The organism is Bradyrhizobium cosmicum (assembly GCF_007290395.2).
GTDB lineage: Bacteria > Pseudomonadota > Alphaproteobacteria > Rhizobiales > Xanthobacteraceae > Bradyrhizobium > Bradyrhizobium cosmicum.
In genome coordinates this window covers 2608381-3052799 of the sequence record NZ_CP041656.2, presented here as the reverse complement: position 1 = coordinate 3052799, position 444419 = coordinate 2608381, and the positions used below count along the sequence as shown (strand labels likewise).

General features: G+C 64.6%; 468 protein-coding genes, 5 tRNA genes, 2 pseudogenes and 3 riboswitches (2 of these 478 only partly in view). Of the genes and pseudogenes, 193 read left to right on the top strand and 282 right to left on the bottom strand.

Translation table 11 applies throughout. The features are described from left to right. A protein-coding gene (locus FNV92_RS14605; protein WP_143845915.1) for a zinc-binding alcohol dehydrogenase family protein crosses the window boundary here: on the top strand, positions 1-349 show its 3' end. Its footprint begins 665 nt before the window's first position; 349 of the gene's 1014 nt are visible here — the last part of the coding sequence; its start codon lies beyond the left edge, outside the window; its stop codon occupies positions 347-349. A gap of 4 nt (positions 350-353) precedes the next feature. Here FNV92_RS14605 and FNV92_RS14600 read toward each other — a convergent pair. From FNV92_RS14600 to rpsL, 35 genes and pseudogenes are all read right to left on the bottom strand, one after another. Continuing rightward, positions 354-1693, bottom strand: a pseudogene (locus tag FNV92_RS14600) (chloride channel protein). 44 nt (positions 1694-1737) lie between these two features. Further along, complete coding sequence (locus FNV92_RS14595) at positions 1738-2034, bottom strand: DUF1330 domain-containing protein (RefSeq protein WP_168213716.1); 297 nt, start codon at positions 2032-2034, stop codon at positions 1738-1740. Between the two features lie 10 nt (positions 2035-2044). Continuing rightward, positions 2045-2833 (bottom strand): SDR family NAD(P)-dependent oxidoreductase, encoded by a 789-nt coding sequence (locus FNV92_RS14590; protein ID WP_143845917.1) that lies wholly within the window; start codon positions 2831-2833, stop codon positions 2045-2047. Between the two features lie 178 nt (positions 2834-3011). Further along, on the bottom strand, positions 3012-3248 hold the full coding sequence (locus tag FNV92_RS14585; RefSeq protein WP_244623695.1) for a hypothetical protein: 237 nt from the start codon (positions 3246-3248) through the stop codon (positions 3012-3014). 74 nt (positions 3249-3322) lie between these two features. Further along, positions 3323-3739 carry a 50S ribosomal protein L17 gene (gene rplQ / locus FNV92_RS14580; protein ID WP_015685415.1) on the bottom strand — a complete coding sequence of 139 codons (417 nt, stop codon included), beginning with the start codon at positions 3737-3739 and terminating at the stop codon, positions 3323-3325. 121 nt (positions 3740-3860) lie between these two features. Then, positions 3861-4892 carry a DNA-directed RNA polymerase subunit alpha gene (locus FNV92_RS14575; protein WP_015685414.1) on the bottom strand — a complete coding sequence of 344 codons (1032 nt, stop codon included), beginning with the start codon at positions 4890-4892 and terminating at the stop codon, positions 3861-3863. A 113-nt stretch (positions 4893-5005) separates the two neighbouring features. Continuing rightward, positions 5006-5395, bottom strand: a complete 390-nt coding sequence (rpsK, locus tag FNV92_RS14570) for a 30S ribosomal protein S11 (protein WP_007603045.1) — start codon at positions 5393-5395, stop codon at positions 5006-5008. Positions 5396-5517: 122 nt separating this feature from the next. After that, complete coding sequence (rpsM, locus tag FNV92_RS14565; RefSeq protein ID WP_143845918.1) at positions 5518-5886, bottom strand: 30S ribosomal protein S13; 369 nt, start codon at positions 5884-5886, stop codon at positions 5518-5520. Positions 5887-6073: 187 nt separating this feature from the next. Further along, positions 6074-6955: an adenylate kinase gene (locus FNV92_RS14560; RefSeq protein WP_143845919.1), complete on the bottom strand. Its 882-nt coding sequence runs from the start codon at positions 6953-6955 to the stop codon at positions 6074-6076. A 277-nt stretch (positions 6956-7232) separates the two neighbouring features. Beyond that, on the bottom strand, positions 7233-8564 hold the full coding sequence (gene secY, locus FNV92_RS14555) for a preprotein translocase subunit SecY (protein WP_015685412.1): 1332 nt from the start codon (positions 8562-8564) through the stop codon (positions 7233-7235). Between the two features lie 148 nt (positions 8565-8712). Continuing rightward, entirely contained in the window at positions 8713-9198 is a 486-nt protein-coding gene (rplO, locus tag FNV92_RS14550; protein ID WP_015685411.1) for a 50S ribosomal protein L15, read from the bottom strand. Positions 9199-9273: 75 nt separating this feature from the next. Then, positions 9274-9468: a 50S ribosomal protein L30 gene (gene rpmD / locus FNV92_RS14545; RefSeq protein ID WP_143846316.1), complete on the bottom strand. Its 195-nt coding sequence runs from the start codon at positions 9466-9468 to the stop codon at positions 9274-9276. Between the two features lie 24 nt (positions 9469-9492). Further along, complete coding sequence (gene rpsE / locus FNV92_RS14540; RefSeq protein WP_015685409.1) at positions 9493-10083, bottom strand: 30S ribosomal protein S5; 591 nt, start codon at positions 10081-10083, stop codon at positions 9493-9495. 44 nt (positions 10084-10127) lie between these two features. Further along, positions 10128-10490 carry a 50S ribosomal protein L18 gene (gene rplR / locus FNV92_RS14535; protein WP_007603036.1) on the bottom strand — a complete coding sequence of 121 codons (363 nt, stop codon included), beginning with the start codon at positions 10488-10490 and terminating at the stop codon, positions 10128-10130. Between the two features lie 11 nt (positions 10491-10501). After that, positions 10502-11035, bottom strand: a complete 534-nt coding sequence (rplF, locus tag FNV92_RS14530; protein ID WP_015685408.1) for a 50S ribosomal protein L6 — start codon at positions 11033-11035, stop codon at positions 10502-10504. A 16-nt stretch (positions 11036-11051) separates the two neighbouring features. Next, positions 11052-11450, bottom strand: coding sequence for a 30S ribosomal protein S8 (rpsH, locus tag FNV92_RS14525; RefSeq protein WP_015685407.1), 399 nt, complete (start codon positions 11448-11450; stop codon positions 11052-11054). A gap of 14 nt (positions 11451-11464) precedes the next feature. Next, positions 11465-11770 (bottom strand): 30S ribosomal protein S14, encoded by a 306-nt coding sequence (gene rpsN / locus FNV92_RS14520; RefSeq protein ID WP_015685406.1) that lies wholly within the window; start codon positions 11768-11770, stop codon positions 11465-11467. 46 nt (positions 11771-11816) lie between these two features. Next, on the bottom strand, positions 11817-12374 hold the full coding sequence (rplE, locus tag FNV92_RS14515) for a 50S ribosomal protein L5 (protein WP_015685405.1): 558 nt from the start codon (positions 12372-12374) through the stop codon (positions 11817-11819). After that, complete coding sequence (rplX, locus tag FNV92_RS14510) at positions 12367-12681, bottom strand: 50S ribosomal protein L24 (RefSeq protein WP_008549245.1); 315 nt, start codon at positions 12679-12681, stop codon at positions 12367-12369. The genes rplE and rplX overlap by 8 nt, the downstream gene beginning before the upstream one ends. Beyond that, positions 12681-13049: a 50S ribosomal protein L14 gene (gene rplN / locus FNV92_RS14505; RefSeq protein ID WP_007603030.1), complete on the bottom strand. Its 369-nt coding sequence runs from the start codon at positions 13047-13049 to the stop codon at positions 12681-12683. Before rplN ends, rplX begins: the two co-directional genes overlap by 1 nt. An 84-nt stretch (positions 13050-13133) precedes the next feature. Then, positions 13134-13382: a 30S ribosomal protein S17 gene (rpsQ, locus tag FNV92_RS14500; protein WP_007603028.1), complete on the bottom strand. Its 249-nt coding sequence runs from the start codon at positions 13380-13382 to the stop codon at positions 13134-13136. A gap of 13 nt (positions 13383-13395) precedes the next feature. Next, entirely contained in the window at positions 13396-13602 is a 207-nt protein-coding gene (gene rpmC / locus FNV92_RS14495; protein WP_041748846.1) for a 50S ribosomal protein L29, read from the bottom strand. 5 nt (positions 13603-13607) lie between these two features. Continuing rightward, positions 13608-14021: a 50S ribosomal protein L16 gene (gene rplP / locus FNV92_RS14490; protein ID WP_008136349.1), complete on the bottom strand. Its 414-nt coding sequence runs from the start codon at positions 14019-14021 to the stop codon at positions 13608-13610. Between the two features lie 30 nt (positions 14022-14051). Then, positions 14052-14777 carry a 30S ribosomal protein S3 gene (gene rpsC / locus FNV92_RS14485; RefSeq protein ID WP_008136351.1) on the bottom strand — a complete coding sequence of 242 codons (726 nt, stop codon included), beginning with the start codon at positions 14775-14777 and terminating at the stop codon, positions 14052-14054. A gap of 18 nt (positions 14778-14795) precedes the next feature. Further along, positions 14796-15182: a 50S ribosomal protein L22 gene (rplV, locus tag FNV92_RS14480; RefSeq protein ID WP_008136353.1), complete on the bottom strand. Its 387-nt coding sequence runs from the start codon at positions 15180-15182 to the stop codon at positions 14796-14798. Positions 15183-15192: 10 nt separating this feature from the next. Continuing rightward, entirely contained in the window at positions 15193-15471 is a 279-nt protein-coding gene (rpsS, locus tag FNV92_RS14475) for a 30S ribosomal protein S19 (RefSeq protein WP_008136357.1), read from the bottom strand. Positions 15472-15483: 12 nt separating this feature from the next. Then, positions 15484-16317 (bottom strand): 50S ribosomal protein L2, encoded by an 834-nt coding sequence (gene rplB / locus FNV92_RS14470; protein ID WP_015685403.1) that lies wholly within the window; start codon positions 16315-16317, stop codon positions 15484-15486. Positions 16318-16329: 12 nt separating this feature from the next. Next, positions 16330-16632 (bottom strand): 50S ribosomal protein L23, encoded by a 303-nt coding sequence (locus FNV92_RS14465; protein ID WP_011088149.1) that lies wholly within the window; start codon positions 16630-16632, stop codon positions 16330-16332. Then, a complete protein-coding gene (gene rplD, locus FNV92_RS14460; protein ID WP_015685402.1) occupies positions 16629-17249 on the bottom strand; it encodes a 50S ribosomal protein L4 in 621 nt (206 codons plus the stop codon). The genes FNV92_RS14465 and rplD overlap by 4 nt, the downstream gene beginning before the upstream one ends. Before the next feature lies 1 nt (position 17250). Then, on the bottom strand, positions 17251-17964 hold the full coding sequence (rplC, locus tag FNV92_RS14455) for a 50S ribosomal protein L3 (RefSeq protein ID WP_015685401.1): 714 nt from the start codon (positions 17962-17964) through the stop codon (positions 17251-17253). 53 nt (positions 17965-18017) lie between these two features. Beyond that, positions 18018-18326, bottom strand: a complete 309-nt coding sequence (gene rpsJ / locus FNV92_RS14450) for a 30S ribosomal protein S10 (RefSeq protein ID WP_002712302.1) — start codon at positions 18324-18326, stop codon at positions 18018-18020. A gap of 84 nt (positions 18327-18410) precedes the next feature. After that, entirely contained in the window at positions 18411-19601 is a 1191-nt protein-coding gene (tuf, locus tag FNV92_RS14445) for an elongation factor Tu (protein ID WP_008136415.1), read from the bottom strand. 40 nt (positions 19602-19641) lie between these two features. Next, positions 19642-21714, bottom strand: a complete 2073-nt coding sequence (gene fusA, locus FNV92_RS14440) for an elongation factor G (protein ID WP_015685400.1) — start codon at positions 21712-21714, stop codon at positions 19642-19644. A 33-nt stretch (positions 21715-21747) separates the two neighbouring features. Next, complete coding sequence (rpsG, locus tag FNV92_RS14435; RefSeq protein WP_041748231.1) at positions 21748-22218, bottom strand: 30S ribosomal protein S7; 471 nt, start codon at positions 22216-22218, stop codon at positions 21748-21750. A 15-nt stretch (positions 22219-22233) separates the two neighbouring features. Continuing rightward, on the bottom strand, positions 22234-22605 hold the full coding sequence (gene rpsL / locus FNV92_RS14430) for a 30S ribosomal protein S12 (RefSeq protein ID WP_007603006.1): 372 nt from the start codon (positions 22603-22605) through the stop codon (positions 22234-22236). A gap of 656 nt (positions 22606-23261) precedes the next feature. On the opposite strand from rpsL, the gene FNV92_RS14425 reads away from it, so the two are divergent. Then, positions 23262-24503: an FAD-dependent oxidoreductase gene (locus tag FNV92_RS14425; RefSeq protein WP_143845920.1), complete on the top strand. Its 1242-nt coding sequence runs from the start codon at positions 23262-23264 to the stop codon at positions 24501-24503. Here FNV92_RS14425 and FNV92_RS14420 read toward each other — a convergent pair. From FNV92_RS14420 to FNV92_RS14365, 12 genes are all read right to left on the bottom strand, one after another. Further along, positions 24428-26455 carry an ABC transporter ATP-binding protein gene (locus FNV92_RS14420; RefSeq protein ID WP_143845921.1) on the bottom strand — a complete coding sequence of 676 codons (2028 nt, stop codon included), beginning with the start codon at positions 26453-26455 and terminating at the stop codon, positions 24428-24430. The two genes, FNV92_RS14425 and FNV92_RS14420, sit on opposite strands and share 76 nt — an antisense overlap. 132 nt (positions 26456-26587) lie before the next feature. Next, entirely contained in the window at positions 26588-28642 is a 2055-nt protein-coding gene (locus tag FNV92_RS14415; RefSeq protein ID WP_143845922.1) for an FAD-dependent oxidoreductase, read from the bottom strand. A 192-nt stretch (positions 28643-28834) separates the two neighbouring features. Next, positions 28835-33031 carry a DNA-directed RNA polymerase subunit beta' gene (gene rpoC / locus FNV92_RS14410; protein ID WP_015685395.1) on the bottom strand — a complete coding sequence of 1399 codons (4197 nt, stop codon included), beginning with the start codon at positions 33029-33031 and terminating at the stop codon, positions 28835-28837. Positions 33032-33160: 129 nt separating this feature from the next. Further along, the gene (gene rpoB / locus FNV92_RS14405; protein ID WP_015685394.1) at positions 33161-37285 is read right to left on the bottom strand and encodes a DNA-directed RNA polymerase subunit beta; all 4125 of its coding nucleotides are present in this window, start codon (positions 37283-37285) and stop codon (positions 33161-33163) included. Positions 37286-37764: 479 nt separating this feature from the next. Continuing rightward, a complete protein-coding gene (gene rplL, locus FNV92_RS14400; protein WP_015685393.1) occupies positions 37765-38136 on the bottom strand; it encodes a 50S ribosomal protein L7/L12 in 372 nt (123 codons plus the stop codon). Positions 38137-38190: 54 nt separating this feature from the next. Beyond that, entirely contained in the window at positions 38191-38709 is a 519-nt protein-coding gene (rplJ, locus tag FNV92_RS14395; protein ID WP_143845923.1) for a 50S ribosomal protein L10, read from the bottom strand. Positions 38710-39289: 580 nt separating this feature from the next. Further along, positions 39290-40243: a 2-hydroxyacid dehydrogenase gene (locus tag FNV92_RS14390; protein WP_143845924.1), complete on the bottom strand. Its 954-nt coding sequence runs from the start codon at positions 40241-40243 to the stop codon at positions 39290-39292. A gap of 90 nt (positions 40244-40333) precedes the next feature. Continuing rightward, a complete protein-coding gene (gene rplA / locus FNV92_RS14385) occupies positions 40334-41026 on the bottom strand; it encodes a 50S ribosomal protein L1 (RefSeq protein WP_015685390.1) in 693 nt (230 codons plus the stop codon). 6 nt (positions 41027-41032) lie between these two features. Next, positions 41033-41461, bottom strand: a complete 429-nt coding sequence (gene rplK / locus FNV92_RS14380) for a 50S ribosomal protein L11 (RefSeq protein WP_007602986.1) — start codon at positions 41459-41461, stop codon at positions 41033-41035. Positions 41462-41594: 133 nt separating this feature from the next. Further along, positions 41595-42152 (bottom strand): transcription termination/antitermination protein NusG, encoded by a 558-nt coding sequence (gene nusG, locus FNV92_RS14375; protein WP_015685389.1) that lies wholly within the window; start codon positions 42150-42152, stop codon positions 41595-41597. After that, a complete protein-coding gene (secE, locus tag FNV92_RS14370) occupies positions 42152-42343 on the bottom strand; it encodes a preprotein translocase subunit SecE (protein ID WP_007602984.1) in 192 nt (63 codons plus the stop codon). The genes nusG (FNV92_RS14375) and secE overlap by 1 nt, the downstream gene beginning before the upstream one ends. 336 nt (positions 42344-42679) lie before the next feature. Beyond that, positions 42680-42755: transfer RNA gene (locus FNV92_RS14365), tRNA-Trp, on the bottom strand. A gap of 165 nt (positions 42756-42920) precedes the next feature. Here FNV92_RS14365 and FNV92_RS14360 point away from each other — a divergent pair. Further along, positions 42921-44144: a serine hydrolase domain-containing protein gene (locus FNV92_RS14360; RefSeq protein WP_168213717.1), complete on the top strand. Its 1224-nt coding sequence runs from the start codon at positions 42921-42923 to the stop codon at positions 44142-44144. A gap of 5 nt (positions 44145-44149) precedes the next feature. Here FNV92_RS14360 and FNV92_RS14355 read toward each other — a convergent pair whose 3' ends face one another. From FNV92_RS14355 to FNV92_RS14345, 3 genes are all read right to left on the bottom strand, one after another. Then, positions 44150-46117, bottom strand: coding sequence for an AI-2E family transporter (locus FNV92_RS14355; protein WP_143845926.1), 1968 nt, complete (start codon positions 46115-46117; stop codon positions 44150-44152). A gap of 123 nt (positions 46118-46240) precedes the next feature. After that, on the bottom strand, positions 46241-47008 hold the full coding sequence (locus FNV92_RS14350; protein ID WP_015685386.1) for an SDR family NAD(P)-dependent oxidoreductase: 768 nt from the start codon (positions 47006-47008) through the stop codon (positions 46241-46243). Positions 47009-47077: 69 nt separating this feature from the next. Beyond that, positions 47078-47776 carry a histidine phosphatase family protein gene (locus tag FNV92_RS14345; RefSeq protein ID WP_168213718.1) on the bottom strand — a complete coding sequence of 233 codons (699 nt, stop codon included), beginning with the start codon at positions 47774-47776 and terminating at the stop codon, positions 47078-47080. Positions 47777-47909: 133 nt separating this feature from the next. Between FNV92_RS14345 and FNV92_RS14340 the strand changes: the two genes are divergently transcribed. The 3 genes from FNV92_RS14340 to argE all read left to right on the top strand — a co-directional run bounded on the left by FNV92_RS14340 (position 47910) and on the right by argE (position 51765). Beyond that, entirely contained in the window at positions 47910-48695 is a 786-nt protein-coding gene (locus tag FNV92_RS14340) for an SDR family NAD(P)-dependent oxidoreductase (protein WP_015685384.1), read from the top strand. A gap of 1164 nt (positions 48696-49859) precedes the next feature. Then, positions 49860-50462, top strand: coding sequence for a hypothetical protein (locus FNV92_RS14335; RefSeq protein WP_143845927.1), 603 nt, complete (start codon positions 49860-49862; stop codon positions 50460-50462). A gap of 130 nt (positions 50463-50592) precedes the next feature. Then, the gene (gene argE / locus FNV92_RS14330) at positions 50593-51765 is read left to right on the top strand and encodes an acetylornithine deacetylase (protein WP_143845928.1); all 1173 of its coding nucleotides are present in this window, start codon (positions 50593-50595) and stop codon (positions 51763-51765) included. 156 nt (positions 51766-51921) lie between these two features. Here the strand turns inward: argE and FNV92_RS14325 are convergent, their stop codons facing one another. Together FNV92_RS14325 and FNV92_RS14320 are read right to left on the bottom strand one after the other, a co-directional pair. Further along, positions 51922-52980 (bottom strand): phosphotransferase family protein, encoded by a 1059-nt coding sequence (locus FNV92_RS14325; protein ID WP_143845929.1) that lies wholly within the window; start codon positions 52978-52980, stop codon positions 51922-51924. A 147-nt stretch (positions 52981-53127) separates the two neighbouring features. Next, entirely contained in the window at positions 53128-54363 is a 1236-nt protein-coding gene (locus tag FNV92_RS14320; protein ID WP_041748842.1) for an acyl-CoA dehydrogenase family protein, read from the bottom strand. Between the two features lie 222 nt (positions 54364-54585). Between FNV92_RS14320 and FNV92_RS14315 the strand changes: the two genes are divergently transcribed. Next, on the top strand, positions 54586-55248 hold the full coding sequence (locus tag FNV92_RS14315; protein ID WP_015685379.1) for a TetR/AcrR family transcriptional regulator: 663 nt from the start codon (positions 54586-54588) through the stop codon (positions 55246-55248). Positions 55249-55251: 3 nt separating this feature from the next. Here the strand turns inward: FNV92_RS14315 and FNV92_RS14310 are convergent, their stop codons facing one another. The 10 genes from FNV92_RS14310 to gmd form a co-directional block, all read right to left on the bottom strand. Beyond that, the gene (locus tag FNV92_RS14310; protein ID WP_168213719.1) at positions 55252-55644 is read right to left on the bottom strand and encodes a RidA family protein; all 393 of its coding nucleotides are present in this window, start codon (positions 55642-55644) and stop codon (positions 55252-55254) included. Between the two features lie 97 nt (positions 55645-55741). After that, positions 55742-55957: a hypothetical protein gene (locus FNV92_RS14305; RefSeq protein WP_015685377.1), complete on the bottom strand. Its 216-nt coding sequence runs from the start codon at positions 55955-55957 to the stop codon at positions 55742-55744. Between the two features lie 156 nt (positions 55958-56113). Beyond that, positions 56114-56989, bottom strand: a complete 876-nt coding sequence (locus FNV92_RS14300; protein WP_143845931.1) for a beta-keto acid cleavage family enzyme — start codon at positions 56987-56989, stop codon at positions 56114-56116. Positions 56990-56993: 4 nt separating this feature from the next. Further along, positions 56994-58223: a CaiB/BaiF CoA transferase family protein gene (locus FNV92_RS14295; RefSeq protein ID WP_143845932.1), complete on the bottom strand. Its 1230-nt coding sequence runs from the start codon at positions 58221-58223 to the stop codon at positions 56994-56996. Between the two features lie 181 nt (positions 58224-58404). After that, positions 58405-59619 (bottom strand): MFS transporter, encoded by a 1215-nt coding sequence (locus FNV92_RS14290; protein ID WP_143845933.1) that lies wholly within the window; start codon positions 59617-59619, stop codon positions 58405-58407. Between the two features lie 158 nt (positions 59620-59777). Beyond that, entirely contained in the window at positions 59778-59981 is a 204-nt protein-coding gene (locus FNV92_RS14285; protein ID WP_143846318.1) for a hypothetical protein, read from the bottom strand. Between the two features lie 20 nt (positions 59982-60001). Continuing rightward, positions 60002-61336, bottom strand: coding sequence for a PQQ-dependent sugar dehydrogenase (locus FNV92_RS14280; protein ID WP_143845934.1), 1335 nt, complete (start codon positions 61334-61336; stop codon positions 60002-60004). Then, entirely contained in the window at positions 61333-61785 is a 453-nt protein-coding gene (locus tag FNV92_RS14275) for a DUF2231 domain-containing protein (RefSeq protein WP_143845935.1), read from the bottom strand. The genes FNV92_RS14280 and FNV92_RS14275 overlap by 4 nt, the downstream gene beginning before the upstream one ends. A gap of 190 nt (positions 61786-61975) precedes the next feature. Next, positions 61976-62929 carry a GDP-L-fucose synthase gene (gene fcl, locus FNV92_RS14270; RefSeq protein WP_143845936.1) on the bottom strand — a complete coding sequence of 318 codons (954 nt, stop codon included), beginning with the start codon at positions 62927-62929 and terminating at the stop codon, positions 61976-61978. Further along, a complete protein-coding gene (gmd, locus tag FNV92_RS14265; protein WP_143845937.1) occupies positions 62910-63980 on the bottom strand; it encodes a GDP-mannose 4,6-dehydratase in 1071 nt (356 codons plus the stop codon). Before gmd ends, fcl begins: the two co-directional genes overlap by 20 nt. Positions 63981-64240: 260 nt before the next feature. Here gmd and allE point away from each other — a divergent pair, with 260 nt between their 5' ends. Next, complete coding sequence (gene allE, locus FNV92_RS14260) at positions 64241-65038, top strand: (S)-ureidoglycine aminohydrolase (protein ID WP_143845938.1); 798 nt, start codon at positions 64241-64243, stop codon at positions 65036-65038. 55 nt (positions 65039-65093) lie between these two features. Here the strand turns inward: allE and FNV92_RS14255 are convergent, their stop codons facing one another. Beyond that, positions 65094-65846 (bottom strand): SDR family oxidoreductase, encoded by a 753-nt coding sequence (locus tag FNV92_RS14255; RefSeq protein WP_143845939.1) that lies wholly within the window; start codon positions 65844-65846, stop codon positions 65094-65096. A gap of 149 nt (positions 65847-65995) precedes the next feature. Here FNV92_RS14255 and FNV92_RS14250 point away from each other — a divergent pair, with 149 nt between their 5' ends. The 6 genes from FNV92_RS14250 to FNV92_RS14225 all read left to right on the top strand — a co-directional run bounded on the left by FNV92_RS14250 (position 65996) and on the right by FNV92_RS14225 (position 70810). Beyond that, the gene (locus FNV92_RS14250; protein WP_015685366.1) at positions 65996-66658 is read left to right on the top strand and encodes a GntR family transcriptional regulator; all 663 of its coding nucleotides are present in this window, start codon (positions 65996-65998) and stop codon (positions 66656-66658) included. Positions 66659-66671: 13 nt separating this feature from the next. Then, positions 66672-67211: a TRAP transporter small permease gene (locus FNV92_RS14245; protein ID WP_168213720.1), complete on the top strand. Its 540-nt coding sequence runs from the start codon at positions 66672-66674 to the stop codon at positions 67209-67211. Positions 67212-67222: 11 nt separating this feature from the next. Next, positions 67223-68497, top strand: coding sequence for a TRAP transporter large permease (locus FNV92_RS14240; RefSeq protein WP_244623696.1), 1275 nt, complete (start codon positions 67223-67225; stop codon positions 68495-68497). 85 nt (positions 68498-68582) lie between these two features. Further along, the gene (locus FNV92_RS14235) at positions 68583-69566 is read left to right on the top strand and encodes a TRAP transporter substrate-binding protein (protein WP_015685363.1); all 984 of its coding nucleotides are present in this window, start codon (positions 68583-68585) and stop codon (positions 69564-69566) included. 32 nt (positions 69567-69598) lie between these two features. Continuing rightward, on the top strand, positions 69599-69979 hold the full coding sequence (locus FNV92_RS14230; RefSeq protein ID WP_015685362.1) for a cupin domain-containing protein: 381 nt from the start codon (positions 69599-69601) through the stop codon (positions 69977-69979). A gap of 51 nt (positions 69980-70030) precedes the next feature. Further along, a complete protein-coding gene (locus FNV92_RS14225) occupies positions 70031-70810 on the top strand; it encodes an alpha/beta fold hydrolase (RefSeq protein ID WP_143845942.1) in 780 nt (259 codons plus the stop codon). Positions 70811-70959: 149 nt separating this feature from the next. Here FNV92_RS14225 and FNV92_RS14220 read toward each other — a convergent pair whose 3' ends face one another. From FNV92_RS14220 to FNV92_RS14200, 5 genes are all read right to left on the bottom strand, one after another. Continuing rightward, positions 70960-71727 (bottom strand): hypothetical protein, encoded by a 768-nt coding sequence (locus FNV92_RS14220; protein WP_143845943.1) that lies wholly within the window; start codon positions 71725-71727, stop codon positions 70960-70962. Next, positions 71727-72242, bottom strand: coding sequence for a hypothetical protein (locus FNV92_RS14215; protein ID WP_143845944.1), 516 nt, complete (start codon positions 72240-72242; stop codon positions 71727-71729). Before FNV92_RS14215 ends, FNV92_RS14220 begins: the two co-directional genes overlap by 1 nt. 231 nt (positions 72243-72473) lie before the next feature. After that, a tRNA-Gly gene (locus tag FNV92_RS14210) sits at positions 72474-72547 on the bottom strand. Between the two features lie 366 nt (positions 72548-72913). Then, positions 72914-73117 carry a hypothetical protein gene (locus tag FNV92_RS14205; protein ID WP_041748229.1) on the bottom strand — a complete coding sequence of 68 codons (204 nt, stop codon included), beginning with the start codon at positions 73115-73117 and terminating at the stop codon, positions 72914-72916. Positions 73118-73146: 29 nt separating this feature from the next. Then, positions 73147-73326, bottom strand: a complete 180-nt coding sequence (locus FNV92_RS14200) for a hypothetical protein (protein WP_168213721.1) — start codon at positions 73324-73326, stop codon at positions 73147-73149. 196 nt (positions 73327-73522) lie between these two features. Between FNV92_RS14200 and FNV92_RS14195 the strand changes: the two genes are divergently transcribed. Next, entirely contained in the window at positions 73523-73903 is a 381-nt protein-coding gene (locus FNV92_RS14195; protein WP_143845946.1) for a YciI family protein, read from the top strand. 9 nt (positions 73904-73912) lie between these two features. On the opposite strand, the gene FNV92_RS14190 is transcribed toward FNV92_RS14195, so the two are convergent. Beyond that, positions 73913-74527, bottom strand: a complete 615-nt coding sequence (locus FNV92_RS14190) for a TMEM175 family protein (RefSeq protein WP_143845947.1) — start codon at positions 74525-74527, stop codon at positions 73913-73915. 129 nt (positions 74528-74656) lie between these two features. Here FNV92_RS14190 and FNV92_RS14185 point away from each other — a divergent pair, with 129 nt between their 5' ends. The 3 genes from FNV92_RS14185 (at position 74657) to FNV92_RS14175 (ending at position 78878) form a co-directional block, all read left to right on the top strand. Further along, complete coding sequence (locus FNV92_RS14185; RefSeq protein WP_143845948.1) at positions 74657-76714, top strand: ATP-dependent helicase; 2058 nt, start codon at positions 74657-74659, stop codon at positions 76712-76714. Between the two features lie 56 nt (positions 76715-76770). Further along, on the top strand, positions 76771-77751 hold the full coding sequence (locus FNV92_RS14180) for an NADPH:quinone oxidoreductase family protein (protein ID WP_143845949.1): 981 nt from the start codon (positions 76771-76773) through the stop codon (positions 77749-77751). Between the two features lie 95 nt (positions 77752-77846). Beyond that, positions 77847-78878, top strand: coding sequence for an LLM class flavin-dependent oxidoreductase (locus FNV92_RS14175; RefSeq protein ID WP_143845950.1), 1032 nt, complete (start codon positions 77847-77849; stop codon positions 78876-78878). Positions 78879-78995: 117 nt separating this feature from the next. On the opposite strand, the gene FNV92_RS14170 is transcribed toward FNV92_RS14175, so the two are convergent. After that, positions 78996-79081 (bottom strand) — tRNA-Tyr (locus FNV92_RS14170). A 201-nt stretch (positions 79082-79282) separates the two neighbouring features. Here FNV92_RS14170 and rlmB point away from each other — a divergent pair. Next, positions 79283-80113 (top strand): 23S rRNA (guanosine(2251)-2'-O)-methyltransferase RlmB, encoded by an 831-nt coding sequence (rlmB, locus tag FNV92_RS14165; protein ID WP_168213722.1) that lies wholly within the window; start codon positions 79283-79285, stop codon positions 80111-80113. Between the two features lie 64 nt (positions 80114-80177). Here the strand turns inward: rlmB and FNV92_RS14160 are convergent, their stop codons facing one another. Continuing rightward, positions 80178-80687 carry a hypothetical protein gene (locus FNV92_RS14160; protein WP_015685350.1) on the bottom strand — a complete coding sequence of 170 codons (510 nt, stop codon included), beginning with the start codon at positions 80685-80687 and terminating at the stop codon, positions 80178-80180. A 67-nt stretch (positions 80688-80754) separates the two neighbouring features. Then, positions 80755-81207 (bottom strand): hypothetical protein, encoded by a 453-nt coding sequence (locus tag FNV92_RS14155; protein WP_015685349.1) that lies wholly within the window; start codon positions 81205-81207, stop codon positions 80755-80757. A gap of 270 nt (positions 81208-81477) precedes the next feature. Here FNV92_RS14155 and FNV92_RS14150 point away from each other — a divergent pair, with 270 nt between their 5' ends. From FNV92_RS14150 to FNV92_RS14140, 3 genes are all read left to right on the top strand, one after another. Then, positions 81478-81957: a hypothetical protein gene (locus FNV92_RS14150; RefSeq protein ID WP_143845952.1), complete on the top strand. Its 480-nt coding sequence runs from the start codon at positions 81478-81480 to the stop codon at positions 81955-81957. Between the two features lie 163 nt (positions 81958-82120). Continuing rightward, positions 82121-82195 (top strand) — tRNA-Thr (locus FNV92_RS14145). A gap of 181 nt (positions 82196-82376) precedes the next feature. Further along, complete coding sequence (locus FNV92_RS14140; RefSeq protein ID WP_041748218.1) at positions 82377-82643, top strand: hypothetical protein; 267 nt, start codon at positions 82377-82379, stop codon at positions 82641-82643. A gap of 72 nt (positions 82644-82715) precedes the next feature. Here the strand turns inward: FNV92_RS14140 and FNV92_RS14135 are convergent, their stop codons facing one another. The 3 genes from FNV92_RS14135 to FNV92_RS14125 all read right to left on the bottom strand — a co-directional run bounded on the left by FNV92_RS14135 (position 82716) and on the right by FNV92_RS14125 (position 86175). Then, positions 82716-83429 carry a class I SAM-dependent methyltransferase gene (locus tag FNV92_RS14135; RefSeq protein ID WP_143845953.1) on the bottom strand — a complete coding sequence of 238 codons (714 nt, stop codon included), beginning with the start codon at positions 83427-83429 and terminating at the stop codon, positions 82716-82718. Between the two features lie 75 nt (positions 83430-83504). Further along, entirely contained in the window at positions 83505-84224 is a 720-nt protein-coding gene (locus FNV92_RS14130; protein WP_143845954.1) for a class I SAM-dependent methyltransferase, read from the bottom strand. Between the two features lie 253 nt (positions 84225-84477). Further along, on the bottom strand, positions 84478-86175 hold the full coding sequence (locus FNV92_RS14125) for a methyl-accepting chemotaxis protein (RefSeq protein WP_143845955.1): 1698 nt from the start codon (positions 86173-86175) through the stop codon (positions 84478-84480). Between the two features lie 232 nt (positions 86176-86407). Between FNV92_RS14125 and FNV92_RS14120 the strand changes: the two genes are divergently transcribed. Continuing rightward, complete coding sequence (locus tag FNV92_RS14120; protein WP_143845956.1) at positions 86408-86629, top strand: hypothetical protein; 222 nt, start codon at positions 86408-86410, stop codon at positions 86627-86629. Between the two features lies 1 nt (position 86630). On the opposite strand, the gene FNV92_RS14115 is transcribed toward FNV92_RS14120, so the two are convergent. Next, entirely contained in the window at positions 86631-86795 is a 165-nt protein-coding gene (locus FNV92_RS14115) for a hypothetical protein (RefSeq protein WP_015685277.1), read from the bottom strand. Between the two features lie 100 nt (positions 86796-86895). Between FNV92_RS14115 and FNV92_RS14110 the strand changes: the two genes are divergently transcribed. Continuing rightward, a complete protein-coding gene (locus FNV92_RS14110) occupies positions 86896-87285 on the top strand; it encodes a hypothetical protein (RefSeq protein WP_143845957.1) in 390 nt (129 codons plus the stop codon). Positions 87286-87665: 380 nt separating this feature from the next. Further along, a complete protein-coding gene (locus FNV92_RS14105; protein ID WP_143845958.1) occupies positions 87666-87920 on the top strand; it encodes a hypothetical protein in 255 nt (84 codons plus the stop codon). A gap of 38 nt (positions 87921-87958) precedes the next feature. Here the strand turns inward: FNV92_RS14105 and FNV92_RS14100 are convergent, their stop codons facing one another. From FNV92_RS14100 to FNV92_RS14085, 4 genes are all read right to left on the bottom strand, one after another. Next, entirely contained in the window at positions 87959-88201 is a 243-nt protein-coding gene (locus tag FNV92_RS14100) for a DUF6719 family protein (protein WP_041748217.1), read from the bottom strand. Between the two features lie 264 nt (positions 88202-88465). Beyond that, complete coding sequence (locus FNV92_RS14095; RefSeq protein ID WP_168213723.1) at positions 88466-89176, bottom strand: outer membrane protein; 711 nt, start codon at positions 89174-89176, stop codon at positions 88466-88468. Positions 89177-89463: 287 nt separating this feature from the next. Next, complete coding sequence (locus FNV92_RS14090) at positions 89464-89862, bottom strand: hypothetical protein (RefSeq protein ID WP_015685272.1); 399 nt, start codon at positions 89860-89862, stop codon at positions 89464-89466. A gap of 365 nt (positions 89863-90227) precedes the next feature. Next, positions 90228-90623, bottom strand: coding sequence for a His-rich protein BRANT (locus FNV92_RS14085; protein WP_143845960.1), 396 nt, complete (start codon positions 90621-90623; stop codon positions 90228-90230). A 234-nt stretch (positions 90624-90857) separates the two neighbouring features. Between FNV92_RS14085 and FNV92_RS14080 the strand changes: the two genes are divergently transcribed. Beyond that, entirely contained in the window at positions 90858-91400 is a 543-nt protein-coding gene (locus tag FNV92_RS14080) for a tetratricopeptide repeat protein (protein WP_143845961.1), read from the top strand. Between the two features lie 107 nt (positions 91401-91507). After that, complete coding sequence (locus FNV92_RS14075; protein ID WP_143845962.1) at positions 91508-92893, top strand: serine hydrolase domain-containing protein; 1386 nt, start codon at positions 91508-91510, stop codon at positions 92891-92893. Here FNV92_RS14075 and FNV92_RS14070 read toward each other — a convergent pair. Beyond that, entirely contained in the window at positions 92883-94448 is a 1566-nt protein-coding gene (locus tag FNV92_RS14070; protein WP_143845963.1) for a S10 family peptidase, read from the bottom strand. The two genes, FNV92_RS14075 and FNV92_RS14070, sit on opposite strands and share 11 nt — an antisense overlap. Before the next feature lie 256 nt (positions 94449-94704). Between FNV92_RS14070 and FNV92_RS14065 the strand changes: the two genes are divergently transcribed. Next, positions 94705-95484 (top strand): NAD kinase, encoded by a 780-nt coding sequence (locus tag FNV92_RS14065; RefSeq protein ID WP_015685267.1) that lies wholly within the window; start codon positions 94705-94707, stop codon positions 95482-95484. An 18-nt stretch (positions 95485-95502) separates the two neighbouring features. Here FNV92_RS14065 and FNV92_RS14060 read toward each other — a convergent pair whose 3' ends face one another. The 3 genes from FNV92_RS14060 to FNV92_RS14050 form a co-directional block, all read right to left on the bottom strand. Then, positions 95503-95961 (bottom strand): hypothetical protein, encoded by a 459-nt coding sequence (locus tag FNV92_RS14060; protein ID WP_244623697.1) that lies wholly within the window; start codon positions 95959-95961, stop codon positions 95503-95505. A gap of 157 nt (positions 95962-96118) precedes the next feature. Next, positions 96119-96373: a helix-turn-helix domain-containing protein gene (locus tag FNV92_RS14055; RefSeq protein ID WP_015685265.1), complete on the bottom strand. Its 255-nt coding sequence runs from the start codon at positions 96371-96373 to the stop codon at positions 96119-96121. A gap of 2 nt (positions 96374-96375) precedes the next feature. After that, complete coding sequence (locus FNV92_RS14050) at positions 96376-96942, bottom strand: DUF2975 domain-containing protein (protein WP_143845965.1); 567 nt, start codon at positions 96940-96942, stop codon at positions 96376-96378. A 174-nt stretch (positions 96943-97116) separates the two neighbouring features. Between FNV92_RS14050 and FNV92_RS14045 the strand changes: the two genes are divergently transcribed. Next, the gene (locus FNV92_RS14045; protein ID WP_015685263.1) at positions 97117-97662 is read left to right on the top strand and encodes a response regulator; all 546 of its coding nucleotides are present in this window, start codon (positions 97117-97119) and stop codon (positions 97660-97662) included. Positions 97663-97692: 30 nt separating this feature from the next. Further along, on the top strand, positions 97693-98271 hold the full coding sequence (locus FNV92_RS14040; RefSeq protein WP_015685262.1) for an Hpt domain-containing protein: 579 nt from the start codon (positions 97693-97695) through the stop codon (positions 98269-98271). Between the two features lie 135 nt (positions 98272-98406). Here FNV92_RS14040 and FNV92_RS14035 read toward each other — a convergent pair whose 3' ends face one another. From FNV92_RS14035 to folE, 4 genes are all read right to left on the bottom strand, one after another. After that, complete coding sequence (locus FNV92_RS14035; RefSeq protein WP_143845966.1) at positions 98407-99582, bottom strand: DUF2336 domain-containing protein; 1176 nt, start codon at positions 99580-99582, stop codon at positions 98407-98409. Between the two features lie 155 nt (positions 99583-99737). After that, positions 99738-100799, bottom strand: coding sequence for a lytic transglycosylase domain-containing protein (locus FNV92_RS14030; RefSeq protein WP_143845967.1), 1062 nt, complete (start codon positions 100797-100799; stop codon positions 99738-99740). Positions 100800-100985: 186 nt separating this feature from the next. Further along, on the bottom strand, positions 100986-101408 hold the full coding sequence (hisI, locus tag FNV92_RS14025) for a phosphoribosyl-AMP cyclohydrolase (protein WP_143845968.1): 423 nt from the start codon (positions 101406-101408) through the stop codon (positions 100986-100988). 29 nt (positions 101409-101437) lie between these two features. After that, positions 101438-102127, bottom strand: a complete 690-nt coding sequence (gene folE / locus FNV92_RS14020) for a GTP cyclohydrolase I FolE (RefSeq protein ID WP_143845969.1) — start codon at positions 102125-102127, stop codon at positions 101438-101440. 240 nt (positions 102128-102367) lie between these two features. Here folE and FNV92_RS14015 point away from each other — a divergent pair, with 240 nt between their 5' ends. Continuing rightward, positions 102368-102823, top strand: a complete 456-nt coding sequence (locus tag FNV92_RS14015; RefSeq protein ID WP_015685257.1) for an iron-sulfur cluster assembly scaffold protein — start codon at positions 102368-102370, stop codon at positions 102821-102823. Between the two features lie 67 nt (positions 102824-102890). Here FNV92_RS14015 and FNV92_RS14010 read toward each other — a convergent pair whose 3' ends face one another. Further along, a complete protein-coding gene (locus tag FNV92_RS14010; RefSeq protein ID WP_168213724.1) occupies positions 102891-103787 on the bottom strand; it encodes a COG3904 family protein in 897 nt (298 codons plus the stop codon). Positions 103788-104029: 242 nt separating this feature from the next. Here FNV92_RS14010 and yidD point away from each other — a divergent pair, with 242 nt between their 5' ends. Continuing rightward, complete coding sequence (gene yidD, locus FNV92_RS14005; protein ID WP_143845970.1) at positions 104030-104368, top strand: membrane protein insertion efficiency factor YidD; 339 nt, start codon at positions 104030-104032, stop codon at positions 104366-104368. 91 nt (positions 104369-104459) lie between these two features. Then, entirely contained in the window at positions 104460-104672 is a 213-nt protein-coding gene (locus tag FNV92_RS14000; protein ID WP_143845971.1) for a hypothetical protein, read from the top strand. Here FNV92_RS14000 and FNV92_RS13995 read toward each other — a convergent pair whose 3' ends face one another. Both FNV92_RS13995 and FNV92_RS13990 read right to left on the bottom strand, forming a co-directional pair. Continuing rightward, positions 104673-105887, bottom strand: coding sequence for a hypothetical protein (locus FNV92_RS13995; RefSeq protein ID WP_143845972.1), 1215 nt, complete (start codon positions 105885-105887; stop codon positions 104673-104675). A gap of 2 nt (positions 105888-105889) precedes the next feature. Then, positions 105890-107257: an APC family permease gene (locus FNV92_RS13990; RefSeq protein WP_143845973.1), complete on the bottom strand. Its 1368-nt coding sequence runs from the start codon at positions 107255-107257 to the stop codon at positions 105890-105892. 364 nt (positions 107258-107621) lie between these two features. On the opposite strand from FNV92_RS13990, the gene FNV92_RS13985 reads away from it, so the two are divergent. Beyond that, positions 107622-108923, top strand: a complete 1302-nt coding sequence (locus tag FNV92_RS13985) for an alpha/beta hydrolase (RefSeq protein WP_244623699.1) — start codon at positions 107622-107624, stop codon at positions 108921-108923. Between the two features lie 169 nt (positions 108924-109092). Further along, on the top strand, positions 109093-109419 hold the full coding sequence (locus FNV92_RS13980; protein ID WP_143845975.1) for a GrlR family regulatory protein: 327 nt from the start codon (positions 109093-109095) through the stop codon (positions 109417-109419). A 17-nt stretch (positions 109420-109436) separates the two neighbouring features. Here the strand turns inward: FNV92_RS13980 and FNV92_RS13975 are convergent, their stop codons facing one another. Together FNV92_RS13975 and FNV92_RS13970 are read right to left on the bottom strand one after the other, a co-directional pair. Next, positions 109437-109823, bottom strand: coding sequence for a hypothetical protein (locus FNV92_RS13975; protein ID WP_143845976.1), 387 nt, complete (start codon positions 109821-109823; stop codon positions 109437-109439). A gap of 91 nt (positions 109824-109914) precedes the next feature. Then, on the bottom strand, positions 109915-111087 hold the full coding sequence (locus FNV92_RS13970; RefSeq protein ID WP_143845977.1) for an MFS transporter: 1173 nt from the start codon (positions 111085-111087) through the stop codon (positions 109915-109917). A 186-nt stretch (positions 111088-111273) separates the two neighbouring features. On the opposite strand from FNV92_RS13970, the gene thrS reads away from it, so the two are divergent. Next, complete coding sequence (gene thrS, locus FNV92_RS13965; protein WP_143845978.1) at positions 111274-113322, top strand: threonine--tRNA ligase; 2049 nt, start codon at positions 111274-111276, stop codon at positions 113320-113322. On the opposite strand, the gene FNV92_RS13960 is transcribed toward thrS, so the two are convergent. Next, positions 113319-114161, bottom strand: coding sequence for a hypothetical protein (locus FNV92_RS13960; protein WP_143846321.1), 843 nt, complete (start codon positions 114159-114161; stop codon positions 113319-113321). The two genes, thrS and FNV92_RS13960, sit on opposite strands and share 4 nt — an antisense overlap. A 381-nt stretch (positions 114162-114542) precedes the next feature. Here FNV92_RS13960 and FNV92_RS13955 point away from each other — a divergent pair, with 381 nt between their 5' ends. From FNV92_RS13955 to FNV92_RS13945, 3 genes are all read left to right on the top strand, one after another. Next, the gene (locus FNV92_RS13955) at positions 114543-118442 is read left to right on the top strand and encodes an autotransporter domain-containing protein (protein ID WP_143845979.1); all 3900 of its coding nucleotides are present in this window, start codon (positions 114543-114545) and stop codon (positions 118440-118442) included. 115 nt (positions 118443-118557) lie between these two features. Then, on the top strand, positions 118558-119121 hold the full coding sequence (locus FNV92_RS13950) for a nitroreductase family protein (protein ID WP_168213840.1): 564 nt from the start codon (positions 118558-118560) through the stop codon (positions 119119-119121). Between the two features lie 63 nt (positions 119122-119184). Then, positions 119185-120444 (top strand): serine hydrolase domain-containing protein, encoded by a 1260-nt coding sequence (locus FNV92_RS13945; RefSeq protein ID WP_143845981.1) that lies wholly within the window; start codon positions 119185-119187, stop codon positions 120442-120444. Here FNV92_RS13945 and FNV92_RS13940 read toward each other — a convergent pair. Then, positions 120430-122895: a putative bifunctional diguanylate cyclase/phosphodiesterase gene (locus FNV92_RS13940; protein ID WP_143845982.1), complete on the bottom strand. Its 2466-nt coding sequence runs from the start codon at positions 122893-122895 to the stop codon at positions 120430-120432. The two genes, FNV92_RS13945 and FNV92_RS13940, sit on opposite strands and share 15 nt — an antisense overlap. Positions 122896-124123: 1228 nt before the next feature. Here FNV92_RS13940 and FNV92_RS13935 point away from each other — a divergent pair. Continuing rightward, positions 124124-125464 carry an acyl-CoA dehydrogenase family protein gene (locus tag FNV92_RS13935; RefSeq protein ID WP_143845983.1) on the top strand — a complete coding sequence of 447 codons (1341 nt, stop codon included), beginning with the start codon at positions 124124-124126 and terminating at the stop codon, positions 125462-125464. Here FNV92_RS13935 and FNV92_RS13930 read toward each other — a convergent pair. Continuing rightward, positions 125428-126057, bottom strand: a complete 630-nt coding sequence (locus tag FNV92_RS13930; RefSeq protein ID WP_094895492.1) for a helix-turn-helix transcriptional regulator — start codon at positions 126055-126057, stop codon at positions 125428-125430. The genes FNV92_RS13935 and FNV92_RS13930 overlap by 37 nt on opposite strands. A 256-nt stretch (positions 126058-126313) precedes the next feature. On the opposite strand from FNV92_RS13930, the gene FNV92_RS13925 reads away from it, so the two are divergent. Continuing rightward, positions 126314-127660 carry an acyl-CoA dehydrogenase family protein gene (locus tag FNV92_RS13925; protein WP_143845984.1) on the top strand — a complete coding sequence of 449 codons (1347 nt, stop codon included), beginning with the start codon at positions 126314-126316 and terminating at the stop codon, positions 127658-127660. A 53-nt stretch (positions 127661-127713) separates the two neighbouring features. Here FNV92_RS13925 and FNV92_RS13920 read toward each other — a convergent pair whose 3' ends face one another. Next, entirely contained in the window at positions 127714-128565 is an 852-nt protein-coding gene (locus tag FNV92_RS13920) for a LysR family transcriptional regulator (RefSeq protein WP_143845985.1), read from the bottom strand. Between the two features lie 104 nt (positions 128566-128669). Here FNV92_RS13920 and FNV92_RS13915 point away from each other — a divergent pair, with 104 nt between their 5' ends. Beyond that, the gene (locus tag FNV92_RS13915) at positions 128670-129662 is read left to right on the top strand and encodes a zinc-dependent alcohol dehydrogenase family protein (protein WP_168213725.1); all 993 of its coding nucleotides are present in this window, start codon (positions 128670-128672) and stop codon (positions 129660-129662) included. Between the two features lie 33 nt (positions 129663-129695). Here FNV92_RS13915 and FNV92_RS13910 read toward each other — a convergent pair whose 3' ends face one another. Then, entirely contained in the window at positions 129696-129890 is a 195-nt protein-coding gene (locus tag FNV92_RS13910) for a hypothetical protein (RefSeq protein WP_041748818.1), read from the bottom strand. 463 nt (positions 129891-130353) lie between these two features. After that, positions 130354-131430 carry a hypothetical protein gene (locus tag FNV92_RS13900; RefSeq protein ID WP_143845986.1) on the bottom strand — a complete coding sequence of 359 codons (1077 nt, stop codon included), beginning with the start codon at positions 131428-131430 and terminating at the stop codon, positions 130354-130356. Positions 131431-131672: 242 nt separating this feature from the next. Here FNV92_RS13900 and FNV92_RS13895 point away from each other — a divergent pair, with 242 nt between their 5' ends. Further along, a complete protein-coding gene (locus FNV92_RS13895; RefSeq protein WP_143845987.1) occupies positions 131673-132713 on the top strand; it encodes a patatin-like phospholipase family protein in 1041 nt (346 codons plus the stop codon). A 7-nt stretch (positions 132714-132720) separates the two neighbouring features. Here FNV92_RS13895 and FNV92_RS13890 read toward each other — a convergent pair whose 3' ends face one another. Together FNV92_RS13890 and FNV92_RS13885 are read right to left on the bottom strand one after the other, a co-directional pair. Further along, the gene (locus FNV92_RS13890; RefSeq protein WP_143845988.1) at positions 132721-133149 is read right to left on the bottom strand and encodes a CBS domain-containing protein; all 429 of its coding nucleotides are present in this window, start codon (positions 133147-133149) and stop codon (positions 132721-132723) included. A 189-nt stretch (positions 133150-133338) separates the two neighbouring features. After that, positions 133339-134175 (bottom strand): rhomboid family intramembrane serine protease, encoded by an 837-nt coding sequence (locus tag FNV92_RS13885; protein ID WP_143845989.1) that lies wholly within the window; start codon positions 134173-134175, stop codon positions 133339-133341. 452 nt (positions 134176-134627) lie between these two features. Between FNV92_RS13885 and FNV92_RS13880 the strand changes: the two genes are divergently transcribed. After that, positions 134628-135182 (top strand): PAS domain-containing protein, encoded by a 555-nt coding sequence (locus tag FNV92_RS13880; protein ID WP_143845990.1) that lies wholly within the window; start codon positions 134628-134630, stop codon positions 135180-135182. A gap of 19 nt (positions 135183-135201) precedes the next feature. On the opposite strand, the gene FNV92_RS13875 is transcribed toward FNV92_RS13880, so the two are convergent. Beyond that, positions 135202-136011 carry a transglutaminase-like domain-containing protein gene (locus tag FNV92_RS13875; protein WP_143845991.1) on the bottom strand — a complete coding sequence of 270 codons (810 nt, stop codon included), beginning with the start codon at positions 136009-136011 and terminating at the stop codon, positions 135202-135204. 257 nt (positions 136012-136268) lie between these two features. Beyond that, a complete protein-coding gene (locus tag FNV92_RS13870; RefSeq protein WP_143845993.1) occupies positions 136269-136658 on the bottom strand; it encodes a COG4315 family predicted lipoprotein in 390 nt (129 codons plus the stop codon). A gap of 147 nt (positions 136659-136805) precedes the next feature. Between FNV92_RS13870 and FNV92_RS13865 the strand changes: the two genes are divergently transcribed. Together FNV92_RS13865 and FNV92_RS13860 are read left to right on the top strand one after the other, a co-directional pair. Continuing rightward, a complete protein-coding gene (locus FNV92_RS13865) occupies positions 136806-137312 on the top strand; it encodes a GNAT family N-acetyltransferase (protein ID WP_143845994.1) in 507 nt (168 codons plus the stop codon). A 128-nt stretch (positions 137313-137440) separates the two neighbouring features. Continuing rightward, positions 137441-137743, top strand: a complete 303-nt coding sequence (locus FNV92_RS13860) for a hypothetical protein (RefSeq protein WP_143845995.1) — start codon at positions 137441-137443, stop codon at positions 137741-137743. 79 nt (positions 137744-137822) lie between these two features. Here FNV92_RS13860 and FNV92_RS13855 read toward each other — a convergent pair whose 3' ends face one another. After that, a complete protein-coding gene (locus tag FNV92_RS13855; protein WP_168213841.1) occupies positions 137823-139796 on the bottom strand; it encodes a DEAD/DEAH box helicase in 1974 nt (657 codons plus the stop codon). Positions 139797-140165: 369 nt separating this feature from the next. On the opposite strand from FNV92_RS13855, the gene FNV92_RS13850 reads away from it, so the two are divergent. After that, the gene (locus FNV92_RS13850; protein ID WP_143845997.1) at positions 140166-140906 is read left to right on the top strand and encodes a metallophosphoesterase family protein; all 741 of its coding nucleotides are present in this window, start codon (positions 140166-140168) and stop codon (positions 140904-140906) included. Positions 140907-140912: 6 nt separating this feature from the next. Here the strand turns inward: FNV92_RS13850 and FNV92_RS13845 are convergent, their stop codons facing one another. The 3 genes from FNV92_RS13845 to FNV92_RS13835 all read right to left on the bottom strand — a co-directional run bounded on the left by FNV92_RS13845 (position 140913) and on the right by FNV92_RS13835 (position 143089). Beyond that, the gene (locus FNV92_RS13845; protein ID WP_143846323.1) at positions 140913-141332 is read right to left on the bottom strand and encodes a VOC family protein; all 420 of its coding nucleotides are present in this window, start codon (positions 141330-141332) and stop codon (positions 140913-140915) included. A gap of 120 nt (positions 141333-141452) precedes the next feature. Beyond that, positions 141453-141935: a DUF5680 domain-containing protein gene (locus FNV92_RS13840; protein WP_143845998.1), complete on the bottom strand. Its 483-nt coding sequence runs from the start codon at positions 141933-141935 to the stop codon at positions 141453-141455. A 2-nt stretch (positions 141936-141937) separates the two neighbouring features. Next, entirely contained in the window at positions 141938-143089 is a 1152-nt protein-coding gene (locus FNV92_RS13835; RefSeq protein ID WP_143845999.1) for a zinc-binding dehydrogenase, read from the bottom strand. Positions 143090-143518: 429 nt separating this feature from the next. On the opposite strand from FNV92_RS13835, the gene FNV92_RS13830 reads away from it, so the two are divergent. The 6 genes from FNV92_RS13830 (at position 143519) to FNV92_RS13805 (ending at position 147687) form a co-directional block, all read left to right on the top strand. Then, a complete protein-coding gene (locus FNV92_RS13830) occupies positions 143519-144709 on the top strand; it encodes an MFS transporter (protein WP_143846324.1) in 1191 nt (396 codons plus the stop codon). A gap of 141 nt (positions 144710-144850) precedes the next feature. Next, a complete protein-coding gene (locus FNV92_RS13825) occupies positions 144851-145462 on the top strand; it encodes a PilZ domain-containing protein (RefSeq protein ID WP_027536189.1) in 612 nt (203 codons plus the stop codon). 330 nt (positions 145463-145792) lie between these two features. After that, complete coding sequence (locus FNV92_RS13820) at positions 145793-146419, top strand: transglutaminase-like cysteine peptidase (RefSeq protein ID WP_168213726.1); 627 nt, start codon at positions 145793-145795, stop codon at positions 146417-146419. 285 nt (positions 146420-146704) lie between these two features. Then, on the top strand, positions 146705-147139 hold the full coding sequence (locus FNV92_RS13815) for a hypothetical protein (RefSeq protein ID WP_143840570.1): 435 nt from the start codon (positions 146705-146707) through the stop codon (positions 147137-147139). Further along, positions 147139-147417 (top strand): hypothetical protein, encoded by a 279-nt coding sequence (locus FNV92_RS13810; RefSeq protein WP_143840571.1) that lies wholly within the window; start codon positions 147139-147141, stop codon positions 147415-147417. The genes FNV92_RS13815 and FNV92_RS13810 overlap by 1 nt, the downstream gene beginning before the upstream one ends. A gap of 141 nt (positions 147418-147558) precedes the next feature. Beyond that, on the top strand, positions 147559-147687 hold the full coding sequence (locus tag FNV92_RS13805) for a hypothetical protein (RefSeq protein ID WP_283812516.1): 129 nt from the start codon (positions 147559-147561) through the stop codon (positions 147685-147687). A 125-nt stretch (positions 147688-147812) separates the two neighbouring features. Here the strand turns inward: FNV92_RS13805 and FNV92_RS13800 are convergent, their stop codons facing one another. The 49 genes from FNV92_RS13800 to FNV92_RS13565 all read right to left on the bottom strand — a co-directional run bounded on the left by FNV92_RS13800 (position 147813) and on the right by FNV92_RS13565 (position 185178). Then, positions 147813-148040, bottom strand: coding sequence for an Acb2/Tad1 domain-containing protein (locus FNV92_RS13800; RefSeq protein ID WP_143840572.1), 228 nt, complete (start codon positions 148038-148040; stop codon positions 147813-147815). Between the two features lie 60 nt (positions 148041-148100). Beyond that, entirely contained in the window at positions 148101-148337 is a 237-nt protein-coding gene (locus FNV92_RS13795; RefSeq protein WP_186355489.1) for a hypothetical protein, read from the bottom strand. Beyond that, positions 148334-148702, bottom strand: coding sequence for a hypothetical protein (locus FNV92_RS13790; RefSeq protein WP_143840573.1), 369 nt, complete (start codon positions 148700-148702; stop codon positions 148334-148336). Before FNV92_RS13790 ends, FNV92_RS13795 begins: the two co-directional genes overlap by 4 nt. Before the next feature lie 124 nt (positions 148703-148826). Next, on the bottom strand, positions 148827-149336 hold the full coding sequence (locus tag FNV92_RS13785; protein ID WP_143840574.1) for a protease IV: 510 nt from the start codon (positions 149334-149336) through the stop codon (positions 148827-148829). Next, a complete protein-coding gene (locus tag FNV92_RS13780) occupies positions 149333-150556 on the bottom strand; it encodes a peptidoglycan-binding protein (RefSeq protein ID WP_143840575.1) in 1224 nt (407 codons plus the stop codon). The genes FNV92_RS13785 and FNV92_RS13780 overlap by 4 nt, the downstream gene beginning before the upstream one ends. An 83-nt stretch (positions 150557-150639) precedes the next feature. Continuing rightward, positions 150640-152553: a hypothetical protein gene (locus tag FNV92_RS13775; RefSeq protein WP_244623701.1), complete on the bottom strand. Its 1914-nt coding sequence runs from the start codon at positions 152551-152553 to the stop codon at positions 150640-150642. Further along, the gene (locus FNV92_RS13770; protein ID WP_143840576.1) at positions 152550-153011 is read right to left on the bottom strand and encodes a phage tail assembly chaperone; all 462 of its coding nucleotides are present in this window, start codon (positions 153009-153011) and stop codon (positions 152550-152552) included. Before FNV92_RS13770 ends, FNV92_RS13775 begins: the two co-directional genes overlap by 4 nt. Further along, on the bottom strand, positions 153008-155971 hold the full coding sequence (locus FNV92_RS13765; RefSeq protein WP_143840577.1) for a phage tail protein: 2964 nt from the start codon (positions 155969-155971) through the stop codon (positions 153008-153010). Before FNV92_RS13765 ends, FNV92_RS13770 begins: the two co-directional genes overlap by 4 nt. A gap of 1 nt (position 155972) precedes the next feature. Next, positions 155973-156425, bottom strand: a complete 453-nt coding sequence (locus tag FNV92_RS13760; RefSeq protein ID WP_143840578.1) for a GCN5 family acetyltransferase — start codon at positions 156423-156425, stop codon at positions 155973-155975. Next, positions 156422-157111, bottom strand: a complete 690-nt coding sequence (locus tag FNV92_RS13755; protein WP_143840579.1) for a hypothetical protein — start codon at positions 157109-157111, stop codon at positions 156422-156424. The genes FNV92_RS13760 and FNV92_RS13755 overlap by 4 nt, the downstream gene beginning before the upstream one ends. Continuing rightward, positions 157108-157740 (bottom strand): hypothetical protein, encoded by a 633-nt coding sequence (locus tag FNV92_RS13750; RefSeq protein ID WP_143840580.1) that lies wholly within the window; start codon positions 157738-157740, stop codon positions 157108-157110. The genes FNV92_RS13755 and FNV92_RS13750 overlap by 4 nt, the downstream gene beginning before the upstream one ends. Continuing rightward, positions 157737-160265: a hypothetical protein gene (locus tag FNV92_RS13745; protein ID WP_143840581.1), complete on the bottom strand. Its 2529-nt coding sequence runs from the start codon at positions 160263-160265 to the stop codon at positions 157737-157739. Before FNV92_RS13745 ends, FNV92_RS13750 begins: the two co-directional genes overlap by 4 nt. Further along, positions 160252-160434 carry a phage tail assembly chaperone gene (locus tag FNV92_RS34690; protein ID WP_465038565.1) on the bottom strand — a complete coding sequence of 61 codons (183 nt, stop codon included), beginning with the start codon at positions 160432-160434 and terminating at the stop codon, positions 160252-160254. The genes FNV92_RS13745 and FNV92_RS34690 overlap by 14 nt, the downstream gene beginning before the upstream one ends. A 158-nt stretch (positions 160435-160592) precedes the next feature. Continuing rightward, positions 160593-161006 (bottom strand): hypothetical protein, encoded by a 414-nt coding sequence (locus tag FNV92_RS13740; RefSeq protein ID WP_143840582.1) that lies wholly within the window; start codon positions 161004-161006, stop codon positions 160593-160595. 90 nt (positions 161007-161096) lie between these two features. Beyond that, a complete protein-coding gene (locus FNV92_RS13735) occupies positions 161097-162584 on the bottom strand; it encodes a phage tail tube protein (protein WP_143840583.1) in 1488 nt (495 codons plus the stop codon). Between the two features lie 25 nt (positions 162585-162609). Further along, the gene (locus FNV92_RS13730; protein WP_143840584.1) at positions 162610-163023 is read right to left on the bottom strand and encodes a hypothetical protein; all 414 of its coding nucleotides are present in this window, start codon (positions 163021-163023) and stop codon (positions 162610-162612) included. A gap of 1 nt (position 163024) precedes the next feature. Further along, on the bottom strand, positions 163025-163654 hold the full coding sequence (locus FNV92_RS13725) for a hypothetical protein (RefSeq protein ID WP_143840585.1): 630 nt from the start codon (positions 163652-163654) through the stop codon (positions 163025-163027). Beyond that, positions 163654-164028, bottom strand: a complete 375-nt coding sequence (locus FNV92_RS13720) for a hypothetical protein (RefSeq protein ID WP_143840586.1) — start codon at positions 164026-164028, stop codon at positions 163654-163656. Before FNV92_RS13720 ends, FNV92_RS13725 begins: the two co-directional genes overlap by 1 nt. After that, a complete protein-coding gene (locus tag FNV92_RS13715; protein WP_143840587.1) occupies positions 164028-164435 on the bottom strand; it encodes a hypothetical protein in 408 nt (135 codons plus the stop codon). Before FNV92_RS13715 ends, FNV92_RS13720 begins: the two co-directional genes overlap by 1 nt. A 1-nt stretch (position 164436) precedes the next feature. After that, entirely contained in the window at positions 164437-164784 is a 348-nt protein-coding gene (locus FNV92_RS13710; RefSeq protein ID WP_143840588.1) for a phage fiber-tail adaptor protein, read from the bottom strand. A 12-nt stretch (positions 164785-164796) separates the two neighbouring features. Then, complete coding sequence (locus FNV92_RS13705; protein ID WP_143840589.1) at positions 164797-165759, bottom strand: hypothetical protein; 963 nt, start codon at positions 165757-165759, stop codon at positions 164797-164799. A gap of 6 nt (positions 165760-165765) precedes the next feature. Then, on the bottom strand, positions 165766-166704 hold the full coding sequence (locus tag FNV92_RS13700; protein WP_168213228.1) for an SGNH/GDSL hydrolase family protein: 939 nt from the start codon (positions 166702-166704) through the stop codon (positions 165766-165768). Further along, the gene (locus tag FNV92_RS13695; protein ID WP_143840591.1) at positions 166691-167356 is read right to left on the bottom strand and encodes a hypothetical protein; all 666 of its coding nucleotides are present in this window, start codon (positions 167354-167356) and stop codon (positions 166691-166693) included. Before FNV92_RS13695 ends, FNV92_RS13700 begins: the two co-directional genes overlap by 14 nt. Positions 167357-167360: 4 nt before the next feature. Then, complete coding sequence (locus FNV92_RS13690; RefSeq protein WP_143840592.1) at positions 167361-168239, bottom strand: hypothetical protein; 879 nt, start codon at positions 168237-168239, stop codon at positions 167361-167363. Between the two features lie 15 nt (positions 168240-168254). Continuing rightward, positions 168255-168662 carry a hypothetical protein gene (locus FNV92_RS13685; RefSeq protein WP_143840593.1) on the bottom strand — a complete coding sequence of 136 codons (408 nt, stop codon included), beginning with the start codon at positions 168660-168662 and terminating at the stop codon, positions 168255-168257. 39 nt (positions 168663-168701) lie between these two features. After that, positions 168702-169406, bottom strand: a complete 705-nt coding sequence (locus tag FNV92_RS13680; protein ID WP_143840594.1) for a head-tail connector protein — start codon at positions 169404-169406, stop codon at positions 168702-168704. 31 nt (positions 169407-169437) lie between these two features. Next, positions 169438-169782: a hypothetical protein gene (locus FNV92_RS13675; protein ID WP_244623704.1), complete on the bottom strand. Its 345-nt coding sequence runs from the start codon at positions 169780-169782 to the stop codon at positions 169438-169440. Positions 169783-169886: 104 nt separating this feature from the next. Beyond that, complete coding sequence (locus FNV92_RS13670) at positions 169887-171134, bottom strand: phage major capsid protein (protein ID WP_143840596.1); 1248 nt, start codon at positions 171132-171134, stop codon at positions 169887-169889. Between the two features lie 82 nt (positions 171135-171216). Next, entirely contained in the window at positions 171217-172023 is an 807-nt protein-coding gene (locus FNV92_RS13665; RefSeq protein ID WP_143840597.1) for a head maturation protease, ClpP-related, read from the bottom strand. Then, positions 172020-173354 (bottom strand): phage portal protein, encoded by a 1335-nt coding sequence (locus FNV92_RS13660; RefSeq protein ID WP_143840598.1) that lies wholly within the window; start codon positions 173352-173354, stop codon positions 172020-172022. The genes FNV92_RS13665 and FNV92_RS13660 overlap by 4 nt, the downstream gene beginning before the upstream one ends. After that, entirely contained in the window at positions 173351-175117 is a 1767-nt protein-coding gene (locus FNV92_RS13655) for a terminase TerL endonuclease subunit (RefSeq protein WP_143840599.1), read from the bottom strand. The genes FNV92_RS13660 and FNV92_RS13655 overlap by 4 nt, the downstream gene beginning before the upstream one ends. A 6-nt stretch (positions 175118-175123) precedes the next feature. Further along, positions 175124-175792: a phage terminase small subunit P27 family gene (locus FNV92_RS13650; RefSeq protein WP_143840600.1), complete on the bottom strand. Its 669-nt coding sequence runs from the start codon at positions 175790-175792 to the stop codon at positions 175124-175126. 42 nt (positions 175793-175834) lie between these two features. Next, the gene (locus tag FNV92_RS13645) at positions 175835-176107 is read right to left on the bottom strand and encodes a hypothetical protein (RefSeq protein WP_244623705.1); all 273 of its coding nucleotides are present in this window, start codon (positions 176105-176107) and stop codon (positions 175835-175837) included. 368 nt (positions 176108-176475) lie between these two features. Continuing rightward, positions 176476-177132, bottom strand: coding sequence for a transcription termination/antitermination protein NusG (nusG, locus tag FNV92_RS13640; protein ID WP_334266098.1), 657 nt, complete (start codon positions 177130-177132; stop codon positions 176476-176478). Positions 177133-177161: 29 nt separating this feature from the next. Further along, positions 177162-178346, bottom strand: a complete 1185-nt coding sequence (locus FNV92_RS13635) for a helix-turn-helix domain-containing protein (protein ID WP_143840551.1) — start codon at positions 178344-178346, stop codon at positions 177162-177164. Between the two features lie 57 nt (positions 178347-178403). Then, complete coding sequence (locus FNV92_RS13630) at positions 178404-178736, bottom strand: hypothetical protein (protein WP_143840552.1); 333 nt, start codon at positions 178734-178736, stop codon at positions 178404-178406. Continuing rightward, complete coding sequence (locus FNV92_RS13625; RefSeq protein ID WP_143840553.1) at positions 178726-179178, bottom strand: SANT/Myb-like DNA-binding domain-containing protein; 453 nt, start codon at positions 179176-179178, stop codon at positions 178726-178728. The genes FNV92_RS13630 and FNV92_RS13625 overlap by 11 nt, the downstream gene beginning before the upstream one ends. Beyond that, entirely contained in the window at positions 179175-180059 is an 885-nt protein-coding gene (locus FNV92_RS13620; protein ID WP_143840554.1) for a DNA adenine methylase, read from the bottom strand. Before FNV92_RS13620 ends, FNV92_RS13625 begins: the two co-directional genes overlap by 4 nt. Beyond that, positions 180056-180271, bottom strand: a complete 216-nt coding sequence (locus FNV92_RS13615; protein WP_143840555.1) for a cytochrome C — start codon at positions 180269-180271, stop codon at positions 180056-180058. The genes FNV92_RS13620 and FNV92_RS13615 overlap by 4 nt, the downstream gene beginning before the upstream one ends. Then, positions 180268-180507 (bottom strand): hypothetical protein, encoded by a 240-nt coding sequence (locus FNV92_RS13610; protein WP_143840556.1) that lies wholly within the window; start codon positions 180505-180507, stop codon positions 180268-180270. Before FNV92_RS13610 ends, FNV92_RS13615 begins: the two co-directional genes overlap by 4 nt. Further along, the gene (locus tag FNV92_RS13605) at positions 180504-180812 is read right to left on the bottom strand and encodes a hypothetical protein (RefSeq protein WP_143840557.1); all 309 of its coding nucleotides are present in this window, start codon (positions 180810-180812) and stop codon (positions 180504-180506) included. Before FNV92_RS13605 ends, FNV92_RS13610 begins: the two co-directional genes overlap by 4 nt. Next, positions 180809-181342 (bottom strand): HD domain-containing protein, encoded by a 534-nt coding sequence (locus tag FNV92_RS13600; protein WP_143840558.1) that lies wholly within the window; start codon positions 181340-181342, stop codon positions 180809-180811. Before FNV92_RS13600 ends, FNV92_RS13605 begins: the two co-directional genes overlap by 4 nt. After that, positions 181339-183375, bottom strand: coding sequence for an MT-A70 family methyltransferase (locus tag FNV92_RS13595; protein WP_210248039.1), 2037 nt, complete (start codon positions 183373-183375; stop codon positions 181339-181341). Before FNV92_RS13595 ends, FNV92_RS13600 begins: the two co-directional genes overlap by 4 nt. Then, positions 183372-183668: a hypothetical protein gene (locus tag FNV92_RS13590; protein ID WP_143840559.1), complete on the bottom strand. Its 297-nt coding sequence runs from the start codon at positions 183666-183668 to the stop codon at positions 183372-183374. Before FNV92_RS13590 ends, FNV92_RS13595 begins: the two co-directional genes overlap by 4 nt. Beyond that, positions 183665-184162, bottom strand: a complete 498-nt coding sequence (locus FNV92_RS13585; protein WP_143840560.1) for an HNH endonuclease — start codon at positions 184160-184162, stop codon at positions 183665-183667. The genes FNV92_RS13590 and FNV92_RS13585 overlap by 4 nt, the downstream gene beginning before the upstream one ends. After that, positions 184159-184635 (bottom strand): DUF2312 domain-containing protein, encoded by a 477-nt coding sequence (locus FNV92_RS34610; protein WP_143840561.1) that lies wholly within the window; start codon positions 184633-184635, stop codon positions 184159-184161. The genes FNV92_RS13585 and FNV92_RS34610 overlap by 4 nt, the downstream gene beginning before the upstream one ends. Then, entirely contained in the window at positions 184632-184793 is a 162-nt protein-coding gene (locus FNV92_RS13575; protein WP_168213227.1) for a hypothetical protein, read from the bottom strand. Before FNV92_RS13575 ends, FNV92_RS34610 begins: the two co-directional genes overlap by 4 nt. Next, positions 184790-185014, bottom strand: a complete 225-nt coding sequence (locus FNV92_RS13570; RefSeq protein WP_143840562.1) for a hypothetical protein — start codon at positions 185012-185014, stop codon at positions 184790-184792. The genes FNV92_RS13575 and FNV92_RS13570 overlap by 4 nt, the downstream gene beginning before the upstream one ends. Continuing rightward, positions 185011-185178 carry a hypothetical protein gene (locus FNV92_RS13565; protein WP_168213215.1) on the bottom strand — a complete coding sequence of 56 codons (168 nt, stop codon included), beginning with the start codon at positions 185176-185178 and terminating at the stop codon, positions 185011-185013. The genes FNV92_RS13570 and FNV92_RS13565 overlap by 4 nt, the downstream gene beginning before the upstream one ends. A gap of 472 nt (positions 185179-185650) precedes the next feature. Between FNV92_RS13565 and FNV92_RS13560 the strand changes: the two genes are divergently transcribed. From FNV92_RS13560 to FNV92_RS13530, 7 genes are all read left to right on the top strand, one after another. Beyond that, a complete protein-coding gene (locus FNV92_RS13560) occupies positions 185651-186382 on the top strand; it encodes an XRE family transcriptional regulator (RefSeq protein ID WP_143840563.1) in 732 nt (243 codons plus the stop codon). Beyond that, complete coding sequence (locus FNV92_RS13555; RefSeq protein ID WP_334266107.1) at positions 186319-186687, top strand: hypothetical protein; 369 nt, start codon at positions 186319-186321, stop codon at positions 186685-186687. Before FNV92_RS13560 ends, FNV92_RS13555 begins: the two co-directional genes overlap by 64 nt. A gap of 74 nt (positions 186688-186761) precedes the next feature. Further along, positions 186762-187235 carry a phospholipase gene (locus FNV92_RS13550; RefSeq protein WP_143840565.1) on the top strand — a complete coding sequence of 158 codons (474 nt, stop codon included), beginning with the start codon at positions 186762-186764 and terminating at the stop codon, positions 187233-187235. Next, positions 187235-187480 carry a hypothetical protein gene (locus FNV92_RS13545; protein ID WP_143840566.1) on the top strand — a complete coding sequence of 82 codons (246 nt, stop codon included), beginning with the start codon at positions 187235-187237 and terminating at the stop codon, positions 187478-187480. Before FNV92_RS13550 ends, FNV92_RS13545 begins: the two co-directional genes overlap by 1 nt. Beyond that, positions 187477-187773 carry a hypothetical protein gene (locus FNV92_RS13540; RefSeq protein ID WP_143840567.1) on the top strand — a complete coding sequence of 99 codons (297 nt, stop codon included), beginning with the start codon at positions 187477-187479 and terminating at the stop codon, positions 187771-187773. The genes FNV92_RS13545 and FNV92_RS13540 overlap by 4 nt, the downstream gene beginning before the upstream one ends. 82 nt (positions 187774-187855) lie before the next feature. Next, positions 187856-188017, top strand: coding sequence for a hypothetical protein (locus tag FNV92_RS13535; RefSeq protein ID WP_334266097.1), 162 nt, complete (start codon positions 187856-187858; stop codon positions 188015-188017). 190 nt (positions 188018-188207) lie between these two features. Further along, the gene (locus FNV92_RS13530) at positions 188208-189284 is read left to right on the top strand and encodes a tyrosine-type recombinase/integrase (protein ID WP_143840569.1); all 1077 of its coding nucleotides are present in this window, start codon (positions 188208-188210) and stop codon (positions 189282-189284) included. A 72-nt stretch (positions 189285-189356) separates the two neighbouring features. On the opposite strand, the gene FNV92_RS13525 is transcribed toward FNV92_RS13530, so the two are convergent. Further along, complete coding sequence (locus FNV92_RS13525; RefSeq protein ID WP_143846011.1) at positions 189357-191117, bottom strand: CYTH and CHAD domain-containing protein; 1761 nt, start codon at positions 191115-191117, stop codon at positions 189357-189359. A gap of 276 nt (positions 191118-191393) precedes the next feature. Further along, entirely contained in the window at positions 191394-192101 is a 708-nt protein-coding gene (locus FNV92_RS13520) for a GntR family transcriptional regulator (RefSeq protein ID WP_143840602.1), read from the bottom strand. Between the two features lie 265 nt (positions 192102-192366). Between FNV92_RS13520 and FNV92_RS13515 the strand changes: the two genes are divergently transcribed. The 6 genes from FNV92_RS13515 (at position 192367) to FNV92_RS13490 (ending at position 197968) form a co-directional block, all read left to right on the top strand. Beyond that, positions 192367-193353, top strand: coding sequence for an ABC transporter ATP-binding protein (locus FNV92_RS13515; RefSeq protein WP_143840603.1), 987 nt, complete (start codon positions 192367-192369; stop codon positions 193351-193353). 43 nt (positions 193354-193396) lie between these two features. Continuing rightward, a complete protein-coding gene (locus tag FNV92_RS13510) occupies positions 193397-194686 on the top strand; it encodes an ABC transporter substrate-binding protein (protein WP_143840604.1) in 1290 nt (429 codons plus the stop codon). After that, entirely contained in the window at positions 194686-195645 is a 960-nt protein-coding gene (locus FNV92_RS13505; protein ID WP_143846012.1) for an ABC transporter permease, read from the top strand. The genes FNV92_RS13510 and FNV92_RS13505 overlap by 1 nt, the downstream gene beginning before the upstream one ends. A gap of 3 nt (positions 195646-195648) precedes the next feature. After that, entirely contained in the window at positions 195649-196527 is an 879-nt protein-coding gene (locus FNV92_RS13500; RefSeq protein WP_015685213.1) for an ABC transporter permease, read from the top strand. A 38-nt stretch (positions 196528-196565) separates the two neighbouring features. Further along, a complete protein-coding gene (locus FNV92_RS13495) occupies positions 196566-197297 on the top strand; it encodes an aspartate/glutamate racemase family protein (protein ID WP_143840605.1) in 732 nt (243 codons plus the stop codon). Between the two features lie 176 nt (positions 197298-197473). After that, a complete protein-coding gene (locus FNV92_RS13490) occupies positions 197474-197968 on the top strand; it encodes a hypothetical protein (RefSeq protein WP_143840606.1) in 495 nt (164 codons plus the stop codon). Between the two features lie 191 nt (positions 197969-198159). Here the strand turns inward: FNV92_RS13490 and FNV92_RS13485 are convergent, their stop codons facing one another. Together FNV92_RS13485 and FNV92_RS13480 are read right to left on the bottom strand one after the other, a co-directional pair. Continuing rightward, complete coding sequence (locus tag FNV92_RS13485) at positions 198160-198516, bottom strand: hypothetical protein (protein WP_015685210.1); 357 nt, start codon at positions 198514-198516, stop codon at positions 198160-198162. Between the two features lie 103 nt (positions 198517-198619). Beyond that, entirely contained in the window at positions 198620-198925 is a 306-nt protein-coding gene (locus FNV92_RS13480) for a hypothetical protein (RefSeq protein ID WP_143840607.1), read from the bottom strand. Between the two features lie 96 nt (positions 198926-199021). Between FNV92_RS13480 and FNV92_RS13475 the strand changes: the two genes are divergently transcribed. Further along, positions 199022-199252 carry a hypothetical protein gene (locus FNV92_RS13475; RefSeq protein ID WP_015685208.1) on the top strand — a complete coding sequence of 77 codons (231 nt, stop codon included), beginning with the start codon at positions 199022-199024 and terminating at the stop codon, positions 199250-199252. Then, a complete protein-coding gene (locus FNV92_RS13470; RefSeq protein WP_168213230.1) occupies positions 199249-199413 on the top strand; it encodes a hypothetical protein in 165 nt (54 codons plus the stop codon). The genes FNV92_RS13475 and FNV92_RS13470 overlap by 4 nt, the downstream gene beginning before the upstream one ends. A 15-nt stretch (positions 199414-199428) precedes the next feature. Here the strand turns inward: FNV92_RS13470 and FNV92_RS13465 are convergent, their stop codons facing one another. The 3 genes from FNV92_RS13465 to FNV92_RS13455 form a co-directional block, all read right to left on the bottom strand. Next, the gene (locus tag FNV92_RS13465; RefSeq protein WP_143840608.1) at positions 199429-201126 is read right to left on the bottom strand and encodes a PAS-domain containing protein; all 1698 of its coding nucleotides are present in this window, start codon (positions 201124-201126) and stop codon (positions 199429-199431) included. 128 nt (positions 201127-201254) lie between these two features. Next, complete coding sequence (locus FNV92_RS13460; protein WP_027560089.1) at positions 201255-201785, bottom strand: gamma carbonic anhydrase family protein; 531 nt, start codon at positions 201783-201785, stop codon at positions 201255-201257. A 78-nt stretch (positions 201786-201863) separates the two neighbouring features. Next, positions 201864-202193, bottom strand: a complete 330-nt coding sequence (locus FNV92_RS13455) for a DUF6949 family protein (protein WP_015685204.1) — start codon at positions 202191-202193, stop codon at positions 201864-201866. Between the two features lie 220 nt (positions 202194-202413). Here FNV92_RS13455 and FNV92_RS13450 point away from each other — a divergent pair, with 220 nt between their 5' ends. Next, positions 202414-203121 carry a hypothetical protein gene (locus FNV92_RS13450; protein ID WP_041748811.1) on the top strand — a complete coding sequence of 236 codons (708 nt, stop codon included), beginning with the start codon at positions 202414-202416 and terminating at the stop codon, positions 203119-203121. Between the two features lie 487 nt (positions 203122-203608). On the opposite strand, the gene FNV92_RS13445 is transcribed toward FNV92_RS13450, so the two are convergent. Together FNV92_RS13445 and cysE are read right to left on the bottom strand one after the other, a co-directional pair. After that, positions 203609-203827 carry a DUF3126 family protein gene (locus FNV92_RS13445; RefSeq protein ID WP_007602550.1) on the bottom strand — a complete coding sequence of 73 codons (219 nt, stop codon included), beginning with the start codon at positions 203825-203827 and terminating at the stop codon, positions 203609-203611. A 137-nt stretch (positions 203828-203964) separates the two neighbouring features. Further along, positions 203965-204789, bottom strand: a complete 825-nt coding sequence (gene cysE / locus FNV92_RS13440; protein WP_015685202.1) for a serine O-acetyltransferase — start codon at positions 204787-204789, stop codon at positions 203965-203967. A 367-nt stretch (positions 204790-205156) separates the two neighbouring features. Here cysE and FNV92_RS13435 point away from each other — a divergent pair, with 367 nt between their 5' ends. Further along, positions 205157-206527: a hypothetical protein gene (locus tag FNV92_RS13435; protein ID WP_168213231.1), complete on the top strand. Its 1371-nt coding sequence runs from the start codon at positions 205157-205159 to the stop codon at positions 206525-206527. Here the strand turns inward: FNV92_RS13435 and FNV92_RS13430 are convergent. Both FNV92_RS13430 and FNV92_RS13425 read right to left on the bottom strand, forming a co-directional pair. Then, positions 206513-207268: an alpha/beta fold hydrolase gene (locus tag FNV92_RS13430; RefSeq protein ID WP_143840609.1), complete on the bottom strand. Its 756-nt coding sequence runs from the start codon at positions 207266-207268 to the stop codon at positions 206513-206515. The two genes, FNV92_RS13435 and FNV92_RS13430, sit on opposite strands and share 15 nt — an antisense overlap. Before the next feature lie 33 nt (positions 207269-207301). Continuing rightward, the gene (locus FNV92_RS13425) at positions 207302-208438 is read right to left on the bottom strand and encodes a hypothetical protein (protein ID WP_143840610.1); all 1137 of its coding nucleotides are present in this window, start codon (positions 208436-208438) and stop codon (positions 207302-207304) included. Between the two features lie 292 nt (positions 208439-208730). Between FNV92_RS13425 and FNV92_RS13420 the strand changes: the two genes are divergently transcribed. Next, on the top strand, positions 208731-208976 hold the full coding sequence (locus FNV92_RS13420) for a zinc-finger domain-containing protein (RefSeq protein WP_008562814.1): 246 nt from the start codon (positions 208731-208733) through the stop codon (positions 208974-208976). A 19-nt stretch (positions 208977-208995) separates the two neighbouring features. Next, entirely contained in the window at positions 208996-210198 is a 1203-nt protein-coding gene (locus tag FNV92_RS13415; RefSeq protein ID WP_143840611.1) for an FAD-dependent monooxygenase, read from the top strand. 13 nt (positions 210199-210211) lie between these two features. On the opposite strand, the gene FNV92_RS13410 is transcribed toward FNV92_RS13415, so the two are convergent. Beyond that, positions 210212-210637, bottom strand: a complete 426-nt coding sequence (locus FNV92_RS13410; protein WP_143840612.1) for a twin-arginine translocation pathway signal — start codon at positions 210635-210637, stop codon at positions 210212-210214. Positions 210638-210812: 175 nt separating this feature from the next. Between FNV92_RS13410 and FNV92_RS13405 the strand changes: the two genes are divergently transcribed. Further along, a tRNA-Leu gene (locus FNV92_RS13405) sits at positions 210813-210901 on the top strand. A 243-nt stretch (positions 210902-211144) separates the two neighbouring features. Further along, entirely contained in the window at positions 211145-212677 is a 1533-nt protein-coding gene (locus FNV92_RS13400) for a hypothetical protein (RefSeq protein WP_143840613.1), read from the top strand. Between the two features lie 50 nt (positions 212678-212727). On the opposite strand, the gene FNV92_RS13395 is transcribed toward FNV92_RS13400, so the two are convergent. Both FNV92_RS13395 and FNV92_RS13390 read right to left on the bottom strand, forming a co-directional pair. After that, positions 212728-214059, bottom strand: a complete 1332-nt coding sequence (locus FNV92_RS13395; protein ID WP_244623707.1) for a hypothetical protein — start codon at positions 214057-214059, stop codon at positions 212728-212730. Between the two features lie 202 nt (positions 214060-214261). Next, positions 214262-215041, bottom strand: coding sequence for a crotonase/enoyl-CoA hydratase family protein (locus FNV92_RS13390; protein ID WP_015685194.1), 780 nt, complete (start codon positions 215039-215041; stop codon positions 214262-214264). Positions 215042-215129: 88 nt separating this feature from the next. On the opposite strand from FNV92_RS13390, the gene FNV92_RS13385 reads away from it, so the two are divergent. Further along, entirely contained in the window at positions 215130-215717 is a 588-nt protein-coding gene (locus FNV92_RS13385) for a TetR/AcrR family transcriptional regulator (RefSeq protein ID WP_143840614.1), read from the top strand. A 150-nt stretch (positions 215718-215867) separates the two neighbouring features. Beyond that, positions 215868-217118, top strand: coding sequence for a multidrug effflux MFS transporter (locus tag FNV92_RS13380; protein WP_143840615.1), 1251 nt, complete (start codon positions 215868-215870; stop codon positions 217116-217118). 204 nt (positions 217119-217322) lie between these two features. Here FNV92_RS13380 and FNV92_RS13375 read toward each other — a convergent pair whose 3' ends face one another. From FNV92_RS13375 to FNV92_RS13365, 3 genes are all read right to left on the bottom strand, one after another. Beyond that, complete coding sequence (locus FNV92_RS13375) at positions 217323-218918, bottom strand: glycosyltransferase family 39 protein (protein ID WP_244623708.1); 1596 nt, start codon at positions 218916-218918, stop codon at positions 217323-217325. 238 nt (positions 218919-219156) lie between these two features. Further along, on the bottom strand, positions 219157-220764 hold the full coding sequence (locus FNV92_RS13370) for an ABC transporter substrate-binding protein (protein WP_168213232.1): 1608 nt from the start codon (positions 220762-220764) through the stop codon (positions 219157-219159). Positions 220765-220907: 143 nt separating this feature from the next. Then, a complete protein-coding gene (locus FNV92_RS13365) occupies positions 220908-222518 on the bottom strand; it encodes an ABC transporter substrate-binding protein (protein WP_143840617.1) in 1611 nt (536 codons plus the stop codon). Positions 222519-222786: 268 nt separating this feature from the next. Here FNV92_RS13365 and FNV92_RS13360 point away from each other — a divergent pair, with 268 nt between their 5' ends. From FNV92_RS13360 to FNV92_RS13320, 9 genes are all read left to right on the top strand, one after another. Continuing rightward, positions 222787-223917: a M20/M25/M40 family metallo-hydrolase gene (locus FNV92_RS13360; protein ID WP_143840618.1), complete on the top strand. Its 1131-nt coding sequence runs from the start codon at positions 222787-222789 to the stop codon at positions 223915-223917. 95 nt (positions 223918-224012) lie between these two features. After that, positions 224013-224117: riboswitch (glycine riboswitch) on the top strand. Positions 224118-224120: 3 nt separating this feature from the next. Continuing rightward, positions 224121-224233, top strand: a riboswitch (glycine riboswitch). 68 nt (positions 224234-224301) lie between these two features. Further along, positions 224302-225603 carry a D-amino acid dehydrogenase gene (locus FNV92_RS13355; protein ID WP_143840619.1) on the top strand — a complete coding sequence of 434 codons (1302 nt, stop codon included), beginning with the start codon at positions 224302-224304 and terminating at the stop codon, positions 225601-225603. A 182-nt stretch (positions 225604-225785) separates the two neighbouring features. After that, positions 225786-226727 (top strand): ABC transporter permease, encoded by a 942-nt coding sequence (locus FNV92_RS13350; RefSeq protein WP_015685186.1) that lies wholly within the window; start codon positions 225786-225788, stop codon positions 226725-226727. A 17-nt stretch (positions 226728-226744) separates the two neighbouring features. Then, the gene (locus FNV92_RS13345) at positions 226745-227632 is read left to right on the top strand and encodes an ABC transporter permease (RefSeq protein ID WP_143840620.1); all 888 of its coding nucleotides are present in this window, start codon (positions 226745-226747) and stop codon (positions 227630-227632) included. A 14-nt stretch (positions 227633-227646) separates the two neighbouring features. Beyond that, the gene (locus FNV92_RS13340; protein WP_041748809.1) at positions 227647-229296 is read left to right on the top strand and encodes an ABC transporter ATP-binding protein; all 1650 of its coding nucleotides are present in this window, start codon (positions 227647-227649) and stop codon (positions 229294-229296) included. A gap of 236 nt (positions 229297-229532) precedes the next feature. Continuing rightward, entirely contained in the window at positions 229533-231038 is a 1506-nt protein-coding gene (locus FNV92_RS13335) for a M81 family metallopeptidase (RefSeq protein WP_143840621.1), read from the top strand. Between the two features lie 14 nt (positions 231039-231052). Beyond that, positions 231053-232216: a M20 aminoacylase family protein gene (locus tag FNV92_RS13330; RefSeq protein ID WP_143840622.1), complete on the top strand. Its 1164-nt coding sequence runs from the start codon at positions 231053-231055 to the stop codon at positions 232214-232216. Positions 232217-232218: 2 nt separating this feature from the next. Beyond that, the gene (locus FNV92_RS13325) at positions 232219-233640 is read left to right on the top strand and encodes an amidase (protein WP_143840623.1); all 1422 of its coding nucleotides are present in this window, start codon (positions 232219-232221) and stop codon (positions 233638-233640) included. Positions 233641-233932: 292 nt separating this feature from the next. Beyond that, a complete protein-coding gene (locus FNV92_RS13320; RefSeq protein WP_015685180.1) occupies positions 233933-234823 on the top strand; it encodes a crotonase/enoyl-CoA hydratase family protein in 891 nt (296 codons plus the stop codon). A 136-nt stretch (positions 234824-234959) separates the two neighbouring features. Here FNV92_RS13320 and FNV92_RS13315 read toward each other — a convergent pair whose 3' ends face one another. The 3 genes from FNV92_RS13315 to FNV92_RS13305 form a co-directional block, all read right to left on the bottom strand. Beyond that, entirely contained in the window at positions 234960-235937 is a 978-nt protein-coding gene (locus FNV92_RS13315; RefSeq protein WP_143840624.1) for an NADPH:quinone oxidoreductase family protein, read from the bottom strand. Beyond that, a complete protein-coding gene (locus tag FNV92_RS13310) occupies positions 235937-236545 on the bottom strand; it encodes a 2-hydroxychromene-2-carboxylate isomerase (RefSeq protein WP_143840625.1) in 609 nt (202 codons plus the stop codon). The genes FNV92_RS13315 and FNV92_RS13310 overlap by 1 nt, the downstream gene beginning before the upstream one ends. A 139-nt stretch (positions 236546-236684) precedes the next feature. Beyond that, a complete protein-coding gene (locus tag FNV92_RS13305) occupies positions 236685-237386 on the bottom strand; it encodes a glutathione binding-like protein (protein ID WP_143840626.1) in 702 nt (233 codons plus the stop codon). Between the two features lie 121 nt (positions 237387-237507). Here FNV92_RS13305 and FNV92_RS13300 point away from each other — a divergent pair, with 121 nt between their 5' ends. Both FNV92_RS13300 and FNV92_RS13295 read left to right on the top strand, forming a co-directional pair. Beyond that, positions 237508-238530, top strand: coding sequence for a methionine synthase (locus FNV92_RS13300; protein ID WP_143840627.1), 1023 nt, complete (start codon positions 237508-237510; stop codon positions 238528-238530). Beyond that, positions 238527-238763 carry a hypothetical protein gene (locus FNV92_RS13295; RefSeq protein ID WP_143840628.1) on the top strand — a complete coding sequence of 79 codons (237 nt, stop codon included), beginning with the start codon at positions 238527-238529 and terminating at the stop codon, positions 238761-238763. The genes FNV92_RS13300 and FNV92_RS13295 overlap by 4 nt, the downstream gene beginning before the upstream one ends. On the opposite strand, the gene FNV92_RS13290 is transcribed toward FNV92_RS13295, so the two are convergent. The 3 genes from FNV92_RS13290 to FNV92_RS13280 form a co-directional block, all read right to left on the bottom strand. Then, entirely contained in the window at positions 238760-239377 is a 618-nt protein-coding gene (locus FNV92_RS13290) for a hypothetical protein (RefSeq protein WP_143840629.1), read from the bottom strand. The two genes, FNV92_RS13295 and FNV92_RS13290, sit on opposite strands and share 4 nt — an antisense overlap. A gap of 154 nt (positions 239378-239531) precedes the next feature. Next, a complete protein-coding gene (gpt, locus tag FNV92_RS13285) occupies positions 239532-240059 on the bottom strand; it encodes a xanthine phosphoribosyltransferase (RefSeq protein ID WP_015685173.1) in 528 nt (175 codons plus the stop codon). A 28-nt stretch (positions 240060-240087) separates the two neighbouring features. Further along, positions 240088-240825: a competence/damage-inducible protein A gene (locus tag FNV92_RS13280; RefSeq protein ID WP_143840630.1), complete on the bottom strand. Its 738-nt coding sequence runs from the start codon at positions 240823-240825 to the stop codon at positions 240088-240090. 222 nt (positions 240826-241047) lie between these two features. Between FNV92_RS13280 and FNV92_RS13275 the strand changes: the two genes are divergently transcribed. The 6 genes from FNV92_RS13275 to FNV92_RS13250 all read left to right on the top strand — a co-directional run bounded on the left by FNV92_RS13275 (position 241048) and on the right by FNV92_RS13250 (position 246502). Next, positions 241048-242466: a circularly permuted type 2 ATP-grasp protein gene (locus tag FNV92_RS13275; RefSeq protein WP_015685171.1), complete on the top strand. Its 1419-nt coding sequence runs from the start codon at positions 241048-241050 to the stop codon at positions 242464-242466. Between the two features lie 4 nt (positions 242467-242470). Continuing rightward, positions 242471-243415, top strand: a complete 945-nt coding sequence (locus FNV92_RS13270) for an alpha-E domain-containing protein (protein WP_015685170.1) — start codon at positions 242471-242473, stop codon at positions 243413-243415. 89 nt (positions 243416-243504) lie between these two features. Then, on the top strand, positions 243505-244353 hold the full coding sequence (locus tag FNV92_RS13265) for a transglutaminase family protein (protein ID WP_143840631.1): 849 nt from the start codon (positions 243505-243507) through the stop codon (positions 244351-244353). A gap of 90 nt (positions 244354-244443) precedes the next feature. Continuing rightward, positions 244444-244851 carry a carboxymuconolactone decarboxylase family protein gene (locus tag FNV92_RS13260; RefSeq protein WP_015685168.1) on the top strand — a complete coding sequence of 136 codons (408 nt, stop codon included), beginning with the start codon at positions 244444-244446 and terminating at the stop codon, positions 244849-244851. A 106-nt stretch (positions 244852-244957) separates the two neighbouring features. Next, complete coding sequence (locus FNV92_RS13255; protein WP_015685167.1) at positions 244958-245716, top strand: proteasome-type protease; 759 nt, start codon at positions 244958-244960, stop codon at positions 245714-245716. Positions 245717-245743: 27 nt separating this feature from the next. After that, complete coding sequence (locus tag FNV92_RS13250) at positions 245744-246502, top strand: SDR family oxidoreductase (protein ID WP_143840632.1); 759 nt, start codon at positions 245744-245746, stop codon at positions 246500-246502. A 317-nt stretch (positions 246503-246819) separates the two neighbouring features. On the opposite strand, the gene FNV92_RS13245 is transcribed toward FNV92_RS13250, so the two are convergent. Further along, positions 246820-248073, bottom strand: coding sequence for an MFS transporter (locus tag FNV92_RS13245; protein WP_143840633.1), 1254 nt, complete (start codon positions 248071-248073; stop codon positions 246820-246822). A gap of 144 nt (positions 248074-248217) precedes the next feature. On the opposite strand from FNV92_RS13245, the gene FNV92_RS13240 reads away from it, so the two are divergent. After that, positions 248218-249468, top strand: coding sequence for a NupC/NupG family nucleoside CNT transporter (locus tag FNV92_RS13240; RefSeq protein ID WP_143840634.1), 1251 nt, complete (start codon positions 248218-248220; stop codon positions 249466-249468). A 128-nt stretch (positions 249469-249596) separates the two neighbouring features. Here FNV92_RS13240 and FNV92_RS13235 read toward each other — a convergent pair whose 3' ends face one another. Then, complete coding sequence (locus FNV92_RS13235; RefSeq protein WP_143840635.1) at positions 249597-250133, bottom strand: cupin domain-containing protein; 537 nt, start codon at positions 250131-250133, stop codon at positions 249597-249599. A gap of 160 nt (positions 250134-250293) precedes the next feature. Then, positions 250294-250581 (bottom strand): usg protein, encoded by a 288-nt coding sequence (locus tag FNV92_RS13230; protein WP_015685162.1) that lies wholly within the window; start codon positions 250579-250581, stop codon positions 250294-250296. A gap of 379 nt (positions 250582-250960) precedes the next feature. On the opposite strand from FNV92_RS13230, the gene FNV92_RS13225 reads away from it, so the two are divergent. Together FNV92_RS13225 and groL are read left to right on the top strand one after the other, a co-directional pair. After that, positions 250961-251275 carry a co-chaperone GroES gene (locus FNV92_RS13225; protein ID WP_015685161.1) on the top strand — a complete coding sequence of 105 codons (315 nt, stop codon included), beginning with the start codon at positions 250961-250963 and terminating at the stop codon, positions 251273-251275. Between the two features lie 43 nt (positions 251276-251318). Next, the gene (gene groL, locus FNV92_RS13220) at positions 251319-252959 is read left to right on the top strand and encodes a chaperonin GroEL (protein ID WP_143840636.1); all 1641 of its coding nucleotides are present in this window, start codon (positions 251319-251321) and stop codon (positions 252957-252959) included. 195 nt (positions 252960-253154) lie between these two features. Here the strand turns inward: groL and lepB (FNV92_RS13215) are convergent, their stop codons facing one another. From lepB (FNV92_RS13215) to FNV92_RS13205, 3 genes are all read right to left on the bottom strand, one after another. Further along, positions 253155-254387, bottom strand: coding sequence for a signal peptidase I (gene lepB, locus FNV92_RS13215; RefSeq protein ID WP_143840637.1), 1233 nt, complete (start codon positions 254385-254387; stop codon positions 253155-253157). 112 nt (positions 254388-254499) lie between these two features. Further along, the gene (gene lepB, locus FNV92_RS13210) at positions 254500-255243 is read right to left on the bottom strand and encodes a signal peptidase I (RefSeq protein ID WP_143840638.1); all 744 of its coding nucleotides are present in this window, start codon (positions 255241-255243) and stop codon (positions 254500-254502) included. Between the two features lie 121 nt (positions 255244-255364). After that, positions 255365-256204, bottom strand: a complete 840-nt coding sequence (locus FNV92_RS13205) for a LysR family transcriptional regulator (RefSeq protein WP_143840639.1) — start codon at positions 256202-256204, stop codon at positions 255365-255367. A gap of 129 nt (positions 256205-256333) precedes the next feature. On the opposite strand from FNV92_RS13205, the gene FNV92_RS13200 reads away from it, so the two are divergent. The 4 genes from FNV92_RS13200 to FNV92_RS13185 all read left to right on the top strand — a co-directional run bounded on the left by FNV92_RS13200 (position 256334) and on the right by FNV92_RS13185 (position 259961). Beyond that, the gene (locus FNV92_RS13200; RefSeq protein ID WP_143840640.1) at positions 256334-256927 is read left to right on the top strand and encodes a cysteine hydrolase family protein; all 594 of its coding nucleotides are present in this window, start codon (positions 256334-256336) and stop codon (positions 256925-256927) included. A gap of 13 nt (positions 256928-256940) precedes the next feature. Further along, positions 256941-257579: a glutathione binding-like protein gene (locus FNV92_RS13195; RefSeq protein ID WP_143840641.1), complete on the top strand. Its 639-nt coding sequence runs from the start codon at positions 256941-256943 to the stop codon at positions 257577-257579. Between the two features lie 109 nt (positions 257580-257688). Beyond that, entirely contained in the window at positions 257689-259053 is a 1365-nt protein-coding gene (locus tag FNV92_RS13190) for a caspase family protein (protein WP_143840642.1), read from the top strand. A gap of 83 nt (positions 259054-259136) precedes the next feature. Continuing rightward, positions 259137-259961: an SDR family NAD(P)-dependent oxidoreductase gene (locus tag FNV92_RS13185; RefSeq protein ID WP_143840643.1), complete on the top strand. Its 825-nt coding sequence runs from the start codon at positions 259137-259139 to the stop codon at positions 259959-259961. Between the two features lie 61 nt (positions 259962-260022). Here the strand turns inward: FNV92_RS13185 and FNV92_RS13180 are convergent, their stop codons facing one another. Continuing rightward, positions 260023-261111, bottom strand: coding sequence for a DUF2778 domain-containing protein (locus tag FNV92_RS13180; protein ID WP_143840644.1), 1089 nt, complete (start codon positions 261109-261111; stop codon positions 260023-260025). A gap of 734 nt (positions 261112-261845) precedes the next feature. Here FNV92_RS13180 and FNV92_RS13175 point away from each other — a divergent pair. Both FNV92_RS13175 and FNV92_RS13170 read left to right on the top strand, forming a co-directional pair. Then, positions 261846-262370, top strand: coding sequence for a FecR domain-containing protein (locus FNV92_RS13175; protein WP_015685151.1), 525 nt, complete (start codon positions 261846-261848; stop codon positions 262368-262370). 63 nt (positions 262371-262433) lie between these two features. Next, entirely contained in the window at positions 262434-264320 is a 1887-nt protein-coding gene (locus FNV92_RS13170; protein WP_143840646.1) for a CHASE2 domain-containing protein, read from the top strand. 177 nt (positions 264321-264497) lie between these two features. Here the strand turns inward: FNV92_RS13170 and FNV92_RS13165 are convergent, their stop codons facing one another. The 4 genes from FNV92_RS13165 to FNV92_RS13150 form a co-directional block, all read right to left on the bottom strand. Further along, positions 264498-265997, bottom strand: a complete 1500-nt coding sequence (locus FNV92_RS13165) for a glycosyltransferase family 39 protein (RefSeq protein ID WP_143840647.1) — start codon at positions 265995-265997, stop codon at positions 264498-264500. Positions 265998-266003: 6 nt separating this feature from the next. Beyond that, positions 266004-267149, bottom strand: a complete 1146-nt coding sequence (locus FNV92_RS13160; protein ID WP_143840648.1) for a glycosyltransferase — start codon at positions 267147-267149, stop codon at positions 266004-266006. A gap of 277 nt (positions 267150-267426) precedes the next feature. Continuing rightward, positions 267427-267627, bottom strand: coding sequence for a hypothetical protein (locus FNV92_RS13155; RefSeq protein WP_143840649.1), 201 nt, complete (start codon positions 267625-267627; stop codon positions 267427-267429). A 134-nt stretch (positions 267628-267761) separates the two neighbouring features. Continuing rightward, on the bottom strand, positions 267762-268142 hold the full coding sequence (locus FNV92_RS13150) for a hypothetical protein (protein WP_143840650.1): 381 nt from the start codon (positions 268140-268142) through the stop codon (positions 267762-267764). 113 nt (positions 268143-268255) lie between these two features. On the opposite strand from FNV92_RS13150, the gene FNV92_RS13145 reads away from it, so the two are divergent. Together FNV92_RS13145 and FNV92_RS13140 are read left to right on the top strand one after the other, a co-directional pair. Beyond that, positions 268256-269077 (top strand): DUF72 domain-containing protein, encoded by an 822-nt coding sequence (locus FNV92_RS13145; RefSeq protein WP_168213233.1) that lies wholly within the window; start codon positions 268256-268258, stop codon positions 269075-269077. 167 nt (positions 269078-269244) lie between these two features. Beyond that, the gene (locus tag FNV92_RS13140) at positions 269245-269706 is read left to right on the top strand and encodes a DUF488 domain-containing protein (RefSeq protein ID WP_143840652.1); all 462 of its coding nucleotides are present in this window, start codon (positions 269245-269247) and stop codon (positions 269704-269706) included. Positions 269707-269836: 130 nt separating this feature from the next. Here FNV92_RS13140 and FNV92_RS13135 read toward each other — a convergent pair whose 3' ends face one another. From FNV92_RS13135 to FNV92_RS13110, 6 genes are all read right to left on the bottom strand, one after another. Then, a complete protein-coding gene (locus tag FNV92_RS13135; RefSeq protein WP_143840653.1) occupies positions 269837-270751 on the bottom strand; it encodes a PhzF family phenazine biosynthesis protein in 915 nt (304 codons plus the stop codon). Positions 270752-270904: 153 nt separating this feature from the next. Continuing rightward, entirely contained in the window at positions 270905-272212 is a 1308-nt protein-coding gene (locus FNV92_RS13130) for an adenylate/guanylate cyclase domain-containing protein (protein WP_143840654.1), read from the bottom strand. Positions 272213-272243: 31 nt separating this feature from the next. Beyond that, positions 272244-273407: an ABC transporter permease gene (locus tag FNV92_RS13125; RefSeq protein ID WP_143840655.1), complete on the bottom strand. Its 1164-nt coding sequence runs from the start codon at positions 273405-273407 to the stop codon at positions 272244-272246. Then, on the bottom strand, positions 273404-274336 hold the full coding sequence (locus FNV92_RS13120; RefSeq protein ID WP_143840656.1) for an ABC transporter ATP-binding protein: 933 nt from the start codon (positions 274334-274336) through the stop codon (positions 273404-273406). Before FNV92_RS13120 ends, FNV92_RS13125 begins: the two co-directional genes overlap by 4 nt. Continuing rightward, positions 274333-275121 carry an HlyD family secretion protein gene (locus FNV92_RS13115; protein WP_143840657.1) on the bottom strand — a complete coding sequence of 263 codons (789 nt, stop codon included), beginning with the start codon at positions 275119-275121 and terminating at the stop codon, positions 274333-274335. Before FNV92_RS13115 ends, FNV92_RS13120 begins: the two co-directional genes overlap by 4 nt. Further along, a complete protein-coding gene (locus FNV92_RS13110) occupies positions 275118-275807 on the bottom strand; it encodes a TetR/AcrR family transcriptional regulator (RefSeq protein WP_143840658.1) in 690 nt (229 codons plus the stop codon). The genes FNV92_RS13115 and FNV92_RS13110 overlap by 4 nt, the downstream gene beginning before the upstream one ends. Positions 275808-275916: 109 nt before the next feature. Here FNV92_RS13110 and FNV92_RS13105 point away from each other — a divergent pair, with 109 nt between their 5' ends. The 3 genes from FNV92_RS13105 to FNV92_RS13095 are packed head-to-tail and all read left to right on the top strand — an operon-like array spanning position 275917 to position 277139. Next, on the top strand, positions 275917-276252 hold the full coding sequence (locus FNV92_RS13105; protein ID WP_143840659.1) for an ArsR/SmtB family transcription factor: 336 nt from the start codon (positions 275917-275919) through the stop codon (positions 276250-276252). Continuing rightward, positions 276249-276713, top strand: a complete 465-nt coding sequence (locus FNV92_RS13100; RefSeq protein ID WP_143840660.1) for an SRPBCC family protein — start codon at positions 276249-276251, stop codon at positions 276711-276713. The genes FNV92_RS13105 and FNV92_RS13100 overlap by 4 nt, the downstream gene beginning before the upstream one ends. Before the next feature lie 12 nt (positions 276714-276725). Then, positions 276726-277139, top strand: coding sequence for a GFA family protein (locus FNV92_RS13095; protein ID WP_143840661.1), 414 nt, complete (start codon positions 276726-276728; stop codon positions 277137-277139). Positions 277140-277165: 26 nt separating this feature from the next. Here FNV92_RS13095 and FNV92_RS13090 read toward each other — a convergent pair whose 3' ends face one another. The 12 genes from FNV92_RS13090 to FNV92_RS13035 form a co-directional block, all read right to left on the bottom strand. Next, positions 277166-278446 (bottom strand): family 4 glycosyl hydrolase, encoded by a 1281-nt coding sequence (locus tag FNV92_RS13090; RefSeq protein WP_143840662.1) that lies wholly within the window; start codon positions 278444-278446, stop codon positions 277166-277168. Positions 278447-278466: 20 nt separating this feature from the next. Then, positions 278467-279492 carry an alcohol dehydrogenase AdhP gene (gene adhP, locus FNV92_RS13085; RefSeq protein ID WP_143840663.1) on the bottom strand — a complete coding sequence of 342 codons (1026 nt, stop codon included), beginning with the start codon at positions 279490-279492 and terminating at the stop codon, positions 278467-278469. A gap of 143 nt (positions 279493-279635) precedes the next feature. Then, positions 279636-280046: a DUF2000 family protein gene (locus tag FNV92_RS13080; RefSeq protein ID WP_143840664.1), complete on the bottom strand. Its 411-nt coding sequence runs from the start codon at positions 280044-280046 to the stop codon at positions 279636-279638. 78 nt (positions 280047-280124) lie between these two features. Beyond that, entirely contained in the window at positions 280125-280514 is a 390-nt protein-coding gene (locus FNV92_RS13075; RefSeq protein ID WP_143840665.1) for a DUF4189 domain-containing protein, read from the bottom strand. Positions 280515-280703: 189 nt separating this feature from the next. Further along, positions 280704-282305 (bottom strand): NTP transferase domain-containing protein, encoded by a 1602-nt coding sequence (locus FNV92_RS13070; protein WP_143840666.1) that lies wholly within the window; start codon positions 282303-282305, stop codon positions 280704-280706. Next, positions 282302-283003, bottom strand: a complete 702-nt coding sequence (locus tag FNV92_RS13065; RefSeq protein ID WP_015685129.1) for an XdhC family protein — start codon at positions 283001-283003, stop codon at positions 282302-282304. Before FNV92_RS13065 ends, FNV92_RS13070 begins: the two co-directional genes overlap by 4 nt. 2 nt (positions 283004-283005) lie before the next feature. Then, on the bottom strand, positions 283006-283329 hold the full coding sequence (locus FNV92_RS13060; RefSeq protein ID WP_015685128.1) for an XdhC family protein: 324 nt from the start codon (positions 283327-283329) through the stop codon (positions 283006-283008). 10 nt (positions 283330-283339) lie between these two features. Further along, positions 283340-284542, bottom strand: coding sequence for a vWA domain-containing protein (locus FNV92_RS13055; RefSeq protein ID WP_143840667.1), 1203 nt, complete (start codon positions 284540-284542; stop codon positions 283340-283342). 149 nt (positions 284543-284691) lie between these two features. Continuing rightward, complete coding sequence (locus FNV92_RS13050; protein ID WP_143840668.1) at positions 284692-285600, bottom strand: AAA family ATPase; 909 nt, start codon at positions 285598-285600, stop codon at positions 284692-284694. Positions 285601-285664: 64 nt separating this feature from the next. Continuing rightward, complete coding sequence (locus tag FNV92_RS13045; RefSeq protein ID WP_015685125.1) at positions 285665-286471, bottom strand: FAD binding domain-containing protein; 807 nt, start codon at positions 286469-286471, stop codon at positions 285665-285667. Positions 286472-286504: 33 nt separating this feature from the next. Beyond that, positions 286505-286990 (bottom strand): (2Fe-2S)-binding protein, encoded by a 486-nt coding sequence (locus tag FNV92_RS13040; RefSeq protein WP_008137528.1) that lies wholly within the window; start codon positions 286988-286990, stop codon positions 286505-286507. A 135-nt stretch (positions 286991-287125) separates the two neighbouring features. Further along, on the bottom strand, positions 287126-287572 hold the full coding sequence (locus FNV92_RS13035) for an SRPBCC family protein (protein ID WP_143840669.1): 447 nt from the start codon (positions 287570-287572) through the stop codon (positions 287126-287128). A gap of 185 nt (positions 287573-287757) precedes the next feature. On the opposite strand from FNV92_RS13035, the gene FNV92_RS13030 reads away from it, so the two are divergent. The 3 genes from FNV92_RS13030 (at position 287758) to FNV92_RS13020 (ending at position 290425) form a co-directional block, all read left to right on the top strand. Next, entirely contained in the window at positions 287758-289113 is a 1356-nt protein-coding gene (locus tag FNV92_RS13030; protein ID WP_143840670.1) for a 3-carboxy-cis,cis-muconate cycloisomerase, read from the top strand. A 28-nt stretch (positions 289114-289141) separates the two neighbouring features. Further along, entirely contained in the window at positions 289142-289924 is a 783-nt protein-coding gene (pcaD, locus tag FNV92_RS13025) for a 3-oxoadipate enol-lactonase (RefSeq protein WP_143840671.1), read from the top strand. Between the two features lie 108 nt (positions 289925-290032). Further along, entirely contained in the window at positions 290033-290425 is a 393-nt protein-coding gene (locus tag FNV92_RS13020; RefSeq protein ID WP_143840672.1) for a carboxymuconolactone decarboxylase family protein, read from the top strand. On the opposite strand, the gene FNV92_RS13015 is transcribed toward FNV92_RS13020, so the two are convergent. Together FNV92_RS13015 and FNV92_RS13010 are read right to left on the bottom strand one after the other, a co-directional pair. Continuing rightward, positions 290387-290911: a hypothetical protein gene (locus tag FNV92_RS13015; RefSeq protein ID WP_143840673.1), complete on the bottom strand. Its 525-nt coding sequence runs from the start codon at positions 290909-290911 to the stop codon at positions 290387-290389. The two genes, FNV92_RS13020 and FNV92_RS13015, sit on opposite strands and share 39 nt — an antisense overlap. Before the next feature lie 246 nt (positions 290912-291157). Further along, positions 291158-291319 (bottom strand): hypothetical protein, encoded by a 162-nt coding sequence (locus FNV92_RS13010; RefSeq protein ID WP_168213234.1) that lies wholly within the window; start codon positions 291317-291319, stop codon positions 291158-291160. Between the two features lie 277 nt (positions 291320-291596). On the opposite strand from FNV92_RS13010, the gene FNV92_RS13005 reads away from it, so the two are divergent. From FNV92_RS13005 to FNV92_RS12985, 5 genes are all read left to right on the top strand, one after another. Beyond that, positions 291597-292514, top strand: coding sequence for an ABC transporter permease subunit (locus FNV92_RS13005; protein WP_015685118.1), 918 nt, complete (start codon positions 291597-291599; stop codon positions 292512-292514). Between the two features lie 9 nt (positions 292515-292523). Further along, positions 292524-293849 carry a high-affinity branched-chain amino acid ABC transporter permease LivM gene (livM, locus tag FNV92_RS13000; RefSeq protein ID WP_143840674.1) on the top strand — a complete coding sequence of 442 codons (1326 nt, stop codon included), beginning with the start codon at positions 292524-292526 and terminating at the stop codon, positions 293847-293849. After that, positions 293846-294679, top strand: a complete 834-nt coding sequence (locus FNV92_RS12995; RefSeq protein ID WP_015685116.1) for an ABC transporter ATP-binding protein — start codon at positions 293846-293848, stop codon at positions 294677-294679. Before livM ends, FNV92_RS12995 begins: the two co-directional genes overlap by 4 nt. Beyond that, on the top strand, positions 294676-295416 hold the full coding sequence (locus FNV92_RS12990) for an ABC transporter ATP-binding protein (protein WP_143840675.1): 741 nt from the start codon (positions 294676-294678) through the stop codon (positions 295414-295416). The genes FNV92_RS12995 and FNV92_RS12990 overlap by 4 nt, the downstream gene beginning before the upstream one ends. A gap of 160 nt (positions 295417-295576) precedes the next feature. Then, entirely contained in the window at positions 295577-296695 is a 1119-nt protein-coding gene (locus tag FNV92_RS12985; protein ID WP_015685114.1) for a branched-chain amino acid ABC transporter substrate-binding protein, read from the top strand. A gap of 73 nt (positions 296696-296768) precedes the next feature. Here FNV92_RS12985 and FNV92_RS12980 read toward each other — a convergent pair whose 3' ends face one another. Further along, the gene (locus tag FNV92_RS12980; protein ID WP_143840676.1) at positions 296769-297155 is read right to left on the bottom strand and encodes a response regulator; all 387 of its coding nucleotides are present in this window, start codon (positions 297153-297155) and stop codon (positions 296769-296771) included. A 267-nt stretch (positions 297156-297422) separates the two neighbouring features. Here FNV92_RS12980 and FNV92_RS12975 point away from each other — a divergent pair, with 267 nt between their 5' ends. Both FNV92_RS12975 and FNV92_RS12970 read left to right on the top strand, forming a co-directional pair. Then, positions 297423-300203 (top strand): PAS domain S-box protein, encoded by a 2781-nt coding sequence (locus FNV92_RS12975; protein ID WP_186355490.1) that lies wholly within the window; start codon positions 297423-297425, stop codon positions 300201-300203. 54 nt (positions 300204-300257) lie between these two features. Then, entirely contained in the window at positions 300258-301256 is a 999-nt protein-coding gene (locus tag FNV92_RS12970; RefSeq protein ID WP_143840678.1) for a P1 family peptidase, read from the top strand. Positions 301257-301275: 19 nt separating this feature from the next. Here the strand turns inward: FNV92_RS12970 and FNV92_RS12965 are convergent, their stop codons facing one another. After that, positions 301276-302070 (bottom strand): EF-hand domain-containing protein, encoded by a 795-nt coding sequence (locus tag FNV92_RS12965; RefSeq protein WP_143840679.1) that lies wholly within the window; start codon positions 302068-302070, stop codon positions 301276-301278. 252 nt (positions 302071-302322) lie between these two features. Between FNV92_RS12965 and rpe the strand changes: the two genes are divergently transcribed. The 3 genes from rpe to FNV92_RS12950 all read left to right on the top strand — a co-directional run bounded on the left by rpe (position 302323) and on the right by FNV92_RS12950 (position 303719). Then, positions 302323-303024, top strand: a complete 702-nt coding sequence (gene rpe, locus FNV92_RS12960) for a ribulose-phosphate 3-epimerase (protein ID WP_143840680.1) — start codon at positions 302323-302325, stop codon at positions 303022-303024. A 300-nt stretch (positions 303025-303324) separates the two neighbouring features. Beyond that, positions 303325-303504 carry a hypothetical protein gene (locus FNV92_RS12955; protein WP_143840681.1) on the top strand — a complete coding sequence of 60 codons (180 nt, stop codon included), beginning with the start codon at positions 303325-303327 and terminating at the stop codon, positions 303502-303504. Between the two features lie 56 nt (positions 303505-303560). Beyond that, positions 303561-303719 carry a hypothetical protein gene (locus tag FNV92_RS12950; protein WP_240536168.1) on the top strand — a complete coding sequence of 53 codons (159 nt, stop codon included), beginning with the start codon at positions 303561-303563 and terminating at the stop codon, positions 303717-303719. Positions 303720-303746: 27 nt separating this feature from the next. On the opposite strand, the gene FNV92_RS12945 is transcribed toward FNV92_RS12950, so the two are convergent. From FNV92_RS12945 to FNV92_RS12925, 5 genes are all read right to left on the bottom strand, one after another. Further along, positions 303747-305168 carry a serine/threonine protein kinase gene (locus tag FNV92_RS12945; RefSeq protein ID WP_143840682.1) on the bottom strand — a complete coding sequence of 474 codons (1422 nt, stop codon included), beginning with the start codon at positions 305166-305168 and terminating at the stop codon, positions 303747-303749. 6 nt (positions 305169-305174) lie between these two features. Continuing rightward, entirely contained in the window at positions 305175-305915 is a 741-nt protein-coding gene (locus tag FNV92_RS12940; RefSeq protein ID WP_143840683.1) for a metallophosphoesterase family protein, read from the bottom strand. A 117-nt stretch (positions 305916-306032) separates the two neighbouring features. Further along, on the bottom strand, positions 306033-306638 hold the full coding sequence (locus FNV92_RS12935) for a hypothetical protein (protein ID WP_143840684.1): 606 nt from the start codon (positions 306636-306638) through the stop codon (positions 306033-306035). Next, positions 306631-307317, bottom strand: a complete 687-nt coding sequence (locus tag FNV92_RS12930) for a hypothetical protein (protein ID WP_143840685.1) — start codon at positions 307315-307317, stop codon at positions 306631-306633. Before FNV92_RS12930 ends, FNV92_RS12935 begins: the two co-directional genes overlap by 8 nt. Continuing rightward, the gene (locus tag FNV92_RS12925) at positions 307314-308114 is read right to left on the bottom strand and encodes a MotA/TolQ/ExbB proton channel family protein (RefSeq protein WP_143840686.1); all 801 of its coding nucleotides are present in this window, start codon (positions 308112-308114) and stop codon (positions 307314-307316) included. The genes FNV92_RS12930 and FNV92_RS12925 overlap by 4 nt, the downstream gene beginning before the upstream one ends. 214 nt (positions 308115-308328) lie before the next feature. On the opposite strand from FNV92_RS12925, the gene FNV92_RS12920 reads away from it, so the two are divergent. Both FNV92_RS12920 and FNV92_RS12915 read left to right on the top strand, forming a co-directional pair. Continuing rightward, positions 308329-309711 (top strand): sensor histidine kinase, encoded by a 1383-nt coding sequence (locus tag FNV92_RS12920; RefSeq protein ID WP_143840687.1) that lies wholly within the window; start codon positions 308329-308331, stop codon positions 309709-309711. A gap of 7 nt (positions 309712-309718) precedes the next feature. Continuing rightward, positions 309719-310372, top strand: a complete 654-nt coding sequence (locus FNV92_RS12915; RefSeq protein ID WP_015685100.1) for a response regulator — start codon at positions 309719-309721, stop codon at positions 310370-310372. A 16-nt stretch (positions 310373-310388) separates the two neighbouring features. Here the strand turns inward: FNV92_RS12915 and FNV92_RS12910 are convergent, their stop codons facing one another. Then, positions 310389-310973: a TetR/AcrR family transcriptional regulator gene (locus tag FNV92_RS12910; RefSeq protein ID WP_143840688.1), complete on the bottom strand. Its 585-nt coding sequence runs from the start codon at positions 310971-310973 to the stop codon at positions 310389-310391. 574 nt (positions 310974-311547) lie between these two features. Here FNV92_RS12910 and purB point away from each other — a divergent pair. Then, complete coding sequence (gene purB / locus FNV92_RS12905) at positions 311548-312855, top strand: adenylosuccinate lyase (protein WP_015685098.1); 1308 nt, start codon at positions 311548-311550, stop codon at positions 312853-312855. A gap of 124 nt (positions 312856-312979) precedes the next feature. Beyond that, entirely contained in the window at positions 312980-314152 is a 1173-nt protein-coding gene (locus tag FNV92_RS12900) for a M20 aminoacylase family protein (RefSeq protein ID WP_143840689.1), read from the top strand. A 50-nt stretch (positions 314153-314202) separates the two neighbouring features. Here FNV92_RS12900 and FNV92_RS12895 read toward each other — a convergent pair whose 3' ends face one another. Beyond that, complete coding sequence (locus FNV92_RS12895; protein ID WP_083850038.1) at positions 314203-315558, bottom strand: globin-coupled sensor protein; 1356 nt, start codon at positions 315556-315558, stop codon at positions 314203-314205. Positions 315559-315937: 379 nt separating this feature from the next. On the opposite strand from FNV92_RS12895, the gene FNV92_RS12890 reads away from it, so the two are divergent. Continuing rightward, positions 315938-316651, top strand: coding sequence for a Crp/Fnr family transcriptional regulator (locus FNV92_RS12890; RefSeq protein WP_240536167.1), 714 nt, complete (start codon positions 315938-315940; stop codon positions 316649-316651). Between the two features lie 7 nt (positions 316652-316658). Here the strand turns inward: FNV92_RS12890 and FNV92_RS12885 are convergent, their stop codons facing one another. The 4 genes from FNV92_RS12885 to FNV92_RS12870 all read right to left on the bottom strand — a co-directional run bounded on the left by FNV92_RS12885 (position 316659) and on the right by FNV92_RS12870 (position 324104). Continuing rightward, on the bottom strand, positions 316659-318839 hold the full coding sequence (locus tag FNV92_RS12885) for a putative bifunctional diguanylate cyclase/phosphodiesterase (RefSeq protein ID WP_168213235.1): 2181 nt from the start codon (positions 318837-318839) through the stop codon (positions 316659-316661). Between the two features lie 292 nt (positions 318840-319131). Next, positions 319132-320997: a caspase family protein gene (locus FNV92_RS12880; RefSeq protein WP_168213236.1), complete on the bottom strand. Its 1866-nt coding sequence runs from the start codon at positions 320995-320997 to the stop codon at positions 319132-319134. Between the two features lie 129 nt (positions 320998-321126). Beyond that, positions 321127-323034 (bottom strand): acyl-CoA synthetase, encoded by a 1908-nt coding sequence (locus tag FNV92_RS12875; protein WP_143840692.1) that lies wholly within the window; start codon positions 323032-323034, stop codon positions 321127-321129. Positions 323035-323201: 167 nt separating this feature from the next. After that, positions 323202-324104 (bottom strand): LysR family transcriptional regulator, encoded by a 903-nt coding sequence (locus FNV92_RS12870; protein ID WP_015685091.1) that lies wholly within the window; start codon positions 324102-324104, stop codon positions 323202-323204. Positions 324105-324319: 215 nt separating this feature from the next. On the opposite strand from FNV92_RS12870, the gene FNV92_RS12865 reads away from it, so the two are divergent. The 8 genes from FNV92_RS12865 (at position 324320) to FNV92_RS12830 (ending at position 331877) form a co-directional block, all read left to right on the top strand. Continuing rightward, a complete protein-coding gene (locus FNV92_RS12865) occupies positions 324320-325495 on the top strand; it encodes an amino acid ABC transporter substrate-binding protein (RefSeq protein ID WP_244623709.1) in 1176 nt (391 codons plus the stop codon). Between the two features lie 15 nt (positions 325496-325510). Beyond that, entirely contained in the window at positions 325511-326377 is an 867-nt protein-coding gene (locus FNV92_RS12860) for a branched-chain amino acid ABC transporter permease (protein WP_015685089.1), read from the top strand. Beyond that, positions 326374-327309, top strand: coding sequence for a branched-chain amino acid ABC transporter permease (locus tag FNV92_RS12855; RefSeq protein ID WP_015685088.1), 936 nt, complete (start codon positions 326374-326376; stop codon positions 327307-327309). The genes FNV92_RS12860 and FNV92_RS12855 overlap by 4 nt, the downstream gene beginning before the upstream one ends. Further along, complete coding sequence (locus FNV92_RS12850; RefSeq protein ID WP_015685087.1) at positions 327302-328051, top strand: ABC transporter ATP-binding protein; 750 nt, start codon at positions 327302-327304, stop codon at positions 328049-328051. Before FNV92_RS12855 ends, FNV92_RS12850 begins: the two co-directional genes overlap by 8 nt. Continuing rightward, the gene (locus tag FNV92_RS12845) at positions 328044-328775 is read left to right on the top strand and encodes an ABC transporter ATP-binding protein (RefSeq protein ID WP_015685086.1); all 732 of its coding nucleotides are present in this window, start codon (positions 328044-328046) and stop codon (positions 328773-328775) included. Before FNV92_RS12850 ends, FNV92_RS12845 begins: the two co-directional genes overlap by 8 nt. A gap of 64 nt (positions 328776-328839) precedes the next feature. Further along, positions 328840-329589, top strand: a complete 750-nt coding sequence (cnbZ, locus tag FNV92_RS12840; protein WP_143840694.1) for a 2-amino-5-chloromuconate deaminase CnbZ — start codon at positions 328840-328842, stop codon at positions 329587-329589. 154 nt (positions 329590-329743) lie between these two features. Then, positions 329744-330817, top strand: a complete 1074-nt coding sequence (locus FNV92_RS12835; RefSeq protein WP_416377752.1) for a SecDF P1 head subdomain-containing protein — start codon at positions 329744-329746, stop codon at positions 330815-330817. A 253-nt stretch (positions 330818-331070) separates the two neighbouring features. Next, on the top strand, positions 331071-331877 hold the full coding sequence (locus FNV92_RS12830) for a Crp/Fnr family transcriptional regulator (RefSeq protein WP_015685083.1): 807 nt from the start codon (positions 331071-331073) through the stop codon (positions 331875-331877). A gap of 13 nt (positions 331878-331890) precedes the next feature. Here the strand turns inward: FNV92_RS12830 and FNV92_RS12825 are convergent, their stop codons facing one another. After that, positions 331891-332532: a glutathione S-transferase family protein gene (locus FNV92_RS12825; protein WP_143840696.1), complete on the bottom strand. Its 642-nt coding sequence runs from the start codon at positions 332530-332532 to the stop codon at positions 331891-331893. Between the two features lie 256 nt (positions 332533-332788). Between FNV92_RS12825 and murI the strand changes: the two genes are divergently transcribed. The 6 genes from murI (at position 332789) to FNV92_RS12795 (ending at position 337729) form a co-directional block, all read left to right on the top strand. Next, positions 332789-333586 carry a glutamate racemase gene (gene murI / locus FNV92_RS12820; RefSeq protein WP_143840697.1) on the top strand — a complete coding sequence of 266 codons (798 nt, stop codon included), beginning with the start codon at positions 332789-332791 and terminating at the stop codon, positions 333584-333586. A gap of 73 nt (positions 333587-333659) precedes the next feature. Beyond that, a complete protein-coding gene (locus FNV92_RS12815) occupies positions 333660-334433 on the top strand; it encodes an HpcH/HpaI aldolase family protein (RefSeq protein WP_015685080.1) in 774 nt (257 codons plus the stop codon). A gap of 67 nt (positions 334434-334500) precedes the next feature. Then, complete coding sequence (locus tag FNV92_RS12810; RefSeq protein ID WP_143840698.1) at positions 334501-334884, top strand: cupin domain-containing protein; 384 nt, start codon at positions 334501-334503, stop codon at positions 334882-334884. Positions 334885-334990: 106 nt separating this feature from the next. Beyond that, a complete protein-coding gene (locus tag FNV92_RS12805) occupies positions 334991-335758 on the top strand; it encodes an acyltransferase (protein WP_143840699.1) in 768 nt (255 codons plus the stop codon). A gap of 197 nt (positions 335759-335955) precedes the next feature. Continuing rightward, the gene (gene rpsD / locus FNV92_RS12800) at positions 335956-336573 is read left to right on the top strand and encodes a 30S ribosomal protein S4 (protein ID WP_063195345.1); all 618 of its coding nucleotides are present in this window, start codon (positions 335956-335958) and stop codon (positions 336571-336573) included. An 88-nt stretch (positions 336574-336661) separates the two neighbouring features. Then, the gene (locus FNV92_RS12795; protein WP_143840700.1) at positions 336662-337729 is read left to right on the top strand and encodes a threonine aldolase family protein; all 1068 of its coding nucleotides are present in this window, start codon (positions 336662-336664) and stop codon (positions 337727-337729) included. Positions 337730-337825: 96 nt separating this feature from the next. On the opposite strand, the gene FNV92_RS12790 is transcribed toward FNV92_RS12795, so the two are convergent. Genes FNV92_RS12790 through grxD form a run of 4 tightly spaced genes read right to left on the bottom strand, consistent with a single transcriptional unit; the run spans position 337826 to position 341303 of the window. Further along, entirely contained in the window at positions 337826-339109 is a 1284-nt protein-coding gene (locus FNV92_RS12790) for a serine hydrolase domain-containing protein (protein WP_143840701.1), read from the bottom strand. Further along, positions 339090-340376, bottom strand: coding sequence for a serine hydrolase domain-containing protein (locus FNV92_RS12785; RefSeq protein ID WP_143840702.1), 1287 nt, complete (start codon positions 340374-340376; stop codon positions 339090-339092). Before FNV92_RS12785 ends, FNV92_RS12790 begins: the two co-directional genes overlap by 20 nt. A gap of 45 nt (positions 340377-340421) precedes the next feature. After that, on the bottom strand, positions 340422-340973 hold the full coding sequence (locus tag FNV92_RS12780; protein WP_143840703.1) for an O-acetyl-ADP-ribose deacetylase: 552 nt from the start codon (positions 340971-340973) through the stop codon (positions 340422-340424). A gap of 3 nt (positions 340974-340976) precedes the next feature. Continuing rightward, on the bottom strand, positions 340977-341303 hold the full coding sequence (gene grxD / locus FNV92_RS12775; RefSeq protein ID WP_041748800.1) for a Grx4 family monothiol glutaredoxin: 327 nt from the start codon (positions 341301-341303) through the stop codon (positions 340977-340979). Positions 341304-341543: 240 nt separating this feature from the next. Here grxD and egtB point away from each other — a divergent pair, with 240 nt between their 5' ends. Together egtB and egtD are read left to right on the top strand one after the other, a co-directional pair. Then, positions 341544-342842: an ergothioneine biosynthesis protein EgtB gene (gene egtB, locus FNV92_RS12770; RefSeq protein ID WP_168213237.1), complete on the top strand. Its 1299-nt coding sequence runs from the start codon at positions 341544-341546 to the stop codon at positions 342840-342842. A gap of 51 nt (positions 342843-342893) precedes the next feature. Further along, a complete protein-coding gene (egtD, locus tag FNV92_RS12765) occupies positions 342894-343865 on the top strand; it encodes an L-histidine N(alpha)-methyltransferase (RefSeq protein WP_168213238.1) in 972 nt (323 codons plus the stop codon). A 157-nt stretch (positions 343866-344022) separates the two neighbouring features. On the opposite strand, the gene FNV92_RS12760 is transcribed toward egtD, so the two are convergent. Both FNV92_RS12760 and FNV92_RS12755 read right to left on the bottom strand, forming a co-directional pair. Continuing rightward, positions 344023-345237, bottom strand: coding sequence for a low temperature requirement protein A (locus tag FNV92_RS12760; protein WP_168213733.1), 1215 nt, complete (start codon positions 345235-345237; stop codon positions 344023-344025). A 39-nt stretch (positions 345238-345276) separates the two neighbouring features. Further along, on the bottom strand, positions 345277-345513 hold the full coding sequence (locus FNV92_RS12755) for a BolA family protein (protein ID WP_015685068.1): 237 nt from the start codon (positions 345511-345513) through the stop codon (positions 345277-345279). 193 nt (positions 345514-345706) lie between these two features. On the opposite strand from FNV92_RS12755, the gene FNV92_RS12750 reads away from it, so the two are divergent. After that, positions 345707-346066: a DUF427 domain-containing protein gene (locus FNV92_RS12750; RefSeq protein ID WP_015685067.1), complete on the top strand. Its 360-nt coding sequence runs from the start codon at positions 345707-345709 to the stop codon at positions 346064-346066. A 67-nt stretch (positions 346067-346133) separates the two neighbouring features. Continuing rightward, a complete protein-coding gene (locus FNV92_RS12745) occupies positions 346134-347237 on the top strand; it encodes an alpha/beta fold hydrolase (protein WP_143840707.1) in 1104 nt (367 codons plus the stop codon). A 17-nt stretch (positions 347238-347254) separates the two neighbouring features. Here the strand turns inward: FNV92_RS12745 and FNV92_RS12740 are convergent, their stop codons facing one another. After that, positions 347255-347428 carry a DUF1328 domain-containing protein gene (locus FNV92_RS12740; RefSeq protein WP_007612121.1) on the bottom strand — a complete coding sequence of 58 codons (174 nt, stop codon included), beginning with the start codon at positions 347426-347428 and terminating at the stop codon, positions 347255-347257. A 179-nt stretch (positions 347429-347607) separates the two neighbouring features. Between FNV92_RS12740 and FNV92_RS12735 the strand changes: the two genes are divergently transcribed. Beyond that, positions 347608-348795: an acyltransferase family protein gene (locus FNV92_RS12735; RefSeq protein WP_143840708.1), complete on the top strand. Its 1188-nt coding sequence runs from the start codon at positions 347608-347610 to the stop codon at positions 348793-348795. Between the two features lie 118 nt (positions 348796-348913). On the opposite strand, the gene purL is transcribed toward FNV92_RS12735, so the two are convergent. Further along, positions 348914-351124, bottom strand: a complete 2211-nt coding sequence (gene purL / locus FNV92_RS12730) for a phosphoribosylformylglycinamidine synthase subunit PurL (RefSeq protein WP_143840709.1) — start codon at positions 351122-351124, stop codon at positions 348914-348916. 183 nt (positions 351125-351307) lie between these two features. Between purL and FNV92_RS12725 the strand changes: the two genes are divergently transcribed. Together FNV92_RS12725 and FNV92_RS12720 are read left to right on the top strand one after the other, a co-directional pair. Next, positions 351308-351787: a PaaI family thioesterase gene (locus FNV92_RS12725; protein ID WP_015685063.1), complete on the top strand. Its 480-nt coding sequence runs from the start codon at positions 351308-351310 to the stop codon at positions 351785-351787. Between the two features lie 75 nt (positions 351788-351862). Beyond that, positions 351863-352837 carry a DMT family transporter gene (locus FNV92_RS12720; protein ID WP_143840710.1) on the top strand — a complete coding sequence of 325 codons (975 nt, stop codon included), beginning with the start codon at positions 351863-351865 and terminating at the stop codon, positions 352835-352837. Positions 352838-352929: 92 nt separating this feature from the next. Here the strand turns inward: FNV92_RS12720 and FNV92_RS12715 are convergent, their stop codons facing one another. The 5 genes from FNV92_RS12715 to purC are packed head-to-tail and all read right to left on the bottom strand — an operon-like array spanning position 352930 to position 356012. Next, on the bottom strand, positions 352930-353295 hold the full coding sequence (locus tag FNV92_RS12715; RefSeq protein WP_143840711.1) for a hypothetical protein: 366 nt from the start codon (positions 353293-353295) through the stop codon (positions 352930-352932). 19 nt (positions 353296-353314) lie between these two features. Beyond that, positions 353315-354295 (bottom strand): tripartite tricarboxylate transporter substrate binding protein BugD, encoded by a 981-nt coding sequence (locus FNV92_RS12710; protein ID WP_143840712.1) that lies wholly within the window; start codon positions 354293-354295, stop codon positions 353315-353317. Next, on the bottom strand, positions 354292-354993 hold the full coding sequence (purQ, locus tag FNV92_RS12705) for a phosphoribosylformylglycinamidine synthase subunit PurQ (RefSeq protein ID WP_143840713.1): 702 nt from the start codon (positions 354991-354993) through the stop codon (positions 354292-354294). The genes FNV92_RS12710 and purQ overlap by 4 nt, the downstream gene beginning before the upstream one ends. Continuing rightward, the gene (gene purS / locus FNV92_RS12700) at positions 354993-355232 is read right to left on the bottom strand and encodes a phosphoribosylformylglycinamidine synthase subunit PurS (RefSeq protein WP_015685059.1); all 240 of its coding nucleotides are present in this window, start codon (positions 355230-355232) and stop codon (positions 354993-354995) included. The genes purQ and purS overlap by 1 nt, the downstream gene beginning before the upstream one ends. 12 nt (positions 355233-355244) lie before the next feature. Beyond that, positions 355245-356012 (bottom strand): phosphoribosylaminoimidazolesuccinocarboxamide synthase, encoded by a 768-nt coding sequence (purC, locus tag FNV92_RS12695; protein WP_008974302.1) that lies wholly within the window; start codon positions 356010-356012, stop codon positions 355245-355247. 307 nt (positions 356013-356319) lie between these two features. On the opposite strand from purC, the gene FNV92_RS12690 reads away from it, so the two are divergent. Next, on the top strand, positions 356320-356643 hold the full coding sequence (locus tag FNV92_RS12690; protein ID WP_041748198.1) for a DUF1476 domain-containing protein: 324 nt from the start codon (positions 356320-356322) through the stop codon (positions 356641-356643). A gap of 75 nt (positions 356644-356718) precedes the next feature. On the opposite strand, the gene cynS is transcribed toward FNV92_RS12690, so the two are convergent. The 4 genes from cynS to FNV92_RS12670 form a co-directional block, all read right to left on the bottom strand. Continuing rightward, positions 356719-357201, bottom strand: a complete 483-nt coding sequence (cynS, locus tag FNV92_RS12685) for a cyanase (protein WP_143840714.1) — start codon at positions 357199-357201, stop codon at positions 356719-356721. A gap of 15 nt (positions 357202-357216) precedes the next feature. After that, on the bottom strand, positions 357217-358140 hold the full coding sequence (locus FNV92_RS12680; protein WP_143840715.1) for an ABC transporter ATP-binding protein: 924 nt from the start codon (positions 358138-358140) through the stop codon (positions 357217-357219). 5 nt (positions 358141-358145) lie between these two features. Then, positions 358146-358988 carry a nitrate ABC transporter permease gene (gene ntrB, locus FNV92_RS12675; RefSeq protein ID WP_143840716.1) on the bottom strand — a complete coding sequence of 281 codons (843 nt, stop codon included), beginning with the start codon at positions 358986-358988 and terminating at the stop codon, positions 358146-358148. Positions 358989-359145: 157 nt separating this feature from the next. Next, positions 359146-360525: a CmpA/NrtA family ABC transporter substrate-binding protein gene (locus FNV92_RS12670; RefSeq protein ID WP_143840717.1), complete on the bottom strand. Its 1380-nt coding sequence runs from the start codon at positions 360523-360525 to the stop codon at positions 359146-359148. 159 nt (positions 360526-360684) lie between these two features. Here FNV92_RS12670 and FNV92_RS12665 point away from each other — a divergent pair, with 159 nt between their 5' ends. Further along, a complete protein-coding gene (locus FNV92_RS12665; RefSeq protein ID WP_143840718.1) occupies positions 360685-362613 on the top strand; it encodes a sigma 54-interacting transcriptional regulator in 1929 nt (642 codons plus the stop codon). 6 nt (positions 362614-362619) lie between these two features. Here FNV92_RS12665 and FNV92_RS12660 read toward each other — a convergent pair whose 3' ends face one another. From FNV92_RS12660 to FNV92_RS12650, 3 genes are read right to left on the bottom strand one after another with little or no spacing between them, the layout of a single operon-like run. Next, positions 362620-363498: a sulfurtransferase gene (locus tag FNV92_RS12660; protein WP_143840719.1), complete on the bottom strand. Its 879-nt coding sequence runs from the start codon at positions 363496-363498 to the stop codon at positions 362620-362622. Between the two features lie 51 nt (positions 363499-363549). Beyond that, on the bottom strand, positions 363550-364683 hold the full coding sequence (locus FNV92_RS12655) for an acyl-CoA dehydrogenase family protein (RefSeq protein ID WP_168213239.1): 1134 nt from the start codon (positions 364681-364683) through the stop codon (positions 363550-363552). 35 nt (positions 364684-364718) lie between these two features. Beyond that, positions 364719-365261 carry an OsmC family protein gene (locus FNV92_RS12650; RefSeq protein ID WP_015685051.1) on the bottom strand — a complete coding sequence of 181 codons (543 nt, stop codon included), beginning with the start codon at positions 365259-365261 and terminating at the stop codon, positions 364719-364721. Positions 365262-365507: 246 nt separating this feature from the next. Here FNV92_RS12650 and FNV92_RS12645 point away from each other — a divergent pair, with 246 nt between their 5' ends. After that, positions 365508-366176, top strand: coding sequence for a TetR/AcrR family transcriptional regulator (locus tag FNV92_RS12645; protein ID WP_168213240.1), 669 nt, complete (start codon positions 365508-365510; stop codon positions 366174-366176). A 101-nt stretch (positions 366177-366277) separates the two neighbouring features. Here FNV92_RS12645 and FNV92_RS12640 read toward each other — a convergent pair whose 3' ends face one another. Beyond that, entirely contained in the window at positions 366278-367819 is a 1542-nt protein-coding gene (locus FNV92_RS12640) for a bifunctional AfsR/SARP family transcriptional regulator/alpha/beta hydrolase (protein WP_143840721.1), read from the bottom strand. A gap of 148 nt (positions 367820-367967) precedes the next feature. On the opposite strand from FNV92_RS12640, the gene mddA reads away from it, so the two are divergent. The 5 genes from mddA (at position 367968) to FNV92_RS12615 (ending at position 372687) form a co-directional block, all read left to right on the top strand. Next, positions 367968-368759: a methanethiol S-methyltransferase gene (gene mddA, locus FNV92_RS12635; protein ID WP_143840722.1), complete on the top strand. Its 792-nt coding sequence runs from the start codon at positions 367968-367970 to the stop codon at positions 368757-368759. Beyond that, positions 368756-369433, top strand: coding sequence for a helix-turn-helix transcriptional regulator (locus FNV92_RS12630; RefSeq protein ID WP_143840723.1), 678 nt, complete (start codon positions 368756-368758; stop codon positions 369431-369433). Before mddA ends, FNV92_RS12630 begins: the two co-directional genes overlap by 4 nt. Next, on the top strand, positions 369433-370410 hold the full coding sequence (locus FNV92_RS12625; RefSeq protein ID WP_143846018.1) for an NADPH:quinone oxidoreductase family protein: 978 nt from the start codon (positions 369433-369435) through the stop codon (positions 370408-370410). The genes FNV92_RS12630 and FNV92_RS12625 overlap by 1 nt, the downstream gene beginning before the upstream one ends. Positions 370411-370446: 36 nt before the next feature. Then, the gene (locus FNV92_RS12620) at positions 370447-371196 is read left to right on the top strand and encodes a hotdog fold domain-containing protein (RefSeq protein WP_143840724.1); all 750 of its coding nucleotides are present in this window, start codon (positions 370447-370449) and stop codon (positions 371194-371196) included. A gap of 144 nt (positions 371197-371340) precedes the next feature. Continuing rightward, the gene (locus FNV92_RS12615) at positions 371341-372687 is read left to right on the top strand and encodes a GGDEF domain-containing protein (RefSeq protein WP_334266096.1); all 1347 of its coding nucleotides are present in this window, start codon (positions 371341-371343) and stop codon (positions 372685-372687) included. 91 nt (positions 372688-372778) lie between these two features. Here the strand turns inward: FNV92_RS12615 and FNV92_RS12610 are convergent, their stop codons facing one another. Next, positions 372779-373675 (bottom strand): LysR substrate-binding domain-containing protein, encoded by an 897-nt coding sequence (locus tag FNV92_RS12610; RefSeq protein ID WP_143840725.1) that lies wholly within the window; start codon positions 373673-373675, stop codon positions 372779-372781. Positions 373676-373790: 115 nt separating this feature from the next. Between FNV92_RS12610 and FNV92_RS12605 the strand changes: the two genes are divergently transcribed. Then, positions 373791-374543: an SDR family NAD(P)-dependent oxidoreductase gene (locus FNV92_RS12605; protein WP_143840726.1), complete on the top strand. Its 753-nt coding sequence runs from the start codon at positions 373791-373793 to the stop codon at positions 374541-374543. 131 nt (positions 374544-374674) lie between these two features. Then, positions 374675-375058 carry a nuclear transport factor 2 family protein gene (locus FNV92_RS12600; protein ID WP_143840727.1) on the top strand — a complete coding sequence of 128 codons (384 nt, stop codon included), beginning with the start codon at positions 374675-374677 and terminating at the stop codon, positions 375056-375058. Positions 375059-375173: 115 nt separating this feature from the next. Here the strand turns inward: FNV92_RS12600 and FNV92_RS12595 are convergent, their stop codons facing one another. Next, the gene (locus tag FNV92_RS12595; protein ID WP_143840728.1) at positions 375174-376373 is read right to left on the bottom strand and encodes a TrmJ/YjtD family RNA methyltransferase; all 1200 of its coding nucleotides are present in this window, start codon (positions 376371-376373) and stop codon (positions 375174-375176) included. Between the two features lie 347 nt (positions 376374-376720). Here FNV92_RS12595 and FNV92_RS12590 point away from each other — a divergent pair, with 347 nt between their 5' ends. The 3 genes from FNV92_RS12590 (at position 376721) to FNV92_RS12580 (ending at position 378824) form a co-directional block, all read left to right on the top strand. After that, positions 376721-377935, top strand: coding sequence for an NADP-dependent isocitrate dehydrogenase (locus FNV92_RS12590; RefSeq protein ID WP_015685038.1), 1215 nt, complete (start codon positions 376721-376723; stop codon positions 377933-377935). A gap of 98 nt (positions 377936-378033) precedes the next feature. After that, positions 378034-378534, top strand: a complete 501-nt coding sequence (locus tag FNV92_RS12585; protein ID WP_143840729.1) for a DUF3455 domain-containing protein — start codon at positions 378034-378036, stop codon at positions 378532-378534. A 5-nt stretch (positions 378535-378539) separates the two neighbouring features. Then, the gene (locus FNV92_RS12580; RefSeq protein ID WP_143840730.1) at positions 378540-378824 is read left to right on the top strand and encodes a DUF3303 domain-containing protein; all 285 of its coding nucleotides are present in this window, start codon (positions 378540-378542) and stop codon (positions 378822-378824) included. 3 nt (positions 378825-378827) lie between these two features. Here FNV92_RS12580 and FNV92_RS12575 read toward each other — a convergent pair whose 3' ends face one another. Together FNV92_RS12575 and alaS are read right to left on the bottom strand one after the other, a co-directional pair. Next, positions 378828-380060, bottom strand: coding sequence for a cyclic nucleotide-gated ion channel (locus FNV92_RS12575; RefSeq protein ID WP_143840731.1), 1233 nt, complete (start codon positions 380058-380060; stop codon positions 378828-378830). A 6-nt stretch (positions 380061-380066) separates the two neighbouring features. Then, the gene (alaS, locus tag FNV92_RS12570; protein WP_168213241.1) at positions 380067-382748 is read right to left on the bottom strand and encodes an alanine--tRNA ligase; all 2682 of its coding nucleotides are present in this window, start codon (positions 382746-382748) and stop codon (positions 380067-380069) included. A 234-nt stretch (positions 382749-382982) separates the two neighbouring features. After that, positions 382983-383071: riboswitch (glycine riboswitch) on the top strand. A 145-nt stretch (positions 383072-383216) separates the two neighbouring features. Between alaS and gcvT the strand changes: the two genes are divergently transcribed. The 3 genes from gcvT (at position 383217) to gcvP (ending at position 387815) form a co-directional block, all read left to right on the top strand. Then, on the top strand, positions 383217-384365 hold the full coding sequence (gcvT, locus tag FNV92_RS12565) for a glycine cleavage system aminomethyltransferase GcvT (protein WP_143840733.1): 1149 nt from the start codon (positions 383217-383219) through the stop codon (positions 384363-384365). A gap of 10 nt (positions 384366-384375) precedes the next feature. Continuing rightward, a complete protein-coding gene (gene gcvH, locus FNV92_RS12560) occupies positions 384376-384744 on the top strand; it encodes a glycine cleavage system protein GcvH (RefSeq protein ID WP_015685032.1) in 369 nt (122 codons plus the stop codon). Between the two features lie 203 nt (positions 384745-384947). Further along, positions 384948-387815: an aminomethyl-transferring glycine dehydrogenase gene (gene gcvP, locus FNV92_RS12555; protein WP_168213735.1), complete on the top strand. Its 2868-nt coding sequence runs from the start codon at positions 384948-384950 to the stop codon at positions 387813-387815. Positions 387816-388042: 227 nt separating this feature from the next. Here the strand turns inward: gcvP and FNV92_RS12550 are convergent, their stop codons facing one another. The 6 genes from FNV92_RS12550 to FNV92_RS12525 all read right to left on the bottom strand — a co-directional run bounded on the left by FNV92_RS12550 (position 388043) and on the right by FNV92_RS12525 (position 393764). Continuing rightward, complete coding sequence (locus FNV92_RS12550) at positions 388043-389017, bottom strand: hypothetical protein (protein WP_143840735.1); 975 nt, start codon at positions 389015-389017, stop codon at positions 388043-388045. 56 nt (positions 389018-389073) lie between these two features. Then, complete coding sequence (locus tag FNV92_RS12545; RefSeq protein ID WP_244623711.1) at positions 389074-390117, bottom strand: hypothetical protein; 1044 nt, start codon at positions 390115-390117, stop codon at positions 389074-389076. Then, positions 390084-391064 (bottom strand): hypothetical protein, encoded by a 981-nt coding sequence (locus FNV92_RS12540; protein WP_143840736.1) that lies wholly within the window; start codon positions 391062-391064, stop codon positions 390084-390086. The genes FNV92_RS12545 and FNV92_RS12540 overlap by 34 nt, the downstream gene beginning before the upstream one ends. A 106-nt stretch (positions 391065-391170) precedes the next feature. Continuing rightward, entirely contained in the window at positions 391171-392259 is a 1089-nt protein-coding gene (gene recA / locus FNV92_RS12535; RefSeq protein ID WP_143840737.1) for a recombinase RecA, read from the bottom strand. A 933-nt stretch (positions 392260-393192) separates the two neighbouring features. Beyond that, a complete protein-coding gene (locus tag FNV92_RS12530) occupies positions 393193-393450 on the bottom strand; it encodes a DUF2798 domain-containing protein (protein ID WP_143840738.1) in 258 nt (85 codons plus the stop codon). Between the two features lie 71 nt (positions 393451-393521). After that, positions 393522-393764: a hypothetical protein gene (locus FNV92_RS12525; RefSeq protein ID WP_244623712.1), complete on the bottom strand. Its 243-nt coding sequence runs from the start codon at positions 393762-393764 to the stop codon at positions 393522-393524. 397 nt (positions 393765-394161) lie between these two features. On the opposite strand from FNV92_RS12525, the gene FNV92_RS12520 reads away from it, so the two are divergent. After that, the gene (locus FNV92_RS12520; RefSeq protein WP_143840740.1) at positions 394162-394347 is read left to right on the top strand and encodes a hypothetical protein; all 186 of its coding nucleotides are present in this window, start codon (positions 394162-394164) and stop codon (positions 394345-394347) included. Positions 394348-394390: 43 nt separating this feature from the next. Here FNV92_RS12520 and FNV92_RS12515 read toward each other — a convergent pair whose 3' ends face one another. Next, a complete protein-coding gene (locus FNV92_RS12515) occupies positions 394391-394645 on the bottom strand; it encodes a hypothetical protein (RefSeq protein WP_143840741.1) in 255 nt (84 codons plus the stop codon). A 104-nt stretch (positions 394646-394749) separates the two neighbouring features. Beyond that, complete coding sequence (locus FNV92_RS12510; protein WP_143840742.1) at positions 394750-395046, bottom strand: hypothetical protein; 297 nt, start codon at positions 395044-395046, stop codon at positions 394750-394752. A gap of 204 nt (positions 395047-395250) precedes the next feature. Between FNV92_RS12510 and FNV92_RS12505 the strand changes: the two genes are divergently transcribed. Then, a complete protein-coding gene (locus FNV92_RS12505; RefSeq protein ID WP_143840743.1) occupies positions 395251-395715 on the top strand; it encodes a PaaI family thioesterase in 465 nt (154 codons plus the stop codon). Positions 395716-395835: 120 nt separating this feature from the next. Here the strand turns inward: FNV92_RS12505 and FNV92_RS12500 are convergent, their stop codons facing one another. Further along, positions 395836-396129 (bottom strand): HdeA family protein, encoded by a 294-nt coding sequence (locus FNV92_RS12500; RefSeq protein ID WP_015685018.1) that lies wholly within the window; start codon positions 396127-396129, stop codon positions 395836-395838. A 183-nt stretch (positions 396130-396312) separates the two neighbouring features. On the opposite strand from FNV92_RS12500, the gene FNV92_RS12495 reads away from it, so the two are divergent. After that, positions 396313-396555, top strand: a complete 243-nt coding sequence (locus FNV92_RS12495; protein WP_015685017.1) for a PilZ domain-containing protein — start codon at positions 396313-396315, stop codon at positions 396553-396555. A 76-nt stretch (positions 396556-396631) separates the two neighbouring features. Here FNV92_RS12495 and FNV92_RS12490 read toward each other — a convergent pair whose 3' ends face one another. After that, positions 396632-398572 carry a pyrroloquinoline quinone-dependent dehydrogenase gene (locus FNV92_RS12490; protein WP_334266095.1) on the bottom strand — a complete coding sequence of 647 codons (1941 nt, stop codon included), beginning with the start codon at positions 398570-398572 and terminating at the stop codon, positions 396632-396634. Positions 398573-398650: 78 nt separating this feature from the next. Continuing rightward, positions 398651-398881: a hypothetical protein gene (locus tag FNV92_RS12485; RefSeq protein ID WP_143840746.1), complete on the bottom strand. Its 231-nt coding sequence runs from the start codon at positions 398879-398881 to the stop codon at positions 398651-398653. A gap of 203 nt (positions 398882-399084) precedes the next feature. Here FNV92_RS12485 and FNV92_RS12480 point away from each other — a divergent pair, with 203 nt between their 5' ends. Beyond that, the gene (locus FNV92_RS12480; RefSeq protein ID WP_143840747.1) at positions 399085-399489 is read left to right on the top strand and encodes a hypothetical protein; all 405 of its coding nucleotides are present in this window, start codon (positions 399085-399087) and stop codon (positions 399487-399489) included. A gap of 90 nt (positions 399490-399579) precedes the next feature. Next, positions 399580-399909, top strand: coding sequence for a hypothetical protein (locus tag FNV92_RS12475; protein WP_143840748.1), 330 nt, complete (start codon positions 399580-399582; stop codon positions 399907-399909). 79 nt (positions 399910-399988) lie between these two features. Here the strand turns inward: FNV92_RS12475 and FNV92_RS12470 are convergent, their stop codons facing one another. The 4 genes from FNV92_RS12470 to FNV92_RS12455 form a co-directional block, all read right to left on the bottom strand. Next, positions 399989-400345 (bottom strand): carboxymuconolactone decarboxylase family protein, encoded by a 357-nt coding sequence (locus FNV92_RS12470; protein WP_143840749.1) that lies wholly within the window; start codon positions 400343-400345, stop codon positions 399989-399991. Positions 400346-400355: 10 nt separating this feature from the next. After that, positions 400356-403580 carry an efflux RND transporter permease subunit gene (locus FNV92_RS12465; protein ID WP_143840750.1) on the bottom strand — a complete coding sequence of 1075 codons (3225 nt, stop codon included), beginning with the start codon at positions 403578-403580 and terminating at the stop codon, positions 400356-400358. Beyond that, positions 403577-404566 (bottom strand): efflux RND transporter periplasmic adaptor subunit, encoded by a 990-nt coding sequence (locus FNV92_RS12460; protein ID WP_143840751.1) that lies wholly within the window; start codon positions 404564-404566, stop codon positions 403577-403579. The genes FNV92_RS12465 and FNV92_RS12460 overlap by 4 nt, the downstream gene beginning before the upstream one ends. A 125-nt stretch (positions 404567-404691) precedes the next feature. Beyond that, entirely contained in the window at positions 404692-404991 is a 300-nt protein-coding gene (locus FNV92_RS12455) for an ArsR/SmtB family transcription factor (RefSeq protein WP_416377751.1), read from the bottom strand. A 107-nt stretch (positions 404992-405098) separates the two neighbouring features. Here FNV92_RS12455 and FNV92_RS12450 point away from each other — a divergent pair, with 107 nt between their 5' ends. The 6 genes from FNV92_RS12450 to FNV92_RS12425 all read left to right on the top strand — a co-directional run bounded on the left by FNV92_RS12450 (position 405099) and on the right by FNV92_RS12425 (position 410287). Further along, positions 405099-406385 (top strand): NAD(P)/FAD-dependent oxidoreductase, encoded by a 1287-nt coding sequence (locus tag FNV92_RS12450; RefSeq protein ID WP_143840752.1) that lies wholly within the window; start codon positions 405099-405101, stop codon positions 406383-406385. Further along, entirely contained in the window at positions 406382-406825 is a 444-nt protein-coding gene (gene trxC / locus FNV92_RS12445) for a thioredoxin TrxC (RefSeq protein WP_143840753.1), read from the top strand. The genes FNV92_RS12450 and trxC overlap by 4 nt, the downstream gene beginning before the upstream one ends. A gap of 28 nt (positions 406826-406853) precedes the next feature. Continuing rightward, positions 406854-407057: a YgaP family membrane protein gene (locus FNV92_RS12440; RefSeq protein WP_143840754.1), complete on the top strand. Its 204-nt coding sequence runs from the start codon at positions 406854-406856 to the stop codon at positions 407055-407057. Positions 407058-407097: 40 nt separating this feature from the next. Further along, the gene (locus FNV92_RS12435) at positions 407098-407487 is read left to right on the top strand and encodes a DUF302 domain-containing protein (protein ID WP_143840755.1); all 390 of its coding nucleotides are present in this window, start codon (positions 407098-407100) and stop codon (positions 407485-407487) included. Positions 407488-407515: 28 nt separating this feature from the next. Next, positions 407516-408955 (top strand): cytochrome c oxidase accessory protein CcoG, encoded by a 1440-nt coding sequence (gene ccoG / locus FNV92_RS12430; RefSeq protein ID WP_143840756.1) that lies wholly within the window; start codon positions 407516-407518, stop codon positions 408953-408955. 162 nt (positions 408956-409117) lie between these two features. Continuing rightward, positions 409118-410287, top strand: a complete 1170-nt coding sequence (locus FNV92_RS12425) for a GNAT family N-acetyltransferase (protein ID WP_143840757.1) — start codon at positions 409118-409120, stop codon at positions 410285-410287. A gap of 1 nt (position 410288) precedes the next feature. Here FNV92_RS12425 and FNV92_RS12420 read toward each other — a convergent pair whose 3' ends face one another. Both FNV92_RS12420 and FNV92_RS12415 read right to left on the bottom strand, forming a co-directional pair. Continuing rightward, positions 410289-410954 carry a DsbA family oxidoreductase gene (locus tag FNV92_RS12420; protein WP_143840758.1) on the bottom strand — a complete coding sequence of 222 codons (666 nt, stop codon included), beginning with the start codon at positions 410952-410954 and terminating at the stop codon, positions 410289-410291. Positions 410955-411020: 66 nt separating this feature from the next. Next, the gene (locus FNV92_RS12415; protein ID WP_015685001.1) at positions 411021-411842 is read right to left on the bottom strand and encodes a helix-turn-helix domain-containing protein; all 822 of its coding nucleotides are present in this window, start codon (positions 411840-411842) and stop codon (positions 411021-411023) included. Between the two features lie 101 nt (positions 411843-411943). Between FNV92_RS12415 and FNV92_RS12410 the strand changes: the two genes are divergently transcribed. The 4 genes from FNV92_RS12410 to FNV92_RS12395 all read left to right on the top strand — a co-directional run bounded on the left by FNV92_RS12410 (position 411944) and on the right by FNV92_RS12395 (position 413935). Next, positions 411944-412174 (top strand): hypothetical protein, encoded by a 231-nt coding sequence (locus FNV92_RS12410; protein ID WP_143840759.1) that lies wholly within the window; start codon positions 411944-411946, stop codon positions 412172-412174. A gap of 36 nt (positions 412175-412210) precedes the next feature. Further along, complete coding sequence (locus FNV92_RS12405) at positions 412211-412609, top strand: hypothetical protein (RefSeq protein ID WP_143840760.1); 399 nt, start codon at positions 412211-412213, stop codon at positions 412607-412609. Between the two features lie 185 nt (positions 412610-412794). Continuing rightward, positions 412795-413286 carry a peptidase associated/transthyretin-like domain-containing protein gene (locus FNV92_RS12400; RefSeq protein ID WP_015684998.1) on the top strand — a complete coding sequence of 164 codons (492 nt, stop codon included), beginning with the start codon at positions 412795-412797 and terminating at the stop codon, positions 413284-413286. A 19-nt stretch (positions 413287-413305) separates the two neighbouring features. After that, on the top strand, positions 413306-413935 hold the full coding sequence (locus tag FNV92_RS12395; RefSeq protein ID WP_143840761.1) for a ferric reductase-like transmembrane domain-containing protein: 630 nt from the start codon (positions 413306-413308) through the stop codon (positions 413933-413935). A gap of 68 nt (positions 413936-414003) precedes the next feature. On the opposite strand, the gene FNV92_RS12390 is transcribed toward FNV92_RS12395, so the two are convergent. Then, a complete protein-coding gene (locus FNV92_RS12390) occupies positions 414004-414183 on the bottom strand; it encodes a hypothetical protein (protein WP_015684996.1) in 180 nt (59 codons plus the stop codon). A 277-nt stretch (positions 414184-414460) separates the two neighbouring features. Between FNV92_RS12390 and FNV92_RS12385 the strand changes: the two genes are divergently transcribed. From FNV92_RS12385 to FNV92_RS12365, 5 genes are read left to right on the top strand one after another with little or no spacing between them, the layout of a single operon-like run. Continuing rightward, complete coding sequence (locus tag FNV92_RS12385) at positions 414461-415366, top strand: STAS domain-containing protein (RefSeq protein WP_143840762.1); 906 nt, start codon at positions 414461-414463, stop codon at positions 415364-415366. Positions 415367-415368: 2 nt separating this feature from the next. Continuing rightward, entirely contained in the window at positions 415369-416142 is a 774-nt protein-coding gene (locus FNV92_RS12380) for an ATP-binding protein (RefSeq protein ID WP_334266094.1), read from the top strand. Between the two features lie 2 nt (positions 416143-416144). Continuing rightward, positions 416145-417134 carry an ATP-binding SpoIIE family protein phosphatase gene (locus FNV92_RS12375; protein ID WP_143840763.1) on the top strand — a complete coding sequence of 330 codons (990 nt, stop codon included), beginning with the start codon at positions 416145-416147 and terminating at the stop codon, positions 417132-417134. A 5-nt stretch (positions 417135-417139) separates the two neighbouring features. Next, the gene (locus FNV92_RS12370) at positions 417140-418909 is read left to right on the top strand and encodes an ATP-binding protein (RefSeq protein WP_244623714.1); all 1770 of its coding nucleotides are present in this window, start codon (positions 417140-417142) and stop codon (positions 418907-418909) included. After that, positions 418906-420516, top strand: coding sequence for a response regulator (locus tag FNV92_RS12365; RefSeq protein WP_143840765.1), 1611 nt, complete (start codon positions 418906-418908; stop codon positions 420514-420516). The genes FNV92_RS12370 and FNV92_RS12365 overlap by 4 nt, the downstream gene beginning before the upstream one ends. A 10-nt stretch (positions 420517-420526) precedes the next feature. Here FNV92_RS12365 and FNV92_RS12360 read toward each other — a convergent pair whose 3' ends face one another. Further along, entirely contained in the window at positions 420527-421093 is a 567-nt protein-coding gene (locus tag FNV92_RS12360) for an SET domain-containing protein (protein WP_143840766.1), read from the bottom strand. A gap of 163 nt (positions 421094-421256) precedes the next feature. On the opposite strand from FNV92_RS12360, the gene FNV92_RS12355 reads away from it, so the two are divergent. Further along, entirely contained in the window at positions 421257-421865 is a 609-nt protein-coding gene (locus FNV92_RS12355) for a hypothetical protein (RefSeq protein ID WP_168213736.1), read from the top strand. On the opposite strand, the gene FNV92_RS12350 is transcribed toward FNV92_RS12355, so the two are convergent. Both FNV92_RS12350 and FNV92_RS12345 read right to left on the bottom strand, forming a co-directional pair. Then, entirely contained in the window at positions 421862-422329 is a 468-nt protein-coding gene (locus tag FNV92_RS12350; protein ID WP_244623802.1) for a DUF6321 domain-containing protein, read from the bottom strand. The genes FNV92_RS12355 and FNV92_RS12350 overlap by 4 nt on opposite strands. 198 nt (positions 422330-422527) lie before the next feature. Continuing rightward, a complete protein-coding gene (locus FNV92_RS12345) occupies positions 422528-423241 on the bottom strand; it encodes a TetR/AcrR family transcriptional regulator (RefSeq protein WP_143840768.1) in 714 nt (237 codons plus the stop codon). 109 nt (positions 423242-423350) lie between these two features. Between FNV92_RS12345 and FNV92_RS12340 the strand changes: the two genes are divergently transcribed. The 6 genes from FNV92_RS12340 (at position 423351) to FNV92_RS12315 (ending at position 427701) form a co-directional block, all read left to right on the top strand. After that, positions 423351-424748 (top strand): carotenoid oxygenase family protein, encoded by a 1398-nt coding sequence (locus FNV92_RS12340; protein ID WP_143840769.1) that lies wholly within the window; start codon positions 423351-423353, stop codon positions 424746-424748. Positions 424749-424898: 150 nt separating this feature from the next. Next, a complete protein-coding gene (locus tag FNV92_RS12335) occupies positions 424899-425138 on the top strand; it encodes a hypothetical protein (RefSeq protein ID WP_143840770.1) in 240 nt (79 codons plus the stop codon). A 76-nt stretch (positions 425139-425214) separates the two neighbouring features. Next, positions 425215-425790 carry a hypothetical protein gene (locus FNV92_RS12330; protein ID WP_143840771.1) on the top strand — a complete coding sequence of 192 codons (576 nt, stop codon included), beginning with the start codon at positions 425215-425217 and terminating at the stop codon, positions 425788-425790. Positions 425791-425802: 12 nt separating this feature from the next. Further along, a complete protein-coding gene (locus tag FNV92_RS12325; protein WP_015684982.1) occupies positions 425803-426357 on the top strand; it encodes an inner membrane-spanning protein YciB in 555 nt (184 codons plus the stop codon). Between the two features lie 107 nt (positions 426358-426464). After that, on the top strand, positions 426465-426761 hold the full coding sequence (locus FNV92_RS12320) for a hypothetical protein (RefSeq protein WP_143840772.1): 297 nt from the start codon (positions 426465-426467) through the stop codon (positions 426759-426761). Positions 426762-426780: 19 nt separating this feature from the next. Further along, positions 426781-427701 (top strand): SH3 domain-containing protein, encoded by a 921-nt coding sequence (locus tag FNV92_RS12315; RefSeq protein WP_143840773.1) that lies wholly within the window; start codon positions 426781-426783, stop codon positions 427699-427701. A gap of 158 nt (positions 427702-427859) precedes the next feature. Here the strand turns inward: FNV92_RS12315 and FNV92_RS12310 are convergent, their stop codons facing one another. Next, complete coding sequence (locus FNV92_RS12310) at positions 427860-429515, bottom strand: fumarate hydratase (RefSeq protein ID WP_143840774.1); 1656 nt, start codon at positions 429513-429515, stop codon at positions 427860-427862. Positions 429516-429739: 224 nt separating this feature from the next. Between FNV92_RS12310 and FNV92_RS12305 the strand changes: the two genes are divergently transcribed. Continuing rightward, the gene (locus tag FNV92_RS12305) at positions 429740-430213 is read left to right on the top strand and encodes a hypothetical protein (protein ID WP_015684978.1); all 474 of its coding nucleotides are present in this window, start codon (positions 429740-429742) and stop codon (positions 430211-430213) included. A gap of 109 nt (positions 430214-430322) precedes the next feature. Beyond that, a complete protein-coding gene (locus FNV92_RS12300) occupies positions 430323-430496 on the top strand; it encodes a hypothetical protein (RefSeq protein ID WP_015684977.1) in 174 nt (57 codons plus the stop codon). Positions 430497-430958: 462 nt separating this feature from the next. Here FNV92_RS12300 and FNV92_RS12295 read toward each other — a convergent pair whose 3' ends face one another. The 9 genes from FNV92_RS12295 to flgB form a co-directional block, all read right to left on the bottom strand. Then, entirely contained in the window at positions 430959-431666 is a 708-nt protein-coding gene (locus FNV92_RS12295) for a glutathione S-transferase (RefSeq protein WP_143840775.1), read from the bottom strand. 159 nt (positions 431667-431825) lie between these two features. Next, the gene (locus FNV92_RS12290; RefSeq protein ID WP_143840776.1) at positions 431826-432857 is read right to left on the bottom strand and encodes a Tim44 domain-containing protein; all 1032 of its coding nucleotides are present in this window, start codon (positions 432855-432857) and stop codon (positions 431826-431828) included. A 229-nt stretch (positions 432858-433086) separates the two neighbouring features. Then, on the bottom strand, positions 433087-435669 hold the full coding sequence (cckA, locus tag FNV92_RS12285) for a cell cycle histidine kinase CckA (protein ID WP_143840777.1): 2583 nt from the start codon (positions 435667-435669) through the stop codon (positions 433087-433089). 154 nt (positions 435670-435823) lie between these two features. Further along, positions 435824-436903 (bottom strand): flagellar biosynthesis protein FlhB, encoded by a 1080-nt coding sequence (flhB, locus tag FNV92_RS12280; protein ID WP_143840778.1) that lies wholly within the window; start codon positions 436901-436903, stop codon positions 435824-435826. 3 nt (positions 436904-436906) lie between these two features. Beyond that, positions 436907-437680, bottom strand: a complete 774-nt coding sequence (gene fliR / locus FNV92_RS12275) for a flagellar biosynthetic protein FliR (protein ID WP_015684972.1) — start codon at positions 437678-437680, stop codon at positions 436907-436909. Between the two features lie 17 nt (positions 437681-437697). Next, positions 437698-437961 carry a flagellar biosynthesis protein FliQ gene (fliQ, locus tag FNV92_RS12270; protein WP_015684971.1) on the bottom strand — a complete coding sequence of 88 codons (264 nt, stop codon included), beginning with the start codon at positions 437959-437961 and terminating at the stop codon, positions 437698-437700. Positions 437962-438103: 142 nt separating this feature from the next. After that, positions 438104-438418, bottom strand: coding sequence for a flagellar hook-basal body complex protein FliE (fliE, locus tag FNV92_RS12265; protein ID WP_015684970.1), 315 nt, complete (start codon positions 438416-438418; stop codon positions 438104-438106). Positions 438419-438433: 15 nt separating this feature from the next. Further along, positions 438434-438859 carry a flagellar basal body rod protein FlgC gene (gene flgC, locus FNV92_RS12260; protein WP_015684969.1) on the bottom strand — a complete coding sequence of 142 codons (426 nt, stop codon included), beginning with the start codon at positions 438857-438859 and terminating at the stop codon, positions 438434-438436. 17 nt (positions 438860-438876) lie between these two features. Then, complete coding sequence (flgB, locus tag FNV92_RS12255) at positions 438877-439281, bottom strand: flagellar basal body rod protein FlgB (protein WP_143840779.1); 405 nt, start codon at positions 439279-439281, stop codon at positions 438877-438879. A 351-nt stretch (positions 439282-439632) separates the two neighbouring features. On the opposite strand from flgB, the gene FNV92_RS12250 reads away from it, so the two are divergent. Next, a complete protein-coding gene (locus FNV92_RS12250) occupies positions 439633-440616 on the top strand; it encodes a flagellar biosynthetic protein FliO (protein WP_143840780.1) in 984 nt (327 codons plus the stop codon). Next, positions 440613-441368: a flagellar type III secretion system pore protein FliP gene (gene fliP, locus FNV92_RS12245; RefSeq protein WP_015684966.1), complete on the top strand. Its 756-nt coding sequence runs from the start codon at positions 440613-440615 to the stop codon at positions 441366-441368. The genes FNV92_RS12250 and fliP overlap by 4 nt, the downstream gene beginning before the upstream one ends. A gap of 161 nt (positions 441369-441529) precedes the next feature. On the opposite strand, the gene FNV92_RS12240 is transcribed toward fliP, so the two are convergent. Both FNV92_RS12240 and FNV92_RS12235 read right to left on the bottom strand, forming a co-directional pair. Further along, complete coding sequence (locus FNV92_RS12240; RefSeq protein WP_015684965.1) at positions 441530-441766, bottom strand: hypothetical protein; 237 nt, start codon at positions 441764-441766, stop codon at positions 441530-441532. 81 nt (positions 441767-441847) lie between these two features. Beyond that, positions 441848-444419: pseudogene (locus FNV92_RS12235) on the bottom strand (tetratricopeptide repeat protein); it runs 1162 nt beyond the window's last position.

Here is a 444419-nt window from a genome sequence, read left to right as displayed (position 1 = left end):
GAGCCTGACCTTCACCGACCAGCACTACAAGTCGATCGCGGACTTCATGGCGCCGCAAGGCCGATTCGGCCTGATCGACGATCCGCCGGAGTTCACGATGAGCACCTTCAAGGGCAAGGCGATCTCGGTGCACTGGGAGTCGATGTTCACACGCTCCTCGTTCCAGACGCCGGACATGATCGCGCAGCATCATCTGCTCAACGACGTCGCCGACCTCATCGACAAGGGCGTGCTGCGCACCACGCTCGACCAGACATTCGGCACGATCAACGCCGCCAATCTCAAACGCGCGCATGCGCTCCTGGAGAGCGGCAAGTCTCGCGGCAAGATCGTGCTGGAGGGGTGGTAGCGGTTTAGCTCGAGACCGGCGGCGCCTTCGCTTCCGGCGGACGCGTCGCCCGCTCCACGAAACCCTTGGCAAGGGCGTGATAGATGCCCTCTTCGCAGATCAATCGCGAGACAAAGTGCGCGATCAGCGCCGCCGTCATCAGCGGCACCACCATGCCGTGTTGTCGGTCATCTCGGTCACGATCACGAAGGCCGTAATCGGCGCCTGCACGACACCGGCAAAATAGGACACCATGCCGAGCAACATGATCGCGCCGAGCGGCGCATCCTGGAAGAGCAGCGCGACGTTGCTGCCGAGGCCGGCGCCGATGGCCAGCGAAGGTGAGAAGATGCCGCCGGGTATGCCGCTGATCGCGGCGAAGGTGGTCGCGAGGAATTTGAGAACTCCAAAATCCTGCGGCAGAGGCGAGGCATGCTCCAGCGATGCCTTCACCTGCTCGTAGCCGGTGCCATAGATGGTATCGCCGGAAATCAGTCCGCAGATTGCAGCTGCAAGGCCGCAAGCAAACGCGAACCACAGCGGGTGCGCCTTGATTGCGTGCCCCACGGGGCTGGGAAGTCCGCGCGACATGGTGATGATGGTTCGACTGAACAGGCCGCCAACGACCCCGCCAACCACGCCGCAAAAGGGAACCGCCAGCCAATCGACGCCGCGCGCAAGCGACGTCGCACTGCTGCCGAAATAGGTGTAGTTGCCCATCAACGCCAATGAGGTCAGGCCTGCCGCGATGACCGCGGCAATGATGAGACTGCTGGTGCGCGTCTCGAAGGCGCGGCTCATCTCCTCGATCCCGAATACGATACCTGCCAGCGGGGTATTGAATGCCGCGGCAACGCCTGCCGCCGCTCCGGCCAGGATCAATCCGGGTTGACGTCGCGGCGACACCCGGCCGATCGCGAACATCACGGAGGCACCGACCTGCACGGTGGGTCCTTCCCGCCCGACAGAAGCCCCGCACAGCAATCCAAACAGGGTCAGGATCATCTTGCCAGCGGCAATCCGCATGGACACGAGCCGCTCCCGCGCCGCCTGATCGTTCAGGTGCCGAGCGGCGATGGCCTGGGGAATTCCACTGCCCTGGGCGCCGGGAAACAGCCGGATGGTGAGATAGGCTGACAGCGCGAAGCCGAGCGGCGTCACCAGCAGGGCGGCATAGCGCGACTGCCCAAGCAGCAGGCGGAAGGCCTGCTGGGCGAGATCGGCCAGTTGCGCCAGAGCCACCGCCGCAGCGCCAACGACAATTCCACCCAACAGGAAAATCGCCCGCCGTTGCCATCGGGCGGATGTGATCTTCAACCGCCGCTTGTTGCGAAAAGACCTGAGCGTGATCATGAAGCCGATCATTAGCGGGTCACGCCGCAAATAAAAGCCACAAGCGAGCAGACCAGTCAGGCCGAAACCACGCCCTCGACGAACATCAGCCGGCGCTCCAGTGCCGTTCGCCGCAGCTTCAGCGCTTCGGCATATTCGGCCGAAGCGTACCATTCCCGCGCCCGCGCCATCGACGGAAATTCGACGATGATGATGGTCTTGGGCGGAGGGCCGCCCTCCACCACTTCAGCCGCGCCGCCGCGCGCCAGATAGCGGCCGCCATATTCCGCGATGGTCGTTGCCGCGAGCGCGCGATAGGCCTCCATCGCTTCCCCGTCGCGCACCTCGACTTCGGAGATCACATAGGCCAGCACGCGTGCCTCCTCAGGCAATCGTATTGACGATGCCGCCTTCCGCCCGCAGCGCCGCGCCGTTGGTCGCGGATGCTTCCTTCGAGGCGACATAGACCACCATGTTGGCGATCTCCTCGACACTGGCGAAGCGCTGGATCAGCGAGCTCGGGCGATGCTGCTTGACGAAATTGGCCGCGGCTTCGTCGACAGATTGCCCATTCTGCTTGGCGAGATCCTTCACGAAGGTCTCGACGCCCTCCGACATGGTCGGTCCCGGCAGCACGGAATTGACGGTGACGCCGGTGCCGCGGGTAAGCTGCGCAAGGCCGCGCGCGACCGAGAGCTGGGCTGTCTTGCTCATGCCGTAGTGGATCATCTCGACGGGAATGTTGAGCCCGGACTCCGAGGAGATGAAGACGATGCGGCCCCAATTGCGCTTGAGCATGCCCTGCATGTACGCGCGCGACAGCCGCACGCCGCTCATCACGTTGACCTCGAAGAAGCGAGTCCAGTCCTCGTCCGGAATGTCGAAAAAGTCCTTCGGCTCGAAGATGCCGGCGTTGTTGATGAGGATGTCGACCTCCGGCAGCGCCGCGACCAGCGCCTTGCAGCCCGAAGCGGTCGAGACGTCGGCGGCGATGCCGCGGACCTTGGCGCCCGTCCCTTCCAGCTTGCGCACGGCCGCGTCGACCTTGTCCTGGCCGCGCCCGTTGATCACGACGCCTGCGCCCGAGGCGGCAAGGCCCTTGGCGATGGCGTGGCCGATGCCGGCGGTCGAGCCGGTCACGAGGGCGGTCTTTCCGGAAAGGTCGATGTTCATACGTCGTCTCCATTGATGTTGAAGCGGATATCGTGCGCCGTTCAACGGCTTCAATCACCCATCACCCAGGCGTGAGCCTGTGGAACGGGCCAAGCGCAGCGTGCTCACCACTCCAACGCGACGCGCGTACCGAACGATTGGCACGACGCGCGAAGAGCGCGTCCTTGCCCATCTTCCGTCAGCGCTCCGGCAGCGTCCGGAGAAAGACGACGATGGCATCGAGATCCTGCGCCGTCATGGTGGCGCAGGCAGCATAGGCCATCGGCGGCTTGAGCTTGTGCCCGTCGCGCGCGATGCCTTGCGGAATCGCACGTTTGATTTCCGCCTCGCCCCAGCCGCAGGGGCCGGCCACTGGATCGCCGGTGACGTCCAAACGATGAATGGAAGAGATGAGAGCGACCGCAATGCGTGGCATGAGATATCGCCGGGCCATACAAAAAAGCGGCGCCCAAAGGGCGCCGCTTTCTGAAATCTGAGAGACCGGCCGGCTTACGCCGCCTCGGCTTCCTTCTCCTGCACCGGACCCGAGTCCTGGCCCTTGGCATCGACGTCGCGATCGACGAACTCGATCACAGCCATCGCGGCGTTGTCGCCGTAGCGGAAGCCGGCCTTGATGATGCGGGTGTAGCCACCCTGACGGTCCTTGTAGCGGGGCGCCAGAGTATCGAACAGCTTCTTGACCTGGTCCTTGTCGCGCATCTCGGAGATGGCCTGGCGGCGCATGGCCAGCCCGCCCTTCTTGCCGAGGGTGACCAGCTTCTCCACGATCGGGCGCAGTTCCTTCGCCTTGGGGAGCGTGGTGACGATCTGCTCATGCTTGATCAGCGCGGCGCACATGTTGGCGAACATCGCGCGGCGATGCTCGGCGGTGCGGTTGAGCTTACGATGAACCTTGCCGTGACGCATTTTGGTATTCCCTAGATTGCTTTCGTCGCGACGGTTCGTCGGACTTGTTGCTCAGGTGGGCTGCCTGCGTTCGCCCGCGAAAGCGCGATGAAGTCGCGCTTTCGCTTGTTGTGAGTTCAGATCAGTAGTGATCCTCGAAGCGCTTGGCGAGCTCGTCGATGTTTTCCGGCGGCCAGCCCGGCACTTCCATGCCGAGATGCAGACCCATCTGGGCCAGCACTTCCTTGATTTCGTTCAGCGACTTGCGGCCGAAGTTCGGAGTGCGGAGCATTTCGGCTTCCGACTTCTGCACGAGGTCGCCGATGTAGACGATGTTGTCGTTCTTCAAGCAGTTGGCCGAACGCACCGACAGCTCGAGTTCGTCCACCTTCTTGAGGAAGGCCGGGTTGAAGGCGAGGTCCGGGATGATCTCCTGGGCGACTTCCTTGCGCGGCTCTTCGAAGTTGACGAACACGTTGAGCTGATCCTGCAGGATGCGGGCGGCGTAAGCCACCGAATCATCCGGCGTCAGCGCGCCGTTGGTCTCGATCGTCATGGTCAGCTTGTCGTAGTCGAGGATCTGGCCCTCACGGGTGTTCTCGACCTTGTACGAGACCTTGCGGACCGGCGAGTACAGGCTGTCGACCGGGATCAGGCCGATCGGCGCGTCCTCGGGACGGTTGCGCTCGGCGGGCACGTAGCCCTTGCCGGTGGCGACGGTGAACTCCATGCGGATCTCGGCGCCCTCGTCGAGCGTGCAGATCTGCAGGTCGGGGTTGAGCACCACCACGTCGCCGACGGTCTGGATGTCGCCGGCGGTGACGACGCCCGGGCCGGACTTCTTCACGACCATGCGCTTGGGGCCTTCGCCCTGCATCTTGATCGAGATGTCCTTGATGTTGAGCACGATGTCGGTGACGTCCTCACGGACGCCCGCGATCGAGGAGAACTCGTGCAGCACGCCGTCGATGTGCACCGACTGCACCGCCGCGCCCTGGAGCGAGGAGAGCAGGATGCGGCGCAGCGCGTTGCCGAGGGTCTGGCCGAAGCCGCGCTCGAGCGGCTCGGCGACGATCGTCGCGAAACGCTGAGGGTCGCTGCCAGGCTGAATCTGGAGCTTGTTCGGCCGAATCAGTTCTTGCCAATTTTTCTGGATCGTCACTGTTTCACCCATACAGGCCAGTCGAACTGCCGTTGCAGACACTGGCGTTGGAGAAAGTCCGCAGGTCGCACCTGCGGCTTCTTGCAAAAGTCATCGCGGGCGCCGATGCGCCCGCAAACAAGGTATCAAACGCGCCGACGCTTGCGGGGACGGCAACCGTTGTGCGGGATCGTGGTCACGTCGCGGATCGAGGTTACGGTGAAGCCCGCGGCCTGCAGCGCGCGGAGCGCCGACTCGCGGCCCGAACCGGGACCGGCGACTTCGACTTCCAGCGTACGCATGCCGTGCTCCTGCGCCTTCTTCGACACGTCCTCGGCGGCAACCTGCGCGGCGTACGGGGTCGACTTGCGCGAGCCCTTGAAGCCCATCGTGCCGGCGGAAGACCAGGCAATCGTATTGCCCTGCGCATCGGTGATGGTGATGGTCGTGTTGTTGAACGAGGAGTTCACGTGAGCAACGCCGGAGGCGATGTTCTTGCGTTCACGACGGCGAACGCGGGTGGCTTCCTTACCCATTGAGTACCTTTCCTGGAGATCTCGAACGCCGCCGTAATGCCAGCGGCTACACCTGTGGAACGAAAGGCGCGTGGCGAAGGGTCATCCCGATTCGCCACACGCCGCGATCTTGATTCGAAAACTTACTTCTTCTTGCCGGCGATGGCCTTGGCCGGCCCCTTGCGCGTGCGCGCATTGGTGTGGGTCCGCTGACCGCGCACCGGCAGGCCGCGACGATGGCGCAGGCCGCGATAGCAGCCGAGGTCCATCAGACGCTTGATGTTGATGCCGACCTCACGACGCAGATCGCCCTCGACGAGATAGTCGCGGTCGATCACTTCGCGGATCTGGAGCACTTCGGCGTCGCTGAGCTGATTGACGCGACGATCCTCGGGGATTTTCACCTTTTCGAGGATCTCACAGGCAATCTTCTGGCCGATGCCATGGATGTACTGGAGCGCGATGAGCACGCGCTTGTTGGTCGGAATGTTCACGCCGGCAATACGGGCCACGGCTCTCTCTCCTGTTGCCGATTCCTCGTCAGGAACCGGTCTTTAAGTGCTTGGTTTCTCGGGCAGGTGTTCACAAACGCGAACACGACGCCCACCCCTGGTCTTCCTGGGGCCCGGCATCGTTTGAAACTATCCGACTTGGATGCGGGGCTTATTAGGGGATTCAGGGGGCTTTCGTCAACCGCTGCTAGCGCTTAGCTCGCTTTTTCGTGACCTTTTTTGCGGCCTTTTTGGCACCCTTTTTGACGGACTTCTTCGGGGCCTTCTTGGCAGCCTTTTTCGCGGCCTTCTTGACGGTCGTCTTGGCCGCCTTCTTCGCGCCCTTCACGGCCTTCCTGGCGGCCTTCTTGGCAGATTTTGCGGGCTTTTTGGCCGTTCTCGCCGCTTTCTTGGCCGTTTTGGCCTTTGCGGCGCTCTGCTTCGTACCCTTCTTGGCGGGCGCTGCCCTGGCAGCGCTCTTGGCGCGGACCTTGGGCTCGGTCGCCCCAAGCGCCACGAGCTGGCGGTGGATAGCACCGGTGACCTCGTCGATCGCCATCATGCCGTCGATGGTCGAGAGCTTCCGCCGCTCCGAGTAGTAGTGAATCAGCGGTTCTGTCTGGCTACGGTAGCTGGCCAAACGCTTGGTCAGGACCTCCGGAGTGTCGTCGGCCCGGATCTCCTCCCCGCGCTCCCGCATCTGGGCCACGCGAGTCTCGACGCGGCTCAGCAGCGCACTCTCGTTGACGCGAAGCTCGATCACGGCGTCGAGCTTGAGATGCTTCTGCTTGAGCAGCTGATCCAGCGCTTCGGCCTGCGGTACGGTGCGCGGAAAGCCGTCGAGAATGAAACCGTTTCTGGCATCCGGCTGGTCGATGCGCTCGGAGATGATTCCGACTACGACGTCGTCGGGCACGAGGCCACCGCTGGCCATGATCTCCTTGGCCTTGAGGCCGACCGGCGTTCCCGCCGCGACGGCCGCGCGCAACATCTCGCCGGTCGAGAGCTGGACGATACCATAGCGCTGCACCATCAGCTGCGCCTGGGTCCCCTTGCCCGATCCCGGCGGTCCCAGAAGTATAATTCTCATCGGCGTACGCCCCCCGGATTGGTGAGCGATACGTCGCGCACCTGTGTTTGAAGTTCGACAACAGTGCAAATCACAATCGGCTCCGCACTGCCACCCATATCATAGGGGAGCAAATGCCCTGCCGCCAAGAACCCCTTTGAAATCAGTGATTGCGTCGCAGTCGGAGCAGTTCTGCCGATGCGACCGAACGGTAGGTCCACGCACCTCGCGGAAGCCGCGCAGCCATGTGCGCGGCGAATCGGCGCTTGTGAGTCGGAAGCCGGACAGGACGCCGCGCTTAGCGGCGGCGGCCGCGCAGCTTCGACTTCCGGATCAGGCCTTCGTACTGATGGGCCAGCAGATAGCCCTGCACCTGTGCCACCGTATCCATGGTGACGCTGACGACGATCAGCAGCGAAGTGCCGCCGAAGTAGAACGGCACCGAGGCGTAGGAGATCAGGATCTCGGGGATCAAGCAGACGATCGCGAGATAGATCGCGCCGAGCACGGTGATGCGCGACAGCACGTAGTCGATGTATTCCGCGGTGCGCTCACCCGGGCGGATGCCCGGAATGAAGCCGCCGTGCTTCTTCAGATTGTCCGCGGTCTCGGTCGGGTTGAACACGATCGCGGTGTAGAAGAACGCGAAGAACACGATCAGCGCGAGATACATGATCAGGAACAGCGGACGGCCGTGGCCGAGCTGCGTCGTGATCCACTGGAACCATTCCGGTCCGCTGCCCGCGTTGAAGTTGGCCACCGTGGTCGGCAGCAGCAACAGGGAGGACGCGAAGATCGGCGGGATCACGCCCGAGGTGTTGAGCTTGAGCGGCAGATGCGAGGACTGGCCCTCGAACATCTTGTTGCCGACCTGGCGCTTCGGATACTGGATCAGAAGCCGGCGCTGGGCGCGCTCCACGAACACGATGAAGGCGATCACGGCGACCGCCATGATGATGACGACCAGGATCAGGCCGGTCGACATCGCGCCCTGACGGCCGAGCTCGAGCATGTTGGCGAGCGCCGCGGGCAGCTCGGCGACGATGCCGGAGAGAATGATCAGCGAAATGCCGTTGCCGATGCCGCGCGAGGTGATCTGCTCGCCCAGCCACATCAGGAACATGGTGCCGCCGGTCAGCGTGATCGCGGTCGAAAGGCGGAAGAACATGCCGGGGTCGCTGACGACGTTACCGGCGCCCTCGAGACCCACTGCGATGCCGTAGGACTGGAACGCGGCCAGGATGACCGTGAGATAGCGGGTGTACTGGTTCAGCAGCTTACGGCCGGCCTCGCCTTCCTTCTTCAGCGCCTCGAGCTGCGGCGAGACGGTGGTCAGAAGCTGGATGATGATCGAGGCCGAGATGTACGGCATGATGTTCAGCGCAAAGATCGCCATGCGGTGGATGCCGCCGCCGGCGAACATGTTGAACATGCCGAGGATGCCGCCCGCCTGGGAGCGGAACACCTGCTCCCAGATGTTGGGATCGATGCCGGGCAGCGGAATGTAGGTCCCGAGCCGATAAACCAGCAGCGCACCCAGGGTGAACCAGATGCGCTTCTTCAGTTCGTCAGCCTTGGCAAACGCACCGAAATTGAGATTTGCTGCAAGTTGTTCCGCTGCAGAGGCCATCTTGGACTTTCTCCCGCCGCCTATTGCGCCGTCATGCCCGCGGCCGGGCTACTGGTGCGGACGCCGGACATTATCTGGGGCTCGGCTTCGATAAGTCCACGTCCCGCATGCGTAAAGGCCCGCGAGCCGCGGGCCAATGACGCAGTTGTTACGCCGCCTCGCCTTCTTCCTTGGCAGGGGCGAGGATCTTCACCGAGCCGCCAGCCTTCTCGACCGCTTCGATCGCGGCCTTGGTGGCACCGTGGACTTCGATGTTGAGCTTGGACTTGAGCTCGCCGCGGCCGAGCAGCCGCAGGCCGCCCTTGGCACGACGCAGCACGCCGCCCTTCACCAGGGCCTCGACGTTCACGACGCTGCCGGCGTCGATCTTCTTCGCATCGACCGCATCCTGGAGCCGGTCGAGGTTAATCTCGGCGAACTCGACGCGGAAGATGTTGGTGAAGCCGCGCTTGGGCAGACGGCGATGCAACGGCATCTGGCCGCCTTCGAAACCCTTGATGCGCACGCCCGAACGCGCGGTCTGGCCCTTGCCGCCGCGGCCGGACTGCTTGCCCTTGCCCGAACCGATGCCGCGGCCGACACGCATACGCTTCTTGCGCGAGCCGGCATTGTCGGCGATATCGCTGAGCTTCATCGCCCTGCTCCTTGTTTCTTGCGCATGATCTCTGCCGAGAACCGATCACCGGTCTTCGGGACCACGCGCTCTGTCTTACTTCTCGTTGACGATGCGAACGAGATGGTGAACCTTCTCGATCATGCCGCGGACGGCCGGGGTGTCCGGCAGTTCGCTGGTGCGACCGATCTTGTTGAGCTTGAGTCCGATCAGCGTCGAACGCTGCGAGTGATGGCGGCGGATCGCGCTGCCGGTCTGCTCGAGCTTGATCGTCTTTGCGGCCTTGGCCATCATGGTCTACTCCGAAAGCTTCCGTTAGTCGGCAGCCGCCTCGGCGTCACCGCCGATGCGACGGGACTGGAGGGTGGACACCTTGATGTTGCGGCGGGCTGCGACCGAACGCGGCGAATCCTGATGCTTCAGCGCGTCGAAGGTGGCGCGAACCATGTTGTACGGGTTCGACGAGCCGATCGACTTCGCCACCACGTCCTGGACGCCGAGCGTCTCGAACACGGCGCGCATCGGGCCGCCCGCGATGATGCCGGTACCGGCCGGAGCTGCACGCAGGTAGACACGACCCGCGCCATGACGGCCGGCGATGTCGTGATGGAGCGTACGGCCCTCGCGCAGCGAAACGCGCGTCAGGTTACGCTTGGCGGACTCGGTGGCCTTGCGGATCGCTTCAGGCACTTCGCGAGCCTTGCCGTGACCGAAGCCGGCGCGGCCCTTCTGATCGCCGATCACGACCAGCGCTGCGAAACCAAAGCGCTTGCCGCCCTTGACGACCTTGGCCACGCGGTTGATGTGGACCAGCTTGTCGACGAACTCGCTGTCACGCTCCTCGCGCTGCTGGCGGTCACGTCCGCCGCGTTGATCGCGTCCACCACGTTGTTCGCGTTCTGCCATTTTTCCAATCCTTCAGAGGCTTACGCCTCAATCCTCAAATTCTGTTAGAAGCTCAGCCCGCTCTCACGCGCCGCGTCGGCAAGAGCCTTGACGCGCCCGTGATAGAGGTAGCTGCCGCGATCGAACACGACTTCCTTGACGCCCTTCTCGGCGGCGCGCTCAGCCAGCAGCTTACCGACCGCCTTCGCAGCATCGATGTCGGCGCCGGTCTTGCCGCCGTCGCGCATCGACTTCTCGAGCGAAGAGGCAGAGGCCAGCGTCTCGCCCTTCAGGTCGTCGATGACCTGGGCGTAGATGTGCTTGGACGAGCGGAACACAGACAGACGCGGACGGCCGCCACCGGAGCGGCGCAGCTTCAGCCGCACACTCCGCTTGCGCCGGGCATTCGTAACCTTGGCTTTCGACATGACCGGCTCCGTTACTTCTTCTTGCCTTCCTTGCGGAAGATGAATTCGCCAACATACTTCACGCCCTTGCCCTTGTAGGGCTCCGGCGGACGATAGGAGCGAATCTCGGCGGCGACCTGGCCGACGCGCTGGATGTCGCTGCCGGTCACCGTGATCTCGGTCGGCTTCGGCACGGTGATCGTGATCCCTTCCGGGATCGCGTAGACCACGTCGTGGCTGTAACCGAGCGCGAGCTGCAGGTTTTTGCCCTGCAACGCGGCGCGATAGCCGACGCCGGTGATCTCGAGCTTCTTCTCGAAGCCCTTGGTGACACCTTCGACCAGATTCGCGACCTGGGCGCGAGCGGTACCATACAGCGCTTGCGCGCGATTGGTCTCGACCCGCGGGTTCACCTTGACCTGGCCGTTCTCGAGCTTCACCTCGACGTCGTCATGGACGACGAACTGAAGCTGGCCCTTCGGCCCCTTCATCTTGACGGTCTGCCCATCGACGGTCGCGGTCACACCCGACGGAACCGGAACGGGCCTTTTGCCAACTCGTGACATGGATCAAAAATCCTTCTCAGAACACCGTGAAGAGAACTTCACCGCCCACGTTCGCTTCACGCGCACTGTGGTCGGCCATGATTCCCTTCGGCGTCGACAACACCGAAATGCCGAGCCCGTTGTTGACCCGCGGCAGGTTCTTCACCGAGGCGTAGACGCGACGCCCGGGCTTGGAAACACGTTCGATCTCGCGGATGACGGGCTCGCCGTCGAAATACTTCAGCTCGATCTCGATCTCGCTGCGGCCCGAGGAATGCTCGAGCGTGGCGTAACCGCGGATATAGCCCTCGGACTTCAGCACTTCGAGGACGTTCTCGCGCATCTTAGAACCAGGCGTCGAGACCTTGCTCTTGGAGCGCATCTGCGCGTTGCGGATACGGGTGATCAGATCGCTGATTGGATCGTGCGTAGACATCTAAACGACCCTCCTTACCAGCTGGACTTCACGAGGCCCGGGACCATGCCCTTGGAGCCAAGGTCGCGCATCGCGATGCGGGACAGTTTGGTCTTGCGGTAGTTCGAGCGCGAACGGCCCGACAGCTCGCAGCGCAGACGGATGCGGGTCGCCGACGAGTTGCGCGGCATTTCCGCGAGCTTCAGGGTGGCGGCGAACCGCTCCTCCATCGGCAGCGTCTTGTCGGCGATGATCGCCTTCAACCGCGCGCGCTTCGGAGCGGCGTTCTTCGTCATCCGCTTGCGCCGGTTGTTCTTCTCGATTGAACTCTTCTTTGCCATGCTTGGCTCCTGGGTATCCGCGTTTGAGAGGCTTTAGGTCAGCGTCTCACTGCCGGAACGGGAAATTGAAAGCGGTCAACAAGGCCCTCGCCTCTTCGTCGGTCTTGGCCGTGGTGCAGACGGTGATGTCCATACCGCGGGCTTCCGTGACCTTGTCGAAGTCGATCTCGGGGAAAATGATGTGTTCCTTGATGCCGAGCGAGTAGTTGCCGCGGCCGTCGAAGCTCTTCGGGTTCAGGCCGCGGAAGTCGCGAACGCGCGGCAGCGCGACCGTCACCAGGCGATCGATGAACTCGTACATGCGGGCCTTGCGCAGCGTGACCTTGCAGCCGATCGGCTGGTTTTCACGCAGCTTGAAGGTCGCGATCGCGACACGCGAATAGGTCACGATCGCCTTCTGGCCGGCGATCTGGGTCAGCTCGGTGGCGGCGGTCTCGGCCTTCTTGCGGTCGTTGACGGAATCGCCAACGCCCATGTTCAGCACGACCTTGTCCAGGCGCGGAACCTGCATCACGTTCTCATAACCGAACTTCTCGGTCATCTCCGTGCGGATCTTCGCGTCGTATTCCGCGCGCAGGCGCGGCGTGTAAGCGGCCTCAGCCATCGATCTCAGCTCCCGAGCTCTTGGCGATGCGGACCTTCTTGCCGTCCGCCAGAATCTTGAATCCGACGCGGGTCGGCTTTCCATCCTTGCCGACATACGCGATGTTGGACAGTTGGATCGGCGCCTCTTTCGAGATGATGCCGCCCTCCTGGGCCTGCGTCTGCTTCTGGTGACGCTTGACCACGTTGATGCCACGCACCAGCGCCGTGCCGGCGTCGGGACGCACTTCGAACACTTCGCCGGTGCGCCCCTTGTCGCGACCGGTCAGCACGACGACCTTGTCGCCCTTGCGGATCTTCGCGGCCATCACAGCACCTCCGGCGCGAGCGAAATGATCTTCATGTGGTTCTTGGCGCGCAGCTCGCGCGGCACGGGCCCGAAGATACGGGTGCCGACCGGCTCGGACTGATTGTTGATCAGAACGGCGGCGTTGCGGTCGAAGCGGATCACCGAACCGTCGGCGCGGCGGATGTCCTTGCGGACGCGCACCACGACGGCCTTCATCACGTCGCCCTTCTTCACCTTGCCACGCGGAATCGCTTCCTTGATCGAGACGACGATGATGTCGCCGATCGTGGCGTAGCGGCGCTTGGAGCCTCCGAGCACCTTGATACACATGACACGGCGTGCGCCAGAATTGTCGGCCACGTCGAGGTTGGTCTGCATCTGAATCATTGATGCACCTCGTCCTCTTCTCTCTTGCGCCAGCCCAGCCGGCGCTCAACATTTCCCTGAAGTCAGTCGGCTAAAGCCAACAGATCAGGCGCTTTTCTTGTGTTCGCCCCGGATCACGACCCAGCGCTTCAACTTCGAAATCGGCTTCGATTCCTCGATCCACACCATGTCGCCCGGCTTGAACTCGTTGCTCTCGTCGTGCGCGTGATAGTTCTTCGAACGGCGGATCGTCTTCTTGTAGATCGGATGCGTGAAGCGGCGATCGACGCGCACCACGATGGTCTTGGCCTGCTTGTCGCTGACGACCACGCCTTGCAAAGTACGTTTCGGCATATTCGTGAGCCCCTTACTGCTCTTTCGCGCGCTTCTGCGCGGCGATGGTCTTGATGCGGGCGATGTCGCGGCGAGCCTCGCGCAGGCGCGAGGTGTTCTCGAGCTGCCCGGTGGCGCGCTGGAAGCGCAGGTTGAAGCGCTCCTTCTTCAGGTTCAGGATGGCGTCATCCTGCTGGTCAGGGCTCATCGCGCGGATGTCTTCGATCTTCATCTGGGCCATGGCCATTACTCCGCAATGCGCTCGACGAAGCGCGTCTTGATCGGCAGCTTGGCGGCCGCCAGGGTCAGAGCTTCACGCGCCGTCTGGGTGTTGACGCCGTCGATCTCGAACAGCACCCGGCCCGGCTTGACGCGCGCGACCCACAGTTCCGGCGAACCCTTGCCGGAGCCCATGCGGACTTCGGCCGGCTTCTTCGACACCGGAACGTCGGGGAACACGCGGATCCAGACGCGGCCGGCGCGCTTCATGTGGCGGGTCAGCGCGCGGCGAGCGGCTTCGATCTGGCGCGCGGTGACGCGCTCAGGCTCGGTCGCCTTCAGGCCGAACTGGCCGAACGCCAACGTCGCGCCCGAGGACGCAACGCCGTGGATACGGCCCTTATGCGCCTTCCGGAACTTCGTTTTCTTAGGTTGCATCATGGCTTCAAGCCCTCAAATTCTTGGTGCAGCTCAGGCCGCAGCGTTGTCGCGGCGCCCACGGCCACCACGATCACCACCACCGCTGCTCTCGCCTTCGGCCATTCTCTTGTCCTGGGCCATCGGATCGTGCTCGAGGATCTCGCCCTTGAAGATCCAGACCTTGACGCCGCAGGTGCCGAAGGTCGTGAACGCGGTCGCAACGCCGTAGTCGATGTCGGCGCGCAGCGTGTGCAGCGGCACGCGACCTTCGCGGTACCACTCCATGCGCGCGATTTCCGCACCGCCCAGACGACCCGAGCAGTTGATGCGGATGCCTTCCGCGCCGAGACGCATCGCCGACTGAACGGCGCGCTTCATGGCGCGGCGGAACGCCACGCGGCGTTCCAGCTGCTGCGCGATCGATTCCGCCACCAGCGTCGCATCGAGCTCCGGCTTGCGGATCTCGACGATGTTGATGACGACGTCGGACGAGGTGATGTCCGCGACCCTCTTGCGCAGCTTGTCGATGTCGGCGCCCTTCTTGCCGATCACCACGCCCGGACGAGCCGAGTGGATGGTGACGCGGCACTTCTTGTGCGGACGCTCGATCACGATGCGAGCGACGGCCGCCTGCTTGAGCTCCTTGTGCAGGATCTCGCGGATCTTGACGTCCTCATGCAGCAGCTTGCCGTATTCCTGCTTGCCGGCGAACCAGCGGGAATCCCAGGTCCGGTTGATGCCGAGACGCAGACCGATCGGATTGATCTTTTGACCCATCGTGTGCTCCTGCGTCCCTTAGGCCGCTGCTTCGGCTTCGACCTGACGAACGATGATCGTCAGCTGCGAAAATGGTTTGTAGACGCGACCCGAACGGCCACGGCCCCGGGCGGCAAAGCGCTTCATCACGAGACCATTGCCGACGAAGGCCTGCGCCACGACGAGATCGTCGACGTCGAGGTCGTGGTTGTTCTCGGCGTTGGCGATAGCCGATTCCAGGCACTTCTTCACGTCGACCGCGATCCGCTTGCGCGAAAACTGCAGATCGGCGAGCGCAGCAGCCGCCTTCCGGCCGCGAATGAGCTGGGCGACCAGATTGAGCTTCTGCGGGCTCACCCGCAGCATCCGGGCGACCGCCTTGGCCTCGTTCTCGGCGAGGCTCCGTTCGCGCTTAGGTTTGCTCATCGTTTAATCCTCAAGCCTTCTTGGCTTTCTTGTCCCCGGAGTGGCCATGGAAGGTCCGGGTCGGCGAAAACTCGCCGAACTTGTGACCAACCATTTCCTCGTTGACGGCCACCGGGACGTGCTTCTGACCATTGTAGACACCGAAGGTCAGACCAACGAACTGCGGCAGGATCGTCGAACGACGGCTCCAGATCTTGATGACGTCGTGACGGCCGGACGCGCGCGCGGCATCTGCCTTCTTGAGCAGAGAACCCTCGACGAACGGGCCTTTCCAGACTGAACGAACCATGTCCGTCGTTCCTTACTTCTTCCGCTTGTGGCGGCTTAGGAGAATGAATTTGTTGGTCGACTTGTTGCTGCGGGTCTTCTTGCCCTTGGTCGGCTTGCCCCACGGAGTAACCGGGTGGCGACCGCCCGAGGTGCGACCTTCACCACCGCCGTGCGGATGGTCGATCGGGTTCATCGAAACGCCGCGGTTATGCGGCTTGCGGCCCAGCCAACGGTTGCGGCCGGCCTTGCCGATCGAACTGTTCATGTGATCCGGGTTCGACACCGCGCCGATCGTACCGCGGCAACGGCCGTGCACCAGGCGCTGCTCGCCCGAGTTCAAACGGACGATGACGTAGTCGTGGTCGCGGCCGACGAGCTGGGCGTAGGTACCAGCCGAACGGGCGAGCTGACCGCCCTTCCCGATCTTGACCTCGATGTTGTGGATGATCGTGCCGACCGGCATGTTGCCGAGCGGCATGACGTTGCCCGGCTTCACGTCGACATAGTTGCCGGCAACCACGGAGTCGCCGACGGCCAGGCGCTGCGGCGCCAGGATATAGGCCTGAGTGCCGTCCTCGTACTTCACCAGCGCGATGAACGCGGTCCGGTTCGGATCGTACTCCAGCCGCTCGACCTTCGCGGGTGCATCGACCTTGTCGCGCTTGAAGTCGACGGTACGAAGCGTCCGCTTGTGACCGCCGCCGCGGAAGCGCACGGTGATGCGACCGGTGTTGTTGCGACCGCCCGAGGAGTGCTTGCCTTCGGTGAGCGCCTTGACCGGCTTGCCCTTGTACAGGGCCGAACGATCGACCATGACCAGCTGGCGCTGGCCCGGCGTCGTGGGATTGAATGTCTTCAGTGCCATCGTCGTACGACCTTACAGACCGGTGGTGACGTCGATCCTGTGGCCCTCTTCGAGGGTCACGATCGCGCGCTTGGTGTTCGACTGCGAACCGAGATTGCCGCGGAAGACCTTGGTCTTACCCTTGCGGACCAGCGTGTTGACGCTCTTGACCTTGACGTCGAACAGCTTCTCGATCGCTTCCTTGATCTGCGGCTTGGTCGCCTTCGCGGCCACCTTGAACAAGACCTTGTTGTGCTCGGACGCCAGCGTCGCCTTTTCGGTGACAACCGGAGCGACGATCACGTCGTAATGGCGAGGCTCGATGTTCTTCGTCATTTGAAGCGCGCCTCCAGCGCATCGATGGCGGCCTTGGTCAGAACAAGCTTCCGACGGCGCAGGATGTCATAGACGTTGATGCCCTGGATCGGCAGCACATCCATGTTCGGAATGTTGCGGGCCGCAGCGGCAAAGCCGTTGTTGAGCTCGGCACCATCGATGATCAGCGCGTTGGTCAAGCCGAGGCCCGAGAAGTGACCGAGCAGCGCCTTGGTCTTGGCAGCTTCCAGCGCAGCCTTGTCGATCACCAGCAGATCGCCGTCCTTGGCCTTGGCCGACAGCGCATGCTTGAGAGCAAGCGCGCGGACCTTCTTCGGCAGGTCGGTGGCGTGCGAACGCACCACCGGACCGAAGGCACGACCGCCGCCGCGGAACTGCGGCACGCGGGCCGAGCCGTGACGAGCACCGCCGGTGCCCTTCTGCTTGTACATCTTCTTGCCGGTACGCCAGATCTCGGCGCGGCCCTTGGCCTTGTGGGTGCCGGCCTGACGCTTGTTGAGCTGCCACTGCACGCAACGCGCAATGATGTCCTGGCGCGGCTCGAGGCCGAAAATGGCGTCGGAAAGCTGGACGGAGCCGGCTTCCTTACCTTCGAGGGTCGTGACCTTCAATTCCATCTCACGCCTCCTGCGCAGCCGGGGCGGCTTCCGCGTCGCCAGCAACCTTGAACTTGCCGGGCTTCGGAGCTTCCTTCGGCAGCGGCTTCTTGACGGCGTCGCGCACGCGGATCCAGCCGCCCTTGGAGCCGGGAACGGCGCCTTCGACGAGGATCAGGCCACGCTCGACATCGAGCTGAACGACTCGAAGGTTGAGCGTGGTGATGCGGTCGACACCCATGTGGCCGGGCATCTTCTTGTTCTTCCAGGTCTTGCCGGGGTCCTGACGACCACCGGTCGAACCGATCGAACGGTGCGAGACCGACACACCGTGCGTGGCGCGAAGACCGCCAAAGTTCCAGCGCTTCATGCCGCCGGCGAAGCCCTTACCGACCGAGGTGCCGGTGACGTCGACGAACTGGCCGACGACGAAGTGATCGGCGAGGATCTCGGCGCCAACGGGGATCATGGCATCCGCGGAGACGCGGAATTCCTCGACCTGCCGCTTCGGCTCGACCTTGGCGACCGCGAACTGGCCGCGCTCGGCCTTGGGCAAGTACACGGTCTTGCGGCTGCCAGAACCAAGCTGGAGCGCGACGTAACCGTTCTTCTCTTCAGTGCGGTGGCCTACGACCTGGCAATTGCCGAGCTTCAGCACGGTCACTGGAATATGTTCGCCGGCCTCCGTAAAGACCCGCGTCATTCCGACCTTTTGTGCGATCACTCCGGAGCGCATCGGCGTGCTTCCTGTTCTTTCTGTCCGCTAGTCGCGAACGTGATCCAAAAATCTTAGAGCTTGATCTCGACGTCGACACCGGCGGCTAGGTCGAGCTTCATCAAAGCATCGACAGTCTGCGGGGTCGGATCGACGATATCGAGCAGGCGCTTGTGGGTGCGCATCTCGAACTGCTCGCGGCTCTTCTTGTCGACGTGAGGCGAACGGTTGACGGTGAACTTCTCGATGCGGGTGGGCAGCGGAATGGGTCCGCGGACCTGCGCGCCGGTGCGCTTCGCCGTGTTCACGATCTCGCGGGTCGACGTATCGAGGATACGATGGTCGAACGCCTTGAGACGGATACGAATGTTTTGGCCGTTCATTGCCGTGTCTTTCTTAGTGAGTGGCGAGTAGCGAATAGCGAATGGATTTCATCCATTCGCCACTCGCCATTCCCTGTCGCGTGATTACTCGATGATCGAGGCGACGACGCCGGCGCCGACGGTGCGACCGCCTTCGCGGATCGCGAAGCGGAGCTTTTCTTCCATCGCGATCGGCACGATCAGGTGCACTTCCATCGCGATGTTGTCGCCCGGCATCACCATCTCGGTGCCTTCCGGCAGATGCACGACACCGGTCACGTCGGTGGTGCGGAAGTAGAACTGCGGACGGTAGTTGGTGAAGAACGGAGTGTGGCGACCGCCCTCTTCCTTGGTGAGGATGTAAGCCTCAGCCTTGAACTTGGTGTGGGGCTTGACCGAACCCGGCTTGCACAGCACCTGACCGCGCTCGACGTCCTCGCGCTTGGTACCGCGGAGCAGCGCACCGATGTTGTCGCCGGCCTGGCCCTGATCGAGCAGCTTGCGGAACATTTCGACGCCGGTGACGGTGGTCTTCTGGGTCGCGCGGAGACCGACGATCTCGATTTCCTCGCCGACCTTGACGATGCCGCGCTCGACACGGCCGGTCACGACGGTGCCGCGGCCCGAGATCGAGAACACGTCTTCAACCGGCATCAGGAACGGCTGGTCGATCGGACGCTCCGGCTGCGGGATGTATTCGTCGACGTTCTTCATCAGCTCGAGGATGGCGTCGTGGCCGAGCTTCTTGTCGGAATCTTCGAGAGCGGCGAGAGCCGAGCCCTTGATGATCGGGATCTTGTCGCCCGGGAAGTCATACTTCGAGAGCAGCTCGCGAACTTCGAGCTCGACGAGCTCGAGCAGTTCCGGATCGTCGACCATGTCGCACTTGTTGAGGAACACGACGAGCGCGGGCACGCCGACCTGGCGGGCGAGCAGGATGTGCTCGCGGGTCTGCGGCATCGGGCCGTCAGCGGCCGACACGACCAGGATCGCGCCGTCCATCTGGGCGGCACCGGTGATCATGTTCTTCACGTAGTCGGCGTGGCCGGGGCAGTCGACGTGCGCGTAGTGGCGGTTCGGCGTCTCGTACTCGACGTGCGCGGTCGAGATGGTGATGCCGCGCGCCTTCTCTTCCGGTGCCTTGTCGATCTGGTCGTACGCGGTGAACGTCGCGCCGCCGGCTTCGGCGAGGACCTTGGTGATCGCCGCGGTCAGCGATGTCTTGCCATGGTCGACGTGACCGATGGTGCCGATGTTGCAGTGCGGCTTGTTACGTTCAAACTTTGCTTTGGCCATTTGACTCTCCGTTCAATCGTCAGCTCTAGACCGACGACAATCAGGCAAACTTCTTCTGGACTTCTGCCGACACGTTGGCCGGCGCTTCTGCGTAGTGGTCGAATTGCATGGTGAAGGTTGCGCGACCCTGGCTCATCGAGCGCAGGTTATTCACGTAACCGAACATGTTCATGAGCGGCACCATCGCGTTGATGACGTTGGCGTTGCCGCGCATGTCTTGACCCTGGATCTGACCGCGCCGCGAATTCAGGTCGCCAATGACCGAGCCGGTATAGTCTTCCGGGGTCACCACTTCGACCTTCATGATCGGCTCGAGCAGGACGGACTTGCCCTTCTGCAGCGCTTCGCGGAACGCCGCGCGCGATGCGATTTCGAAGGCGAGCGCCGACGAGTCGACGTCGTGATACTTGCCGTCGACGAGCTGAACCTTGACGTCGACCACGGGGAAGCCCGCGACCACGCCAGAGCTCATCACGCTGTTGAGACCCTTTTCGACGCCGGGGATGTATTCCTTCGGAACAGCACCGCCGACGATCTTGGACTCGAACTCGTAGCCCTTGCCGGGCTCGTTCGGCTCGACCACGATCGACACTTCCGCGAACTGACCGGTACCACCGGTCTGCTTCTTGTGGGTGTACTTGACCTCGGCCTTCTTGGTGACGCGCTCACGGAACGCCACCTGCGGCGCGCCGATGTTTGCGTCGACCTTGTAGGTACGACGGAGGATGTCGACCTTGATGTCGAGGTGGAGCTCGCCCATGCCCTTGAGGATGGTCTGGCCGGACTCCTGGTCGGTCGACACGCGGAAGGACGGATCCTCCGCGGCGAGCTTGGCCAGCGCCACGCCCAGCTTCTCCTGGTCGGCCTTGGACTTCGGCTCGATCGCGATCTCGATGACCGGCTCGGGGAATTCCATCTTCTCGAGGATCACCTGCTTGTCGGGATCGCACAGCGTGTCACCGGTGCGCGCTTCCTTCAGGCCGGCCAGCGCGACGATGTCGCCGGCATAGGCTTCCTTGATGTCTTCGCGGTTGTTCGCATGCATCAAGAGCATGCGCCCAATGCGCTCCTTCTTCTCGCGCGTCGAATTCACGACGCCGGTACCGCTCTGCAGAACGCCGGAGTAGATGCGGCAGAAGGTGATCGTGCCGACGAACGGATCGTCCATGATCTTGAACGCGAGCAGCGCGAGCGGCTCCTTGTCGTCGGCCTTGCGCACGACCTCGTTGCCACTGTCGTCAGTGCCCTTGATCGCGGGCACGTCGATCGGCGACGGCAGATAGTCCACGACGGCGTCGAGCAGCGGCTGCACGCCCTTGTTCTTGAAGGCCGAGCCACACAGCACGGGATAGAACGCACCGGTCAGCACCGCCTTGCGGATCAGCCGCTTCAGCGTCGCTTCGTCCGGCTCGTTGCCGTCGAGGAAGGCAGCCAAAGCGTCGTCGTCGAGCTCGACGGCGGCTTCCACCATCTTCTCGCGGTATTCCTTGGCCTGGTCGACGAGGTCTTCCGGAATGTCGACATAGTCGAACTTCGCGCCGAGCGATTCGTCGTTCCAGACGATGCCCTTCATCTTCACGAGGTCGACGAGACCCTTGAAGTTGTTCTCGGCACCGATCGGAAGCTGGATCGCGATCGGCTTGGCGCCGAGACGGTCGACGATGTCGGCCAGACACTTGAAGAAGTCAGCGCCTGTCTTGTCCATCTTGTTGGCGAAGACGATCCGCGGAACCTTGTACTTGTCACCCTGGCGCCAGACGGTCTCGGTCTGGGGCTCGACGCCCTGGTTCGAGTCGAGCACACACACGGCGCCGTCGAGCACGCGCAGCGAACGCTCGACTTCGATGGTGAAGTCGACGTGGCCGGGAGTATCGATGATGTTCAGGCGCTTGCCGGCCCAGAACGCGGTGGTCGCAGCCGACGTGATCGTGATGCCACGCTCCTGCTCCTGCTCCATCCAGTCCATCGTCGCGGCACCTTCGTGCACTTCGCCGATCTTGTGGCTCTTGCCGGTGTAATACAGGATGCGCTCGGTGGTCGTGGTCTTGCCGGCGTCGATATGCGCCATAATACCGAAGTTACGGTAGTCTTCGATGGCATGTTGGCGGGGCATAGGTCGTTCCTTGCGAGTCCGAGTGTGTCGCCGTTACCAGCGATAGTGCGAGAAGGCACGATTGGCTTCCGCCATCCGGTGCACGTCTTCACGCTTCTTGACGGCGTTGCCACGGTTGTTCGACGCATCCAGGAGCTCAGCAGAGAGCCGCTCGGTCATCGTCTTCTCGTTGCGCTCGCGCGCAGCCGAGATCAGCCAGCGAATGCCCAGCGCCTGACGACGCACCGAGCGAACCTCGACCGGAACCTGGTAGGTCGCGCCGCCGACGCGGCGGGAGCGAACCTCGATCGTCGGCATGACGTTCTCGAGCGCCTGCTCGAACACGCCGAGCGGGCTCTGCTTGGTCTTGGCTTCGATGAGACCGAACGCACCGTAGACGATGCCTTCGGCGACCGACTTCTTGCCGGCGTACATCACCGAGTTCATGAACTTCGTGACGATGATGTTCCCGAATTTCGGATCCGGAAGAACTTCGCGCTTTTCCGCTGAGTGGCGACGAGACATGGAGCTGGTTCCCGCTTACTTCGGACGCTTGGCGCCGTACTTCGAACGACGCTGCTTACGGTTCTTGACGCCCTGGGTATCCAGAACGCCGCGGAGGATGTGGTAGCGCACGCCGGGCAAATCCTTGACGCGACCGCCGCGGATCATGACCACCGAATGCTCCTGGAGGTTATGGCCCTCGCCGGGGATGTAGCCGATCACCTCGAAGCCGTTGGTCAGGCGCACCTTGGCAACCTTACGAAGCGCCGAGTTCGGCTTCTTCGGGGTCGTGGTGTAGACGCGCGTGCAAACACCACGCTTCTGCGGCGACTGCTGCAGCGCCGGCACCTTCTTGCGCGACTTCTGCACTTCCCGCGGTTGAGCGATCAGCTGGTTGATCGTCGGCATTCTGGCCTTCACCCTTTTTCTGCCGCGGCCCCCTTCGGGTCCGCAAATTCTTTCGAGCTCCCTGCCCGACGAGGCCACCCCGTGCAGAACAAACCGCACAAAGCGAAATTGCGCCAACCACTCCATCACTGAGCGGAAAGCGTTACGACGCCACAGAGGACCGCAGTTTTCAGGCCAATCGGCATAAAGCCGCGGCCTGCGCACCGAGGTCATGCATCCGAATTCGATCTCAAGAGAACGAGCTCAAGAGAACTAAAATCGCACTGGCATTGCCTAGCTATGATCGACAGCGTTTGAGCGGCATTCGTCGAGGTTGGTGCCTGTCTTCAGCGATCCCTTGGGATCCGATCCCGAGGGATCAACAGGTGGCCCGTTCCGACGTTGGCGATGCTCACCGCCTGTCGTTAAGTGAGGCGCTTTCTATAAGTGGGAATCGATCAAGTCAAGGCGAAACGACAGTCACAAAGCGCTTCTCGCACCTATGGAATTTGCCCGTTCGCCGCACTGATCGCGCTTCCCGGATATGGGAACGGCATAACGGTTCCGCCACCCCCATCGGACATTTATGTCCGGGTACAATGTACTTTTATAACCCCCGCTAAGGCTTTCTTGTCTGTTGATGCGGCAATCTGCCGCCTTCGGCAGAGATTCACGCCATGCGCTACACCGACATTGCCATCATCGGCGGAGGATTGTCCGGTTCTACCGCCGCCGCAATGCTCGGCCGCGCCGGCATTTCGGCGGTGCTGGTCGATCCGCATGAGAGCTATCCGGCGGACTTTCGAGTCGAAAAACTCAGCGGTCACGTCCAGGTCGAGCGATTCCTGAGGACCGGAATCGGAGAATCGGTGCTGCGCCGGGCGACCTTTGCCGGCGAAAACTGGATCGCGCGATTCGGCCGCCTGCTCGACAAGGCGCCGAGCCGTCAGTTCAACATCCTCTACGATTCCTTCGTTAACGCGGTCCGCGAGGAGATCCCTGCCACGGTCGAGCGCATCTGCGCCAAGGCGATAGCAATCGAGACGAGCGCGGAGCGGCAGAGGATCACGCTCTCCAATGACGAGACCATCTCGGCCCGCCTGATCGTGCTCGCCAACGGGCTCAATGTCGGGCTGCGACACCAACTCGGCATCGTGCGGAAAGTCGTTAGCGCCTGCCACTCGATCTCAATTGGATTCGACATCGCCCCGGCCGGGCGGAGTACGTTCGATTTCCCGGCGCTGACCTACTTCTCGGAGCGCCCCAGCGACCGCATCCCCTACATCACGCTGTTTCCGATCGGCACACGGATGCGGGCCAATCTGTTCGTCTATCGCGGCTTCGACGATCCCTGGCTGCGCAAGCTGCGCCGGGCACCCGCCGAGACGCTGGACGCCGCCCTGCCCCGGCTCAAGCGCATCACGGGCGCATTCGATATCCAAGGCGAGCTGAAGGTTCGCCCGATCGATCTCTACGCGAACGATGCAAGCGGCCAGCCTGGCCTCGTGTTGGTCGGGGATGCGTTCTCGACCTCATGCCCCGTCGCCGGCACCGGCTGCGACAAGGTCTTCACCGACGTCGAGCGGCTCTGCAACGTCTACATCCCGCACTGGCTCGCATCCGACGGGATGGACGCGGACAAGATCGCGGCCTTCTACGCCGATCCGGTCAAGCAGGATTGCGACGACTGGGCGGCCGCGAAGGCGTTCGACTTCCGCTCGGTTTCGATCGGCACCAGCCCCTACTGGATGGCGCAGCGCTGGGCGCGCTTCATCGCATGGTCGGTTCAGGGGCTCGTACGGCCGCTTGGAGGCGCCTTCCATCTGGAGCCGAACGTCCTCGGTCACTCCTCCTCGTCGTCCTCGTCCTCATCGTCATCGAGGTCGTCGTCATCATCGTCGGTGTCGTCATCGGCCTGAGCCGCCGCTTCGTGCGGCTGGTGGGTCTGGTCGTTCCACAATTTGCGGTAGGTTCCGTTCATGGCGAGCAGCTCGGCATGGGAGCCGCGTTCGATCGCCCTGCCCCCTGAAATCACGATGATCTCGTCCATCTCGACCACCGAGCTCAGGCGGTGGGTCGACCAGATCATGGTGCGGCCCTTGGCGACCTTGAGCAGTGTGCGGTTGATCGCGGCCTCCGTGGTCTGGTCGAGCGCCGAAGTTGCCTCGTCGAGCAGCAGCACGGACGGATTGCGGATGACCGCGCGTGCGATCGCAATGCGCTGGCGCTGGCCGCCCGACAAGGTATCGCCGCGCTCGCCGACCGGCGTGTCGTATCGCTGCGGTAGACTCATGATGTAGCGGTGGATCTCGGCCTTCCTGGCGGCCTCCTCCACCTCCTCGTCGGTCGCGCCTTCCTTGCCGAGCCGGATGTTCTCGCGGATCGACATGTTGAACAGCATGTTCTCCTGGAACACCACCGCCATGCTCCGGCGCAGCGAATCCAGCGTTACCTTGCGGACGTCGACGCCGTCGATGGTGACGCGGCCCTCATCAGGCACGTAGAGCCTCAGAATCAGATTGAGCAGCGTGCTCTTGCCGGAGCCGCTGGGCCCGACGATGGCGATACGCTTGCCGACATCGAGCTTGAGGCTGAGATTGTCCAGCACCGGCGTCTGGCTGCCCTCGTACTGGAACGTCACTCGGTCGAAGGTGATGTCGTGGGTGACGCGCGGCAGATCGGGTGCGCCGGGCCGATCGGCACTGCGCGTCGGTTCGTCGAGCAGTTCCTGCATGTGGCGGATCGCGGCGGCCGAGGAGATCGACACCGGAACGAAGTGCATGACGTGGGCGATGTTGTAGGATACCTCCCAGAACGCGCTCTCGAAGGTCACGAAGGTGCCGATGGTGATCTGCCCTTTGGTTGCCAGATAGGCGCCAATCGCGAGCACCACGATGTGCAACAGCAATACCGAGATGGTGACCGTCCTCTCGACCATGGTGGAGAGGAACGCGGCCGAGGCCATCTTGTTGCGGGTCTCGTCGTTGCGGAAGGTGAAGAAGCCGAACATCCGGCGTTGCAGGCTGAACGCCTTGATCACCGCCTGCGCGGCGACGTTTTCCTGCACCATGCCGAGCAGCGCGCTCTCGTTGAGCTTCTGCTCGTAATTGGCCTGCACCGCCTTCGGCGTGAGCATGCGCGGACCGATCAGCGTGATCGGAAACACCAGCAGCGCGACCACCGCGAGCTGCCAGTTCAGAAACACCATCAGGATGATGCCCGCAATCAACTCCAGGAACGGCAGAGCCGCGCTGTTGGCGAAGGTCTTGACCGACCCCTCGAAGGCCGCAAGGTCGACGGAAAAGCGCGACAGTATCTCGCCGCGCTTGGTCCGCCCGAAATACGCCGCCGGCAGGTCCTGAACGTGCTCGAACAGGCGCTTGCGGACGTCGGAGATGATGCAGGCAGCCAGCCGCGCGTCCCAGCGCTCGTACCAGACCGCGACGATGGAGGTGAAGATGCCGGCGACCGCGAGCACGCCGAGGATCTTGTAAAGCGCATGGAAATCCTCCTCGCCGAGAGCGTCGTCGATCAGGTACTTCAAGCTGAGCGGCATGATGACATTGAACAGCGTCTCGACGAAGACGCCGAACGCCACGAATGACAGCATCCGCTTGTAGTTGGACAGAAAGGGTTTGACGAAACCGAGGATGGTGGCGAGCGCGCCGGCGGCCTCGCGCGCGGTAAAGACGACGAGGTCCTCGTCCTCATCGTCGTCATCGAGCTCCAGCTCGTCATCCTCCTCGTCTTCGTCGTCTTCGAGGTCGGGCCTGACGGCGGCGAGCTTCTTGTCGAGCTCAGCCGCCTCTTCCGCAGCGAGCTTCTTGTCGTCGAGAGAGGGAGGCTTGGAAGTGGGAGGCTTGGACGCCATGAAACCAACCGATGCTGACGGCCGGCATGACCGCAGAGAAAGCAGGACATAGCGGCAACCGCTATTGCACCGATTCTATGCGATCATGATGAATTCGGCAAAGCAATTGGCGAATCCGGTGCGCCCGAAAGGCTAGTCGTCGTCCTCGACCTTGTCGAAGAACGAATAACGCAAGCTGTCGGCGTCGGCGTACCACTGGCCCGGGCCCTTGTTGGCCGCGAGCGTCGCTTCCCACAGCGCATCGGCGCAGTCCTTGCGGTGCATCGACAGGTCGAAGCCGTTGCCGAAGAACAGTTCGGACCATTCCCACCAGGTGCCGAGCTTCTTGACCCCGCGCAGCAGGTCGTAGCGGTCGATCACGGCCGAGGCCATGTCCGAGGTGATCGAGCCGAACACGAGACCGGTCCTGACCACGCGGTTGAGCTCGCGGATCGCGCGGACCACCTGCTTCGGGGAAACATGGCAGAGGCTGGTCTCGAACACGAAGTCGAACGCGCCGTCCTTGAACGGCATGTCGGTGATCGAGCCGAGCTTATTGTACTTCTTCAGAGCCTTCGGCGTCTTGGCGTGGATAGCGCGGTTGTTCTCGATGCCCCAGGCATCGATGCCGCGCTCGCGCAGTGCGCCGACCAGTTCGCCGCTGGCCGAGCCCGCGATCAACAGCTTGGCGCCCTTGACCTTGCCCCAGACGATGCCGATCAGCTTTGTGAGATAGTCGGGATCCGTGAAATGCCGCCACGCCTCGCTATAGGGGCCGAGGCCGCGATAATTCTCGAAATACTCGCGATCGATCTTGTCCGAGAGCGGCTTGCTGTCCTGCGCACGCTCCCGGCGCAGCCGCATCATCTCGGTCAGGATGATGTCGGTTGCCGCGTCCGACGAATCGAGCAGCCCGTTCAGGGTCGAGTCGAACAGATAGTCGCCGACCACCACGATGCCGGGATGCTCCTTCGGCTCGGGCCGGTGATTGGTCATGACATCGCGCACAGGCATACCGCCTGGAATCGCGTTCACCGACGACAGCCAGCGATGGATCTTCCCTTCCATGAAATGCGCTCGCGCATCGCCGAACGAGGCCGGCAGCGATTTCAGCGCAGCGTCGATCAGCTCCTGGTCCGAGAGATTCGCGAAGGCCAGCGCATCCGACCCGGGAATGAGCCAGTTCAGGACGCCATGCTTGCCGACATCGTGGCGCGCGCCTTCATTGTAGACGCAGCAGCCGCCGAAGGCCTCCGACATGAACCAGGCGCCGGGAATCTTCTCGCCCCAGAACGGCGTGTCGAACAGGATCGAGACGCGCAGGTAGTGTGCGGGACGATCGAAGTACGAGACGTGCTTGACCATCGACTTGCGAAGCTGCTCGCCTTCCCAGCCGACGGTGGCGAGCCAGGAATGCGGCAGGCAGACCAGCACGAGGTCGAAATCGCGCGTCTCCGGCCCCTTGCCATTCATCATCTTGAGCTGGTAGCGGCCGGTCGGCGCCTTGCCGACGGCGAGCACGCGATGATTGAGCTGGATATCGGCATTGACCTCCGACTGCAGGCACTCGATCAGTTGCTCGTTGCCGTTCTGGATGGAGTAGAGGCCGATATAGCCGTCGACATCCATCAGGTAGTTCTTCAGCGCGTTGAGGCCGTTGGTGTTGTGGCTTTCGGTCGCGATGTCCGAGCGCGCCATCACCTTGAAGAAACGCTTTGCGGTTTCGTCCTCGACCTCCTCGTCGAGCACCTGCTCGGCGGTCTTGTAGGCCCAGGGGTTCTCGTTGTCGTGCGCGCCGACGCCCTCGTAATACTCGATCGGCGACAGCGCTTCGGCGCAGCGCTTGCGGAACGCCTCTATCGCCGCCGCGGTCTTGGCGCCGTATTTGCGGCGCATGCCTGCGACGTCGTTGAGGAGTTCACCGCCGAACTGGACCTGCTCGGCGTCCATCGGAATGGTCTGAAGTCCGAAATGCTGGATCAGCTCGCGCAGCGGATCGGGGCCGGTCATCGAGTAGTCGTAGATCTCGGCAACGCCGGCTTCGTACATCGCGGGTGCGGAAGCGAATTTGCGCGTGACGATCTTGCCGCCGAGCCGGTCCGAGGCCTCGTAGATGGTGACGCGACAGAGGTCGCCGAGCTTACGCTTCAGGTACCAGGCGCTCATCAGCCCGCCGGGGCCGCCGCCTACGATTGCGAGATCAAGCATGTGCGTTCCGTGGTCTCCGGCGCTGCCCCCCGTCACGGGACCGCCGTCTAAGCTCCCCTAGCAGAAGCGCTTTTGCGCCTGAAGGAAAGATGAACAAAGGTTGATCCTGCACCGCAACAGGGAAACAAAGCAGCAAAAAGGCCGGCTTGCGCCGGCCTTTTCATTGTCCTCGGTATTCCTACGGATGAACGATTATTCCGCAGGCGGGAGCGCAGGAAGTTCAGCCTCCGGAGCCGGCGACACGACGGCCGCCTGCTTCTCGCGCTCGTCCAGGATCATCTTGTCGCGCTTCATCGCGACTTCGCGGATCTTGGCCATGGAGGCGCCGGTGCCCGCCGGGATCAGCCGGCCGACGATGACGTTCTCCTTGAGACCTTCGAGCGGATCGACCTTGCCGTTGACCGCCGCTTCCGTGAGGACGCGCGTGGTCTCCTGGAACGAAGCCGCCGAGAAGAAGGAGCGGGTCTGGAGGCTCGCCTTGGTGATGCCGAGCAGAACCGGCGTACCCGTGGCGATCTTCTTGCCCTCTTCCTTAGCCTTCGCGTTCAGCACGTCGAACTCGATCTTGTCGACCTGCTCGCCGGAGATCATGTCCGTGTCGCCCTGGTCGGTGACTTCCACCTTCTGGAGCATCTGACGGACAATCACCTCGATGTGCTTGTCGTTGATGAGCACGCCCTGGAGCCGGTAGACCTCCTGGATCTCGTTGACCAGATAGGCCGCGAGCTCCTCGATGCCCTTGACCGCGAGAATGTCGTGCGGCGCCGGGTTGCCTTCCACGATGAAGTCGCCCTTTTCGACGACGTCGCCGTCCTGAAGGTGGATGTGCTTGCCCTTCGGGATCAGGTACTCGCGCGCCTCGTCGGTCTTGTCCATCGGCTCGATCGAGATGCGACGCTTGTTCTTGTAGTCGCGCCCGAACCGGATGGTGCCCGCGATTTCGGCGATGATCGCCGCATCCTTCGGACGCCGAGCCTCGAACAGTTCCGCCACCCGCGGCAGACCGCCGGTGATGTCACGCGTCTTGGCGCTTTCGGTCGAGACACGGGCGAGGATGTCACCCGTATTGACCTTGGCTCCGACGTCGACCGAGAGAATGGCGTCGACCGACAGCATGTAGCGGGCATCGCCGCCACGGGCGAGCTTGAGCACCTTGCCGTCCTTGCCCTTCACCACGATGGCCGGACGCAGGTCCGCACCGCCGCGGGTCGACCGCCAGTCGATGACCACGCGCTTGGCGATACCGGTGGCTTCGTCCAGCGTTTCCGAGATCGACTGCCCTTCGACCAGATCCTCGAAGCCGATCGTACCTTCGACTTCGGTGAGCAGCGGACGGGTGTAGGGATCCCACTCGACGATACGCTGGCCGCGCTTGACGCTGTCGCCCTCGTCGACGTGCAGGCGCGAGCCGTACTGGACGCGGTGCGTCGCACGTTCGGTGCCGTCGGCATCGACGATCGCCACCACCATGTTGCGCACCATCGCGACCAGGTGACCTTCGCTGTTGCGGGCGATGGCCTTGTTCCTGATCACGATCTTGCCGTCGAAGTTGGCTTCGACGAAGGACTGCTCGTTCAGCTGCGCCGCACCGCCGATGTGGAAGGTGCGCATGGTGAGCTGGGTGCCCGGCTCACCGATCGACTGCGCCGCGATGACGCCGACCGCTTCGCCGTGGTTGACCGGCGTGCCGCGGGCGAGGTCGCGACCGTAGCACATGCCGCAGATGCCGTTGACGAGCTCGCAGGTCAGCGCCGAGCGGATCTTCACCTCCTGCACACCACCCTGCTGGATGGCGTCCAGATGGCTCTCTTCCATCAGCGTGTCGCGCTTGATGATCACCTTGCCGGAGCTGTCACGGATGTCTTCGCAGGCCGTGCGTCCGAGGATGCGCGAGCCGAGCGAAGCGACCACGGTGCCGGCATCGACGATGGCGCGCATCTTGATGCCGAGCTTGGTGCCGCAGTCACTCTGCGTGATGATGCAGTCCTGCGCGACGTCGACGAGACGACGGGTCAGGTAGCCCGAGTTCGCGGTCTTCAACGCGGTGTCCGCGAGGCCCTTGCGGGCGCCGTGGGTCGAGTTGAAGTACTCGAGAACCGAAAGACCTTCCTTGAAGTTCGAGATGATCGGCGTCTCGATGATCTCACCCGACGGCTTGGCCATCAGGCCGCGCATGCCGGCGAGCTGGCGCATCTGGGCCGGCGAACCGCGGGCACCGGAGTGAGCCATCATGTAGATCGAGTTGATGTCGGCATCCGCCCCGCTCGCCGTCTTCTTGGTCGAGGAGATCTCCTTCATCATCGCCTTGGCGATTTCTTCCGTGGCCTTCGACCAGGCGTCGACGACCTTGTTGTACTTCTCGCCGTGGGTGATCAGACCGTCGTTGTACTGCTGCTCGAAATCCTTCGCCAGCGTACGGGTGGTGTCGACGATCTTCCACTTGGAATTCGGCACGACCATGTCGTCCTTGCCGAACGAGATGCCGGCCTTGAACGCGTTGTAGAAGCCGAGTGCCATGATGCGGTCGCAGAAGATCACCGTCTCCTTCTGACCGCAATGGCGGTAGACCTGGTCGATCACGCCGGAGATCTCGCGCTTGGTCATCAGCTTGTTGATGATCTCGTACGTGACGCGCGGATTCTTCGGCAGCAGATTGCCGAGCATGACGCGGCCGGCGGTGGTTTCGATCCAGCGCGTCGAGACCTTGCCGGTCTCGTCCATGCCCTGCCACCGGTACTTGATCTTGGTGTGGAGGTGGATGACCTTCGCGTGCAGCGCATGCTCGAGCTCGGCCATGTCGCCGAAGATCTTGCCCTCGCCGGGCAGGCCTTCACGCATGATCGAGACGTAGTAGAGACCGAGCACGATGTCCTGCGACGGCACGATGATCGGCTGGCCGTTCGCGGGATGCAGGATGTTGTTGGTCGACATCATCAGGACGCGCGCTTCCAGCTGCGCTTCGAGCGACAGCGGAACGTGCACGGCCATCTGGTCGCCGTCGAAGTCGGCATTAAACGCCGAGCAGACCAGCGGGTGAAGCTGGATCGCCTTGCCCTCGATCAGCACCGGCTCGAACGCCTGGATGCCGAGGCGATGCAGCGTCGGCGCGCGGTTGAGCAGCACGGGATGCTCGCGGATCACCTCGTCCAGGATGTCCCAGACCTCGGGCCGCTCCTTCTCGACCAGCTTCTTGGCCTGCTTCACGGTGGTGGACAGGCCCTTGGCGTCGAGCCGCGAATAGATGAACGGCTTGAACAGCTCGAGCGCCATCTTCTTCGGCAGGCCGCACTGATGCAGGCGCAGCTCGGGACCGACCACGATCACCGAACGGCCCGAATAGTCGACGCGCTTGCCGAGCAGGTTCTGGCGGAAACGGCCCTGCTTGCCCTTGAGCATGTCGGCGAGCGACTTCAGCGGACGCTTGTTGGCACCCGTGATGACGCGGCCACGGCGGCCGTTGTCGAACAGAGCATCGACCGCTTCCTGAAGCATGCGCTTCTCGTTGCGGATGATGATGTCAGGCGCGCGCAGCTCCATCAGCCGCTTCAAGCGGTTGTTGCGGTTGATGACGCGGCGATAGAGGTCGTTGAGGTCCGAAGTCGCGAAGCGGCCGCCGTCCAGCGGCACCAGCGGACGCAGGTCCGGCGGGATCACCGGGACCACGGTCATGATCATCCATTCCGGCTTGTTGCCGGAGTGGCGAAACGCTTCCACGATCTTCAGGCGCTTGGCGAGCTTCTTGTGCTTGATGTCGGAGTCGGTCTCCTGCATCTCGAGGCGCAAGGTGGCTTCGAGCTTCTCGAGGTCCATGCCCTTGAGCAGTTCGCGGATCGCTTCCGCGCCGATCATGGCGGTGAAGGAATCCTGACCATACTCGTCCTGGGCCTTCAGATACTCGTCTTCCGACAGCAGCTGACGGTCCTTGAGCGCGGTGAGACCCGGCTCGAGAACGACGTAATATTCGAAGTAGAGGATCCGCTCGAGATCCTTCAGCGTCATGTCCAGCAGAAGGCCGATGCGCGAGGGCAGCGACTTCAGGAACCAGATGTGGGCGACGGGGGCCGCGAGCTCGATATGGCCCATGCGCTCGCGCCGGACGCGCGACAGCGTGACCTCGACCGAGCACTTCTCGCAGATGATGCCCTTGTACTTCATGCGCTTGTACTTGCCGCACAAGCACTCGTAGTCCTTGATCGGCCCGAAGATGCGGGCGCAGAACAGACCGTCGCGCTCGGGCTTGAAGGTACGGTAGTTGATGGTCTCCGGCTTCTTGATCTCGCCGTAGGACCAGGACAGAATCTTCTCTGGGCTCGCGATCGAAATCCGGATCTGGTCGAAGACCTGAGCCGGAGTCGTCGGGTTGAAGAGATTCATAATTTCTTGGTTCATCGTCTTCTCCTCGCGTGCCGGTCGCCTACGGCCGCAAATTCGAAAATCACTCAATCGGGGCGCCCTGCCCTCAAGGCCTCGGGAGGGGCGCCAATGCCCGGCCGTGAAGGCCGGGCATGAAAGGTCGTGTTACTCGGCCGCTTCCGACGTCGGCGCCGGTCCCACCTTGGAATTGTGCAGGTCGACGTTGAGGCCGAGCGAGCGCATTTCCTTGACCAGCACGTTGAACGATTCCGGAATGCCGGCCTCGAACGTGTCGTCGCCGCGCACGATCGCCTCGTACACCTTGGTGCGGCCGGCGACGTCGTCCGACTTCACCGTCAGCATCTCCTGGAGCGTGTACGCCGCGCCGTAAGCCTCGAGCGCCCACACCTCCATTTCGCCGAAGCGCTGGCCACCGAACTGCGCCTTGCCGCCCAGCGGCTGCTGGGTAACGAGCGAGTACGGACCGATCGAACGCGCGTGGATCTTGTCGTCGACCAGATGGTGCAGCTTGAGCATGTAGATGTAGCCCACCGTCACCTTGCGATCGAACGCATCGCCGGTGCGGCCGTCATAGACGGTCGACTGACCCGAAGCGTCGAGACCGGCAAGCTTGAGCATCTCCTCGATGTCGGCTTCCTTGGCGCCGTCGAACACCGGCGTCGCGATCGGCACGCCGCGGCTCAGATTGTGGCCGAGTTCGATCAATTCGTTGTCGTTGAGCGACTTGATCGTCTCGTCCTCGCCGTAGACCTTCTTCAAGGTTTCCTTCAGCGGCTTGATGTCCTGCTTCGACAGGTAAGCATCGACCGTCTGGCCGATACGCTTGCCGAGGCCGGCGCAGGCCCAGCCGAGATGGGTCTCGAGGATCTGTCCGACGTTCATGCGCGAGGGCACGCCGAGCGGATTGAGCACGATGTCGGCATGCGTGCCGTCTTCGAGGAACGGCATGTCCTCGATCGGCACGATTTTCGACACCACGCCCTTGTTGCCGTGGCGGCCGGCCATCTTGTCGCCGGGCTGGATCTTGCGCTTCACCGCGACGAAGACCTTGACCATCTTCATCACGCCGGGCGGCAATTCGTCACCACGCTGAAGCTTCTCGACCTTGTCGAGGAAGCGCTGCTCGAGCCCCTTCTTCGACTCGTCGTACTGCTTCCGCATGGCCTCGATCTCGGCCATCAGCTTGTCGTTCGGCGAAGCGAACAGCCACCACTGCGACTTCGGGTACTCCTCGAGCACCGCACGGGTGATCTTGGTGTCCTTCTTGAAGCCCTTCGGACCGGCAATACCCTGCCGCCCCTCGAGCAGCTCGGCAAGACGGTTGTAGACGTTGCGGTCCAGGATCGCCTGCTCGTCGTCGCGGTCCTTGGCCAGACGCTCGATCTCTTCCCGTTCGATCGCCAACGCACGCTCGTCCTTGTCGACGCCGTGCCGGTTGAACACGCGCACTTCCACGATCGTGCCCTGCACGCCCGGAGGAACGCGCAGCGAGGTGTCGCGAACGTCGGAGGCCTTTTCGCCGAAGATGGCGCGCAGGAGCTTTTCTTCCGGCGTCATCGGGCTTTCGCCCTTCGGCGTGATCTTGCCGACCAGGATGTCGCCGGCGCGCACTTCCGCGCCGATGTAGACGATACCGGCTTCGTCGAGGTTCTTCAGCGCTTCTTCCGAGACGTTCGGAATGTCGCGGGTGATTTCCTCAGGTCCGAGCTTGGTGTCGCGGGCCATCACCTCGAATTCTTCGATATGAATTGAGGTGAACACGTCTTCCTTCACGATCCGCTCAGAGAGCAGGATCGAGTCTTCGAAGTTGTAGCCATTCCACGGCATGAACGCGACGAGCACGTTGCGCCCGAGCGCGAGCTCGCCGAGATCGGTCGACGGACCGTCCGCGATGATGTCGCCCTTCTTGACGATGTCGCCGACCTTCACCAGCGGACGCTGGTTGATGCAGGTCGACTGGTTGGAACGCTGGTACTTCATCAGCCGGTAGATATCGACGCCCGACTTGGTCGGATCGAGATCTTCCGTGGCGCGGATGACGACGCGGGTCGCGTCGATCTGGTCGATCACGCCCGAACGGCGTGCCGCGATCGCGGCTCCCGAGTCGCGCGCAACAACGCCTTCCATGCCGGTGCCGACGAACGGAGCCTCGGCGCGAACCAGCGGCACCGCCTGGCGCTGCATGTTCGAGCCCATCAGCGCGCGGTTGGCGTCGTCGTTCTCGAGGAACGGGATCAGCGCCGCGGCGACCGAAACGAGCTGCTTCGGCGACACGTCCATGTAGTCGACCTTGTCGGGCGTCATCGGCACGACGTCGCGGGTTCCGCTCGAACGGCAGACGACCAGATCCTCGGTGAAACGACCCTTGGCGTCGATCGGCACGTTGGCCTGCGCGACCGAGTACCGTCCCTCCTCCATCGCCGAGAGGTACACGACCTCGTCGGTGACGCGGCCGTCCTTCACCTTGCGATAAGGCGTCTCGACGAAGCCGTACTTGTTCACGCGCGCGAAGGTGGCGAGCGAGTTGATCAGGCCGATGTTCGGGCCTTCCGGCGTCTCGATCGGGCAGATGCGGCCGTAATGCGTCGGATGCACGTCGCGCACCTCGAAGCCGGCACGCTCGCGGGTCAGACCGCCCGGTCCAAGCGCCGAAAGACGGCGCTTGTGGGTGATCTCCGACAGCGGGTTGGTCTGGTCCATGAACTGCGAGAGCTGCGAGGAGCCGAAGAACTCGCGCACGGCGGCAGCCGCCGGCTTGGCGTTGATCAGGTCCTGCGGCATGACCGTGTCGATGTCGACCGAGGACATGCGTTCCTTGATGGCGCGCTCCATGCGGAGCAAGCCGATGCGGTACTGGTTCTCCATGAGCTCGCCGACCGAGCGCACACGGCGGTTACCGAGATGGTCGATGTCGTCGATCTCACCCTTGCCGTCGCGCAGATCCACCAGCGTCTTGATGACGGAGAGGATGTCTTCCTTGCGCAGCGTGCGCTGGGTGTCGGGCGCATCGAGGTCGAGGCGCATGTTCATCTTGACGCGGCCGACCGCGGAGAGGTCGTAACGCTCGGCGTCGAAGAACAGCGACTGGAACATCGCCTGGGCCGAATCCAGCGTCGGCGGCTCGCCCGGACGCATCACGCGGTAGATGTCGAACAGCGCGTCCTCACGCGTCATGTTCTTGTCGGCCGCGAGCGTGTTGCGGATGTAGGCGCCGACATTGACGTGGTCGATGTCGAGCAGCGGCAGTTCCTTGTAGCCGTGCTCGTTGAGCGCCTTCATGGACTTGTCGGTGATCTCTTCACCGGCTTCGGCGTGGATCTCGCCGGTCTTGGGATTGACGAGGTCCTCGGCCAGATAGTTGCCGACGAGCTCCTCATCCGACAGGCGCAGCGCCTTCAGGCCCTTCTCCTGCATCTGACGCGCACCGCGCACGGTGAGCTTCTTGCCGGCCTCGAGCACGACCTTGCCGGTATCGGCGTCGATCAGGTCGTTGATGGTCGAGTAGCCGCGGAAACGGTTGGCGTCGAACGGAACGCGCCAGCCTTCCTTGGTCCGCTTGTAGAGAATCTTCTTGTAGAACGTCGACAGGATCGCCTCGCCGTCGAGGCCGAGCGCAAACATCAGCGACGTCACTGGAATCTTGCGGCGACGATCGATACGCGCATAGACGATGTCCTTGGCGTCGAACTCGATGTCGAGCCAGGAACCGCGATACGGGATCACGCGGGCAGCGAACAGCAGCTTGCCCGAAGAATGGGTCTTGCCCTTGTCATGGTCGAAGAACACACCGGGCGAACGGTGCATCTGCGAGACGATGACGCGCTCGGTGCCGTTGACGATGAAGGTGCCGTTCATCGTCATGAGCGGGATATCGCCCATGTAGACGTCCTGCTCCTTGATGTCCTTCACCGACTTCGCGCCGGTTTCCTCGTCGATATCGAACACGATGAGGCGCAGCGTCACCTTGAGGGGAGCCGCGAAGGTCATGCCGCGCTGGCGGCACTCGTCGACGTCATATTTCGGCTGCTCGAACTCGTAACGGACGAATTCCAGCATCGAGGTGCCCGAGAAGTCGGAGATCGGGAACACGGAACGGAACACGGCCTGCAGGCCCTCGTCGAGACGACCGCCCACGGGTTCGTCGACCATCAGGAACTGGTCATAGGACGCCTTCTGAACCTCGATGAGGTTCGGCATCTCGGCGACTTCCTTGATGTGTCCGAAGAACTTGCGAACGCGTTTGCGACCGGTGAATGTCTGCTGCGCCATCGTGGCCTCTCATTTCGTCGCCCGCTCGGGGCGCGTCGTCCAGGACGCGGCTGCCACCGCTCCCCGGGTTGAATTTTTCGAACCCGTTTTGGGGACCAAAGATCCAGTTTCAGGCCGTCATGTCCTGAATCTGTTCTTCAGACCTTCAAAACGCAAAACGACGCGCGGGGCGCATAGGCACGCCCGCCCGTCACAACGATCGTCTTCACGGACTGAAAAAGCCCGAAATAGCTTGCTCTCCCAACGGCTTACAGGGAAATCCCGCATCCCTGCCCACCGCGCTTTCGTGCTGCCGAACCGATATGGGGCGACAATAGTGGAGATTCGAGGGGGTAACCCTCAAATCCCCACACTTTTTCGTGTTCGGCCTGCGTCGGGACGTTCCGTCGCACGCCTTTTGCATCTGGTCCACCCTTGAGAGATGGACCAAGACCCCGGCTTCGCTGATGCTCGCCGGGATCTTCGCCAGTAAGCTTTGCTTACTTGAGCTCGACCTTCGCGCCAGCCTTCTCGAGCTGGACCTTGATCTTCTCGGCTTCGTCCTTGTTCACGCCTTCCTTGACAGGCTTCGGCGCGCCCTCGACGAGGTCCTTTGCTTCCTTCAGGCCCAGGCCGGTGATGGCGCGGACTTCCTTGATGACTTCGATCTTCTTGTCGCCGGCGGAGGCCAGGACGACCGTGAACTCGGTCTTCTCTTCCGCCGGAGCGGCGGCAGCAGCGGCAGGACCGGCAACGGCCACGGCCGCAGCGGCGGACACGCCCCACTTTTCTTCGAGAAGCTTGGCGAGCTCGGCGGCTTCGAGCACGGTGAGGCTCGAGAGGTCGTCAACGATTTTCTGCAAGTCAGCCATTGTTCTGTTTCCTTGAATGTAAGTCTGGTTCGGGTTTGAGTTTTGCGAAGGGCGTCAGGCCGCTTCGCCCTTTGAGGCATGAGCCTGGATGACGCGCGCGAGCTTGCCCGCGGGCGCGTTTGCGAGCTGCGCAAGCTTGGTCGCCGGGGCCACGAGGAGGCCGACGATCTTGGCACGCAGTTCATCAAGCGACGGCAGCGAGGCAAGCGCCTTCACGCCATCGACATTCAGGACGGTCGTTCCCATCGACCCGCCAATGATGACGAACTTTTCGTTCGCCTTGGCGAATTCGACGGCGACCTTTGGCGCCGCTACCGGATCGTTCGAAGTGGCGATCACGGTCGGTCCCTTCAGCATGGGACCGATGGCAACGACGTCAGTGCCTTCAAGAGCAATTTTGGCGAGACGGTTCTTCGAGACCTTCACCGAGGCGCCAGCCTGCTTCATCTGCGTACGCAGCTTCTGCATCTGGGCAACGGTCAGGCCGGAATATTGGGCAACGACCGCGACGCTCGTGGCCTTAAAGGCCAAATTGAGCTGTTCGACCGCTTCCTTTTTTGCCGCTCGTTCCACAGCAAGCTCTTTCCGGTTGGCGGTCATCGCGAGAAGCGGGACCGCCGGGTTGCACCCATCGCCCCACCCAAAACCTGAACCTCAGGGCAGAACCCTTCGGACACGCGCCGGGCGAGACGACAATTCAAAGCCTGCCCTCCGGGAGCCCGCTAGAGCCCACGGCGTGTCGAGGTCCGAACCAAACCCATTCCGCCACCAACCTTAGGCAGGAGGCAAAGTGAAACCGGTCTTCACCCGTCTATGCAGGCCATACGATTAAGCCGTTGAGAAATCGAAATTTCCCGCGGGCGCCTGCAGTCTTGGACAGGACAAGGTCAGCCGGCGAACCGCCCGACCTCTGCCCGCACTCCACCAACCGACGGGTTTTCCTTCCTCTTCCGGCAAATCCTCGCGGACGTCCTGAAAAGGAATGATCTCCTGTCTTGTCGGGTTTTCGGAATGCGTGCACGAACGCGCCAGCCGAGGCCGGCACGTCCGGAAGCGGTTCTTTAACCGCTCCCGGCCTGCTTGCCAAGAGCAAAATTCACACCAGTTCCAATCCGTTGGCGGCGGGGCCTGATGCGGGCCTATAAGGGCCGATTCAGGCCGATTTGACCGCGTAGGGCAGCGGCTTGCCCTGAAAGAAAGCGGCCAGGTTCGCCAGCACGCAGTCCTGCATGGCGACGTGCGATTCGAGGGTGTGGCCGCCGATATGCGGGGCGAACACCACGTTGGGGAGCGCGGTCAGGGCGTCCGGGGCGTGCGGTTCCTGCTCGAAGACGTCGAGGCCGGCGCCGGCGATGGTCTTGTCGGTCAGCGCCGCGACCAGCGCCTGCTCGTCGATTACCGACCCACGGGAGATGTTGACGACATAGCCGTCCGCCCCGAGCCGCCCGAGGATATCGGCATTGACGACGTGCTGGGTGTCGGCCCCTGCCCGGACCGCTATCATCAGCACGCTGCACCAGTCGGCCAGCGCCTCCAGCGTGGGGAAATATTGATAGGGCAGATCGTATTTGGTGCGGCTGAAATAACCGATCTCGCTCTCGAACGCGGCGCAGCGCACGGCGATCTTGCGGCCGATCTCGCCCATGCCGTAGACGCCGACGCGGCGGCCGGGCAAGCCGGCCTGCGGGCGCATCATCGGCGACGGTTTCGACGCCGCCCAATCGCCGCTGCGGACATACTGGTCGGCGACCAGGATCCGCCGCGTCGTCGCCAGCATCAGGGTCATCGCGATATCGGCCACCGAGGCTGCATTGGCACCGGGACTGTGCCCGACCGCGATGTTGCGCGCGGTGGCCGCCTTCAGGTCGACACCGTCATAACCGGTGCCGTAGCAGATGATGGCGCCGAGCTTTGGAAACTGGTCCATCGCTTCCGCGCCGAGCGGCTGGCCGCCACCGGTCAGGATCGCGCGGATGCCGCCGAGCTCCTCTGCCGGAAACACCTCGCGGGCCGGCTTGCCGGCGGTGTCGAGCAACTCGAACCGTTCGGCGAAGCGCGCCATCATCGTCCTGGGAAAGCGCGAGTAGATCAGGACCTTGTCAGCCATTGTTCTTGTTTCCGGTGAGTGCCGTCGAAAATGGAAAGGGGCGGAATCGGTCGCCCGATTCCGCCCCTCGCCTCATGCAATTCTCGAACCTTAGCCCAGAATGGTGCCCGGCTCGACCTTCACGCCCGGGCCCATCGTCGAGGACACCGCAACGCGCTGGATGTAGGTGCCCTTGGAGCCGGCGGGCTTGGCCTTGGAGACCGCGTCCGCGAGCGCCTTGATGTTCTCGACCAGCTTGTCCTCGGAGAACGAGGCCTTGCCGACGCCGGCCTGCAGGATGCCGGCCTTCTCGACGCGGAACTCGACCGAGCCGCCCTTGGCACCCTTGACGGCGTTGGTGACGTCCATGGTCACGGTGCCGATCTTCGGGTTCGGCATCAGGCCGCGCGGGCCGAGCACCTTACCGAGACGGCCGACCAGAGGCATCATGTCGGGAGTGGCGATGCAGCGGTCGAATTCGATCGTGCCGTTCTGCACCTTCTCGACCAGGTCCTCGGCGCCGACGACGTCGGCACCCGCAGCCTTGGCCTCGTCGGCCTTGGCGCCGCGGGCGAACACGCCGACGCGGAGCGTACGGCCGGTGCCGTTCGGCAGGGTCACGACACCGCGGACCATCTGGTCGGCGTGACGCGGATCGACGCCGAGATTGATCGCGACCTCGATGGTCTCGTCGAACTTCGCCTTGGCGCGTTCCTTGACCATCTTGATGGCGTCCGCGAGCGGGTAAAGCTTTTCGCGATCAACACCTTCGCGGGCTTTGTTCAAACGCTTTCCGATTGCCATAGCCGCTTACCCCGCCACTTCCAGACCCATCGAACGGGCAGAGCCCTCGACCATCTTCATGGCCGACTCGATCGAGTCGCAATTCAGATCCTTCATCTTCTTCTCGGCGATCTCGCGCACCTGCGCTTTGGTCACCGCGCCAGCCTTGTCGCGGCCCGGAGCTTTCGAACCGGACTGGATCTTGGCGGCCTGCTTGAGGAAGAAGGACATCGGGGGCGTCTTCATCTCGAACGTGAACGAACGATCGGCGTAGATCGTGATCACGACGGGAATCGGAGTGTTCTTCTCTTCCTTCTGGGTCTGGGCGTTGAACGCCTTGCAGAACTCCATGATGTTGAGACCGCGCTGACCAAGCGCGGGACCGATCGGGGGCGAAGGATTCGCCGCACCGGCCGGGACCTGAAGCTTCAGGTATCCGGTCACTTTCTTTGCCATGTATCACTCCTGTTGTGCCGGCAGATCGCCGGCGGTTTCAGGTTCGTGGTCTGGGTCGGATGCGGCTGGCAACCGCCCTCTCCCTCCCACGGCCTCTTCATAGCGCGAGACCGAAGCCTCACGCCTCAAACGATCAGACCTTCTCGACCTGACCGAATTCCAGCTCGACCGGCGTGGCGCGGCCGAAGATCGACACCGCGACCTTGACACGCGAACGCGCCTCGTCGATTTCCTCGACCACTCCCGAGAACGAAGCGAACGGGCCATCGGCCACGCGCACGTTCTCGCCGATCTCGAACGACACCGAAGCCTTCGGCCGCTCCACGCCCTCCTGCACCTGGTGCAGGATGCGCATGGCTTCCGATTCGGAAATCGGCATCGGCTTGTTTTCGGCGCCGAGGAAGCCCGTGACCTTCGGCGTGTTCTTGATCAGATGAAACGCCTCGTCGGTCAGCTTCATCTTCACCAGCACATAGCCCGGGAAGAACTTGCGCTCGGCGTCGATCTTGCGGCCGCGGCGCACTTCGGTGACCTTCTCGGTCGGAACCAGCACCAGCTCGAACAGCTCCTCGAGCCCGCGCTGCTTGGCCTGCTCGCGGATCGATTCGGCGACCTTCTTCTCGAAGTTCGAATAGGCGTGGACGATGTACCAGCGCTTGTCGGACGATTGGGTTGCAGCGGCTGTAGCCATCAGTGAATGCCCAAAAGGAAGGTGATGAGGACGCGGATGATCTGGTCGGCGGCGAAGAAGAAGATCGAGGCCACCGCGACCATGACGAACACCATGATGGTGGTGATCGTGGTCTCACGGCGGGTCGGCCAGGTGACCTTGGCGGTCTCCGAGCGCACTTCCTGCAAGAACTTGAACGGGCTGACTGCCATCGTTTGAATGTCCAACGTCCGTCGCCGGACGCGAATGAATTTCAGGGATCCGAACAGCCGCCGTTGGCCCAGCCCTCTGTCTCGAAGGATGAGCCGGAAACCGGGCTCGATTGTTCGGGGATTTCAAAGCCGCGCCGGAGATCCGCGTCTAACGGGCCGGCTGCGAGTGCGGCGTAGATACTGCGGATGGGGCCAAAGGTCAAGGTGTGGGCCGGCCGGAATGCCCGTGGCCACCTGCCGCGGACCTGATCCGGATCAAGGGCTTACCCCGTCCCTATCACCCACGGTCCGAGCTTTGGGCCCGCCGCTGTCCTGATCCTGATTGTCTGGATTAGCTGGCAGGAGTGGCAGGGCTCGAACCTGCGACCCCCGGTTTTGGAGACCGGTGCTCTACCAATTGAGCTACACTCCTACGGACCCTCACGTCGCCGCGCGGATCAGGGCCGCTTTCAAGCACAGGGGGCGGCTGGTTTGCAAGGCCGGATTGCAAGGGTGAAGCGCGCTGGCTTCGCTTGTTTGTGCCGCGCCTTCTGGGCCACACTTCGTCCCCGACAATAATGTGCCCCCGGGAGTGAACATGACCGCCACAGCCGCCCCTCGCGCCGCGATCGCGCCGAAAACCCCGCCTTTGCCTGATGCCAAGCCCGAGGCGCTGGGCCTGTCACGCCCTCATCTCCAGGCGATGTCGGGTGCCTTCAAGCGCGAGATCGACAAGGGAACCGTCCCCGGCGTGACCGTGCTGGTGTCCCGGCGCGGCCAGGTCGGCTGGTTCGAGGCGCTCGGCAAGCAGAGCCCGACCGGGTCTGCCGAGATGGCGCTTGATTCGATCTTCCGCATCTTCTCGATGACCAAGCCGATCGTGTCGGTCGGCATCATGGCGCTGCTCGAGGACGGCCATTTGCTGCTCGGCGATCCCGTCGCAAAATTCATCCCGGAGTTCGCAGGCCAGAAGGTCGGTATCGTCAGCGGCGGCAAGCTGGAACTGGTTCCGCCGAAGCGGCCGATGACGGTGCAGGACCTGCTCCGCCATACCTCCGGCCTGACCTACGAGCACCAGGGCGACGGCCCCGTGCACAAGATCTACCAGGATTCGCGGGTGCGCAGCCGCAAGATCACCAATGCCGAGCACGCCGCGCTGGTGGCGAGCTTCCCGCTGGTCTGCCATCCCGGTGACGAGTTCAACTACAGCCGCTCCACCGATATCCTCGGCCGCATCATCGAGGTGGTCAGCGGCAAATCGCTTGGCGTCTTCCTCACCGAGCGCATCCTCGCGCCGCTCCAGATGGCCGAGACCGGGTTCTCGACCTCCGAAGCGAATGCCGGCCGGCTCGCCGAGCCGTTCGCAGCCGATCCGTGGACCGGCGACAAGGTCGCGCTGTTCAGTGCACTGGAGCAGCCGATCATGGAGTCCGGCGGCGGCGGTCTGGTCTCCACCACGATGGACTATGCCCGCTTCGCGTTGATGCTGCGCAACGGCGGCACGCTCGACGGCAACAGGATCATCGGCCGCAAGACGCTGGAGCTGATGGCGTCGGATCACCTCGGGCCGCACGTCGTGACAAATGGCACGCTGCTGTCGCCCGGGCACGGTTTCGGTCTCGGCTTCGCAGTCCGCCGCGACGCCGGCATCGCGCCCTTCCCCGGCAGCGTCGGCCAGTATTTCTGGAGCGGCATTGCCGGCACGTTCTTCTGGATCGATCCGAAGGAAGACTTGTTCGTGGTGTTCATGAGCCAGGGCCCAGGCCAGCGTGACTTCACGCGGACCTTGGTGCGAAATCTCGTTTACGCGGCGGTCGAGTAGCCTTTTCAGGCACGCGCCAACACGGCAGGCTCCGCAACAGACGGCGCGGCGCCAGCCTGGCCTTGTGCCATGGAGACGACGATTTGCGCCGCCTCGCGCAGCGAGGTGGCAAACAGATCGGCCTTCGCCGTCTCACGCAGCTCGTCGATGTTGGCGACGTCCTCCGCCCAGCATCCAACCATGATGGACGCCTGCGGCAGCTTGCGGCGAAGCCGGCGCACCGCGTAGCGCAGATGCGCCGGGCTCGTGATGCCGACATAGCCCAGACAGACCAAGGCCACGCCTGACGTCTCGAGACGGAAGATGTTCGCGGTGGACAGGGCCTCCGGTCCTTCGACACGGCTGCCGACGCCATGCGCGCGGCACAGCTGCGCGAGCATGATGGCACCGGCCTCGTCGAGCATGGTCCGGCCGCCAATGCAGAGCACGGCATTTTCACCGCGAAATGGCTCCGCAAGTTTGGCTGCATCGAGCGCGGGGATGTCCGGTTGGTCACTGGCCGGGGCGACGGTTTCGACGGCATCGGCTGCTTCGGCATCCTCGGTGCGCTCACTCCCGACGGGGCGGCCGTCATCCAGGTCGGAGAGATCGTCGACAAATTCAACCACGGTATCGCGAATGCGTGCGAGCCGGATCTGGTCCAGGGCAGCGCGGTCGAGGTCCGACTGGGCCAGTTGCATGCCCTTGAGCGCGACCTCATCGTAATAGGCAGCGAGCGATCGCTCCTTGAGAAACTGCTCGGCCTTCTCGGCGGCCTCGGTCGGATCTCCCGCCAGCATGCGCTGGTAGAAAATCTCCGGAGGCGACAGTGCCGGGCGGTCGCCGAACATGACGTCCAGGAAGGACAGCCGCTCGACGTGCCGGCCCAGCACGACCAGACACACAGTCAGCGGCGTTGCGAGCACGAGCCCGATCGGCCCCCACAGCGCTGTCCAGAACGTGGCCGAGACGACGACAGCCACGGGCGAAAGGCCGGTGGTGCGGCCGTACAACAGAGGTTCGACCACCTGCCCGACCAGCGGTTCGATGACGAAAAACAGCGCCGCGGTCCAGGCCAGCATCCACCAGCCGGGATCGACCGCCACGGCGAGCGCAAGCGGGAACGCCGCCGCTATGATGGAGCCGATATAGGGCACGAAGCGCAGCACGGCCGCGAGAATGCCCCACAGCGCCGCGCTGGGAACTCCGATCAGCCACAGGCCGGTGCCGATCATCACACCAAAGCCGGTATTCAGCATGAGCTGGTTGAGGAAAAGCCGGCTGAGGCGCGCCGCGGCGTCGTCAAGGGCCGCAGTGGTGCGTTGCAGATCGTGGGAGCCGGCCAGCCTGATCAAACGGTTTCGCAGATCCTCGCGCTGAATCAGGATGAAGATCACGAAGATGACGATGATACCCGTCGTTGCCAGTGGCGACACTAGGGGTGCGATCAGCGAGCGCAGGCTCTCCAGCGCGCCGGGATCGGGCTGCAACACCTCAACCGGGACCGGCTTGACGCCGGGATGGGCCGGAGTGCCTGAGGTCAGCGGATTTGCGGGCGCGACAGACTTCGGCTTATCCAGTTCCTTGCCAAGATCCTGAAGCATCTCGGCGGCACGCTCGAGCGTGGAGCTGCCGCCTGCCACGCCGCGCACCGACTGGATCTTGGACAGGATCGTGGCCTGGTACTTCGGCAGATCGCCGGCCAGGCCATTGAGCTGAGTCGCGATCACGCTTCCCAGCGCGAAGATGATCACGAAGGCGAACAGCACGACGCCGACCACGGCCAGCGCGCGCGGGGCATGAAGACGCTGCATCAGCCTGACTGGAGCCGCGAGGACGAAGCTCAGCAGGATGGCCAGTGCGACGGGAACGAAGATTTCCCGCCCCAGATAGAGCGCCGCGACGATGATGATGCTGAGGATCGCCGCACCCACCGTGACAACCATCGCGGAGACGTCGTCGGAAGATTGCGGCTTGATCACCGTGGGGATCATCTGTCTCGCTTCCGGCCCTCGCCTGCTGCGCCATTCAAAGATGAATGTGCAGCCTAACGGGCCGGAAACTGGTTGGTTCCTCGCCGCATTGGCTCGACCAACCGCCTCCCCTGCGCCGGAGCCTCAGCTGATCGTCGCGCCGCCGTCGATCACCATGGTCTGGCCGGTCATGAAGTCGCCGGCCTTCGAGCCCAGGAACACGGCGGCGCCCGCGATCTCGTCGGGGATGCCGATGCGCAGCAGCGGCGAACGCGAGGTCGAGGCCTTCAGATTCTCCGGATTGTCCCACAGCGCCTTGGCGAAATCGGTCTTGATCAGGCCGGGCGCGATGCAGTTCACGCGGATGTTGTGCGGGCCATATTCGCAGGCGAGGTTGCGTGCCAGCTGCATGTCCGCAGCCTTCGAGATCGCGTAGGCGCCGAGGATGGTCGAGCCCTTGAGGCCGCCGATCGAGGAGACGATGATGATCGAGCCGTCCTTGCGCTCGATCATCTGCGGCACCACCATCGAGATCAGCCAGTTGTTGGCGACGATGTTGTTGTCGAGAATCTTCCTGAACTGATCGTCGGAGATGCCGGCGAGCGGACCGTAATACGGGTTCGACGCCGCGTTGCAGACCAGCACGTCGATCTTGCCGAAGGCGCGATTGCTCTCGTCGATCAGGTTCTGCAGATTTTCCTTCGACGAGATGTTCGCGGCGATCGCGACCGCGGTGCCCTTGCCGAACTTGTCGTTGATCCCCTTGGCCACCTGGTCGCAGACGTCGGCCTTGCGCGAGGAGATCACCACCTTGGCGCCGTGCTCGGCCATACGCTCGGCGATCGCAAGCCCGATGCCGCGCGTCGATCCCGTGATGACGGCAACTTTGCCCTTCATGTCGAACAAGGTCATGTTTCTCTCCCAGAGTATGATTTGAATTGGCCTGAAGCTTACGCCGCAGCTGCGCGAGCGGGCAATGGATCAAGCGAGCTTCTTGACTTCCGGTCCCGCCGGCTGGTGCATCGCCGCATGCGCGTCGTCGGCGATCCACGGCTGCTGGTTTACCATCGGCAATCGCCAGACCGTGCGTTCGGGGCTTGCAAAATGATCGATGCGCGTGATCGAGCAATTGTCGATGTCGAACGACAGCGCCCTCTCCAACTGGCCGTCGAGCGCCAGCCCGAGCGCCGCCTTGATGGTGCCGCCATGCGCAACCGCGATGATGTCCTGCCCGGCCGCCTCGGCGTTGATCCGCTCGATGGTGCGGCGCGTGCGGTTGTAGAGGTCCATGAAGCTTTCGCCGCCAGGGGCAGGCTCGTTGATGTCGGCGAACCAGCTCGATCCCACGGGGCGGCTGGCGATGAACTGCGCTCGGTTCATGCCTTGCCAACGGCCGAGGTTCTGCTCGGCGAGATCCGCTTCCCATGGCATCGACGCAGGCTTCGGATACCCGGCCGCCCAGATAGCCTCCGCAGTCTGATGCGTGCGCATCAGATTGCTCGAATACCAGACCGCCTTGCGTGGCAGCACCTTGGCAACGGCATTGAACACGTAGGTGTCGCTGGTGTCACAGGCGAGATCGCTCTGTCCGTAGATGTTGCCGCCGTCGTTGCGCACCGGCGCGTGACGGACCCACCACCACCGTGTCGTGACCACATTCGGCTTGTCTGCGGCTGCCATCGAAACCCTTCCATCCCGTGTGATGTCGCTGTACGTCAGTAGCGAACCTGTCTCAAGACACTTTACCGTTTGAAATCTTGTTTGAAATTCCGTTGCGCGGCAAGCGTCGCGTACGAGCCAAAGGGAGAAACGCATGGGCCGCCTGCAAGGCAAATCCGTCATCATCACCGGCGCCGGCAGCGGCATCGGCCGCGCGGCTGCGCTGCTGTTCACCAAAGAAGGCGCCAAGCTGATCGCGGTGGATCGCACCGAGGCGGTGAAGGAGACCGTCGACGAGGTGAAGAGAGCCGGCGGTGTCGCCGAAGCCATGATCGCGGATGCCGGTTCCGAGCAGGACGTCATCGCCGTCATCGACAAGGCGGTGAAGACGCACGGCCGGCTCGACGTGATCTGGGCCAATGCCGGCGTCTCCGGCGGGCTGGTGCCGCTGGGCGAGCAAACCGTGGAGCAGTGGCAGGAGGTCCTGCGCGTCAATCTGATCGGGCCGTTCCTCGCGGTGAAGCACGCGATGCCGCACATGGTGAAGCAGCAGTCCGGCGCGATCGTGCTGACCGCGTCCGTCGCGGGCCTCAAGGCGGGGGCGAGCGGTCATCCCTATGCGGCGAGCAAGGCCGGCGTGATCAGCCTTGTGCAGACCACCGCCTATTCGCTCTCCGGCACCGGCGTGCGCATCAACGCGGTGTGCCCGGGCCTGATCGAGACCGGCATGACCAAGCCGGTGTTTGACCGCGCCAAGGAGCGCGGCACCACTGACAAGATCGGCCAGCTCAACCCGCTGAAGCGCGCCGGCCAGCCGCACGAGCTCGCGGCAATGGGACTGTTTCTGGCGAGCGACGAAGCTTCGTATGTCAACGGCCAGGCGTTCCCGGTAGACGGCGGCCTGACGGCCTCGATGCCGTATACGGGCAAGCCGGTTTAACAAGCGCTCTCTGGTGTCCCGGACGAGGCGCGGCACAAAGTGACGCGACGCTGAGCCGGGGCCCAGAATGCCGCGAGCATGGGCCCCGGCTCTGCAGCGCACCGTCGAGGGGACGCTGCGCTGCGTCCGGGGCATGAGACCGGAGTTTTCACGCACAACCGCGAGCGCAGCCAGAATTTCGCGCGGCGACAATGTCCATTCCGTCATCCTGGAGGTGCGAGTGGCGCGATGCCAAGCATCGCGCAGGGAGCCTCGAAGGATGAACGGCCGAGATGCAGCCGGGCCGTCGCCCTTCGAGGCTCGCCGGAGAGGCGAGCACCTCAGGGTGACGGTGACGGATTGGTACTCGCGACATGTTTGCCATTTGGTTTTCGATCGCAGACAGACACGGCTTGGCAGCCTCGCGGCGTGTTTCGCCCGAGCTTTGCCTGGTCGCATCACCCTCAATTGAAAGAGGGCGCAGGGAAGGCCGGGTGCCGGCCGGGCACCCACGGTCCACTGTGCGAAAGGTGGCAACAAGAATCTGCACAGCGGCATACAGGTGAAGCCAAACATCCGGCCTTCCCTGCGCAGTGGCTCTACGGCTTATGTCGCGCTCTCCTCGGGGAGCGATGCACTCTTGCCCCCGTCGCCTTGCGGCCGACGATGCGCGCGCCCGGTCGGGCCGCCACACCACCGCAACGCTTGACGCCAGCCTGCGGGCGCCAGGACCACACGATTTTGCCGTACGCAGATCACACCGGTCGTACGTGCGATGTGCCTCGCTCACGGTTGCCCGCCCTGCGATCACCGTCGCACCAGTGTGGCCCACGTCCACCGCCGTCCGGCCGGCGTTCGTGACGATCGCGATACGCCCCTCTTCCTTGGGCCGGAGTGCGCGCAATATCCGCCTATTCCGAAATTCTGTAAAGACGAATATTTTCGGGCGCGCGCATTGACCGATGGCTTGGGTGTTTTGCCTGTCGGGCAACACAAGATCTCGTCGCCCGGATTGCGCCGCGCTCAATTCGGGCTACGGCCTATTCCCGAGACATGGTCCCCGCTTGCTGTTGCTCTACGGCTACAGCATGGTCACGATCCGGCAGCTAGTCTCGCATCCCTGTTGTCAGGTTGGGACATGATGATGCGCGTGCGGTTCGGCTCGCGTGTCAGGGGCAGACTCGAATGGTAAGGTGGGATTCGGCCGCGCGCATCGGCAAAGGCCGTGGCTTCAGGCGCCTTGGCTTCAAGCGCTGCGGTTTCGCTCTGGCCGTGGTCGCCGCCGTGTCGCTGTCCGCATCGCGCCAGACCCTGGCCGAGGACGACAAGACCGCGGCCAGGCCGCAGCAGCCGCAACTCCCCGTCAGCGCCGAGCAGGCGCTGTATCTGATCCGCTCGACATTGCTGACGCTGAACGACGCCAACCGCACCGGAAACTATTCCGTACTGCGCGATCTCGCGGCGCCCGAGTTTCAGGCCAAGAACACTGCGGCCGATCTCGCGCTGGGTTTCACCGACCTGCGCCGGCGCAACTTCGACCTGTTCTCGGTGGCGCTGGCCGCACCGCAGCTCTCGACGCCGCCTTATCTCGATCCCAACAAGATGCTGCGGCTGACGGGATTCTTCCCCACCCGCCCGCTGCAGATCAATTTCGATCTGACATTCCAGAATGTCGGCAATCAGTGGCGGCCGTTCGCCATTTCGGTGGCAACGCCGCAGGCGCCGGCGGAAACCGCTGTGGCACCCGCCCCCGCCCCGGCGAAAAAGAGTGCTACCCAGAAGAATTGAGCGCATTCGAGCGGCGCGTGTCCGGTCTAGCCTGAGCCCCTGCCCGGCGGGTTTGCGCCTCATGCCGTTCCGTTGGTATGGTTCGTGCACGGCAGAGCCGACCACCCCCTCCCATGACATGATGTTGAGAATGCCAGACTCAAGACCCGAACGGATTCGCAAGCTGCTCGCCGACCTCGTCGGCTTCGACACCATCAGCGACCGCACCAACCTGCCTTTGATCGCCCATATCGAAAGCTACCTCAAAACGCTTGGCGTGAAGAGCGAGCGCATCGTCGACGAGACCGGGCAGAAGGCCTCGCTGTGGGCCACGATTGGCCCCGAGGATCGTCCCGGGCTCGTATTGTCCGGCCATACCGACGTCGTCCCGGTCGTGGGCCAGGACTGGAGCCATGATCCGTTCAAGCTGATCGAGCGCGACGGCAAGCTTTATGGCCGCGGTACCACCGACATGAAGGGCTTCGTCGCGGTGTGCCTTGCCATGGTACCGGAGATGCTGGAGGCGAAGCTGGCAACACCGATTCATCTGGCGATCTCCTATGACGAGGAAATCGGTTGCGTCGGCGTGCGGCCGATGCTGAGCGAAGTCGCCAAGAAGAAGGTCAGGCCGCTCGGCGCCTTCATCGGCGAGCCGACCGAGATGAAGGTCATCATCGGCCACAAGGGCAAGCACGGCGTTCGCGCGACATTCCATGGCCTCGCCAAACACTCATCGATCGCACCTGACGGCGTCAACGCGATCGAATACGCCGCCGAACTGATCGTCGAGATTCGCCGCCGCGCCGTGAAGCTTGCCAGCGAAGCCGAGCGCAACAGCCTCTACGACGTTCCGCACTCGACGCTGCTCACCAGCATCGTGCATGGCGGCGCGGCGCTGAACATCGTGCCCGACACCTGCACGGTGGATTTCGAATGCCGCGGCATCGGGATCACCGAGTCACGCGAGGTGACGGATGCGATCGTCGCCTGGGCCAAGGCCGAGCTCGAGCCGGCGATGAAGGCGCAGCATCCGGAGTGCGGCATCGATTTCGAAGAGATCCTCGACTATCCCGCGCTCGACACGGCAGCGGATGACGCGATCGTCACGCTCGCCAAGAGCCTCGCCGGCCGCAACGACCACGCCAAGGTCGCCTTCGGCACCGAGGCGAGCCTGTTTGCCAGCATGGCCGATATCCCGTCGGTGGTGATCGGGCCGGGCTCGATCGCGCAGGCGCACACGCCGGACGAATTCGTGGCGATGGCCGAGCTGGAGAAATGCGCAGGCTTCGTGGAGAAGCTGATCGCGCATTGTGTGAAAGGCTGAGGTGTTTCCTCGTCATTGCGAGCGGAGCGAAGCAATCCAGACTGCCGCTACGGAAAGATTCTGGATTGCTTCGCTCCGCTCGCAATGACGGAGACTGCGGAAGCATCCGGGAACCACAACGCGAAAAGCGCGGCCACCGCCGCGCCTTCGTTCTTCCTAAACCGCGCCCGCCTTCTGCGCATACTCCCACGATGCCTTCGACAGCGGCACGGTGCGCTTGGCTGACTCCAGCGCCTTGGCGTTGGCGGCGGTGCCGTCGCGGACTCGGCCGGCGATGCCTTGGGTGATGCCGGCGAGGCGGAACAGATTGTAGGCGAAGTACCAGTTGAGATCCGGCACCGTCATCTTGGTGACGTTGCAATAGATCTGCGCAGCCTCTTCCACGCTCGGGATGTTGAGCGCCTTGAGGTCGGCTCCCTCGAGGCCCGGCATGATCCACTGCATCAAGAGATAAGTGAAGTCGGCCATGGGATCGCCGAGCGTCGACAGTTCCCAGTCCAGCACGGCCAGCACGCGCGGTTCCGTCGGATGGAAAATCATGTTGTCGAGGCGATAGTCGCCGTGGACGATCGAGACGCGCGCCTGTTCCGGCACCGTCTTCGGCAGCCATTCGGCGACCTTCTCGAACTCGGGAATGTGCTGGGTCTCGGACGCGCGATACTGCTTGGTCCAGCGGTCGATCTGCCGCGCGAAATAATTGCCGGGCTTGCCGAACTCGCCGAGGCCGATCGCGACGGGATCGTACATGTGGAGTTTCGCCAGCGTCTCGATCTTGCTCGTGAAGATTTTGCGGCGATCCTCCGGCGTCTGGCTCGGCAGCGTCGGATCCCAGAACACACGGCCCTCTTCCATCGACATGATGTAGAAGGCGGCGCCGATGACACCATCGTCCTGGCACAGCGCATACGCGCGCGCGACCGGGAAGCCCTGTTTTCCAAGAGCCGCGATGACGCGATATTCGCGATCGACCGCGTGCGCGGAGGGCAGCAGCTTGCCGAACGGCTTGCGGCGCATCACGTAGGAACGCTTCGGCGTGTTCAGCCGGTAAGTCGGATTGGACTGGCCGCCCTTGAACTGGAGCACGACCAGCGGGCCCTCATAACCCTCGACGTTGTCGCGCATCCAGGCTTCCAGGCGCAGCTCGTCGAAGCGATGACGCTCCTCGACCGGCTTGGTGCCCGAGAATTCTTCGTCTTTCCTGACGCCGTCAGCCACGGTGACGCTCCCTCTTCAGTCCTGACCATTTCAGGTCGAGCATGATCCTAATCGGTAACCGCTGGCGCACTTGCGTCAAGCGGTCATTCCGAATGGGATCATGCCCTGCCGTTTCTTCAACTCGGGAACGTCGTATGACTCTCCCGCTTAATGCTTGGGAGAGTTGGCATACTTCCGAACCTCGAGCCTGGCAATGGCGCGATTGTGCACCTCGTCCGGACCGTCGGCGAGCCGCAGCGTGCGGATGCCGGCGTAGTCCTTGGCAAGACCCGCTTCGTCCGAAACGCCGGCGCCACCAAAGGCCTGGATCGCCTCGTCGATGATCTTCAGCGCCATGTTGGGCGCGGCGACCTTGATCATGGCGATCTCGGCCTGCGCCGTCTTGTTGCCGACCTTGTCCATCATGTCGGCGGCCTTCAGACACAGCAGACGCGTCATCTCGATGTTGGTGCGGGCCTCGCCGATGCGCTGCTCCCACACAGAGTGCTCGACGATCTTCTTGCCGAACGCTGTGCGCGACATCAGACGCTTCACCATCTTCTCCAGCGCTTCCTCGGCCTTGCCGATGGTGCGCATGCAGTGATGGATGCGGCCGGGACCGAGGCGGCCCTGCGCGATCTCGAAGCCGCGGCCCTCGCCGAGCAGGATGTTCTCCTTCGGCACGCGCACGTTCTCGAGCAGCACCTGGGCGTGGCCGTGCGGCGCGTCGTCGAAGCCGAACACCGGCAGCATCTTCTCGACCTTGATGCCGGGGGTGTCGAGCGGAACCAGGATCTGCGACTGCTGCTGGTGCTTGGCCGCCTTGAAATCGGTCTTGCCCATCAGGATCGCGATCTTGCAGCGGGGATCGCCGACGCCGGACGACCACCATTTGCGGCCGTTGATGACGTAGTGGTCACCGTCGCGCACGATGCTGGTTTCGATGTTGGTCGCATCCGACGAGGCGACCGCGGGTTCCGTCATCAGGAACGCCGAGCGGATCTCGCCGTCCATCAGCGGACGCAGCCATTTGCGCTTCTGCTCCTTGGAGCCGTAGCGCATGAACACTTCCATGTTGCCGGTGTCGGGCGCGGAGCAGTTGAAAACTTCCGAGGCCCAGGAGATGTGGCCCATCTGCTCCGACAGCAGCGCGTATTCGAGATTGGTCAATCCCGCGCCGCGGAATTCATCGTCCTCATGCTCGTTCGGCGGCATGAACATGTTCCAGAGGCCTTCGGCCTTGGCCTTCTTCTTCAGATCTTCCAGCACCGGGATGACCTTCCAGCGATCGCCGGCCTTGTCCTGCTCGTTATAGATCGGCACCGCCGGACGCACGTGCTTGGTCATGAAGGACTGCACGCGGTCGAGCCATTCCTTCTGCTTGGTGGACAGATCGAAATCCATGGGACGCTCCTCGGTCTCTCTTTGCAAAGCTGTTTGACCGGACTGTCCTCCCGCCGCGCGTGGCCCGCAAGCGCGAATGCCTTGATGCGCGAGCCTTGCGGACGCTTCGGAACCGGCTCGCGCGTTGCGAACGAGTTGCGATTGCGGATTGACTTTCTCCGGCCTTCAAACGATAGTTTCATACAAGTGTTTGAATTGCAACTCCCCTCCCTGAGGGCATCCATGGCCAGCGATCATACGAGGTCTGCCATTCTCGCCGCCGCCGAGCGGCTCTATGCCGATCGCGGCTTCGGCGACGTGACGCTGCGCGACATCGTCGCGGAGGCCAATGTCAACCTCGCGGCGGTGAACTATCATTTCGGCTCGAAGGACGAACTGATCGCGGAATTATTTGTCACCCGCTCGATCGCGACCAACCGCGAGCGCCTGCGCGAGTTGAAGGCGGCGGAAGAGCAAGGCGGCGGCCGCGCGCCGATCGAGGTGATCCTGCGCGCGCTGGTCGGGCCGACCCTGCGCGGTTGTCTCGGGCCGGAGAACCAGCGCTCGACGGCCGCGCGCTTCATGATCCGCGCCTCGATCGAATCCGTGCCGCCGATCCGACGCATCAAGAACCGCGAGATCGACCATTTGCGGAAATTCGCCGGCGCGATGCGACGGGCCCTGCCCGACCGCAGTGACGTCGATATCTATTGGGGCCTGAACTTCGCGCTCGCCATGGCGCACCACACCATCCGCGAGAGCGAGCGGCTGACGAAGTTGTCCGAAGGCAAATGCGATCTCGACGACGTCGAGGACGTGGTTGCGCGCGTCGTCAGTGTCGCGACGATGGCGCTCACGGCGGGACGAACGGAAGCGAAGGTGCCGACACGGCTGGCCGCGCGTTAGCCCTCACATCATCGCGATGCAGTCGATCTCGACGTCGAAGGGGCCGAACCATTCCGGCGTGCAGACGAAGATCCGCGCCGGCGGATCGTGCGGGAAGTAGCGCGCATAGACCGCGTTGAACGCGGCGAAGTGTTTGGTCGAAGTGCAGTAGACGTTGCACTTCATGACATCGTCGAGCGAGGCGCCGGCCGCCTGAAGGCACAGCTTCATCTGCTCCATGACGATCTCGCTCTGCCGCTCGATCGGCACCTCCGCGATCTCACCCGTCTCGGGGTCGAACGGCGGCAGGCCGGCGACGAAGATCATGTTGCCGGCCCGTGTCACCGGCGAGACCGGCGCATTGCGGCGATCGAGAAAGGACGAGATCGGTTCGACGCGGAGCGCTTCGCGTTTCATGGCGGCCACCTTCGGTTCGAGCAAGAGTGCTAGACGGCTACATTATATTACAGCCGGCATGCTTCGCTTTTGATCGAAGTGTGGTCGCGGAAACGGGTTATGCCCGCTGCGGCATCTCCTCGGCCTCTTCCTTGGCGAGCAGCAGCAGCATCTCGATACCCATGTCACCTTCCTGCGGCGAGCGGATGAACTTTATCTCATCGGCACTCCGCCGCAGCGCGGCAATGATGGCGACGGCCTGGTTGGCCGTTGCTGCCTCGGTCGCCAGAACTGCCTTCTGGTCCTTGGCCTGAAACCCGATCGTGTAGGACATTCGCTCTCTCCCGAACCCAGTGAAGAGATCGAATCTGACTCGCGCGCGAAGCGGAAGCCTGTATCTGCACGGACCGGGTTTATCTGGGGATTGCGCGCAAGCTTCGCATAAGGCCGCGCGCGCGTCATGCTGACGTCACGATTTATGCGATGCCGATTAGCCGAGCCCCAGCATCGCGCGCGCATCGGCTGCCGTCGCGACGCTTGCGCCCAGGCTCTTCAGGATGCTCGCGGCATGCGCGACCAGCTCGGCGTTGGTCTTCGCCAGCACGCCCTTGGACATATAGAGATTGTCCTCCATGCCGACGCGGACATGGCCGCCAAGCAGCCAGGCTTGGGCCACCATCGGGAATTCGGCGCGGCCGATGCCGAAACCGGACCAGATCGCGCCCGGCGGCAGCAGGCTGCGGGCGTAGAACATCGTCTCCGGCGTGGCCGAGAAGCCGTACTTCACGCCGAGCACGAGCGAGAACAGGCCCGGCCCCGTCAGCGTGCCGTCGGCAAACAGGTCGCGCGCCAGATGGCAGTCGCCGGAATCGAACAGCTCGATTTCCGGCAGCACGCCGGCCGCCTTCATCCGCTCGGCCATGATGCGGACATTGCGCGGGGTGTTGATCACGACCTCGCCGCCGGAATTCATGGTGTTGAGGTCGAGCGTGCAGATGTCGGGCTTGAGCAGCTCGATATGTTCGACGCGCTTTTCGGGCTGAATGAGCGTGGTGCCGGGTCCGGCCACCCTGGGATCCTCGACCGAGGGCACGAAGCGCCCGCCCGGACCGGTCGTGAGGTTGATGACGAGGCTCTTGTTGCGGGCGCGAATGCGATCGACGACATCGCGGTAGAGATCGATCTCCATCGAGGGACGACCGGTCGCGGGATCGCGGACGTGGATGTGGGCGATGGCGGCGCCGGCTTCGGCGGCTTCCAGCGCGGAGGTCGCGATCTGCTCGGGCGTGATCGGCAGATACGGGGACTGCTCGGGCTTGGTCAGGTTGCCCGTGATCGCGCAGGTGATGATGGTTTTGCCCGTCATGAAATCAGATGATCCCCTGCTGCTTCAGCTGCTCGATCTTCCCTGCATCATAACCGAGCTTGCCGCCAAGCACCTCCTGGGTGTGCTCGCCGAGCAGCGGCGGGGCGCGGTAGTCCTTGATCGGGGTCCCCGAGAGCGTCAGCGCGTTGCGGATCAGCGACAGATCGGGCTCGAAGGGATGGTCGACCTTCACCCGCATGCCGCGCGACTGGACGTGTGGGTCGGAAAACACCTGCTCGAAATTGTTGATCGGGCCGGACGGCACGCCGGCCTCCTCCAGCTTCTCCAGCCAGTACGCCACCGGCTGCTTCAGGAACAGGCCGGCGAAGATCGCCATGATTTCCTTGCCGTGCACGACGCGGTCGTTGTTCTTGATGAAGCGCGGATCGTTCGCGAGTTCCGGCTCGCCGAGCACGGCACAGGTCTTCCGGAACTGGCCGTCATTGCCGACCACCAGCATCAGCTCGCCGTCGGTGCAGCGGAACACGCCGGCCGGCATGCCGCCATTGCCCCAGGTGCCGCGCCGCGGCGGCATCTTGCCGTTGACGAGGAAGATCTGCAGCCAGTGCGACAGCGACGCGATGACGGTGTCGAACAGGCAGACGTCGATCTGCTGGCCCTGCCCGCCATTGACGTCGCGATGGTAGAGCGCCGAGAGAATCCCGATCGAGGTGTTCATGCCGGTCATGTAGTCGACGATCGACGGGCCGACCTTCATCGGGCCCTCGCCGGGCTCGCCGTCGATGTGGCCGGTAACGCTCATCAGGCCGCCCATCGCCTGGAGAATGGCATCATAGCCGGCGCGCGGCGCGTAGGGGCCGGTCTGGCCGAAGCCGGTCACCGAGCAATAGATGATGCCGGGGTTGATCGCCTTGATGGTCTCGTAGTCGAGGCCGTAGCGCTTGAGATCGCCGACCTTGTAGTTCTCCATGAAGACATCGGCGTCCTTGGCGAGCTCGCGGATGATCGCCTGCCCCTCGGGCTTGGCGATGTTGACGGTGACCGACTTCTTGTTGCGGTTGGCGCAGAGGTAGAACGAATTGTTGTTGTTGGCCTTGCCCTCGGGATCGGTCAGGTAAGGCGGGCCGAACGCGCGCGCGTCGTCGCCGGTGCCCGGCCGCTCGATCTTGATCACCTCCGCGCCGAGATCGCCCAGCATCTGGGCGGACAAGGGTCCGGCAAGCACGCGGGTAAGGTCAAGGATCTTGATGCCTGAGAGCGGCAAGGCCGACATGTCGATTTCCTCCGGGAAACTGAATCTTGGCGCGGCGGCTTTCGACCGTGACCGCGCTCCCTGCGGATACACCATTTTCGCGCCGTGAGCACTGCACGCCGGGCATACGGCCATCCCCCGCCCCGCAACGGAGGTCGCCCGCGGGCGGCGAATTCCGCGCTGCGAAGATTACCGGCTCGGCTCAGGTGGCGGCCGCCGCGGCCACTTGGGGACGCCGGCGGCCGAGCAGCACCAGGATCAGTACCGTCGCACAGGAGAAGACGAAGGTGAGACCGAGCGCACCGCGGCTGCCGAACTGGGTGAGCAGGCCGGCCAGCAGCGGCGGCGAGATGGCGGAGGCCAGATTGAGCGGCAGCGCGATCATCGACATCGCCTTGGCGAATTCGGCCTGGTCGTAGAACACGAGCGGGATCGTCGCCCTGGCCACCGCCATCGCGCCGCTGCCGGCGCCATAGAGCAGGATGAAGACCGCGACCGCCCAGGTCGCGCCCTCGCTCACCATCAGCAGCAGCATGGCGAGAGGGAGCGCCGTGCCCGCGACGAGCCCGGTCGTGATGCCGTCCCATCGCCCGCCGCCGAGAAAGTCGAGGCCGCGGGCGCTGACCTGGATCACGCCGAGCATCGAGCCGAACGCGATCGCCTGTACCGGCGACAGCCCTTCGGCCCGCAACAGTTCGATCAGGATGGCGCCGAGGCCGAACTGGACGAAGGCGTTGAGCGTGATCGCGCAGACCACGAGGTTGAACGTGCTTCGCGGCAGCCCGGACGCCTTGGAGGACGTGGAAGGCTTGGCTGCCGGGCCGGCTTCTTCCCCTAACGGACGACGGCGCGGCGCGCCGAAGGCCAACAGCGGCAGCGAGATCAGCATCAGCATCGCCGCATAAACGAGGCATGTGATGCGCCAGCCGAAATGGTCGCTGAGAAACGAAGTGGCCGGCCAGAAAATGCTGCTGGACAGGCCCGACACCAGCATCAAGGCACCGATGGCACTCTTGGCCTGCCGCCCGGCAATCTCGTTGAGCATGATGTAGGCGCCGGTCGACAGCGCGGCGCTGCCGCCCATGCCGAGAAGGACCCATCCGGCAAAATACAGTAGCGGCTCATGCGCGAGGGACAGGACGATGTAGCCCGGCACCGTAACAACCGTGCCCACCATCATCACCTTGCGGGCACCGTGCCGCGCAAAAGCCTTGCCGAGCCAGGGCGCGCAAAGGCCCATGGTGACATAAAACACCGAACTGCCCGCGAACACCGCGGGCAGGCTCAGGCCAAGATCGGCCGCAAGGTCGCGTCCGACCACGGCCGGGAGGGTGATCGTTGCCCATCCGATGAGCTGGGTGATCGCGAGAACCAGCAGGACGCCGATCATCCCGCTGTCAGATTTCAGAAACCGCATTCCAAACGTCGCCTGCCCGGCAGGCGCGGGTCACGCCTGAGGGACGTGTCTTAACCGGAGACCGGGGAGTCGAGGAATGTTGGTTCCGAATGGCATGGGGGCGCTGCCCGCAGGGCGAGCTGCGGAGTCAGCAACAGTCAGCAGCCGTGGATCGCCCGCTAGCTGCCGAGCGCGTTTTCGCCAGCTTCACGGCCGGGCACGCTGACATGGACCTCATGGCCCTGGCGGAGCGCCAGGGAGGCCGCTGCCACGGCCGATTCAAACGCCGATTCCTTGGTGGCGTATTTGCCGTTGATGTTGCCGTCGTGCAGCACGCCCCATTCATCCTGAACCGGTACGATCGCGTATTGAGCAAGGCCCATCATCCAACTCCTCAGATTCTCTATCGCTGCGTGAGCTGCGGGTGCGCCGCGGTCACCCGCCACACCGTGTTGCCGCTGTCGTCGGCGACCAGCAGCGCGCCAGTTTTGTCGAGGGCGACGCCGACCGGGCGGCCGCGCGCCTGGTTGTCGCTGTTGAGGAAGCCGGTGACGACGTCCTGCGCCGGCCCGCTCGGCTTGCCGTCCGTGAACGGGACGTACACGACCTTGTAGCCGTTGAGCACCTGCCTGTTCCAGCTGCCGTGCTCGCCGACGAAGGCACCGCCACGATAGGCCGCCGGCAGGCTGCTGCCGGTGGAGAAGGCCATGCCGAGCGGCGCGACATGCGAGCTCAGGGCATAGTCCGGCACGATGGCCTTGGCGACGAGATCAGGCCGCTCCGGCTTGACGCGGGGATCGACGTGCGGGCCGTAATAGCTGTAGGGCCAGCCGTAAAAGCCGCCGTCCTTCACCGACGTCATGTAATCGGGCACGAGATCGGGGCCGAGCTCGTCGCGCTCATTCACCACCGTCCATAGCGCGCCGGTCTGCGGCTCGAAGCTGAGGCCATTGGGATTGCGCAGCCCGCTTGCGAAGATCCGCCAACGGCCACTGGCGCGATCGACTTCGAGAATGTTGGCGCGATTGTGCTCCGCCTCCATGCCGTTCTCGGTGATGTTGCTGTTGGAGCCGACGCCGGCATAGAGTTTTGAACCGTCGGGGCTTGCGACGAGACTCTTGGTCCAGTGATGATCGATCGGGCCGCCCGGCAGCGGCGTCAGCACCGTGCCCGGCGCGGTAATCTTTGTGTCGCCTTCCGTATAGGGATATCTGACGATCGCATCGGTGTTGGCGACGTAGAGATCATTGCCGACGAGCGCGACGCCGAACGGCGAGTTGAGATGGTCGAGGAAGACACTCTGACTGTCCGGAATACCGTCCCCGTTGCTGTCGCGCAGCAGCGTGATGCGGTTGCTCGGTCCGGTATCACCGCCCGAGGTCGCCCAGGATTCGACAAAGCCCATCACGATTTCCTTGGGCCGCTTGATCGGGGCGCCCTTCGGCGCCTTGGACTCGACAACCAGCACGTCGCCATTGGGCAGGACGTAGATCGAGCGCGGATGCTGCAAGCCGGTCGCAAACGCCTTGACCTGCAAGCCTTCCGCAACCGTCGGCGTCTCGTCCTTCTTCCACCCGACGATGCGTGCAATGTGAATCGGCGGCAGCAGATATTGCTGGATCTCAGGCAACTTCGGATTGGCGCCGATCTGGGCCTTGGGATCACCACTGCCATCATCGCAGCCGGCAAGACATAGCAGCGAAGAGCACAGCAGCGCGCGGGCAAACAATGAGGTCATCGCGCAACTCCTACACCGTGCCGATAGACCAACGCCCAGCCGAGCCAGCCGCTCACCGGCAGGATCAGGACCGTGATCACCGAGAGAATGAGCCCGGTCGGCCAAACCGAGGTCCAGGCATCGCGCGTGTGGATCAGGGCATTGAAGATGGCCAGGACCAGCGCCACCGCGCTGCCGACCAGATGCGGCCATGCGGGCAATTGGGACCGGACCAGACGGTTGCCCAAGAAGTCAGTCAGGCCCGCGATCGCGGCCAGCACGCCAAAGGTAACGCCGACGATCAAGAGCCAGGCGGAGAAATCAGCCCACATGATCTCGGCGGTGACGGTGTAGGCGATGTCAGTCAGCAAAGCACCGACGAAACAAGCGATGGGAATCGGCACCAGCATCGGATGGATCGGATGGCCTGCGATTTGCGCGGTGGAATCCACCCGCACGGCTTCTTGCACGGTCTGCCTCGTATGACGTTTTGCCCACCCAATCGGCCAACTCGTGCTGGCGGTGATGGTTCCTACGAAGGCCCGCCTCGACGCTTCACTGATTCTTGTTAAACGGATCGCGATTTTGGGCCCTGTCGCTGTTGATCCTGATGGCCCCGAAGATCAAACGGCCGACCGATCATGATCCTTCCTGGTCAGCTCATTTTAAGGACCGCACATCGGCCCGATATGCTTCGTATGCTTGTCTCAAGCCATCATGAAGCGAAGTCTTTGCGCGCCAGCCGAGCTTCTCGAGACGGCTGACATCGAGCAGCTTGCGCGGCGTACCGTCGGGGCGTGAACTATCGAAAGCGATATCGCCGCTGTAGCCGACGATTTCGGCCACGACACGCGCGAACTCGGCGATGGTAATGTCCTCGCCGGTGCCGATGTTGACCAGCTCCGCGCCGGAATAGGTCTTCATCAGGTGCACGCAGGCGTCCGCCATGTCGTCGACATAGAGGAATTCGCGCCGCGGCGTGCCGGTGCCCCAGACCACGACGCTCCCGGCACCCGCGATCTTCGCCTCGTGGAAGCGGCGGATCAGGGCGGCGACCACGTGGCTGAGTTCGGGATGATAATTGTCGCCAGGGCCGTAGAGATTGGTCGGCATCACGCTGATGAAGTCGCACCCGTACTGACTGCGATAGGCCTCCGCCATCTTGATACCGGCGATCTTGGCGATCGCGTAGGGCTCGTTGGTCGGCTCGAGCGGGCCTGATAGCACCGAGTCCTCGCGCAGGGGCTGCGCCGCCAGCTTCGGATAGATGCAGGACGAGCCCAAAAACATCAGCTTCTCGGCGCCGCTCTGATGCGCGGCCTGGATCACGTTGGCCGCGATCGCGATGTTCTCGTAGATGAACTCGGCGCGCAGCGTGTTGTTGGCGACGATACCGCCGACCTTGGCGGCGGCGAGAAACACGACCTGCGGCCGCACGCGTCCGAACCAGTCGAACACGGCGGCCTGGTTGCAGAGATCGACCTCGCGCCGGTCCACCGTCACGAGCTTGACGTCCTCACGCGCAAGCCGGCGCGCGATCGCGCTGCCAACCATGCCGCGATGGCCGGCGACGTAGACGCTTCTGCCCTTCAGCTCAAACGGTGCGCTTACCACTGGCCGCGTCCCGCTTTGCCTCGGCCAGATCGCTCGCCATCATCTCCTGGACGAGCTCGGCAAACGTCCGCTTCGGCTTCCAGCCGAGCACATCGCGTGCCTTGCTGGCATCGCCGACGAGAAGATCGACCTCGGTGGGACGGAAATAGGTCGGATCGATCTTCACGACCGTCTTGCCGCTGTTCGCATCGATGCCGGTCTCCTCGACGCCTTTGCCGCGCCATTCGATGCGGCGCCCGACCTGCGCGAACGACAGCTCGACCATCTCGCGTACCGAACGCGTCTCGCCGGTGGCGAGCACGAAATCGTCGGGCTTGTCGGCTTGCAGGATCATGTGCATGCCCTCGACGTAATCCCGGGCATGGCCCCAATCGCGCTTGGCTTCGAGATTGCCTAGATAGAGCGTGTTTTCCAGGCCGACCTCGATGCGGGCGACGCTGCGGGTGATCTTGCGTGTGACGAAGGTCTCGCCCCGGATCGGGCTCTCGTGGTTGAACAGGATGCCGTTGGAGGCGAACATGCCGTAGGCTTCGCGGTAATTCACGGTGATCCAGTAGCCATAGAGCTTTGCGACGCCGTAAGGCGAGCGCGGATAGAACGGCGTGGTCTCCTTTTGCGGGATCTCCTGCACGAGGCCGTAGAGCTCGGAGGTCGAGGCCTGGTAGAACCGCGTCTCCTTCTCCATGCCGAGGATGCGGACCGCTTCCAGCAGCCGCAGCACACCGATCGCGTCGGCATTGGCGGTGTATTCCGGACTCTCGAAGCTGACGGCGACGTGGCTCTGGGCGGCGAGATTGTAGATCTCGGTCGGCCTGATCTGCTGCACCAGGCGGATCAGATTGGTCGAGTCCGTCATGTCGCCGTAATGCATCAGGAACGGCACGTCTCCGACATGCGGGTCCTGATAGAGATGATCGACCCGCGCGGTGTTGAACGAGGACGAGCGACGCTTGATGCCGTGCACGACGTAGCCGAGCGACAGCAGATATTCGGCCAGATAGGCGCCGTCCTGCCCAGTCACGCCGGTGATGAGAGCGATGCGCTCTGCCATATCCACACTTGCTCCCAACGGCGGCCCGACGGACAGCAGCTCCAGTTCCGGCCGCACCGCCTTCTCTGACATATCGACCACCGCGGTCAACCCGGTATTGAGGGCATCGGCCGGCCGCCGTTGCAGTACACTGCGCTGTCATTTATCAGATTGAAGCAGCCGGTATCAGCAGAGCCACATTCGCCCGCGTCGCAACGCTTCCGGTCTTCCGCCAATGCTGCGCGGCACCTCGCCGTTGCGAGTTGACCAGGGAATTCCAGATGCACCCCACCGATCTGCCTGCCCAACCCGGCGTCGTTCGTCCTGGCGCGATCGGCCACAGCCGCGCAGTCGTGGGCCGCAATTTCGCGTTCATTCCGCCCGAAGGCGTGTTGAAGAGCCGGCTGCCGGCATGGTCGTCAACGACGGTGCGCTTTCTCGCGGCGCCGACGCTCGGAGCCGATTTTGCCCAGTTCATGCTGGAAATCGAGCCCTCGGGCGGCACCGCCCGGCCGATCTGTGCCGATCTTCAGCATTTCTTCTACGTCGTGACGGGAGCGGTCGACCTCAAAATCGGCACCGACGCCCCGACCCCGCTGACTTCAGGTGGCTTTGCCTATGTGCCGCCGGGCACGTCGTTCACGATGTCCTGCTCTCCCGCTGCGCCCGCCCGGGTCATCGCGGTCAAGAAGCGTTATGAAACGGCCGAGGGGATCGCGGCACCGACGGCCATCATCGGTCAACACCAGGCGATGCCGATGACGAACCATACCGGACTGCAGGGGCGCGGCTTCAAGCACCTGCTGCCAATTGGCGACCTCCGGTTCGATTTCGAGATGAACCTGATGTTCTTCCAGCCCGGCGTCTGTTTTCCGGCCGTCGAGACCCACATCATGGAGCACGGACTGCTCATGCTGGAGGGCCAAGGCTTGTATTATCTCGGCAATAGCTGGCACGAAATCTGGGTCGACGACTTCATCTGGATGGGATCGTTCTGCCCACAGCAGTTCTATCCCACCGGCGCGAGCCAGTCGGTCTATCTCCTGTACAAGAACGTCAACCGGGATGTGACGCTCTGAACCGCGGAGCTGCCGGCGAGATCGGCAAAGCTGAGCGATCAGGTCGATCGCGGCGTTACCACGCCGTCGCGCCGCCATCGACCGTGTACATCGCCCCCGTCACGAACGACGCTTCATCGGACGCCAGCCAAAGGATCACGTTTGCGATTTCCGCGGGCGTGCCCATTCGGTTCATCGGCGATCGGGCCGCCAGACCGGCCACGAATCCTTCCGGATCCTCATGCGTTGCGATCATGCGATCGAAATATGTCGACCGGGTTGGACCAGGTGCGACGCAGTTGACCCGAATCTGCTCGCCGGCATGATCGATGGCCATCGCGCGCGTCAGTGCAGCGACACCGCCCTTTGACGCCACATAGGCGGCACGGTCGGGCAGACCGACCGAGGCAAGGTTGGAGGCCGTGTTCACGATCGAACCACCGCCATGGGCCGCCATGACAGGGATCGCATATTTCGAGCAGAGATAGACGCCCTTCAGGTTGACGCCCATCAGCGCGTCCCAATCTGCCTCTTCGGTAGCAACCACGTTGCCGCGAATACCGAAGCCCGCGTTGTTGACCAGAATGTCGATCTTGCCGAACCGGGCGGCCGCCAGATCGACCATCGCCCTGACGTCTTCAGACTTGGAGACGTCGGCCCGCGCCGAAATGGCCGCGTCGCCCAGAGACGACGCCACCTTCCCGGCCAGATCGCCGTCGCGGTCGGCCACGACCACCTTGGCACCCTCTCGCACGAGCAACCGTGCGACGGCCTCACCGATCCCCGCCGCTGCCCCGGTGACGATTGCAACCCTGTTCTCGACCCGCATAGTCCAGTCTCCAATTGAATACATTATTCATTTGATATCGCAGCGCTGTTGCCAAGTGGTAATCTGATGCAATTTTCGGCATTATATGTCCATGTTTTAAGCTTGCGTCGTCTCGGCTATGAATATTGTATTCAATTATGGAGATCCCCATGCAAGTTGCCCGTCAGTCCCTGACTGATCAGATCGTAGATGTGCTGCGGCGCCGCATCGTGTCTGGCGAGTTGGCCGAAGGCACCAAGCTGCGGCAGGAGAAGCTCGCCGCCGAGCTCGGGGTGTCTCGCGTTCCCCTGAGGGAGGCCATCCGGCAGCTCGAAGGCGAAGGCCTGGTCACGACCGAGCTGCACAAGGGCACGGTCGTGTCGTCACTCTCTCCCCACGAGATCGAAGAGCTGTTCGAAATGCGACTGCAGCTCGAACCCTGGCTGTTCGGGCTTGCCATCCCGGCGATGTCGGAAACGGACTTCCAGGCTGCTCAGGACGTCATCACCCAAGCGAGCGCGGTGACCAACTCGCGCGATTGGGGCGAACTCAACTGGCGCTTCCATCACGCGCTATGTGTGGCAAGCGGCCGCCATCTCGCTCTGCGCCTGCTGCGAACCGTGCACGACAACGCAAATCGCTACGTCAATCTCAAGCTCACGGTGTCGGTCGACGCAGACCGGGAGCTCGAGGACCACAGACGCCTCATCGCTTTCGCGCGCCTGAGGGATGTCGATGGTGGCGTTGCGTTGCTTCGTGAGCACATCCATTCGGTCGCCGAAAGTCTCACCACATGGATCGGGCACAAGCGGTCGCTTTCCGACGTCGCCTGAGGATTCTCCGCGGATGCTGGCATTCCTGAGCGCTGTCGACCGGATGAATGTGGCCCTGCGCCATTTGGTGGGCGCGACGCTTGGCATCATGGTCCTGGCCGTCGGATTGCAGATCGTTGTCCGGTTTCTGCTGCCGCGTCTCGGCATCATCGCCTCGGTGCCATGGACCGAGGAGCTCGCGCGCTACCTGATGATATGGTGCATCTTTCTCGGTGCCGCCGTTGCGGCGCGATCCGGCGCCCTGATCGCGGTCGATACCCTGCCCGACGCGCTGCCGCCTCGCTGGGGAGATGCCGTCCGCCTGGCCGCTCTCGCCATCACCGTCGCCTTCTTCGGCGAGTTGATCTGGCTCGGCTGGCGCTGGGTCGAATTCGGTCAGAGCGAGACCTCGACTGTCCTCAACGTCTCGCTGTCCTGGGTGTATCTGGCGCTGCCGGCCGGCTCCGCCTTCGCCATCATCAACATCGTCGCCTTCATCGTCGAGCACCGGATCAGATCGAATACGCCGCTCGCCGTTGCAGAGGCCGACAATCCCGAAAACACGCTGGTCTGATCTGGAGCAGGATGATGGCAGTGCTGTTCGGCTCGATGACGCTCCTGATCGTTCTGGCCGCGCCGATCTTCGCCGTCATGGGCATCTCCTCGATCGTCGCGCTCAGGGCCAAGGGTGTCGATCTCATCAGCGTTCCTCAAAACGTCTTCGAGGCGCTCGATTCCTTCGCTCTGCTTGCCGTCCCCTTTTACGTGCTGGCCGGCAACATCATGAAGGTCGGCGGGATCTCCAACCGCCTGATCAACCTCGCGACCGCATTGCTCGGTTGGATGAGAGGCGGCGTCGGCAGCGCAGCCATCCTCACCTGCATGTTCTTCTCGACCATTTCGGGATCGTCTTCGGCGACGACGGCCGCGGTTGGCTCCACGATGGTCCCGGCCATGGTGCGAAAGGGCTACCCGAAGAATTTCGCGGCCGCAACCGTCGCAGTCGGCGGCGAACTCGGCGCGATCATTCCGCCTTCGCTGCCGATGGTGATCTACGGCCTCGTCGCCAACGTCTCGATCGGCGGACTCTTCATCGCCGGCATCGTTCCGGGGATATTGATCGGCCTCAGCCTCATCGCGACCATCTGCATCGTGGCGACGCTGCAGGACTTCGACCGAACCCAGCTCGTGCCGATCCGGGAATGGGCGCGCAATGTCTTTGTCGTCGGCCGCGAAGCCGCGATTGCGCTCATGATGCCGGTCATCATTCTGGGCGGCATCTACTCCGGCGTCTTTACCGCGACCGAAGCCTCCGTCGTCGCGGTGATCTACGGCTTTCTGGTCGGCCGCTTCGTCTACCATGAGATCAGCTTCCGCGACCTGATCGATATCCTGAACGACTCCGCGGTCATGACCGGCATGGTCATGCTCATCGTCGCGTTCGCGGCCCTGTTCGGCTACGCAATGACGATCAACCAGATCCCGCAATATTTCGGCGAGCTGATCGCGAAGATCGCGAGCGGCCCCATCGCGTATCTGCTGCTCGTCAACGTGCTGCTGTTCGTCGTCGGCACGTTCATGGAAGCGCTGGCGACGATCCTGATCCTTGCGCCCATCCTGGCGCCGGTTGCGCAGGCCTACGGGATCGACCCCGTTCACTTCGGGATCATCTTCATCGTCAATGTCGCGACCGGAATGGTAACGCCCCCGGTCGCGGTGAACCTCAACATTGCGAGCCAGATTTCCGGCGTGTCGATGGACGCCATGACCAGGCCGGTCCTGATCTATCTGGGAGTCCTGACCTTCGACGTCCTCCTCATCAGCTACGTCCCGCCGATCTCTCTGGCGCTGCTGCGATGATCAGCGTGGCCATCGTCGTGTCCGTTGCAGCCGTCACATTCATTCAGACTTTCGCGGGATGGTCCCGCCCCATAGGAGCAGCTTCATGAGACCGTTCAGCCTGTCGTTCCTGGCCCTTGCAGGGTGCATCGCCGCCCTTCCCGCCTCTGCACAAATCGTCGAGATGAACGTCGGACACGTTCTCACAACCGCGAGCCACTACCACGCCGCCGCCAGCAAGCTTGCCGAAGTCGCGGCCGCCAAATCGAACGGCCAGATCAAGATCAACGTCTTTCCGGGAGCGCAGCTGGGCGGCGAGGTCAAGCAGATCCAGTCGGTCCGCACGGGAACGCAGGACATTGTCGTCACCGGCGAAGCGCCGCTCGAGAACACCGCCAAGGATTTCACGGTGTTTTCCTTTCCCTACCTGTTCAACAGCGTCGCCCAGGCCAACGGCGTGCTTCAGGGCCCGATCGGCCGCGAAATGCTCGATCTTCTGCCCCGCTACAATCTGCAAGGACTGGGCTTCATCTCGGCGCTGGAACGCAACATCTTCACCAACGGCAAGATCATCAAGTCCGCCGCGGACATGAAAGGCCTCAAGATCCGTGTGATCCAGGGACCGGGTTACGTCAAGGCCTATGAAGCGCTCGGCGCCCAACCAACCCCGATGGCCTACACCGAACTGTATGTTGCCCTTCAAAATGGCGCCGTCGACGCAGCCGAAAATTCACCCGACGTCTTCCTGCAGGATCGCTTCATCGAGGTCTCCAAGACCTACGTTCTGGCAAAAGTGATGTACATGCCGGGCGTCATCCTCATGTCAAAGGCGAAGTACGACGCTCTGTCTCCCGAGCACAGGAAAATTATGGATGAAGCGACCGCCGAAGCCGTCGCCTTCGCCAACGCCCACTACAAGAAGGACTACGACAACAGCCTCGAGACCATGAAGAAGAGCAAGATCGAGATCATCGAGCCCGACCTTGCAAGCTTTCGCGCCACCGCGCCGGATACCCACGCGGCCCTGCTGAAGGAATTCCCCATGGCCAAGCCGTGGCTCGACAAGATCAAGACCGCCACGGCACAATAACCTCACCGCATGATCAGAAGCCGAGAGAAACGATGGACGTGATAGACCACGCAAGCCAGGACGCCGAACTTTGGCGCCCTGGCGTCAAGACCTTCATGCGGATCTCCGCTTTGACGACGTCGCATCAGCTTTGCATCTTCGAGCAATTCTGCGACTTCGGCCTTGGGGCTCCCATTCACACCCACGCGGTGGAAGAGGTTCTGGAAGTCATGGAGGGACAGGCCGAGATCCATCTCGGCGGCGCAACCCACATCGTGACTGCAAACCAGTCCGTCCTCGTGCCCGCAGGCATCCGCCACGGGTTCAAGAACATCGGCACCGGCATCCTGAAGGTGCGCGCGACTCTTGCAGCACCGATCTTCGAGGCGAGCTATGATGACGGGCGAGAAGCGTCGCGGCGCTACAATCCGTAATCACATCAGCCGCGGCGATCGTTCGCAGGCGTCAATTCAGGAGGTCGCACGATGACAATGCGTCTGGTTGACGGCTTGGCTTGTCATGTCGAAGGCAGCGGTCCACCGCTCGTCTTCATCACCGGACTGGGCGGCCGCGCGGATTACTGGCGGGCGCAGGTCAAGGCGCTCGCTGCGGATTTCACCTGCGTGACGTACGACCATCCCGGCATCGGCGACAGCCCGCGGGCGCCGATGCCCTATTCAATCGCCGGCTGGGCGCAGGATGTTCTCAATCTGGCCGGATCGCTCGGCTTCGCGCGTTTTTCCCTGGTGGGACACTCCACGGGCGGCGCGGTGGCGCAATATCTGGCTGCGCACATGCCCGAACGCGTGTCGGCCGTGTGCCTCAGCGGCACCTGGGCCTGTGCCGACACCCGCTTCAAGACCGTCTTCACGCTCCGCCACCGGCTGCTGTCGGAGGGCGACGCCAAAGCCTATGACGTACTCGGATCCATCCTGACAAAACCACTCGTCTGGCCCGAAACCACCGCACCCTCTAGCAGCGCGGCGACCGATCCATCGGTGACGCTCGCACGGATTGACGCCCTGCTCGCCCACGACAGCCGGGACTATCTGCAGAAGATCGTGGCACCGACCCTGATCTGCAGCGCGATCGACGATCTTCTGGTGCCGGTCAACCATGCGCGGCAACTCGACGACGCGATCGCGCACGCTCAACTCAAGCTATTCGACCAGGGCGGCCATCACTTCCCGCAGACCGACCCCGACGGCTTCAACGAGGCATTGTCCGGGTTTTTGCGCGATACGACCGGTCGACAGCGGCGCTGATATGCTGGCAGGGAAAGCCTCCAGAAACGACGTCAACACGGCCTCGCCATGGTTTGCCATTAAAGGTACAAACCTCCTCCCAAATCGGGAAAGCTGGGAGAACTCTTTATGCTTCAGGCGGCGCCGTGATGTTGTGTGAATGACGACAACTAAGCCACTTGGACTCTCTCTGCTGCACGTTGGATCACGTCTGTGGCCTTCGAGAATGGAATTACATTCGCACCGACTTGAAGAAGGTTGAGATCTGAAGGCGACCACTTTTCAGCGTCGTCGTATACGATCCTTTGATCGATGGTCGGATCATTCGTGCTTCGCACATCCAAGTGCGCCACTACACGAGCGTTTATTGACGATGGATCGTTCGCGACAGGATCGACAATCAGCCTACGACCATTTGGGAATGAAATTACGTTGGCGAACTTGTGTGGCTTGTTGCTCTTTCCAACGATGGTGGCGGCCGATACTTGATCATCAAACTTATGCTTCAGAAACTCTGAGAGCATCCGCCTGAAGTCTCTGCTGCTTTTCAAACGGTGGTGGTCGTACAGCCAAACCGCAATGTCGCGCGCGGCGTTCGAGACGGCTAGAATTGCCAACGGAGCTGCCTCCAGCGGCATCCGATCAGATCGAATAATGCCGTTGCTGATGTCGAGGCCCTGCGGGCGAAGCAAGCCGCGAAGCAGCTTGTCCGGATTTCTCAGCACAGCTCCAGCACTGAGAGCTTCACCAACTGCCTCGCCTTCGTCCGACGCATATACCGTTTCGCGTCCGCCTTTCACTGTTACACGAACTAACCCGTTGGAAGGGTACATACAGTGCGTCGTAAAGCGCACGCCATCGCCAACCACCTCAATGGTGGCGATGTCCCGCATCCCGTGCATGATCGAGTCTGCGATATGTTCCAGATTGTCATTCATCACAGCAGTCTCTCTGGCCTCGGTAGTTCAATACGGTGATCTGGACCCAGTCCGACGATGTTGTTGTCAGCACAAAACCAACGCAGAATTGCGTCAAAGCTTCGGGCGCCAGTGACAAACTCCTCGGCGTTGTGAAGCTTCGGTGGCAAATTACCGGCACGACAGAAACGTCTATTTACGCGCCAAGAGTGATAGTGCGGGCCTCTTACGATTATAGGCACATTATCTTCTAATATTCGATGAGCGTTTGGGTGCACTTCGTCCGTATGATCTAGGCGACATACTGCACCGGGGAATAGCAGACCCACACGAAACTTCAGAATCGATGCGTCCGGAAACCCGACGATCATCAACTGCGCGCCGGTCTGCTCACCATTAACCTCTAACGGGAAATGAATAACCTTCTCGTAGGGAGAATAGCCGTTCGCCCAGGCCATGGGGACCTCCACGCCTATCGCCGTCTTCGGTGTCCGAAGAAACTCGTCCACCGCAGAGGCCACATCTGCTGCGGTCATTGCCCCTCCGCCCCTACCCTAAGCTGAAGTGTAGCGTCCCGCGGTTGATTGCAAAATCGTACTTTGGAGAAAGCTCCTACTCAGCTGTGATGCTCTACTGAAATTCAACTACTTCTACTTAGAAAAATCCGTACGCCCGAGAAAAAGGACGCGAAACCTTTGAGGACTCTCTACGGAGTCATCCGCCTTATGTAACACACTGAATCTTAAGTGATTTTTGTCGTATTTGACTGGAGCGGGTGAAGGGAATCGAACCCTCGTATTCAGCTTGGAAGGCTGCTGCTCTACCATTGAGCTACACCCGCATCACCGGCTCCCTAACACGGCCGGGCGGCGGTCTCAACTGCCCCGGTTGTGGCTTTATCGCCCGAAAAGCGGCCCGGGACCGCTTTCGGCGCCTTGTGCACAGGGCCGGTTCCACCCGCTGCCACCCTCCCCTTAACAGCGGCGGCCTGCCAGCCTATATTGGAATCTTCCGCAACCAACGAAAGGAGGTGATCCAGTGTCTCTTACCAAGCGCTGTCACCTCGCTGGGATCGCCCGCTAAGTTCTGAGAAGGGCTTGGCATCGGGGCGCTCTCAGCCCTGGACCAGCGAGCAAGAAATCGGGCGCGACGGGGTTTTCCCCGCCGCGCCTTTTCATTTGGGGATTTGCCTTCATCGGCGGGCGACTCAGATCGCGCGGAGCCATTCGCGCATGGCGACGGCGGCGATCAGCGTGCCGACGCACCAGGCCATGACCGCCCGGTGGGGCTCATCGCCGAGCAGCACGGTGAAGATGCTCGCGAGCAGGCATGGCGCGATCACCTTGCTGGACCTGCTCACGAGCGAGAGCAGGAACGGCATCGCGGCAATCGATATCTGCAGAATGCTCATTGTCGCAGGCTGTCACAAAGCGCGCAGCTTCAGAAGCCGCAGACGTTCGGCGCGCGCGGGCGCTTGCCGCGGCGGCTTTCGACGATGCGCTCGCCGCCGTTCTCGGCCGAGCTGCCGTAATAGCGGTGGTGGCCGCTCTGGTCGTGCAAATCTGCCGCGTCCGATTGTCCCGCCCGACGCGCGTCGCAGATGATCCTGATGGTCGACATGGCCGCCTCCGAAGTGTTCTTGGTGGCCATCAGTCGCCTTGGCTTTGGGCAGCGTTCACCCCGCAAGGCGGCAATCGGGTTTCAGGACGGTTTCGTCACGCGCGTCGCGACGCAATATTTTCGTCGGCGGGCTTGTCGGATTCGGCGGCGGTGATACGTCCTTCGGACAGCGAACTCAGAAGCAACCGAGGTGACGATGCTCTACGCCATCCTGGCCTATCACGTGGAAGACGAGCTCCTGGCCTGGACGCCTGAGCAGGACGCGGCCGTCGTGTCGAAAGTGATCGAGGTTCAGGCACCTCTGCGGGCAAGCGGACATTTCGGCCCGGCCGCCCGCCTGGATGACACCCAGAAGGCCAAGACCCTGCGCGGTCCCGGCGCCGGCATGGTGCTGGATGGCCCATTCGCCGAGACCAAGGAGCAGCTTCTGGGCTTCCACCTCGTGAACTACGACACAGAGGAAGAAGCGATTGCGGCGGCGCGCAAGCTGCGCGAGGTCAACCCGTCGGCCGTCTACGAAATCCGCCCGGTCAAGCTTTTCGTGCCGGCCGACGGGTTCGGTACGACACGGGGCTGAGCAGCCGCCTTACGCGCCCGGTCCGGTCCGCGCGCCATAGAAGCGCTGGATCAGGAGGCCGCCGAAGGCAATAAACCACAGGAAGGGCGCGGCGTGCGGCGCGAAGGCGGCCACGATCGTACCCGGAATGAACACGAGCAGCGGAAACAGCGAGGCCATGATCTCATGGCTCCAGCCGCCCAATATCCTCCACCAGAGCCAGGCGTTGAGGCCGGCGATCGCGCTCAGATGCACGCCATAGAGCACGGCGACCGCGCTGCTCAGGGGATAGTTGGTGTAGAGGCCGTTGGTCACCGGCAGCAGCACGATCGACAGCAGGAAAAACAAATTGAGCATCACCGCACCGCGGCTGCCCACCGGCTGCCGCGCCAGCCGCCGGTGATGGCTGATCCAGAACACGCCGGCGATGATGAAGCTGAGCGCGAAGCCGATCAGCTTGCCCGAATAGACCCGGGCCAGATCGTTCCAGTCGGGCGCACCGGTGAACACGGCCGCCTTCGGCAGGTCGTAGGCGAGCAGCGTCATGGCAACGCCGAAGATGGTGTTGCTGAGCGACTCCAGCCGCCGCATCTCGAACTGCTCGGGCTTAAACTCGGGCTTGGACTCGGGCTTGGGTTCGGTCATGCCGGGTGCGCCGCTTCTCGGGATGGAACTTTTGTCCCGCTTTTCCCTAGGTGTTAAATCGAGCTCCGTCCAGCCGCATTGCGATTCGCGCCGCGATAGCCGATTCTGACCGTTTCACCGGGGCGATTCGTGGCGACATATCTGGATACGCTCAATGCGGAGCAGCGCCGCGCCGTGGAGCATGGCGTGGCCGACGGCGTGACCGTGGGCGCGCCCCTGCTCGTCATTGCCGGTGCCGGCTCGGGCAAGACCAACACGCTGGCCCACCGCGTCGCGCACCTGATCGTCGCAGGCGCAGATCCGCGCCGCATCCTGCTGATGACGTTCTCCCGCCGCGCCGCGGCCGAGATGGCCGGCCGGGTCGAGCGTATCGCCCGAAAGGTGCTCGGCGAGAACAACGCCGCGATCATGCGCGATGCCCTCACCTGGGCCGGCACCTTCCACGGCATCGGCGCGCGCCTGCTCCGCGAATATGCCGAGCGGATCGGCGTCGATCCCGCCTTCACCATCCACGACCGCGAGGATTCCGCCGACCTGATGAATCTGGTCCGGCACGAGCGCGGATTGTCGAAGACCGAGAGCCGCTTTCCGGCCAAGGGCACCTGCCTGTCGGTCTACTCGCGCTGCGTCAATGCCGAGATGGAGATCGAGAAGGTGCTGGGGGCGCACTATCCCTGGTGCGCCGGCTGGGCCGCCGAGCTGAAGGGCCTGTTCGCGGCCTATGTCGAAGCCAAGCAGGCCCAGCACGTGCTCGATTACGACGACCTGCTGCTCTACTGGTCGCAGATGATGAGCGACGCGCTGATCGCCGAGGAGATCGGCGGCCGCTTCGATCACGTGCTGGTCGACGAATATCAGGACACCAACCGCCTGCAATCCTCGATCCTGCTGGCGCTCAAGCCCGACGGCCGCGGGCTCACCGTGGTCGGCGACGACGCGCAGTCGATCTACTCGTTCCGCGCCGCCACCGTGCGCAACATCCTGGACTTCCCGCAGAGCTTTTCGCCGCGGGCCGAGATGATCACGCTCGACCGCAATTACCGCTCGACGCAGCCGGTGCTGGCGGCGGCCAACGGCGTCATCGGCCTTGCCCGGGAGCGCTTCACCAAGAACCTCTGGACCGACCGCGCCGGGTCCCACAAGCCGCAGCTCGTCACCGTGCACGGCGAAGCCGACCAGGCCCGCTACATCGTCGAGGAGGTGCTGGCCAACCGCGAGCAAGGCGCGCTGCTCAAGCACCAGGCGGTGCTGTTCCGCACGTCGTCGCATTCGGGTCCGCTGGAGATCGAGCTGACCCGCCGCAACATTCCCTTCGTGAAGTTCGGCGGGCTGAAATTCCTCGATGCCGCGCACGTCAAGGACGTGCTGGCGCTGTTGCGGTTTGCCGAGAATCCACGCGACCGCGTCGCCGGCTTCCGCATCCTGCATCTGTTGCCCGGCGTCGGCCCGGCGACCGCACAGCGCGTGCTCGACCAGATGGCCGAGAGCATGGATCCGCTGGCCGCACTCGGCCAGCTCCCGGTGCCCGCGCGCACCGGCGCCGACTGGACCGACTTTGTCCGCACCGTCGAGAACCTGCGCTACTCGGAATGGCCTGTTGATCTCGAACGCGTACGGCTGTGGTACGAACCGCATCTCGATCGCATCCACGAGGAGTCCGAGACGCGCCGTGCCGACCTGATGCAGCTCGAGCAAATCGCGAGCGGCTATCCCTCGCGCGAGAAATTCCTCACGGAGCTCACGCTCGATCCACCGGATGCGACCAGCGACAAATCCGGGCCGCCCTTGCGCGACGAGGATTATCTGATCCTCTCCACCATCCACTCCGCCAAGGGCCAGGAGTGGAAGTCGGTGTTCGTGCTCAACGTCGTCGACGGCTGCATGCCCTCCGACCTCGGCGCCGGCACCAGCGCCGAGCTCGAGGAGGAGCGCCGCCTGCTCTATGTCGCGATGACGCGGGCCAAGGACGATCTGCACCTCGTCGTTCCCCAGCGCTTCTTCGTCCACGGCCAGGCCGCCAAGGGCGACCGCCACGTCTACGCCTCGCGCACCCGCTTCATCCCGGAATCCCTGGTCTACCTGTTCGAGCGCACCGCCTGGCCGAAGGCCGCCGCAGGCGCGGCGCGTACGGGCGCGCAGGGGCCGAAGGTCGACATCGGCGCGCGGATGCGGGGGATGTGGCGGTAGACACAAGAGGCTGGCGTCGGGACCTGTCAGGATCACCGGAACCACAGAGGTCCGCCATGAAAGCCGTCGTCGTCGAGCAATACGCCCCCATCGATCAGATCGCGCTGAAGGACGTTCCGTCTCCGCGGATCGAGCCCGGACAGTTGCGCATTCGGGTGGAAGCCGCGGGAATTGGATTTGTCGACGGCTTGAAGATCCAAGGCCTCTACCAGACCAAGGATCCGCTGCCCTTCATTCCCGGGACGGAGTTTGCAGGAATTGTGGCGGAGGCTCCGGGCGAGCCGGCAGGCTATCGGCCCGGCATGCGCGTGATGGGCATGACGCGCTCGGGCGCGCTCGCCGAAGAGATCGTCGTCAAGCCTGAAGCACTCCACCCGCTGCCGGATGGCGTTGCACCCGAGGTCGCCGCTTCATTCCGCGCCAATTATCTCACTGCGCTCTACGCCCTGAGCGCGCGCGCCATGATCGTCGCGGGCGAACAGTTGCTCGTGCTGGGCGCGGCCGGCGGCACCGGGACCGCGGCCGTGCAGATCGGCAAGCTGCTCGGCGCCCGCGTGATCGCGGCGGCATCGACAGAGGAGAAGCGCGCGTTCGCACGGGCGCACGGCGCCGACGAGGTGATCGACTACACGCAGGCCGGTTGGCGCGACACGTTCAAGGAGTTGACGGGCGGACAGGGCGCCGACGTGATCTTCGATCCGGTCGGCGGCGAAATCTCGGTGCAGGCGTTTCGCTCCATCGCCTGGCGCGGACGCCATCTCGTGGTTGGCTTCGCCGCCGGCGCCATTCCCGCGCTGCCGTTCAATCTGCCGCTGCTCAAGGGCGGCGCCCTGCTCGGCGTCGACCTCGCGCAAATCCCAACGCGCGAGCCCGACGTCCAGAAGCGCCTGATGTCCCAGCTGATCGGCTGGCTCGCCGAAGGCAAGCTGAAGCCCGCAGTCGGCCGCGTCTTCGCGCTGGAGGATTTTCGCGAGGCGTTCAAGACGATGCAAACGCGCGCAGCCCTCGGCAAGATGGTCGTACGGATCTCGAAATAGGCCTCACGAACGGAAACCGAGCATTTCCGTGCGCGCCCTTGTGGCCTGGCTGCGGTTCATTAGATCTGGCCGATCATCCCACAGAGACCTGATCGATGACCGCACCGCTCGAATTCGGACTGGATACCTTTGGCGACGTCACCAGGGATGCCTCCGGCACCACGCTTGCGCATGCGCAGGTGATCCGCAACGTCGTCGACGAGGCGGTGCTGGCCGACGAGCTCGGCCTCGATTTCATCGGGCTCGGCGAGCACCACCGATCTGATTTCGCGATCTCCTCGCCCGAGACCGTGCTCGCGGCCATCGCGGCGCGCACGAAACGCATTCATCTCGGCTCGGCCGTGACGGTGCTCTCCTCGGACGACCCAATCCGCGTGTTCCAGCGCTTTGCGACGCTGGATGCACTCTCGAGCGGCCGCGCCGAAGTGATCCTCGGCCGCGGCTCGTTCACGGAATCCTTTCCGCTGTTCGGATTCGATCTGCGCAAATACGAAGAGCTGTTCGAGGAAAAGCTCGATCTGTTCGCCACCCTGCTGCCGCAGAAGCCGGTGAGCTGGGAAGGCAAGCTGCGTCCGCCGCTCAGGGATCAGCTGGTCTATCCTCCTGTCGAGAACGGCACGTTGAAGACATGGATCGGCGTCGGCGGCAGCCCGAAATCGGTGGTGCGCGCGGCGCATTACGATCTGCCCCTGATGCTCGCGATCATCGGCGGCGATCCGGCGCGCTTTGCGCCCTTCGTCGATCTCTATCACCGCGCCTTCAAGGAGTTCGGCCGCCCCGCACAGCCGATCGGCGTGCACTCGCCCGGTTACGTCGCCGAGACCGATGCGCAGGCACGCGAAGAGCTGTGGCCGCACTACAAGGCGATGCGCGACCGCATCGGCAAAGAGCGCGGCTGGCCGCCGATGGGCCGCGACGAGTTCGTCAGCGAGGCCGAGCACGGCTCGCTCTATGTCGGCTCGCCGGAGACGGTCGCGCGCAAGATCGCCAAGACCGCGAAGACGCTCGGCATTTCGCGCTTCCAGCTGAAATACTCGGCCGGGCCGCTGCCGCACGAGAAGCTGATGACAAGCATCGAGCTCTATGGGCGGAAGGTGGTGCCGACGGTGCGGGAGATGATGGGGTAGCTCGTTGAGTCGGTCCCGCCTACGGCCTGCAGGCTATGGCGTGACAGTCTTCGCTAGCTTCGCGTGACGATGATCTGGCCGGCTTGCCGAGCCGCAGCTCGCGAAGCGAGCGAAGGATGGTGGGGGAAGAAGGACTCGAACCTTCGAAGTCATAAGACGGCTGATTTACAGTCAGCTCCCTTTGCCACTCGGGACACTCCCCCGCTCAACGGCAGCACATCGGGCCGGACTTTCCGGCGACCGAAGACGGCCATGGAACTTGAAGCCGCAACAGCCCAGATGGGGACGCGACCGGGCGCGGTTATGGGCGAAACGGGTGGGCAAAGTCAACCAAGACGACCAGCTAAATCACCCCCGATAGGCCCAAATTGCCATATTCGGGGACCCATGACACAAGCAAGCCCATGAACGATCGAAAATTCGGCCCGAAAGGTCGCCGCGGCGGCGGTAAGCCCTTCAAAAAACCCGGGAAATCGGCCGGCCGGCCGCCCCGGCGCGAGCGCGATTCGGACCCCGACGGGCCGGTCATCCTCTATGGCTGGCACACCGTCACCATGGCGCTCGCCAATCCGGCGCGGCAGATCCGCAAGCTGACGCTGACCGAGAACGCCGCAAGGCGGCTGGCGGACGAAAACATCGAAACCCGGGTCCCCCCCGAGATCGTCCGGCCCCAGGAGATCGACCGGCTGCTGTCGCCCGACGCGGTGCACCAGGGCCTGCTCGCCGAGGCCGATCCCCTGCCCTCGCCTGATATCGAGGACCTGCAGCTCGAGGGCATGGTGCTGGTGCTCGACCAGATCACCGATCCGCACAATGTCGGCGCCATCCTGCGCTCCGCCGCGGCGTTCGCGGTGAAGGCGGTCGTGACCACCGCGCGCCACAGTCCGGAGGCCACCGGCGTGCTGGCCAAGGCCGCCTCAGGCGCGCTCGAGCTGGTGCCTGTTGTCACCGTGCCGAACCTCGCGCGCGCGCTGACCGAACTGAACGAGCGCGGCTTCCTCACCGTCGGCCTCGACAGCGAAGGCGGCGAAGATCTCAGCGAGGTCCCGCTGCGCGAACCGCTCGCGCTGGTGCTGGGGGCCGAAGGCAAAGGCCTGCGGCAATTGACCCGCGAGACCTGCAGCATCGTGGCACGGCTCGACATGCCCGGCGAGATCAAGAGCCTCAACGTCTCGAATGCCGCCGTGCTCTCGCTCTATGTCGGCGCGAGCCGGCTCGGGCTGATGAAGCGGTGAGAACAGCAAAACGCCCGCCCGCACGGTGCGGACGGGCGCTTCGCTGGCTCAACCGAACAGGCGATCAGTAATAGCGGCGCAACACGCGGTGACCGCCGTAGTAGGGCGCGGGCGCGTGGCGATGGGCGTAGCCGTAGCGCGGACCGTAGCCGTAATGCGTGCGCGGCAGATAGCCGGCGCGCGGACCGTAACCGTAGCGATACGGACGGTAGTACGGGCGGCGATAGGGATAGGCGGCCGGCGCGACGACGGCAGCAGCGCGATAGCCGTAACCGTAGCCACGGCCGTAGCCATATTCGGCGGGCGCGACGACCGCGTCCTCACGGTAGGTCGGATACGGCGCGAAGGCGCCCGGGCCTGTATAGGTCGGGCCCTGGTTGACGTAATAATACTGCGTGGTCGGCTCGGCGAGACGCTCATAGGCGCCGTAACCGTAGCCACCGCAACCGGTGTTGCAGCCGGAATAGACCGGCGCGACCGGCTGGCACGGATTGAAGCCGCAGGCAGCAGCCGGCGCGGCCCCGACGAACATCACGGCAGCGGCCGCGACCAGTCCCGAAATCATCTGACGCATTACTCTCTCCTGTTGATTTCCGTTTGTTGGATTTTGACGTTTCTTGACCCGGCGACCGCCGGGCACTTCAGCGCGGCCGACGGTACCGCGGAGTGTCGTTGAACTCAGGCGCAAGGATCACCGCCGGCGGATTGACGGGGACGTCCATCTGCGCCGGCAGCGGCGCGGATCGCGCGCTCCAGCTCTCGTGATAACTCTCGGCCGGCTTCGGCAATTTGCGGTTCGCGGGCGGCTCGACCTCGAGCCGGCCATAGCCCGGCCGCAAGCCCAGCGTCGGATAATAATGGCCGACGTCCTCGGGCTGACGCTCGGCGACATAGCGCCCGCCATAGATGGTGGGCTGCACCTGGACGTTCTTGCCGAGACCCCAGACGCCCTCGACGACGCTGTAGGAGGCGTCGATGCCATTGATGATGATCGGCACGCCGGGACGGCCGGGCACGACGATATCGAAGCCGCCGCCGGCAAACGCCGTCGCGGGCAGTCCGATCAGAAAGGCAGCGAGCGCAAATGCGCGCATGACAGGATCCCGTTTATCCGGCCCGCAACGTAACCGATCGCGACGCACAGAGGGTTAAGGCCCCATCACCAAATGCTGGTAAGCCTAACACAGCAGGATCGCATGCCGCTCAAATGCGACGACGCGCGCTAGCGAAGCGTTAACGGGCCTCGCGCGCATTGGAACACGCGCTCACATCCGTTTGACCCGCGGCAGGAATAATCGCGCTGTGTCACCGGAACATCCGCCGCCGCCAGCATTTAGACCCCATCAATCAAACGGGAGACAACAATGACGAAGATGAAGCTTCTCGGCGCCGTCGCAGTCGCATCCACCATGCTGGCAGGCTCGGCCATGGCGCAGGCCGTGATCACCAATCCGGCCCGCTGCTCGGCCCAATTCCCCAACGCCAATTGCCAGAATCTCGGCCCGGGCAATCCCTACACCGACAGCGGCACCCGTCAGCGCCGCGCGGCCTATCGCCAGAGCAATGGCGACTGGAACAACGACTGGAACAGGAGCCGCACCGGCTTCTGGCCGACCGACGTCGCGGCCGGCGTCGCCGGAGCCGCCGTCGGCACCGCGGCTGCGATCGCAACTGCGCCTGCCCGCGCCTGGGACAACAGCTACGCCTATGACAATAGCTGGGACAATCGCGGTTGGGACAGCCGCGGCTGGGACAACCGCACCTACGGCCAGCGCAACGGCTTCGTCTGCACGCCCGGCACATACTTCAAGGGCGAGGACGGCCGTCCGCATCTCTGCCAGTAAGCAGACATGATCTGAGCGAGACCGAACAGGCGGCCCTCGGGCCGCCTGTTTCATGCCAGTGAACCATCGCCGGGTTCTGGCACTTTCCGTCCAAGTCTGATATTGCGACGCGCACGGGCGGACAGCCCCGGCGGATGCCGGCTCCTGCCCGCATTCCAGCGTCGCCGGCTTAGCTCAGCGGTAGAGCAGCGGTTTTGTAAACCGAAGGTCGGGGGTTCAATCCCCTCAGCCGGCACCAGCGTTCGACGCGCTGCCTGCGTGCGCAAAGGCGCCGCAACTGCATCTGGCATCGATCAGGGACTACACCCTCGCACCTGTTCTTGAGCGCCCGTGCATTTCGTTCCCACCCGGCTACGCATGGGCTCATGCACAACGCTCCGCCACCCGGCTCCGTATCTCGTGCCGAATGCGGAGCCCTCATGGTTGTTTTGACTGACGAAGAAGACCTCGCCGTTCAAGCCAAGCTCAATTTCATTCTTGGTGCCAAAATATACGATACGTACTTCCAGGGGTTTCGATGCGCGGAATTGTCCGGTGGCGTCGTGATCGCCTACGCCAGCAGCGAGTACATGGCGGGCGTCATCAGCGCCGACTACAGCATGCAGATCGCCATCGCAGTCGCGAGCGTTGTCGGCCAGCCCGCGACGATGGTGCTGGTCCTGTCATGCCGCAAGCCGCGCCCGTGACGTCGGTTCGTCCGTAGCCTCGATGGAGCGTAGCGCAATCCGGGGCTGGAGCCCTTCGCATGCCGCGTCGCTTCAATCGGCCTCTGCACCAAGGCCGCCATCGGGCAATTCGTCCAGCCGCCACAGCCCGATGCTCTTGTCGCGCCAACCGCCGTCGCCCTCCTCGCAACGCTCGTTGATCAGCGCGTGCGGCGCGGGCCAGTTGAACGGCCCTCGCTCCATGTTCAGCGCGCGCCAGTCGCCGTCCTCACAATCGCGATTGGCATCCCATTCGGGAAACGTCGTGACCAGCAGGAAGCGCGCGCCGCTGTCGGCAAAGCGAGTGACGGCGCGGGCGATGTTGGCGAAGCTCAAATGAACCAGGCAGTCCCGGCAGAGAATGACATCCGCGCGCGGTAGCGCATCCCGCGTAATGTCGGCGACGAAAAACCGGCCGGACAATTCGCCGGCCGTCACGCGCCGGCGATTGGCCTCGATCAGCGACGGCACGATGTCGATGCCGGTGTAGTCGCAGCCGAGCGCGACGCGGCCGATCCAGCCGGCATCGCCGCAGGGCGCATCCAGCAGCGAGCGCGCGCCGAGCCGTTGCAGCAGGGAAGGAAGCTCCTCCCGGATCGCTTCTGTCGCCGGGTCCTCCGAGCCGAGGCCTGAGACCGAGCTGGCCGCGCCCCAGAGGTTCGTCTGCTCGATCCGCGCGAACCGCGCCGCAAGATCGAGGCCGGAGAAATTCTCGCGATCGGCGACGAAGCGGTCGTGGGCGAGCACGGGTGGACGTTTCGCGATCATCGGGCGGACCTCAAATCAGGATTCCGTCGTGACCACACTAACAGGTCGTGCAACCGGAATCCCCTCCCGTCATGCTCACGCCGGCTTCTGCCACTCCATGATGTGGAAGTAGGGCACGCGGCGATGGCGCGCATTTCTGTCGGGATCGCCGCCTGTGGGCTGTGGCTCGACGAACAGACGCAATTGGAGCCCGTGATCGAGCAGTAGCGTCATGTAGGTGCTGAGCGGACGGTGCCAGTTCTGGATGCGGATGCCGCGCCAGCTCACCCAGTTGCAGCGTTCCTCCATGTAATGGTCGATCACGAAGCGGGGGATGCCATCGCCGTCACGCGTCCAGCCTTCGGGCGGCCCCGCGGTATTGAAGCTGGTCATGTTGGCGATCAGCAGCGTGCCACCCGGCCGCAGCGCCGCCACCATCTTCGCGATCGCCGCGGCGAGATCCGGCATGTCGATCAGGCTGAGATAGCTGACGACGAGATCGAATTCCGCATCGAAATCCATCACCTCGGCGCGGCCGAGCCGATAGTCGCCACGTGGGTCCAGTTCCCTGGCGCGCGCCAGCAACGCCTCGGTCGGATCGATGCCGGTGGTGCGGATGCCGGCACGCTGCATGAGGCGGCAAAAACGCCCTTCCCCGCAGCCGACATCGAGCGCAGTGCGGAAACCTCGCCCTTCGACCCGCGCCCGCATCGGCGCATCCAGCACGAAGCGGCGACCGTAGTCGCCCTCCTCACCCTGCTCGACGATCCAGGCGGCCGCGGACGCGGCCCAGCCGTCGCTGACATCCTCGTTCATGGGCAACCTTCGGACATTGATGTTGGCCGCGAGCGTCGCGGGCGCGGCTACTCACCACAGATTGGATCAGAGTTCAACATCAGGTAGATTGCAGCACCGATGCACCCCACCACGCCCAGAGAGAAGGCCAAGATCATCGCCGGCGCGGCAACGGCCGTCATCATGACGGCCGTGCTGTTGATGCTCGCTCTTGGTGTCCTGCTCGCGCGTTAGATCCCGGGTTTCGCGGCGGACGGGTGCCCACCGCGAATGCTTACGCCGCGCGCACCGTTCGCAGGAATTTTCCGACTTCGTCCTTCAGCCGGGTGCTGTCGGATGCCAGCATCTTCGCAGTCGAGAGCACCTGCGAAGAGGCCGAGCCGGTCTCGGCCGCGCCGCGCTGTACGTCGGTGATGTTCGACGAGACCTGCTGGGTGCCGTGAGCAGCCTGCTGCACGTTGCGCGAAATCTCCTGGGTCGCGGCGCCCTGCTCCTCGACGGCCGCGGCAATGGTCGACGACACCTCGGACAGACGCTCGATCGTCGCGGAGATGTCGCGGATCGCGTTGACGGAGTCCTGCGTCGCGGACTGGATGCCGGAAATCTGCTGGCTGATCTCGCCGGTCGCCTTCGCGGTCTGCTCGGCCAGCGTCTTCACCTCGGCGGCGACGACCGCGAAGCCGCGGCCGGCCTCGCCCGCACGCGCCGCTTCGATCGTGGCGTTCAGCGCCAGCAAATTGGTCTGGCCGGCGATGGTGTTGATCAGTTCGACGACGTCGCCGATACGCGTGGCCGCGACCGAGAGCTCGCTGACCCGTTCGGTCGTGGTGCGGGCCTGGGTGACGGCCTCGCCCGCCATCCGGGCGGATTCCTGGACCTGCCGGCTGATCTCGTTGACCGAGGAGGACAGCTCTTCCGTGGCGGTCGCAACCGACTGCACGTTGCCGGTGGCTTCGCCCGACGCGATCACGACGACCGAGGTCAGTTCCTGCGCGCGCTGTGCGGTGGTGGCGAGCGTCGAGGACGACGCCTCGAGCTCGGTAGAGGCCGAGCCCACCGTCTCGATGATCTCGCCGACTGCGCGTTCGAAGCCGTCGGCAAGGCTGACCATGTCGCGGCGGCGCTGCTCCGCAGCCTGCTTCTCCACTTCGACCTGGGCTGCCTTGAGGCGTTCGACCTCGAGCGCGTTGGTCTTGAACACTTCGACGGTCTTGGCCATGTCGCCGATCTCGTCGCGGCGGTCCTTCTCGGGCACCTCGGTATTGAGATCGTTGCGGGCAAGGCCCTCCATCGCGAGCTTGAGCCGGGCGATCGGCCGGGACATCGCATTGAGACCGATGAACAGCGCGATCGCGATGCCGATCAGAAGGCCGCCGGCACTGACGCCGAGCACGGTCCAGGTCGCGGACTTGGCGTCGCGATTGATCGTTTCCTTGCGTTGGACAACCACCTTCGACACTTCGGCCGTGAATTTCGCCACGCGATCCAGCGACGCGTCGATCAGGGGATCGCATTCCTTGTGCGCGCGTTCCGCAGCCCTCGAATTCTCCTCCGGGCTGGTCGCCTGCGCGCCGGCCTGAAGCACCGGATCACAGCCGGCGAACACGGCCTTCAACTGGTCGCTGATGCTCTTGATCTCGCTGGTGCGCGTCGGATCGTCCTGCTCCGCTGCATCGAGAAACGTGCGAATTTCGTTGCGGTTCTGGTTTGCAGTCTTGAGGCGATTGGCATTGCCCGCTTCGGTCGCTTCGGTGAAGACCGCGTAGAGCGCGGCATGATAGGTCTCGATGCGGCGCTGGGCTCGCGTGAGATTGAGAGTCGCCGATTGTGCTGCGCTCAGTTCGGTAAATCCGTCGACGGTCGCGGAGAGCTCGTGGGTGCCGAAAGCGGCAACGCCGACCATCGCGCAGCCCATCACGGCCACGATCAGCGCGACCTTCCATACGATCTTCAGATTGTTCAAAAAGCTCATTCCAGCCGTCCAATGATTCTATCCGGTCCCCAGCGACCGAAGCAGTCCCAGCGACGCCATTGGAACCGGCGGACGTTAAAATTTGATACCAAATGACACGGGTAGTCTTACGGAAAAACAACCATTTGAAGTCGGCGCGTAAGCCTCACGTAAGCTTCGGTCTGCTTTGAACCAGCGTCTGGTGGGCTCTCGCCTGCCGGAACCAATGACACGCCTCGATCGTTCTTGGCCCATGCGGATCAGAGAAGAAAATCGAAACATATTCCTGCTGGCAACGGTGACGCTGTGCTGTGGCGTCGTGGCGGGCACAGCGACGTTGCTCGAGCCGGTGTTTGGCCAGGCGCCGGAGAAGCAGGTCGCCGACAATAGGCCGATCGCTGTCACGGCTCAGCCGCCGGTGCGCGTGGTCGGCGGTACGGTCTTCATGCCCAACGTCAATCCGAGCGAGCGTTAGCTCAGGTCGGGGATACCTCCGGCCGCTCGTCGCGTCCGCCATGGGCCCGCGCCAATTCCTCGACCAACGCGATCACCTCCGCCCGCTTCTCGGGCGGCAGCGATAGGAAGGCGCGGATGAGCCTCAGGCCCTGCGCCTCATCCGATGGGGTCGTCTTGGCATCCATGCCCCACTGTCGGGCGATCGGGAAAAATATGCAATCCCCCAGGGTCTCTTCTTGATTCGGCCGGCCAGCTTTGCTGGAATGGGACCAGCAAAGGTGCCCCATGAAGTGGATCAGGGAACGCGACGCGCTGATTGCGCAGACAATGGCCTTCGTCCAATCGGTGACCGGCAAGAAGGATGGCTTCCATCCGCCGGAGATCCCGACGGATACGGCCGTGTGGGTGGAGGCCACCGCGGTCGAGACGGTGACCGTCGAGACCTTCACGGTCGAGGTCGAGCCTCCGAAGGCCGCCCCGCCGCCCCCACCGGTCGGGCTCTTGCCACCGCGGGCAAGCGGCGATTTCCGCTCCGAGATGCAGGCCCGTATCGCCAATTTCCGCAAGCATCAGGAGCGGTTCGAGCGCGAGCGCGAGGAATATTGCGCGGCGACCCTGACCAAATTGCGTGCCGCCATCCGCGACCCCTCTGTCCGTCCAGGAGCGGACAAGTGAGGCGGGCGACCGCCTCACAGCCGGGAGCTTAGAGGCAAGGCTTCATAGGCAAGGCTTCATAGGCAAGGCTTCACAGCCAAGTCCTCATAGCCAAGACCTTATAGCCAGGACCACACCAGCCAAAGGTTGGCCGCGCAGGCACTGAGCAGTGCCAGCGTGAGGGGCAGCAGCATGTGCCCGCAGGAGGTTTTGAGCTCGATCGTCATGGCCGAAAACATCCGCTGATTCCGCCAAACGAGTCCCGGGGATTCTTTTTTTTGGGATTCAGGACTCGTTTACGACTCAGGGCCCTGCCGCCCTGATCACGCCCCCGTGATCGCCCACAAGGCCGGAACCCGTTCCGCTCCCCGTCGTTAACGGGCTTTCCGGGAGCGGAAAGAATGCCCTACGCCCTGTTCTGCAACGACGCCCAACTCAGCAAGGCCTATCCCGACGAGGCCGACGTCTGGAAGCTCGCCCAGCGGAGCGGCCTCGTCGTGGACGTGATCGCCGACGACGACCGTCCCGGGCCGCGCCGGGTGCTCGACAATGACTACGAGATCAAGCCGTGCCGCGCCGCCCAGGGCGAGGATCCTGCCAGGAACAAGGCCGAGGCCGAGCGCCTGTCCAGAACGGAGCTTGAGCTGAATTCCTGAGGTGTGGCGGAAAGCCGAAGAGATCGAAAGGGCGGATCTCAGGGCGTCGCGGTCGCCAGCGAGGCCTGCTCGCCCGCCAGCACCACGCAGGCCTTGCGGCGGTGCAGGCCGCGGATCGCGCCGGTGACCTTGAGGACCTTGCCTGACGGGCAGGACGCATCCTTCACGAAGGCCACCTCATAGGGCGCCAGCATCAACGGCTCGGACTTGAGGATTGTCTGTGCAGTACAAGGAAAGGAAATGATGCACGAGAGCGCTACTGCCGACACCAAGATACGCATGTCCGTCGTCCCACCAGCCCGGTAATTCTCATAATAACGCGTTCCGGAGCGCGAGTTCCCTAGTCCGCAAAAATTATTTTTGCTTTACCCGAGCCCCATGACGCCCGTGAGAAAGCGCGCGCCCGACCGTTTGCTTGCAAATGACGCGCCAGATGGTTCACGCAAAGCAAACAAGGGAGGCCAAACCCGAGCCCGGCATACGAAAGGCCGGCGGGGAGCCGGCCTTTGTCAGAGCTTGGACAGATCTCGGGAGCTGGCCGCGCGTCAGTAGCGCGAGGCTGCCGGGCCACCCCAGCCGAAGCGGTAGTTCACACCGACCTTGACGGTATGCTCGTCGTCCCGGCCCCGGACGCCGACAACGTCGGCCGGACCGGAGGTAATGGTCGTGCTCCCGAAGTTGTAATACTGGTACTCGGCCTTGGCCGACCAATTCGGCGCGAACATGTATTCGAGGCCGGCGCCGACGGTATAACCGTCCTTGTTGTTGCCGGTGGCGGTGAAGGGCTGCGCGACGCCGGCGACGTTGACGCCAAGGCCGCCATTGCGCCAGGCGTAACCGCCCTTGGCGTAGAGCAGCGCCGGGCCCCAGGTGTAGCCGAGGCGGCCCGTCACCGACCCGAGCTGGTCGGTATTCGACGTCACCTGCGTACCGAGCGGGAACGTGACACCGTTGTTGTTGGTCGGCAGCCAGGAATACTGGGCCTCGATACCCACGACCCAGTTGGGCGCGAACTGGTAGTCGAAGCCACCCTGCACGCCGCCCAGGAAGCGGGCGTCGCTGGACTGGAAGCTGCTGTCACCAGCGAAGGCGCCGCCGACATGGCCGCCGATGTAGAAACCGGTCCAGTTGTAGATCACCTGCGGCGGCGTATAGGCCGGAGCCTTGGTGTAGGTGCGCGCCTGCATGTCGGCTGCTGCGGCCGGCGCGGCCAGTGCCAGCAGAGCGGCTGCTGCGCCAAGCAAAATCGTCTTCATGGTCATCCCCGTTCTTTCAAAATCGACACTCAGGAAACAACGTGGCGTGATTTAGGTTGCTTCGCGGCGATGCCGGAACGTTGATCGTTCGCAACTGTGACGGGGCGGCAACAGAGCGATTTTGTTCCGTCACGTCTGCTCGCCCCGACAGATTTTGTCGTCGGCGCAAGGCCTGCCGTAACGATTCGTCGCAAAGGCCGAACCACCCGTTCAAAGCTCGCCGAAATGTGATCCAGCGGCTCCGGCGGCCTCTGTCCTACCACCGGGCGATGAAGATCGGCTTCGCGCTACCGCGTCATCTTTTCCAGTTCCGGAAACGGTCCGTAAACCGCGCCGGCGCAGAGCTCGCTCGCCTTGTCGACGACACGGTCGGCTCGCCCGTTCACGAACACCACCGCGCGCTCGCGCGTGCCCTTGTAGCTGCCGTCGGTCTCGCGCGGGTTGAAGCGCAGGCAGCTGACATAGAACTGCCGGCCGCCGAGCTCGCGTTGCACCGGATCGGCCATGCCGGCCTCGCGCACGCCGACCGGATTGTTCAGATAGGCGCGCATCAGGGCAAGCGTATCGCTGCGGAAATTGTCGGGGAACGGCTGCGGACCGCCGGCCTGACTCCCGCCGATCAGGGACGGACGGTCACCGTCGCTGCCGAAACATCCCGCGAGCGCCAGCGGCAACGCCAGGATCATCGCACGTTTCGCCAATCGCCCCACAGGTCACGCTCGCCGCTCAATCAGACCCGGAGACATCCAGCCCCAAGGTTGCGATGATGCATGTCTAGAGATGTTTTGCCCGACGAGTCAACCGGATTCGCAAAATCCGCAAAGCGACAGACGTCAAACCATTGATATGTCTATCACCGGCTACTGTGCATGGGGTTGTTTTCGAGGTTCTGGTTTGTGGTCGCGCATCGAAGGCAATTCGCCTGCCGCATCGGCGCACCGGCCCGCCGCCAGCGCCTGCGCTTTCGCGCAGGACGCCGAGACGACGGGCCGGGCCTGAATTCCGCACGCGGCGGCGGGGCAATGCTGGATGCCGCCGCGCGGGATCAGTCTTAGCTGCGCTTGTCGGTGGTCGCCGGCTTGGTCACATCCGGCTGCGCGTTCAGCGACTTCGACACCTGCTTGTGATGGTGGCGATGGGTGCGCACGGTCTTGTGCTGGTCGGGCGTGACCGCGGCGTTGGCGTTCATTGCCTTCGCCTTGGTATCCACCTTGGCGTCCGCCTTGACGTCGGCAGCGGCCTTCGCATCGGTTGCCTTGACGTCGCTTGCCTTGGCATCGGCCTTGACGCCAGCCTCAGGCTTCGCGGCGGTGGTCGACGCCTTGGTCTGGCTCTGGTCCGCCTTGATCACCGGCGCAGTCGTGGTGGTCTTGCCGGCCTCGGCCGCGAAGGCCGGGGCTGCGATCACGGAAGCGGCGAGCAAGGCTGCGGAAATGGTCTTCAACATGGTTGGTCTCCTCTTGGAAGGATCTTGAGGCGGCGCCCTCTCGTCTCCTCTTCGATCGTAGGTGAGAGCCTAGGAGCACGGCGCTGAACCCAGTCTGAAGCCCCTTGCAGGCTCCCGTTCATCTCGATGACAAGTTCGTCATCCACGCACGGGACGGGAATGTTTTTGGCCGATGGGTGTTCCGGTCCTAGGGCAATCGTGTAGGATCGCCACGTTCCATTCGGGAGAACTTAGATGCGCAAACTCTCTACGCTTCTTGTGCCGGGACTCGTCGCCATGACCCTGGCGGCCGGGCCGGTTCTGACCAGCGCCTATGCCGCGGGCAGCGACGAGCCCTCCTCTCCGCCGAAGTCGGACGACTCGTCCAAGAAGGGCAAGAAGAAGAGCTCCTCCATCAGCGATCCCAAATTCCTCGCGGCCTATCGCACCGCCTACACCACGATCTACGACAACCACGACTACACCGGTGCGATCGGCCAGTTGAAGTCGCTCAAGCGCGACGACGTCGCCGATGTCGCCAACCTGATCGGCTACTCCTATCGCAAGCTCGGCGACTACCAGTCGTCGAAGGTCTACTACGAGCTGGCGTTGAAGGACGATCCGAACCACGTCCGCACCTGGCAGTATTACGGCCTCTGGCAGCTCGAGCAGGGCAACCGCGAACAGGCGCAGTATCATCTGAACAAGATCGCCTCGCTCGCCGGCACCGACAGCTCCGAATATCGCTCGCTCGCCGCCGCGCTCGACAAGCCGACCGGCGCGACGCTCGTCTACTGAAGACATCGCGTCTTCGGACCAAATGAACGGGCACAACCTCGGGGTTGTGCCCGTTCCGCTTTCTCGGCTAGCCTTCGCGCACGAATCCTCCCTGAAATTGGTGCGCAATGGATACGTGGCTGCGATCCGCGATCGACTACATCTCTTCCTGGATCGAATTCCAGCAGACGACAATCCAGCAGCCCGGCGTCATCGTCGCGTTTGCCCATCGCGGCGAAATCGTCGCCGAACATGCGTTCGGCATTGCCAATCTCGACACCGGCGAGAAGCTCACCCCGCGCCATCGCTGTCGCATCGCCTCGCACTCGAAGAGCTTTACGTCAGCGGGCATCATGAAGCTGCGCGAGCAGCGCAAGCTCCGGCTCGATGATCCCGTCGGACAATATGTCGACGGCTTGCATTCGCGCGTCGCCGAGACGACCATCGCGCAGCTGCTCTCGCATACCGCGGGGCTGACGCGCGACGGCGCCGATTCCGGCCAGTTCATCGATCGTCGTCCGTATCTGAGCGCGAAGGAGTTGCTCGCGGAGCTGAAGCTGCCGACCGCGATCGAGCCCGGCACGCGCTTCAAATATTCCAACCATGGCTTTGGCCTGCTCGGCCTCGTCATCGAAGCCGTGACGAAGGAGCCCTACTCCGTCTGGATCAAACGCGAGATCGTCGAGGCCGCAGGCCTGCGCGAAACCGAGCCGGACGCGCCACTTCCCAAGGGCGCATCGTTCGCGCGCGGCCACACGCGAAGGGTTCCACTTGGCGAGCGTTGCGTGATCCCCGGCGACAATCCCACAAACGCGATGGCATCGGCCACGGGCTTCGCCGCGACCGCCGCCGACACCGCCCGCTTCTTCGCGCAGCTCGCGGCCAATGCGAAAAAGAGCCTGCTGTCCGTCGCCAGCCGCCGCGAGATGACGCGGCATCATTGGCGTATCCCGCAGAGTTTCGAGGGCTATTACGGCCTGGGCATCGGCGCCGGCAAGCTCGACGGCTGGGACTGGTTTGGCCATGGCGGCCACTTTCAGGGTTACATCTCCCGGACCTGCTCCATCCCCGCCTGCGAGCTCACGATCAGCATCATCAGCAACTCCATCGATGGCGCGGCGCCGTTCTGGATGGATGGCGCTATGCAGATCCTGCGTGTATTCAAGACCCGCGGCGCGCCCGACCGACGCGTGCGCGACTGGAACGGCCGCTGGTGGACGCTCTGGGGCGCGACGGACCTCGTACCGATGGGCAATCGCGTGCTGATCGCCAACCCGCAGTTCAACAATCCGTTCATGGATTCCGGCGAGATCGAGGTGACCGGCCGCGACACCGGCAAGCTCGTCTCCGCCGCCGGCTATTCAAGTCATGGCGAGCCGGTGCGCCGCGTCCGCGACAAGCGCGGCAAGGTCAGCGACGTCTGGATCGCAGGAGCCAACGTCAAGCCTGCGAGCGTCGTGGCTCGCGAAATCGAGCGGAGATACAAGCCGCGCAAGCGCCGGCCTATTCCCTGATCAGCGCCTCGACCTCGCTCCGAAGCGCCTGCCGCGCCCCGTCGCGCGAATAGAACATGTGGCCGCCGGGATAGACGACGAACTTCACGCGCTGCGTCGCGAACGCCGGCAACTGGTCGAGCACCCGCTTCGACCCGAAATAGGGCGTGGCAAGATCGAACAGGCCGTGCGCAACCAGCACGTTCAGCTTCGCGTCGGTGGCGAGGATCTGGCGCAGATCCGACACCGACTGCGGCGGGTTGATGCCGCGGCCGAAATCCCATTGGCCTTCGACGGCCCCGTTCAGGACTTCATAGGAGCCATCCGGCCGCCAGTTGAGCTTGCGCGTCAGCACGTCGACCGCAGCACTCGTCAACGGCGCCTGGAGCGCATCCCCCGAAGGGTCGCCGAAACGGGAGTTACCCGAATCCGGATAGGGATCGAGGCCGCGCACCGAGGCATCGTAGCGCCCCGTCACCTTGCCGCTCCTGCGATCGAACTCTCGGCGGAATTCGCCGACGTCGAAGCGGCCGGCGAGCCTGCGGCTCACCGTCTGGTCGATGCCGGTGAGCTCGGCGACCTTGTCGGCAAGGCGATTGGTGGCCTCCCTGTCCGCCTCGCCCTTGACGAGATCAGCCAGGAATTCGCCACGCGCGTAAGCCTCGACATCGGCGAGATCGGCGCGCTTGACAGATCCTTTGGCCTCGCGCGCGACCGCCACATAGCTCGGCAGCGTCGCGACATATTGCAGGAGGCTCGTGCCCGTGAACTCGCGGAAGTCCAGCAACGGCGAAACCAGGATCAATCCCCTGACGCCGACGCCATGCTGGAGCTGCAGCTGGCGCACGACCTTCGGCCCGCGAATGCCGCCATAGCTCTCGCCCGCGACGTATTTCGGCGAGGTCAGCCGGTCGTGCTTCTCCAGCCAGCGGCGGATCACCAGCGCAATCGAATTGACGTCGCCATCGACGGAATAGAACGACTTGCGCGCATCCTCGCCGCTCGCGACGAAGCGGCTGTAGCCGGTGCTGACGGGATCGATGAAGACGAGATCGGTGAAGTCGAGCCAGGTTTCCGCATTGGGCTTCACCTCGGGCGAGGCCGACGGCGACAGCGCTTCGCCATCGAGCGGCAGCCGCCACGGCCCGGCCGCGCCGAACTGAAGCCATGCGGAGGATGCCCCGGGCCCACCGTTGAACAGGAACGTCACGGGACGCGTCGCGCGATCGGCGCCGGCAAGCTCATAGGACGTCGCGGCGATATCGGCCAGCGGCTCGCCCTTGCCGTCGAACACGCGGATCGAGCCGGCGGTCGCGGTGAAATCGAGCGTGCGGCCGGGCAGATCGAGCGTCTGCTTCGTGGTCGAATCCGGCGGCAGACGGTGCAGCTCGGCTGCCGGCGAATTCTGCGACGCGCTTTGCGCGCTACCGCCGCGCCCGCCTTTCTGTCCGGCCGGCGCAGACGCCTCCGAGCGCGGCTGCGGCGGATCGTCCGCGCGCGCCGAGCCTGCGAATGCGAAAGTCGACACCGCCAGCACCAGGGCCGCATGGCGAAGCGCCGGCAAACTCGTGATCATGATCGTCTCCTTGCCCGGCTCTCTGAGGACCGCTGCGTGCAGAAAGGCTAGCGAGGAATTGCGACGGTTTGGGGGATCATCGGCCCGGCGCGGCCCGAACAGCCTGATCGGACGGAAATCGACCTGGTTTGGTCCTGAATCGGGATGAACAACCGCCCGTTTGCCTTGAGCGGCCGTCCTCCTCGACAATGCAGGCCTAGGTCGTATAGACGAGCCCGGCGGACTTTTCTCCAGCCAGCGGCCCTGCCCGGAAGCCATGACCAAGTTAGCGCGATACGACCGGATCGCCTTCGTCGCCAGCCCGAGCAGCGAGGCGCAAGCGGCCTTCGGCCAGCTCAGCAGGGAGTATGGCAATTGCGACCCGAACGAGGCTGACATCGTAGTCGCGCTCGGCGGCGACGGCCTGATGCTCCAGACACTGCACCAGCACATGCACACGGGAAAGCCGATCTACGGCATGCACCGCGGCACCGTCGGCTTCCTGATGAACGAATATTCGACGGTCGATCTGCGTGGGCGTCTGGAAGCCGCGCATGAATCCGAGATCAATCCGCTGCTGATGCGTGCGACCGACGTCAACGACCGCGTCCACCTGCATCACGCCATCAACGAAGTCGCTCTGTTTCGGCAGACCTACCAGGCGGCGCGCCTGCGGATCCTGATCGACGAGCGCGAGCGCATGCCGGAGCTGATCGCCGACGGCATCATGGTGGCAACGCCGGCTGGCTCCACGGCGTACAATCTGTCGGCGCAGGGACCGATTCTGCCGATCAACGCGGCCCTGCTTGCACTGACCCCGATCAGCGCCTTCCGCCCGCGCCGCTGGCGCGGCGCGCTGCTGCCGAACACGGCCTATGTCGTGATCGAGGTGCTGGAGGGCGACAAGCGCCCTGTGGCGGCGGTCGCCGACCACGACGAGGTGCGTGACGTCCGCCGCGTCGAGGTCCTGTCCGACAAGACCATCTCGATGCGCATGCTGTTCGACCCCGGCCACAGCCTGGAAGAGCGTATCCTGCGCGAGCAGTTCGGCTACTGAGCTCCAGCGCGCGGCTCACTAGCCGCACGGCTGAATTTGTTCGAGGCCGCCCGCCATTGCGGGATCGCCGAGCAGATCAAAATCCCTGACCACGGAAACGAAGCTCTTCGTCTCCGATGTCATAAGATAGATCGCTACCGGCAGCGATGCCTGCGGCGCTGCATTCGTACGGCAGAATTCCTTCGCTGCGACGCCAAGCCCCATCGAACCGCGTTTGCCTTGCTTCCCCTGCTCGACCATCGAGGCGCGCAGCGCCTCGAAGCGTGCAGCATCGGCTGAGGACAAGCGATAGGCGTAGGTTGATGAGCCCCGCGGCGGCGTCGGCAGGCCCGCGCGATCTCGCGCGTCGCTCACCTCGACCATGGCAAAACTCGTCTTCGTCTCGGCGTCGCCGGCCACTTTGGTGACGACGTCAAGCTTGACGCCATCCGAACGTGGCCGCAACGCATCGGGCAATTGCACGGCGACGCGCAGCATCGACAAATCCGTCGTCTTGGCATCGATGCGAGCCAATCGCGGGATCGACGTCAGCGGCACCGAGCTGCAACCGCCGAGCACAAGCGCAGCCGCGCTCGCAAGAACGCGCGCCAGGCGGTTCATCGCAGGTATCTCCAGTCTGGACTTGAGGAAGCGGCTAGGCCGATTTCCGGCCGATCGCGCGGGGTTCTAGAGAGCCGCTCGCGTTGTCAGGGACATATTCCAGGATATCGCCGGGCTGGCAGTCGAGCACGGCGCAGATCCGCTCCAGCGTGTCGAAGCGAATGCCGCGCACCTTGCCCGACTTCAACAGGGAGACGTTTGCCTCCGTGAGCTCGATGCGCGCCGCGAGCTCACGCGACCTGATCTTGCGTTTGGCCAGCATGACGTCGAGGTTGACGATGATCGGCATGGTCAGATGATCTCGCTGTTCTCGTGCCACACCCGAACGGCATCGGCCATCACGGTCGCGAACGCGACGAGCGCGAGGCCGCTCAGCACCGACAGCACCTGCGACTGTTCGATGCCGAACATGACCACGAGCTGGCCTGGAACGTTGGCCCGCGTCAGGTTGATCGTAGTCAGCATCTGCACCAACGGCGATATCAGTGCGTTGACGATCAGCGCGAGGCCCATCCGGCGGATGCGCCAGGCGTTCCCGGTCACGAAGACCTCGCCGCGCGCGAAACGGGAAAACAGCATCGAGAGCTCCAACAATGCGTAGAGAACAGGCGCAAGTCCGATCATGCTGATCAATCCGCCAACGAAGCGCGTGCCGAAATTGAGCGTGAACGGCCGTGCCCCCAGCGGGGACTGTGTCGCGATCCAGTGCCAAAGCATCTCGTCGCTGGACCAGAGCAGCGGCACCGCAAGCACAGCGCCCGCGACGCAGACGAGCGCACCGACGGCCACGATCCGACCGATGCGCCGTAAGCGGTTCGGCGCAACCGGTGCAGGATAAGGAAAGGCAATCACGCTCATTGGACGATACTCCCCGTGCGGCGTTTGAATATTTTATTGTTTTGCGATAAAAAATGGCAAAATTACGATATATCTGATCATTCCTCTCAGTATGCGGGCCGGCCCGGCGGCAACCCTTCGTTAACCCCCGCCGCGATATGGTTAACGAAGGTTGACCGCTCTGGCCCAGGCGTCATGTTCCGCATCGATTTCAACAAGCTGCGCTTCCTCATCTGCGACGACAATCCGCACATGCGCCGCATCCTGCGGACGCTGCTGCATTCGTTCGGCGCGCGCGAAGTCTACGAGGCCGAGGACGGCGCCACCGCGCTGGAAATGTACAGCCATTACGTGCCCGACATCGTCATCGCCGATTGGGCGATGCCGATCTTCGACGGGCTCGAGCTCGCGCAGATGATCCGGCAGCCGGAGTCCAAGGGCAATCCCTACGCGCCGATCATCATGCTGACCGGTCATTCCGAGAAGCGCCGCGTCACGGTCGCGCGCGATGCCGGCGTCACCGAATTCCTGGCCAAGCCGATCTCGGCCAAGGGTCTCTATCAGCGCATCCTCAACGTCGTCGCCAGTCCCCGGCCCTTCATCAAGACCAAGACCTATTTCGGTCCGGACCGGCGCCGCAACACCAGCTCCGCCTATATGGGTCCCGAACGCCGTGTCGGAGAAAAGCACGAGGTGCTGCAGCAGCCCTCGCTACTCGACAAGGCGCGCTCCTCCATCTAGCGCAACGTCTCACTCGATCGGGCAGACATCATGGCGAAGAACAGCGCAAGGGACATCGAGGTCACGGCCTTCGCCACGCATCAGGTCATCACGCAACCCAATCCGCTGCGGAAAGTCTTGCGCCGGGTCGATGACAAGGACATGGACGATCCGGTCGCCCGCGCCGAGCAGGCGCTGGCGGATCTCTCCGGCGAGTTCAAGGGCTGGATGGCGACCGAGGTCGACCGGCTGACTGCCGCCTACGCCGCCATCTGCAATGACGGCTTCACCAAGGCAAGCCGCGACGAGCTGTTCCACGCCGCCCACGACATCAAGGGCGACGCCGCGACGTTCGGCTATCCGGAAGCGGCGGGGATCGCCGAGAGCCTGTGCCGCGTCATCGAGCACGCGCCCGACCTCGCACGGGTGCCGGCCGAGCTGTTCACGCATCACATCAACGCCATCCTCGCCATCGTGCACGAAAACACCAAGCTCGACAGAATCAGCGTCTCTGCCGAGCTCCGCCGCCGCCTGCGCAAGGTCGCCGACGACTATCTTGCCGACGTCAACCGCGATCGCCCCGAGCATCTCGAGGTGATCCTGGCGCCGAGCATCGTGCCGGCGGAGTAAGGTTCAGCTTTCTCCTCGTCATTGCCAGTGCAGCAAAGCAATCCAGACTGTCCCGGCGCTCGGACTCTGGATTGCGTGGCTGCATTCGCAATAACGGCGTTTGTGTTTTCTGGCCCGCCCTATCGCCGGCTTTGATCACGCGGCAATCAGATCTTCATAAGCCGGATCGATCGCATCGTCCGCGACCAGCTCGTCGCAGAACAACCTTGCCTCTTCGCGCGCGGACTCCGTGGCGAAGCGGCGAAGCAGGACCATCAGCGGCTCGGTGACGCCGCGGTCGGTCTCGCAATGGGTGAGCACGCGCTCGACCATGCGCCGGCGCAGCCGCACCGCGCCGTCGTCGCTGTCGACGAAGCCCTGCTCGTGACATGCATCGAGCGCGACCTGGAATGCCGCAAAGGTCGCTTCGGGCAGACCGGCGCGGCGGAGCAGCGCATGCAGACTGTTGCCGCCGCGATCGTGCAGCAGCGCAGACACGCGCGCCCGGGGCAGATCGGCGAGTTCGGCAAGCGACGCGTCGAACAGGTCGAGATTGCTCGACAGCAGCGCACGCAGGATCAGGCCAGCGGTGAGCTGGCCGGTGATGCGCAGGTGCCGCACCAAGCCCTGCATGTCCTCGCCGCGCGAGCGCGCCGCAATGTTCATGGTGGAGCGGTCGCGCGCCTCCGCCGCGATGCGATCGGCACGATCGGCGCTCAGCCAGTTCCGTGCCACGACGAATTGCGCAAGGGTTTCGGAGAGTTTTGCCACCAGCGCCGCGCGCGTAGCGGCCGGCAGATCCTCCAGCACCAGCATCGCCTCGCGGATCGCGGCGAGATGACCGTGACGCTCGACTATGCGATCCCAGGAGAACGGCGCGAGCTCGGCATGGGAATTCTCGATCAGCTCGAGCGCCGCCGCCGCGCAGCCGACTTCGGCAATGGCGGCGCACACAGATACCGGCAGCGCGATGCGGCGGGCGACCGCGCACTGCACCTCGTCATTGCCGGTCGCGACGAGATCGACCAGATCGGCATCGATCAGGAGCGGAGAATGTTCGAGCACGGGCAGCGCCACGGTCGGCTGATCCGCCGACAGTGCCCGCACGATTGTCGCGGGCGCCTCAATGCTGCGCGCAAAAGCCTCGGCCATCGCCTGCCGCACCAGCGGCGAGGGATCGTCGAGCAGCATCAGCAACGCGCCTTCGGCCGCGACGCGGTCGTCGTGAGAAAGGTCCGAGATCAGCCAGGCCCGGGCCAATGCCCGTGTCGCCTCGGCCCGCTCGCCTGCTGGCGCCGTCCTGATCCAATTGATGAACTGCCGAACGATCATGGTGCTTCCGGCTTACGCAACGAAAAGACGAAGCGGTGACGGCTTGTCACCTGCAACACAAAATAAACCACGACGCTTAACAAAGCGTTCACCATAACTGGCTGGTTTTGTTGATGATTTGTTAAGGGAACAGAGGCGGCCCGCCGGCCGGAAGATCAGCTGCTGAAGGTGCCGCTGCGATCGCTGAAGAGATCGAGCGGTTGCGGCGGACGTACGTCGGGCGTCGCCGACGCGACTGACGTGAGCGAGGCGTTGTTGCCCCACAATTTCTGCACCGTGGTCGAGACCGGCTGGGTGGCGTCGCCAGGCTGGTAGATCGAACGAAACGCCGGCGTGGCCGGCGTATTGTCCGCGACCGTCACTAACGATGTCGCGCTCACCGGCGTCACCGCGCGTGTATTGGGGAAGGTCTGGAGATAGGCGGCATTGTCGATCACCGGCGCAGTCGGCTGCACGCCATTGGCGCTCGCAACCTGCGTCGTCGACGGTGTGCCGCCATACATCGCCATCGCGCTGCGGGTCGTCCTGGAATTCGCGGCGCTGGCGTAGCGCGCGTCCAGCACCGAATAGACTTCGGAGACGCTGCGGGCACGGCCGTCCTTGGCATAGAAGATCGAGCGGTTGGCGGATGCCGCATTGGGAAACAACCGCGCGCCGACAGCTTGCGGATTGTCTTCGGCATTGGCGATCAGTTTCGCGGCGCCACCGACGCCCATGAAATGCGCCATGTAGAGTTCGCTGTCGGACGGCCTGCGGCCGAGCAGGCCCGTGAGCTTGAAGCTGTTCGACTGCGTCAGCGCGGCGGCCATGCTGGAGGCAGCCTCCGGATCGTCGCGCAGCTTCATGATCGACCGCTTCATAGCGGGATCGTCGACCGTGTAGGTGCCCGACGACGTCCTGGTGATCGCGTCGGAATAATTGCCGTAGCCAAGCTGTGTGCCCGCCTCCTTGACCGTGCCGAGCCAGGTCTGGTCGATGAACTGGTAGAGCCCATGCGCGGAGGATGTGGTGGCGCCCGCAGCCGGATCGAAATCCGATTCCATCTTGGCCGTGGTCAGCATGTACTGGAAGCTGACGCCGGAAATGTTCGAGGCCTGCTTGATCGCACCGGCGACACGCGCCCGCGACGGATCGAGAACCGCCGTCTGCGAGGCACTGGAATTGTCGACCGACATGATGGAGTACCCGCCCCGCGCGGCGTTGAGCGGCGCCGGCAATTCGGACGCCCTGTCGTCTCACCGTGGGACAGCTATGGTTAATGCGGGGTTAATCCGGCGGTGCGGCTCCTCCACGGGTCAATCCGGGACGTCCCGAAGCGATAAGCCCGAACTCTATCCAGCCGCACGTGATGCCGCACAACGGATTCCGGGCTCGCGCTGCGCGTGGCCCGGAATGACGGAGGGCTACTTCTTATAAACAGCGTCCGGATCGAACAGCCTGTCCGCATTGACGAAGACGAGCTTCGCCCCGCCGCCCTCGGCCTCGACCTTGCGGTAGAAGCAAGACCGCCGGCCGGTGTGGCAGGCCGCGCCGATCTGCTCGACGCGAAGCCAGACCGCGTCCTGGTCGCAATCGGTACGGATCTCGACCACGCGCTGGGTCTGACCCGAGGTCTCACCTTTTCGCCACAAGGCATTGCGCGAGCGGCTGAAGTACCAGGCCTCGCCGGTGGCAATCGTCTTGCGCAGGGCCTCGTCATTCATGTGCGCGACCATGAGCACGTCGCCGGTGGCGACATCGGTCGCGACGCAGGTCACGAGGCCCGCGGCGTCGAAACGCGGCCGGAAGGCCAGGCCTTCCTCGATCTCATGGGAGTGAGCGGACACTGGCGTTCTCGCCTAGAGCGTTAGCGAGGTCAGCGCGTGCCTCGCACCAGGGACAGGAAACGGGCCTGCTCCGCCGGATTGTCGCGGAACATGCCGGTGAAGCGGCTGGTGAAGGTGGAGGCGCCATGCTTGGCGACGCCACGCACCGACATGCAGGTATGCTCGGCCTCGATCAGCACCGCAACGCCCCGGGGCTTCAGGACCTCGTCGATGGCCGCGGCGATCTGCGCCGTCAGATGCTCCTGGGTCTGGAGCCGGCGGGCGAAGATGTCGGTCAGGCGGGCGAGCTTGGACAGGCCAACGACGCGTTCCACCGGCGTATAGGCGATATGCGCCTTGCCGTAGAACGGCATCATGTGATGCTCGCACTGCGAGGTGAACTCGATATCGCGCACCAGCACGAAATCGTCATAGCCCGCGGTCTCGCCGAAGGTGCGGTCGAGCACCTCGGCCGGGCACTGGTGGTAACCTTGGTAAAGCTCGTCGAAGGCCTCGACCACGCGGCGCGGCGTGTCGAGCAGGCCCTCGCGCTCGGTGTTCTCTCCGATATAGGCGAGCAGCGTCTTCACCGCCGCTTCCGCCTCTGCGCGCGCCGGGCGCGGCTGGTCGGCGCGGACGGCGGCCGCGAGGAATTCGGCGGGATCGAGCTCTGCCGGGCGGCTTTCGGGCTGCTTGTCGGCGGGCTTGCCCGGGCGGATGGATTTGATCGCAGCGTCCATGTCTACTCCGTTCGACGGCCTCATGGCCGGAGTGTCACCGGCAGACGGGGCGGCATGCCGCCGGACGCCTGAAGAGAACAGTATTAGCGAAAAGGTCCTTGGCTCATTACGCCAGCCGCGCAGATCTGGATCACCGCTGCCGCACCGCTGGACTGTTTTTCCGCCAGTTCCGCTCCTATATAGGACCCTGGACGGCGCCCGCCAAGGCCGATCCGGTACGGAAGTGTTGGACTCCATCACATGCTCAACGACATCTACAACAAGCGGATCATCGAGCTGGCCGGGAATATTCCGCGCCTCGGACGACTCTCGGACCCCGACGCGAGTGCCACCGCGCACTCCAAATTGTGCGGCTCGACCGTGAAGATCGACCTCAAGATGGAGGGCGACACCGTCACCGACTTCGCCCATGACGTGAAGGCCTGCGCGCTGGGACAAGCCTCTTCATCCATCATGGCAAGTCACGTGGTCGGCTCGACTGCGAGCGAACTCCGTGAGTTACGCGAAACCGTTCGCAAGATGCTGAAAGAGAATGGCTCGCCTCCTGTAGGTAAATGGGAGGAAATCAAATTCCTCGAGCCGGTCCGCGACTACAAGGCCCGACATGCCTCGACCCTGCTGACCTTCGATGCCGTGGTCGATGCCATCGGTCAGATCGAGGCGAAGGCCAAGCAGCCCGCCGCCGCTCAAGGCTGATTCAGGGCTCAAGCGGTCTTGGCCACGCGCCGGCGCACGAATCCCGAACGACAACCTGCGGGACGTCCTACTTCTGGGAGCCTGCGCTCTGCACCGCGCCGGTCGGTACCACCGCCTCCGCCGTCTTGGTCGATTTGAGGGGCTGTTGCTCCTGTTCCACGCCAAACCTCGCCTGCGTCTTCGGCGCGAGCTCCGCCACCGCGGGCGCGGCGACGTCCACATGCGGTAGCACGTCGGCCACCAGATTGGTCGTCACGAGATTGGTGAGCTTCAGCTCGGCTGCGTCCAGCTCGTGCAGATCTTCCCACGGCGGCACGCTGAGCGCGAGCGACAGCAGGTCGCCGGCGCCGCCCATGTCAAAAGTATATTTGGCAAGCCGGCCGATGTCGCGCTCCACGATCATCAGGTCCTGCGCGCTGTAGCTGGCTGCCTTGGCATCGTCGGCGCGGTCGCCCATCCAGATCTGGTGGACCCGCACACGCGCCGCCGCCGGCACGTAGCGCGTCTTGCCGGCGAGCAGCAGGAACACGCACATGGATTCGCAATAGGCTTCGGGCGCGACTGCCGGACGGGCCGACTGGGCGCCGCGGTTCTGAAGACTAATACCGACGGTGGTCGAAAGGCCGAGATTGCGGAAGCGTCGGCCGAGGGTGATGGCGTCGTTGACGGAACCGCCGCTGGAGTCGAGAACCACGGTGGCGCCGCCAAGCTGGCGCTCGCGGGCAAACTCTTCGAAGTCCTTGGGTGTATCTGCGGTGATGATGCCCACCGCGCTGACCCAGCCGCGGCAGTTCGGCTCGCAGACAACCCAGTTGAACTTCATCGGCAGCTTGCGCTCTTCGAGCGTAGCACCTGCCCGAGCCGACGATCCAAAGGTCGTGACGGCGCCCGCCAACACGACCCCACAAGCGGCGGCTCCCACCAGCAGCCAGCCGCGAAGATGAAGCGACTTCAGAAGTTTCAAACTGGTCCCTTCCCCAAGCCCCAAGCGTTAAGCCCAAGCCGATTCAGGCAATCCCCGTTCAGACGTCCCACGAGTGTACACATGGACGTCACAAAAATGGTATCCGGGGGAATACAGATCGTCCATAGGTACTTGCTGCACTGCTCCCTGAAATCAGACAAAGTATGGCGCGCGCACAACAGCTCGCTGTTCCCTGCGCCGGAACCGCGCAAAATCGCGCACAGGATCGCAGCACGGCGCACATGAAGCATCCAACCTGCGAGCATTGTTCCACTCCCATCGAGGGCGCGCTGCGACTGCCGCGCAGATTCGGACGCGCGCTGATCTGGCTCTACCGGCACACGCTCTCACCGCTGGTCGGCTACAATTGCCGCCACCTGCCGACCTGCTCCGTCTATGGCGACGAGGCGATCGAGCGGTTCGGGCTCTGGGCTGGCGGCTGGATGACTCTGGCGCGCCTGCTCCGCTGCAATCCATTCGGCACGTCGGGCATCGACAACGTGCCTCTCACCGCGCCGCAAAGCGCGCGCTGGTATCTGCCCTGGCGCTATGGCCGCTGGCGCGGGGTGAACGCCTCCTAAGCATGCTGCAGTGCTTTGCGCATCACAGCCTTGATCGGAACCGGAACTTTCGCCTCGCGTTGTTCTGTTGCTCCCCAGGGAGGAAACAACAATGCGCTGGAAAATCAGCCCTCATTTGTATGTCAGGTTTGGTCCGCACCCCAGGTTCAGTCCGCGGGATCACGACCCCAGAACCATCGACATGCTCGCTATCATCGCGCTGCTGGCACTCGTCCTCGGCTCCGGCTGGTATCTGGCGACGAGCCTTGCCACGCCGCCGAGCACGACGGCGTTCATCGTGCCGAGCCAGAGCGTGCACTGGTAGCTAGCGGAACCAGAAGAAACGTCCGGGCGACGGCGGGACCGTTTCGGGCGGTCGTGGCCGCTTCGGGCGCGGCGGCTTTGGCGGCGGCTCGGCGGAAGATGTCGTCTCCGCAACCGGTGCGATCTCGCTTCCCGGCACCCTCACCGACAGCAGCAAGTTCGACTCGTGCATGCGCCAGCGATAGCCGACGCCAAAATCGATCGGCTGAGCTCGGGTGAACAGTTCGGCGTAGCGCTCCTGGTAGCGGCCGGGGAATTCCCCGATCGGCCCGAGATAGCGGCCAAACGGAAAGAACCGCCATTGCCGCGTATTGTAGTTCGCAAGCGGAATGCCGGAATCGTCCTGGACGATGGTGGCGCTGTTGGCGAGCAGCCAGTCGCGAACGACGGTGAAGTTGCCCGAGTGAAGCAGATAGGACGCGCTCTTGATCAGGCTGTTGCCCGGTCCGAGCGTCTCGCAGAACTTGAGGAAGCCCGCCGCACGCGCGCCGGGATTGGAGAGGTCGGTCGAGAAATAATACAGCGTGCGCGCTTCGCCATCGCTGCCGGCGAAGGTGATGCGGACGCCGCGCGTGGCATTCGGTCCCGGATTGTCGTTGCCGGTGTGCATCCCGCCCTTGTCGTCGAGCGCGACCATCTCGACGTTGCGGATGGTCTTGCCGGAGCGGACGAGGAAGACATAGAGGATCGGCAAGGTCCCGTTGACCTGGTTGGCATGCAGGTCGACCTTCATCTGCTTGGTGATGAAAAAGGAGAAGCTCAGGATCGAACCGAGCGAGCGCTCGACATTGTAGAGCGCAGCGCCGACCGAGCCGCGCGGCAGGTTCGTCAGGTCGGGCACGGCGCCGACCGGCTCCAGCGCGCCCAGCACGTAGGTGCTGGCCTTGGAATAGAAGGCGTTGGCGTAGAGGAAATCCGGGCCGCTGAACATGTAGAACATGGTCGGCCGCGGCGCGGCCAGGTTGACGTCGGCCCAGTTGCGGATCTTGGAAATCTGCCGCTGCTCGAGCTGGGCGAAGGCGCCATCGAAGAATTTTGCGTGGCGCTGCCAGCCCGAATCCTGGGTGAGTGGCACCAGCGGCGAGTCCGCCGAAGGCTGCATGCCCGCGAGGAAGCGCGCGGTGTCATCGAAGGTCACGTCGGCGGCGCATGTGGACGAAACGGCCGCAGCCAGCATCGCAACAGCGACGGCCGCAATTCTCAGGGGTCGAACCATGTCTATTCGCGATTGTGTGACGTGCCAGCGGCGACCGGCCGCCTGCGGAAAACAGCATAAATCAACAGGCCAGCGAGCATGACCAGCATCCCCGACAGCGACTGAACCAGCCGCTCGGTCAAAAGGTAGTACATCATGAACCCGGTCACGAGCAGGAAAACCAGCGGCGTGAACGGGTATCCCCAGGCGCGATAGGGCCGCGGCAGATCCGGATCGGTGATGCGCAGCTTGATGACGCCGGCGACGGTGAAGAACGAGCAGAACAGCAGCGCGAACTGGATGAAGTCGAGTACCGCCTCGAAGCTGCGCGTGAACAGCAGCAGATTGGCGACAGCCAGCTGGAACAGGATGGCATAGGCCGGCGCGCCGCTCACCGACCGCTTCGAGAACACGCGCAGGGCCGGAATGTCCTCCCCCATCGTCATCATCACGCGTGGGCCGATCCACATCATCGCGCTGATCGAGGAGATCAGGCCGAAGCAGATCATCGCGCCGACGATCCGGCCGCCGAGGCTGCCGAAGATGGCGGTGCCGGCGACGCTGGCGACGTCGAGCTGGCCGGCAAGCGCATTGACCGGCGTGGAGTAGAGAAACACCGCGTTCAGCGCGACGTAGAGCACCAGCACGATCAGCGTGCCCGCGAGCAATGCGCGCGGCAGGTCCCGCTGCGGCATGTTCATCTCGCCGATGATGTAGGTCGCGGCATTCCAGCCCGAGAACGAGTACATCACGAAGACGAGGCCGATGGCGAACGGCGCGCTGACGATGTGCGCGAGATCGCCCGGTTGCGGCGTGAAGGCGATCGGCTGCAGCACGCCGATGATGAAGCCAGCGACCAGGAAGGCGACGATCAACAGGACTTTCAGGATGGTCGCGACGAGCTGGAAGGTCGAGGAGTGCCTGACGCCGGTCAGTTGCACGAGCGAGACCAGCCACACCACGCCAATGGCCAGCGGAATCGGCGGCAGACCCGGGACGACCGATTTGGCGTACTCGCCGAACGCCATCGCCGCGAGCGCGACCGGCGCCGCAAAACCGACCGTCGCCGAGACCCAGCCGGCGAGAAAGCCGAAGGCGGGATGATAGGCACGACCTAGGAAATTGTACTCGCCGCTTGAGCGCGGAAACATCGCCCCCAATTCGCTGTAGGAGAACACCCCGCACAACGCGACGATGCCGCCGACGGTCCACAACAACAGGATCGAGAAACCGGACGGGATGTCCTTCACCTGGAAGCCGAGGCTGGTGAAGACGCCGACCCCGATCATGTCGGCGACGACGATGGCGGTGGCAACCAGAACGGAAACCCCGGACCCGCTCCCGGTCAGCCGCCCGGTCCAGGGCGCGGGTCCCGCATCTGATGCCGTCATCGGGGTCCTCAACCTCAGGCGTTACGCCTCGTGGGAGCATCGTGCAGTTTGGTCCAGTCAATTCAAGCAGGGTTAACAAGGGTTAAATGAGGCGAGCAAAATAGGTATTTTGGCACCCATTATGCACTGCCGTGGGCAATAAACGTGCGTAAACACCGGAAAACCCCGTCTCCCTCCCCCACAATCAGGACACGATTACATGGTCCTTTTGACCGTTCCGGATGTGGGGAAGTTTCTCCGGACACTTAACGTCGCCTAAACGCCGGTCGGCTCAATTGTCTTGATCATGCCGATGGACGTGACTTGGATCGTGACGTGGGGTCATGGGTGGATGGTCGGGGCCGTTCCGAAATTGAGAGCTGACATGCGCGCCGACCGGACGACGTCCGGTTCGCGCGGTCGTGCGCTCCGGATCGGTCTGATCTCAGCCTTCGTGCCGCTGTCCTTGACGCTGGTTCAATGCGGGAAGGCGCCCGATCCGGCGGCGCTCGCGGCGAACTCGCAGGCTAATGTCCAGGTCGTCAATCAGGTCGTCACCAAGACCAACCCGCAAGCCGCCAAACAGCAAGTCGCAAGCGGCGACACGTTCGAGGATCGCTTCCCCGCCCCGCAGTTCAGGGAACGTTTCCCGTCGGCGAGCGAGGGTTTCCTGCAACGGCAAATGTCGGACTTTTCGCCGAAGCGCGCCGTGCAGCAACAGCCGGAACAGGCGCCCTACAAGGTCGCTTCGCTCGCGCCGCAGGTGCCCTATCAGCGTCCGCCCCGCGAGGACCTGACGACGCTCGTCAGCATGAAGTCGTCGGCCTTCCCCTATTTCGGCAACAACCCCGCCTCCGAGGCGCCCTTCCTCAACATCGCCAAGGGCGACCGCCGCGGCCACCGCAGCTACTCCGGCCGCGTCTACTGGCAGGACGAGACCTACGGCGACAGCCGCGTGCTGATGCACGTGCCCGAGCATTTCGACGTGCGCAAGCCCGGCGTGATCGTGGTGTTCTTCCACGGCAATGGCGCAACGCTCGAGCGTGATGTGCGCGACCGGCAGTTGGTGCCGCAGCAGATCACCGATTCCGGCGCCAACGCCGTCCTGCTTGCGCCGCAAATGGCGGTCGATGCCGCCGATTCCAGCGCCGGAAAATTCTGGCAACCCGGCGGCTTCAAGCGCTTCATGGCCGAGTCGGCCGACCACCTCGCCCGCGTCACCGGCGATCCCAACAGTGCACGCGCCTTCGCCAACATGCCGATCGTGATCGTCGGCTATAGCGGCGGCTTCCTCCCGACCGCCTGGAGCCTCGAAGTCGGCGGCATCAGCGACCGCGTCCGCGGCGTCGTGCTGCTCGACGCCGTCTATGGCGAAATGGACAAGTTCGCCTCCTGGATCGAGAGCCACCGCTCCAGCTTCTTTGTCAGCTCCTACACCCGCTACACCGCGCGGCGCGACCGCGAGCTGATGAGCATGCTTCGTCAGAAGGGCATCAGCGTCTCCGAAGACATGGACGGGCCCTTGCGTCCCGGCAGCGTGGTGTTCGTCGAAACCGGCGACGGCATCACCCATCGTGACTACGTCAACCGCGCGTGGACCCAGTATCCGCTCAAGGACGTGCTGGTGAAGATGTCGGCAACGCCAGCGCTGGCGCTGACGCGCGTGGCCGCTGCATCGAGCCGCTAGGCCCGATATTGCGCCAGCCGGCATTTAACCGCGCTGCCTGCAATTCTCTCACGCGTTGATCAAAATGTGATGTTGATGGCCGACATCCCCGGGAGCCACCGGATTGTTTCCGCTGGCAACGCACATAGTTTGCCGCCGAGTTGCAGCTGGCATTCTGCGGGGACAGGTCGTGCGTCAAGGACTGTACAAGGTCGACTTCCACACGGTTCATGGAACCGGTTGCGGTGTCATCTATGCGATCGACGGCAAGATGCGCGGCGGCAATTCCGCTTTCGCATTCATCGGCACCTACACCGGCGAAGGCGACCGCATCAAGGTCAAGATCTCGACCCAGCGCTACAACGACGACCCGTCCTTCAAGGCGCTGTTCGGGCACGACAGGGTCACGCTGACGCTCGCCGGCGGCGAGGATGGCGACACGGCGGAATTCGAAGGCACCGCACTGCAAGTGCCGGGCGTTGCCTTCAGGGCCGTGCTGAGCCGGATCAGCGACTAACCGTCCGGCTTCAAACGTCAGGTCTTGGGCAGCTTTGGAATGCTTTCGGCAAAGCCATTGAAGCAGGCCAGCCGCTCGTCCTCTTCCTTGAAGAAGCGGCAGTCGGCGTAGCCCTTGGCCTTCGCCGGCTTCGGCTTCGGTGTCGGCGGGATGATCGCGTCGTAACAATTCAGCCGGTCCTTGGTGCCGTCGTCGAGGTCGAGGCAGGCCTGGAGCCGCGCCGCGATCGATTGCGGCTTGCCCTTCGGCGCCGGAGTTGACGTAGCCGCCGCCTTGGTCCCGGCCTGAGCCCCCTTGGGCTTGACCTGCACCAGCGGCTTGTCCCCCACCATCGGTGGTTTGTCGGTTTGCGCGAACGCGGAGGCTGAATAGAGCACCGCGGCAACCGCCAGAATCATCCTCATCTCAGTCAACTCTCTTTGGTCCCCATGCCTCGCCTTCTAGCGCTCTGACGCGCTATTTGCCAAGCGCCTTGCGCACGGGAATACGCGGGGTTCATGCCGTCGCGGCGCCCGGTTGCGGCCGGGTGAGGATCACAAGGACCAGCGCCAGTACGACGAAGCTGGCCGCGACGAAGCCGAGCGGATGCAGGAGATCGCGGGCGAACAACAGCCCGCCGATGGCGGAGCCGACGGCCTGGCCGATATAGAGCACGGAGGTGTTGAGCGCGACGGTCGCCGATGCAAGCGGCGGCGCGGCCGCGACCAGCCGCACCTGCTGCATCGAATTGGTCGAGGCAAAGCCGAGGCCCCAGATTGCGACCGCGATCGCCATCCAGGGGAGCGTGCCGGCGCCGAGCGCCCAGCCCGTGATGCCCGCGAGCAGCAGGCAGGTGAACAGCAGCGAGGTGCGATACGGCCCCCAGGTGTCGACGATACGGGTCGCGATGACGACACCGAGGAAGCCGCAGACGCCGTAGATGCCGAACACCATGCCGATCGCATCAGGGCCGGCATCGGTGAGCTTCTTGAGCAGAGGGCCCATGAAGGTGAACACCACGAACTGCCCGGCCATCTGCAGCATCGTGATCGCAAGCAGCAGCAGGATCGTCCTGCTGCGGCCGACCGCGCTCCATGTCTTCAGATCCACCGGCGTGCCCTTCAAGCCGGCCGGCAGGCGCAGCAACAACAGCAGGAAACTGACGCAGCCGAGCGCGCCGATCCCACCATAGGCCGCGCTCCAGCCATAGCGGCTGGCGATGAAGGTGATCAGCGGCAGGCCGACGGCGGCCGCAAGCGACCAGCCGAGAAAGATATAGGCGATCGTGCTGCCCCGCCGCTCCACCGGCACGATCAGCGCCGCTGTGCCGGCGGCCTGCGGCGTGTAAAGCGCGCCGACCGCGAGCATCATCAGGCGGATGACGAGGAGGCTGGCGTAGTCGGGCGCAAATGCCGAGGCGAGATTACCAATGGCGAGCACCGCGAGCGTCGTGGCGAGCAGCGTCCTCCGTTCGATGCGGCTGGTGAGCCAGGCCGTGAGCGGCGAGCCGATGCACAGCGTGATCGCGCCAAAGGTGATCAGAAGCCCTGCCGCATGGATGCTGATGCCGAGCCCGGCCGACAATTCCGGCAGCATCCCCGCCGGCGCAAGCACCGAGCAGCCGGTGACGAGATTGCCAAGCATCAGGGCGGTCGGCGTGAAACGGGCCGCGGCAGGCGAATTTTCCATGCAACTGCATGTAGAGCAGGCCCGAGACCTGTTAAAGGGCACCGCGCGAAATAGTTGGGGCACCGTCTCGGCTTTACGCTCCACTTTCTTGGAAATGCCCGATTGCACAGGCCGAATCGCCTGATATATCGCTCGTTCCCGCTTACCTGCGCTCGTTCGCAGGAGTGAGCCTCAGGAGAAAAAGCAATGACCGACCAGCCCAAATCCGAGTCCGGCTTCCAGTACAGCCTCAGCAATCTCAGGCCCGTGACCCCGCCAGAAAAGATTACCCTCACCTTCCCCGACGGCGCCCGGCGCGAATACGCCAAGAGCATCACCGGCCTCGAGCTCGCCAAGGGCATCTCACCGTCGCTGGCCAAGCGCACGGTCGCAATGGCGCTCGACGGCGTGGTCTGCGACCTCGACGACCCCATCGAAGCCGATGCCAAGATCGAACTGATCAACCGCGACGATCCGCGCGCGCTCGAGTTGATCCGCCACGACTGCGCCCACGTGTTGGCGGAGGCCGTGCAGACGCTGTGGCCGGGCACGCAGGTCACCATCGGCCCCGTGATCGAGAACGGATTCTACTACGACTTCTTCCGCAACGAGCCGTTCACCCCGGAAGACTTTGCCGCGATCGAGAAGAAGATGCGCGAGATTGTCGCGCGCGACAAACCGTTCACCAAGGAAGTGTGGGATCGCGAGAAGACCAAGCAGGTGTTCCGCGACAAGGGCGAGGCCTTCAAGGTCGAGCTGGTCGACGCCATTCCCGGCAATGAGCCGATCAAGATCTACTACCAGGGCGACTGGTTCGACCTGTGCCGCGGCCCGCACATGACTTCGACCGGAAAGGTCGGAAACGCCTTCAAGCTGATGAAGGTGGCCGGCGCCTATTGGCGCGGCGACTCTAACAACCCGATGCTGACCCGCATCTACGGCACGGCCTTCGCCAAGCAGGAGGATCTCGACGCTTACCTCAAGCAGATCGAGGAAGCCGAGAAGCGCGACCATCGCAAGCTCGGGCGCGAGCTCGACCTCTTCCACTTCCAGGAGGAAGGCCCGGGCGTCGTGTTCTGGCACGCCAAGGGCTGGACGATCTTCCAGCAACTGATCGCCTATATGCGCCGCCGCCTGACCGGCGACTACAGCGAGGTCAACGCGCCGCAGATCCTCGACAAGTCCCTGTGGGAGACCTCGGGACATTGGGGCTGGTACCGCGAGAACATGTTCGCGGCGCAGTCGGCCGGCGACGAGGCCGAGGACAAGCGCTGGTTCGCGCTCAAGCCGATGAATTGTCCGGGCCACGTGCAGATCTTCAAGCATGGTCTGAAAAGCTACCGCGACCTGCCGCTGCGCCTCGCCGAATTCGGCGTGGTACATCGCTACGAGCCTTCCGGCGCCATGCACGGATTGATGCGCGTGCGCGGCTTCACTCAGGACGACGCCCACATCTTCTGCACCGAGGACCAGCTCGCGGACGAGTGCCTGAAGATCAACGATCTGATCCTGTCGACCTATGCCGATTTCAGCTTCACCGGCGACCTGACGGTGAAGCTCTCGACCCGGCCGGAGAAGCGCGTCGGCACGGACGCGATGTGGGACCACGCCGAGCGCGTGATGGCGACGGTGCTGCGCGAGATCCAGGCGCAGAACAACCACATCAAGACTGAGATCAACCCGGGCGAAGGTGCCTTCTACGGACCCAAGTTCGAATATGTGCTGCGCGATGCCATCGGCCGCGACTGGCAGTGCGGCACCACGCAGGTCGACTTCAACCTGCCGGAGCGGTTCGGCGCGTTCTACATCGACCATGACGGCGGCAAGAAACCGCCGGTGATGGTGCACCGCGCGATCTGCGGCTCGATGGAGCGCTACATCGGCATCCTGATCGAGCACTATGCAGGCAACTTCCCGCTCTGGCTCTCGCCGGTGCAGGCGGTGGTCACCACCATCACCTCGGAAGGCGACGAATACGCCAAGCAGGTGCTGGAGCAGGCCCGTCGCGCCGGGCTGCGGGTCGAGATCGACCTGCGCAACGAGAAGATCAACTACAAGGTCCGCGAGCATTCGCTGGCCAAGATTCCGGCGCTGCTCGTGGTCGGCAAGAAGGAGGCCGAGACGCATTCGGTCTCGGTCCGCCGGCTCGGCAGCGACGGCCAGAAGGTGATGACGACAGCCGAGGCGATCGCCGCTCTGGTCGAGGAAGCGACGCCGCCCGATATCCAGCGGATGCGCGCTGCCTCAGCGGCTTAAACAGCCGTTGCGGTCAGCACAGACGGCTCGGCGCCCCCGGTACGGGCGCCGAGCGCCTCGTCCGCGCATTGCGCGAGGTAGAGGTACATGGTCGCGAACATCGCCTCCAGCGCGTCACGGCCGCGCGGCAACAGCCTGACTTCGTTGTTTGCAGCTCCGCTGCGCATCAGCAATTGCCTGGCCTCGGCCTCTCGCAGCAGTGACGAGACGTGCTTGCGCGAGACCCCGAAATCCTTCGCCAACGCATTGATCGAAAGCTGTACAGGCGCTGCGGGAGGAAATCCGTCACTCGCGTTGCCCGACAGCGCGAGACTGAACAGGATGACGAAGCCTGCGTTGCGTTCGGCGAACGGCTCGAGGTCAGGCGCGTTGTCGAGGACGCGAAGACCGGTGACGAACCGGTGGCCGAGCGCGATCGCGAAGGCTTCCGTGAAGGCGGGGTCGTTCCTGACAGCAGCGAGATAGTCCGCGGCTTGCGGAACGAGGCCCTGCATCGCCTCGAAATGCAGCCCCCAGCGCGACCGATGCAAAGCGAGCAGCTTTTCGGTCGGGATCAGCAAACGCCTGCGCCGATCGGGATCGGTCGCGGCCGCCAGCAGCCCGCCGGCGCGCATCAACACCAGCAGCGCCTCGCAGCGGCCGCGGCTGCACAGTCCGAGCTGCATACAGAGATCCTTCATGGCGCCAACGGTCAGGCCGGGCCGACCGTGATCCGTTCCACAAAAATGCAGGTAGAGCGCGACATGGGTGAACAGCGCGCGCGCCCGGTCGCTCAGCAGCAGGTTGAGGAGCGTGTTGGTCCGGTAGATCGCCACCGCCCCCGCGGCCGACAGGCGCATCGCCCGCGGAAAATTCGGAAGACGCCGCAGCTCAGCGACGGCATTTGACGACAATGTGGGCTGTGCGACGGACATTCCAGAGACGGGACTGAGAGCGTGTGTCATCTCCGTTCGCACAACCCAGATGTTGCACACAAGCCTCACATTGTCGCTGTTGGACGATCCACCCAAAAAGTCGCAGTTCTAGCCGCACGACGCCGCAGGTAACTCCTAATGGACATTTGCCGCTCCGCAGGAGCGGAGCCGAAGACGCTGCAGGGTCTGCATTGGGCGTCTTTGCGCAAGGGGGTGACGTTGCCGGCCGCTCACGCATTACATCGCGACCCTCCGGGATGCAGCCGGAGGCGGCCGAGGCTGTCCTACCTGACAACTGCCGTCGTCTTGGCGCTCGTCGCCGCCAGCCCCGCTCTGGCGCAGACCACCCGCGGCGGTTCGGGCGGCAGCAACAGCCCAGGTTTCACCAATGGCGGGCTGAGCTCGGCGACCGGCGCGGGGGGCAACGGGACCGCTGGGACGAATCCGACCCGCGGCGGCGGCGGTGGTGGTGCGGGCGTGACCAGCGGCGCCGGCGGAAGTGACAGTACGGGCAACGTTTTGGGCGGCTCGGACACCGACAGTGACGGGAATGGCGACGACGGCGAGAATGGTGACTTCGTCACGAGCGGCGGCGGCGGCGCCGGCGGCGTTCACGGCGCGGTGGTGACGACCAGCACCACCAACTCGGCGACCGTTGCCGGCACCCGCGGCGGCAAAGGCGGCACGACGACCGGCACCAATCGCGCCGGCGGCGGCGGCGGGGCTGGCGGCTATGGTGTCGTCGTTGATGGCAGTGCTCTCACCTATACGAACGGAAGTACCGGGATCATCCGCGGCGGCAACGGCGGCGCCGGCGGCGCTAACACGTTGAGCGACGGCTTTGGCGGAAACGGCGGCGACGGCGGCATCGGTGTTTTCCTGACCGGCAGCAGCGTCCTCAACAACGCGGGCAGCATTTCCGGCGGAACCGGCGGCAACGGAGGTAATGCGCTGGCCGGTACATCAGCCAACGCCGCGGGCGACGGCGGCAATGGCGGAATCGGCGTCTATGCCAGCGGTCCAGCGACAATCATCAATTCCGGCAGTATCATGGGTGGCACGTCCGGTGACGCCGGCACCGCAAGCTCCGCTTTTGCGAGTGCGGCGGGCGCACCTGGCACTGCGGGCGTAGCCATCCTTGGCGCCGACTTGACTGTGATCAACAGCGGCACGATCTCGGGCGGCCTGCAAACAGGCGGCTGGGGCCCTGTTAACGCCATCACCTTCACCGGCGGTAGCAACATCCTGGAGCTCCGGGCGGGATCAGTCATCACCGGCAACGTCGTCGGCACCGGCACGGATACCTTCCGCCTCGGGGGCGCCACCGACAGCAGCTTCGATGTCTCCAGCATCGGCCCGGCCGCGCAGTATCAGGGCTTCTCGACTTTCGTGAAGACCGGGACCAGCACCTGGACGCTAACTGGAACGACGACTGCGGCGACGCCCTGGAGCATCAACCAGGGTACGCTGGAGGTGTCGTCCGACGCTAACCTCGGCGCGGCGTCCGGCGGGCTCTCGTTCGACGGCGGCACCTTGCGATTTCTCGCCGGCTTCACCACCAGCCGCGTCGTCACGCTGAACAGCGGCGGCGGCAGTTTCGACACCAACGGCAACGATGCGACGCTGGCAGGTGACATCGGCGGCGCCGGCGGGCTGACCAAGATCGGCCTTGGCACCTTGTCGCTGTCGGGAGCCAGCTCCTACACCGGCGCGACCCACGTTGACGCCGGCACATTGCAGGCGGGTGCCACTGGAGCATTTTCGTCCGTCAGCGCCTTCACGGTCGCCGGCGGCGCAACGCTCGACCTCAACGGTTTTGACCAGACGATCGGCTCGCTCGCAGGCGCCGGCAGCGTCACGCTGGGCGCGGCAACGCTGACAGCAGGCGGCGACGATAGCAGCACGACCTTCTCCGGCACGATCTCCGGAAGCGGCGGCTTCACCAAGGACGGCAGCGGCACCCTGCTGCTCTCCGGCGCGAATTCCTATGCGGGCGCGACCAACGTGAATGCCGGCACCCTGCGCGCGGGTGTGGCCGACGCATTCTCGTCCGGCAGTGCCTTCACGGTGGCAGGCGGCGCGACGCTCGATCTCAACGGTTTCAACCAGATCATCGGCTCGCTCGCGGGCGGCGGCAACGTTACGCTGGGGAGCGCGATGCTGACCGCCGGCGGCGACGATAGCAGCACGACCTTCTCGGGCACGATCTCCGGAACCGGTGGCTTCACCAAGGACGGCAGCGGCACTATCGCGTTTTCCGGCACGAATTCCTACACGGGAGCGACAGCCATCAACGCCGGCACAATGAGGGCGGGCGCGACCGGAGCATTCGCGTCAACCAGCGCCTTCACGGTCGCCAGCGGCGCGACGCTCGATCTCAACGGCTTCAACCAGACCATCGGCTCGCTCGCAGGCGCAGGCGCCGTCACGCTGAGCGCAGCAACGCTCACGGCCGGCGGTGACAACAGCAGCACAACCTTCTCGGGTACGATCTCGGGCAGCGGCGGCCTGACCAAGGCCGGAAGCGGCACGCTGCGGCTGACCGGGACCAGCACCTATACTGGCGCAACCATCATCGATGGCGGTACACTTGACGTCGAAGGCACCCTCGCCAGCACCTCGGCCGTGACGGTGAACGCCGGCGGCACGCTAACCGGTGCGGGCATCGTCGACCCACCTCTCACGATCACTATCAATGCCGGCGGAACATTGGCGCCGGGCAACGGTTCGCCGGGCTCGTCGATGACGATCGACGGCAATCTCGCCATGCAATCCGGCGCGACCTATCGGGTGCAGCTCGATCCGTCGGCCGCATCGATCGCGACCGTCAGCGGCACCGCCTCGCTCGGCGGCGCAACCGTGAATGCCGTGTTCGCCAACGGCGGCTATATCAGCAAGACCTATACGATCCTGACCGCCGGCGGCGGCATCTCCGGCACGTTCGCACCGGGCGTCGTCAGCACCAACCTGCCGTTCGGTTTCACGACCAGCTTGAGCTACAACGCCAACGACGCCTATCTCAATCTCGTGCTGTCGTTCGCCATTCCATCCGGATTGAACGGCAATCAGCAGGCGGTCGCCAACGCCCTCACCGACTTCTTCAATCGCAACGGCGGCATCCCGGCCGTCTACGGCGCGCTCACCCCGGCGGCCCTGACCCAGGCGTCCGGCGAGACCGGGACAGCCGCACAGCAGGCGACGTTCGATGCGATGGGCCGCTTCGTCGGACTGCTCACCGATCCGACCGCAACGGGCGTCGGTCATACCGGAGGCGTGAGCCGTTTTGCGGACGAGCGCACCACCCGGACGACGGATGCCTTTGCAAGGCTGCCTGTCGCCCCGGCCAGCAGCTTCGAGCAGCGCTGGAATGTGTGGGCGGCCGGCCTCGGCGGCGCTCAATCCACGAGCGGCAACTCAGCCGCCGGATCGAACGACGCGACGAGCCGGACTTATGCCGTCGCGGCCGGCGCCGACCACTGGCTTTCGCCGCAGACGGTGACGGGCTTTGCTCTGGCCGGCGGCGGCACCAGCTTCGGCGTCAATGGTCAAGGCTCCGGCCGCTCCGACCTGTTTCAGGCCGGCGTCCATCTGCGCCATACCGAGAGGGCCGCCTTCATTGCTGCCGCCCTCGCCTATGGATGGCAGGACATCACCACCGACCGCACGGTGACCATCTCCGGCGCCGATCGATTGCGTGCCAGCTTCAAGGCCAATGCATGGGCGGGCCGCATCGAGAGCGGCTATCGCTTCGTCCTGCCCGTCAGCGGCGGCCTCGGCCTCACGCCTTACGCGGCAGCGCAAGCCGTTCTGTTCGATCAGCCGGCCTACGCAGAACAGGTCGTCTCCGGCGCGTCGACATTTGCGCTGAACTACGCAGCCAGGCGCGTGGCCGACAGCCGCACTGAACTGGGGTTGCGCAGCGACAGATCCTGGGCGCTGTCCGACGGCGTCCTCGCCTTGCGCGGCCGCCTCGCCTGGGCGCATGATTTCAATCCTGCCCGTTCGGCGGTGGCCGGGTTCACGGTCTTGCCCGGCGCGAGCTTCACCGTGAGCGGCGCAGCGCTGGCGCGCGACTCCGCGCTCACGACCACGTCGGTCGAGATGACATGGGCCAGCGGCTGGTCCGCCGCCGCGACATTCGAGGGCGAGCTTTCCACCGTCACCCGCGCCTATGCCGGCAAGGGCGTCGTGCGCTTTGCCTGGTGAAGCCGGGCATCGGGCAGCACCGATCACAATCGGTCTAATTGGGCCTCCATGGCCTCGTGGCGAGCAGGATCGCATGCTAATGCGTGGCTCAATCGACCCCATGAGAGTGACACCCGTGCCCGACGCCATCGAACTCCTGAAGACCCGCCGCTCGGTCAAGCCGCGCGAGATGACCGGGCCCGGCCCCTCCCCGGCCGAGCTCGAGACCATCCTCACCATCGGCGCGCGCGTGCCCGACCACGGCAAGCTTGCGCCCTGGCGCTTCATTATCTTCGAGGGCGACGGCCGCCAGCGCGCCGGCGAGGTGATCGCCAAGGTGTTTGCCCGCAAGAATCCCGGCGCGCCCGCGGCCGACATCGAGACCGAGCGCAAGCGCCTCACCGACGCCCCGCTGGTGATCGGCATCGTCAGCTTCACCAGGCCGCATCCGAAGGTGCCGGCGTTCGAGCAGGAACTATCGGCGGGCGCCAGCGCCATGAACATCGTCACGGCCGCGACCGCGCTCGGCTACGGCGCCTGCTGGCTGACCGGCTGGTTCTCGTTCGACCGCGACGTGCTGGATGGCCTTGGCCTCAAGCCGGACGAAAAGCTCGCCGGCCTCGTCCATATCGGCACGCCGACCAAGCCGAGCGAGGACCGTCCGCGACCGTTCCTTTCGGAAATCGTGACGCGTTTTTAATTGAAGTCTTGTTGACGCTTCTGACGTCTTGCGGCTTTGTTCCCGGCGAGGGAGGAAGCTAGGATGAAGCGTCGTGACTTTCTGGTTGGAGCCGCACTGCTCGCCGGCACGATGGCGCGAAGCCGCGCCGCCGACATCCCCGCTCCGTCGCCCGCGGGACTCGACCGCATCACGGCGTATTTTGACGACGAGGTCCGAAGCGGCCGGTTGCCGGGCGCCGTGATCCTGGTCCAGCAGCACGGCAAGCCGGTCTATTTCAAGACATTCGGCGTACGCGACACCAGGACCGGCCTCGCCATGACGCCGGACACGATCTTCGCCATCCACTCCATGACCAAGCCGATCACCTGTCTCGGCGCGATGATGCTGATCGACGAGGGCAAGCTTGCGCTCACCGACCCCGTGTCGAAATACGTCCCGCTCTTTGCCGGCACCAAGGTGGGCGTGGAGCCGGACGGCACCTCGAAGCTCCTGCTCGAGCCGCCAATCCGCCCTGTCAACATCGAGGATCTGCTGCGGCAGACCTCCGGCATCAGCTACGACTATATCGGCGCCCCCTGGGTGATGCAGGTCTACAAGGCCGCCGACATTTTCGAGGGGCCCTTCACCAACAGGCAATTCGCCGATCGCATCGCCCGGCTGCCGCTCACGCGCCAGCCGGGGACGCTGTGGCGCTACGGCCATTCCACCGACGTGCTCGGCGCCATCATCGAGATCATCTCGGGACAGACACTGTACGAATTCCTCAAGCAACGTATCCTTGATCCCCTCGGGATGAGCAGCACCAAATTCGTGCTGAAGACTCCCGAGGAGCGCGCGCGGATGGCGCGGCCGCTGCCGAGCGACCTGGTCCTGCTCGCTGGCGAGCGGGACCGCCTCGCCCATCCCGAATGGGAGTCGGGCGGCGGCGGGCTGCTCTCAACCATCACCGACTATCAGCGCTTCTCGCAGATGCTGCTCAATGGCGGCGCGTTCGAGGGCAAGCGTTATCTCAGCCCCGCAGCGTTCAAAGCCATGACGACCGATCATGTCGGGCCCGGCTCGGGTGTCGGACGCGACTATTTCTATTTCCCGGGCGACGGCTTCGGCTATGGCTACGGCATTGGTGTGCGCACAGATCCCGGCAATGCGAAGCCGCCGCCGGCGGGCTCGCTCGGCGAATTGAAATGGGACAGTGGCAGCGGCACCTATTTTGGCGTCGATCCCAAGCTCGGCATGGTCTACCTCATGATGCAGCAGACCCAGAACGAGCGCAGCCGCATCACGCCGGCCTTCAAGGCGCTGGTCTACGACTGCTTCCCTCCCGAGTTACGCCGCCCGTGACGCGCGCTGGCCGAAATCGGCGAGCAGCTTTGCGATCTCGACGGCGGGCCGCGCCGCGCTGAACAGGAAGCCCTGCACCTCGTTGCAGCCTTCGGCGCGCAGCCAGTCGAGTTGGTCCTCGGTCTCGACGCCTTCCGCGGTCGTGGTGATGTTGAGGCTGCGGCCGAGCCCCGAGATCGCGCGCACGATCGCGCCGCAATCGGGCCGCAGCGCCAGATCCTTGACGAAGGAGCGGTCGATCTTGATCTTGTCGAACGGGAAGCTGCGGAGATAGCTGAGGCTGGAATAGCCGGTGCCGAAATCATCCATGGAGATGCCGACGCCGAGCTCGCGCAACTGGTGCAATATTGCGAGATTGGCATCGGTCTCGGCCAGGAAGATCGATTCGGTGATCTCGAGCTCGAGCCGCTTCGGCGACAAGCCGGATTGCGCCAGCGCCGAGATCACGACTTGCACCAGATTGCGGCTGCGGAATTGCGCCGGCGACAGATTGACCGCGACCTTGATCTCGGCGGGCCATTTCACCGCCTCGGCGCAGGCTTCGCGCAGCACCCATTCGCCGAGCTGGGTGATCAGGCCAATGTCTTCGGCCACCGGAATGAACTCCGCCGGCGAGATCATGCCCTTGTCGGGGTGATGCCAGCGCAGCAGCGATTCGAAGCCGGAGATGCGGTCGGAGGCGATCGACACCAGCGGCTGGTAGTGCAGCTCGAACTCGCCATTGGCAAACGCGCGGCGCAGATCGAGCTCCATGTCGCGGCGCTTCTGCGCCTGAAGGTCCATCTCGCGCTCGAAGAAGTGATGCACGCCGCCGCCGCCGTCGGACTTGGCCCGGTACAGCGCCATGTCGGCGTTGCGCATCAACTCCTCCGACGTCGTGCCATCGCCCGGCGACAGCGCGATGCCGATGCTGGCGCCGATCACCATCTCCTGGCCGTCGAGATCGTACGGCGCCTTCAGCATGTCGATCAGCAGCGTGGCACAGGCGCTGGCTTCGTTTGGCGAGACGTCGGCCGCGAGGATCACAGCGAATTCATCGCCGCCAAGCCGTGCCGCGAGATTGGCACCGCGGACCGCGGTGGTCAGACGTTCGGCAACTTCCTTCAACAGGCTGTCGCCCACCGGGTGGCCGAAGGAATCGTTGATGTTCTTGAACAGGTCGAGGTCGATATAGAGCACGCCGACCCTTTTTCCGCCGGCCTGGTCGAGCGCCTGCTTCAGGCGTTCCTGGAAATACTCGCGGTTCGGCAGGTCGGTGAGCCCGTCATGGTGCGCCATGTGGGCGATGCGCGCCTCGGCCTTGCGCCGCTCGGTGATGTCGACCACCGCGACCAGATAGCCGTCGCGGTCGTCGAAGGCGACGCGGCGGCCGAAGGTGAGTACCTCGATCTCGCTGCCGTCGGCGCGCAGATGCCGCCAATTGCGCGAGGAATGATAGGTGTCGCCGATGCGTTCGAGCGCTTCGGCATGGCTGTCCCATTCGTCCTGCGGCCAGATCGCGTGCAGCGTCATCTGCAGGAATGCCTCGCGGCTGTAGCCGTAATGCTGGACCGCGGCGTCGTTGACGCTGAGGAATTCCCTGGTCTGCGCGTCGAACACCCACATCGGCATCGGATTGTGGTCGAACAGCAGTCGGAACGAGGCGTCGCGCCGCTTCAGCGCAGTGACGTCGGAGATCGTCAGCGAAACCACATCGGCGAATGCGGTGGCGCTCAATCGAAGATTCCGTCCTTCGCTCTCGATCTCGAGCTGCTCGCCGCGGCCGCAGGAGACGGCCTTGAGCAGGAACTTGATGATGTCGGGCGAGGCAAGCCAATTGCCGCCCTCGCCGATCCGGCGCCACAACAGGCCGGCGCCTGCGGCTTTCAGCAGCATCGCGGCGCTCTTGTTGTGATGCACGATCTGGAGATCGAACGGCTTGCCGCCGGCATCACGCAGCATCGCCAGCGAGATGACCGCGTCGTCGGTCGAGGAGAAGATCGCGTCCAGCAGATTGTATTGCGTGCCGCGCTCGTTGACATAGGCGCCGACCAGCGTGGCGCCCCAGCGCGAGGAGGTCGGCAGCGCCAGCAGATCGTAGGTCCTGACCATGCCGTCGCGCACGCAATACGCGCTGGCCTGGTGCGGCCGTCCGCTCTTCAGCGCGTTGGCCGCCGCTTCCGACAGCGCCGTGGCGCAATCGGGCGACAGCTCGGCGACCGGGATGTCCCAGCGTTCCTCGCCGAGCCATTTCTGCACGTAGCGTCCGCTGCGCGACAATTCGAGCGCACCGTCGTTCTTCAGCAGCGCGATATGGTCGGCGAGCCGTCCGAGGCTGCCGAGCATCACGTCCTCATAGCGCGGCAGCCGGTCGCCCGGCTTCAACGCGGCACGCCATTTGCGCTGAAGCACCGGGATGTCGTCGAACATTTCGGTGGCCGGTTTTCCCGGCATCTTCTTCGCGGCAGTCATCGCAGTCCCCAACGCACTTTCTCGCCGCATCCAATGCAGCCACGCTTAATGCCGTGTAAAAAGGACGCAGGCGCGGGTTCCATTTGGCGATTATGACGGTTTTAAATCGGGCGTTGGTTAGTGGGCGTTAGAAACTGTGACAGTTATGCGAAGGCACCCTCACACCGACGGAGCGTGCAATAGCGGCATGCACTCCGCTCTCGTGTCCCGGACCCGCAGCAGCCTCGCCGCGGCGACAGTGTCCATTCCGTCATCCTGAGGTGCGAGATTTGCGATGCGATAGCCTCGCAAGTCGAGCCTCGAAGGATGAACGGCCGAGATGCAGCCGGGCCGTCGCCCTTCGAGGCTCGCCGAAGAGGCGAGCACCTCAGGGTGACGGTGATAGGCAAGTACCCATCCTGCGGCTTGCTGAAGCGTTAGACACAGTTTCGCATCCTCGCGGCGTGTTTCGCCCGAGCCTTGCCAGGTCGTCTCACCCTCAAATGAAAGAGGGCGCAGGGAAGACCGGGTGCCGGCCGGGCACCCACGGTCCACTGTGCGAAAGGTGGCAACAAGAATTTGCACAGCGGCATACAGGTGAAGCCAAACATCCGGCCTTCCCTGCGCAGTGGTTTGACGGCTTATGTCGTACTCTCCTCGGGGAGCGATGCACTATTGCCCCCGTCGCCATGCGGCTAACGATGCGCGCGCCCGGTCGGGCCGCCACATCACCGCAACGCTTGACGCCAGCCTGCGGGCGCCAGGACCACACGATTTTGCCGTACGTGGATCACACCGGTCGTGCGCGCGACGCCTTCGCTCACGGTTGCCCGCCCTGCGATCACCGTCGCACCAGTGTGGCCCACGTCCACCGCCGTCCGGCCCGCGTTCGTGACGATCGCGATACGCCCCTCTTCCTTGGGCCGGAGTGCGCGCAATATCCGCCTATTCCGAAATTCTGTAAAGGCGAATATTTTTGGCCGCGCTGATTGACCGATGGCTTGGGTGTTTTGCCCGACAGGTCGTCAAATTCTAGTAGGCCCAATGATGCGCAGCCCTGGCCGGGCTACGGAAAGCCGCCTGTTGTCTCCCGTGCGAGCAAGGCGGATCGCCGGGAAGGTGCGCTGCCGTACCGACTGCTGCGCCCGGCCTCCTTCTCGCGTGCCTATCAATAGGCCACGGTTGCACACAATAAGAACAACCGCGAGGACTTTAGATATGTAAAACTGTTTTAACCGACGGAGCGACGATGCCGATCGATTTTACGCTGACGTCTTATCAGCGGCGCCTGCAACGGATGGCCCGCGAGTTCGCCAACGAAATCCTTGGTCCGCTGGTGCGCCCGGCCGACGAAGATCCCGATCCGCAGAAGGCTTTCCAGTCGATCAAGGGCGCTTACGTGGAAAGCTACAAGCTCGGCTTCGCTACCGGGTTCATTCCCAAGAAGTACGGCGGCGGCGGCATCTCAAACGTCGATCTTCAGATCGTGGTAGAAGAACTCTGCGCAGTCGATCCGGGCTTCGCTACCATCCTGCTCGTCAACGGACTGGCCTTGATGCCTCTGGTCTGGTTCGCCAACGAACGGCAGAAGCAACAATGGCTGGTGCCCGCGACCAGCGATCCGCGCGGTGAATATTTGGCCGGATGGACCGTGAGCGAAGCTGCCGGGACCCCCGGGGGAACGGCGAATTTCGACGGCCCGGCATCCCTTCCCGCCGGCATCGCGTTGACCGCTGTGCACGACAAGAAAAACGGCGAGTACATCCTCAACGGACGAAAGCACTGGCCGGCGAACGCCGGTGGTTGGGATTTGCAGGGCGCAGACGCCAATGTCTGCATCGTTCGGACCACGCCCGAGGCCGAAGGATCCCGCGCGCTGAGTGCTATCATCATTCCACGCGGGACCCCTGGCATCACCTACGAGCCGCCGATCAGCAAACTTGGGCACCGCATCTGCCAGAACAATTCCGTTGTGTTTTCGGACTGCCGTGTGCCGGAGGAAAACGCGTTCGCCGTAGGAAACGGCGATCTCGTGGTCAACAAGGCCTTCACCTGGTCGGGACCGGTGGCCGCGATCGCGTCCGTCGGTGTGGCGCGGTCCGCCTACGAGTACGCGCTATCGTGGTCCAAAAAGTATACCGGCGGGGGAGACAAGCCGATCATCAACCACCAGGTCGTGGCCTACACGCTGGCGGAGGTCGCGATGAAGGTCGAGGCCGGACGCGCGTTCGCGTGGAAGGCGGCCCATTATCACGACCTTCACGACGCAAATGGCCATGCGATCGGCCCGATGTCCAAGGTGTTTTGCAGCGAAATGCTGTTCAACGCCGTGTTTCAGGCGATGAAGGTCGTCGGCGTCAACGCACTGGACACCTCCAATCCTCTCGGGCGCTATCTCCGCGAAGCCTCGGTTTTCCCGCTCTATGACGCCGGCAATGTCGGCATGCAGATGCGGAAGATCTGTGCGGTCATGGCCGATCCCGCCTTCGACCCGCGCTCTATCGCGGCCTCGGCTGCAACGCCCTTCGGAAAGCAGGCACCCCCGCCAGATACTCAAGCCGTCGGCAGGAACCTGAAGCGGCAGGCCTGACCGCCGCGCTGCATGCATTCCTGATGCTCGATAGGCGCGCCCATCAGGCCGGACAGGAAACCGAGATCGAATTGGCAGACCTCGGTGTAGTCCTTCGAAAGATCATGGAATACGCAGTTCTTGCATTCGATGCGAGGAAGCTTCTCACCCTTGCCAGGCGAAGTGACGCGGGCCGCAAACCCGGTCTCGTTCATGATTTTCACGATCTCGACGACGCGCTCTACCCGGGTCTTTCCCACCAGACGGGGAATCGCCGCCGCCGACATGTCCACACCCAACTCGAACATGTAGGCGCCGAACTTCGACGCACCGATCTTCTTCCGCAAGCTCTCGAACATGACGCGCGAAAACCAGGAATAGCGTTTCGGAAACAGATCAATACCGCTTTCGGTCAAAGTATATAGAAAGCGTGGCCGGCCTCCGCTCTTCGAAGACGTGTGCTGCACGTATCCGGAACGCTCCATCCCCGAAAGATGCTGCTTCACCGCACTGCGCGTGAGATCCACCTCGCCGGCGAGTTCGTCCACCGTCAGTCCGGCCTTGGCTTCCAGAAGTTTCGCCAGCAGCTTTTGCTGGGTATCGCCGACGATCACGCAAAGCCTCCAATCATGGCTGCATCGCCAGATGTATTCGAAGAAACGGACCGGCGCTGCGTCAATTTCAGTCACATCATGCACAAAACGCCGACAGATTGCACGCGCCAAAAGCGCTTGCGTTACTTTAAACAGATTTAACTGCCTAAACTATCTTCTTGTCGTTTTGTCCCGATGTCCCATGATGGGAGCGTTGAAGCAGCCCGGCCGGCCTCGCCTCCAACGATCTTGAACGAGCAATCAACGGAGAACGCGAATGGCGATCGATTTCACGATGTCACCGGAGCAGCGGAAGATTCAGAAGTTTGCGCGGGAGTTTACGGAGAACATCCTCGCACCCGTCATCCCGGCGGCCGACAGGGAGCCGGACCCCATGCTGGCCTACCAGATGACCAAGGGCGCCTACATCGAGGCCTACAAGGCGGGCATCGCCATGGCCATGCTGCCAAAGCAATATGGCGGGGCGGAAATGTCCTGTCTGGACTACGTAATCGCTTGCGAGGAGATCACCTCCGTCGATCCCGGGTTCGCCTGCACCTGCCTTTGCAACGGTCTCGGCCTGATGCCGGTCCTCTGGTACGGCTCCGACGAACAAAAGAAGCGCTTCCTCGGCGAGGCAACGTCCGATCCAACCGGGACCTATCTGAGCGCCTGGACCGCGGGCGAACCGCCGGGCGGCACCGGCGGCACGGCGAATTTCGACAGCCCGCTGCCCAAGGCCGGAATCGGCATGACGGCGGTCAAGAAGGGCGACCGATTCATCATCAATGGCAAGAAGAAATGGTCGTCTTCCGCGGGCTGGGACGGACTGGGTACCAACACCCAGACCGCGATCATCCGGACCGACAGCAGCGTCGGCGGCACGGAAGGATTGTCTGCGATCGTCGTTGAACGCGGCACGCCGGGCATCACCTGGACGTTCCTCGACAAGGAAGGCCACCGGACCACGTCGAACGCATTTGTCGTGTTCGAGAATGCCGAGGTTCCTGTCGACAACCTGCTGCCCGGCGCCGCGGGGAACGGCGATCTCGTCATCAACCGCAACTTTGCCTGGTCTGGTCCGGTGGCAGCAATTGCCGCGGTCGGCGTAGCTCGGGCAGCCTACGAGGACGCGCTGAAATTCCTGAAGACCAACACGGCTGGATCGCTCACCCCGATCATCCGCTTCCAGAATGCCGGCTACATCATGGGCGACATCGCCGCCAAGATCGAATCCGCGCGATATTTTGCCTGGCGGGCCGCCGACTACCTCGACAAGCACTCCCAGCACGCCGAACTGATCGGCGCAATGTGCAAGATCAACGTTACCGAAACGATGATCGATTGCGTCTACAAATGCATGCAGATTGTCGGGGTCAACAGCCTCAGTACCGAGCACAAGTTCGGCAAATATCTTCGGGAGGCTTCCGTATTGCCGATCTACGACGGCGGCAACATGGGAATGCAGCGCCGCCGCGTGCACGGCATCATCGCGGATGAAAACTTCAATCCGCGCGCAATCATGGACGATGACTTCGTCAAGTTCGACAAGTCGATGGAAGCCATCGACACAGTCGCCGATCCCCTGCCCAGAACGCGCGGAATCATGGAAGCTGCGGAATAGAACTTTGGGACCGGCCTTTTCGAAGGTCGGTCCCCTTTTCCACGGACGCCCCACTACCCCGCCAACCGCTCGATCACCAGATCGAGCAGCGCGCGCAGGCGGGCGAGGCGCCTGAGATCGCGGTGATAGCCGATGAAGGTGTCGCGGCCGGGCGGCGGCGTACCGATGTCGAGCGCGACGAGGCGACGATCGCGATCGCCGAGCGGACGCGGCAACACGGCAAATCCGCCTCCGCTCGCGCACAATTCGGCCTGGGCCTGCCGGTTGTTGCTGCGCGAGGCGATGTCCGCATTCGGCAGCGTGCGCTTCAGCCAGACTGCATCGGGCATGTCGGCGAATTCGGCGTTCATGGTGACGACGCGGACGCCGCTGCCGTCGCCGGCGCGGGGCGGCTTGCTGCCTTTCCTGCCATAGAGAGCGTAGGGAATGTGCAGCAGCTTGCGGGAGATCACCTCGGGCTCGTCGAACCGCTTGATGCGGAAGACGAGGTCGGCCTCGCGACGCGGCAGGCTGTAGAGCCGCGCATCGGTCAGGAGCTCGACCGTCACCTTGGGATGAAGCTTCCCGAACGCGGCGATCACCGGCGACAGCATCACCGTCCCGAACCAGTCCGACGACGACAGCCGCAACAGGCCGTCGAGCTGCGTCTCTGCACCGGAAGCGTGCCGCGCAAGCGCGATCGCCTCCTGCTCGATCCGCTCGGCATGGCGCAGCACGGCAGTGCCTTCGTCGGTCAGCACGAAGCCATCGGCGGTGCGCTGGAACAGCGTCTGTCCGAGCGCGGCCTCGAGCGCGCGAAGCCGCCGTCCCATGGTCGGCTGGGTCTGGCCGATCTTTCGCGCGGCTGCGCCGAGCGTGCCTTCGCGCGCAATCGCCAGGAAGATGCGCAGATCGCTCCACTCCATCGAAATCCCCACCATACAAAACTGTATGAATATCGTACATCCTTGTTCCTTCCCATGCAAAATATCATGAGCATATTGGAGGCCGACAACGGAGCAGAACGATCATGACGAGACCATCGACGATGCGCGCGGCCATCCTGGAAACACACAACGCACCGCTGCGCATCTCAACCATCTCCACGCCCGGGATCGGCCCGGGAGAGGTGCTGGTGCGGGTCCATGCGAGCGGGGTCAATCCGCTCGACACCAAGATCCACGCTGGTGCCGCGGCGCATGCACGCCATCCGCTGCCCGCCATTCCCGGAATCGATCTTGCTGGCGTGATCGAGCGCACCGGGGGCAACGTGACGCGGTTCAAGCCGGGCGACGAAGTCTATGGCATGACCGGCGGCGTCGGCGGCGTGCCGGGATCGCTGGCCGAATTCGCCGCTGTCGATGCCGAGCTGCTGGCGCTCAAGCCCGCCAATCTCAGCATGCGGGAAGCGGCCGCCCTGCCCCTCATTGTCATCACGGCCTGGGAAGGCCTGATCGACCGCGCGATGTTGAAGGCCGGCCAGAAGGTGCTGATACATGGCGGCGCCGGTGGCGTCGGCCATGTCGCGATCCAGATCGCGCGCGCCTTCGGAGCGAAGGTGTTCGCGACCGGCTCGCCATCGCAACGTGCGACGATCGAAGGTTACGGCGCCGTCTTCATCGACCGCGACGTTGCCCTCGAGGCTTACGTTGCAGAGCATACCGGAGGCTACGGCTTCGACGTCGTCTACGATACCGTCGGCGGCAAGGTGCTCGATGCCTCCTTTGCGGCGGTGCGCCGCTTCGGCCATGTCGTGAGCGCGCTCGGCTGGGGCACGCATGCGCTGGCGCCGCTCTCGTTCCGCGCCGCCACCTATTCCGGCGTGTTCACGCTGCTGCCGCTGCTGTCAGGCGAAGGCCGCGCGCATCACGGGGAGATCATGGCGGAGGCGACGCGGCTGGTTGAAGCCGGCAAGCTGATGCCGCAGCTCGACGCCAGGCACTTTACGCTGGAGAACGTAGGCGATGCCTACGCGCTGATCCGCGATCACGCGACGAAGGGCAAGCTGGTCGTTGATGTCTGAGGTGGAGGACGGAGCTGCGCAGCCATCGCGCAGCTAGTCCTCGCTGGACGCCGCGAAACGCTTGTGCAGATAGGCTTGTGACAACAGGAAGAACAATGCGCGCTCGCCATGATATTTGGCGGACGGCCGCGTGCGCTCGAAGCCATCGGCAAATATCTTGCCGGACTGGTCGCACACCTGCCATCGCCAACCAAACCGCTTACGCCTGGTGAGGATCACTTCATACATGCCGACGGGCTTGGTCCCCTGTTTCGTGCCAGTCTCGCAGGTGCACGAGCCTGCTCCGACCTCCCTCATATGAAGGATAGCCGACATATAACGCAGCGGGACGGAAAGAGAATAAAATTGATTATCGGAAATACGTATGTTGCACCGGCTTTGACGAAGTCGCGGCGCCGACGGAATAAGCTGGCGCTGCCGGTGTTGTGTGCCGCCAATGCGGCCTGACAGCGCTGCCCCGGGTATTCAAATCAGAACACAGGAGGACGTCCGGTAAGCGAATGCTCACCGGACGTTCACTGCTGGCCAGCGCAATGTGCGCCGGCGTCACCCTATTTGGCTGCGGCTTTCGCCGAGCAGGTCAACGACGGTCTGGTTGGATTTACGTGCGCTGGATGAGAACCGCGGTACGATGTTGCGGAAGTCGGTCGCGTCGAACGTCGTGCTCTCGCTGATCGCGCCGGTGAGAAGTCTACCGCGCCACGACTTCGACTTCGCCGTCGACGCCGTTCACAACGTTGAAGCCGCGCTCGTAGACCTTGCCCTCGTTCTTGGCGATGGCGCGGTATTCGCCTTCGGAGAGCACGACGCGCGGGAAGGCGCCGATCGATTCCTTGATGACGTCGCCGCCCGGCGTCAGCACCGACCAGGCGGTGTTGGCAAGCGCCTCGCCACCCCTGTCGCTGACGAGCTTGAGCGTGATCACGGCGGCGCGGTGGGTGATGGTGACGTCGGTGAGCTTGCCGGCCTGGACGCGGATGTCCGAGCGCACCACCGAGTTGGCGTCGCCGTAGTTGGAGATGATGTAGTAGGTACCCTCCGGCAGCAGCACGACGTCGCCGGCGGCGACGTTCGGCACCAGCGAGGCACGCTCGCCGGATTCGAACTGGCTGCCCTTGTAGATCGCGAACGAGATCTGGTTCAGCGGAATGCGGCTGGTGCCGACGCGGCCCTCGATGCGCAGGCCGCCGGCCGGCAGCACGAAGGATTCGCGGTCGGTCTCCGCCTTCAGGCTGACGGTGCGCACCGCGCTGACGAGGCCGAAGGCGACGTGCACGACGTAATTGCCGGGCGGCAGCACGATGTTCGGCGTGGCGCTGCGGTCCTCGCGGATCAGCTTGAAGGTGCCGTTCTCGTCGGGACGATCGGCAAACACCCGCCAGACCAGACCGCTGGTGATCGCAGGAGAGTCCTTGCCGTATTTGGCGGTCAGCGACAGCACGCCCTGTCCGGGCACGGCGGCATTGAGCGGCGGAGCCGACGGCACGGTGGTGACCGCGGGCGGCGGCATGCTGGGCGTATTCGGCTGCATCAGGGTCGGCGGCAGGCTCGGGGGGCCGGCACCGGGACCGGAGGGCGGCGCCAGGCTGACGGCGCCGCCGGGGTCGGGCACCGAGGCGGGGGGCACCGGCGGCGGGCGATCGGAGAAAAGCTGGGCCTGCGCGGCGCTTTGGCCGAGCAGCGGCAGCAGGCACGCAGCAAGCAGCAGCGCCGGCAGCAGCCTGCCGCTGCGCCGCGATCCGATGATGCCGTCACCCCCGCGTGTCATGCCACCTGCTTTTCACCGAAAACGCGGCAAATTCAAGCCTCTGATATCCCAGGAAATACGGCCTATCAGGTTCTATGGAACCGGTTGACGCCTGCGTGATGAGAGATGAGGCAACCCGCCCTCGCCACACTGCTGCCCCCTTGCGTTCCGAACGGTATAAACCATGCTTCGCCGTCGTTCTGGCGAAGCGGGAGTACGGTGCCTACTCTGATGTGAGGGCTGGCCCGGGTAGGAGAGTTTCGGTGCTGGATATCTTGAAGGGTCGGGGCGCGAACGGCTCCAATGGCGAAAAGATCGGACTTGGCAGCATTCGCAAGCCGGTCATTGGCCTTGCGCTCGGAGGCGGTGCCGCGCGCGGCTTTGCCCATATCGGCATCCTCCGAACCCTCTCTGCCAACGGCATCATGCCCGATGTCGTGGTCGGCACCTCGATCGGCGCCGTGGTCGGCGGCCTCTATGCGGCCGGCCGGCTCGACACGCTGGAAGAATGGGGACTGGGCCTGCAGGGGATGCGCAACATCCTCGGCTATCTCGACATCCGCCTGACCGGCTCCGGCCTGATCGGTGGCGAGAAGCTCGCAACCCGGCTCGAGGAGGCGGTCGGCCAGACCCTGATCGAGGACCTGCCCATCAAGTTCGCGACCGTCGCGACCGAGGTCCGCACCGGCCATGAGATCTGGCTGACGCGCGGCCGCGTGGTCGACGCGATGCGCGCCTCCTACGCCCTGCCCGGCATCTTCTCGCCGGTGCTGGTCGGCGACCGCTGGCTGGTCGATGGCGCGCTGGTGAATCCGGTGCCGGTCTCGGCGGCCCGGGCGCTCGGCGCCGAAATCGTCATCGCTGCAAATCTTTCCAGCGACATCTTCACCCATTCCACGACGATCTATTCGCACGGCGCGATGCCCGCGCCGGCCGCGCCGGAGGCCGAGGAGACGACAGCCAAACGGCGCTTTCCGCGCCTGTTCTCGGCGGAGAAGACCATGAAGCGCGAGTTCTTCGGCGGCGGCGGCCGGCCCGGCATCTCCTCGGTGATGGTGGATGCCTTTAACATCATGCAGGACCGCATCACCCGCGCGCGCCTCGCCGGCGATCCGCCGGACCTGCTGATCTCGCCGCGGGTCGGCCAGTTCGGCTGGTTCGACTTCCACCGCGCCGAGGATCTGATCGCGCACGGCGCCCGCGCGGCCGAGCGCGCACTGGAGTCGATCCAGGAGGCGATCGAGGTGCTGGCGCCGGCGCCCGCTGGTCATGCGCCTAAAGCCGGCGGTCAAGGCGGCGCGTAAAGTCCGGTCAGGCCGTCTTGATGTAGTCGCGCAGGGCTTCCTGCTCGGACTCGTATTCCTGGACGCGGCGCTTGACGATGTCGCCGATCGAGATCAGGCCGACCACCTTGCCGTTGTCGATCACGGGCAGATGGCGGAACTTGCCTTCGGTCATCGTCTCCATCAGTTCCGCGACCGTGTCGGTCTCCTTGCAGGTGACGACCTTGCGGGTCATGACCTCCGAGACCGGCTCGTCCAGCGCGCCGGCACCGCGCTCGCCGATCACGCGCACGATGTCGCGCTCGGACAGGATGCCCTCGAGCCGGCTCTGGTTCATCACCAGCACCGCACCGATCTTCTTCTCGCCGAGCAGCTTGACCGCGGCGGCGAGCTTGGCGCCGGGCTCGACGCTCATGATCTGGTGGCCCTTGGTATTGAGAATGGAACGTACCGTCATTGTCGCCTCCCTGAATCGGACCCGTCCGCTTTCGCGGTCCGGACTTGTTCGTCGAGTCTTCAACTAACAGTTTAGGCGCCGGTTTCACGCTCGGGCGCTTTGCGAAGCCAAGCCGCGAGCGGCTTTGTCGCTTTGAAACATTCTTCTCGAGAATGATGGATGAATTCGGGCCGCGCCGCAAGCGCCGCTTCAAATACGGTCTGAAACGTCCTGTGATGACGCATCCGCAGCATCGCCTCGTATGCGCGGCACGGGATCGAACAGCGCGAACAGCAGAAGGCCTGCAAAGAAGCCGCCGATATGCGCCTGCCAGGCAACGCTCGTGGTCTCGGCATCGACGCCGATCGCACCGACGCCGAAGATGATGTTGACGCCGAACCAGACCGCGAGGAAGCCGACCACCCGCCCGTCGCGCAGCGCCCGCGACAACGGCAGCGCCGGAACCTTCGCGGCGGTATCGGCGTCCGATCGGCTGAACGACAGGAAGCTGCCGCGCACAAAGGCGAACCGGATCGCCGCCGCCATCGCGCCCGACACCGAGGCCGAGGCGCCGATCATCGGCGCCACCGCATGCTCATGGGTGACGAGATGGGCGAGCGCGCCCGCCGCCGCCGTCACCGCGAGAAACAGGAAGAACCTGACGGCGCCAAACCGCCGCGCCAGCGCGCTGCCGAACGGCAACAGCCACAGCACGTTGAAGGCCAGATGCGTCAGATTGGCATGCAGCAGCGAATAAGTGACGAAGCTCCAGACCTTTGCGCCGGCCCCGCCGGGGATCTGCAGATTGAGCAGCGAGGAATCGTAGCGCTTCGGGATGAAGCCGAAGACGTCGATGGTCCAGTTCTCCAGTTCCGGCGGCAGCAGCATCCGCAGATGGATCACCGCCAGCAGCACGATATAGGCGGTCAACGCAAACGGCAGCGTCAGGATCGGCTCGCGCGGAGCCTCCTCATGGACGGCCGGCACGTCCTGCGGCAGACCTTGCTGCGAGGAATCGTGCGGCGGAGAATTGTGCGGGGAATCCAAGGCAGCTTCGCTTTCAGGCGCGATCGGAGCGGTCCATCTGGAGATAGTCGCCTTTGCCGGCCCTGCGCAAGTGCACAAAAGGAAAAGGCAGGGCTCTGGGAAGCCCTGCCTGTCCGTGTCGGTCTTCCGGCGGCTTTGGGAATAAGGTGTATCCCCACCCCTCCCCGCGCCCGTGACCAAACTGTTTGACGCCTGTGTACAGGCCCCGCCGAGAACCTGGAGCAAAGCGGCGAGACTTGCGACCGCGGGCACCCTAGCAGCGGCGCGGCCGGAGCAAAGCGCATAGTTAATTTAACGTTAACAATGCAAAGGCCCGCCCGAGGGGGCCGAAAACGCCTCTGCGGCATGGACGCTGCAAATCCCCTCCTGCACAACAACACAGGGATCGCGGGTGCACTGAAGCGGGACAGCTTTGTCCCGCCAGATGTCCCCCCGGGGTAAAGCGTTCAGTCATGAAACATCCGTCGAGCCGCGCATTCTTTGCGTATTGGAACGAGAAGCGCGGCGCTGCGCGGGCCCCAGACCGGGCCGACATCGATCCTGCCGCCGTCCGCGAGCTGCTCAGTGACATCTTCGTGCTGGCCAGCGAGCAGACCCTGGGCTTCCCATTCCGCGTCGCCGGCACGCGCGTCTGCGCGCTCGTAGGGTGCGACCTCAAGGACCAGAGCTTTGCGGCGCTGTTCACCGAGGCCAGCCGCCGCGAGATCGAGGAGATCACGACTGTTGTCGCCGACGAGACGCTGGGTGCGATCGCCGGTATCACCGCCGCGCGCGAGGACGGCAGCAAGGCGCATCTCGAATTGCTGCTGCTGCCCTTCAACGCACGCCCGCATACGCCGGTCAGCGTGACAGGAGTGCTCGCGCCGTTCGACGACGAATGCGGCGCGCTCGGCACCTTCACCCTCACCTCATGGCGCTATCTGCACCAGCCGGAGAAACTGCTGCCGCGCGCGATCCGCAAACTGCAGATCGCCCGCGGGCTGATGGTGTATGAGGGACTTCGCTAGGAGGCGATCGTTCGCGCCGTTACGGCGCGATCTCGTCGGTCCAGACCTTGAAGCTGACCAGCTTGTTCGGGCCGAATGTCTGCGTGATCGGAACGTCGCAGGCATCGCGCCCCTGAGCGATCAGGATGCGCCCCTGCCGAGGCTCGTTGTTGCGCGGATCGAACGTGTGCCAGCGCCCGCCGAGATAGGCCTCGAACCAGCCGGCGAAATCGCCCGCGGCCCACGGCTTCGGCGTGCCGACGTCGCTCAGATAGCCGGTGCAATAGCGCGCGGGGATGTTCATGCAGCGGCAGAACGCAATGGCCAGATGCGCATAGTCACGGCAGACGCCCTTGCCTTCCTGATACGCCTCCCACGCCGTCTTGGTGGCGCGCGCATGCTCGTAGCCGAAGGTGATGTGGCGGTGAACGAAATCGCAGATCGCCTGCACCCGCGCCCAGCCCGGCGGCGTCTTCTCGAACAGCTTCCAGGCGATCTCCGAAAGCCGGTCGGTCTCGCAATAGCGGCTGCCGAGCAGATAAACCAGCGTGTCGGACGGCAGCTCTTCGATCCTGTGCTGAATGGCCGTGGCAACCACGGGATCCGGCAGGCCGTTGTCGCGAACGACGCCATCGGCGGCAAGGCGCATGCGTCCGGCCGGCGCCACCATGCGGCTGCACCAATTGCCGAACATGTCGCGATAAGGCGTGATCTCGACGGCAGGCGTTGAAGTGACGAAATCAGGCACGATGACATCGGAAGCACGCGTGAAATGCGTGCCCAGAACCATGATCATCGGTGTCGGCTGCGGGAAATCGTAGAGCATTTCGAATCCGACACGGAACTTCATCGAAATGCCCTTTCGGCTGGATGTCAGCTCGAAGTGGCTACGAAACCGCAGATTACAAGGCGGTGAGACGCTCTAAGTCGTCGACCGCGCGGCAAATCGTGCGCGAGACGATGGTGCAATCGCTCTCGGCTCCCGGACAAGCGTTGCTGCGCAGAGCCGCGCCCCGGAAGGCGATGTCGCGCGACGCGACATGGGCCCCGGCTCTGCAGCGCACCGCCAAAGGGCGTTGCGCTGCTTCCGGGGCACGAGCCGCATCTTTACGGCGTCGCCAGATGCCAGGCGCCGTTCAGAAAGCCGTCGCCGGTGACGTCGCCGGGCTTGCTGTCCTTGGCGAAGGTGTAGAGCGGTTTGCCCTTGTAGGCCCACTGCTTCGAGCCGTCGTCGCGCGTGATGATGGTGTAGCCATCGCCGGCGGCATCGCTCGCCTCGGCCTTCAGCACCGGCCAGTTGGTCGCACAGGGGCCGTTGCAGGCCGACTTGCCGTCCGCGTCCTTGTCGAACGTATAGAGCGTCATGCCCTTGGCGTCGGTGAGCACATTGCCCTTGTCGGTCTTGCCGGTCTTGGTCGGCGGCGCGGCGAACGCGGCGGGAATGATCACGAGCGCTGCGGCGAGTGTGAGCGCGAGGCGGATCGGGGATGTCGTCATGGTCTCTCCTGTCATGCAATTGGCTTGCATGGGGTAGGACGCCGCGCGGGCCACGGTATTCCTGAGAAGGCGGCAAAGATATTTTTCGCTGCGCGCGGCGTCGCCGCGGAATAAACTGGATTGAGAGAGACGGACCGACGAATCGACATGAGCAAGCCGCATTGGCGTCCCGCGCGCACCACCGACCTGCCCGCGATCAGCGCGATCGCGACCCGGATTCATCCTGATCTTCCGGAACGTCCCGACGTCTTCGCGGAGAAGATGCGGCTCTATCCCGACGGCTGCCGCGTGCTCGTCGCGGACGATGCGATCGCCGGCTACGGGCTCGCGCATCCCTGGAGGCAGCACCGGATTCCACCGCTCGACGGCTTCCTCGAACGATTGCCCGATGATGCGGACTGCCTCTACGTCCACGATGTCGCCGTGCTGCCCGACTTTCGCGGCGGCGTGGCGCGCGACTATGTTTCGACGATCGAGACGCTGGCCCGCGCATCACACATCACGGCGCTCGCGCTGGTCTCGGTCTACGCGACGCGGCCGCTGTGGGAACGTCTCGGCTTTCGGCCGGTCATGGCGGATGCGGAACTGCATGCAAAGCTCGCGTCCTATGGCGACAGCGCGACCTACATGCTGCGCGACCTCGCTGCGACGTAACGTCCCTCCCCGAACGGCGCGGCTCACGCGGGCGTGAAGCCATCCGCTCGAACCGGCTTCGATCAGCTCCCGTCGAAGATGTGTGCGGGCCGTTTCCGGTCTCGCCGAAACGAGACTGGAGAATGTCCATGAAACTCACATTGTCGAAAGTTGCCTTGATTGCCTTCGCTGCGACGGCCGCGTTCACCGCGACCAGTGCCAACGCCGCGCAGCTCCGGACCTATGGCTGCGACACCGCCTTCTTCGAAGGCTGCGGTGTCCTGATCGAGATGCCGACCTCGCCTGGCAGAAGCCGCACCAGTGTCATCCATCATGACACCTCGCCCACCTACATGAAGCAGACCGATCCGCGCTACAGCTCGTCGATGCGTGATGCCGGCGGCGGTGGTGGCGGCGGAGGCGGAGGAGGTGGTGGCGGCGGCGGTCGCTGAGCCCACCCGAGAACTGAAATGAAAATGCCGCCGGTGCAACCCGGCGGCATGCTTCCTGTCTACGCTGTCAGGCTGCAGCTCAGCCCCGATGTTTCTTCTTGGGCTTCTTTCCCGGCGCGCCCTTCCCGGCCCACGGCGTGACTGAGGGCTCTGCGTGTCCCGGCTTGTTCTTGTGCTGCTTTTTCTTCGCGAAAGAAGGAGCACCCTCGAATTTCGGCGCGCGCTCGGCGTGCCCCTTGCCGCGTGGCTTGAATTCGCTCGGCTCGCGCGCGCGATCGTCGCGGCGTTCACGATGATCGCCCTCGCCGCTCTCGCGCCGCGGCGCGTGCGGCCGCTTCTCGGAAGGCGCCTGTCGCTGCGGCGCATCCGCCATCGCCTCGAGGCGGATATTGTCTTCCTTGTCCGGGCGCTTGATCTTGGCGGCGAAGGACTCCGCGACGCGCTCGGAGATCTCGAACTCGGTCGTCGTGTCCATGATCTTGATGGCGCCGATGTCGCCCTTGTCGATACCGCCACGACGGCAGATCATCGGCAACAGCCAGCGCGCTTCCGCATTCTTCTTTCGGCCGATGTTGGCGCGGAACCAGACGCTGCCATCCGCCATGCCGTGTTTCGCGGATGTTTTCCCGGGTTTGGGCCGGAGCCGTTCGGAGCGATCGTCGCCGCGCGAGCTTCGGACATCGTCGCGCGGAGTCCGATCGTCGCGCGGCGTGCGGGCGTCGTTGCGGCCGCGATCCTCGCGCGGCCGGCTGCTTCGCTCGCCGGGATCGATGATGTCTTCGGGCGACGGCAACCGTGCGCGATAGAGCCGCGCCAGCGCGGCTGCGATATCCTCGGCCGACCGCTCGGCGAGCAACGCCTGCGCCAGCACCAGATCGTCGGCGGTCGTCTCCTCAGTGAACAGCACGTCCTTCATGCGCGCGTGATCGAGCTTGCGGATCTCATCGGCCTGCGGCGCCGTGCCCCAGTTTGCGTCGACGCCAGCGAGATTGAGCAGCAGCTCCGCGCGCCGCCGCCGTGCCGGCACCACCAGCAGGACGCTCGTTCCCTTGCGGCCGGCACGTCCCGTGCGGCCCGAGCGATGCTGCATCACCTCGGCGTCGTTGGGCAGGTCCGCGTGAATGACGAGGTCGAGGCTCGGCAGGTCGATGCCGCGGGCGGCAACGTCAGTGGCGACGCAAACGCGGGCGCGCCCGTCCCGCAGCGACTGCAGCGCCGTGGTTCGCTCGTTCTGCGTCAATTCGCCAGAGAGCGCGACCACGGAGAAGCCTCGCTCCAGCAGCGCCGCCTGCAAATGCCGGACGCCGTCGCGCGTGCTGCAAAAAACCAGCGCGCTCGGCGACTCATAGAAGCGCAGAACGTTGACGACCGCATGCTCGACATCACCGGGGGCGACGCGGATGGCGCGGTACTCGATGTCGGCGTGACCGCCTTCGTCGCCCGCGACCTCGATCCGGAACGCCTGCTGCTGATATTGCTTGGCCAGCGCGACGATGCCGCGCGGAAATGTCGCCGAGAACAATAGCGTCCGGCGCGTCTCCGGCGTCGTCTTGAGGATGAATTCCATGTCCTCGCGAAAGCCGAGATTGAGCATCTCGTCGGCCTCGTCGAGGACGACCACCTTCAATTCCGAAATGTCGAGACGGTTGCGGCGCAAATGATCGCACAAGCGGCCGGGCGTGCCGACGACGATGTGCGCGCCGGCTGCCAGCTCGCGCTGCTCGCGCCGCGGATCCATGCCGCCGACGCAGGAGACGACGCGTCCGTCCGCATGTTCATACAGCCACGCAAGCTCGCGCTGAACCTGCAAGGCGAGCTCGCGGGTCGGCGCCACGATCAGGGCGAGCGGTGCGCCCGCCCGCTCGAACCGCTCGGCGTCGCCGAGCAGGTCCTTGGCCATGGCGAGCCCGTAAGCGAGGGTCTTGCCCGAGCCGGTTTGGGCCGAAACGAGGAGGTCGCGGTCGGCAGCTTCCTCCGCGAGCACGGCGAGCTGAACGGGGGTCGGACGGTCGTAGTTGCGCTCGGCCAAAGCTCGGGCGAGCGGCGCACTCATGGTCGGGAAAGACACGGGATAAACCTTGGTTGGTCCAGGCGCGGAACGTCGAGCCGCGCGACCTGAAGCTGCGTACGCGGCAAAATGGTCCAGCCGCACGCGTGGTGATTTGATTTGGACGCTCTTTACGCCAAGCGCGGGCAAATCACCATGCTTATGATGCATGGCTTTGGCACCAGCGAGAATAAGCTTACCGCCGGCCGGACCCACTACATCCAGCGATTTAGGGGCCGTTTGCTGCATATAGCGGGATTTGGGGCCTAAGCAGAGAGAAGTTTGGCGGCCTTCTCGTTTGAATCGGACACGATTGGACGTGCCGGAGATGCGCAAGAGGGCTAAATTCGAGCCATCGGTCTGGGGAGCAAGACAATGCGATTGGCGGTCATTTCCGATATCCATGGCAACCTTGCTGCCTTGGAGGCCGTGCTGGCGGACATCAAGGCGCGCGGCGCCGACGGGACGGTCAATCTGGGCGATTGTGTCACCAGCCCGTTGTGGCCAAAGGAAACTTTCGAAGCGCTGCAGTCGCTATCGTTGCCGACCGTGCGCGGAAACCATGATCGTTGGATCGAGGAGTTTCCGGACGACAAGCTCTCGCCGGCAGGTCTGTTTGCGCGCAACGCGTTGACTGCGGAGCAGCGTCGCGCACTCCACGCCTTGCCTCCCCAACTGCGGCTGGACGAGGGAATTCTGGCCTGCCATGGCACACCGGACGACGATACGACGTGCCTGTTGGAGGAATCGCTCGACGACGGCCGCTTCGTGCCGGCCCGCCGCGACGTGCTGGCGACGCGTCTCGCGCGTGAACCGACGGCTCGCGTCGTGCTGTGTGGTCATAGTCACCGGCAGGCGCTCGTTCAGGGGCCGGGCGAGTGCCTGGTTCTCAATCCGGGGAGCGTCGGTTGCCCGGTGTTCGCGGACATTCCGTTTGCCGCAAGCCTGGAATACCGCTCGCCTCACGCGCGGTATGCGGTACTCACGAAAAGAAAGAAGGTCTGGCAAGTCGAACTCCTCGCCCTGGAATACGACTGGGAGGCCGCCTCGGCCCGTGCGCTCGCCAACAACCGCCCGGAATGGGCACAGGCGGTTTTGTCCGGATACGTCAAATAGCTTTCCTCAGATCTCCGCGTAGACCTCCAGCAGATTGCCGTCGGGGTCGCGAAAGAACAGTGTCCGATGTCCAAAGGACCGGTTCGTCGGCGGCGACAGCAGCGTCACGCCTTGCCGTACCAGTTCGTCGGCGCATGCGTCGACCTCCGCGGCGGACACCCTGAAGGCCAGTTGCAGCGAGGCCGTGCCGTGCGGCACCGGCACATCGGCGGCGGTCCGGCCCGGTCTTGCGAGCGCCAGCGTGTTGGGGCCCAGCCCGTACTCGATCCAGTTCGGCGAGAGCTCGCGCAACAGGGATAAGGCGAGGATCCCCTCATAAAAGCGGCGCATCGCCGCCATGTCGCGCACGAAGATGACGGTGTAGTCGATCGCGCGGATGGCGCTGAAGGGCGAGCGCCTGTTTGGTTTGGAAGTCTGTTCGTTCATCGTCGTGTCCTTCGTTCCGAACGCCTGATCGTAGCCCATATGGAGCGAAGCGGAATACGGAGAGCCACGGGCGAGAATCCCGGATTACGCTTCGCTCGCTCCGGGCTACAAGTTCAATAACTATCGCAGCAGGCCGCCACTATATTGCAGCTCGTAGAGCAGCGCGCCATCACGGCGCTCGATCCTCTCGACGCCGTGAAAGCGATCGAGCGAACCTTCGACCTCGTTGCGGTAGATCAGGCCCGCCTGCTCGAACAGGCGCGGTCCCCGATAGGGCTCCCCTGTGGATACGCCCAGCAGCGCCTGCCGCAGGAATTTGTAGATCGCGAGGAAAGTGTCCCGGTCCGTGATGTCCGCGCAGGCGCCGCCGCTGTAGCTCATCGACCAGATGACGCGGTCAGCCCGCGACACCGTCTCCTGCCCGACGAAAAATCCCATCCCGAAATAGATGTCGCGATAGGCATAAGGCGCAGCGCGATGCTCAAGCTGCTTGGACCCGGCAAGCACCGGAGTGACCACGGTCGCGTCGTCATCGAGCCCCGCATAGGTGCGCCGCTTGGCTTCGACCAGGAACGCCGCGAGATCGTGCGGAATGGACGGCATATCTATTCCACCAGCTCCGGCCACGGCACAATCGTCGACTTCACCGTCTTCATCGCCATCGCATCCCTCACCGCCTGCGCGACGCCCGCCTCGGTGAACGGATAAATCGTCTGCATCTTAAGCCACGGATATTTGTCACGCGTGCGGTAGAGCATGTCGACGCCGAGCGGCAGATCGTTGGCGGTGAAGCCCCAGGAGCCGAGCAAATTGAGGTCCTTGGTGCAGATGCGATGCCAGGAGGTGTCGATCGAGCCGGCGTCGGTGAACTGGCCCATCTCGACATAGGTACCGCCGTCGCGCAGCATCTCGATGCCTTCGGGGCCGGCCGAGGGGTGGCCGGAGCAATCCATCACCAGATCGGCGCCGTAGCCGCCGACGATCTCGCGCACACGGGCGATGCGCTGCTGCGGCGATGTCACCTCCTCGATATTGACCGTCGCCTCCGCGCCGAACTCGCGCGCGAGCTTGAGCCGCGGTTCCTCCGGCGCGCCGACGCAGATCACGCGCCCTGCTCCCATCTCCTTCGCGGCTGCGACCGCCAGAATGCCGATCGGGCCCGAGCCCTGGATCACCACCGTGTTGCCCCAGGAAAAACCGCCAGCCCGGCTGGCGCGGTTGAAGGCGCGGATGCAGGAAGTCAGCGGCTCGGACAACGCGCCCAATCGCAGCGACATGTCGTCGGGCAGCTTGTAGATCTTGGTGCCCGGCAGCATGTCGAGATCGACATAGACATATTCAGCCCAGCCGCCCCACATGTGCGGCGCCTTGTCGAAGCCGAGATAGCGGCCGTAATAGACCGGCGTCAGGCATTTGTTGGCGGTTTGCGGATAGTGGATGCAGTAGTAGCAGCGCCCGCACGGCATCAGCGGCGGGATCATCACCTTCGAGCCGACCTTGAGCGGCTTGCTCATGAAGTCTTCGGTGAATTCGTCGCCGCATTCGACGATGACGCCGCCGAGCTCGTGGCCGAGCGTGAACGGCCACGGCAGCGGCTTCGGCCAATGGCCCTTCAGGATGTGCAGATCTGTGCCGCAGACGCCGCAGGCGCCGATCTTGATCAGCGCGGCCTTGCGGCCGACCTTCGGCCACGGCACGGTGCGGATGACGGGCTCCGAGCCCGGCCCAGCGTGGGTGCAGACGCGGATTTGATCCATGGCTGTTTCCTCAGTGCCCGTCTATTATGATTGGCGATGCGGGCTGAGGCGAAGCGTATGCGAGACGCGCGGTGCTGCCAAGGTACGCCGTTGTAGCCCGTAAGGAGCAACCACAACCACGGCCGTCATCTTGAGGTGCGAGGCTTGCGATGCGTCAGCGTCGCAAGGGGAGCCTCGAAGGATGGGCCGCAGGCGCCCGTGCTCATCCTTCGAGGCTCGCTTCGCTCGCACCTCCAGCGACAACCGCGTCGCGGTTGCGCGGGGATGACGGTAGCGTGTGTGGCGCGCAGTGCATGGCTGATGTCCGAGCACATCCGGTGTCTTGAGCACTCACCAGCGAGCGTGTAGGCACGGCTCAAGTCCCACCCAGGTGCCCGCTTGAACCCCCTCCCCCAAAATCCCGTCGCGGCGTCCGGCTCGTTCGCGGCGATGAAGTCCGTGCCGTACCGGCTCCAGTTCATCGCCTATGTGCTGGCGATGATGGCCGACAATATCGAGCATGTGATCAGCTATTGGGTGGTGTTCCAGAAATTCCATTCGCCGACGCTGGGCGGATTTGCCGTGCTGTCGCACTGGCTGCCGTTCCTGCTGTTCTCGGTCGCGGTCGGCGGGCTCGCCGACCGGTTCGATCCGCGCCGCATCATCCAGTGCGGCATGCTGCTGTTCATCGTGGCCTCGGCGGGATGGGGCTTCTTCTTCATTACCGACACGATCGAGATGTGGCACGCGATGCTGCTGCTGGTGATCCACGGTTGCGCGGGCGTGCTGTGGCAGACGCCGAACCAGCTGCTGCTCTACGACCTCGTCGCCCCGGCGGACCTACCGAGCGGAGTGCGGCTGAACGCGATGGCGCGCTATCTCGGCATCCTGGTCGGGCCGGCGGTCGGCGGCATCATCATGCTGACACTCGGCACCTCGCACGGCATCATCTTCAACACGCTGTTCTATCTGCCGATGCTGATCTGGCTGTTCTGGGCGCCGGTGCGCGACAAGAGCATCGCGATCAGGCGCTTTGCCGTGCGCGGCTTCGCCGACATCATGCTGACCATCCGCGCCATCGGCACCCAGCCGGTGCTGACCGCAATGACGTGGCTTGCCGGCCTCACCTCCTTCATGATCGGCAACGCCTATCACGCCCAGATGCCGGGCTTTGCCGGCGATCTCGGCCATGGCGATCCCGGCGTTTCCTACAGCGTGCTGCTGGCGGCGGATGCCGGCGGCGCCCTGCTCGCCGGCCTCGCGCTGGAATCCTGGGGACGGCTGAAGGGCACGCCGCGCACCGCGATCACGCTCGCGATGCTGTGGAGCGTGGCGCTGCTCGGCTTCGCGGCGGTGCGGATCTATCCCGTCGCGATCGTGCTGCTGTTCTTCGCGGGCTTCTTCGAGCTGTCGTTCAACACCATGGCGCAGGCGCTGGTGCAGCTGAACGCGCCGCACGACATTCGCGGCCGCGTCGTCGGGCTCTATAATATGGCCGGGCTCGGCATGCGGGCCTTCAGCGGCATCACCGTCGGGGTATCAGGCGCGGCGATCGGCATTCACTGGTCGCTCGGGCTGTCGGCCGCGGTTCTGCTGGCGCTGCTGCTGTGGTTGTATCGTCGGGGAGCAGGCCGGGCCTGACCGGCCTGCCCGCCCTTGATGTGGTTTCTTGAACGGATTGTGTCTGTCCGTCATCGACGCGTCCAATCCTAACGCGGCATTAACCCTGTGCACCTTAGGGTCGTCCCGGACTCCGCCCGGGCGGGGAGTCGGGTGCTGAAAATGGCGTTGGCGAACAAAAAATTTCTTCCGGCCGCCGAGGAACGTCGGCGTTTCCAGCGGGTGAAGGTTCACCTGCTCGGCCGCTACATGCTGCCGGACCGCCGGGAATTCCCCTGCCAGGTGATCAACATGTCACCCGGCGGCCTCGCCCTGCTGGCGCCCGGCATCGGCAATGTCGGCGACCGCGTGGTCGCCTATCTCGACCATATCGGCCGCGTCGAGGGCAAGATCACCCGTATCATCGACAATGGCTTCGCCATGACGGTGGGTGCGACGCCCCGCAAGCGCGACAAGCTCGCGGCGCAGCTGACCTGGCTTGCCAACCGCGACATCCTCAATCTGCCGGAAGACCGCCGCCACGACCGTATCGTGCCGCGCAACCCGATCGCGGTGCTCACGCTCGAGGACGGCACCAAGATGACCTGTCGCATCATCGACCTCTCGCTGTCCGGCGCCGCCATTGCCGCGGAAAACCGCCCGCCGCTGAAATCGACGGTTCTGCTCGGCCGGGTCCAGGGCCGGGTGGTCCGAAACCTCGAAGACGGCTTCGCGCTGGAGTTCTTGCACTCGCAGCCGATCGAGACTCTCGAAGAGAGCGTTACCGCGCGGTAAAGCGCAAGGACCTCAAAACCAGGGGAATTCCAGCCCTGAAGGCGGCCTCCGCGATGCGGACGCCGCCTTTTTCATGCCTGGTGGCGGACCGCGCGCGCGTTAACGAGGGGCCCTTTGCGTGCGGAAACCGCGGCTCCACCAGCGTTTCCGAGTTAACTCCTAAAATTTGAATCAAATGGAGTCATGTCGAATTTTATGCGTATTTGAATCAAGTATAGATCGTATTCGCCGCGCATTTTACTTGCATTCGTCTCGACTTGACTTGGTTGACTTAGCGGCAGCTCAAAAGCTCCATGCGCATTGTGGTCCCAACAAGAAACGGGGGCCGCAATGTTGGACTTCAGGGGACAGGGGAAGGGTTTGGCGCTGGCCGTCATGCTCTTCGGGATCGGCGCGACAGCGCAGGCCGGTGAAAGCCGCCTGCTCTATGCGAGCCTCGGCGACACCACGCGTGCGCCGATCGGCTGGGTCGAGTTCTGTGCGGACAACGCCGCGCAGTGCCAGGGCGCACCGACGCAGCCGCGCGACATCGTGATGTCGCAGGCCGCATGGCGCGACCTCATCAAGGTCAATCGCTGGGTCAACGAGACCGTCAAGCCTTTGACCGACCAGGAGCACTGGGGCGTGATCGAGAAGTGGTCGCTGCCGACCGACGGTTACGGCGACTGTGAAGACTACGTGTTGTTGAAGCGCAAGATGCTGATCGATGCCGGATGGCCGCGCGAGGCCCTGCTCATCACCGTCGTGCGCGACAAGAAGGGCGAAGGGCACGCGGTGCTGACGGTGAAGACCGACAAGGGCGAGTTCGTTCTCGACAATCAGAACGAGAGCGTCGTTGCCTGGACGGAGACCGGCTACCGCTTCGTCAAGCGCCAGTCGCAGAGCGATCCCAACGTCTGGGTCTCGCTGGGCGATACCAAGCCGGCGGTTTCCACCGCCAGCGCAAGAGATCAGTAGCTCGATCAGTAGGAACGAGACAACAGGTTACGCGACCCGGTCACATCCCCACCCCTCCCCGTCCCAGACCGGTTCGCGCGCGGCCAGGCTTCCCCCAAAGCCTGGCCGCAACTTTTTCGGAAGCGCGCAAAACCGCTAAATTCCCGTGGAATCAAAGCGGTATAGCCAGATGACTGACGACGTTTCGATACGCGTCGACACGGAACATTCCCCAAACACGACATGCCGATACGGGGAAAAGCGGGGGAATTTGTTCACGCCGCGTTCCCATGCGATAATCCGCCCATGCCCGCCCTCACCCGCCGCCGCAGCCCGGACAATCCGGACACCTGGCACGTCTACCGCGAGGACGTCCGGATCGGCACCATCGGCCGATGCTCCGGTGTCCCCTCGAGCAGCGATCAATGGTTCTGGAGCGTCGGCTTTTACCCTGGCCTCGACGTAGGCCTGCACAGATCCAGTTCGGCGCCGACCTTCGAGGACGCCCGGGCCGGATTTGAACGGGCCTGGCACCAGATCGCGCAGGGGCTGGCCGAGGCTCATTTCGAGACGTGGCGCCGCGATCGGGACCTCCACGCATGGAAGCGCCGGATGTGGGCCGAGGGCTGCCGGATGCCAACCCAGAATATCGACGGCCGGTCGACCTGCTTTTGCGGCGAGCCCATCACCATCGCCTGCGAAGCGCACATCCACACGGCTCACCGCGGCATCGGTGCCTGATGGGTTGGTCCGCGCCGTTCGACACGCCGATCGCGCTGCCCGGCCGCCGCGAACTCGTCACCTTGCGCGACGCCGGCGCCTACATCGCCGCGCTGCCCGCGGCGACGCAGAAGCGACCGGAATGGCAGGCCGCCACCGAGGCCCTGATGCTGGTTGCCGAGCGCGACGGCGATCCCATGCTGGCCCGGATCGGGATGCTGCAGGCGCTCAGTGCCGGCAAGCCGGCGCCGGCCGTCGAGCGGAAGAAGGCCGTGAAGCGATATCGCCTGATCCGGTAGCAGATATGGCTGGACGCACGCGCCAAACTGGATTCTAGTGCGCCTCCGCTTTGCGTGAGCGATAATCCAATCGCACCTACAGCGAGTATTGGCCGGATGGACCTCCATAACCCCTGGATTGAACTCTGCATAAGCGTTGCCGTGCTCGGCCCGATCGCCGCGCTTTGCATCTGGTCCATCCTCGCCGAGCGAGCCTATCGGAAGACGCTGTCGGAAAGCGAGCGCCGACGCCATGACGCGCAATGCGACGAAGACATCGCCAACTGGTGATCTGTTAGGCTCCCTCGACCGAAAGACAGCAAAAAGCCCGGCCGCGAGGGGCACCTCGCGCCGGGCCAGTCTTTGGAGGTTCTCGCAAACCGTGAAGCGAGGGGACGTCGAGGTCCCCTCACCCTTCAGGCAGTGATGTGCTTCACCGCCCACATGACAGCTTCCTCGGTCTTGGTCTTGGCGATCGAAATCTCGCGGCTGTTGCCCATGCCGGAGATCAGCTCGAGCAGCTCCAGCCCCTTGTCCTTGATCGCGCTCATGTTCGCTTTCTCGGCATCGCTCAGCACGCGATACTGATGCCGCATCGTGTTGTTGACGGTCCGCTGATCGGACGCGCTATCGACAGAAGCCATCTTGGCTCTCCTGCTTGTGATGCCGGGAAACCGCCCGGCGCGGATCTCTCAAGACACCCGTCAGGCGTAGGTCGCGGTCACGCTGCCGACCAGGACGGCTGCGACGATCGCCGCCACGATCGCGGCGCCGGCGAGCCAAGCCGCAGCGGAGGTCGGCCGGCGCCGGGCCTCGGCGATGGCGCCGAACAGCGCGATCAGCGCAATGCCGATCGCGAGCGCGACCAGGACCTTGATGCTGGCCGCACTGAATGCGACCTGGTCGAGCGCGTGGCGCAGGATCTGCGGCTCGGTTTTCATTTCTGGCGATCCATTTTTTCCGACATCTTGTCGAGCCGGCCGGTGATGTCGCCGCGCAGCTCGGACAGGCCGCGCTCCATCCGCGCGACCACGATCTCGAAGCTGTTCTTGCGGACGAACTCGTCGCGCGCCCAGATCTCGACCTGGTAGACCTTGGCGTGCAGCTCGGCGGTTTCCTTGGCGTGCGCCGCTTTCATCTCGCCGATCTCGCGCGTGTGCTCGTCCTGGAAGTCCGAGACCGCCTTGCCGAACTCCGAGCGCAGCGCCAGCTCGATCCGCGACAGCTTCCACACCAGGCCGATGACGCTGGACAGGATGACGACGGCGAGCCCCATCGCCGACAGGATGATTGACCATTCCTGCATCGGTTATTTCGCCTCGCCGCCGTAGCTCTGCCGCACGCCGTCGTACCAGGCGTGCCCGGCCTCGATCCGTTGGTTGGCTTCCTTCAGCGCATCGCGCGTGCGCGCCAGGCGCTCGCGTGCGTCGCTATTGAGGCTTGCGCTGGGATCGCCAACGGGCGCGAAGATCTGCGCCGGCGCCGCCGGCAGCTCCCGCCGGAGCGGGGCAGGCAGCGGATTTGATGCGCAGCCCGCGCAGATCATCGCAAGTAAGACCACAGACGTTCGGCTTGCCCGCCGCAGCGAGCGCCTCGTTCTGCTTGCGCAATTGGTCGACATAGGCATCTGTCCCCACCCTTTCCTGCTCTGCCTGCTGCTCGATCGCCTTCGCCCGCAGCACGGCATCGCCGGCGGCGCGGTTGGCCTCGAGGAGATCCTTGCGCGCGGCCGCCAGCTGCGCGTCGAGCGCCTTCTCGCGCCAGGCGCCGTCCGCGGCCGCATAGCCTGCGTTGTAGAGGTGGAAACCCGCGGCGACGGCCGCGATGCCGATGACGAGCGCGAGCACGCCGGCCAGAAGCGCGCCGGCTTTGAACGGCGACAGCTTGACACCGGCGAGGCCGAGCAGCTGCACGATCGCAGCGATGACCGCGCCGCTCATGTGTTCTTGCCCGAGCGGTAGTCGGCCAGGCGCTTGACCTCGATCTTGTGCGCGACCGACCAGATCAGCACGCCGAGGCCGGCGACGATCGCCAGCACCACCACGGCCGCGAGCAGCCAGACGATCGCCTGCGGCGGAATGCCGAGGCCGCCGACCGCGTCCTTTGCACCCGACACCGCCGACGCCTTGTCGGTGATCCAGGCCAGCAGACCGGCGAGCGACAGGCTGCCGCCCGTGCCGAACAGACTGCCGGCCCAGCGCTTGACCTGGTCGGTGATGGAGATGGTCTCGACGCCCTGCTCGCGCAGATCCTGCGTCGTGGCGTTGGCGCGAACCTCCGCGACCTTCCGCGGCTCGGCCCGCGCCAGCGCGGCGAGCAGATCGTCGTCGATGCCGGGCACCAACGGCAGATCGTGCTCATGCCGAAAGCTGAGGATCGCCGCCTCGGTGCGCCCCTTCGGCACCAGCTGGCCGTCGACGGCGCCCGTGTCGTAATAGCCCAGCTCGCGCAGCCGCGCCTGCACCTGCACCACGACATCGGGATCCGGCGCCGGGGCGACGTGCTCGAGTCTTTCATGCTGGTCCGGATGGTGCTCGGCCAGGCCCTTCTCGAACAGCCGCGCTTCAAGCTCGCGGCGACGATAGAGGCCGGAGGTTTTCGGCCAGAGCCGCTGCATCGAGCGGATCAGGCCGGGGATGCGGGCAAGGTCGCCGCCGGCGACGCAGGCGCGGATCTCGCGCATCTCGGCGTAGCGCGGGCCGGGCTTCACAAAGCCCGCGGCGTCGCGGTTGAAGGCGATCGACCACAGCACGCCCTTGCAGTCCGGCCCCAGCTCGCCGGCGCCGGGACAATAGCGCTCGAGGATGGCGAGATAGCGCGGCAGGTCATGATTGGCGAACACGTCGAGCGCGACCAGCCAGGGAATGTCGACCTGCCCGCGGGTCGCGCGGCAATAGGCGGCAGCCGCCTCGCCGCGCTTGCCGGAGGCGCCGAGCAGGATGCTCAGCATCGCGGCGTCGACCTTGTCGGCCCAGTCGGCGCGGATCTGCGGCTTGGTCTGCGTGCCGAAATCGTAGCCGATGCCGCCGGTCGGGCCGCTCTGCTCGCCGGGATATTCCAGCGCGTGGCGGTATTTCCGCTCATAGACGGCCTGGCTCGTCACCTCCTCGGCGACGACAAGATCGAACGACGCGCGCGAAATGCCATGCAGGTCGAGCATGTGATGTACCCCTATCGATGTCCAAATAGAAACGCTGGTGCGTCAGCCGACGTCGGAGCCGAGGGCGGCCTCGATAGTCGGCTTTAAATCCGCGCGTTCAACGAATTCTGCGTTGTCGAATTATAGAAAACCATCGCCGCAGCGGTCGAGCCCGCCGACGTGGAGGTGTGAGGGACAAGCGTCAGCATGTTGCCCGTCTGCTTGGATGCGGTCAGACTCGCAAGAGCCGTCACCGTATCGCCAACCACAACGTTCATTCCCGTGATCGAGACTGTGGGTAGCACCCGCATTGGCGCCGGAATCGCCATGTAAGCATACATATCCGTTCCACCGACACGCACGGTTCCACCACCAAAGAACGACTGAGTTGTAATGGCCACGAAGTACCGGCAACAGCGCAGCAGTTCATCTTCATAGCGTGGCGCAGCGAACGACGTTGCGACCGAACCAGGCTCTAACTTGGCCTTACCTATGTCGAGCGTCACGTTCTGCGCTTGGGCGCTGTCGGTCCAGAATATTACGGCCAGATTGTTCATCGAGCCGGATATAGTGCCGCTCAGTGAGATGTTCGCCAGGGTGTTAGCCGCGAGAGCCTGCGATCCGGTCGCTACGACCGTCGTTGACGTCGATGTAAAGAACTGCCCAGCAGTGAAGGTACTATTGGTCCAGTCGTTAATGACGTCCTTGGTGATGGTGTCCGCCGCTCCCGTCCATTCCACGATTGCGTATCGCAGCGTCGTCGCTGCCGACATCCGCACCCTCGCCGATAGTGTGACCGCGCGGCCGCGAAGCTCTTTGCAATCCCTGGACTCGATCCACTGGATACGGCCGAACCGCTGCGCGGTCGCATTGGCTTGCAGGCCCCGCATCATGAACGGCGTTCCGTTCTCCGCATCCGCCACCAAGCTGACGGTGATCGGATTTGACTGCGTCAGCGCCAACCACTGGTCGAAGTCATAAGTCGCGTCGGACCGGGAAACCCCGCCGCCGACGCCCTCCTGATCGATCTCACCCGATGGATTGAGCAGATAGTTCCTTCCAGCCACGGCAAGATTGGCCCGCGCCTGGTCGGCCGACACAACATCGCTCAGATTGTTCGTGCTGAGAAGATCGCCGGCGCCAGGTTCGCCGGTGACGTTGAGATTCCAGTCGGCCAGCGTGCCACTGCCGCCGGTCTTGTCGGCGGTCATGGTCAGCGTGGTGCCGCTGTAGGTGACGCGCCCTTCCATCCAGTTGGCGGTGTTGGCGGCCGAGGACGCCCGCACCCGGGCGCCGTTGGCGTAGGCAAGCCCGGCCTGTGTGGTGAAGACTTTCGAGCCGGTCCCGATCGCCAGCGACGTCGTCGACGTCCCGCCATAGCCCGCACCGGTCGCCCCGGTATTGCCCGTAGCGCCGATGCTGGCGAGCAATTGCCAATAGGTCGGGTTCGGCGCGGTGTGGCCGGCGCTCGGCGTGGCGTTGATGTAGATGTAGGACGAGCCTGCCGTCACCTGCACGTCGCCGTAGGAATAGACCGTCGCGCCGTTATAGGCGCCGGTCAGGTTGAACGCCTTGTAGAACCCGAGAAAGGACCAGACGCCGGCCGACTTCGCCCAGGTCTTGCCCGTGGTCGGCTGGAACGCGAATTGCCCGTCATCGCCGAGCGAAGGATCAGGTGCGGTCGCGCCGATGTCGACGAACACGAAATACCCTGACGTGTTGAGCGCGCCGACCATCCGGTCGACGTCGCGCGCGTAGGTCTCGCCGACGATGCGCTGCTGCGACACCTTCCAGACAGTGTATGCCGAGCCGCTCACCGTCGATCCCGGCCACGGCGTGATGACCATGTGCGTGTCGTCGGTGACGTCGGTGATCCGGCTGCGGAAATGCCCGATCGCCAGCTCGTCGCCGGGCTTGACGTTGCCCGCGGTGAGCCAAAGCGTGCTGGTGCCGGTGACGGCGGTGCCGTCCGCGGAGACCGCGACCGTGCCAGTGGAATAGCTGGAAAGAGCCGTCATGGAGTCACCCCGTTGTCATTCCCGCCAGCCAGCAGCGCGCGCAGCTGCGCCGCCGGATCGCTGCCGTCCGGCCGCAGCGGGATCGCTGCCAGCATCGCCGCGGCCGTGGCGTTGCCCTTCGAGGCATCCCTGAGCGCCTTGCGATACGCCACCCATGCGACGCGATCGGCGTCCGCGACCGGATAATCAGGCAGCGCGAACTTGTCGGTTGCCCCCAGCTCCGCGCGCACCAGCTCGCGAATCCGCCACACCTGGTCCGGCTCGGGGTCCGGCACGTCCTTGTCGACGACCTTCCACGTGACGGGATCGAATTTCTGCGCGCGCGCGTCGATCGGCTGGTCGTCAATGATCGCCACACTGCAATTCGGGTACGGGCTCGTCTCGAACCCGTCGCCATGGTCTGCGCCGAACCCGTAGGAGACGATCTGCCCGGTCGCTGTGTCGTAATGGATGTTCATCGCTTCGCCGCCATCGCAAACACGCAGGCATTGGCATTGACGACATCGGCGCCGCCGCCCGCGAAGCCCTGAACCACGATCGGCACGGAAACGATGCCACCCGTTCCCGTGATGCTGCGCCCACCGGACATCGAGAGAATGTAAAGCCCAGCGACGCACTGCAGGTCGAGCCGATCGACGATGCTTCCATTGACATAGAGATAGAATGTCGTCGTCTGCGTGCCTGCCCCGGCATAGGAGCAACTGAATTTGAACGTGATGCTGGCAAAGATCGGGATGGTCTTGCCGGAGAGCCCCGTCGTGTCGACACTGAGATTGAAGTTGAAAAAGTTGGTGCCACCGCTGATCGACGTATTCGAGGCCAGGATCTGGATCGCCGGCACCGTCGCAGCATTGTCGGCGATACTCAGCGACTTCAGCGCCAGCGCGCCGATCACACCGGAATCCGAGGTGATCTCGCCGGCTGCGATCTTGGACGCAAGGATCGAGCCCGCGACGATCGCGCGCGCATTGAGCGTTCCGTCGAGATAGACGTTGCCGGTCAATCCGACCGCGGCGACGCCGTTGAGCGTGCCGATGGTGAACACCGGCTGCGGCGCGCTGCCATTGTAGCCGGGCAGCTGCACCTGGAACTTGTCGGCGACGATCGTAAAAGCCGAGGTGCCGCTGCCGCCGTTGACCAGGTTGAAGCCGGTGGCGTAGCCGTCGACGTTGAGCGTCACGGCATATTGCGCCGCGCCCCAGCCGTCATAGGTTGCGATCGCCGCGGCGGTCTGGCTGACAAAGGCGGTCGTCGAGCCGAAGGTCGCCGTCGCCGTCGTCGAGAACGATGCGAATGCCGTCTGCGTGTCGACCGCGACCGTGCGGACGTCGTCGATCTGCGCCAGCGCATCATCGGACCGCGCCGAGAGCTGCGAGCGCAATTCCTTCTTGTCGCGCCAGTCGCGGGCCGCAAGCCCGGCGGCGACGTTGGCGATGGTCTGCTCGACCAGCGCGAGATTGTCGTTGAGCTGGTTCTGCAGCGTGGTCACCTGCGCTGCGACGGCGGCATCGAACTCGGCCAGCGTGAAGCGAACGTCAGGCGTCGTCACCGTGATCCAGCCCGACCACAGCATGTCGCGCGGCGCCGACGGGATGTATTGCCCGCGCACCTGGTAGGTGACGGCGGGCAGGATCGACTGCGTCACGATCAGATTGCCGGCGGTGACGCGATCGGTGCGGCCGCGCGTGACGCTCGATCCGTCCGAGGCAAGGCGCACCTCGAACTGCACGCCGCTGATGCCGGGCTGCGAGCCGTCCCAAGAGATCAGGATCGCAGGCCGGCGGATGATGCCGCTGTCGTCGACCAGCGAATAGGGCAGCGCGTCAAAGCTGGCGATGCCTTGCGGCGCCGGCGGATTGGAGACGGTGCCGCCGCCGGTGACCGGCGTGAAATCCGTTCCCGTGTTCCAGTCGTAATCGGACGGATCGACCTCGGTGATGGCGAGCATCACGTCGAGGTTGGCCTTGTCGACCGCGGAGTCGACGCGGAATTGCTTGGCGCTGTAGCCGTTGCGCAACGACGTCCATTCGCCGACGTCGCCGGGCTCGACGATCCAGAACGCCGGCGGCAAGGTCAGGGCATGGGTGCGCGCCCGCTGCGCCTCCTCGATCGCCGATTTCTGCAGCCGCTGCACCTGCTCGGCATAGGGCACGAAATCGAACGCCGGATTGGCCATCAGCCGGCGGCCGCCGTCCCGCGCCTCGAGGTCGGTCCGGTAATAGGCGGGCGCCGTCGCGCTGTTCCAGCCCTGCGCCGGATCCGGATAGGTCGCCTGGATACCGTTGACGCTGTCGGACAGCGAAAAGAACGGGCGATAGGTCTGCGGCTCGGTCGACAGGATGTCGTCGTCGGAGAACGTAAAGCTCGGCGTGTCGGGCGCGCCGACATGGATCTTGTAGAAGCCGCCGATCTCCGACAGGCGGCCCTGGCAGCCGGTCAGGATGGCCTCGATCGCGTTCGCGGGCTGCGCGTTGACATCGATCTGGCCGCCGGTGCGATAGGTCGGCTCCGGCCCGCCGGCGCCGACGACCGTCGTACGGCACTTGCCGATCTGCGTGATCCAGTTGACGGCCGGCAGCCGCGCCGCGGAGGTGTTCTGCAGCCCGTACAGCCAGATGCCGTTATAGGAGAAGCCGCGCAGGATGTTGTGGATCTGCACGACCGGAAAATCGTCGCCGTCGCCACCCCAGGTCGAGGGATCGCCGTAGCGATGCGCGCCGGAGCCGCCGACCGTCGAATCCTTGGAGGGATCGTAGAGCGGCACGCCGGACAGTTCGAACTTGAGGGTCGGAAAGCCGCTCCACAGATTCTCGTCGTTGAAGGCATGTACGACGGCGTAGCAGACACCCTTGCCGACATGGGCCGCGGTATAGGGCCGCTCGGCCGACGACGCGCTCAAGGTGAAGGTGTCGGCGCCGGTCTGGCTGCCGTCGTAGAACTTCACCCACAGATGCGGCACCGCCGCACCCTCGCCGTTGTGCGGGCGGATGTACTCCGGCACGGCGTAGCCCTGCGAGCCGGCGCCGAGCACGGATGCCTTGGCATCGCCCTCGGCCAGCGTGACCTTGGCGCCGTTCACCCACATGCCGACCAGGCGCTCGCCGGGCAGATCCGACAGCGCGATGACCTGCGTCAGGAAGGCGTTCGGCGTGTCGTAGCCGTTGCCCCAGGTGTTGGCATAGACCAGCGAGCCAGCCGTGACGTGGCGGCCGAGCCCGAACGAGCGCGGCACGTCGCCGCCGCCGGTGAGCTTGCCCTGCACGCCGAAACTGTCGGTCGACTGCTTGGGCTGGCCGGACAGCGCACGGACGGCATAGGACAGGCCGATCGAGGTCGCGAGCGAGGCGGCCGTGACGAACGCCGCCGCAAAGAACCCCGTGAGGCCGATCGCCGCTGCAATAGCCGTGAAAATCGCCACGTCAGATCGCCTTCAGGAAATGGGTTTCGGCGCGCTGATAGCCGCGGCGCACGTAAAGCCTGGCGACATCCGGGTCCTCGCCCATCCCGGCCATGCCGGTGAAGGCGCAGCCCTTGCCCTTGGCCCAGGCCTCATAGGCGTCAAGCATGGCGATCGCCGCGCGGCCGCGATGGGCAGGATCGATCCACCAGACGGTTTCGCGCGCCAGCCAGACCGGACCGAACGGATGCTGTGACGCGACCGCCAGCAGCAGGCCCTGCGCCACGCCGCCGACGTCGAGCGCCAGGCAGCAGGCGTTCATCATCTCGAGATGGGTCACGAACAGCCGCTCGGCGTAACGCGGCACGAACGGAAAGGCGAAGCCGGCGCCGCCGTTGAAGCCGGCAGCATCGTGCGAGGCATGCAACAGCTCGATCGCCCGCGCCGCGTCGGCCATGACCGCCGGACGGATCATCGGACCAGCCCCGCGCCGCGCGTGAGCGCAACCAGGCCAGGCGAGCCGCCGGTGACGCCAAGCACGCCCGGATCCTTGCCCCAATATTGCTGCCACTCCGACACCGTCGCCGTGTGCAGATAGAAATCATCGGCGGGATCGCGCAGCTTTTGCGAGGCATCCGAGCGCGTGTCCGGATTGGAGCGCGTCAGCTCCTGCGTGTTGCCGGTGCAGGTCAGCGTGACGTCGCCGGTCTCGCCTTCCTTCGGCGTCGTGACCGGCGCCTCGTCGATGGTGCCGGCAAAGCGCGGAAACGCCGGCGCGACCATGACGCGGGTCGACGCATCGAACAGCCCGCGAAACACCTGCACCTTGCCCTGCTTGCAGTCGTAGGTGCGCACCAGATCGTTGACGCGGCTCGCCGCTTGCGCGAGCGTGATGGTGATAGTCTGCACCGTCAGGTTGGAGACGACCGGGATGTCGGAGATCTCGACCAGCCCGGCCGCGCCGGCAAATGTCCGCGTCACCGTGCTGCCGGTCTCAGGGTCGATCACGTCGGCCGAGATCGAGCCGACATCCGACCAGTAGCCATCCGTGACGGGATTGCCGGTCGAGCGGTCGCGCACGACGAACCAGACGAAATCGCGCGCGATCAGGCGGCGCGCCTGCAACGCGGTGTAGTTGCCGGATGCGAGCGAGCGGGTCATGGCAGAACTTGCACGGCCTTGAACGAAATCACCGAGCTGACCGGCCCGTTGGTGCTGGCCTGCACCGAGCCAGGCACCAGCATGAAATAGCCCTTCGGTTTCTTCAGGGTGACCGCCGCCGACAGCGAGAAGCCGGGCCGGATATGCGGGCGCACCTCGAATTGCGCCGTGGTGCCGCTGCCATTGGCGGTCACGGCCTCGACGACCTGGTGCAGGGCCCGGCCGCCGGAATAATCGAACGCCAGATAGTCGCCGATCGACAGCGCAAATGACGGGTCGAGCCCCGACAGCGCCAGCGCCTTGTTGTTGGCATTGACCGAGGCCAGCACGCCGGTGTCGTTGAAGACACCATCCGCATGGCTGCGCGGATAGAGCCGGCGCAGATCGCCGGCGGTGAAGATGTTGACGACACCGTCGAGCGAATTGAGCCGCGCCTCATAGGCAACGGCGTCGTCGTTGTCGATGGTGTCGGTCGAGAACTCCGGCATCCACAGTGCAGAGCCGAGATCCTTGCCGATGGTGACGCCGCTGGCGAGCCGCGACAGTTCCTGACGCGAGACCAGCGGAAAACTCTGGCTGGCGATCGGGACGAGCGTCTGCAGATCGGTAAGCGGGAACGAAATGCTCATAGCCGCCGCGCCCTCGCCTTGTTGCCGGCCGCGCCGACATGGTCGACGAATTGCGGACTGCTAGCGTAGGCACTGATGCCCTGAGCCGTGGTCGCATGGGACACGTTCTTGACGTAGGCCTGCAGCTTGCCGTCGTCATCGACGGTGACGCCGACCGACACATGCACCGCCTGCGCACCACCACTGCTGGCGCCACCACCGAGCGCCCCCTGCCCCGCCATCGCCATCGAGACGTCATGCGGAATGACGCGCGTGCCGGACGGCAGGTCGAGGATCTCGCCGCCATCCTCATTGATCATCGCCGGGCCGCCCGGCGCTGAATTGGTGCCGCTCGCATACATCGGGATCGACAACCCCCCGGTGCCGGCGCCAAGGCCGGAGGACCAGGTCGCCACGCTGCCGCTACCTGCGGACCCTCCCCCGCCACCGAGCAGGCCCAGCAGGCCGCCGGTGCCGCCTCCGGAGCCGCCGAAAGCGGATTGCCACAGCTGGTCGGCTGCCATCGCCGCCAGCTTGTCGGCGATCTTGCCCAGCGCCGACAGGCCCGCGGCCTCGAACGCCTGCCAGAAATTCTGGCCGTTCCGCAGGTTCTGCCCCAACTCCGTCAGGAAACCGCGGTTGACCTCTTGGCCGAGCGAGGACAGCTCGCGGATCGCGCTGTTGAAGCGGATCTCCGCCGCATAGGACGAATTGAGCGCAGCCGGAATGTCGCTGCCGTACAGCCCCCGCAGCTGCCGCGCGATCTGGACGTCCTGCGGCGACAGCAACGCGGTCGCGCGATCGAACTTGATGTCGGACGCGATCTTGGCCTTTTCCAGCGCCTCGGCTGCGTTGCCGGCCTGCTCGGACAGGCGCTGCATCTCCTCGCGCATCGACGCCGTGATCGTGGTCCCGTCCTTCATTGCCGCGGCCGTCAACTGCGCAACGACCTTGGCGCGTTCCTGCGCGGCCGCGGACTCGCCGACCGTCTGCGCAGCAGCCTTGGTGACCTCGATATATTTGAGGACAGATTCCTTGGCGCGATCGTAGGCGCCGGCGACGTCGTCCTGCGGCGCTTTCGACCGATCGTTCATGCGGTTGAGGCCCTCGGCCAGGCGCCGGCGCGCGTCCGCCATCAGCGCCGCGCGCTGCGCCTCGGCCTGGTCAACGCCGCTCGACGGTGTCGACAGCGCGCCGATCGAGGCCGCGCCGATTGCCAGCGGGATGCCGACAGGCGATGCCTGCGCAATATAGGGCGCCGCCTTGCCGATCAGCTGGCCGGCGGTCTGGATGAATTCGAGCAGAGGCGCCAGCGCCGCCGCAATGCGTTCGCCGACCTTGAAAACCGCATCGGCCGCCTTGGCGATGGCCTCGACGATGTCGACCCAGATCTCCTTCATCTTGATCCCGAGCTGCGTCAGCAGATCCTGGACCGGATGCCAGCGTTGCGAGAGTATCTTTTCGGCGGCGTCGAGCCGGTTCTGCAGGTCGACGGCGCGCTGGATATCGCCCGCCGAGATCAGCTCCTTGGCCGAGATCTCGTCGGCCGATTCCAGCATCTTGTCGAGATAGCCGGAATCCTTGGCGAGACTGGCCGCGAGCTGGTCGCCGCCGAAGGCCTTGACGATATCGAGCGCGGCCAGGCGCTGGCCCTTTTCGAGCGCCTGGTCGTACAGGTCCGACAGCGCGCGCAGCCGTTCCTCGTTCGAATTGGCGCCCTTGAGCGCGCCAACGCCGCTGTTGCCGGAGAAGTTGCCGGCCTTGACCAGCTCGTCCAGCCGGTTCTGAGCAGTCGAGCCGCCAAGCACCGGCGCGGCCGCAGCGCTCAGCTGCTTGAATGCCTCGGTCAGCGCCGCGACCGGCGTCTTGGCATCCTCGGCCGCCTTGGCGATACGCTGATAGAACTCGGTCGACACACCGGATGCCGCGGCCTTTTCAGACAGCGCGACATATTCGGCGAGCCTCTCATTGCCGAGACGCCAGGCCTCGGTGACCAGCTTGATGCCGTCATAGATCAGCAGTCCCTTGCCGAGCAGAGACAGCGCCGGCAGCAGGCGCGCGATGATCGAGGTCGCGGCGCCGCCCAGCGTCGGACTGAAAGCTTCCATGGCTGCGCCGGCAACCTTGACGTTGCCGGCGAGCGCGGCGAAGGCCGGTAACGAGGTCTCGGCCGCCGTGCCGAGCCGCACCAGGCCCGTGCCGGCGACATTGGTCGCCGTCACGATGCCGGTCGCAACGCCCTCCAGCGCCACGCCGGCGCCCTTGAGCGCCGGCACGGCCATTTCGTTGACGACGCCGCGGAACGCCGGCGAGAATGCATAGGCGGCCTCGGCAGCCTGGCGCAGATGGTTCGCAGCCGACGCGGCGCCCTCGCCCGTCAGCGACCAGCCCTCGCGGTTGTCATTCGCGATCGACCTCGTCTGAGACAGGTTCTGGTTGGCGGCGTTGATCGACTGCGTCAGCCGGTCGAGCGCGGCCCGCGTTTGATCGAGACCCTCGTCGCGGCCGCGAACCGTAACCGTCCGGATGGTGTCAAGCGTCGGCATTTTGCTCTCTGGCTTTCAAGTGGCCGAGATAGGCGGCATCCATCGCGCGGATGATGCCGACCAGGCGATCGAACTCGTCACCGACCAGGCCGTAACGCTCGGCGAAAGCGTCGATCGAGCGCCAGGGAATGACGCCGCGATCGAAGCCAACCGGGCGATCGGTCGACAGCTCACGAAACGCGTAAGCCTCGAAAGCCAGATGCGGGAAAAGATCGACCCGGCTGGCAACGCACGGCAGCGAGGACAGCGGAATGCCTGCCCCTGTCGCCGCCGCGACGATGCCATCGATCTTGTCCGCCCAATCCAGCTGCCAGGTCAGGACGTCGATCAGTTTTTTACCTCGAGCCCGCCCTCGGCCTTGCGGCGGTTGGCGACGACCTCGGCCGCCCAGGCGACGCCCTCGCGGAAGTCACGCGCATCCGGATCGAACAGCAGGCTTTCGCCGAGGTCGCGCGTGTACTTGATCGGCGTCTTTTCGTCGTCCTCGGTCATGCCGTCCCAGTCGATCAGGACAGTCTCGAGCAGCAACGTCGCGAGGATGCGGTCCTGCTCGGCCGGCTTCAGCCCCTCGATCCGGTCCGAGCGCGGGATCTCGCGGGTCAGCTTGGCCTCGAGCATGCGGTAATCGCTGTTGTGCGCACCGCGGACCTTGAGACGGACGCCGGGCAGGTTCGGGATCTTGTCGACCCAATCGCCCTGCTCGGCGAGCCTGGAATCGTTCTTGACGGCTGACAGCTTCAAAGGTGCCTCCTGTTTTGCTGCGTGGGTGGAGAGGTGCGCGCCGGCGACCGCAAGCTGCGGCGCCGGTCGCGTTGAGCATGCCGCTACGCGTCAGCTCGTCGGCAGATACCAGAACCGGCCGACCGACATGGTGTAGCCGAGCGTGGCATGGCGGATGGCCGTGAACGGCGCATCGATCATCACGTCCTGATTTTTACCGGAGACGGACGGCGAACCGCCGGACATCTTGATCGCCGGCAGATCCATCACGATGGTCTCGCGGTTGCCGTCGCTGCGGCCGACGCGCTGGTCGTAAGAGGTCAGCGTGTTGTTGACGATCTTCTGATAGATCGACGGATCGCCGAAATAGGTCTGCAGCGAACCGGAGACGTTGAACTCGCCGTTGCCGATGCCGACCGCGCCGATCGAGCCGATCGCCTTTTGCGCCCGCAGATTGTTGTTGATGTTGATCGTCGCCTGCATCACGAAATTCGGCCCCGTGATGACCGAGCCATCGAAGCCGAGACGGCCGACATTGGTCGAGGTGTTGAGCACGCCATAGCTCGGCGCGGCGACATCGGTCGCGCCTGATACCCGCGCCATCGGCGACGGCAGATAGGCGTCGCGGCCGATATAATTCTTGGTGTAGGTCGCGATGTCCTGCTGCTTGGCCTCGATCGCCAGCGTGTTGAGCGTCATGCCGCGCAGATATTCGTAGGTGACCGGCGAGTGATCGAGATACTGGCGCTCGATGGTGTTGGAGCGCTTGGTCGAGGCGTTGGTCAGGAAATCGCCGGTAAAGACGCGGATGGTCTTGCCCGTGCCCGTGTCGGCGGCCCAGCCCGCCGGCACGCGATCGAACGTGACCTTCTTCGCGGCAACCGAGGCGATGCGGCAGAAATCATTGTTGGCCGCCGTGCCGGCAAACGAGCAGTTGGCGTTGTCGCCATCGCCGACCTTGACCCATTCGCCCGGCACCATGCCGAAGGTGGTGAAATCGGCCGCCGTGCAGGCCAGGCCATTGCCGCCGGCGGTGACCGCGGTGATGTCGCCGCTGGCGCCCTCGAAGCCGACCTGGCGCACGCTGGCGCCGACCGGAATGACGGCATCGGCGGAATAGGTCGCGGCCGGATAGACGATCGAGGTGCCGGTCGACGAGACCACCTTGGCGAGCTTGTTGTTGGCTGCGGTCGGCAGGTTCTGCGTCAGCGTCAGCATACCCGCGACGAATTGCGCGCCGCCGGCGGAGACCGTCAACGTCGTGGCAGCGACGTCGGAGATCTCGGTGTCGGCGGTCACGACCGTGATCGACGGGCTGTTCGACCAGGTGCCCTGCAGCGCCTCCTCGAAATCGTCATCCGCCACGCCGAACGCCAGCTCGCCGCCGACATTGCCGCTGGCATCCTCGCCGACCAGGATCAGGTCGGTCACCTGGCGGTCGCCGCGGATCTCGGCGCTGATCTTGGTCTGCGGATTGGCGGCCAGGCTGCTCGAGGTCTGGCGCACCGCCTTGAATGCCGGGTTGGCCGGGATGACGCCGAAGGTGGCTTCGCGGACTTTCGCCAGCGCAACGCGGTTCGTAGACTGAAGATCAGCCATCGTGACAGCTCCAAAGGGTTAGGGTTTAGGCGAAAAAATCCGACTGATACGGCACAGCCGAGGACAGCTCGACGCGCGTGCCGCTGGAGAATTGCGCGTCTCCCTGCACGCCAGGGCTCGGCGCGAAGGTGGTGACGCCGGCAAACTGCTTGCCGCGGAACAGCGCGCGCGCCTGATCCAGCCATGTGTTCGGCAGCGAGATCGGATCGCCGATGCGCACGCTCATCACCAGGCGGAACGCGCCGCTTTCGCGCCAGACGTTGTTGCCGGGCGCGCCGATCGAGATCTGCTGCTCGATCGCGACGGGAAACTGCAGCGTCAGGAAGGTCGCGCCGTCCGCCGGCGGCTGCGCTGCCTCGTCCTGGTCGAGCACGGCACAAAGCGTAAAATTGGCCTTGAGCCGCGCCGTGACGGCATCGATGACGGTTTGCCGTGCCACCCTACCCTCGCAGCGTGATGACGATCGCCGGCACGCGCAGATCGTTGCCGGCCTTGCCGGAGATCAGCTCGCCTCCGAGCGGCGCCCGGAACGAGAAACGGATCACGGCCTGGTTGCCGAACCGCTTTGCGGCGAGCGCGGCGACGGCCTCGAAAACGCCGTGCGGCGCCTGGCGCGATTCCGGAGGCCTGCCAGAGCTGCCCTCGATCTTGCGCGCGTAAGGCAGCGGCGACAGGAACACGTATTCCCGCGCTGGCGACACCTCCCCGGCCGGATCGACCAGGACGCCATCGGCAAAGAACTGGAACGAGTCCCGAAATTCGCCCGTCAACACCGGCGCGAAGGTGCGCAGCTGCTCGGAGATCCAGCCGAACAGCTCGCCGAGCAGCTCGAACGAATAGACGATCACGCCATCGGGCCGGACCTGGTCCTCGCGCACGCCGACGGCGCCGTCGACGATCGTGGTGTGCGGCGGCACGTAGCCGAGCGCGGCTCGGTTGGTCTGCTCGGCCGCGGCGAGCTGCTCGCGCGCGAATTCCGCCAGCCGCGCCGAGCGCGCCGCCGGCGAGAATTCCTCGGCGATCAGGACCTCGAAATCGAGGTCGAGCCCGTCGACAGAGCCATCAAACATCAGCCACCCGCAAAGATGTCCAGGCCGGTCACGACACCGGCGACGCGCCGCGTCATGTCGTCGGGATACTTGATCGCCAGCTCGCGGCCGCCGACCTCGATCTTGTCGTTGGTGGTCAATGGCAGCAGCGCCGACAACGCGACCTTGCCGGACAGAACCTTGGCCGCCGGATCATTGATGACGATCACCTTGCAGTCGCCCGCCCGGATGCTGCCAACCAGCTGCTCGGCCTTGAGCCCGACCGGGCGGCCGCGCACGATGGCCTCAGTCGATACCCGCGCATTGGCAGGCCCCGACCAGCGGCGAATGATGACATCCTCGCCGTGCTCGTCGAGCTGACGGCGAAGCATGTCGAGCGCCTCGTCGGCGGTCATCAGACCGGCTTTCCGTCAATGACCTGGCCATCGAACGTGCCAAATGAACCGCCCTGCTCGCTCGAGCCATCGTTTGGGCCGCCATTGCTCGCAGTCATGCGGCCGATGACCTGGTCGAGCGCGGCCCGCGTGGTCTCTAACGAGCCCACGTGGCCCTTGAGCGCCGCGTGCTGGTCGTCGATATCGGCCAGTACGGTGTCGTAGCGCTGGCCGGTGACGGCGAGATCGTTCTCGAGCTTTTCGGCGCGGTTGAGCCGGCCGGCGAAGCCCGCCAGCTCGATCGGCCGCTTGATGGTGCGGTTCATGTCGATAGCCTCCAAAAAATCCGGGTTGCGTTCGATCGCGATCAGCAGCCGGCGCAGCGCCAGGCGCCGATGCGCGTTTTCGACCAGCTGCTCGATCTCCACGTCACTTGCTCTTGACCTTGAGCTTGACGGTCTGGTCCATGGTGCGGCCGCCGGCCGTGGTGATGCGGTTCTGCACCAGGTAGCTTTCGCCCTCGGCGCCGCCCGCCAGCCACACCTTGGTGTGCGTCGAGGTATAGCTCGAGCTGTTGGCGACCAGCGTTCCGGACGGCAGCGTAAAGCTCGAGCTGGCGATGGTGTCCGCCGGCTGCGGCACCAGCTCGCTGGTGGGGACAAGGCCCAGCAGATCGGGAGCAACGAGGGCCAGCTCGTCGGCGGAATACAGCCGCATGGTCCAGTCGAGATCGTAATCGAGGATCTCGTCGGGATCTTTCGCCGGCCAGGTTTTCATGACTGCCCCTCTTTAAGCCGCAACCGAGATGGTCCGGCTTTCGCTGTCGACCGCGACGCGGCGCCGCTCGGCATCGACCGCGACGACCCGCTCGGACAGCGCAAAGCTGCCGCTCGGCGAGCCGAGGCGCGCCGCGCAGGTGAGGCTGGCGAGCGTCACGGACGCGGCCGCGCGCGCGGTCACCGTCGCCGTCGCGCTCGCCGTCAGCGCCCCCAGCGCCGAATTGTTGTTGGCCGCGACCGGCGCGGTTGCGGTCGAAACCATCGTCAGCGCGCCCAGCACCGGCGCCGCCGCGGCAGACGCGATCGCCCTCGCCTGCGCGCTCGCCGTCAGGGCGCCCAGCGTGGCCGCCAGGGCCGCGGTCGGCCCCGTGGTCGCGGTGGCGACAACGACGAGCCCGCCGAGCGTGACGCCGGCGGTCGCGGCCACCGGGTCCGCCGCCGCCGCCGAGCTCGTCAGCGCGCCCAGCGTGGCGCTGCAGCTGGCCTGGACCTGTGCCTGCGCGGTTGCGGCCACCGTCAGGCTTGCCAGCGTGACGTTGGCGGAGAAGCCCGCGCCGTTCTGAGCCGTCGCCGCCAGCGTCAGCGCACCCAGCGTCGCCGAGACGCTCGCCGCCACCGGCGCAGCCGCGCTGGCGGCGCTGGCGAGGGCCGCCAGCGTTGGCGCGGCTTGCGCCTGCGCGATCACCACCGCCGTCGCGGAGGCCGTCAGCGCCCCCAGCGTGGCCGCCAGGGCGGCATTGCCGGAGCCGGTCGACGCCGTGGCCGACGACGTCAGCGCGCCCAGCGTGACCGCAGCCTGCGCCTGGACAACCACGGAGGCGGTCGCCGTGCTGGTCAACGTGCCCAGCGTCGGCGAGGCCGCGGCCGAGCCGATCGCGACCGCGGCAGCCGAGGACGTCAGGGCGCCCAGAGCGACCGACGCGGTCGCGCTGGCAGCGCCTGCCGAAGTGGAGCGAAGGAGAAGCAGCAGCATCTGTTCTTAAGCCGTCGTGACCGAATAGGCGCCGTTGACGCCGCCGACAGTCAGCGTTGCCGTCACCTGCGTCGCGCCGGCGGCCGACGAGGTCAGCCGCACCTGCACCTGGTCGTAAGGCGCCACCGTGCCGGGCGACGACGTGAAGCCGCCGCCATTGACCGAATAGGTGCCGCCCGCAATCGAGATCGCCGCCGGCGCGGTGAAGCCGTTCAGCTCCACAGCGCCAGAGGTGAACACGGTCGAGCGCGCCGCGCCCGTGACCGCCGTGAAGCTGTACGAGGCCGGCGTGGTGTCGTTGACATTGGCAATGCCGAACCGGGTCCGCACCAATTCGGCCATCGGCCGCTTGCCGCGATCAGTCGGATGCACCGCGTCGGCAAAGTGAAAATCGTTCGGGTCCTGCAGCTCGGCGATCGCGCCGAAATCGACCAGGCCATTGGCGAAGGTCTGCCAGTTGGCCCGCAGCCAGGTGTTGAGGGCCACCCGGTAGCCTTCCATCGTCGAATTCCAGCCATTGCCGACATCGTTGCGCGGCAGCAGCGTTCCGATCGCAGCGTAATAACCGGTCGCGCGCGCCTTCCCGACCAGGGAAGTTAGATCCGAGCGCAGTTGCACGTCGGTGTGCCCCAGCGCCTGGATGTCGTTGGTCCCATAAAGGAACACGATCACACTCGAGGTCGACGCGTTGTAGGACGGCGCGATCTGGCTGCTGTAATTGGTGTTGGCATCGGCCGCCGTATCTCCGCTCTGGCCGATATTGATGTTCGCCCTTCCCGTGTTTGCCGTGAATTGATCGGGAAACGAGACGTTTCCGACGATGTCCTGCGTGATGCTGTCGCCGGAGAACACGACGCCGTTCGGCATCGATAGCGTGCTTGGCACCACGATCGGCGCGTAGACGCTGAGCAGGCCAACCATCAGCGCACTTTCAAAGAAGGCCATAGCCGGACGGCATGGTCCAGCCGCCGGGCAGCGCGGTCTGGATGGTGTAGCCCTGCCCCGCGACGTCGAGCGCGCCGACCGCGGCATAGAAGGTCGAGCCCGAGATCTGCGTTGCGAAATTGAAGCCGCCGGTTCCGGCAGCGACATCCGACGCAGTGCGCACCGTGCCGGCCGAGCCGTAGAAATTCACGCCGTCGATCGTGAACCAGGCGAGCTTGCCGGTCGCGTCGATGCAGAGCCCCGCGGTCGCGCCGGAGCCCATGCTCGGCGGCAGCGAATCCACATTCGATCCCGCGGCCCAGATGCCCGCCGAGCTGCTGAAAAAGCCGACGTTGCCCGTACCAGCAAAGCCCGGACAACCCCGGTTGGCGCCATCGGTAATGCCCAGCGCCGCGTAGTCGGCCGGCATGCTGTCGACATGGGCGATGAAGAATTTCTTGCCCGACAGCGCCGGCGACGTCAGCACCTGGCCGGTCTGCACACCTCCGGTGTTGGTGACTGCGGTGCAAACGACCGTCTTGTTTGCGTTCGAAAACGTCCAGGTGCCGGTGTCGGCCGGCGACGTGAAGGTCGCAGCACCACCACCGCCGCCGGTCGGTGCTGGCCTGTACCATCCGTTCTGACGCTGCCAATTCGCGCCCGCGCTCCACATCAAGTCAGATCCAGAGAATTTCGCCGGTCAGATCGCCCGCGACGACCGCGGTCGTGTCCGAGTCGGCCTGCAGCTTGGTGATCGCGTAGGCGATTCCAGTCGCGTCGGGGCGGCCGTGCGGGAAGTAATGCGAGAAGCCGCCGCCCGCGGGGATCGGGATCGTCCAGGTCGGCGTATCCGTTCCGACCGTCGGCGCCGACGCCTTGTTGTAAAGCTTCAGGAACACGGTATAGGCCGCATTGTTGAACAGCTGGATGCTGTAGATCGCGCCCGCGCTTGCCTTCAGGCTGGTCGCGTTGGTGCTCGCGGCCGAATTGACCCGCGATTTCGTCATGCCGTTGGCGCTGGCCGTCGGCTTCAACCATCCGATCAGCGTTGTGATGTTCTGCGCGAGACGCTGCAGGCGACCGTTGAGGCCCGACGATGCCGTGTCGGACGCCGGCGCGGTCTCGGTCAAGCTGCCGAGCTGCGCCTTGCCCTCGGTCGAGAAAGCGACCGGCGCCGACGCGGAGTCCGCTGCCGTCCCGTTCGGGTTGGCATTGTCGATCCGCACCACCTGCGCAAACGCCTGCGCCGTCCGCGTATGCGTGCCGCTCTGCGAGCCCGTGGTGTTGATCGCCGCACCGCCCGGCGTCGCCGCCAGATTGTAGGTGTTGGTGACCGGATTCTTGACATAGACCGTCGCGCCGGCGGTCAGTCCGGTGGCCAAAGCGCCCGTCGTGGTCAGCACGATCGGCTGCCCGTCCGCGAAGGTGTGCCCGGTGTCCGTCACGACGCAGGGCGAGGCGATCGTCATCGTCACGGTCGCCGCCGTCGCCGCGCCGATGTCGACGGCCGCCACGGCGACGCCGAGACCTGGCGTAATCTGGACGTTGCTGGTCATGGCGGCGCTCCCGGCTTACGCGTTGCCGTCGGTCAGCGTGAAGCTGGTGACGTTGACGGTCTGGCCGTTGGCGATCGAGGTGTTGTCGATCGTCATGTCGCCGCCGCCGCCGGTCGCCGTGATGGTGCCCTGCATGTGGCAGGTGGTGCCGGCGCTGTCGACGATGCGGAAATAGCCCGCGGTGCCGCCGGCGAGCGCCGTGCCCGCGATCGGCGTGCCATTGAACGATTTGGAGCCGCTCGACGCATTCGCAGCCCAGTCCGACGCCAGAGTGTCCTCGAGCAGCTTGGTGCCGCTCGCAGCCGTGGCGCAGCTCGCCGGCATCGAGCCGGTGTACATTTGCAGCTTGGCCGCGGTGCCGATCGCCGTCTCGATCGCATCGAGCCGGGCGTTGCGCGCGGCGACGGACAGTTGAATGCTCATGTGCGGAGATCCTCGTTAGGGTTGCGGGAGACGCCGCGCCTATTCGACGCGGAGATTGGCCAGCAGGCTCGCGATCGCCTTTTGCGTCACGGCCGCGAATTCCGGATTGCTCTGGTAGCGCTTGGAGCCGACGCCCTCGACGCGGTCCTCGAAAACCATCTGGTCGCGCGACATCAGCGGCATCAGGTCGCGCACAGCCAGGCACACAGCCATCTTGAGCTGGCGCGGCATGACGTTCTGGTCCTCGTCATAGCCGCAGGTGAAGCGGATGCGGACGGAGGCATCGTCGACGCGCGCATTCGGCCAGGCGCCCTGGAACGGCGGCGCGATCGCCTGCTTTTCCAGCGGCGCGCCGAGGCCGAGAATGCGGTAGCCGCTGCCGAGCGCGAGCGGCTGGTCGACGCCGGCCTGGTCCAGATATTTGACGCTAACGACCTTGAGCAGCGGCGGATAAGGCAGCGGGATCGCCATCGGGTTGTTGAACGGCGCAACGGCGGCGCGGCGATCGTTGAACGAGCGCAGCTGCAGCTCCCAGGTCTGCTCGCGCAAGGCGCGGTTGAGCACGCCGGACGCGGCGTCGAGATTGTCCGTCGCCGCCCAAATGGCCGCCTGGATGATCGGGTCCTGGCTGGCCGAGGCAATGCCCAGCATCTTCTTGCAGTCGGCGAGCGAGATCACCTCGTCGTCCGCCGGTTCGATCAAGACCGGACGGCCGCCATCGCTGATGTCGTTATTGCGGAACATGCGCGAGATCCTCGACGGCGGCCGGACGTGGTTACTTCTGGGCGTCAGACTGCGCTGCGACGGCCTCGGCCTCGCGCGCATCCACAGCGGCCACGATCGCCGCGATGATGTCCGATTTCTTGGTCGCACCCTTCAGGTCGATACCGTTGCGCTCGGCGCCGGCCTTCAGCTCGTCGACCGTGCTTGCGTCCAGCTCGGCGCGCCATTCGGCTTTGGCCTGCGCGCGCACATGCGCCTCGAGGCGCGCCTCGTCGTCCTTGGTCGGCATTCGGGCGCCGCCGACGCCGATCAGCCGGCGCGCCTCGGCGTCGTCGTGATCGTGAGGATCGCCCGGTTTCAATTCCGTGCCATCCGCAAGCGTATGGTACGACGTCATGATGACTCGCATCGTTCTCAACCTCCTTGGGGAAAATGGGCCTTACATAAAAAGGGCCGGGAAAACGCTCCCGGCCCTTCTCCCCCGATACGTCCTGAAGGCGATCAGGACGCCGCGTTGACGAACAGCTTCACCGCACCGCCGACATCGATCAGATTGCCGCCGGAGCGCAGCCAGGCCAGGAAGCCGACCTGGCCGAGCTTGGTGTAGGCAGAGTCCGTAAAGCGGAACATGGTCACGTCCATCACGTCGCGGATCGTGTATTCGTTGAGCTTGCCGTAAGCGATCGACTTCGCCGACGCAGCCATCACCGCCATGTCCTGGTTGACCTGGATGGGATCGCCGAGCAGCGAATCCGGGATCTTGCCGGCCTTGCCGCCGGTCGGGATCGCGAAATCCCAGCCGGGCACGAAGATCGGCCGCGACTGGCCGTCCTTGATCTTGCGGATCACCTTGACGCTGGAGTCGTGCATCATCCACTTGCACTCGCCGGTCTCGCGATAGGCGGGATCGACCGAATGCTGCATGTCGATCAGGCTGTCATAGACGATCGCCGTGACCTGGCTGGTGCCGTTGCCCGCCGTGACGCCGGTCGTGGCCGCCGTGACGATGCCGTTCGGCTCGTTCGAGCCATCGCCGGCACCCACCGTGAACTTGGTATTGGTGATGCGGCCGAGGCGCTGCGTCGCACGCCTGATCACGAAGCCCTCGACGTCGACCTCGCTATCCTGCAGCAGCTCGAACGGCACCGCCATGATCTTGGACGAGAACTTGTAGACATTCAGGGGCACGAAGTTGAACGCGGGATCGAGCGCCGTGGCGGTCGTATTCTGGCCGATGATCTCACCCGTCTCTGAGGTGCCATCCGAAGTCGGATAGTTCATCTGGTTACCCTGCGACGTCTGCAGCACCGTCGCGACGGCACGCATGCCGCCGAACGCCTTGAGCGCTTCCAGCACCGTCTTCTGGACTTCGGTCTGCACCGTGTAGCCGCCCTGGCTGCCCGTCGTGGTCGACATGGTTGCGCGGATCTTGGTCCAATCCTCGGCAGACAACCCATCAGGGTTGCGCACCCATTTGGCGAAGATCGTCGAGGCTTCCGACTTCTGATCCTGGCCGACGCGCGAAGCAGCGTCGGCGACCAAGTCACGCTGCAGGTTGTCGGCAGCCGCCTGAATCACGCGCTCCTGGCGCTTGATGTTCGCCTGGATATCGACGAGCTGCGCGTCGAGCTTATCCCACTCCGGTCCGTCGACTTTGGCATCCCATTTGTCGGCGGGCTTGTCGGCCATCGCCTGCATCGCGACCACGATGGCCGCGCCCTGCGCTCTCAACTCCTGAAGTGAAGCCATTTGCTGTCCTTTCATGACATGGCTAGAGACCGCCCTGGCCCGAATTGGCCACGGCGCTTGTTCTGCTCGGCGCGGCTCGCGCTTAGGCAGTCCTTGCGAGCAACTGAGCGCGCCGCCGGCGCTGCCCCCGCTCTTGTTCGGCAGCCACGATCGCCGCGGCCTTGTCGCGATCCTGCCGATCGCGCTCAGCGAGCGCCGCCTCGACTGCCGCGCGGATCTTGTCATCGCCCTGCGCCGCCGGCGGCGCCGGCGCGCGTTCAAAGGCCGAGACGTCCCAGCGCGCCCGCGCGTTGGTCGCGGCCTTGTCCTTTTCGCCGGCCATTTCGTCGGCCAGACCGCAGTCGATCGCCTCTTGCGGCGTCAGCCAGGTCTCGGCCGCCATCAGGTTCATGAATGTCGCAGCATCCTTGCTGCCGCGCGCGGCGTAGCCCTCGGCGAGCTGGCCATCGATCTTTTCCAGCAGCTCGGCGGTCGCCATCAGGTCATCAGCGTTGCCGATGCCCCACGTCCAGGCCTTGTGGATCATCATCATCGACGCCGGCGCCATCACCACCTTGTCGGCGGCAATCGCAACGACCGACGCAGCTGAAGCGGCGTAGCCGTCGACATGCGCGACGATCTCGCCGTCGTATTCGCGCATGATCTGCGCGATGCCGACGCCGGCAAAGACGTCCCCGCCCGGCGAATTGATGCGCACGTGCACCGTGCCGGCCATGCCGCGCATGGCCTTGGCAAAGCCCTGCAGCGAGACGCCGCCATACCATTCGGCCTCGATCTCGCTCGACACGATCAGGTCATAGAGCTCGATCGTGTTGCTGGCCGCATCGGCGCGGAACGAGCCGCGCTTAGAATTGGCCGCGAACAGGTTGAACAGACGACGATCCCTCATGCTGCAGCGTCCTTTGGTTCGGTTGAGCCCTGATCCTTGGCCGCGGGCGCGGCGCCGGCGTTGACGCCGAGCTTGTCGGAGTCGGCATCTGTCTTGCGCGGCATGCGCAGTTTGGCGCGCGCCTCATTCGGCGTGAGGATGCGCGGCTCGCCGGCGCGGCCGACGCCGACGCGCAACGATTCGTACAGGTTCTTGGTGTCGGCCTGCTCGAGGTCCGAGGTATCGAACACCGTGACCCGCGAGCGCGTGCGGAACAGCTTTCGATCAAGCTCGCGCTCGATCTTGTTGAGGTACGGCCGCAACGTGTACCGGACGAAGCCGATCGACATGGCCTCGACACCGGAGCCCCATGACGTGGTCTTTTCGTTGTGGCCGATCATGAAGGGCGGCACGCCATAGGCGCGCGCGATCTCCTCGATCTGGAACTGGCGCTGGCCGAGCAGCTGCATGTCGTTCGCCGAGATCTGCAAGCTGGTCAGCTTGAGGCCAGAATGCAGCAGCATCGGCCGATGCGCGTTCTCGGTCGACCGATGCCGCTCGTCGATCAGGCCCTGCAATTCCTTGATGCGCGGCTCGCCAAGGTTCTGATCGGTCGATAGCGCGTAGTCGGGCCGCGCGCCGTTGGTGAAGAACCGAGCGGCATATTCCTGCGCGGCGATCGCGACGCCGCCGGCGTTGCGCAGCGAGTAGCGCAGCGGCGTCATGCCGCGCAAACCATCGAAGCCGAAACCGGGAATGTGGATGATGTCATCCTGGTCGAAATCGCGCGCGCTGCCGATCACCTGACCGTTGGCGAGATACTCCGGCGCGATCCGATACACCATGCGACCGGTTTGCGGCACGATACCATTCATCACGCGCAGCGGATGCACGGGCTCGAGCGCGATCGGCTTGAACATGCGGTCGCGGCGGATGATCGCGAACGCATCACCCTCGGCCATGATAGACTTGACCAGGTATTCCCAGCCGATCGGCGCCGGCCAGCGCTCCGACATCTCCTCATTTAGCACCCACAGCAGGGGGTCGTCGAAGATCCGCTCGCGTTCGCCGGTCGGAATGTCGACGTTCATCATGTTGATCGGCAGCGTCTGAATCGCGCCAGCAATCAGCGACCAGCAGGCATAGATCGCCGTCACCGTCGCGGCGGAATATTCGGTCAGCGCCGGCAAGCCGCCAGCCATTGCCGGGCCGAACATGTCGGACCACGACTGCGAACCGCGCACGATCTCGGTCAGCGGCACCATCTGCGTCGCGTTTTTCGGCGGTTCAAAATCCTCCGGCACGCGAACCGCAGGCGCCGACGTGCCGAGGATGTCAGTGATCCAGCTCATAGCAAAACCAGCCCCGCAACAGGTGCAGTCGGCGTCATCGCAATCGCCTCGGTCATGACCGCGGCGACGATGCCGTCGATCGAGTCCTCGGATCGCTTCTTTGCCGGCACGTAATTCATGTTTTCGTCAAAGCGCACGTTGCAGTGCCCGATCATCCAGCGCGCGACCGGATGGCCGCCGTGATCCATCTCGCCGCCGAACACCTTGCGTTCGAATTCCTTGGTGCCCTGCCCCAGCGACTTGGTGCCGAACCGCATCTCGACGAACAGATCCTCCGGCTGGCCGCGCTTGACCATCCGGTTGTAGAATTCGAGCGCATTCCAGGCGTCCCAGCCGATCTTGGTGACCCGGAAGTCGGCGCAGGCCTGCAGCGCTGCCTCGATCGCATAGTCCAGCTCGAACACACCGCCCGGGATTGGCGTGATCGCGCCGTTTTCCGCCCATTGATCGAACGGCGTCCGCTCGGCCTTGGTCCGCGCCTCGATCGTCTCGGTCGGCAACCAGAACCGCCAGACGAATCTGGTGCGCTCGCCCGGCTCGACCGGCGGGAAACGCAGACACATCGACGCCAGGTCGAACGATTTCGTGGAGTCGAAACTGAGGATGCACTCGCGGCCCTTCAGCGTGTCGTACTGAGTTTTCCACGCATTGGCGTCGGGCGTCGCCGCATCCCATTTGCGCACCGAGATCCAGCGCGCGAACTCCTCGACCCACTGATTCAGATGGTAGCGGCGAAACGCGGCCTCGGCCGCCGGCGTCACGGCCTTTGAGATCTCGCGCTCGAGGAACGCCTTGGTCGGCGACAGGCCGAGCGACGGATTCGCCAGCCGCCAGGCCTTCTGATCGCGCCAGTCGGCGTCCTCGTCCGCCGCGAAGATCACGACCAGCGTGGTCGGGTCGTCGATCCGTCCGTCGAGGATCTTCTGCGACTCTTCCCACAGCTTGAAGCCGGTCTTTTGCGACTTCAGACCCGCGGTCGACGCATAGAGCCGGATCGGCTGCAGCGAGGCGCCCTCGCCCTGGCGCAGCGTGTCGGCCAGCTCGGTCGACACCCATTCGTGCATCTCGTCGCCGACCGTGACGAACGGCGCGCGCCCGTGCTTGCCCTTGGCCTTGCCCGGCATCAGCCGGAACGCCGAGCGCAGCTCCGCATTCCAGAGCTGCTTGGCAAACACCTTGATCGGCTCGCCCGTGGTCGGCGATCGAAACACGGCGGGCGCATAGGCGATCATGTCGCCCATTTTGTCGAACACCTCGCGCGCCTGACTCTCGTCGTGCGCAAAGCAGAAGCCCGCGCCGCGGCGCTGCCCCTCGATCGCCCAGAACAGCAGCGCCAGCGCGGCCAGAAACTCGCTCTTGCCGTTCTTGCGCGGCACCCACAGCCGCAGCTCGCAGAACAGCCGGACGTGCACCTGCGTCGGCTGCATCGTCTCCGGATCGAGGATCTCGGTCGGCGCTTTCCAGCCGATCAGCAGCCGGACGATGACGTCCTGCCAAGGCGACAGGCGGAACGGCTGACCCGCAAAGCGACCGACCGTCAGTTTGAACCAGGTCGGCCAGCGGTCGACCACGGCCTGCGCCTTGGTCGCATCGTACCAGGCGCCCGGCACCGCGGACGCGCGCTGCCACGCGATCCGCGCCCAGGAATAGCCCAGCTCCTCGACCGCGTGCGTCAGCCACTCCGGCTCCGGATAGAGCTGCGGCCCGGCGACCGCCGCGATCGCGAGCGCGGACGCTTCCGTCTGCGGTTTCCAGTCCTGCATGCATCGTCAGTTCGGCTTTGTGCCTGGCGGGACCGAGTCAAACGCCGAGAGCGAGCCGATCGCAGACCCTTCCACAACCGGCGCCGGGATGGGCTCCGCGGCCGGCGCGCTCTCGCTGGCATCTTCAGCCGCAACACCGGCCAGCGCGGGACGCTGCACGGCGCGGCCGAACAGCGTGTCATCGTCGAAATGCATCGCGCCGGCGGCCAGCAGCCGATGACGGTCCTGCGGCGACAGCCCGAATTTGCTCGACAGGTCGATCGTCATCTTGGCGGCGTGGTCGCGGCGCCCCACGGCGGGATTTTCGCGGGGCATCTTGTCGCCGGAGATCGTCTTGACCATGACCGAATAGCCCTTGGTCAGGATCTCCTCGTTCGCAGCGACGAATTCGGCCGCGTAAATGCAGAACATCGCGAACAGGTGCAGGTCGAGCTGCGACAGCAGGTGCAGCCGGTCGAGCCGCGGCGCGTAATCGTCCCACATGACGCTCGCCGCCTTGAGCCGCAGATCCTGCAGATAGCCGGGCTTGTTGTCGGACGGCGTCTCGGTCCGCACCGCGACGAGCAGGCCCGCCAGGCGCTCGGCCTCGGCGATCGCCTTCTCGGTTTTGCTCTTTCGCTTACCAGGGAACCCCTTGGCAGCCTGATCGAGCGGATTGTCGGGATGTCGACCCATAAAAAATAAATTCCAGCGAATTTCGCGGCAAAAAATGCCGTTCTAGAGAGCCGGTCCCTGAGAAGGGTCGCTAGACTTTTGACCACCCCCCACCCCCACCGGCAGCTCGGCGAGCGTCAGGCGGACGGCGACGCGACTGTCGAGCCACAGATCAGCGACGAGGATCTCGCCCTTGGCGAACATGACCTCGAGCTTCTGCTTGACCACGTCGTGGTGCCACGCGCAGGCAGGCTGCCACATGGCCCTGTCCCAGAAGCGAACGCGATCGCCCTTGTGCGGCTCGACGTGGTCCGTCACCTCGGTCGGCGTCACCAACCCCACAGCCTCGCACCCCCTGCAGATGGGATGGTGCAGACGGAACAGCCGAGAGGCCCTGTCCCACTGCGCGCTATAGCCTCGCTCGCGTGACGAACCACGCTCTGCGTCGACCGCTGCGTTCTGCTCGGCACGCGTTGGCATCGGTCGAGCGCGAAACTGTTGAGGACGTGAGGGCATCTACACAAAGGAAGGGCCGCTTGCGTTGCCACAAGCGGCCCAAGTCTAGGGAGGAAACGCCCAAGGAGGGCAGCGGCAACAGCCAACCCATTGACGGATGCCGCACACCCTACGCATGCAAAAGCCCGGCGCGATGGCCGGGCTTATTTCACGTGAAACGATTTTCCGAAAGCTTCGCTTCTCGGCGATCAAGCCGAGTGGCGCTCAGAGCGTTTCCGCTTCCGACGGCCCGCCGTGCTACAGGACTGGCCTGCAGGGACCGGCTCGACCTGCGTCTCGGACAACTGGACCGAGGCGCCGCGCAGTGCGTCGACAAAGACGGTGAGTCGGCTATGGGAGTCAAGCCGCCCGACTTGCGCCACGAAACCCGCGAGCGGACCGTCGACGATCTGCACCATCTGCTGCAAGGCATAGGCGCGCACGCCGATCGGCGCATTCTCGGCAGCCACAAGGCCGCGCACCACGGCCATGTCGGCAGGCCTCAATGAGGCGAAGCGCGGCCCATCGTCCTCAACGATCGTCACCCACTCGCCGACGTCATCGACCCGCTTGATCGCTGGATTGCGCGCATCGAAGTCGGGCACAAAGATCATGCCCGCGAGAAACGGTCGATCGACGCGCTTGCCCAGATGCGACTTGCGCGTCTCGATCCTGGTCTGCCGATTGATGTAACGAACGATCGTCGGCGAATAGGCGCAGATGCCGCGCTCTAGCAGCCGCCTCACGACGCGCGCATCGCGGCCAGGCGTAACACTGAGCATGAACCAGCGCGCCGGCATCACTGGCACAGCGACGGGCTCGGCGATCGTCTCGTAACCGACGAACTGCCCGATTTCGTAATGCATGTTCATTCGTCTCCCCCTGCCTGTGATGCTTACGCGGCGTCCGATTCCGGCCAGCCGCCGTCCTTGCGCGGCGGCCATTTGGCCGGCGCGTAGAAGCCCATTTCGTCGCCGCGCTTTTCGAGCAGCGGCGATCGGCCGCCGAACACGTGCGCGCCGATGAACGCCTGCCATGCGGCGATCTGCTGCCGATCGGTGATCCACCGCCAAGCCGCTTTGTCGGCCACATGCGCGAAGGCCAGAATTTGCGCGCTGACGGCGCCGGGATAGACGACCCTGCCATTGCTGACATAGGGCCGCGTTCTGGCGACCGCGTAGAGCGCAGCGATGGCCCGGCCCGCCTCGGAGTTTTCCTCGATCGGTCCCGTTGCAACCGGCGACGCGCCGTCGGGCCGATACGGAAATTCCTCAAAGCCGCGGTTGCGTATCCACAGATGGAAATTCGGCGGCTTGGTGCGCCCTGCCCTGGACAACGCCGCAGCGAACAACGGGACCGCCGCGCAGCAGTGCAAGCGCTGCTCCGGCGAGAGCAGGCGGAACTCGGTCGCGGCGAGATCGCGGCGATGCCCCTGCACCTCGCGACCAGGCCATGCCGACCACGCTGCAGCGAAGCCATCCGGTTCGCTTTCCTCAACAGCGCAGCGCTCACCCTCGCCCCCCTCGGGGGCTTTGGGGGATTCAGGTTCAGGTTCAGGTTCAGAGATTAGCTGGTCGCAAGTACTGCTAGGGCTAACCGAGTGCTGGCCGAGGGTTGGCGCAGGGCTAACGTCCGGATTTAGCCCTAGCTGGCTGCTAGGGCTAATCGCCGTTGTTTTTGCAGGGTTTTCGTAAGCATCGACATGAGGTTCACGCCCCTGCGCCCGCGCCTCGATCAGCTCCGGATCAGCATCGAACAGCAAGCGGATTTCATCGGTCGTTCGCTTGCCCCGACCCGCACCATTGCGGACGCCGTTCTCGTCGAGCCATTGCGGCTGCCGCGCGATCGCACCCACCTGCTCCAGCCAGACCAGCCGGCGCCGCACCGTGTCGATCGACAGCCCGTCGCAGTCCTCGGCGAGCGTCGGGATCGCAGCGAACGCGACGCCATCGCCGTCGACGTACAGCGACAAACTGCGCAGGAGGATCGAGGCCTGCAGATTGCGGAGCTTGAGGTTTCGTGCCCATGCGTGCGCCTCATCGGCGGCGATGCGGCGGGCTCGCCGTTTCGCGGTTGTCATGTGATGCTCTTAATTTTTCGATTCAACTGGACGCGGTAAGCAACAGAACTGGTTTCGTTATCGCGGTCCCACCAGCATGATCCGGACGATGTCGTCGTCGGATCGGTCCCACAGCAGCCCGCGCTCGATTGCATCCTCGAGCCGGTCGAGCCAACGCACAGGAAAGTGCTTGATGCGGACAAGGTGATCTTTCACGGCAGCGAGCTGCTCGGGCGGCAGATCGTCCGCCTCCTCCTCGGTCAGGATCTGGCCGGTCGAGACGACGCGGATGGCGATGTCCAGCTCGCCGAGCTTGGACGCCTCATTGACGAGTTTCTGGATGATGTTCGCAAGCTTGACCGCGGGCTCGCCGCCGGCGGCCAGCGTGCGCAGGACAAGATCAATAGCCATCCAGGCCCCCGCGCTTGTAAGGCAGCTCAGGCGCCGCCGCAGCGGGCCTGGCGCGCGCGTCGAGCGCGGACCGGCCAGGCGGCGGATCTCCGAACACACCGCCCGTAAGGCCGCGCTCGGCGATGCGCAGGCGCAGTTCGGCCGCCTCGCGCAGGCCAGCCAGCGACCCGCCGCAGGCCTCGCGCGCGACGACCGGCGCCGGCGTGACAGCGGGCGGAGCAACCGGCGCAGGACGCGGCGGCGCGGGCGGCAGCTGCCGCGTCGCGTTGTTGCGCCGAGCGCGACAGCGATCCCGCAGCCGGTCGTAATACTGGACCTTGCAAGCCGCCAACGTGCGGCCCGGCATCGCCGCTGCGACCGCCGACCAGTCCAGCCCGTCGTCGTCGCGCAGCTTCAACAGCCTCGCCTGGTCAGCTTCGGTCCAATGCGAGCGCCGGATCATGCCACCCTCCCCGCGAACAGCGGCGTCACGCCGATGCCGGCGCGCTCACGGTCGAGCGCGGCAGTCGCCGCAGGATTGATCCAGAGCACCTCCTCGCGCTCGCGCGCGCCGTCGGCATAGGCCTTGAATTCGACCCGGCGCCAGTCGCTCAGCGCGGCGTCATAGAGGCCATGGGCATAGCCGGAAAGCACCACCATGCCCCTGAGGCCGCGCAGCACACCCATCAGCCGGTTGTGTCCGGCCAGGTCCAATTCGTGCTTGTAGGCAGACTTGCCGCCCTTGAACATCGACCGGGTGTCGTGAACGTAGGGCGGATCGACGTAGTGCAGCGAGCCCTCGCCGTCATGCCGCTGCAGCACCTCCAGAGCATCGCGATGCTCGATGACGACGCCGCGGAAGCGATCGACGATGGCGGGATAAGCATCGGGCAGATTGGCCCAATCGTGCGCCGGCGTGGTGCCGCCGCGGTTGGAATTGGAGCGGAAGCCGGTCGACTGGTGGCCGCGCTGCGTCGATGAATGCGCGTTGCTGCCGAACCCCATGAACGACCGCATCACCAGCCGCCGCGCCCGCTCGATGGGATCCGGCGACCATTCATAGGCCAGCTCGAATTCGGCCCGTGCGAACGGCGTCAGCCGCAGCAATTCGATCAGCCGCGCCGCCGCGGACTCGTCCTGCAGCACGCGAAACAGCCCGACGATGTCGTCGTCGAGGTCATTGTAGACCTCGGCATGACTGCGCGGCTTGTGCAGCAGCACGCCGGCGCCGCCGCCGAACACTTCGGTGTAGAGCCGATGCGACGGCAGATGCGGCAGGATCTGGCGCGACATCAGGAACTTTGCGCCATGCCAGCGGACCGGCGGACGGGTGATCGCGTTCATGCGTCGACCTCGACGGGCTCACACGCCGGCGTCAGGCCACCGACCTGGATTTTCTCGCTGCCGCGCCACCATTCCTTCCAGTGATCCTGGCGGCCGTGCGCATCGATGCCGTGGCAGGAGACGCAGACGATGTCGCAGCCCTCGCGCGTGCAGATCCTGCGGCTGTCGCCGTTCGGCTGACGGACCTTTTCGCTCCATTTGTGGCGCCTCACGGATGCATCTCCGTGGGATTCATCAGGCGGAAAAAGCGCAGGCGCTCCAGCTCGTCCGCGGTCAGCGGCATGTCACAGGGCAGCAGCGCGGCCGGCGCCGACTGCATCACCTCGGCCAGCGAGCGCGCGTCGTAGTTGCCGCGCTGGCGCCAGGCGATGGCGTAGCCGAGCAGGAAGCCGGCGGCCGCGATGATGGAGCCGGCGCCGACGGCGACGTTGGTGCTGATGGTGATCATTGCCCCTCTTGCTCCCCAAACAGATCGGTTTCCTGCGCCAGCTCGCGCGCACCGGCGTAATTCATTGCGATCAAGGCCCGCGCGACGAGGTGCCAGACGTGGATGCGCAAGCGCGGGTAAGCCTTGACCTCGCCGGACCGCACGCAAGGCCCGCGGTCGAGCTGTTCGCGCGAGCGGCCGCGAACCGTATCGACGGCGTAGTCGCCGAGATCCCTGGTCCCGCCGCGGTTGCGGATATGCATGCGTGCGATCTCGGTGACCTTGCGCGTGATGGCAGAGTGCAACTCGACGCGCACGACGATCATTTGCGCCCCCGTGTCAGCTTGCGAAAGCGATCGATGAATGCCACCTCGGCGACCGAAGGCGACCAGCCGACGATCTGCACGTCGAGAGGAGCCTCCTTGTCGACGACCCAATCATCGTTTGTCTGCGCCATCACCTGCATGCGCTCGGTCTTGAGCAGGCGCACATCGGCGCGCTTAACAGCCGGTGGCGTGACATTGGCAAGGCCAAAGGCCTTGTAAACCGCAGCCTGGCAGCGCTTCTCGGCGGCCTTGTAATCCGGCATGTACGCCTTGATTGGCGCCAGCATGTCCAGCAGGTAGGCCTCGCTGCCATCGTGCAGCAGACCCGCGAGCGCGTGGTCACCACTGAAGCGAGAGACGATGACGGAGTGCTCGGCGTTCGAATAGAACCGCAAGCAATGCCCGCCAAATCGGCACTGCATCGCCAGCGCGTGCGCGATGTCCTCGATCACGACATCATCCGGCCGTGGATCGAGCGGCCAAAATTGCCGCCCGGTATAGGTTTGAATCCACCCCGCGTAACGGCTCATCGCGCCCCTACCCTCTGCTGTTGAAAGGTTGCCGGCGCGACCAGCTGCGCCAGGAAGGCCTCGCCGCGCTCGGTGATCTTGAGAGCCTTGGTGGTTGCGTGCGCCAGATCCTTGCCGACCAGGTGGCGCGCCATGTCGCCGTCGATCGCCTCGCCCGCGCGGACCGCGAGCAGCGCGAGCTGCTCGGCGAGCTCGTCGTCGTCGACCGGCAGGCGCGTCTGCAGCACGCCGTCGACGACCTCGGCCTTTGGTGCGTCGTCGAGTTGGCGCGCCACATCGAACAGGCTCGGCTGCGCCGCGCGATAGGGCTCGGTGAGAGCGACGGCCGGCGCCGGCGGCGCCACCGCGGCTTCCAGCTCGCGCAGGCGGTCCCAGCCCTGCCCGCGCAACGCCCATTGATCGCCGGATTGATGCGTGTAGCCGCGCGCGAGATAGAACTCGCCGAGCGCTGGCGCGATGTCGCGGCGCTTGTGGCAGAAGTCGGACAGGATCTTGAGCGCCTCGCGCTCGTCGATCGAGGCGGGATCGAACGGCTCGGCCGCGGCCGGCGCCAGCCATTCGGAGCCCGCGAGCTGGTCGATCACGATGGTGTCGCCGGCGTCATAGGGCGCGCGGTCCAAAGCCTCGACGGCCGCAGCGGCGCTGGCCCCGTCCGTTGCTTCCGCTGCGGCCACCTCGGTCTCACCGGAGGGCACCGGGAGGGTAGTGACGTCGGGCGCATCAAAGCCCCATGCGGCCCAGCCATCACGGCGCCGGCGCGCGTTGAATTCCACCTTCGGCACGTTCGGCCAGTGAAACTCGATCATGTCGTGCAGGTTGTCGGGCTTCTCCGAATGCTCGCCGACCGGCGCCGAGAAGTTGCTGCGGAAATGCGCCGTTGCTGGCGCCACGACCTTGCCGCGAACGCCGACCAGCACGATTTCGTGCTCGCCCGTGACCCAGTAGCCCGGCCCGCGCGATGCCCCTGCCCGCTCCTTGTTCCAGACCAGGCTGGTGACGTAGTTGAAGCCCTGCAGCTCGAGCACCTTGATGCCGATCGCAAGGTGCGGAATCGTCACCCACTTGAAAAGGATGCAGTCCGGCGCCAGGCACGCGAAGCGGTCGGCGCAACGGGCAACGATCGCCTCGGGCGTCTGCGCGTCGAGCGCGGTCTCGTAGTGCATCGACGGGCTTTTTTCGCTGCCGGTCTCTTCCGACCAGGCCGCGTGATGCCACTCAAAGTCCTCGATCGCGACGCCGTAGAAATCCCCCGGCAGCGCCTGGACCTTGCGGCCGAAGGTCTGCTCGCGCTCGACCCGCCGCCCCCTCTTGGCCGCGATCTTGTCGGCGCGGATCTCGCGCACCAGCGGCGCCAGCGCCTTCTTGGCCTCGTCGGTCAGCTTGCCGGAGGCATCCCGCGTTAGCGCCCTGGCAATCTCGGCCTGGCGCTCGACCGGCTGCGCGGCGATTTCGGCCGCGGCCGCGACCGACATGTCGCCCGACTTGACGGCCTCGACCACCTCCGGCGCCGCCCGCTTGATGACGGTGCGCGCCCGCTCGACGCCGGCGGCGTCGGTCGACAGCGCAGCAGCAGCCCGCTCCCGCGAAAATCCCGCAGATTGCGGCATTTTCCCCGGGCGGCCCTTGCCCATGGTGACCAGCTCAGCCGCGATCATGCGACGCTGGTCGTCGGTCAGGTGCCGACGGCTGAGATTCTTGGACAGAACGTAAGCCAGCGGATCGCCATGGATGTCCGGCTGGAACGGATAAAAGAACCAACTATCGACCCGGAGCAGATGCGCTGGCAGCGCCTCGCCCTCAAGGCCGAGCGCCTCCCATTCCGACCCCTCGCCCCAGCCGCTGCCGAGCAGCTCGCCCGTCGTGATCAGCCAGACCAGGGCGCGGTAGCGGTTGCGACCGTCGAGGATTTGGTCGCCGAGCGTATCGATCCGATCGCGCAGCCCGTTGACGCGGATATCCTCCGCGAGATCGTAGAATTCCTGCCCCTCGATCAACGGGAACAGGTTGGCATAGGGATGGAACGAGAGCGTCATCGCGGCTCGCTCCCGTCGTCGGGCAACCACTGCGAGCAGCGCACGACGCCGTGATGGCCGCACTCGCCGCAGCCGCCGCCACGATCATCCAGAAGCCCTTCCGAGCAGCCCGAGCAACGTTGCGTCCACGTCACCGCCGAGCACACATGCCCCTCGATCACGCAATAATTCTTGCGGCGATCTAAACGCCGGCCAGCAATCCGGTCAGCCCGCGCCCATGAGATGGTGCGGTCGTGATGGATGATGCGACCATCGCGGATGACCGTGCGAATGCGAGTGGTTACGCGGCTCAAAACGGCATCTCCTCCAGTTGGGACGCCGCAGCGAGGGCGTCGGCGACGATCTGGCGCACGATCGCGTCGAGCGTCGGCGCAGTGCCGCGCGTGCGGCGGCTGATGGCGTTGTCGCGCTTGGTGGCCCAGCGCAGGTTGCAGCGCCGGTTGTCGAGCGTCTGGCCGTTGATGTGGTCGACGACATGGGCGGCGAGGAACGCATCATCCCGACCGGGATCTGCCGCGATCATGATCTCGCGATGCATGCGAACGGTGGAGCGCGCCGGCCCGACGTTGCGCTTGGCGTAGAGCATCCAGCTGTCGCCGCGGCCGCTGCCGGCGTGCCAGACGTTCCACATGTTCTCGGAGAGCCAGACGAAGTCGACGGCATCGACCAGCGTCCAGACCGGCTCGCGCTGCGACAGCCAGATCCTGCGGCACGGCGTCGCCAATAGGTCTGGCAGGTCGAAGGCGACCGCGCGCGCATTGGTGACGTCGACCGGCGCGTGCATCATGTCGGCTTCCGCTTGGACATGAACTGCTCGAACAGCGGCGGGACGTAGTCCTCGGCGCAGGCCTTGCCGTCCTCGGTGCGCCAGAGCCGCATCGGCGTGCCGCCGACGCTGGCGATGATTTCGCCGCTGCGCGGAATCAGCAGCTGGAACGCTTCGATCACCTGGTCGCGGGACATGCCGTCGCGGACCAGGCGCGCGACCTGGACGTGCAGCGGGTTGTCCGCTTGCATGCCGAGCGCGTGCATATAGGTGCCGTCGATCGACTCGGCCTCGGCGATTTCGTTCGGGCCCTTTTGCCGGCGCTTGATGATGCGCCGCATCGCCTTGGTGTCGTAGCCCTTGGCCTTGGCCTCGGCGAACAGCACGCGCTGGCCATCCTTCAGCGCGACGATTTCCTCGACTATGCGCTCAATCCGCTCGATGTAGGATTTCAGCTCCTCGCGGGCCGAGGTATGTGCCAGCTGGTCGGTCATTCGGCGCGCTCCTCCGGCTGCAACGCCGCCGTGTTGCGCACCGCCTCGGCCAGCTCGCGCTGCAGGTCGGCCTTGGACGGCCCGCGATTGTTGGGGAAATAGCTGCGCTTGGCGCTGCGCTCGAGCAGGAGCCGGCGCGTGTGCTCGGTGGTGCTCATGACGCGACCTCGAGCAGCCCGTCGTCGGCGCGATAGGGCCGCTCCTGGCCGTAAGCGAGCACGGCCTTTGCGTCCCACGCCGGCGGCACCGGCATCTGCAGGAACGGCTCGCCATCGAACATGATGATTTTGGGCGCATCGCCTTCGGCGACGACGACGCGGACGGCACCGACGATGACGCGGCGGTCGAGCCCGAACAGGATGGCGCGCGCGGCGATCATTGCCGCTTCACCCAGCGAAAGCCGAAACCCGCGTCCTGCCGGTGCATGAACGGCTGACTGCCGGCGGCGACCGCGGCCAGCAGCCCGACGATCAGCACGGCCGCCAGCATGATCAGCACGCGCAGATCGTCAGGGTCCGCGATGCGTGCGGTGATGTCTGACATTGGCCCCTCCCCCTCTTGCCGCCTTGGCAAAAACCCCTTGAAATGCAGGCCCTGCGTGGGTTTTCCACACGCGTCCACAGGGCAGGCCCGGCTCCGTCAGGAGGCCGACCGCCCCTCGATGCAGGCGGGTTATCCACAGGCCGAAAAAATCACCGCGCGCGGGCAGCGGCAGCCATCGCGCCGGGCACAGCGATCGAGTCAGTGTTCCGCGCATGGAACAGCCTCCTCGGACCCGCCTACGTGCATCAGGACGAGACTCTCGTAAGTCAGCCACTCGATCCGTCGTTCGGCGGCGCGGCGCACGATGCGCGGCCAAAGCGGGAGCGCGATCCGGCCGCGACGCTTCATTTCGGAGGCGGTTGATGCCCCCCTCAACTCGAACTCGCGTGAGAAGGCAGTCGGGCCACCAAAGGCCTCGAACACGTCGGACACCGTTTTTTTGGGCGACCCCTCAACCATATGAGCCGCCTACATGATTCGTGTTGATGTCGTCAACATGACTTGTGTCAACACGATTTGTGATGATTGCCCGATGGAGACGATGGGCGATCGACTGCGCCGAGCGCGCGAAAAGGCTGGTTTTTCCTCGGCAATGGCGGCAGCCAAGCGGTTTGGCTGGCCGACTTCGACCTATGGCGCCCATGAGAACGGGCAGAACGGATTTCCTGTGGACGCCGCAGAGCGGTACGGCCGAGCCTTCAAGGTCTCCGCCGGCTGGCTCCTGTCAGGCGACGGCGAACCGACCAGAAAGAACGTGGTCCGGATTGAAGGCCTAGTAGGGGCCGGCGGCGCAATCGAGACCAGTGCTGAAAACGACAGCGCCGGCGACGAACTCGACGAGATCGAAGTGCCCTTCCCGCTCCCCGACAATGCAGCGGCCTATCAGGTCAGCGGCGACTCCATGTTCCCGCGCTATGACGATGGCGACGTGATCATCGTGCTGAAACGCCCGCAGTCTCCCGGCGAACTCCTCAATTTCGAAAGCCTAGTGACTACGCTGGACGGCAATCGATACCTGAAGCGAATCGTCGGCGGCGCCCGCAAGGGGTCATTTGACCTCGAAAGCTTCAACGCCCCGCCCATGCGGAATGTGAAGATACAGAACGCAACCGAGATCCACTCGGTCGTCAGGAGGGGGCAATGGCGCAGGCTAGATGCGGCCGGGAAACGCCGCTTAATCAATACACGGCTGCGCTCCTCCTGATTTCGAGCCTGCTTGGCGGCTGTTCAAACTCCGATGTCTGGATGGCAACAGAGCAGCGCTATGGCGATCTGCGCGTCGATCCCGCGCCTCCCGGCGCGCCCTATGACTACGTCGCCAGAATCAAGAACGTGGTCGACTTAGGATACAACCCGGAAAACAAGGACGTGCGAGACGGGATGGCCCTCAGGCTCCTGAGCAAACAATGCGCCAACCCTAAAGTTGTTGGAGAAAGTCAAATCACCACAGGGACTTACCTTGGCGGCACCAAGCCAATGATCGAGTATCTGGTCCAGGTGAAATGCTAGTTCAACATCAATCATGTTGACATAATACGTGTTGAGACCCATCTTCCGCGGACCTCGTCCACGGGAGATCCCACGTGCCGCGCCCCACCGACCTCACCGCCACCGCCTTTGACCAGCAGCTGAAGCTGCACGGCTTTTTCCATATTCGCGCCGAGGGCCGCTTCGCCGACGTCCGCGCCAAGGGATGTCCGCGCACCGAGCCGGTGATGCGCGGCAAGCGGATCGACCGCCAGGCGACGCTCGCCGCGCTGCTCGCCGCCCGCAACGCCCGCGCCGAGGCCGCCGCCGCCACCGAGGCGGTTCAGATCGAGCGCGAGCGCGTCGCCTCACTGATCGCGCCCGTCGCGATGCCGCCGGCCCGCGCCAGCCTGGACGGTGCGGAGGCGATCGCCCAGCTCGCCGACGACTTCATCGTGCTCACCACCCGCAGCGACGGCGCCGCCCTGCCCGACCTGCTGCGGATGGGCTGGCGCAAAAGCCAGGTGTTCGAGCACACCGACGCCGCCCGCAACCTCGCCTATTCCAGGCAGAACGGGGCGGCGGTCTGATGTGCGTTTTCTTCCCCGACCTCGCGCCCGTTTGCGGCTGTCCCGACTGCAGGGTCTGCGTCGACCGGGAATTGCCGCTGCCGCTGCCAGACCGGACGCGGCCCGGCATCGGCTTCACACTGGCGCGCCAGCGCCGCATCGGCGAGCTGATGGTGGCGCGCGCCTTCGCGCCGGAGGCGGTCGCGCTGCGCGTTGCCTGCGCCCTCGAGGCGCCGCTGCTCGGCCGCCCGGCGTTCCGGCCATGACGCGCCTGCGCACATGCCATTGCGGCGCGAAGTTTCTGCCGAGGCAGCGGCAGAAATCCTGCTCGCCCGCCTGCGCCCGCCGCGCCAGGCCGCCGCGCAGTCCGCGGCCCTCGATCAATCGCAACCAGCCCATCGTCTTGCGCCTGCTCAAAATCCAGCCCCTTGAGCGGCGCGCGCGCGGCGGCTGGCGGTTCGGCACCAAGCGCATCAGCGATGCGCTTGTCGACAGCCTGATCGCCAGCGGCCGCGCGGAGATCCGCGGCGGGCAGCTGCATCACGCGGAGGCGACATGACGCTGTACCAGGCGACCATGATCTGGCTGATCTGCAACGCGATCGCGATGGCATGGGTATTGTGGCCGCGGAGCACGAAGCCATGAACGCGCCGCTGCTGCTCGTCCTGGCGCTCGGCGCGATTACCGAGGCCGCTCTGGTCTGGCGCCTCGCCGCACGCATCGCCTACCGCCGCGGCCATGCCGACGGCGTCGCCGCCGCGGCGGCACTGGCCTATCCGGGGCTGGAGGGACCGCGGCCATGACCCAGCGCTTCACGCTTGCCGAAGCCGCCGCCGAACTGAAGGCGCCGTCGACCCGTTGGCTCGCCGAATGGCTCCGCGCTCACCCCCGGGATAACCACGGCGAGCCCTATTACACGCCGATCGGCCGCGATAAGGTATTCCGCTCCGACGACATAGCCCGCATCGAGTGTGCGTTACGGGAGACGCTCAAGTGCCCCTCAAGCTCCGGCCGCCGCGCAAGGGCAAGACGCCGAACTTCGAGATCCGAGGAACCTACCTCGGAGTCCGCGTGGAAGTTAGCAGCGGCACTCACAAACGACGCATCGCTCTTGAAAAGCTCGACGAGATCGAGCGATGCATCGAAGAACACAGGCAATATCCAGCCCCGGACGTTAAGCCTGATCCCGGGCGGCCGACATTCCTGACGGCCGCCAACGCCTACATGCAGGCCGGCGGCGAACGCCGCCATGTCCCCAAGCTGCTGCGGCACTTCCGGGAGACACCGATCGAGGCGATCGACCAGGCCGCGATCGACGCCGCCGCCAATACCCTGCTGCCGCACGGCGCCCCCGATTATAAAAACCGCGCGGTCTACGTGCCGGCGATCGCGATCATCCGCCATGCGCTCGGCGACAAGGCGCCGACATTCAAGCGGCCAAAGGGCTCCAAGGGCCGCCAGCGCAAGGAATTCATGTGGCCGGAGGCCGCGTTCGAAATTCTGGACGCCGCCAGGTCGATCGACGAGGAGCTCGAGCTTTATCTGCTGTTGCTGCTCTACACCGGAATCCGAAAGGGCGAGGGCCTCAATGCGCGCGCGGCCGATACAAGGCCGGCCGACTTCGCCCTATGGCTGAAGACCTCCAAGAACGGAGACCCGCGCATGCTGCGCCTGCGGGAGGAGGTCGCAGTACGCCTGCAGACGCACCTGCAGGCCATCCAGGGGCGCGAGCGGCTGTTCCGGTTCAAGGAGGGCGGGCACTTCAAACACCTGCTGCTGCGCGCCACGATGGCCGCGGCAGGCCTTCCCTGCCCCAAGCGCCGCCCGACCGGCTGGAAAAAGCCGGCGTTCAAATACGCCTTCGTCACCTTCCACACCTTCCGGCACACCTGGGCGACCTGGATGCGCATGTATGGCGGCGCCGACGTGCAGGGCCTGGTCGCGACCCAGAACTGGCGCGACCCGCGCAGCGCGATGCGCTACTCGCACGTGGTCCCGCGCGACGAATGGGATCGCGTCGACAGCCTGCCCGCAATGGGGACTAAACGGGGAAAAGCGGTCAACGACTGAAATTCGCTTTTGAATTCAATGCGCGGCCTTTCATCCCCCAAAGCCTGGCCGCAACTTTTTTGGGGATGCGCTTCAGCCCTGTGACGACCACGGCACGCGCGCGGCGGTGAAATCGCGCCATGTGCCTCGCAAGGCAGGCTGCACCCCCACCGATGCGCGCGCCTGCCAGCCGGCGATCGCCGCCGCCGCGATGGCGCTGTCAGGCCCGGCGCCGAGCCCGTCGAGCAACGATGCCGTGACCGCCATGTCGTTGAAGGCGCCGAGCTCCTCCTGCAAGGCGGCAAGCCGGCGCGAGAATTTCCGCGCGGACTTGCGATCGGCGAACAGCGGCAGCAGGAACTCGCTGAGATAGCGCAGCCGCTTGGTCGCGAGCCGCACCCGGTGCAGCTCCGCCGCCGAAAGCGACTTGAAGCGGCGGCCGCGCTTGAGCACCTTCGCGTATTGCTCCGACAGGATGCGCTGGGCGAAGTTGACGGCGGGCTCGGAGAGCTGGCCGAGATCTTCGGCGGCAACGTCGTTGCGCCAGCCCCGCGTCTCGATCCATCCGCCGAGGCCGATCAGGAACATGGCGCAGCGGCGATCGCCGAGCGCATCATGCGCCTTGCGATAGGCAGCGGACTGTCGACTGGCCGCGGCCCGGCCGAGCGCATCGAAGCCGGCGACCGCAGGACAGGCTCTTGCGATCGTCGGCAAGGTTTCGAGCTGGAACACGTCCCAGTCACGCGCGGCGGAGAGGTCCTGCGCCAGCCATTTGGCTTCCGATCGCAACGCGTCGAGATTGCTCAGCGCCCCCACCGATCGCATCAGATCGAGCGCCGATCGCAGCCGGCGCAGCGAAACACGCAGTTGATGCACGCCTTCCGGATTGCGGCCGTCCTCGGCCGCAGGCAGGGACTGCAGCAGATGGAGGAAGCAGGAGCGCAGGATCGTCGAGAAGGCCTCGTCGAGCGTCACGGACGGATCAAGGCGAAGCTTGCCCGGCCGGCGGGCCGATGGCGGCGTATCGGCAGCGAGGTCGAAGCCACGCGCCGACTTGGTCCGGATCGACGGTTTCACCGCCCCGTGCTCCGCCAGCCGCAACGCGATCTCGTAGATCGTGCTGGCGCTGCCGCTCTTCAATTCCAGCTCGATCTCGCTCACTGGCACGGACCGCTCGCCGGCGGTCAACACGCCGTGGTCGAAGGCGATCTCGACGCTGCCGGCCGGTAGGTCGATCATTCGCGCGTGGCGATGGACGTCGGCGGTGAAGACGGCTTCGAGCGGCTGCGCTTCGAGGTGGCCGCGAAGCTTCTCCGGAATGAAAGGCAACGCCAAAGCGAGATCGGGCGCAAGCGAGGCGACGTTCGCCTCCCACTCGCCACGGCGCAGCGGATCATCCACTGCGTCAGTCTTCACGGTCTGCACGAAGCGCGCGCCACTCTGGCGCACGCGCAGGCTCAGACCGTTACGCCGCAGCGCGCGGTCCGGCGTGTCGTAGTAGACGGATTTGAGATGCCTTCGCGAACCCTTGTTACGCGCGTTGCTCGCGATGACCGGCGCGGCGTTGAAATGCGCCATGCGATCGGCATCGACGAGAAGCTTGAGCTCGATTTCACCGGCGGGCCGCGCGGCGGCGTTCGACCGGACCTTCTCAGATGCAGCCGGCGCGTCTTGCGATGGCGTCTGATCAGCCGCGGCGCCCTCGGCGATCGCAGGTTCCGCGCCGGGGGCGGCCGGTTCAATCTGCCTGAGGAAGCCGGCGACGACTTGCGTCCTGTTGTTGTCCCTGGCGACAGGGTTCCCTTCCGGCGCGCTTGGAGTTTTGCGAGCCGGGCTTGCGCCTGATTTCAGCATTTCTGGTGACATGACAGTTCAATGACAGAGCCACATCCTATAGCCGGTGCAGCCGGCGAGGAATAGTCACGTTACGCCGCAGCGCGCGATCATCCCCACGAGGCGCTGAGATCAGGCAAGGATTGTCACAATCGGCCGTGACCTTGCGAACTAAATTGCCGTCGCGCGCCGCAAGAGATCGAATTCGTAGCGAATCCTACCTTTCTCGAAACCGAGATGAACGCCCGCGATTGTGACAGGCTCTGTGCGGCCTGTTGCGGTTCCGTTTGCGCGTGCTCACGCGCCCAGCACGTCCGCGAGCCGCAACTCGTCGGCGGCGGGATCCTTCAGGAACAGCTCGGCCTCGATCTCGCGAAGATGCGACAGCATTTGCGCGCGTGCGGCCTTCTTGTCGCGCTCGCGGATCGCGCTGACGATGCCGGCATGATGATCGGTGCCGCAGGCCGGCGTGTCGTGACGGCGGTAGAGCAGGATAATGAGCGAGGAGCGCGCGATCAGCTCTTTCAGGAAACCAAGATAGATGCTGTGGCCGCTCATCTCGGCGACGAGACGATGAAACTCGCCGGAGAGCCGGACCGAGGCGCGCGCGTCGCCGCGCAGCTCGGCGTCGCGCTCCTCGGTGAGATGGCGCTGGAGCCGATCGATCCAGGCCGGCGATACCGCGTCGACGGCATGGTCGACGATGGTGGGCTCTATCAGGCGGCGCGCCTCGAACACTTCGCGGGCATCGGCCGGCGTCGGCCGCGCGACGAAGGCGCCGCGGTTCTTCTCGATGTTGACGATGCCCTCGTGCGTCAGTTGCTGCAGCGCCGTGCGGACCAGCGTGCGGCTCGCGCCATAGATTTCACCGATCTCGTCCTCGCCGAGCTTGGTGCCCGGCAGCAGGCGATGCTCGAGGATCGCCGCGGTCACGCCTTCCCTGATCCGGCCGACGCGATCGCTCACGTCGGGGGCTTCGGATTTCGGTCGGGTCTTGGCGGCCATCAGTCTGAGATTGGGTTTGAGGGCTCGATCGGCGATATCGGCGGATGTTAGTCGACGAGCTGTATCCAATCACAGGCGAAACATTATACAATCTACGCCTGTTTTGTGTGCAGACTAGTGCTCACGCGGCAAGCCGCCTCGATGCGCCGGATTCGATCTAACAATCTGACTCCGCTTCACAGTTTTGGAATTTGAGCGGCCACGGACGGTTGGCACGGACCTTGCGGAGAGAGGCGGGACGCATCGCCCTCGCCTCGGACACGCCATGGCCACTCCTGCCGCCCTCGAACTGGTCGCCGTCACCAAGCGCTACGACACGACGCTGGCCGTCGACAACGTCAACCTCAAGATCCCGGCCGGCACCTATTGCTGCCTGCTCGGCCCCTCCGGCTGCGGCAAGACCTCGACCCTGCGCATGATCGCGGGCCACGAGGCGGTCAGCGAGGGCGACATCATCCTCGGCGCGCAGAACGTCACCGATCTCGAGCCCGCCAAGCGCGGCACGGCGATGATGTTCCAGTCCTACGCCCTGTTTCCGCACCTGACGGTGCTCGACAACGTCGCGTTTGCCCTGAAAATGCGCGGCGTCGATCGCGCGACGCGGCACAAGCGCGCCGGCGAATTGCTCGAGCTGGTGGCGATGACACCCTATGCGGCCCGGCTTCCGGCGCAGCTCTCCGGCGGCCAGCAGCAGCGCGTGGCGCTCGCCCGCGCGCTGATCACCGAGCCGCAGATCCTGCTGCTGGACGAGCCGCTCTCCGCGCTCGACCCGTTCCTGCGGGTGAAGATGCGCGGCGAACTGAAGCGGCTGCAGCGCGAGCTCGGCATCAGCTTCATCCAGGTCACCCACGGCCAGGAAGAGGCGATGGCCCTCGCCGACCACATCGTGGTGATGAACCAGGGCAGGATCGAGCAGCAGGGTACCGCGCGCGAGATCTTCCACCACCCCCGCACCGAATTCGTGGCGCGCTTCATCGGCGGCCACAACGTCCTCAGCGACGCCGGCAAACTCATCGCCGTGCGCGCCGATCAGCTCGGCATCGTGCCGTTCGTTGACGGCGCGTATGGCGCGCCTGCGCTGCTGACCCAGACCGAGTACCAGGGCTCCTACATCGCCGTCTCGCTCACGCTGGACGACGGCACCGCCCTGTTTTCCCACCTCCCCGAGGCCGCCTTCGACGTTCACCCATTCCGTCCGGGCGATCGCGTGCTGGCCACCTGGGATCCTGCCAAGGCGCAGCGCCTGCAATAGCGCCGTCATCCTAGAAAATGCACAACACAGAGGAGTGAGCGATATGACCGAGACGACCAAGACGACCGGCGTCAGCCGCCGCACGCTATTGAAGAGCACCGCGGGTCTCGCCGGCCTCGCCGCCGGCTCCGGCGCCATCACCGGCTTTCCCTATGTGAAGTCGGCCGAGACCAAGGTGCTGCGCTATCTCGGCACCGCCGTGAACGAGGGCGACGACATCTCCAAGCAGTGCCTGAAGGACACCGGCATCAAGATCGAATACATCACCGCGACCACCGACGACGTCACCAAGCGCGTGATGACCCAGCCGAATTCGTTCGACGTGCTGGACACCGAATATTTCTCGCTGAAGAAGATCGTGCCGTCGGGCAACATCCTTGCGCTCGATGCCAGGAAGATCAAGGAGTTCGGCAACATCACACCCGTCTTCACCAAGGGCGAGACGCCCGGCGGCAAGAAGATCGGCGGCCAGGGCACCGCGCCCTGGAAGGTGCTTTATCTCGAAGGCAAGGACTCCAAGAAGTTCGCGACGTCGGCCACCGAATTCGTCACGCTGATCCCGACGGTCTACAACGCCGACACGCTCGGCATCCGGCCCGACCTGATCAAGCGGCCGATCAACTCGTGGTCGGAACTGCTCAATCCTGAATTCAAGGGCAAGGCCTCGATCCTCAACATTCCCTCGATCGGCATCATGGATGCCGCGATGGTCGTGGAAGCCTCCGGCAAGTACAAATACGCCGACAAGGGCAACATGACCAAGGAAGAGATCGATCTCACCATGAAGGTGATGACCGAAGCCAAGAAGGCCGGCCAGTTCCGCGCGTTCTGGAAGGATTTTAACGAGAGCGTCAACCTGATGGCATCAGGTGAGACTGTCATTCAGTCGATGTGGTCGCCCGCGGTGACGAAGGTGCGCTCGATGGGAATTCCCTGCACCTTCCAGCCGCTGAAGGAAGGCTACCGCTCCTGGGCCTCGGGCTTCTGCGTCTCCAAGGGCGTGTCCGGTCCGAAGCTCGAATGGGCCTATGAGTTCGTCAACTGGTTCCTGTCCGGCTATGCCGGCGCCTATCTCAACCGCCAAGGCTACTACTCCGCCGTGCTCTCGACCGCGAAGGCCCACATGGAGCCCTACGAGTGGGCGTACTGGATGGAAGGCAAGCCCGCCGAGAAGGACATCAAGGCGCCCGACGGCTCGCTGCTCGAAAAGGCCGGCGCCGTGCGGGACGGCGGCTCCTACGAGGACCGCATGGGCGGCGTCGCCTGCTGGAACGCCGTGATGGACGAGAACGACTACATGGTCCGCAAGTGGAATGAGTTCATCGCGGCGTGATGGACATGTCGGAAGAGGTTCTGCAACAGGCATCCCCGGGATTGATCCCGGGGTCGGGCACGGCGCGCGCCGCAAAGCCGACGCGCCTATCGCCGTCCGTCATCTCCTGGCTCCAGGCCGGGCCGATGATGCTGGTGTTTCTCGCCTTCTTCCTCATTCCGCTCGTCTTCGTCGTCATCGTCTCCTTCTGGGACTACAACGAATACCAGCTGCTGCCGGCTTTCTCCGGCCGCGGCTACACCGATACGTTCGAGGGCTGCATCGACAAGCTGCCCGAGCTCTGCACGATCGGCCGTACCTATGTGATGACGCTGAAGCTGTGCTTCATGGTCTGGGCCATCACCCTCTTCATCGGCTTCTGGGTCGCCTACTTCCTCGCCTTCCACGTCAAGTCCAAGACCTGGCAGATGGGATTGTCGCTGCTCTGCACGATCCCGTTCTGGACCTCCAACGTGATCCGCATGATCGCCTGGATCCCGCTGCTGGGGCGCAACGGCCTCGTGAACTCCGGCCTGGTCAAGACGGGTCTGATCAACCATCCCGTCGAATGGCTGCTGTTCTCCGAATTCTCCGTGGTGCTGGCGCTGGTCCACCTCTTCACCTTCTTCATGGTGGTGCCGATCTTCAATTCGATGGTGCGCATTGACAAGTCGCTGATCGAGGCCGCCTACGACGCCGGCGCCACCGGCTTCCAGACGCTGGTCAACGTCATCATTCCACTCGCAAAACCAGGCATCGTGATCGGCTCGATCTTCGTCATCACCATCGTGATGGGCGACTTCATCACCATCGGCGTGATGGGCGGCCAGCAGATCGCGGCCGCGGGCAAGATTATCGAGACGCGGGTGAACGCGCTGCAATTCCCGGCCGCAGCCGCCAACGCCGTGATCCTGCTGATCATCACCTTCCTGATCATCTCCATGATGTCGCGCATCGTCGACATCAAGAAGGAGCTCTAGAGCATGAAGGAAGGACGCTCGCGCTCGTTCTACGTGCTCGCGATCTTCTTCGCGGCCTATGTGCTGTTCCTCTACGGTCCGATGATCGCGATCTACGTGCTATCGTTCCAGGGCCCGCAGGGCGGCCTCACCTTCCCGATGAACGGCGTGTCGACGTTCTGGATCGCAAAACTGTTCCAGGGCACCGGCATCGTCGATCTCGGTGCGGCGTTCCGCCGCTCGCTGCTGCTCGGCATCATCGTGATGATCGTCACCGTCGTGCTGTCGGTCGCCGCCGGCATGGCGTTCCGCCGCAAGTTCAGGGCGCAAAGCATCCTGTTCTACTCGGCGATCGCCAGCCTGATCGTGCCCTCGATCATCACCTCGCTCGGCATTTCGCTTGAATTCCGCATCATCGACGATCTGATCAAGGCGCATTGGAACGAGAATTTCGAGACCTCGATGGGCCTGCTCACCTCGGGCCTCGGCGCGCATCTGACCTGGACGCTGCCGTTCGGCCTGCTCATCATGTTCGCGATCTTCAACCGCTTCGACCCACGGCTCGAGGAAGCCGCGCGCGATCTCGGTGCGACGCCATGGCAGGCCTTCCGCCATGTCGTGCTGCCGATCATCCTGCCCTCCGTGATCGGCATTGGACTGTTCGGCTTCACGCTGTCCTGGGACGAGTTGGCGCGCTCCAGCCAGGCGATCGGGGCCGTGAATACGTTGCCGCTGGATCTGCAGGGCCTCACCACCACCGTGACGAACCCCGACATCTATGCGCTCGGCACCGTGATTTCGGCCGTCTCGTTCACGGTAATCACCCTTGCGCTCGGCACCATCCACGTGCTGAACAAGCGGCAGGCGGCCAAAGGCTCGGACGCCGGCAAAGGGCTTGTCTGAAAAGAGACTCGTCTCACATTGGGGCTCGTCTGATCGCGATGCGACTTCACGTCGTCAATCCCAACACCACCGCGTCGATGACGGCGAAGATCGCCGCTGCGGCGCGCGGCGTCGCGCTGCCTGACACCGAGATCGACGCGCGCCAGCCCGCGATGGGGCCGGTCTCGATCGAGGGCTTTTACGACGAGGCCTTTGCCGTCCCCGGCATGCTCGGCTGCATCCGTGACGCCGACCACGACGGCGCGAACGCCCACATCATCGCCTGCTTCGACGACACCGGCCTCGACGCCGCGCGCGCCGCCGCGAAGGCACCGGTGATCGGCATCGGCGAGGCCGGCTTCCACTTGGCGAGCCTGATCGCGGCGCGCTTTGCGGTGGTGACGACGCTCGGTGTCTCCATCGTGCCGATCGAGCACAATTTGCGGAAATACGGTCTCGCCGAGCGTTGCGCCCGCGTCCGCGCCGCCGAGGTCCCCGTGCTCGCGCTCGAGGAGCGCGATACCGATGCGCTGGCACGGATCTCCACTGAGATTACGGCCGCAATCGACGACGACCGCGCGGAGGCCATCGTGCTCGGCTGCGCCGGCATGGCCGATCTCGCCGCCGAACTTGCCACCCGACACGGCCTGCCCGTGGTCGACGGGGTCGCCGCAGCGGTGACGCTTGCGGAATCACTGGTGCGGCTGGGGCTGAAGACGTCACGCCTCGGACCGTATGCGGCGCCGCGGTCGAAGACCTATTCCGGGCCGTTTTCGCAGTTTCAGCCCTGAGCCCTGCCGCTTTCGGAGTATTGGCGCCCTCAAGGCCCGCTGATTACTGGTTTTTTTGGCCTTGGCCTCTTTTTGGTCCCATTTGTTGCCGACCAGTAACACTTTCGGGACGCCCCCGGCTGCTTCGGCGGCCGGTCTTCGCCACTCACCAAGTTTCAATTTGGGTTTTGTCAGCGATGATCGATCTCGCAGAAGACTCACGGTCCCACCCCCTCCTGCGCCTTGGCGCCCAGCCCATCGCGCTGACCGCCGCCGCCCTTCTCCTGCTGATCGCCGGCGTGACCTCGATCGCGATCTGGCGTGCCTACACGGGGGCTGCTCCTGAGCCTGATCGGGTCGTGGCGTCGCGGCAGCTTCAGGCCCGCACCGCACAGGCCTCCGAGCAGTTGGTCGAGAAGACCAAGGGGCTGGAGGCGACACAGCAGGAATCAATCGACCAGTTGCAGGTCGTGCAGGACCAGCTTCAGACGATGAGACGGCTGATGGCGGCGCAGCAAGCCGATACCAAGCGGCTGTCCGAGCAGGTCACCACACTGAATGAGTCCATCGACAATCTGCGGCAATCCTTTGCCAGCGCCCGGACGAGCGAGGCCGAAACGCCCTCGGTTACCCGCAGGAAACCTGCCAGGCATCATGCCAGCGCGCGAAAACGCGGCAAATCGCGCAGCTGACCGGACATCGACGCAATTGGACTATTATTTTCGCCGCTTGTGAACTGGATCACATTTGCCCGTATGATTCCGCGCGATGGTAGCGGTTACCGGATGGCGTGAGCCGATTTCAATGTCCGGGGCTGGCAAGGTCGTTGACGGTATACTGCGTCAACGGCCTTGTTTTTTAACGGCCTCGCCCAGCGTCGCGATTACTCGCAAACATCCACGCGACGGTATCGCCAGCCTGACGGCGTCATGACGCGCTTCCGCACCACGTAGCAGCCACCATAGCCGCCATCGTCATAGCCGGTACCGTAGTAATAGGGGCCGCCGTAACCATAGCCGTAGCCGTAATAGCCGCCATAGTAACCCGCGCCGGCAAGACCAGCCCCGATCGCGACACCGGGCCAGAAGCCGCCGCCATGCCAGTGACCGCCATGGCCCCAGCCGCCACCGCCGTGGCCCCAGCCACCGTGACCGCCATGACCGCCCGCCTGTGCCGCCTGGGGCACCGACAGCCCGATCGTCGCAACGGCCAGCGCCGCCATCATCGTCTTACGTAACATCACTTGATCCTCCGCGTGGACACGCTCCACGCTTCAAAGCAGGACCAAGCTAGCGTCATCAGGGCATTCGTGACAGCCAAGCTGTCTCACTTCCGCGAGAGCGTCAGCAGCCGCGGCAGATGCTCTTCAGCTTCTTGTCGAGGATCCGGTTTTCTGCATTGACGGCGGCATCAGAGGACCCGCCTGCGCCGGTGCCGGTGGTGGCCCCGCCAGACGCGCCGGACGATTGGGCCGTGCCCAGGCTGTTGGTGCCGGACGGTGACGACGGAGCGTTGGCGACACCTCCGGTCGATCCGCTCGAGCCGGCTGCGCCGCCGGTCGCTTGCGCGAACGACACCGCCGGCATCGCCGCAAGACTGAGGATCACGATCAATATCTTCGTTGAAACGGTTGCAGCCGAACTGGCCATCGGAAATTCTCCTTTGGCAGTCAACCGCTGCGGCTCAGGCCGGTTCCGGAACAAATGCCGCTGCATCAGCTTGAGAAAAGGGAGGCTGGCACGATCATGCGTAAACTGATCGCGTTCGACGAGGACACGTTCGACAAGCTGAAGCAATTGGGACGCGACAGGATGGGGACGCTGCAGGAGCTCGCGGACGAAGCCTTCGCCGACCTCTTGAAGAAGCACGGCATCCCCGTCGATCTCAAGGACGCCCTGCGCAAGAGCGCCAGGCTTGACGGCGAAGCGGCCAAGACGACCGCGCGTCCCAAAACCAGAAAGGCCAGATCACGATGACCGACCACGATCCTTTTGCGGAGGGCGAACGCGCCGCGCGCGAAAACATTCCGGCCGAGGCCAATCCCTATTCAAGCGGCAGCGACGAGCATGCACTGTGGTCCGCAGGCCACGAAAAGGTCGCGGGCGCAATTGAAGCGCAGGAATCCGAGGGCAGCTGACGCATCGCGCGGAGGCTAGGCTGCGACCGCCTCGATTTTTCCGGTCCGGTCCTCGATCATGGTCACGAACATGTGGGACTCTTCGCCGGCACCGCCGACCTGGATCCGGCGGGCGGAGATGACGCGGCGACCGCGAGTCGGATTGTCGATCGTATCGAGGATCGGCTCGAGTTGCTGCTTCTGCGCGAGGAGCTGCTGGTCGCGCCGCTCGATCAATTCCGCCGCATCCGGGGAGAACAATTCCCGCGCCGTCTTGCCGATGATCTCGCCACGCGACATGCCGATCATCTGCTCGGCCGCCCTGTTGACGAAGACGTAGCGCTGGTTGCGCGCATCCTTGGCGATGATGCCCTCGGTGACGTTCTCGATGATCGTGGCGAGGAAACGCTCCATCCGCTCGAGAATGCGCTGACGCTGGCGCTGTTCGGTGACGTCCTCCTGGACCGACACCCAGCCGCCGCCGTCCATCGGACGCTCGTGGATCCTGATGGTGCGGCCGTCGTTCAAGGTGATCTCATAGGCGGCGGGCTCGCGCTTGGCGATCCGGGCGAGCACGGCGGCGAGATATGCCGCGATGTCGCCGCTGAACAAACCGCTCTTGACGCGGTGCTGCAGGATCTCGCCGAGCGTCGATCCCGACTGGATCGTCTCGGGCAGATTGTAGATCTGCCGGTAGTTGCCGTTCATCGCGACCACGTTGGCCTTGCCATCGAGCATGATCAGGCCCTGCGGCATGCTGTTGATCGCGGCGGAGAGCTGCCACTTCTTGGCCTGGTACTTGTCGTTGAACTTGTCGCGCTCGGTCATCGCCGCATCGCGCGCCTGCGCGGTGCCGAGTTCGAGCTCCTCGAGCTCGAAGATGCGCGCCACCGCATCGCGAAAATGCTGGACCGCGCGCGCAAGGCGCCCGATCTCGTCGTTGCGGCCCAGATGCGGCACCTTGCTCCTGACGTCGCCGTCCGCGATCCGGTCGGTCGCAAGCGTGATCTCGGCGAGCGCCCCGACCACCGAACGCCGCATGACGACGACGTTCAGACCCGCGAGAACGAGGGACGCGAGCCCGAGGACGAACAGATAGGCGGCGGCATAGCGGTTCGAGTCGGCGAGGTCGTCCGCTTCGCGGGCACGCTGCCCGTAGATCCATACGAGCGACTCGAGATCGCCGTTGAGCTTGGCCCGCAGCGTCCGGTTGGCGTCATTGTCGCCCCACTCGCGCGCTGCCGCCGGGCTGATCTCCAGCCCGCGTCGCACCAGCTCCTGGCGAAAATCGATGAACTGAGCGATGCGCTGCCGGAAGCTCGAGACTTGCTCGGCATCGTCATAGTCGACAGTCCGCTCGAGGCCCTTGACGGCCTCGGCGAGCTCGCGGTTACGACGCTCCAGGCCGTCGGCGAACGGCTTCATCGCGCCCCGATCGGCGGACATGTAGATGCCGCGCGATTCCATCACGACGGCGTAGATCAGCGCGTTGATGCGACCGACATTGATCGCGGCCTCGGCGGACGACGCGTACATGTGGCGATACGTCGTCTGCAACCGCACCGTCTGGATCGACATCACGATTAGGAAGGTGGTCACGATCGCGAGAAAGCCGGCGATACTGTAGACCTTCTCCGCAACGCTCAGCGTGTCGGTGCCGCGCGCGAAACGAGCGAACTTCTTCACTAGTCGGGATGTGGCCTCGAGCCTGGATCCCGGCGCCGCAGCGTTCATCGCACCGCTCCCCCTGGTTGAAAACACCGACCATAGGCAGGCTTGCGCTAGCAGGAACTTAAAGTTGTGATCGGTATTCTTACGGTGCGGAACCGCAACGACGCCGGCTCGGGTGCGGCGTGGTCGTCTCAGCCGATCCGCTTCAGGCCCTTCTTGAAGCGTGGACCGTTGGCGACGTAGAACCTCGCCGCGCTTCCCATCTTCTGCACCTGTGCGTCGTCGAGCGTGCGGATCACGCGCGCGGGCGAGCCGATGATCAGGGAGCGCTCGGGAAACTCCTTGCCCTCGGTGATGACGGAGCCGGCGCCGACGATGCTGTTGCGGCCGATTTTCGCGCCGTTCATCACGATCGAGCCCATGCCGATCAGTGCGCCCTCCTCGATGGTGCAACCGTGCAGGATGACGTTGTGGCCGACGGTGCAGTTCCTGCCGATCACCATGGGAAAGCCGAGGTCGGTGTGGCAGGTCGAGCCGTCCTGCACGTTGGCGCCCTCGCCGATCTCGATCCACTCATTGTCGCCGCGCAGCACCGCGCCGAACCAGACGCTCGCGCCCGGTTTCAGGCGCACGCGGCCGATCACGGTGGCGGTCTCCGCGATGAAGTAATTTCCGTCGGCGGGAAGATCGGGCGCCTGCCCGTCGAGCTCATAGATCGCCATGGAGGTCTCCTGTCATTTTGACCCCAGCCATAGCGAAACGGTGGCCCTGAAGCAAAGGGCCCGGCCCGGATGCGCGCGTCAGCCCAGCACGCCGGTCGCGCGCAGCGTCATCAGGAAGAAGGTCCCGCTCATCATGCTCCAGAAGCCGGCGATGACGGTCGCCATCATCACGAATTCCACGCGGCGGCTTTCCACCCGCATGCCCCGCAGCGTGTTGCGCATGATGATGAAGGGCGCCGCGAACACCAGGAATGGAACCGCGGCAAAGGTCTTCGGCGCCACGCCGTCCTGCAACAGGGCGAACCCGGCGGGCCGCTGTGCGAGCGCCTGGTATCCGTTCACGAGCGCGCCCGCGAGCGCGAAACCGATGCAGATCGAGAAGAGGGTATTGAAAGCTTCGGGTGTCATCGGAACGGTCCGCCCTTACGCAACGCCGGAGCCTTCCTGTGACAAATAGTGCCGGTTAACGCTACATTATCCTTAAGGGAAGGTTAACGCCGCCGCCCGGTCAGCGCAGGACCCTCCCGCGCGCCGGAGAGCCGGGAATGCTCCGCGAAATCGCCACCGCGTGGCATATTCGCCGCTGATTCGTCGGCCACCGGCCGACCTCCGGCTGCTCGCGCAATTCATGACGGTGTTTTCGGCAACCTCTCCCCGGTCCTCCAGGACGCGCCCCCGGGCGCACGTCGTCCCGATCGTGCTCGGCGGCGCTGCCGCGGTGTGCGCGGTCGCGCTCGTCGCCTACCTGCTGTGGCCGACCTGGGGTGCGGGCGGCGCGAACGCGCCGGACAAGCTGCCGGTCAGCGTCGGCGGCACGCTGTTCAACCTGCCGGCGGCCGCGATCCGGATGAAGATCCAGCGGCATTCCGGACCGCAGGAGCGCATCGACCTCGATTTCCTGTATCCCTCGTTGGAGCCGCCGGGCGCACCGAAGCATGTCACCGCCGACAGCGTCGACGCGACGATGCAGCCGATCGACCGCATCTTCCTGTCGATCGCGGCGCATCACGATGCGCTGGCGCCGGAGCAGCGCACGGCCACGATCTATCCACGCTATTTCGACCAGGCCGCAACGATGCCCGCCGACGGGCTGACGATGCGGATGTTCCGCAGCGACACGCCCTATGGCAGCGAGGATTTCTATTCCGCGGCAAACCCTGCCCTCACCGCGCGCTGCACGCGCGATGCGGCCACTCCGGGCATGTGCCTCTCCGATCGACGCGTCGGCGGCGCCGACCTCACCTTCCGCTTTCCGCGAAGCTGGCTGTCGCAATGGCAGGATGTGGCGAACGCGATGGACAGGCTGACAGCGCAGTTGCGCGGGCCGAAGGGGTGACGCTCGGCGTCTCCCGAAGAAGCGATCGAAACAACCCCATGCACAGTAGCCAGGCCTCTGTCATGGCTTCGTATTTTGCGCGTTTCGTCTTTTTCGAATTTGAGCTTGACCCGTCGGGCAAAACAGGTGCATGATGTCACCCTTGCGCAGTCGGTTTGAACGATGCGCTCAGCCATCTTCCATGCTGACCACCCGGCCGTTCCTTTGCGGGATCTCATGGAGGCCCCTCGCCATTGCGAGCGCAGCGAAGCAATCCAGAATCCCTCAGCGGAAAGATTCCTGGATTGCTTCGCTGCGCTCGCAATGACGATGTGAAAAGAGCGCGCCTCGATCTTCGATGCGCGCTCCCGGACGCAGCGCGTCCAGGACACGAGAGGTGCCGGGGACCGCGATAGTCGGACTCGCGGAGAGCCTCCCTCACCCGAAATCCGCGCTACGCGCGCATTTCGACCTCTCCCCGCAAGCGGGGAGAGGTGACGGGCAACAACTATTCCTGATCGACGAGATCGTCTTCGAGGATCGCCATCTGGAACTGGAACGAGCGATCATCGTCCTCGTCGTCGACGAAGAGCACGCCGATGAATTCCTCGCCGATATAGACCTCGGCGGAATCATCCTTCTTCGGCCGCGGCACGACGCGGATCTTGGGATTGCCGAATACGCGCTTCAGATACGCATCTAACTTTCTGACTTCTTTGACGTCCACGGCAAGTCTCCGATCGAAATTGGCTGGCCGCGTTTTAGGACGAGACGCGACGAACCGCCAGCATGAATTGCCAAACAATTTGGGGACGAAAAGAGCCGGAGAATCCGACCCTCAACTCATGAGATCAAAGCCCCACCCTAGAGTCCCGTGGCGTTGATCATCTGATCCATGGTGCGCGACGGCTCGGCGCAGCCGGCTTCGCCGACGATCTTGGCGGGCACGCCGGCAACGGTGACGTTGTGCGGCACCGGCTTGACCACGACAGAGCCCGCGGCGATGCGCGCGCAATGGCCGATCTCGATGTTGCCGAGGATCTTCGCGCCGGCGCCGATCAGGACGCCGTGGCGAATCTTCGGATGACGGTCCTCGTTCTCCTTGCCGGTGCCGCCGAGCGTGACGCCGTGCAGGATCGAGACGTCGTCCTCGATCACCGCCGTCTCGCCGCAGACGAATCCGGTGGCGTGGTCGAGGAAGATGCCGCGGCCGATGCGCGCGGCGGGATTGATGTCGGTCTGGAACACCGCGGATGCGCGGCTCTGGAGATAATACGCGAAATCCTTGCGGCCCTTCAGCCAGAGCCAGTGCGCGAGGCGATGGGTCTGGATCGCGTGGAAGCCCTTGAAGTAGAGCAAGGGATCGATGAAGCGCGAGGTCGCGGGATCGCGATCGTAGACGGCGACGAGATCGGCGCGGAAGGCATTGCCGAGATCGGGATCGTCGCGCAGCGCCTCGTCATAGGTCTGGCGCACCAGATCGCCCGACAACGCTGAGTGATCGAGCCGGTCGGCGACACGATGGATCACCGAATCTTCCAGGCGGCCGTGATGCAGCACCGTCGAATAGATGAAGGTCGCAAGCTCGGGCTCGCGGTGGACGATGTCTTCCGCCTCGCCGCGGATCCGATCCCAGATCGGATCGAGGGACGCGAGCTTTCCTCCCGGATTGACCTGATGCACTGCCATGGGTTTTCTCTCTGGGATCTGCTTTTTCGAATGGGCTCGTTTTGCGGGCTCTATAGCACAGTCTAGGCGACAAAGTCCTGACGGGCTTGCCTGAGAGTGAACAGTGCCTTGCCCCGCGAAAGCATGCCAACGCCTTGAAAACAATAGTTTCTTCTGAAGCCCCCAAGCGGCAAGGTTGGCTCAAAATGGTCAGGGTTTTGGCAAATTCAAGCCGTGCGGCCTCAAACTATTGGTGAATTCCATGCCAAAGGCTGGAGCCCTTGGCTCCAGGTTTCTTTTCTTGACGCGTTTTCTTCACGCGAACCGGTTTCCACTTCGCTCGAAAACGCTCTATTGCAGACATGGTCCGGAAGACGACGGAGCGGATTTGACCACAACGACCACCGATCATCGGCGCAGCCACGCCACGGATTCGCTCTGGCTGCGGGTGGCGGCGGTTGCCCTGCCCCTCCTCATGATCGCGCCGGCGTTGTGGAACGGCTATCCCCTGTTGCAATGGGATACCGGCGGCTATCTGGCGCGCTGGTACGAGGGTTATCTCGTCCCCAGCCGTTCCACCGTGTTCGGCATCTATCTGCATTATGGCGAGAGTTTCGGCTTCTGGATCAACATCGCCATCCAGTCGCTAGCGACGCTGTGGCTGTTGCAGCTCACCTTGCGCGTGCTCGGCTTGATGCAGACCTTTCGCTTCGTCGCGATCAGCCTGCTGCTCATCCTGTCGACCGCGCTGCCCTGGCTTGCCAGCATGCTGCTCACCGACATTTTTGCCGGGCTCTCGATTCTGTCGCTATTCCTGCTGGTCGTCGGCGCAAGCCGGACCTCGGGGCTCGAAAAAATTGCGCTGTTCGTCTTCACCGCTTTTGCCGCCGCAACGCATAGCGCCACGCTCGGCGTGCTGTTCGGACTCTGCGTTGCCGGCTGGATGGCGCGGCCGTTGCTGGGGCGTCGTCTCCCGATTGCTGGACTGGCGCAGGCGAGCCTGACGATCGTCGCTGGCGGCCTGATGCTGGTGTCGGCGAACCACGCGCTGTCGGGCAAATGGGCCTGGACACCCGGCGGCACCGGCGTCGCGTTCGGCCGCATGATGCAGGACGGCATCGTCGCGCGCTTTCTTGGCGATCACTGCCCGCGCGAAACATTCAAGCTCTGCCCGTATCGCAACGAATTGCCGGCGACTGCGGACGAATTCCTCTGGGGCAAGAGCGTGTTCAACACGCTCGGCCGGTTCGATGGGCTGAACGACGAGATGGGCACCATCGTCGTTGAATCGCTCAAGGACTATCCGGCGTGGCAGGCCGGCGCAGCCTTGCGCGCGATGGGCCAGCAATTGCTGCACGTCGCAACCGGCGAAGGCACCACCGTGTGGATTCCGCACACCTACGGCATCATCGAGCGTTACATCCCTTCGCAGACCGCACCGATGCGCGCGGCGCGCCAGCAGCACTGGGAGCTCAGCTTCGACGCCATCAACCGGCTGCACGTTCCCGTCGCGCTGATCTCGATGCTGGGACTGCTGGCCCTGCTCGCGCATTCACTCGCGTACCGACGGCTCGACGATCTGACGCTGCTGGCCGCGACCGTCACGCTGGCGCTGCTCGGCAACGCGTTCATCTGCGCCGTGATCTCGGGCCCGCACGACCGCTACGGCGCACGGATGGTGTGGGTGGCGACCTTCGTGGTGCTGATGGCGCTGGCGCGGCGGATTGGCGAGGACGCCGGCAGCTCACCCTCGGCGTGAGAGGAAGTCCAGCACGCCAACCTTATAGACCTTGTCGCCGACCGCGCGCATGTGATCGCGCCCCGGAATGTCTAGCACTTCCGATCCCGGGATGATCGCACCTAACGCGCTGGCGGAGCCCGCGACGTCATCGGTGCTGCCGACCGCGATCAGCACGGGCACGTCGATGCGTGCGGCCTCCTCTTTCGTCATGAGGTCGCGCGTGCCGCGCAGGCACGCGGCCAGCGCCACACGGTCCGAGCGGGTCTGGTCGGCAAAGGCGCGAAAGGTGCGGCCGACGGGATCGGTGACGTCGTCGAGCGAGGGCGCTTCCAGCGCCTCCGCGACATTCTCGCCGGGCCCGGTGCCCTCGATCAAGCCACCGATGCCGATGCCGCCGAGGATCGCCGAGCGCAGGCGCTGCGGCTCGTTTAGGCCGAGCCAGGCCGTCATCCGCCCGCCCATCGAATAGCCCATGATGTCGGCCTGCGGGATGGCGAGATGATCCATCAGCGCGAGCACGTCGCCAGCCATGGTGGGAATCGAATATTGCGCGGGCTCGTAGAGCTTTGCGCTCTCGCCGTGGCCGCGATTGTCCAGCGCGATGACGCGGCGGCCGTTCTTGCGCAGCTCGGAGACCCAGGTCGGATAGACCCAGTTCACGTTCTTGCTGGAGGCGAAGCCGTGCACCAGGACGATCGGATCGCCCTCGCCTTCGTCGAGATAGGCAATTTCAACGGCGCCGTTGTGAAAGCTCGGCATCATCAGTTCCGGTATCGAGGGGAGAGATTGATCTTAAGCGGTCAGCGCCGCGTTCGCCAGAGCGGCTTCAGCGGCGACCTGCGCCCGGCGCAGCCGCCGCGCTCGTCTGCGATCGCACCAGGCCTGGGTGAGGCGCTCGGTGGCCGCCTTGATCGACGACACCAGGCCAAACAGCGTCAGGGCCGCGCCGAACAGCCAAAGCGCAAGGTCGAACGCGCCGCCGACGAGCAGCAGCGCGCCGCGGCCAAGCAGCTTCATGATCGCGCGGGTCTTGCCGCCCTGCGCTTCCGCAAGCCGTGCCGCGCGCGCGACATCCTTCGGGCCTTCGGCGATGCGCAGGCTGTCCATGGCGCCGCGCGTGCCGGTCTTCTCGGCAACGCGTGTGACGTCCTTGCCGAGCCGGACCAGGGCGCCGGCCTTCTCGACGCGGAACGCGGCCTTGATCGCACTGACGGTCTCGCCCGGACGGAACACCGAACCCCTGGCGACCGCGCTCTGCAGCATCGGGCCATCGACGACGTCGCGCGCGGACCGGCCCGCCCATACGGCAAGCCCTTCACCGAGCCGCCCGACTTTCCGCGCATCCTTCACGAGCGTCAGGCCGGCGCGCACCGGAGCCGCGCCACCGACCGACATGTAGGTCACGGCCGTCACCGCAAGGCCCGCGGTCGCAAGGCCGAGCACGAGGTGGTCGGCGTCCTCGCCCATCGCGAGATGCTTGCCCTCGCGCACGACATCCCTGACATCGCCGATCACGAAGAGATCGCCGGCCACCGTCCCGGACAGGCTCGCGACATCGTCGGCATTTCCGGTGACGAGGCCGGTGGCAAACCGTTTGGCAAAATGCGAGGTGGAATTCTCGGCCTTGACCGCATCGCTCACCCGGCTCAGCAGATCGTCTGAAAGCGCGATGTTGCGGTCACGCGCCAGCGCCACGAAGCTGTCGGCGAGGTCGGCATCACCAGCGGCGAGCGCAGCCTCGATATTGTCCTGCACCAGGCGGTCGCCCTGCCGCAGCAGCGCGTCGAGCTTGAGCTCGGACAACGCGGCCGGATCGTCCTGGGCAGCGAAAATCGCGCCGGCCTCGCGGGCATGCGGCGCCACCTGCGCGAGCAGAAAGCCGCAGGCCGCAATCCCGGTCAACGCTGTGCTGATTCGCAGCCACTTCATGCAGAGAGCCCGGATGCTTGCCTGTGGTTGGTCTTTCGTCGCAATTCCGCTTGTCCACAGACATAGTATGCCAAAATTGCGACACAACGTCCCCGACGAAAGAAGGGCTTCTCTCAGGCCGCAAGATTGTGTCGAATTTGCATGAGCAAATGAGCATGGGGCGATTGCGAACCTTTCGGTTCCGCTGGACTAGCAATCAGCTGCACCCGCCAGTATGGTCCGCGGCGCCTCAAAGATGCCGCGTCAGTTGTTGATTGTGTCTGCCGCCATTGCCACTCCAGGATGAACTTCGATGTCCGACCATGTCGTCCCGCACTTCCACAACGATGCCGGTGTTCCCGTCATCGAGATCGGCTCGCAAGAGTTCATGTGCGTCGGCGCCAACCCTCCGTTCGACCATCCGCACGTCTTCCTGGACCTTGGCAACGACAACGAGATCATCTGCCCCTACTGCTCGACCCTGTACCGTTTCGCCGCCGACCTGAAGCCGGGCGAAGCCCGTCCGCCGGAATGCGTGCTGAAGGACAAGGTGGCCTGACCGCCCGCATCGGTCAGGGGTGACGCTCTCCCGAACGATTGTCATCGCCGGTGCCGGCATCGGTGGACTGACGGCCGCGCTTGCGCTCGCGGCCCGCGGTTTCCGCATCGTGGTGCTGGAAAAGGCCGAGCGGCTCGAGGAAGTCGGCGCCGGCCTGCAACTCTCTCCCAATGCCAGCCGCGTGCTGGTCGAGCTCGGCCTGACCGAGCGGCTCAAGCTGCGCGCCGTCACGCCCGAGGCGCTCTGCATCATGAGCGCGCGGGCCGGCGGCGAATTGCTGCGCATGCCGCTGGGCGAAGCCGCGTCAGCGCGCGCGGGTGCCCCCTATTGGGTGGTGCACCGCGCCGACCTGCAATCGGCACTGGCCGGCGCGGTGTCCGATCATCCCGATATCGACCTGAAGCTGGGTGCGACCTTCGAGGATGTCGCGCCCCACGCCAGGGGGCTGACGGTCGTCCACCGCAGCGGCACGATCCGCCGCAGCGATCTTGCGAGCGCGTTGATCGGCGCCGACGGCATCTGGTCGACTGTGCGCCAGCATCTGTTTCCCGAAGTGCAGCCGCGCTTCTCCGGGCTGATCGCCTGGCGCGGCACGCTGGACGCGACGCAACTGCCGAAGGATTTCACCGCGCGGCGGGTGCAGCTCTGGATGGGGCCGAACGCCCATCTGGTCGCCTACCCGATCGCGGGCGGACGCCAGATCAACGTGGTCGCGGTGCTGCCGGGCACCTGGAACAGGCCGGGCTGGAGCACGCCGGGCGATCCGTTCGAGGTGATGGACGCCTTCGCCGCGCCGCGCTGGCCGCCGGCGGCGCGCATGATGCTCGCCGCGGTCGACACCTGGCGCAAATGGGCGCTGTTCGGCGTGCCCGACGGCTGCCCGTGGAGCAGCGGCCCGGTCGCGCTGCTCGGCGATGCCGTGCATGCGATGCTGCCATTCGCCGCCCAGGGCGCCGGCATGGCGATCGAGGATGCCGCCGTGCTGGCCCGGCATTTGAGCGCCGAGGCCGCCGGGAGCACAGCCGGCATCACGGCCGCGCTGAAGCAATATGGCCGCGCGCGCCAGGCGCGGGTGAGGCGCGTGCAGCGGACCGCGCGGCAGCAGGGCCGCATCTATCATTTGGGCGGGCCGCTCGCGATCGCGCGCGATCTTGCGATCCGCGCCCTCGGCCCTGAGCGGATGCTGGCGCGGCAGGATTGGATCTACGGCTGGCGCCCCTGAGGCGGAATTCGGCTCAGCGAACGGTGCGACCGGATTGCGGCGCCGGCTTGATGTCCGGCCGCTGCGGCCCTGAAGTCTCCGATGCCGCACCAGGCGGGGTTTCCCGGCACCTGTTGCGGCGCCAAGCGTCTTCGGCGAGCTGCGCCTGCCCGCGCACCGCAACGTAGTCGTTGCGGTAGGCAAGCTCGGACACGACCGCACCGCCAGTCCCCGTCTCAGCCTTGTCCATCAGCCTCTGCAAATCCGCCGTGCGCATGGCCAGCGACTTGCGCTCCGCCTCGAGCTGCTTGCAGTCGTACAGTTCGTATTTGGCGGGGTCGGCGAAAGCCGGAGCGATCGTCTCGCTCATGCCCGCGCAGCCGGACAGCACGAAACCGGCCGCGAGGAGCGCGGCAGCCGCGCAACGTGAGCGCAGGCGGAAGGAAAACGAAGCAGGCATGCCGGGAAGTTAGTCCTTTTGAATTGAGAATGCCTAAAGCAGGGCCAGATGTCCGGATTGAGGCTTTGCCTTGCGCGGTCGCCTCGCTTAAGGAAGAGCCATCCATCCGGCCCGCGACGCGCGCCAATTCCAAACGGCCGGAGCTGGACTTAAGTGTTTGATCTCGTTGGATCAAGCGGGCATGGCGGAATTGGTAGACGCAAGGGACTTAAAATCCCTCGGTGCGCAAGCGCTGTGCCGGTTCGACCCCGGCTGCCCGCACCAACAGAATTGATGGCGTAAGCCGACGCGCGAGCCGGAAGCCCATTCGTCCAGCGACACCGCGCCACCGACGCGATCATTCATTTGCCAACACTGCCCTGCACGTCCGGAACGCGAGTTGCGCGGCAGGCATTTACACATCCTTAGATTGTTACCCCGATAAAGCGAGCCATGTCTGCTGCCCATCGATGCTGATCCGGAACGATGCAGGGCCTGGCGCGGCGGGCTGCGAAGGTGAGAGCCCCGATGGACGCGCGCGAGAAGTGGTCCGGGTCCGGGATTGGCGCGGCGCCTGCGGCAATCGGACGTCTCCCGGGTGGGCTCGAAACCTACGTCTTCCTGATCGCTTTCCTCGGCGTCTTCTATCTGTCGAACGCGCCGCTGATGCTCGGCCATTATGACCTCGGCTGGCATCTTGCCGCCGGCAACCTGATCCGGGAGCGAGGCGAAGTCCCGCTCCAGGATCCCTGGGCGTTCACCCTCGGCGACAAGCGCTGGTACAATCTGTCATGGCTCTGGGACGTGATCGCCAGCCTGCTGTATCAGCACACGGGCTTTGCCGGCATCGTACTGATGGTCGTCGCCGCCGGCGCGGTCATTGCCGGATATCTCGCATCCTGCGGCTTGCGCAGCGACGCATCGGCGCCTGCGGTCTGCATCGCGGTCTTCGCCGCCTGCCTGCTCTATCCCTGCTACGAAGCGTCGCCGAACATGTATCTGGCGGCATCGCCGAACATGGCGACCATGCTGTTCGCAGTCGTCTTCTACGGGGAATGCCTGCACCGGCGTGGATGGTTCCTGTTGCCGCCGCTGATGGTGCTCTGGGTCAATCTGCACGGCGGCTTCGTGCTGGCCTTTCCCATCATCGGTGTCTTTTGCGCCGGCGCCCTGCTGCGGCGGGACTGGGCCAACTTCCGGAATGACTGCCTCGCAGGCGCCGGGTGTGTCCTCGCGATCTTCGTCAATCCGCTGGGATGGCATGTCTATGACGGCGTGACGGCGACGCTCGGTCATTTCGTCCAGGCCGATATCGGCGAATGGCGCCCCTATTTGCACAACATGGTGATGCCGGGAAGCCTTCCGGGCATCGTCTATGCCTTGGCGTTCGTCGTGCTGGAGCTGTGGGACCGCAACACGACGCGGATCCCCCTCGAGGCGCGCACGCTGGCGTGGCTGTTTCTCGCTCTCGGTCTCTATCAGTTCAGGTACGCCGCGTTCTTCTTCATCTTCTCGAGCGTCCCGATGGCGCTTCACATCGACCATCTCTTGCCCAAACGCCGTTCGAGCTTCAAGATCCAGCGCGCGATGCTGGCGGCAGGCGTGGTCGGCGTGCTGCTTCTGCCGTTGACCCTCATGCATGTGAGACCGGCTCTGGCGTTGCCCGACATGCTCTCGGACGAGGATGCCGAGTATCTCAAGGTGCATTGCTCGCATGCACGTGTCCTGAACCACTGGAACGTCGGCGGGCTGCTGATCTTCCGGACGCGGGGATCAGTGCCCGTGTTCGTGGACGGCCGCGCGGCAACAGCCTATCCGGATGATCTGCTGCAGGACTATCGCAAGCTGGTGCGGTGGGACATCGACGCGGCGACGTGGGACAGGGCGATCAGCAAATACAAGATCGACGCCGTGCTCTGGCTCAGAGGACACGAAGAGCTGAGGCGGTTCCTCGTTGGCGAGCGGGGCTGGAAAGAGGACTACACCGGCGCTTATGTAAGCCTCTACACGAGGCAACAGGCCTCCTCGCGCGAGGAGTTCAAAGAGCCCGTGTCCCGGTAGGGTCACGCGCCACGCCGTTCACGCCCACGTGCCGGCGGACGGAGCCACATTCATGCATCCGCAACCTGCTGATCGAGGCGTATCGGCTCCGCCCGAAAATCGAGCAGCAGGATCCAGAAGCATGCCGTCGCGACAACGAGCAGCAGATAACTGCCCTCGAGCGAATGTCCCACAAGTGAGTTCAACGAGGGAACGAGCAGGCCGAGGGTGAGAACGGCAGCGAGTGCCGTCGCCGGTAGATCGGCGAGCAGGATCGCGGCATAGAGCGCGAGCTCGAAGAAGGCATATTCCTTGAGACGCGGCGAGCAGAGGTAGAGCGCAAACATGGCCAGCACCGTGATGCGCATGGCCGTGCGCGGATGATCGATCAGCCAGCGATCCAGTCGCGCAAGGTGCGTTTCTCTTTCGCGCGCGGGCCGGCTTGCGACCGCGCGGAAGACCGACAAGGCGAATGGCACCAGCACGAGCGCGAGTGCCGCGAGCACATACATCGCGAGGATGGCCGGCTTGCCGTCACCGAGGCCGGCCTGGGTCATGAGGTCATGCACCAGCAGCAGCAGCGACGGATTGAGCTCGAAGAGATCGAGGACATGCTGGTCGGGGATCTTTCCGGCCATCGCGAGCTGCCAGCTGGCGAACAGATCGGGGTATCCCAGCCACGATATCAGGATCGGCAATGCGAAGCTGAACGCCGCCACCGCAAGCAACACCAGCTTGCGGCCGCGCGGCAGCGGCAGGAAATACAGCGCAGCCAGCACGGGGAAGAACACCAGCTTGAACGACATCACGAGGCCGAGCAGCGCAGCGCCGGCCAGATGCAGCGGAGAACTGCGGTGCTCCGGCGTTCGGGAGGGAGGTTGAGACAGCAGGAGCCTCAGCGCGATCGCGGTCAGGACGCCGCTCAGAATCGCGAAATTGCCCGACGCCTGCACCCATTCGAAGCCGACAAACGCGCCGAGCGCGCAGAACACCCTGAGCCCGACATCGCGTGCGCGCGGGCGCGAGCCGCCGAGACCGGGCAAGAGCAACCCGCAGAGCACGGCGAGAGCGAGAAAGGCGCCCTTGTAGTGACCGACCAGAACGCCGCCCGCACATAGGGGACGGAATACATCCAGCGTCACCGGCAGATAGGGATAGGAAAGCCGGGTGCCTTTCAGATTCTTGACGACGTAGGGATCAAGTCCGGCGACATGCGCATCCACCGCCGCGCAATTGACCCGGACGTCCCAGCCATATTTGACATCGAGCACGGCATCGTTGGCGAGATTGCCGAACACCAGCAGCGTGGTCAGTGCGATCAGACAGGCGAGCCAGATGTTCCGTCGCGGCGCCATATCGGCCACGGGCTCCAGCCATCGTGCTGCACCGGTGAGATCGGACACAATCGGATACCTTGTCTGGCGTAGTTTCTCCGGGCGCCAATGCGGCGCCAGGTTCGGCCACAATGGACAGGATGGGTTGCGGATTCATCTCCCCGATGCCTTGGCCTCGCGCTTATGGTGAATCGCTGGTTGCCAGCGCTCCGCCTGGGGGGTTGCGGCACCGGCCGCCGTCGTCGCAGCCGTCGACACAGCCCCGCGGCGTCTAGCGCTGCGCGCGGGCTGCGAGCCATCTATCGAGCGCCTCGCGCGTGTCCTGTGTCGCCGCCATGCGCGCGAACTGCTCACTCTCGATCGCGAGACCTTCCGAAATCGAGACGTTGAGCCCGCGCGTGGCGGCGGTGATGATTCGGGCCACCGCCAGGTGTGAATGCCGCGTGATGCGATCCGCCAGCGCGAAGGCTGCGTCCAGCAGTTGCTCGTGAGGCACGATGCGGTTGACCAGTCCCATCTCCAGGGCTCGCTGTGGTAAAAAGGAATCGCCGGTCAGCAGGTGCTCCAGCGCCCGCTTGCGGCCCGCGAGCCGCGGCAGGCGCTGCGTGCCGCCGAAGGTCGGCGTGATGCCGATGGCAATCTCGGGCTTGGCAAAAGTCGCCCGCTCGCTCGCAACGGCCAGATGCACCGCTTCCGTGATCTCGCAACCGCCGCCGAAGGCGATGCCGTTGACCGCGGCGATGATCGGCTTCGGAAACGCTTCCAGGCGCGCCGTCATGCCCTGGCCGCGCCGCACGAATTGCTTCACCGCGACATCCGGCCCGCACCTCACGCTGTCCGAGAATTCGGCAATGTCGGCACCGGCCGAGAAGGCGCGATCGCCCGCGCCTGTCAGCACGACCGCCCGGATATTTGCGTCGTCCTCGATGCGGTCGAGCACCGCCATCAGGCGGTCGATGAGGGCGTAGCTCAGCGCATTGAGCTTGTTCGGGCGGTTGAACGTCAACAGCGCGACGGCGCCGCGCGTCTCGGAGAGTACCAGGTCGGACAAGTCGCAACTCCTTCCAGATCGGACAGGACAGGGAGTCAGCCACAGCGGCCGCATTGTGTATACTCACTAGGCGGTATACATTGGGCGGATGTCAGGGAAAGGCGACACCACCCGCGATCAGATCGTCGTTGCGGCGACGCGCCTGTTCTATGGCGAAGGCATCCGGGCGGCGAGCATGGATGCCATCGCCGAGAAGGCGGGCGTCACCAAGAAGACGCTGTACTATCACTTCACCAGCAAGGACGAGCTCGTCGCCGCAACCATCGCGGCCAGCGACCAGCCGACGCTGGAGCTCTACAGGCGCTGGTTCGCGGAGACGGACGGTGGTGTGGCCGACAAGGTCCGCGGTCTCTTCACAAAGCTCGGACGCTCCGTGGATACGCCGCGATGGCGCGGCTGCGGCTTCCTGCGCACGATCGCCGAACTCGCAAGCACGCCGGCGCATCCGGCGGTCAAGGCGGGCGCGGCCCACAAGAAGCGTTTTGAGGCGTGGCTCGCAACCGAGTTGCGCGCTCACGGCGTTGCCGGTGCGGCGGCGCTCGCACGCCAGCTCGTGATCCTGCTCGACGGCGCCACCACCGTGATGCTGATCCACCGCGATCTCGCCTATGTCGAGACCGCAGGGCAATTGGCGCTCGGCCTGGTCGAAACAGCTCAAAAGACCCGTCGCGCTTAAGCCGCGCTTAACCCCGACACATCGCCGGCCCAGGCCGCGACCTCACCAACTCGTGTCCGCGACCGACCCGCCTGACAGCCATCCCGAAACATGGGTTGTGCAACGCAGCATAGACGATAGAAAAGCCCCTGAATTTCAGAGGTGAGCTGCTTGTCCGACGTCAATGCCGACGATTGGGTGTCCTCGGGACACCGTCCTATGGGTTTTCCGGAATTCGTTGTCGTGATCGCGTCCATCATGGCGCTGAATCCGCTCGCGATGGACATGATGCTGCCGGCGCTGCCCAATATCGGGGCAACCTTCAAAATTCCAAACGCCAACCATCTCCAGCTCGTGCTGTCGATCTTCCTGATCGGCTTCGGCGCCGGCCAGTTCATCATGGGACCGCTGTCCGACCGGTTTGGACGACGCCCGGTGCTGCTCGGCGGCATGACGGTCTATGCGGTGGCCAGCTTGCTGGCGATCGCCGCGCCCTCGTTCGAGACACTCTTGCTGGCGCGCGCACTGCAGGGGTTCGGCACCGCTGCGACGCGCGTGATCGCGACCTCGATCGTGCGCGATTGCTATGTCGGCCGCAGGATGGCGAGCGTGATGTCGCTTGCGATGATGGTGTTCATCGCGGTGCCGGTGGTCGCGCCGTCGTTCGGACAGGCGGTGCTGCTGGTGTCGCAATGGCGGGGCATCTTCATCGTGCTGGCGCTCTATGGGCTGCTTGCCCTCGCCTGGAGCGTGCTGCGGCTGCCGGAGACCCTGCCGGATTCCGAACGCAGGTCGCTTGCACCCGCCGATGTGCTCGCCGCCTTTCGGCAAACCCTGACCAACCGCCAGACCATCGGTTACGCGATGGCCGCAGGCAGCGTCATGGGCGCGCTGTTCGCCTACGTGTTCTCGGCGCAGCAGGTCTTCACCGAGATCTATCACCTCGGCCATTATTTCCCCCTCGCCTTCGCTGCGATCGCGACCGGCGTCGCCATTGCGGGCTTCCTCAATGCGCGACTCGTCGGACGGCTCGGCATGCGCGTGATCTCACACGGCGCGCTGACGCTCTATGCCGTCGTGGCTTCCGTCCTGCTCATCACGGAAAGCCTGAATGTGCTGCCGCTCGCGCTGTTCATGGCGCTGTCGGCGCTGATGATGTTCGCGTTCGGCATGATGGTTGCGAACTTCACGGCGCTCGCAATGGAGCCGCAGGGCCACATCGCCGGCACGGCCTCGTCGCTCTACGGCTCCATCACCACCCTGATCGGCATCGCGATCGGCATGGCCATCGGGCAAAGCTTCGACGGCACGCTGATGCCGTTCGCGGTCGGCTTCTTCCTGTCGACCGTCGCGGCACTCGCGATCGTGCTGGTGGTGGAAAAAGGACGGATGTTCAAGCCGCATCACCGCCCCATCGCCTGAGGAACTTGCCGGCGGCCTCGATGTTGTCCTGCAGCAATTCGAAAGGCCGCCGCCATGGAACCGGAACTCCGCGAAGACCATCACGCCCGGGAGCCGGCGGAAACGAAACGTCCGCCCCCGCAGCCGAAGCATGCCGCGTTCCCAGCGCCTTTCGCGAGCGAAGGCTTGGAGGGTGTGCGCGACAGCCATTGCTGAGTGCAAGGCCTAGTCGGTCGCGCGCCTGCTGGCGCTGAAATCTTCCGCTGCATTCTCGGGCGTCGTGCTTCTTGCGCGCGGCGGCACCATCATCACGATCACATCCCGCGTCCCACCGGCCTGCCCCCACAGCCTCGCCTGCACGGTGAACTCGTGCCGGACGAAATGTCCAGCGCGTGCAGACACCCATTCCATCCACCGGTTGCAATAGTCCTGGCCGCGGAAGCACAGCGCGGCCCAGCCGCGGTCCAGCGTCGTCTTGCGCGGCAGGCCCCAGCTGTATTGAAATTCGAAGGGCCGCGCGTATTGCGGATGATCCGGACTGTAGAACGCCGTTGCGAAAGCCAGCGCATCGTCGCCGCTGACGGCGGTCAGCGGCTGGCCGGTGAGTTCGTGCCACTCGCGGGTCAGTCCGCTCGCGGCCTGGGCGTAGAGATTCCGCCCCTCTTCATAACCATGGGTGTTGCGATAGACAGCGTGGATCGGTGCCGCGACCAGGACGGCGGCGAGCGCGACGCCGGCCGTGATCACCGCGACGTTGACCGTGTAGAAGCGCTCGATCGGATAGCGCGTGCCGCAGACGATCAACACGACGAACAGGAACAGCCCCTGCAACGCCCACAGCGACGGCAGGTCCGTGCCCATCCCCAGCGACGTCACGACCGGCAGCACGATCGTGCCGATCGCGACGTAGAACAGGAGCCGCAGGCCCGGACTCATGGCGGCGAAGTCAGCCCGAAACTGTTTCAGGCGCGTGCCTGCGATGAGCACCCACAGCGCGGCTGACACGCTCATCGCCGCCGCCAGCCCCAGCAGAAAGTTCTTCACCTCGCCAAGCGAGCTCGCGACATCGCCGTTGGCGTGGTTCATCGCATAGGTGAAGGTCGAAGCCCCCGTCGTCGCGAGCCAATAGATGTGCGGCGACAGCACCGCAAGCCCGGTGACGACCGAAATCCAGGGCGAAGCCGAGGTGAAATAGGCGCGCCGCGCCGGATGCGCCAGTGCGGCAAGCGCGAAACTGGCGACGAGGAAGATCGAATAATACTTGCCGACCATCGCCAGCGCCGTCGTGCAGCCCACCGCGACCGCCCACGACGCCTTGCGGGTTTCGAACGCGCGCAGAAAGCACCAGGTCGCGAGCGGCCAGATCGCGAGCAGCACCGCATTGGCATTGAAGCGCTGCGCATGGAATTGATAGGCCGGCGTCAGCATCAACAGCAACAGCACCAGGATGCGCTTGTGGCCGGTCACGAATTGCCGCGCGACGAGGTCGACGCAGAACAATGCGAGCCCGGCATTGGTCATCGCCATCAATTGCAGCGACCAGTCGCTCAGCGGAAAGACGAAGGTCCAGCTTGCAGCAATCCAGCCCATCAGCGGCGGATGCTTGTGATAGCCCCACGCGAAATTCCGCCCCAGCGTCCAGGCCTCGAGCGTATCGGGATGCAGGCCGCCGCCGGCATAGGCGATGGCCAGATACAGCGTCCAGATCACGACGAAGCAGACCAGAAGCAGCGGCACGGCCCAGCCCGCCTCGACGCCCTCGAGCCAGCGCAGGAAAGGCCTGCGCCATCGCGATGGCGCGCGATCGGACCTTTCGGCCATCGCCTGAAATGCAAAATCGATCGGCACGGGAATCAAATCGGGGAAGGAAAGTGATGAATGAGCAAATCATCTAGTTCAGAACAGAAACAAATAGCAACAAGTGGAAGCTGGAAGAACTCAAAGCTCCCACTCCCAAGCTGACGCGAAGCTGACAGACGAAAACGGCGCCGCTGATGACAGCGGCGCCGCTCGTTTGCACGAAAGGTGCGAAAGCACCCTTTCGCATAGTCGGCTTTTCCTACTCCGACTTCTCCATATTCCAGAACACCGGCGTTGCCGGGCCGTCGATCACGCCGCTGATCGACTTCCGCCACGCGCTCGGGATCTGGAATTGACCGAGCGGCATGTAGAGCACCTGGTCGTAGGCTTCCTTCTGGATCTCGGCCGCGATCTTCTTCTGATCGTCGAGCGACGTCGCGTGGACGAAAGCGTCCTTGAGCTGCTCGACCTTGGCATCCTCCGCCCAGCCGAACCAGCCGCCCGTCTTGCCCTGCCCGCCGACGGCAACGTTGGAGATCGGGTTGGACGCGTCGGCGCTCACCCAGTTGGTGATGAACATGTTCCAGCCGCCCTCCTTCGGGGGCTTCATGCTGGCGCGCCGGCTCACGACCGTCTGCCAGTCGGTCGCCTGAAAATCGACCTTGAAGCCGGCGTCGCGCAGTTGCTGGGCCACCACGATCGGCTGCGCCTTCAGCGTCAGCACATCGCCCGGCGCCATCAGCACGACGGGTGTCCCGTCGTAGCCGGATTCGGCGAGCGCCTTCCTGGCCGCGGCCATGTCGCCGCCCTTCGCCAAGGTTTCGCCGCCAACGTCCGTCGCGAACGGCGTGTCGCAGATGAAGGCCGCTGCGCAGGTCTTGTAGAACTTGGGATTGCCGATCAGCGCGTCCAGCACGTCCTTCTGTTTCATCGCGAGGAATGCCGCGCGGCGGACCTTGACGTTGTCGAATGGCGGATGAAGGAAGTTCATCCGCGCGCCGGTCTGGAAGCCGAACTTATTCAGGATGTCGACCTTGAGCCCCTTGTCGGCTTCGATGGTGGGCAACATGTCGAGGGCGAGATTCTCCATGAAATCGACGTCTCCCGACTGCAGCGCGTTCAACGCCGTCTGCGTGTCGGGCATGGTGATCCATTCGACGCGATCGACCTTGACCACCTTGCCGCCGGCGGTCCAGCTCGCCGGCTCCTTGCGCGGCACGTAGTCGGTGTTCTTGACGTAGATCGACTTTACGCCGGGCTGGAATTCGCCCTGCACGAACTTGAACGGACCGGAGCCGATCTGCTCGGGGATCTGCTTGTCCACCGGCGTCTCGGCAAGACGCTTCGGCATCATGAAGGCGACCCGCGAGGACGGCTTGCCGATCGAGTCCAGCACGAGCGCGTACGGCTCCTTCAGCTTCAGCGTGATGGTTTTGGGATCGGTCGCCTCGAGGCTCGCGGTGAACAGCATCATCTGCTGTCCCATGCCATCGACGGCGGCCCAGCGCTTCAGCGAAGCAACGCAATCTTCCGCGGTGACGGGCGTACCGTCATGCCATTTCAGGCCATCGCGTAACATAAAGGTGTAGGTCAGCTTGTCGTCGGAGATCTTCCAGTCCGCCATCTGCGGCTGGACCTTGAAGTTCGAATCCGTCGCGAGCAGCGTGTCGTAGACCATGTAGCCATGGTCACGGGAGATATAGGCGCTGGTAAAGATCGGATCGAGGACGCGCAGATCCGAATGCATCACGGCGGTAATGGTCTTGCCCGCGGCAAGAACCGGCGAGGCCAGTGCCGAAAGCGCGACGACTGAGATCGCAAGTGTGGAGGAAACCGCCCGACGCCCGTGCCGCATGAGTTGGAACACTAAAGTTCTCCTGAGAAATTTCTTGGGAAGTTCTCTTGGGAAGTTTTCTTGGGAAGCTTTTGGGAAGTTCTTTGGCGAGCGGCGCCGCTGATGACAGCGGCGCCGCGTGATGGTCGAGACGGAAGGCCCGAGACGCCCTCGCCTTACTCGGTCTTGTCCATGTTCCAGAACACCGGGGTCGCCGGGCCGTCAATCACGCCGGTGAGCGACTTCCGCCACGCGCTCGGCGCCTGATACTGGCCGAGCGGGATGTAGATCACCTGGTCGTAGGCTTCCTTCTGGATCTCGGTCGCGATCTTCTTCTGATCCTCGAGCGAGGCGGCGCGGACGAAGTCGTCCTTGAGCTTCTCGATCTTGGCGTTCTCCGCCCAGCCGAACCAGCCGCCCTTCTTGCCCTGGCCGCCAATCGAGAGATTGGAGATCGGGTTGGAGACGTCGGCGCTGACCCAGTTGGTGAAGAACATGTTCCAGCCGCCCTCCTTGGGGGGCTTCTGGCTGGCGCGGCGGCTGACCACCGTCTGCCAGTCGGTCGCCTGCAGATCGACCTTGAAGCCCGCTTCGCGAAGCGCCTGCGCGGCGACGATCGGCTGGGCCTTCAGGGTGGTCACGTCGCCGGGCGCCATGATCACGACCGGTGTGCCGTCATAGCCGGACTCAGCCAGCAGCTTCTTGGCTTCCGCCATGCCGTTGCCCTTGACCAGCGATTCGGAACCGACGTCGGTCGCGAACGGCGTATCGCAGATGAAGAAGGCACCGCAGATCTTGTAGTATTTGGGATTGCCGATCAGCGCATCGAGTACGTCCTTCTGGTTGATCGCCATCAGCGCCGCCCGGCGAACCTTGACGTTGTCGAACGGCGGAAAGAGGAAGTTCATGCGGCCGAGCGTCTGGAAGCCGAACTTGTTCAGCACCTGGACGTTGAGGTCTTTGTTGCCTTCGAGAACGGGAACGAGATCGAACGACGGGTTCTCGAGGAAGTCGATGTCACCCGATTGCAGCGCGTTCACTGCGGTCTGCGCATCCGGCATGGTGACCCATTCGACGCGGTCGACTTTCACGACCTTGCCGCCTGTGGTCCAGCTCGCCGGCTCCTTGCGCGGCACGTAGTCGGTGTTCTTGACGTAGACCGCCTTGACGCCCGGCTGGAATTCGCCCTGGACGAACTTGAACGGGCCGGAGCCGATCTGCTCGGGAATCGGCTTGTCCGGCGGGGTCTCGGCGAGGCGCTTCGGCATCATGAAGGCAACGCGCGAGGACGGCTTGCCGATCGAATCCAACACCAGGCCGTAGGGCTCCTTGAGCTTCAGCGTGATGGTCTTGGGGTCGGTCGCCTCGATGCTCGCGGTGAACTGCATCATCTGCTGGCCCATGCCGTCGACCGCGGCCCAGCGCTTGAGCGAGGCGACGCAGTCTTCGGCCGTCACCGGCGCGCCGTCATGCCACTTCAGGCCGTCGCGCAGCGTGAAGGTGTAGGTCAGCTTGTCGTCGGAGATTTTCCAGTCCGCCATCTGCGGCTGAATCTTGAAGTTCGAGTCGGTCGAGATCAGCGTGTCGTAGACCATGTAGCCATGGTCACGCGTGATGTAGGCGGTGGTGAAGATCGGATCGATGATACGCAGATCCGAATGCATCACCGCGGTGATGGTCTTGCCGGCCGCAAATACCGGCGAGGCCATTGCGGTCGAAAGTGCGACGACCGAAAGCGCAAGTGTGGAGGCGAACGCGCGACGCCCCCGGCGCATCAAGCTCAGCATAAAAGTCTCTCCTGACGTGAAACTGTTCAAAGGCAGGTTATAGGTTGAGCATTCGGTTCGTTCCGTAGGCGAACTAACCTCATGCAATGCCTTTATCTTTTCGAGACTTGCAGACAGTGTTGAGCGCGTCAATCCGGTTTAGCTGCAAGCCCAAGCGGCGCGCGCACGGGCTCCACAAAGATCGGTTTGGCTCTACAACACTCCCCGCTCGTCCTGCCCAGCGCAATGCAATGCGCGTTCCATCTTTCGAAGCTTGAGAGACATTAAGATGAATCCAGCCAATCTTCCCTTCGATTCCGAGGCCATGCTCGAAGGCCTGCGTACCTGGGTCGACTGCGAGAGCCCGACCTGGGACGCCGGTGCCGTTAACCGCATGCTCGATATCGCAGCGCGGGATATGGCAATCATGGGTGCGACGATCGAACGCATCGCCGGCCGCCAGGGCTTCGGCGGTGTCATCCGCGCGAGCTTCCCGCATCCGAAGCAAGGCGAGCCCGGCATCCTGATCGCCGGTCACATGGATACCGTCCACCCGGTCGGTACCATCGAGAAGCTGAAATGGCGGCGCGAGGGCAACAAGTGCTACGGCCCCGGCATCTACGACATGAAGGGCGGCAACTACCTCTCGCTGGAAGCGATCCGGCAGCTGGCGCGCGCCTCCTTCACCACGCCGCTGCCAATCACCGTGCTGTTCACGCCAGACGAGGAAGTCGGCACGCCCTCGACGCGCGACATCATCGAGGCGGAGGCTGCGCGCAACAAATATGTGCTGGTGCCCGAGCCGGGCCGCGCCGACAACGGCGTCACCACCGGGCGTTACGCCATCGCGCGCTTCAATCTCGAGGCGACGGGCCGGCCGAGCCACGCCGGCGCAACGCTGTCGGCGGGACGCTCTGCGATCCGCGAGATGGCGCGGCAGATCCTCGCGATCGACGCGATGACGACGGAGGATTGCACCTTCTCGGTTGGCGTCGTGCATGGCGGACAATGGGTGAACTGCGTTGCCACGACCGCCACCGGCGAAGCGCTGTCGATGGCCAAACGCCAGGCCGATCTCGACCGCGGCGTCGAGCGCATGCTGGCCCTGTCGGGCACGGCCAACGACGTCTCCTTCAAGGTGACTCGCGGCGTCACCCGGCCCGTATGGGAGCCGGATGCAGGCACGATGGCGCTGTATGAAAAGGCACGCAGCATCGCCAAATCGCTCGGCGCCGAGTTGCCGCATGCGAGCTCCGGCGGCGGCTCCGACGGCAATTTCACCGGTGCGATGGGCATCCCGACGCTCGACGGCCTCGGCGTGCGCGGCGGCAATGGCCACACGCTCGAGGAGTTCATCGAGGTCGACAGCCTGGTCGAGCGCGGCCGGCTGATGGCGGGTTTGCTGGCGACGCTCGAGTAAATTGAATCAATCTTGCACTGCACAATCCGTTGGCAGTCACGGTCGAAATTTGGCCTTGTCTAAAAATGAGGCGCATCGTACTGCTCGATGGTCCACGCGACGATGCGGGAGAGATCGCAACGAAGGCTTCCAGCCTTCCTTGCGGCGCCGACGGAGCAACCGCCCCGGAAACTCTCAGGCAAAAGGACTGTATCGTCAGGACGATCTGGAGAGAGACGGCACGATCTGAAAGTCGTGACGTCCACCGAAGGGGATAGTCCGGAGCTGACCTTACGGGGTCTGCGCCGGGTCAAGCTCTCAGGTAACCGTGACAGATGGGGCGCCGCCAACGGCTTTACGGCCGGCGGTTAGCCGACTCTAACTCACGGGAGCCCCGAACCTGCCATGACCCATATCGCCATCATCGGCGCCGGTATCACCGGCGTAACGACCGCCTATGCCCTGCTTGAACGCGGCTACAAGGTGACGGTGCTCGACAAGCACCGTTACGCCGCGATGGAGACCTCCTTCGCCAACGGCGGGCAGCTCTCCGCCAGCAACGCCGAGGTCTGGAATAGCACCGCGACCATCCTCAAAGGCCTGCGCTGGATGTTCCGGCGCGACGCGCCATTGCTGATGAACCCGCGGCCGAACTGGCACAAATATTCCTGGATGAGCGAGTTCGTCGCCAACATCGGCAACTACCGCGCCAACACAATAGAGACCACGCGGCTTGCGATCGAAGCCCGCAAGCATCTGTTCGAGATCGCGGCACGCGAAGGCATCGACTTCGATCTCGAACGCCGCGGCATCCTCCACATCTATCACGACAAGAAAGGCTTTGAATCCGGCCTGCGCGTCAACGCGCTGCTGCAGGAAGGTGGCCTCGACCGCCGTCCGGTGACACCGGAGGAAATCCGCGCCATCGAGCCGACGCTGCGCAAGGACTATTACGGCGGCTTCTACACCCCGTCGGATGCGACCGGCGATATCCACAAGTTTACCCGCGGGCTGGCCGAGGCCTGCAAGCGACGCGGCGCCGCCTTCATTCACGAGGCCAACATCGATTCGATCGCTCGCGCCGGCGCCGGCTTTGTCATCGGCTGGGCCGATCTGTCCGCAAGCGATGCGGCCGCATCCGCGCGCGGCATGCTGAAGGTGGACGGCGTCGTGGTTTGCGCAGGTGTGGCGAGCCGTCACTTCGCCACCCTGCTCGACGAGCGCGTCAACGTCTATCCGGTGAAGGGCTACTCGATCACCGTGCAGCTCGACACCGCCGCGAGCCGCAACGCGACGCCGACCGTCAGCCTGCTCGACGAAGCCGCCAAGATCGTCACCAGCCGGCTCGGTGCCGATCGCTTCCGCGTCGCCGGCACCGCCGAATTCAACGACTTCAACCGCGACATTCGCGCCGACCGCGTGCAGCCGCTGGTCGACTGGGTGCGCAGCAACTTCCCCGACGTCGAGACGTCGCGTGTCGTTCCGTGGGCAGGGCTACGGCCGATGATGCCGAACATGATGCCGGTGGTGCGCGCAGGGCGGATACCGGGCGTGTTCTTCAACACCGGCCACGGCCATCTCGGCTGGACCCTGTCGGCCGCGACCGCGCAGATGATTGCCGGGACCATCGACGGCTGGCGCGGGCTCAACGCTCCGCCGACCGTCCCCTCACTCAAGGTTGAGACCGAGCTGCGTCATGCATCCTGAGTGGTTCCGATGGGGCGCAGGGCGGGCCCTTGATACCGCCCTGCCCTTGGCACACAATTTGCCCCGCGAAGTCGGCATCTCCGGCCGGCTTTCCCAGCCCGAATGACAGGCGCGCATGATAAACACGACAGATTCCACGGGCGCCCCAAGGCGCCACACGTTCCGCAGCCGGAGATAGGTGCATGCTAGGTTATCTCATTCGCCGCGTTCTGGCGGCGGTCCCCGTGATGGGTGTCGTCGCGCTGTTCGTGTTTCTGCTGCTGCGGTTGACCCCGGGCGACCCCGCCGCAATTCTCGCCGGTGACAACGCGACACCTGAACGGCTGGAGCGCATCCGCGACTCCCTCGGCCTCAACGAGCCGTTGATCGTGCAGTTCATCACCTGGGTGAACAAGCTGCTGCACGGCGACCTCGGAACGTCGCTGATCTCCAACTTGCCGGTCATCAAGATGATCAGCCAGCGCGTCGAGCCGTCGATCTCGATCGCGCTCTCGACCATCGTCCTCGCGGTCATTGTCGCCGTCCCCCTGGGCGTGATCGCGGCATGGAAGCATGGCACCTGGATCGACCGCTTCGTGATGGGTCTCTCCGTGCTCGGCTTCTCGGTGCCCGTGTTCGTGGTCGGCTATCTCCTGATCCAGGTGTTCGCGATCGACCTGCGCTGGGTGCCGGTGCAGGGCTTCCGCAGCATCTTCAACGGCTTCGGACCCTTCTTCGAGCGCATCATCCTGCCGACCTGCGCGCTGTCCTTCATTTACGTCGCGTTGATCGCGCGCATGACGCGCGCGGCCATGCTCGACGTGCTCGGCGAGGATTACGTCCGAACGGCGCGCGCCAAGGGTATCAACGAGGTCGCAGTGATGATGCGACATGCGCTACGCAACGCAGCTGTGCCCGTGATCACCGTGATCGGCACCGGCTTTGCGCTGCTGATCTCCGGCGTCGTCGTCACCGAGAGCGTGTTCAATATCCCCGGCATCGGCCGCCTCACGGTGGACGCGGTGCTGGCGCGCGACTATCCGGTGATCCAGGCGATGATCCTGCTGACCTCGCTGATCTACGTCGTCGTCAATCTGCTGATCGACGTCGCCTACACGCTGCTCGATCCCCGGATCCGGTACTGAGGCAAGGGTAACAACACATGTCGGTCGATAGCCTTCCCCAGTCTTCCATTCCGATCACGGCGCCGTTGCGGCCGCGCTTCGGATTCCTCACCTCGACGCCGATCATCGCGGCGGCCACGGTCTGCCTTGTGCTGATCGTACTGGTCTCGATCCTCGCGCCGCTGATCGCGCCGCATGATCCGATCCAGCTTGCGCCGTCGCAGCGGCTGAAGCCCTCCTCGGCGCAGTTCCTGCTCGGCACCGACGCCTTTGGCCGCGACCTGCTCTCACGTGTCATCTATGGCGGGCGCATCTCGCTGCTGATCGGCATCGGCTCGGCGATCCTGGCGATCGTCATCGGCCTTGCGATCGGCCTCGTCTCCGGCTTCTTCAAGCTGGTCGATTCCGTCCTGATGCGCGTCATGGACGGCCTGATGGCGATGCCGAGCATCCTGCTCGCGATCGCCGTGGTGTCGCTGTCCGGCGCCAGCATCTGGACCGTGATGGTTGCCATCACCATCCCGGAAATCCCGCGCGTGGCACGTCTGGTTCGCTCGGTCGTCTTGTCGGCGCGCGAGGAGCCCTATGTCGAAGCCGCGATATCGGTCGGCTCGTCGCTCCCGAAGATCATGTGGCGACATCTGATGCCGAACACGATCGCACCGCTGATCGTGCAGGGCAGCTACGTCTGTGCCTCGGCGATTCTCACCGAGGCTATCCTCTCCTTCCTCGGTGCCGGCATCTCGCCGGAGACGCCGACCTGGGGCAACATCATGGCCGAAGGCCGCCAGTATTTTCAGCTCAAGCCGACGCTGATCTTCTGGCCGGGCCTGCTGCTCTCGATCGCCATCCTCAGCATCAATCTGATTGGCGACGCCGCACGCGACGCCCTCGACCCCCGCATGAAGCAGCGGGAGGGGAAGTGATGAGCGACAAAGTGATGACCAACCCAGTTCTCGACATCAACAACCTCGTCGTCTCCGTCGGCAAGAAACCGGGCGGGCCAAAGATCATCGACGGCATCTCGATCCAGGTGCACAAGGGCGAGACGCTGTGCCTCGTCGGCGAAAGCGGATCGGGCAAGTCGGTGACCTCGCTGACCACGATGGGCCTGCTGCCGAAAGGCACGCTGGTTCCGACCGGCGGCAGCGTCAAGCTGGTCGGTGAGGAGATTCTCACCGCGACCGACCGCCGCCTGCGGCAGCTGCGCGCGACGCAGATGGCGATGATCTTCCAGGAGCCGATGACCGCGCTCAATCCAGTGGTGCCGGTCGGCCGCCAGATCGACGAAGTCCTGCGCGCCCATACCAATCTCGACGCGAAGGCGCGCAAGAAGCGCATCCTGGACATGATGGAGCAGGTCCGCCTGCCCCAGGTCGAGCGCATCTTCGCCTCCTATCCGCACCGCCTCTCCGGCGGCCAGCGCCAGCGCATCATGATCGCGATGGCATTGGTGCTGGAGCCGAAGCTGCTGATCGCGGACGAGCCGACCACCGCGCTCGACGTCACCACGCAGAAGCAGATCCTGACCCTGATCCGCGACCTTCAGCGCGATCACGGCACGGCTGTGCTGTTCATCACCCACGACATGGGCGTCGTCGCCGAGATCGCCGACCGCGTCGCGGTGATGCGGCAGGGCCGGCTGGTGGAAACCGGTCCGCTCGAGACCGTGCTGCGCAACCCGACCATGGAATACACCCGCAACCTGCTGTCGGCGGTGCCGAGCCTGGTGCCGCGCGCCCCGCGCGAGGACAGCCGCGAGCCGGTGGTGCTGGAGGCCAACGACCTCAGCAAGGTCTACAAGGAACGCTCCTTCTTCGGCAAAGGCCGCGAAGTAGTCGCCGCCGACAAGGTCACGCTGACGCTGCGCAAGGGCCGCACGCTCGGCATCGTCGGCGAAAGCGGCTCGGGCAAGTCGACGGTGGCGCGCTGCATCGTCCGCCTGATCGACCCGACCTCCGGCGGCGTGCGCCTCGCCGGCCGCGAGATCTCCGACATCTCGCGTCGCCTGCTCCAGCCGCACCGCAAGAAGATCCAGATCGTCTTCCAGGATCCCTATCGCTCGCTCAACCCGCGCGTCACCGTCGGCGAGAGCATCGCCGAAGGCCCGATCAATTACGGCACCTCGCATGCCGATGCGATGAAGCGCGCCCGTGAGCTGCTCGAGCTGGTCGGCCTGCCCGCGGACGCCGTGACGCGCTATCCGCACCAGTTCTCCGGCGGCCAGCGCCAGCGCATCGCCATCGCGCGGGCGCTCGCGCTCGATCCGGACGTGCTGGTCGCCGACGAAGCAGTCTCCGCACTCGACGTCTCGGTGCAGGCGCAGGTGCTGGAACTGCTCGACGAAATCCAGAATCGGCTCGGCATTGCGATCCTGTTCATCACCCACGATCTGCGCGTCGCAGCCCAGATCTGCGACGAGGTCGTGGTGATGCAGCATGGCCGCGTCGTCGAACAGGGCCCCGCCGCCGAGGTGCTGACGCATCCGAAAGAGGACTATACAAAGGCCTTGCTGGAAGCTGCACCGGGCCGCGGCTGGGATTTCGCGAACTTCCGGCCGGTGTCGGAAGGTATGGCGGCGACGGCTTAGCTCTTCCCGCCGTCATTCCAGGGCATCGCGAAGCGATGAGCCCGGAATCCATCGAGCCACCGAGTTTGCCGCACGATGGATTCCGGGCTCGCGCCAAGTGGCGCGCCCCGGAATGACGGCAGAGCAGCATTCCCAAAACGTCTTGACCCTATGCGCGGCGCGAGTGCGTCCCGCCTTGCTCTCTCCGCAAGGCCAAGGCTAACGTCCCCCCCTCTTTGCTCACTGGACTGGAATTGATGACACGTATCGCCGTCGGCGGCTTCCTGCACGAGACCAACACCTTCGCTCCGACGAAGGCGACATTCGCGGACTTCCAGCACGGCGGCGGCTGGCCGGCGATGACTGAAGGGCCCGACGTGCTGAAGGTGATGCGGCGCATCAATGTCGGCCTCGCCGGCTTCGTCGACAGCGCCGAAGCCAGCGGCTGGGAACTGGTTCCGACCATCGCCTGTGGGGCGAGCCCGTCCGCGCATGTCACCGAGGATGCGTTCGAGCGCATCGTCAAGGTGATGGTCGACGGCATCGCGGCCGCCGGCCCGCTGGATGCGGTCTATCTCGACCTGCACGGCGCCATGGTGACGGAGCACCTCGACGACGGCGAAGGCGAGATCCTGGCGCGCGTGCGCCGCGTCATCGGCAAGGATGTTCCGCTGGTCGCCAGCCTCGACCTGCACGCCAACGTCACGCCAGAGATGATGGAACATGCGGACGCGCTGATCGCCTACCGCACCTATCCCCATGTCGACATGGCCGAGACCGGCCGCGCCTCGGCGAAGCACCTCGCGCTGCTCCTGAACACGAAACAGCGTTTCGCAAAGTCGTTCCGCCAATTGCCATTCCTGATCGCGATCAGCTGGCAATGCACCAACGATTTTCCCACCAAGGGCATCTACGAACAGCTGGCCGCGCTCGAGGGCGATGCGGTTCCGACGCTCTCGTTCGCGCCGGGCTTCCCCGCCGCCGATTTCCGCGACTGCGGCCCGAGCGTGTTCGCCTATGGCAAGACGCAGGAAGATGCCGACCGCGCGGCCGATGCCGTCGTGAAGCTGATCGAGAGCCACGAGGACGATTTCGACGGCAAGATCTGGTCGCCGGATGACGGCGTGCGTCATGCCATGGAACTCTCGAAGAACGCCAGCAAGCCGATCATCATCGCCGATACCCAGGACAATCCCGGCGCCGGCGGCGATTCCGACACCACCGGCATGCTGCGCGCGCTGGTCCGCAACAAGGCCAGCGCCGCGACCGGCGCGATCTACGATCCGGAATCGGCCCAAGCCGCCCATGCGGCCGGCGTCGGCGCCACCGTGACGCTGTCGCTCGGCGGCAAGTCCGGCATTCCCGGTGACGAGCCCTATCGCGAGACCTTCGTCGTCGAAAAACTCTCCGACGGCCGCTTCATCGCGGCGGGCCCCTATTATGGCGGCCGCGAGATGGAGATGGGCCCGTCGGCGTGCTTGCGCATCGGCGACGTCCGCGTTGTCGTCTCCTCCCACAAGGCGCAGCTCGCCGACCAGGCGATGTATCGCTACGTCGGCATCGAGCCGACCGAAGAGAAGATTCTCGTCAACAAGAGCTCGGTGCACTTCCGCGCCGATTTCGAGCCGATCGCGGAAAAGCTGATGATCTGCGCCGCGCCCGGCGCGATGCCGGCCGACACCGCTTCGCTGCCCTGGACGCGCCTGCGTCCGGGCATCCGCATCAAGCCGAACGGCCCCGTTTTCAATCCCCCTTCACGCTAACCGGACAGGAACACATGCCCACACTCGAGCGTATCGACGGCTATGCCGACGAACTCACTGCTATCAGGCGCGACCTTCATGCGCATCCCGAGATCGGCTTCGAGGAAGTACGCACCTCCGGCATCGTCGCCGACAAGCTGACGAGCTGGGGCATCGAAGTGCATCGCGGTCTCGGCGGCACCGGCGTGATCGGCGTCATCAAGGGCAAGGGCACTGGGAGCAAGCGCATCGGCCTGCGTGCCGACATGGACGCGCTGCCGATGGAAGAGAACACCAATCTGAAATGGAGTTCGAAGATCCCCGGCCGCTTCCACGGCTGCGGCCATGACGGCCACACCACCATGCTGCTCGGCACCGCGCGCTACCTCGCCGAGACCAGGAACTTCGACGGCACCGTGCACCTGATCTTCCAGCCGGCCGAGGAAGGCCTTGGCGGCGCCCGCGCGATGATCAAGGACGGGCTGTTCGAGAAGTTTCCGTGCGACGAGCTCTACGGCCTGCACAACGCGCCCGACCTCAACCACGGCGAGATCGCGATCCTGCCCGGCCCCGCGATGGCCAGCGCCGACTTCTTCGACCTCCGCATCACCGGCTACGGCGCGCATGGCGCGATGCCGGAACGCTCCAAGGACGCGGTGATCATCGCGACCACGCTGGCACAGGCGATCCAGACCATCGTCAGCCGCAACGTCGAGCCGCTGCAGGCCGCCGTCATCTCGATCACGCAGATTCACGCCGGATCCGCCTACAACGTCATCCCTGGCGACGCGCATCTTTGCGGCACCATCCGCACTTTCTCGAAAGAAGTCCGCACCCTGATCGCCGAGCGCATTCGCACGATCAGCGCCGGCATTGCCAGCGCCTATCAGTGCGTGATCGACGTCGACATCCGCGACACCTTCGACGTGCTGGTCAACCAGGTCGAGCAGTCCAAGGTGGTCGAGGAAGTCGCGCGCACGATCGTCGACCCCGCCAACGTGATCACCCGCACCCAGCCGAAGATGGGCAGCGAGGATTTCGCCGACATGCTGCAGACCATTCCCGGCGCCTATTTCTGGGTCGGCCATGACGGCTCGGTGCCGGTGCACAATCCGGGCTTCGTGCTCGACGACAAGATCCTGCCGATCGGCGCCAGCATGTTCGCCCGCATCATCGAAACGCGCATGCCGGTGGGCTAGCAATGCAGAAAAAGCGCGTCGAAGAGGCGGTCACTTCGCTGCACGATCTGTCCGCGGTCGATCTGATCGCGGGCTATCGGGCCAAGCAGTTCTCGCCGAGCGAGGTGCTGGAGGACGTGCTCGCGCACGTCGCCGCGTGGGAACCGCATCTGAAGGCGCTCTATGCGTTCGATCCCGACCGCGCGCGTGAGGCCGCAAAGGCCTCGACCGCGCGCTGGTCCGGGGGCGAGCCCTCGGGCGCGCTCGACGGCGTGCCTGTGACTGTGAAGGACAACATCGCGACCAAGGGCGTGCCGGTGCCGTTGGGCGCCGCGAGCGTCAAGCTGGTGCCGGCCGAGAAGGATGCCCCGCCCGCCGCGCGCCTGCGCGAGGCAGGCTCCATCATCTTCGCCAAGACCACCATGCCCGATTACGGCATGCTGTCCTCGGGGCTCTCCAGCTTCCATGCGCTGGCGCGCAATCCCTGGGACCTCTCCAAGAATCCCGGCGGCTCCAGCGCGGGTGCCGGCGCTGCCGCGGCGGCCGGCTACGGTCCGCTGCATCTCGGCACCGATATCGGCGGCTCGGTCCGCCTGCCCGCGGGCTGGTGCGGCCTCGTCGGCCTGAAGCCGAGCTTTGGCCGCGTGCCGATCGACCCCACCTATGTCGGCCGCGTCGCCGGTCCCATGACCCGCACCGTCGACGATTGTGCGCTGATGATGAGCGTGATCGCAAAGCCCGACCGGCGCGACGGCATGAGCCTGCCGGCCGAGCCGCTCAACTGGAAGGGGCTGGAGAAGTCACCGCGCAAGCTGCGCATCGGCCTGATGCTCGATCCCGGCTGCGGCCTGGCGCTGGAGAAGCCGGTGCGAGACGTCGCGGTGAAGGCCGCAAAGGCGTTCGAATCCGCAGGCAGCGTCATCACCGAAGTCGACGGCATCCTCACGCGCGAGATGCTCGACGGCCTCGACAATTTCTGGCGCGCGCGGATGTGGGACGATCTGTCGAAGCTGACGCCGGCCGAACAGGCAAAGGTGCTACCCTACATTTTCAAATGGGGTGAGTCCGGCGCGAAGCTGTCGGGCGTCGACGTGATCCGCGGCTTCAACCAGACCATGGCGATCCGCGCAGCCGCCGCGAAACTGTTCTGCGAGCTCGATTACCTGGTCTCGCCGACCGCGCCGAACGTGAACTACCCCGCGGACTGGGCCTCGCCCACTAACGATCCGATGAAGCCGTTCGAGCACATCGCCTATACCGTGTCATGGAATATGTCGGAAAATCCCGCCATCTCCATCAATGGCGGCTTCGATGCCAAGGGTTTTCCCATCGGCGTGCAGATCGTCGGCCGCCGCTTCGACGATATCGGCGTGCTCGGCATGGCCAAGGCGTTTGAGAGCCTGCGCGGCCCGCAGAAGCCCTGGCCGAGCCCGCCGGCGATGTAAGACCCTCTCGCATCCCGGAAGCGCGCCCTTTAGGCGCAAGCCCGAATGATTTGAGACAGGCAGCATGCGGAGCCTCTTGCTTACCCTCCCCTGGAGGGGGAGGGTCGGCTCACATGGAGCGCAGCGACGTGTGAGACGGGGTGGGGTGACGGTCTCTCCGCGTCCGACAGTGCCCAAGAGGAGAGATCACCCCACCCCGCTCGCGCTCCGCGCGATCGACCCTCCCCCTCCAGGGGAGGGTCAGTGCCTCCGCTACTGACGCAGTGAAGACAATAAAAGGAAGGAAACCACCATGGCGTATGAGACGATCAAATACGAGGTCGCCGAGCAGATCCTCACCATCACTCTGAACCGGCCCGACAAACTCAACGCCTTCAACGCACAGATGCAGGCCGAGCTGATCGACGCGTTTGACGCCGCCGACAAGGACGACAACGTCCGCGCCATCATCGTCACCGGCGCCGGCCGCGGTTTCTGCGCGGGCGCTGATCTTTCGTCGGGCGCCGACACCTTCGATCGCGACGCGCGGCGCGGCCCGGTGAAGCGCTTCGCCGACGGCAAGGTCGACTACAGCGATCCGCAGGTACGCGACGGCGGCGGACAAGTGACCTTGCGCATCTTCAAATGCCTGAAGCCTGTCATCGCCGCGGTCAACGGCCCCGCCGTCGGCATCGGCGTCACCATGCAGCTTGCCATGGACATCCGCATCGCGTCCGACGCCGCGCGCTTCGGCTTCGTGTTCTCCCAGCGCGGCATCGTGCCGGAGGCGGCCTCGAGCTGGTTCCTGCCGCGCATCGTCGGCATCTCGCAGGCGCTGGAATGGTGTTATTCCGGCCGCGTGTTCCCGGCACAGGAAGCGCTCGCGGGGCGCCTCGTCAGCAAGGTCGTCGCCCCGGACGATCTGCTGCCGACCGCCCGCGCGCTCGCCAAGGAGTTCGCAGCCAAGACCGCGCCGGTCTCGGTGGCGCTGATCCGCCAGATGATGTGGCGCATGATGGGTGCCGACGATCCGATGGAAGCCCACAAGGTCGACAGCCGCGGCATCTATGCCCGCGGCCGCTCGGACGATGTGAAGGAAGGCGTGGTGTCGTTCCTGGAGAAGCGGCCGGCGCAGTTCAAGAACAAGGTGTCCAGCGACATGCCGGACTATTTTCCGTGGTGGACGGAGCGGGAGTATAAGTAGAGCTTCGCAGGGTGGCTTAGCCGAAGGCGTAACCCACCTCTTTGATCTCCGCGGATACAGAAGTGGTGGGTTACGCCGAGCAGATGCGCTTCGCGCATCTGCAGGGCGTAACCCACCCTACAGTTCAGCGGCACCCTCACTCCATCACCAGCGCCACGCGCCCGATCGCCTCGCGATCGAGCAAGAGCCGCATCGCCTTCGCGTAGTCCTCCAGCGGCAGGCGGTGCGAGACGTTGGGGCGCAGCTTGCCCTCCTCCGCCCATTGCAGCAGCGCCTTCAGGCGCACTTCACCGAGCGCCGGATTTTTCCGCACGGCCTCGCCCGCACGCACGCCGAGCACGCTGGCGCCCTTGATCAGCAGCAGATTGGTCTTGGCCGAGCCGATGCCGCCGGTGAAGCCGATCACCAGCAGCCGGGCGCCCCAGGCGATGCAGCGCATCGAGTTCTCGAACACCTCGCCGCCGACGGGATCGAACACCACGTCCGCACCGCGGCCGTCGGTGATGCGCTTGACGGCGTCGCGGAACGGCTCGCGATCATAGCGCACGAGGTGATCGGCGCCGCGCGCTTTGGCAATCGCAAGTTTCTCGTCGCTGGAGGCCGTCGCGATCACGGTCGCGCCGAGCATCTTGCCGAGTTCGACGGCGGCGAGGCCGACGCCGCCGCCGGCGCCGTGCACCAGCAGTACCTCGCCCGGCTCGATCCGACCGCGATCAATCAGCGCATGATAGGCGGTGCCATGGCCGGCGAGATAGGTCGCGGCCTCTGCATAATCGAACGTCGACGGCTTCGGCGTGAGCTGGCCGGGCGTCACCACCGCTTCATCGGTGAACGCGCCATGGCGCATCTTCACGATGACCTTGTCGCCGACCGCGACGCCGCTCGCCTCCGCGCCCACCTCGGTCACGTCGCCCGCGGCCTCCATGCCGGGTGTGAACGGCAGCTCCGGCTTGAGCTGATATTCGCCGGCGGCCATCAGCACGTCAGGAAAATTGAGGCCCGCAGCACGAATTGCGACGCGCACCTCGCCCGGCTTCAGGACGCGCGATGGAAATTCTTCCAGCCGCAGCGTTTCGGGCGCGCCGAGTTCGCGGCAGACGACGGCTCGCACCATCAGGCCGCACTCGCCTTGCTGCGCAGCAGGGCCTCGCGGATCAACGGCAGCCGGTCGTTGCCAAAATACATGTCGGTCTTGTTGACGAAGATCGTCGGCGAGCCGAACCCGCCGCGCGCAATGACTTCTTCGGTGTTGGCCTTGAGCTGGTCCTTGATCGCCTGCTCCGAAATGCCCGCGAAAAACTTCTGCTCGTCGATGCCGACCTTCTTGCAGATCCCGGCGAGCACCGCATCCTGCGAGATGTCCTTGTCACCGCCCCAATAGGCCTCGAACACGGCGGTGGCGAACGGCACCATGTCCGCACCCAGCCAGATGCAGCCGCGCATGGCCTTGACGCTGTTCACCGGGAATACGGTCGGCGGCATCTTGATCGACAGCCCAGCCGAGCGCGCCCAGTCCGCGAGGTCCTTCTTCACGTAGCGCGCCTTCAGCGGCACCGGCGTCTCGCGCTGGGCGTAGACGCTGGGATTGACGGTGTTGAAGATGCCGCCGACCAGGATCGGCCGCCAGACAATCTTGACGCCGAGCTCCTTTGCCAGCGGCTGAATGTTGTGGAAGGCGAGATAGGTCCAGGGGCTGGAACAGTCGAAGAAGAATTCGATCATGGCGTTTCCTTTGTGTTTATGTCTCTCGCTCTCTCCTCGTCATTGCAAGGAGCGAAGCGACGAAGCAATCCAGAATCTTTCCGCTGAACCAGTCTGGATTGCTTCGCTTCGCTCGCAATGACGAGGAGACAGCGGGGGGCTACTGCTTTCCCAATACTTCCTTAGCCCTCTGCCCAAACATGATCTTGCGTGATTCCTCGTCGAACGGCTCTTTCACGAATTTCCCGATCGCAAGTCCTGCCTGCACCTGAGGCCTGGCACGCACCTCGGCGTACCAGCGCTTGACGTTCGGATAGTCGTCGAGCGTGAAGCCCTGCGCCTTGTGGGTCATGGTCCAGGGGAAGCAGGCGATATCGGCGATGGAATAGTCGCCGGCGACATAGGCGCCGGTCTTGGCCAATTGACGGTCGAGCACGCCATAGAGCCGCGCGGCTTCGTCGCGATAGCGCTCGATCGCGTAGGGGATCTTCTCCGCCGCATAAAGCGCGAAATGCCCGTGCTGGCCGAGCATCGGCCCGAGACCGGCCATCTGCCACATCACCCACTGGATGGTGGTGGATCGTCCGCGCAAATCATTGGGCAGCAAGCGGCCGGTTTTCTCTGCCAGATAGATCAGGATTGCGCCGGTCTCGAACGCCGAGAACGGTCCGCCGCCATCGGCGGGCGCGTGATCGACGATCGCGGGAATACGATTGTTGGGGGAGATCGCCAGAAACTCCGGGCTGAACTGCTCACCGGCACGGATATTGACGGGCTTCACGCTGTAGGGGAGCGCGAGTTCCTCCAGCATGATCGAGATTTTCCAGCCGTTCGGCGTCGGCGCATAATAGAGGTCGATCATGACCTTTTCCTTGGCCTTCCCTGCTTGCTTCACCGGAATAGCGAGCGACTTTTGTTGTTCTGTACCTCGACGTTAAGACATGGCAGGAAGGGGCGCAACACAACCTGCCGGGAGGGCCGCCATGCTGTTTCCAACCACGATCGCCGGCTCCTTGCCGAAGCCGGAATGGCTCGCCGAGCCCAACATGCTCTGGGCGCCCTGGAAATCGCAAGGCGATGAGCTCGCGCGCGCCAAGCGCGATGCGACCATGCTCGCGATCAAGGTCCAGGAGGATGCCGGCATCGACATCGTCACCGAGGGCGAACAGGCCCGCCAGCATTTCGTGCACGGGTTCCTGGAGAAGATCGAGGGCATCGACTTCGCTCACAAGGTCGAGATGGGCATCCGCAAGGACCGCTACAAGGCGATGGTGCCGCAGGTGGTCGCGCCGCTCCGGCTCAAGGGCCGCGTCCATGCCGACGAGGCCCGCGTCGCCCGCACACATACGAAGAAGAAGCTGAAATTCACCCTGCCCGGCCCGATGACCATCATCGACACCATTGCCGATCGCTACTACGGCGACCGCGTCAAGATGGCTTTTGCCTTCGCCGAGTTGCTGAACGAGGAGGCCAAGGCGTTGCAGGCCGACGGCGTCGATCTCGTGCAGTTCGACGAGCCCGCCTTCAACGTCTACATGGACGAGGTCAACGACTGGGGCATCAAGGCGCTCGAGCGCGCCGCGGAAGGTCTCACCTGCGCCACGGCCGTGCACATCTGCTACGGCTATGGCATCAAGGCCAATACCGACTGGAAGGAGACGCTCGGCGCACAATGGCGCCAGTACGAGCAGATCTTCCCGGCGATCGATGCCAGCCCGATCCAGCAGGTCGCGATCGAGTGCCGAAACTCGAAGGTCCCGCTCGACCTGCTCGCGCTGCTCAAGACCAAGATCGTGCAGGCCGGCGTGATCGACGTTGCCAGCGACGAGGTCGAGACCGCGGAAGATGTTGTCAAGGTGATCGACGCGGTGTCGAAATTCGTCCCGAAGAGCAACATCATTGCCACTACCAATTGCGGCATGGCGCCGATGCGGCGCGACATCGCCGAAGCCAAGCTGATGGCGCTCGGTGCCGGCGCCGCGCTGGCACGCGAGAAGCTTGGATGATGGTGGTGGTCCGCCTGGTCCTCGTCGTCGCGGCTCTCGCGGCGATCGCGCTGCCCGTGCGCGCGGAGGATCGCTCCGTGCTCTTGAACTGCAAGGCGATGGTCGAGCGGGCGTCGAAGGACGCGAGTGCCGCCAGCGAAGCCGAGCTGACCCGTTGCCGGCAGGTGATCCGCGAATGGGCACTGCGCGATGCGCGGACGACCGTGGATGAAGAGGGCAAGCCGCTGCGCTAGAAGCGCGCGGTGGGATGCAGCACCGGCTGATAGCCGGCGATAATTGCGCGCAGCGTGGATGGCGGCGTCAGCAACATCAGGCGATCGAGGGCGCGTGCATGCGGCACGTAGCCCTGGGGTGACCACAGCAAAGCCTTGCCTTGTGTGACCAGAAAGCAGCCGTCCTCCTGCTGCACCATCGTGCCATCGGGCAATTCCGCGAGCGGCATCGGCAGCGCATGCAAGCGCTTGCTGCCATGATCGAGCCGCTCCAGATGCAGTTGGGCATCCATCGCCTTCGCAGTCACGTTGCGCACACCATTGCCCGCTTCCCACGCCGCGCGAAACCGCTTGGCATCGTCGCGGCGGCAGAAGAAGCAGGGCCGATGACCCGCCGCAAAGGCCGTGGCTTCGTCGAGGAAGAACAGCTCGGTCCAGCTTCGCCGCGCCATCACCGGCCGCCGCCAACCGCGGAATTCGCACAGGCAGGTGATCCAGGCCTGCGACGACCAGCGCTTCTTCAGCAGCGTCTTCGTCGCGGGATCATGGATGATGCCGCGATTGCCGGTGAACAGGCCGCGATGCGGCGTGGCGATGATCTCGCCGGTCGGCGTGACGCGGTTTTGCAGGGGCATGGCTGCTCTCTTCTCCTTCTCCCCGCTTGCGGGGAGAAGGTCGGGATGAGGGGGAGCCTCCGCTAGGTCGGTGAGAATTGGACTCGCGGAAAGTCCCCCTCACCCGCGCCTGCGGCGCGACCTCTCCCCGCAAGCGGGGCGAGGTGAAGAAAGATCACGCCGCCCCGTCGCGGAGCGGCGGGTGGTAGGACAGTGCGGTGTCCCAGGGGAAGAAGATCCAGGTGTCCTGCGACACTTCCGTGATGAAGGTATCCACCAGCGGGCGTCCCTTCGGCTTGGCGTAGACGGTGGCAAAATGCGCATCGGGCAGCATCTGGCGCACCAGCCTGCCGGTCTTGCCGGTGTCGACGAGGTCGTCGACGATCAAAAGCCCCTTGCCGGTGCCGCCGCCGAGCTTCATCGCCGATTCGGAAATGCCCTTGAGGACCTGAAGCTCACCCTGCTTGTCGTGGTCATAGCTGGCGATGCAGACCGTATCGATCACACGCACGCCCAGCTCACGCGCCACGATCGCGGCCGGCACCAGGCCGCCGCGGGTGATGGCGATCACCGCGTGGAACGGGCCGACCTCGTTGAGGCGCCAGGTCAGCGCCCGGCAGTCCCTGTGGAACTGGTCCCACGAGACCGGGAAGGCCCTGCCTGCCCGCTCCTGCGCACTCAGTTCCGGTGCTTCACCAGCCATCGTCGTCTCCTGCTTCGTCTGCCGGCAGCTACCGGGTGATGTTCAATCCGGCCAGCATGTCCTTCACCGCGGCCATTGCCGCCGCAAGCTTGTCGGCATCGCGCGAGCGCACCACCAGGTTGGTGTTGGGCTTCTGCTCCTCGTCCATGAAGGGATAGCTGCCGATGATGGTGTCCGGATGGGCGGCGGCGATTTCCCGCAGCGGGCTGCCGATGTCGCCCTCCCGCGCGTTGGCGCGAACCGATTCGGACAGCATGCGTACGCCGGATTTCAGCTTGGGCGAGACGATGTCCATCATCGCCTGCATGATCGAGGGTACGCCGGCCATGACGATGACATTGCCGATCTTGAAGCCGGGGGCGAGGATGGTGGCGCTCTGGATCAGCTCGGCGCCGTCGGGGATGCGGGCCATGCGCAGCCGGGCCTCGTTGAGGTCCTGCTCGCTCCAGCGCTCGCGGAAGCGGGCGACCACCTCCGGATGGTGGTCGATGCCGACGCCGAAGGCCTTGGCGACGCTGTCCGCGGTGATATCGTCGTGGGTCGGCCCGATACCGCCGGTGGTAAAGACATAGGTGTAGCGATGCCGCAGAGCGTCCAACGCGGCAATGATGTCGGCCTCGTCGTCGGAAACGACCCGGACTTCCTTGAGGTCGATGCCGATATTGGTCAGGTATTCGGCGATGAAGCCAATATTCTTGTCCTTGGTCCGACCGGACAGGATTTCATCCCCGATCACCAGAATGCCTGCCGTGACGATGTCGCTCATGCCTTAAGTCCCTCACCTATCGGCCCGACTTTGCCGAGGTAACGCGTTGAAGTCACGCGGTTTTGCTGCCGAAATAAGCAGTCCTCAGCCATTTTTTCAGGCAAGCCGCCGGCCATCCCCGCTAAATGTTGCCAGTCCATGCTTATCGCGCTGGCCCGGCCCTTGCTACCACCCGGGTAAGTCATGCACTGTCAGGCATGGCCAGGGAGACAGTCGGGATCTATGGCAGTCGCGTTTGACGAAATGAACATTCCCGGCGGGGACCTTCGCCCCGCCTATCAAGAGCTAGCGCGCTGGCTCAAGGAGACGCCTCCCGAGGCGCTCGAATATCGCCGCCAGGAAGCCGAGCTCCTGTTCCGCCGAATCGGCATCACCTTTGCCGTCTATGGCGATTCCGAATCCACCGAGCGCCTGATCCCCTTCGACGTGATCCCGCGGATCATGTCCGGCAAGGAATGGGCGCTGCTGGAGAAGGGCCTGAAGCAGCGCGTGCGCGCGCTCAACATGTTCCTGCGCGACATCTATCATGGCCGCGACATCCTGCGCGCCGGGATCGTGCCCGACGATTTGATCTTCCAGAACCCGGTCTTCCGCCCCGAGATGAACGGCCAGCAGGTGCCGCACGACGTCTACGTGCACATCGCCGGCATCGACATCGTCCGGGTCGACGCCGAGGACTTCATCGTGCTGGAGGACAACGCGCGCACGCCGTCCGGCGTGTCCTACATGCTGGAAAACCGCGAGATCATGATGCGGCTGTTTCCGGATCTGTTCGCCCGCCACCGGGTGGCGCCGGTCGAGCGTTATCCGGACGAGCTGCTCTCCGCGCTTCGCTCGGTCGCCCCGCAGGGCGCCTCCGGCGAGCCGACGGTCGCGCTGCTCACGCCGGGCGTCTACAACTCGGCCTATTACGAGCACTCCTTCCTCGCCGACAAGCTCGGCATCGAGCTGGTCGAGGGGCGCGACCTCATCATCAAGAACAACGAAGTGTTCATGCGGACGACCGAGGGGCTGAAACGGGTCGACGTGATCTACCGCCGCGTCGACGACGATTTCATCGATCCCCTCACCTTCCGCCCCGACTCCGTGCTCGGTGTGCCCGGGCTGATGTCGGCCTATGCAGCCGGCAACATCACGCTCGCCAACGCCGTCGGCACCGGCATCGCCGACGACAAGGCGATCTACTCCTACATGCCCGACATCGTGAAATTCTATCTCGGCGAGGAGCCGATCCTGAAGAACGTGCCGACCTGGCGCTGCCGCGAGCCGAAGGATCTCGCCTACGTGCTGGACAATCTGAACGAGCTCGTCGTCAAGGAAGTGCACGGATCCGGCGGCTACGGCATGCTGATCGGACCCGCCGCGACGAAAGCGACCATCGAGGCGTTCCGGGAAAAGCTCAAGCGCGAGCCGGAAGGCTTCATCGCGCAGCCCACGCTGGCGCTCTCGACCTGCCCGACCTGCACCGCGTCCGGCCTCGCGCCGCGCCACGTCGATTTGCGACCCTTCGTGCTCACGGGCAGCAAGACCACGACGATCGTGCCCGGCGGGCTGACCCGTGTGGCGCTGAAGGAAGGCTCCCTGGTGGTGAATTCCAGCCAGGGCGGCGGCACCAAAGACACCTGGATCCTGGACGAGTAGTCAGATGCTGTCGCGTACCGCCGAAAACCTCTACTGGCTCGCCCGCTACGTCGAACGGGCCGAATATCTCGCGCGCACCATCGATGCGACCTTGCGCGTCACCGCGCTGCCCGCCGCCTATATCGGCAAGACCAATGAATGGGACTCGGCGCTGCTGACCGCCGGCGTCGCCGCGAGCTTCTATCAGCAATATGAGGAAGCCAACGAGCACAACGTCGTCGAATACCTCTCGTTCTCGCCGAACAATCCGTCCTCGATCCGAAACTGCATCGAGGCGGCGCGGCTGAACTCGCGCTCGGTGCGCACCGCCCTCACCAGCGAGATGTGGGACACCATCAACTCGTCCTGGATCGAGCTGCAGGAAGTCTGGAGCAAGGGCACTTCGACGCGCGAGGAACTCGCCAAGTTCCTGCGCTTCGTACAGGAGACCTCGCTGCGCTTCGACGGCTCCGCCTACCGCACGATGCTGCGCAACGACGCCTACTGGTTCTCCCGGATGGGCGTGCATCTGGAGCGCGCCGACAACACCGCGCGTATTCTCGACGTGAAGTACCACGTGCTGCTGCCCGAGGAAGAGCATGTCGGCGGCCCGCTCGACTTCTACCAGTGGACCTCTATCCTGCGCTCGGTGTCGGCGCTGACGGCCTATCACTGGGTCTATCGCGAGACGCTGAAACCCTGGCTGATCGCGGACCTGCTCATCCTCAACGACACGCTGCCGCGATCGCTGGCGAGCTGCTACGGCAACCTCGTGCGCAATCTCGACCAGATCGGCGTCGCCTACGGCCGCCAGGGCCCGGCCCAGCGCCACGCCCGCGGCATCCGCAACCGGCTCGAACACAGCAATATGAACGACATTTTCCAGCATGGCGTGCATGAATTCATTCAGGAATTCATTGCGGACAATTCCAGGCTGGGCGAAATCATCACGAAGCAGTATTTGATCTGATGTCCCCCGACTGACAAAACGGGATATCGTCTTGGCCGGGCTTCTTCGCAGTAGGCAGACGGGTCTAACCACTAACTTCACGGTCCACCATGCGCCTGCGAATCCAGCACACCACGACCTATCGCTACGAGCCGCCGGCCACCAGCGTGATCCAGATCCTGCGCATGACACCGTGCAGCCATGACGGGCAATACGTCGCGGAGTGGCAGATCGACGTCTCTACCGATACCAAGCTCGACACCCATGAGGACGCCTTCGGCAACGTCACCCACGTGCTGTCGTGCGGCCCCGTCGGCGACATCAAGATCATCGCCGAGGGCCTGATCGAGACCCATGATACCGGCGGCGTGCTGCGCGGCGCCGACGAACGCTTTCCGGCCGGCATGTTCCTGCGCACGACCGAACTGACCGAGGTCAATCCGGCGATGGCCGCGGTGGCGCGCCAGTTGCGCAGCGAGGCCGAGAGCGACACGCTCGGCTTTCTGCACACGCTGATGACGGAGATCGCCGACCACATGACCTTCGATGAGGATCCGACCAACAGCGGCACCTCGGCGGCCGAAGCGTTCACGCTCAAGCGCGGCGTCTGCCAGGACTACGCGCACATCTTCATCGCCTGCGCCCGCAGCGGCGGCGTGCCGGCGCGCTTCGTCTCCGGCCATTTCCTGCGCGCCGACGGCACGGTACATCAGGACGCCGGACATGCCTGGGCGGAAGCCTACGTGGCTGATCTCGGCTGGGTCGGCTTCGATCCCGCCAACAGCATCTGCACCACCGACGCCCATGTCCGCGTCGCGATCGGGCTCGATTATCTCGGCGCCGCGCCCGTGCGCGGCACCCGCTATGGCGGCGGCGCGGAGACGCTGACGGTCGCCGTCAAGGTTGAGCAGGCCGGCCGCGGCGGCCAGTCGCAATCGCAATCACAGCGGCAGACTTAAGCGCGGCCGGATCGCGTCACGAAGCTTTGCCGGCTGACCGGATCAGGCGCGCTATGATCGCAGGGTCAGATCAGACCCTGCGAGGATCCCATGGCGACCGTGAAGCTGCTTTCGGACGACGAGCTCTCCGCTGAGGCGCGCGCCGTTTTCGACGACATCCGCAAGGTGCGGCAGTCGGACTTCGTCAACAATTTCTGGCGCGCGCTGGCGCACGATCCGAAGACGCTGCGGCGGACCTGGGAGAGCATCAAGCAGGTGATGGCGCCGGGGGCGCTCGATCCCAAGATCAAGGAAATGATCTATGTCGCGGTCTCGGTGGCGCATGGCTGCAGCTACTGCATCCACTCGCACACCGCGGGCGCACGGGCGAAGGGCATGACCGAGGCCGAATATGGCGAGATGCTTGCCATCATCGGCATGGCCGCGGAGACGAACCGGCTGGTCACGGCGCTGGGCGTCCCGGTCGACGAGGCGTTTCTCGTCGATGCCGCAGACTGAGGCGGGCCTCTTACAGCCGATACATGGCTCCCCCTGGGGAACAGGGGGTTACATGCCTCCGTGAAATTGGTTAGTAATTCCGCGCAAACGCGTTCGGGGATCGGAAATGACCTATTGTTGCGGAATCCTGGTTCGGGACGGTCTGGTGATGATCGCCGACACCCGCACCAATGCCGGCCTCGACAACGTCTCGACCTTCCGCAAGCTGCACATCTTCTCCAAGCCCGGCGACCGCATCATGGCGATCGCCAGCGCCGGCAACCTCGCCATCAGCCAGTCGGTGCTCTCCACCCTCACCGAGGGCCTGGAAGACCCCACCACGGGCGAGATCGAGACGCTGATGAACGCGCCGACCATGTTCCAGGCCGCCCAGCGCATCGGCCGGGCGATCCGGGCCGTGCATGCGACTGAAGGGCCGGCGCTGAAGTCCGAGGACGTCTCGTTCGACGTCTCCTTCCTGTTCGGCGGCCAGATCAAGGGCGCGCGGATGCGCCTGTTCATGGTCTACACGGCAGGCAATTTCATCGAGTGCACCACCGACACGCCTTACCTGCAGATCGGCGAGCACAAATACGGCAAGCCGGTGCTCGACCGCGCCATGCATTACGACGTCGAACTCTACGAGGCGCTGAAGACCGGCCTGATCTCGATGGACTCCACCATGCGCTCCAATCTCGGCGTCGGTCTGCCGATCGACGTGCTAGTGGTGCGGGCCGATGCCTGCGATGCCGATCTCAACCATCGCATCGAGGCCGGCGAGCCCTATTTCCACGATCTGCGCTCGCGCTGGTCGGCGGCGTTGCGCGCGGCGCATCAGAACATCCCGCGGCCGCCCTACAAGAACGAAAAAGAACCGAAAACCTGAAAGCTTAAGAGATAAAGGCAGGAAACGATGAGTGAAGCAAACAAGATCGCAGTGGTGACGGGCGCAGGCACCGGTGTCGGCCGCGCGGCGTCGCTGGCGCTGATGAACACCGGCTTCACCGTGGTGCTCGTCGGGCGCCGGCTCGACATGCTCGAGGAGACCGCCAAGCTCGGTCCCGCCGGCAAGAGCCTGTGCGTCACCGCCGACATGACCAAGCCGGACTCGATCGCCGCCCTGTTCGACAAGGTGAAGGCAACTTACGGCCGGCTCGACGTGCTGTTCAACAATGCCGGCATGGGCGCGCCGCCGGTGAACTTCGAAGATCTCAGCCTCGAGCAGTGGCAGGCGGTGGTGAACACCAACCTCACCGGCCCGTTCCTGTGCACCCAGCACGCCTTCCGCATCATGAAGGACCAGAGCCCGCGCGGTGGCCGCATCATCAACAACGGCTCGATCTCGGCGCATGCGCCGCGGCCGTTCTCGGCGGCCTACACCTCGACCAAGCACGCCATCACTGGCCTCACCAAGGCCTCCAACCTCGACGGCCGCATGTACGACATCGCGGTCGGCCAGGTCGACATCGGCAACGCCGCCACGCCGATGACCGACCGCATGGTCGCCGGCCCCGGCGTAATGCAGCCCGACGGCACGATGAAGCACGAGCCGCGCATGGACGCGAAGGCGGTCGGCGATGCCGTCGCCTACATGGCCGGCCTGCCGCTCGATGCCAACGTGCTGACCATGACGGTCATGGCCACCAAGATGCCGTTCGTCGGACGGGGCTGAACTGAAAAGCGCGAAAACAACCCCATGCACAGTAGGCGGCATGGGGTTGCCGGCAAGCGGGGTGACGTTGGCTAAGGTCCCGCGCTGCCTCCACAATCGTCATTGCGAGCGCAACTCCATCACCGTCACCCTGAGGTGCCGGAGCCTTGCGGCGCAATTGCGCCGCTGGGCGGAGGCCTCGAAGGGCGACGGCCCGGCTGCATCTCAGCCGTTCATCCTTCGAGGCTCCGCTTGCGATGCATTCGCATCACAAGCCTCGCACGATGACGGGACTAATTCGTCTCTCCGTGAGAGCACGACGGGGAGAGAGCGGAGCCCTACTCCAAACTCTGCACCTGCCGCAGGCTGGGAAACAGCTTCATCCACAATAGCGCCACCGCGACGGTCGCGACGCCGCCGAGCACGGCTGCAGGCATGGCGCCGAGCAGAGCGGCGGCTACGCCGCTTTCGAACTGACCGAGCTGGTTGGAAGCGTTGATGAAGAGGAAGTTCACCGCGCCGACCCGGCCGCGCATCTCGTCGGGGGTTGAGAGCTGCACCAGCGAGAAACGGATCACGACGCTGATCGTGTCGGCGGCTCCCAAAATCGCGAGCGAGAGCACCGACAGCCACATCCAGGACGACAGCGCGAACACGATCGTGGCGAGACCGAACACGATCACGGCCTGGAACATGCGCAGGCCCACGTGACGCGAGATGGCGTGACGCGCCAGCACCATCGTCATCAGCAGCGCACCGACCGCCGGCGCGGCGCGCAACACGCCAAGCCCCATCGGGCCGGTCTGGAGAATGTCGCGGGCATAGATCGGCAGCAGCGCGGTGACGCCGCCGAACAGCACCGCGAACAAATCGAGCGAGATGGTGCCGAGGATTGCCGGATTGCTGCGGATGAAGCGGACGCCGGCAAAGATGTTGTCCGAGTCCGTCCCTTCCTTGGCCACCGCCTGCGGGCGCGGCCGGATGAAGCCGGTCAGGATCATCCCGAAAATCCAGAACAGCAGCATCACGGCATAGGCAAGATGCGGCGCGATCGCGTAGGCGAAGCCGCCGAGCGCCGGTCCCGTGATGGTCGCGACCTGCCCCGCACCGCTCGCGACCGCCGTCGCGCGCTGCAGCGATCCCTGCGGCGCGATCAGCGGCAACAGCGCCGCGGTGGTCGGGCTTTCGAACGCGCCGGCAATGCCGAGCACGAAGGTCGCGATGAAGATCTGTACCTCGCTGACCGCGCCGAGATAGGTGATGACACCGAGATAGAGCGCGGTCGCCGCTTCCGCGAGCTGGCAGAGCTGGACCACACGCTTGCGCTCAAAACGGTCGGCGGCGTGGCCGGCGACGAACACCAGCAGCGCCGTGGGCAGGAATTGCACGAGGCCGACCATGCCGAGATCGAAGGCCGAGCCGGTGAGATCGTAGATCTGCCAGCCAATCGCGACCGCCGCGATCTGGCTGGAGAAGCGCGACAGGCTACGCGAAAGCAGGAAGAACAGGAAAGCGCGGTGGGACAGCAGCGCGCGGGCGCTGACCGGCGGATTCACCTGTCGCGGCTGCTCTTCGCTCAGCTCCTGACTCACCTTTTGGGACCGTCCGCGCCTGATCTTGGAAGTCCCGCGTGGCTGACGAAGACCTTCTTGTCAACAGCGGCCGGCGCCGGTGCCGTTCCGGCATTGCGTTTGCAACGGATGCCCGGCCATAATCATTGGAGGTTTGGGGACATCATGCTGCGGCTGCAATCGGCACTCGGCATTTTCGCATTGCTGCTGCTCGCCTTCGCGCTGGCCGAGAATCGGCGCGCCGTCTCGCTGCGGCAGGCGGCGATCGGCCTCGTCGCGACCTTCGCCACCGCGATCCTCCTGATGAAGGTGCCGGTCGTCGCCCGCGCCTTCGGCGCCATCAACGATGCCGTCGGTGCGATCTCGGCGGCCTCGCGCGCCGGCTCCTCCTTCGTGTTCGGCTATGTCGGCGGCGGCGCCCTGCCGTTCGATTTGAAGGTGCCGGGCGCCGATTTCATCCTGGCGTTCCAGGCGCTGCCGATCGTGCTGGTCATGAGCGTGCTGACGACGCTGCTGTTCTATTGGCGCGTGCTTCCGCCGATCGTGCGCGGCATGGCCTGGCTGCTGGAGCGGACGCTTGGCGTCGGCGGTGCGGTTGGGCTGTCGACCGCCGCCAACATCTTCCTCGGCATGGTGGAGGCACCGCTGTTCGTCCGGCCGTATCTGGCGCAGATGACCCGCAGCGAATTATTCCTGGTGATGACCGGCGGCATGGCCGGCATCGCCGGCACGGTGCTGGTGCTCTATGCGACGCTCCTTGCTCCTCTGATTCCCGACGCGGCCGCGCATTTCGTCATCGCCTCCGTGCTGGGCGCGCCGGCCGCGATCCTCGTCAGCCTGATCATGGTCCCGGAAACCTCCGTCAAGCGGACCGGCGGTACGCTCGAGGATCCCGAGATGGAGGTCGCCAGCACGATGGATGCGATCGTGAAGGGCACCGGCGCGGGGATCGAGCTGCTCATCAACATCGTCGCGATGCTGCTGGTGCTGGTGGCGCTGGTCTATCTCGTCAATGCCATGCTCGGCCTGCTGCCGAATATTGGCGGCGCGGCGATCTCGCTGCAGCGCCTGCTCGGCCTCGTGATGGCGCCGGTGTGCTGGCTGATGGGATTGCCGTGGGATCAGGCGGTGACCGCCGGCAGCCTGATGGGCACCAAGACCGTGCTCAACGAATTGATCGCCTATGTCGACTTCTCGAAGCTGCCAGCCGATGCGCTCGATCCGCGCTCGCGCCTGATCATGCTCTACGCGATGTGCGGCTTCGCCAATTTCGCCAGCCTCGGCATCATGATCGGCGGCCTGGGGGTGATGGCCCCGGAGCGACGCGAGGAGATCAACGCGCTGGGTTTGAAGTCGATCGTGTCGGGGACGCTCACGACGTGCTTGATGGGTGCGGTGGTGGGGGTGTTGAGTTAGCTCTCTCCGCGCGTCATTGCGAGCGAAGCGAAGCAATCCAGAATGCAACCGCTGGATTGCTTCGTCGCACCAGCGCAAAATTGCTACGCAATTTTGTCGCGGGCTCCTCGCAACGACGAGGAGAAAGCCTACGCCTTCAACTCCACCGTCTTGAATTCCGCCGGCAGGATCACTTCCAGCAGTTCGACGTCATCGGAATAATCCAGGATCATGTGCTTGATCTTCGGCGGCTGGGTCCAGGCGCTGCCTTCCTTCATCAGGGTCTCGCCCTGCCCCTCCATGTAGGTCTTCACCCAGCCCTTGAGGACGTAGACCATCTGGAAGTCGATGTGGTGGAAGTGCAGCTTCGAGACTTCGGCCGGATCGCAGGGGCCCTGCAGCCGGATCACGTGAGCCTGCGCGAGGCCGTGGCTCGCAGCGGCGATGCCGAGGTCGCGGTACTTGGCGTAGGCGCGCAGGCCGTCCGCCTTGAAGTCTTCTTCGCGATGATGGCTGATGGCGATGCGCTGTTTCGGACGGGCGGGTTTCTTGACCGACTTGGCTGGCGTTGCGAGCACTTTCGATTTCACGGCCTTCCGCGCGGAGGATCGCACGGCGACCTTGGCGCCGCTCCGCTTCTTCACTGCGACCTGCACCGCGCTACGCGATTTCACCTTCTTGGCCATGGGCTGCCTCCACTGTTGTTATGGGAGGAGGCTAGCACGCAAACAGGTCTCGTAGGGTGGGCAAAGCGCAGCGTACCCACCATTGTCAGATGCGATTGCGGAGCGATGGTGGGCACGGCGCGTGCGCGCCTTTGCCCAACCTACGAAACCGATGCGCGCCTCAATGCAGCCGGAACACGCCATCCACGGCGCGCAGCTCGGCCGGCTTGATCAGCTTGGAATGCGCGACCGTCACCGAGTGGAGCGGACCATCGAGCTTCGCCTGCCAGAAGGCCAGAAAGTCCTTCAGCGCCGGGAATTTCGGGAAGAGATCGTAGTTCTGCCAGACATAGGTCTGGAGCAGCGAGGGATGATCCGGCATCCGATAGAGGATTTCCGCCGTCGTCAGCCCGTAACCCAGCACCTGCTTCCGAAAGTCGTCGGAAACAACCCCAACCCGCGAAACCATGCCAACCTCCTTTGCAGGAGCGCATATTCAAGGGGTGGCTTGCCGGTACGCTGCTTACGAGCCACCCGGAAACGATGCGCTCACATGAGAGAAATGTGACGCAAACTGACAATTCATCTCAAGCCCAAAAGTTTAACAAGCTGTTGAAATTCAATGCGTTAGCAGCAGACAGGACTCCGTGCTAATACGGCCCCAATTGCCGGTTAACGATGGTAAAGGAATTTGGCAGGCGCACCTTCTGAGTGCTTATTTTTCTGCTAGAAGCCCTTGCCCCCGCAAAAATCCTGGCTTATCTCAGCAGTGCCCACGCTGGCACTCGCTAGCAGGGACTGCTAACAATCCAGATTTATCAACCCGAGCAATTGCTTAGGAGGACTGCATGAAATTCCGTCCGCTTCACGACCGCGTCGTGGTCAAGCGCATCGACGCAGAAGAGAAGACCGCTGGCGGCATCATCATTCCCGACAGTGCCAAGGAAAAGCCCTCGCAGGGCGAAATCGTCGCCGTCGGCCCGGGTGGCCGCGACGAAGCCGGCAAGCTGATCCCGATCGACCTGAAGGTCGGCGACCGCGTGCTGTTCGGCAAGTGGTCCGGCACCGAGGTCAAGATCGACAATGTCGACCTGCTGATCATGAAGGAAAGCGACATCATGGGCGTCCTCGACGTCCCCGCTTCCAAGAAGAAGGCGGCCTAAGAGCCCCTCTCTCACCCAGCTAAACCCCTAAGGAAAAATCCACATGGCAGCTAAAGAAGTCAAATTCTCCGTCGATGCGCGCGACAAGATGCTTCGCGGCGTCGACATCCTCGCCAACGCGGTGAAGGTCACGCTCGGTCCCAAGGGCCGCAACGTCGTGCTCGACAAGTCGTTCGGCGCTCCCCGCATCACCAAGGACGGCGTCACCGTCGCCAAGGAGATCGAGCTCGAGGACAAGTTCGAGAACATGGGCGCGCAGATGGTGCGCGAAGTCGCCTCCAAGTCCGCTGACGCGGCCGGCGACGGCACCACCACCGCCACCGTGCTGGCCCAGGCGATCGTGCGCGAAGGCGCCAAGTCGGTTGCCGCCGGCATGAACCCGATGGACCTCAAGCGCGGTATCGACCTCGCGGTCGAAGCCGTCGTTGCGGACCTCGTCAAGAACTCCAAGAAGGTCACCTCGAACGACGAGATCGCCCAGGTCGGCACCATCTCGGCGAACGGCGACGCGGAGATCGGCAAGTTCCTGTCCGACGCCATGAAGAAAGTCGGCAACGAGGGTGTCATCACCGTCGAGGAAGCCAAGTCGCTCGAGACCGAACTCGACGTCGTCGAAGGCATGCAGTTCGACCGCGGCTACATCTCGCCCTACTTCGTCACCAACGCCGACAAGATGCGCGTTGAGATGGACGACGCCTACATCCTCATCAACGAGAAGAAGCTCTCCTCGCTGAACGAGCTGCTCCCGCTGCTCGAGGCCGTGGTGCAGACCGGCAAGCCGCTGGTCATCGTCGCCGAGGACGTCGAAGGCGAAGCGCTTGCGACCCTGGTCGTGAACCGCCTGCGCGGCGGCCTGAAGGTCGCGGCCGTCAAGGCCCCGGGCTTCGGCGATCGCCGCAAGGCCATGCTGCAGGACATCGCGATCCTGACCGGCGGCCAGGCGATCTCGGAAGATCTCGGCATCAAGCTCGAGAACGTCACGCTCAACATGCTCGGTCGCGCCAAGAAGGTGATGATCGACAAGGAGAACACCACGATCGTCAACGGCGCCGGCAAGAAGGCCGACATCGAGGCGCGCGTGGCCCAGATCAAGGCGCAGATCGAGGAAACCACCTCGGACTACGACCGTGAGAAGCTCCAGGAGCGTCTTGCCAAGCTGGCCGGCGGCGTCGCGGTGATCCGCGTCGGCGGCGCCACCGAGATCGAGGTGAAGGAGCGCAAGGATCGCGTTGATGACGCGATGCATGCGACCCGCGCGGCTGTCGAGGAAGGCATCGTCCCAGGCGGCGGCGTCGCCCTGCTCCGTGCCTCCGAGCAGCTCAAGGGCTTGCGTACCAAGAACGACGACCAGAAGACCGGCGTCGAGATCGTCCGCAAGGCGCTGTCGGCTCCGGCTCGCCAGATCGCGATCAACGCCGGTGAAGACGGCTCTGTGATCGTCGGCAAGGTGCTCGAGAACAAGTCGTACGCTTTCGGCTTCGACTCCCAGACCGGCGAATACGGTGACCTCGTCAAGAAGGGCATCATCGACCCGACCAAGGTCGTCCGCACCGCGATCCAGAACGCAGCCTCGGTTGCGGCCCTGCTGATCACCACGGAAGCCATGGTCGCCGAGCTGCCCAAGAAGGGCGGCTCCGGCCCCGCAATGCCCCCGGGCGGCGGCATGGGCGGCATGGACTTCTAAGGTCCAGCCACCTCAAGAACTACGAAACCCCGGCAGCGATGCCGGGGTTTTTGTTTGTGAGGGATTGCTTCGCACGACTGGAAATGACGGCCGTAGACTGGATGGAGCGCGGCGGAATCCAGACTACAAGTAAACTACCGCAGCAGGCTGGCGCTTCGCGCGTCCTGGAATGAAGAGCGGATGGGCAAGCTCGCCTCACCGCACCGTCGCACCAATCCGCTCGAACCGCATGCTGGACGGCGCGCCCGCTCCGCCCGCCGCGCGCGAGAAGAAGATCATGCTCACGCGGGCAACGAGGTTGTCGATCGGGACGAAGCCGATCGCCGACATCGCGCGGCTGTCTGTCGAGTTGTCGCGGTTGTCGCCGAGCACGAACAGGTGCGCGGCCGGCACCGTATAGGTCGTGGTGTTGTCGAAGTAACCGTTGTCGGCGCAGTCGAGCGTCTCGTAGCTTACCCCGTTCGGCAACGTCTCGCGCCAACGCCTGACGCCGGTCGTGCCCGAACCGCACGCGTCGATCCCCGTGAGATCATCCATCCTCTCGCGTCGCACGGGCGTGCTATTAATCAGGAGCTCGCCATCCTTCATCTGGATGCGATCGCCGGGCAATCCGACGACACGCTTGACGTAATCAGTCCTCTCGTCCTTCGGCAGGCGAAAGATGACCATATCCCCGCGCGCGGGGTCGGCGCCGAACACGCGCCCAGGGAATGACGCCACCCCGAACGGCAGCGAAAAGCGGCTGTACCCATAGGCAAATTTGTTGGCGAAGACGTAATCACCAGGCAGCAAGGCGGGAATGGTCGACCCCGACGGGATGCTGAACGGCTGAAACAGGAACGTTCGGATCAGCAGCGCGAAGACTGCGGGCAAGCAGAGCGTGGATATGCCGTAAGTGACGAAGCTGCGAAAGAAGCCGAAGCCTTCGACGCTGCCCAGCATCAGCAGCGTCATCACCATGGACCACAGGCTGCAAATGCCGACCATAAACGCAAGCACCGCCGGCATTGCGCCGGCACCGGCAACGCGCAGTCCAAGAACCGCCGCGATCGCCAGCACGGCGCCCGCGATAGCCGGCAACATGCCCCACGCGAGTAGGGTACGCAGCTCCGCAGTGGATGCGGTCCCACCGAGCAGACGCCCAACGCCCGCGGCAACCCAGGCGCCAATATACAGATTCAAGATGCTGAGAGACCCGGCGCCGACAAGGCAGGCAAGAAGGACACGCCAATCCGTCAGCGACTGATCGACGTCCATACCCAGCAACCATGTGACGGCGGATGCGGTGCCGCCAAGAGCTGCCAGGACCAGCACCCGAGAGCTGTATGGTCGGGCGACGACGTCCTGGATCGTCCGCCGCGGCCTCCACCAGATCGTCAGATAGGGAGACAATCCGCTCGTCGTTTCACCCGCCCCCGCGCCCGACATTCCAAACCCTACCTGCGATGCTGATGGAGCAACTGCCTACCAGCTGCTTCGGTGCAGCGCTACCCTGGAGTGAAATTTCGCAGACATTCGCGTCATGTCGAATGAAGCGAGGCTACCGCACCTTGCCCATCCGCTCGAAGCGTGGCTCGCCGTCGTCGTCGAGGGACCAGATGATCCGCGTCACCCGGCCGACCAGATTGTCCATCGGCACGAAGCCTATGGCGGTCATCACGCGGCTGTCGGTGGAGTTGTCGCGGTTGTCGCCGAGCACGAAAAAATGGCCCGGCGGCACGGTGTAGACGCCAGTGTTGTCGTAGTAGCCGCTGTCGACGCAGTCGTAGGTGACGTAAGACGCGCCGTTCGGCAGTGTCTCGCGCCAGTTCCTGACTTTCGCGTCGTCGGTGCCACAGGCGGCCTCACCGCCTGTCTCCTTCAGAGCGACGCGAGCGACCGGCTTCTCATTGAGAAAGAGCTGGCCCTGCCGCATCTGGATGCGGTCGCCAGGCAGCCCGACCACGCGCTTGACATAGTCGACCGACGTGTCCTGTGGCGTGCGAAACACGACGATATCGCCATATTCGGGCTCGGCGGCAAAGACACGGCTCGAGATCAGGGACGACGCAAAGGGAAACGAATAGGGCCCGTAGCCATAGGCGCGCTTCGAAGCGAACACGTAATCGCCGGTCATCAGCGTCGGCATCATCGAGCTCGAGGGAATGCTGAACGGCTGATACAGGAAGAAGCGAAACAGGAACGGCGGCGACCACAGCACCGGGATCAGCAGGATCAGGACGACGATCGCCTTCCATTCCTGCGGTCTGGCCCGCGGCCTGGTCGTTTGTTCAAGAGTGGTCATGCCTGCCTGATCTCAACTTTTGCCCGCGAGATTACGCAACCTTCGCGCGCGTGCAATCCCTGCGCTCCCAAAACTTGGTCGCGCCATGGGCGGACCGCGTTCACGGCAAGGCCACCGGCCGTCAGCCGCGCGAAAAATCCCCGAAGCAGTGCCGCACCCATGCGATGGTGAGCCGCGTCGCCGGATCGCGCTTGAGATGATTCTGCACCAGCAACCAGACATCACGCCGCTTCGGCAGCAGCGTCGCGTGCAGGCCACGGTCGGCGAGCAGATCTCCGCAGCTGTGCTCGGGCAGCACGCCGACGGCCTGATGCGACTGGATCAGTGTCTTGATGATGCGGACATTGTCTGTGACACAGCGCATGTTCGTCAGCCGCTTGGCGCGCAGGAACTGCTGCTCCGGAATGGCGTCGAGCTCGTCCGGATAAACGCACGTGACCGGCTCGCCGCCGCTGCGGTCGGCGGGCTCAAAGAAATACAGCCTGACATCGCCGAGCTTCGAGATGGTGAAGTCGCCCTTCTCCGGCTTGCGCAGGCGAATGGCGAGGTCGGCCTGCCAGCGCGAAAACTTGACGTTGCCGCTGGAGGTCAGGAATTCGAGGGTCAGCCCCGGATGATCGCGCAGGAAGGCACTGGCGTGCGGCGCCAGCAGCTCTTCGGCGACCGCATTGGTCGAGGCGATGCGCAGCCGGCCGACGGGGCCCACCTGGCTCTCCTTGATGCGATCGATCGCGGCGACATGCGCGGCCATCGCGCCGACATGATCGAGCACCGCCTCGCAATGGCGGGTCGGCCGGCGCAGCCCATCCACCGCGTCGAACAGCGGCACGCCGAGATCTCGCTGGATACGCGCAAGCCTGCGGCCGACCGTGGTCTCGTCGATGCGCAGCCGCGCGCTGGCGCCGGCATAGGTGCCCTCGTCCCTCACCGCGGCGATGATGCGCAGATCGTCCCAGTTCATGGCGACAAGCCTAGCAGGGGCGGCCGTCGCCTGCAAATTTGCAGCCATATGCTGCAATAGTCCTGCACAATGGCAGGCCGCGGCCGCGCTAGTGTCACGCATCCGATCCCCTCAGAAGGCCTGACCAGCATGACCGCTCCCAAGACCCTGCTCGAGCTCTCCGGCGCCGATCTCAATCCGCCCAGGCTCGCCGATTCCTGCCTGGTGCTGATCGACATCCAGAACGAATATCGTTCCGGTCCCCTCGCCTTGCCCGACGCCGAGCCCGCGATCGCGGTCGCCGCAAAACTGCTCGCCCGCGCGCGGCAGAGCGGCGCTGCGATCTTCCACATCGCGCACCGGGGTCGCGCCGGCAGCCTGTTCGATCGAGAGGCCGAGCGCGGGGCGATCGTGTCGAGCCTGACACCGCTGGAGGGCGAGCCCGTGATCGAGAAGGCACTGCCGAACGCCTTTGCCGGCACCGACCTGCAAGCAAGCATAGCTGCGACCGGCCGCACCAACATCGTGCTTGCGGGCTTCATGACCCACATGTGCGTCAGCTCAACGGCGCGCGCCGCGCTCGACCTCGGGCTGCGCACCACGATCGCGGCCGACGCCTGCGCCACCCGCGACCTGCCGGACGGCCGCGGCGGCGCGCTGTCGGCACGCACGATTCACGAGGTCGCGCTGGCCGAATTGTCGGATCGGTTTGCGATCATCGCGCAAGGCGATGTGCTGACCTGACGGAGCGCGAGCGATGCTGAAACTCTATTTCTTTCCGATGGCCTGCTCGCTCGCCAGCCGCATCGCGCTGATGGAGGCCGGCATCGAGGCGCAGTACCACCTCGCCCACATCTGGACGAAGAAGGTCGCGGACGACGGCAGCGATTTTCGCGGCGTCTCGCCGAAGGGCGCAGTGCCCGTCCTGGTGCTGGAGAACGGCGAACGGCTGACCGAGAGCGCCGCGGTGCTGCAATACATCGCCGATGTGAAGCCCGAGACCGGCCTTGCGCCAGGCTTCGGCGATCCCGACCGCTACCGCCTGCAGGAATGGCTGAGCTTCATCGGCACCGAGATCCACAAGGCGTTCCTGTTTCCGACCTTCTGGTACAAGGACGACGGCTCGCTGGCCAAGCCGCGCGCAAGGATCACGCAAACGCTGGCGGTGCCATCGGCACATCTCGAGGACCGCGAATTCCTCGTCGGCAAGAGCTTCACCGTCGCGGATGCTCACCTCACCTGGGCCTTGCTGCTGCTTCGCCCCGCCGGCGTCGACATCGCGCAATGGCCAGCCTTGTCGGCCTATCTCGGCCGCATGCAGGCGCGTCCCGCAGTGCGGGAGGCGATCGCGACCGAGATGGCGCTGCGCAAGACGGTGGCCGCGAGCCCGGCGTGACGGGATGCCATGGTCGCCAGATCCGAGCGGTTCCCGACAAGGACATTGAAGTCGGTGCCGCATGCGCTAATCTGGGGGATATTTTTCGATTTTTCCTCGGACGGTATTCATGCGCGCTCTTTCAGGATTTCACCTGTCCGGATTCTTGCCCGGACTCTCTCTGGCCCTCCTCGCCTGCTGGCTCTGCGTTGTTCCCGCATCGGCGGACACCCGGGTTGCGCTGGTGATCGGCAACGGCGCCTATGCCTCCACGGCGCAGCTCCCGAACCCCGCGCACGACGCCGAGGACGTGGCCGGCTCGCTCAAGCGCAGCGGCTTCGAGGTGCTCCAGGGCATCGACCTGCGACAGGCCGACATGCAGGACCTGACCATCCGCTTCGCGCGCGCGGCAAGCCGGGCCGATGTCGCGCTGTTCTACTACAGCGGACATGCGATGCAGTACAACGGCGTGAACTACCTGATGCCGGTTGACGCCATGCTGACCGATGAAGCGGACCTCAAGCGCTTCGTGCGGGTCGACGACATCGTGAACGATCTGCAGCAGGCCAAGAACCTTCGCATCCTCGTGCTGGATTCCTGCCGCGACAATCCGCTGGCCGAAACCCTCAAGCGCTCCGCGACGCGGGCCGCCTCGGTCGGACGCGGCTTGTCGAAGGTCGAGGCGCCGCGCGGCACGATCGTGTCGTTCTCGACGCAATCGGGGCAGACCGCCGCCGACGGCACCGGCCGCAACAGTCCCTATACGACCGCGTTCCTCAAGCACATCGAGGAGCCGCAGGAAATCGGCGACGTCTTCCGCGACATCAGCAGCGATGTCTATGACAGCAGCGGCAAGACCCAGCTCCCGGAGCTGTCGCTGTCGATCATCGGCAAGTTCTATCTGAATGGGCCGGTGTCGGTCACGGTGGCGCCAGCCGCGCCCCAGGCCACGCCAAAGGCTGATCCCTGCGCAGCCGCAGAGGCGCATTGGAAGGCCGCGGACGGCATCGGCACGCTGGGGGCCTACGAAGACCATCTCGCCAGATTCCCGAATTGCATCTTCGCGACCCTCGCCAGGGCGCGAGTCGAAGGATTGAAACAGAAGACGGCGCTTGCGCCGGCGGCTGGCAATGCCCGAGTCGGCGGCAGCAAGGATTTTGACGGCAACTGGGACGTGACTTTGAATTGCCAGGCCACGGGCAAGGCGCAGGGCTTCACCAGGGCCCTCGCGGCAACCGTGACGAACGGCGTGTTTCACGCCGAGGTGCAGGGGCCGAGCGGCGTCAACCGGCTGGAGATCGACGGCCAGATCCCGGCGGACGGCAAGACGACCTTGAGCGCGCGCGGGACGACGGGGGCGAGCACGTATACCCTCAACAACGTCGCGCCCGGCTCGCCCTACGCCTTTACGGTCGACGCGCAGTTCGACCGTAGCCGGGGCAGCGGCAAGCGCAACGAGGCGCGGGCCTGCAATCTGGTTTTCGTCAAACGCTGATCGTGCGATATCACCCGGGCGCAGGCGCTGGCGATCGGCCTCGATCCCGCGGCGGACCGACATCTCACGACAGGAACAAGATCATGGCATCGCATGACACGGCGAAGATTCTGGCAGGCAAGGTTGCGCTCGTCACCGGCGCGGGGCGCGGGCTCGGCCGCGCCTTCGCGGAAAAGCTCGCCGCGCTCGGTGCCGACGTCGCCATTCACGGCATGCGCGAAAACGGGCCCGCGGAATATGGCGAGGGCACCTCGCTGACCGCGGTGGCCGCGGAGATCGGCCGCCAGTTCGGTGTCCGCAGCCAGCGCGTGCTCGGCGATCTCACCAAAGGCGAGGACATCGCGCGCGTGATTGGCGAGACTGAAGCCGCGCTCGGACCGATCGACATTCTCGTGCACAATGCCGGCGGCGACATTGCGGCGACCGGCGGCAAGCCCGATCCGAACGACGCGGTGCACATCAAGGAGGCCGACGTGCGCGCGGTGCTGGAGCGCAACCTGCTCTCGACCATCCTGACCTGCCAGGCGGTCGCGAAGGGCATGATGGAGCGGCGGCGCGGCCGCATCGTCACGCTCGGCTCGGTCGCCGCGTTCAAAGGGCGCACCAATGGCGCGATCTATGCGGTGTCGAAGGCCGGCGTGACCCATTACACGCGATGCCTCGCCGACCAGCTCCGCCCCTACGACATCGCCGTCAACTGCATCGCGCCCGGCGATACCCGCACCGGCCGCTTCCTCGGCACCCGCGCGGTGGACCCCGACAGGATGGTCGAGACCGGCACGCTCGACCGCATCGCGACCGTCGACGAGGTCGCGCGCGTCGTCGAATTTTTCGCCGGCCCCATGGGCGCCTTCGTCTCCGGCCAGGTGCTGCGGATCGACGGCGGCGGACAGTGCTGGCCGGGCTGAAGCGAAAAAAGAAAAGGGCCGCTGCGAGCGGCCCTTTTGCATCATCGAGAACGAGCCGGGATCAGTCCACCCGCGCCAGCACCGCGAGCTTGCGGATGCCCTTGTTGCGATAGGCGTCGAGGAATGCGTAGTAATCCTTGAACGACACGCAACCGTTGGAGTCGCCGTTCGGCCCGAGCATGAAGGTGTGCGCCAGCAGGCCGTCGCGGCCGTAGATCGCGCTCTCGCCGCCGATCGGGGTCAGGCGCAGCGCCGGGACGCCGTGGAACAGCGCCTCGCGCGGTTTCAGCGTGTAGATGTGCGGCGGCGTCACGCCGCGCATGCGCACCTTCGACGAGCGCGGATCGTCGAGATTGGAGCCGAGGCCGGAATGCGCCTCGAGCTTGGTGCCGTCGGGCAGGTAAACCGTCTTGGCGGTGATGTCGTAGACCGCGGTGTCGCGCTCGTAGGGCGCCGAACCGCCGAGCATGGGGTTCTGCTCCCGCGGTGCGATCGAGGCGGTCACGCTGGCATCGGCGGAGGCATAGGCGAGCAGGCCGCCGGACGGCTCGCGCTTGCCCCAGAGCTTCTCCACCATCGACTGACGAGGACCGGTGATCGACATCACCGCAGCCTTGGCGCGATCGGCGAACGACTTTGGCTTCGCTTCGGGCGCCGGCACGATCTCGGCCGGATCGGCCGAGGCCAGCTGTATCTGGGCATCGGCGCCGCGCTTGGCCTTGGCCGCATCCGCGATCTTGGCCGGAGCCGCCGGCTTCAGCGCCTCGGCGACCTTCGCGATCACGCTCTGCTTCGGGGCGTCCTTCGACGTTTCCCTGGCGGCGGCAATTTGGGTTGCGGTGACCGCGCCCGCCGCATTCGACGCCACACCCTGGGTCGCGGCCGCGGCAAAGCGCTCGTTGAACATTTCGCGCGAGATCGGAGCTGCGACCTGAAGCCGGTCGGGCAACAGGGCGAAGGCTTCCTTGATGGCGTCGCCCGCCTCGCGCAGCGCCACCTTGGGCGCTCGCTTGATCACGGGCTCGTCGTAGCCGGTGCTGCCGACGCTCGGATAGACGCTGGCGCCGAGCACGTTGCTGTAGACGGTCCAGCCGGCGCCAAGCACGGCGCAGCCGATGGCGGCAGCGCCAAGCCAATTGGTGTTAGTCATTTTCCGGGAAGGTTTCCGAAGAGACTTTCTGGAGAGATTCTCGGACTTCCGTGCCGCGTTACTTTGCGCCGCGATACTCGTACTCATTCGCCTTGCGTCCAGGACGGTGTCACTAAGTCCCCCTTAGAAGTGCCGCTGGTCACGATCCGGGAACAGCATTTCGCAGAGGGCCGGAGCGTCATTAAGGCGACTTTTAGTTAAATGCGGATTAAGTTCGGGCGGATGTGAGGCAGCTCGTTAACGCTGTGCCATTTCGAGAAAACGCCCGCACAATTACGGACTTAGGCGCATCTGTTAACTATAATTCTCGGCCGGTTCGGCACGGTCAGCGAACCTCTCCAGCCGCCTCTCTAGGCCATCCAACCAAGTCGTTTTCGTGGTCTTCAATACCCGGACGATAGCGGTGAAGCGTTGTGCGAGGCTGGTGGATCCGCCCTCGCCGACGGCCATCCTCGGAGACGCCCGCCTCCGGCGACCCTCGGGATGAGGGCGCGTTCCGCGACGAGATTTCAGACCCTCATGGTGAGGAGCCCGCCAAAGCGGGCATCTCGAACCATGCAGATGCAGGCCGAACTCGTCCGACGTCCCTGACTGAAAGTTGATCGCGCCTGTCTGGAAAATGCCGCAGCGAGGAAATAGCTCCCAGAGCGGCACTATTCAGCAGCCTCTGCGTGTGATACGGTGCCGTATCAACATCGCCTTGAACTGTGCCGAGCACGCAAACGGAGGCTGGCATGAGAAGGTTCGCGCGCGCCGGGTTTTTCGCTCTGGCGGGGTTGGTTCTATTGACTGGATCTGCGGGCGCACAGCCTGCCGCCACGGCGGGCTGCACGGCATCGCCGACGGCCGCGGGCACGCAGACTTGGCGCTGCGACAACGGCATCACCATCGTTGCCGAAAGCGGTGCCAGATTTGAACTAAAGGACGCCAACCGCGACGGACATATAGACTCGGTAGAGTTGAGCAGCAAAGCGCTGCTGGTCGACGTGCGCAAAAAGCCCGGCGGCAATCCCTTCAAGGTACTGACGCCGCAAGCGATCGCCGCGGTGCGCGGCACCAAATGGGCGGTCGATGTCGCAGATGCAAAGACTTCGGTCTTCGTCGCCGACGGCCGCGTCGGCGTGAGCCGCAGAGCGCGTGGACGCAGCGTCGTGCTGGGTCCCGGCGAAGGCGTCGATGTCGAGGCAACCGGTCCATTGACCGTCAAGACATGGGGCCAGCCGCGCGTCGACGCGCTGATGGCAAGACTGGGCCAATGAGGCCCGGTCGGTAAGGCCTGCTCCGTCAGGCCCTGACAACACAGAAGATTGCAGTACGACGCAATGAAGAGACGCGTTCAGATCTTGGCGGCACTCGTCCTCACCGGGCTGTGGGGCGCGGGCATCTATGCCGGCCATGCCAATGGTCACCTGCGTTTTCTCGATCGCCTCGAGGCGACGCTGACGGATTGGCGAACCCAGGTCCGCGGCGTGCAGGTTCCGCCCGATCTCGTCACCATCGTCGCGATCGACGACACCGTGGTGAAGCGGGGCGGCAGCTATCCGCTGCCGCGCGCCGATCTCGCCCGCGTCGTCGACACCATCGTGCAGTTCAAGCCGAAGGTGGTCGCGATCGACCTGCTGCTGGTCGACCGCAGCGCCGCGATCGGCGACGCCACGCTGGCGAACACGCTGGCCACGGGTCCGATGGTGCTCGCTGCCGCGGCGATCTTCCCGAGCGCCAGCGAGACCGTGGAGCCGAGCAGCGACGGCCCCCTCGCCGTCCTGCCTCAGGCCGAGCGCTTCCTGCTGCCGCTTCCGGCTTTCGCCGACCACGCCGATGTCGGCGTCGTCAACGTCGCAACGGGGCAGTCGGGCTCGCCGCTCTCGGTGCCGATGCTGTTCCGGACGGCCGACAAGGTCGAGCTCTCTTTCCCCTTGCGCGTCGCGAGCCGTGCGCTCGACAAGCCGCTGACGATCGCGCCGGATCACCTCATGCTCGGCGACCGCGCGGTGCCGACCGATACCGACTTTGCACTGCCGATCACCTATTACGGCCCGCGCCGCACCATCCGCACCGTCAGCGCCCAGAGCATTTTCGATGGCACGCTCAACCGCGCGGCGATCGAGAACCGCATCGTCGTGATCGGCGCAGCGGTCGCCGGCGGCGGCGACTTCTACCCGACGCCATTCGATTCCCTGATGCCTGGCGTGGAGGTGGTCTCGACCGCGATCACCCATCTCGTCGCCGGCGACGGCATCGTGCGCGACCGCAAGGTCCGCATCGCCGATGCGCTCACCGCGATCCTGCTGCCGATGCTGCTAGTCGGCCTGCTGGCCTGGCGGCGCAGTGCACCCGGCCTCGTGGCCGCGGCCGCGGTGATGATCGCGTGGGGCGGGCTGAACCTGTTCGCATTCACGCATGGCGTCTGGCTGAATGCCGCGACCACGCTCGCTGCCGCCGTGCCGCCGGTCGTGGTCTTCGCAGGCATGCAGCTGTGGGTGGGCGGCCGCCGCACGCAATATTTCGCCGACAAGAGCCGGTCGCTCGCGCAATTCCAGGCGCCTGCGGTGCAGGAGTGGCTGGCGCGCGATCCCGATTTCCTGTCCAGGCCCGTGCGGCAGGACGCCGCCGTGGTCTTCATCGATCTCTCCGGCTTCACGGCGTTCAGCGAAAAGATCGATCCGGACCAACTCCAGGATCTGCTCAGGACGTTTCACGCGCTGATCGACAAGGCGGCCGTCGACTGCGACGGCCTGATCACCGGCTTTCTCGGCGACGGCGCCATGATCCTGTTCGGCCTGCCCCGCGCGATGCCCGACGACGCGGCACGCGCGCTGAGGTGCGCGATCAACCTGCATCGTCGCGTCGAAAGCTGGATCGCGGCACTGCCCCCTGCGATCGGAGGTCGGCTCGGCTTCAAGATCGGCGCGCATTTTGGTCCGATCGTCGCCTCTCGTCTCGGCGAAAGCCACCAGCACATCACGGCGACGGGCGACACCGTCAACGTCGCGAGCCGGCTGATGGAGGTCGCCGCGCAGAACAAGGCGCGGCTCGCGCTGACCGATACGCTGCTGGATGCGGCCGACTTCCAGGGCGATCCCGATGGCATTCTGACAGGCCCACTGCTCACCCAGGTCCGCGGCCGCTCCGGCGTCGTGACCGTCTGGTTCTGGCGCGACCGCAACGGGCCGAGCCAGACCGCGGCCAGGGCCGAGATGATCGACTAGCCGCAACTGCGCGCCTCATTCTCAGCTGTCGTCCCCGCGAACGCGGGGACCCATCACCACAGGGAGAAGTTTGGCGAAGGCTGCCAGTGCACAGGTGTCACGGCGGTACGAACACTTGCGCCCATCGATAAATCACGCGGTATGGGTCCCTGCGTTCGAAGGGACGACATCGGAGGCTTATCTTGCTTCCGGCGGCGGCGAGCGATCCAGCACGTCGCCTTTGGCGCCTTCGAGCAGATCGATGCCGTAGGTCTCGACCACGAGCGGGCCGCGCTTGCGCTGCAATTGCGCGATCTGCGTCACCTTCGCAAAGCGATCGCCAAGTGCGGAGCCGTCCGCGCGCAGCTCGTCGACATAGAGCAGCTTGCCCGCGAGCAGCTTTGCATCGGGCTCGGGCATGTTGACCCAGCGGATGCGCTGGTTCTGTTGCACTACACAGGTGTCGCGCGGCAGATAGAAGGCGAGCCAGCCGGTGGTGCCGTAGTCCGGCGCGAGGACGCAGGTCGCGCCGCTGCGCGCGCGCACGGTTTCGATCTCCGCGGCGAGCTCGCGCCAGCCGACACCGACGCTGCGCACGGTCGCATCGCGGCGATAGCCCGACAACCAGCCGGTGTTGGCCTGCACGATCAGCGCTGCAAACATCACGATGCCCGCGGGCGCGGACCAGCGCAGGCAAAACTCCACCAGGCGCTGCTGCCGCGGCTTCCACTGCACGAGGCTGGCGGCCGCGGCTGCTGCGACGACGAAGGGCGGGTAGACCGGCGCGAACCAGTTGGCCTCGACGCGGGCATGCAGCGAATGCCAGACGAAATAGGCGACGATGGTCCAGAACATCGTCTCGATCAGCACCCGCGAGGCGAGCGCGCCGGCCCGGCGCCAGGTCAGCGCGTGCAGCCCCATCGCGCCGAGAATGAAGACCAGCGGCGTTGCGAACGCGATCTGGGTCGGGATCAGCTCGGCGATGAAGACCGGGCGGAAGTCTTCGATCTTCGCACGCCCGAGCTGCTTTGCGAACGAGACCCATTGATGATCCGCATTCCACAGGATCACCGGCGAGAACAGCGCCAGCGCAACGAGCCCGCCGAGATACGGCCAGGGCGAGAGGAACCAGTGCCTGAGCTTCGGCACGGCAGCGAGCCAGATCAGGATCGCCAGCCCGAAGAACATGGCTGTGTATTTCGACAGCAGCGCCGCGCCGACCGCCGCACCAACCGCGAGCCACCAGGCGCCACGGCCGGTCTCCAGCACTTTTGCGAGAAAGAACAGCACGAAGCTGGAGGCAACGAGCAGCGGCGCATCGGGCGTTACGATCAGCGTGCCGACCGAGGCCATCATCGTGACATTGAGCAGGATGGCGCTGGTCGCAGCCACGCGCGCGCCACCGAACAGGATCGCCGCGGAGCGATAGATCGCATAGCTCATCGGCAGCGCGAGCAGGATCGAGAACACGCGAACGCCGAGTTCGGTGTCGCCGGCGATCATGGTGCCGGCCCGGATCACATAGGCGACCATCGGCGGATGGTCGTAGTAGCCGCCCGCCAGATTCTTCGACCACATCCAGTAATAGGCTTCGTCGAACGTGATCGGGGTGAACGCCGCTGCGACGAGCCGCAGCGCCACCAGCGCGAGTATCACCAGCGCCGTATTGCGGACGATCCGCGCGTCAGCCCCGCCCATCTGGCGCTATTTCTTGCGCCAGACGAACAGTCCGGACATCGCGTAGTTCCACACCACACCCATCAGTGCGCCGGCCATGCCGGCCAGCCACCAGATCGGCTCCTGGTCGTAGACCGAGAATGCGACGCCGACATTGGCGAGCAGGCCGACGCTACACACGATGTAGAATGCGATCAGGCCGCGCAGCAGCGCAAAACCCTTCAGTCGCTGATCGCGATAGGTGAGGAAGTTGTTGAGGACGAAATTGCTGGTCATGGCAACGACGGCGCCGGCGGCCTGCGCCTCCGCGAACGGCACCTTGATCAGCCGAAGCGCGATGAACAGCGTGGTGAGATGCACCACGAGGCCAATGCCGCCGACCATCGCGAACAGGATGAAGCGCAGTGAGACGGCGTCGTTGGTGAACTTGGCCAGCACCAGACCCAGAAAATCCAGCGCGACCATGGAATCGAGCTTGCTCTCGCCGTGCTGGCGCTCGCCGAACGTGTAGGGGATTTCGACGGCGCGCAGACTGCCGTTTGCGCTGGCGACGAGATCGAGCAGGATCTTGAAGCCGTGCACCGACAATTTCGGCGCCAGTTGCTCGAAGCGATCGCGGCGGACCATGAAGAAGCCGCTCATGGGATCGGCGATCTCGACCCGCAGCGCCTTCCTGGCGAGTTCGGTCGCGAGCGCGCTGGCGCCGGCGCGCTGCTTGTTGAAACCTTCGCTCTTGTAACCTTCGATATAGCGGCTGCCGACCACGAGATCGGCCTGCCCGCTCGCGAGCAGCGACAGCATCTTCGGCAGTTGCGTCTCGTCGTGCTGCAGGTCGGCGTCGATCACGGCCGCGTAGGGCGCGCTGGAGGCCAGGATTCCCTCGATGCAGGCGCCCGAGAGGCCGCGCCTGCCGATGCGACGGATGCAGCGCACGCGGCTGTCGCGCTGGGCGAGCGCGCGCACGACGTCCCAGGTGCCATCAGGCGAATTATCGTCGACGAACACGACCTCCCAGGCGATGCCGACAAGCACCGCCTCCAGCCGCCGGTAGAGCACCGTGACGTTGTCGCGCTCGTTGAAGGTCGGGACGACGACCGACAATTGCGGCGACGGCAAAGATGCCTGATGGGCCTGCGGCGTGTTGTCGGTGCCCGGTCTGATCGCTTCATTCATGACGGCAGCGTATATCCGCCGCGTCCTGCGCTGCCAAGTTCTGCGATGCGAAGCCGGGATTTTCGAGGGGAAACGGCCCAAAAAGGGCCCTAAAATGCCAACGACCCCGGAACGGCGGACCGCGCGTACATCCGGCGCGAGCCCATGCTATTCCAAGGTCGTCCCAGCGCCGGAGTTTTCCGCTCAACGTCGCCGTTACAAGCTAGATGGGGACGGCAAAACCGCTTTTCAAGGGGGCAAAGGCCCCATTTTAGGTGCCGCCGCTTTGGGGCCACCGCTAGTTCGGGACTTCCTTGATCACCGGACCACGCGGTACGGGTGCGGCGGGTGCCGGCGGCGCCGCAGCAGGAGCAGGCTCAACTTTCGCCGGTTTGGGCGGCTTGCCGTACTGGCCGATCGGCCCGAAGACGACGGCGACCGCAAGCACGATCGCCGCGACGATCGCGCCCAAGATGCCACCCACCGACTCAGACGACATGGAAATCCATCCCTATTCCAGATGCGGCCACTGATATCATGGATGAGCGCGGGGCCGGAAGAGCCCCGAAGGGGCGAATAGCGAATGGCGAGCAGCGAATAAGGCGGCCGTGTTCGTGCCCTATTCGCCACTCCCTACCTGGCAGGCGGCCTGTGCTTGACGAAGGCCGTCACGACATCCTTCTGCGCCGACTCCACGGCCCTGTTCGCGGTCGCGAGATGGGCGCCGGCATCGATGGCCGGGTATTGCGTGGTGAGATAATCCAGCAAGGCGACCCGGTAATATTGTCGTTCCGACGGACAGGCGCCGGCAACCGAGCGGCCAAAATCCTGTTCCGAGAGGCCCTGATTGCTGTCGCGCGAATATTCCCGCGCCAGGCAATGCCAGTAATCGTCGCGGCCCTGCATGGCGAGCTTCTGCGCCCCCTTCGCATCGTCATCGTCAGCCATGACAGCTTGTGTCGTGGCAGCAGATGTCATCATGACGAGCGCCGCTCCCAGCATCAGCATCCGCATCTTGTTCTCCTTTTTCGCAGACCCTTTTGCGAGCTTAGACGGGACACGGCAACTGGCCAATCACAACTCGTTTGATTAGGATGAGGTCCCTCCCCGACGATGCGAGATCCTCCGTGGCCAAAGCAAAAACCGCGTCCAAAAAGTCCGGCAACATCTTCATCGGCATCGGCGGCTGGACCTTCGAGCCCTGGCGCGGTGTGTTCTATCCGGAGAAGCTGACGCAGGCGAAGGAGCTGTCCTATGCGGCGTCGAAGCTGACCTCGATCGAGATCAACGGCACCTATTACGGCTCGCAGAAGCCGGAGAGCTTTCGCAAATGGGCCAGCGAAGTGCCGGACGGATTCGTGTTCTCGGTCAAGGGGCCGCGCTTTGCCACCAACCGCCGCGTGCTCGGCGAGGCCGGCGATTCCATCAAGCGGTTCTATGATTCCGGCGTGCTGGAGCTCGGCGACCGGCTCGGGCCGGTGCTGTGGCAGTTCGCGCCGACCAAGAAATTCGACAGCGCCGATTTCGGCAAGTTCCTGGAGCTGTTGCCGCGCAAGCTCGAGGGGCGCGCGCTGCGCCATGTCGTCGAGGTCCGCCACGACAGTTTTTGCGCGCCCGACTTCATCGCACTGATCCGCGAATTCGAGACGCCCGTGGTGTTCGCAGAGCACGGCAAATATCCGGCGATCGCCGACGTCGCCAGCGATTTCGTCTATGCCCGGCTGCAAAAGGGCAATGACGAGATCAAGACCTGCTATCCGCCGAAGCAGCTGGATGCCTGGGCGGAACGCCTGCAGGCCTGGGCCGCGGGCGGCGAACCCGACGACCTGCCGAAGGTCGACAAGACCAAGCCGAAGAAAGAGCCGCGCGACGTGTTCGCTTATGTCATTCACGAGGGCAAGGTCCGCGCCCCGCACGGCGCCATGGAACTGATCGCGCGGGTAAGCTGAACGAGACTATGCCCGATGGCGCTTGCAGCTAGGAACGCCACAGTCTCAACACGTCGTGGCCGGGCTTGTCCCGGCCATCCACGCCTTTGCCGCGCGGCACGAAGAACATGGATGCCCGGGACAAGCCCGGGCATGACGACCTCCCGTGTCATGAGCTGAGGTGTCCAATGGCAAAGGCGAAGAAGCTCTTCACCATCGGCTATGAGCAGACCCCGCCCAAGGCGGTGCTGGACGAATTGGAAGAGGCCGGCGTCAAGCTCGTGGTCGACGTGCGCGCGGTGACGTCATCCCGGCGGCCCGGCTTTTCCAAGAAGCAGCTTGCCGCGGGGCTCGACGAGCGCGGCATCGCCTATGTCCACCTCGCAGCGCTCGGCACGCCGAAGGAGGGCCGCCTCGCCGCGCGCAGCGGACAATACGATGTGCTGGAAAAGATCTACGGGAAGCACCTGAAGACGCCGCAAGCCCGCGAAGAGATGGACGAGCTTTCGGCGCTGGTGAAGAAGGCAGGCCCCGTGTGCCTGCTCTGCTACGAGCGCGACCATACCCACTGCCACCGCCAGATGATCGCGGAGGCGATCGAGGAGCGCGATGGGGTGACGGTGAATAATCTGGCGGGACGGCAGGCGTAGCTCCCGCTGTCATTCCGGGGCGTGCGCAGCAAGAAGCCGGAATCCATTCACCCAGCAACGCCGTAGCCCGATGGATTCCGGGCTCAGCGCTTCGCGCTGCCCCGGAATGACGAGGGCAGAGAGCGTGCTCTCAGCCCTCCCCCGCCAGCCGGAACGTCCCTTCCATCATCTGCACGCAAGAACCGCCGACATGAGCTGAGACGATCTTGCCGTCCTGCTTGCGTACGCGCGTCAGCAGCAGGCTCGGCCGGGCCATGTCAAAACCCTGGCCGACCGTGAGCTTCAATTCGCCGTCGCGCGTGGGATCGAGATCGGCGAACAGCGCGGCGGCGGCGACGGTGGCACTGCCGGTGGCGGGGTCCTCGATCAGGCCGCTGGCGCCGGGGAAGAACATGCGCGCCTGCCGTTCGCAAGGCGCTTCCGCCGCAACCACATCGCGGGTGTAGAAATAGACCGAGAACGCGCCGTCGCGCGGCAGCATCCGGGCAAACGCCGCGGCGTCGGGCTTCGCCCGCCGAACGGCCTCGCGCGAGCGCACTTCCGCCACCACGAAAGGCGTTCCAACACTGACAATTTGCGGCGCGTGGTGATCGAGCACGATGTCGGCAGCGGTCAGGGAGATGCAGGCTGCGACCTCTTCGGCCGAACAGTGCGCAAGCCGCGAGAGCGGCTGCGGCGCCGTGAGTTCGGTGCTGACCACCCGTCCCTGCTCCCGAACGATTTCCACCGGCACGAGGCCCGCCTTCTCCTCGAACAGCAGCCGCGGCTTCGGTTCTTTCGCGCGCGTCGCCAGCACGAAGGCGGTGCCGATATTAGGATGGCCCGCGAAGGGCAGCTCTCTCACGGGCGTGAAGATGCGCACCTCGGCATCATGGGCGGGGTTTTGCGGTGGCAGTACGAAGGTCGTCTCGGAATAATTGAACTCGGTTGCGATCGCCTGCATCTGCTGCGTCGACAGTCCGCCGGCATCAAGCACCACAGCGAGCTGGTTGCCGCCGAAGACGCGGTCGGTGAACACGTCGACGGTGATGTAGCGGCGCTGCATCGTCACTTCCTCATGACAGTCGCGGCCGCGATCGGCCGCATCGCGCAGCAATCTACAAGCCGGCGATATCCTCCGTCATGCCCCAAAATTCGGAGCAATCGGAGCAATCGCCATGGCGCAGCGAACGTCTTCTACGCTCGCCGTGAATAATTCTCAGCCCAGTTGATACACCGCCACCTTCTGTTCATAGCCGCGCACCCCGACCTCGCCGAGCGCGACGGCATCCTTGCCGTCGTCGCCGAGCGCTTCGCGCACCGACGCGGAGATCAGGAGCTGCGAGCCGAATTCCTTGTTCAGCGCCTCCAGGCGCGAAGCGAAGTTCACGGTGTCGCCAATGACGGTGTATTCCTTGCGCCGGGGCGAGCCGATATTGCCGGCGACGACCTCGCCGAAATGGATGCCGATGCCGATGCGCAGCGGCCATGTCGTCTGGGCATTGATGCGCTCCATCGCGGTCAGCATCTCGCGGCCTGCAGCGACCGCGCGATGCGCGGCGTCGGACGCTTCCAGCGGCGCGCCGAACAGCGCGAGAAAGCCGTCGCCCAGAAACTTGTTCACAATGCCGCCCTCGCGGTCGAGGATGTCGACCAGAACCGCAAAGGCGCCGTCGAGCCGGTCGACAACCTCCTGCGGGGTACGCGACTGTGCGCCGGCGGTGAAGCCGCGAAAATCGACGAACATCACGGCGACACGGCGCAGGTCGCCGGCCGCGCTGGTGCCCTCCGCCATCAGCCGTTCCACCACCTGCGGCGAAACGTGCTGGCCGAACAGGTTCGTCACGCGATCGCGCGCGGTGGCAGCGGCAATGCTCGCAGCAAATTGCCGCCGCAGCTGCGCACCGACGGAGCCCGCGAGCACGCCGCAGATCAGGATGATCGTGCTGCGCACCGCGTGAAAATAAGTCTGCGGCTCGCCGCTTCCGCTGGCGGAATCGTAGATCAACGCCACGATGAACAGTTCGGCCGCGGCGACGAAGCCGGTGAACGTGGAGAGCCAGAAGTCGAGCCGCAGCGTCGAGAGGATGACGAAGATGAAATAGATCAGCGGCACGACGAAACCGAGCGCCTGGCTCGCACCCATGCTGCGGATCTGAAGGATCAGGATGACGGTCGGCACCGACGTCTCGATCAGTGCGCCGACGTAGCGCCTGACCACCGGCAGGTCGCGATCGAGCCGGAGGTTCTTCCTGATCTGGGTATGGACCCAGACCTCGAACAGGATGAAGCCGATCAGCAGGCCATACACCTCGGCGAGCCCTTCGGTCCCGCGCCAGACCCGGTTCACGATGGCGGGGTCGACCAGGTAGATCGCGGTGAGGAAGATCATCATGACGCAGCCCGTCATGACCAGCGCCCGCACCCGCAATAGCTCGGTGCGCAGCACTTCCCGGGTCAGCTCGCGCTCGAACTCCTCCGACAAGACGGCATGCTGCCGGCTCTTCCTGCTCGCAAACCTGACCATTCCGCCCCCTTCGATTCAGGGGCATCTTGCCTCAATCCAGCGTGCGGCGGAAGCGTGTCACGGCGACGGTCATGGCGACCAGCATCAGGGTCGCCAGCGCCAGCGTGTCGAAGTGCAAATTCTGCATGCTCGCGCCCTTCAGCATGATGGCGCGGACGATGCGCAGGTAATGGGTCAGCGGCAGGCACTCGCCGACATACTGCGCCCAGGCAGGCATACCGGCGAACGGAAACATGAAGCCGGAGAGCAGAATACTCGGCAGGAAGAACATCATCGACATCTGCATCGCCTGGAGCTGATTCTGCACCAGCGTCGAGATCGTGTAGCCGATCGACAGGTTGGTGGTGATGAACAGCGTCGAGAGCAGCGCCAGCAGGAACAGGTTCCCGAGCACGGGCACGCCGAACAGGACCACGCCGATGCCGATGATCAGGAAGGCCTGGAGGAAGCCGACCAGCACGTAAGGGATGATCTTGCCGAACATGACCTCGACCGGCCTGATCGGCATCGACAACAGGCTCTCCATGGTGCCGCGCTCGACCTCGCGCGTCACCGAGAGCGCGGTGAAGATCAGCATGGTCATGGTGAGGATTGTACCGACGAGGCCCGGCACGATATTGAGGCTGGAGGACGCGGCGGGATTGTAGCGGGCATGGGCGCGGATCTCGAACGGCATCTCCGGGGAATCGCCGATGTAGAGATCGTGCTTGAGCGCGGTCTGCACGACCATGCCGAGCGAGCCGATCGCGGCGCTCGCCGCGACCGGATCGGTGGCGTCGGCCGCAACCAGCAGCGCCGGCTTGTCGCCGCGCCGCACCGCGCGCTCAAAGCCGCGCGGGATCTCGACGCCGAACAGCACCTTGCCGGATTTCAGCAGATTGTCGAAATCCTCGACGTCGTGCACCTCGTAGAGGAAGCGAAAATAGGCGGTGTTCTCCATCGCCTTCAGCACCGAGCGGGCGAGATCGCTCTCCTCCTGCAACAAGACCGCGCTTGGCAGATTGTGGGGCGTGGTGTTGATGGCATAGCCGAACAGCAGGAGCTGCATCACCGGCAGCATCACGATCATCGCAAACGACACGCGGTCGCGCTTGAGCTGGATGAATTCCTTGATCAGCATCGCATAGGAACGCCGCAGGAAGCCGAAGCGCTCGCGGATTTCATGCACCGGGGCCGGTTGATCGACGGCGCTCATTGAAAATTGTCCTTGGAGCGGCCCATCAGCTCGATGAACACGTCTTCAAGCGATGGCGGCGACTTCTGCCAGTGCAGGCTGCTACGCTCGCGCCACGGCGCGATGCTGGCTTCGAGCGCGGCGACGTCGCGGCCGGAGACGTGCAGCGAAGTCCCGAACGGCGCCACCATGTCCACGCCGGGCTTGCCGGCAAGCGCGGCCGTGAGTGCGTTGAGGTTTTCGCCCGTCACGGTATAGGTCGAGAGCGCCGACTTCGCGATCACCTCTTCCACCGTACCGTGCGCAAGAAGATGGCCGTAGGCGATATAGGCGATCTCGTGGCAACGCTCGGCTTCATCCATGTAATGGGTCGAGACCAGCACCGTGAGACCGTCGGCCGCGAGCGCGTGGATCTCGTTCCAGAAATCGCGCCGCGCCTTGGGGTCGACGCCGGCGGTGGGCTCGTCGAGCAGCAGCAGTTTCGGGCTGGGCAGCGTGCAGGCCCCCAGCGCCAGCCGCTGCTTCCAGCCGCCGGACAATTCGCCCGCCAGCTGCTCCTCGCGGCCCGACAGCCCGAGCCGCTTGATCATCTCGCGCGCAGCGCCGCGCGCATCAGCGAGGCCATAGAGCCGCGCGACGAATTCCAGATTCTCGCGGACCGAGAGGTCCTGGTAGAGGCTGAAGCGCTGGGTCATGTAGCCGACCTGACGCTTGATCTTTTCGGAGTCCTTCAGGATGTCGTAGCCGAGGCAGGTGCCCTCGCCGCTGTCGGGCGTGAGCAGGCCGCAGAGGATGCGGATCGTCGTGGTCTTGCCCGAGCCGTTGGGCCCGAGGAAGCCGTAGATCGAGCCGCGCTTCACCTGCATCGACAGATCGTGCACGACCTCGCGGCCGCCGAACGACTTGGTCAGCCCCTTGACGTCGATCGCGATGCCGTTGCCGCCGCTCATCGCTTGTCCGCCACCGGGGTTTTGGGATTGAGATAGACGTCGATCGGCTGCCCCACGCGCAGCGCATCGGGGCGCGACGGCCGCGCCTGGATGAGATAGACGAGCTTGTTGCGCTCATCGAGGCTGTAGATCACCGGGGGGGTGTATTCGGCCGAGGTCGCGATGAAATAGATCTTCGCGGTGAGATCGGCGGCGCAATTGTCGCAGGCGACGCGCACCGTGTCGCCGATCGCAAGCTTCGGCAGTTCAGTCTCCGGCACGAAGAAGCGCAGCTTCATGTTGCCCGGCGGCATGATCGAGAGCACCGGCCGCTGCGCCGCCACCATCTCGCCCTCGCGGAAATAGATCTGCTGGATGGTGCCGGCGACCGGCGCAAAGCCGCTGCGCCGCGCCAGCCGCGTCTCCGACGTCACCACCCGCGCTTCAGCCACGCGCAAGGCCGACACGGCGGAGTCGAGATTGGCCTGCGTGCCCGAGCCGGTCTTGCTCAGCGAGGCCGCACGGTCATAGGTCTGCTGCGCGTTCGCCAGCGTCGCCTTGTTCTGGTTGAGGTCGGCGAGCTGGAGATCGTCGTCGACGGAATAGATGGGATCGCCGACCTTCACCTGGTCACCCTCGCGAACCCCAAGCTTCGTCACCCGGCCGGCTTCGTCCGGGCTGACGAAGATCATGTCGGCCTCGACCCAGCCCTGGAAGCCGGGATCGCGCTTCTCCTTGCAGCCGGCAAGGCCGATTGCGAGGAAGATGGCCAATGCGAATGTAAAAAATGCCTGCGACGACCTCATGTCGCCCTCCGTTCGCCAAAAATCAAATCGAGATGAACGCGCAGCATGTCCTGCGCGTCGAGCGGCGCGTGCCGCGCGAAGAGGCTCTGCCAGATCACCGCGATCATCGCGGGTGCGACCAGGATCTGCGGGTAGCGCGCGAGGTTCTTCTCGCGGATCTCGCCGCGGGCGATGCCGAGCTCGATCAGCGCGCGCATGCCGGCGATCCCGCGCGAAACCACTTCACGGTAGTAGAAATCGGCAACGGACGGAAAGCGCGGCCCCTCCGCCACGATCAGACGCACCAGATCGCCGCGCCTGGTCCCGATCACCTCTTTGAGGAAGTCGCCGGCGAAGCCCTCGACGAGGTCGCGTACCGAGCCGGTCGGCGGGGGCAGCGCAGTCAGCCGCGCGACTACCGGGACGATCACGGTGCGCACCAGCTCCTCGAACATCGATTCCTTGTCCTTAAAGTGCAGGTAGATGGTGCCCTTGGCGACACCGGCTCGCTTGGCGATATCGTCGAGCCGTGTCGCGGCAAAGCCGCGCGCGATGAACTCCTCCATCGCTGCCTCCACGATCGCCGCGCGCCGTTCAGCCGCGCGCGTGGCGCGATTCGAGGAGGGGGCCGCCTCGCCGGCTGCGGGTGCACGGGCCTTGGCCCGGACTGCAGATGGCATGACGGACTTGACCGGCTTCTTTGTCATGATCGATTTATGACTGACTGGTCAGTCATAGTCAAACGTGGGGCGGCGGCGCGATCGGGTCAAATTATTAGCATTGACTAATGCATTAGTTTTCACTAATATGACTTACATGATCGAAGCCGCCCCCAATTCTGTCACCACCGTGATGCGCGCCCTCGCTGATCCGACCCGCCGCGCCGTGTTCGAGCGCGTGTTCGAGAGCAAGGAGATCAGCGTCGTCGAGCTGACGCGCGGCAGCGGCGTCACCCAGGGCGCGATCTCGCAGCACCTGAAGTCTCTCAAGCAGGCCGGCCTCGTCACCGAGCGAGCCGAGGGCCGCAACGTCTACTACCGCGCCGCGCCGCAAGGACTCGAGCCGCTGGTCACCTGGATGGACCATTACGGCGTGTTCTGGCGCGAGCGCTTCCAGAACCTGCGTGACCTCTTGAAGGAGATCGATCCGTGAGTGCTTCCGAGTTGAAAGCTGAAACAAGGGACATCGTCATCGACGAGGTCTTCCCTCACCCGCCCGAGGCGATCTGGAAGGCGCTGACCAGCGCCCAGCTGATCGCACGCTGGCTGATGCCGCCGACCGGTTTCGAGGCCGTCGAAGGCAACATTTTCACCTACCAGACCACGCCGGGCGGCAACTGGGACGGCATCATTCATTGCCGGGTTCTCGAGGTCGTCCCGAACCGCCGCCTCGTCTACGCCTGGAAAGGCGGCGATGCGCGCAACACCGGCTACGGCGCGCCGCTCGACACCGTCGTGACCTGGTCCCTCACACCGGTCGAAGCCGGCACGCGGATCCGTCTGGTTCATGCGGGCTTCGTCCTGCCCAGGAACGAGTCGGCCTACACGGGCATGAGCGGAGGCTGGAGGAAGGTTGTCCGCCAGCTCGACGAGATCAGCAGCGAAGAAAAGTAAGGGGTCATCGCGATGGACAAGCCCTATACCGGCGGCTGTGCCTGCGGCGCGATCCGCTATTCGATTCCGGGTGAGCCGCTGTTCAGCAATCACTGCCAGTGCCGGGACTGCCAGCGGGACAGCGGCAGCGGCCACGGCTCATACGCCACGTTCGCGCGCGCCGGCGTCACGGTGACGGGCGAGGCGAAGCACTGGGACATGGTCGGCGACAGCGGCAATGTGAAGACGCGGAGCTTCTGCCCCCAGTGCGGCTTGCCCGTTTACATGACCTTCGCGGCGATGCCCGACATCTTCACCATCCGCGCCGCAAGCCTCGACGAGCCCGCCCGCTACAAGCCGCAGGTGGTGACTTACGCCGCGCGCGGATATGGCTGGGATCACCTCGATCCCAGTCTGCCGAAGTTCGCAGGCATGCCGCCGGTGTGAGATCCGGCGCGCTGAGACGGTCGACGTCAGATGCATGCCCGGATGTACGGTCGGTTGATCTCCCACAGCTCTTCCAGCAGGCCGCGTGCGGCCTCCTCGGAATGGATGACAGGGTCGAGCAGCAACGCTTGCAGCGCCATTTCCTTCGATGCGTGCATCGCCGCTTCCACAGCCATCTGCTGGACCTGAACCTGGACCGTCATCAGCTTGGCCACTCCGTCGGGCAACGGCCCGAGCGAGACAGGGTGGATGCCCGCGATATCTGCCACCACCGGCACTTCGACCGCAGCATCGGCCGGCAGGTTCGGGATCACGTGCCGATTGTGAATGACGGCGGACTCGATGAGTTGCTTACGGTTATGAACCATGGCGACTATGATGCTGATCGCGCGCTCTCCTGAGGGGACCGACCACCAGTCCGGCGCCTCGGTCCGGCCTGCGAGCACGTCATCGATCAGCCGGGTCAGCTTCGTGCGTTCGCTCTCGTCCCAGTCGTAATTGTAGCCGCCCTCGCCGGCCTCCCATCCGAACGAGAGATACTCGCCCACGTGACTGTCGCCACAGCCGAGCCAGTAGCCGAAGGCATGCAACAATTTGCGCGTCAGGGGGCAGAAGGTGGGATCGAAATCCCTCTCCTTCTCACGCAACAGCGGATAGAGGTCCTCGCCCGTCTCACGATCTCGTATTTCGCTCAAGCATTGGAAGTGATTGAGGCCGGCCCCCAACACATCCACCCGGTCTTCCGGCATTCCCAAAATTCGGGCGACATTGCCGCGAGCAAGAAATATTCCGTGGCAGAGGCCGAGGTTGCGAATCCTGCTGTACAGGCCGAGCGCCAGGATGATGCGACTTTCCGGATTGGAGAAGTTGATGAAGGTCGCGCGCGGGCAGCGGAGCTCCATTTCTCGCACGAAGTCGAAGACCACCGGCAGGGTGCGCAGTGTGAAGAAAAGACCTCCGGGTCCGCCGTTCTCACCTAGCGTGTGATGGATGCCAAACTTTCGTGGAATCTCGAAATCGAGCCGCCACAGCCGATTGCGATCGATCGCGGTGGAATGCACGACGAACTCGGCACCGTCGAGCGCCGCGCGCCAATCCGTCGTCGCCTCGATCTCAAACCCGGCGCCGGATTTCGCGTTGAGCAGTTTCGCGAGCCGCGTCGACCGGTCAAGCCGGTCGACATTTCGTCCGATCAGCACCAATGTTGAACCGGCCAGATCGCGGGTCGAGAACAGGTCCCGGAACATGCTCATCCCGAAGGATGCGCTGCTCGCGCCAAGAAAGACGATCTTCGTTGGCTTGGCCATACTCTGCTCCCCGCCGGAGACTAGCCGAAATCGAGCACCATGCGGCCGTCGATCTTGCCGGCCTTCATCCGCTCGAAAACGTCGTTGATCTCTGCCAGCGGCACCTTCGTCACCTCGGCCTTGACCTTGCCGTCGGCGGCGAAGGCGATGGCTTCATCGAGATCGCGCCTTGTGCCGACGATGGAGCCGCGCACGGTGATGCGCTTGAGCACCACGTCGAAGATAGGCGTCGGAAATTCGCCCGGCGGCAGGCCGACGAGGCTGACGGTGCCCTTCCGGCGCACCATCTTCAGCGCCTGCGCGAAGGCGGCAGTCGAGACCGCCGTCACCAGCACGCCGTGGGCTCCGCCCCCGGTCGCCGCCAGCACCTTGTCGACGGCATCGGCGTTGAGCGCGTTGACCGCGAGATCGGCCCCGGTCTCACGGGCGAGCGCGAGCTTATCTTCCGCGATATCGACGGCGACGATCTTGAGCCCCATCGCCTTGGCGTACTGAATCGCGACATGGCCAAGCCCGCCAACGCCCGAGATCACCACCCACTCGCCGGGCTTGGCCTCGGTCTCCTTCAATCCCTTGTAGGTGGTGACACCCGCGCACAAGATCGGCGCGATGGCGGCGAAATCGACCGTCGCGGGCAGCTTTGCGGCGAAGGCGGCCGACGCGATGACGTACTCGGCGAAACCGCCGTTCACGCTGTAGCCGGTGTTGTGCTGGTGCTCGCACAGCGTCTCCCAGCCGGTCTCGCAATATTCGCAGGACATGCAGGCATCGTGCAGCCAAGCGACGCCGACGGCATCGCCGACCTTCAGATTCTTCACGCCGGGTCCGAGCGCGGCGACGATGCCGGCCGCCTCATGGCCGGGGATGAAGGGTGGCACCGGCTTCACCGGCCAGTCGCCGGAGGCGGCGTGCAGATCGGTATGGCAGACGCCGCAAGCCTTCACCTTGACCAGCACCTCGCCGGGACCGGGCTGCGGCACCGGCACGTCCTCGATCACCAGCGGCTTGCCGAATTGTCTGACGATAGCGGCTTTCATGGTCGGCATCTGTCTGCTCCCTTGCGATATGCAAGGCAGACTAGCTTGGCCCGACAGCTCACCCTTGATTGGAGTCAAACCGCTCAAAGTTTGCGCAGCGCCCGTACCATCGTGACAAGGCGATGACAGCGCGCCGTGATGCGCGGAACTCGTCAGCTATGGAACTTCAGCCCGTCGACGATCTTGTCGATCACCTTGCGCTCGGCGCGCATCGCGATCCCGACGAGATTGAGGTCCGCGCGTGCCACCGCTTTGACCGCCTCTCGATTGGCGGCATCATGCGTCGTCTTGAACATGTCTTCGGTATAGAGCGCCGGCTTGACGTTGCGCGTCAACGCACGGTCGAGCGCGCGCGACAGTGCGGGACCGTCGGCACCATAGATCAGGATCGGCTGGCCGATCAGCGCGTGGTATTGCGTGCTTGAGGCGTCCTCATAGGGTTCGCCGATGCATTCGGGAAACGCCGCGGCAATGCCGCTGGTGAGAAAGGCCGCGACGTTGAGCTTCTGCCAGGCCTGAAGATCGGTGCGGATCACGACGGCGATCTTGGTGTCGAACTGCATGCATATCCTCGACTGTCATTCCGGGCTCGATGCTACGCATCGCAGGAACGACAGCAAGAGAAATTCATCACGCGGGGATTATCCCTTGGCGTCGCAGGCCCAGGCGCGGATCACGCATTCCTTGCCGCCGTATTTGTAGCATTCGCGCGTGGCGGCATTGAGCGTGGCGGAGATCTTCGGCTTGACGGCGTAGCCATAGGCGCCGCAGGGATTGGCCATATCGACCGACATCGCAGCGCAAGCGCGCTTCATCGTCACGGTCGTACAATCGCCCTTGCACTGCTTCAGCGCCGCGGCGCGGGCCTCGTGCTCGGCGCCGTAATCAAAAGCCTGGCCATAGGCGCCGCACTTGCCGACCGCAAACGCGCCGGCGGCTTGGGCATCCGTGATGTAGCGAGCACCCGCAACACAAACTGATAACGCAAAGAAAAACATCGCGCAGCGGCGCGCGACGACGTTCGAAGCCATGGAAAAACCCCTCCCCCCAGGCAGGTGGCGAGAACTCTAAGCGGCGGTCGTTTCCAGATGGTGAACGGGGAGTTGAAATCGGACGATCTGCAGATGCCATAGGGTGGATTAGCGAAACGTAATCCACCTCATTTGTTTCCGCCGAGACACAGTGGTGGATTACGCCTTCGGCTAATCCACCCTACTGCACTATCCCCGCCGTGCCGCTTCCAGCGCCTGCGGGGTGTCGATGTCAAGGAAGGCGCTCTCGCCGTCGACGGGCACTTCGGCGACCGCCTCCGCATGCCTGGCAATCAGGTGCCGCGCGCCGACGTCGCCGTCGAGCGTCATCAATTCCCTAAAGAAGCGGCGCGACCACAGCACGGGATTGCCGCGGCGGCCTTCGCTCACGGGCACGACGATCAGATTGCCACGGTCCGGCGCAAAGCCGTCGATGAGACGATCGATCAGGCCGGCATCGATCAACGGCATATCGCCGAGGCAGACCACCGCGCCGTCACACGTCTCCGGCACGGCGGCAATGCCTGATTTGACCGAGCTTGCAATGCCGCCGGCGAAATCCGGATTGCGGACGAATTTCACTTTCAAGCCTTCGAGCGCCTGCTCAACCAGCTCGGTCTGGTGGCCGGTGACGACGATCACTTCGGAGGCCTTTGAGGCCAGCGCCTGTTCGGTGGCAATCCGCACCAGCTTCTTGCCGTCGAGCTCGGCCAGCAGCTTGTTCGGCCCGCCCATCCGGGTCGAGCGTCCCGCCGCGAGCACGATGGCCGCGACGTTATTGCCCTCGATCTCGGGCTTGGCACGCGGCTGCGGCCGGGTCACGATCTCCATCAGAAGGCCACCGACGCCCATCCCCATCAGCTCGGACCGCGTCACCTTGATGCCGGCAAGCAGCCGCATCAGCACCCAATCGAACCCGTTCTCGACCGGCGAGCGCGCACAGCCCGGCGCGCCCAGCACCGGCACGCCACCGGCCCGCGCGATCAACAGCAAATTGCCGGGATCGACCGGCATGCCGAAATGCTCGATCTCGCCGCCGATACGGGTGACGGCCGCGGGAATCACGTCGCGGCGGTCGGCGATCGCAGACGCGCCGAACACGATCACAAGCTCGGCGCCGAGGCCGAGCAATTCCTTGATGGCCGCCGACAGCGCGTGCTCTTCATGCTGCACCCGTCGCTCGGCGATGATGCTGGCGCCGGCCGGCGCGAGCCGTTCGGCAGTAACGCGCAGCGTCTTGTCGATCACCTTGGAGGACAGGCCCGGCAGCAGGGTCGAGACGATGCCGACGCGCTTGATCACGTAGGGCGCGATCTTCAGCACGTCGTGGCCCGCTGCCTTCACCGCGGCATCGCGCAAGCTCCCTTCGACACCGAACGGGATGATCTTGACGGTGCCGACCATCTCGCCCTCGACCACGAACTTGAAGGCTGCGAGCGTCGCAAAGGTGATGGCCTCGTCGATACTGTTGATGCGGTCGACCGCAGCGCGGTCGATCACCAGCACACCCGGGCGCGCGGCAAACAGGTTGGCGCGGCCGGTAAAGGCGCGCTCGACATGGATGCCCTCGCCGCCGACGGCAAGCGCGATGCTGGCGGCCGCGACGTCCTCGGAGACGTCGCCCTCCTCCATGCGCACCACCACGACATCCTTGATGCCGGCACGCGTCAGCGCCTCGACCTCGGCCGGACCAATGGTCGTACCCTTCTTCAGAACCAGCGGTCCCTGGCGCAGGGTGTGGACGGTCACCCCGCCGATTGCATCCTTGGGGCTCGCCGGTCCGAACTTCATGCCGCTTCTTCTTTTTGTTTCGGTGGCAGGCGGAGCACCGCCGTGATCTCGGCCATGATCGACACCGCGATCTCGGACGGCGAGACCGCGCCGATCGCAAGACCAATGGGCGCGTGGATCCGCGCGATGTCGGAGTCCTTTGCGCCCTGAGCCCGCAGCCGGTCGCCGCGCTTGGCGTGCGTCTTCCGCGAGCCGAGTGCGCCGATATAGAAGCAGTCGCGTTCGAAGGCGTGCAGCAGCGCCGGATCGTCGATCTTGGGATCGTGCGTCACCGCGACGAAAGCCGTGTAATGGTCGACATTCAGCGGCGGCAGCGCCGTGTCGGGCCACTCTGCGACCAGCGGGATGTCGGGGAAGCGCTCCGGGCTCGCAAAGGCCGTGCGCGGATCGACCACCGTGACGTCATAGCCGAGCGAGCGCGCCAGCGGCGCCAGGGCCTGGCTGATATGGACCGCGCCGACGATGACGAGCTTTGCAGTCGGCGCGTAGACGTTGAGGAACAGTTTCTTGCCGCCGGCCTCCACATTGGCGCTCTTGCCCATGCGAAGCTGCTTGTCCAGCTCGGCACCCAGCGGGTCCTTCGCAAAGTCCTTCGCCTTCACCAGACGCTGCTCGCCGCTCTCGGTGTCCGTCACCAGAATGACCGGCCGGCGCGCGGCGCGCTCGGCATTGAGTTCGTGCAGGATCGCGAGCTTCACGGCTAGCCGACTTTCTCGACGAAGACCCGGATGGTGCCGCCGCAGGACAGCCCGACATTCCATGCGGTCTCGTCGGCCACGCCGAATTCCAGCATCCTCGGCTTGCCGCTCTGGATCACGTCCATGGCCTCGGTGACCACGGCGCCCTCGACACAGCCGCCGGAGACGGACCCCAGAAAGGTGCCGTCGTCGTTGATGACGAGGCTCGAGCCGGCGGGGCGAGGCGCCGAGCCCCAGGTCTCCACCACAGTCGCCAGCGCGACGCCGTGGCCGGCCTTCTGCCAGTCTTCCGCCGCCTTCAGGATATCCTCGTCACGATCGAGCATGGGTGGCCTCTCAGGCTGCGGAGCGGATCAGGCTGCGGTGTTGCGGCGGCAGCGGCCGGGAGAGCGCGCTGATCAGCTCATGGATCGAACTCAAATTATGTACCGGGCGGAATTCGTCAACGTGCGGGAGCATCATTTTGATGCCCTGGGCCTTGGCCTCGAAGCCGCCGAACCGGAGCAGCGGGTTGAGCCAGATCAGCCGGCGGCAGGAGCGGTGCAGCCGGTCCATCTCGAAAGCCAGCTTGGAATCGGCTTCCCGCTCCAGCCCGTCGGAGATCAGGAGCACGATGGCGCCCTGGCTCAGCACCCGGCGGGCCCACAATTTGTTGAAGTTGTGCAGCGAGGCCGAGATCCGCGTGCCGCCGGCCCAATCCTCGACCGAGGCCGAACAGCTCGCCAGCGCCTCGTCCGGATCGCGCTGCCGCAGCGCGCGGGTGACGTTTGTGAGCCGGGTGCCGAACAGGAACACCGAGACGCGCTTGCGGGCGTCGCCGATGGCGTGGAGGAAATGCAGGAACAGGCGGGTGTACTCACTCATCGAGCCCGAGATATCGAGCAGCGCGACGATCGGCGCCGGCTTCTCGATCCGCCCGAGGCGATGGATGTCGATGATGTCGCCGCCGGTGCGCAGCGATGCCCGCAGCGTGCGGCGCAGGTCGAGACGAAGCCCGCGTGGATCGGGCCGCTGCCGGCGCGTCAGAAGCTCGGCCTGCGGCAGCCGCATCCGCTCGATGGCGTGGAGGGCTTCGGTGATCTCCGCTGCGCTCATCTGGGCAAAATCCTTCTTCTGAAGGATTTCCTTGTCGGAGACCGACAGACGCAGATCCTGCTCCTGGTGCTGCGGCGTCTCCGTCATCCGCGGCTGCGACATCGCCTCCTGCACGCGGCGGGAGCCGGCCTGCGGCTTCTTCTTGGCCTGGTCCGGCAACGGCACCGAATCCAGCATGTGTTTCCACTCTTCCGAGGCGCGGAAGAACAGGTTGAAGGCCTGCTTGAAGATCAGCGCATGCTCGTGCCGCTTGACGAAGATCGCCTCCAGCGTGGTGAAGACATCGGCGCGGTTGCCGATGTCGATCACTTGCAGCGCGCTCATCGCATCGATCACCGCCCCCGGCCCCACCGGCATGCCGGCCGAACGCAGCGCACGGGCAAAGCCGACGATGTTGTCGGCGAACTGCTCGGTTTGCTCGGGTGCCAGGTGGTTGATGGCCATGGTTCAGCACTCTCAGTCGGCATTCCGGGGCGCGACGACGTCGCGAGCTAAGGTGCGCAATTGCGCACCTGAGAATCCATTCCTCCACCATCCGCGCGGCGCGATGGATTCCGGGTTCGCGCTACGCGCGCCCCGGAATGACGGGAAGATCAATTCTCGCTCGTCGCTTCCTTCAGCACCTTCTGCAGGGTGTCGCCCTGCATGCGGGTGATGTCATCCTGGTACTTGAGCAGCGCGCCCAGCGTGTCGCCGACCACTTGCGGGGTCAGCGAGCGGGCGTCGAGCTCGGACAGCGCGGTCGCCCAGTCGATGGTCTCGGCAACGCCTGGCGACTTGTAGAAATCCTGGTTGCGCAGTGCCTGGACGAAGCGCACCACCTGCTGCGACAGCTTCGCGGAGATGCCGGGCACGCGCGCCTTGACGATGGCGAGCTCGCGCTCTGCGGCGGGATAGTCGACCCAGTGATAGAGACAGCGCCGCTTCAGCGCGTCGTGGATTTCGCGGGTGCGGTTGGAGGTGATGATGACGATCGGCGGGCTCGGCGCCTTCACCGTGCCGAACTCGGGAATGGTCACCTGGAAGTCGCTGAGGATTTCCAGGAGATAAGCCTCGAAGGCCTCGTCGGCGCGATCGAGCTCGTCGATCAACAGCACCGGCGGCCCCGCGACGTCCGGCTCCAGCGCCTGGAGCAAGGGCCGCTTGATCATGTAGCGATCGGCGAAGATATCGGACGAGAGCTGGTCGCGATCGGTATCGCCAGCGGCTTCCGCCATCCGGATCGCGATCATCTGCGCGGCGCTGTTCCACTCGTAGACCGCGGAGGAGACGTCGAGGCCCTCGTAGCACTGCAGGCGGATCAGCTTGCGCCCCAGCGCCGCCGACAGCACCTTCGCGATCTCCGTCTTGCCGACGCCGGCTTCGCCCTCGAGGAACAGCGGCCGGCCCATGCGCAGCGAGAGGTACGTCACCGTCGCCAGCGACCGCTCCGCGAGATAACCGCGCGAAGTGAGAAGTTCGAGCATCGCATCGACCGATGCCGGCAGGGCAACAAGAGTCATGAAAGAGCCAGTCTTGCTTACGCCCTCACCGGGGGCAAGTATTGGGCCAGATCGTGAGGATCACTCACTCCTTGGCATTGGCGGCATCGACGGCGCGCCGCGTCAACACCCCGATGAGGTGCGCACGGTATTCGGCGCTGCCGTGAATGTCGCTGTTGAGGCCGTCCGCCGGCACCTCGATGCCGTCGAGCGCCTTCGCCGAGAACCGCTTCTTTAGAGCTTCCTCGAACGCGGTGACGCGAAACACGCCTTCGGAGCCGGCACCGGTGACGGCAACCCGCACGTCGGAGGGACGCCGCGCCACGAACACGCCGACCAGCGCATAGCGCGAGGCCTGGTTGCGGAACTTGATGTAGGCCGCCTTCTTCGGCAGCGGGAACATCACCTTGGTGATGATCTCGTCGGCTTCGAGCGCGGTCGTGAACAGGCCCTGGAAATACTCCTCGGCCTTGAGCCGGCGCTTGTTGGTGACGATGGTGGCGCCGAGCGCGAGCACGGCAGCCGGATAGTCGGCGGTCGGATCGTTGTTGGCGAGCGAGCCGCCGATCGTGCCCTTGTGGCGCACCGCGGGATCGCCGATCTGGCTGGCGAGATTCGCCAGCGCCGGAATGGCTTCACCGACGATCGCGGAGCTTGCGACCTCGGCATGCTTGGCGGTGGCGCCGATCACGAGCGCGCGGCCCTTCATCTCGATCGCGTCGAGCCCTTCGATATGGGAGAGGTCGACCAGATGCGGCGGGCTGGCGAGGCGCTGCTTCATGACGGGAATCAGCGTGTGGCCGCCGGCGACCAGCTTGGCGTCTTCGTTCTTCACCAGGAGATTGGCGGCCTGCCGCACGGTCCCGGGGCGATGATATTTGAATTCGTACATCTGAATGTCCTGATCGCGGGATGCGTGCGCGGTTTAGGCGAGATCGGATTTCGCCATCGCCTTGGCGCCGGCGGAGATCGAGGCGACGATGTTCTGGTAGCCGGTGCAGCGGCAGAGATTGCCTTCCAGCTCCTCGCGGATGGTGTGGTCGTCGAGCTCGTTGCCCTTGCGATGGACGATGTCGATCGCGGTCATGATCATGCCCGGCGTGCAGAAGCCGCACTGCAGGCCATGGTGCTCGCGGAAGGCCTCCTGCATCGGATGCAGCGGTGCGCCGTCGGCGGCCAGCCCCTCGATCGTCTTCACCTCGTGGCCATCGGCCATCACGGCCAGCGTGGTGCAGGACTTCACGGCCTTGCCGTCGAGATGCACGACGCAGGCGCCGCACTGCGACGTATCGCAGCCGACATGGGTGCCGGTCAGGCGCAGATTCTCGCGCAGGAACTGCACCAGGAGGGTGCGGGGGTCGACATTGGCCGTAACAGGATTGCCGTTCACGATGAGGGAGATTTTTGCCATAAGCACTCTCTATCAGCGCCCCGACGGGTCCCGTCGAAGCGGTTCTTATAATTATTCCAACCCATCATATGGGCCATTATGCCCGGGGGCAACATCGCCCCGGACGCAAGGTGCCATGACGAAAGGCGATAGCCTTCAGCCCTGTACCGCCTTGGCGAAGTTCGCGAAAAATTCGTCGGCCAGCTTCTTGGCCGTGCCGTTGATCAGGCGCTGGCCGAGCTGCGCCAACTTGCCGCCGATCTGCGCCTCGACTTCGTAGGTGAGCAGCGTGCCGCCGTCCTTCTCTGCCAGCTTGACCACCGCGCCGCCCTTGGCGAATCCGGCCACCCCGCCTTCGCCCTCACCGGAGATCTTGTAGCCGTTCGGCGGGTCGAGATCGCTCAGCGTGACCTTGCCCTTGAAGCGGGCCGAGACCGGGCCGACCTTCATTTTTGCCGTTGCGCGGAAGCCGCCGTCGTCGGTCCTCTCCAGCTCCTCGCAGCCGGGGATGCAGGCCTTCAGCACCGCGGGATCGTTGAGCTTCTCCCACACAGCCTCGCGCGGCGCCGCAAGCTGGACTTCGCCGTTCATTGTCATGGCCATGGGGTACCTCCCGGGATATCGAGCTTGGACCGTGTCAGAATAATAGTGCTCAAGTAACGCACGGAGGCCGCAAAGGAAAGGGTGGCCCTCGGTCACGTGCAATGCATATTCGCAACCGCAATAAGTCTTGTGCAGTCGGTTTTGGATTGGCACAGCCGGGCCATGATGGTTAGGTCGCGCGCAACATGAGCACAGCCCTCTCCCCCCTGCTCGCGCCGATGCTGTCGAGCGCGGCCATGCGCGCCGTCTGCGACGACCGGTCTACCCTGCAGAACATGCTCGATTTCGAGGCAGCCCTGGCACGGGCCGAGGCCGCCACGGGCGTGATTCCGGGCTCTGCAGTCGGCCCGATCGGCGCTGCCTGCAAGGCCGATTCCTTCGATAGGAACGCCCTGGCCGAGGCCGCGACGCGCTCCGGCAACCTCGCCATTCCCCTGGTCAAGATGCTGACCGCCCATGTCGGCAAGGCCGATGCAGAAGCCGCGCGCTACGTGCATTGGGGCGCGACCAGCCAGGACGTCATCGACACCGCGACCATGCTGGCGCTTCGCGCAGGCATCGACGCGCTGGACGCCGACCTCAGCCGTGCCATCAAGGGTTTTGCCGCACTGGCGCGCAGCCACCGCAACACCCCGATGGTGGCACGGACCTGGCTCCAGCACGCGCTGCCGATGCCGTTCGGGCTGAAAGCCGCCGAATATGCCGCAAGCCTCGCCCGCGCCCGCTGCCGCCTGCGGCGCTTGCGCCGCGAGGGCCTCGCGCTGCAATTCGGCGGCGCCGCCGGCACGCTTGCCGCCCTCGGCGACAAGGGGCTCGCGGTGGCCGAACGGCTGGCTCAAGAGTTGGGTCTGCCGCTCCCCGAGGCGCCCTGGCACACCCATCGCGACCGGATCGCGGAGGCGGCATCGTGTCTTGCGATTCTCGCCGGCAGCTGCGGCAAGATCGCGCGCGACGTCTCGCTGATGATGCAGACCGATGTCGGCGAAGCGTTCGAGCCCGCCGGCGAAGGCCGCGGCGGCTCGTCGACCATGCCGCACAAGCGCAACCCGGTCGCCGCCGCAAGCGCGCTGGGCTGCGCGACCATGGCTCCGCAGCTCGCCGCGACGATTTTTGCGGCCCAGGTGCAGGATCACGAGCGAAGCGCCGGCCCCTGGCACGCGGAATGGCCGACGCTGCCGCAATTGATGCTGGTGACATCAGGCGCGCTCGCCGCCATCGTCGACATCGCCGAAGGGCTGGAAGTCGACGCCGCGCGCATGCGCAGCAATCTCGACGCGACGCACGGGCTGATCATGGCGGAAGCCGTCACCTTTGCGCTCGCCGACAAGATCGGCAAGAGCGACGCGCACCATCTGATCGAGGCCGCGAGCAAGCGCGCGGTTGCCGGAAAGCAGCATCTGCGCGAAATTCTCGCGGCCGATTCGCTCGTCACCGCGCATCTTTCGCCGGAAAAAATTGCGGCATTGTTCGATCCGATGGCCTATCAAGGGGCTTCGCAGGCGCTAATCGACCGCCTGCTCGACAGCCTCAATCGCGAATAGAAGCGCGAGAATAAAACGGAGACGCCGCATGCCCATGATCGATGCCGACGGTTGCCTGATCAACGTCTCCGTCGAGGGCCGCGACGGCGGGCCGACCCTGATGCTCTCCAACTCGCTCGGCTGCACGCTGCAGATGTGGGAGCCGCAGATGAAGGCGTTGACGCAGGTGTTCCGCGTCATCCGCTACGACCGTCGCGGCCACGGCAAGTCGAACGTCCCGCCCGCGCCCTATACGATGGAGCGCTTCGGCCGCGACGTGCTGGCGATCCTCGACGACCTCAACATCGAGAAAGTGCATTGGTGCGGCCTGTCGATGGGCGGCATGGTCGGGCAATGGCTGGGCGCAAATGCGCCTGAAAGATTCGGCAAGCTCATCCTCGCCAATACCTCCTGCTACTATGCCGAGCCGACCAAATGGCTGGAGCGCATCGACGCCGTGAAGAAGGGCGGCATCGCCGCCGTTGCCGATGCCGTCATTGCGGGCTGGCTGACGCAGGATTTCCGCGAGCGCGAGCCCGACATCACCGCGAAGATGAAATCGATGCTGCTCGCCACCCCCGTCGAGGGGTATCTGGCCTGCTGCGAAGCGCTGTCCACGCTCGACCAGCGCGCGCTGCTGCCGAAGATCAAGAGCCCGACATTGGTGATCGCCGGCCGCCACGACCAGGCGACGCCGATCTCGGCGGGCGAACTGATCCGCTCCAACATTCCCGGCGCCAGCATGACCATCATCGACGCCGCCCACATTTCAAATGTCGAGCAGCCGCACGCGTTCACCGACGCGGTGGTGGGATTCCTGACGCAGCGCTAGCAACAACCGTCATTGCGAGCGCAGCGAAGCAATCCAGAAATCCCGCCGTGGAGACAGTCTGGATTGCTTCGTCGCTACGCTCCTCGCAATGACGGAGAGGAGGATAGAATGGACGACCAGAAGCGCCGCGACGCCGGCATGACCATGCGCCGAAAAGTGCTCGGCAATGCCTGGGTCGACAAGTCGATCGCGGGCCGCAACGCCTTCAACACCGACTTCCAGGACATGATCACGCGCTATGCCTGGGGCGAGATCTGGACACGGCCGCATTTCGACGAGCGCACGCGGCGGGTGCTGGTGATCGGCACCATGGTCGCGCTCGGGCAATGGGACGAGTTCCGCCTGCATGTGCGCGCGGCGCTCGCCGAGGGCGGTTTCACCGCCGACGACATCAAGGAAATCCTGCTGCAGCAGGCGATCTATTGCGGCGTGCCGGCGGTGAACCACGCCGTCAAGGAAGCCTCAGCGATTGTGCAGGAGCTCGGCCTGCTCAAGAGCTAGCGGCGCTGGAGCCTCGACGGTCTTCGGCGCCGGCGCGGGCCGTTCGATCACCACCACGATGGCAGCGCCGAGCAGCAACAGCAACTCAGTGGCGTGCAGGCGGAGGGCGGCCAACTCGCCGACCTTCGAGGCCATCACCATGCTGGCAAACGAGATCAGGCTGCCGATTGCCAGCGCGATGCCGAGCGCCTCGTCGCTGCCGCCGCCCTTGCGGACGCGCGGGATGCACAGAAGCAAGAGATAGATCGCGAAGAACGCCACGACGGTCAGCCGGCCAAGCGCCAGCAGCCAGGCCGCGCGCACCGTCTCCATCCCCGCCATCTGGAGATGGTCGCTGAGGAACAGCGCCACCGCAACGCTCGGCCGCTCGTAGAGGCCGTGCACCGGCGCGACCATGATGTTGAAGGCAACCAGCGTCCAGGCCGGGATAAAATAAGCGGCCACCAGCGCGCCGTTGACCGAGCCGATCCGCCAATTCCTGAACATGCCGCTTCCCGCTTCGCCTGCTACGCGCCCTCGCCAGAAGGCTTGCCGGGAGCTAACTCGCATCAGACTGCGGCGGCAATTTAAACTCTTTGTTTACCTTAACTGCCTGTGGACCGCGCGGCCCAAGGAGCGGGCCAAAGACGCGGGCCCACGAAAAAGCCCCGCCTTTCGGCGGGGCCTCTCTTCACGAACCTTCTGTCTTGGGCTCCAAAATATCTTGCGCTCCGAGATTATTGGGCTCCCAGATTACTTGTTGTCCTGACGGTGCTGCCCGCCCTGCTGCTGGCCGGGCTTGTCGCCCTGGCGCTGCGGATCCTGCTGCTGCTGCCCGGGCTTCTGGCCGCCGCCCTGTTGCTGACCGGGGTTCTGGCCCTGCTGGCCCGGATTCTGGTTCTGCTGCTTCGTCATGTCGGGAAACTCCCTTGTTGGACGTCAGTGCCGGGACAACCGCCGGCACCGATTTTGGTTGCTATGCGGAACCCGGTTCCTCACGTCCTGCGGAACCTCAAGACGACATCCGTAACGAAATGACTCTGTACAAGCCTTTATGCCAAGGCTTGGCCAGTTGCAGCCGCCAGTTCCCTCCTGTTACAAAACCCGGTGAATGCTCATGGGCTGCCGGGGCCCGAGAAAATCTTCGAAGAGCTCCCTTTGAGTCGCGTCAGGTTGGGGTAACGGCAGCCTTATGGATTATTTCGCCCAGCAGCTCATCAACGGCCTCGTGCTCGGCTCCATCTACGGCCTGATCGCGATCGGCTACACGATGGTCTACGGCATCGTCGGCATGATCAACTTCGCCCACGGCGACGTCTTCATGATCGGCGGCTTCATCGCCCTCATCACCTTCCTGCTCCTGATCTCGACCGGCCTCACCGCGATCCCGGTGATCCTGCTCATCGTGCTGCTGGTCTCGATGGCGATCACCGCGCTCTATGGCTGGACCATCGAGCGCATCGCCTACCGGCCTCTGCGTCATTCCTTCCGCCTCGCCCCGATGCTGTCGGCGATCGGCATGTCCTTCGTGCTGACCAACTACTCGCAGGTGGCGCAGGGCGCGCGCGTCAAGCCGATCCCGCCCGTCATCACCGGCGGCTATACGCTGCACGAGAGCGCGGACGGCTTCGTGATCCAGCTCTCCAACATCCAGATCATCGTGGTCATCACCACCATCGTGCTCTTGGCGATCTTCACATGGCTGGTGTCGCGCACGCGGCTCGGGCGCGACATGCGCGCCTGCGAGCAGGACCAGACCATGGCGGCCCTGCTCGGTGTCGACGTCGACCGCACCATCTCCATGACATTCGTGATCGGCGCCGCGCTCGCAGCCGTCGCCGGCCTGATGTACCTGCTCTATTACGGCCTGGTCGATTTCTTCATGGGGTTCGTCGCCGGCATCAAGGCGTTCACCGCCGCCGTGCTCGGCGGCATCGGCTCGCTGCCGGGCGCGATGCTCGGCGGTCTCGCGATCGGCCTGATCGAGACGTTCTGGTCGGCCTATTTCTCGGTCGAGTACAAGGACGTCGCGGCGTTCTCGATCCTGATCGTCGTGCTGATCTTCATGCCGACCGGCCTGCTCGGCCGTCCCGAAGTCGAAAAAGTCTGACGGTCGCGCGTGACAGTCATTTCGCCAGAAACCGCTTCCGCAAGCCGCTCCGCCGGCATCCCCGCTCTCCTGAAAACAGCCTTCGTCAACGCCTTGATCGCGCTGGTGCTGTTCTCGTTGATGGTCGGAATCCGCACCGAGGCGGGCTCCGATGGCCAGCTCACCTATTGGACGCGCTTCGGCGACGTCGCAGCGCTCGTCGCCGCAGTGTTCGGCGGCTCGATCGTGATCGAGCTGTTGCGCCAGTGGATCGGCCCGGCGGGCACTGAGAAGCTCATACTGCCCGCGGTGCAAACCGGCATGTCCTTCGTCGGCCGCTACCTCGCACCGGCTCTGCTGATCTTCACGCTGCTGGTGCCCGTGATCTTCTACGACCAGCGCTACATCCTCGACCTCGCGATCCTCGTGCTCACCTATGTAATGCTCGGATGGGGGTTGAACGTGGTGGTCGGGCTCGCGGGCCTGCTCGATCTCGGCTACGTCGCGTTCTACGCGGTGGGCGCCTATTCCTACGCGCTGCTTGCCACCAATTTCGGCTGGTCGTTCTGGGTCTGCCTGCCGCTCGCGGGCATCCTGGCTGCGTTCTGGGGCGTGCTGCTCGGCTTTCCCGTGCTGCGCCTGCGCGGCGACTATCTCGCCATCGTGACGCTCGCCTTCGGCGAGATCATCCGCCTCGTCATCATCAACTGGCAGGATCTGACCGGCGGGCCCAACGGCGTCTCCGGCATTCCGCGTCCCTCCTTCTTCGGCATCCCGCTCGACAACAGCGATAGCGGGCTCGCCGCCAGGCTCGGCATCGAATACTCGCCGACCCATCGCATCGTCTTCCTGTTCTATCTGATCCTGGCGCTGGCGCTGCTCACCAACTGGGTGACGATCCGCTTGCGCCGCCTGCCGATCGGGCGCGCCTGGGAGGCCCTGCGCGAGGACGAAGTCGCCTGCCGCGCGCTCGGCATCAACACCACGACGACGAAACTCACGGCGTTCGCGACCGGCGCGATGTTCGGCGGCTTCGCCGGTGCGTTCTTCGCAACGCGCCAGGGCTTCATCAGCCCGGAATCCTTTACTTTCCAGGAATCGGCGCTGGTGCTCGCCATCGTCGTGCTCGGCGGCATGGGCTCGCAGCTCGGCGTGGCACTCGCCGCACTCGCCATGATCGGCGGCTTCGAGCTGTTCCGCAGCCTCGAGACCTACCGCATGCTGGTGTTCGGCATGGCCATGGTGCTGATCATGATCTGGCGGCCGCGCGGTCTGATCGGCCATCGCGCGCCGACCGTATACCTGACCAAGGCGCACGCGATCTCCTCCGACCTCGTCAAGGAAGGCCACGGATGAGCGGCGCGAAGATTCTCAGCGTCGAACGGCTCACGATGCGCTTCGGCGGCATCGTTGCGGTGCAGGACCTGTCCTTTGCCGCCGAGCGCAACAAGATCACCGCGCTGATCGGGCCGAACGGCGCCGGCAAGACCACCGTCTTCAACTGCATCACCGGCTTCTACAAGCCGAGCGGCGGCGCCATCCGCCTCACCCATGACGACGGCAAGGTGATCGCGCTGGAGCGGCTGAACGATTTCCGCATCGCCAAGCAGGCCAAGGTGGCTCGCACCTTCCAGAACATCCGGCTGTTTCCCGGCATGACCGCGCTGGAAAACCTGATGGTGGCGCAGCACAACGCGCTGATGCGCGCCTCCGGCTTCACCTTGCTCGGCCTGATCGGCGCCCCTGTCTACCGCGACGCCGAGAAGCACGCGATCGATCTTGCCACCGACTGGCTCAAACGGGTCAATCTGCTCGACCGCGCCGACGACGCGGCCGGCAATCTCGCCTATGGCGACCAGCGCCGGCTCGAAATCGCACGCGCGATGTGTACCGAACCTGCACTGCTGTGCCTGGACGAGCCCGCTGCCGGCCTCAATGCGCGCGAGAGCGCCGCCCTGAGCGAGCTGCTGCTCTCGATCCGCAACGAGCTCGGCACCTCGATCCTGCTGATCGAGCACGACATGTCGGTGGTGATGGAAATCTCCGACCACATCGTGGTGATGGACCATGGCGTCAAGATCGCGGAAGGATCGCCCCGCGCGGTGCGCGACGATCCCAAGGTGATCGCCGCCTATCTCGGCACCGACGAAGACGAAGCCGTGGCGGTAATGGAGGGCGGGTCGTGACGTCGCCCAATCCACTGCTCGCGATCCGGTCCTTGCGCGCCGCCTACGGCAAGATCGAGGCGCTGAAAGGCGTCGACGTCGAGATCAATGCCGGCGAGATCGTGGCGCTGATCGGCGCCAACGGTGCCGGCAAGTCGACGCTGATGATGACGATCTTCGGCAAGCCGCGCGCCCGCGCCGGCCAGATCCTCTACGAAGGCCGCGACATTACCGACGTTCCGACCCACGAGATCGCGCATTTGCGCATCGCGCAATCGCCTGAGGGCCGCCGCATCTTCCCGCGCATGAGCGTCGCGGAGAACCTCCAGATGGGGGCGGATGCCACCGAGTGCACCGATGCCGAACGCGAGGCGACACTGGAACGCGTGTTCTCGCTGTTTCCACGGCTGAAGGAACGCTACGCCCAGCGCGGCGGAACGCTGTCCGGCGGCGAGCAGCAGATGCTGGCGATCGGCCGTGCCCTGATGAGTCGCCCCCGCCTTCTTCTGCTCGACGAACCCTCGCTCGGGCTGGCGCCGCTGATCGCCCGCCAGATTTTCGACGCGATCCGCACCCTGAACCGGCAGGACGGCCTGACGGTGCTGATCGTCGAGCAGAATGCTAACCACGCGCTCAAGCTCGCCCATCGCGGCTATGTCATGGTCAACGGCCTGATCACGCTGGCCGGGACGGGCGCCGAGTTGCTGCAGCGCCCCGAGATTCGCGCCGCCTATCTGGAAGGCGGCCGGCACGGCTGAGCGGCGCAAAGCCGGATCAAGTGCGGCCGAATGTGGCGAGATATCTCCGCCAATGCCCGTATTTTGCCGGTGACTTCTCACCGAATTCATTCAAGAATGGCGCCGGTTTGGACCGGGCGCACCCGGCAACTCCCACAGACGACCACCCGCGAGGTATCTCATGAAATCACTGAAGCTCATCGGTCTGGCATTCGGCGCGTCGATCGCGCTGTCGAGCGCGGCGTTCGCGCAGGATGTCACGGTCGCAGTCGCAGGCCCGATGACGGGCGGCGAGTCCGCCTTCGGCCGCCAGATGAAGAACGGCGCCGAGATGGCCGTGGCTGACATCAACACCGCAGGCGGCGTCAACGGCAAGAAGCTCGCGCTCTCCGTCGAGGACGATGCCTGCGATCCGAAGCAGGCCCGCTCGGTCGCTGAGAAGATCGCGAGCGCGAAAATGCCGTTCGTCGCCGGGCACTATTGCTCGTCGTCGTCGATCCCCGCCTCGGAAGCCTATGCCGACGGCAACGTGCTCCAGATCACCCCCGCCTCCACCAATCCGAAGTTCACCGACAGCGGCCTGTGGAACGTGGCACGGGTGTGCGGCCGCGACGATCAGCAGGGCCTGGTCGCGGCGCAGTACATCGCCAAGAACTTCAAGGGCAAGAACATCGCGATCCTCAACGACAAGACCACCTACGGCAAGGGTCTGGCCGACGAGACCAAGAAGGCGCTCAACAAGGCCGGCATCACCGAGAAGATGTACGAGTCCTACAACAAGGGCGACAAGGACTTCAACGCGATCGTCTCGCGCCTGAAGCGCGACAACATCGACCTCGTCTATGTCGGCGGCTACCATCAAGAGAGCGGCCTGATCCTGCGTCAGATGCGCGACCAGGGCCTCAAGACGATCCTGATGGCCGGCGATGCGCTGGCCGACAAGGAGTACGCCTCCATCACCGGCCCGGCCGGCGAAGGTACGCTGTTCACCTTCGGCCCCGATCCGCGCAATAAACCGACCGCGAAGAAGATCGTCGATGCCTTCAAGGCCAAGAACATCGACCCCGAAGGCTATACGCTCTACACCTACGCGGCGATGCAGGTCTGGTCGCAGGCGGCCAAGAAGGCCGGCACCACCGACGCCAAGAAAGTGATGGCGGCGATCAAGGCCGGCAAGTGGGACACCGTGATCGGCCCGATCGAGTACGACGCCAAGGGCGACATCAAGCAGCTCGACTACGTCGTCTACAAGTGGGACGCCAAGGGCGGCTACGCCGAGATCAAGGGTAACGGGACCTGAGACAGCCAGGCTGACCTTTTAACCCGACCAACCAACGCCCCGGCTCGCCGGGGCGTTTCGTTTGACGGCACTGTCAGACGGCAGCCGACAGTTCCCCACCCGCCGCAGCCTGCGCCTTCCGGAGCGCCTGCAGCAGATCGTTCGGCCGAAACGGCTTTTGCAGACAGACGACGCCCTTCAGATCGGGCGCCTCGCCCACGAAATCCAGCGCGGTCATGCCGGAGACCGCCACGATCGGAAACCCCGGAACACGCTCCCGAATGGTTGCCATGACATCGACGCCGCTGGTCTCGGCCAGGAAAATATCGACAATCGCAGCGTCAAAAGGGCTCTCGCCGAACGCCCTCAACCCCTCGGCGCCACTTTCGGCTTCGACTACGTCATAATGGTTGACCCGAAGCACCATCGCGACCATGGCACGGACGCCCTTCTGGTCGTCGATAACGAGGACACGGGGCATGGGAACAACTCCCGAATTCGCATCATTAATTGATTCAATTTACCGCAGAAGGGCGGCAAGGCAGTATGAGTCTGTCCAGTAAATCAGCCCTTACCAGATACCTGTTCCGAGTCCCCCTCCAAGTTAAGTAAGCTGTAACCCTCGGTTGAGTCGCAAGCGCTTTCTGTCAGGATGCGCGCCCGGAGCCGGCTACCATGACGGAAGCTGCTGTCCCGGACGGAAGAGATTGACGTACGAGGTCACCATGCCGGCTTACCAGAGCTCAACGTGCTAGCCCCCGCCGACCGGAGTACCTTCCTTTCGACCTTGCCGGCGACGCAAAGCGATCGCAAGGCAGCCTTGGCGATCGTCGGCATCTCCGCGATCCTGTTTGCGCTGGCCGTGCCGTTTGCGGGCACGCCGCTGGCGCAGGTGCCGGCGTTCGTGGCGAGCTATCAGTCGGCGCTCGCGGTCAACGACATCATCACCGCCGTTCTGTTGCTGTCGCAGTTCGCCGTGCTGCGCAGCCGTGCGCTGTTGCTGCTGGCGACCGGCTACCTGTTCACGGCGGCGGCCGCGGCGACGCACGCCCTCACCTTCCCCGGGCTGTTCGCCCCGGCGGGACTGCTCGGTGCCGGCTCGCAGACCACCGTCTGGCTCTACATGATCTGGCATGGCGGCTTCCCGCTGTTCGTACTGGCTTACGGCTGGCTGAAGGACGGCAATGGCGGGAACAGGGTCGCTGGCCCGACGGCATCCGCGGTCGCACTCTCCGTTGCCGGCGTGCTCGCGACGATGACCGTGTTCGGCTGGCTCGTAACTGCGCAGCACGGCCTGCTGCCGATCCTGCTGAAGGATGGCCACTACACCACCACCATGATCGGCGTGGTCTCGTTCGTCTGGTCCCTGAGCTTCGCGGCGCTGATCACGCTGTGGTTTCGCAGGCCGCACACCGTGATCGACGTCTGGCTCATGGTCACGATGTGCGCCTGGCTGTTCGACATCGCACTGTCGGCAATCGTCAACGTCGCCCGCTACGATCTCGGCTTCTACGCCGGCCGCCTCTACGGCCTTTGCGCTGCGAGCTTCGTGCTTGCCGTACTGCTGATCGAGAACGTCCGCCTCCAGGCGCACACGATCGGCCTCGTTGGCAGATTGCGGCAGCAATCGGCCTCGGATCGCGACTTCTACGGCAAGCGCCTGGCGCTCTACGGCGCCGTGGTCGAGTCCTCCAACGATGCCATCATCACCGAGTCGCTCGACGGCGTCATCACGGGCTGGAACAAGGCTGCCGAGCATCTGTTCGGCTATACCGCCGCCGAGGCCATCGGCCAGTCGATCTATCTCGTCGTGCCGCCGGACCGGAAAGCCGAAGCCAGGGGTATTCTCAACCGCATCAGCGGCAACGAGACGATCGCGCAGCACGAGACGGTCCGCATTCGCAAGGACGGCCGCCAACTCGACGTCGTCCTGAATGTCTCGCCCCTGAGATCGGACAGCGGCGAGATCATCGGCGCCTCCAAGATCGCCCATGACATTACCGAGGAGAAGCAAGCCAGGGAGAAACTGCGCCGCGAGACCGAAGAGCGCCAGCGCATCTTCGAGACCTCGCAGGATCTGATTCTGGTCACCGACGGCTTTGGCAATTTCGTGCAGGTCAGCCCCAGCGTGAAGGACATTCTCGGCTATAGCCCGGACGACATGATCGGGCACAGCGCGACCCAGTTCATTCACCCCGACGATCTCGACAAGACACGCAACGAGATGCGCGCGGCGCGGCGTGGTGCGGTCAAGCGCAGCTTCGAGGCGCGCTACTATCACGACGACGGTCACGAGGTCACGCTGAACTGGATGGGCACCTGGTCGGAGCCGGTGAAGCGCCATTTCTTCATCGGCCGCGACCTGACCGACAAGCAGGCCGCCGAGGCCCAATTTCGACAAGTCCAGAAGATGGACTCGATCGGCCAATTGACCGGCGGCGTCGCCCACGATTTCAACAACGTGCTGACCGTCATCACCGGCACGATCGGCATCCTGGCTGACGCCGTGGCCGACCGCCCCGAGCTCGCCGCCATCACCAAGCTGATCGACGATGCCGCCGAGCGCGGCGCGCAACTGACCAAGCACCTGCTCGCCTTTGCCCGCAAGCAGCCGCTGCAGCCGCGCGAGATCGACGTCAACGCGCTGACGCTCGAGGCCGCCAAGCTGCTGCATCCGACCCTCGGCGAGCAGATCACCATCATGCCGCAACTCACCGAGGATGCCTGGCCGGCACTGGTCGACCCCGGCCAGCTCTCGACCGCAATCCTCAATCTCGCGCTGAATGCGCGTGATGCCATGCCCAACGGCGGCACCCTGGTGCTGGAAACCCGCAACGTCTTCCTCGACGACGGCTACGCCAGCATGAATCCCGATGTCCTTGCCGGCAATTACGTGATGATCGCAATCAGCGACACCGGCACGGGCATTCCGCCCGAACTGATCGAGCGGGTGTTCGATCCCTTCTTCACGACCAAGGAAGTCGGCAAGGGCACCGGCCTCGGGCTCAGTATGGTGTTCGGCTTCGTCAAGCAGTCGGGCGGCCACATCAAGATTTACAGCGAGGAAGGCCACGGCACGAGCGTGAAGATCTACCTGCCACGCTCGAGCGGCGTGCAGGAGACCGAGTTCGAGGCGCTTCAGAACGTGCCCATCACCGGCGGCGACGAGAGAATCCTCATCGTTGAGGACGACGCGCTGGTGCGGCAGTACGTCATGACCCAGGTCAAGAGCCTCGGCTATACCGCGCTGGAAGCAGCCAACGCGGCCGAGGCCCTCGTTATCATCGACGCCGACGAGGACATCGACCTGCTCTTCACTGACGTCATCATGCCCGGCAACATGAACGGCCGGCAGCTCGCCGACGAGGCGGCACGGCGGCGCCCCGACCTGAAGACTCTGTTCACCTCGGGATACACCGAAAACGCCATCGTCCATCACGGCAGGCTCGATTCCGGCGTGCTGCTGCTGGCCAAGCCCTACCGCAAGTCCGAGCTCGCCAAGATGCTCAGGACGGCGCTGGCGAGTTGAGCCTTCGGCCTCGGTGCGCTATCGCTGACGGCTGCAGCGCATGGAGTGCCGGCCTTGAAAAATCTGCTCACCGATGTCGCCGGCGTCCGCGTCGGCCATGCCCATGATGCGAAGCTCGCTTCGGGCACGACCGCGATCATTTTCGACCAACCGGCGGTCGCTGCAATCGACGTGCGCGGCGGCGGCCCCGGCACGCGCGAGGACGCGTTGCTCGATCTTGCCAGCACGGTCGAGCGCGTCGACGCGATCGCGCTGTCCGGCGGCTCCGCCTTCGGCATCGAGGCCGGCGGCGGCGTCCAGGCCTGGCTCGCCGAACAGGGCCGCGGCTTCCGCATCCGCGAGGCGGTGATCCCGATCGTGCCGGGCGCGATCGTGTTCGACCTGCTCAATGGCGGCGACAAGAATTGGGGGCGCTTTGCGCCCTATCGCGACCTCGGCTACGCCGCGGCAGTGGCCGCTGGCGACGATTTCGCGCTGGGCAGCGTCGGTGCGGGCCTGGGGGCCACCACGGCGACCTTCAAGGGCGGGCTCGGCTCGGCTTCGGCCGTGCTGGCCAATGGCATCAAGGTCGCCGCAATCATCGTCGTCAACGCCGTCGGCAGCGCGACCGTCGGCGAAGAGCCGTGGTTCTGGGCGGCGCCGTTCGAAGACAATGGCGAGTTCGGCGGGCGCGGCCTGCCGCCCAAATTCACGCAGGACATGCTGGCGATGCGCATCAAGGGCGGCCCTGCCGCGAGCGCACGCGAAAACACCACGATCGGCCTCGTCGTTACCGATGCCACGCTGACCAAGGCGCAGGCCAAGCGGCTTGCGATGATCGCGCATACTGGATTCGCACGCGCGATCTATCCGGTGCATGCACCGACCGACGGAGATGTGCTGTTTGCGGCCGCGACCTGCGAGAAACCGGTCGAGCCGCTGGTCGGTCTCACCGAGCTCGGCACGGTCGCCGCCAACGTGGTTGCGCGTGCGATCGCGCGCGGCGTCTACAACGCCACCGCTCTGCCATTCCCCGGCGCGCTACCTGCTTGGAAGGACAGGTTCGGCGGATGACAGCGGCGATGCTGAAACGTCAGACACTCATCGACATCGACGAGCCGGCAGCCGCGGAGGCGCCTTGCCCCTGCCCTCCTTGCCGCTGCATCAACTGCGCGAACAGATCATAGGCCGAATTGCCGGAGGAGCCGGAGGCGCCGGGGACCGTCGTCGACATCTTGAAGCCGTCGGCATAGGTGACGGTGGTGGTGGTCGAGCCGTCGGCGGCGGTCGTCGTGGTCGATGTCGACCCGCCGCTCGACGACGACGAGGAATCCGATCCATCGCCCGAACCGCTGGCTCCTTGCGCGTGGTGACCATGATGGCCGCTCTTCAGCGCCTTCGACATCTCGTCCAGGCTGACGCTACCGTCGGAGTTCGAATCCATTTTCGAGAAGACGTCGTCGGCCTTCGCGAGGTTGGTGCCCCCGGCTCCCAGCGCGTTCTCGAACTCGGATTTGGTGATCTTGCCGTCGCCGTCGCCATCGATCTGCGAGAACAGGTCCTTCAGCGACGCATCCCGACTGGTCGATGTCGAGGAGGTCGAGCTGGATGAGGTCGAGCTGGCGGTGCTGTTCGTGCTGGTGGACGACTGGCTCTGCGCGGCGAACAGCGCGTTCATCGTCTCCGGCGAGAGCTGTGGACCCTTGCTTGGGGTCAGCGAGCTCACGATGTTGCCGGGATTGTCGACCGCGAACGCGCTGGTCGTGCCTTGCCGGGCCCCGGTCTTCTGCGCCGAGTCGGCCTTCTGCGTCGACGATGACGATTCCGAGTTCGTCAGCGATTGGATCGCGTCGAGCGCGCTCGATACGGCACCAAGGGCGAGCAACATTGCACAACTCCAACCGATGCGGCACGCCGCAACCAATGTTCTGGCGGTGAAGTCAGCAAGCGTCGTGCCAGCGCGAAAAGCTCAATGAAATCCGCCTTCACTACGCCCCGGGCGGACCGGAAACACCGGCAATTCGTGCCGGGCGCGGCAGAAATTTCCGCCCACAGGAAGCTCACCGCCCCTGCATTGCCCGGCTGAGAGGCCCATGTTAGGCGAGCATCACCTTTCACGGCCGCCACGGGACACCGCGCCATGACCCAAGCCTTCGCCCCCCGCCCCCTGGCCATCGCGCCCTCGATCCTGGCCTCGGACTTCTCCAAGCTCGGCGAAGAGGTCCGGGCGGTGGACGCCGCCGGCGCCGACTGGATCCATCTCGACGTGATGGACGGGCATTTCGTTCCGAACATCTCCTACGGCCCCGACGTCATCAAGGCGATGCGCCCGCACACCAAGAAGATCTTCGACGCGCATCTGATGATCTCGCCCTGCGACCCCTATCTCGAGGCCTTTGCGAAAGCCGGCTGCGACCACATCACCGTGCATGCGGAGGCCGGTCCCCATCTGCACCGTTCGCTCCAGGCCATCCGCGCACTCGGCAAGAAGGCCGGCGTCTCGCTCAACCCGGGCACGCCGATCAGCGTGCTCGAATACGTCATCGACCTCGTCGACCTCGTGCTGGTGATGTCGGTCAATCCCGGCTTCGGCGGCCAGGCCTTCATCCCCTCCGCGATCGGCAAGATCCGTGACATCCGCGCGATGACCGCCGGGCGTCCGATCGACATCGAGGTCGATGGCGGTGTCGGCCCTGACGTCGCCGGCCCCCTCGCCGCGGCCGGTGCCAACGCGTTCGTCGCTGGTACTTCCGTGTTCAAGGGCGGCACGCAAGAGGCCTATAAGACCAACATCGCAGCGATCCGGAGCGCAGCGCTGGCGGCTCGCGGCGAAGCCATCTAAGCCGCGTCAGCCACGACACCAGCTCCCGCAGAACTGCGGCTCCTAAGGGAGTTGCGGCGCGCAATGCCTAAAATTGCAACTAAGGTCCGTACTCCTCCGGGCTTCCCTGATTCGCGCAAATCACCGTTAGTGATTCCTGCCTGTTTTCGCGGGAGCACATCATGACGACGACCCTGGTTTGGACTGGCGTGGCGTTGTGGATCGGTTTCAGTGCGTTTGTCGTGTTTGGCCCGTCGGCCGGACCGGTACAAGTCCCGGCCCGTTCGGCCCGTCACATCCGTCGCCATCGGATCTGACACCGTGCAGATCGTACTCGTGAAGCGTCAACCGAAGCGCCGGTGTCGCATCCCGCGACGTCCGCATCCGAGCCTCGATGATTTCTTCGGCCGGCTCGAACGCACCGAAGGCGAGATGCGCGACGACACCGGGGCCGAGACGGCAGACCTTGATTATCCGTTCCGGTCACCGCGCCAGCATTGAAATTCTTGATTGGACCAAGATTGATGAAACCGCACTGCCCGAACTGCCTGAAGGAAATGACCAAGACATCCGCGTCGCGCAACCTGTTCAACTGCGAGCCCTGCCGCGAGATCATCCAGTATTTCGGCGGCAGCGCGGATCACGGCGAGCCCGGTCCCCAGTTCTCCTGGCCCATCCGCCGCAAGCGCTCCGTCCAAACCGCCCACGCGGCCTGAGCTCCTCTCCGCAATCCGGATCGAGGCCTACCTGGCCTCTTCCGCATCCGCAGCCATCCGGGGCGGTCGCACCACGGTCACGGTGCAGGCCGATTCCGCGGCCACCTTGGCCGAAACGCTGCCGAGCAGCGTGCGCCGGAACGAGCTCTGCCGCGCGCCGATGATCACATGGTCGACCTGGTTGACCTCGGCGAACTCCAGCAGCGCCGAGGCGGGATCGACCGCTTCCAGCACATGAACCGACAGCCGGCTCTCGTCCAGCTTGAGCGGCGTCGCCCAATGCCTGAGCGCCACCAGGCGGTCGACATGCTTGTTGGAGCCCTGCTCGTCCAGCGTCCGGTCGACCGCAAGGCGATTGAGCTTCAGCACATTGACGCAGGCAAGCCGCGCCGACGGCAACGTGGCAAGGATGCGCTCGGTCGTCACGCGCAGCGCCTCGTTCAATTCGGGCGCGCCTTCCGCGGCGTCGAGCGCAACCGCGATGATCGGGCTGGAGGCGATCTGGGCGGCAACGTCGGATTTCGCACGCGGCGCCATGACGCCCTGGTTGAAGCGGCGCCGCCAGGCGACGCTCCAGGGATCGCGCTTCATCCGCTCCGAACGCGCGGTCAGCCTGACCTGGTCCGGATGGGCCAGATCGAAGGCGAGCTGGGACGCGGTGGGGTAGCGCCGGACCGGCTCGATCTCCAGACACCGCAGCACCACCTCCTGCAGCCAGGGTGGATAGTCGGCACGCAATTCGCGCGGCGGATGCGGATCGCGCCACAGCCTGCGCCGCATCGCGCGCAGCGTCTCGCCCTCGCCGAACGGCCGCTCGCCGGTCGTGAAGAAGTAGAGCAGCACGCCGAGCGAGAACAGATCGCTGCGCGGATCGTCGCGCACGCCGAGCAGCCGTTCCGGCGCCATATAGGGCGCGGTGCCGTAAGGCAGTCGGAATTCCTCCTGCAACAAATCCGGCAAATGGTTGTGGTGCGACAGGCCGTAGTCGATCAGCACGGCTTCGCCGCTATCACGGAACATGATGCTGCTCGGCTTGATGTCGTGATGGATCACGTTCTGCCGGTGCAGATCGGCCAGCGCGGCCGCGATCTTCGACACCAGCAGCCGCGCCTCCTCGTAAGGCAGCGGCAAATCCGGCAACCGCTTGTAGAGCGTGATGCCCGGAATGCGCTCGATCACGGCATAGGCCTGGTGCGCGAAATCGCCGGTACCGAAGCAGGCCGGGACATGCGGACCAGCGAGTCGGGGCAGGATCATCATCTCCATCTCGAAGGAGACGATCGCGGCGGGATCCTCGCCCTCCGAGACCCGCGGGATCTTCATCAGCAGCGGCACGTCGATGCCGGGATGGGTGACGGTCCACAGCGTCGCCATGCCGCCGGCATGGACGCATTCGCCGATGGTGTAGCCGTCGATCACCGCGCCTGATTTGACCAGAGGTTTGGGCATCGGTCTCTAGCGCCCCAGCGACAGGCGATCGGCCAGCCAAGGCGGCAGGCCATTCTCGCGAATCTTGTTCGCAGCGCTCGCGATGTCATAGGGCGCGCGGCAATAGGTGATCTCGCACGACTCCGTGTCGAACAGAACGAACGCCGCGGATGGATCGCCGTCGCGGGGCTGGCCGACCGAGCCCAGCACCGCCAGCCATTGCCGCCCGCGCAGGAGCTGCACGGGAACGTCGGTCTTCGGCACGAAGCTCGTCATCTTCGCCGTCACCGACATCGAATAGAGCGCGGGGCGATGGACGTGGCCGCAGAAGGTGACATGGGCGGGGGTCGAGATCAGGCTCTTGGCCGCGTCGGCGGTGGCACGGACATAGTGCCAGCGCGTCGGCTGTGAAGCCTCCGAGTGGACGTAAAGGCGCTCCTTCTCGTCCACAGTCATCGGCAGCTCGGCCAGAAAGCGCCGCTGCGCGACGTCGAGCCGCCCGCGGGTCCATTCGATCGCGATCTGCGCCTCGGCATTCATGGTCTCGGTCGTGGTGTTGACGGCTTCATCATGATTGCCGCGCACGGCGACGGCCCCCTGGGCCGCCAGCTCCATCGCGGTGTCCACGACCCATTCGGGATCCGCGCCATAGCCGACGAAATCGCCGAGCAGGACGAACCGCTCCGCGCCCTTCGCACGCGCCGCCTTCAGGCACGCCTCGAACGCCTGCCGGTTGCCGTGGATATCCGAGAAAACAGCGAGAAGCACGCGCCCTCCACCCTCAACTTCTTATTGGAAGCCGATAAGGCCAAATTGAGGGAGGTCAACAGGATGCGCCAGCACGGGAATGTTTACCAGCGCGGGCACCCCGCGATGGTGAAGAGGCTATTGCTCGTCCTTTGGCGGCATCCGGGGCGGCGGCAGTGGCGTGAACAGGGCGCCTTGCGCGCCGGCCGGCGGCGCAATGAATTCACCGGTCGAGGAATCGCCGCCGGTCGTCTCCACGATCGTCTTGGGCGTCACGTATTCCCGGACCATGTCGATCAGGCTGCCGTCACCGCCGCCGAAATCGGCCGCGCGCCCGCCTTGCGGATGCCCCAGCGCGATCTCGTTCTGCGCTGCGTGGGTCTTGTCGGCCAGCCTGTCTTCGTAGGGCATGCGGAAGGCCCGGGGGATGCCGCTCGGGCGATTGTCCTCGTCCAGCTGCTCGACCCAGAGATAGACCGAGCCGGGATCGCCCTCGAGCGAATGCGGCTCGACGATGCGCGCCTGGAGCAGCTTGAAGGACGTGGGCAGCCGGTCAGCGCTGGCCCAGCCGAGCAGCCCGCGCATTTCCGTGAAGCTGACGACATAGAAGGCGCTGGTCACGACCACCGCTACCGCCTTCAGCGACCAGTGCAGCCGCGCATAGACCAGCACGACCAGCAGCAGCGCGCCTATCGCGGCGTAGGCCACCGACAGCGTGAGGATGACCGTTTGCAGACTAGTCACGGCGCACCCTCGCAGCGTTCTTGCTCACACCGGTACTCGGATCGAGATCGGCGCCGTTGCGCCAGCTGCTACGGAACGTCTCCAGCAGCGATTTCGGCCGCTGGTCCACATTGACCACCTTGCCTTCGGCATCGAGTCGGAACCGCACCGCCGTCTTCTCGTGGCCGGTATGATCGAGCGTGAACTTGTTGTCGAAGACCACCTGCGCGGTCGGATTGAGCTTCTGCACCTTCACATTCGCCGTCACCGGCTCGCCGGTCGTTGCGGCGAAATGCGAGACGTTGACGGTGTATTCCCCGGGGACGATGCCGCGCACGGTGACGATCTCCTCGCGGATGGGCGAGGCGATCTTCTTGCCGTTGACCATGATGAAATCGTTGGCGCCGCCACGGTCGTCGCGGTCGAGCGTGAGGAAGCCGGCCTCGCGATGGCGATACCAGGCGATGTTGCCGGCGGGATCCTGCACGAACAGGTCGAGATCGTCGGGGTGGCTGTCTGGCCAGTCCAGCGTGATCATGAACTCCGCCTTGGAGTCGATCTTGCCTTCCTTGGCATCCGGCGAGACCGCGAGCAGCGCCAGGAAGAACAGGAACGCGATCACCTGGAGCGCCTTGAACAGCATCACGCCCAGCGGATCGAACGGCTCCTCGCGCGGATAGAGACCAAAGTCGTCCATCATGACGAGGTTCCAGCGCCTTTAGGTTCAACGCCTTTAGGTTCAACGCCTTGGCGCTCCAGCACCGGCGTCACATAGGTCTCGGTCAGCACCACCGCGTCCGAGAATACCCGCTGGGTCGCGGCATCCAGCATGTAGTACTGGATGCGGACCAGGATCGAGCCGACCAGGCCCGCCAGCGTCGTGTACATCGCGACCGCCATGCCGTCGCTCATCAGCCCCATCGACGAGCGCATCGCGACCTTGTCGGCGGCATCGAGCCCCGCGATCGGCGCCAGCATGATGATGAAGCCGACGATGGTGCCGAGCAATCCGAGCTTCATCAGCGTGTCCGAGACGAACGCGCCGAAACCGTTGGAGCCCCTCAGGCGGTCGGCGAGTGTCCTCAGCAGGAGCGTCTGGTCGACCCGCCGGTAGTCCTGCGCAGCGGCCTTGGTCACCAGGCTCTCGATGTGGTCACGCACCAGCCCGTGCGGCAGCGTCGCCGCGCTCGCATCCAGCGCCTTGCTGCCCCCGGGCGCCGCGAGCACCGCGCGGCAGCGTCGGGCCGCCGCGCCTTCACGGGCGATCGCCCGTGTGCGCAGGAAGCAGTGACCACAGGTCAGAACATAGAGCAGCGCGATCACGCTGGAGATGTAGGTGCGGTCCGAAGCCAGCATCAGACGGATCAGGCCGAACCGCCACAGCAGCACGACGGCGAAGACCGAAAGCCCGGTGAAGATCATCCAGAACAGCAGCGCGCTGCGCTCGGACGGGTCGGCAGCAGAGCCCGCGATCGGCCCAATCGTCATCGAACTCATGCTGCACTGCTCCTGGCTTGCAGGGACTGGCTTGCAAGGACTGACCTGCAACGCTTCCTCGCCGATTAGATCAAAGTCGCCGCGCCCCGTCCAAAGAGCCATGCCCAATCCGGCTTGGGAAATTTGCCCGACCTGCGATCCGGCCCGAACCCTGCAATTGGCAAGGCGCGGCGGCGTTGTTAGGCTGACCCTACCAAACGTTGAGGGTGATCGCATGCGCCTCGTGCTTCAGCTTGTCGCCCGTCTGCTTCTCATCGTCGCGCTCTGCCTTGGCGCGGCGACCGTGTGGGCCACGTTCGACGCCTACCGCAGTGTCGACCGGGCGACTGCCGCCTCGGCGCAGCGGGTCGCGCATGCGCTTCAAGCGCTGTACTGGCAGGAACTCCTGTTGCGCAGCAGCAGAGCGCGCGAGCATCTGTTGCCGGTTCCGGACTGGCGTACCCTCGATATGATGAAGCTGATCTCCCCCGGCGTGTGCGTCGAGTTCCAGCCGGCCGCGGCATTCGAAAAGCCGCTCTGCGGCCAGAGCCAGGGCATCGGCAAGACGCCACCGCGCTGGTTCGCCTCGATCGTGCCGACCTTCCTCGGCAGCCACGCCGAGGTCGTGCGCCCCGTCAGTCCGCGCGCCGCGGCGGCCGGCGCCGTCGTCGCGACACCGGATGCAGCAGCCGCGATCACGCTCGCCTGGGAGTACATCCTCAACGTGATCGACGTTGCGCTCTTGATGGCGGTGGCGATCGCGCTTCTGGCCTCGATTGCGATCGCGCATGCGCTGGCGCCGGCGCGCACCATCGTCACTGCGCTCCAGCGCATGGCGCGCGGCCATTACCGCACGAAGCTGCCGCGCTTCCGTTCGATGGAGCTTGCGATGATCGGCGGCGCCGTTAGCCAGCTCGGCGGCCGGTTGGAAGAAGCGACCGAGCAGCGCGCGGCGCTCACCCGGCGCCTGATCGAGATCCGCGACGACGAGCGCCGCGCGCTCGCCCGCGAGCTGCACGACGAGTTCGGGCAGAATCTCTCGGCCATCCTCGCCTTCGCCAACACCATCGAGACGGCGAGCGCGAAGGAAGGCAAGGATGAGGGCAAGGATATCGGCATCGCGCAGGACGCGCGCATGATCTCGCAAGCCACCCATCATCTGATGGCCTCGCTGCGCGATGCGCTCAAGCGCCTCCGCAATCCTCTGCCCGAGGAGCTCGGGCTCGAGGCCAGCCTCGTCAATCTCGTCGACAGCTGGCGTTCCCAGAGCACGGCGCGGCCGACGATCCAGCTCGATCTCAGGGGCGATCTCACCGACATCAGCGGCGCGGCTGCCACCACCGCCTATCGCATCGCCCAGGAATGCCTGACCAACGCGCTGCGCCACAGCTCGGCACGCGAGATTTCCTTGTGCGTCGAGCGGCGCGTGGGCGAGGACGATGCGCTTCTGATCCGCGTCGAGGATGACGGCGGCGGCGATGCGACCCGCGTTGCGCGGTCGGCCGGCTTCGGTCTCACCGGTATTCGCGAACGCGTGGCGGCCGCCGGCGGATCGCTGTCGATCCTGCCCGCCAGAGGCGGCCTGAGCGTCGCCGCCACCATTCCGCTCGCCGCATGAGGGCTCGATGAGCGAGGTTGCAACGACAGGCATCTCCGTGCTGCTGGTGGACGATCATCCAATCGTGCGGCAAGGCTACCGTCGCGTGCTGGAAAGCCAGGGGAACCTTCACGTCGTGGCGGAAGCCGACAACGCCGCGGATGCCTACACCGCCTTCAAGGCGCACGATCCCGACGTTGTCCTGCTGGATATCTCGATGCCCGGCGCGAGCGGGCTGGAGGCGATCCGCAACATCCGCGCGTGGTCCCCGCGGGCGCGGATTCTCGTCTTCACCATGCACAACGAGGCCGTGCTGGTGAAGGCCGCCTTCGGCGCCGGCGCCGCTGGCTTCGTCACCAAGAGCAGCGAACCGTCCGCGGTCGTTGCCGCGATCCGCAGCATCGCCCGGGGCGAACGTGCCATGAGCGACGACATCGCACATATCCTGGCCGAGGAGAGCCTGTCGCCGACCGGCTCAGTGCTGGATCAGTTGGGCGAGCGCGAGATCGAGATCCTGCGCCAGTTCGCCGGCGGGGCCACCACCGAACAGATCGCGGCGCATCTCAATCTCAGTGTGAAGACGGTGCAGAACTATCACTACCTGATCAAGACCAAGACCGGTGCGCGCACGGACGCACAGCTGGTGCGGCTGGCCGCGACGTGTGGACTGACGAGGATTTAGGAGAGGTTAAGGAAGTTTAGGCCTTCAACCCGCGCAGCAGCAGCGCCAAGGTCGCATCCACGCGTGCCTGCAGATCCGCGTCCTTCCACTCGTCGGCATGGCCCGGATGATGGAATCGGCTGGTCGCATCGAAGACAGCGCGCGCGGTTGCCTTGACGTCGTCCACGGCGAAGACGCCCTGCGTCACGCCGTCGGCCAGGATAGCCGCGATCTGGTCGATCATCGTGTCCTTGTGGCACTTCACGGCCGCACAGGCTTCCCGCGCCAGCGTCAGATAGGTGTCGAACATCTCGGGGTCGTCGAGCACGCGCGAACGCTTGGCGGCGAACAGCGTGCGAAGCCAGCGGTCGAGCCGCACCGGCGCGGGGCCCTGCTCCTCGGCGATCGCCAGCAACGGCGCGTCGATGCGGTCAAGCCAGCGTTTGGCAACGGCCTCGCGCAACGAAGCCTTGCTCGGGAAGTGGCGATAGACGCTGCCGTGGCTCACATCGAGCGCACGGGCAACGTCGACCACGGTGGCCTTGGCAAGCCCGTAGCGCCGCAGCACGTCCTCGGTGACTTCGAGGATCCGCTCCGGCGTCAAGATAACGGCTTCATTCATGCCAACACCATTTTCCCGTTGAGGGCTTGGTTACCCGGCGATGGGTGCTTTCCGAAGCGCCCGTGCCGGTCGTTCGGAAAGCTCTCGCCTTAATGAGGCAGTTTTGCAGCCTGCGCCGCTATCTGGCGCGCCACCAGCAAATTGAGCCAATGCCCAATCGTGCCGGTGAGATTGATGATTTCGGTCGTCATTGTCTTAAATCTCCATTCGTCCGCGGTCCCCACCCCAAAATTACGCCTTGGATCCGCAGTCGTTACGAACCTCGAGCTCCCCGGGAGGGATCACCACGGGACGCCCAATCGGAGCGTCCGGGAACGGATATACACGTCTCGCTGACAGATTTCAATATCTGTCAGTCAATGATCCGTGATTGACAGTGAATATTTGCAGGTGGACCCATCCTCTCTCGGAACCCTCCTGGGTGGCCGGGCCGGTGGAAAGCTCGGCGATCCCCCTCAGCGCGGCCCCAGACCGTTTGTTTCGCCCTGCTCGCTCTGCTAAATCACGGCGTAAAAAGCATTTTGGCGGGTCGCAGCCCTCTTGGGCCGCCCGCCCACCTATCTGGAGTCGTCCAATGATCCCCCGCTATACCCGTCCGGAAATGGCCTCGATCTGGGAGCCGCAGACCCGGTTCAAGATCTGGTTCGAGATCGAGGCGCATGCCGCGGATGCCCTCGCCGAGCTCGGGACGATCCCCAAGGAAGCCGCCAAGACGGTCTGGGCCAAGGCCAAAGACGCCACCTTCGACGTGGCCCGCATCGACGAGATCGAGCGCGAGACCAAGCACGACGTCATCGCCTTCCTGACCCACCTTGCCGAGATCGTCGGCCCCGAGGCGCGCTTCGTGCACCAGGGCATGACCTCCTCCGACGTGCTCGACACCTGCCTCAACGTCCAGCTCACCCGCGCCGCCGACCTGCTGCTCGCCGATCTCGACAAGGTGCTGGCGGCGCTGAAGAAGCGTGCCTTCGAGCACAAGATGACGCCGACCATCGGCCGGTCCCACGGCATCCACGCCGAGCCCGTCACCTTCGGCCTCAAGCTCGCCTATGCCTATGCCGAATTCTCGCGCGCCAAGCAGCGCCTGATCGCGGCGCGCAAGGAAGTGGCGACCTGCGCCATTTCCGGTGCCGTCGGCACCTTCGCGCAGATCGATCCGCGCGTCGAAGAGCACGTCGCCAAGGCGATGGGCCTCGTGCCCGAGCCGATCTCGACGCAGGTGATTCCGCGCGACCGTCACGCCATGTATTTCTCGACGCTGGGCGTGATCGCCTCGTCGGTCGAGCGCATCGCGGTGGAGATCCGCCACATGCAGCGCACCGAGGTGCTGGAGGCCGAAGAGTTCTTCTCCGAAGGGCAGAAGGGCTCGTCCTCGATGCCGCACAAGCGCAACCCGGTGCTGTCGGAAAACCTCACCGGCCTGTCGCGCATGGTGCGCGCCTATGTGACGCCGGCGCTGGAGAACGTGGTGCTCTGGCACGAGCGCGACATCTCGCACTCCTCCGCCGAGCGCATGATGGGTCCGGACGCGACCGTGACGCTCGACTTCGCGCTGGTGCGCCTCGCCGGCCTGATCGACAAGCTGCTGGTGTATCCCGCCAACATGCAGAAGAACCTCGACCGCCTCGGCGGCCTCGTACATTCGCAGCGGGTGCTGCTGGCGCTGACGCAGAAGGGCGCAAGCCGCGAGGACGCCTACAAGCTCGTGCAGCGTAACGCCATGCCGGTCTGGCGCGGCGAAGGCGACTTCCTTGTTCTGCTGAAGAAGGACGCCGAGGTGAAGAAATATCTCACCGACGCCGAGATCGAGGAGCAGTTCGACCTCAGCTATCACCTCAAGCACGTCGACACGATCTTCAAGCGCGTGTTCGGGGAAGCGTAGGGTCGTAGGGTGGGTTAGCCGAAGGCGTAACCCACCCTTCTTTCTCCGCTGAAACCAACGCGGTGGGTTACGCTACGCTAACTCACCCTACAAACTACGAACGACAACAAAAACGGATCCCCCCATGCCCATCGTCAACCGCGTTGCCGCCCTCTCCGACGAAATGGCCGCCTGGCGCCACGACTTCCACGAGAACCCCGAGCTACTTTACGAAGTCCACCGCACCGCCGGCATCGTCGCCGACAAGCTGCGCGAGTTCGGCTGCGACGAGGTGGTGACGGGCATCGGCCGCACCGGCGTCGTCGGCGTGATCCGCGGCCGCAAATCGGCCTCGGGCAAGACCATTGGACTGCGCGCCGACATGGACGCGCTGCCGATCATGGAGACATCGGGCGTCGCCTACGCCTCCAAGGTCCCCGGAAAGATGCACGCCTGCGGCCATGACGGCCACACCGCGATGCTGCTGGGCGCGGCAAAATATCTGTCCGAGACGCGCAATTTCGACGGCACCGCGATCATGATCTTCCAGCCGGCCGAGGAAGGCGGCGGCGGCGGCAAGGCCATGGTCGAGGACGGGCTGATGACGCGCTGGAACATCCAGGAGGTCTACGGCATGCACAACATGCCCGGCCTGCCCGAAGGCCATTTCGCCACCACGCCCGGCGCGATGCTCGCCTCCTCCGACAACATCCAGATCATCGTCCACGGCAAGGGTGGCCACGCCGGCGCCGGTCCGCACAAGTCCGTCGACAGCGTGCTGATCGGCTCGCAGATCGTGGGCGCGCTGCAATCGATCGTCGCGCGCAACGTCGATCCGCTGAAGTCCGCCGTCATCTCGATCACCCAGTTCCACTCCGGCACCGCCTTCAACATCATCCCCGAAAGGGCCGAGCTCGGCGGCACCGTGCGCACGCTCGATCCTGAGGTGCGCGATCTCGTCGAGCGCCGCATCGGGGAAGTCGCCGACAGCATCGCCCGCGCCTATGGCGGCTCGGCCGAGACCAAATACACGCGGATGTATCCGGTGACGATGAACCATGCGCGTGAGGCCGGCCTTGCCGCCGACGTCGCCCGCGACATCGTCGGCACCGACCGCGTCAACGACAAGTTCATTCCGATGATGGGCGCCGAAGACTTCTCCTTCATGCTGGAAGCGCGTCCCGGCGCGATGGTGCTGGTCGGCATGGGCGACGGCAACGAGTGCCACCACCCCGCCTATGTCTTCAACGACAACATCCTCGGCCACGGCGCATCGTTCTGGGCGCGGCTGGTCGAGACGCGGATGCCGGCGGGGTAGTCTGATCGAAGAGCGGGTTAGGCGATAGACTAACCCGATGCCTTCCGGTTTCAGGCCGCCCGAATCACCGCAAAGAAGTCTTCGACTTCGGAGCGGAGCGCATCGGTCTGGCCCGAAAGCTCCTGAGAGGCTGTCAACAGCTCGGATGCGGTGATGCCGGTCTCACTCGCGGCGTGGCTCACCCCACCGATGTTGCTGGACACATCGTGCGTCCCCTGCGCCGCCTCCTGGACGTTGCGCGCGATCTCGGCGGTTGCCACGCCCTGTTGTTCGACCGCGGCCGCAATCGCGGTAGCAATCTCATCGACGGACGAGATGGTTGCACCGATCTGGCGAATGACACCGACCGACTCCTTGGTCGCTTCCTGGATCGAGAGAATCTGCTGACCGATCTCGCCGGTCGCCTTCGCCGTCTGCTCCGCCAGCGCCTTGACCTCGGACGCGACCACCGCAAAGCCCCGGCCGGCCTCGCCGGCGCGCGCCGCCTCGATCGTCGCATTCAGCGCAAGGAGATTGGTCTGGGATGCGATCGTGTTGATCAACTCGACCACGTCGCCGATCCTCTGCGCCGCCTTGGCGAGACTTTCGATCGCGGCACCGGAACGGGCCGCCTGATCGACGGCCACGCCGGTCATTCTGGTCGATTCGGAAACCTGACGGCCGATCTCCTTGATCGAAGAGGTGAGCTGCTCGGTCGAAGCTGCCACGGCCTGGACATTGGTCGATGCTTCTTCCGAGCCGGCAGCCACCGCGCTCGATTGCCGGGTCGAGCGTTCCGCGCTTGCAGTGAGCGCGTTGGCGACGCCTTGCAGGCCGGCCGCCGAGCTCCCCAGTCTCTCCAGCACGATCTTCATTCGGCCATCGAAACCTCGAATGGCCGCGGCGATCGTCTCCTGCTGCTTCTGTCTTTCCGCCAGCATTGCCTCCTGATACGCGGAGATGGCAATGTCCATGTCCAGCATCACGGCGGTGTTGAGGGCGGCGAGCACGCTGGTCATCCGCGCCGGTGTCCATCGATATTTGCTGACGGCCAAGGCCACCAGCCGGCACAGGACGAAGTTGTAACCGCCGATATACCAACGCGGCTCCAGGCCGATCTTGTTGTGTATCAGCCCAATCATGCGCACGCCGTGCAGGTAGTCGCGATCGAACCGGCCGTTGAACAGGCGTGCCCAGTGCGAGCTTTGGGCCTTTTTCAGCCGCGGCATGTCGTCGCCGATCAAGGCTGCAAGCCGCGGCTCGCTCGACACATGCCGATAGAACCCGTCGAGGATATCCGGCAGCGCGTGCTCGACCGACGCCCAGAATCCGCGCAATAGCTCGCCGGTGTCCGCATCGATGCGCATGAAGCGCATGCGTCCGTCACGATCCTGACTGTCGTCATTTACCATCGGCGCGAGTGTCATGGAGAACGCCCTTTGCAATCCATCGGAGGCGAAACGCTGCAAACGAACAATCACGCGGCAAGCTCAATGCCGGGCAGTATCATCTCTCTCGGTTAAGTTTGACTGAGTGCAAATCAACGCGCGTTGGCGAGATTTGATGCAGATTAATAACGCACATCAACATCCCCGGAGTGAGTTTCGCCTCGAACGTGCGCCCCTCGCAAAGATCAATCGATCGGATGTTCTCCTCGCATCGTTCGGACAGTTTCCAAATTTCTGCCCTCCGAAATTTGCGACGAAAGAGCTGTTGACTATACAAAGGTGTTACGGATGATATTGGTTCGATAACATCCGGAGGATCCGCAACGATGCGGCAGCGCAGTGGCGACTTCAGCCAGATATGAAGGACATCTCGCCTTGTGCAACTTGCCCGAAGAGCGGCACGTCTGGATTCTGTGCTGCGATTTTTGAAAGCACGGTACCAGCGGAATCGACCGGCAAATCCGATTGGCAGCATCATCTCGTGGTCCCGGCCGGACGGCAGTTGCTGACCGCGAACCAGACCTCTCCCGACATCTATGTTTTCTGCGCCGGCTGGGGATTCCGCTTTCTTCAGATGCCCAACGGCCGGCGGCAAATACTCGGCTTCCTGCTGCCAGGTGACGTCCTCGTCGGCTCGCTGCTTCATGAGCGCCTGCACTTTTCGGTCAAGGCTCTGACAGCGATCCAGGTGAGCACGATGAAGCGGACAGAAGTCCAGGCACGCATCGCAATGAACGTGCACATCCTGTGGGCCGCAGCGGAGTGTTGTGCAAACGAGGTCAGGACGGCGGACGAGACGATTGCCGCACTTGGCCAGTTCTCGGCGGAGGAACGCATCGCCCATCTGTTCCTGCAGCTCATGAAGCGAATTGCGAGCCGCAACGTGATCCGCGACGAGCGCTACCGGGTCCCGCTCCGCCAACAGCATATCGCCGATGCCGTCGGGCTGACGCCGGTTCATGTCAGCCGCGTCCTCAGTACCTTCCGGGAACGCCGCCTCGCGGATCTGTCGAACGGCGTGCTCGAAGTATTCGATCTGCGTGAGCTGCAGCGGCTCGGTGCCTTGAGCTGAGCGGGCCTCACCCCCCTCCAACTGCTGCCGTTCGGCGGACCCGGCCTGGATCGTCCTGGATCACCGGCGCGCACATGAACTGACTATAGGGCACCGGGCGGCCGAACAGATATCCCTGCGCGAAATCAATTCCCATCGAACGAACGTCCTCGAACTGGGACTCGGTCTCTATTCCCTCGGCAGTGACGCTGATTCCCAACCCCTTCGCCAGCACGACCGCCGAGGCGATCACCGCCGCACATTCCCGCCTGGGCAGGCCTTGTATGAAGGACTTGTCGATCTTGATCTTGTCGAACGGAAAGTTCGTCAGATAGCTCGCCGACGAAAACCCCGTACCGAAATCGTCGAGCACGAGCGTAGCCCCCATCGCTTTCAGTCGCCGGAACGTCTGCAGCTGCTCGGATTGCTGCTCCAGCAGGACCGTTTCGGTGACTTCGATTTGCAGCCGCCGCGGGTTCAAGCCCGATCGAAGCAATGCCCGCATGACGACATCGAACAGATTGCCGCGCTTGAACTGGGTAGCGGACACATTGACCGCGAGCTGGACGCCGGGCGACCAGGACACCGCATCCAGGCACGCCCGTTGAATGATCCATTCGCTGAGGGGCTGGATGAGGCCCGTGCGCTCGGCAAGGGCGATGAACCGGTCCGGTGCGATGAGACCCTCGACGGGATGACGCCACCGCACCAGGGCCTCGGCGGTGTGGACCGCGCGGGTTTCGACATCGAGAATGGGCTGGTAGTGCAGTTCGAACTCTCGCGCAGAGATTGCGCGACGCAGGTCCGCCTCCAGGGCCTTTTCAGTCTTGACTGCCTCGAGCATCGCCGGCTGATAGAGGCGATGGCCGTCACGGCCCGCCGCCTTGACTTCATAAAGAGCCAGATCCGCCTTCTTCAAGAGATCGGCGGGGTTCGAGCCTTGCTCCGGACAGAGCACGATCCCGACGCTTGCACTGATATCGAGCCGATGGCCCTCGATCTCGAATGGCTCGGCAATGGTCTCGACTATTTGGCGACCGAGATGCAGGGCGGCCTCGCGCAGGTCGTGGCCTCCACGCCGGATCATCGCGAACTCATCGCCGCCCAATCGTGCAACGAGATCCAGGTCCGAAGCGAGCGACCGCAGCCGCAAGGCGACCGCCTTGAGCAGCTCGTCGCCGACATCGTGTCCGAACGTATCGTTGACGCGCTTGAACCCGTCGAGATCGATCAGATGAACGCTCAATCCGCTCGGCTGCACGTCGGACCCGAGGCCAATTCTCGCCTGATCGAACAGCGCGCACCGGTTCAGCAGGCCGGTCAGGGAATCGTGCGTGGCGGCGAATGACAGTTGCGCTTCGGCCTCCTTCCTCGCCGTGATGTCGACCCGGATGGCCATGTAGGCGACGGGCTTGCCGTCGGGGCCGAGTTGCGGCGTGATCACCGTATCCACCCAGTACAGCCTACCCGACTTGGCACGGTTGCACAGCTCGCCGCGCCAGACATGCCCGCTCGCCAGGCGGCGGTACATGTCGCGGAAGAGTTCCCGGGGATGGACGCCCGATTTCAGCAGACGATGATTTTGTCCGATGAGCTCGTCACGTGAATAGCCGCTGATCGCGCAGAAATTGTCATTGACGTAGTTGATGCCCCCCTTCACGTCCGTTATCGCGACGATCACGGCCTGATCGATGGCGTATTGCTTCTCGATCAGCTCTTGGATCGTTTCATTGGCGTGGATTTCGGCCAGCCGTTCGCTGGTGATATCCCGATGCACCTCGATCAGTCCGCCGCCGGCCATCGGATGTCGCGAGACCGAAATGAACCGGCCGTCGCGAAGCTCAAGGATCGACCGCGACGTCCTCACGACGCCGGCCTCGCCGATGGCGTCGATGTCCCCGTCCGGCGCGTCCTGCCCGGCCTTCCGGGTTTCGACAATTCGACGCAGCGGCGTTCCAGGTTCGACGTCCGCGCGCGTCAAACCATGGATGCTGGCAAATTGCTCGTTACTGGCGACGACCCGCAAATCCGGCGCGAACACGCAAATGCCAGCGGGTACGATCTCGATGGCGCGGTCGAGAACCGCCGCTGAATCGGGACGATCCACCAGTGCCACGATCCAGAGAAGCACGGCGCACAATAGCAGGACATACGTGACCAGCGTGCCCGTGCCGATCTGCAGGACGACCGCTGCCGCGACCAACAGCATCGCCCATCCGCCGGTTCTCTCTGAACGACTCAATGACTGCATCAGAAGCTCACTCCTCCGGCCCTGATGCGAACATCCTCCCGTCTAAGATGAACTTAAAATCGCGACATCCATGCCGAGCTTCGACCGCCAGCTTTGGTTGCGGTAAATGTTTGAATCGGCCGTTTGATCGGTGTTCTTAACCTGGATCAAGCCCCGGCAGCATGGGCGAAAACGCGATAGGCCTGGTCGCCATGGACGACGGCAACGGGCCCAGGCCAGATGACGCGGTTTCGGAGCGTTGGCCTGGCGATCAGTTGCAGACCTCGCCGGTGATTTTGAGGCTGCCGTTTGCATTTGGGACCGACCCGAGCCGGCAACCCTTTGCGACCGGCCTGCATCCGCCGTTGTTGCAGATGATCTGCCCGCTCGCTTGGGGAGCCGGCGCTGCCGCGTCGCTCCGCTTGCGGTCCTCGTCACGCCGCCGCGATTCCTCACGCGTCGCAACCGGCTTCTTCTCCTGGATCTTCTCGCACTCGTTGTCGTCGCCGACACGGTAGCCGGGCCGGCACGCGATCTTCACGCATTGATCGCCGTCGGCCTTGAAGCCGAAATTGCACACCAGCGGGCAGACCCGTCCCGGCTTCGCCTTCAGCGCATCGAGAGCATCGACGCTGGCGAGCTTCGCGTCAAACTGAGTGCCGGCATATTTGTTGAACAGCGTCAGCGAGCGCTGTGACGCGGCGCTCCAGTCACCGTCGGCAGCGGTGGACAGGCAGCCGACACGGCGCAGTTCGCTCTGCACGGATTTCGTCAGGTCAGCCGCGGACAAGGTGGATGTCGGCGCAGGTGAGAGGGCAGCGACTTTCTGATCTGCTGCAGGCATCTGCCGATCGGCTGTCGGCTTTGCAGCTTGCTCCACCTTCTCGGCAGCCTGCCTGGCGGCGAGCTCGGCCTTGGCCTTCTCGGCGGCCTGCTTCTCCGCCAAGGCTTTCGCAGCCGCCGCCTCGGCCACCTTGCGCTGCTGTTCGGCCGCCTCGGTCCTAGCCTGCTCGATCTGCTTCTGCTTCTCCGCCGCGATCCGCGCCTCTTCGGCCGCCCTGGCCGCCGCAGTCGCCTTGTCCTGCTCGGCCTTCTGCGCGCGCTCGGCGACGAGCCTCGCCTTTTCCTGTTCGGCCGCCTTCGCCCTTTGCTCGGCCGACGCACGCGTTTCCTCGGCGGCGATCTTGTTCAACTGGCCCTTGGCGAGGTTGGCATAAAAGCCGTCGGGATATTGCGCGAGGAACGCCTCCCAGCCATCGCGCGTGGCGAGTTGCAGCGCGAGCTCATAATCCCGACGGATGGCATCTTGCGGGTTGGCTTGCGGTCCCGTCACCGCGGGCTTGGCCGCAACCAGAGGCACGTCGTCGCCACCGAGCGAGCCGTAGACGAACGGCTCCTGCTTGTAGCCGGTCCGTTTGAGCACGTCGTCGCGCACGAAGCCGAACGCCTTGCGCAAATCGAGGCCCGGCTTAGGCAAATGCTCAGCGATCGCCGTGGCGAACGGGCTGTTGCGGGTGTCGCCGTCGGACGCGGTCGAACCCGCCTTCGCCGCGAAGGCAATCATTGTGTTGGGGCTGGTCGGCTCGACCTTGGCGAGCCCGCGACCGATCGCGCGCGAAGCCAGCGTGCGCTTCATCGTCTTGGCGAACGGGTTGTCGCGGCAGGCGTCGAGAATGATAAGGCGGAGCTGTTTGGCAGGCTCGACCGCGAATTGCACGCGCTCGACCGGAATGGTCTCGTCGAGAACGTCGCCATCGCTCTCGAGTGCTGCGTCGGTCGGGATGAGATAGTTGTTTCCGTCGAGCTCGATACCGTGGCCGGCATAATACACCACCGCCACATCTGCATCGCGCGTCCGGCCGGCAAATTCCCGCAATGCGCGCCGCATGTCGCTGGCATTGAGATCCAGCCTGACGTCGACGGCGTCGAAGCCGGCCAACTTGAACATGCCACCGACCAGGGTGGCGTCGTTGACGGGATTGCCGAGCTTGAGGGCGCTCTTGTAGGCGGAGTTGCCGATCACCAGCGCCACGCGCTTCTCGGCCTGGGCCGGTGCGCAGGAAAGCCAAATCGCAAATATGAATAAGGCAAATAGCCGAAGCGGAATCACATGTGTCCCCCGCGAATGCAATTCCATGAGTTTATGCAAAAGCTTACCCGATGCCAATTTTTCCCTATGTGACAATCCTCACACAAATGCGCGCCGGGACGTGGCGAAAGGTCACGCCACGTCAAGCCGAGTCACGACAAGCTTGGGCGCCAAGGCCTACCCCTGCACCACCTCGTGCCGCATCACGAACGGGTCGAGCAGCGTATGCACCTCGCCGGCGACGACCTCGCGCTGGTCCGCCGGCAGGCCCGCGAGCGTCACGGTGGCGATCGAGCCGTGGCTGCCGTGGGCGCCCACCCTGACCTTGCAGTCGATGCCGCGCGCGATGATGGGCGTCAGTACCTTGGTGAAGACGCGCTGGGCCGCGTCCCAGCGCAGCTGCGGCTTGAACACCTTGCCGACGCCGGTCACCGGCATCGGGTCGATCGGAATGACCTGGACCGGGACGGCGGCCCGCTCGGGCGTCCGCTCGCGCACCCAATTCTCGAGCTCACCGGGCTCGACCTTGGCGCCCGGCTTCAGCTGCACGTAGCCCACCGGTAGTTCGCCGGCATAGGCGTCGGGCTGACCGACCACGGCGGCGAAGCCGACCGCCGGGTGCTGGAACATGATCTCCTCGATCGGCGCCGGATCGATGTTGTGGCCGCCGCGGATCACGAGATCCTTGGCGCGGCCGGTGATCCAGAGATAGCCGTCGGCATCGAGCCGGCCGAGGTCGCCGGAATTGACCCAGACCTCGTCGACGAAGGCGCCCTTGTTGTGCTCGTCGTTGAGATAGCCGCCGAACACGCCCGGCCCCGCCATGATGACGACGCCGATCTCGTCCGGCTTGCAGTCGCGGATCAGCCGGCCGTCGGCATCGAGCTGCACGATGCGCACGCGCGCGTAAGGCATGGGAAGCCCGACCGAACCGAGCCTGATCGGCCGCGACGGATAGGCCAGCGTGTGCACGCTCGACGTCTCGGTCATGCCGTAGACCTCGACCACCGGCAGCTTGAGCTTCGCCTGGATCGCCGATCCGACCGCGACGGGGATCGCCGACCCGCCGCCGGCTGCATATTTCAGGCTGGAGATGTCGGCATTACCCAGCGGCACGCCAAGGGTTGCGGCCAGCACCGTCGGCACGCTCGACAACGCCTCCGGCTTATAGCGCTCGACGAGCCCCCAGATGTTCTTGACCGCATTGGGATTGCGCCAGCCGCTCGGCGAGAGCACGACCAGCGAGCCGCCGCTCGACAGCGTCGTGAGCACCTGCGTCAATGATCCGCCGACGTGGAACAGCGGCATGCCGTACAGCATGTTGGCGCCGGGCTTCGACTTCAGCAGCAGATTGAGCGCCCAGGCCTGATAAACCTGATTGGCGTGGGTGTGCCGCACCAGCTTCGGCGTGCCGGTGGTGCCGCCAGTGTGGAAATAGGCGGCGATGTCACTGCCCGAAATCTTGCGTCCGCTGACCAGCCGGTCGGACGGCTGCTGCCTGATCAAATCGTTGAAGGCAAAGACTCCCTGCGCCGGATCGCCGCCGCCGAACACCTGCACGATCGCCTTGAGATGCTTGAGCTGCGGGCGGATCTGCTCGACCTTCTGCCAGATGTCGGTGCCCGGCATCGGCCCGAGCGCCACCAGGATTTTTGTGTTCGCAGCTTCCAGGATCTCGGCGATCTGATGCGGCTCCAGCAGCGGATTGACGGGATTGGCGATGCCCGCGGCTTCCGCGCCGAACAGCGTCACGAAGGCGTCGGGCACCAACGGCAGCATGAAGCTGACGACATCGCCCTTTTCCACGCCGAGGGCGTGAAACATGTTGGCGGCTTGCGTCACGCGCGCGATGAAGTCGCGGTACGTGACCACCATGGGCGTATCGGCCGGGTCGGCATTCTGCAGGAACTGGATCGCCGCGCCATCGGGGTTGCGCTCGGCACCGAGCCTGATGGCATCATAGGTGCTCTCGGCCGCGACGCGTTTCGCGTAGGGGACCTGCTCGAAGGCCCGGACCTCTTCGTCCGTCAAAAGCTCCGGATAGTCGTTGCCGATAAGGCGATCGAGCGCGTGGATGCCCGCCATGGAATTCCGTCCTCCCTCAGATGCATTTCCCCGCCCCCTGTCTTTTGACATTTTGGTGTGGCGAGGCCTCGACCGATTGGCCGGTCAAGCCAGAGTACAATGATGGATGATTTGGCGTTCGTCCATGGCTGGCCGTGCACGAATCGAGAGGCGGCACGCGAGCACCGTCACTCTCGCGAGGCCTTCATCCGCCCGATCAGCAGATCGGCCACCAGCCTGCCCGACGGCGACATGTTGCGGCCGGCAAGCTGAACCAGTGTCACCTGCGTTGCTTCCAGCCGCTTGTCGCGCAGGGGGACGGCGACCAGCCGGCCCGCCTCGATCGAAGGCATTGCGGTATCGCGCGGCAGGAACGTCGCCAGATCCGTGCGCGCGGCCAGTGTCTGGGCAAAGGCCAGCGAGTTCGTCTCGTTGCAGATTTCGAGCCGCACCTTGGCATTGGCGCAGGCACGATCGATCTCCTGCCGGATGCCGAAGGATGGATCAGGCACCACGACGCGGAGGCCGGCCAGCTCCTTGACCGAGCAGCTGTCGCGATAGGCCAGCGAATGCTTCGGCGACACGATCAGGCACAGCGACTGGCGCATGCGCGCAAGCTCGATCAGCTCGCGGCGAGGTGCGCGTCCGAACACCAGCCCGAGATCGACCTCGTTGCGGCTGACCATCTCGGCCACCGCGCGCGAGCCCACCACGGTCATCGAGGTCGAAATGCCGGGATAGTTGGCGGACAGATCGATCACGAAATTGGACAGGAAGTTCGTGACCATACCTTCGACGGCCGCGAACTTGACCTGGCCGCGGCGCATCGTCTCGAATTCCTGCACCTTGACCCGGATGCCGTCGAGCTGGTGGCGGTTCTCGACTGCGTAGCGATAGAGCAACCGGCCTGCATCGGTCAGCATCATGCCGCGCGCCCCGCGTTCGAACAGCTTGACCGACAACTCCTCCTCGAGCGCCTGGACCTGCCGGCTGATGGCGCTCGGCGCGATCCGGAGCGCAGTCGCGGCCTGCTTGATCGAACCGCTTTCGGTCACTTCGCGAAAATATCGGATGGCAGCGGACTCGATCACAAGCGGGCCTTCCCTCATGAAACCAGCCAGCCGGCGCTGCCCAACGGGACGGCAGGCGGCTGGCTAGCGTTCTAATTATTCGATCTAAGACCTCTAATTTCAATGCTTTTATTCGAATGGTGGATTTGCCATGCTTGAACGCAGAGAGACCGCCATGGAGAATTCCTGAGATGAATCAGTCGTGGGTTGCTCGCCGCGTTCGTCGATCCTTTCCGTTGAGCGCCGCGGTGCTGGCGCTCGGAGCGCAACTGTCCGCCGCCTCCGCCGAGGACATCATCCGCTTCGGCGCGCCGCTGCCGATCACCGGCGCGCTGGCGCCCGAGGCAGTCAAGCAGCAACAGGGTTACGATCTCTGGGCCGAGCAGGCCAACAAGGCCGGCGGCATTTCGGTCGGCGGCAAGAAGTACAAGGTGCAGATCGTCTACACCGACTATCAGTCGAACACGCCGCGCGCCGTGCAGGCCACCGAGCAGATGATCAGCCAGGACAACGTCAACTTCATGTTCGGCGCTTTCGGTTCGGGCGCCGCGAAGGCGGCGAGCACGGTGTCCGAGAAGTACAAGGTGCCAACGCTGGCCGCGACCGCCTCGTCGTCGCAGGTCTACGACCAGGGTTACAAATACCTGTTCGGGACCTTCACGCCGAACGACACGCTCACCACGCCGCTGACCAAGATCATCAAGACCAAGGTCCCCGACGTGAAGAAGGTCGCGATCCTCGCCCGCAACGACTTGTTTCCGCTCGCGATCGCGCAGGAGATGGAGAAGTCGGCGAAGGCGGAAGGCTACGAGGTCGTCTATTCCGAGAAATATTCCATCGGCACGCTCGATCACTCCGCCGCCCTGTCGCAGATCAAGTCGCTGGCGCCGCAATGGATCTTCGTCACCGGCTACACCAACGACCTGCTGCTCGTGCGCAAGCAGATGGTCGACCAGCAGATGAAGGCGCCTGTCGTCACGATGATCGCGGGCCCCGCCTATCAGGAATTCATCGACGCACTGGGACCTGCGGCCGAGAACGTCTCCAGCGCCGCGTGGTGGCATCCGGCCGAGCAATATGACGGCAAGGACATCTTCGGCACGACCGCGAATTTCGTGAAGCTGTTCAAGGCCAAGTACAACAGCGAGCCCGATTACGGCCAGGCCTCCGCCGCGCTCTGCGGCGCACTGTTCCAGATCGCGATCGAAAAGGCCGGCTCGCTCGACCGCGACAAGGTGCGCGACGAACTCGCCAAGCTCGATGTCGTCACGTTCTTCGGTCCCGTGAAGTTCGGCGCCAACGGCCAGATCAACTCGCTCGATCCGCCGGTCTTCCAGATCCAGGGAGGCAAGCCCGTGGTGCTGTTTCCACAGGCCATCAAGCAGGGCGATCTGAAAATCGGCGTGAACTGAGCCGGCCCGCCGCTGATGCAAGCCGCCCAGATTCTTATCAACGCGCTCGTTCTGGGCTGCCTCTACGCCTGCATCGCGATCGGCTTTTCGCTGGTCTGGGGCGTGCTCAACGTCATCAACCTGATCCACGGCTCCTTCATCGTGCTCGGCGCCTACCTGGCGTTCGGGCTCTACAACGCCCTGCATATCCCGCCCTGGTACGCCGTCATCGTCGCGGCGCCCCTGTTCTTCGTGCTCGGCTATGTGCTGCAGCGCCTGGTCCTCAACCGCGTCATCACGGCGCCCGTGCTGGTGACGCTGACGCTGACGTTCGGCCTCGACCTGATCCTCAACAACGCGATGATCTATTTCTTCAAGGCCGATTATCGCAAGCTGACGCTGACGCCGTCGCTGGGGTCGGTCTCGATCTTCGATGTCGTCGTGCCGGTCGACCGCCTGATCGCGACCGCCGCGGCGCTCGCGCTGACCGGCCTGCTCTATCTGCTGCTGCGCCGTTCCAGGATCGGCCGTGCCATCGTCGCTGTCAGGCTCGACCGCGACGCCGCCGTGCTGATGGGTGTCAACGTCCCCTCGATCTACGCCATCGCCTTCGGCCTGGGGGCGGCGCTCGCGGGCTGCGCCGGCGTGCTGATGGCGCTGATCTTCCCGATCTCGCCGCTGACGTCGTCGGCCTATCTCGGCAAGGCCTTCGTGGTCTGCGTGCTCGGCGGACTCGGCAGCGTCTCCGGAGCGCTCGCCGGCGGATTGTTGCTGGCGCTGGTCGAGGGCGTTGGATCGACCTTCCTCGGCCCGTCGCATGCGACGACGCTGTCCTTCGTCCTGCTGATCGTCTTCCTGGTGCTTCGGCCGCAGGGCCTGGTCGGCCGGAAGGGCTTTGAATGACCCGGAGCAACATCGCACTGCTGGTCCTGATCGCGGCCGTCGCCGCGCTGCCGTTGTTCGGCGGCGCCTATGCGCTGCGGCTCGGCACCATCGCCTGCCTCTATGCGGTGCTGGCACTGTCCTGGAACGTCGTCGGCGGACTCGCCGGCTATCCATCCTTCGCGACAGCCGCGTTCTTCGGATACGGCGCCTATGCCGCCGGCGTCCTGCTCGGCCACGGATGGCCGCTATGGGCAGCGGTCGCATTTGCCACGCTGAGCGCATTTGTCGCCGCCGCGGCTCTCGGCGCCGTGCTGCTGCGTCTGCGCGGACATTATTTCGCCATCGCCAGCCTGTCGCTGGCCGAAGTGCTGCGCGAGCTCGTCAACAACGCCACCGATCTCACCGGCGGCGGCATGGGCCTCAACATCCCGCTCGCCTCCGGCGCTGGCATCATGGCGGAGGCAACGTTCTTCTTCTTCGCGATGTGGGGCGTGTTGCTGGCGACGGCGCTGATGGCGATCATCGTTGGCGGCTCCAAGCTCGGCTTCGCCCTCGCCTGCATCAGGCAGAACGAGACCGCCTCCAGCATGGTCGGGCTCAATACCACGCTCTACAAGGCCGCCGCCTTCGGCCTGTCGGCGTGCTTCGTCAGCGCGGCCGGCGGCATCTATGCCGCTTGGGTCCATTACATCGACCCGTCCGACGTGTTCGACGTGCTCTACTCGGTCAAGCCGATCGTCATGGCGCTGATGGGCGGCCTCGGCTCGCCGCTTGGCGTCGCCTGCGGCGCATTTCTCTACCTCGGCCTCGAAGAGGTCGTCTGGCGCAACTACATCCAGATCCATACCGGTGTGCTTGGCCTGCTCATCGTGCTCCTGCTGCTGTTCCTGCCGCATGGATTGAGCTCCCTGCGCCCCGATCGTCTCTGGCGGAGGGTGAAGCATGTCTGAGCTTCTTCGCCTCGAGCGCGTATCGCGCCACTTCTCGGGCCTGCAGGCGCTGCGCGATGTCACGTTGTCGGTCGCAAGAGGCGAAGTCCTCGGCCTGATCGGCCCGAACGGCGCCGGCAAGACCACGCTGGTGAACACGATCTGCGGCGTTACGCCCGCCAATTCCGGCACCGTGACCTTCGACGGCACCGACATCACGCGCATCAAGACCTATCAGGCCGCTCGCCTCGGCCTGTCGCGCACCTTTCAGATCGTGCAGCCCTTTTCCGAGTTCACCGCGCTCGACAATGTCGCGGCCGCCGCGCTGTTCTCGCAGCCGGGCGCCAGCCTGAAGGGAGCGCGCGAGGCGGCGCGCGCGCATCTTGCCTTCGTCGGGCTCGAGGCGCAGGCCTTACAGCCGGCCGCAACGCTCACGCTTGCGATGCGCAAGCGGCTCGAGCTCGCCAAGGCGCTCGCCATGAAACCGAAGCTGCTGTTCCTCGACGAGGTCAACGCCGGCCTCAACAGCGCGGAGGTCGAGCGCGCCACCAGGCTGATCCACGAGCTTGCAGCCGGCGGCATCACCATCGTGATGATCGAGCATCTCATGAAGGTCGTGCTCAACGTCTGCACCCGCATCGTGGTCCTGCACAACGGAACGCTCATCGCCGACGGCGCACCGCGCGAGGTGATCAGCAATCCGGCGGTGGTCGAAGCCTATCTCGGACAGAAATACGCGCAGCGGAACGCCGGCCATGGCTAGCTCGCTGATCCTGGAAACCAAGGGGCTGTGCGCGGGCTACGGCGAGATCCAGGTGCTCTGGGGCGTCGATATCGCTGTGCGCCGCGGCGAGATCACCGCGCTGATCGGCTCCAACGGTGCCGGCAAGTCCACCCTGATGCGCGTGCTCTCCGGGCTGCTCCCGATGTCCGCAGGCGAGTGCTTCTCGGAGGGCCGCGATCTCACCGGCGGAAGTGCCGCGGAGATCCTCGGCCACGGCATCGTGCACGTGCCGGAAGGGCGTCGTCTGTTCGGCGCCATGAGCGTCGAGGAAAACCTGCTGATGGGCGCCTATCTGCGCAGGGACGGACGGGCCGCGGTCGCGCGGGATCTCGACCAGGTCTACGCCACCTTCCCCCGGCTGCTCGAACGGCGCCGGCAGGCCGCCGCGACGCTCTCGGGCGGCGAGCAGCAGATGTGCGCCATCGGCCGCGGGCTGATGAGCGCGCCTCTCCTGCTGATGATCGACGAATTGTCGCTCGGGCTTTCGCCGCTGCTGGTCGAACAGCTGGTGGCCGCGCTCCGCGCCCTCAACGCCAAGGGCATGTCGATCCTGCTGGTCGAGCAGGACGTCACCACCGCGCTCGATCTTTGTCACCACGCCTTCGTCATGGACATGGGGCGCATCGTGCGCGAGGGATCGGGCTCCGAGCTGCTCGCCGATCCCATCGTGCGCGACGCCTATCTCGGCGTGCTCCAAGAATGAGCAAACCGATGAGCCAGCCAATGAGCGCGCGAACCCGTCGTTCCCTTCAGGTCAAAGAGGCATCATGATCAGCACCGTCGAAGCACCCAACAGCGGCTACCGTTTCATGCCGGGCGTCAGCCAGTATTCCTGCGGCATCGCCGCCCTGCCGGGCTTCTCGATCGAGCGCGTGCGTTTCGCCGAGCCGGTGCCGCTCAAGGCGGGCTTTGCGCGGATCGCCGACATGCTGAAACAGGCCGGCCGGCCGCTGACCGCGTTCGGCGCCTGCGAATTGCGATCGCCCGCGCCGTTCACCGAAGAAGGGTTCAAGGCCTTCAACGAGATCTACATCAAGACCCTGATCGAATGGGGCATCATGAAGGACGGCGTCAATCCGGTCGCGCGCAGCAATGTCTGTCCCGAGATCGCCCCGCCCGCTGAGCCGAGCTTTCACGCCTTCTCCTTCACCGTACCGGCCACGGATGCCGCACCATCCTTCGTCGTCGCCGGCAGCGGAGAATCCGTCGAAGGCAAGGCCAACTACCGCGACCACACGGTGCGGCTGGGCGACACCAGCCCTGAGGGCATGCTGGAAAAGGCAAAGTACGTGCTCGGCGAGATGGAGCGCCGGATGAGCGCCTTTGGCGGCAGCTGGCGCGACACCACCGGCGTCCAGGTCTATACCGTGCACGACATCCACCCCTTCCTCGCCAGCGAGTTGGGCCGGCGCGGCGCGGCGCGCCACGGCGTGACCTGGTACTTCAACCGGCCCCCGGTCGTCGGTCTCGACTACGAGATGGACTGCCGCTGTGTCCACAGCGAGCGCGTGATCTAGCGGTTACAGCGCGAGAATCCGGGCCGGCCCGTGCCAAGGCGGGCCGATTGAACCTCCTCACGCCGTTGCGGGACCAAGGACTGGCGGCAGAGTTGCCCGTCAGCGCCCTGCTGCGATACGCGAGGACACGATGCCCCTGCTCCTGCGGGACCGGATGACAAGACTGATTGCCGTGCTCGCCATGACGTCGGCGATCATGGCTGCGGCGATCGCCATGCCCCGCGCCGCGCTCGCCGCGGACAGCCAGTTCGACAAGGTGCGCGCCAGGATCGCGGCCTTCGTCGGCGACAAGATGGAGAAGCTGGGCGGCTCACGCATCGTCTACAAGGTGGATAGCGACGTGCTGCGCGAGAGCGTCGTCACGGATTTGCGCGACGAGGTCTACAAAACCCTGCGCGAGAGCAAGATCGCCTTCTCCGGGCTTGCGATCCGCGACGGCGGCGTCGAATTGAAGATCGCAGATGCCAAGGGCCGCGAACAGCTCGCACGCAAGCTCGCCTCGGCCGCGGAAGGACTGCCGTCGCATGCGCTCACCGTGACCGACGGCGGCGACGGGCTGGTCAGGCTCGCGCCGACCGATGCCGCATCCGCCGCACGGCTGCGCGATCTCGTCGAGGATTCCATCGCCATGATCGAGCAGCGTCTCAAGGATTCCGGCGTCAAGCTCGCCAGCGTCCAGCCTGACGGTGCGGACCGTATCCGCATCTTCGTGCCGGGCGAAATGGAGCCCGAGCGCATCACCGCGATCTTCGCCAGAAAGGTCAAGGTCAGCTTCCGCCTGGTTGACCTCTCGATGCCGGTCGAGCAGGCGCAATCCGGCACGCCGCCTCCTGGCAGCGACGTCCTGTTCGGCTTCAAGGACAAGCGCCCTTATCTGGTCGCCAGGGACGGCGCGCTCGATGGCGACGACGTCAGCTATGCGGGGCCGGGCTTTGCGAGTGCAGCGAATGAGCCGATCGCCTCGTTCCGCTTCAATGGCCGCGGCACGCGGCGCTTCGCCCACGTCACCGAGGAAAACATCGGAAAGCCCTTCGCCATCGTGCTCGACGATAAGGTGATCTCGGCTCCGGTGATCCGCGAGCCCATCACCGGGGGTTCCGGCCAAATCTCCGGCAATTTCACCCTGGAGGAGGCCAACAGCGTCGCCATGTTGCTGCGCGCCGGTGCGCTGCCGGGGCACCTCGGCCTTGTCGAGCAGCAGATCGTGCAGCCCGCCGCCAAGCCGTAGGGTCGAGACAAGGCCGGCCTGCGCCCTCGCCCGCGCCGCAAAGGTCCCACCGCGACGTCGAAGCCTGCGCCGGGTCCCGAATCACGGGCGCACCACGGCCATGCGCAACCAACGGGCAATTGCCGAAATCACCGATCAGGCTAAAATTTGCCTCTTGCGGCATGACGGCCGAAGGCTCCATTCAAGCGGTCGTCACTCGATTTCGGCTATACGATACCGACCAGGACTGAAGGCCTTACGCGAGGTTAGTACCATGCCGTCCGGCAGCGCAGACATTTCGTCGATCCTCGATCGCATTCTCGACGCGGCGACGGATAACCTCAGGATCGCGAAGATCCTGGTCCAGATGGGCCTCGATCCCGATAACGTCACCTACGACGCGATCTTCAATCGGATGCTGGAGATCTTCGTCCACAACATCACACTCGCCAATCTGTTCGCTACTGTCGGCGCCGGCTTCTTCGTCGCAACCCTGCTGATGCGGACGATGGTGCCGCTGCGCGTCGCCAACATGATCGGCTGCGCCTTCTTCGCCATATTCGGTGCACTCTCCGCCAACGTCGCGACGTTCCTGCTCTACCTCCTGATGCTCCCGATCAACGCGCTGCGGCTGCGGCAGATGCTCAAGCTGGTCAAGAAGGCCCGCCATGCCGCCGAAGGCGACATGTCGATCGAGTGGCTCAAGCCGTTCATGACCGAGCGCAAATATCGCCGCGGCGACACGCTGTTCAAGCTGGGCGATCCAGCCAAGGAGATGCTCCTCACGGTCACCGGTAAATTCCTGGTCAAGGAGATCAATGTCGAGATCGGGCCTGGAGCTCTCATGGGAGAACTCGGCTTCCTGACGCCGGATAACCGCCGCACCGGAACGATCCAGTGCATCGAAGACGGCCAGGTGCTGACGATCACCTATGACCGCCTGCTCGAGATCTACTTCCAGGATCCGCAGTTCGGCTATTATTTCCTGGTGCTGACCAGCCAGCGCCTGCTGCAGAACATCGATCGCTTGCAGAAGCAGCTGGCGACGGAGCGGGCGGCGACCACGAACAGGACTGCATAGACCGGGCGGCCGCTCAGCTCAGCAGCAGCGCCATGCCGGGATCACCCTTCTCCATCGCACGCCGATAGGCCGGGCGGGCACCGATGCGGCCGAGATATTTCACCACGTTCGGGCAGCGCGACAGATCGTAGGGCTGGAAGTAGCGCATCGTGGTGAGCGAGAAGCCCATCATGATGTCGGCGGTGGTGAAGGTGTCGCCGGCAAGATATTCGGCATCACGAACGCGCGCGTCGACCAGATCGAAGGCCCGGTCGACGCGTGTCCTGGTCGCGACCAGCATCGGATTGTCCTGAGCAAGCTTCAGCCGGTTCAGGATCATCAACCGGCCCATGCCGGCCTGCAGCGTGCCGTTGGCGAAGTGAAACCAGTACAGGAACTGCGCGAAACCAGGCTGGTCCGGGCCGAGCACGAGCCGGCCATTGCCGTATTTAACCAGGATGTAATCGACGATGGCGCCGGATTCGGCGAGCAGAAGATCGCCATCCGTGATCACGGGCGCCGCCCCGATCGGATGCAACGCCTTGTACTCGGCCGGCGCCAGCATGGTGACGGGATCGCGCGTGTAGCGCTTCAGCTCATAGGGGATTCCAAGCTCCTCACAGAGCCAGACGATGCGCTCGGATTGCGACTTGCCGAGATGGTGGACGGTGAGCATGGGAGGCTCCTGCAACTGCGAACCGGTCAGTCGTGGCGTCCTATCATACTCCGTCATCCGGAGAAGCTGTCCGCCATGCTCCTGTCATGGACGCGGCCCCCCCCCCGCCCGACGCCGTCCGCAGCGCGGCATCCCGGCTCACAGCGGGAACATGCGACCATCACCAAATTGAACCGTTTTTGATCGTCACCCAGCGGCCTCGCCGCAAAACCGCCCTAAAAACCGAATGGTAACCATGTCGGGCTAAGGTAGCGACGTGACCAATTCCCCGACCATCCTGGTGTTCGATTCCGGCCTTGGTGGACTCACGGTGCTGCGTGAGGTCGTGGCCGCGCGCCCGGACGCGCATTACGTCTATGTCGCCGACGACGCCTTCTTCCCCTACGGCCACCACAGCGAGGACGAGATCATCGCCCGCGTCGTGCCGCTGATGGGGGAGTTGATCGGCACGCATGACCCTGACCTCGCCGTCATCGCCTGCAACACGGCGTCCACCCTGGTCTTATCCCACTTACGCGCCGCTTATTCCCTGCCCTTTGTCGGCACGGTGCCGGCGATCAAGCCGGCCTGCGCACAGTCGAAGACCCGCCGCGTCTCCGTGCTCGGCACCAAGGGCACGGTGAAGCGTGAATATACCAAGGCGCTGATCCGCGATTTCGCGCAGGGCTGCGAGGTGACGCTGGTGGGCTCGCCCGAACTTGCCTCGCTCGCCGAACGCGAACTCGGCGGCCATCCGATCAGCGACGGCGACATCCTCGCCGAGTTCGCCCCGTGCTTCGTCGGCGATCCCGCGGATTCCAGTGCGCGCACCGACACGGTGGTGCTCGCCTGCACGCATTATCCGCTGCTGCTCGACCGGCTGAAGCGGCTGTCGCCCTGGCCGGTGGCGTGGATCGACCCGGCGCCCGCCATCGCCCGCCGCGTCTCGGACCTGCTCGGCCCACATCCTGGCGGCAAAGCCCAGTCGGGCGCCGAGATGATCTTCACCTCGAACCGCGCGCATGGCCTCAGCGCCACGCTGACGCCGTTCTTCGGCGGCCGCGCGCCGGCCTGACTTTGCGCCCCGACGGCGTACTGCTAGGCTTCGCCGTCGTCCTCCCCGCGCAGTTTATTCCAGGGTTCATTTCATGCCGGTCCCCGCAACGCCGCTCAACCGACTCCGCCAATTGTGGAGCGAGGGGCGCCCCGCCTTCGGTGCGATCGCGACCATCCCAAGCGTGCAGTTGGTCCAGATCATGGCGCGTTCGCTCGACTGGATCATCGTCGACCTCGAGCACGGGCCGATCGGGCTGACCGAAGCGCACGCCATGATCGCCGCCACCACGGGCACGCCATGCACGCCGCTGGTGCGGATTGCCGCGAACGAGCCGTGGCTTGCGAAAGCGCCGATGGACATCGGCGCCTTCGGCATCAACTTCCCGATGATCACCAATCGCGCCGACGCCGAGAAGGCGGTGCGTAGCGTGCGCTATCCGCCGCGCGGCGACCGTCTCTGGGGTCCCTTCCACGCGCCGTTCCGGTGGGGCCAGTCGATGCCGGACTACATGGCCAGCGCCGACGACGAGATGATCTGCATGATCACCATCGAGCATGTCGATGCCGTCAACCGCATCGACGAGATCATGGCAACGCCCGGCATCGACGTCGCGGTGATCGGCCCCGGCGATCTCGCCACCTCCATCAACAAGCGCGGACAGATGGACGATCCGGAATTGCTGGAGCTGGTCGCGCGCGCGGAAGCCGGCATCCTCAGAAGCGGCGTGCCGATCGGCGGCGTCGCCCGCACCGCCGATCAGGCCAACGCCCTGGTCGATCGCGGCTACCGTGCCATCGCGCTCGGCTTCGACTGGTCGCTGTTCCAGCGTGGCATCATGGCGGCGTTCGAGGGCATCAGGCGCTGAACAGGCCGATTGCCACCTTGCCGGGAACGGCGGCGCTGCTAGGGTCGGCCGTCCAGGGAGGAAACAAATGTTCAAAAAGACTTTGCTCGCTCTTGCCTTTACCGGTCTTGCCGTTACCGCGTTCGCCCAGCAGCCCGGCATCAAGCGCACCCCGCTGCAGAAGGTCGAATTTCCGGACGGCTACAACACCATCACCGCCATCGCGGAAGTCCCGGCAGGCGGTGCGGCCGGACGTCATACCCATCCGGGCATCGAGACTGGCTACGTGCTCGAAGGCGAACTCAATCTCCTGATCGACGGCCAGCCGGAAAAAACCCTGAAAGCCGGCGATTCCTACCAGATCCCCGCAGGCGTCGTGCATGACGCCAAAGCCCATGGCGATAAGGCTATGAAAGTGCTGGGAGTTTACGTCGTCGACAAGACCAAGCCACTGGCCTCGCCGGCGCCTTGATGCGGCGAACCGACCGGCCCCAAGCGGGTTGGTTTCATGCTAGAGCGAGCGGCGAGCGGGAACCCGCTCGCTGCACATCTTTTGATCAGCGGGAACCGAAAGACCCATGCGCGGGACGCCCAAGACCATTTCGCTGCCGCGCCGCCTGATTTGCGACCTCATGCGCGCGTCGATGGACGTGCCGTTCGTCTCGCTGTCCCGATCGCTCAATATTCGCCCCCTGCTGGAGGCCCGCGCCGCCGCCGTGGCCCCGGCCGGCTGGGCCGCGATGTTCGTCAAGGCCTTTGCCTTGGTCGCCAGGGACGAGCCGATCCTGCGCACGGTCTATGCCAAATGGCCCTGGCCTATGCTTTACGAGCTGCCCAAGAGCGTAGCGCTGGTGGCTATCGCCCGGGTCGAGGACGGCGAGGAGTGCGTGATGCCGCAGCGAATCGCGGCTCCGGAGGCCATGGCGCTGGCCGCGATCGATGCCGAGATCCGGCGCGCCAAGACGGCGCCGGTCGACGACGTGCCCATGTTCCGCAAGATCATGCGGGCGACCCGCCTGCCGCTGCCGCTGCGGCGCCTGTCCTGGGCCGTGGGGCTGAACTTCGGCCGGCAGCGCGGCAACTGGTTCGGCAGCTTCGCGGTGAGCTCGGTGGCCGCCTATGGCGGCGGCGAACTCCACCCCATCACACCCGGCCCGTTCATCGTGAGCTATGGGGTGGTCGAGGCCGACCAGAGCATCCATGTCGTGATCCGCTGGGACCACCGGGTCACCGACGCCGCCCCGATCGCCCGGGTCCTGACCCAGCTGGAACAGGTCCTGAACACTGAAATCACTGCCGAATTGCGGGCGGCCGGGTCCAAGCCGATTCGGGCGGTTGGGGCCTGATTCCGGCCTATTCACATTGACAGCGAACCCCAAACTCACCTAAAAGCCGCCTGCTCGCGGGCCGATTTCGGCCCGCGAAGCGTTTCGCGACCCGTGGTCCTGCCTCCTATGCTTTGGGGATCGGACCTGTCAGTGCCGGGCTAGCCCGTCACACAGGAGGGCGCGTTTCCTCAAACCATGTACCTGAAGAGGACGCGATGACTAAGCGCAGTGAGGCGAAGTACAAACTCGATCGCCGTATGGGCCAGAACATCTGGGGCCGCCCGAAGAGCCCCGTGAACCGCCGCGAATACGGCCCCGGCCAGCACGGCCAGCGCCGCAAGGGCAAGCTCTCGGACTTCGGCGTGCAGCTGCGTGCCAAGCAGAAGCTGAAGGGCTATTACGCCAACATTTCCGAGCGCCAATTCCATGGCATCTATGTCGAGGCGAGCCGCCTCAAGGGTGACACCGGCGAGAACCTGATCGGCCTGCTCGAGCGTCGTCTCGACGCGGTCGTGTACCGTGCCAAGTTCGTCTCGACGATCTTCGCCGCGCGCCAGTTCATCAACCACGGCCACATCAAGGTGAATGGCCGCAAGGTCAACATCTCGAGCTACCAGCTCAAGGTCGGCGACGTGATCGAGGTCAAGGAAGCCTCCAAGCAGCTCGCTCACGTCCTCGAGGCCAGTCAGCTTCCCGAGCGTGACACCCCCGACTATCTCGAAGTCGACCATGGCAAGATGACCGCGAAATACATCCGCATCCCCGCTCTCTCCGACGTGCCGTTCCCGGTACAGATGGAGCCTCATCTGGTCGTCGAATTCTATTCGCGCTAAAATCTGATGATCGAAAGGCCCCGGTTCGCCGGGGCCTTTTTTCTTGAGAGCCACGTCAGTGGCCGTCCCCGCCGATAGGAGGCGTCTCATGCTCTACACCCCTCCCCCGATCGATCCCAAGGCGCCGCCGGTGCGCATCAATCTGCTGTCGGACACGCAGACCAAGCCGACGGCTGCGATGCGCGAGGCGATGGCGCGTGCCGAGGTCGGCGACGAGCAGGTCGGCGACGATCCGACCGTCAATGCGCTGTGCGAACGCGTCGCCGAGCTGCTCGGCAAGGAGGCTGCGGTCTACATGCCGTCGGGCACGATGTGCAACGTCACCGCGACGCTGGTGCATTGCCGCCCCGGCGACGAGATCCTGGCGCATGAGAGCGCGCACATCATCGCCCGCGAAGGCGGCGCGCATGCCGCGATCGGCGGCTTTCAGGTGACGCAGTTGAAGGGCGCCGACGGCCAGTTCACGCCGGAGACGTTCCGCAAGGCGCTGCATCCGCGCACGCGCTATCAGCCGCCGCAGACCGTCGTCAGCGTCGAGCAGACCGCCAATATCGGCGGCGGCACGATCTGGAAGAAGGCGGCACTCGACGAGATCGTCGCCATCGCCAAGCAGCACGGCCTCGTCACCCACATGGACGGCGCGCGCCTGCTCAATGCCACGGTGGCGAGCGGCATCTCTCCGCGCGACATGACGGCGGGGTGGGATTCGGCCTGGATCGATTTCTCCAAGGGCCTCGGCGCCCCGATCGGCGGCGTGCTCGCAGGCTCGCGCGCCTTCATCGACGCGGTCTGGCAGTGGAAGCAGCGTCTCGGCGGTTCGATGCGGCAGGCCGGAATCTGCGCGGCCGCCTGCATCTACGCGCTCGACCATCACGTCGACCGTCTCGCCGATGATCACGCCAATGCGCGCGCGCTCGCCCGCGGTCTGTCGCAGATCGCAGGCATCGAGGTGCAGGAGCCCGAGACCAATCTCGTGTTCTTCAAGCCCGATGGCGCCGGCATCCCCGGCGACAAGATGGTCGCCGCACTGCGCCAGCGTGGCGTGACGCTCGCGATGATGGACGGCCGCATTCGTGCCTGCACCCATCTCGACGTCAATGCGGCCCAGGTTGAGGAAACGATCGGCTACATCAGAGAGATCGTTCGCGGAGCATGATCCTGTAGCCCGGATGGAGCGCAGCGAAATTCGGGGTTCTCGCGTCGCGGAAAGATATTCCCGGATTGCGCTGCGCTCCATCCCGGCTACGAAACGTCAGCGCCCCATCGCCTGATAGATCAGCGTCTTCAACGCCAGCTGAATCCGGCCGCGCTGCGACGGTGTCTGCACCATGAAGATCCCGAACACATCGTCTTCGGGATCGATGAAGAAGAAGGTGCCGCCGACGCCGTCCCAGCGATATTCGCCGAGCGGCCACGACGTGCCTGACGGCACCGAGGTGCGGACGGCGAAGCCGAGGCCGAAACCGGAACTCCCGCCCGGATAGTAATTCTGGTCGCGCGCGATCCCGGTCTCGGGGCCGACGTGGTCCGACGCCATCAGCGCGATGGTCTCGGGCTTGAGATAGCGCCGCCCCTCGTAGCTGCCGCCGTTCAACAGCATCTGCGTGAAGCGGGCATAGTCGCCGATTGTGCCGACCATGCCGGCGCCACCCGATTCCCATGCCACCGGCCGCCTGATATCGCGCAGCTGCGTCGTCGGATTGATGTTGCGGTCGGCCGGCATCGGCTCGGCGATACGCGGGAATTTGGCGGGATCGGCAACGAAGAACGCCGTCTCGGTCATGTGAAGCGGATCGAGCAGCCGCTCCTTCTCGAACTGCAGCAGCGTCTTTCCCGAGATCACCTCGACGACACGACCGAGCACGTCGGTTGAATGGCCGTAGTCCCACACCGTGCCGGGCTGCTCGACCAACGGCAGCGTGGCGACCTTCGCCACGAAATCGGCATTGCTGAGATCGCTGTCGAAGAGGTTAGCCGCGGCGTAGAGCTCTCGCACCGCGCCGCCGCCTTGATAGCCGTAGGGCAAACCCGCGGTATGGCGCAGCAGATCCCTGATCGTGACCGGACGCTCCAGCGGCTCCAGCACCAGCGCAACCTTGCCGTCCTCGGCCTTCTTCTCGACGCCGACCTTCATCCCGGCAAACGCCGGAATGTATTTCGCGACAGGATCGTCGAGCGAAAGCCTGCCCCCCTCGACCAGCATCATCGCCATGACTGACGTGATCGGCTTCGACATCGAGTAGAGGCGGAAGATCGTGTCCGCGCTCATCGAAATTTCAGTGACGACGTCGCGGACGCCGAACTGCTGGTAATAGACCGGCTTGCCGTGCTGCTGCAGCAGCAGAATCGCACCCGGGATCTTGCCAGTCGCAACCTCGTTCCGGATGTAGTCGGAGATTTTTGCCAGGCCTTCGGGCGAGAAACTGTGCGCTGCGCGTCCATCCGGACCCGCCGTCGCGCCCACGGCCCCGGACAGAAGGACGAGCGCCGCGATCAAAGCGCGGCGCCCGAACGCATCACTTCTCCATGGCTTCATAGACCAACTGCTTCAATGTCCGCTGCACGCGCTGGCGCTCGGTCGGGGTCTGCTCCAGCAGAACAAAGAACATGTCCTGCTTGGGGTCGATCACGAAATAGCAGCCGGAGGCGCCGTCCCACTTCAATTCGCCGAGATTGCCGGGCGGCGGCGGTTTGGCATTGCCGGGATCGGTGCGGACCGCGAGCCCGAGGCCGAAGCCAAAACCGTCCCCAGGAAAGTAGAAGTAATCACGATCGACGCCGGAACCCGGGCCGACCTGGTCGGTCACCATCAGCTTGAAGGTGTCGGGCTTGAGGATGGTCTTGCCGTCGAGGCTGCCGCCGTTGAGCAGCATCTGCGCAAAGCGCTCATAGTCCGCCATGGTCGTGACCATGCCGCCGCTGGCGAACTGGATCTTCTTGACGACGGTCGGATCGTTGATCCGGCCGACCCGGAAATCACTGTCGTTCGGCACCGGCTGCGCCAGGAGCTTCTGCTTCTCGGGGTCGGTGACGAAGAACCCGGTGTCGACCATGCCGAGCGGGCCCAACAGCTTCTCCCGCATGATGTCGATTAACGGCTTGCTGGTCGCGACCTCCATCACGCGCGCCAGGATGTCGGTGGAATGGCCGTATTGCCAGAGCGCGCCCGGCTGATTGTGCAGCGGCAGTTTCGCGATCCGCTCAGCAAACTCGGCAAGGTCGAAATCGCCGGCATAGATGTTGGCGTCGCGATAGGCCTTGCGCACCAAGCTGTCGCCATAGAAGCCATAGGTGACGCCGGACGTGTGGCGCATCAGGTCGAGCACGGTCATCGGCCGCGTGGGCGGCACGAGCTCGAGCGACTTGGTGCCGTCGTCGGCCTTCTTCTCGACGCCGACCTTCACATTGGCGAAGGACGGGATGTATTTCGAGACGGGATCATCCAGCTTGATCTTGCCGTCCTCGATCAACTGCACCGCGACGACGGACGTGATCGCCTTGCTCATCGAGAACAAGCGGAAGATCGTCTTGTCCGTGATCGGCGCCTTGCTCGCCACGTCCTGCACGCCGAACGCTTCGTGGTAGACCGGCTTGCCATGCTGCTTGATCAACACGGTTGCGCCGGCGATCTTGCCGGTCGCGACCTCGTTCTTGAAGAACTCGCTGATCCTCGAGAGCTTCTCCGGATTGAAATGCGCGCCGGCCGGAATCTCGTAGGTGCCCTCAGCGCGCGCGAGCGTGACCGCACCTAACGCGACCAGCGTGCCGCAGACGAACGAGCGCAGTCCAGACCGTGAAATCATAGCCCCTCCCCGGAACGTGGCGGGCGGAGTGTACTGACGGCGTCATCAGGCACAAGGGCCGCTGTGTCGCGCAAGCGCCTGGGCATGAAGCCTGGCGCTCGGCTCTGCAAAGCAGCAGAACACGACGCGAGCAACGGATGGCGCGGCCGGGAGCCCTTCAATCATCGTGTGAACGGCGATATCGGCTGCCCGGTCGGCGGGGAAACGGAAAACGCCGGTCGAAATCGCGGGGAATGCCACCGAGGTCAGTTCGTGCTCCCGGCACAGCTCCATCGAGCGGCGATAGCAGGAGGCCAGCAGATCGTCCTCGCCCAGCGTGCCGCCATTCCAGACCGGTCCGACGGTGTGGATCACATGCGCGGCCTTGAGCCGATAACCCTTGGTGATCCTGGCGTCGCCCGTTTTGCAGCCGTGGAGCGTACGGCATTCTGCCACCAGGTCCGGCCCGGCCGCCCGATGGATCGCGCCGTCAACGCCGCCCCCGCCAAGGAGCGACGTGTTGGCTGCGTTGACGATGGCATCAACGCTCAGTGTGGTGATGTCAGCAACGATGACCTCGAGCTGCGCGCCGCCGAACCGGCGCGTCAGCGCGGGCACGCATCAGGCCGCGACAGCGACGCCCTTCTCGGACAAGAGCTGCTGCAATTCGCCAGCCTGGAACATCTCGCGGACGATGTCGCAGCCGCCGACGAACTCGCCCTTCACGTAAAGCTGCGGGATGGTCGGCCAGTTCGAGAATTCCTTGATGCCGTTGCGCAGCTCGGCAGATTCCAGAACGTTGAGGCCTTTATAGCCGACGCCGATGTGGTCGAGGATCTGGACGACCTGGCCGGAGAAACCGCACTGCGGAAATTGCGGCGTACCCTTCATGAACAGAACCACGTCGTTCGACTTCACTTCGTTGGCGATGAATTCCTCGATGCTCATATCCATGTCCTTCTGGGGCGGAGCCCTAACCAATCACTCCGGGCCGGCTCAGCCGATTTAACCCGATACCTGCCTATATATGTAGCCCAAACCGTTGTGCATCCAAAGTAAAATGCCGGCGAACAGCCCCTCGGCAGCCGATCGTGAGGGCATGGGGCCCATTACATGATGGCACGAATATCATCACCGGGCAGGACTTTCATACCGTAACGGAGCCCCTATCTAGGACAAACCCCGGTTTTGGAACCGGGCAACGCGAACAACGTTCTCTTGTCCTGTCTGGAGAAAAACGTGACGAAACAAGCCTCCGCTACGGCCACCTCCCCGATTTCGTCACCGTCCTCCGCCCCGGGCAACCTCGCCCAGCGGCTGGAAGACGCATTTCTCACCGTCCGCAACGAGACCGAGCGGCGGGCCGCTCCCCTGTCGCCCGAGGACCAGCAGATCCAGTCCATGCCGGACGCAAGCCCGGCGAAATGGCACCGGGCGCACACCACCTGGTTCTGGGAGCAGTTCCTGCTCGGCGAGCACGCGCCCGGCTACCGGCCCTTCCATCCCGATTTCGCGTTCCTGTTCAATTCCTATTACGTCAGCGCCGGCCCGCGCCATGCACGGGGGCATCGCGGCGACATCACCCGGCCGAGTGCTGGCGAGGTCGGCGCCTATCGAAAATATGTCGACGCGGCTGTCGTCAAATTCTTCCGCGAGGCCGGCGAGGACAAGCTTCAGGCCTTGGCGCCGCGGGTCGAGGTCGGGCTCAACCACGAGCAGCAGCACCAGGAATTGATGTTCACCGACATCCTGCACGCCTTCGCACAAAATCCGGTCTCACCGGCTTACGATCCGAACTGGCGCTTTCCGGCCGCGACACGGACGGGCGAAAATTGGTTGTCTCTGAACGAAGGCATTCACACCGTCGGGCATGTCGATGACAGCTTCCATTTCGACAACGAGAAGCCGGCGCATCGCGCCTTGGTCGGCCCGGTCAAGATCGCCCGCAATCTCGTCACCAACGCCGAATGGCTCGCCTTCATGCGCGACGGCGGCTATGCGAAAGCGACCCTGTGGCTGATGGACGGCTTTGCTTCCGCCAGCAAGGAAGACTGGCAGGCTCCGGGCCATTGGCGCGAGGTCGACGGTCAATGGCAGGTGATGACACTGGCGGGGCTCAAGCCGATCGATCCCGACGCCCCGGTCTGCCACATCAGCTACTACGAGGCCGATGCGTTTGCGCGCTGGGCCGGAAAGCACCTGCCGACCGAGATGGAATGGGAGGTTGCGGCCCGCGCGGGCGCGCTCAACGATGCCTTCGGCATCGTCTGGCAGTGGACCCGTTCCTCCTATTCACCCTACCCCGGCTATCGCGCGGTCGAAGGCGCGCTCGGCGAATACAACGGCAAGTTCATGGTCAACCAGCTGGTGCTGCGCGGCTCCTCGCTCGCAACCCCGGAAGGGCACAGCCGTATCACCTATCGCAACTTCTTCTATCCGCACCACCGCTGGCAGTTCACGGGATTGCGGCTCGCCGATTACGAGTAAATTCACATCCGACGACAAATGCGCGCCGGACAGCGCGTTCAGGAGAGTATCATGAATGTGCACGCCAGCGCTTTGGCCGAAGCCCATCTTCCCGACGAGCAGACCACCGCCTTCGCCCGCGAAGCCATCGAGGACCTGTCGCAGCAGCCGAAAAAGCTGTCGCCGAAATATTTCTACGACGCGACCGGTTCGGAGCTGTTCGAGGCGATCACGCGCCTGCCGGAATATTATCCCACCCGCACCGAGCTATCGATCCTGAAGGAGCGTGGCAGCGAGATCGCGAAGATCATTCCGGAGCATGCGGCGCTGGTCGAGTTCGGCGCGGGCGCGACCACGAAGGTCCGCCTGCTGCTCAACCAGTGCAAGTTCGCGGCCTATGTGCCCGTCGACATCTCCGGCGATTTTTTGAAGGCGCAGGCCAACGGCCTGAAGCGGGACTTTCCGTCGCTCGGCATCTATCCGGTGGCAGCCGATTTCACCACCCCGTTCGAGCTGCCAAAGGCGGTCGCTTCAATGCCCAAGGTCGGCTTCTTCCCCGGCTCGACCATCGGCAATTTCGAGCCGGAGCAGGCCCAAGCTTTCCTAAAGAGCGCACGCGAGATTCTGGGTGCGGGAGCTCAGATGATCATCGGCGCCGACCTCGAGAAGGACGAGCGTGTGCTCCACGACGCCTACAACGATGCGGCTGGCGTCACCGCGCGCTTCAATCTCAATGTGCTGGTGCGCATCAACCGCGAGCTCGGCGGCAATTTCGATCTATCCGCCTTCACCCATCGCGCGATCTACAATCGCGAGCGGCACCGCATCGAGATGCACCTGATCAGCAAGAAGAACCAGACCGTGCGGCTGCTCGGCACCAGCTTCTCGTTCCGCCCGGGCGAGAGCATTCACACCGAGAACAGCTACAAATACAGCCTCGAGCGTTTTGCCGCGCTAGCGCAAGGTGCGGGCTGGAAGGTGCGCGAGAGCTGGACGGATGCCGCGAAGATGTTTTCGGTGCATGCGCTTGAGGTGGCGGAGTAACGCTCCAGCCGTCGCTTGCGGCCCATCCTTCGTGACGCCCGCTTCGCAGGCTCCTCAGGAGCGGAGTGCGCGGCAGCAGTTTCATTGACCACCGATGCCGCTTAGCCTCATCCTGAGGAGACCGCGGAGCGGTCGTCTCGAAGGACGAGGCGCTTGCTCAAGCACTACCGCCGGACGCGCTCTCGTGCGCCTCCTCCTCCGGCGCCGCCCCCAGCGACACCGATTCCCACACCGCGACCACGATCATGATCACGGTGGTCGCGACCGACAGCCAGAGCGGCGAGAGATCGGCGGCGAACCAACACAGCGCCAGCAACAAAATGATGCCGATGCCGTGCGAGAGCTGGAGGAAACCGCGAATCGCGTGCTTGAACAGGATGGTGCCGACCAGGAATACCAGCGGCCCGCCGATGGTGCTGACGATGGTCCTTACATCGGAATGCCCGGCTGGATGCTTCAACACCAGTTCGTCCGACACCGCGGTGAGGATGATGCCGGCGATGATCGGCATATGCAAATAGGTGTAGGCGAGCCGAGCGAGCCGGCCCGAATCCACGCTTTTCGAGATCAGTTCGGCGCCCGCCTCGGCACCTCTGTGGAAGTAGATCCACCACATCGCGATGCTGCCGATAAGCGCGGAGATAAACGCGATCATGTTCGCCGCATTCCACTCCAGCTCGGCAAAGGTCGCGCCATTGACGACGACGGCCTCGCCGAGCGCGATGATGACGAACAGCGAACAGCGTTCGGCCATATGGCCGCCTTCCACGCGCCAGGCCTCGACCGAGGAGAAGCCGAGCTTCGGGACCCAAAACCGCACCGCTGGCGCAATGTACTCCCAGCCAACCGCGACGATCCACAAAAACAGCCGCGTGTCGCCCTCGACGACACCGCCCGCAATCCACAGCACCGCAGATATGGAAAGCCAGACCAGGATACGGATCGCGTTGTGCCGAACCGCCGTCCGATGCCGCGGGGTTGCAAGCAGCCAGAACGCGGTACGTCCGACCTGCATCGTGGCGTAGGCGATCGCGAACCACAGGCCCCGCCCCTCGAACGCGGTCGGGATCGTCGTCGACAGCACGAGGCCGCCCAGCATCATCAGGAAGATCAGGATGCGGACCGGCGTCAGGTCGGGATCGAGCCAGTTGGTGACCCAGGCGGTGTAGACCCACACCCACCACACCGCGAGAAACAGCACCGTGACATGCACGGCGCCGAGCGGCGTGAAATGGTGCAGCAGCGTATGCGACACCTGCGTGACGGCGAAGACGAAGACGAGATCGAAGAACAGCTCGGCATTGGTGACGCGGCTGTGCTGGTTCGGCACGATGACGCGAAACATCGCGCCGCGCGGATTGTCCGCAGCCATCATCGAGCCCCCGTCCCGATCAGATCAGATGCAGTCGAATCAAGTACCGGGCACCCCGGTTTGCAGCGCCAGCGCATGCAGCACGCCGCCCATCTGGCCTTGCAGGGACCGGTAGACGATCTGGTGCTGCTGGACGCGAGACTTGCCGCGGAAGGATTCCGAGATCACGGTCGCGGCATAGTGGTCGCCATCGCCGGCGAGGTCACGGATCGTCACCTCGGCATCGGGGATTGCTGCCTTGATCATCGCCTCGATATCGTGGGCGTCCATGGGCATTCGGGCTGGCTCCTGTCTCGTCGTCCAATCGCTGCCGGGGTCCCGATCTGGAAAACCAAACTTGCCGGCAGGTCCAAACTTAGCGTGAACGGCCTTCTACGTCACGCCTTCCGGCACTATATCTCCCATCCCGTCAGGATAAAGGCACGACAAAGTGCCGCGCGCGGCAGATCGATCGAAAAGGCGTGAAATCATGAAGCTCCCAGGGCCCGACCACCCCATCACCATCACCCAGAACCCCCGCCGCGTCCGCGTCACGGCTGGCGACATCGTGATCGCCGAGACCAGCAAGGCGCTGACCTTGAAAGAGGCCAAATACCCGGCGGTGCAATATGTGCCGCGGCAGGACGCCAACATGGAGTTGCTGGAGCGCACCGACCGCGTCACCCATTGCCCCTACAAGGGGGACGCGAGCTATTACAGCGTCAAGGCCGACGGCAAGACTCTGGACAACGCGATCTGGACCTACGAGACGCCCTTCCCCGCGATGACCGAGATTTCCGGTCACCTCGCCTTCTATCCGGACAAGGTGAAAATCGAGGAAGTGGGGTAGGCTCACGGGCGCTGTGACGCCGGGCCGATCATGAGGCCGCGTTCCCCCGGTCCGAACAAGGCACAAGATGCCACGCAAGGCCGCAAGACTGGTTGGGGTCTCGTTGCTGGGAGCGGCTGGCGTCCTCCTTGCGGTGGCCGCTGCCGGACTGGGGTTTCGCGCCTATCGCCAGCACCTTGCGATCGAAACCCTCGCGATCCGCTCGCCCAAGGGCGTCCAGGAGGGTGAGTTCGTCGATATCGGCGGCATCAGGCAATGGATTCAAATCCGCGGTGAGGATCGGGATAACCCGGTTCTCCTGTTTGTCCACGGGGGACCCGGAGGCACCACGTTGCCGATCTCGTCGGGTTGGCTGCCGTGGGAAAAGCATTTTACCGTTGTGCAGTGGGACCAGCGCGGCACCGGCCGCACCTATGGCGCGGCTGGTGGCGCGCTCGCGCCAACCATGACACTTGAGCGCATGACGCAGGATGGTGTCGAACTGGCCGAGTATCTGCGAGCGCATCTACGCAAGGAGAGGATAGTCCTGGTTGGGCATTCCTGGGGCTCGTTTTTGGGCATTCACATGGTGAAGCAACGCCCGGATCTGTTCTCTGCCTATGTCGGCGCAGGTCAGGTGGTTGGCAGGACGACATTCGAGAAGGCCTTCGAGCTCACGATCGGGCGCCTGCAAAGGCTTGCGGCAGCCACCAACAATCGCGAGGCCCTGGCGGAATTGGCGCCGATCGCTTCACAACCGACCCTCACCCCGGAAAATCGCCTGATTGCGGACAGATGGAGCAGCGCGCTGGGTCTGCCGCCCGCCGATGGTTTCCAAATTACAGGTCCCGTCCCACCGCTTTTCATGCCCGGGCTCTCGCTGCTCGATTTGTACAATTGGCGAAGAGGTGCGATCTTCTCGGCCAGGTATCTGACCGGACGAAAAGGGCCGATGTTTCAGAGCGACACGGCCTCGCTCGGGTTCGAATTTTCGATCCCGATGTTCTTCATCGAGGGCGAGGAGGACGGCGTGACGCCGGGCGAACCCGCCGAGCGCTATTTCAAAGAGATCACCGCCCCGCACAAGGAGTTTGTTTGGGTCAGCGGCGGCGACCATTTCATTCCGTTCGATCGCCCTGATCAGTTCTTGGCGGAGCTGGTGGCCCGCGTCATGCCCTTCGCACGCGACTGAGGGCCGGAGCAGCGCCCCTACGCCCTGAAGATCGTGAGCCCGAGTATCAGCAGCACCAGGAAGATCACGACGAAGACATAGAACAGGAAGCGGGCGATGTCGGCGGAAGCGGCCGAGATTCCGGTGAAGCCGAGCACGCCGGCCACGATCGAAACAAGTAAGAAGATCAGCGCCCATTTCAGGATCGTCATCGCCAACTCCGACTCAAGGCAGCACGCAGCGGCCGCTCAACCTATTCGGGAACATTAACTGCGGAGCGGGGAACTGGTTCCTCCCGGCCCGTCGCCGGTACCCTGACACAAACTGCGCTTGCTGAATCGGGTTCCGGGCGGCACAGTCGGACCGGGAAAGAAGCGCGACCGGGGCCGCCATGATCACGATGTCACATTCCGCGACGATCGGTGCGGAGGCGGACGCCGCGCCGAAGGCCAGGGCGCGCAATCTGTCGCTGGATCGAACCCGCACCTTCCTGACGCTGGTGGTGCTGCTGCATCACGCCGTCCTTCCCTACACCCATTTCGGTCACACCGATCCCGCATCCTGGATCGGTTTCGACGTCGTCGTGCTCGCCACCGACAGCTTCTTCATGGCGATGTTCTTCTTCCTGTCGGGACTGTTCACGTGGTCCGGCATCGCGCGCAAGGCGCCGCAGGTTTTCCTGCGCGACCGCCTGTTGCGGCTCGGCCTGCCGTTCGTCATCGCGGCCTTCACCGTCATTCCGCTCGCCTATTACGCGATCGCGCTGCGGGCCGATCCCGAACTGACCTTCGCTTCCTTCTGGTGGAAGACGATCACATCAGGCCCGTGGCCGAGCGGTCCGATCTGGTTCGTATGGGTGCTGCTGGCGTTCGACCTGACCGCAAGCCTGCTCTACCGGGTCTCGGCGCATCTGGTCGACCCGGTCAACCGCGTCTCGCTGCGCGGCTTCGACCAGCCGGCCGTGTTCTGGCTGCTGCTCGTCGTCGTCACCGCAATCGTCTACGTGCCGGCGCTGCTCTATTTCGGCGGCAGCAAATGGTTCGAGCTCGGGCCGTTCTCGGTGCAGGCGAGCCGCATCCTGCTCTACTTCGCGTATTTCTTCATCGGCGTCAGCGTTGGTGCTGCGAATTTCGACCGCGGCATCCTCAGCGCCGACGGGCAGCTGCCGAAGAGCCGCTGGACGTGGGTTATCGTGACGCCGATCCCCTATTGCCTGATGTGGGTGATGATCTACATCAAGCGCGAAATCCTCGGCAATCCCGACCCGCAGCCGCATTGGTATCAGGCGATCTACAGCACGTTCTTCGTGCTGTTCTCGGGCTCGATCCTGCTCGCGATCCTCGCCTTCTTCCTGCACCAGAAGTCGCCCGCGCCGAACCTGCTCGACCGCATGCAGGCGGATGCCTACGGCATGTTCCTGGTGCACTACCCGATTGCGCTGTGGATCCAGTACGCGCTGTTCGACTACGGATGGCCGGCGATCGTGAAGGCCGCAATCGGCTTCGTGCTCACGGTGATCCTGAGCTGGGGACTGACGGGGGCCTTGCGGAAAATTCCGGGCGCGTCACACGTGTTGTGAGGACGAGGTCTCTCCACTCGTCATTGCGCGAAGCGAAGCAATCCAGAGTCTCTCCGTCGAGACAGTCTGGATTGCTTCGTCGCTTCGTTCCTCGCAATGACGGAGTTCGCGGCAGCGCTTATGCCGCCTTGCCCCCCATATATTCCGGCAGCCAACGCTCGAACGACGTCCGCAGAGCATCGATCGCAACCGGCGCTTCGCCGGCGATCGCGATCGCATCGCCGCCGGTGGTGCCGATCCGCACGCAGGGCACCTCGCAGCCGCGCATCTTGGCGAGCACGAGACCTGCCTCCGCCTCCGGCACGGTGACGAGATAGCGCGCCTGATCCTCACCGAACCAATAGGCCTGCGAGACGAGCGAAGTCGGCGCCGCCAGCAGCCTGGCCCCGATGCCGCTCGCCATCGCCATCTCGGCCAGTGCGATCAAGAGGCCGCCGTCGGAGAGGTCGTGTACGGCGGTCGCGGTGCCCGCATGGATCATGCCGCGGACGCAGTCGCCGTTACGCTTCTCGGCGGCGAGATCGACCGGCGGCGGCGCGCCCTCCTCGCGACCGCAGATGTCGCGCAAATAGACGGATTGGCCGAGCCAGCCATGGGTCTCGCCGATCAGCAGGATCGCCTCGCCCTCGGCCTTGAAGGCGAGCGACGCCGACTTGGTGAAATCGTCGAGCAGGCCGACACCGCCGATCGAGGGCGTCGGCAGGATCGCGCGGCCGTTGGTCTCGTTGTAGAGCGAGACGTTGCCGGACACGACCGGGAAGTCGAGCGTTCGGCAGGCTTCCGAGATGCCCTTCAGGCAGCCGACGAACTGGCCCATGATCTCGGGCCGCTCGGGGTTGCCGAAATTGAGATTGTCGGTGATTGCGAGCGGCTTACCGCCGACCGCGGTTATGTTGCGCCAGGCTTCCGCCACGGCCTGCATGCCGCCCTGATAGGGATCGGCCTCGCAATAGCGCGGCGTGACGTCGACGGTCAGCGCCAGCCCCTTCGGCCCGTCCTGCACGCGCACGACGGCGGCATCGCCGCCCGGACGCTGCAAGGTGTTGCCGAGAATGACGTGGTCGTACTGCTCCCAGACCCAGCGCTTGCTGCACATGTCGGGCGTGCCGATCAGCTTCTCCAGCGCGGCACCGACGCCCATCGGCGCCGGCACCTCGCGTGCGTGCACGACCGGCAGCGCGGCGGAGGGAACATGCGGGCGGTCATAGAGCGGCGCCTCGTCGCCGAGCTCCTTGATCGGCAGGTCGGCCATGACGTCGCCGCCATGCTTGACCACGAAGCGCTTGCTCGGCGTGGTGTAGCCGACCACGGCGAAGTCGAGGCCCCACTTCTTGAAGATCGCCTCGGCTTCCTTTTCCTTCTCGGGCTTGAGCACCATCAGCATGCGCTCCTGGCTCTCCGAGAGCATCATCTCGTAGGCGCTCATGCCGGTCTCGCGGGTCGGCACCGAATCGAGATCGAGATCGACGCCGAGGTCGCCCTTGGCGCCCATCTCGACCGCCGAGCAGGTGAGGCCCGCCGCGCCCATGTCCTGGATCGCGATGACGCAGCCCTTCTCCATGATCTCGAGGCAGGCTTCCAGCAGCAGCTTCTCGGCGAAGGGATCGCCGACCTGCACGGTCGGGCGCTTCTCCTCGGACTTGTCGTCGAACTCGGCCGACGCCATCGAGGCGCCGTGGATGCCGTCGCGGCCGGTCTTGGAGCCGAGATAGACGATCGGCATGTTCACGCCGGAGGCGGCGGCATAGAAGATCTTGTCGGTATCGGCGAGGCCGACTGCCATCGCGTTGACGAGGATGTTGCCGTCATAGCGGGTGTGAAAACGCACCTGGCCGCCGACCGTCGGCACGCCGAAGGAATTGCCGTAGCCGCCGACGCCGGCGACCACGCCAGAGACGAGATGCCGGGTCCTGGCGTGCTCGGGGGCGCCGAAGCTCAGCGCATTGAGGCAGGCGATCGGACGCGCGCCCATGGTGAAGACGTCGCGCAAAATGCCGCCGACGCCGGTGGTCGCGCCCTGATAGGGCTCGATATAGCTCGGGTGGTTGTGGCTCTCCATCTTGAAGACCACCGCCTGGCCGTCGCCGATGTCGATCACGCCGGCGTTCTCGCCGGGGCCCTGGATCACCCAGGGCGCCTTGGTCGGCAGGCCCTTCAGATGGATGCGCGAGGATTTGTACGAGCAGTGCTCGTTCCACATCGCCGAGAAGATGCCGAGCTCGGTGAAGGTCGGCTCCCGCCCGATCAGCTTCAGGATGCGCTCATACTCGTCGGGCTTGAGCCCGTGGGCGGCAACCAGTTCGGGGGTGATCTTGGGTTCGTTCTTCATGGATTCGGGGCTTTCGGCGTGCTGTGGCCGTTCTTAGGAACATCGGGGGCCTACGAAAAGCCCTTTATCAAGCATTTTCCCGCTGTCCCACGTTTTGCAGGCGGGGTCGGCGGGAACAGGAATTGCAAGGCGCTGACGGATCGGATTTAAGGGCTAAAGACCCGTAATTGAAGGCCCATTTCCTTGCACGAATTGACCAAAGCGCCCCCGTCCCGCCGCCCCGACCTGCACATCGCCACCGAGGGCGAATTCAAAGGCTGGCGAACCTGGATTCGCGACAGTTTCGAGAGCCATATCGGCCCGTTCTGGCACAAGATCGAGGACGACGGCAGCGTCCGCAGCGCCTTCCGGGTCGAGAAAAAGCACCTCAACGGCTCCGGAAACGTCCATGGCGGCTGCTTCATGGCGTTTTCCGACTATTGCCTGTTCGCGATCGCCACCCACGAACTGGATGGGCCGGCGGTGACCACCAATTTCGCCTGCGATTTCCTCGACGCGGCACGCGAGGGCGAGCTGATCGAGTGTGTCGGCGAAGTATCCCGCGCCGGCGGCTCGATGATCTTCCTGCGCGGCAAGCTGACATCCGGCGGGCGGCCTCTGTTCACCTTCTCCGGCACGATCAAGCGGGTGAAGCGGAAGCCGGCCGTGCAGCCGAACGCATAGCTCGACACCTTCCCTTTTCGCGTCCCCTCGCCCAGAGTTGGGCCAAGCGCTATCGCGCCGGGGAGCAGAACCAAGGTGCCGCAGAGCACATCAAGGGCGGGCCGCACAGCGGCCTCCGTCGCATCGCCATTGCCATCCACGGCCGCCACCGGCGCGCGCAACTGGCGCGACTACGCGCTGCTGTTCGCGCTCGCCTGTTGCTGGAGCTCGACCTATCCGCTGGCCAAGCTCGCGCTTCCCACCATCCCGCCGATCACCTTCATCTCGGCGCGCTCGCTGATCGCCGCCGCCTTCCTGGTCGCGATCCTGTGGATGCGGGGCATCAGCCTGCCGACCGACGTGAAGGCCTGGAAGCTGTTCGCGGTCCAGCAGCTGATCAACTCGACGTTCCCGTTCCTGATCATCACCTGGTCGCAGCAATATGTGCCGGCGTCGAACACGGTGGTGCTGGCCTCGACGACGCCGATCTTCGCTTTCCTGATCACTTCGCTGATCACGCGGCACGAGCCGGCCACGCTGCTGAAGCTCGCGGGCGCGATCCTCGGCCTTGCCGGCACCATCGTCATCGTCGGCCTCGACGCGCTGCGCGGCTTCGGCAGCGAGATCATCGCGGAGATCGCGATCCTGCTCGCCACCATCTCCTTTGCCTGCGCGACGATCTTCGGCCTGCGGCTCTCCGACTACGACCCGATGGTGGTGGCGGCCGGCTCGCTGCTGTTCGGTGGCCTCGTGCTGCTGCCGCCCTCGCTGATCATCGACCAGCCCTGGACGCTGCACCCGACGCCGACGGCGATCGTCGCCACCATAGTGATGGGTATTGTCTCCAGCGCGCTGGGATTGATGCTGTTCTACATGTGCCTGGGACGGCTCGGTACGCTGACGACCAACGCGCAAGGCTACCTGCGCATTCCGATTGGCGTCGGCCTGTCCGTGCTGCTGCTCGGCGAGAGCGTGCCGTCGAACCTGGCGCTGGGGCTATTGCTGGTCATGGCCGGCGTCGCCGCGATGACGGTGCCGGCGGAACGGCTGAAGTGGCGTTCTCGCGCGTAGCCCGGATGGAGCGAAGCGCAATCCGGGAAAGTCTCTCGTGTAAAGTGCCGTCCCGGATTACGCTTGGGCTCCATCCGGGGGCACGGGTTGCTTCAGGGAGAAGGGCCATAACTCCTGGCAAACCAGTGCAACTGATCAAAGAAAGCGATCAGCCTAGCAAAGGCATCGCCTTCATTCACGATCCGATTCCACTGTCTCGCGATGACCTGCGTGTCGATATATCGAAACTCGATGGTCCCATCGAACCGGGGAGAGATCCTAAGATACGGCCCCTGCCAAAACGCACCTTCTGGGGTCTGCATCACACAAAGATCGTGCATGGACGTCTCGCCGAAAATTCCGGCAGCATAGCGCGACTCTTCAATCCGCTCGGCGAGTTGAAGCATCCCCTGTATCTGCATGCCTCGCTCAACCAGGTCCCGGTAGAATTCAGTGATTTCGTTCCAAGGCTTCGGCACGCCTGTCTCTTGAGCGCCTTCACTTCTGATCTTTGGCGTCGTCCGCCAGCAGCTTCCGGTATTTATCGACGTCGCGGGTCACGAGCTGCTGGAGCAGCTCCGGCGTGTGCTCATTGTCATCGGGCGCAACCGTCGACAACTCGGCAAAACGCTTCTTCACGGCGTCGGTCTCCACGGCCGTGCGCGCGGCGGCGTTCAGCTTCGCGATGACGGCCGGTGGCGTGCCCTTGGGCGCGAACAGGCCATTCCAGCCCTGCGCCTCGAATTCGGGAAGCCCCGCTTCCGCCGACGTCGGCAGGTCTGCCACCGTGGCGAGCCGCACGGTCGAGCCGACCACGAGTCCCCGCACCAGCTTCTCGTTGATCGACTGCGAGACGGAGGCAGCGGCATCGCAGACGCCGTCGATCTGGCCGCCGATCGCGTCGGTGAGCGCGGGCGCAGCGCCGCGATAGCCGATCAGCGTGGCGTCGATCCCCGCTGCCGTGACGAAGCTCTTGCAGATCAGGTAGTTCGACGAGCCGACGCCGGCATGGCCGAGATTGACCTTGCCCGGGTTGGCCTTGGCGTAGGCGATGAACTCTTTCAGGTCCTTCGCCGGAAAGTCCTTGCGCAGCGCGACGATGCCGAACGTCTTCGCCACCATTCCGATCGGCACGAAGGACTCGGGCGTGAAGGGGAGCTTCGGATAGATCGTGTAGGTCGCCGCATTCGTGCCGGCATTGCCGATCGCGATGGTGTAGCCGTCAGGCTCGGCGCGGGAGGCCCGCGCCAGCGCGGTCGATCCGCCGGCGCCGGCCACGTTCTCGATCACGATGGTCTGGCCGAGCGCGATGCCCATCTGCTCGGCGACCGTGCGCGCGATCACGTCCGAGGTGCCGCCTGCCGCGAACGGCACGATCATGGTCACGGGACGCTTGGGAAAGTCCTGCGCCAACGCAGCGGACGCAAACGCGACGACGGCAATGGCGGCCGAGAGCCGCTTCGCCACGAACCAGATCACGCGGCCTTTTCCAGATGCTGGACCAGGCCCGCGAACAGGCCGCGGCCGTCGGTGCAGCCCATGATGTCTTCGACATGGTTTTCGGGATGCGGCATCATGCCGAGCACGTTGCCCCTGTCGTTGACGAGACCGGCGATGGAATGCGCCGCGCCGTTGATGTTGTGGCTCTCGTCGACCGCGCCGTCGGCGGAGCAATAGCGATAGAGCACCCGCCCCTCGCCCTCGATCCGCTTGATGGTCTCCTCGTCCGCCTCGTAATTGCCTTCGCCGTGCGCGACCGGCACGCGGATCACCTGACCCGCATTGTAGCCGCGGGTGAACGGGGTGTCGGAGCGCTCGACGCGCAGATGCACGTCCTTGCAGATGAACTTCAGCCGCGCATTGCGCATCAGCACGCCTGGCAGCAGGCCGGACTCGCAGAGGATCTGGAAACCGTTGCAGACGCCGAGCACGAGGCCGCCCTTGGCCGCATAGTCCCGCACCGCATTCATCACGGGCGACCGCGCCGCAATCGCGCCACAGCGCAGATAGTCGCCGTAGGAGAAGCCGCCCGGCACCACCACGAGATCGGTGCCCGCCGGGAGCGACGTCTCGGCGTGCCAGACCATCGCGGGCTCGTGGCCCGAGATGAGTCTCAGAGCACGCGCCATGTCGCGTTCGCGATTGATCCCGGGAAATACGAGGATCGCGGCCTTCATCAGAGCAGTTCCACCCGATAGTTCTCGATCACGGTGTTCGCCAAGAGCTTGTCGGCGGCGTCCTTCAACGCCGCTTCCGCCTTGGCCTTGTCGGCGCCGGCGAGCTCGATGTCGAACACCTTGCCCTGCCGGACGCTGGCGACGCCGTCGACGCCGAGCGACTTCAGCGCGCCTTCGATCGCCTTGCCCTGCGGATCGAGGATGCCCGTTTTCAAGGTAACGGTGACACGTGCCTTCACGTTAGATCCCTCTTAGCTCTTCACCAGCACCGGGCCGGAGCCCGCCGGACGCTCGTTCTCCATGAGGATGCCGAGTCGCTTGGCGACTTCGGTATAGGCCTCCAGGAGGCCGCCGAGATCCCTGCGGAAGCGGTCCTTGTCGAGCTTCTCGTTCGACTTGATGTCCCACAGGCGGCAGCTATCCGGCGAGATCTCGTCGGCGACGATGATGCGCATCATCTCGTTCTCGAACAGCCGGCCGCACTCCATCTTGAAGTCGACGAGGCGGATGCCGATGCCGAGGAAGAGGCCGGTGAGGAAATCGTTGACGCGGATGGCGAGCGCCATGATGTCGTCGATCTCCTGGGGCGTCGCCCAGCCGAAGGCGGTGATGTGCTCTTCCGACACCATGGGGTCGTTGAGCTGGTCGTTCTTGTAGTAGAACTCGATGATCGAGCGGGGCAGCTGTGTGCCCTCCTCGATGCCGAGGCGCTGCGACAGCGAGCCGGCGGCGACGTTCCGCACCACCACCTCGAGCGGCACGATCTCGACCTCGCGAATCAGCTGCTCGCGCATGTTGAGGCGGCGGATGAAGTGGGTCGGCACCCCGATGTCGTTGAGGTGCTGAAACAGGTACTCCGAGATCCGGTTGTTGAGGACACCCTTGCCCTCGATCACCTGATGTTTTTTCGCATTGAACGCGGTGGCGTCATCCTTGAAGTGCTGGATCAGGGTACCGGGCTCCGGGCCTTCGTAAAGAACCTTTGCCTTGCCTTCATAAATGCGACGCCGACGGCTCATGGGGATGTACCGTGTTTTGTTGAAATCCATGTATTTGGTGTGCTCCGGTTACCAGGAATACGACCCACAGCGGAGCTGCCGTGAACGACCGGGACCCCATGGAAACAGAACGGGAACCAAGCCTTTAGGCAACCTATCCGATTGGCTGTCCCAGCACAATCGATCCGGCTCATTCGATGCCAACTTATACCGCCTTGCCTGCGGCTAACGGCCTGTTGTTTTGCCGATTCGTGCCCCCTATCTAGGCATGCGACGGCGCTCTCGCAACGAGGGCCCCGGGTCCAGTCAGCAGGGAATTGGAAAAGGCATGAGCACGTTGGACAAGCGCGAGGAAGGCTTCGAGAAGAAGTTCGCCCTCGACGAGGAGCAGAAATTCAAGGCGGAAGCCCGCCGCAACCGGCTGCTCGGGCTCTGGGCCGCCGAAAAGCTCGGAATCACCGGCGAGGCCGCCACGGCCTATGCCAAGGAAGTCGTTGCGGCCGATTTCGAGGAAGCCGGCGATGCCGACGTCCTGCGCAAGGTCATGGCCGATTTCGCCGCCAAGAACGTCGCCATCACCGAGCAGGCGATTCGCGCCAAGATGAGCGAGCTGATCGCAGTGGCGGCGGCCGAGGTCAAGGCGGGGAAGTAAGCGAGAAGGGATTGGCGAGTAGCGAATGAGAAACCTTGTTCGCTACTCGCTACTCGCAATTCGCCATTCGCGGCTTCACCCCTCCTTGAAGCCGTACTCGGGCACGTTGCCGCTGGCACCGTAATATTTGTACGGCAGGAACTTGCCGCTCATCGTGATCTTGACGCGGTCGCCCTTCGGGTTGGGCAGGCGCTCCATCACCATGTCGAAGTCGATCGCCGACATGATGCCGTCGCCGTACTCCTCCTCGATCAGCGCCTTCCAGGCCGGTCCGTTGACCATGACCAGTTCGTAGAATCGATAGATCAGCGGATCGGTCGGCGGCATGGGCATCCCGCGCATCGGCGTTTCGTTCAGCATCGAAACTTCCGACTTCGACAGGCCGAACAGCTCACCGGCGTTGGCCGCCTGCGGCTTCGTCAGCTTCATCTGGCCGAGAATCGCGCCGACGATCAGCACCTCGGAATAACCGCCGATCTGCTCGCAGATGTGTTTCCAGGTCCAGCCCTTCTCGCGCTTGATGTCGAGCAGCTTCTCGGTGAGGTCTTCGCGTTTCATGTCAGGTCTCCCTTCTTAAGCAGTCAATCCGGGACTGGTCCCGGGTGTCCAGGTCTGTCGTTGCTCTTCGCCGGTCGACGCGATCGTCAGCCCGGGCTTGCCGATATGCACCACCGGCACGTGGCGCGGATCGTGATCGGGCCTTTCGGTGGTGAACGTCTTGCTGCGCGTCACCAGGAAATCGATGATGTGGTTGCGCAGCGCGTAGTACAGCGGGTGGCGGTGTAGATCGGTACGGCCGCGATCCCTGGGCAAGGGATTTTCGACGACCTCCGCCAGCACCGCGCCGGGACCGTTGGTCATCAGGAAAATCTTGTCGGCGAGATAAATCGCCTCGTCGACGTCATGGGTGATCATGAACGCGGTCTGCCCGGTCTCGAGGCAAATGCGCCGCACCTCGTCCTGCAGCGTGCCGCGCGTCAGCGCGTCCAGCGCCGAGAACGGCTCGTCCATCAGCATCATCTTCGGCGTGATCGACAGCGCACGCGCGATGCCGACGCGCTGCTTCATGCCGCCTGACAGTTCCGAGGGGCGCTTGTGTTCCGAGCCTGTCAGGCCGACGAGGTCGATGAATTTCTGCGCATGCGCCTTGACCTTGGCGCGGTCCCATTTCGGCCATTTCGAGGTTACCGCGTAGGAAACATTGCCGAGCACGGTGCGCCAGGGCAGCAGCGCGTGGCTCTGGAAGATCACGGCCCGGTCGAGGCTGGTACCGGAGATCGCCTGCCCGTCGACGATGACGGCGCCTTCGCTCGGCGCATCGAGGCCGGCGAGGATGTTGAGCACCGTGGTCTTGCCGCAGCCGGAATGGCCGATCACGCAGCAGAACTCGCCGCGCGCCATCGACAGCCACAGATTCTCGAACACGGCCGTCGTGGCGCCATTGGCGCCCGGATAGCGTTTTGCTATGCCTTCGATCGAGACGAATTTGTCGGTCACAGCCCCTACTCCGGAAAGGTGACCATGCGCGTGAAGCGCGCGAGGATCTGGTCAAGCAGCATGCCGACGATCCCGATCAGCAGGATCGCGATGATCACGTTGGTGATCGAGAGGTTGTTCCACTCGTTCCAGACGAAATAGCCGATGCCGGTGCCGCCGACGAGCATCTCGGCGGCGACGATCACGAGCCAGGCGATCCCGATGGAGATGCGCATGCCGGTCAGGATCGTCGGCGCGGCCGCCGGCAGAATCACCGTGAAGGCGCGCCGGAGTGTGCCGACCTCCAGTGTGCGCGCGACGTTGATCCATTCCTTCCGCACGCTCGCCACGCCAAACACGGTGTTGAGCAGCATCGGCCAGATCGAGCAGATGAAGATGACGAAGATCGCCGAGATCGAAGAATCCTTGATAGTGTAAAGCGCCAGCGGCATCCAGGCCAGCGGCGAGATCGGCTTGAGCACCTGGATGAACGGATCGAGCGCCTTGCTGAGCAGCGGCGACATCCCGATCAGAAAGCCGAGCGGGATGGCGACGAGCACCGCGAGCAGATAGCCGAGCCCGACGCGCGCGATCGAATAGCCAAGCTGAATGCCGAGCCCCTTGTCGTTCGGCCCGTTGTCGTAGAACGGCCGCTTCAGATGCTCCCACAACTTTGCCCCGACATCGAGCGGCCCGGGCATCGCGGATTTGCCCTGCGTCGCGGTCAGACCCATCAGCTTGGCGTATTCCGGGCTCATCGTTGCGACCGGCGCGGTCGAACGCGTGGCGAGATGCCAGATGCCAAGGAACGCCGCGAGCAGCGCGATCGAGACGAGGCCGGCGCGGAGGCGGAGGGAGGGGGTGGTCATCTCCCTCTCCCCGCGTGCGGGGAGAGGGTTGGGGTGAGGGGGGCTCTCCGCAAGGGAGGTGACAGACGGACTCGCGGAGAGCCCCCCTCACCCGCCGCGCTACGCGCGTCGGCCTCTCCCCGCATGCGGGGAGAGGCGAAGAGAGCGCGGCTCGTGCTCACGACGCCTTCCTGATCTTGAAGCTCGCGACATAGTCCTCCGGCTTGGCCGGATCGAAATTCTTGCCCATCACCGTGAACGATTTGTACGCGCTCGCCGGCGGCGACAGGCCCATCTCGGTCATCAGCTTCTTCGTATCCGTCGCCAGATAGACCTGCTCGGCGACCGCCTTATAGTCGACGTCGCCCTTGATCTGGCCCCAGCGCTTCATCTGCGTCAGCATCCACACCGCGAAGGACTGCCAGGGGAACGGATCGAAATCGACGCGCTTGGCGTCGGTCTTCACGCCGCCGAGACCGTCGGCATAGGTGCCGGTCAACACCTGCTCCAGCACCGTCACGGGCGCGTTGATGTAGTTGGCCGGCGCGATGGCTTCCGCGATCTGCTTGCGGTTCTCGGCCTTGGATGCATAGGCGGTCGCATCGACGATGGCACGGGTCAGCGCGGCAAAGCTGTTCGGCGCGGTGGTGATGAACTCGCGGCTGGCGGCGAAGCTGCAGCAGGGATGGCCGTCCCAGATCTCCTTGGACAGCAGGTGCATGAAACCGACGCCGTCATAAATCGCGCGCTGGCAGATGTTGTCGGGCGCGAGGAAGCCGTCGATATTGTCGGCGCGCAGGTTCGCAACCATCTCCGGCGGCGGCACCGAGCGCAGCTGCACATCGGTGTCGGGATCGATCCCGTGCTCGGCGAGATAATAGCGCAGCAGGTAGTTGTGCATGGAATAGTCGAACGGGATCGCGAACTTCAGCCCCTTCCAGTCCTTTGGATCGCGCTTGTCCTTGTGCTTGTTCGCCAGCACGATGCCCTGCCCGTTGATGTTCTCGATCGCGGGCACGGCGAAGGGAATGGCGTTGGCCCCCAAGCCCAGCGAGATCGCGAGCGGCATCGGCGCCAGCATGTGGGCTGCGTCGTATTCCTTGTTGATGGTCTTGTCGCGGATCACGGCCCAGCCGGCGGTCTTGACCACTTCGACGTTGAGACCATGCTTGGCGTAGAAGCCCATCGGCGCCGCCATGATGATCGGGGTGGCGCAGGTGATCGGGATGAAGCCGACCTTGAGGTCCTTCTTCTCGGGCGTGCCGGTTTGAGCGAACACCTCGGTCGCCGTCTTGATCGGAAAGAATTGCGAGAGCGCGGCGAGCGCCGTGGACGCGCCCACCGATTTCAGGAAGGCGCGCCGCGCCACGTCCTGCGGAAACATCGCACGCATCACCGCGGAGGCGACGACGCCCTCGTAGCGCTTCTCCTCGCTCTCGACGGGCTCGCAGTGCAGCGCCGTGGCCTGCTCGTGCTCGGCCGCGGATTGGTGTTGGCCACAGGCACAGCCGGCTCGAAGCTTGCGATCGGGATCAAACGGATTGTCGAAAATGGACATCGGACCTCCTGCGCGTCATTGCAGCAGGAATTACGCAAGGAGCATGCCACCGCCTCAGGAGCGGCCAGTGCCCTGATGACGCAGCATTTTCCGCCGGGCTTGGCCATTACGAAAACTCGTGATATACGAAAATTCGTAATTAATTTACGAGATTTCGTAATGACGCCGACGCCAATACTCCCCCACGACGACGTCGCCCAGCCCCTCGATCCGCGCGTTGCAGCGTTCGAGGCATCGGTCGAGGCGACCCTCCTGGTCGATCCCTATGGAGACCAGATCGTCGATGCCAATCCGGCCGCCTGCGCCCTGCTCGGCTACGACCGCGCGCTGCTGCGCCAGACCAGCGCCAGCACCCTTCACGCCGGCGAACTTCCGGCCCTCACCGTGTTCACCCAGGCCGTGCTGCACAAGGGCGCCTACTGGACCACGTCGCTCAACCCGCGCCATGCCACCGGACAGACGCTCAGGCTCGAATATGCCGGCTGCGTCCTGCCCCATGACGGACGTACGCTGGTGCAGCTCACCCTCACCGATCTCGACGCCCGCCGCCGCCGCAATGTCGATGCCGCCGCCGAGGACCACATGCGCAGCGGCATCTCGACCTGGCAGCGGGTGGAGCGCGTCTTCCAGGATATCGAGCGCGAGAACCAGCTGATCCTGCGCGCGGCCGGCGAAGGCATCTATGGCGTCAATGCCGAGGGCAAGACCACCTTCGTGAACCCGGCGGCCGAGCGCATGCTCGGCTGGACCGCCGAGGAGCTGGTCGGCAAGGAGATCCACCCGATCGTCCACCACACCCATCACGACGGCAGCCACTATCCCGACCACGATTGCCCGATCTACGCGGCGTTCCGCGACGGCGCGGTGCACCAGGTCGACGGCGAGGTGTTCTGGCGCAAGGACGGCTCGCCGGCCTGGGTCGAGTACACCTCCACCCCGATCCGCGACCGCGGCGTGGTGGTCGGCGCCGTCGTGGTGTTTCGCGACGTCAGCCAGCGGCGCGAGGCCGACGAGAAGCTGCATGCAGCGCTCGCCGAAGTCGACCGCCTGCGCGAGCGGCTGGAGCTCGAAAACGCCTATCTCCAGGAAGAAATCCGCATCGAGACCAACCCGCGCGGCATCATCGGCCAAAGCGAGGCGATCCAGAAGACGCTGCGCCAGGTCAAGCTGGTGGCGCCGACCACGGCGGCGGTGATGATCACCGGCGAGTCCGGCACCGGCAAGGAGTTGATCGCGCGCGCCATCCACGAGGACTCCAGCCGCAGCGACCGGCCGCTGATCCGCGTCAACTGCGCCGCGATCCCGCGCGAATTGTTCGAGAGCGAGTTCTTCGGCCACGTCCGCGGCGCCTTCACCGGTGCGATGCGCGACCGCATCGGCCGCTTCGAGCTCGCCGACGGCGGCACGCTATTCCTCGACGAGGTCGGCGAGATCCCGCTCGAACTGCAGGGCAAGCTGCTGCGGGTGCTGCAGGAAGGCAATTTCGAGCGCGTCGGCGAGGAGCGCACGCGCGCGGTCGACGTCCGCGTCATCGCCGCGACCAATCGCGATCTCAAGCAGGAGGTGCAGCGCGGACGCTTCCGCGAGGACCTCTATTTCCGCCTCAACGTGTTTCCGATCGAGACCGTGCCCTTGCGCGAACGGCGCGAGGACATCCCCCTGCTGGCGCAACATTTTCTGACGCGCGAGAGCAAGGCGCTGAAATCGAATTTGCGCCTGTCGGAAGGCGATGCGCGGCGGCTGTCCCGCTACGACTGGCCCGGCAACGTCCGCGAATTGCAGAACGTGATCGAGCGCGCCGCGATCCTGTCGCAGAACGGCCGCTTGCGCATCGACCTGCCCGACCCTTCCGGCGCACAGCCCGTAACCAGCGCCGCGCGTCAGAAGGCCGACGCTCGCCCGGCCGTCATGACGTCAGCGGAGCTGCGCGATCACGAGCGCGCCAATATCCTGGCCGCGCTGGAGGCCTGCGCCGGAAAGGTGTTCGGCCCCGGCGGCGCGGCCGAAATGCTCGACATCAAGCCGACGACGCTGGCCTCGCGGATCAAGGCGCTGGGAATCGCGCCCCGTCCGCGAGCCTTCAGTTAGCGACGATCACGCCGCCTTGGTCGTCATCTCCGATGCAATCGGCAGTCCCTGCTCGATCGGCAGCGACGGATCGCGCGACCATTCGTTCCAGGAGCCGAAATACATCCGGACATCCTTCACGCCGGCATTCTTCAGCGCGAGGAAAGTGTTCGATGCGCGTGCGCCCTTGAAGCAGTAGAGATAGACCGGCGTGCTTGGCGTGATGCCGACGGTGGCGCATTCCGCCAAGATCTCGTCCTTGGACTTGAAGCGCGGACCTTCGGCGGTTGGCTTCATCATGCGATACCATTCCAGCCAGACGGCGCCGGGGATGCGGCCCTTGCGCGGGCAGAAGTCCTTGCCATACGGAGACGAACTGTCGCCGATCCACTCGTCGACGTCGCGCACGTCGAGGATGGCGATGCCGGGCTTGCCGACCGCGCCAAGCATGGTCTTGGCGTCGATCAGGATCTCGCCCGCTTCAGGCACGATCGCGAACGACGCCTTGGCCGGCGTCGGCACGTCCGTCGTCACCCGAAAGCCCGCGCCCGCCCAGGCGTCGAAGCCGCCATGCAGCACCTTCACCTTGGGATAGCCGAGCATGGTGAGCAGATAATAGCCGCGGCAGGACTGGCCGAAGCCGGAGTTCATTGACTGCTCGTAGATCACGGCCGTCTCTTTGCCGGAGAGGCCCGCGCCGCCGAACGCGTCCGCGAATTTCGTCTTCAGTTCGGCCATGCCCTCAGGCGTCGAGGTCGCGAGGAAGGTGAAAATCTCGTGCACGTTGACGGCATCAGGCAAATGCCCGGCGGCGTAGGCGTCGGGATTACGGGTGTCGATGACGACACACGGCTCTGTCTTCAAGAGATCGGCAAGTTCGACGGCAGTGATCAGGACGTCAGTCATGGCAGCCTCTCCGTTGAGGTTGAGGGGTCTTCGGGGGTGGACTCGTAAAGGTCAGGAATCGGCGAGCATCTTGCGCAACTGCTTGGTGGCGGGCGTGACGATCGCGACGAAATAAGCTTCGCGCAGGCGCCGCTGCGCGCGGTGGCTCTTGAGGTAGCCGCGCGCGCCACAATGCAGCATCGCCGCATGCGCCGCCGCGACGCTGGCCTCGCCGGCGCGCAGGCGTAGCGCGATCACCTTGCGCCAGTAGGTCTCCTCCTCGTTGTAGGGATCGCGCGCCAGCGCCATGGTTTCGCTCTCGAGCTCGGCGGCGAGCGCGCGGAAATCCACCGGCTGCTGCGGCAGATAGCGGTTGATGTGCCCGAGGGGCGCATCGACCTCGTCCATGACGTTGATGCAGTCCCTGATCAGCCCGAGCGCCATGCCGGCCTGGAGCAGAATGAAGCCGGCGCGGATCTTCTTGACGAAAGGCCCAGCCGGATCGGCGAGGATCAGATCGTCCGGGACGAAGACGTCGCGGAACTGCACGCCGTAGGTGCCGGTCCCGTCCATGGCGAGGAACGGCTTGCAGGGCGTCAGCGTGATTGCGGGATCGGAGCAATCGGCCAGGAACATGACCGTGCCGGGCGCGCCACTTGCGCTGCCCTGATCGTCCTCCCGCTCGAAGATCGTGCCGAAGTAATGGTCGGGACCGAGATTGGAGACCCAGGGCAGCGCGCCACGCACGACATAGCCGCCCTCGACCTTGCGCCCCTTCAGCTTGAGCTTCTCGATGCCGAAAAAGCTCTTCATGGGGTTGGAGAGCCCGGTGCCGCCGAGCACGCGGCCGGTCGAGAAGGCGTCTCCGAAGCGCTTTGCAAGCTTCATATTGGTCGAGTTGGCGGCGTACCAGACCAGCGTGTTCTGGCACCAGGCCATGAAGGCCGTGCCGCCGCAGACTTCGCCGATCGCCGCCATCGCCTGGATGGCACAGCGGAGATCCGCAGGACCTTCGTGCGGCACATGACTGCCCCAGGCGCCGACCTCGCCGAATTTGCGCAACACCTCGGCCGGATAGACCGAACCGTCGTCGATGCCGGCGGCGAGCGGCGCGAGTTGCTCGCGTGCAATCCGCGCCACCTCGTCGGCAATGGACGGTGCGGGCTGATCCAAAATGTCGGCCCGTGAGAAAGCCAGTGAACCCATGATCGTCTCCCGCACCTTGTCCTGTTGCCGTCAGCCTAGATGCCGACCTCGAGATTGACCGGGCGGGTGAAGGTGTTGGCCACTGGCGACCATTTCTTCACATGGGCGACCAGAGCGTTGATCTCGTCCTGCGAGATGCCCTCGCATTCCATGTCGACCTTGACGCGCACATCGGTAAATCCAACGGGCTTGTCCGACATGTCGCCGGTGCCCCAGACCGCGGTGATGTTGAGGTCGCCTTCGAGTTCGAGCTCGAGCTTGTTGACGATCCAGCCACGATGCACGGCGTTGGCATGCAGGCCGACCGCAAGGCAGGAGCCGAGCGCGGCGAGCGAAGCTTCCGACGGATTGGGCGCGGTGTCGTCGCCCAGAAGTCCCGGCGGCTCGTCGACGATGTAGGGCGGCAGGTTGCGGATGTAGTTGGCGTGGCGGAACTTGCCCTCCGCGACCGTCTTGCATTTCAAGGTCTTGATGACCTTCGGATTGGCCTTGCCGCTCGCAATCAGTTGCTCGAGGCCATTCTTGTCGATGGGCGCAAGGCACCCCGTCAGCACTGTCTTTTGAACGACGGCAGTCATCATATTCTCCCTGGCAGCCGTGGAAAACGGCAGGATACCGAACGGTCTGTTTCCTTGCATGGAGCGTGCCAGAGCAGGCCAAAAACAAAAGGCGAAGCATTGGAGCTGCTTAGCGATCCCTGCCCGCGGATTGATCAGCGGTCGCTTGCTCAATGGCGATGCAGACGGCCCGCCGCCTGCGAATCTTTTCAGCGCAGAACAGATGCGGCTTGCTGAGGCGACGCGGCTGCGGGTAAGTTTGGACTCATGGCCAAGCCCTCACTGAACAAGACATCATCAAAGAAGACATCCAATTCACCGCATTCCTTTGCAGGCGAAGACGAGTCCGCGCGCGGGCGCCTCTTGAGCGCCGCGACGCATCTGTTCTGCAAGAACGGCATTAACGCCACCGGCATCGACGCGATCATCGAGGAAGCCGGCACGGCGAAGACCACGCTCTACAAATTGTTCGGCTCCAAGACCAATCTCGTCAACGCGGTGCTGGAGAGCGAAGGCAAGCAGTGGCGCGAATGGTTCATCGGCGCCATGGAAGACGGCGGCGGCGACGCGCAGGCGAAACTGACGCGTATCTTTCCGGCGCTGAAGAGCTGGTTCGCGCAGGAGCGCTTCTACGGCTGCCCCTTCATCAACGCGGTCGGCGAGCACGACAAGGACGCCAAGCAGTTCCGCAACATCGCGTTGAAGCACAAGAAGATCGTGCTCGGCCACATCGAGAAGCTCGCCGGCGAGCTCGGCTCGAGCGAGCCTGCAGTGCTCGCGCATCAGCTCGGGCTGTTGATCGACGGCGCCATCGTCGCGGCGATGATCTCGCGCGATCCGGGCGTGGCGGATACGGCAGCGCTGACCGCCGGCCCGCTGCTCGGCCAATCCAGGGCGAAGAAGAAGCGCGCGGCGGATCAGCTTGAAGCGGTGTGAGGTCGTACTTCGTAGGGTGGGCAAAGGCGCGCAGCGCCGTGCCCACCAAATTTTCTCGGCCGCGTTGATCGAGATGGTGGGCACGCTCCGCTTTGCCAACCCTACAATATGCGTTTCATAAACCGCCCGATCGCCGCGAGCACCGGCTCCTGATCCCCCGCAAAGAACCAGTGATCACTGCCGTCGAGCTCGACGAACTCCGCACCTTTGATCCGGCTTGCGATATCGCGGCCGGCCGCGATCCGCACGGCCTTGTCGTCCCGCCGGTGCAGCACCAGCGTCGGCACGGCGATCTTCGGCAGAAGATGCCGCACGTCGGCGTCGCGAAACGCCTCCAGCACGGCGGAGATGCCGCCGGGGCTGGAGGCCGCGCGCAGCAGCCCGGCCCACCAGGCCCGCGCCTGCGGATCATTGGCCAGGCTCGGCGCAAACGCTTCGATCCCGACCGGGCCGCCCCATTGCGTGATGAGATGCTTGCTCCAGGCGTCATACTGGCTGGCGCGCAGCGCGTGCGGATAGTCCTGTGACCAGCAGCCCTTGGCCAGCGCGCCGAACAAGATGAGCCCGACCACGCGACGCGGCTCATCGACGGCAAATTTGATGCAGGCAGGCCCGCATTCGGATGCGCCGAACAGCACGACGCGGCGCGAATCCGCCGCCCGCAGCACCGTGCCGATATCCTGTGCGGTGACGTCGATGCCCGGGGCTGATCCGACCCGGTCGGACAGTCCGATGCCGCGACGATCGAAAACGACCAGGCGCCCAAGCTTCATCAATGACGCCAGAAACGCGCGGCTCGCGGGATGCTCCCAGGCGCGTTCCACATGTGAGACGAAACCGGGCATGACCAGGATGTCGAGCGGGTCGCTGCCATAGGTCTGATAGGCCAGATGAACGCCGGCGCCCTTGACATAGCGCGTCATCGGGGCGGCATGCGCCGCCGCCGCGGGGCTCATCAGCGCCTCCGTCTCGGCTTCCGGCGCCACCCCGAGCTCGTCCCGCAGTCGCCGCGTCAGTGCCGCATGCTGCCGTTCCGCCGCGCTTCTGTCGCCGGCGAGCAGCAGGCTGCGGATCAGGTGCCGGCCATACACTTCGCTGAGCGGATCGAGCTCGACCAGCCGGCCCGCATGCGCGGTCGCGGCAAAATGGTCGCCGGCGGCGTTCCTGTCCTGCACCAGACGCTCCAGCGCATGCATGAGCCGTCCTCGCAGCGCCTCCCGCCGGAAGAACGCCCAGTCCTCGAATTCGGAACAGCCATCCAGGGCGAAGCCGGCGAGGAAGTCGCCCCGATAGATCGCGCAGGCCTGCTCGAAGTCGCCAGCATCACAGGCGCTCTCGAACACATGTGAGTCGATCGTCAGTTCGACCGCCGGAGACCATCGCACACTGGCGCGGTCGGTCTCGAACACCGGCTGGCCCAGCGTCATCTCGACGCGGTGAAGCAGGCGCCGCAATCGCGCCAGGCCGGTCTCGCGGTCCGTCTCGGGCCACAGCAGCGTGGCAATGACGTCCCGTGCCACGGCGACCTTGGCCTCCGCGAGATAAACCAGCAGCGCAAGACCCTTGCGCAAGGCCAGCTTGATCGGGCGGCCGTCGGCATGGACCTCGGGGAACCCGAACGCCCCGAGCGAGAAAGCCGTCATCAAAATCCTCCCTCCCCTCGCTGCGTCCCCGGGGGACGTGCAGGGGACGGTCGAGCGGTAACATTCGGGCCAGATCGAGCCAGCTCGCCAGCGAGCGACTCATGCTCCTGCATGCGGCACCGCCTCATCAGGCACAATAGGAAAATCCATGGTCGCGCGCCTCGCAATCCTGCTCTACGCCATCGTGAGCTATGGCATCTTCACCGCTTCATTTCTCTATGCGCTCGGTTTCGTCGGCAACTATGTCGTGCCCAAGTCGATCGACACGCCGATCGACGTCGGTGCTGCCGCAAATCCGGGCGAGGCCATCGTCGTCAACCTGCTGCTGATGAGCCTGTTTGCAATCCAGCACAGCGTGATGGCGCGCGCATCCTTCAAACGATGGTTGACCCAATTCCTCCCACCCGCCTGCGAGCGCAGCACCTATGTGCTGCTCTCCAGCCTGATCCTCCTGCTGCTGTTCTGGCAGTGGCGCCCGATCCCGGCTCCGGTCTGGCAGGTCCACGGAATTGCGGCCTGGCTGCTGATCGGCGTCCACTGGCTCGGCTGGCTGATCGCGTTTGCCTCGACCCACATGATCGATCATTTCGACCTGTTCGGCCTGCGCCAGGCTTTCGTCGCGCTCCGCGGCACCGAGATGCCAGGTCAATCCTTCAAGACCCCGCTGCTTTACAAGATCGTGCGCCATCCGCTCATGCTGGGCTTCCTGCTCGCGTTCTGGGGCACGCCCGAGATGACCGCCGGCCATCTGCTGTTCGCCATCGCCAACACGGCCTACATCCTGGTCGCGCTGCAGTTCGAGGAACGGGACCTGATCGCCGCGTTCGGCGCGACCTACCAGGAGTATCGCCGGCGCGTTCCCATGCTGGTGCCGCGTCTGTTCGGTCGCCGCCGCAGCGACGAGCGCCCGTCGCCGCGGCCTGCCGGAGCGCCGCAATGAACGTTGTGCCATGCCGCACGCTCGCGGCCGCCCGAACGCCCGAACCGGAAGCCGCGGACGCCGCTGCATTCGCCGACACCCTCGATGGTCTCGACGCCAGCCTCTATCTCGTCGATGCGGACGGACGTCTCATTCACACCAATGCCGCCGGGCGGGCCATGCTGGATGCGTACAACGTCCTGCTGGAGATCCGCGGGCAACTGATGGCCTGCGATCCCATGGTCACGCATCGGTTGCGGCAGGCCTTCGCGGCGTGCGGCCGCGGCGATGCAGCCGCGGGCACCCGCGAAAGCGCCATCCCGATGGTCGGCGTGGACGGGGCGCGCCACATCGCCCACGTCTTGCCGCTGACGTCAGGCCCACGCCGACGTGCGGGGGCTGCCTACCGCGCCGTCGCCGCAGTGTTTGTCCGCAAGGTGGCGCTGACGATACCACCTCGCTCGGATGCGCTGCGCGACGCGTTCAGATTGACGCCGACCGAGCTGCGCGTGCTGCTCGCGATCGTCGAACTCGGCGGCATTCCCGAAGTGGCCGCGGCACTCGGCGTGGCCGCGACGACGGTCAGGACGCATGTCCGCCGCCTGTTTGAAAAGACCGGCACCGCGCGGCAGGCCGATTTCGTCAAGCTCGTCGCGGGATATGCGACGCCGCTGAGAGACATGGGAGAGTCATGATGAAAGCGGTTCTCTGCAAGTCGTTCACTGGCCCCAGCGATTTGCGCCTCGGCGAGATCGACGAGCCGAAGCCGGCCGCCGACGAGATTCTCATCGACGTCCATGCGGCCTCCGTGAGCTTCATGGACCAACTGATGGTCTCGGGCCTGTACCAGATGCGGCCGCCGACCCCCTTCGTGCCCGGGACGGAAGCGTCCGGAATCGTCGTCGCAATCGGCGACAAGGTCACGGCCTTCCGGCCCGGCGATCGCGTGGCCTGCAGCAGCTGGACCGGCGGCTACGCCGAACGGATGACAGCCAAGGCATCGAAGAGCGTGCTTCTGCCCGATGGCGTCGCGTTCGAAGCCGCGGCGACGGTGCTGCACAATTACGGCACGGCCTACTATGCGCTGGTCGAGCGGGCCCGGGCCAAACACGGCGAAACGCTGCTTGTCACCGGCGCTGCCGGCGGGGTGGGCCTCGCCGCCGTCGACCTCGGCCGCCATCTGGGCCTGCGCGTCATCGCCGGGGTCGGGTCCGACGACAAGGCCGCCCTGGTGCGCGACTACGGCGCCAGCGATGTCGTCAACTATCGCAGCGAGGATCTGCGCGACCGGATCAAGTCGATCACATCGGGAGACGGCATCGATATCGGCTTCGACAATGTCGGCGGTGCGATCTTCGAGCAGATCGCCCGACTGATGAAGTGGGGTGGACGGCTGATGCCGATCGGCTTCACCAGCGGCGAGGTTCCCTCGATCCCGATGAACCTGCCGCTCCTGAAGAATTATTCCATCATCGGCGTCTTCGTCGGCGCCTGGGCGGAAAAATTCTCCACGGAAGCCGCGCGCATGAACGATGCGCTGGTGCAGTTACTGGCTCAAGGAAAAATCCGCCCGCATATCGATCGCATCCTCCCCTTGGACGAGGCCACCGAAGCCATGCAAGCCGTCGCCAATCGCATGGTTCAGGGAAGAATTGTCCTCAAGATCAGATAAAGTGCGTGAGGCGACGACAGAAGAGGCAGTCAACCGTTGACCGAGATCATCATCGACAAGCGCTATTGCGGTCCCCCGAACTCCGGCAATGGCGGTTATGTCTGCGGCCGGCTCGCCCGGCATATTCCCGGGGCTGCGGAAGTGACGCTGCGCGCCCCGCCGCCGCTGGACACATCGCTCGATGCGATCGCGACCGGCGACGGCGCGTGGGAGCTTCGCGACGGCGCAAAGGTCGTCGCGACCGGGCGGGCGGCGGGCTTGGAGCTCGCGCGCGTGGAGACAGCCAGTTTCGAGGAAGCCTGCGCCGCCGAGCTATTGACGCCGGTGAAGCCGCACGAACATCCGCTGCCGACCTGTTTCGTCTGCGGCCCCGCGCGGGCCAAGGGCGACGGCCTGCGCATCTTCGCCGGACCGCTCGGACGTCATTCACGGAACGCCGTTCTCGCGGCGAGCTGGACACCCGATCCGACGCTGGCCGCCGACGACGGCCTCGTCGCCGACGAGTTTCTCTGGTCGGCGCTCGATTGCCCCACCGGCTATGCCTGCAACTACAACCAGGAAAGCGACGGCTTCGACAAGGCCCCACTCCTGCTGGGCCGGATGTCGGCCCGGATCGAGGCAAGGCCTCGTCCCGGCGAGCGCTGCATCATCACCGCCTGGTCCACCGGCCGCGACGGCCGCAAGCGCACCGCCGAGGCTGCTGCGCATGACGAGGGCGGCAGGCTGCTGGCGGTGGCAAGGGCGACATGGATAGAGGTCCAACGCGAGGTCCAGCTCGGGCGATAGTAGGGTGTATTAGCCCGCGGCTGCGCAAAGCGCAGTCCGCGAGCGTAATCCACCACCTCTCTGTCCGCCCGCCTAGCAAGGAGGTGGATTACGCTTCGCTAATCTACCCTACTGACGAAGCGCACAGCCGGCGCGACCGCGGGCATGTCGTGGCGAGCCCTCATCGAATTTACCTTCCATCAAGCACGGATCGCGATCAGGCGGGTCTGTAAAGGCGGCCTTAGCACCCCCTCGTCTTTGGTCATCCGCAAGAGAAGGGGATGCTCTGGGATGCGGTCCGAAGGCGGACGATACAGCTTGCCGCGCTGGCGATTGATGCGTTGGTTGACGGATGTCGGCCCCGACGTGCCGGGCGACATTCGCGCAGCCCTCATCTCCCAACTCTTCGGTGCGGTCCCGATCTTCGCGGGCGGCGCCATCAATTCGGTCGCGATCGCGGCGATCATCGCGTATCGGCTGCAGACCGGGCTGCTTGTCGCCTGGTTCGTGCTCGAACTGATGATTTGCCTTGCGCGCCTCGCGGTTCTGGTCGCGGCGCATCGCGCGATCCGGCTGCACCGGCCCACCCCGACCGATCTTCATCTCTTGCTCTCGATGGCCTGGAGTCTCAGCCTCGGACTGGGCGCTATCGCGAGCATCAGCAGCGGCGACTGGCTGGTCGCGATGCTCGCCTCGATGTCCACGGCGGCCATGATCGGCGGCATCTGCTTCCGCAATTTCGGCGCGCCACGATTTGCAGGACTCATGATGCTGATCAGCCTCGGCCCCGTCGCCGTGTACATCGCTCTTCTCGGCGAGCCGATGCTCTACATCATGATCTATCAGATCCCGATGTATCTCGCGGCAATGGCGGGCGCGGCCTTCCGGCTCAACAGGATGCTGATCACGACCATGCGGGCCGAGCGCGAGAACAGCCATCGCGCGCACCATGACGCGCTCACGGGTCTGCTGAACCGCGCGGGATTCATCGACGCGCTGGAGGCGAAGATCGCGCAATCCAGTCGTGAGGACCGCCCTGTTGCCCTGTTCTTCGTGGATCTCGACGAGTTCAAGCCGATCAACGACACGTTCGGACATGGAGCCGGCGATCGGGTGCTCAAGGGAGCCGCCGAGCGACTGCGCAAGGCAGTGCCGGAGAGCGCGGCAATTGCGCGGATGGGCGGCGACGAATTTGTCGCGCTCGTTGAAAACGTCACAGCCGAGCAGGCGCTGGCGATGGGACAACGCATCGTCGGCGAGATCGGGGCGCCCTATCAGCTCGATGGCGAGACCCGCGCCAGTGTTGGTGCGAGCGTGGGCATTGCGCTGTCACCGGATCATGGCTCCCAGGTGGCCGAGCTGCTTGCGGTGGCGGATGGAGCCCTCTACGAGGCGAAATCCAGCGGCAAGTCTCGCTGCTGCCTGGCTTCGATCGATCTGAACCTGACCGCGCTGCGCCGGCTTCAGGCCGGCAGCAAGCGCGCCACGAATGAGACCAGCGTCGCCGCCTGAGCTGCGTAGGGTGGATTAGCGAAGCGTAATCCACCACGTCTCAGTCCGCTCGGTTGGCAAAGAGGTGGATTACGCCTTCGGCTAATCCACCCTACGAAACCAACGTCTTGGAAAAGCCGGCCGCCAGATGATCGATCAGCGCGCGGACCGCCCGCGGCAGGCCTCGTCGGGTCGTGAAGACGAGATGCACCAGGCCGCGTTGACCGCGCCATTCCGAGAGCACATGGACGAGCTTACCTTGCCCGAGCGCCTCCCGGCAGAGGTGATCCGGCAACAGCGCAATACCGAGGCCGGCGACCGCCGCATCCCGCACCGCGCCAAAGTCACCGCAACCCATGCGTGGTTCGTGTTTGACGACGCGAGCGCGCCCGTCGTCCGTCTCCAGATGCCATTCGACCAGATTGTCCTCATCTGAAGTCGCCAGCGTCGGAAGCGCGTTCAAATCATCCAGGGTTCGCAGCCGGCTTGCCAATTGCGGGCTCGCGACCAGGATGCGCGTGGACGTCCCCAGCGACCGCATGGTGAGCGCCGCATCCCCGACAAGGACGGAACGAACGCGCAGAGCCACATCGATCCGCTCTTCAATCAGGTCGACCGGCCGGTCGATGGCGACGAGTTGCAGGCGAACCTTGGGATAGCGGATCAGGAAGTTCGACGTGAGCCCGAAGATTTCCGCGACCATGCCGGTCGGGCAACTGAAGCGAATGCGGCCATGGGGTTCGGCCTGCGCTTGCGTCACCAGCGCCTCGGCCTGTTCGGCTTCGGCCAGGATCGCACGACAGCGCTCGTAGAAGGCCTGCCCTACTTCGGTGACGCGAAAGCGGCGGCTCGATCGTTCGATGAGGCGCAGGCCCAGGCGCTCTTCCAGCCCGGCAATCCGCCGGCTGAGCTTTGACTTGGGCTCGCGCAAGGCCCGTCCGGCGGCAGCAAAGCCGCCGTGCCCGACCACCTCGGCGAAATAGGCAAAGTCGTTCAGATCAGTCTTCATCGTTCCTCATATAGAACGATGCGTACCATATTCGCCGTCTACTCGCATCATCGTTCTATAGGCATCTACGAGGGGCAACGGCGCTTCTGCCAAATGCTTCCAACGGAGACGGACGATGACTGACAGGTTCAACAACAAGGTCGTGGTGGTGACCGGCGGCACGAGCGGCATCGGCCTTGCGACCACCAAGGCTTTTGCGGCCGAGGGCGCTTCGGTGTTCATCACCGGCCGCCGCAAGGATGCACTCGACGCTGCGGTGAAATCGATCCGCGGCCGCGTGACCGGCGTGCAGGGCGATATGGCCAACCTTGCCGACATCGACCGGCTCTACGATGCCGTGCAGCAGAAGCACCAGCACATCGACGCGATCTTCGCCAATGCAGGCGGCGGCGAATTCGCACCGCTCGGCGCGATCACCGAGGAGCACTATCAGCGCACGTTCGACACCAACGTGAAGGGCGTCCTCTTCACCGTGCAGAAGGCACTGCCCTTGCTCCGCGACGGCGCCTCCATCGTGCTGAACGCATCGACCACGAGCATTTCGGGTACGCCGGCCTTCAGCGTCTATTCGGCAACCAAGGCCGCGGTGCGCAACTTCGCGCGCAACTGGATCCTCGACCTGAAGGACCGGCACATCCGCGTCAACGCCATCAGCCCCGGTGTCACCGAGACGCCCGGCCTAAATCATCTGTTTGGCGCCGGCGAGCAGGCGGAGGGCACCAAGAGCTATCTCGCGGGCCTGATCCCGGCCGGCCGCGTCGGACAGCCCGAGGAGATCGCCAAGGCCGTGCTGTTCCTGGCGTCGGACGAAGCAAGCTTCGTCAACGGCGTCGAACTCTTCGTCGACGGCGGCCAGGTGCAGATCTGACGCGCGAACTCAATTCGTAGGGTGGGCAAAGGCGCCAAGCGCCGTGCCCACCACCTCGATCAATCAGTCGAAACACGTGGGCACGCTTCGCTTTGCCCACCCTACGAGGCCAGTGGAATTTGGAGACAACTATGACCCAACTCAATACATCCGCGGATCGCATCCACGAGTTGCTCCGTCGCAACCTTCAGGAGGTTTTCGGCGAGGGCGACGCGAAGCGCCGCCGCGCCGCCATCGACGAGTTCTGGACCGAGAACGGCGCCCTGTACGCACCGCCAGGCATCATTGTCGGTCGCGACGCGATCGACAAGTTCGCCGGCGATCTGCGCGCCACGCATCCCCACTTCGTCTACACGCCGACAGGCGAGCCGCAGGCGCTTCACAACGCCGGGCGGCTGGCCTGGGGATCGGGTCCGCGCGGCGAAGCACCTGATTACACCGGGTGGGACGTCATCATCGCGGAGGACGGCAGGATCTCCGCGCTCTACGTGTTCCTCGACCCGCCCGGCAAGTGAATGCTGAATCGCAACTGGTGCGAAGGGTGGATTGGCGAAGCGTAATCCACCACCTCTCTCTCCGCTCGGATAGCAAGGAGGTGGATTGCGCCTTCGGCTAATCCACCTACGAGACCTACGAAGCTTGCTCGATCATCGCCTGCAATCTCACCAGTTGCGCCTCGAGATCCCGCTCCACGTCTGCCGCCAGGATCTCGATCACACGATAATCCCGTGCCTCGAGCCACGTCCGCCGGCCCGCGCGGTCCGCCGCGATCGTCTCGTTCTCGGCCGGGTTCACCAGCTCGATCGCGATCCGGTGCGGGAACGAGACGAAGTCCGGGATGTGGCGACCGACCGGGGTCTGGCGCTTGAAGCTTCCCGCGAAACGGCGATCGCGCGTGAGCGCCTGCCAGAGCAGGCGCTCGGCATCGGTCGGGTTGCGGCGGAGCAGGCGGGCGAGGCCACGCACGGTCGAGCCGCTGTCGGACACCCCGCCGCCCTGCCCGTGCTCGGCCAAGAGCGCGCGCAGGCGCGTGGCCTGCTCGCCGTCGAGCACGCCGCCCTTGGCCGGACCCTTGCGCCCCTCGGCAATCGCCATCACCACGCCGTGCAGGGTGTGCATGTCCTGCTTGGTCGGGTCCATGCGGGTGAAGATGTTGCGCAAATTCACCAGCATGGTGTCGCGCTTCTCGGCCGGGCGCAGGAACTCGACCTTGTCGAGCTCCCGGATCAGGTTCTCGAAGAAGGCCTGGATCTGGTGCTGCGAAGCGCGCTCGGAGCGCTCCGGCATGGCATGCGGCAGTTCGCCTGAGGTTGCCCGCTTGAACCATTCATAGCCGACCAGCAGCACCGCCTGGGCGAGGTTCAGCGAGGCAAAGCCCGGATTGACCGGAAAGGTGATGATGCGGTTGGAGAGCCCGACCTCCTCGTTAGTCAGGCCCCAGCGCTCGCGGCCGAACAGGATACCAGCCTTGCCTCCCGCCGCGACGTGGCCGGAGATTTCGGCGGCGGCGGCTTCCGGCCCGACCACCGGCTTGGCCTGGTCATGCGGGCGCGCGCTGGTCGCGAACAGCAGATCGAGATCGGCCACCGCCTCTTCGACCGTGCCAAACAATTCGACCTTTTCCAGAATATGGTCGGCGCCGGCCGCGGCGCGCTGGGCGGCGATGTTGGGCCAGCCGTCGCGCGGGTTGACGATGCGCAAGGCGCCGAGCGCAAAATTGCCCATGGCGCGCGCGGCCATGCCGATGTTTTCCCCGAGCTGCGGCTCGACCAGGATCACGATGGGACCGTCGAGGGAAAGGCCCGCCTTGCTCTTGTCAGTCCCCGACATCTCGTTTCGCTTTCACTGGGTTCTCAAGGCCTTGGCAGGGCGCTCTTCAGGAATTGATTCAAAGCCGGCCTTGGCCCCATCCTGGACCGACCGCCCGTTCGCCTGTCGTTTGCCTGTCCTGACGAAATTCTCAAGGGAAATAACGGGTTGGATTCGACTTTTGAATCTCGCTTGAAAGCTCAGCCCCGCCCTCGCGGCCGGGCCGTTACCCGCCCCCCATCTGAGGAAGCTGGATCGGCTAAAAGTGCATAATCACTTGGCTTTCGCCCGCCGCGCGGCGGTGCTAAGAGGCGGCGGATATTCAAATTGGCGCAGGTGGCGCCGTTCCCAAGAGGGCTTCCCCGATCATGGCAAAAATCAAGGTATCCAATCCCGTCGTCGAACTCGATGGCGACGAGATGACCCGGATCATCTGGCAGTACATCAAGGACAAGCTGATCAACCCGTTCCTTGACGTCGAGCTGCTCTATTTCGACCTGGGGATGGAGTACCGAGACCAGACCAACGATCAGGTCACCATCGACGCCGCCGAAGCCATCAAGAAGGTCGGCGTCGGCGTCAAGTGCGCCACCATCACTCCGGACGAGGCCCGGGTGAAGGAGTTCAACCTCAAGCAGATGTGGAAGTCGCCGAACGGCACCATCCGCAACATCCTCGGCGGCGTGATCTTCCGCGAGCCGATCATCTGCAAGAACGTGCCGCGCCTGGTTCCCGGCTGGACCAAGCCGATCATCATCGGCCGCCACGCCTATGGCGATCAGTACCGCGCCACCGACTTCAAATTCCCGGGCAAGGGCACCCTGTCGATGAAGTTCGTCGGCGAGGACGGCACCGTGATCGAGAAGGAAGTGTTCAAGGCCCCGGGCGCCGGCGTCGCCATGGAGATGTACAATCTCGACGACTCCATCATCGACTTCGCCCGCGCCTCGCTGAACTACGGCCTGCTGCGCAACTATCCGGTCTATCTGTCGACCAAGAACACCATCCTCAAGGTCTATGACGGCCGCTTCAAGGACATCTTCCAGGACATCTATGACCGCGAGTTCAAGAAGGAATTCGAGGCCAAGGGCCTGACCTACGAGCACCGCCTGATCGACGACATGGTGGCCTCGGCGCTGAAATGGTCCGGCGGCTATGTCTGGGCCTGCAAGAACTACGACGGTGACGTGCAGTCCGATACGGTCGCGCAGGGCTACGGCTCGCTCGGCCTGATGACCTCGGTGCTGCTGACCCCCGACGGCAAGACCGTCGAGGCCGAAGCCGCTCACGGCACCGTGACCCGCCACTACCGCGAGCACCAGAAGGGCAAGGAGACCTCGACCAACTCGATCGCGTCGATCTTCGCCTGGACCCGTGGCCTCGCCCACCGCGCCAAGCTCGACAACAATGTCGAGCTCGCCAAGTTCGCCAACACGCTGGAGAAGGTCTGCGTCGACACCGTCGAGGAAGGCTACATGACCAAGGACCTCGCGCTCCTGGTCGGCGCCGACCAGCGCTGGCTCTCGACCACCGGCTTCCTCGACAAGGTCGCGGATAACCTGGCAAAGGCGCTGGCGGCCTGACGGCCATCCGCAATTTCGCCCGACTGGGCCGGACATCATCACGGGCCGCGCGACAAGCGCGGCCCGTTTTCTTTTTTGGGAGCTTCGTGGAGACCACCATGTGGATCAAGCTTGCTGCCCCCACCCTGCTGCTCGCGGCTATGATCGGACCGGCGGCCGCCGCGGACCCGCTCCCTGACGCCATCGCAGCGCCGGACGAGTCCCTCGTGCTTAGCGTCCATGCCGAAGGCGCGCAGGTCTATGAGTGCAAGGCCGGCACCGACGGCAAGCTCGCCTGGGCCTTCCGTGAACCGATCGCGACGCTGCTGTCCGAAGGCAAGACCATCGGCCGACATTATGCGGGCCCGAATTGGGAGCTGGCCGACGGTAGCGCCGTGGTCGGCAAGGCCGTCGGCAACGCGCCGGGCGCCACCGCGGCCGACATCGCCTGGCTGAAGCTGGACGTCACCGCTCACCGCGGCAGCGGCGTCCTGACGCCCGTCACCACGGTCCAGCGCATCAACACCCACGGCGGCAAGCTCGACGGCGCCTGCGAGAAAGCCGGCGAGTTCAGGAGCGCGCCCTACTCCGCCGTCTACGTCTTCCTGAAGAAGGGCTGAGGCCTATGCTTTTCATGGTGATCGAACGCTTCAGGGATCGCGATCCCATTCCGGTCTACCGCCGCGTGCGCGACGAGGGCGTCAAGTTTCCGGACGGCCTCAAATATCTCGGCAGCTGGATCGAGCCAAATTTCGACCGCTGCTTCCAGCTGATGGAATGCGACGACGCCCGCCTGCTGCAGGAATGGGTTCTGAACTGCCAGGGCAAAGGCATGACCTTCGAGATCGTGCCTGTGGTGCCGAGCAAGGAGACGCGCGAGGTGGTCGCGCCGTTCCTCGACAGGCACTGACGGCTACTTGCCGCGGCGCCCGTCTTCCTGTTCGGCCTGTGCCAGTTCAGCCGGCGCAAGGTCGCCGGTGTCGGCGAGCCGCGCCTTGGCGGTGGTGTGGACGTGCTCGGCGAGCGTCGGCATGCGTTCGATCAGGGCGTGAAAATCGTGAGCATCCAGCACCAAGAGCCGCGTCTTGCGCGTCGCCGTCACGGTGCCGCTGCGCTTGGTCTTGTGCAGCAGCGCGATCTCGCCGAAGAAGGTGCCGTCGGCGAGCCGCACCTGCTGGCTCGGCAGCGCGATCTCGACCTCACCGGCGGTGATGAAGTACATCGACGAGGCGGCGTCGCCCCGCCGCACCAGGATCTCGTCCTGCTCGACGGTGCGCGCGCGGAGCAGCCGCATGATGTCGGCGATCTCCGCGGCCGACAGATGCGAGAACAGCGGCACCCGCGCCAGCATGCCCCAGGTCACGACGAAATCGCGCCGTTTCACCTCTTCGGCAAAGGCGGTCGAGATGATCGCGACCGGCAGCGCGATCATGGCGAAGCCGCTGACGATGGTGAAGACGGAGACGAATTTTCCGAGCGCCGTCACCGGCACGACGTCGCCATAGCCGACGGTGCCGAGCGTCACGATCGCCCACCACATCGCCTGCGGGATGGTGCCGAGCTTGTCCGGCTGCACGTCGCGCTCGATGGCGTAGAGCAGCGAGGCGAAGGTCAGCACCGCGCCGATCAGGATGACGATGCAGCCGATCAGCGCACGCCGCTCGGCGTGCACGGCGGCCAGCAGCGAGCGCATCGCCGGCGAGTATCGTATCAGCTTGAAGAACGGCAGCACGCCGAGGGCGGCCAGCGTCGCGTGCCGACCCGTCGCCAGCACGATCGCGGCGGGCAGGAACGCCAGCAGATCGATGATGCCGAGCGTCGAGAAGGCATAGCCGAGCCGGTCGGCGAGCGCCGAGGCCTTGCGTTGCGTGTGACCCGCCACCGTCCACAGCCGCGCGGCATATTCCAGCGCGAACACGATCACGGACAGGATCGTGATCCCCGAAAACAGCGCACCGAACTCCGCGTCGAGCTCCGGCACCGAGGCGAGGATCATCGCAGTCACGTTGAGCACGATGACGCCGATGATGAGCTGGATGAAGCGCGATCCGGCCGAATAGGCCAGCGGATCGTGCTCCAGCAATTCGTAGAGGCGATCCCTTAAGTTGGGATCGCGAAGCCCAATTCCTCGCGGAACGAGGCGCATGGCTGCCTAGGCGCCCGCTGCAATGGCTTTTTGGATCTCCGACAGGGCGTCGAGAGCCTTTGCTCCGTCAGGACCGCCCCCTTGCGCCATCTCGGCGCGGCCGCCGCCACCCTTTCCGCCGACGACCGGCACGCCGATCTTGACCAGGCTTGCGGCGTCGAAGCGGGCCGACAGATCCTTGGTCACGCCGACAACGAGGCTGGCCTTGCCGTCGGCCGTCGTATTCGCAACGGCGACGACACCCGACTTGATTTCGGCCTTGGCCTGGTCGACCAGCGACTTGAGCTCGTCGCTCGGCAATCCCGTGACGTGCAGCCTGTAGAACTTGACGTCACCGATCTCCACGACGTTGGACTGTCCGCCGTCGCCGGCGGACGCGCCGCCGCCCATCGCGAGCTTCTTGCGGGCGTCGGAGAGCTCGCGCTCGAGCTTCTTGCGCTCCTCCATCAGCGCGGTGATGCGCGCCGGGACGTCGTCGATCGAGGTGCGCAGTTCGTTGGCTGCCGTCTTCGCCAGCGCCATGGTCTCGTTGGCGTGCCTGCGTGCGTAATTGCCGGTCAGCGCCTCGATGCGGCGCACGCCGGAGGCCACCGCGCTCTCGCCGGTCAGCGTGATCAGGCCGATGTCGCCGGTGCGCCGCACATGGGTGCCGCCGCACAGTTCGACCGACCAGCCTAGCGCGTTGGCGCCGCGCTCGCGCGCGGTCCGGCCCATTGAGACGACCCGGACCTCGTCGCCGTATTTCTCGCCGAACAGTGCGCGGGCGCCCGCCTCACGCGCTTCATCGACGCCCATGACGCGGGTCGTGACCTCGTCGTTCTCCAGCACCACATCGTTGGCGATGTCCTCGACGCGGGCGAGCTCTTCCGCCGTGATGGGCTTGGGATGCACGAAGTCGAAGCGGAGACGGTCGGGTGCGACCATCGAGCCGCGCTGGGCGATGTGATCGCCGAGCACCTGGCGCAGCGCCTCGTGAATGAGATGCGTGGCCGAATGATGCGCGCGGATCGACGAGCGCCTGCCGTGATCGACCTCGAGCTGCAGCGCGGTGCCGAGCCTCAGTTCGCCGCTCTCCACGGTGCCGACATGGACGAAGAGATCGCCGAGCTTCTTCTGCGTGTCGGTGACGCGGAACCTGATGCCGCCCTCACCCGTCAGCACGCCGGTGTCGCCGACCTGGCCGCCGGATTCCGCGTAGAACGGCGTCTGGTTCAGCAGCAACGCACCAGGCTCGCCGGCCTTGAGGCTGGCAACTTCCTGGCCGTCCTTCACCAGCGCAGTCACCACGCCTTCGGCGCTCTCGGTCTCGTAGCCCAGGAATTCAGTGGCGCCGAGCTTCTCGCGCAGCGGGAACCAGATCGCCTCGGAAGCTGCCTCGCCCGAGCCCTTCCAGGACTCGCGCGCCTTGGCCTTCTGGCGCTCCATCGCGTCGGTGAACGAGGCCTGATCGACGCCGATGCCGCGCGATTTCAGCGCGTCCTGCGTCAGGTCGAGCGGGAAGCCATAGGTGTCGTACAGCGTGAAGGCGACGTCGCCGTCGAACATGTCGCCCTTCTTCAGGGACGCGCTCTTCTCGTCGAGGATGGCAAGGCCGCGGGTCAGCGTCTTGCGGAAGCGGGTCTCTTCCAGCCGCAGCGTTTCCTCGATCAAATTCTCCGCGCGCATCAGCTCGGGGTAGGCCTGGCCCATCTCGCGCACCAGCGCCCAGACCAGCCGGTGCATCAGCGGCTCTTTCGCGCCCAGCAGCTGCGCATGGCGCATCGCCCGGCGCATGATCCGGCGCAGCACATAGCCGCGGCCCTCGTTCGAGGGCAGCACGCCGTCGGAGACCAGGAAGGCCGAGGAGCGCAAATGGTCGGCGATGACGCGGAACGAGGCCATGGTCTGCTCATTCGGCCCGCTGCCGAGCGCGGACGACGTCGCGTCGATCAAATGACGGAACAAGTCGGTCTCGAACACGCTGTCGACGCCCTGCATGATGCTGGCCATGCGCTCGAGGCCCATGCCGGTGTCGATCGAGGGACGCGGCAGATCCACGCGCTCCTCCTTCGTCACCTGCTCATACTGCATGAACACGAGATTCCAGAACTCGAGGAAGCGGTCGCCGTCCTCTTCCGGCGAGCCCGGCGGTCCGCCCCAGATGTGATCGCCGCGGTCGATGAAGATCTCCGAGCACGGGCCGCACGGACCGGTGTCGCCCATCGCCCAGAAATTGTCCGAGGTCGGAATGCGGATGATGCGGTCGTCGGAGAAGCCCGCGATCTTCTTCCACAGATCAGCCGCCTCGTCGTCGGTGTGGTAGACGGTGACGAGCAGCTTGTCCTTCTTCAGTCCGTATTCCCTGGTGATCAGCGTCCAGGCGAGCTCGATCGCGCGTTCCTTGAAATAGTCGCCGAACGAGAAGTTGCCGAGCATCTCGAAGAAGGTGAGATGGCGCGCGGTATAGCCGACATTGTCGAGGTCGTTGTGCTTGCCGCCGGCGCGCACGCATTTCTGCGACGTGGTGGCGCGCTGATAGGGCCGCTTCTCGACGCCGGTGAAGACGTTCTTGAACTGCACCATGCCGGCATTGGTGAACATCAGTGTCGGATCGTTGCGCGGCACCAATGGCGAGGACGACACGATCTCGTGGCCGTTCTCGGCAAAGAAGTTCAGAAAGGTCGACCTGATCTCGTTGACGCCGCTCATGTTCATCCAATCGGGTGTGCTTGGACCCGCTGACTTGCCTTCCAAACCGCGAGTTTGGACTGATATCTGCGGGCCAGAGCGCTTTTAGACAAGGCCAGCTTCGCTGTCCAGAAACTGTGCAGACAGATCAGTGGGTTGCCGCCTCAGCGCAATCCCGTTGCAATCCCTTTGGAAAGGCGCAAAGCCTGCGTTGACAGGCTTGGCCGCCCTGTGGTCTGTACCCATCTGTATCGTACGGCCACGTCGGGAGAGACCGGCATTGGTGCCGGCGCCGAAGGAGCAACCGCCCCGGAAACTCTCAGGCAAAAGGACCGCGTGGCTTTGACGACATCTGGAAAGAGGCACTGGCGGGTTTAAGGCCCGGACAGCGTCCGCCGACGGGATAATACTCTCAGGCACAGCGACAGATGGGGCTTCGACTGGTGTCCACCGGGGAATCGTCCTCGGGGAACCGCCGAGGGCCCCGTAATGCTTGCGCGCGACGACCAAGACTCCCTGAAAAGAACGCCCCTTCACGGGCTGCATCTATCCCTCGGCGGCAAGATGGTGCCGTTCGCGGGCTATGACATGCCGGTGCAGTACCCCGCGGGCGTGCTCAAAGAGCACCTGCAGACCCGCTCTTCCGCCGGCCTGTTCGACGTCTCCCACATGGGCCAGATCGCGCTCCGGCCGAAATCGGGCAAGGTCGAGGACGCCGCCCGCGCGCTGGAGCGGCTGGTGCCGCAGGATATCGTCGCGATTGCACCGGGCCGGCAGCGCTACGCCCAGTTCACCAATGAGGGCGGCGGCATCCTCGACGATCTCATGGTCGCCAATTTCGGTGACCACCTGTTCCTGGTCGTCAACGCCGCCTGCAAGGACGCCGACGAAGCGCATCTGCGCGCGAATCTCTCCGGCGACTGCATCATCGATTCGCTTGAAGACCGCGCGCTGGTCGCGTTGCAGGGCCCGAAGGCGGAATCGGTGCTGGCGAAATTATGTGCAGAGGCGCCATCCATGAAGTTCATGGACGCCGGCCCGCACAAGGTCGCCGGCCTCGACTGTTTCGTCTCGCGCTCCGGCTACACCGGCGAGGACGGATTCGAGATTTCGGTCCCCGCCGCCGATGCCGAGCGGCTTGCAAAGACCCTGCTGGAAAACCCCGACGTGATGCCGATCGGCTTGGGTGCCCGCGACAGCCTGCGGCTGGAAGCCGGGCTCTGCCTCTACGGCCACGACATCGACACGGACACCACCCCGGTCGAGGCCGCGCTGGAATGGTCGGTGCAGAAGAGCCGACGCCGCGGCGGCGCGCGCGCCGGCGGATTTCCGGGTGCGGAAAAGATCCTCGCTCATTTCGACAACGGCGCATCCCGCCGCCGTGTCGGCCTGCTGGCCCAGGGCCGCGCGCCGGTGCGCGAAGGCGCGCTGCTGTTCGCGACCAGCGCAGGCGGCGAGCCGATTGGAAAAGTGACATCGGGCGGCTTCGGCCCGAGCCTGAATGCGCCGGTCGCGATGGGCTACGTGCCCACTGCATCGAGCGCGCTCGGCACGCAAATCTTCGCCGAGGTGCGCGGCCAGCGCCTGGCCCTCACAGTCGCCGCGATGCCCTTCGTGAAAAACACCTACAAACGCTGAGGATCCGAGAATGACCACGACGCTGTACACCTCCGACCATGAATGGCTCGCCATCGACGGCGATGTCGCCACCGTCGGCATCACCGACTACGCGCAGTCGCAGCTCGGCGACGTCGTGTTCGTCGAACTGCCCAAGGTCGGCCGCGCGCTGAAGAAGGCGGAAGCTGCCGCCGTGGTGGAATCGGTCAAGGCCGCCTCCGACGTTTACGCGCCTGTGACCGGCGAAGTGCTCGAGGTGAATGACGCCCTCACCGCCGAGCCGGCCCTGGTCAATTCCGATGCGCAAAGCAAGGCCTGGTTCTTCAAGATCAGGATTGCCGACAAGGGCGAGCTCGGCGGCCTCATGGATGAAGCGGCGTACAAGGCCCATACGGCGTGAGATGGCGATGCGGATGCCCGCGATCGTCATGGCCGGGCTTGTCCCGGCCATCCACGGCCTTCGTGCGGCACCAAGAACGTGGATGCCCGGGACAAGCCCGGGCATGACGAGCTTTTGGCACGGACGTGCCAAGGCAAAATGATCGGCTCATGCGATTGCAGGGCATGACGGCAACGACAGATGACCTAAAGCGAGGACCCATGATGACCGCGCACCGCAAATCCAACGGCGACACCGCCACCTCCTTCGTCCGCCGCCACATCGGCCCTTCCGCGCGCGATGTCACCGCGATGCTGGAAACCGTCGGCGCCAAGACCGTCGACGCGTTGATGTCGGAGACGCTGCCGGCCTCGATCCGGCAGGCCGCCCCGCTCGATCTCGGCAAACCACTCAGCGAGACCGAGGCGATCGCGCACATGGGCGACCTCGCAAGAGAGAACCAGGTCTTCACCTCGCTGATCGGCCAAGGCTATTCCGGCACGATCTTGCCCACGGTGATCCAGCGCAACATCCTGGAAAATCCGGCCTGGTACACGGCCTACACGCCCTACCAGCCCGAGATCAGCCAGGGCCGGCTGGAGGCGCTGCTCAACTTCCAGAGCATGATCTGCGACCTCACCGGGCTCGACGTCGCCAATGCCTCGCTGCTGGACGAAGCCACCGCCGCCGCCGAAGCCATGGCGCTCGCCGAGCGCCACTCGCAGGTGAAAGCAAAAGCCTTCTTCGTCGACAAGGACGTGCATCCGCAGACGCTGGCCGTGATGCGCACCCGCGCGGAGCCGCTGGGCTGGACCCTGATCGTCGGCGATCCCCTCGCCGATCTCGACAAGGCCGACGTGCTCGGCGCGCTGCTGCAATATCCTGGAAGCTCGGGCGCGTTGCGCGACCTCCGGCCCGCGATCGCCGCGCTGAAGGCCAAGGGCGCACTCGCGATCGTCGCGGCCGATCTGCTGGCGCTGACGCTGCTCGCCTCGCCCGGCGAGCTCGGGGCCGACATCGCCATCGGCTCGGCGCAGCGCTTCGGCGTGCCGATGGGCTACGGCGGACCGCACGCGGCCTATATGGCGGTGCGTGATGCGCTGAAGCGCTCGCTGCCCGGCCGCATCGTCGGCCTCTCCGTGGACTCCCGCGGCGCGCCCGCCTATCGCCTCGCGCTGCAGACCCGCGAGCAGCACATCCGCCGCGAGAAGGCGACCTCCAACATCTGCACCGCGCAGGTGCTGCTCGCCGTGATCGCCTCGATGTATGCGGTCTATCACGGCCCCGAGGGCCTGACGCAGATCGCGCGCAATGTACATCGCCGTACCGCCGTGCTCGCCGCCGGCCTGCGCAAGCTCGGCTTTAAACCTGACAGCGAATCCTTCTTCGACACGATCAGCGTGGACGCCGGGGCAAAGCGCGCCGAGATCGTCGCGCGCGCCGCCGCCGAAAAGATCAATCTCGGCGTCGGTGAGACGCACTTGCGGATCGCGCTCGACGAGGCCACCACGCCCGCGACGGTCGAGGCGGTCTGGCGCGCCTTCGGCGGCACGCTTTCCTATGCCGAGATCGACGCGACCACGCGCGAGGTGCTGCCGGAGGCGCTGAAGCGCACCACCGCCTTCCTCACCCATCCGGTATTCCACGCGCATCGCTCGGAGACCGAGATGCTGCGCTACATGCGCAAGCTCAGTGATCGCGACCTCGCGCTCGACCGCGCCATGATCCCGCTCGGCTCTTGCACCATGAAGCTGAACGCGACCACCGAGATGATGCCGCTGACCTGGCCGGAATTCGGCAGCCTGCATCCGTTCGTCCCGCGCGAGCAAGCCAAGGGTTATCACGCGCTGTTCGCGCGGCTGGAAAAATGGCTGTGCGACATCACCGGTTATGACGCGATCTCGCTGCAGCCGAACTCCGGCGCGCAGGGCGAATATGCCGGCCTGCTTGCGATCCGCGGCTATCACGCCGCGCGTGGAGAGACTCACCGCAAGATCTGCCTGATCCCCTCCTCCGCCCACGGTACCAACCCGGCCTCGGCCGCGATGGCCGGCATGGACGTGGTGGTGGTCGCCTGCGAGAAGAACGGCGACGTCGACGTCAACGATCTCCGCGCCAAGGCGGAGCAACACTCGGCGAATCTGGCCGCGGTCATGATCACCTATCCCTCGACGCATGGCGTGTTCGAGGAGCACATCCGCGAGATCTGCGACATCGTCCACGGCCATGGCGGCCAGGTATATCTCGACGGCGCCAACCTGAATGCGCAGGTCGGCCTCAGCAGGCCCGGCGATTACGGCGCCGATGTCAGCCATCTCAACCTGCACAAGACCTTCTGCATCCCGCATGGCGGCGGCGGCCCCGGCATGGGCCCGATCGGCGTCAAGGCCCATCTTGCGCCCTTCCTGCCCGGCCACCCCTCAACGCAGGCGGACGCGCCGGTCGGTCCGGTCTCGGCCGCGCCGTTCGGCTCGGCGTCGATCCTGACCATCTCGTACATCTACATCCTGATGATGGGCGGCGACGGCCTGAAGCGCGCCACCGAAATCGCGATCCTCAACGCCAACTACATCGCAGCGCGCCTCGATCCGCACTTCCCGGTGCTCTACAAGAACGAGAAGGGCCGCGTCGCGCATGAGTGCATCGTCGATCCCCGTCCGCTGAAGGCGACGAGCGGCGTCACCGTCGACGACATCGCAAAACGCCTGATCGACTACGGCTTCCATGCGCCGACCATGAGCTTCCCGGTGCCGGGCACGCTGATGATCGAGCCGACCGAATCGGAATCCAGGGCGGAGCTGGACCGGTTCTGCGACGCCATGATCGCGATCCGCAAGGAGATCGCCGAGGTCGAGGCCGGCCGCTTCAAGATCGAAGCCTCGCCCTTGCGCCACGCCCCGCACACCGTGCACGACATCGCGGACGACGACTGGAGCCGCGCCTACACCCGCAGCGAAGGCTGCTTCCCCGCAGGCACCTCGCGCACCGACAAATACTGGAGCCCCGTGGGGCGCGTCGACAACGTCTATGGCGATCGCAATCTCGTGTGCTCGTGCCCGCCGGTCGGCGATTACGCGGAAGCCGCGGAGTAAAGGCTTCGTCGTTTCGTAGGGTGGGCAAAGCGAAGCGTGCCCACCACCTTCGTGCGCGTTGAAATATGGTGGGCACGGCGCTTGCGCGCCTTTGCCCACCCAACCGCTGTCACGCCGTCCGTTCTCACTCTGAGGGCCCGCCACAGGCGGGCGTCTCGAAGGATGGCCGCAAGCGAGCTTCCGCCACGTTTCGCCATATTCACTCGCGTAGCGGAGCAAGGGACAGTCTATGGCGCAATCAACGACCGGGTTTTGCGATCCCAACGCCAGAGCCGTTCGTTGGTCAGTTCGGTCCCGCCCCACCAGCGCTTGATTGGGTTGTGGCGCCACATATCGTCTTCCCGGGCGACAAGGGAACGTCCGAGATCAGTGAGCGTGACATTCCACGCGCTTCTGCCGAAGTAGCGATCCTCATTGTCGAACGCCGGATCGCCCAACAGAACGGGCGGTGCCGGATGCTCCGCCAGTTCGATCAAGGCATCTTGCGCGTCGCGTCCGTCGAACACATCGCGATACCACCTCGCTTCGGAGATGTATTCGGGGTCGGTGTGCCCTTCATTCACACAGCCAAGCATGTCCATTTCGGTGGCACCCAGACCCGTCACGCTGTCCGGAAGCTCTTCAAGAAGCGCGATCAACGCCGATCGAAGTCTCGGGAAGATCATCAGATCCGTCATCAATAGATCGAAACAGGATTTTGGCGTTTCAGCCCGATAGGCGCGCCAGGCGCGGCTTGCCGCCACCAGATGACTGTCGACGACCTTGAAGACCGGCAACTTCCATTTTGCGACGGACTCGGCGGCATAGTCCACAACACGGTCATCCGTGTGCACAAGGCTCAGCTTCGTCGTGATCTCCTTGTAGGGGCGAAGCAGGTCTAGCAGCCAGACGAGCGCGAACTGGTCACTCGGTTGGGGATCGACCCACACGTCGATCGAGTCGAATTTTTCGCACAGTTCGAACAAACCTATATCGCGCGTCCCGAAACCGTGCAGCCAGTCTCGACGAACATCATCAAGCCAGTGATCGCCCTGATTGCAGTGCTTTTCCGACCGCCGCTCCAGCCCCATCAAAAGCTGTTCGGCGGAAGGCAGCTTGCCGAACACGAAACGCGTGCAGAAGCCGAGCGCGATGTCCGCCAATCTGGTCTGCCGAAGCGTGGCTGCCGCAAGATGGTTGGTGGTCAGGATCAGATGCGACACGATCGCCTCTTAAAACTGGTACGCAATACAGGAACCTTTTCAGTCGTAAGCACGCATTAGGCAGGCGCGACCAGTGAGTGGCCTTGGCCGTCCCAGCGCCACAGCCGATCGTTGGTCAGGTGGGTGCCGCCCCACCAGCGGTCGATCGGGTTGTGACGGCCGAAATCCTCTGAGCCCGCCAGCACAGCCTTTCCAAAATCGGTGAGCGACAAGTGGGACTGCTTGTATCGGGCGTGACGAGAAGCATCGTTATGCATGTCGAGCGAGAATGGCCCCTCATCCAGCCCCGCGACGGCCGGCACTGGACATCGCGCGAGCCCATCCAGCAGCGCGCCGACTTCCCAGTAATCAAAAACGCGGCGCGCGTCGGGTGTGTCATGGCGAGGGAAGACGTTGAAGGGTTGTACGTTGCCGGGGGCTACCAACTCAAGCAACCGCGTCTCCGTGGCTCCGAGACCGGTGGTGACGTCCGGCAGCTCTTCCAGGAGATCCAGCAAGCATCGACCAAGCTGCGGCAGCATACTCAAATCGTCATTGAGGAGTTCGCTCACCGCCCGAGGCGTTGGCGCGCGATAGGCTCGCCGCGCGCGACTGGCCAGTTCGAGGTGATCCTGCGTCAACTTGACAGCTTGCTGGTCGAGCTCAGTAAGCCGCTGCGGATCGATATCGCCAACGGTGATGTCGAGACGACGCATCACCAACTCGGAAACCGCCACGCCTTCACTGCGACAATGGTCGAGCAGCCAGAGCAGGATCAATTGCGCATTTGGATCAGGCCCCATCCACAACTCGACAGTGTCACAGTCCGAGAATAGCTCGATGAGTCCGTGATCCTTCACCCCCGGTTCTTGGAGGTGCCATCGCGGCGTATCGTCCAGCCAATGAAGGCCGTGTGGCTGTGTCGTACGTGGGGCGAAGAATGTTTCAAGTTCTGCGCCGGATGGCAGCGGGCCCCACACAAGCCGCCGCTCGATCGCGAGCACGAGATCGCCGAGACCGGCTTGTTCAAGGGCGCCGGCAGCGGAGGAGTCTGTTGTCAGAACAAGCCGCGTCATCGCCGCACGCTTCAAGGCTTCGTCAAAACAGAGCCCCAGCGCCACAGCCGATCGTTGGTCAGGTGGGTGCCGCCCCACCAGCGATCGATCGAATTGTGGCCGCTGAAATCCTCCTGATGGGCCAGGACCGCTTTGCCGAACTCGGTCAACGACAACTCGCTGCGAAGGTAAGCGGCGTGGCGATCCCTGAAATTTTCCTGGGCTATTGCACGCAGTGCGTCGTCCAGCCCTGCCACCGCGGGCCTCGGACCGTGTGCCAATCCTTGAAGCAACCATCCTAACTCAAATTCCTGAAACACAAATGTGCGCCGGAGCGAGCGCAAGTGGAACAGGGCATTCGTGAGCTTAAATCCTCTTGCAATAAGCTCCAGAAACCGCATCTCGGTTGCACCAAGCCCGGTCGAAGGAGATGGGAGCTCTGCCAATAGCGCGAACAACCCCGGCCCCAACATTGGCAATGCACTGAGATCTTCGCGAAGGAGATTGGCGCATGGCTCAGGTGTCGGCGCGCAATAGGCCCGCCATGCGCTCTTCGCAGTCGCGAGTTCGCTGGCCGTGACCGCCACCACGGGAACGCGCGACGGCCCGAACTTCTTGTCCCTCAGTTCGAACAGATCGTCCGCCAACAGGCGCAATCGGAGCTTTTGCAGCAGTTCAGGCCGAGAATCCAGATAGTCGAGCAACCAAATCAGCTGCAATTGGTCGTCCGGGCTCGGTTCAAACCATAGTTCAATCTCGTCATAGCGTTTGCAAAAATCGGCAAAAGGCAAATTTCTGAGATCCTTGAAGGCGTCAGGCCAGACGTTCGCCCAATCCGACCAATGATCGCCCGGCTTGAGCGTCCCTGACTGCGCTCCGAAATAAGCTGCGAAATATTCCGGCGAAGGCAGCGGCCCCCACACGAAACGGAAAGCGAAGAAGACTGCAATCTCGGCCAGCCCCGATTTGGCGAGATCACTTCCGAACGAACTGGTCAAGATCAGACGCTTCATCGCACCACCTGATCACTCCAACGAAAAACGAAACGGGCCCCGAAGACGTCGGCAACTCAACGTCCTCAGCGCCCGCTCCTCGCGAAAAACTCTTCGCGTTAAGGGTTTACTCGTCCGCCGGCTCCTCGCCGTCGGCATCACGCTCGGGAGTGCCGGCGAGAATCTGCTCGGCGATCAGGCCGGAGTTCTGGCGGATCGCGGTCTCGATCTTGGCGGTCATGTCGGGGTTGGCCTTCAGGAACGCTTTCGAGTTCTCGCGGCCCTGGCCGAGGCGCTGGCTGTCATAGGAGAACCAGGCGCCGGATTTCTCGACGATGCCGGCCTTGACGCCGAGATCGAGAATCTCGCCCATCTTGGAGACGCCCTCGCCGTACATGATGTCGAATTCGACCTGCTTGAAGGGCGGCGCCAGCTTGTTCTTCACCACCTTGACGCGGGTGGTGTTGCCGACGACCTCGTCGCGCTCCTTGATCGCGCCGATGCGGCGGATATCGAGGCGGATCGAAGCGTAGAATTTCAGCGCGTTGCCGCCTGTCGTGGTTTCCGGCGAGCCGTACATCACACCGATCTTCATGCGGATCTGGTTGATGAAGATCACCATGGTGTTGGACTTGTTGATCGAGGCGGTCAGCTTGCGCAGCGCCTGGCTCATCAATCGCGCCTGAAGGCCCGGCAACGCGTCGCCCATCTCGCCCTCGAGCTCGGCCTTCGGCACCAGCGCCGCGACCGAATCGACCACCAGAACGTCCACCGCACCCGAGCGCACCAGCGTGTCGCAGATTTCCAGCGCCTGCTCGCCGGTGTCCGGCTGCGAGATCAGCAGCTCGTCGATGTTGACGCCCAGCTTGCGCGCATAGACCGGGTCGAGCGCGTGCTCGGCGTCGATGAAGGCACAGATCCCGCCCTTCTTCTGCGCCTCCGCCACCGTGTGCAGCGCCAGCGTGGTCTTGCCCGAGGATTCCGGCCCGTAGATTTCAACGACGCGCCCCTTCGGCAGGCCGCCGATCCCGAGCGCGATATCGAGCCCCAGCGAACCCGATGAGATCGCTTCGACATCCATCGAGCGATCGTTCTTTCCGAGCTTCATCACCGAGCCCTTGCCGAACTGGCGCTCGATCTGGGAGAGCGCGGCAGCCAGGGCTTTAGTCTTGTCCATGGAGGATCCTTCGACGATACGCAGGGCAGTGGTGGACATGGGTCGTGCTCCTTATGGCGGGGATTCGCTAGGGGGACAAACGGCTGGCGCGGCGGGTCGTCGACAAAAACAATGTACCCTATTTGTTCCGAGTTCGCAATATGTTCTTTTGCGGATAACGGCGCTGGTGGAATCAGCTGCTGGCGGCAGCGCTTGGGGAGATGGCGAAGTTCGAACTGAAGGAAAACGAATTCCGCCAGAAGGATCGCCGGGAGCGGGCCACAGAACTCCACCTTCCTCTCGACCCGATCAATATCCAATAGGGCTGCCGAGGAGCGGTCTGCTGGTATTTTGACACCTTCAGCCAGCCATTGACGGCGCAGCTAAATTCCTCGGCGACCTACTGTGCATGGGGTTGTTTTCGATGTTTCCGCGGCTGCGGTGGCGCGCGACCGCGCGGCATGGCAGTCCCACACGTTGCAACCATGCTGCGCCTACATCAGCGCCAGCAACCCGATGCCGATCACCAGCACCACAAAGCCAACCGCCGTCGCGGCGGCGAACGACCGCTCTACCTTGTCCATGATGCGACCCCGCTGCCGGCGCGCCACGTTTCCCCCATGGCTGCGCCTGACGGTGTGAAATCTCACCCGCGGCTGTGGCTCCAGTCGTGCGATCGGATGGCCAAATTGGGACGTGTGCGGGGCCAGTCTGCGGCCTCTCGGGCGCGGCTTTGAGTCGCCGTCAGGCACCCGTAAGCCTGCTCCCCTAATCTTCGCCCGCCCGGTGGACCAACATCGGGTCTCCATACCAGCCTGAGGACCCCGCTCTGCCCCGAGCGGGGTTTTTGGCTTGCGGCGCGGATTCGATCGGCCGGCCTGTCAGGCTGTCGTAAGCCGGGCAGGCTAGTGTTCTCTGGCTATGGTGTTGCAGCCCAGCACCTCAGCCTCCAATAACTCTCTCACCCGCTTGGCTCTCCCCAAGCGGGTTTTTTCATGCCTGCCGGCTGGCGCACGGCGCCCTCTCCTCTCGCGTCAGCCGCAGCGAGAAGGCGCGGATCGCGGGCGCCGCCAGCAGCACGATCGGCAGCATCGTGGCCCATGCGATCAGCCACGACACCATCCAGTGCCCGAGGAAGACCAGCGCGCTGCCTGCAGGCAGGCTGGCGATGCCCGCCGCGATCAGCGAGGTCAGGCCGGACTGGATGATGCCGAAGACGAAATGACTGTAGCGGCGGGGAATGCCGAGCATGACGCGCCCTTGTTGCTGACCGGCATCAGGTCAAGCAAGGCACGTGCCGCCGCTCGCATCGCAGGCGTCGGTCAGCGTCGCAGGTTGGTCACCGGCGCGCGCGGCATCGCCTCGGCGCAGCACGACAATCCCTCGAAACGCCAGAACGTGACGACGCTGCTCTCGCCGCACGCCTCGCAGACGAGCTCCTCGTCACCGAGCATGAACCGCCCGCGCCTGAACGTGGACGAGGAGGCCGGATGCCGGCAGCGAGGACAGGCCAGCGAGATATTCCGTGCACCCCAGCGCAGCACAATATGTCTCAGCCAGTTCACGCCGTCCTCATTCACGATGTCGCGCTCGCGCCGCCCGTCGGCAATAGCAGGAGCGTAAACGGATGACACGCAAAAGTGGAAAAGTGTCGACCACTCCTGCTCGCTTCGCACCACGCTGGAACCGGTGTGAACGCCGTAGGCCGTCCGTGGTTCTCCCACCCTGAACAGAGTTCCCGCGGCGGCGATGTCGCCTCGTGCGACTCCCGTGGCGCAGCCTCCGCAAGCCTGTCGCCTTTCGGAATCCAATTTCGTTTGTTTCGAACCACTCGCGATTTCCAGATTCCGATGACCTATCCATGGGTCACCGGCAGATTTCGCTTGTCGCGGAAATTTCGCTTGTCGCGGAAATATTGTGACAACATGTTTGCGATCATGGAAGTGAATCGTGGAGGTGACCATGAATCACAGGGGCGTTGAGTTCACCGTCGCCAAGACCGCCATACCGGGCATCTGGCAGTGGCAGTTCCGCATCGGTGAAGAGACCAAGACGGGCAAGACCGAGACGAAGATCGACCTGCTGGCGATCCGCCGTGTGCAGCTGCGCATCGATCGGGAGTTGCGGGCCATCGGTCAGAAGGCTTGACCCCGTAGAACCGGGATCGGCGGCGGCGTCGCCGGTCAAACGCCTAGTCCGCGCTGGGCAGTCGCCGCATGGTGAATTCGATCTCGCCGCCAGGCAGTTCGCGCCAAGCCTCGACCGCGCTCATATAACCCGCCTTGGGGTAGCGGGCGAAGAAGGCCTGCGCCCTCGCCCGCGCCGCCTCGCGCGGCAGGGTGAAAGTCTCGCGCAGATAACCGTCGCCGCGGCTTTCGCCCGGCTGGCCGCCCATCTTGCGCCGGCGCGCCATCCGCTCGGCGAGATCCCGCGGACGATCGACCATCCCGTACCTCCACTACGCAACACGCATTCAAGAATGTAGGGCGCGGACCGGACGAAGAGGAGTCCCGGCCGGAGGCGTCAACCGCCTCCGATCGGACGATACGATCAATTGGGGGTCGCGCCGGTTTTCTTCTTCGGCGCGCTGGTTGCAGCTGACGCCTTCGGTGCAGCCGACGGTTTCGGCGGATCGGAGCGCATGCCGCCCCAGGGATCGTTGGACGCCTTGGAATCCGGAATCTTCTTCAGCGTTTCCTTGTAGGCCCTGTCACGCTCGGCTTCCGCGGCCTTCTCTTCCGGCGTCTTGCTCGGGCCGTCCTGCAGCAAATTGAGATTGGGCATTTGCGCGTAGGCAGGACCCGCCAGCACGGCCAGCAGCACCGCCGCCATACGGAAAAGCTTCATCATGTACTCCTTAGGTCCATCAGGGGCGATCAACCGCGCCTGGTCGCCCCTGTCAAACGCCCGCCGAGGGCCGCATCCGCTGCACCATATCGGGCGAAGTCAGGCATTTTCAAGCCGACCGACCGGCGCAAGACCGGGTGACTTTGCCGCGGCAATCCGCGCAAGATGGCCGCAACATCCGGCAACACAGGGGAAACGACAGCCATGCCATCGCAGCCAGAAGCCGAGTTCGGCATCACCGAGGCCAGGCGCATCCTCGGCGAGGTCTTCGCGCCATGGGTCCAGGATCTCAACCTCACCGTCGAGCGCATCGAGCACGTGCAGCCGGCCGATATGCCGGACTGGCAGCCGAGCGCGCTGCTCCGCATGCCGTTTTCGGAACGCCTGTGCCGCAACGGCGGCGTGGTCTGCGGCCAGGCACTGATGGCGCTCGCCGACACCGCGATGGTGATCGCGAACCTCGCTGCCAATCGCGGCTACCGTCCGATGACCACGGTCGACCAGACCACGCATTTCATGCGCGCGGTCTCTTCCTCCGACGTGCTCGCCGACGCCCGCGTGGTGCGGCTCGGGCGCACCATGAGCTTCGGCCGCGTTACGCTGCTCTCCGCCAATGACAACAAGCCAGTTGCGATGGTGTCGAGCGCATTCGCGATGTTGCCGGGCTGAACATCATCCTAAAAAACGAGAGCCGCGCGAGCGCAAAGCGCACCGCGGCTCTCCATCACGATCGCATCGAAGCGAGAGACCGAAGCGCGATTGCATCCGCGCGTCGGGCCGCCTGAAGAATTACTTGCCCAGAATTTCGTCGGCCGCGGTGACGACGCTGACGGTCGGATTCTTTCCACAATAGGCACCGAACTTCTTGGCATTATCGATGAACACCTCGGTGTCGATGATCGCGTTGTCCTCGTCGCCCTTGTACCAGCCGTCCATCCAGGTCAGCACGACCGCGATGTTGTCTTCTCCGCTCTCGAGGAACTGCTTGCAGGTCATGGTCGAGAGGTCCCACTTGACGGCATGGGCGGGCATCGACGACAGCGAGAACGCTGCGGCGAACAGAAGCGAAAGCGTGGTCTTCATCAGTATCTCCATCGGCGCGGGACGCCATAAAAGAAAAGGCTTGCGGGGAAAGTCGGCGGAGTGACTCGCCGCTTCAACGTCGTAAACGAAGTCTGAAGCGCTGCGCAAGTAGCGCCAGTATTGAGTTTAGTTCAACGTAATTTCTATGCACTATTTCACAAACGTCATTATGGATTAACGCGAATGATCGAGAAGCGTGCAACGCAGCGGCACCGTGTTTTCAAGGGTGGAAAGATCATTTTTGAGAACAGCGGTATCGCGTGCACGGTGCGAAATATGTCGTCCAGCGGCGCGGCGATCGACCTCGAAGGCCCCGTCACATTGCCGCAATCGTTCACGCTGTCGATCGCGCGCGACAATTTCGTGCAAAATTGCCGTGCCGTTTGGCGCAGCGACAGACGCATCGGCCTCGCTTTCGTACAGTAGTACACACGGTGTGAATGCGCGTTCGCAACGCGCGCGCGATGCAGTGCTATGTTCGTCCGATACGACGTCGATGGCGTCAGCGAAGGCTCCCGATCACAAGCACGACGATCGCGAACGCGACTAGTGAGGCCTTCGCAAAAAATCGTCCGCCCGGACGATCGATCGTGCGCGACCACAATGACGGCCCCTCGCCCGGCCGCGCCAGACGAAACGCAACGACGCTGTCGCCGATCGAAGTGCCCGCCTCGGAATGGCCGCCGGCTCCGATCGCGACATATTGCTCGCCCTTCCAGAGATAGGTCATGGGATTGGCGACGCCGGGCACGGGCAGCCGGCCTTGCCACAGCTCCCTGCCGCTCCGCGCATCGAAGGCGCGCAGATAGGCGTCCATCGCACCGGTGAAGACGAGACCACCCGCGGTGACCGCGAGCCCGTTCACGAGCGGCGCGCCCCAGGGCAGCGGCACGCCGAGCGGCGCGAGGTCCTCGGTGGTCCCGACCGTCGCACGCCAGATGATCTTGCCGGCCTTCAGATCGACCGCGACCATCTCGCCCCAGGGCGGCTTGTTGCAGAGCAATCCGAGCGGCGACATCATCACCGCGCGCGATATCGCAAACGGCGCGCCGCGCTGCTGGCCGAAATCGTGGCCGGGCGGCGGATTGAATCCGGCGGCCTCGGCGCGCGGGATCAGCTTGATGAGATGAACGGCGCGGCCGGTGTTGGCGTAGAGAATCTGATTGAGCGGATCGAACGCAGCGCTGCCCCAGTTCACCCCGCCGCCCGTGAACGGAAATTCCATCGTGCCCTGCGTTGAGGGCGGCGTGAACAGCCCCTCGTTGCGCGCCCCCGCGAACTGCTCTTCGCAGGCGGTGCGGCGCAGCCCGGGCAGCAGCGAGAGCGCATCGTCGGTCGAGATCGTTTGCGACGTCAGGGCCGGCACATGCGTCGGAAACGGCTGCGTCGGCGACAGCCGTTCGCCTTCCGCGCCGCCCTGCGGCACCGCGCGCTCCTCGACCGGCCACACCGGCTTGCCGGTGTCCCGGTCGAGCACGAAGACAAAGCCCTGCTTGGTCGGCTGGATCACCACGTCGCGCTGGCCGTCACCGGTATCGAGGCGCGTCAGCGTCGGCTGCGCCGGCAGATCGTAATCCCAGACGTCGTGATGCACGGTCTGGAATGCCCACACGAGTTCGCCGGTCTCGATGCGCAGTGCGACCACCGAATTGGCGTGCTCGTTGTTGCCCGGCCGCTTGCCGCCCCAGAAGTCCGGCGACGGCGAGGATGTCGGCAGGAACACCAGCCCGCGCGCCACATCGACCGACATCGGCGCCCAGACATTGGCATGACCAGCCTCGATGCCGTCGCGCTTCAATGGCTCGAAGGTCCAGCGCGCCTGACCGTTGCGCGCATCGAACGCGCGCACCACGCCGTTCGGCGCGTCGACGCGGCGGTTGTCGCCGATCGCGGAGCCGACCACGATGACACCGCGGCCAACGGCCGGCGGTGAGGTGATCTGGAATTCGCCGGGCCATTCCAGTGCCGTGCCGATATCGAGCTTGATCTGCCCATTCTCGCCGAAGCCGGTACAGGGCGCACCGGTCCTCGCGTCGAGCGCGATCAGACGAACATCATTGGTACCCATGAAGATGCGCGATCGACAGGCGGCATTCGCAGGCGCCTCATCGTCGATCCAGTACGTCACGCCGCGGCAGACATAGCGATTGGCGGGACGTTGATTTGTGGCGATCTTCGGATCGAAGCGCCACTTCTGCACGCCGGTGCCGGGATCGAGTGCAATCACCTCGTTGAAGGGCGTGCAGAAGATCAGGCTGTCTTCGACGAAGAGTGGCGTCGCCTGGAATTTGGTTCTCCGCATCAACTCGGGCGGGCGGGCCGCAAGATCGCCGGTGTGAAATTCGAACGCCCGAACCAGATGACCGACATTGTCGGGCGTGATTTCCCGCAAGGGCGAAAAGCGCGAGCCGCCGGCATCGCCACCCCAGCTGTCCCAGGCCACGCACGGCCATGACGCAAGCAGGAGAAGCGCGAGGACAACGGCCGAACAGCACGGGCGGGTCGCCAACGCCCGCCTCGCCTATTTCGGTTTCTTGACGGGCTCGGCAGGACGCGCCCCGCTCCAAGGGTCGTACTTCTCCTTGGGCTCGGGAATGCGCTCGAGTGCGGCCTTGTAGGCCTTCTCGTCGACCCTGGGCTTGTTTTCCGCCTTGGGCGCGCCTTCGTTCGGCTGGCCTCTGCCTCGGCCCTGCGCCTGTACCGACACGACCGTCAGTGCCAGCAGTGCGGCCGCTATGACCAAAACTCTCATTGGCGCAATCCCCCTCGTCTGGGGTACAAACTAGCCTGCAATCCGGTAATAGCAAAGATCGCGGGGTCCCGTATCCGGGGCAAGACTGCCTTTTCAGCAAGACTGTCTTTTCAGCAAGACTTGCCTTCAGCAAATCTTGATCAGCCGGGACTTCGCCAGATCGCATTCTTGCCTATCTGTTGGCCCGCAGGGGACCTTCACGGATGTTGCGGATTGTTGCTCATGCGGCGCTGATCGCCGCCGCGCTGGCACTGGCGTCTTGTGGCTTTGCCGACAGCCGCGCGCCGGTTCCTGAGTTCATGCGCCTGAAGGAGGCCGAGCAGCAGCCGCCAGAACCGGCTCCCGATGTCAAACGCCTGGTGCGCGAGCAGATCGACGTGGTCTTCGTCACGACGTCTTATCCGCGTGAGGTACACGTCGCCCCGCCCCACCGAGAGGTGCGCGGACCGGGCTGGACGGCCTGCGTCCGCGCGCAGCTCACCTCCGCCACCGGCACCGCGCTCGGCACCCAGACCTACATCGTGACGATATCGGCCGGAAAGGTGGTCGATCGCCGTCGCGCGGAAGCAGACGACATCTGCGGGTCGGAGACCTACGAGCCGATCTGACGCCCTGTTCCGGGAAAAACATGCACCCAGCCGGGAACGATCGCCTCCTCGCATTCTTGTTACCGGCATAGGGCAGTTTCGGAGGAGGACATGATGAGGACGTTGACGATTGCACTGCTGGCCGGTGTTGGAGCTCTCGCTGCGGCGAGCGCCGCGAAGGCCGCCGATATCTACACGACCAGCGAATACACCAGTCCCGATCTCATTCAGCAGGTCCGGCTCGTATGCGATGACGCCGGCAATTGCTATCGGACGCGCGGCGGCGCGCGCGTGATCGTGCGCGATTCCTATAACACCATGCCGCGCGAGCGCTATTACGAACGCCGCAGCCATCGCGACTGGGACGATGGTCCGCGCGGCGGCGTCGGCATTCGCGCCCCCGGCGTCAGCGTGGGCGTCGGTGTCGGCGACCGCGGGTAATCGTTGAGTCCATGATGGGCAGGACCGGACGAGACAACTCGCCCGGTCCTGCCGTCTTGATCGAAGAACATCACCAACGTCAGGCGGCTTCCGATTGCTGCTGGAACTGCTCGTAAGCCACGATCGCATCCGCGGCATACATCAGCGACGGGCCGCCGCCCATGTAAACGACCATACCAAGCGCCTCCTCGACTTCTTCGCGCGTCGCGCCGAGCTTGACCAGCGCTTCGGTGTGAAAGCCGATGCAGCCGTCGCAATGCGCGGCGACACCGAGCGCAAGCGCGATCAGCTCCTTTGTCTTCTTGTCCAGCGCGCCGTCCCGCGTCGCGGCCTGCGCGAGCATCGCAAATCCCTTCATCGTGTCGGGAATGTCGCTCCGCAGCTTCTTCAGGTTGGCCGAGATATTCCTGGTGATATCAACGTAGTTCTTGTCCATCGGGCCCTCGCTAGCCGGGTTTGACTGTGGTCGAAGTCGCCTCGCGCGGCGCGCGCAGGGCGATATAGATCGCGGGAATCACCAGCACGGTGAGCAGCGTCGACGAGGCAAGCCCGAACAGCAGCGAGATCGCCAATCCCTGAAAGATCGGATCGAGCAGAATGGTCGCTGCGCCGATCATGGCCGCAAGTGCGGTCAGCAGGATGGGCTTGAAGCGGACCGCGCCGGCCTCCAGCACCACCTCGCGAAGCGACTTGCCGTCTCCGCCGCTGTGCCTGATGAAGTCGACCAGCAGGATCGAGTTGCGCACGATGATGCCGGCGAGCGCGATGAAGCCGATCATCGACGTCGCCGTGAACGGTGCAGCCAGCAGCCAATGCCCGACGAGGATGCCGATCAAGGTCAGCGGAATCGGCGTCAGGATGACGAGCGGCAAACGGAAGCTCTTGAACTGGGCGACGACCAGCACGTAGATGCCTAGGATGGCCGCGCCGAAGGCCGCGCCCATGTCGCGGAAGGTCACCCATGTGATTTCCCATTCGCCGTCCCACAACAGCGTCGGACGCGACTCATCGACCGGCTGCCCGTGTAGACTGATCGCCGGTTTCGGCAGATTGCCCCAATCATGGGCCTCGACGCGGTCCGCCACCGCAAGCATGCCGTACAGCGGCGCCTCGAAGCGCCCGGCAAGCTCGGCCATCACCATGTCGGCGAAACGCCCGTCACGGCGGAAGATCGTCGGCGAGCCCTCCTCCATCGTCGCTTTTACGACCTGGCCCAGTTCGACCACCGTCTTGCTGCCGGGCACCGTGTTGGCGGGCACCGGCGTCGAGGCCAGCGCCTCGCCCCAGACCAGGTCGCGCTTGGGCAGATGTACCGCGATCTCGATCGGGTTGCGGTCCTCGCCGCGATGCGAGTAGCCGATCGAGGTGCCGCCGAACAGCGCCTGTATGGTATCATAGACGTCGCGCTGCTCGACGCCGAAGAATTCGAGCCGGTCCTGGTCGATCGACAGCCGCAGCCGCGGCCGCTTCTCCCCGATCGAATCGTCGACATCGACGATGAACGGCACTTCCGCGAAGACCCCCTTGAGCTCGGCCGTGACCGCGCGGCGCGTGGCGGCATCGGGACCATAGACCTCGGCGAGCATCGTAGAAAGCACGGGCGGCCCAGGCGGCACTTCGACCACCTTGATGCTGGTGCCCTTGGGCGGATCGAGCGCCTTCAGCTTCTCGCGCAGCTCGAGCGCGATCTCATGGCTCGCACGCTTGCGTTCGCCACGCGCAGCCAGATTGACCTGCACTTCACCGAACTCAGGCCTCTCACGCAGGTAGTAATGCCGCACCAGGCCGTTGAAATTGAAGGGAGCCGGTGTGCCGGCGTAGGATTGCAACGAGGTGACCTCCGGCAATTGCCGGGCGATCTCGGCCGCGCCGAACAAGGTGCGCTCGGTCGCCTCCAGGCTTGCGCCCTCCGGCAGGTCGACCATCACGGCGATCTCGGACTTGTTGTCGAACGGCAGAAGCTTGACGGTCACTGACTTGGTCGCAAACAGCGCCATCGACAACAGGGTCGCGATGCCGACGCCGAGCAGGAATATCCAGGCAGAACGCCGGCTGCGCACGATCGGCGTGGCAATGCGTCGGTAGAGCTGGCCCAGCCGTCCTTCATCATGCGCTGCATGCGCGGACGTCATTTCGCCCTTCGGCGCCAGCTTCATCATCAGCCACGGCGCGACCACCATGGCGACAAAGAAGGAAAACAGCATCGCCGCCGACGCGTTGGCGGGAATAGGCGCCATATAAGGGCCCATCAGCCCCGACACGAACAGCATCGGCAACAGCGCCGCGACCACGGTCAGCGTCGCGACGACGGTGGGATTGCCGACCTCCGCAACGGCCTCGATGGTCGCCTGCAGGCGCGGCCGGCCGTCGCGCATGGCCCAGTGCCGCGCTATGTTCTCGACGACGACGATGGCGTCGTCGACGAGGATGCCGATCGAGAAGATCAGCGCGAACAGGCTGACGCGATTGATGGTGTAGCCCATCAGGTTGGCGGCGAACATCGTCAGCAGGATCGTCGTCGGAATCACGACGAAGGTCACCAACGCTTCGCGCCAGCCGATCGCGATCGCGATCAGGACGACGATCGAGACGGTCGCGAGCCCGAGGTGGAACAGAAGTTCGTTGGCCTTTTCGTTGGCGGTCTCGCCATAGTCGCGGGTCACCGTTACCTGGACATCCTCGGGGATGAGACGCCCCTTCAATCCCTCCAGGCGGTGATTGATATCGGCAGACACAACCACCGCATTGGCGCCGGCGCGCTTGGCGAGTGCGAGGCTGACCGCGGGCACCCGGGCCCACTGCCCCTTCTCGTCCCGCGCATCATTCCAGACCCGGTGCTCGATCGTATTCGGACCGATGATGACGCTCGCCACGTCCTTGACGTAGACCGGCCGTCCGTCACGGGTCGAGATCAGGAGCAGGCCAATATCGGGAATGCCTGCGAGCGTCTGGCCTGCGGCGACATTGCGAACGATGCCGGCATCGCGAACCTGGCCGGCCAGGAACGAGCGATTGGCGTCCTTAACCTTGGCCACGAGCTGCTGCAGCGTGACGCCGAACAGCGACAACTTTTCCGGATCTGGCTCGACCCTGATCTGCTGCGCCGCGCCGCCGGAAATGTAGGTCAGTCCGATGCTGTCGACCTTCACGAGCTCCGAGCGCAGCTTGTCGGCAAGCTCGAACAGATCCTTGTCGGTCCAGCGTTCGGCGGCTTCCGGCTTCGGTGAAAGTGTCAAGACGGTCACAGCGACGTCATTGATGCCGCGGCCGACGATCGAGGGTTCGGGAATTCCAACCGGGATGCGATCGAGATTGGCTCGAATCTTCTCATGGACGCGGAGAATCGCGTCCTCTGCCTTGGTGCCCACCAGAAACCGCGCGGTGACCATCACCCGGTCGTCCTCGGTCTGACTGTAGACATGCTCGATGCCGTCGATGCCCTTGACGATTGCCTCGAGCGGCTTGGTGACGAGCTCGACCGCGTCGGGTCCGCGCAAGCCGTCGGCGTTGACGCGGATATCGACCATCGGGACGCTGATCTGCGGCTCCTCCTCGCGCGGAATCACGATGACCGCGATCAGGCCGACGACGAACGCTGCGATCAGAAACAGCGGCGTCAGCGGCGATGCGATCGTCGCCTTGGTGAGCCTCCCCGAGAATCCGAGATTCACGGCCGCACCAATTGGTCGCCGGCGCGAATGCCGGACAGGATCTCAAGTCCGTCGGGAAGCGCGGGCGTCGGCAATTCCGGACCGCGCTGCACCGGCACGTCGATCACCCCGCCGCCTTTCTGCAGCCGCACGTAGTCGATGCCGAACCGGGTCGTCACGTAGCCTGCCGGAACGATGAAAGCCGGCCGCGCGCCACCGGAGATCCACACCCGGAGCCGATCGCCGACGAAATATTCGCCGAGCCCTTCGACCGTCGCATCCGCGATGACCCGTCCTTCCTCGATCAGCGGATAGACCAGATCGACAACGCCCCACTTGGCGGCTTCGCCGCCAAGCTCCGCGCCGTCGACGCGAACCTTGTCGCCCGCCTTGAGACGGCGCGCATGGCGCTCCGGCACCCGCAAGCGCAATTTGAAGTTCTGTTGCGCGACCGTGACGATGGGATCACCTGGCAATACGACAGAACCAATCGTGATGAGCCTCTTCAGCACGCGTCCCTCTGTCGGTGCCAGCACCTGACCCTGGTTCAGCTGCTCGTTGATCACGGCACGCTCGGCGGTCTTGGCGCGCAGACCGTTCTCCGCCACGTTCAGCGCGGTCCGGGCCTCGTCGAGCTTGACGCGCGGAAGCGTGCCGCGCTCGACCAGACCTTCGATCCGGGTGAAATCGATCTGCGCCTGGTTTGCCTGCGCCTGCAGCGCCTCGATCTGCGCATCCAGAGACTTCATCTGCAGGCCGAGCTTCTCGTCGCCGATGGTGGCGATCGCCTGCCCTGCGGTCACGCGATCCCCCTCCTTGACGTGGAGCTGGACCACCGTTCCGCCTATGCGCCCGCGAGCCGGCACCACGCTGATGCTTTCGACAGTGGCAAAGACGGCCTTCTCGTCGGTGACGACGTGCCGCGCCACCGTCAAAGTTTCCGCCTTCGCAAGACTGGCCTGCAAGGTGGCGGCCGCGAGCGCGACCAGAATTCCCAAGGGTCGCATAAGGCTTATCCGCGTAAACATGGAACCGTCACACCGCCGCACGGTGCGCCTCCGTCATCTCATCGGTCTTACAGGGTGAGGCGTTGATCTCGCTCAAGGCGCCGCCACGCGATCACTCGTAACTTTCATTTCGTTCTTGCGGATTTCGGTGCGCAAAATACCTGATAGAGCGTCTTAAGCACCTCACGCGCCGGCTCGCTTGCGATCGAATAGAAGATTGTCTGCGCGTCCCGGCGGGCGGACACCAGGCCGTCCCTGCGAAGGAGCGCAAGATGCTGGGAGACCGTCGAATCCCGCAGGCTCAGGAATTCGGCGAGTTCACCGACCGATCGTTCGCCGTCGATCAGCTGACAAATGATCAAAAGCCGGTGCCGGCTCGATAGCGCCTTCAGCAACTCGCTCGCCTGATCGGCCGCTCGCTCCATGATCTCGCTATTTATTTTCATACTTGCGTATATACGCAACTACGAATATATCGTCAAGCACAGAACGGCCGGGACTGAACCGGCGATCATGCTCAACGGAGGTCCCCATGGCAGAAATCGTCGTAATCGGAGCCGGGCTTAGCGGAACGCTGATGGCCTATGAATTGCTACCACAGTTGCGAAAGGACGATCGCCTGAGCGTGATCTCGCAGGGCGCCGTCTATCACTTCGTTCCATCGAATCCCTGGGTAGCAATCGGTTGGCGCAAGCAAAACGAGATCGAGATTGATCTCGAAGGGATCATGAAGCGTAAGGGTATCCGCCTGCTGACACAGGGCGCCAAGCGCGTGCATCCGACCGAGAATCGCATCGATCTCGCCGACGGCACCTCGATCGACTACGACTACCTGGTCGTCGCAACAGGCCCTGAGCTTGCCTTTGACGAAATCCCGGGCCTGGGTCCGCAAGGCTACACGCAATCGATCTGTCACGTGGATCACGCCTCCCGTGCCAACGAAGCGTTTGAAAAGCTCGCTGCCAATCCGGGCCCTGTCGTGATCGGCGCGGTCCAGGGCGCCTCCTGCTTCGGGCCGGCCTACGAATTCCTCTTCATCCTGGAGACCGAGTTGCGCCGCCGCAGGCTGCGCGACAAGGTGCCGATGACCTTCGTCACGTCGGAGCCCTATATCGGCCATCTCGGGTTGGATGGCGTCGGCGACACCAAGAGCTTGCTCGAAGGTGAGATGCGAGAAAAGCACATCAAATGGATCACCAACGCACGCGTGGACGGCGTCGAGCCCGGCATGATGTCAGTGGAGGAACTCGCCGAGAACGGTACCGCTCACAAGGCGCACGAGCTGCCCTTTGCCTATTCGATGATGCTGCCCGCCTTTCGCGGTGTCGAGGCGGTGCGTGGCATCGAAAGGCTGACCAATCCGCGCGGCTTCGTGATCGTGGACAAACACCAGCGTAACCCGACCTATCAGAATGTATTCGCCGTCGGGGTTTGTGTGGCGATCGCGCCGGTCGGCGCGACGGCGGTGCCCGTCGGCGTGCCGAAGACCGGCTTCATGATCGAGTCCATGGTAACGGCGACTGCGATGAACATCGGCGCCTTGCTTCGCGGCAAGGAACCCGAGACGGAGCCGACGTTGAACGCGATCTGTCTTGCGGACTTTGGAGACTCCGGCGTCGCGTTCCTTGCGCAGCCGCAGATCCCGCCGCGAAACGTCAGCTGGTCGTCCAAGGGCGAGTGGGTTCATTATGCGAAGGTGGCCTTCGAGAAATACTTCATTCGCAAGATGCGGCGAGGCGAGAGCGAGCCGTTCTATGAACGATTCGTGCTCGACAGGCTGAACATCGCCAAGATCAGGGAGGTTCGAACTAGCACATGAGTGAGACATGCCAGATCGTCTGCGGGCATTGCGGGCGGACCAACCGCCTGCCCGTCGAACGCGCGCCGGAAGCCGCACGGTGCGGTGCATGCCACCAGGCTCTGTTCACCGGCCATCCGATCGAGGTCGACGCGGAAGGTTTTCAGCGTCACGTCGCGAACAGCGAAATCCCGGTCCTGGTCGATGTATGGGCACCGTGGTGCGGGCCCTGCCGCGCCATGGCGCCCATGTACGAGCGCGCTGCACGCGAGCTCGAGCCGAAGGTGCGGCTGCTGAAGCTCAACTCCGAAAATGCGCCAGGCCTCTCGTCGCGTCTCAACATCACGGGGATCCCCACTCTGCTGCTGATGCGTGGCGGCCGGGAGGTCGCCCGCCACGCCGGCGCGATGGATGCGCGCAGCATCGTCGCCTGGACCCAGGCTGGCCTGACAGGTTCTTAGGACCGTAACCCTTCAATAGGAGCATGCCATGAATATCGACAAAGCCGTTCTCGCCTTCGCAGGTTTCGTCGTCCTGCTCGGACTCGCACTGGGGACCTACGTGAATGCGTACTGGTACCTGCTGACGGCGTTCGCCGGGCTAAACATGTTGCAGGCCTCGTTCACGGGCTTCTGTCCCGCTGCGATCGTGTTCAAGAAGCTCGGCCTGCGCGGCGGCTGCGCGTTCTCGTGAGCCGGCGACAAGAAGCCCCCCAGTTCGACGGAGAGACCTCATGACCTATCACTTCTCGAAAACGGTCGACCTGCCGTTCGACGCAGCGGTAGCGGCCACGACCGAGGCGTTGAAGCACCATGGTTTCGGCGTGCTCACCCAAATCGACGTCAAGGACACCCTGAACAAGAAACTCGGGGTCGCGTTTCGGCCATATCTCATCCTCGGGGCATGCAATCCCAAGCTCGCCTATCAGGCGCTGACCCACGAGGACAAGATCGGCACGATGCTGCCCTGCAACGTCGTGGTTCAGCAGCGCGAGGGTGGCAAGGTCGAGATTTCGGCGGTGGATCCCGTCGCTTCGATGGCGGCGATCGAGAACCCGAAGCTCGGTGCCGTCGCCACTCAGGTTCGCGAGCTGCTGAAGCAAGTCGTCGCCGAGATTGCGTGAGACATCGCAAGGAATGCAGAGGCCGACCATGACCGACGATACCTTCATCGAGGGACCTCTCTACGAGAAACGGAAGAAGGTCTATCCGCAGTCCGTCCACGGCCCTTTCCGCCGCATCAAATGGGCGATCCTCTGCGTCACGCTCGGGACCTACTATCTTCTTCCGTTCTTGCGTTGGAACCGCGGGCCCGGCCAGCCGGACCAGGCGGTGCTGATCGACTTGCCGCATCGGCGCTTCTACTTCTTCTTCATCGAGCTGTGGCCGCAGGAGGTCTACTATTTCACCGGCCTGCTGATCATCGCCGCGATGACGCTGTTCCTGATGAATGCCGTCGCCGGCCGGCTGTGGTGCGGTTACATGTGTCCGCAGACGGTGTGGACCGACCTGTTCTACGCGGTCGAGCGATGGGTCGAGGGCGACCGGCGCGAGCGCATGCAGGGCGACAAGCGCTACTGGACGTTCGATCACATCCGGAAGGTCGCGCTGAAGCACTTTCTCTGGATCATGATCGCCTGGTGGACCGGTGGCGCCTGGGTGCTGTACTTCGCCGACGCGCCCTCGCTGGTGAAGGAACTCGCTACCTTCCAAGCCCCGTTCATCGCCTATCTGTGGATCGGCATCCTCACCGCCACGACCTATGTCTTTGCCGGTCACGCCCGCGAGCAGATGTGCATCTACATGTGTCCGTGGCCGCGCATCCAGGCGGCGCTGACCGACGAATGGGCGCTCAACGTCACCTATCGCCGCGACCGTGGCGAGCCGCGCATGTCGGTCAAGAAGGCGGATGCCGCCCGTGCGCACGGCGATCCCGCCGGTGACTGCGTCGATTGCCACCAATGCATCAACGTCTGTCCCACCGGCGTCGACATCCGGCATGGAATCCAGCTCGGCTGCATCCAGTGCGGCCTTTGCATCGACGCCTGCGACAACGTCATGGGCGAGATCGGCCGGCCCGCCGGCCTGATCGGCTACGACACCGACATCAACATGCAGCGCCGGCGCGAGGGCAAGGCGCCGATCTACCGCATCATCCGTCCGCGCACGCTGATCTATGCCGCAGCCATCGCCATTGTCGGCAGCATCATGCTCTACACGCTCGCCACGCGCGCGACGATGGACGTCAACGTGCTGCATGAGCGCAATCCCCTCTTCGTCCAGCTCTCGGATGGCGGGGTGCGCAACGACTACACCGTCCGCATACTCAACAAGGGCGCGCAGCGATCGTTTGCGCTCGAGGTCTCCGGACTGCCCGGCGCAATCAGTCGCGTCGCCGGTGTCGAAACCAGCCCCGGCGGCAAGCCGATCATCGAGGTCGGACAGGATCAGACCCGAGAAGTCAGGCTGTCGGTGCAGGTCGGCCCCAGCGACCTGCCAAAGACCTCACGTGACATCGACATTGCCATCATCGACACCGCCGGCGGCGGACGCGCAGGTGCCCGCGATCATTTCGTACCGGGCGACCAGTAGCACTCACAATCATTCACCCTCCGGCGGCAGGCGCCGGAGGGTGAATGAGACGTTAATACTACCGCTCGAATTAAAGCAGCGTCCCAACGGTATTTTCCAATCTTTGCGCTAAACATGGCCGTGCAACACGGGCCTGGCCCGCGTGAACGGGGACGACGGGACGTGGTCGATATCGCGCATGAGGCTGCGATCAATCCGGCAACGGCAAGAGATGCCGCGGCGGCGCGCGCGCTCGTCCCGCTCAGCTCCATCGACCCGAGCCAATGGCGCGCGCTGGCGCAGCGCGCGATCGAGCCGAACGGATATTACCTGCCCGCCTGGGAGCTCGCCGTCAGCGCCACCGCGCGTGGCCGCACGGATGCATCGGCGCTTGCCGCATTCGACGGATCTTCGTCGCGGCTGATCGGGCTGATGCCGGTGATCTCGCTGTGGCGCGCCTGCAGGATCCCCGTGCCCGCGCTGGTGAGCGCGCATCCCTATGGCACGCTCTGCAGCCCCCTCATCGACAGCGACGCCCCGATCGAGGCAGCCACGCGTCTGTTGCAGCAGGCGCGCGCCGCCGGAGCCCATGCGCTCGTTCTGAACGATGTCGCGCTTGACGGTGCGGCGATGAATGCGCTCAGCCAGGCTCTTGATCGCGACGGCCTGAAGCCGCGCGTGCTATCCTCCTACATCCGCGCCAGCCTCGATGCGACGCGGGATGGCGAGACTCTGCTCCGCGAGGCGCTCGGCGCCAGAAGAGTCAAGGAGCTCCGCCGTCAGCGCCATCGCCTCGAAGAGCACGGCCCCGTCCTGTTTGAGGTTGCGCGCAGGCCCGAGGAGATCGGATCCGCACTCGAAACATTCCTGCAGCTCGAAGCCAGCGGCTGGAAGGGCAAGCGTGGCACCGCGCTGATCCAGCATGCGGGCGATGCGACCTTCATCCGCCGCGCCGTCCCGGCACTCGCCGAGACCGCGCAATGCGAGATCGTGACCTTGCGCACGGGCACCACAGCGGTGGCTGCTGGAATCGTGCTGCGCCACCAGGACCGCGCCTTCTTCTTCAAGCTCGGCATCGACGAGCGCTTTGCGAAATATTCGCCGGGCGTACAGCTCACGCTCGAGCTCACCCGCCACCTCTGCGACGATCCCGCCATCGCCAGCGCGGATTCCACCGCGAGCGCCGATCACCCCATGATCAACCCGATCTGGCGCGGACGCTTTGCCATCGGTGACGTGCTGATTCCGCTACGGCGGAAAGATCCTGTCGTGGGCTTAATTCACGCGGCCCTGAGCGGCCTCAACGTCGTTCACGAAGCCGCGCGACGCGTGGTGCACCGGCTCCGTAAATAGACTACTCTGCCGCCTGCGCGTTGATCTCCGCCGAGACCTCGCGGATGGCGCGGGCGAGCAGGTTCGGGTCCTGCGCGCCGGACACCGCATACTTCTGCGCGAACACGTAAGTCGGCACGCCGGAGATGCCCTTCTCGGCGGCTTCCTGCGCGTCAGCCGAGACGCGCGCGACGTCCTCGTCGGTGGCGAGGCGCTTGCGCACGTCGTCGCCGTCGAGGCCGATATCCGCAGCGGCTTGCACCAGCACGTTGACGTCGGTCAGGTCGCCGCCGTCGCGGAAGTAGAGCTCCATCAGGCGCTGCTTCATCTCGGGTGCCTTGCCGATCGCTTCGGCCCAGAGGATCAGGCGGTGGCAATCGGTCGTGTTGGGCTGGCGCGCGACCAGCTCGGGCCGGTAGATGAGGCCCTCTTCGCTCGCCGCCCCGACCACGCGGCCGGCAATGCCCTTATAGGCCTCGACCGAGCCGAACTTCTGGGTGAGATACGCCTCGCGGCTGATGCCTTCGCGAGGCACCCAGGGATTGAGGAAGAAGGGACGGAAATTGAGCTTGACGGGAACGTCGGGCACGAGCGCCAGCGCGCTCTCGATCCGATGCTTGCCGATATAGCACCAAGGGCACACCACGTCGGAGACGACATCGATCTGGAGCGGTTTAAGGGTGCTCATTGGCGCCTCGTTCGGGTGGTGCGGTTTTGTCCGAAGATAAGCCGAACTCCGCCTGAGGCAAGGGTGCTAGCCCAGATTTGCGGCCATCTGCTTCAGCCGCTCGGCGGTGCGCTCATCCGCCGGAAAGAACGTCTCCAACGCAAGTTCGGACAGGGTGATATCGACCGGGGTTCCGAACACCATGGTGGTGGAAAAGAAACTAAGTATCTCACCGCCAAGACGGAGCTTGAAAGGGATCGCGACATTGTCGCTCGACAGCGGCGCCGAGCGCGCCGGGATGGGATAGCTCTTCAGATCGCTGTAGAGCTTGATCAGCTCCGAGTCCGCCGTCGCCTCGCATTGCCGGTGCAACCGCTCCAGCAGGTGTCCGCACCATTCCGCCAGATTGACCGTGCGCGGCGCCAGGGCCTCGGGATGAAACGCCAGCCGCAGCACGTTGACGGGCTGGCCGAGCAGACGCTGCGGAATGCCGTCGAGCAGCGGCGCCAGCATGCGGTTGGCGGCGACCAGATTCCAGTGCCGGTCATAGGCCAGCGCCGGATTGGGCTCATGAGCCCGAAGGACAAGGTCGATCGCCTGACGGGCTGATTTCAAAGCGGGATCCTCCAGCGGGCGTTGCGGAAAGGCCGGCGCGTAGCCAGCCGCGACCAGCAGCACGTTGCGTTCGCGCAAGGGCACGTCGAGGCGCTCGGCGAGCCTGAGCACCATGTCGCGCGAGGGTGCGGCGCGGCCGGTCTCGACGAAGCTTAAGTGCCGCGCGGAGATCTCCGCCTCGCCGGCGAGATCGAGCTGGCTCATGCGGCGGCGCTGCCGCCATTCACGCAAATGATCGCCGATATGAACCGGCTGGCTGTGTGCGGCGCGTGCCGTGGATGCATGTGCGGTCATGACAGAAAACCTAGCATGCGGATTTCACCCCTTCCATTACCCCCGAGGTAATCGAATTCGACCTCTGCCACGCGCATCTTCGGTCGCAACAGGAGATGACCATGATCGCGTTGCTGCTCTACCGGACCGTCGCAGACCAACTCGTCCCCTTGGCCATCGCGTTCGCCACCCGGATGCTGGCGCGCAGCCTCAACATGCCGGAGCCGCTGTTGCATTCGACCGGCGACTACGTCGTCGCGCGGGTCACGGCCTTCGAGCACAGTGTCGGCAGAAGTCTCTGCCCGCTCCGCCTCGCCCGCCTGCTTCGCGCCTGGTGGCGCGGACTGCATTGAGTCCCCCCCAAGTCCAACCAGCCATGGAGACCCACGATGATTGACGCATCCACCTTCCTGCGCCGCGCGCTCCTTGCCGACGCGATCTTCAGCGGCGTCGCCGCCCTCGGCTTTACTTTCGGCGCAGGCGCGTTCGCGACGCTGTTTAGTCTGCCTGAAGCGCTGCTGCGCGAGACCGGGCTGTTCCTGATCGCCTACACTGCGCTGGTCGGCTGGCTCGCCGCGCGCTCGGCAGTGCCGAGGCTGCTCGTGCTGCTGGTCGTGGTCGGCAATGCGGCCTGGACGGCCGGCAGCATTGTGCTGCTGCTTTCGGGCGCGGTGTCGCCGAACATTAGCGGCGAGCTGATGGTGGTCGCACAAGCGATCGCGACCGGCGTGTTCGCGGAGCTGCAATATGTGGGCTTGCGCAAAAGCGGCGGTGTCGTGACGGCGTGATCTTCCCGCGCCCCGGACGCGCCCCAACGCTCCTGGCATTGCGGCGCAGAGCCGGGAAGTCGGCGCGCCCGTTCACAACACTGTCATTGCGGCCTGTTGACCTGTTCGCCTCCCTCAACTGGGCCTCTCGCGCATGTTGTTGTACGGTCGGTGGAGCAATTGCCCCGCCGTCAGGAGGAATTGACATGACCAACGTCCTCTTCAACCGCCGCAAACTCCTCCTCGCCGCCGGCGGTTCCGTTGTCGCAGCCGGCGTCTCCGGGCTGCTGTTGCCCGCGCGCGCGGACGGCCTCACACCGACTGATTCGATGTCGGGCGGGTCGAACAACTACCGCAAGGGCGCGCCGATCGTGGACCGTATCGGAAAGGGCGGCTTCTGGATGAGCGGCACGGTGCGTCGCGCGGGCGACGGAACCCCGCTTGCCGGGCAGCGCATCCAGATCTGGGCGCACACGACCGAAGGGCAGGAGCACGAGCCGCAGAGCCATGGCGCCACGCTCACCGACAAGAACGGAGCGTTTCGGCTCGAGATGCCGCAGATCATTCCCGTCTTCGGCCAGCCGCACGGTCACCTCGCCTATGACAGCGGTGAATTCAAAACCGTCTTCCTGCGGCCGGTGATGCGCAGTGCAAGGGAAACGAGCCTGGAGGCCCACTTCGTCCTTCAGCCGGCCTGACCGAATTGGGAACACAGGAATGAGATTGGCGAAGGTGACCCTGATCTGGGCCGCCCTTGCAGCAGCCGTTGGCGTGCCGATCGCCGCGGCAGCGATGAGCCCGCTGCTCGCATGGCGCGGTCCGGTCTACATCCTGGCCGGGTTTGCAGGGATTGTTGCGCTGGGTCTCGTGCTCGTTCAGCCTCTGCTGATCGGCGGATATTTGCCGCCACTGTCGGCTTATCGCGGACGCCGCGCCCATCACTGGATCGGAGGCGCGCTGCTCGTGGCCGTGGTGGTCCATGTCGTCGGCCTCTGGTTCACCAGTCCGCCCGATATGATCGACGCCCTGACCTTCTCATCGCCGACGCCGTTCTCCCCCTTTGGCGTGATCGCGATGTGGGCCATCTTCGCTGTCGCGCTGCTGGCTGCCCTGCGCCGGCGACTGGGGCTGCGGCTGCGAACGTGGCGCATCGCTCACATCCCCCTCGCGATCGTCATCGTCATCGGCAGTGTCGTGCATTGCCTGCTGATCGAAGGAACGATGGAGACGGTGTCGAAGGCCGCGCTTTGCGCACTCGTCCTCGCGGCGGCGCTGAAGGTCGTGGCTGACCTTTGGGTGCGGAGAAAGCCACGACCATTGGCTGGAGAGAGCAGCTCACGACCGTGATTGTCGCTGCGATGCCCACTTTCGGCCAACAGGCAACACGGCAAACCGGGTCACCGGATCGGCAGAGTTTACGAAGGCTCGCCGTCATTGAGGACCGGACGGATTTCGTCGATATCGATCTCCCTTCCCTCCATGTCCCGGATCGACACCTCCTCGGACCCGGTTCGCATGTCGTCGTACAGCTTGAGCGCAGCGGGCAGCGACGGCGCGACGATCAGAAACGAGCCTGCTTTGACCTGATATGGCATCGGTAAAATATGCCTGCTCTTTTCAGCTTTGAATGTTTAAAAGTGCACATAGGCATCGGCCGCAGAAAATTTTGGAAAAGCCCGGAACCAATCGTTCCGACGCGCGTTGGCGTTCCGGCATATTGGGGGTCTCAGCCGTCAAGCTGAGCGATCATGTTGCTTGGGGCAACGAAAAATACCGACAATTCAGAAGGATGCAGGCGGGCGCATTTGCCACCGGAGTGTCGCCACTCTGAACGAGCGGCTGCGACGATGCGTAATCAAGGAGAACTATATAATGGCAGCGCAGCCAGGTAGTGACGTCGCGTCACTCGTGTCTCGAAACGAGAAGGCGATCCTTCCGGAATGGGTCGAACTGCAGAAGAAGGCCGGCATCCTTCATACTGGGCGCATTTCGGAAGCCGAACTGCTGTCGCAGTCCAAGAACTTCCTCCATTTGCTACACGAGGCATTGACGCAAGGCGGGACCGACACGTCCGCCGACGCTTACGAGCCGGCCAAATCCATGCTGGCCGACCTCTCGCGAACGCGCGCAATGCAGGGCTTCTCCCCCAGCGAAACCGCGACATTCGTCTTTTCCCTCAAGCAGCCGTTGTTCAACGCGCTCAATCGCGACGGAGCACTGTCCGCGGAGCGGATCGCGTCAATGGTCTGGACGTTGACCACGCTGCTCGACGAACTCGGATTGTTCACGCTGGAGATCTTCCAGCGAAGCCGCGAAGAGGTGATCGTTCGCCAGCAGCGCGAAATTGCCGAACTGTCGACCCCTGTGGTCAAGCTGTGGGAAGGCATTCTCGCCCTGCCCCTGATCGGTACGCTGGACAGCCAGCGCACACAGGTGGTGATGGAGAACCTGCTGCAGACGATCGTCGACGACGAGGCCGAGATCGCCATCATCGACATCACCGGCGTGCCGACGGTCGACACACTCACGGCTCAGCATCTCCTAAAGACGGTCGCGGCAGCGCGCCTGATGGGTGCCGATTGCCTGATCAGCGGCATCAGGCCCCAGATTGCCCAGACCATGGTGCATCTCGGCGTCGAGCTGAACGTCATTTCGAAGGCCTCGCTGGCCGACGCGTTCGCGGTCGCACTGCGGCAGACCGGGCGGACCATCGTCAAGGCGAAGCGCGTCGAAGGATACACGTTTGCGGACAAGAAGAGCGGCGGGCAGGACGCCTGACGATGGACCGCATCCCAATCCTCAAATTCGGCCACGCGCTTCTCGTCACCATTCAGGTCGACATGCACGACCGGCTTGCGACGGCGCTGGAGGAAGATCTGACCGCCAGGATCGTCACGCACAATGCCCGTGGTGTGCTGATCGACATTTCGGCGCTCGAAGTCGTCGACAGTTTCATCGGCCGCATGCTGGACAATATCGCCGCGGTTTCGCGCATCCTCGACGCCGACACGGTGGTCGTTGGAATGCGGCCTGCGGTGGCGATCACCCTGGTCGAGCTCGGCCTTTCATTGACTGGCGTGAAGACCGCGCTGAACGTCGAGCGCGGCATGGCCATGATCCACGACCGCCTCGCGGGGCGGAGGCTGACGATGCCGACGACGAAGACTGAGCGGGTCGGGATCAAGGTCTCGGACGACGTGGTACGGGTGAGGCAACTGACCCGGGCGCTCGCGGTTGAAGTCGGCCTCAGCCTGGTCGACCAGACCAAGATCGTCACGGCGTCCAGCGAGCTTGCGCGCAATACGCTCGACTATGGCGGGGGTGGCGAAGTGACCGCGGAGATCGTCGAGCAAGGCGGCCGCCGCGGCGTCCGCCTGACTTTCGACGACAAGGGCCCGGGCATCGCCGATATCGAGCAGGCCCTCAAGGACGGCTTCACGTCCGGCAAGGGCATGGGCCTCGGTCTCGGCGGCTCAAAGCGGTTGTGCAACGAATTTTCCATCGTCTCGGCGCCGGGCACAGGCACCAAAGTCACAATCGCACGTTGGAAATGATGATGAAATCCGTCGGCGTCAACGATCCAAGCGGCGTCGCGGAGGCAAGGCGGGCAGCTACCGATCTCGCACAGCGCCTGGGCTTCAACGAGACCGATAAGGGCAAGCTCGCCCTGGTCGCGACCGAACTTTCAACCAACCTCGTCAAGCACGGGTCGGGCGGGGAAATTCTGGTCGGAGCCTATGAGGACAGCGAAAGCCAGGGCATTGAGATCCTCGCGCTCGACAAGGGCGCCGGCATGAGCAATGTCGCCGCATGCCTGGAGGACGGGTATTCCAGTGCAGGCACCGCTGGCCGTGGCCTCGGCGCGGTGATACGGCAATCCCACTTCGTCGACATCGGCTCGTGGCCCGGCGTGGGGACGGCCGTGCTGGCACGCGTCGCACCCGGCGCTGCTCCATCCATCAAACCGCCGACCGTCCCGACCTGGGGCGGTGTGTCCGTTGCCAAGGCCGGCGAAGAAGTCTGCGGCGACGCCTTGAGCGTCTCCGATGCCGGAAAGGTCCGCACCCTGCTCGTGGTTGACGGCTTGGGGCATGGGCCGGAAGCGGCCGAAGCCGCGGTCGAGGCTGTCCGGCTATTCCATCGCTACAACGGAAACACGATCGCCAACCTGCTCGACTACATCCATGGCGGCTTGCGCTCGACGCGCGGGGCGGCGGTCTCGGTTGCGCGCTTCGATCCCGCCACAAAAAACATCAGCTTCTCCGGGATCGGCAATGTCGCGGGCGTCATCATCACCGCCGGCGAGACCAAGCGGATGGTGTCAATGGCCGGAACGGCGGGTTTCAATACGCGCAAGATCCGGACTTTCGACTACCCCTTCTCGCACGGTCTGATCGTCCTGCATTCCGACGGTCTGGCCTCGAGCTGGACGGTGGACCGCTATCCCAATCTTGCGGCCCTGCACCCGTCGCTGATCGCCGCGATTCTCTATCGCGATTTCACCCGGGTTCGCGACGACGCGACCGTGCTCGTGGGTAAATGGTGAAGCACATGCCGGCATCTGCCAAATTGTGGCCTATCGTCACCGTGCCGATCGAGAACGAGAGCGATGTCGTCGCAGTCCGGCAACGCGCTCATCGCGTCGCCGACATGCTGGGATTTGAACGGCAGGACCAGACCCGCATCGCCACCGCGGTCTCCGAGCTCGCACGCAACGCCTATGGCTATGCCGGTGGCGGGCGCGCCGAATTTGCGTTGGACGCCGGAACGGTTCCGCAGCGCTTCGCCGTCCGCATCTGCGACAACGGGCCGGGCATCGACAATCTCCAGCTCATCCTCGACGGGCAATACCGTTCGTCGAGCGGGATGGGCCTCGGTCTGATCGGCGCGCGCCGGCTGATGGACACGTTTAATATCGCGTCGACGCCGGGTCAGGGGACGATCGTCGAGGTCGGGCACAAGCTGCCGCCCCACATTGCGCCGTGGCCGCGCGCCAAGCTTACCGACGTGGTCAGCAGCCTGAAGAAGGAGACCTCGTCCGATCCGCTCGCAGCCCTGCGCGAGCAGAACCGCGAACTGATGCAGAACCTGGAAGAGCTGCGGCGCCGCGAAGAGGAAAGCCAGCAGCTCAACCAGGAGCTCGGCGATACCAACCGCGGCGTGGTGGCGCTCTACGCCGAGCTCGACGGCCGCGCCGAACAATTGCGGCAGGCCAGCGAACTCAAGACCCGCTTCCTGTCCAACATGAGCCACGAATTCAGAACACCGCTGAATTCGGTGCTGGCGCTGTCGCGCCTGCTGCTCGACCGCATCGACGGCGATTTGACGGCGGAACAGGAGCGACAGGTCGGCTACATCAGGCGGTCAGCGGAAAGCCTGCTCGATCTCGTCAACGACATGCTGGATCTCGCCAAGGTCGAGGCCGGCAAGGCCGAGATCAAGCCGGTGCGGTTCGCGGTCACGAGCCTGTTCGGGGCGCTGCGCGGCGCGCTGAAGCCGCTCCTGACCAGCACGGCCGTCGAGTTGCTGTTCGAATCCCCGAAGGAGCTGCAACCACTGTACACCGATGAGGCAAAGGTGGCGCAGATCCTGCGCAACCTGATCTCGAACGCGTTGAAATTCACCGAAGAAGGCGAAGTGCGGGTGACCGCCCGCACCGGCGAAAACGGCGCGTGCATCATCTTCTCCGTCCGCGACACCGGCATTGGAATCGCGCCGGAGCATCACGAACGGATCTTCGAGGAATTCTCGCAAGTCGATACCAAGCTGCAGAGGAAGGTGAAAGGCACCGGCCTTGGGCTGCCCCTATCACGTTCGCTGGCGCGCCTGCTCGGCGGCGACCTCACCGTCGAGAGCAACCCGGGCCAGGGCTCGATCTTCTCGCTGAAGATTCCGGCCTCGCTCGGCGAGACGGACCGTGAGACGATGGCTCGCTCGACCGACGACAGCAAGAGCGTGCTGCTGATCGACGACGACGAGACTTTCCGTTACGTCATGCGCCAGATCGTCGGAAACGAGACCCGCTATGAGTTCATGGAGGCCGACGGCGGCGAAGAAGGCCTGCGGCTTGCCCGTGAGAAAAAGCCGGACGTCATCGTTCTCGACCTGCAAATGCCGGCGGTGGACGGCTTCACCGTGCTGCAGCAGCTGGCCGCCGACGACCGCACCAACGGCATCCCCGTCGTCGTCTCGACGTCGATGACGATCGACGGCCCGCTCCGGGCGCGGCTGCCCGAGCATGTGCGGCTGATCTCCAAGAACGCGATCTCCCGGGAGAGCGTAACCTCGTTCCTGCGCGACGCCGTCCAGGGTGTCTCATGAGCAACAGTGAAAAGACCGTGATCCTCAACGTGGACGACCTCGAATCGCAGCGCTACGTGAAGACACGCGATCTGCAGGCCGCCGGATTTGCCGTGATCGAGGCCCAGACCGGCGCGGAGGCGCTACGACTGATCGAGCAGCACATGCCCCCGCTCGTTCTCCTTGACGTTCAATTGCCGGACATCAACGGCTTCGAAGTCTGCTCCTTCATCAAGCAGAAATGGCCGCAAGTGATGGTGCTGCAAACGTCGGCCACTTTCACGGCGAGCGAACATCGCGTCATTGGATTGAACGCCGGCGCCGATTCCTATCTGGTGCAGCCAGCCGAGCCGCTCGAGCTCGCCGCCGCGATCAATGCGCTCCTGCGTGTCCGCCGCTCCGAGGACGCGTTGCGATCGCTGAATGCGACGCTCGACAAGCAGGTACAGGAGCGGACCGAGGAGCTGGAAAAGGCCAACCGAAAACTGCGCCAGGAAATTGCGCAACGCCAGAAGGCGGAGTCCGAGCTGTTGCAGGCCCAGAAAATGGAGGCCGTCGGCCAGTTGACCGGAGGGCTCGCGCACGATTTCAACAATCTGCTGACCGCCGTGGTGGGCAACCTTGATCTGATACGTGCCCGTACGACAGAACCACGCATCACGAGACTGGCGGAGAACGCGTTCAAGGCGGCCGAGCGCGGCTCGAAGCTGACGGCGCAATTGCTGGCTTTCTCGCGGACCCAGAAGCTCGCGACGCAGTCCGTCGACCTCAACCGCTTGATCCTGGACGCCTCCGATCTGCTCAGCCAGTCACTCGGGGCCAATATCGCGATCAAAACCGATCTCGATGCGGGCGCACCTTTCGTGGTCGCCGATTACAACCAGCTCGAAGTCAGCCTGCTCAATCTGGCGATCAACGCCAGAGATGCGATGCCGGACGGTGGAACATTGACGATCACGACGACCCCCAACGAGACCGACGATCGCAGGGTCACGCTGTCCGTGAAGGACACCGGGACGGGAATGCCGCCGGACGTGATCGCGCGCGCGTTCGATCCCTTCTTTACTACCAAGCCACCCGGCAAGGGAACGGGCCTTGGATTGTCGCAGGTCTACGGGCTGGTGCGGCAGATGGGCGGCGACGTCGACATCAAGAGCGAGGTCGGCCAGGGCACGTCGATCCAACTGTCGCTACGACGATCGATTGCCGGCACGGAGACGGCCGCCGCAGCGCAGGGCGCGGCCGAAAGCGGACACGCGGAACGTATCCTGGTCGTCGACGACGATCACGACGTCCGCGGGCTGATGACGAGTTTCCTGGCCGAGATCGGATACGTGGTGCACGAAGCGGACCATGGCAACGCGGCGCTTGCCATGCAGACGACGGTAAACCCGCAACTGATGATCATCGACTTTTCGATGCCGGGCACCAACGGCGCCGAGGTCGTCAAGGCGGCGCGGGTCGTGCAACCCGCCCTCCCCGTGCTGTTCGTCAGCGGCTATGCCGATTCCGCGGCTCTGGAAGCCGCGATGGGCTCCGCACCGTTTCTTCGCAAGCCGTTCCGGCCTGCCGAGCTCGCCTCCGCGGTCCGGATGGCGCTGGATTCAGTCAGCTCCAGCAAGCCGTGACCGGCGGAAGCTACGCCTTCGCCCGGCCGACCTTGCCGCCGAAATGCTTGCCGTTCAGCTTCTTCTTTTTCGAGAGCGCGCCCTTCGCGCCAGCCTTCAGCGCCTTACGCTCAGCGCGGGCCTTCACCTTGGCGCGTTCGGCGCGCGCCTCTGCGCGCAGCTTCTTGCGCTTCTTCTCGCACGAGTCGCACTTGCAGCCGATCGGCTTCAGATAGGCTTTGAAATAATCGGTGCCGTAATCGTAGTTGATCTCGTCGCCCGGCTCGATGTTCTTGATGGCGCGGATGAAAACCTTGCGCTCGCGCGGCCTAACGTCGGATTCGGCGTTGGGCCGGCAGGAATGGTTGATGTAGCGGGCGAGGTTCTTGCGCACCGAACCGTCGATGGTCCAGCGGTTGTTGAGCTCGAACAGATACTTGTTCTCGATCTCGTCATGCGCTGGGATCTTGGAGTCCAGGATCGGTCCGAAATAACGGATGATCCGGGTCCCCTTCTTGATCGGCATGGTGGCGAAGAGGCCAAGTCCGGTCTTGGAACGGCCGACACGATAGGATTTGCTGGAAGCGATGGCTGGCATGATCGAGAAAAATGAGGACGCAAACGAGGCCCGATGCCTCAAGCGAAGCCGCTCTTCTAGAACGATTCCTCGGCCCTGTCAGGTATATCCCGCCTCTGTTTGAACCTTGCCCACAATGAAGACGTCTGATGGTACGGAGTTCCCGCTGCATCAGGGCGTCATCATGGGGCGTATTGCGTTGATTTGCCTGGCCGGGCTGCTTGCCTGCTCGAACGCAGGTAATGCCGACGCCCAATCGCTGGGCAGCAGCACCTACACCTCCACCGCGCCAAAGGATTGCCGCCAGATCGGCAAACCCAGCGAGCTTGACGGCAGCACCACGCGGGTCTGCCCGGGCAAGGCCGGGCTCATGGTGCTGATCTCGGAGGACGATTTGCGCGAAATCGTCTCGGTCGGCCGCAATCGCAAGGCCGCGAGCGAGGAGCCGGCGGCGAAGGTCTGGTTCGGCCCGTTCAATTCGTCGGAGATCACCATCGAGTGGCGCGCGGCGGGTGGAAAGCCATTCGCGATCATCCAGCGCTGGCACATCGCCGACGGCACCGACCTCGACAAGCAGGGACGGCCGAACACCAAGGCCATGCTGGTCGTGACGCGGCTGCCGCCGGGCCCGGTCTGCCATGTTGCCTATGTCGACGCGACAGCCAATCCGAACGCCAATGAGCTTGCCCGCAACGCGGCTGACGAGGTCGCCCGCGGCTTCAACTGCGACAGGGACGAGGTAAAGATCATCGGCACCAGCGGCCGCGCGGTCCAGCTCGCGACGCGGCGCTAGGTCTTTGCCTTGGCGCGGTGGTAACGGGCCAACAGCCGCTCTCCCTGGGCGGCGATGCGCCGGGCCGCCGCCACCGTCTTCGGAACGGGTTCGCCCCAGGCGTGGGCCGACAAAGCGTACCGCGTCGGCCTCCCCCTGGCATCTACCAGCGGCGGCAGCTTCGCGCGGCCGTAGAAGCGCACTGCCCAGCTTCCCTTGCGCCGCATCTCCTGCGGCGTCATCTCGGAGTCACGCTTGGTGACACCCGGCTTTAGATGCGCGCCTTGCTCGCGTGCGAAGGCTTTGCGACCCGCGGCGGTCAGGCCGCCGCGCGGGTCCTTTTGCTTCGCCGATGTACCGCGTTTGCGTGCAGTCTTCTTGACGCCCTTCTTCACGGCCTTGGTCGAGGTTTTGCGCTTGCGCGCCTTCGCGGATTTCTTCGTTGCGGATTTCGCCTTGGTGTTTTTCTTCGCTGCCATGCGCATGTTGTCCACGAGATTCGGATAGCGGCGGCCGGCGCGGCGCGCGCGTGCCTTTGCCGCCGATTTCTGCGAGGGCGTAAGATGCTTTGACGCCTTGCCCGTGCGTTTGCGCGGGCTGGCGCGTTTCCAGGGCGCGCGGGGTGCTCTTGCCATGCGGCGTCAACGCCCGACGGTGGCAAGGGTTGCGTTCGGGCCGACCCATCAGGGGCCCGGCAGCTTCCCGCTCATGGGCGCCGTCAGCATTGCCTCGAACAGTCGTTCAGGCGTGGTGCCCTCGGGCAGGCGCCCCATGATGTCCTCGAGCCGTCCGTCGAGCAGCAGCATGGTGAAACCGTGCACCATCGACCAGGCGCGCGCGATCGCAGCGCCCTGGTTCAGCGTCAGCGAGTCCTCGCTGATCTGCTCCTGCCGCATCATGCCGATGGCGTTGGCAAGCCCGGCGAAGGAGGCCTCGGCCGCCTCGTGCAGCGACGGCCGGGAATAATCGAGGCGTTCGGTGCGGAACATGATGCCGTACATGCCGGGATGGGCCTGCGCATAGGCGACATAGGCTTTCGGCCGCGCCAGCGCGCGCTCCATCGGAGTGGTCGCGGCATCGCAGGAGGACGCCATCGCGGCGTTGAACTGGCGGAAGCCGACGGCGGCGAGCTCGCTGAGCAAGCCGGTGAGGTCGCCGAAATGATGGGTGGGTGCAGCGTGCGACACGCCCGCCTCGCGCGCCACCGCGCGCAAGGTCAGGCCGGAAAGCCCGTCGCGCTCCAGCACCCGCTCGGCCGCCTGCAGCAACGCCTCGCGCAGGGCGCCGTGATGATAAGGCGCCTCGGTCTTCGCGCTCGCGGTGCGGGGCGGCGCCGACGATGCCGAGGACGTTTTCTTCGAAGTGCGCGGGCGACGCGCCGTTTCTGACTTGGCCATGGACCCAGCTATATGACGCAATATTGACAGTGTAAAGATTTCGCTTGACCGGCGCCGCGATTGGCTCTATTTGATCTTTACGATGTAAAGATAAACGGAGGGATACGCCGTGCAGCCGGACGCCATCATCGAGCGCCGCAACAATCTCGGGCCGATTCCATTCGAGGCCGACGCGCCCTTCCTCAGGATCGTCGGCGAATTGCCGCGGGACCTGAACGGCACGCTGTATCGCAACGGCCCCAATCCGCAGTTCGACGCGCCCGGCGCGCACTGGTTCGTCGGCGACGGCATGCTGCACGCCTTCCATCTCGAAAACGGCCGCGCCAGCTATCGCAACCGCTGGGTCCGCACGCCAAAATGGCTGGCCGAGCATGATGCCGGCCGCGCGCTGTTCGGCGGCTTCGGCCGCAAGCTGCCGGATGCACCGCAAAACCTCACCGACGGCGGCGTCGCCAACACCAACATCATCTTCCATGCCGGCAAATTGCTCGCACTGGAAGAAGCGCACCTGCCGACCGAGATCGAGCCGGGCACGCTGGCAACGCGCGGCTATCACAATTATCAGGGCCGCGTCGCCGGCAGCTTTACCGCGCATCCGAAGACCGATCCCGCGACCGGCGAGCTCGTGTTCTTCGGCTACAACGCGGCGGGACCGCTGACGCCTTCCCTCTCCTGGGGATCGATCGATGTAACAGGCAAGGCGACGCGGTTCGAACGCTTCGAGGCGCCCTATGCCAGCATGGTCCACGACTTCATCGTCACCGAGAACCACGTGCTGTTTCCGATCCTCCCCATCACAGGCAGCATGGAGCGCGCCATGAGCGGACGGCCGCCTTATGCCTGGGAGCCGGACAAGGGCGCCTATGTCGGCGTGATGAAGCGCAACGGCGCAGCCAAGGACATCGTCTGGTTTCGCGCCGAGGCCTGCTACGTCTTCCACGTCATGAATGCGTGGGAGGACGATGGCCGCATCGTCGCCGACGTCATGCAGTTCGAGGAAGCGCCGCTGTTTCCGCATCCCGACGGCCGGCCGACCGATCCCGATAAATCGCGCGCGCGCCACTGCCGCTGGACGTTCGATCTCTCCGGCAATACCGACCGCTTCCAGCAGACGTATCTGGACGATCTCACCGGCGAATTCCCCCGCATCGACGACCGTCGCGCGGGGCTGAAGAACCATCACGGCTGGTACGCCTGCGCCAATCCGAAACTGCCGATGTTCGGCGCGCTGTCAGGCATCGTGCATGCCGACGGCAACGGCAGGCGGCTCGGCCAATATCTGCTGCCGGCCGGCGACACCATCTCCGAGCCGGTGTTCGTCGAGCGCGCGAGGGATGCGGCCGAAGGCGACGGCTGGCTGCTCGCGGTTGTCTGGCGCGCGCGGGAAAACCGCAGCGACCTTGCCGTATTCAACGCCACCGACGTCGAGGCGGGCCCCGTCGCGCTGGTGCAGCTCGGCCATCGCGTGCCCGACGGCTTTCACGGCAATTGGGTGGGGGCGGCGTAGCTCTCCCCTCGTCATTCCGGGGCGCGCGTTAGCGCGAAGCCGGAATCCATTTTGCCACACGTCTGACGCCCGATGGATTCTCCGATGCGCAATTGCGCATCAGAGCTCGACGCGTCGCGTCGCCCCGGAAGGACAGAAGAGGAGCCTCCCATGCACCTGCCCTCAATCACGGACTGCCTCGCCGCGCTCGCGTTCCGGACGAACCGGCTCCAGCGGAGCAGCCGGACCATTTTCAACGGCGGCATCCTGCTCGCCATTGGCCTCCTGATCGCCACCGGACTGCCGCTCCTGTCGCGCCTGCCCTGGGCGGAATTCGCCCAAGAGGCGTCCGACCAAGCCGTTGCCGCACTTCATCTTTTGGAGGTCACTTACGTCATTTTGACACTGTAAAGATTTCGCTTGACCCGCCGGACCGGCTCGACTATCGATCTTGACACCGTAAAGATTAGCCTGACCGAGGCCATCCATGGCGATTTTCCTGATCCTCGCGCCCTACGCCGCCTACTCTTTCCTGATGCTGGTGACGTCGGCCACTTCAAGCGTGTTCGCAGCCGCCGCGATCTGCCTCGCCACCATCGCGATCGACGTTGCGCGCGGCCGCTCCGTGAAGATCCTGGCCGCGGGCCCGGCGATCGTCTTCGCCGCCATCGGCCTCACCCTCGCGCTGGTCGATCCCGCGCTCGGCACGCTCGGCGTCAAGCTGTCGGTCGATATCGGAATCGTCGTGATCTCGCTCGGCTCGATGCTTGTTCGCCGTCCCTTCACGCTGCAATATGCGGTTGAAGCGGTCCCCGCCGAGACCGCGGCGATGCCCGGCTTCCTCACTGCCAACTACATCATCACCGGTGCCTGGACTGCGGCCGCGCTGTTGATGATGGCAGCGAACATCGTGCTGCTCTGCTTCCCCGGCCTGCCAGTCTGGTCGGGCCTTGCGGTCGCCTTCGCCGCCCGCAACAGTGCGATCTATTTCACGAAGTGGTATCCTGAATATTGCCAAATCAAGTACGGTAAGCTGGCCGGCGCACTGCCCACCCCTCACTGAACAGGATCGACGATGAAGGACGTATTCGCCCGCCTCGCTTCCGACTTCCTGTCGGCGATCATCTTCCTGATCATTTATCTCGTCACCGACAACGTCATCCTCGCGACATCGGTGGCGATTGCCGGTGCGATCGCCCAAGTGATCTATGCTCGCGTCAAGGGGCACCAGCTGAGCTTCATGACCTATGCGAGTCTCGGACTCGTCGTCGTGCTCGGGGCGGTTACGCTGTTGACCAATGATCCCCGCTTCATGCTGGCAAAGCCTGCGATCGCGCATTTTGCGATCGGGACCATCATGCTCAAGCGCGGCTGGATGCTGCGCTACATGCCGCCGATCGTGACGGAAACAGTCCCTGAATATGTAACGGCCGCGGGTTATGTATGGGCCGCGCTGATGTTCTTGATTGGCGCCGGCACGATCGTGGTTGCCTCGACCGGCGATCTGAAGCTGTGGGCATTCTATATCTCGGTCGTCGCAGGCGGCGCCAAGATCCTCGCCTTTGCCGTCCAGTACATCGTGCTCCGGCTCGTCGTCACCAGCCGCCGGCGTGCTGCGGCCCGCGCCTGATTGCCGCTCACGCGGGGTTAGGCAGCCGCGACAAGTTGCGCTATACGCTCGGCCCAGGACTGGCTGCGGATCGTCGTAGCCCGCCGGGATTTGTTCGGGAGACGGGAATGGCCGTGGACGGCAACTGGAATCTGACCATGACGACACCGATGGGCGAGCGCCAGGCGACGCTGACCCTGTCGAGCTCCGGCGGCACGCTGACGGGCACCCAGGGCGCCGATGGCAACTCCGCCGAGATCTTCGACGGCACCATCAGCGGCGACGCCGTCAACTGGAAAGTCTCGATCGACAAGCCGATGCCGCTGACGCTCGAGTTCATCGGAAAGGTCTCCGGCGACAGCATGAGCGGCGAAATGGGCATCGGCCCGATGGGCAGTTTCCCGTTCACCGGTACGAAGGCGTAAAGCCGCGTATCAGGCAACCATGCGCATTCTCCGTCTCATCGCGGCAACGCTCCTCTGCGTCGCGACACAAGCGGCCCATGCGGATGACACCGAACCGGCGTGGCGCGCAAGCGCGCTCGCCATGGTACCCGCAGGCTATGTCGCAGGCTCCGCCTACCGGACCGATGGCGCGACCGGCTACCTCGCACTTGATCCCGCCACGTCGAACGATCCAAAGACCCCGGCAAGCGTGTTCGCTGCGCGCCAGACGCTCGTCGTCACGCTCACACCGGATGCGACGCGCGCGATCTCGGCCGAGCTGAAGCCGCGCACCGGACCGGATCCTGACAACGACGACACCGATTTCGCCAAGCTGCATGCCGACCTTGCCGGTAAGCGCGCAAGCTTGCCTTCAGGCACCGAGCCCTGCGACCTCGGCGCCTGGTCCATCGACAAGGATCCTGATGGCCTCAACGTGCGCGCCGAGCCATCAACCAAGGCGCGCGTGCTCGGCACGCTGCCGCCGCCCTACCGGCTCAAGCTCGGCGGCGCCGAGAACACGCCCGACGGCGGCTGGCTCACCGAATTCCGCATCATCGGATTCAGAGACGGCTGGTTTCTGATCGAAGGCGCCAAGCCGCCGGGCAAGGATTACGAGGACGACAAACGATATCCACGCAGCGCGCCGAAACCCTATGCCGGCCGCGGTTGGGTCGCCTCCAACAAGGTCGGCGCCGCCTATGCCAACGGCGCGACCCGCATGGGCGGACTGTTTCAGGCGCCCTTCGTCGATGCCAAATGGATGCCCGCCCAGCGCGAGCTCGGCGGCCCGATCGACACGGACGGCGGCCCGAAGCGCATCTTCGCCTGCAGCGGCCTCTGGGGCCTGGTCGAGAGCCAGGACGGCGTCCGCGGCTGGTGGCGCGGTCTGTGCTCCAACCAGGTCACGAATTGCAGTTGAGGCCCTGAAGCTTCCGCATCGTCATGGCCGGGCTTGTCCCGGCCATCCACGTCTTGTTCGCGGCACCAAGAACGTGGATGCCCGGGACAAGCCCGGGCATGACGGTATTCTGTGGACGCATAGGCACAATCACCCACGCATAAGCGCGGTGTGAAATCTCAGCCCAAATTCAACTCCTTGAAGAAGTCGTTCCCCTTGTCGTCGATGATAATGAACGCCGGGAAGTCGACGACTTCGATGCGCCAGATCGCTTCCATGCCGAGCTCGGGATATTCGAGCACCTCGACCTTCTTGATGCAGTGCTCGGCGAGATTCGCCGCAGCACCGCCGATCGAACCGAGATAGAAACCGCCGTACTTCTTGCACGCCTCGCGCACGGCCGGCGCGCGGTTGCCCTTGGCCACCATCACCATCGAGCCGCCGGCGGCCTGGAATTGGTCGACGAAGGAATCCATGCGGCCGGCCGTGGTCGGGCCGAACGCGCCGGAGGCGTAGCCCTCGGGCGTCTTGGCGGGACCCGCGTAGTAGACCGGGTGGTTCTTGAAATAATCCGGCAGCGGCTCGCCCTTCTCAAGGCGCTCGCGCAGCTTGGCATGCGCGCTGTCGCGCGCGACGATCATGGTGCCGGTCATCGAGACCCGGGTCTTGATCGGAAACTTCGAGAACGTCGCCAGGATGTCCTTCATCGGCTGGTTGAGGTCGATCTTGACAACCTCGCCGCCGAGCGACTGCTCGACCTGCGGCAGATACTGCGCAGGGTTGTGCTCGAGCTCCTCGAGATAGACGCCGTCCTTGGTGATCTTGCCGAGCACCTGGCGATCGGCCGAGCAGGACACGCCAAGGCCGATCGGCAGCGAGGCGCCATGACGCGGCATGCGGATCACGCGCACGTCGTGGCAGAAATATTTGCCGCCGAATTGCGCGCCGACGCCGAGCGACTGCGTCATCTTGTGGATTTCCTGCTCCATCTCGACGTCGCGGAAGGCGTTGCCGTCGGGCGAGCCGTGGGTCGGCAGCGCATCGAGATAGCGGGCCGACGCCAGCTTCACCGTCTTCATGCAGAGCTCGGCCGAAGTGCCGCCGATCACGATGGCGAGGTGATAGGGCGGGCATGCCGCGGTGCCGAGGGTCAGGATCTTCTCCTTGAGGAAGGCGAGCAGCCGATCCTTGGTCAGCACCGAGGGCGTGGCCTGGAACAGGAAGCTTTTGTTGGCGCTGCCGCCGCCTTTCGCCATGAACATGAACTTGTAGGCGTCATCTCCCTCGGCGTAGATCTCGCACTGCGCCGGCATGTTGTTGGCGGTGTTCTTCTCCTCGTACATCGAGAGCGGCGCGACCTGCGAGTAGCGCAGGTTACGGCGCAGATACGCATCGCGCGCGCCTTCCGACAGCGCGGCCTCGTCGTCACCGTCGGTGATGACGTTGCAGCCCTTCTTGCCCATGATGATCGCGGTGCCGGTGTCCTGGCACATCGGGAGCACGCCGCCGGCAGCGATGTTGGCGTTCTTCAGAAAGTCCAGTGCCACGAACTTGTCGTTCGGGCTGGCCTCGCCGTCCTCCAGGATCGCGCGGAGCTGCTTCAGATGGCCGGGGCGCAGATAATGGTTGATGTCGCCGAAAGCCGCCTCAGACAGCGCCCGCAGCGCCTCGCGCGACACCACCAGCATGTCCCTGCCCAGGACCTTCTCGATCCGCACGCCCTCGGCCGTGATCTTCTTGTAGGGCGTCTCGTCCTTGCCCAGCGGGAACAGCGGGGTGTGCTTGTAGGGCGGAACGGGCTTGGACTGGTCGGGGAAAGCGGTGGGAGCGTTCATGGGGCGGATCTCGGGGTTTTGGAGCCCTCGCGGGCCTCTCAGCATGGAAGCGTTCTAAGCTTTTTTGCCGCAAAGGGAAGGCGCTACGGCGCGGCCAGGGCATCCCGATTCGGCGGCTGTCGGCGGCAAGCCGGGGCCATCATGATGCGTGGGAAGACCGAGGTGCCCCCCTTGCACTCCGCGTGCGACGACGGTTGAATGCGCGCCCTAAGGGGCTTTTCATCATGATTTTCAAACTGCACTTCCGCGGCGCGATCCTGGTCGCCGCCGCCATCACCGGACTTGTGACCCTCGCCTCACCCGCGCGCGCCGACCGCTGCGACGACAGCGCCAAGGAGCTGGCAAACCAGGTCGATCGCCTCAAGGTGAATTTCCGGGCAGCAAACGTCGTCTACCTGACGCACCCGCTCGCCAAGGAGCTGTCGGTAGCTTGCCGCGGCGATAAATATTCCATCGAGCTCTATGCCAAGGGCGATCGCAAGCCCAAGCCGGAGTTCTTTGCGCTGGTGGGCTCGATGGCGGCGATCGTCTTCACCGTGACCAAGGACGACACCACGACCGGCGCGACACGCTGCCTCAAGCGGATGGGACTGCTCCGCGGTGACAAGGTCGCCATGCGCTACCGGCGGCTCAATATGGAATGCACCCGCACCAAGACCGATGCGTCCATCGCGATTACGCGCGGCAAGGACGAATAGAAGCGCGCCTTCCACCGCACCAGATCCCTCGCATTTTAACGATTGGCTTGACGGAAGTTTCGCGCCTGGCAGCGCAAGGTCAATTGTTTCCATATGTGAGGATTTGTGGATGAGCGTTTCTACCGTTACGCCGCCGCCGATCGCGATCGTGGTCCCGAGCTACGACACGACCAAGCAGCAGGACGACCAGGCCAAGACCAAGGACAACGACCCGACCTACAAGCCGCCGCCGCCGGCGCCGCTGCCGCCGGGTCAGGGCACGCGGATCGATCAGCTCGCCTGATCGAGCGCGCCGAAGACGAAGCGCCCGATCCGGTCGATCGGGCCTTTCGCGCGTCCGGCCAGATCTTTGCCGGATGCGCCGTGAGCACGCATCACGCCTCTCTGCGATAAGCCGAGACCTCCCAGAAAAACGCGCGCGCTCCTCTAATCGGGCGACGCCACCGCGTGCGGCCCCCGCTAGACAGCGTCCGCACCCACGCAACGGGAGTCGCGACGATGTTCTGCAAGCCCCCCTGCCCAGACGAGCACGACCTCTCCCCCGTCCCCGACGATTCAAACGAGCGATCTGGTCCGGAGCGTTCACAGACGCTCGGGAGCCATGACGCGTTCGGGCGATTAATCGCGCCCGAAACGGCCGGTCCGGAACGGGGGCTGCCGCCAGCCTCTCTCCGGACCGGCTAGCCCATCTTGTTTTGACGCGTTTTCTTCATGCAAACCGGCATCCGCTTCGCTCGAAATCGCTCTAGCCGTCGAGCTCCCTGTAGCGGCGGAAGATGCCCTGCTCGTTGAACGGAATGCGGCGCTCGCTCGCAAGATAGGCCTTGATGTTCGGCCGCCCGGCGATCCGGTCGTGCAGGCCGACGAGGCCGGGGATGTCTGCCTCGAACGCCTTCATGCGCCTGGGGAAGGCGTAACGCAGCCCGGCGACGATCTGGAATAGCGAGAGATCGACATAGGTGAGCCTGCGTCCGGTGACATAGGCGCCGCCATTGTCGGTAAGGAGCTGCTCGAAATAGCCGAGATATTTCGGCACGCGCTCGCTCCAGAACTCGGCCGTGCGCTTCCTGGCCGCCGGCTTCTGGTCTTCGTAGTAGAGCGATGGTCCGAGCGGATGATGGGTGTCGTGGATCTCCAGCACGAGATCGGCGATGGTGAGCTGAAGCTGGTGCACCCAGAGCTTTCCCGCTTCCGTCTTCGGCGCGAGCCCGTGACGGCCGCCGAGATAAAGCAGAATGTTGGCGGTCTGACCGATGACAAGCTTGCCGGCTTTCAGGAACGGCGGCGCAAAGGGCGGCGTCCCCTTGTGCGCCTCCATCATCTTCATCATCGCGCCGGAGCCGCGCGGACCGCGCGCGACGTCCACGTAAGCCGCACCCGCCTCCTCCAGCGCCAGCCGCACATATTCGCCGCGGCCCTGTATCTCGGGCCAATAGTAGAGCTCGTATTTCATGGGAGGGGTCCGTGCATGTGGGGCGACCGGACCAATCTAACACGCGGCTGCCGGTTCCGTCAGGGTGGGGCTCCGTGACGAAGGAGAGAGCTCAAGCCACACAAACGAAAAGGGGCGCCGTGCCGAAGCACGACGCCCTTGTCTTCAATTCGAAGGCGATCAGTTGGTCTGCTGGATCGCCGACAATTCCCAAGCGCTGTTCGGACGGCGGGCGAAGGTCCAGACCTCCGTGGCCTCGCCCGGCTGCTCGCTGCCCTCGACGATCGCGCCGGTGTTGCGGTCGAGCGTCTTGTCGGTGAGAGCGAAGCGCAGCGCCACTGTGGCGTAGTCGGTCTCGCCTTCGCGCCAGGATTCCGCGAGATCGCCCTGCAACAGCTTCACATTCGTGACCTTGTTGACGACGTTGCGCGCCCGGTTCTTGCCGAGGTCCTGCTCGAAATAGGAGACCATCTCCGGCGTCGCGAGCGTGTGCAGCTTGGCCACGTCCTCGTTCGACCAGGCGGCCTGGACATCGCCGAGCAGGCGCTCGAACGCCTCGTAGTCGTCAGGCTTGATCTCGAGCGGCGCGTTGTTGGCGCCACCGAAGCCGAAGCTGCCAAGACCGCCGCCAAGGCCACCACCAGTGGCGCCGCCGCCAAGGCCGCTGCGATAGTTCGGCTGCGGACCCTGACCGGCGCTCGCATCAGCGTTGGCATAGGCCGCCTGCGGCGTGTGGCGGCGCTGCCACCAGGACATCGCCAGCCGCACCACGACCACCACCAGCACGATCTGGATGATCAGGCCGAGGATCGACGACAGGCCGCCGAGGCCGCCAAACAGGCCGCCGCCGAACAGCATGCCGAGCAGGCCGGCACCGAGGAAGCCGGCCGCGAGGCCGCCCATGAAGCCGCCGGCACGGCCGAACAGGCCGCCGCGCGCGGGCGCGGCTGCGGCCGAATTCATGCCTGCGCCCGGTTGGGTGTAGGTGCGGTTGAACTGCGAAGCCGAGCCCGGCGCGGTCGTTGTCGAGGGCGGCGCCGAATAGGTCCGCGAGCCGCGCGAACCTGACGACATGCCGCCACCGACCCGCGCGTCGGCGGACGAGATCGCCAGTGCAGTCGGCAGCGCAAGCGCCAGCACGACAGCGATCGTCTTGAAGAGATTGCGGGAGCGTTGCGAGAAATTCATGTTCGTTTCCCAAATCCCCGGCATGGGGACGTGCTCCTAAGATGGGCAGACTTCCCGAAAAAGGAAGCCGGTTTCGGAACGCATGGCTGCGGCCCTCAGTCGCGGGGATGCGGCAAAAGCCCATATTTGACGAGGGTTTGGCCAGACCTGCGGCGGAACTATGGTCGCGGGGTACCGGTCTTGGCCGGGATTTCCGCTTTCTCCCTCGTCCTGGCGAGCGAAGCTCCATCAAAGCCGTCACCGCGACTCAGCCTCACCCCTGCTTCACCATCGTCTCCTTCACCGCCGCCACGAGCTGGCTGAGCGTGAACGGTTTTGGCAGGAAGTCGAATTGCTGGCCTTCGGGCAGGCTCTTCTCGAAGGCGTCCTCGGCATAGCCGGAAACGAAGATGAACTTGATGTCGGGATTGGTTTCTCGCATCGCCTTGAGCAGCGTCGGGCCGTCCATCTCCGGCATCACGACGTCGGAGACGACGAGATCGATCGCGCCGCCCTGCTCCTCCAGCATCTCCATGGCCTCGACGCCGTTCTCGGCCTCGACCACGGTGTAGCCGCGCGAGCGCAGGCCGCGTGCGTTGAGCGCGCGCAGGCCCTCCTCGTCCTCGACCAGCAGGATGGTCCCCTGTCCGGTGAGATCTGTGCGCGGCTTCGCCTCCGCCGCGGGCGCAGCGTCCTTGGCGGCGCCATTGGTCGCGCTGGCCACAGCCGCTGGCTGCTCGACCTGCGCTTCGGGCTCGGCATGATGGCGCGGCAGGAAGATCTGGAACGAGGTGCCCTGCCCCGGCTCGGAATCGACGTAGATGAAACCACCGGTCTGCTTGACGATGCCGTAGACCGTTGAGAGTCCGAGGCCGGTGCCCTTGCCGACTTCCTTGGTCGAGAAGAACGGCTCGAATATCTTGTCGCGGATGTCGGCGGGAATGCCGGTGCCGGTATCGGCGACCTCGATCCGCACATAGTCCGCGGCCGGCATGCCCTTGTAGGCGAGCTTGGCCGCTTCTTCCGCGGTGACGTTGGCGGTGCGGATGATCAGCTTGCCGCCGTCGGGCATGGCATCGCGCGCGTTGACCGCGAGATTGACGATCACCTGTTCGAACTGGGAAACGTCGACCTTCACCGGCCAGAGGTCGCGGCCGTGGATGGTCTCCTGCTTGACCTTCTCGCCGATCAGCCGGCGCAGCAGCATCGCGAGGTCGGAGAGCGCATCGCCGAGATCGAGCACCTGCGGCCGCAGCGTCTGCCGCCGCGAGAACGCCAGCAGCTGCCGCACCAGCGTGGCGGCACGCGTCGCGTTCTGCTTGATCTGCATGATGTCCTGGAACGACGGATCGGTCGGCTTGTGCGCGTTCAGCAGGAAGTCGTTCGCCATCATGATGGCGGAGAGCACGTTGTTGAAGTCGTGGGCGATGCCGCCGGCGAGCTGGCCGACGGTCTCCATCTTCTGCGACTGGTTGATCTGGTTCTCCAGCGCGCGCCGCTCGGTGGTCTCGAGCATGTGCACGATGGCGGCTTCGGCGTCGTTCTCGGCCGAGTCGACCGGCGTGACGAAGAACTGGCCCCAGCGCTCCTTGGTCCCTTCGAGGGCGACCTCGACCGGCGCGATGTCGGCCTTGCCTTCTGCGGCCTGGTTGATGGCCGCAATCAGCAGATGACGGTCACGCGAACTGACCGCACGGAAGATCGACTTGCTGGCGCTGTCGAGCCCGAGCGCCTGCCCGAGCTTGGCATAGCGCGCATTGGCGCGCACGACGTTGCCGCCGCGGTCGACGGTCGCGATCGCCATCGGCGTGTGGTCGAAGAAGCGCATGAAGCGCACTTCGGCGGCGCGGTCCGGATCGCTGCGCTCGTCGCGGGCGCGGCTGATGACCAGCGTGCGCGACGGCCCCGGCGCCCCGTCGGCGCCGAAGGCGAGCTTGTGATACAGCCGCACCGGCATGGTCTTGCCGGTGCGCATGCGCAGGTCGATGTCGAAAACTTCCGTCTTCACCTCGCCCGGCACCGCCACGATGGACGTCAACAGCGAGGCGCCATCGCCCGAGACGATGTCGGTAAGCTTCAGCCCGCCCGAGCCGATCTCGGCCAGATCGTAGTCGAGCCAGTTCGCCAGCGTCGCGTTGACATAGGCGAGCTCCCCGGCCGGATTGACCGAGAAGAAGCCGCACGGCGCGTGGTCGAGATATTCGATCGCATGCTGGAGCTCCTGGAACACGTCCTCCTGGCGCTCGCGATCACGGGTGATGTCGGCAATCGACCACACCGCATAGCGCGTCTCGCGCTTTCCCGTGCCGAGCGGACGCACCCGCATGCGCAGCCAGCGGCCCTGGCTGCCGTCCTGGCCGGAGATGCGGACCTCCTCCTGCTGCCGCTTGCCTTCGCGAGCCGCCTTCAGCAGACGGAACACGGCTTCGGAGACGTCGGGGTTGCCGATGAAGACGCGCTCCACGGGACGCACGTCCTGCGGACCGGTGGCACCGGTCAGCGTCAGATAGGCCGCATTGGAATAGATTACGTGGCCGCGCGGGTCGGTCACCGCCAGCCCGTCGAAGGCGTGGTCGGCGATGCGGCCCATCACGGGATCGTCGAGATTGCGGTCGACGAAACGGATGATGCCGGCGGCGAAGGCGAACAGGTTGAACAGGCCGACCATCGCCAGCACGGCGAGGATGCCGAGAATGTAGGGCTGCGCCTGCACCCGCCCGAGCGTCATCAGCCCGACGGCGACCGCGACGAGGCCGGCCGCCACCAGCAGCACGAGCGCAATGCTGCCCGAGCGCGGCGACGGCTCGTGCGCCGCAACGGGCTCGCGTGGGAGGTCGTGGTCGGTCTCGGCAGTCATCTCAAGCTGGCACAGCCTGTCGGCAGAGAATCAACGCGCTACGCCGCGCGCAGGGTCCTCCCTGCCTGAATCGGACCCGCAGGCGCAAGGGCAGCAAGGGCGAAAGGTACGCTGATTCCCAGATTACAGCCATTTCCGGTACTTTTCGGGGGTTTTATCCGCGGCCGGCGCTGAATCCGCGCTTCAGCCGCATCACGTAACCGATGACCTCGGCGACCGCATGGTAGTGCTCGGTCGGGATTTCCTGGTCGATTTCGACGGTGGCGTAAAGCGCGCGGGCCAGCGGCACGTTCTCGACGATCGGAATGTCGTGCTCCCTCGCGATCTCCCGGATCTTGAAAGCGAGGTTGTCGACGCCCTTGGCGACGCAGATCGGCGCCGACATGCCGCGCTCGTAGGACAGCGCCACCGAATAGTGGGTCGGGTTGGTGATGATCACGGAAGCCTTGGGAACCGCCGCCATCATGCGCTTCTTGGAGCGTTGCTGGCGCAACTGCCTGAGCTTGCCCTTGATGTGCGGGTCGCCTTCGGACTGCTTGAACTCTTCCTTGATCTCCTGGAGCGACATCTTCTGCCGCTGGAACCAGCTGCGATACTGGAAAAAGTAGTCGCCGATGGCGACGATCGCGAGCGCGGCGACCACGGCACCGAGCAGATGGATGGTCATGCTGGTGGTGGCGCCCAGCAGGGCGGCCGGGTCGAGCTTGACCATCGCCTCCATGCGGTGCCGTTCCGGCCACAGGACGATGGTCATCACCACGCTGATCGCGGTCAGCTTCCCGATGCCTTTCAGGAAGTTTGCCGCCGCCTGCTTGCCGAAGATGCGGGCGAAGCCCGCGGCGGGCGAGATCTTGCTGAATTTGGGCTTGAGGGATTCCGCCGACCACACCAGCCGGTGCTGGAGCATGTTGCCGGCGATCGCCGCCAGCGCCAGCATCATCAGCGGCACGCCGACCGCCGCGAGCACCGCGAATTCGATCTGCTGCATCAACGCCAGCAGGGCCTTGCCGTCGGTCTTGATCATCCAGGAATTGGCGAGCAAGCCACGCATCGGCGTCAGCAGCCCGCTGCCGACCGATCCCGAGAAGGTCGAGACCACGAGCGTGCCGCCCGCGATCATGAACCAGGTGTTGATCTCCTGGCTCTTGGCGACGTCACCGCGTTCGAGCGCCTCTTCGAGACGCTTTTGTGTCGGGTCTTCTGTTTGGCTCTCTGGATCCTTGTCGTCCGACATCGATCACCTGTTGAGCGGCATCATCTGGTGCATGACACCGATGAAATAGTCGAGAAACGTGCCCATCATCGCGGTAAGCACCACGGCGAGCACCAGAAAGCCCGCGAAGATCGACAGCGGCACGCCGACGAAATAGACCTGCATCTGCGGCATCAGCCGCGCCAGCACGCCGAGCCCGATATTGAAGACGAGGCCGAACACCAGGAACGGCCCGGAAAGCTGCAGGCCGAGCAGAAACGCGGCCGCAAAGGCGCGCGTCGCCAGCGAAGCGACATCGCCGCTCGAAACGGTCTCGCCCGGCGAGAAGATCGCGTAGCTGTCGTTCAGTGCCGCGATCACCAGGTGATGGCTGTCGGTGGCAAATAACAGCGTGATGCCAAGCATGGTCAGGAAGTTGCCGACCAGCACCCCCTGCTGTCCCTGGGTCGGGTCGACCGAGGTGACGAAGCCGAGCCCCATCTGCTGCGCGATGACGGAACCTGCGACCTGAAGCGCCGACAGCGTCACGCGGGCGGTCGCGCCCAGCACGATGCCGATCACGATTTCATGCAGCATCAGGACCAGCAGCGGCGCCAGCGAGCCCATGTCGACCTGGTAGGCGCTCCGATGCAGCGGCAGGATGATCAGCGTGAGCAGCAGCGCGATCGACAGCTTGATTCGCGTCGGAATATTGGTCTCGCCCAGCCCCGGCAGCAGCATCACCATCGCGCCGACCCGGGCGAAGACGAGCATGAAGGCCGCGGCGAGCGCCGGCAGCAGCGAGACGTCGATGCGCATGACGGGCGCATTGTGCCTCAGCCGCCGATGATTCGCGACGAGATCCGCAGCATGTGAGAATGAAGTGCGTCGGCCATGAACGGCAGCGCCAACAGCATCGTGGCGAAGATGGCCAGGATTTTCGGCACGTAGATCAGCGTCTGCTCCTGGATCTGCGTCAGCGCCTGGAACAGCGACACGATGACGCCGACCACGAGGCCGACCACCATCAGCGGCGACGACACGATCACGATCGTCCAGATCGCATCACGCGCGACGTCGAGGGTTTCGGGTCCGGTCATTTTCTTTTTCTCACTGTGAATTGTTGGTCGTCATTCCGGGGCTCGCGAAGCGAGAGCCCGGAATCCATCGAGCCGCGGCGTTGGTCGCACCATGGATTCCGGGTTCGCGCTGCGCGCGCCCCGGAATGACAGCGCCCCCAAATCAGATCGGCATCTTCATGATGTCTTCATAGGCCGCGATCACGCGGTCGCGGACCGAGACCAGCGTGGATACGGCGACGTCAGTGTCGGCGACCGCCGTCACCACGTCCATCACGTTGGCCTTGCCGGCGGCCATCGCCACCGTCTGCGCGTCGGACTTTCTGCCGGACTCCATGACGCTGCCGACGGCGTCTTTCAGCAGCGACGCAAAGGATTGCCCGCTCGCTTCGCTGCCCTTGCCTGCACCGGCGCCGCTGTTTTCCAGCACGCGGGCGAGGTTGGCATAAGCATTGGCGGCGACTGTCGGTGATGCCATGGCTCATTGTCCTGTTCAGCTCTTGAGGATGTCGAGAGTGCGCTGGATCATCCGGCGCGTCGCACTGATGATGTTGAGGTTGGCCTCGTAGGACCGCTGCGCATCGCGCATGTCGGTCATCTCGACCACCGAGTTCACGTTGGGATATTTGACGTTGCCGGTGGCGTCCGCCGCCGGATTGTTCGGCTCGTATTTGACGCGGAAGTTGGACTGGTCGGGCTTGATCTTGCCCAGCGTCACCACCTGCGCATCCAGGGTCCGGTCGAGCGCGGAGGAGAAGGTCGGCACCTTGCGCCGGTAGGGATTGCCGCCTGCGGTCTGCGAGGTCGAATCCGCATTCGCGATGTTTTCCGAGATCACCCGCATGCGCCCGGCCTGCGCGCGCAGCCCGGAGGTCGCAATCGCCATCGAGCGGGCAAAGTCGCTGCTGTCATTCGCCATGGTCTACCTCTCCGGCCCTAGCCTTTACCGATCGCGGTCTTGAGCAGATGCAGGCTCTTCGAATAAAGCGAGGTCGCCGCCGCATAATCCATCTGGTTGCTGGCGGACTTCAGCATCTCCTCTTCGAGATTGACGGCATTGCCCGCGGGGCGTGTCTGAAAGCCCGCATTCTTGTTCTGGTCGAAGCCCGAAGCCGCGCCTGACGGGCTGATGTGGGAGCCGCTGGTGCGGGTGAGCGCCAGAGGGCCCATCGCGCCCGTAACCGCGCCCGCCTTGTCGAGCTTCGGCTCGACCAGGTCGCGCGGCCGGAATTGGGGCGTGTCGGAATTGGAGACGTTCTCGGACAGGACGCGCTGGCGCTCCTGGTGCCACTGCATCTTGGTGCGAAGCGCCGACAGCACCGGAAGGTCGTTGATGGACATCGTTGCGGCTCCTTCCGCCTCTTGCGGATCTGAGGTCCGAAGCTAGGCAGAATTTGCCGCGTGTATGGTTAACAGGTGGTTAAGGATGCGATCGACGCTTGCCATCGCGCGGAACACGCGTTTGCGCTCCCGTGATTCTACGCCCCGAAAAGCGGCATTAACCCAATCGCTTGGCCGGTCATGCACAGGCCAAGAAGTCGTTTTGGATCGAGCGATTCATGGGTTATTAAGAGTTGGGGACGGCAAAACTTGCCGTGGGACGTTAAGAAATCGCAGTTTGGGGCATCGCACGCCTGTGGTCGGCGCATCTGACCTTAGGCACGAGAAAAGCGCCATTTGTCGGGGACAAGTATGCAAGGCAGCCCTATCACGTTCATCGTCGCGTTCATCGTCGTTCTGGCGTTGATCGGCGTCGCTGCATGGCTGGTTCGCCGATTCGCCTCCAGCCGGCTCGGCGCCAACACCCAGCGCGGCAGGATGCCCCGGCTCGCCGTGATCGATGCCGCCGCGGTCGACGGCCGGCGCCGCCTGGTGCTGGTCCGGCGTGACAATGTCGAACACCTCTTGATGATCGGCGGCCCCACCGACATCGTCGTCGAGCCGAATATCGTGCGCGGCGCGCCCGGCCGCGACCAGCTTCCGCAGCGTCCCAACGCCGCCGAGCCGCCGCGTCTCGCGCCGATGCCCGACACCGGCGGCTGGGCCGACGAAGCGCCGCGGCCCGAGCTGCTCGATCATCCCGAGCCGCAGATGCCCGAGCCGCCGCCGCGGCCCGCACGTCCCTCCTTCGCCGACGAGGTGCGCCGGCCGGCGCCCGCTTTGGCCGAGCGCCGCAGCGAGCCGCCACTGGGCGGCTTTACGCACGAGCCGATCGCGCCGCGCCCTGAGCGCGAGCTGCGTCCTGAACCCGTACCGCCCCGCATCGCCCGCAACGAACCGCCGCTGATGCCGCGTCCGCCACGCCAGAGCGAGCCGGTGAAGGTGCCGCCGGTCCGCGCCGAACGCGCGCCCGCGCCGCCGCCGCCTCCTCCGCCCGTGCCGCAGGCTCCGTCCGTTCCGGCGCCGCCGGCCCTCGCCCCTGCGGCGCCATCGAGCGCCGAGCAGAATCTCGCCGAGATGGCGCAGCGGCTCGAAGCCGCACTGCGCCGTCCCGCCGGTGAGACGGTCGCGCCGCCGGTTGCACCCGAGCCGCCCGCCCCGCCGCCGCGCGTGGCGCGCAGTGAGCCGCCGACGCCACCGGCCCCGCCCGCAAAGCCGGCCGTGGAAAAGACCAGCTTTGAAAATCTCGAAGACGAGATGGCCTCGCTGCTCGGCCGTCCGAAGCCGTCTTCGTGAGGCTGCCGGCCCTCCCGCGTAGAGTTTTTCTTCTTTCTGTCCTGATCGGCGCGGCTTCGCTCGCGAGCCCTGCGCATGCGCAGGACATCAGCATCAATCTGGGCGGTCAGGGTGGCGGCGGCGTCACCGAGCGCGCGATCCAGCTCATCGCCCTGCTCACGGTGCTGTCGATCGCGCCGTCGATCCTGATCATGATGACGTCGTTCACGCGCATCGTGGTCGTGCTGTCGCTGCTGCGTACCGCGATGGGCACGGCGACCGCACCGCCGAACTCGGTGATCATCGCGCTCGCGATGTTCCTCACCTTCTTCGTGATGGGACCCGTCCTGCAGAAATCCTACGACGAGGGCATCCGCCCGCTCGTCGCCAACCAGATCAGCGTCGAGGACGCGCTGCAGCGCGCCTCCGTCCCTTTGCGCGGCTTCATGCAGAAGAACGTGCGCGAGAAGGACCTCAAGCTGTTCCTGGACCTGTCCCGCGAGCCGCCGCCGGCCACCCCCGACGACCTCGCGCTGCGCATCCTCGTCCCCGCCTTCATGATTTCGGAGCTGAAGCGCGCCTTCGAGATCGGCTTCCTGCTGTTCCTGCCCTTCCTGATCATCGACCTCGTCGTGGCCTCCGTGCTGATGTCGATGGGCATGATGATGCTGCCGCCGGCGACGATCTCGCTGCCGTTCAAGCTGATCTTCTTCGTGCTGGTCGACGGCTGGTCGCTGGTGGCGGGGAGCCTTGTGCAGAGTTACGGGGGATAGTACCGCAACTTCCGCTGTCATGCCCCGGCTTGACCGGAGCATCCAGTACCCCGCGGCCCATCGATCGATCACTTCCGTCTCGTAGTACTGGGTCGCCCGGTCAAGCCGGGCGACGACACCGAATGTGTGACACGAATCGCGTTACGTGGGGCAGACCTGCCCTACCCCTTCACGTCATACTGCTTGCTGAGGTGATCACCGATCTGCACCAGCATGGCGACACTTTCGGGAAAGCCCGGCTTGTCCCGCGTCGCCTGGTCCGCATCGGCACGGAATTCCCAGCTGTCACCGTCGCGGACGATCGAGATGGCGAGACCGTCAGGGCCATCGGAATGGACCTTCAATTCGGCCCGCGCCATGGCGACGAGTTCGGCTTCGGTCTTGGCAGGCTTGCTCATAACAACGCTCTCCCGGCATGAAGGGGCACAGGTTGCCGCCTGGCGCGGCACCTGTCGAGAGGTCCAGAGGTAGCAGGGTTCCTACCGCGTCATCTTGATCTGCCGCACGACGGGGATCGTGGGCAGCGAGCCGGTGTGGTCGGCCTCTTCCTTGGCCTGCGGCGAGCCCGGCGCGCGGGCGGTGGCGTCGGGGAAGCGCTGCTTCATCTCGCGCAGGAAGCCGTCGAGCGTGTCGACGCTGGCGGCGAGCTTGGCGATCTCGGCGAATTCGGCGCTCGAGGAAGCGGCCGGCTTGCTGGCGATGTCGAAGGCGAGACGGTCGGCGCTCTCGCTCATCAGCGGCGCGTACTTCTCGCGAAAGCGCGACAGGCCGATCGAATCGTCCGCGAGCGCATAGCCGACGGCGGCGCGGATGATGTCGCTCTTCTCCACCGCATTGAGCGGCTTGAAGTCGCGGAAGCGCTCGCCGTAATAGAGCTCGATCTGCTCGGCGGACTCGCGCCAGCGCCGCGCCGCCCAGAAGATGTCGGAGCGCAGGCGAAGCACCTCGCGCCCGGAGACGTTGGAGACGATGTCGAGCGCGAGGTCGTGACGGCCGACATCGCTCTGCGCCCGCGCCTCCAGCAGCAGGCGCTGCTGGCGCAGCTCGCCGGAGAGATCGCTGATGCGGCTCGCGCGCAGTGCCGCGATCGCCTTGTCCGGCCTGCGGTTGGCGAGATAGATCATGGACAGGCGTGCGGCGACCTGGGCGCGGGCGGCGCCTTCGAGACGATGGTCGACCTGGTATTGCAGAAGCTCGGCGGCCTGGTCGAGCAGGTCGATCGAGGCGAGACGGTCGGAGAGACGGCGGATCAGCTCGTCGCCGCGACGGCCGATCGGCGTCAACTCGCGAAACTCGTAGAACATCCCGAGCGCCTCGACCGCCGGCAGATCGTCGCCCTTGGGGCCCAGGAAGATCTGCGTGAACAGGTCGGAGGCAAGGTCCTGCGCCTGGCGCGAGGCCTCGGCGTTCGGCTGGAGCCTCGTCGCGGTGCGCGCCGCCGTGAGCGCGTCGCGATAGCGCCCGTTCTCCGCGTACATCTGGGACAGCAACTGGAGCGTCTTGACCTCGATCGAGTCGCCGCGCCAGGTCATCGACAGCGTCTCGAGCTCGCGCAGCGCGTCTTCCTTGCTGATCTCGTCGCGCTTCTGCCGCAATGCCACCTCGAGCTGCTTGGCCTCCGCCGCCGCCGCCCGGTCGTCGGAGGCGACCGCGAACTTGTAGTCGTCGAGCGCGTCCTTGTCGTGACCGAGCGCCTCGGCGAGCCGGCCGCGCAGCACCGCGAAGCCGGGCGCAGCCTCGGGCGGGATGCCGACCACCTCGATCTCGCTGCGGCGCTTGGAGGCGCCGGCATAGTCCTTGACCTCGAGCGAGGCGCGCATCGCGTCCATCGTCACGATGCGCTGGATGTCGAGCGGCAGCGAGGCGATGGCGAATTCGACGTTCTTGAACTTCTCGCGCGCATCGGCCCATTTGCCCTGGCGCGCATAGGCGAGCGCCTTCCAGAGCTGGGAATCATGGCTGTTGCCGATCACGGGATTGGCGAGGTCCTTCAGACCCTGCGCCGGCCGGCCGATCAGGATGCTCGCGATCGCATGCATGATCAGCGCGCCGCTCTCCTCCTTGTTGAGAGGATCGCTCAGCATCAGGTCGGTCACGGCCTTGGCTTCGTGATACATGGCGCGCGACATGTAGAACTGCGCGAGGTCGAGCCGCGGCAGCGAGCGCTGCGCCGGCTCGGCGGTGGCGGCCGCCAAGATCAGCTCGCCCTGCCGCGCGACGAAGTTTTCGGACTGGCCCTTGCGCCAGCCTTCCGGGCTGAAGATCGGCCGAACCGCGGTCGGCGCGCGGTCGGCGGAAATATCGACCGGCGACAGCGTCAGCCCGCCCTTCTTGCCGAGAATGACCTTGTCGGAACCGACCTCCACACCGACCTCGTCGGAGTTCGGCCGGATCGCAATGCCGTGCGCGGATTCCAGCAGCGAGAGATCGACGAGGTCCTGCCGCTTGATGAAGCCGCGGACCGGTCGCTGCGCGGTGACGACATAGAGCATGTCGCCGGCGTCGGGATCGGTCAGTTTATGCAACACGCCCGGATTGGCGAAGGGGATCGCGATGGTGGCGAGCGCGGGATCGGTGATGTTGCGCGACATCATCAGCGGCAACGGCGTCGCCTGGATCTTGTCGGCGAGCGTCAGCAGCCAGTTGGTCTCCTTGCCGACCTCCTCGCTCGTCAGCGAGTAGACCAGCGGCCGGGTGAGACGGATGCGCACCGCCTGCCCCTTGTCGAGCGGCATGCGGCTGACTTCGCCGATCATCGCACCGCCCCTGGTGCGGATCGCCTCGACGTCGATCGGCTTCGGCGAGTCGAACACCAGCCACACCGTGTCACCGCGGCGGAACGCCGCCGCGGGCGTTGCGACCTGAAGCGGGAACGTGACGCGCAAGCCGTCGCTGTCACGGCGCGCATCGACGCTGGCAATGGGCGGCGACGGCGCGGCCGGCGCCTCGGCAGTCGCAGGCTTGACGGGCGCGACCGCGGCTTCCGTTGCCGGCGCGGCCGGCTTCGGGGCTTCCTTGACGGCTTCCTTGGCGACTTCCTTGACCGTTGCC

Excerpts from the sequence above, each read along its gene's own strand:
- FNV92_RS13545 (WP_143840566.1), top strand. The coding sequence starts at position 187,235 with ATGTGCGTTTTCTTCCCCGACCTCGCGCCCGTTTGCGGCTGTCCCGAC.
- FNV92_RS12860 (WP_015685089.1), top strand. The coding sequence starts at position 325,511 with ATGCAAGCCGCCCAGATTCTTATCAACGCGCTCGTTCTGGGCTGCCTC.
- FNV92_RS13710 (WP_143840588.1), bottom strand. The coding sequence starts at position 164,784 with ATGAAAACCTGGCCGGCGAAAGATCCCGACGAGATCCTCGATTACGAT.
- rpsL (WP_007603006.1), bottom strand. The coding sequence starts at position 22,605 with ATGCCGACGATCAACCAGCTGATCGCTCAACCGCGGGAAGTGCAGAAG.
- fliE (WP_015684970.1), bottom strand. The coding sequence starts at position 438,418 with ATGGCATCACCGACAGTCGCCGCCAATGCTTATGCCAACCTCGCCCGC.
- FNV92_RS13195 (WP_143840641.1), top strand. The coding sequence starts at position 256,941 with ATGCTGAAACTCTATTTCTTTCCGATGGCCTGCTCGCTCGCCAGCCGC.
- ntrB (WP_143840716.1), bottom strand. The coding sequence starts at position 358,988 with ATGACCACCCCCTCCCTCCGCCTCCGCGCCGGCCTCGTCTCGATCGCG.
- FNV92_RS13135 (WP_143840653.1), bottom strand. The coding sequence starts at position 270,751 with ATGCAGCGCCGCTACATCACCGTCGACGTGTTCACCGACCGCGTCTTC.
- FNV92_RS13400 (WP_143840613.1), top strand. The coding sequence starts at position 211,145 with ATGGACGCGCGCGAGAAGTGGTCCGGGTCCGGGATTGGCGCGGCGCCT.
- FNV92_RS12750 (WP_015685067.1), top strand. The coding sequence starts at position 345,707 with ATGAAGCTCCCAGGGCCCGACCACCCCATCACCATCACCCAGAACCCC.
- rpsQ (WP_007603028.1), bottom strand. The coding sequence starts at position 13,382 with ATGCCGAAACGTACTTTGCAAGGCGTGGTCGTCAGCGACAAGCAGGCC.
- FNV92_RS14110 (WP_143845957.1), top strand. The coding sequence starts at position 86,896 with ATGAAGTGGATCAGGGAACGCGACGCGCTGATTGCGCAGACAATGGCC.
- FNV92_RS13305 (WP_143840626.1), bottom strand. The coding sequence starts at position 237,386 with ATGATCGACCTCTATTATGCGCCGACGCCGAACGGCTGGAAAATCTCG.
- FNV92_RS14065 (WP_015685267.1), top strand. The coding sequence starts at position 94,705 with ATGACCAAGTTAGCGCGATACGACCGGATCGCCTTCGTCGCCAGCCCG.
- FNV92_RS13845 (WP_143846323.1), bottom strand. The coding sequence starts at position 141,332 with ATGAACGAACAGACTTCCAAACCAAACAGGCGCTCGCCCTTCAGCGCC.
- FNV92_RS14070 (WP_143845963.1), bottom strand. The coding sequence starts at position 94,448 with ATGATCACGAGTTTGCCGGCGCTTCGCCATGCGGCCCTGGTGCTGGCG.
- argE (WP_143845928.1), top strand. The coding sequence starts at position 50,593 with ATGCCAGACTCAAGACCCGAACGGATTCGCAAGCTGCTCGCCGACCTC.
- FNV92_RS14250 (WP_015685366.1), top strand. The coding sequence starts at position 65,996 with ATGCAAGTTGCCCGTCAGTCCCTGACTGATCAGATCGTAGATGTGCTG.
- FNV92_RS13335 (WP_143840621.1), top strand. The coding sequence starts at position 229,533 with ATGACACGTATCGCCGTCGGCGGCTTCCTGCACGAGACCAACACCTTC.
- FNV92_RS13045 (WP_015685125.1), bottom strand. The coding sequence starts at position 286,471 with ATGTACGAATTCAAATATCATCGCCCCGGGACCGTGCGGCAGGCCGCC.
- FNV92_RS13490 (WP_143840606.1), top strand. The coding sequence starts at position 197,474 with ATGATCGATCTCGCAGAAGACTCACGGTCCCACCCCCTCCTGCGCCTT.
- FNV92_RS12660 (WP_143840719.1), bottom strand. The coding sequence starts at position 363,498 with ATGACTGACGTCCTGATCACTGCCGTCGAACTTGCCGATCTCTTGAAG.
- FNV92_RS12300 (WP_015684977.1), top strand. The coding sequence starts at position 430,323 with ATGAGCGTTTCTACCGTTACGCCGCCGCCGATCGCGATCGTGGTCCCG.
- FNV92_RS13540 (WP_143840567.1), top strand. The coding sequence starts at position 187,477 with ATGACGCGCCTGCGCACATGCCATTGCGGCGCGAAGTTTCTGCCGAGG.
- FNV92_RS12470 (WP_143840749.1), bottom strand. The coding sequence starts at position 400,345 with ATGGACAAGAACTACGTTGATATCACCAGGAATATCTCGGCCAACCTG.
- FNV92_RS12580 (WP_143840730.1), top strand. The coding sequence starts at position 378,540 with ATGCTTTTCATGGTGATCGAACGCTTCAGGGATCGCGATCCCATTCCG.
- FNV92_RS12980 (WP_143840676.1), bottom strand. The coding sequence starts at position 297,155 with ATGCCCCGTGTCCTCGTTATCGACGACCAGAAGGGCGTCCGTGCCATG.
- FNV92_RS12295 (WP_143840775.1), bottom strand. The coding sequence starts at position 431,666 with ATGAAATACGAGCTCTACTATTGGCCCGAGATACAGGGCCGCGGCGAA.
- FNV92_RS12510 (WP_143840742.1), bottom strand. The coding sequence starts at position 395,046 with ATGAAGCTTTTCCGTATGGCGGCGGTGCTGCTGGCCGTGCTGGCGGGT.
- lepB (WP_143840637.1), bottom strand. The coding sequence starts at position 254,387 with ATGTCGGGCGCGGGGGCGGGTGAAACGACGAGCGGATTGTCTCCCTAT.
- FNV92_RS12690 (WP_041748198.1), top strand. The coding sequence starts at position 356,320 with ATGAGCACGTTGGACAAGCGCGAGGAAGGCTTCGAGAAGAAGTTCGCC.
- rplB (WP_015685403.1), bottom strand. The coding sequence starts at position 16,317 with ATGGCACTGAAGACATTCAATCCCACGACGCCGGGCCAGCGCCAGCTG.
- FNV92_RS12640 (WP_143840721.1), bottom strand. The coding sequence starts at position 367,819 with ATGACGGCTTTCTCGCTCGGGGCGTTCGGGTTCCCCGAGGTCCATGCC.
- FNV92_RS12415 (WP_015685001.1), bottom strand. The coding sequence starts at position 411,842 with ATGACCGCACATGCATCCACGGCACGCGCCGCACACAGCCAGCCGGTT.
- FNV92_RS14140 (WP_041748218.1), top strand. The coding sequence starts at position 82,377 with ATGGTTGTTTTGACTGACGAAGAAGACCTCGCCGTTCAAGCCAAGCTC.
- FNV92_RS14190 (WP_143845947.1), bottom strand. The coding sequence starts at position 74,527 with ATGACCGAACCCAAGCCCGAGTCCAAGCCCGAGTTTAAGCCCGAGCAG.
- FNV92_RS13060 (WP_015685128.1), bottom strand. The coding sequence starts at position 283,329 with ATGCTCGATCGTGACGAGGATATCCTGAAGGCGGCGGAAGACTGGCAG.
- FNV92_RS34610 (WP_143840561.1), bottom strand. The coding sequence starts at position 184,635 with ATGACCGACCAGCTGGCACATACCTCGGCCCGCGAGGAGCTGAAATCC.
- trxC (WP_143840753.1), top strand. The coding sequence starts at position 406,382 with ATGAGTGAGACATGCCAGATCGTCTGCGGGCATTGCGGGCGGACCAAC.
- purL (WP_143840709.1), bottom strand. The coding sequence starts at position 351,124 with ATGAAGAACGAACCCAAGATCACCCCCGAACTGGTTGCCGCCCACGGG.
- FNV92_RS14285 (WP_143846318.1), bottom strand. The coding sequence starts at position 59,981 with ATGGGCCTTGCTCAATACGCGATCGTACCGGTTCAGGATGAATGGGGC.
- FNV92_RS14200 (WP_168213721.1), bottom strand. The coding sequence starts at position 73,326 with ATGTCGACCATCAGGATCATCTGCGACGCGCGTCGGGCGGGACAATCG.
- FNV92_RS13800 (WP_143840572.1), bottom strand. The coding sequence starts at position 148,040 with ATGGCTTCTGTCGATAGCGCGTCCGATCAGCGGACCGTCAACAACACG.
- FNV92_RS13790 (WP_143840573.1), bottom strand. The coding sequence starts at position 148,702 with ATGCAGGAATGGTCAATCATCCTGTCGGCGATGGGGCTCGCCGTCGTC.
- FNV92_RS14130 (WP_143845954.1), bottom strand. The coding sequence starts at position 84,224 with ATGAACGAGGATGTCAGCGACGGCTGGGCCGCGTCCGCGGCCGCCTGG.
- rlmB (WP_168213722.1), top strand. The coding sequence starts at position 79,283 with ATGAACGATCGAAAATTCGGCCCGAAAGGTCGCCGCGGCGGCGGTAAG.
- FNV92_RS13815 (WP_143840570.1), top strand. The coding sequence starts at position 146,705 with ATGCCCGCCCTCACCCGCCGCCGCAGCCCGGACAATCCGGACACCTGG.
- adhP (WP_143840663.1), bottom strand. The coding sequence starts at position 279,492 with ATGCCGACCATGAAAGCCGCTATCGTCAGACAATTCGGCAAGCCGCTG.
- FNV92_RS12655 (WP_168213239.1), bottom strand. The coding sequence starts at position 364,683 with ATGGGTTCACTGGCTTTCTCACGGGCCGACATTTTGGATCAGCCCGCA.
- FNV92_RS14080 (WP_143845961.1), top strand. The coding sequence starts at position 90,858 with ATGCGCAAACTCTCTACGCTTCTTGTGCCGGGACTCGTCGCCATGACC.
- FNV92_RS14175 (WP_143845950.1), top strand. The coding sequence starts at position 77,847 with ATGACCGCACCGCTCGAATTCGGACTGGATACCTTTGGCGACGTCACC.
- cnbZ (WP_143840694.1), top strand. The coding sequence starts at position 328,840 with ATGATCAGCACCGTCGAAGCACCCAACAGCGGCTACCGTTTCATGCCG.
- FNV92_RS14180 (WP_143845949.1), top strand. The coding sequence starts at position 76,771 with ATGAAAGCCGTCGTCGTCGAGCAATACGCCCCCATCGATCAGATCGCG.
- FNV92_RS12950 (WP_240536168.1), top strand. The coding sequence starts at position 303,561 with ATGACCAAGACATCCGCGTCGCGCAACCTGTTCAACTGCGAGCCCTGC.
- FNV92_RS12885 (WP_168213235.1), bottom strand. The coding sequence starts at position 318,839 with ATGCTGTTGGTCGCGGCAGCGGTCGTCCTGCAGATCGGCACGGGCACG.
- FNV92_RS13265 (WP_143840631.1), top strand. The coding sequence starts at position 243,505 with ATGCGCCTGCGAATCCAGCACACCACGACCTATCGCTACGAGCCGCCG.
- FNV92_RS13160 (WP_143840648.1), bottom strand. The coding sequence starts at position 267,149 with ATGAATGAAGCGATCAGACCGGGCACCGACAACACGCCGCAGGCCCAT.
- FNV92_RS13795 (WP_186355489.1), bottom strand. The coding sequence starts at position 148,337 with ATGAAAACCGAGCCGCAGATCCTGCGCCACGCGCTCGACCAGGTCGCA.
- FNV92_RS13320 (WP_015685180.1), top strand. The coding sequence starts at position 233,933 with ATGGCGTATGAGACGATCAAATACGAGGTCGCCGAGCAGATCCTCACC.
- recA (WP_143840737.1), bottom strand. The coding sequence starts at position 392,259 with ATGTCCACCACTGCCCTGCGTATCGTCGAAGGATCCTCCATGGACAAG.
- FNV92_RS12830 (WP_015685083.1), top strand. The coding sequence starts at position 331,071 with ATGCCGTCCGGCAGCGCAGACATTTCGTCGATCCTCGATCGCATTCTC.
- rplD (WP_015685402.1), bottom strand. The coding sequence starts at position 17,249 with ATGGAATTGAAGGTCACGACCCTCGAAGGTAAGGAAGCCGGCTCCGTC.
- FNV92_RS12400 (WP_015684998.1), top strand. The coding sequence starts at position 412,795 with ATGACCAACGTCCTCTTCAACCGCCGCAAACTCCTCCTCGCCGCCGGC.
- FNV92_RS14355 (WP_143845926.1), bottom strand. The coding sequence starts at position 46,117 with ATGATCCCCACGGTGATCAAGCCGCAATCTTCCGACGACGTCTCCGCG.
- FNV92_RS14205 (WP_041748229.1), bottom strand. The coding sequence starts at position 73,117 with ATGAGCATTCTGCAGATATCGATTGCCGCGATGCCGTTCCTGCTCTCG.
- rpsG (WP_041748231.1), bottom strand. The coding sequence starts at position 22,218 with ATGTCTCGTCGCCACTCAGCGGAAAAGCGCGAAGTTCTTCCGGATCCG.
- FNV92_RS12670 (WP_143840717.1), bottom strand. The coding sequence starts at position 360,525 with ATGTCCATTTTCGACAATCCGTTTGATCCCGATCGCAAGCTTCGAGCC.
- FNV92_RS13365 (WP_143840617.1), bottom strand. The coding sequence starts at position 222,518 with ATGCTGAGCTTGATGCGCCGGGGGCGTCGCGCGTTCGCCTCCACACTT.
- FNV92_RS13880 (WP_143845990.1), top strand. The coding sequence starts at position 134,628 with ATGAAACATCCGTCGAGCCGCGCATTCTTTGCGTATTGGAACGAGAAG.
- FNV92_RS13260 (WP_015685168.1), top strand. The coding sequence starts at position 244,444 with ATGGCGACCGTGAAGCTGCTTTCGGACGACGAGCTCTCCGCTGAGGCG.
- FNV92_RS14245 (WP_168213720.1), top strand. The coding sequence starts at position 66,672 with ATGCTGGCATTCCTGAGCGCTGTCGACCGGATGAATGTGGCCCTGCGC.
- rpmC (WP_041748846.1), bottom strand. The coding sequence starts at position 13,602 with ATGGCCCAGATGAAGATCGAAGACATCCGCGCGATGAGCCCTGACCAG.
- FNV92_RS12370 (WP_244623714.1), top strand. The coding sequence starts at position 417,140 with ATGCCGGCATCTGCCAAATTGTGGCCTATCGTCACCGTGCCGATCGAG.
- groL (WP_143840636.1), top strand. The coding sequence starts at position 251,319 with ATGGCAGCTAAAGAAGTCAAATTCTCCGTCGATGCGCGCGACAAGATG.
- FNV92_RS14215 (WP_143845944.1), bottom strand. The coding sequence starts at position 72,242 with ATGACCGCAGCAGATGTGGCCTCTGCGGTGGACGAGTTTCTTCGGACA.
- secY (WP_015685412.1), bottom strand. The coding sequence starts at position 8,564 with ATGGCCTCTGCAGCGGAACAACTTGCAGCAAATCTCAATTTCGGTGCG.
- FNV92_RS13660 (WP_143840598.1), bottom strand. The coding sequence starts at position 173,354 with ATGAGCTGGATCACTGACATCCTCGGCACGTCGGCGCCTGCGGTTCGC.
- cysE (WP_015685202.1), bottom strand. The coding sequence starts at position 204,789 with ATGGCAGTGCATCAGGTCAATCCGGGAGGAAAGCTCGCGTCCCTCGAT.
- rplQ (WP_015685415.1), bottom strand. The coding sequence starts at position 3,739 with ATGCGTCACGGCAAGGTTCATCGTAAGCTCAACCGCACCGCCGAGCAT.
- FNV92_RS12985 (WP_015685114.1), top strand. The coding sequence starts at position 295,577 with ATGAAATCACTGAAGCTCATCGGTCTGGCATTCGGCGCGTCGATCGCG.
- rplN (WP_007603030.1), bottom strand. The coding sequence starts at position 13,049 with ATGATTCAGATGCAGACCAACCTCGACGTGGCCGACAATTCTGGCGCA.
- FNV92_RS13030 (WP_143840670.1), top strand. The coding sequence starts at position 287,758 with ATGAGCACAGCCCTCTCCCCCCTGCTCGCGCCGATGCTGTCGAGCGCG.
- FNV92_RS12735 (WP_143840708.1), top strand. The coding sequence starts at position 347,608 with ATGATCACGATGTCACATTCCGCGACGATCGGTGCGGAGGCGGACGCC.
- FNV92_RS12250 (WP_143840780.1), top strand. The coding sequence starts at position 439,633 with ATGCAAGGCAGCCCTATCACGTTCATCGTCGCGTTCATCGTCGTTCTG.
- fusA (WP_015685400.1), bottom strand. The coding sequence starts at position 21,714 with ATGCCCCGCCAACATGCCATCGAAGACTACCGTAACTTCGGTATTATG.
- FNV92_RS12315 (WP_143840773.1), top strand. The coding sequence starts at position 426,781 with ATGCGCATTCTCCGTCTCATCGCGGCAACGCTCCTCTGCGTCGCGACA.
- FNV92_RS12310 (WP_143840774.1), bottom strand. The coding sequence starts at position 429,515 with ATGAACGCTCCCACCGCTTTCCCCGACCAGTCCAAGCCCGTTCCGCCC.
- FNV92_RS13755 (WP_143840579.1), bottom strand. The coding sequence starts at position 157,111 with ATGACCCGCTCGCTCGCATCCGGCAACTACACCGCGTTGCAGGCGCGC.
- FNV92_RS12485 (WP_143840746.1), bottom strand. The coding sequence starts at position 398,881 with ATGAGAGTTTTGGTCATAGCGGCCGCACTGCTGGCACTGACGGTCGTG.
- FNV92_RS12455 (WP_416377751.1), bottom strand. The coding sequence starts at position 404,991 with ATGGAGCGAGCGGCCGATCAGGCGAGCGAGTTGCTGAAGGCGCTATCG.
- FNV92_RS13485 (WP_015685210.1), bottom strand. The coding sequence starts at position 198,516 with ATGTTACGTAAGACGATGATGGCGGCGCTGGCCGTTGCGACGATCGGG.
- FNV92_RS14115 (WP_015685277.1), bottom strand. The coding sequence starts at position 86,795 with ATGGATGCCAAGACGACCCCATCGGATGAGGCGCAGGGCCTGAGGCTC.
- FNV92_RS12575 (WP_143840731.1), bottom strand. The coding sequence starts at position 380,060 with ATGCGCCTCGTTCCGCGAGGAATTGGGCTTCGCGATCCCAACTTAAGG.
- FNV92_RS13225 (WP_015685161.1), top strand. The coding sequence starts at position 250,961 with ATGAAATTCCGTCCGCTTCACGACCGCGTCGTGGTCAAGCGCATCGAC.
- FNV92_RS12380 (WP_334266094.1), top strand. The coding sequence starts at position 415,369 with ATGGACCGCATCCCAATCCTCAAATTCGGCCACGCGCTTCTCGTCACC.
- FNV92_RS13075 (WP_143840665.1), bottom strand. The coding sequence starts at position 280,514 with ATGGCTTCGAACGTCGTCGCGCGCCGCTGCGCGATGTTTTTCTTTGCG.
- FNV92_RS12920 (WP_143840687.1), top strand. The coding sequence starts at position 308,329 with ATGCGCCTCGTGCTTCAGCTTGTCGCCCGTCTGCTTCTCATCGTCGCG.
- gpt (WP_015685173.1), bottom strand. The coding sequence starts at position 240,059 with ATGGCTGGTGAAGCACCGGAACTGAGTGCGCAGGAGCGGGCAGGCAGG.
- alaS (WP_168213241.1), bottom strand. The coding sequence starts at position 382,748 with ATGAGCGGCGTCAACGAGATCAGGTCGACCTTTCTGAACTTCTTTGCC.
- rplR (WP_007603036.1), bottom strand. The coding sequence starts at position 10,490 with ATGTCGAAAGCCAAGGTTACGAATGCCCGGCGCAAGCGGAGTGTGCGG.
- FNV92_RS13585 (WP_143840560.1), bottom strand. The coding sequence starts at position 184,162 with ATGATGCACGCGCCGGTCGACGTCACCAATGCGCGCGCGGTCGCCTTC.
- gmd (WP_143845937.1), bottom strand. The coding sequence starts at position 63,980 with ATGGCAGAGCGCATCGCTCTCATCACCGGCGTGACTGGGCAGGACGGC.
- FNV92_RS13105 (WP_143840659.1), top strand. The coding sequence starts at position 275,917 with ATGATCGAAGCCGCCCCCAATTCTGTCACCACCGTGATGCGCGCCCTC.
- FNV92_RS13420 (WP_008562814.1), top strand. The coding sequence starts at position 208,731 with ATGTCCGACCATGTCGTCCCGCACTTCCACAACGATGCCGGTGTTCCC.
- FNV92_RS12335 (WP_143840770.1), top strand. The coding sequence starts at position 424,899 with ATGCACCTGCCCTCAATCACGGACTGCCTCGCCGCGCTCGCGTTCCGG.
- FNV92_RS12440 (WP_143840754.1), top strand. The coding sequence starts at position 406,854 with ATGAATATCGACAAAGCCGTTCTCGCCTTCGCAGGTTTCGTCGTCCTG.
- FNV92_RS12590 (WP_015685038.1), top strand. The coding sequence starts at position 376,721 with ATGGCAAAAATCAAGGTATCCAATCCCGTCGTCGAACTCGATGGCGAC.
- FNV92_RS14425 (WP_143845920.1), top strand. The coding sequence starts at position 23,262 with ATGCGCTACACCGACATTGCCATCATCGGCGGAGGATTGTCCGGTTCT.
- FNV92_RS13720 (WP_143840586.1), bottom strand. The coding sequence starts at position 164,028 with ATGACCGCCGACGAGGCGCTCGACATGCTTCGCCGTCAGCTCGACGAG.
- FNV92_RS12650 (WP_015685051.1), bottom strand. The coding sequence starts at position 365,261 with ATGACTGCCGTCGTTCAAAAGACAGTGCTGACGGGGTGCCTTGCGCCC.
- FNV92_RS13760 (WP_143840578.1), bottom strand. The coding sequence starts at position 156,425 with ATGATCCGTCCGGCGGTCATGGCCGACGCGGCGCGGGCGATCGAGCTG.
- FNV92_RS13695 (WP_143840591.1), bottom strand. The coding sequence starts at position 167,356 with ATGTGGAGCGCGGGCGCGAATTGGCAGCGTCAGAACGGATGGTACAGG.
- gcvP (WP_168213735.1), top strand. The coding sequence starts at position 384,948 with ATGACCGCGCACCGCAAATCCAACGGCGACACCGCCACCTCCTTCGTC.
- fliQ (WP_015684971.1), bottom strand. The coding sequence starts at position 437,961 with ATGACCGGACCCGAAACCCTCGACGTCGCGCGTGATGCGATCTGGACG.
- rplK (WP_007602986.1), bottom strand. The coding sequence starts at position 41,461 with ATGGCAAAGAAAGTGACCGGATACCTGAAGCTTCAGGTCCCGGCCGGT.
- FNV92_RS14345 (WP_168213718.1), bottom strand. The coding sequence starts at position 47,776 with ATGGCAGCCGCAGACAAGCCGAATGTGGTCACGACACGGTGGTGGTGG.
- FNV92_RS12995 (WP_015685116.1), top strand. The coding sequence starts at position 293,846 with ATGAGCGGCGCGAAGATTCTCAGCGTCGAACGGCTCACGATGCGCTTC.
- FNV92_RS13180 (WP_143840644.1), bottom strand. The coding sequence starts at position 261,111 with ATGACTAACACCAATTGGCTTGGCGCTGCCGCCATCGGCTGCGCCGTG.
- FNV92_RS13480 (WP_143840607.1), bottom strand. The coding sequence starts at position 198,925 with ATGGCCAGTTCGGCTGCAACCGTTTCAACGAAGATATTGATCGTGATC.
- FNV92_RS13120 (WP_143840656.1), bottom strand. The coding sequence starts at position 274,336 with ATGAGCGGCGGCAACGGCATCGCGATCGACGTCAAGGGGCTGACCAAG.
- FNV92_RS13970 (WP_143845977.1), bottom strand. The coding sequence starts at position 111,087 with ATGGAAAATTCGCCTGCCGCGGCCCGTTTCACGCCGACCGCCCTGATG.
- FNV92_RS12360 (WP_143840766.1), bottom strand. The coding sequence starts at position 421,093 with ATGCCAGCCATCGCTTCCAGCAAATCCTATCGTGTCGGCCGTTCCAAG.
- FNV92_RS12740 (WP_007612121.1), bottom strand. The coding sequence starts at position 347,428 with ATGACGATCCTGAAATGGGCGCTGATCTTCTTACTTGTTTCGATCGTG.
- FNV92_RS13630 (WP_143840552.1), bottom strand. The coding sequence starts at position 178,736 with ATGGCTATTGATCTTGTCCTGCGCACGCTGGCCGCCGGCGGCGAGCCC.
- FNV92_RS13330 (WP_143840622.1), top strand. The coding sequence starts at position 231,053 with ATGCCCACACTCGAGCGTATCGACGGCTATGCCGACGAACTCACTGCT.
- FNV92_RS13015 (WP_143840673.1), bottom strand. The coding sequence starts at position 290,911 with ATGTTCAGGAATTGGCGGATCGGCTCGGTCAACGGCGCGCTGGTGGCC.
- FNV92_RS13140 (WP_143840652.1), top strand. The coding sequence starts at position 269,245 with ATGGCAAAGGCGAAGAAGCTCTTCACCATCGGCTATGAGCAGACCCCG.
- FNV92_RS13010 (WP_168213234.1), bottom strand. The coding sequence starts at position 291,319 with ATGACGAAGCAGCAGAACCAGAATCCGGGCCAGCAGGGCCAGAACCCC.
- FNV92_RS12530 (WP_143840738.1), bottom strand. The coding sequence starts at position 393,450 with ATGCTCGGCATTCCCCGCCGCTACAGTCATTTCGTCTTCGGCATCATC.
- FNV92_RS13315 (WP_143840624.1), bottom strand. The coding sequence starts at position 235,937 with ATGGTGCGAGCCGTCGTCTGCCGCGAACTCGGCGCGCCCGAAACGCTG.
- FNV92_RS14300 (WP_143845931.1), bottom strand. The coding sequence starts at position 56,989 with ATGACGGGCAAAACCATCATCACCTGCGCGATCACGGGCAACCTGACC.
- FNV92_RS13155 (WP_143840649.1), bottom strand. The coding sequence starts at position 267,627 with ATGTCGTCTGAGTCGGTGGGTGGCATCTTGGGCGCGATCGTCGCGGCG.
- FNV92_RS14085 (WP_143845960.1), bottom strand. The coding sequence starts at position 90,623 with ATGTTGAAGACCATTTCCGCAGCCTTGCTCGCCGCTTCCGTGATCGCA.
- FNV92_RS14015 (WP_015685257.1), top strand. The coding sequence starts at position 102,368 with ATGCTCAACGACATCTACAACAAGCGGATCATCGAGCTGGCCGGGAAT.
- ccoG (WP_143840756.1), top strand. The coding sequence starts at position 407,516 with ATGACCGACGATACCTTCATCGAGGGACCTCTCTACGAGAAACGGAAG.
- FNV92_RS13345 (WP_143840620.1), top strand. The coding sequence starts at position 226,745 with ATGTCGGTCGATAGCCTTCCCCAGTCTTCCATTCCGATCACGGCGCCG.
- FNV92_RS13855 (WP_168213841.1), bottom strand. The coding sequence starts at position 139,796 with ATGAGTGCGCCGCTCGCCCGAGCTTTGGCCGAGCGCAACTACGACCGT.
- FNV92_RS13810 (WP_143840571.1), top strand. The coding sequence starts at position 147,139 with ATGGGTTGGTCCGCGCCGTTCGACACGCCGATCGCGCTGCCCGGCCGC.
- FNV92_RS13525 (WP_143846011.1), bottom strand. The coding sequence starts at position 191,117 with ATGCTGAAATCAGGCGCAAGCCCGGCTCGCAAAACTCCAAGCGCGCCG.
- FNV92_RS14155 (WP_015685349.1), bottom strand. The coding sequence starts at position 81,207 with ATGCGCGCATTTGCGCTCGCTGCCTTTCTGATCGGACTGCCCGCGACG.
- FNV92_RS12330 (WP_143840771.1), top strand. The coding sequence starts at position 425,215 with ATGGCGATTTTCCTGATCCTCGCGCCCTACGCCGCCTACTCTTTCCTG.
- FNV92_RS13625 (WP_143840553.1), bottom strand. The coding sequence starts at position 179,178 with ATGATCCGGCGCTCGCATTGGACCGAAGCTGACCAGGCGAGGCTGTTG.
- FNV92_RS12600 (WP_143840727.1), top strand. The coding sequence starts at position 374,675 with ATGACCCAACTCAATACATCCGCGGATCGCATCCACGAGTTGCTCCGT.
- FNV92_RS12480 (WP_143840747.1), top strand. The coding sequence starts at position 399,085 with ATGTTGCGGATTGTTGCTCATGCGGCGCTGATCGCCGCCGCGCTGGCA.
- FNV92_RS13850 (WP_143845997.1), top strand. The coding sequence starts at position 140,166 with ATGCGATTGGCGGTCATTTCCGATATCCATGGCAACCTTGCTGCCTTG.
- FNV92_RS13425 (WP_143840610.1), bottom strand. The coding sequence starts at position 208,438 with ATGAAGTGGCTGCGAATCAGCACAGCGTTGACCGGGATTGCGGCCTGC.
- FNV92_RS12240 (WP_015684965.1), bottom strand. The coding sequence starts at position 441,766 with ATGAGCAAGCCTGCCAAGACCGAAGCCGAACTCGTCGCCATGGCGCGG.
- FNV92_RS12880 (WP_168213236.1), bottom strand. The coding sequence starts at position 320,997 with ATGGAATTGCATTCGCGGGGGACACATGTGATTCCGCTTCGGCTATTT.
- FNV92_RS13595 (WP_210248039.1), bottom strand. The coding sequence starts at position 183,375 with ATGACGCTCTCGTTCCATCCCTATGCCAACCTGTTCCCGTTGATCGAG.
- FNV92_RS13255 (WP_015685167.1), top strand. The coding sequence starts at position 244,958 with ATGACCTATTGTTGCGGAATCCTGGTTCGGGACGGTCTGGTGATGATC.
- FNV92_RS12585 (WP_143840729.1), top strand. The coding sequence starts at position 378,034 with ATGTGGATCAAGCTTGCTGCCCCCACCCTGCTGCTCGCGGCTATGATC.
- FNV92_RS13090 (WP_143840662.1), bottom strand. The coding sequence starts at position 278,446 with ATGGCCAAGCCAACGAAGATCGTCTTTCTTGGCGCGAGCAGCGCATCC.
- FNV92_RS13125 (WP_143840655.1), bottom strand. The coding sequence starts at position 273,407 with ATGAGCGCCGTCGATCAACCGGCCCCGGTGCATGAAATCCGCGAGCGC.
- FNV92_RS12345 (WP_143840768.1), bottom strand. The coding sequence starts at position 423,241 with ATGGCCAAGTCAGAAACGGCGCGTCGCCCGCGCACTTCGAAGAAAACG.
- FNV92_RS14035 (WP_143845966.1), bottom strand. The coding sequence starts at position 99,582 with ATGATCGTTCGGCAGTTCATCAATTGGATCAGGACGGCGCCAGCAGGC.
- FNV92_RS13130 (WP_143840654.1), bottom strand. The coding sequence starts at position 272,212 with ATGGTCAGGTTTGCGAGCAGGAAGAGCCGGCAGCATGCCGTCTTGTCG.
- FNV92_RS13360 (WP_143840618.1), top strand. The coding sequence starts at position 222,787 with ATGAATCCAGCCAATCTTCCCTTCGATTCCGAGGCCATGCTCGAAGGC.
- FNV92_RS13990 (WP_143845973.1), bottom strand. The coding sequence starts at position 107,257 with ATGACGGCATCAGATGCGGGACCCGCGCCCTGGACCGGGCGGCTGACC.
- FNV92_RS14235 (WP_015685363.1), top strand. The coding sequence starts at position 68,583 with ATGAGACCGTTCAGCCTGTCGTTCCTGGCCCTTGCAGGGTGCATCGCC.
- FNV92_RS13055 (WP_143840667.1), bottom strand. The coding sequence starts at position 284,542 with ATGGCCATCAACCACCTGGCACCCGAGCAAACCGAGCAGTTCGCCGAC.
- FNV92_RS13190 (WP_143840642.1), top strand. The coding sequence starts at position 257,689 with ATGCGCGCTCTTTCAGGATTTCACCTGTCCGGATTCTTGCCCGGACTC.
- FNV92_RS14585 (WP_244623695.1), bottom strand. The coding sequence starts at position 3,248 with ATGCCACGCATTGCGGTCGCTCTCATCTCTTCCATTCATCGTTTGGAC.
- FNV92_RS13725 (WP_143840585.1), bottom strand. The coding sequence starts at position 163,654 with ATGTTTGATGGCTCTGTCGACGGGCTCGACCTCGATTTCGAGGTCCTG.
- FNV92_RS14050 (WP_143845965.1), bottom strand. The coding sequence starts at position 96,942 with ATGAGCGTGATTGCCTTTCCTTATCCTGCACCGGTTGCGCCGAACCGC.
- FNV92_RS14340 (WP_015685384.1), top strand. The coding sequence starts at position 47,910 with ATGGGCCGCCTGCAAGGCAAATCCGTCATCATCACCGGCGCCGGCAGC.
- FNV92_RS13700 (WP_168213228.1), bottom strand. The coding sequence starts at position 166,704 with ATGGCCTTCTTTGAAAGTGCGCTGATGGTTGGCCTGCTCAGCGTCTAC.
- FNV92_RS13705 (WP_143840589.1), bottom strand. The coding sequence starts at position 165,759 with ATGCTGCTGCTTCTCCTTCGCTCCACTTCGGCAGGCGCTGCCAGCGCG.
- FNV92_RS14160 (WP_015685350.1), bottom strand. The coding sequence starts at position 80,687 with ATGCGTCAGATGATTTCGGGACTGGTCGCGGCCGCTGCCGTGATGTTC.
- FNV92_RS12615 (WP_334266096.1), top strand. The coding sequence starts at position 371,341 with ATGTCGTGGCGAGCCCTCATCGAATTTACCTTCCATCAAGCACGGATC.
- FNV92_RS13020 (WP_143840672.1), top strand. The coding sequence starts at position 290,033 with ATGGACGACCAGAAGCGCCGCGACGCCGGCATGACCATGCGCCGAAAA.
- FNV92_RS13475 (WP_015685208.1), top strand. The coding sequence starts at position 199,022 with ATGCGTAAACTGATCGCGTTCGACGAGGACACGTTCGACAAGCTGAAG.
- FNV92_RS13450 (WP_041748811.1), top strand. The coding sequence starts at position 202,414 with ATGACGGTGTTTTCGGCAACCTCTCCCCGGTCCTCCAGGACGCGCCCC.
- FNV92_RS13780 (WP_143840575.1), bottom strand. The coding sequence starts at position 150,556 with ATGCTCGACCTGCATGGCATTTCGCGCGCGTCGTTCGATCTTGTCGTC.
- FNV92_RS14575 (WP_015685414.1), bottom strand. The coding sequence starts at position 4,892 with ATGGGTGAAACAGTGACGATCCAGAAAAATTGGCAAGAACTGATTCGG.
- allE (WP_143845938.1), top strand. The coding sequence starts at position 64,241 with ATGCACCCCACCGATCTGCCTGCCCAACCCGGCGTCGTTCGTCCTGGC.
- nusG (WP_015685389.1), bottom strand. The coding sequence starts at position 42,152 with ATGGCTACAGCCGCTGCAACCCAATCGTCCGACAAGCGCTGGTACATC.
- folE (WP_143845969.1), bottom strand. The coding sequence starts at position 102,127 with ATGGACGCTGCGATCAAATCCATCCGCCCGGGCAAGCCCGCCGACAAG.
- tuf (WP_008136415.1), bottom strand. The coding sequence starts at position 19,601 with ATGGCCAAAGCAAAGTTTGAACGTAACAAGCCGCACTGCAACATCGGC.
- FNV92_RS13205 (WP_143840639.1), bottom strand. The coding sequence starts at position 256,204 with ATGAACTGGGACGATCTGCGCATCATCGCCGCGGTGAGGGACGAGGGC.
- FNV92_RS13785 (WP_143840574.1), bottom strand. The coding sequence starts at position 149,336 with ATGAGCGGCGCGGTCATCGCTGCGATCGTGCAGCTGCTCGGCCTCGCC.
- FNV92_RS12825 (WP_143840696.1), bottom strand. The coding sequence starts at position 332,532 with ATGCTCACCGTCCACCATCTCGGCAAGTCGCAATCCGAGCGCATCGTC.
- FNV92_RS12350 (WP_244623802.1), bottom strand. The coding sequence starts at position 422,329 with ATGCGCATGGCAGCGAAGAAAAACACCAAGGCGAAATCCGCAACGAAG.
- FNV92_RS13670 (WP_143840596.1), bottom strand. The coding sequence starts at position 171,134 with ATGGCTTCACTTCAGGAGTTGAGAGCGCAGGGCGCGGCCATCGTGGTC.
- FNV92_RS13635 (WP_143840551.1), bottom strand. The coding sequence starts at position 178,346 with ATGACAACCGCGAAACGGCGAGCCCGCCGCATCGCCGCCGATGAGGCG.
- FNV92_RS14060 (WP_244623697.1), bottom strand. The coding sequence starts at position 95,961 with ATGCTGCGCGTCGCCGTGCAATTGCCCGATGCGTTGCGGCCACGTTCG.
- FNV92_RS13600 (WP_143840558.1), bottom strand. The coding sequence starts at position 181,342 with ATGAGCCGTTACGCGGGGTGGATTCAAACCTATACCGGGCGGCAATTT.
- FNV92_RS13340 (WP_041748809.1), top strand. The coding sequence starts at position 227,647 with ATGACCAACCCAGTTCTCGACATCAACAACCTCGTCGTCTCCGTCGGC.
- FNV92_RS13410 (WP_143840612.1), bottom strand. The coding sequence starts at position 210,637 with ATGCCTGCTTCGTTTTCCTTCCGCCTGCGCTCACGTTGCGCGGCTGCC.
- FNV92_RS13515 (WP_143840603.1), top strand. The coding sequence starts at position 192,367 with ATGGCCACTCCTGCCGCCCTCGAACTGGTCGCCGTCACCAAGCGCTAC.
- FNV92_RS13300 (WP_143840627.1), top strand. The coding sequence starts at position 237,508 with ATGCTGTTTCCAACCACGATCGCCGGCTCCTTGCCGAAGCCGGAATGG.
- FNV92_RS14560 (WP_143845919.1), bottom strand. The coding sequence starts at position 6,955 with ATGAGAATTATACTTCTGGGACCGCCGGGATCGGGCAAGGGGACCCAG.
- FNV92_RS14415 (WP_143845922.1), bottom strand. The coding sequence starts at position 28,642 with ATGCTTGATCTCGCAATCGTAGGCGGCGGCCCCGGCGGGCTGATGAGC.
- FNV92_RS13170 (WP_143840646.1), top strand. The coding sequence starts at position 262,434 with ATGAAGAGACGCGTTCAGATCTTGGCGGCACTCGTCCTCACCGGGCTG.
- FNV92_RS13200 (WP_143840640.1), top strand. The coding sequence starts at position 256,334 with ATGACCGCTCCCAAGACCCTGCTCGAGCTCTCCGGCGCCGATCTCAAT.
- FNV92_RS13505 (WP_143846012.1), top strand. The coding sequence starts at position 194,686 with ATGGACATGTCGGAAGAGGTTCTGCAACAGGCATCCCCGGGATTGATC.
- FNV92_RS13430 (WP_143840609.1), bottom strand. The coding sequence starts at position 207,268 with ATGCCGAGCTTTCACAACGGCGCCGTTGAAATTGCCTATCTCGACGAA.
- FNV92_RS12405 (WP_143840760.1), top strand. The coding sequence starts at position 412,211 with ATGATTGACGCATCCACCTTCCTGCGCCGCGCGCTCCTTGCCGACGCG.
- FNV92_RS13910 (WP_041748818.1), bottom strand. The coding sequence starts at position 129,890 with ATGTATGAAGTGATCCTCACCAGGCGTAAGCGGTTTGGTTGGCGATGG.
- rpsE (WP_015685409.1), bottom strand. The coding sequence starts at position 10,083 with ATGGCAGAACGCGAACAACGTGGTGGACGCGATCAACGCGGCGGACGT.
- FNV92_RS14055 (WP_015685265.1), bottom strand. The coding sequence starts at position 96,373 with ATGCCGATCATCGTCAACCTCGACGTCATGCTGGCCAAACGCAAGATC.
- FNV92_RS12815 (WP_015685080.1), top strand. The coding sequence starts at position 333,660 with ATGCCGGTCCCCGCAACGCCGCTCAACCGACTCCGCCAATTGTGGAGC.
- egtD (WP_168213238.1), top strand. The coding sequence starts at position 342,894 with ATGAATGTGCACGCCAGCGCTTTGGCCGAAGCCCATCTTCCCGACGAG.
- FNV92_RS14350 (WP_015685386.1), bottom strand. The coding sequence starts at position 47,008 with ATGACCTTGTTCGACATGAAGGGCAAAGTTGCCGTCATCACGGGATCG.
- FNV92_RS13940 (WP_143845982.1), bottom strand. The coding sequence starts at position 122,895 with ATGACTGCCGCGAAGAAGATGCCGGGAAAACCGGCCACCGAAATGTTC.
- rpe (WP_143840680.1), top strand. The coding sequence starts at position 302,323 with ATGACCCAAGCCTTCGCCCCCCGCCCCCTGGCCATCGCGCCCTCGATC.
- FNV92_RS14225 (WP_143845942.1), top strand. The coding sequence starts at position 70,031 with ATGACAATGCGTCTGGTTGACGGCTTGGCTTGTCATGTCGAAGGCAGC.
- FNV92_RS13565 (WP_168213215.1), bottom strand. The coding sequence starts at position 185,178 with ATGTCAGACATCACCGCACGCATCGCGGACCCTGACGATCTGCGCGTG.
- FNV92_RS14230 (WP_015685362.1), top strand. The coding sequence starts at position 69,599 with ATGGACGTGATAGACCACGCAAGCCAGGACGCCGAACTTTGGCGCCCT.
- FNV92_RS12410 (WP_143840759.1), top strand. The coding sequence starts at position 411,944 with ATGATCGCGTTGCTGCTCTACCGGACCGTCGCAGACCAACTCGTCCCC.
- purC (WP_008974302.1), bottom strand. The coding sequence starts at position 356,012 with ATGAGCCGTCGGCGTCGCATTTATGAAGGCAAGGCAAAGGTTCTTTAC.
- FNV92_RS13675 (WP_244623704.1), bottom strand. The coding sequence starts at position 169,782 with ATGACGTCGTACCATACGCTTGCGGATGGCACGGAATTGAAACCGGGC.
- FNV92_RS13165 (WP_143840647.1), bottom strand. The coding sequence starts at position 265,997 with ATGGGCGGGGCTGACGCGCGGATCGTCCGCAATACGGCGCTGGTGATA.
- FNV92_RS13250 (WP_143840632.1), top strand. The coding sequence starts at position 245,744 with ATGAGTGAAGCAAACAAGATCGCAGTGGTGACGGGCGCAGGCACCGGT.
- FNV92_RS12810 (WP_143840698.1), top strand. The coding sequence starts at position 334,501 with ATGTTCAAAAAGACTTTGCTCGCTCTTGCCTTTACCGGTCTTGCCGTT.
- FNV92_RS13035 (WP_143840669.1), bottom strand. The coding sequence starts at position 287,572 with ATGGCCATGACAATGAACGGCGAAGTCCAGCTTGCGGCGCCGCGCGAG.
- FNV92_RS13890 (WP_143845988.1), bottom strand. The coding sequence starts at position 133,149 with ATGACGGTACGTTCCATTCTCAATACCAAGGGCCACCAGATCATGAGC.
- FNV92_RS14290 (WP_143845933.1), bottom strand. The coding sequence starts at position 59,619 with ATGCGGTTTCTGAAATCTGACAGCGGGATGATCGGCGTCCTGCTGGTT.
- FNV92_RS13230 (WP_015685162.1), bottom strand. The coding sequence starts at position 250,581 with ATGGTTTCGCGGGTTGGGGTTGTTTCCGACGACTTTCGGAAGCAGGTG.
- FNV92_RS12790 (WP_143840701.1), bottom strand. The coding sequence starts at position 339,109 with ATGAAGCCATGGAGAAGTGATGCGTTCGGGCGCCGCGCTTTGATCGCG.
- rpsK (WP_007603045.1), bottom strand. The coding sequence starts at position 5,395 with ATGGGTAAGGAAGCCACCCGCGTTCGCCGTCGTGAACGCAAGAACATC.
- FNV92_RS12890 (WP_240536167.1), top strand. The coding sequence starts at position 315,938 with ATGAAGGACATCTCGCCTTGTGCAACTTGCCCGAAGAGCGGCACGTCT.
- FNV92_RS13385 (WP_143840614.1), top strand. The coding sequence starts at position 215,130 with ATGTCAGGGAAAGGCGACACCACCCGCGATCAGATCGTCGTTGCGGCG.
- FNV92_RS12515 (WP_143840741.1), bottom strand. The coding sequence starts at position 394,645 with ATGGTCGATCGTCCGCGGGATCTCGCCGAGCGGATGGCGCGCCGGCGC.
- rplE (WP_015685405.1), bottom strand. The coding sequence starts at position 12,374 with ATGGCTGAGGCCGCTTACACGCCGCGCCTGCGCGCGGAATACGACGCG.
- FNV92_RS13860 (WP_143845995.1), top strand. The coding sequence starts at position 137,441 with ATGAAACTCACATTGTCGAAAGTTGCCTTGATTGCCTTCGCTGCGACG.
- FNV92_RS13935 (WP_143845983.1), top strand. The coding sequence starts at position 124,124 with ATGCCGATCGATTTTACGCTGACGTCTTATCAGCGGCGCCTGCAACGG.
- lepB (WP_143840638.1), bottom strand. The coding sequence starts at position 255,243 with ATGACCACTCTTGAACAAACGACCAGGCCGCGGGCCAGACCGCAGGAA.
- FNV92_RS13510 (WP_143840604.1), top strand. The coding sequence starts at position 193,397 with ATGACCGAGACGACCAAGACGACCGGCGTCAGCCGCCGCACGCTATTG.
- FNV92_RS12305 (WP_015684978.1), top strand. The coding sequence starts at position 429,740 with ATGATTTTCAAACTGCACTTCCGCGGCGCGATCCTGGTCGCCGCCGCC.
- rpsJ (WP_002712302.1), bottom strand. The coding sequence starts at position 18,326 with ATGAACGGCCAAAACATTCGTATCCGTCTCAAGGCGTTCGACCATCGT.
- FNV92_RS13820 (WP_168213726.1), top strand. The coding sequence starts at position 145,793 with ATGTTGGACTTCAGGGGACAGGGGAAGGGTTTGGCGCTGGCCGTCATG.
- rplV (WP_008136353.1), bottom strand. The coding sequence starts at position 15,182 with ATGAGCAAACCTAAGCGCGAACGGAGCCTCGCCGAGAACGAGGCCAAG.
- FNV92_RS13110 (WP_143840658.1), bottom strand. The coding sequence starts at position 275,807 with ATGACAAAGAAGCCGGTCAAGTCCGTCATGCCATCTGCAGTCCGGGCC.
- FNV92_RS12605 (WP_143840726.1), top strand. The coding sequence starts at position 373,791 with ATGACTGACAGGTTCAACAACAAGGTCGTGGTGGTGACCGGCGGCACG.
- rplX (WP_008549245.1), bottom strand. The coding sequence starts at position 12,681 with ATGGCCGCGAAGATCCGCAAGGGCGACAAGGTCGTCGTGCTGACCGGT.
- FNV92_RS13535 (WP_334266097.1), top strand. The coding sequence starts at position 187,856 with ATGAACGCGCCGCTGCTGCTCGTCCTGGCGCTCGGCGCGATTACCGAG.
- FNV92_RS12900 (WP_143840689.1), top strand. The coding sequence starts at position 312,980 with ATGCCCATCGTCAACCGCGTTGCCGCCCTCTCCGACGAAATGGCCGCC.
- FNV92_RS12325 (WP_015684982.1), top strand. The coding sequence starts at position 425,803 with ATGAAGGACGTATTCGCCCGCCTCGCTTCCGACTTCCTGTCGGCGATC.
- yidD (WP_143845970.1), top strand. The coding sequence starts at position 104,030 with ATGAAGCATCCAACCTGCGAGCATTGTTCCACTCCCATCGAGGGCGCG.
- FNV92_RS13870 (WP_143845993.1), bottom strand. The coding sequence starts at position 136,658 with ATGACGACATCCCCGATCCGCCTCGCGCTCACACTCGCCGCAGCGCTC.
- flgB (WP_143840779.1), bottom strand. The coding sequence starts at position 439,281 with ATGTCCATCAACGACCTTCCGGTGCTGTCGGCGCTTCGCACCAAGATG.
- FNV92_RS13500 (WP_015685213.1), top strand. The coding sequence starts at position 195,649 with ATGAAGGAAGGACGCTCGCGCTCGTTCTACGTGCTCGCGATCTTCTTC.
- cynS (WP_143840714.1), bottom strand. The coding sequence starts at position 357,201 with ATGAAACGCGAAGACCTCACCGAGAAGCTGCTCGACATCAAGCGCGAG.
- FNV92_RS12630 (WP_143840723.1), top strand. The coding sequence starts at position 368,756 with ATGAACGTTGTGCCATGCCGCACGCTCGCGGCCGCCCGAACGCCCGAA.
- FNV92_RS14240 (WP_244623696.1), top strand. The coding sequence starts at position 67,223 with ATGATGGCAGTGCTGTTCGGCTCGATGACGCTCCTGATCGTTCTGGCC.
- gcvT (WP_143840733.1), top strand. The coding sequence starts at position 383,217 with ATGCTTGCGCGCGACGACCAAGACTCCCTGAAAAGAACGCCCCTTCAC.
- FNV92_RS12965 (WP_143840679.1), bottom strand. The coding sequence starts at position 302,070 with ATGTTGCTCGCCCTTGGTGCCGTATCGAGCGCGCTCGACGCGATCCAA.
- rpsS (WP_008136357.1), bottom strand. The coding sequence starts at position 15,471 with ATGGTTCGTTCAGTCTGGAAAGGCCCGTTCGTCGAGGGTTCTCTGCTC.
- FNV92_RS14105 (WP_143845958.1), top strand. The coding sequence starts at position 87,666 with ATGCCCTACGCCCTGTTCTGCAACGACGCCCAACTCAGCAAGGCCTAT.
- FNV92_RS14125 (WP_143845955.1), bottom strand. The coding sequence starts at position 86,175 with ATGAGCTTTTTGAACAATCTGAAGATCGTATGGAAGGTCGCGCTGATC.
- FNV92_RS14090 (WP_015685272.1), bottom strand. The coding sequence starts at position 89,862 with ATGATCCTGGCGTTGCCGCTGGCGCTCGCGGGATGTTTCGGCAGCGAC.
- FNV92_RS12855 (WP_015685088.1), top strand. The coding sequence starts at position 326,374 with ATGACCCGGAGCAACATCGCACTGCTGGTCCTGATCGCGGCCGTCGCC.
- FNV92_RS13295 (WP_143840628.1), top strand. The coding sequence starts at position 238,527 with ATGATGGTGGTGGTCCGCCTGGTCCTCGTCGTCGCGGCTCTCGCGGCG.
- FNV92_RS13835 (WP_143845999.1), bottom strand. The coding sequence starts at position 143,089 with ATGGATCAAATCCGCGTCTGCACCCACGCTGGGCCGGGCTCGGAGCCC.
- FNV92_RS13270 (WP_015685170.1), top strand. The coding sequence starts at position 242,471 with ATGCTGTCGCGTACCGCCGAAAACCTCTACTGGCTCGCCCGCTACGTC.
- FNV92_RS13560 (WP_143840563.1), top strand. The coding sequence starts at position 185,651 with ATGATTCGTGTTGATGTCGTCAACATGACTTGTGTCAACACGATTTGT.
- FNV92_RS13575 (WP_168213227.1), bottom strand. The coding sequence starts at position 184,793 with ATGAGCACCACCGAGCACACGCGCCGGCTCCTGCTCGAGCGCAGCGCC.
- FNV92_RS13050 (WP_143840668.1), bottom strand. The coding sequence starts at position 285,600 with ATGACTCTTGTTGCCCTGCCGGCATCGGTCGATGCGATGCTCGAACTT.
- FNV92_RS12910 (WP_143840688.1), bottom strand. The coding sequence starts at position 310,973 with ATGAATGAAGCCGTTATCTTGACGCCGGAGCGGATCCTCGAAGTCACC.
- FNV92_RS12475 (WP_143840748.1), top strand. The coding sequence starts at position 399,580 with ATGATGAGGACGTTGACGATTGCACTGCTGGCCGGTGTTGGAGCTCTC.
- FNV92_RS13040 (WP_008137528.1), bottom strand. The coding sequence starts at position 286,990 with ATGGCAAAAATCTCCCTCATCGTGAACGGCAATCCTGTTACGGCCAAT.
- FNV92_RS13775 (WP_244623701.1), bottom strand. The coding sequence starts at position 152,553 with ATGACGGCTCTTTCCAGCTATTCCACTGGCACGGTCGCGGTCTCCGCG.
- FNV92_RS13865 (WP_143845994.1), top strand. The coding sequence starts at position 136,806 with ATGAGCAAGCCGCATTGGCGTCCCGCGCGCACCACCGACCTGCCCGCG.
- FNV92_RS13825 (WP_027536189.1), top strand. The coding sequence starts at position 144,851 with ATGGCGTTGGCGAACAAAAAATTTCTTCCGGCCGCCGAGGAACGTCGG.
- FNV92_RS13960 (WP_143846321.1), bottom strand. The coding sequence starts at position 114,161 with ATGCGCCTGTCGGCCGCGGGGGCGGTGGCGATCTACCGGACCAACACG.
- FNV92_RS12355 (WP_168213736.1), top strand. The coding sequence starts at position 421,257 with ATGGGGCGTATTGCGTTGATTTGCCTGGCCGGGCTGCTTGCCTGCTCG.
- rpsD (WP_063195345.1), top strand. The coding sequence starts at position 335,956 with ATGACTAAGCGCAGTGAGGCGAAGTACAAACTCGATCGCCGTATGGGC.
- FNV92_RS12760 (WP_168213733.1), bottom strand. The coding sequence starts at position 345,237 with ATGGCTGCGGACAATCCGCGCGGCGCGATGTTTCGCGTCATCGTGCCG.
- FNV92_RS13150 (WP_143840650.1), bottom strand. The coding sequence starts at position 268,142 with ATGCGGATGCTGATGCTGGGAGCGGCGCTCGTCATGATGACATCTGCT.
- FNV92_RS14220 (WP_143845943.1), bottom strand. The coding sequence starts at position 71,727 with ATGAATGACAATCTGGAACATATCGCAGACTCGATCATGCACGGGATG.
- FNV92_RS12805 (WP_143840699.1), top strand. The coding sequence starts at position 334,991 with ATGCGCGGGACGCCCAAGACCATTTCGCTGCCGCGCCGCCTGATTTGC.
- FNV92_RS14150 (WP_143845952.1), top strand. The coding sequence starts at position 81,478 with ATGACGAAGATGAAGCTTCTCGGCGCCGTCGCAGTCGCATCCACCATG.
- FNV92_RS12540 (WP_143840736.1), bottom strand. The coding sequence starts at position 391,064 with ATGAAGCGTCTGATCTTGACCAGTTCGTTCGGAAGTGATCTCGCCAAA.
- FNV92_RS12290 (WP_143840776.1), bottom strand. The coding sequence starts at position 432,857 with ATGCCGGGGATTTGGGAAACGAACATGAATTTCTCGCAACGCTCCCGC.
- grxD (WP_041748800.1), bottom strand. The coding sequence starts at position 341,303 with ATGAGCATCGAGGAATTCATCGCCAACGAAGTGAAGTCGAACGACGTG.
- FNV92_RS13325 (WP_143840623.1), top strand. The coding sequence starts at position 232,219 with ATGCAGAAAAAGCGCGTCGAAGAGGCGGTCACTTCGCTGCACGATCTG.
- FNV92_RS13690 (WP_143840592.1), bottom strand. The coding sequence starts at position 168,239 with ATGACCAGCAACGTCCAGATTACGCCAGGTCTCGGCGTCGCCGTGGCG.
- FNV92_RS13975 (WP_143845976.1), bottom strand. The coding sequence starts at position 109,823 with ATGAGGATGATTCTGGCGGTTGCCGCGGTGCTCTATTCAGCCTCCGCG.
- FNV92_RS13005 (WP_015685118.1), top strand. The coding sequence starts at position 291,597 with ATGGATTATTTCGCCCAGCAGCTCATCAACGGCCTCGTGCTCGGCTCC.
- FNV92_RS14095 (WP_168213723.1), bottom strand. The coding sequence starts at position 89,176 with ATGAAGACGATTTTGCTTGGCGCAGCAGCCGCTCTGCTGGCACTGGCC.
- FNV92_RS12420 (WP_143840758.1), bottom strand. The coding sequence starts at position 410,954 with ATGAGCACCCTTAAACCGCTCCAGATCGATGTCGTCTCCGACGTGGTG.
- FNV92_RS13355 (WP_143840619.1), top strand. The coding sequence starts at position 224,302 with ATGACCCATATCGCCATCATCGGCGCCGGTATCACCGGCGTAACGACC.
- FNV92_RS13985 (WP_244623699.1), top strand. The coding sequence starts at position 107,622 with ATGCGCGCCGACCGGACGACGTCCGGTTCGCGCGGTCGTGCGCTCCGG.
- FNV92_RS12930 (WP_143840685.1), bottom strand. The coding sequence starts at position 307,317 with ATGATGGACGACTTTGGTCTCTATCCGCGCGAGGAGCCGTTCGATCCG.
- FNV92_RS13080 (WP_143840664.1), bottom strand. The coding sequence starts at position 280,046 with ATGCAGTTCGACACCAAGATCGCCGTCGTGATCCGCACCGATCTTCAG.
- FNV92_RS13655 (WP_143840599.1), bottom strand. The coding sequence starts at position 175,117 with ATGCAGGACTGGAAACCGCAGACGGAAGCGTCCGCGCTCGCGATCGCG.
- FNV92_RS12645 (WP_168213240.1), top strand. The coding sequence starts at position 365,508 with ATGGCCAAGCCCTCACTGAACAAGACATCATCAAAGAAGACATCCAAT.
- FNV92_RS12505 (WP_143840743.1), top strand. The coding sequence starts at position 395,251 with ATGCCATCGCAGCCAGAAGCCGAGTTCGGCATCACCGAGGCCAGGCGC.
- FNV92_RS14320 (WP_041748842.1), bottom strand. The coding sequence starts at position 54,363 with ATGGATTTCGATCTGTCCACCAAGCAGAAGGAATGGCTCGACCGCGTG.
- FNV92_RS14295 (WP_143845932.1), bottom strand. The coding sequence starts at position 58,223 with ATGTCGGCCTTGCCGCTCTCAGGCATCAAGATCCTTGACCTTACCCGC.
- FNV92_RS13605 (WP_143840557.1), bottom strand. The coding sequence starts at position 180,812 with ATGATCGTCGTGCGCGTCGAGTTGCACTCTGCCATCACGCGCAAGGTC.
- FNV92_RS12835 (WP_416377752.1), top strand. The coding sequence starts at position 329,744 with ATGACAAGACTGATTGCCGTGCTCGCCATGACGTCGGCGATCATGGCT.
- rpsC (WP_008136351.1), bottom strand. The coding sequence starts at position 14,777 with ATGGGTCAAAAGATCAATCCGATCGGTCTGCGTCTCGGCATCAACCGG.
- FNV92_RS13375 (WP_244623708.1), bottom strand. The coding sequence starts at position 218,918 with ATGGCCGAAAGGTCCGATCGCGCGCCATCGCGATGGCGCAGGCCTTTC.
- FNV92_RS13665 (WP_143840597.1), bottom strand. The coding sequence starts at position 172,023 with ATGAGGGATCGTCGTCTGTTCAACCTGTTCGCGGCCAATTCTAAGCGC.
- FNV92_RS13290 (WP_143840629.1), bottom strand. The coding sequence starts at position 239,377 with ATGCCCCTGCAAAACCGCGTCACGCCGACCGGCGAGATCATCGCCACG.
- FNV92_RS14310 (WP_168213719.1), bottom strand. The coding sequence starts at position 55,644 with ATGAAACGCGAAGCGCTCCGCGTCGAACCGATCTCGTCCTTTCTCGAT.
- FNV92_RS14195 (WP_143845946.1), top strand. The coding sequence starts at position 73,523 with ATGCTCTACGCCATCCTGGCCTATCACGTGGAAGACGAGCTCCTGGCC.
- FNV92_RS13460 (WP_027560089.1), bottom strand. The coding sequence starts at position 201,785 with ATGGCGATCTATGAGCTCGACGGGCAGGCGCCCGATCTTCCCGCCGAC.
- FNV92_RS13995 (WP_143845972.1), bottom strand. The coding sequence starts at position 105,887 with ATGGTTCGACCCCTGAGAATTGCGGCCGTCGCTGTTGCGATGCTGGCT.
- FNV92_RS14590 (WP_143845917.1), bottom strand. The coding sequence starts at position 2,833 with ATGAACATCGACCTTTCCGGAAAGACCGCCCTCGTGACCGGCTCGACC.
- FNV92_RS13920 (WP_143845985.1), bottom strand. The coding sequence starts at position 128,565 with ATGGAGTGGAGCGATCTGCGCATCTTCCTGGCGATTGCGCGCGAAGGC.
- FNV92_RS12665 (WP_143840718.1), top strand. The coding sequence starts at position 360,685 with ATGACGCCGACGCCAATACTCCCCCACGACGACGTCGCCCAGCCCCTC.
- FNV92_RS12395 (WP_143840761.1), top strand. The coding sequence starts at position 413,306 with ATGAGATTGGCGAAGGTGACCCTGATCTGGGCCGCCCTTGCAGCAGCC.
- FNV92_RS14420 (WP_143845921.1), bottom strand. The coding sequence starts at position 26,455 with ATGGCGTCCAAGCCTCCCACTTCCAAGCCTCCCTCTCTCGACGACAAG.
- FNV92_RS13240 (WP_143840634.1), top strand. The coding sequence starts at position 248,218 with ATGCTGCGGCTGCAATCGGCACTCGGCATTTTCGCATTGCTGCTGCTC.
- FNV92_RS13680 (WP_143840594.1), bottom strand. The coding sequence starts at position 169,406 with ATGTTCCGCAATAACGACATCAGCGATGGCGGCCGTCCGGTCTTGATC.
- thrS (WP_143845978.1), top strand. The coding sequence starts at position 111,274 with ATGACCGACCAGCCCAAATCCGAGTCCGGCTTCCAGTACAGCCTCAGC.
- FNV92_RS13495 (WP_143840605.1), top strand. The coding sequence starts at position 196,566 with ATGCGACTTCACGTCGTCAATCCCAACACCACCGCGTCGATGACGGCG.
- FNV92_RS12460 (WP_143840751.1), bottom strand. The coding sequence starts at position 404,566 with ATGCGACCCTTGGGAATTCTGGTCGCGCTCGCGGCCGCCACCTTGCAG.
- FNV92_RS13570 (WP_143840562.1), bottom strand. The coding sequence starts at position 185,014 with ATGATCGCCGCGCGCGCCATCCTGTTCGGGCTCGACCGCCGCGTCATC.
- FNV92_RS12520 (WP_143840740.1), top strand. The coding sequence starts at position 394,162 with ATGAATCACAGGGGCGTTGAGTTCACCGTCGCCAAGACCGCCATACCG.
- FNV92_RS13455 (WP_015685204.1), bottom strand. The coding sequence starts at position 202,193 with ATGACACCCGAAGCTTTCAATACCCTCTTCTCGATCTGCATCGGTTTC.
- FNV92_RS14315 (WP_015685379.1), top strand. The coding sequence starts at position 54,586 with ATGGCCAGCGATCATACGAGGTCTGCCATTCTCGCCGCCGCCGAGCGG.
- FNV92_RS12875 (WP_143840692.1), bottom strand. The coding sequence starts at position 323,034 with ATGGCGGGCATCCACGCGCTCGATCGCCTTATCGGCAACGACTATCCG.
- FNV92_RS13745 (WP_143840581.1), bottom strand. The coding sequence starts at position 160,265 with ATGCCGACGCTTGACACCATCCGGACGGTTACGGTTCGCGGCCGCGAC.
- FNV92_RS12925 (WP_143840686.1), bottom strand. The coding sequence starts at position 308,114 with ATGAGTTCGATGACGATTGGGCCGATCGCGGGCTCTGCTGCCGACCCG.
- FNV92_RS12595 (WP_143840728.1), bottom strand. The coding sequence starts at position 376,373 with ATGTCGGGGACTGACAAGAGCAAGGCGGGCCTTTCCCTCGACGGTCCC.
- FNV92_RS12495 (WP_015685017.1), top strand. The coding sequence starts at position 396,313 with ATGATCGAGAAGCGTGCAACGCAGCGGCACCGTGTTTTCAAGGGTGGA.
- FNV92_RS13095 (WP_143840661.1), top strand. The coding sequence starts at position 276,726 with ATGGACAAGCCCTATACCGGCGGCTGTGCCTGCGGCGCGATCCGCTAT.
- FNV92_RS13235 (WP_143840635.1), bottom strand. The coding sequence starts at position 250,133 with ATGGCCAAGAAGGTGAAATCGCGTAGCGCGGTGCAGGTCGCAGTGAAG.
- purB (WP_015685098.1), top strand. The coding sequence starts at position 311,548 with ATGATCCCCCGCTATACCCGTCCGGAAATGGCCTCGATCTGGGAGCCG.
- FNV92_RS12365 (WP_143840765.1), top strand. The coding sequence starts at position 418,906 with ATGAGCAACAGTGAAAAGACCGTGATCCTCAACGTGGACGACCTCGAA.
- rpoB (WP_015685394.1), bottom strand. The coding sequence starts at position 37,285 with ATGGCGCAGCAGACATTCACCGGTCGCAAACGCGTTCGCAAGTTCTTC.
- FNV92_RS14120 (WP_143845956.1), top strand. The coding sequence starts at position 86,408 with ATGCGGATCAGAGAAGAAAATCGAAACATATTCCTGCTGGCAACGGTG.
- FNV92_RS13280 (WP_143840630.1), bottom strand. The coding sequence starts at position 240,825 with ATGAGCGACATCGTCACGGCAGGCATTCTGGTGATCGGGGATGAAATC.
- FNV92_RS14075 (WP_143845962.1), top strand. The coding sequence starts at position 91,508 with ATGGATACGTGGCTGCGATCCGCGATCGACTACATCTCTTCCTGGATC.
- FNV92_RS12745 (WP_143840707.1), top strand. The coding sequence starts at position 346,134 with ATGCCACGCAAGGCCGCAAGACTGGTTGGGGTCTCGTTGCTGGGAGCG.
- mddA (WP_143840722.1), top strand. The coding sequence starts at position 367,968 with ATGGTCGCGCGCCTCGCAATCCTGCTCTACGCCATCGTGAGCTATGGC.
- FNV92_RS12795 (WP_143840700.1), top strand. The coding sequence starts at position 336,662 with ATGCTCTACACCCCTCCCCCGATCGATCCCAAGGCGCCGCCGGTGCGC.
- FNV92_RS14360 (WP_168213717.1), top strand. The coding sequence starts at position 42,921 with ATGACCGCCACAGCCGCCCCTCGCGCCGCGATCGCGCCGAAAACCCCG.
- FNV92_RS12320 (WP_143840772.1), top strand. The coding sequence starts at position 426,465 with ATGGCCGTGGACGGCAACTGGAATCTGACCATGACGACACCGATGGGC.
- FNV92_RS14100 (WP_041748217.1), bottom strand. The coding sequence starts at position 88,201 with ATGCGTATCTTGGTGTCGGCAGTAGCGCTCTCGTGCATCATTTCCTTT.
- FNV92_RS14000 (WP_143845971.1), top strand. The coding sequence starts at position 104,460 with ATGCGCTGGAAAATCAGCCCTCATTTGTATGTCAGGTTTGGTCCGCAC.
- FNV92_RS14255 (WP_143845939.1), bottom strand. The coding sequence starts at position 65,846 with ATGCGGGTCGAGAACAGGGTTGCAATCGTCACCGGGGCAGCGGCGGGG.
- FNV92_RS14045 (WP_015685263.1), top strand. The coding sequence starts at position 97,117 with ATGTTCCGCATCGATTTCAACAAGCTGCGCTTCCTCATCTGCGACGAC.
- FNV92_RS12945 (WP_143840682.1), bottom strand. The coding sequence starts at position 305,168 with ATGCCCAAACCTCTGGTCAAATCAGGCGCGGTGATCGACGGCTACACC.
- FNV92_RS14305 (WP_015685377.1), bottom strand. The coding sequence starts at position 55,957 with ATGTCCTACACGATCGGGTTTCAGGCCAAGGACCAGAAGGCAGTTCTG.
- rplP (WP_008136349.1), bottom strand. The coding sequence starts at position 14,021 with ATGATGCAACCTAAGAAAACGAAGTTCCGGAAGGCGCATAAGGGCCGT.
- FNV92_RS13830 (WP_143846324.1), top strand. The coding sequence starts at position 143,519 with ATGAAGTCCGTGCCGTACCGGCTCCAGTTCATCGCCTATGTGCTGGCG.
- rplO (WP_015685411.1), bottom strand. The coding sequence starts at position 9,198 with ATGAAGCTCAGCGATATCGCCGACAATGCCGGCTCGCGCAAGAAGCGT.
- cckA (WP_143840777.1), bottom strand. The coding sequence starts at position 435,669 with ATGACTGCCGAGACCGACCACGACCTCCCACGCGAGCCCGTTGCGGCG.
- FNV92_RS12450 (WP_143840752.1), top strand. The coding sequence starts at position 405,099 with ATGGCAGAAATCGTCGTAATCGGAGCCGGGCTTAGCGGAACGCTGATG.
- FNV92_RS13310 (WP_143840625.1), bottom strand. The coding sequence starts at position 236,545 with ATGATCGAATTCTTCTTCGACTGTTCCAGCCCCTGGACCTATCTCGCC.
- FNV92_RS13175 (WP_015685151.1), top strand. The coding sequence starts at position 261,846 with ATGAGAAGGTTCGCGCGCGCCGGGTTTTTCGCTCTGGCGGGGTTGGTT.
- rplF (WP_015685408.1), bottom strand. The coding sequence starts at position 11,035 with ATGTCACGAGTTGGCAAAAGGCCCGTTCCGGTTCCGTCGGGTGTGACC.
- secE (WP_007602984.1), bottom strand. The coding sequence starts at position 42,343 with ATGGCAGTCAGCCCGTTCAAGTTCTTGCAGGAAGTGCGCTCGGAGACC.
- nusG (WP_334266098.1), bottom strand. The coding sequence starts at position 177,132 with ATGCATTACGAAATCGGGCAGTTCGTCGGTTACGAGACGATCGCCGAG.
- FNV92_RS13840 (WP_143845998.1), bottom strand. The coding sequence starts at position 141,935 with ATGCCGTCCATTCCGCACGATCTCGCGGCGTTCCTGGTCGAAGCCAAG.
- FNV92_RS12755 (WP_015685068.1), bottom strand. The coding sequence starts at position 345,513 with ATGCCCATGGACGCCCACGATATCGAGGCGATGATCAAGGCAGCAATC.
- flgC (WP_015684969.1), bottom strand. The coding sequence starts at position 438,859 with ATGGCGAATGACAGCAGCGACTTTGCCCGCTCGATGGCGATTGCGACC.
- FNV92_RS13470 (WP_168213230.1), top strand. The coding sequence starts at position 199,249 with ATGACCGACCACGATCCTTTTGCGGAGGGCGAACGCGCCGCGCGCGAA.
- FNV92_RS12500 (WP_015685018.1), bottom strand. The coding sequence starts at position 396,129 with ATGAAGACCACGCTTTCGCTTCTGTTCGCCGCAGCGTTCTCGCTGTCG.
- FNV92_RS13750 (WP_143840580.1), bottom strand. The coding sequence starts at position 157,740 with ATGAGCATTTCGTTCCCGCTTACCGATCTGCAGACGCTCGTCCCGATC.
- FNV92_RS13925 (WP_143845984.1), top strand. The coding sequence starts at position 126,314 with ATGGCGATCGATTTCACGATGTCACCGGAGCAGCGGAAGATTCAGAAG.
- FNV92_RS13900 (WP_143845986.1), bottom strand. The coding sequence starts at position 131,430 with ATGACACGCGGGGGTGACGGCATCATCGGATCGCGGCGCAGCGGCAGG.
- FNV92_RS12625 (WP_143846018.1), top strand. The coding sequence starts at position 369,433 with ATGAAAGCGGTTCTCTGCAAGTCGTTCACTGGCCCCAGCGATTTGCGC.
- FNV92_RS14390 (WP_143845924.1), bottom strand. The coding sequence starts at position 40,243 with ATGGCTGACAAGGTCCTGATCTACTCGCGCTTTCCCAGGACGATGATG.
- FNV92_RS13945 (WP_143845981.1), top strand. The coding sequence starts at position 119,185 with ATGAAGCGTCGTGACTTTCTGGTTGGAGCCGCACTGCTCGCCGGCACG.
- FNV92_RS13875 (WP_143845991.1), bottom strand. The coding sequence starts at position 136,011 with ATGAAGTTCCGTGTCGGATTCGAAATGCTCTACGATTTCCCGCAGCCG.
- FNV92_RS13770 (WP_143840576.1), bottom strand. The coding sequence starts at position 153,011 with ATGAACATCCATTACGACACAGCGACCGGGCAGATCGTCTCCTACGGG.
- FNV92_RS14465 (WP_011088149.1), bottom strand. The coding sequence starts at position 16,632 with ATGACGAAGAACATCGAGCCTCGCCATTACGACGTGATCGTCGCTCCG.
- rplA (WP_015685390.1), bottom strand. The coding sequence starts at position 41,026 with ATGGCAATCGGAAAGCGTTTGAACAAAGCCCGCGAAGGTGTTGATCGC.
- FNV92_RS13620 (WP_143840554.1), bottom strand. The coding sequence starts at position 180,059 with ATGAACGCGATCACCCGTCCGCCGGTCCGCTGGCATGGCGCAAAGTTC.
- FNV92_RS12375 (WP_143840763.1), top strand. The coding sequence starts at position 416,145 with ATGAAATCCGTCGGCGTCAACGATCCAAGCGGCGTCGCGGAGGCAAGG.
- gcvH (WP_015685032.1), top strand. The coding sequence starts at position 384,376 with ATGACCACGACGCTGTACACCTCCGACCATGAATGGCTCGCCATCGAC.
- FNV92_RS14280 (WP_143845934.1), bottom strand. The coding sequence starts at position 61,336 with ATGACCTCATTGTTTGCCCGCGCGCTGCTGTGCTCTTCGCTGCTATGT.
- FNV92_RS12895 (WP_083850038.1), bottom strand. The coding sequence starts at position 315,558 with ATGACACTCGCGCCGATGGTAAATGACGACAGTCAGGATCGTGACGGA.
- pcaD (WP_143840671.1), top strand. The coding sequence starts at position 289,142 with ATGCCCATGATCGATGCCGACGGTTGCCTGATCAACGTCTCCGTCGAG.
- rpoC (WP_015685395.1), bottom strand. The coding sequence starts at position 33,031 with ATGAACCAAGAAATTATGAATCTCTTCAACCCGACGACTCCGGCTCAG.
- FNV92_RS13115 (WP_143840657.1), bottom strand. The coding sequence starts at position 275,121 with ATGAGGTCGTCGCAGGCATTTTTTACATTCGCATTGGCCATCTTCCTC.
- FNV92_RS13520 (WP_143840602.1), bottom strand. The coding sequence starts at position 192,101 with ATGGCCGCCAAGACCCGACCGAAATCCGAAGCCCCCGACGTGAGCGAT.
- FNV92_RS13650 (WP_143840600.1), bottom strand. The coding sequence starts at position 175,792 with ATGGGTCGACATCCCGACAATCCGCTCGATCAGGCTGCCAAGGGGTTC.
- flhB (WP_143840778.1), bottom strand. The coding sequence starts at position 436,903 with ATGTCGGACGACAAGGATCCAGAGAGCCAAACAGAAGACCCGACACAA.
- FNV92_RS13070 (WP_143840666.1), bottom strand. The coding sequence starts at position 282,305 with ATGAAGTTCGGACCGGCGAGCCCCAAGGATGCAATCGGCGGGGTGACC.
- FNV92_RS12385 (WP_143840762.1), top strand. The coding sequence starts at position 414,461 with ATGGCAGCGCAGCCAGGTAGTGACGTCGCGTCACTCGTGTCTCGAAAC.
- FNV92_RS12845 (WP_015685086.1), top strand. The coding sequence starts at position 328,044 with ATGGCTAGCTCGCTGATCCTGGAAACCAAGGGGCTGTGCGCGGGCTAC.
- FNV92_RS13610 (WP_143840556.1), bottom strand. The coding sequence starts at position 180,507 with ATGATCACCATCAGCACCAACGTCGCCGTCGGCGCCGGCTCCATCATC.
- purQ (WP_143840713.1), bottom strand. The coding sequence starts at position 354,993 with ATGAAGGCCGCGATCCTCGTATTTCCCGGGATCAATCGCGAACGCGAC.
- FNV92_RS12915 (WP_015685100.1), top strand. The coding sequence starts at position 309,719 with ATGAGCGAGGTTGCAACGACAGGCATCTCCGTGCTGCTGGTGGACGAT.
- rplC (WP_015685401.1), bottom strand. The coding sequence starts at position 17,964 with ATGCGCTCCGGAGTGATCGCACAAAAGGTCGGAATGACGCGGGTCTTT.
- fliR (WP_015684972.1), bottom strand. The coding sequence starts at position 437,680 with ATGCGCATCGACGTCTCGCTGCTGCCGGCGCTCGCCGCGGCCTTCATG.
- rpmD (WP_143846316.1), bottom strand. The coding sequence starts at position 9,468 with ATGGCCAAGGCCGCAAAGACGATCAAGCTCGAGCAGACCGGCAGCGCG.
- FNV92_RS13185 (WP_143840643.1), top strand. The coding sequence starts at position 259,137 with ATGGCATCGCATGACACGGCGAAGATTCTGGCAGGCAAGGTTGCGCTC.
- FNV92_RS12785 (WP_143840702.1), bottom strand. The coding sequence starts at position 340,376 with ATGATTTCACGGTCTGGACTGCGCTCGTTCGTCTGCGGCACGCTGGTC.
- FNV92_RS14335 (WP_143845927.1), top strand. The coding sequence starts at position 49,860 with ATGGTAAGGTGGGATTCGGCCGCGCGCATCGGCAAAGGCCGTGGCTTC.
- FNV92_RS12390 (WP_015684996.1), bottom strand. The coding sequence starts at position 414,183 with ATGCCATATCAGGTCAAAGCAGGCTCGTTTCTGATCGTCGCGCCGTCG.
- FNV92_RS13555 (WP_334266107.1), top strand. The coding sequence starts at position 186,319 with ATGGCGCAGGCTAGATGCGGCCGGGAAACGCCGCTTAATCAATACACG.
- FNV92_RS13685 (WP_143840593.1), bottom strand. The coding sequence starts at position 168,662 with ATGAGCATTCAACTGTCCGTCGCCGCGCGCAACGCCCGGCTCGATGCG.
- rpsH (WP_015685407.1), bottom strand. The coding sequence starts at position 11,450 with ATGTCTACGCACGATCCAATCAGCGATCTGATCACCCGTATCCGCAAC.
- FNV92_RS13275 (WP_015685171.1), top strand. The coding sequence starts at position 241,048 with ATGGCAGTCGCGTTTGACGAAATGAACATTCCCGGCGGGGACCTTCGC.
- FNV92_RS12435 (WP_143840755.1), top strand. The coding sequence starts at position 407,098 with ATGACCTATCACTTCTCGAAAACGGTCGACCTGCCGTTCGACGCAGCG.
- FNV92_RS12610 (WP_143840725.1), bottom strand. The coding sequence starts at position 373,675 with ATGAAGACTGATCTGAACGACTTTGCCTATTTCGCCGAGGTGGTCGGG.
- rplL (WP_015685393.1), bottom strand. The coding sequence starts at position 38,136 with ATGGCTGACTTGCAGAAAATCGTTGACGACCTCTCGAGCCTCACCGTG.
- FNV92_RS13350 (WP_015685186.1), top strand. The coding sequence starts at position 225,786 with ATGCTAGGTTATCTCATTCGCCGCGTTCTGGCGGCGGTCCCCGTGATG.
- FNV92_RS13915 (WP_168213725.1), top strand. The coding sequence starts at position 128,670 with ATGACGAGACCATCGACGATGCGCGCGGCCATCCTGGAAACACACAAC.
- FNV92_RS13465 (WP_143840608.1), bottom strand. The coding sequence starts at position 201,126 with ATGAACGCTGCGGCGCCGGGATCCAGGCTCGAGGCCACATCCCGACTA.
- FNV92_RS14135 (WP_143845953.1), bottom strand. The coding sequence starts at position 83,429 with ATGATCGCGAAACGTCCACCCGTGCTCGCCCACGACCGCTTCGTCGCC.
- rpsN (WP_015685406.1), bottom strand. The coding sequence starts at position 11,770 with ATGGCAAAGAAGAGTTCAATCGAGAAGAACAACCGGCGCAAGCGGATG.
- FNV92_RS14040 (WP_015685262.1), top strand. The coding sequence starts at position 97,693 with ATGGCGAAGAACAGCGCAAGGGACATCGAGGTCACGGCCTTCGCCACG.
- FNV92_RS12850 (WP_015685087.1), top strand. The coding sequence starts at position 327,302 with ATGTCTGAGCTTCTTCGCCTCGAGCGCGTATCGCGCCACTTCTCGGGC.
- FNV92_RS13735 (WP_143840583.1), bottom strand. The coding sequence starts at position 162,584 with ATGGCTGATCTTCAGTCTACGAACCGCGTTGCGCTGGCGAAAGTCCGC.